Source organism: Terribium retamae (genome assembly GCF_022347545.1).
Taxonomy (GTDB): Bacteria; Pseudomonadota; Alphaproteobacteria; order Rhizobiales; family Rhizobiaceae; genus Mesorhizobium; species Mesorhizobium retamae.
The window spans coordinates 1-461,373 of record NZ_JAKREW010000001.1 but is presented as its reverse complement, the minus strand read 5'-3'; the positions used below and the strand labels follow the sequence as shown (position 1 = coordinate 461,373).

At 60.4% G+C, this 461,373-nt stretch carries 419 protein-coding genes, 4 tRNA genes and 1 pseudogene (1 of these 424 only partly in view); 213 read left to right on the top strand and 211 right to left on the bottom strand.

The window, feature by feature from the left end:
- On the bottom strand, window positions 1–371 hold the 5' portion of the coding sequence (locus L4923_RS02100; protein WP_239361742.1) for an HIT family protein. It extends 55 nt beyond the left edge of the window; the window shows 371 of its 426 coding nt (coding positions 1–371); its start codon is at window positions 369–371; its stop codon lies off the left edge, out of view.
- Window positions 372–448: 77 nt separating this feature from the next.
- Between L4923_RS02100 and L4923_RS02095 the strand changes: the two genes are divergently transcribed.
- The gene (locus L4923_RS02095; RefSeq protein ID WP_239362052.1) at window positions 449–781 is read left to right on the top strand and encodes a DMT family transporter; all 333 of its coding nucleotides are present in this window, start codon (window positions 449–451) and stop codon (window positions 779–781) included.
- Here L4923_RS02095 and L4923_RS02090 read toward each other — a convergent pair.
- The 3 genes from L4923_RS02090 to L4923_RS02080 are packed head-to-tail and all read right to left on the bottom strand — an operon-like array spanning window position 750 to window position 3,246.
- Window positions 750–2,003, bottom strand: a complete 1,254-nt coding sequence (locus tag L4923_RS02090; RefSeq protein WP_239361740.1) for a GNAT family N-acetyltransferase — start codon at window positions 2,001–2,003, stop codon at window positions 750–752. The genes L4923_RS02095 and L4923_RS02090 overlap by 32 nt on opposite strands.
- Before the next feature lie 42 nt (window positions 2,004–2,045).
- Window positions 2,046–2,774, bottom strand: a complete 729-nt coding sequence (locus tag L4923_RS02085) for a glycerophosphodiester phosphodiesterase (protein ID WP_239361738.1) — start codon at window positions 2,772–2,774, stop codon at window positions 2,046–2,048.
- Between the two features lie 7 nt (window positions 2,775–2,781).
- Window positions 2,782–3,246 (bottom strand): RidA family protein, encoded by a 465-nt coding sequence (locus tag L4923_RS02080; protein ID WP_239361736.1) that lies wholly within the window; start codon window positions 3,244–3,246, stop codon window positions 2,782–2,784.
- 137 nt (window positions 3,247–3,383) lie between these two features.
- Here L4923_RS02080 and L4923_RS02075 point away from each other — a divergent pair, with 137 nt between their 5' ends.
- The 6 genes from L4923_RS02075 to tsf all read left to right on the top strand — a co-directional run bounded on the left by L4923_RS02075 (window position 3,384) and on the right by tsf (window position 7,200).
- Window positions 3,384–4,217 carry a cell envelope integrity EipB family protein gene (locus L4923_RS02075; protein WP_239361734.1) on the top strand — a complete coding sequence of 278 codons (834 nt, stop codon included), beginning with the start codon at window positions 3,384–3,386 and terminating at the stop codon, window positions 4,215–4,217.
- Between the two features lie 18 nt (window positions 4,218–4,235).
- A complete protein-coding gene (locus L4923_RS02070) occupies window positions 4,236–4,514 on the top strand; it encodes a DUF4031 domain-containing protein (protein ID WP_239361732.1) in 279 nt (92 codons plus the stop codon).
- Window positions 4,511–4,942, top strand: a complete 432-nt coding sequence (locus L4923_RS31045) for a LysE family translocator (protein WP_343302638.1) — start codon at window positions 4,511–4,513, stop codon at window positions 4,940–4,942. The genes L4923_RS02070 and L4923_RS31045 overlap by 4 nt, the downstream gene beginning before the upstream one ends.
- Entirely contained in the window at window positions 4,842–5,117 is a 276-nt protein-coding gene (locus L4923_RS30860) for a LysE family transporter (RefSeq protein ID WP_343302637.1), read from the top strand. The genes L4923_RS31045 and L4923_RS30860 overlap by 101 nt, the downstream gene beginning before the upstream one ends.
- Before the next feature lie 209 nt (window positions 5,118–5,326).
- Window positions 5,327–6,112, top strand: a complete 786-nt coding sequence (gene rpsB, locus L4923_RS02060) for a 30S ribosomal protein S2 (protein WP_239361730.1) — start codon at window positions 5,327–5,329, stop codon at window positions 6,110–6,112.
- A 167-nt stretch (window positions 6,113–6,279) separates the two neighbouring features.
- Window positions 6,280–7,200: a translation elongation factor Ts gene (gene tsf, locus L4923_RS02055; protein WP_239361729.1), complete on the top strand. Its 921-nt coding sequence runs from the start codon at window positions 6,280–6,282 to the stop codon at window positions 7,198–7,200.
- A gap of 15 nt (window positions 7,201–7,215) precedes the next feature.
- On the opposite strand, the gene L4923_RS02050 is transcribed toward tsf, so the two are convergent.
- Window positions 7,216–8,145, bottom strand: a complete 930-nt coding sequence (locus tag L4923_RS02050; RefSeq protein WP_239361728.1) for a LysR family transcriptional regulator — start codon at window positions 8,143–8,145, stop codon at window positions 7,216–7,218.
- Between the two features lie 98 nt (window positions 8,146–8,243).
- Here L4923_RS02050 and L4923_RS31180 point away from each other — a divergent pair.
- Window positions 8,244–8,516 (top strand): annotated as a pseudogene (locus tag L4923_RS31180) (SDR family NAD(P)-dependent oxidoreductase); the annotation flags it as partial.
- On the opposite strand, the gene L4923_RS30855 reads toward L4923_RS31180, so the two are convergent.
- Window positions 8,474–8,638: a hypothetical protein gene (locus tag L4923_RS30855; protein ID WP_275448193.1), complete on the bottom strand. Its 165-nt coding sequence runs from the start codon at window positions 8,636–8,638 to the stop codon at window positions 8,474–8,476. The pseudogene L4923_RS31180 and the gene L4923_RS30855 sit on opposite strands and share 43 nt — an antisense overlap.
- On the opposite strand from L4923_RS30855, the gene L4923_RS30850 reads away from it, so the two are divergent.
- The 14 genes from L4923_RS30850 (at window position 8,609) to lpxB (ending at window position 22,120) form a co-directional block, all read left to right on the top strand.
- Complete coding sequence (locus L4923_RS30850; protein WP_343302646.1) at window positions 8,609–8,974, top strand: SDR family oxidoreductase; 366 nt, start codon at window positions 8,609–8,611, stop codon at window positions 8,972–8,974. The genes L4923_RS30855 and L4923_RS30850 overlap by 30 nt on opposite strands.
- A 51-nt stretch (window positions 8,975–9,025) precedes the next feature.
- Complete coding sequence (locus tag L4923_RS02040) at window positions 9,026–9,568, top strand: nuclear transport factor 2 family protein (protein WP_239361727.1); 543 nt, start codon at window positions 9,026–9,028, stop codon at window positions 9,566–9,568.
- Between the two features lie 47 nt (window positions 9,569–9,615).
- The gene (locus L4923_RS02035; RefSeq protein ID WP_239361726.1) at window positions 9,616–10,722 is read left to right on the top strand and encodes an aldo/keto reductase; all 1,107 of its coding nucleotides are present in this window, start codon (window positions 9,616–9,618) and stop codon (window positions 10,720–10,722) included.
- 159 nt (window positions 10,723–10,881) lie between these two features.
- Entirely contained in the window at window positions 10,882–11,604 is a 723-nt protein-coding gene (gene pyrH / locus L4923_RS02030) for a UMP kinase (protein ID WP_239361725.1), read from the top strand.
- Between the two features lie 54 nt (window positions 11,605–11,658).
- Window positions 11,659–12,213: a ribosome recycling factor gene (gene frr / locus L4923_RS02025; RefSeq protein WP_239361724.1), complete on the top strand. Its 555-nt coding sequence runs from the start codon at window positions 11,659–11,661 to the stop codon at window positions 12,211–12,213.
- 1 nt (window position 12,214) lies between these two features.
- Window positions 12,215–12,964, top strand: a complete 750-nt coding sequence (locus tag L4923_RS02020; RefSeq protein ID WP_275448225.1) for an isoprenyl transferase — start codon at window positions 12,215–12,217, stop codon at window positions 12,962–12,964.
- 8 nt (window positions 12,965–12,972) lie between these two features.
- The gene (locus tag L4923_RS02015) at window positions 12,973–13,788 is read left to right on the top strand and encodes a phosphatidate cytidylyltransferase (RefSeq protein ID WP_239362051.1); all 816 of its coding nucleotides are present in this window, start codon (window positions 12,973–12,975) and stop codon (window positions 13,786–13,788) included.
- 95 nt (window positions 13,789–13,883) lie between these two features.
- Window positions 13,884–15,026, top strand: a complete 1,143-nt coding sequence (rseP, locus tag L4923_RS02010) for an RIP metalloprotease RseP (RefSeq protein WP_239361721.1) — start codon at window positions 13,884–13,886, stop codon at window positions 15,024–15,026.
- A gap of 220 nt (window positions 15,027–15,246) precedes the next feature.
- Window positions 15,247–17,640, top strand: coding sequence for an outer membrane protein assembly factor BamA (bamA, locus tag L4923_RS02005; protein WP_239361719.1), 2,394 nt, complete (start codon window positions 15,247–15,249; stop codon window positions 17,638–17,640).
- 75 nt (window positions 17,641–17,715) lie between these two features.
- Window positions 17,716–18,768, top strand: coding sequence for a UDP-3-O-(3-hydroxymyristoyl)glucosamine N-acyltransferase (gene lpxD, locus L4923_RS02000; RefSeq protein ID WP_239361718.1), 1,053 nt, complete (start codon window positions 17,716–17,718; stop codon window positions 18,766–18,768).
- Window positions 18,761–19,231, top strand: coding sequence for a 3-hydroxyacyl-ACP dehydratase FabZ (fabZ, locus tag L4923_RS01995; RefSeq protein WP_239361717.1), 471 nt, complete (start codon window positions 18,761–18,763; stop codon window positions 19,229–19,231). The genes lpxD and fabZ overlap by 8 nt, the downstream gene beginning before the upstream one ends.
- A 12-nt stretch (window positions 19,232–19,243) precedes the next feature.
- Window positions 19,244–20,077 carry an acyl-ACP--UDP-N-acetylglucosamine O-acyltransferase gene (gene lpxA / locus L4923_RS01990; RefSeq protein WP_239361716.1) on the top strand — a complete coding sequence of 278 codons (834 nt, stop codon included), beginning with the start codon at window positions 19,244–19,246 and terminating at the stop codon, window positions 20,075–20,077.
- Window positions 20,052–20,954, top strand: coding sequence for an LpxI family protein (locus L4923_RS01985; RefSeq protein ID WP_239361715.1), 903 nt, complete (start codon window positions 20,052–20,054; stop codon window positions 20,952–20,954). The genes lpxA and L4923_RS01985 overlap by 26 nt, the downstream gene beginning before the upstream one ends.
- A complete protein-coding gene (gene lpxB / locus L4923_RS01980; protein WP_239361714.1) occupies window positions 20,951–22,120 on the top strand; it encodes a lipid-A-disaccharide synthase in 1,170 nt (389 codons plus the stop codon). Before L4923_RS01985 ends, lpxB begins: the two co-directional genes overlap by 4 nt.
- A 233-nt stretch (window positions 22,121–22,353) precedes the next feature.
- Here lpxB and L4923_RS01975 read toward each other — a convergent pair whose 3' ends face one another.
- The 3 genes from L4923_RS01975 to gltX (L4923_RS01965) form a co-directional block, all read right to left on the bottom strand.
- On the bottom strand, window positions 22,354–22,746 hold the full coding sequence (locus L4923_RS01975) for a DoxX family protein (protein ID WP_239361713.1): 393 nt from the start codon (window positions 22,744–22,746) through the stop codon (window positions 22,354–22,356).
- A 267-nt stretch (window positions 22,747–23,013) separates the two neighbouring features.
- Window positions 23,014–24,303 carry a citrate synthase gene (gene gltA, locus L4923_RS01970; protein ID WP_239361711.1) on the bottom strand — a complete coding sequence of 430 codons (1,290 nt, stop codon included), beginning with the start codon at window positions 24,301–24,303 and terminating at the stop codon, window positions 23,014–23,016.
- Between the two features lie 177 nt (window positions 24,304–24,480).
- Window positions 24,481–25,902, bottom strand: a complete 1,422-nt coding sequence (gene gltX / locus L4923_RS01965; RefSeq protein ID WP_239361709.1) for a glutamate--tRNA ligase — start codon at window positions 25,900–25,902, stop codon at window positions 24,481–24,483.
- Between the two features lie 92 nt (window positions 25,903–25,994).
- Between gltX (L4923_RS01965) and L4923_RS01960 the strand changes: the two genes are divergently transcribed.
- The gene (locus L4923_RS01960; protein ID WP_239361708.1) at window positions 25,995–28,481 is read left to right on the top strand and encodes a ComEC/Rec2 family competence protein; all 2,487 of its coding nucleotides are present in this window, start codon (window positions 25,995–25,997) and stop codon (window positions 28,479–28,481) included.
- A 61-nt stretch (window positions 28,482–28,542) separates the two neighbouring features.
- Here L4923_RS01960 and lexA read toward each other — a convergent pair whose 3' ends face one another.
- Complete coding sequence (gene lexA, locus L4923_RS01955; protein ID WP_239361707.1) at window positions 28,543–29,262, bottom strand: transcriptional repressor LexA; 720 nt, start codon at window positions 29,260–29,262, stop codon at window positions 28,543–28,545.
- Between the two features lie 303 nt (window positions 29,263–29,565).
- Between lexA and L4923_RS01950 the strand changes: the two genes are divergently transcribed.
- Complete coding sequence (locus tag L4923_RS01950; protein ID WP_239361706.1) at window positions 29,566–29,895, top strand: DUF1236 domain-containing protein; 330 nt, start codon at window positions 29,566–29,568, stop codon at window positions 29,893–29,895.
- 108 nt (window positions 29,896–30,003) lie between these two features.
- Here L4923_RS01950 and L4923_RS01945 read toward each other — a convergent pair whose 3' ends face one another.
- Genes L4923_RS01945 through L4923_RS01925 form a run of 5 tightly spaced genes read right to left on the bottom strand, consistent with a single transcriptional unit; the run spans window position 30,004 to window position 35,420 of the window.
- On the bottom strand, window positions 30,004–31,209 hold the full coding sequence (locus L4923_RS01945) for a molybdopterin molybdotransferase MoeA (RefSeq protein WP_239361705.1): 1,206 nt from the start codon (window positions 31,207–31,209) through the stop codon (window positions 30,004–30,006).
- Entirely contained in the window at window positions 31,209–31,694 is a 486-nt protein-coding gene (moaC, locus tag L4923_RS01940; protein WP_239361704.1) for a cyclic pyranopterin monophosphate synthase MoaC, read from the bottom strand. The genes L4923_RS01945 and moaC overlap by 1 nt, the downstream gene beginning before the upstream one ends.
- Window positions 31,694–32,506, bottom strand: coding sequence for an indole-3-glycerol phosphate synthase TrpC (gene trpC, locus L4923_RS01935; RefSeq protein WP_239361703.1), 813 nt, complete (start codon window positions 32,504–32,506; stop codon window positions 31,694–31,696). The genes moaC and trpC overlap by 1 nt, the downstream gene beginning before the upstream one ends.
- A gap of 11 nt (window positions 32,507–32,517) precedes the next feature.
- A complete protein-coding gene (trpD, locus tag L4923_RS01930; RefSeq protein WP_239361702.1) occupies window positions 32,518–33,528 on the bottom strand; it encodes an anthranilate phosphoribosyltransferase in 1,011 nt (336 codons plus the stop codon).
- On the bottom strand, window positions 33,525–35,420 hold the full coding sequence (locus L4923_RS01925; RefSeq protein ID WP_239361700.1) for a SurA N-terminal domain-containing protein: 1,896 nt from the start codon (window positions 35,418–35,420) through the stop codon (window positions 33,525–33,527). The genes trpD and L4923_RS01925 overlap by 4 nt, the downstream gene beginning before the upstream one ends.
- Before the next feature lie 118 nt (window positions 35,421–35,538).
- On the opposite strand from L4923_RS01925, the gene tpiA reads away from it, so the two are divergent.
- The 6 genes from tpiA to L4923_RS01895 all read left to right on the top strand — a co-directional run bounded on the left by tpiA (window position 35,539) and on the right by L4923_RS01895 (window position 41,211).
- On the top strand, window positions 35,539–36,306 hold the full coding sequence (tpiA, locus tag L4923_RS01920) for a triose-phosphate isomerase (RefSeq protein ID WP_239361698.1): 768 nt from the start codon (window positions 35,539–35,541) through the stop codon (window positions 36,304–36,306).
- A gap of 141 nt (window positions 36,307–36,447) precedes the next feature.
- Window positions 36,448–36,942, top strand: a complete 495-nt coding sequence (gene secG, locus L4923_RS01915) for a preprotein translocase subunit SecG (RefSeq protein ID WP_239361697.1) — start codon at window positions 36,448–36,450, stop codon at window positions 36,940–36,942.
- 138 nt (window positions 36,943–37,080) lie between these two features.
- Window positions 37,081–37,488: a DUF1905 domain-containing protein gene (locus tag L4923_RS01910; RefSeq protein WP_239361694.1), complete on the top strand. Its 408-nt coding sequence runs from the start codon at window positions 37,081–37,083 to the stop codon at window positions 37,486–37,488.
- A 275-nt stretch (window positions 37,489–37,763) separates the two neighbouring features.
- Complete coding sequence (locus L4923_RS01905) at window positions 37,764–38,888, top strand: L,D-transpeptidase (protein WP_239361691.1); 1,125 nt, start codon at window positions 37,764–37,766, stop codon at window positions 38,886–38,888.
- 139 nt (window positions 38,889–39,027) lie between these two features.
- Window positions 39,028–40,665 carry a CTP synthase gene (gene pyrG / locus L4923_RS01900; RefSeq protein ID WP_275448192.1) on the top strand — a complete coding sequence of 546 codons (1,638 nt, stop codon included), beginning with the start codon at window positions 39,028–39,030 and terminating at the stop codon, window positions 40,663–40,665.
- Window positions 40,666–40,674: 9 nt separating this feature from the next.
- Window positions 40,675–41,211, top strand: a complete 537-nt coding sequence (locus tag L4923_RS01895) for a DUF1697 domain-containing protein (RefSeq protein WP_239361687.1) — start codon at window positions 40,675–40,677, stop codon at window positions 41,209–41,211.
- A 90-nt stretch (window positions 41,212–41,301) separates the two neighbouring features.
- On the opposite strand, the gene L4923_RS01890 is transcribed toward L4923_RS01895, so the two are convergent.
- Window positions 41,302–42,750, bottom strand: coding sequence for an NCS1 family nucleobase:cation symporter-1 (locus L4923_RS01890; protein ID WP_239361686.1), 1,449 nt, complete (start codon window positions 42,748–42,750; stop codon window positions 41,302–41,304).
- 181 nt (window positions 42,751–42,931) lie between these two features.
- Here L4923_RS01890 and L4923_RS01885 point away from each other — a divergent pair, with 181 nt between their 5' ends.
- Window positions 42,932–43,435 (top strand): GNAT family N-acetyltransferase, encoded by a 504-nt coding sequence (locus L4923_RS01885; protein WP_239361684.1) that lies wholly within the window; start codon window positions 42,932–42,934, stop codon window positions 43,433–43,435.
- Window positions 43,436–43,481: 46 nt separating this feature from the next.
- Here L4923_RS01885 and L4923_RS01880 read toward each other — a convergent pair whose 3' ends face one another.
- Window positions 43,482–44,231 carry a sulfite exporter TauE/SafE family protein gene (locus L4923_RS01880; protein WP_239361682.1) on the bottom strand — a complete coding sequence of 250 codons (750 nt, stop codon included), beginning with the start codon at window positions 44,229–44,231 and terminating at the stop codon, window positions 43,482–43,484.
- Window positions 44,232–44,440: 209 nt separating this feature from the next.
- Here L4923_RS01880 and L4923_RS01875 point away from each other — a divergent pair, with 209 nt between their 5' ends.
- The 15 genes from L4923_RS01875 to L4923_RS01805 all read left to right on the top strand — a co-directional run bounded on the left by L4923_RS01875 (window position 44,441) and on the right by L4923_RS01805 (window position 58,188).
- Window positions 44,441–45,340 (top strand): VOC family protein, encoded by a 900-nt coding sequence (locus tag L4923_RS01875; RefSeq protein WP_343302636.1) that lies wholly within the window; start codon window positions 44,441–44,443, stop codon window positions 45,338–45,340.
- Window positions 45,337–46,170 carry a 3-deoxy-8-phosphooctulonate synthase gene (kdsA, locus tag L4923_RS01870; RefSeq protein WP_239361680.1) on the top strand — a complete coding sequence of 278 codons (834 nt, stop codon included), beginning with the start codon at window positions 45,337–45,339 and terminating at the stop codon, window positions 46,168–46,170. Before L4923_RS01875 ends, kdsA begins: the two co-directional genes overlap by 4 nt.
- Window positions 46,171–46,266: 96 nt before the next feature.
- Window positions 46,267–46,470: a dodecin family protein gene (locus tag L4923_RS01865; protein WP_129415122.1), complete on the top strand. Its 204-nt coding sequence runs from the start codon at window positions 46,267–46,269 to the stop codon at window positions 46,468–46,470.
- A gap of 88 nt (window positions 46,471–46,558) precedes the next feature.
- Window positions 46,559–47,548, top strand: coding sequence for an isopenicillin N synthase family dioxygenase (locus tag L4923_RS01860; RefSeq protein WP_239361678.1), 990 nt, complete (start codon window positions 46,559–46,561; stop codon window positions 47,546–47,548).
- A 119-nt stretch (window positions 47,549–47,667) separates the two neighbouring features.
- A complete protein-coding gene (gene eno / locus L4923_RS01855; protein WP_239361677.1) occupies window positions 47,668–48,942 on the top strand; it encodes a phosphopyruvate hydratase in 1,275 nt (424 codons plus the stop codon).
- A 37-nt stretch (window positions 48,943–48,979) separates the two neighbouring features.
- Window positions 48,980–49,390, top strand: a complete 411-nt coding sequence (locus L4923_RS01850; RefSeq protein WP_343302645.1) for a DUF6636 domain-containing protein — start codon at window positions 48,980–48,982, stop codon at window positions 49,388–49,390.
- Window positions 49,391–49,505: 115 nt separating this feature from the next.
- Window positions 49,506–49,829, top strand: coding sequence for an FtsB family cell division protein (locus L4923_RS01845; protein ID WP_239361673.1), 324 nt, complete (start codon window positions 49,506–49,508; stop codon window positions 49,827–49,829).
- 175 nt (window positions 49,830–50,004) lie between these two features.
- Entirely contained in the window at window positions 50,005–51,045 is a 1,041-nt protein-coding gene (gene pdhA, locus L4923_RS01840) for a pyruvate dehydrogenase (acetyl-transferring) E1 component subunit alpha (RefSeq protein ID WP_239361671.1), read from the top strand.
- A 15-nt stretch (window positions 51,046–51,060) separates the two neighbouring features.
- Window positions 51,061–52,458: a pyruvate dehydrogenase complex E1 component subunit beta gene (locus tag L4923_RS01835; RefSeq protein WP_239361670.1), complete on the top strand. Its 1,398-nt coding sequence runs from the start codon at window positions 51,061–51,063 to the stop codon at window positions 52,456–52,458.
- Between the two features lie 18 nt (window positions 52,459–52,476).
- Complete coding sequence (locus L4923_RS01830) at window positions 52,477–53,835, top strand: pyruvate dehydrogenase complex dihydrolipoamide acetyltransferase (RefSeq protein WP_239361669.1); 1,359 nt, start codon at window positions 52,477–52,479, stop codon at window positions 53,833–53,835.
- A gap of 20 nt (window positions 53,836–53,855) precedes the next feature.
- Entirely contained in the window at window positions 53,856–54,494 is a 639-nt protein-coding gene (locus L4923_RS01825) for an SGNH/GDSL hydrolase family protein (protein WP_239361668.1), read from the top strand.
- Window positions 54,491–55,078, top strand: coding sequence for a GNAT family N-acetyltransferase (locus L4923_RS01820; protein ID WP_425530890.1), 588 nt, complete (start codon window positions 54,491–54,493; stop codon window positions 55,076–55,078). The genes L4923_RS01825 and L4923_RS01820 overlap by 4 nt, the downstream gene beginning before the upstream one ends.
- Window positions 55,079–55,096: 18 nt before the next feature.
- Window positions 55,097–56,539, top strand: coding sequence for a dihydrolipoyl dehydrogenase (lpdA, locus tag L4923_RS01815; RefSeq protein WP_239361666.1), 1,443 nt, complete (start codon window positions 55,097–55,099; stop codon window positions 56,537–56,539).
- Between the two features lie 125 nt (window positions 56,540–56,664).
- Window positions 56,665–57,630 carry a lipoyl synthase gene (lipA, locus tag L4923_RS01810; protein ID WP_239361665.1) on the top strand — a complete coding sequence of 322 codons (966 nt, stop codon included), beginning with the start codon at window positions 56,665–56,667 and terminating at the stop codon, window positions 57,628–57,630.
- A 105-nt stretch (window positions 57,631–57,735) separates the two neighbouring features.
- Window positions 57,736–58,188 carry a type II toxin-antitoxin system RatA family toxin gene (locus L4923_RS01805; protein WP_239361662.1) on the top strand — a complete coding sequence of 151 codons (453 nt, stop codon included), beginning with the start codon at window positions 57,736–57,738 and terminating at the stop codon, window positions 58,186–58,188.
- A 70-nt stretch (window positions 58,189–58,258) separates the two neighbouring features.
- On the opposite strand, the gene L4923_RS01800 is transcribed toward L4923_RS01805, so the two are convergent.
- Window positions 58,259–58,747, bottom strand: coding sequence for a CinA family protein (locus L4923_RS01800; protein WP_239361660.1), 489 nt, complete (start codon window positions 58,745–58,747; stop codon window positions 58,259–58,261).
- Entirely contained in the window at window positions 58,744–59,973 is a 1,230-nt protein-coding gene (locus tag L4923_RS01795; protein ID WP_239361658.1) for a bifunctional 2-C-methyl-D-erythritol 4-phosphate cytidylyltransferase/2-C-methyl-D-erythritol 2,4-cyclodiphosphate synthase, read from the bottom strand. The genes L4923_RS01800 and L4923_RS01795 overlap by 4 nt, the downstream gene beginning before the upstream one ends.
- Window positions 59,974–60,112: 139 nt before the next feature.
- Between L4923_RS01795 and dusB the strand changes: the two genes are divergently transcribed.
- The 9 genes from dusB to L4923_RS01750 all read left to right on the top strand — a co-directional run bounded on the left by dusB (window position 60,113) and on the right by L4923_RS01750 (window position 70,634).
- Window positions 60,113–61,141, top strand: a complete 1,029-nt coding sequence (gene dusB, locus L4923_RS01790; protein ID WP_239361656.1) for a tRNA dihydrouridine synthase DusB — start codon at window positions 60,113–60,115, stop codon at window positions 61,139–61,141.
- Window positions 61,138–62,271 (top strand): two-component system sensor histidine kinase NtrB, encoded by a 1,134-nt coding sequence (locus L4923_RS01785; RefSeq protein WP_239361650.1) that lies wholly within the window; start codon window positions 61,138–61,140, stop codon window positions 62,269–62,271. The genes dusB and L4923_RS01785 overlap by 4 nt, the downstream gene beginning before the upstream one ends.
- Window positions 62,268–63,728: a nitrogen regulation protein NR(I) gene (gene ntrC / locus L4923_RS01780; protein ID WP_239361648.1), complete on the top strand. Its 1,461-nt coding sequence runs from the start codon at window positions 62,268–62,270 to the stop codon at window positions 63,726–63,728. The genes L4923_RS01785 and ntrC overlap by 4 nt, the downstream gene beginning before the upstream one ends.
- A gap of 138 nt (window positions 63,729–63,866) precedes the next feature.
- Window positions 63,867–66,155 carry a sensor histidine kinase NtrY-like gene (locus L4923_RS01775; protein ID WP_239361646.1) on the top strand — a complete coding sequence of 763 codons (2,289 nt, stop codon included), beginning with the start codon at window positions 63,867–63,869 and terminating at the stop codon, window positions 66,153–66,155.
- On the top strand, window positions 66,145–67,506 hold the full coding sequence (ntrX, locus tag L4923_RS01770) for a nitrogen assimilation response regulator NtrX (protein WP_239361644.1): 1,362 nt from the start codon (window positions 66,145–66,147) through the stop codon (window positions 67,504–67,506). The genes L4923_RS01775 and ntrX overlap by 11 nt, the downstream gene beginning before the upstream one ends.
- A gap of 94 nt (window positions 67,507–67,600) precedes the next feature.
- Window positions 67,601–68,461 (top strand): D-amino-acid transaminase, encoded by an 861-nt coding sequence (locus L4923_RS01765; RefSeq protein WP_239361642.1) that lies wholly within the window; start codon window positions 67,601–67,603, stop codon window positions 68,459–68,461.
- Between the two features lie 144 nt (window positions 68,462–68,605).
- Window positions 68,606–68,851, top strand: coding sequence for an RNA chaperone Hfq (hfq, locus tag L4923_RS01760; RefSeq protein ID WP_018428055.1), 246 nt, complete (start codon window positions 68,606–68,608; stop codon window positions 68,849–68,851).
- Window positions 68,852–70,237, top strand: a complete 1,386-nt coding sequence (gene hflX, locus L4923_RS01755; RefSeq protein ID WP_239361640.1) for a GTPase HflX — start codon at window positions 68,852–68,854, stop codon at window positions 70,235–70,237.
- 1 nt (window position 70,238) lies between these two features.
- Window positions 70,239–70,634: a VOC family protein gene (locus L4923_RS01750; RefSeq protein WP_239361634.1), complete on the top strand. Its 396-nt coding sequence runs from the start codon at window positions 70,239–70,241 to the stop codon at window positions 70,632–70,634.
- An 83-nt stretch (window positions 70,635–70,717) separates the two neighbouring features.
- Here L4923_RS01750 and mazG read toward each other — a convergent pair whose 3' ends face one another.
- Together mazG and L4923_RS01740 are read right to left on the bottom strand one after the other, a co-directional pair.
- Entirely contained in the window at window positions 70,718–71,542 is an 825-nt protein-coding gene (mazG, locus tag L4923_RS01745; RefSeq protein WP_239361633.1) for a nucleoside triphosphate pyrophosphohydrolase, read from the bottom strand.
- Window positions 71,543–71,624: 82 nt separating this feature from the next.
- The gene (locus L4923_RS01740) at window positions 71,625–72,809 is read right to left on the bottom strand and encodes an amino acid aminotransferase (RefSeq protein ID WP_239361631.1); all 1,185 of its coding nucleotides are present in this window, start codon (window positions 72,807–72,809) and stop codon (window positions 71,625–71,627) included.
- A gap of 279 nt (window positions 72,810–73,088) precedes the next feature.
- On the opposite strand from L4923_RS01740, the gene L4923_RS01735 reads away from it, so the two are divergent.
- Complete coding sequence (locus tag L4923_RS01735; RefSeq protein WP_239361630.1) at window positions 73,089–73,244, top strand: hypothetical protein; 156 nt, start codon at window positions 73,089–73,091, stop codon at window positions 73,242–73,244.
- 80 nt (window positions 73,245–73,324) lie between these two features.
- A complete protein-coding gene (locus L4923_RS01730) occupies window positions 73,325–74,239 on the top strand; it encodes an LLM class flavin-dependent oxidoreductase (RefSeq protein WP_239361629.1) in 915 nt (304 codons plus the stop codon).
- A gap of 70 nt (window positions 74,240–74,309) precedes the next feature.
- On the opposite strand, the gene L4923_RS01725 is transcribed toward L4923_RS01730, so the two are convergent.
- The 5 genes from L4923_RS01725 to mprF form a co-directional block, all read right to left on the bottom strand.
- A complete protein-coding gene (locus L4923_RS01725; protein WP_239361627.1) occupies window positions 74,310–75,677 on the bottom strand; it encodes an FAD/NAD(P)-binding protein in 1,368 nt (455 codons plus the stop codon).
- 237 nt (window positions 75,678–75,914) lie between these two features.
- A complete protein-coding gene (locus L4923_RS01720) occupies window positions 75,915–77,285 on the bottom strand; it encodes a PepSY-associated TM helix domain-containing protein (RefSeq protein WP_239361625.1) in 1,371 nt (456 codons plus the stop codon).
- 62 nt (window positions 77,286–77,347) lie between these two features.
- A complete protein-coding gene (locus tag L4923_RS01715) occupies window positions 77,348–77,737 on the bottom strand; it encodes a DUF2946 family protein (RefSeq protein ID WP_239361623.1) in 390 nt (129 codons plus the stop codon).
- A 123-nt stretch (window positions 77,738–77,860) separates the two neighbouring features.
- Complete coding sequence (locus tag L4923_RS01710) at window positions 77,861–79,189, bottom strand: virulence factor family protein (protein ID WP_239361621.1); 1,329 nt, start codon at window positions 79,187–79,189, stop codon at window positions 77,861–77,863.
- A 26-nt stretch (window positions 79,190–79,215) separates the two neighbouring features.
- Window positions 79,216–81,834, bottom strand: coding sequence for a bifunctional lysylphosphatidylglycerol flippase/synthetase MprF (gene mprF / locus L4923_RS01705; protein ID WP_239361619.1), 2,619 nt, complete (start codon window positions 81,832–81,834; stop codon window positions 79,216–79,218).
- A gap of 452 nt (window positions 81,835–82,286) precedes the next feature.
- Here mprF and L4923_RS01700 point away from each other — a divergent pair, with 452 nt between their 5' ends.
- The 13 genes from L4923_RS01700 to L4923_RS01640 all read left to right on the top strand — a co-directional run bounded on the left by L4923_RS01700 (window position 82,287) and on the right by L4923_RS01640 (window position 98,415).
- Window positions 82,287–83,810 (top strand): ABC transporter substrate-binding protein, encoded by a 1,524-nt coding sequence (locus L4923_RS01700; protein WP_239361617.1) that lies wholly within the window; start codon window positions 82,287–82,289, stop codon window positions 83,808–83,810.
- 94 nt (window positions 83,811–83,904) lie between these two features.
- Window positions 83,905–84,834, top strand: coding sequence for an ABC transporter permease (locus tag L4923_RS01695; protein WP_239361616.1), 930 nt, complete (start codon window positions 83,905–83,907; stop codon window positions 84,832–84,834).
- A 9-nt stretch (window positions 84,835–84,843) separates the two neighbouring features.
- Window positions 84,844–85,701, top strand: a complete 858-nt coding sequence (locus tag L4923_RS01690; RefSeq protein WP_239361615.1) for an ABC transporter permease — start codon at window positions 84,844–84,846, stop codon at window positions 85,699–85,701.
- On the top strand, window positions 85,698–87,368 hold the full coding sequence (locus L4923_RS01685; RefSeq protein WP_239361613.1) for a dipeptide ABC transporter ATP-binding protein: 1,671 nt from the start codon (window positions 85,698–85,700) through the stop codon (window positions 87,366–87,368). The genes L4923_RS01690 and L4923_RS01685 overlap by 4 nt, the downstream gene beginning before the upstream one ends.
- Before the next feature lie 46 nt (window positions 87,369–87,414).
- The gene (locus tag L4923_RS01680) at window positions 87,415–88,611 is read left to right on the top strand and encodes a serine hydrolase domain-containing protein (protein WP_239361611.1); all 1,197 of its coding nucleotides are present in this window, start codon (window positions 87,415–87,417) and stop codon (window positions 88,609–88,611) included.
- Between the two features lie 225 nt (window positions 88,612–88,836).
- Window positions 88,837–89,871: an extracellular solute-binding protein gene (locus L4923_RS01675; protein WP_239361608.1), complete on the top strand. Its 1,035-nt coding sequence runs from the start codon at window positions 88,837–88,839 to the stop codon at window positions 89,869–89,871.
- 74 nt (window positions 89,872–89,945) lie between these two features.
- On the top strand, window positions 89,946–90,908 hold the full coding sequence (locus L4923_RS01670; protein ID WP_239361607.1) for an alpha/beta hydrolase: 963 nt from the start codon (window positions 89,946–89,948) through the stop codon (window positions 90,906–90,908).
- A 6-nt stretch (window positions 90,909–90,914) separates the two neighbouring features.
- Window positions 90,915–92,879, top strand: coding sequence for an MOSC N-terminal beta barrel domain-containing protein (locus tag L4923_RS01665; RefSeq protein ID WP_239361606.1), 1,965 nt, complete (start codon window positions 90,915–90,917; stop codon window positions 92,877–92,879).
- Between the two features lie 236 nt (window positions 92,880–93,115).
- The gene (locus L4923_RS01660) at window positions 93,116–94,519 is read left to right on the top strand and encodes an aminotransferase family protein (protein ID WP_239361603.1); all 1,404 of its coding nucleotides are present in this window, start codon (window positions 93,116–93,118) and stop codon (window positions 94,517–94,519) included.
- Window positions 94,520–94,521: 2 nt separating this feature from the next.
- Window positions 94,522–95,475 (top strand): 3-hydroxyacyl-CoA dehydrogenase NAD-binding domain-containing protein, encoded by a 954-nt coding sequence (locus L4923_RS01655; RefSeq protein ID WP_343302635.1) that lies wholly within the window; start codon window positions 94,522–94,524, stop codon window positions 95,473–95,475.
- Complete coding sequence (locus L4923_RS01650; RefSeq protein WP_239361601.1) at window positions 95,472–96,284, top strand: beta-keto acid cleavage family enzyme; 813 nt, start codon at window positions 95,472–95,474, stop codon at window positions 96,282–96,284. The genes L4923_RS01655 and L4923_RS01650 overlap by 4 nt, the downstream gene beginning before the upstream one ends.
- Window positions 96,277–97,188, top strand: coding sequence for a siderophore-interacting protein (locus tag L4923_RS01645; protein WP_239361600.1), 912 nt, complete (start codon window positions 96,277–96,279; stop codon window positions 97,186–97,188). Before L4923_RS01650 ends, L4923_RS01645 begins: the two co-directional genes overlap by 8 nt.
- A gap of 66 nt (window positions 97,189–97,254) precedes the next feature.
- Window positions 97,255–98,415: a serine hydrolase domain-containing protein gene (locus tag L4923_RS01640; protein WP_239361599.1), complete on the top strand. Its 1,161-nt coding sequence runs from the start codon at window positions 97,255–97,257 to the stop codon at window positions 98,413–98,415.
- A gap of 6 nt (window positions 98,416–98,421) precedes the next feature.
- Here the strand turns inward: L4923_RS01640 and L4923_RS01635 are convergent, their stop codons facing one another.
- A complete protein-coding gene (locus tag L4923_RS01635) occupies window positions 98,422–99,114 on the bottom strand; it encodes a GntR family transcriptional regulator (protein ID WP_239361598.1) in 693 nt (230 codons plus the stop codon).
- Window positions 99,115–99,467: 353 nt separating this feature from the next.
- Here L4923_RS01635 and L4923_RS01630 point away from each other — a divergent pair, with 353 nt between their 5' ends.
- The 3 genes from L4923_RS01630 (at window position 99,468) to L4923_RS01620 (ending at window position 103,105) form a co-directional block, all read left to right on the top strand.
- The gene (locus L4923_RS01630) at window positions 99,468–100,319 is read left to right on the top strand and encodes an alpha/beta hydrolase (RefSeq protein ID WP_239361597.1); all 852 of its coding nucleotides are present in this window, start codon (window positions 99,468–99,470) and stop codon (window positions 100,317–100,319) included.
- A gap of 80 nt (window positions 100,320–100,399) precedes the next feature.
- A complete protein-coding gene (locus L4923_RS01625) occupies window positions 100,400–101,947 on the top strand; it encodes an ABC transporter substrate-binding protein (protein WP_239361596.1) in 1,548 nt (515 codons plus the stop codon).
- 99 nt (window positions 101,948–102,046) lie between these two features.
- Window positions 102,047–103,105 carry a C45 family autoproteolytic acyltransferase/hydrolase gene (locus tag L4923_RS01620; protein WP_239361594.1) on the top strand — a complete coding sequence of 353 codons (1,059 nt, stop codon included), beginning with the start codon at window positions 102,047–102,049 and terminating at the stop codon, window positions 103,103–103,105.
- A 42-nt stretch (window positions 103,106–103,147) separates the two neighbouring features.
- Here the strand turns inward: L4923_RS01620 and L4923_RS01615 are convergent, their stop codons facing one another.
- The 4 genes from L4923_RS01615 to L4923_RS01600 are packed head-to-tail and all read right to left on the bottom strand — an operon-like array spanning window position 103,148 to window position 107,760.
- Window positions 103,148–104,773 carry a dipeptide ABC transporter ATP-binding protein gene (locus L4923_RS01615; RefSeq protein ID WP_239361592.1) on the bottom strand — a complete coding sequence of 542 codons (1,626 nt, stop codon included), beginning with the start codon at window positions 104,771–104,773 and terminating at the stop codon, window positions 103,148–103,150.
- Window positions 104,774–104,813: 40 nt separating this feature from the next.
- A complete protein-coding gene (locus tag L4923_RS01610; protein WP_425530889.1) occupies window positions 104,814–105,641 on the bottom strand; it encodes an ABC transporter permease in 828 nt (275 codons plus the stop codon).
- Complete coding sequence (locus L4923_RS01605; RefSeq protein ID WP_239361589.1) at window positions 105,638–106,579, bottom strand: ABC transporter permease; 942 nt, start codon at window positions 106,577–106,579, stop codon at window positions 105,638–105,640. Before L4923_RS01605 ends, L4923_RS01610 begins: the two co-directional genes overlap by 4 nt.
- Complete coding sequence (locus L4923_RS01600) at window positions 106,576–107,760, bottom strand: C45 family autoproteolytic acyltransferase/hydrolase (protein ID WP_239361587.1); 1,185 nt, start codon at window positions 107,758–107,760, stop codon at window positions 106,576–106,578. The genes L4923_RS01605 and L4923_RS01600 overlap by 4 nt, the downstream gene beginning before the upstream one ends.
- Window positions 107,761–107,894: 134 nt before the next feature.
- Between L4923_RS01600 and L4923_RS01595 the strand changes: the two genes are divergently transcribed.
- Complete coding sequence (locus tag L4923_RS01595; RefSeq protein ID WP_239361585.1) at window positions 107,895–108,803, top strand: GntR family transcriptional regulator; 909 nt, start codon at window positions 107,895–107,897, stop codon at window positions 108,801–108,803.
- A gap of 53 nt (window positions 108,804–108,856) precedes the next feature.
- Here L4923_RS01595 and L4923_RS01590 read toward each other — a convergent pair whose 3' ends face one another.
- Entirely contained in the window at window positions 108,857–109,804 is a 948-nt protein-coding gene (locus tag L4923_RS01590) for a heme/hemin ABC transporter substrate-binding protein (RefSeq protein ID WP_239361583.1), read from the bottom strand.
- Window positions 109,805–109,992: 188 nt separating this feature from the next.
- Here L4923_RS01590 and L4923_RS01585 point away from each other — a divergent pair, with 188 nt between their 5' ends.
- The 3 genes from L4923_RS01585 (at window position 109,993) to L4923_RS01575 (ending at window position 114,046) form a co-directional block, all read left to right on the top strand.
- Window positions 109,993–112,107 (top strand): TonB-dependent hemoglobin/transferrin/lactoferrin family receptor, encoded by a 2,115-nt coding sequence (locus L4923_RS01585; RefSeq protein ID WP_239361581.1) that lies wholly within the window; start codon window positions 109,993–109,995, stop codon window positions 112,105–112,107.
- A gap of 12 nt (window positions 112,108–112,119) precedes the next feature.
- Window positions 112,120–113,196: a siderophore-interacting protein gene (locus tag L4923_RS01580; protein ID WP_239361580.1), complete on the top strand. Its 1,077-nt coding sequence runs from the start codon at window positions 112,120–112,122 to the stop codon at window positions 113,194–113,196.
- A gap of 220 nt (window positions 113,197–113,416) precedes the next feature.
- The gene (locus tag L4923_RS01575) at window positions 113,417–114,046 is read left to right on the top strand and encodes a hypothetical protein (RefSeq protein ID WP_239361579.1); all 630 of its coding nucleotides are present in this window, start codon (window positions 113,417–113,419) and stop codon (window positions 114,044–114,046) included.
- A gap of 82 nt (window positions 114,047–114,128) precedes the next feature.
- Here the strand turns inward: L4923_RS01575 and L4923_RS01570 are convergent, their stop codons facing one another.
- Complete coding sequence (locus L4923_RS01570; RefSeq protein ID WP_239361578.1) at window positions 114,129–114,488, bottom strand: YybH family protein; 360 nt, start codon at window positions 114,486–114,488, stop codon at window positions 114,129–114,131.
- Window positions 114,489–114,535: 47 nt separating this feature from the next.
- Between L4923_RS01570 and L4923_RS01565 the strand changes: the two genes are divergently transcribed.
- Window positions 114,536–114,871 (top strand): PilZ domain-containing protein, encoded by a 336-nt coding sequence (locus L4923_RS01565; protein ID WP_239361577.1) that lies wholly within the window; start codon window positions 114,536–114,538, stop codon window positions 114,869–114,871.
- Between the two features lie 553 nt (window positions 114,872–115,424).
- Here the strand turns inward: L4923_RS01565 and L4923_RS01560 are convergent.
- From L4923_RS01560 to L4923_RS01525, 8 genes are all read right to left on the bottom strand, one after another.
- Window positions 115,425–116,243: an MBL fold metallo-hydrolase gene (locus L4923_RS01560; protein ID WP_239361576.1), complete on the bottom strand. Its 819-nt coding sequence runs from the start codon at window positions 116,241–116,243 to the stop codon at window positions 115,425–115,427.
- A gap of 3 nt (window positions 116,244–116,246) precedes the next feature.
- Window positions 116,247–117,041 (bottom strand): TatD family hydrolase, encoded by a 795-nt coding sequence (locus tag L4923_RS01555; protein WP_239361575.1) that lies wholly within the window; start codon window positions 117,039–117,041, stop codon window positions 116,247–116,249.
- Entirely contained in the window at window positions 117,041–118,591 is a 1,551-nt protein-coding gene (gene metG, locus L4923_RS01550; RefSeq protein WP_239361573.1) for a methionine--tRNA ligase, read from the bottom strand. The genes L4923_RS01555 and metG overlap by 1 nt, the downstream gene beginning before the upstream one ends.
- Window positions 118,592–118,672: 81 nt before the next feature.
- Complete coding sequence (locus L4923_RS01545) at window positions 118,673–119,728, bottom strand: DNA polymerase III subunit delta' (protein ID WP_239361570.1); 1,056 nt, start codon at window positions 119,726–119,728, stop codon at window positions 118,673–118,675.
- Window positions 119,725–120,399, bottom strand: coding sequence for a dTMP kinase (gene tmk / locus L4923_RS01540; RefSeq protein WP_239361567.1), 675 nt, complete (start codon window positions 120,397–120,399; stop codon window positions 119,725–119,727). The genes L4923_RS01545 and tmk overlap by 4 nt, the downstream gene beginning before the upstream one ends.
- A 298-nt stretch (window positions 120,400–120,697) precedes the next feature.
- Window positions 120,698–121,870, bottom strand: coding sequence for a D-alanyl-D-alanine carboxypeptidase family protein (locus tag L4923_RS01535; RefSeq protein WP_239361565.1), 1,173 nt, complete (start codon window positions 121,868–121,870; stop codon window positions 120,698–120,700).
- Window positions 121,871–121,952: 82 nt separating this feature from the next.
- Entirely contained in the window at window positions 121,953–123,146 is a 1,194-nt protein-coding gene (locus L4923_RS01530) for a septal ring lytic transglycosylase RlpA family protein (RefSeq protein ID WP_239361564.1), read from the bottom strand.
- A gap of 266 nt (window positions 123,147–123,412) precedes the next feature.
- Window positions 123,413–123,502 (bottom strand) — tRNA-Ser (locus L4923_RS01525).
- 203 nt (window positions 123,503–123,705) lie between these two features.
- On the opposite strand from L4923_RS01525, the gene L4923_RS01520 reads away from it, so the two are divergent.
- Both L4923_RS01520 and rimO read left to right on the top strand, forming a co-directional pair.
- Window positions 123,706–124,392 carry a TerC family protein gene (locus L4923_RS01520; protein WP_239361563.1) on the top strand — a complete coding sequence of 229 codons (687 nt, stop codon included), beginning with the start codon at window positions 123,706–123,708 and terminating at the stop codon, window positions 124,390–124,392.
- A gap of 176 nt (window positions 124,393–124,568) precedes the next feature.
- Window positions 124,569–125,885 carry a 30S ribosomal protein S12 methylthiotransferase RimO gene (rimO, locus tag L4923_RS01515; protein WP_239361561.1) on the top strand — a complete coding sequence of 439 codons (1,317 nt, stop codon included), beginning with the start codon at window positions 124,569–124,571 and terminating at the stop codon, window positions 125,883–125,885.
- Between the two features lie 79 nt (window positions 125,886–125,964).
- Here rimO and L4923_RS01510 read toward each other — a convergent pair whose 3' ends face one another.
- The 8 genes from L4923_RS01510 to L4923_RS01475 all read right to left on the bottom strand — a co-directional run bounded on the left by L4923_RS01510 (window position 125,965) and on the right by L4923_RS01475 (window position 134,139).
- On the bottom strand, window positions 125,965–127,032 hold the full coding sequence (locus L4923_RS01510; RefSeq protein WP_239361560.1) for a BMP family ABC transporter substrate-binding protein: 1,068 nt from the start codon (window positions 127,030–127,032) through the stop codon (window positions 125,965–125,967).
- A 50-nt stretch (window positions 127,033–127,082) separates the two neighbouring features.
- Complete coding sequence (locus L4923_RS01505) at window positions 127,083–128,003, bottom strand: ABC transporter permease (protein ID WP_239361559.1); 921 nt, start codon at window positions 128,001–128,003, stop codon at window positions 127,083–127,085.
- Window position 128,004: 1 nt separating this feature from the next.
- Complete coding sequence (locus L4923_RS01500) at window positions 128,005–129,120, bottom strand: ABC transporter permease (protein WP_239361554.1); 1,116 nt, start codon at window positions 129,118–129,120, stop codon at window positions 128,005–128,007.
- The gene (locus L4923_RS01495) at window positions 129,117–130,691 is read right to left on the bottom strand and encodes an ABC transporter ATP-binding protein (protein ID WP_239361552.1); all 1,575 of its coding nucleotides are present in this window, start codon (window positions 130,689–130,691) and stop codon (window positions 129,117–129,119) included. Before L4923_RS01495 ends, L4923_RS01500 begins: the two co-directional genes overlap by 4 nt.
- 122 nt (window positions 130,692–130,813) lie before the next feature.
- On the bottom strand, window positions 130,814–131,791 hold the full coding sequence (locus tag L4923_RS01490; RefSeq protein ID WP_239361549.1) for a quinone oxidoreductase family protein: 978 nt from the start codon (window positions 131,789–131,791) through the stop codon (window positions 130,814–130,816).
- Between the two features lies 1 nt (window position 131,792).
- Window positions 131,793–132,560, bottom strand: coding sequence for a phosphatidylcholine synthase (gene pcsA, locus L4923_RS01485; RefSeq protein WP_425530900.1), 768 nt, complete (start codon window positions 132,558–132,560; stop codon window positions 131,793–131,795).
- Between the two features lie 35 nt (window positions 132,561–132,595).
- Window positions 132,596–133,210, bottom strand: a complete 615-nt coding sequence (locus L4923_RS01480; RefSeq protein ID WP_239361547.1) for a DUF1326 domain-containing protein — start codon at window positions 133,208–133,210, stop codon at window positions 132,596–132,598.
- A 14-nt stretch (window positions 133,211–133,224) separates the two neighbouring features.
- Window positions 133,225–134,139, bottom strand: a complete 915-nt coding sequence (locus tag L4923_RS01475; RefSeq protein WP_239361545.1) for a DUF2182 domain-containing protein — start codon at window positions 134,137–134,139, stop codon at window positions 133,225–133,227.
- 93 nt (window positions 134,140–134,232) lie between these two features.
- Between L4923_RS01475 and L4923_RS01470 the strand changes: the two genes are divergently transcribed.
- Window positions 134,233–135,441 carry a UbiH/UbiF family hydroxylase gene (locus tag L4923_RS01470; protein WP_239361544.1) on the top strand — a complete coding sequence of 403 codons (1,209 nt, stop codon included), beginning with the start codon at window positions 134,233–134,235 and terminating at the stop codon, window positions 135,439–135,441.
- On the opposite strand, the gene L4923_RS01465 is transcribed toward L4923_RS01470, so the two are convergent.
- Window positions 135,418–136,380, bottom strand: a complete 963-nt coding sequence (locus L4923_RS01465; protein ID WP_239361543.1) for an AEC family transporter — start codon at window positions 136,378–136,380, stop codon at window positions 135,418–135,420. The genes L4923_RS01470 and L4923_RS01465 overlap by 24 nt on opposite strands.
- A 122-nt stretch (window positions 136,381–136,502) precedes the next feature.
- Between L4923_RS01465 and hspQ the strand changes: the two genes are divergently transcribed.
- Entirely contained in the window at window positions 136,503–136,826 is a 324-nt protein-coding gene (gene hspQ / locus L4923_RS01460; RefSeq protein WP_239361542.1) for a heat shock protein HspQ, read from the top strand.
- Between the two features lie 76 nt (window positions 136,827–136,902).
- Here the strand turns inward: hspQ and aspS are convergent, their stop codons facing one another.
- Window positions 136,903–138,693 (bottom strand): aspartate--tRNA ligase, encoded by a 1,791-nt coding sequence (gene aspS / locus L4923_RS01455; RefSeq protein ID WP_239361539.1) that lies wholly within the window; start codon window positions 138,691–138,693, stop codon window positions 136,903–136,905.
- 169 nt (window positions 138,694–138,862) lie between these two features.
- Window positions 138,863–139,279 carry a GNAT family N-acetyltransferase gene (locus tag L4923_RS01450; protein WP_239361537.1) on the bottom strand — a complete coding sequence of 139 codons (417 nt, stop codon included), beginning with the start codon at window positions 139,277–139,279 and terminating at the stop codon, window positions 138,863–138,865.
- Between the two features lie 220 nt (window positions 139,280–139,499).
- On the opposite strand from L4923_RS01450, the gene rnd reads away from it, so the two are divergent.
- On the top strand, window positions 139,500–140,657 hold the full coding sequence (gene rnd, locus L4923_RS01445) for a ribonuclease D (protein ID WP_239361536.1): 1,158 nt from the start codon (window positions 139,500–139,502) through the stop codon (window positions 140,655–140,657).
- 50 nt (window positions 140,658–140,707) lie between these two features.
- Here rnd and guaB read toward each other — a convergent pair whose 3' ends face one another.
- Complete coding sequence (guaB, locus tag L4923_RS01440) at window positions 140,708–142,210, bottom strand: IMP dehydrogenase (RefSeq protein WP_239361535.1); 1,503 nt, start codon at window positions 142,208–142,210, stop codon at window positions 140,708–140,710.
- Window positions 142,211–142,525: 315 nt separating this feature from the next.
- On the opposite strand from guaB, the gene L4923_RS01435 reads away from it, so the two are divergent.
- A complete protein-coding gene (locus L4923_RS01435) occupies window positions 142,526–143,941 on the top strand; it encodes a DHA2 family efflux MFS transporter permease subunit (RefSeq protein ID WP_239361529.1) in 1,416 nt (471 codons plus the stop codon).
- 10 nt (window positions 143,942–143,951) lie between these two features.
- Here L4923_RS01435 and L4923_RS01430 read toward each other — a convergent pair whose 3' ends face one another.
- Both L4923_RS01430 and L4923_RS01425 read right to left on the bottom strand, forming a co-directional pair.
- The gene (locus L4923_RS01430; RefSeq protein WP_239361524.1) at window positions 143,952–144,662 is read right to left on the bottom strand and encodes an RlmE family RNA methyltransferase; all 711 of its coding nucleotides are present in this window, start codon (window positions 144,660–144,662) and stop codon (window positions 143,952–143,954) included.
- The gene (locus L4923_RS01425) at window positions 144,659–145,978 is read right to left on the bottom strand and encodes a Ppx/GppA phosphatase family protein (RefSeq protein WP_239361522.1); all 1,320 of its coding nucleotides are present in this window, start codon (window positions 145,976–145,978) and stop codon (window positions 144,659–144,661) included. Before L4923_RS01425 ends, L4923_RS01430 begins: the two co-directional genes overlap by 4 nt.
- Before the next feature lie 295 nt (window positions 145,979–146,273).
- On the opposite strand from L4923_RS01425, the gene L4923_RS01420 reads away from it, so the two are divergent.
- The 3 genes from L4923_RS01420 to L4923_RS01410 all read left to right on the top strand — a co-directional run bounded on the left by L4923_RS01420 (window position 146,274) and on the right by L4923_RS01410 (window position 148,117).
- Window positions 146,274–147,224, top strand: coding sequence for a lysylphosphatidylglycerol synthase domain-containing protein (locus tag L4923_RS01420; protein ID WP_239361520.1), 951 nt, complete (start codon window positions 146,274–146,276; stop codon window positions 147,222–147,224).
- A 139-nt stretch (window positions 147,225–147,363) separates the two neighbouring features.
- Window positions 147,364–147,437, top strand: a tRNA-Gln gene (locus L4923_RS01415).
- 182 nt (window positions 147,438–147,619) lie between these two features.
- The gene (locus L4923_RS01410) at window positions 147,620–148,117 is read left to right on the top strand and encodes a hypothetical protein (RefSeq protein WP_239361518.1); all 498 of its coding nucleotides are present in this window, start codon (window positions 147,620–147,622) and stop codon (window positions 148,115–148,117) included.
- A 46-nt stretch (window positions 148,118–148,163) separates the two neighbouring features.
- Here L4923_RS01410 and L4923_RS01405 read toward each other — a convergent pair whose 3' ends face one another.
- The 4 genes from L4923_RS01405 to L4923_RS01390 all read right to left on the bottom strand — a co-directional run bounded on the left by L4923_RS01405 (window position 148,164) and on the right by L4923_RS01390 (window position 155,098).
- Complete coding sequence (locus tag L4923_RS01405; RefSeq protein ID WP_239361516.1) at window positions 148,164–149,474, bottom strand: HlyD family type I secretion periplasmic adaptor subunit; 1,311 nt, start codon at window positions 149,472–149,474, stop codon at window positions 148,164–148,166.
- Window positions 149,471–151,198, bottom strand: a complete 1,728-nt coding sequence (locus tag L4923_RS01400; RefSeq protein ID WP_239361514.1) for a type I secretion system permease/ATPase — start codon at window positions 151,196–151,198, stop codon at window positions 149,471–149,473. Before L4923_RS01400 ends, L4923_RS01405 begins: the two co-directional genes overlap by 4 nt.
- Before the next feature lie 45 nt (window positions 151,199–151,243).
- On the bottom strand, window positions 151,244–151,648 hold the full coding sequence (locus L4923_RS01395; protein ID WP_239361512.1) for a hypothetical protein: 405 nt from the start codon (window positions 151,646–151,648) through the stop codon (window positions 151,244–151,246).
- Window positions 151,649–151,756: 108 nt separating this feature from the next.
- Window positions 151,757–155,098 carry a M10 family metallopeptidase C-terminal domain-containing protein gene (locus tag L4923_RS01390; RefSeq protein ID WP_239361510.1) on the bottom strand — a complete coding sequence of 1,114 codons (3,342 nt, stop codon included), beginning with the start codon at window positions 155,096–155,098 and terminating at the stop codon, window positions 151,757–151,759.
- Window positions 155,099–155,474: 376 nt separating this feature from the next.
- On the opposite strand from L4923_RS01390, the gene L4923_RS01385 reads away from it, so the two are divergent.
- Together L4923_RS01385 and L4923_RS01380 are read left to right on the top strand one after the other, a co-directional pair.
- Window positions 155,475–158,147, top strand: a complete 2,673-nt coding sequence (locus L4923_RS01385; RefSeq protein ID WP_239361508.1) for an ATP-binding protein — start codon at window positions 155,475–155,477, stop codon at window positions 158,145–158,147.
- A gap of 125 nt (window positions 158,148–158,272) precedes the next feature.
- Complete coding sequence (locus tag L4923_RS01380) at window positions 158,273–158,941, top strand: LOG family protein (protein WP_239361506.1); 669 nt, start codon at window positions 158,273–158,275, stop codon at window positions 158,939–158,941.
- A gap of 109 nt (window positions 158,942–159,050) precedes the next feature.
- Here L4923_RS01380 and L4923_RS01375 read toward each other — a convergent pair whose 3' ends face one another.
- Both L4923_RS01375 and L4923_RS01370 read right to left on the bottom strand, forming a co-directional pair.
- A complete protein-coding gene (locus L4923_RS01375) occupies window positions 159,051–159,671 on the bottom strand; it encodes a glutathione S-transferase family protein (protein ID WP_275448190.1) in 621 nt (206 codons plus the stop codon).
- Window positions 159,668–160,417 carry a GntR family transcriptional regulator gene (locus tag L4923_RS01370; protein WP_239361504.1) on the bottom strand — a complete coding sequence of 250 codons (750 nt, stop codon included), beginning with the start codon at window positions 160,415–160,417 and terminating at the stop codon, window positions 159,668–159,670. The genes L4923_RS01375 and L4923_RS01370 overlap by 4 nt, the downstream gene beginning before the upstream one ends.
- 29 nt (window positions 160,418–160,446) lie before the next feature.
- Between L4923_RS01370 and L4923_RS01365 the strand changes: the two genes are divergently transcribed.
- From L4923_RS01365 to L4923_RS01335, 7 genes are all read left to right on the top strand, one after another.
- The gene (locus L4923_RS01365; RefSeq protein ID WP_239361503.1) at window positions 160,447–161,301 is read left to right on the top strand and encodes an SDR family NAD(P)-dependent oxidoreductase; all 855 of its coding nucleotides are present in this window, start codon (window positions 160,447–160,449) and stop codon (window positions 161,299–161,301) included.
- Between the two features lie 25 nt (window positions 161,302–161,326).
- Window positions 161,327–161,833, top strand: a complete 507-nt coding sequence (locus L4923_RS01360) for a TRAP transporter small permease subunit (protein ID WP_239361497.1) — start codon at window positions 161,327–161,329, stop codon at window positions 161,831–161,833.
- Between the two features lie 10 nt (window positions 161,834–161,843).
- A complete protein-coding gene (locus tag L4923_RS01355; protein ID WP_239361495.1) occupies window positions 161,844–163,151 on the top strand; it encodes a TRAP transporter large permease in 1,308 nt (435 codons plus the stop codon).
- A 58-nt stretch (window positions 163,152–163,209) separates the two neighbouring features.
- Window positions 163,210–164,328 (top strand): C4-dicarboxylate TRAP transporter substrate-binding protein, encoded by a 1,119-nt coding sequence (locus L4923_RS01350; protein WP_239361493.1) that lies wholly within the window; start codon window positions 163,210–163,212, stop codon window positions 164,326–164,328.
- A gap of 65 nt (window positions 164,329–164,393) precedes the next feature.
- The gene (locus L4923_RS01345; protein WP_239361492.1) at window positions 164,394–165,131 is read left to right on the top strand and encodes an SDR family NAD(P)-dependent oxidoreductase; all 738 of its coding nucleotides are present in this window, start codon (window positions 164,394–164,396) and stop codon (window positions 165,129–165,131) included.
- A 47-nt stretch (window positions 165,132–165,178) separates the two neighbouring features.
- A complete protein-coding gene (locus L4923_RS01340; protein ID WP_239361490.1) occupies window positions 165,179–165,949 on the top strand; it encodes an SDR family NAD(P)-dependent oxidoreductase in 771 nt (256 codons plus the stop codon).
- A complete protein-coding gene (locus L4923_RS01335) occupies window positions 165,936–167,639 on the top strand; it encodes an FAD-dependent oxidoreductase (protein WP_239361488.1) in 1,704 nt (567 codons plus the stop codon). Before L4923_RS01340 ends, L4923_RS01335 begins: the two co-directional genes overlap by 14 nt.
- A 35-nt stretch (window positions 167,640–167,674) precedes the next feature.
- Here L4923_RS01335 and L4923_RS01330 read toward each other — a convergent pair whose 3' ends face one another.
- Window positions 167,675–169,744: an oxidoreductase gene (locus L4923_RS01330; RefSeq protein WP_239361483.1), complete on the bottom strand. Its 2,070-nt coding sequence runs from the start codon at window positions 169,742–169,744 to the stop codon at window positions 167,675–167,677.
- 230 nt (window positions 169,745–169,974) lie between these two features.
- Here L4923_RS01330 and argE point away from each other — a divergent pair, with 230 nt between their 5' ends.
- Window positions 169,975–171,144, top strand: coding sequence for an acetylornithine deacetylase (gene argE / locus L4923_RS01325; RefSeq protein WP_239361481.1), 1,170 nt, complete (start codon window positions 169,975–169,977; stop codon window positions 171,142–171,144).
- 4 nt (window positions 171,145–171,148) lie between these two features.
- Here argE and L4923_RS01320 read toward each other — a convergent pair whose 3' ends face one another.
- The 9 genes from L4923_RS01320 to L4923_RS01280 form a co-directional block, all read right to left on the bottom strand.
- Complete coding sequence (locus tag L4923_RS01320) at window positions 171,149–172,084, bottom strand: LysR substrate-binding domain-containing protein (RefSeq protein WP_239361480.1); 936 nt, start codon at window positions 172,082–172,084, stop codon at window positions 171,149–171,151.
- 50 nt (window positions 172,085–172,134) lie between these two features.
- Window positions 172,135–173,625, bottom strand: coding sequence for an aldehyde dehydrogenase (locus tag L4923_RS01315; protein WP_239361478.1), 1,491 nt, complete (start codon window positions 173,623–173,625; stop codon window positions 172,135–172,137).
- Window positions 173,626–173,657: 32 nt separating this feature from the next.
- Window positions 173,658–174,332, bottom strand: a complete 675-nt coding sequence (locus L4923_RS01310) for a DUF1028 domain-containing protein (protein ID WP_239361476.1) — start codon at window positions 174,330–174,332, stop codon at window positions 173,658–173,660.
- Window positions 174,333–174,341: 9 nt separating this feature from the next.
- Window positions 174,342–174,755, bottom strand: coding sequence for a RidA family protein (locus L4923_RS01305; RefSeq protein WP_054309235.1), 414 nt, complete (start codon window positions 174,753–174,755; stop codon window positions 174,342–174,344).
- Between the two features lie 186 nt (window positions 174,756–174,941).
- The gene (locus L4923_RS01300) at window positions 174,942–176,216 is read right to left on the bottom strand and encodes a flavin-containing monooxygenase (protein ID WP_239361474.1); all 1,275 of its coding nucleotides are present in this window, start codon (window positions 176,214–176,216) and stop codon (window positions 174,942–174,944) included.
- A gap of 196 nt (window positions 176,217–176,412) precedes the next feature.
- Complete coding sequence (locus L4923_RS01295) at window positions 176,413–177,114, bottom strand: ABC transporter ATP-binding protein (RefSeq protein ID WP_239361472.1); 702 nt, start codon at window positions 177,112–177,114, stop codon at window positions 176,413–176,415.
- Complete coding sequence (locus L4923_RS01290; RefSeq protein WP_239361470.1) at window positions 177,107–177,892, bottom strand: ABC transporter ATP-binding protein; 786 nt, start codon at window positions 177,890–177,892, stop codon at window positions 177,107–177,109. The genes L4923_RS01295 and L4923_RS01290 overlap by 8 nt, the downstream gene beginning before the upstream one ends.
- Window positions 177,889–179,064 carry a branched-chain amino acid ABC transporter permease gene (locus L4923_RS01285; protein WP_239361468.1) on the bottom strand — a complete coding sequence of 392 codons (1,176 nt, stop codon included), beginning with the start codon at window positions 179,062–179,064 and terminating at the stop codon, window positions 177,889–177,891. The genes L4923_RS01290 and L4923_RS01285 overlap by 4 nt, the downstream gene beginning before the upstream one ends.
- A 1-nt stretch (window position 179,065) precedes the next feature.
- On the bottom strand, window positions 179,066–179,983 hold the full coding sequence (locus L4923_RS01280; protein ID WP_239361467.1) for a branched-chain amino acid ABC transporter permease: 918 nt from the start codon (window positions 179,981–179,983) through the stop codon (window positions 179,066–179,068).
- A 288-nt stretch (window positions 179,984–180,271) separates the two neighbouring features.
- Here L4923_RS01280 and L4923_RS01275 point away from each other — a divergent pair, with 288 nt between their 5' ends.
- The 6 genes from L4923_RS01275 (at window position 180,272) to L4923_RS01250 (ending at window position 187,063) form a co-directional block, all read left to right on the top strand.
- A complete protein-coding gene (locus L4923_RS01275) occupies window positions 180,272–181,402 on the top strand; it encodes a branched-chain amino acid ABC transporter substrate-binding protein (RefSeq protein ID WP_239361466.1) in 1,131 nt (376 codons plus the stop codon).
- A gap of 88 nt (window positions 181,403–181,490) precedes the next feature.
- Window positions 181,491–182,582, top strand: coding sequence for an ABC transporter ATP-binding protein (locus tag L4923_RS01270; RefSeq protein WP_425530888.1), 1,092 nt, complete (start codon window positions 181,491–181,493; stop codon window positions 182,580–182,582).
- Complete coding sequence (locus L4923_RS01265) at window positions 182,579–183,478, top strand: ABC transporter permease (RefSeq protein ID WP_239361465.1); 900 nt, start codon at window positions 182,579–182,581, stop codon at window positions 183,476–183,478. Before L4923_RS01270 ends, L4923_RS01265 begins: the two co-directional genes overlap by 4 nt.
- Window positions 183,475–184,257, top strand: coding sequence for an ABC transporter permease (locus tag L4923_RS01260; protein ID WP_239361464.1), 783 nt, complete (start codon window positions 183,475–183,477; stop codon window positions 184,255–184,257). Before L4923_RS01265 ends, L4923_RS01260 begins: the two co-directional genes overlap by 4 nt.
- A 101-nt stretch (window positions 184,258–184,358) precedes the next feature.
- Entirely contained in the window at window positions 184,359–185,396 is a 1,038-nt protein-coding gene (locus tag L4923_RS01255; protein ID WP_239361463.1) for an extracellular solute-binding protein, read from the top strand.
- 68 nt (window positions 185,397–185,464) lie between these two features.
- Window positions 185,465–187,063, top strand: coding sequence for a GMC family oxidoreductase (locus tag L4923_RS01250; RefSeq protein WP_239361462.1), 1,599 nt, complete (start codon window positions 185,465–185,467; stop codon window positions 187,061–187,063).
- A 62-nt stretch (window positions 187,064–187,125) separates the two neighbouring features.
- Here the strand turns inward: L4923_RS01250 and L4923_RS01245 are convergent, their stop codons facing one another.
- From L4923_RS01245 to L4923_RS01210, 8 genes are all read right to left on the bottom strand, one after another.
- Complete coding sequence (locus tag L4923_RS01245; protein WP_239361461.1) at window positions 187,126–187,563, bottom strand: SRPBCC family protein; 438 nt, start codon at window positions 187,561–187,563, stop codon at window positions 187,126–187,128.
- 9 nt (window positions 187,564–187,572) lie between these two features.
- Window positions 187,573–188,406 carry a phosphoenolpyruvate hydrolase family protein gene (locus L4923_RS01240; RefSeq protein WP_239361460.1) on the bottom strand — a complete coding sequence of 278 codons (834 nt, stop codon included), beginning with the start codon at window positions 188,404–188,406 and terminating at the stop codon, window positions 187,573–187,575.
- 1 nt (window position 188,407) lies between these two features.
- The gene (locus tag L4923_RS01235; RefSeq protein WP_239361459.1) at window positions 188,408–189,616 is read right to left on the bottom strand and encodes a Tm-1-like ATP-binding domain-containing protein; all 1,209 of its coding nucleotides are present in this window, start codon (window positions 189,614–189,616) and stop codon (window positions 188,408–188,410) included.
- Window positions 189,617–189,626: 10 nt separating this feature from the next.
- Window positions 189,627–190,514 carry an ABC transporter permease gene (locus tag L4923_RS01230; protein ID WP_239361458.1) on the bottom strand — a complete coding sequence of 296 codons (888 nt, stop codon included), beginning with the start codon at window positions 190,512–190,514 and terminating at the stop codon, window positions 189,627–189,629.
- Between the two features lie 3 nt (window positions 190,515–190,517).
- Window positions 190,518–191,543: an ABC transporter permease gene (locus tag L4923_RS01225; RefSeq protein ID WP_239361457.1), complete on the bottom strand. Its 1,026-nt coding sequence runs from the start codon at window positions 191,541–191,543 to the stop codon at window positions 190,518–190,520.
- Window positions 191,540–193,045: an ABC transporter ATP-binding protein gene (locus L4923_RS01220; protein ID WP_239361455.1), complete on the bottom strand. Its 1,506-nt coding sequence runs from the start codon at window positions 193,043–193,045 to the stop codon at window positions 191,540–191,542. The genes L4923_RS01225 and L4923_RS01220 overlap by 4 nt, the downstream gene beginning before the upstream one ends.
- Window positions 193,046–193,065: 20 nt before the next feature.
- Window positions 193,066–194,085 carry a BMP family ABC transporter substrate-binding protein gene (locus L4923_RS01215; RefSeq protein ID WP_239361453.1) on the bottom strand — a complete coding sequence of 340 codons (1,020 nt, stop codon included), beginning with the start codon at window positions 194,083–194,085 and terminating at the stop codon, window positions 193,066–193,068.
- 77 nt (window positions 194,086–194,162) lie between these two features.
- Window positions 194,163–195,002: an SDR family NAD(P)-dependent oxidoreductase gene (locus L4923_RS01210; protein ID WP_239361451.1), complete on the bottom strand. Its 840-nt coding sequence runs from the start codon at window positions 195,000–195,002 to the stop codon at window positions 194,163–194,165.
- 111 nt (window positions 195,003–195,113) lie between these two features.
- On the opposite strand from L4923_RS01210, the gene L4923_RS01205 reads away from it, so the two are divergent.
- The gene (locus L4923_RS01205) at window positions 195,114–196,523 is read left to right on the top strand and encodes an aminotransferase-like domain-containing protein (RefSeq protein ID WP_239361449.1); all 1,410 of its coding nucleotides are present in this window, start codon (window positions 195,114–195,116) and stop codon (window positions 196,521–196,523) included.
- A 13-nt stretch (window positions 196,524–196,536) separates the two neighbouring features.
- On the opposite strand, the gene L4923_RS01200 is transcribed toward L4923_RS01205, so the two are convergent.
- From L4923_RS01200 to L4923_RS01160, 9 genes are all read right to left on the bottom strand, one after another.
- Window positions 196,537–196,908, bottom strand: coding sequence for a cupin domain-containing protein (locus L4923_RS01200; RefSeq protein WP_239361447.1), 372 nt, complete (start codon window positions 196,906–196,908; stop codon window positions 196,537–196,539).
- A 115-nt stretch (window positions 196,909–197,023) separates the two neighbouring features.
- A complete protein-coding gene (locus L4923_RS01195; protein ID WP_275448189.1) occupies window positions 197,024–198,136 on the bottom strand; it encodes an ABC transporter substrate-binding protein in 1,113 nt (370 codons plus the stop codon).
- A gap of 137 nt (window positions 198,137–198,273) precedes the next feature.
- On the bottom strand, window positions 198,274–199,062 hold the full coding sequence (locus L4923_RS01190; protein WP_239361445.1) for a mechanosensitive ion channel family protein: 789 nt from the start codon (window positions 199,060–199,062) through the stop codon (window positions 198,274–198,276).
- Window positions 199,063–199,175: 113 nt separating this feature from the next.
- Window positions 199,176–199,949 (bottom strand): exodeoxyribonuclease III, encoded by a 774-nt coding sequence (gene xth, locus L4923_RS01185; protein WP_239361442.1) that lies wholly within the window; start codon window positions 199,947–199,949, stop codon window positions 199,176–199,178.
- Window positions 199,950–199,952: 3 nt separating this feature from the next.
- Window positions 199,953–200,588 (bottom strand): alpha/beta hydrolase family protein, encoded by a 636-nt coding sequence (locus L4923_RS01180; protein ID WP_425530887.1) that lies wholly within the window; start codon window positions 200,586–200,588, stop codon window positions 199,953–199,955.
- 2 nt (window positions 200,589–200,590) lie between these two features.
- Window positions 200,591–201,673 carry a tetratricopeptide repeat protein gene (locus tag L4923_RS01175; RefSeq protein WP_239361439.1) on the bottom strand — a complete coding sequence of 361 codons (1,083 nt, stop codon included), beginning with the start codon at window positions 201,671–201,673 and terminating at the stop codon, window positions 200,591–200,593.
- Window positions 201,670–202,545 carry a non-homologous end joining protein Ku gene (ku, locus tag L4923_RS01170; protein ID WP_239361438.1) on the bottom strand — a complete coding sequence of 292 codons (876 nt, stop codon included), beginning with the start codon at window positions 202,543–202,545 and terminating at the stop codon, window positions 201,670–201,672. The genes L4923_RS01175 and ku overlap by 4 nt, the downstream gene beginning before the upstream one ends.
- 27 nt (window positions 202,546–202,572) lie before the next feature.
- Window positions 202,573–205,020, bottom strand: coding sequence for a DNA ligase D (gene ligD, locus L4923_RS01165; protein WP_239361436.1), 2,448 nt, complete (start codon window positions 205,018–205,020; stop codon window positions 202,573–202,575).
- An 8-nt stretch (window positions 205,021–205,028) separates the two neighbouring features.
- Window positions 205,029–205,265: a hypothetical protein gene (locus L4923_RS01160; RefSeq protein WP_239361432.1), complete on the bottom strand. Its 237-nt coding sequence runs from the start codon at window positions 205,263–205,265 to the stop codon at window positions 205,029–205,031.
- 184 nt (window positions 205,266–205,449) lie between these two features.
- Here L4923_RS01160 and L4923_RS01155 point away from each other — a divergent pair, with 184 nt between their 5' ends.
- Window positions 205,450–206,076, top strand: a complete 627-nt coding sequence (locus L4923_RS01155; RefSeq protein WP_239361430.1) for a dihydrofolate reductase family protein — start codon at window positions 205,450–205,452, stop codon at window positions 206,074–206,076.
- A 385-nt stretch (window positions 206,077–206,461) separates the two neighbouring features.
- Here L4923_RS01155 and L4923_RS01150 read toward each other — a convergent pair whose 3' ends face one another.
- The 13 genes from L4923_RS01150 to L4923_RS01090 all read right to left on the bottom strand — a co-directional run bounded on the left by L4923_RS01150 (window position 206,462) and on the right by L4923_RS01090 (window position 217,504).
- Window positions 206,462–208,237: an SLC13 family permease gene (locus L4923_RS01150; protein WP_239361428.1), complete on the bottom strand. Its 1,776-nt coding sequence runs from the start codon at window positions 208,235–208,237 to the stop codon at window positions 206,462–206,464.
- A gap of 88 nt (window positions 208,238–208,325) precedes the next feature.
- Window positions 208,326–209,150, bottom strand: coding sequence for a D-glutamate cyclase family protein (locus tag L4923_RS01145; RefSeq protein WP_239361426.1), 825 nt, complete (start codon window positions 209,148–209,150; stop codon window positions 208,326–208,328).
- 131 nt (window positions 209,151–209,281) lie between these two features.
- Window positions 209,282–210,097 (bottom strand): type III secretion system export apparatus subunit SctT, encoded by an 816-nt coding sequence (gene sctT, locus L4923_RS01140; protein ID WP_239361424.1) that lies wholly within the window; start codon window positions 210,095–210,097, stop codon window positions 209,282–209,284.
- A gap of 8 nt (window positions 210,098–210,105) precedes the next feature.
- Window positions 210,106–210,375: an EscS/YscS/HrcS family type III secretion system export apparatus protein gene (locus L4923_RS01135; protein ID WP_054309953.1), complete on the bottom strand. Its 270-nt coding sequence runs from the start codon at window positions 210,373–210,375 to the stop codon at window positions 210,106–210,108.
- Window positions 210,376–210,389: 14 nt separating this feature from the next.
- Window positions 210,390–211,043 (bottom strand): type III secretion system export apparatus subunit SctR, encoded by a 654-nt coding sequence (sctR, locus tag L4923_RS01130; protein WP_239361422.1) that lies wholly within the window; start codon window positions 211,041–211,043, stop codon window positions 210,390–210,392.
- Window positions 211,036–212,127 carry a FliM/FliN family flagellar motor switch protein gene (locus L4923_RS01125; protein WP_239361419.1) on the bottom strand — a complete coding sequence of 364 codons (1,092 nt, stop codon included), beginning with the start codon at window positions 212,125–212,127 and terminating at the stop codon, window positions 211,036–211,038. The genes sctR and L4923_RS01125 overlap by 8 nt, the downstream gene beginning before the upstream one ends.
- 29 nt (window positions 212,128–212,156) lie before the next feature.
- Window positions 212,157–212,645, bottom strand: a complete 489-nt coding sequence (locus tag L4923_RS01120; protein WP_239361415.1) for a hypothetical protein — start codon at window positions 212,643–212,645, stop codon at window positions 212,157–212,159.
- Window positions 212,632–213,936, bottom strand: coding sequence for a FliI/YscN family ATPase (locus L4923_RS01115; RefSeq protein WP_239362045.1), 1,305 nt, complete (start codon window positions 213,934–213,936; stop codon window positions 212,632–212,634). Before L4923_RS01115 ends, L4923_RS01120 begins: the two co-directional genes overlap by 14 nt.
- Window positions 213,937–213,977: 41 nt before the next feature.
- A complete protein-coding gene (gene sctL, locus L4923_RS01110) occupies window positions 213,978–214,595 on the bottom strand; it encodes a type III secretion system stator protein SctL (protein ID WP_239361414.1) in 618 nt (205 codons plus the stop codon).
- Between the two features lie 4 nt (window positions 214,596–214,599).
- On the bottom strand, window positions 214,600–215,223 hold the full coding sequence (locus tag L4923_RS01105) for a SctK family type III secretion system sorting platform protein (protein ID WP_239361407.1): 624 nt from the start codon (window positions 215,221–215,223) through the stop codon (window positions 214,600–214,602).
- Entirely contained in the window at window positions 215,220–216,032 is an 813-nt protein-coding gene (gene sctJ, locus L4923_RS01100; protein WP_239361406.1) for a type III secretion system inner membrane ring lipoprotein SctJ, read from the bottom strand. The genes L4923_RS01105 and sctJ overlap by 4 nt, the downstream gene beginning before the upstream one ends.
- Before the next feature lie 24 nt (window positions 216,033–216,056).
- Window positions 216,057–216,674 carry a hypothetical protein gene (locus tag L4923_RS01095; RefSeq protein WP_239361405.1) on the bottom strand — a complete coding sequence of 206 codons (618 nt, stop codon included), beginning with the start codon at window positions 216,672–216,674 and terminating at the stop codon, window positions 216,057–216,059.
- Complete coding sequence (locus L4923_RS01090; protein ID WP_239361404.1) at window positions 216,674–217,504, bottom strand: hypothetical protein; 831 nt, start codon at window positions 217,502–217,504, stop codon at window positions 216,674–216,676. Before L4923_RS01090 ends, L4923_RS01095 begins: the two co-directional genes overlap by 1 nt.
- 85 nt (window positions 217,505–217,589) lie before the next feature.
- On the opposite strand from L4923_RS01090, the gene L4923_RS01085 reads away from it, so the two are divergent.
- Window positions 217,590–218,267, top strand: coding sequence for a L,D-transpeptidase (locus L4923_RS01085; protein ID WP_239361403.1), 678 nt, complete (start codon window positions 217,590–217,592; stop codon window positions 218,265–218,267).
- A 39-nt stretch (window positions 218,268–218,306) separates the two neighbouring features.
- On the top strand, window positions 218,307–219,242 hold the full coding sequence (locus L4923_RS01080; RefSeq protein WP_239361401.1) for a LysR family transcriptional regulator: 936 nt from the start codon (window positions 218,307–218,309) through the stop codon (window positions 219,240–219,242).
- A 10-nt stretch (window positions 219,243–219,252) separates the two neighbouring features.
- On the opposite strand, the gene L4923_RS01075 is transcribed toward L4923_RS01080, so the two are convergent.
- Entirely contained in the window at window positions 219,253–231,711 is a 12,459-nt protein-coding gene (locus L4923_RS01075; RefSeq protein WP_239361400.1) for a LysM peptidoglycan-binding domain-containing protein, read from the bottom strand.
- 73 nt (window positions 231,712–231,784) lie between these two features.
- On the bottom strand, window positions 231,785–232,645 hold the full coding sequence (locus tag L4923_RS01070) for a MurR/RpiR family transcriptional regulator (RefSeq protein ID WP_239361397.1): 861 nt from the start codon (window positions 232,643–232,645) through the stop codon (window positions 231,785–231,787).
- A gap of 214 nt (window positions 232,646–232,859) precedes the next feature.
- On the opposite strand from L4923_RS01070, the gene L4923_RS01065 reads away from it, so the two are divergent.
- From L4923_RS01065 to L4923_RS01025, 9 genes are all read left to right on the top strand, one after another.
- Window positions 232,860–233,033, top strand: a complete 174-nt coding sequence (locus tag L4923_RS01065) for a hypothetical protein (RefSeq protein WP_239361395.1) — start codon at window positions 232,860–232,862, stop codon at window positions 233,031–233,033.
- Between the two features lie 119 nt (window positions 233,034–233,152).
- Window positions 233,153–234,121, top strand: coding sequence for a SctD/MshK family protein (locus tag L4923_RS01060; protein ID WP_239361393.1), 969 nt, complete (start codon window positions 233,153–233,155; stop codon window positions 234,119–234,121).
- A gap of 134 nt (window positions 234,122–234,255) precedes the next feature.
- Window positions 234,256–234,549, top strand: a complete 294-nt coding sequence (locus L4923_RS01055) for a hypothetical protein (RefSeq protein ID WP_239361392.1) — start codon at window positions 234,256–234,258, stop codon at window positions 234,547–234,549.
- Window positions 234,550–234,874: 325 nt separating this feature from the next.
- Window positions 234,875–237,028 (top strand): type III secretion system export apparatus subunit SctV, encoded by a 2,154-nt coding sequence (sctV, locus tag L4923_RS01050; protein WP_239361390.1) that lies wholly within the window; start codon window positions 234,875–234,877, stop codon window positions 237,026–237,028.
- Window positions 237,029–237,100: 72 nt separating this feature from the next.
- On the top strand, window positions 237,101–238,456 hold the full coding sequence (locus L4923_RS01045) for a type II and III secretion system protein family protein (RefSeq protein ID WP_239361386.1): 1,356 nt from the start codon (window positions 237,101–237,103) through the stop codon (window positions 238,454–238,456).
- Between the two features lie 10 nt (window positions 238,457–238,466).
- Window positions 238,467–238,919: a hypothetical protein gene (locus L4923_RS01040; protein ID WP_239361384.1), complete on the top strand. Its 453-nt coding sequence runs from the start codon at window positions 238,467–238,469 to the stop codon at window positions 238,917–238,919.
- 57 nt (window positions 238,920–238,976) lie between these two features.
- The gene (locus L4923_RS01035) at window positions 238,977–239,774 is read left to right on the top strand and encodes a tetratricopeptide repeat protein (RefSeq protein WP_239361382.1); all 798 of its coding nucleotides are present in this window, start codon (window positions 238,977–238,979) and stop codon (window positions 239,772–239,774) included.
- A gap of 119 nt (window positions 239,775–239,893) precedes the next feature.
- A complete protein-coding gene (locus tag L4923_RS01030; protein WP_239361379.1) occupies window positions 239,894–240,934 on the top strand; it encodes an EscU/YscU/HrcU family type III secretion system export apparatus switch protein in 1,041 nt (346 codons plus the stop codon).
- A 174-nt stretch (window positions 240,935–241,108) separates the two neighbouring features.
- Complete coding sequence (locus L4923_RS01025; protein WP_239361376.1) at window positions 241,109–241,636, top strand: PRC-barrel domain-containing protein; 528 nt, start codon at window positions 241,109–241,111, stop codon at window positions 241,634–241,636.
- Between the two features lie 522 nt (window positions 241,637–242,158).
- Here the strand turns inward: L4923_RS01025 and L4923_RS01020 are convergent.
- The 9 genes from L4923_RS01020 to L4923_RS00980 are packed head-to-tail and all read right to left on the bottom strand — an operon-like array spanning window position 242,159 to window position 252,459.
- Window positions 242,159–242,851: an ABC transporter ATP-binding protein gene (locus tag L4923_RS01020; RefSeq protein ID WP_239361375.1), complete on the bottom strand. Its 693-nt coding sequence runs from the start codon at window positions 242,849–242,851 to the stop codon at window positions 242,159–242,161.
- Window positions 242,848–244,560, bottom strand: a complete 1,713-nt coding sequence (locus L4923_RS01015) for a branched-chain amino acid ABC transporter ATP-binding protein/permease (protein ID WP_239361374.1) — start codon at window positions 244,558–244,560, stop codon at window positions 242,848–242,850. Before L4923_RS01015 ends, L4923_RS01020 begins: the two co-directional genes overlap by 4 nt.
- Entirely contained in the window at window positions 244,547–245,416 is an 870-nt protein-coding gene (locus L4923_RS01010; RefSeq protein WP_239361367.1) for a branched-chain amino acid ABC transporter permease, read from the bottom strand. The genes L4923_RS01015 and L4923_RS01010 overlap by 14 nt, the downstream gene beginning before the upstream one ends.
- 58 nt (window positions 245,417–245,474) lie before the next feature.
- Entirely contained in the window at window positions 245,475–246,659 is a 1,185-nt protein-coding gene (locus tag L4923_RS01005) for an ABC transporter substrate-binding protein (RefSeq protein WP_239361365.1), read from the bottom strand.
- Window positions 246,660–246,689: 30 nt separating this feature from the next.
- Window positions 246,690–247,793 carry a CobW family GTP-binding protein gene (locus L4923_RS01000; RefSeq protein ID WP_239361363.1) on the bottom strand — a complete coding sequence of 368 codons (1,104 nt, stop codon included), beginning with the start codon at window positions 247,791–247,793 and terminating at the stop codon, window positions 246,690–246,692.
- A complete protein-coding gene (locus tag L4923_RS00995; protein WP_239361361.1) occupies window positions 247,780–249,444 on the bottom strand; it encodes an amidohydrolase in 1,665 nt (554 codons plus the stop codon). Before L4923_RS00995 ends, L4923_RS01000 begins: the two co-directional genes overlap by 14 nt.
- A gap of 50 nt (window positions 249,445–249,494) precedes the next feature.
- Window positions 249,495–250,268: an SDR family NAD(P)-dependent oxidoreductase gene (locus L4923_RS00990; RefSeq protein WP_239361359.1), complete on the bottom strand. Its 774-nt coding sequence runs from the start codon at window positions 250,266–250,268 to the stop codon at window positions 249,495–249,497.
- The gene (locus L4923_RS00985) at window positions 250,265–251,062 is read right to left on the bottom strand and encodes an SDR family oxidoreductase (RefSeq protein ID WP_239361357.1); all 798 of its coding nucleotides are present in this window, start codon (window positions 251,060–251,062) and stop codon (window positions 250,265–250,267) included. The genes L4923_RS00990 and L4923_RS00985 overlap by 4 nt, the downstream gene beginning before the upstream one ends.
- Window positions 251,063–251,064: 2 nt before the next feature.
- Window positions 251,065–252,459 (bottom strand): transaminase, encoded by a 1,395-nt coding sequence (locus tag L4923_RS00980; RefSeq protein WP_239361355.1) that lies wholly within the window; start codon window positions 252,457–252,459, stop codon window positions 251,065–251,067.
- Window positions 252,460–252,614: 155 nt separating this feature from the next.
- Here L4923_RS00980 and L4923_RS00975 point away from each other — a divergent pair, with 155 nt between their 5' ends.
- The gene (locus L4923_RS00975) at window positions 252,615–253,388 is read left to right on the top strand and encodes an IclR family transcriptional regulator (protein ID WP_239361353.1); all 774 of its coding nucleotides are present in this window, start codon (window positions 252,615–252,617) and stop codon (window positions 253,386–253,388) included.
- Between the two features lie 161 nt (window positions 253,389–253,549).
- Entirely contained in the window at window positions 253,550–254,497 is a 948-nt protein-coding gene (locus tag L4923_RS00970; protein WP_239361349.1) for a helix-turn-helix domain-containing protein, read from the top strand.
- 46 nt (window positions 254,498–254,543) lie between these two features.
- Here L4923_RS00970 and L4923_RS00965 read toward each other — a convergent pair whose 3' ends face one another.
- The 8 genes from L4923_RS00965 to L4923_RS00930 all read right to left on the bottom strand — a co-directional run bounded on the left by L4923_RS00965 (window position 254,544) and on the right by L4923_RS00930 (window position 261,252).
- Window positions 254,544–255,518, bottom strand: coding sequence for a branched-chain amino acid ABC transporter permease (locus tag L4923_RS00965; protein WP_239361348.1), 975 nt, complete (start codon window positions 255,516–255,518; stop codon window positions 254,544–254,546).
- Window positions 255,519–255,523: 5 nt separating this feature from the next.
- Entirely contained in the window at window positions 255,524–256,414 is an 891-nt protein-coding gene (locus L4923_RS00960) for a branched-chain amino acid ABC transporter permease (protein WP_239361347.1), read from the bottom strand.
- Complete coding sequence (locus L4923_RS00955) at window positions 256,414–257,127, bottom strand: ABC transporter ATP-binding protein (RefSeq protein ID WP_239361345.1); 714 nt, start codon at window positions 257,125–257,127, stop codon at window positions 256,414–256,416. The genes L4923_RS00960 and L4923_RS00955 overlap by 1 nt, the downstream gene beginning before the upstream one ends.
- Complete coding sequence (locus L4923_RS00950; protein WP_239361343.1) at window positions 257,120–257,857, bottom strand: ABC transporter ATP-binding protein; 738 nt, start codon at window positions 257,855–257,857, stop codon at window positions 257,120–257,122. The genes L4923_RS00955 and L4923_RS00950 overlap by 8 nt, the downstream gene beginning before the upstream one ends.
- 126 nt (window positions 257,858–257,983) lie before the next feature.
- The gene (locus L4923_RS00945) at window positions 257,984–259,186 is read right to left on the bottom strand and encodes an amino acid ABC transporter substrate-binding protein (RefSeq protein WP_239361341.1); all 1,203 of its coding nucleotides are present in this window, start codon (window positions 259,184–259,186) and stop codon (window positions 257,984–257,986) included.
- A 60-nt stretch (window positions 259,187–259,246) separates the two neighbouring features.
- Window positions 259,247–259,636 carry a nuclear transport factor 2 family protein gene (locus L4923_RS00940; RefSeq protein WP_239361340.1) on the bottom strand — a complete coding sequence of 130 codons (390 nt, stop codon included), beginning with the start codon at window positions 259,634–259,636 and terminating at the stop codon, window positions 259,247–259,249.
- 14 nt (window positions 259,637–259,650) lie between these two features.
- The gene (locus L4923_RS00935; protein WP_239361339.1) at window positions 259,651–260,445 is read right to left on the bottom strand and encodes a MoaF C-terminal domain-containing protein; all 795 of its coding nucleotides are present in this window, start codon (window positions 260,443–260,445) and stop codon (window positions 259,651–259,653) included.
- 18 nt (window positions 260,446–260,463) lie between these two features.
- Entirely contained in the window at window positions 260,464–261,252 is a 789-nt protein-coding gene (locus L4923_RS00930; protein WP_239361332.1) for an SDR family NAD(P)-dependent oxidoreductase, read from the bottom strand.
- Between the two features lie 196 nt (window positions 261,253–261,448).
- On the opposite strand from L4923_RS00930, the gene L4923_RS00925 reads away from it, so the two are divergent.
- From L4923_RS00925 to L4923_RS00910, 4 genes are all read left to right on the top strand, one after another.
- Window positions 261,449–262,951: an aldehyde dehydrogenase family protein gene (locus L4923_RS00925; RefSeq protein WP_239361330.1), complete on the top strand. Its 1,503-nt coding sequence runs from the start codon at window positions 261,449–261,451 to the stop codon at window positions 262,949–262,951.
- Window positions 262,952–262,955: 4 nt separating this feature from the next.
- Window positions 262,956–263,738, top strand: a complete 783-nt coding sequence (locus L4923_RS00920; RefSeq protein ID WP_239361327.1) for a GMC family oxidoreductase — start codon at window positions 262,956–262,958, stop codon at window positions 263,736–263,738.
- Complete coding sequence (locus L4923_RS00915) at window positions 263,738–264,544, top strand: GMC family oxidoreductase (protein WP_239361325.1); 807 nt, start codon at window positions 263,738–263,740, stop codon at window positions 264,542–264,544. Before L4923_RS00920 ends, L4923_RS00915 begins: the two co-directional genes overlap by 1 nt.
- 180 nt (window positions 264,545–264,724) lie before the next feature.
- The gene (locus L4923_RS00910) at window positions 264,725–266,146 is read left to right on the top strand and encodes a coniferyl aldehyde dehydrogenase (protein ID WP_239361323.1); all 1,422 of its coding nucleotides are present in this window, start codon (window positions 264,725–264,727) and stop codon (window positions 266,144–266,146) included.
- Between the two features lie 12 nt (window positions 266,147–266,158).
- Here L4923_RS00910 and L4923_RS00905 read toward each other — a convergent pair whose 3' ends face one another.
- The 11 genes from L4923_RS00905 to hutI form a co-directional block, all read right to left on the bottom strand.
- On the bottom strand, window positions 266,159–267,052 hold the full coding sequence (locus L4923_RS00905; protein ID WP_239361311.1) for a LysR family transcriptional regulator: 894 nt from the start codon (window positions 267,050–267,052) through the stop codon (window positions 266,159–266,161).
- Between the two features lie 111 nt (window positions 267,053–267,163).
- Window positions 267,164–268,207 carry a YeiH family protein gene (locus L4923_RS00900; protein ID WP_425530886.1) on the bottom strand — a complete coding sequence of 348 codons (1,044 nt, stop codon included), beginning with the start codon at window positions 268,205–268,207 and terminating at the stop codon, window positions 267,164–267,166.
- Window positions 268,208–268,361: 154 nt separating this feature from the next.
- Window positions 268,362–269,048, bottom strand: coding sequence for a D-lyxose/D-mannose family sugar isomerase (locus tag L4923_RS00895; RefSeq protein WP_239361309.1), 687 nt, complete (start codon window positions 269,046–269,048; stop codon window positions 268,362–268,364).
- A gap of 84 nt (window positions 269,049–269,132) precedes the next feature.
- The gene (locus L4923_RS00890; RefSeq protein WP_425530885.1) at window positions 269,133–269,879 is read right to left on the bottom strand and encodes a heme ABC transporter permease; all 747 of its coding nucleotides are present in this window, start codon (window positions 269,877–269,879) and stop codon (window positions 269,133–269,135) included.
- Window positions 269,880–270,008: 129 nt separating this feature from the next.
- Window positions 270,009–271,784 (bottom strand): glucan ABC transporter ATP-binding protein/ permease, encoded by a 1,776-nt coding sequence (locus L4923_RS00885; protein WP_239361304.1) that lies wholly within the window; start codon window positions 271,782–271,784, stop codon window positions 270,009–270,011.
- 276 nt (window positions 271,785–272,060) lie between these two features.
- The gene (locus L4923_RS00880) at window positions 272,061–280,622 is read right to left on the bottom strand and encodes a glycoside hydrolase family 94 protein (RefSeq protein WP_239361291.1); all 8,562 of its coding nucleotides are present in this window, start codon (window positions 280,620–280,622) and stop codon (window positions 272,061–272,063) included.
- 279 nt (window positions 280,623–280,901) lie between these two features.
- A complete protein-coding gene (locus tag L4923_RS00875; RefSeq protein WP_239361284.1) occupies window positions 280,902–281,477 on the bottom strand; it encodes a HutD/Ves family protein in 576 nt (191 codons plus the stop codon).
- Window positions 281,478–281,482: 5 nt separating this feature from the next.
- Window positions 281,483–283,159 (bottom strand): urocanate hydratase, encoded by a 1,677-nt coding sequence (hutU, locus tag L4923_RS00870; RefSeq protein ID WP_239361282.1) that lies wholly within the window; start codon window positions 283,157–283,159, stop codon window positions 281,483–281,485.
- Between the two features lie 19 nt (window positions 283,160–283,178).
- Entirely contained in the window at window positions 283,179–283,997 is an 819-nt protein-coding gene (gene hutG / locus L4923_RS00865) for an N-formylglutamate deformylase (protein ID WP_239361280.1), read from the bottom strand.
- Window positions 283,994–285,538, bottom strand: a complete 1,545-nt coding sequence (gene hutH / locus L4923_RS00860; RefSeq protein WP_239361269.1) for a histidine ammonia-lyase — start codon at window positions 285,536–285,538, stop codon at window positions 283,994–283,996. Before hutH ends, hutG begins: the two co-directional genes overlap by 4 nt.
- Window positions 285,535–286,767 carry an imidazolonepropionase gene (gene hutI, locus L4923_RS00855; RefSeq protein WP_239361267.1) on the bottom strand — a complete coding sequence of 411 codons (1,233 nt, stop codon included), beginning with the start codon at window positions 286,765–286,767 and terminating at the stop codon, window positions 285,535–285,537. The genes hutH and hutI overlap by 4 nt, the downstream gene beginning before the upstream one ends.
- 101 nt (window positions 286,768–286,868) lie before the next feature.
- On the opposite strand from hutI, the gene L4923_RS00850 reads away from it, so the two are divergent.
- Both L4923_RS00850 and hutC read left to right on the top strand, forming a co-directional pair.
- The gene (locus L4923_RS00850; RefSeq protein ID WP_239361264.1) at window positions 286,869–288,224 is read left to right on the top strand and encodes a formimidoylglutamate deiminase; all 1,356 of its coding nucleotides are present in this window, start codon (window positions 286,869–286,871) and stop codon (window positions 288,222–288,224) included.
- A 38-nt stretch (window positions 288,225–288,262) separates the two neighbouring features.
- Complete coding sequence (gene hutC / locus L4923_RS00845) at window positions 288,263–288,988, top strand: histidine utilization transcriptional repressor HutC (RefSeq protein ID WP_239361262.1); 726 nt, start codon at window positions 288,263–288,265, stop codon at window positions 288,986–288,988.
- Window positions 288,989–289,082: 94 nt separating this feature from the next.
- Here the strand turns inward: hutC and L4923_RS00840 are convergent, their stop codons facing one another.
- Window positions 289,083–290,609 carry a DEAD/DEAH box helicase gene (locus L4923_RS00840; protein ID WP_239361260.1) on the bottom strand — a complete coding sequence of 509 codons (1,527 nt, stop codon included), beginning with the start codon at window positions 290,607–290,609 and terminating at the stop codon, window positions 289,083–289,085.
- A gap of 432 nt (window positions 290,610–291,041) precedes the next feature.
- Between L4923_RS00840 and L4923_RS00835 the strand changes: the two genes are divergently transcribed.
- Both L4923_RS00835 and L4923_RS00830 read left to right on the top strand, forming a co-directional pair.
- Entirely contained in the window at window positions 291,042–292,574 is a 1,533-nt protein-coding gene (locus tag L4923_RS00835) for an acyl-CoA carboxylase subunit beta (RefSeq protein ID WP_239361258.1), read from the top strand.
- 8 nt (window positions 292,575–292,582) lie between these two features.
- Window positions 292,583–293,650 carry a M48 family metallopeptidase gene (locus L4923_RS00830; RefSeq protein WP_239361256.1) on the top strand — a complete coding sequence of 356 codons (1,068 nt, stop codon included), beginning with the start codon at window positions 292,583–292,585 and terminating at the stop codon, window positions 293,648–293,650.
- Window positions 293,651–293,669: 19 nt separating this feature from the next.
- Here the strand turns inward: L4923_RS00830 and L4923_RS00825 are convergent, their stop codons facing one another.
- The 3 genes from L4923_RS00825 to L4923_RS00815 form a co-directional block, all read right to left on the bottom strand.
- Complete coding sequence (locus L4923_RS00825; protein WP_239361252.1) at window positions 293,670–294,662, bottom strand: SGNH/GDSL hydrolase family protein; 993 nt, start codon at window positions 294,660–294,662, stop codon at window positions 293,670–293,672.
- 4 nt (window positions 294,663–294,666) lie between these two features.
- Window positions 294,667–295,677, bottom strand: coding sequence for a hypothetical protein (locus L4923_RS00820; protein ID WP_239361250.1), 1,011 nt, complete (start codon window positions 295,675–295,677; stop codon window positions 294,667–294,669).
- Between the two features lie 102 nt (window positions 295,678–295,779).
- Window positions 295,780–295,956: a hypothetical protein gene (locus tag L4923_RS00815; protein WP_239361239.1), complete on the bottom strand. Its 177-nt coding sequence runs from the start codon at window positions 295,954–295,956 to the stop codon at window positions 295,780–295,782.
- 309 nt (window positions 295,957–296,265) lie between these two features.
- On the opposite strand from L4923_RS00815, the gene L4923_RS00810 reads away from it, so the two are divergent.
- Complete coding sequence (locus tag L4923_RS00810; protein ID WP_239361236.1) at window positions 296,266–296,664, top strand: hypothetical protein; 399 nt, start codon at window positions 296,266–296,268, stop codon at window positions 296,662–296,664.
- Between the two features lie 69 nt (window positions 296,665–296,733).
- Here the strand turns inward: L4923_RS00810 and L4923_RS00805 are convergent, their stop codons facing one another.
- The 3 genes from L4923_RS00805 to L4923_RS00795 form a co-directional block, all read right to left on the bottom strand.
- Window positions 296,734–298,305, bottom strand: a complete 1,572-nt coding sequence (locus tag L4923_RS00805; RefSeq protein ID WP_239361234.1) for a GMC family oxidoreductase — start codon at window positions 298,303–298,305, stop codon at window positions 296,734–296,736.
- 40 nt (window positions 298,306–298,345) lie between these two features.
- Complete coding sequence (locus tag L4923_RS00800) at window positions 298,346–298,876, bottom strand: gluconate 2-dehydrogenase subunit 3 family protein (RefSeq protein ID WP_239361232.1); 531 nt, start codon at window positions 298,874–298,876, stop codon at window positions 298,346–298,348.
- An 82-nt stretch (window positions 298,877–298,958) separates the two neighbouring features.
- A complete protein-coding gene (locus tag L4923_RS00795; RefSeq protein ID WP_239361230.1) occupies window positions 298,959–299,354 on the bottom strand; it encodes a VOC family protein in 396 nt (131 codons plus the stop codon).
- 238 nt (window positions 299,355–299,592) lie between these two features.
- Here L4923_RS00795 and L4923_RS00790 point away from each other — a divergent pair, with 238 nt between their 5' ends.
- The gene (locus L4923_RS00790; protein ID WP_239361216.1) at window positions 299,593–299,898 is read left to right on the top strand and encodes a ribbon-helix-helix domain-containing protein; all 306 of its coding nucleotides are present in this window, start codon (window positions 299,593–299,595) and stop codon (window positions 299,896–299,898) included.
- A 48-nt stretch (window positions 299,899–299,946) separates the two neighbouring features.
- Here the strand turns inward: L4923_RS00790 and cckA are convergent, their stop codons facing one another.
- Complete coding sequence (cckA, locus tag L4923_RS00785) at window positions 299,947–302,571, bottom strand: cell cycle histidine kinase CckA (protein WP_239361213.1); 2,625 nt, start codon at window positions 302,569–302,571, stop codon at window positions 299,947–299,949.
- A 233-nt stretch (window positions 302,572–302,804) separates the two neighbouring features.
- Between cckA and L4923_RS00780 the strand changes: the two genes are divergently transcribed.
- Window positions 302,805–303,539 carry a flagellar biosynthetic protein FliO gene (locus L4923_RS00780; RefSeq protein ID WP_239361202.1) on the top strand — a complete coding sequence of 245 codons (735 nt, stop codon included), beginning with the start codon at window positions 302,805–302,807 and terminating at the stop codon, window positions 303,537–303,539.
- A 56-nt stretch (window positions 303,540–303,595) separates the two neighbouring features.
- Here the strand turns inward: L4923_RS00780 and dksA are convergent, their stop codons facing one another.
- Complete coding sequence (dksA, locus tag L4923_RS00775) at window positions 303,596–304,012, bottom strand: RNA polymerase-binding protein DksA (RefSeq protein WP_239361185.1); 417 nt, start codon at window positions 304,010–304,012, stop codon at window positions 303,596–303,598.
- A 251-nt stretch (window positions 304,013–304,263) separates the two neighbouring features.
- Between dksA and L4923_RS00770 the strand changes: the two genes are divergently transcribed.
- The 4 genes from L4923_RS00770 to L4923_RS00755 all read left to right on the top strand — a co-directional run bounded on the left by L4923_RS00770 (window position 304,264) and on the right by L4923_RS00755 (window position 308,072).
- A complete protein-coding gene (locus tag L4923_RS00770; RefSeq protein ID WP_239361167.1) occupies window positions 304,264–304,767 on the top strand; it encodes a SixA phosphatase family protein in 504 nt (167 codons plus the stop codon).
- 97 nt (window positions 304,768–304,864) lie between these two features.
- Window positions 304,865–306,340: a YcjX family GTP-binding protein gene (locus L4923_RS00765; RefSeq protein WP_239361165.1), complete on the top strand. Its 1,476-nt coding sequence runs from the start codon at window positions 304,865–304,867 to the stop codon at window positions 306,338–306,340.
- Window positions 306,337–307,413, top strand: a complete 1,077-nt coding sequence (locus tag L4923_RS00760) for a YcjF family protein (RefSeq protein ID WP_239361148.1) — start codon at window positions 306,337–306,339, stop codon at window positions 307,411–307,413. The genes L4923_RS00765 and L4923_RS00760 overlap by 4 nt, the downstream gene beginning before the upstream one ends.
- 101 nt (window positions 307,414–307,514) lie before the next feature.
- Window positions 307,515–308,072, top strand: a complete 558-nt coding sequence (locus tag L4923_RS00755) for a hypothetical protein (RefSeq protein ID WP_239361146.1) — start codon at window positions 307,515–307,517, stop codon at window positions 308,070–308,072.
- A gap of 86 nt (window positions 308,073–308,158) precedes the next feature.
- Here L4923_RS00755 and L4923_RS00750 read toward each other — a convergent pair whose 3' ends face one another.
- Window positions 308,159–308,428 carry a hypothetical protein gene (locus L4923_RS00750; RefSeq protein ID WP_239361144.1) on the bottom strand — a complete coding sequence of 90 codons (270 nt, stop codon included), beginning with the start codon at window positions 308,426–308,428 and terminating at the stop codon, window positions 308,159–308,161.
- Between the two features lie 256 nt (window positions 308,429–308,684).
- Here L4923_RS00750 and L4923_RS00745 point away from each other — a divergent pair, with 256 nt between their 5' ends.
- Together L4923_RS00745 and L4923_RS00740 are read left to right on the top strand one after the other, a co-directional pair.
- On the top strand, window positions 308,685–310,529 hold the full coding sequence (locus tag L4923_RS00745; RefSeq protein ID WP_239361142.1) for a monovalent cation:proton antiporter-2 (CPA2) family protein: 1,845 nt from the start codon (window positions 308,685–308,687) through the stop codon (window positions 310,527–310,529).
- A gap of 44 nt (window positions 310,530–310,573) precedes the next feature.
- Window positions 310,574–311,119 (top strand): DUF924 family protein, encoded by a 546-nt coding sequence (locus tag L4923_RS00740; RefSeq protein WP_239361140.1) that lies wholly within the window; start codon window positions 310,574–310,576, stop codon window positions 311,117–311,119.
- 102 nt (window positions 311,120–311,221) lie between these two features.
- Here L4923_RS00740 and folK read toward each other — a convergent pair whose 3' ends face one another.
- From folK to folP, 3 genes are read right to left on the bottom strand one after another with little or no spacing between them, the layout of a single operon-like run.
- Window positions 311,222–311,740, bottom strand: a complete 519-nt coding sequence (gene folK / locus L4923_RS00735) for a 2-amino-4-hydroxy-6-hydroxymethyldihydropteridine diphosphokinase (RefSeq protein ID WP_239361137.1) — start codon at window positions 311,738–311,740, stop codon at window positions 311,222–311,224.
- The gene (gene folB / locus L4923_RS00730; RefSeq protein WP_239361134.1) at window positions 311,724–312,083 is read right to left on the bottom strand and encodes a dihydroneopterin aldolase; all 360 of its coding nucleotides are present in this window, start codon (window positions 312,081–312,083) and stop codon (window positions 311,724–311,726) included. Before folB ends, folK begins: the two co-directional genes overlap by 17 nt.
- Window positions 312,083–312,934, bottom strand: coding sequence for a dihydropteroate synthase (gene folP / locus L4923_RS00725; protein WP_239361120.1), 852 nt, complete (start codon window positions 312,932–312,934; stop codon window positions 312,083–312,085). Before folP ends, folB begins: the two co-directional genes overlap by 1 nt.
- 85 nt (window positions 312,935–313,019) lie before the next feature.
- Here folP and L4923_RS00720 point away from each other — a divergent pair, with 85 nt between their 5' ends.
- Window positions 313,020–313,634 carry a DUF922 domain-containing Zn-dependent protease gene (locus L4923_RS00720; protein WP_239361118.1) on the top strand — a complete coding sequence of 205 codons (615 nt, stop codon included), beginning with the start codon at window positions 313,020–313,022 and terminating at the stop codon, window positions 313,632–313,634.
- A 284-nt stretch (window positions 313,635–313,918) separates the two neighbouring features.
- Complete coding sequence (locus L4923_RS00715; protein WP_239361106.1) at window positions 313,919–315,397, top strand: MDR family MFS transporter; 1,479 nt, start codon at window positions 313,919–313,921, stop codon at window positions 315,395–315,397.
- Window positions 315,398–315,436: 39 nt separating this feature from the next.
- Here L4923_RS00715 and L4923_RS00710 read toward each other — a convergent pair whose 3' ends face one another.
- Both L4923_RS00710 and L4923_RS00705 read right to left on the bottom strand, forming a co-directional pair.
- On the bottom strand, window positions 315,437–315,757 hold the full coding sequence (locus tag L4923_RS00710; RefSeq protein WP_239361094.1) for a 2Fe-2S iron-sulfur cluster-binding protein: 321 nt from the start codon (window positions 315,755–315,757) through the stop codon (window positions 315,437–315,439).
- A 143-nt stretch (window positions 315,758–315,900) separates the two neighbouring features.
- On the bottom strand, window positions 315,901–316,167 hold the full coding sequence (locus L4923_RS00705) for an Hpt domain-containing protein (RefSeq protein WP_343302633.1): 267 nt from the start codon (window positions 316,165–316,167) through the stop codon (window positions 315,901–315,903).
- Window positions 316,168–316,547: 380 nt separating this feature from the next.
- On the opposite strand from L4923_RS00705, the gene L4923_RS00700 reads away from it, so the two are divergent.
- Together L4923_RS00700 and L4923_RS00695 are read left to right on the top strand one after the other, a co-directional pair.
- The gene (locus tag L4923_RS00700; protein WP_239361078.1) at window positions 316,548–323,936 is read left to right on the top strand and encodes an apolipoprotein A-IV repeat region-like domain-containing protein; all 7,389 of its coding nucleotides are present in this window, start codon (window positions 316,548–316,550) and stop codon (window positions 323,934–323,936) included.
- Between the two features lie 66 nt (window positions 323,937–324,002).
- The gene (locus L4923_RS00695) at window positions 324,003–324,239 is read left to right on the top strand and encodes a nuclear transport factor 2 family protein (RefSeq protein ID WP_239361065.1); all 237 of its coding nucleotides are present in this window, start codon (window positions 324,003–324,005) and stop codon (window positions 324,237–324,239) included.
- 157 nt (window positions 324,240–324,396) lie between these two features.
- Here L4923_RS00695 and L4923_RS00690 read toward each other — a convergent pair whose 3' ends face one another.
- From L4923_RS00690 to L4923_RS00675, 4 genes are all read right to left on the bottom strand, one after another.
- Window positions 324,397–324,996 (bottom strand): ABC-type transport auxiliary lipoprotein family protein, encoded by a 600-nt coding sequence (locus L4923_RS00690; RefSeq protein WP_239361063.1) that lies wholly within the window; start codon window positions 324,994–324,996, stop codon window positions 324,397–324,399.
- A gap of 73 nt (window positions 324,997–325,069) precedes the next feature.
- Entirely contained in the window at window positions 325,070–326,443 is a 1,374-nt protein-coding gene (locus tag L4923_RS00685; RefSeq protein ID WP_239361052.1) for an MlaD family protein, read from the bottom strand.
- Window positions 326,444–326,451: 8 nt separating this feature from the next.
- Window positions 326,452–327,270 carry an ABC transporter ATP-binding protein gene (locus L4923_RS00680; RefSeq protein WP_239361042.1) on the bottom strand — a complete coding sequence of 273 codons (819 nt, stop codon included), beginning with the start codon at window positions 327,268–327,270 and terminating at the stop codon, window positions 326,452–326,454.
- A gap of 1 nt (window position 327,271) precedes the next feature.
- Complete coding sequence (locus tag L4923_RS00675; RefSeq protein WP_239361019.1) at window positions 327,272–328,456, bottom strand: ABC transporter permease; 1,185 nt, start codon at window positions 328,454–328,456, stop codon at window positions 327,272–327,274.
- Window positions 328,457–328,533: 77 nt separating this feature from the next.
- On the opposite strand from L4923_RS00675, the gene dgcA reads away from it, so the two are divergent.
- Entirely contained in the window at window positions 328,534–329,514 is a 981-nt protein-coding gene (gene dgcA / locus L4923_RS00670; protein WP_239361014.1) for an N-acetyl-D-Glu racemase DgcA, read from the top strand.
- Here dgcA and L4923_RS00665 read toward each other — a convergent pair.
- On the bottom strand, window positions 329,485–330,699 hold the full coding sequence (locus tag L4923_RS00665; protein WP_239361011.1) for an MFS transporter: 1,215 nt from the start codon (window positions 330,697–330,699) through the stop codon (window positions 329,485–329,487). The two genes, dgcA and L4923_RS00665, sit on opposite strands and share 30 nt — an antisense overlap.
- Before the next feature lie 146 nt (window positions 330,700–330,845).
- Window positions 330,846–331,682, bottom strand: coding sequence for a UDP-2,3-diacylglucosamine diphosphatase (locus L4923_RS00660; RefSeq protein WP_239361008.1), 837 nt, complete (start codon window positions 331,680–331,682; stop codon window positions 330,846–330,848).
- Window positions 331,683–331,797: 115 nt separating this feature from the next.
- On the opposite strand from L4923_RS00660, the gene L4923_RS00655 reads away from it, so the two are divergent.
- The 3 genes from L4923_RS00655 to L4923_RS00645 all read left to right on the top strand — a co-directional run bounded on the left by L4923_RS00655 (window position 331,798) and on the right by L4923_RS00645 (window position 336,243).
- Window positions 331,798–332,577, top strand: a complete 780-nt coding sequence (locus tag L4923_RS00655; RefSeq protein ID WP_239361005.1) for an SDR family oxidoreductase — start codon at window positions 331,798–331,800, stop codon at window positions 332,575–332,577.
- A 158-nt stretch (window positions 332,578–332,735) separates the two neighbouring features.
- The gene (locus L4923_RS00650; RefSeq protein WP_239361002.1) at window positions 332,736–335,066 is read left to right on the top strand and encodes an NADP-dependent malic enzyme; all 2,331 of its coding nucleotides are present in this window, start codon (window positions 332,736–332,738) and stop codon (window positions 335,064–335,066) included.
- A 175-nt stretch (window positions 335,067–335,241) separates the two neighbouring features.
- Window positions 335,242–336,243, top strand: coding sequence for a DUF2865 domain-containing protein (locus tag L4923_RS00645; RefSeq protein WP_239360999.1), 1,002 nt, complete (start codon window positions 335,242–335,244; stop codon window positions 336,241–336,243).
- On the opposite strand, the gene gltX (L4923_RS00640) is transcribed toward L4923_RS00645, so the two are convergent.
- The 5 genes from gltX (L4923_RS00640) to L4923_RS00620 form a co-directional block, all read right to left on the bottom strand.
- The gene (gene gltX / locus L4923_RS00640) at window positions 336,161–337,534 is read right to left on the bottom strand and encodes a glutamate--tRNA ligase (RefSeq protein WP_239360992.1); all 1,374 of its coding nucleotides are present in this window, start codon (window positions 337,532–337,534) and stop codon (window positions 336,161–336,163) included. The genes L4923_RS00645 and gltX (L4923_RS00640) overlap by 83 nt on opposite strands.
- A gap of 144 nt (window positions 337,535–337,678) precedes the next feature.
- The gene (locus L4923_RS00635; protein WP_239360989.1) at window positions 337,679–339,481 is read right to left on the bottom strand and encodes an ABC transporter ATP-binding protein; all 1,803 of its coding nucleotides are present in this window, start codon (window positions 339,479–339,481) and stop codon (window positions 337,679–337,681) included.
- 375 nt (window positions 339,482–339,856) lie between these two features.
- Window positions 339,857–340,264, bottom strand: a complete 408-nt coding sequence (locus L4923_RS00630; RefSeq protein WP_239360986.1) for a GNAT family N-acetyltransferase — start codon at window positions 340,262–340,264, stop codon at window positions 339,857–339,859.
- Window positions 340,257–341,948 (bottom strand): NAD+ synthase, encoded by a 1,692-nt coding sequence (locus L4923_RS00625; RefSeq protein WP_239360982.1) that lies wholly within the window; start codon window positions 341,946–341,948, stop codon window positions 340,257–340,259. Before L4923_RS00625 ends, L4923_RS00630 begins: the two co-directional genes overlap by 8 nt.
- 54 nt (window positions 341,949–342,002) lie before the next feature.
- Entirely contained in the window at window positions 342,003–342,716 is a 714-nt protein-coding gene (locus L4923_RS00620) for a DNA-3-methyladenine glycosylase I (protein ID WP_239360979.1), read from the bottom strand.
- 96 nt (window positions 342,717–342,812) lie between these two features.
- Between L4923_RS00620 and L4923_RS00615 the strand changes: the two genes are divergently transcribed.
- Both L4923_RS00615 and L4923_RS00610 read left to right on the top strand, forming a co-directional pair.
- Window positions 342,813–343,391 (top strand): DUF1003 domain-containing protein, encoded by a 579-nt coding sequence (locus tag L4923_RS00615; protein ID WP_239360969.1) that lies wholly within the window; start codon window positions 342,813–342,815, stop codon window positions 343,389–343,391.
- Window positions 343,388–344,008: a DedA family protein gene (locus L4923_RS00610; protein ID WP_239360967.1), complete on the top strand. Its 621-nt coding sequence runs from the start codon at window positions 343,388–343,390 to the stop codon at window positions 344,006–344,008. Before L4923_RS00615 ends, L4923_RS00610 begins: the two co-directional genes overlap by 4 nt.
- Here the strand turns inward: L4923_RS00610 and L4923_RS00605 are convergent.
- Window positions 343,990–344,349 (bottom strand): diacylglycerol kinase, encoded by a 360-nt coding sequence (locus L4923_RS00605; RefSeq protein ID WP_239360965.1) that lies wholly within the window; start codon window positions 344,347–344,349, stop codon window positions 343,990–343,992. The two genes, L4923_RS00610 and L4923_RS00605, sit on opposite strands and share 19 nt — an antisense overlap.
- A 363-nt stretch (window positions 344,350–344,712) precedes the next feature.
- Here L4923_RS00605 and L4923_RS00600 point away from each other — a divergent pair, with 363 nt between their 5' ends.
- The 3 genes from L4923_RS00600 to L4923_RS00590 all read left to right on the top strand — a co-directional run bounded on the left by L4923_RS00600 (window position 344,713) and on the right by L4923_RS00590 (window position 347,041).
- Window positions 344,713–345,783: a GGDEF domain-containing protein gene (locus L4923_RS00600; RefSeq protein WP_239360963.1), complete on the top strand. Its 1,071-nt coding sequence runs from the start codon at window positions 344,713–344,715 to the stop codon at window positions 345,781–345,783.
- Window positions 345,784–345,927: 144 nt separating this feature from the next.
- Entirely contained in the window at window positions 345,928–346,308 is a 381-nt protein-coding gene (locus L4923_RS00595) for an MbcA/ParS/Xre antitoxin family protein (RefSeq protein WP_239360952.1), read from the top strand.
- A complete protein-coding gene (locus L4923_RS00590; RefSeq protein ID WP_239360950.1) occupies window positions 346,268–347,041 on the top strand; it encodes an RES family NAD+ phosphorylase in 774 nt (257 codons plus the stop codon). Before L4923_RS00595 ends, L4923_RS00590 begins: the two co-directional genes overlap by 41 nt.
- Here the strand turns inward: L4923_RS00590 and L4923_RS00585 are convergent.
- A complete protein-coding gene (locus L4923_RS00585) occupies window positions 347,015–347,923 on the bottom strand; it encodes a LysR substrate-binding domain-containing protein (protein ID WP_239360948.1) in 909 nt (302 codons plus the stop codon). The two genes, L4923_RS00590 and L4923_RS00585, sit on opposite strands and share 27 nt — an antisense overlap.
- Window positions 347,924–348,024: 101 nt before the next feature.
- On the opposite strand from L4923_RS00585, the gene L4923_RS00580 reads away from it, so the two are divergent.
- Complete coding sequence (locus L4923_RS00580; RefSeq protein WP_239360937.1) at window positions 348,025–348,315, top strand: hypothetical protein; 291 nt, start codon at window positions 348,025–348,027, stop codon at window positions 348,313–348,315.
- Window positions 348,316–348,365: 50 nt separating this feature from the next.
- On the opposite strand, the gene L4923_RS00575 is transcribed toward L4923_RS00580, so the two are convergent.
- Window positions 348,366–349,739, bottom strand: coding sequence for a class II 3-deoxy-7-phosphoheptulonate synthase (locus tag L4923_RS00575; protein ID WP_239360927.1), 1,374 nt, complete (start codon window positions 349,737–349,739; stop codon window positions 348,366–348,368).
- A 431-nt stretch (window positions 349,740–350,170) separates the two neighbouring features.
- On the opposite strand from L4923_RS00575, the gene L4923_RS00570 reads away from it, so the two are divergent.
- From L4923_RS00570 to L4923_RS00500, 15 genes are all read left to right on the top strand, one after another.
- Window positions 350,171–352,081: an ABC transporter ATP-binding protein/permease gene (locus L4923_RS00570; RefSeq protein ID WP_239360925.1), complete on the top strand. Its 1,911-nt coding sequence runs from the start codon at window positions 350,171–350,173 to the stop codon at window positions 352,079–352,081.
- A 193-nt stretch (window positions 352,082–352,274) separates the two neighbouring features.
- Entirely contained in the window at window positions 352,275–353,189 is a 915-nt protein-coding gene (locus L4923_RS00565) for an alpha/beta hydrolase family protein (protein WP_425530899.1), read from the top strand.
- An 84-nt stretch (window positions 353,190–353,273) separates the two neighbouring features.
- Window positions 353,274–353,972, top strand: a complete 699-nt coding sequence (gene rpiA / locus L4923_RS00560; protein WP_239360910.1) for a ribose-5-phosphate isomerase RpiA — start codon at window positions 353,274–353,276, stop codon at window positions 353,970–353,972.
- A 20-nt stretch (window positions 353,973–353,992) separates the two neighbouring features.
- Complete coding sequence (locus L4923_RS00555; RefSeq protein WP_239360908.1) at window positions 353,993–354,589, top strand: DUF2059 domain-containing protein; 597 nt, start codon at window positions 353,993–353,995, stop codon at window positions 354,587–354,589.
- 112 nt (window positions 354,590–354,701) lie between these two features.
- Window positions 354,702–356,093: a glutathione-disulfide reductase gene (gene gor / locus L4923_RS00550; protein WP_239360906.1), complete on the top strand. Its 1,392-nt coding sequence runs from the start codon at window positions 354,702–354,704 to the stop codon at window positions 356,091–356,093.
- Window positions 356,094–356,272: 179 nt separating this feature from the next.
- The gene (locus tag L4923_RS00545) at window positions 356,273–357,406 is read left to right on the top strand and encodes a transporter substrate-binding protein (protein ID WP_239360904.1); all 1,134 of its coding nucleotides are present in this window, start codon (window positions 356,273–356,275) and stop codon (window positions 357,404–357,406) included.
- On the top strand, window positions 357,403–358,008 hold the full coding sequence (locus L4923_RS00540) for an ANTAR domain-containing response regulator (protein WP_239360902.1): 606 nt from the start codon (window positions 357,403–357,405) through the stop codon (window positions 358,006–358,008). The genes L4923_RS00545 and L4923_RS00540 overlap by 4 nt, the downstream gene beginning before the upstream one ends.
- A 19-nt stretch (window positions 358,009–358,027) precedes the next feature.
- A complete protein-coding gene (locus L4923_RS00535; protein WP_239362043.1) occupies window positions 358,028–358,894 on the top strand; it encodes an ABC transporter permease in 867 nt (288 codons plus the stop codon).
- Window positions 358,891–359,811 (top strand): ABC transporter permease, encoded by a 921-nt coding sequence (locus L4923_RS00530; protein ID WP_239360897.1) that lies wholly within the window; start codon window positions 358,891–358,893, stop codon window positions 359,809–359,811. The genes L4923_RS00535 and L4923_RS00530 overlap by 4 nt, the downstream gene beginning before the upstream one ends.
- Before the next feature lie 83 nt (window positions 359,812–359,894).
- On the top strand, window positions 359,895–361,490 hold the full coding sequence (locus L4923_RS00525) for an ABC transporter substrate-binding protein (RefSeq protein WP_239362042.1): 1,596 nt from the start codon (window positions 359,895–359,897) through the stop codon (window positions 361,488–361,490).
- Window positions 361,480–362,424 (top strand): acetamidase/formamidase family protein, encoded by a 945-nt coding sequence (locus tag L4923_RS00520; protein WP_239360894.1) that lies wholly within the window; start codon window positions 361,480–361,482, stop codon window positions 362,422–362,424. The genes L4923_RS00525 and L4923_RS00520 overlap by 11 nt, the downstream gene beginning before the upstream one ends.
- Before the next feature lie 47 nt (window positions 362,425–362,471).
- Entirely contained in the window at window positions 362,472–364,223 is a 1,752-nt protein-coding gene (locus L4923_RS00515; protein WP_425530898.1) for an ABC transporter ATP-binding protein, read from the top strand.
- A gap of 77 nt (window positions 364,224–364,300) precedes the next feature.
- Window positions 364,301–364,981, top strand: a complete 681-nt coding sequence (locus tag L4923_RS00510) for a phosphoglycolate phosphatase (protein WP_239360879.1) — start codon at window positions 364,301–364,303, stop codon at window positions 364,979–364,981.
- Window positions 364,982–365,092: 111 nt separating this feature from the next.
- A tRNA-Val gene (locus L4923_RS00505) sits at window positions 365,093–365,167 on the top strand.
- Window positions 365,168–365,342: 175 nt separating this feature from the next.
- Window positions 365,343–366,035, top strand: coding sequence for an MOSC domain-containing protein (locus tag L4923_RS00500; protein ID WP_239360850.1), 693 nt, complete (start codon window positions 365,343–365,345; stop codon window positions 366,033–366,035).
- Window positions 366,036–366,176: 141 nt separating this feature from the next.
- Here the strand turns inward: L4923_RS00500 and L4923_RS00495 are convergent, their stop codons facing one another.
- On the bottom strand, window positions 366,177–368,069 hold the full coding sequence (locus tag L4923_RS00495; protein WP_239360848.1) for a L,D-transpeptidase family protein: 1,893 nt from the start codon (window positions 368,067–368,069) through the stop codon (window positions 366,177–366,179).
- A gap of 221 nt (window positions 368,070–368,290) precedes the next feature.
- A complete protein-coding gene (locus L4923_RS00490) occupies window positions 368,291–369,037 on the bottom strand; it encodes a 3-oxoacyl-ACP reductase family protein (protein ID WP_239360837.1) in 747 nt (248 codons plus the stop codon).
- Window positions 369,038–369,137: 100 nt separating this feature from the next.
- Between L4923_RS00490 and L4923_RS00485 the strand changes: the two genes are divergently transcribed.
- Together L4923_RS00485 and L4923_RS00480 are read left to right on the top strand one after the other, a co-directional pair.
- Window positions 369,138–369,770, top strand: coding sequence for a TetR/AcrR family transcriptional regulator (locus L4923_RS00485; RefSeq protein ID WP_239360835.1), 633 nt, complete (start codon window positions 369,138–369,140; stop codon window positions 369,768–369,770).
- Window positions 369,771–369,836: 66 nt separating this feature from the next.
- Window positions 369,837–370,232: a rhodanese-like domain-containing protein gene (locus L4923_RS00480; RefSeq protein ID WP_239360833.1), complete on the top strand. Its 396-nt coding sequence runs from the start codon at window positions 369,837–369,839 to the stop codon at window positions 370,230–370,232.
- A gap of 11 nt (window positions 370,233–370,243) precedes the next feature.
- Here L4923_RS00480 and L4923_RS00475 read toward each other — a convergent pair whose 3' ends face one another.
- Window positions 370,244–371,155 carry an alpha/beta fold hydrolase gene (locus L4923_RS00475; protein ID WP_239360831.1) on the bottom strand — a complete coding sequence of 304 codons (912 nt, stop codon included), beginning with the start codon at window positions 371,153–371,155 and terminating at the stop codon, window positions 370,244–370,246.
- Between the two features lie 48 nt (window positions 371,156–371,203).
- On the opposite strand from L4923_RS00475, the gene L4923_RS00470 reads away from it, so the two are divergent.
- The gene (locus tag L4923_RS00470) at window positions 371,204–371,656 is read left to right on the top strand and encodes a MarR family winged helix-turn-helix transcriptional regulator (RefSeq protein ID WP_239360829.1); all 453 of its coding nucleotides are present in this window, start codon (window positions 371,204–371,206) and stop codon (window positions 371,654–371,656) included.
- A gap of 45 nt (window positions 371,657–371,701) precedes the next feature.
- On the opposite strand, the gene L4923_RS00465 is transcribed toward L4923_RS00470, so the two are convergent.
- The 3 genes from L4923_RS00465 to L4923_RS00455 all read right to left on the bottom strand — a co-directional run bounded on the left by L4923_RS00465 (window position 371,702) and on the right by L4923_RS00455 (window position 373,346).
- Window positions 371,702–372,313, bottom strand: coding sequence for a pyridoxamine 5'-phosphate oxidase family protein (locus L4923_RS00465; RefSeq protein WP_239360827.1), 612 nt, complete (start codon window positions 372,311–372,313; stop codon window positions 371,702–371,704).
- Window positions 372,314–372,417: 104 nt separating this feature from the next.
- Complete coding sequence (locus tag L4923_RS00460) at window positions 372,418–372,777, bottom strand: gamma-butyrobetaine hydroxylase family protein (protein WP_425530884.1); 360 nt, start codon at window positions 372,775–372,777, stop codon at window positions 372,418–372,420.
- Window positions 372,778–372,860: 83 nt separating this feature from the next.
- Window positions 372,861–373,346 carry an Lrp/AsnC family transcriptional regulator gene (locus tag L4923_RS00455; RefSeq protein WP_239360822.1) on the bottom strand — a complete coding sequence of 162 codons (486 nt, stop codon included), beginning with the start codon at window positions 373,344–373,346 and terminating at the stop codon, window positions 372,861–372,863.
- 102 nt (window positions 373,347–373,448) lie between these two features.
- Here L4923_RS00455 and rhtA point away from each other — a divergent pair, with 102 nt between their 5' ends.
- From rhtA to L4923_RS00405, 10 genes are all read left to right on the top strand, one after another.
- On the top strand, window positions 373,449–374,351 hold the full coding sequence (rhtA, locus tag L4923_RS00450; RefSeq protein ID WP_239360819.1) for a threonine/homoserine exporter RhtA: 903 nt from the start codon (window positions 373,449–373,451) through the stop codon (window positions 374,349–374,351).
- Window positions 374,352–374,512: 161 nt separating this feature from the next.
- The gene (gene moaA, locus L4923_RS00445; protein ID WP_239360816.1) at window positions 374,513–375,520 is read left to right on the top strand and encodes a GTP 3',8-cyclase MoaA; all 1,008 of its coding nucleotides are present in this window, start codon (window positions 374,513–374,515) and stop codon (window positions 375,518–375,520) included.
- Window positions 375,521–375,643: 123 nt separating this feature from the next.
- Complete coding sequence (locus tag L4923_RS00440; protein ID WP_239360812.1) at window positions 375,644–376,564, top strand: DMT family transporter; 921 nt, start codon at window positions 375,644–375,646, stop codon at window positions 376,562–376,564.
- Window positions 376,565–376,607: 43 nt separating this feature from the next.
- On the top strand, window positions 376,608–377,240 hold the full coding sequence (gene mobA, locus L4923_RS00435) for a molybdenum cofactor guanylyltransferase MobA (RefSeq protein ID WP_239360809.1): 633 nt from the start codon (window positions 376,608–376,610) through the stop codon (window positions 377,238–377,240).
- Entirely contained in the window at window positions 377,237–377,746 is a 510-nt protein-coding gene (gene mobB / locus L4923_RS00430) for a molybdopterin-guanine dinucleotide biosynthesis protein B (protein ID WP_239360806.1), read from the top strand. The genes mobA and mobB overlap by 4 nt, the downstream gene beginning before the upstream one ends.
- A 201-nt stretch (window positions 377,747–377,947) precedes the next feature.
- A complete protein-coding gene (locus tag L4923_RS00425; protein WP_239360793.1) occupies window positions 377,948–378,733 on the top strand; it encodes an ABC transporter substrate-binding protein in 786 nt (261 codons plus the stop codon).
- Between the two features lie 114 nt (window positions 378,734–378,847).
- Window positions 378,848–379,561: an ABC transporter permease gene (locus L4923_RS00420; RefSeq protein WP_239360791.1), complete on the top strand. Its 714-nt coding sequence runs from the start codon at window positions 378,848–378,850 to the stop codon at window positions 379,559–379,561.
- Window positions 379,558–380,382 (top strand): ABC transporter permease, encoded by an 825-nt coding sequence (locus L4923_RS00415; RefSeq protein WP_239360788.1) that lies wholly within the window; start codon window positions 379,558–379,560, stop codon window positions 380,380–380,382. Before L4923_RS00420 ends, L4923_RS00415 begins: the two co-directional genes overlap by 4 nt.
- 98 nt (window positions 380,383–380,480) lie before the next feature.
- Window positions 380,481–381,350, top strand: coding sequence for an NAD(P)-dependent oxidoreductase (locus tag L4923_RS00410; protein ID WP_239360782.1), 870 nt, complete (start codon window positions 380,481–380,483; stop codon window positions 381,348–381,350).
- A 20-nt stretch (window positions 381,351–381,370) separates the two neighbouring features.
- Window positions 381,371–382,072 carry a DNA alkylation repair protein gene (locus L4923_RS00405; RefSeq protein WP_239360779.1) on the top strand — a complete coding sequence of 234 codons (702 nt, stop codon included), beginning with the start codon at window positions 381,371–381,373 and terminating at the stop codon, window positions 382,070–382,072.
- 100 nt (window positions 382,073–382,172) lie between these two features.
- Here the strand turns inward: L4923_RS00405 and L4923_RS00400 are convergent, their stop codons facing one another.
- The 4 genes from L4923_RS00400 to L4923_RS00385 form a co-directional block, all read right to left on the bottom strand.
- Window positions 382,173–382,664 carry an Lrp/AsnC family transcriptional regulator gene (locus L4923_RS00400; RefSeq protein ID WP_054313024.1) on the bottom strand — a complete coding sequence of 164 codons (492 nt, stop codon included), beginning with the start codon at window positions 382,662–382,664 and terminating at the stop codon, window positions 382,173–382,175.
- A 108-nt stretch (window positions 382,665–382,772) separates the two neighbouring features.
- Window positions 382,773–383,456 carry a uracil-DNA glycosylase family protein gene (locus L4923_RS00395; protein ID WP_425530897.1) on the bottom strand — a complete coding sequence of 228 codons (684 nt, stop codon included), beginning with the start codon at window positions 383,454–383,456 and terminating at the stop codon, window positions 382,773–382,775.
- A complete protein-coding gene (locus tag L4923_RS00390; RefSeq protein ID WP_239360764.1) occupies window positions 383,396–384,007 on the bottom strand; it encodes a glutathione S-transferase in 612 nt (203 codons plus the stop codon). The genes L4923_RS00395 and L4923_RS00390 overlap by 61 nt, the downstream gene beginning before the upstream one ends.
- 40 nt (window positions 384,008–384,047) lie before the next feature.
- Window positions 384,048–384,668 carry a thermonuclease family protein gene (locus tag L4923_RS00385; RefSeq protein WP_239360762.1) on the bottom strand — a complete coding sequence of 207 codons (621 nt, stop codon included), beginning with the start codon at window positions 384,666–384,668 and terminating at the stop codon, window positions 384,048–384,050.
- Between the two features lie 73 nt (window positions 384,669–384,741).
- Between L4923_RS00385 and L4923_RS00380 the strand changes: the two genes are divergently transcribed.
- Window positions 384,742–386,265, top strand: a complete 1,524-nt coding sequence (locus L4923_RS00380) for a sensor histidine kinase (protein ID WP_239360759.1) — start codon at window positions 384,742–384,744, stop codon at window positions 386,263–386,265.
- A gap of 95 nt (window positions 386,266–386,360) precedes the next feature.
- On the opposite strand, the gene L4923_RS00375 is transcribed toward L4923_RS00380, so the two are convergent.
- Window positions 386,361–387,356 carry a nicotinate-nucleotide--dimethylbenzimidazole phosphoribosyltransferase gene (locus L4923_RS00375; protein WP_239360756.1) on the bottom strand — a complete coding sequence of 332 codons (996 nt, stop codon included), beginning with the start codon at window positions 387,354–387,356 and terminating at the stop codon, window positions 386,361–386,363.
- Window positions 387,357–387,555: 199 nt separating this feature from the next.
- Here L4923_RS00375 and L4923_RS00370 point away from each other — a divergent pair, with 199 nt between their 5' ends.
- The 4 genes from L4923_RS00370 (at window position 387,556) to dusA (ending at window position 390,293) form a co-directional block, all read left to right on the top strand.
- A complete protein-coding gene (locus L4923_RS00370) occupies window positions 387,556–387,789 on the top strand; it encodes a DUF1289 domain-containing protein (RefSeq protein ID WP_239360753.1) in 234 nt (77 codons plus the stop codon).
- A gap of 5 nt (window positions 387,790–387,794) precedes the next feature.
- Complete coding sequence (locus L4923_RS00365; RefSeq protein WP_239360751.1) at window positions 387,795–388,499, top strand: TIGR02281 family clan AA aspartic protease; 705 nt, start codon at window positions 387,795–387,797, stop codon at window positions 388,497–388,499.
- Between the two features lie 270 nt (window positions 388,500–388,769).
- Window positions 388,770–389,060 carry a hypothetical protein gene (locus L4923_RS00360; RefSeq protein ID WP_239360748.1) on the top strand — a complete coding sequence of 97 codons (291 nt, stop codon included), beginning with the start codon at window positions 388,770–388,772 and terminating at the stop codon, window positions 389,058–389,060.
- A gap of 219 nt (window positions 389,061–389,279) precedes the next feature.
- On the top strand, window positions 389,280–390,293 hold the full coding sequence (gene dusA / locus L4923_RS00355) for a tRNA dihydrouridine(20/20a) synthase DusA (RefSeq protein WP_275448185.1): 1,014 nt from the start codon (window positions 389,280–389,282) through the stop codon (window positions 390,291–390,293).
- Window positions 390,294–390,317: 24 nt separating this feature from the next.
- Here dusA and msuE read toward each other — a convergent pair whose 3' ends face one another.
- The 5 genes from msuE to L4923_RS00330 are packed head-to-tail and all read right to left on the bottom strand — an operon-like array spanning window position 390,318 to window position 394,801.
- Window positions 390,318–390,878, bottom strand: a complete 561-nt coding sequence (gene msuE / locus L4923_RS00350; RefSeq protein WP_239360742.1) for an FMN reductase — start codon at window positions 390,876–390,878, stop codon at window positions 390,318–390,320.
- 22 nt (window positions 390,879–390,900) lie between these two features.
- Window positions 390,901–392,052 carry an FMNH2-dependent alkanesulfonate monooxygenase gene (gene ssuD / locus L4923_RS00345; RefSeq protein WP_239360733.1) on the bottom strand — a complete coding sequence of 384 codons (1,152 nt, stop codon included), beginning with the start codon at window positions 392,050–392,052 and terminating at the stop codon, window positions 390,901–390,903.
- 36 nt (window positions 392,053–392,088) lie between these two features.
- Window positions 392,089–392,949 carry an ABC transporter permease subunit gene (locus tag L4923_RS00340; protein WP_239360717.1) on the bottom strand — a complete coding sequence of 287 codons (861 nt, stop codon included), beginning with the start codon at window positions 392,947–392,949 and terminating at the stop codon, window positions 392,089–392,091.
- Complete coding sequence (locus L4923_RS00335) at window positions 392,946–393,734, bottom strand: taurine ABC transporter ATP-binding protein (RefSeq protein WP_239360715.1); 789 nt, start codon at window positions 393,732–393,734, stop codon at window positions 392,946–392,948. The genes L4923_RS00340 and L4923_RS00335 overlap by 4 nt, the downstream gene beginning before the upstream one ends.
- A gap of 56 nt (window positions 393,735–393,790) precedes the next feature.
- The gene (locus L4923_RS00330) at window positions 393,791–394,801 is read right to left on the bottom strand and encodes a taurine ABC transporter substrate-binding protein (RefSeq protein ID WP_239360712.1); all 1,011 of its coding nucleotides are present in this window, start codon (window positions 394,799–394,801) and stop codon (window positions 393,791–393,793) included.
- Between the two features lie 300 nt (window positions 394,802–395,101).
- Here L4923_RS00330 and L4923_RS00325 point away from each other — a divergent pair, with 300 nt between their 5' ends.
- Together L4923_RS00325 and L4923_RS00320 are read left to right on the top strand one after the other, a co-directional pair.
- The gene (locus L4923_RS00325) at window positions 395,102–395,869 is read left to right on the top strand and encodes a copper homeostasis protein CutC (RefSeq protein ID WP_239360689.1); all 768 of its coding nucleotides are present in this window, start codon (window positions 395,102–395,104) and stop codon (window positions 395,867–395,869) included.
- On the top strand, window positions 395,866–396,360 hold the full coding sequence (locus L4923_RS00320; protein ID WP_239360686.1) for a GNAT family N-acetyltransferase: 495 nt from the start codon (window positions 395,866–395,868) through the stop codon (window positions 396,358–396,360). The genes L4923_RS00325 and L4923_RS00320 overlap by 4 nt, the downstream gene beginning before the upstream one ends.
- 41 nt (window positions 396,361–396,401) lie before the next feature.
- Here the strand turns inward: L4923_RS00320 and L4923_RS31175 are convergent, their stop codons facing one another.
- From L4923_RS31175 to L4923_RS00310, 3 genes are all read right to left on the bottom strand, one after another.
- Window positions 396,402–396,521, bottom strand: a complete 120-nt coding sequence (locus tag L4923_RS31175; RefSeq protein WP_425530883.1) for an MFS transporter small subunit — start codon at window positions 396,519–396,521, stop codon at window positions 396,402–396,404.
- An 11-nt stretch (window positions 396,522–396,532) separates the two neighbouring features.
- A complete protein-coding gene (locus tag L4923_RS00315) occupies window positions 396,533–397,909 on the bottom strand; it encodes an L-lactate MFS transporter (protein ID WP_239360683.1) in 1,377 nt (458 codons plus the stop codon).
- 168 nt (window positions 397,910–398,077) lie between these two features.
- Entirely contained in the window at window positions 398,078–398,749 is a 672-nt protein-coding gene (locus L4923_RS00310) for a class I SAM-dependent methyltransferase (RefSeq protein ID WP_239360680.1), read from the bottom strand.
- Window positions 398,750–399,013: 264 nt separating this feature from the next.
- Between L4923_RS00310 and L4923_RS00305 the strand changes: the two genes are divergently transcribed.
- Entirely contained in the window at window positions 399,014–399,877 is an 864-nt protein-coding gene (locus tag L4923_RS00305; protein WP_239360677.1) for an NmrA family NAD(P)-binding protein, read from the top strand.
- Window positions 399,878–399,889: 12 nt separating this feature from the next.
- Here L4923_RS00305 and L4923_RS00300 read toward each other — a convergent pair whose 3' ends face one another.
- The 5 genes from L4923_RS00300 to L4923_RS00280 all read right to left on the bottom strand — a co-directional run bounded on the left by L4923_RS00300 (window position 399,890) and on the right by L4923_RS00280 (window position 405,172).
- Complete coding sequence (locus L4923_RS00300) at window positions 399,890–400,738, bottom strand: alpha/beta fold hydrolase (protein WP_239360664.1); 849 nt, start codon at window positions 400,736–400,738, stop codon at window positions 399,890–399,892.
- Between the two features lie 119 nt (window positions 400,739–400,857).
- The gene (locus L4923_RS00295) at window positions 400,858–401,031 is read right to left on the bottom strand and encodes a hypothetical protein (protein WP_239360662.1); all 174 of its coding nucleotides are present in this window, start codon (window positions 401,029–401,031) and stop codon (window positions 400,858–400,860) included.
- A gap of 273 nt (window positions 401,032–401,304) precedes the next feature.
- Window positions 401,305–402,102, bottom strand: coding sequence for an FAD binding domain-containing protein (locus tag L4923_RS00290; protein ID WP_239360660.1), 798 nt, complete (start codon window positions 402,100–402,102; stop codon window positions 401,305–401,307).
- Window positions 402,103–402,213: 111 nt separating this feature from the next.
- A complete protein-coding gene (locus tag L4923_RS00285; RefSeq protein WP_239360658.1) occupies window positions 402,214–404,556 on the bottom strand; it encodes a xanthine dehydrogenase family protein molybdopterin-binding subunit in 2,343 nt (780 codons plus the stop codon).
- Window positions 404,557–404,677: 121 nt separating this feature from the next.
- A complete protein-coding gene (locus L4923_RS00280) occupies window positions 404,678–405,172 on the bottom strand; it encodes a (2Fe-2S)-binding protein (protein ID WP_239360655.1) in 495 nt (164 codons plus the stop codon).
- 256 nt (window positions 405,173–405,428) lie between these two features.
- Here L4923_RS00280 and L4923_RS00275 point away from each other — a divergent pair, with 256 nt between their 5' ends.
- Complete coding sequence (locus L4923_RS00275; RefSeq protein ID WP_425530896.1) at window positions 405,429–406,598, top strand: FIST N-terminal domain-containing protein; 1,170 nt, start codon at window positions 405,429–405,431, stop codon at window positions 406,596–406,598.
- Window positions 406,599–406,603: 5 nt separating this feature from the next.
- The gene (locus L4923_RS00270; protein WP_239360640.1) at window positions 406,604–407,938 is read left to right on the top strand and encodes an ATP-binding response regulator; all 1,335 of its coding nucleotides are present in this window, start codon (window positions 406,604–406,606) and stop codon (window positions 407,936–407,938) included.
- A gap of 84 nt (window positions 407,939–408,022) precedes the next feature.
- Here the strand turns inward: L4923_RS00270 and L4923_RS00265 are convergent, their stop codons facing one another.
- The gene (locus L4923_RS00265) at window positions 408,023–408,706 is read right to left on the bottom strand and encodes a response regulator (RefSeq protein ID WP_239362041.1); all 684 of its coding nucleotides are present in this window, start codon (window positions 408,704–408,706) and stop codon (window positions 408,023–408,025) included.
- Between the two features lie 238 nt (window positions 408,707–408,944).
- Between L4923_RS00265 and L4923_RS00260 the strand changes: the two genes are divergently transcribed.
- From L4923_RS00260 to L4923_RS00250, 3 genes are read left to right on the top strand one after another with little or no spacing between them, the layout of a single operon-like run.
- Window positions 408,945–409,640, top strand: a complete 696-nt coding sequence (locus tag L4923_RS00260; RefSeq protein ID WP_239360637.1) for a fumarylacetoacetate hydrolase family protein — start codon at window positions 408,945–408,947, stop codon at window positions 409,638–409,640.
- Window positions 409,637–410,290, top strand: a complete 654-nt coding sequence (gene maiA, locus L4923_RS00255; RefSeq protein WP_239360634.1) for a maleylacetoacetate isomerase — start codon at window positions 409,637–409,639, stop codon at window positions 410,288–410,290. The genes L4923_RS00260 and maiA overlap by 4 nt, the downstream gene beginning before the upstream one ends.
- 47 nt (window positions 410,291–410,337) lie before the next feature.
- The gene (locus tag L4923_RS00250) at window positions 410,338–411,378 is read left to right on the top strand and encodes a zinc-dependent alcohol dehydrogenase family protein (protein WP_239360622.1); all 1,041 of its coding nucleotides are present in this window, start codon (window positions 410,338–410,340) and stop codon (window positions 411,376–411,378) included.
- A 121-nt stretch (window positions 411,379–411,499) separates the two neighbouring features.
- On the opposite strand, the gene phaZ is transcribed toward L4923_RS00250, so the two are convergent.
- The 4 genes from phaZ to L4923_RS00230 are packed head-to-tail and all read right to left on the bottom strand — an operon-like array spanning window position 411,500 to window position 416,388.
- Window positions 411,500–412,324 carry a poly(3-hydroxyalkanoate) depolymerase gene (gene phaZ, locus L4923_RS00245; protein ID WP_239360620.1) on the bottom strand — a complete coding sequence of 275 codons (825 nt, stop codon included), beginning with the start codon at window positions 412,322–412,324 and terminating at the stop codon, window positions 411,500–411,502.
- Window positions 412,325–412,379: 55 nt separating this feature from the next.
- A complete protein-coding gene (locus L4923_RS00240; RefSeq protein WP_239360604.1) occupies window positions 412,380–414,134 on the bottom strand; it encodes an alpha/beta fold hydrolase in 1,755 nt (584 codons plus the stop codon).
- Between the two features lie 3 nt (window positions 414,135–414,137).
- Window positions 414,138–414,623 (bottom strand): MaoC family dehydratase, encoded by a 486-nt coding sequence (locus L4923_RS00235; protein WP_239360585.1) that lies wholly within the window; start codon window positions 414,621–414,623, stop codon window positions 414,138–414,140.
- Window positions 414,624–414,678: 55 nt separating this feature from the next.
- Window positions 414,679–416,388 (bottom strand): long-chain-fatty-acid--CoA ligase, encoded by a 1,710-nt coding sequence (locus L4923_RS00230; protein ID WP_239360582.1) that lies wholly within the window; start codon window positions 416,386–416,388, stop codon window positions 414,679–414,681.
- Window positions 416,389–416,659: 271 nt separating this feature from the next.
- Here L4923_RS00230 and L4923_RS00225 point away from each other — a divergent pair, with 271 nt between their 5' ends.
- Together L4923_RS00225 and L4923_RS00220 are read left to right on the top strand one after the other, a co-directional pair.
- The gene (locus L4923_RS00225) at window positions 416,660–418,099 is read left to right on the top strand and encodes a WS/DGAT/MGAT family O-acyltransferase (RefSeq protein WP_239360579.1); all 1,440 of its coding nucleotides are present in this window, start codon (window positions 416,660–416,662) and stop codon (window positions 418,097–418,099) included.
- 102 nt (window positions 418,100–418,201) lie between these two features.
- A complete protein-coding gene (locus L4923_RS00220) occupies window positions 418,202–418,975 on the top strand; it encodes an esterase/lipase family protein (protein WP_239360576.1) in 774 nt (257 codons plus the stop codon).
- A 15-nt stretch (window positions 418,976–418,990) separates the two neighbouring features.
- Here the strand turns inward: L4923_RS00220 and L4923_RS00215 are convergent, their stop codons facing one another.
- The 5 genes from L4923_RS00215 to L4923_RS00195 all read right to left on the bottom strand — a co-directional run bounded on the left by L4923_RS00215 (window position 418,991) and on the right by L4923_RS00195 (window position 424,164).
- A complete protein-coding gene (locus L4923_RS00215; RefSeq protein WP_239360573.1) occupies window positions 418,991–420,496 on the bottom strand; it encodes a helicase HerA domain-containing protein in 1,506 nt (501 codons plus the stop codon).
- A 187-nt stretch (window positions 420,497–420,683) separates the two neighbouring features.
- Entirely contained in the window at window positions 420,684–421,946 is a 1,263-nt protein-coding gene (locus tag L4923_RS00210; protein ID WP_239360570.1) for an alpha-hydroxy-acid oxidizing protein, read from the bottom strand.
- 49 nt (window positions 421,947–421,995) lie between these two features.
- Window positions 421,996–422,367, bottom strand: a complete 372-nt coding sequence (locus tag L4923_RS00205) for a VOC family protein (RefSeq protein ID WP_239360551.1) — start codon at window positions 422,365–422,367, stop codon at window positions 421,996–421,998.
- Window positions 422,368–422,796 (bottom strand): phasin family protein, encoded by a 429-nt coding sequence (locus tag L4923_RS00200; RefSeq protein WP_239360531.1) that lies wholly within the window; start codon window positions 422,794–422,796, stop codon window positions 422,368–422,370.
- A gap of 69 nt (window positions 422,797–422,865) precedes the next feature.
- A complete protein-coding gene (locus L4923_RS00195; protein ID WP_239360514.1) occupies window positions 422,866–424,164 on the bottom strand; it encodes a DUF445 domain-containing protein in 1,299 nt (432 codons plus the stop codon).
- 299 nt (window positions 424,165–424,463) lie between these two features.
- Here L4923_RS00195 and L4923_RS00190 point away from each other — a divergent pair, with 299 nt between their 5' ends.
- Window positions 424,464–424,952, top strand: coding sequence for a phasin family protein (locus L4923_RS00190; RefSeq protein WP_239360511.1), 489 nt, complete (start codon window positions 424,464–424,466; stop codon window positions 424,950–424,952).
- 226 nt (window positions 424,953–425,178) lie between these two features.
- On the opposite strand, the gene L4923_RS00185 is transcribed toward L4923_RS00190, so the two are convergent.
- A complete protein-coding gene (locus tag L4923_RS00185) occupies window positions 425,179–425,628 on the bottom strand; it encodes a universal stress protein (protein ID WP_239360508.1) in 450 nt (149 codons plus the stop codon).
- Between the two features lie 344 nt (window positions 425,629–425,972).
- On the opposite strand from L4923_RS00185, the gene speB reads away from it, so the two are divergent.
- The 3 genes from speB to L4923_RS00170 all read left to right on the top strand — a co-directional run bounded on the left by speB (window position 425,973) and on the right by L4923_RS00170 (window position 428,830).
- A complete protein-coding gene (speB, locus tag L4923_RS00180; RefSeq protein ID WP_239360505.1) occupies window positions 425,973–426,962 on the top strand; it encodes an agmatinase in 990 nt (329 codons plus the stop codon).
- Between the two features lie 34 nt (window positions 426,963–426,996).
- Window positions 426,997–427,929 carry an N-acetyl-gamma-glutamyl-phosphate reductase gene (argC, locus tag L4923_RS00175; protein WP_239360502.1) on the top strand — a complete coding sequence of 311 codons (933 nt, stop codon included), beginning with the start codon at window positions 426,997–426,999 and terminating at the stop codon, window positions 427,927–427,929.
- Between the two features lie 64 nt (window positions 427,930–427,993).
- Complete coding sequence (locus L4923_RS00170; RefSeq protein ID WP_239360494.1) at window positions 427,994–428,830, top strand: aminoglycoside phosphotransferase family protein; 837 nt, start codon at window positions 427,994–427,996, stop codon at window positions 428,828–428,830.
- A gap of 25 nt (window positions 428,831–428,855) precedes the next feature.
- On the opposite strand, the gene L4923_RS00165 is transcribed toward L4923_RS00170, so the two are convergent.
- Window positions 428,856–429,947, bottom strand: a complete 1,092-nt coding sequence (locus tag L4923_RS00165; protein ID WP_239360492.1) for a COX15/CtaA family protein — start codon at window positions 429,945–429,947, stop codon at window positions 428,856–428,858.
- Between the two features lie 154 nt (window positions 429,948–430,101).
- Here L4923_RS00165 and L4923_RS00160 point away from each other — a divergent pair, with 154 nt between their 5' ends.
- Complete coding sequence (locus L4923_RS00160) at window positions 430,102–430,317, top strand: DUF2842 domain-containing protein (protein ID WP_239360473.1); 216 nt, start codon at window positions 430,102–430,104, stop codon at window positions 430,315–430,317.
- A 93-nt stretch (window positions 430,318–430,410) separates the two neighbouring features.
- Entirely contained in the window at window positions 430,411–431,628 is a 1,218-nt protein-coding gene (locus L4923_RS00155) for a GNAT family N-acetyltransferase (protein ID WP_239360471.1), read from the top strand.
- 12 nt (window positions 431,629–431,640) lie between these two features.
- On the opposite strand, the gene L4923_RS00150 is transcribed toward L4923_RS00155, so the two are convergent.
- The gene (locus tag L4923_RS00150; protein ID WP_239360469.1) at window positions 431,641–433,947 is read right to left on the bottom strand and encodes an exopolysaccharide transport family protein; all 2,307 of its coding nucleotides are present in this window, start codon (window positions 433,945–433,947) and stop codon (window positions 431,641–431,643) included.
- A gap of 256 nt (window positions 433,948–434,203) precedes the next feature.
- On the opposite strand from L4923_RS00150, the gene L4923_RS00145 reads away from it, so the two are divergent.
- Together L4923_RS00145 and L4923_RS00140 are read left to right on the top strand one after the other, a co-directional pair.
- The gene (locus tag L4923_RS00145; RefSeq protein ID WP_239360466.1) at window positions 434,204–434,767 is read left to right on the top strand and encodes a polysaccharide biosynthesis/export family protein; all 564 of its coding nucleotides are present in this window, start codon (window positions 434,204–434,206) and stop codon (window positions 434,765–434,767) included.
- 4 nt (window positions 434,768–434,771) lie between these two features.
- Complete coding sequence (locus L4923_RS00140; RefSeq protein ID WP_343302632.1) at window positions 434,772–435,905, top strand: glycosyltransferase family 4 protein; 1,134 nt, start codon at window positions 434,772–434,774, stop codon at window positions 435,903–435,905.
- 14 nt (window positions 435,906–435,919) lie between these two features.
- Here L4923_RS00140 and L4923_RS00135 read toward each other — a convergent pair whose 3' ends face one another.
- The gene (locus L4923_RS00135) at window positions 435,920–436,366 is read right to left on the bottom strand and encodes an iron-sulfur cluster assembly scaffold protein (RefSeq protein ID WP_239360463.1); all 447 of its coding nucleotides are present in this window, start codon (window positions 436,364–436,366) and stop codon (window positions 435,920–435,922) included.
- Window positions 436,367–436,606: 240 nt separating this feature from the next.
- Here L4923_RS00135 and folE point away from each other — a divergent pair, with 240 nt between their 5' ends.
- The 3 genes from folE to L4923_RS00120 all read left to right on the top strand — a co-directional run bounded on the left by folE (window position 436,607) and on the right by L4923_RS00120 (window position 438,797).
- Entirely contained in the window at window positions 436,607–437,245 is a 639-nt protein-coding gene (gene folE / locus L4923_RS00130) for a GTP cyclohydrolase I FolE (RefSeq protein WP_239360460.1), read from the top strand.
- Between the two features lie 37 nt (window positions 437,246–437,282).
- On the top strand, window positions 437,283–437,741 hold the full coding sequence (gene hisI / locus L4923_RS00125) for a phosphoribosyl-AMP cyclohydrolase (RefSeq protein WP_239360457.1): 459 nt from the start codon (window positions 437,283–437,285) through the stop codon (window positions 437,739–437,741).
- Window positions 437,742–437,825: 84 nt separating this feature from the next.
- On the top strand, window positions 437,826–438,797 hold the full coding sequence (locus L4923_RS00120; protein ID WP_239360439.1) for a patatin-like phospholipase family protein: 972 nt from the start codon (window positions 437,826–437,828) through the stop codon (window positions 438,795–438,797).
- Between the two features lie 47 nt (window positions 438,798–438,844).
- Here the strand turns inward: L4923_RS00120 and recJ are convergent, their stop codons facing one another.
- The 3 genes from recJ to L4923_RS00105 all read right to left on the bottom strand — a co-directional run bounded on the left by recJ (window position 438,845) and on the right by L4923_RS00105 (window position 442,652).
- Window positions 438,845–440,629, bottom strand: coding sequence for a single-stranded-DNA-specific exonuclease RecJ (gene recJ / locus L4923_RS00115; protein ID WP_239360429.1), 1,785 nt, complete (start codon window positions 440,627–440,629; stop codon window positions 438,845–438,847).
- Window positions 440,630–440,691: 62 nt separating this feature from the next.
- Window positions 440,692–441,675 (bottom strand): class II fructose-bisphosphatase, encoded by a 984-nt coding sequence (gene glpX / locus L4923_RS00110; protein ID WP_239360427.1) that lies wholly within the window; start codon window positions 441,673–441,675, stop codon window positions 440,692–440,694.
- 275 nt (window positions 441,676–441,950) lie between these two features.
- Window positions 441,951–442,652, bottom strand: coding sequence for a GntR family transcriptional regulator (locus L4923_RS00105; protein ID WP_275448184.1), 702 nt, complete (start codon window positions 442,650–442,652; stop codon window positions 441,951–441,953).
- Between the two features lie 175 nt (window positions 442,653–442,827).
- Here L4923_RS00105 and L4923_RS00100 point away from each other — a divergent pair, with 175 nt between their 5' ends.
- The 3 genes from L4923_RS00100 (at window position 442,828) to L4923_RS00090 (ending at window position 446,204) form a co-directional block, all read left to right on the top strand.
- Window positions 442,828–442,971 (top strand): hypothetical protein, encoded by a 144-nt coding sequence (locus L4923_RS00100; protein ID WP_239360416.1) that lies wholly within the window; start codon window positions 442,828–442,830, stop codon window positions 442,969–442,971.
- A 75-nt stretch (window positions 442,972–443,046) separates the two neighbouring features.
- A complete protein-coding gene (gene ggt, locus L4923_RS00095; RefSeq protein WP_239360414.1) occupies window positions 443,047–444,633 on the top strand; it encodes a gamma-glutamyltransferase in 1,587 nt (528 codons plus the stop codon).
- Window positions 444,634–444,755: 122 nt separating this feature from the next.
- Window positions 444,756–446,204 (top strand): aromatic amino acid lyase, encoded by a 1,449-nt coding sequence (locus L4923_RS00090; protein WP_239360412.1) that lies wholly within the window; start codon window positions 444,756–444,758, stop codon window positions 446,202–446,204.
- Window positions 446,205–446,274: 70 nt separating this feature from the next.
- Here the strand turns inward: L4923_RS00090 and L4923_RS00085 are convergent, their stop codons facing one another.
- Window positions 446,275–446,538, bottom strand: coding sequence for a DUF982 domain-containing protein (locus tag L4923_RS00085; RefSeq protein WP_425530895.1), 264 nt, complete (start codon window positions 446,536–446,538; stop codon window positions 446,275–446,277).
- A gap of 220 nt (window positions 446,539–446,758) precedes the next feature.
- Window positions 446,759–448,273 carry an ArnT family glycosyltransferase gene (locus L4923_RS00080; RefSeq protein WP_239360408.1) on the bottom strand — a complete coding sequence of 505 codons (1,515 nt, stop codon included), beginning with the start codon at window positions 448,271–448,273 and terminating at the stop codon, window positions 446,759–446,761.
- 158 nt (window positions 448,274–448,431) lie between these two features.
- Here L4923_RS00080 and map point away from each other — a divergent pair, with 158 nt between their 5' ends.
- A complete protein-coding gene (gene map / locus L4923_RS00075) occupies window positions 448,432–449,262 on the top strand; it encodes a type I methionyl aminopeptidase (RefSeq protein WP_239362038.1) in 831 nt (276 codons plus the stop codon).
- A gap of 74 nt (window positions 449,263–449,336) precedes the next feature.
- Window positions 449,337–450,089, top strand: coding sequence for a RadC family protein (gene radC, locus L4923_RS00070; protein ID WP_239360406.1), 753 nt, complete (start codon window positions 449,337–449,339; stop codon window positions 450,087–450,089).
- Between the two features lie 16 nt (window positions 450,090–450,105).
- On the opposite strand, the gene L4923_RS00065 is transcribed toward radC, so the two are convergent.
- On the bottom strand, window positions 450,106–450,630 hold the full coding sequence (locus L4923_RS00065) for a hypothetical protein (protein WP_239360404.1): 525 nt from the start codon (window positions 450,628–450,630) through the stop codon (window positions 450,106–450,108).
- A 247-nt stretch (window positions 450,631–450,877) separates the two neighbouring features.
- The gene (gene tig, locus L4923_RS00060) at window positions 450,878–452,344 is read right to left on the bottom strand and encodes a trigger factor (protein WP_239362037.1); all 1,467 of its coding nucleotides are present in this window, start codon (window positions 452,342–452,344) and stop codon (window positions 450,878–450,880) included.
- A 340-nt stretch (window positions 452,345–452,684) separates the two neighbouring features.
- Between tig and L4923_RS00055 the strand changes: the two genes are divergently transcribed.
- Window positions 452,685–452,769: transfer RNA gene (locus L4923_RS00055), tRNA-Leu, on the top strand.
- Between the two features lie 629 nt (window positions 452,770–453,398).
- On the top strand, window positions 453,399–453,833 hold the full coding sequence (locus L4923_RS00050) for a hypothetical protein (RefSeq protein WP_239360401.1): 435 nt from the start codon (window positions 453,399–453,401) through the stop codon (window positions 453,831–453,833).
- A gap of 711 nt (window positions 453,834–454,544) precedes the next feature.
- On the opposite strand, the gene L4923_RS00045 is transcribed toward L4923_RS00050, so the two are convergent.
- Together L4923_RS00045 and L4923_RS00040 are read right to left on the bottom strand one after the other, a co-directional pair.
- A complete protein-coding gene (locus L4923_RS00045; protein WP_239360399.1) occupies window positions 454,545–454,826 on the bottom strand; it encodes a DUF1515 family protein in 282 nt (93 codons plus the stop codon).
- A 317-nt stretch (window positions 454,827–455,143) separates the two neighbouring features.
- Complete coding sequence (locus L4923_RS00040; protein WP_239360397.1) at window positions 455,144–455,959, bottom strand: lysozyme family protein; 816 nt, start codon at window positions 455,957–455,959, stop codon at window positions 455,144–455,146.
- Window positions 455,960–456,163: 204 nt separating this feature from the next.
- On the opposite strand from L4923_RS00040, the gene L4923_RS00035 reads away from it, so the two are divergent.
- The gene (locus L4923_RS00035; protein ID WP_239360395.1) at window positions 456,164–457,117 is read left to right on the top strand and encodes a hypothetical protein; all 954 of its coding nucleotides are present in this window, start codon (window positions 456,164–456,166) and stop codon (window positions 457,115–457,117) included.
- Window positions 457,118–457,515: 398 nt separating this feature from the next.
- Here the strand turns inward: L4923_RS00035 and L4923_RS00030 are convergent, their stop codons facing one another.
- The 4 genes from L4923_RS00030 to L4923_RS00015 all read right to left on the bottom strand — a co-directional run bounded on the left by L4923_RS00030 (window position 457,516) and on the right by L4923_RS00015 (window position 460,407).
- Entirely contained in the window at window positions 457,516–457,965 is a 450-nt protein-coding gene (locus tag L4923_RS00030; protein WP_239360393.1) for a hypothetical protein, read from the bottom strand.
- The gene (locus L4923_RS00025) at window positions 457,965–458,168 is read right to left on the bottom strand and encodes a hypothetical protein (protein WP_239360391.1); all 204 of its coding nucleotides are present in this window, start codon (window positions 458,166–458,168) and stop codon (window positions 457,965–457,967) included. The genes L4923_RS00030 and L4923_RS00025 overlap by 1 nt, the downstream gene beginning before the upstream one ends.
- A gap of 545 nt (window positions 458,169–458,713) precedes the next feature.
- Window positions 458,714–459,295 carry a GDYXXLXY domain-containing protein gene (locus L4923_RS00020; protein ID WP_239362036.1) on the bottom strand — a complete coding sequence of 194 codons (582 nt, stop codon included), beginning with the start codon at window positions 459,293–459,295 and terminating at the stop codon, window positions 458,714–458,716.
- Window positions 459,289–460,407: a DUF2157 domain-containing protein gene (locus L4923_RS00015; RefSeq protein WP_239360389.1), complete on the bottom strand. Its 1,119-nt coding sequence runs from the start codon at window positions 460,405–460,407 to the stop codon at window positions 459,289–459,291. Before L4923_RS00015 ends, L4923_RS00020 begins: the two co-directional genes overlap by 7 nt.
- Before the next feature lie 238 nt (window positions 460,408–460,645).
- Here L4923_RS00015 and L4923_RS00010 point away from each other — a divergent pair, with 238 nt between their 5' ends.
- Complete coding sequence (locus L4923_RS00010) at window positions 460,646–460,786, top strand: DUF1127 domain-containing protein (protein ID WP_239360388.1); 141 nt, start codon at window positions 460,646–460,648, stop codon at window positions 460,784–460,786.
- Window positions 460,787–460,831: 45 nt separating this feature from the next.
- Window positions 460,832–460,972, top strand: a complete 141-nt coding sequence (locus tag L4923_RS00005; protein WP_239360386.1) for a DUF1127 domain-containing protein — start codon at window positions 460,832–460,834, stop codon at window positions 460,970–460,972.
- Window positions 460,973–461,373: the final 401 nt, after the last annotated feature.

Genomic DNA, 461,373 nt, shown 5'->3' with positions numbered 1-461,373 from the left:
GGCTTTTCCATCTCGCCGCTATGCGGCTTCAACGGTATGCCGTCGAAGCGCGGGATGACGTGCACATGCAGGTGGTAGACGGTCTGGCCGGAGGCTGGTTCGTTGAACTGCATAATGGTGACACCGTCGGCGGAGAATGCTTTCTTCACCGCCTGAGCTACCTTCTGGACGACGGAAAAAAGCGGAGCCAGGGTGGCTGCATCGGCATCGAGCAGGTTGCGCGACGGCGCGCGCGGCACCACCAGCGTATGCCCCTTGCCTTGTGGCATGACGTCCATGAAGGCGATAACCGCATCGTCCTCGTAGACGCGATGCGAAGGGATCTCTCCACGCAACAGCTTGGCGAAGATGTTGGTATCGTCATAGCTCATGGTGTGCCTCTCGTGGTCTCTCGGCGATGCGGTTATGCGTGCTGAGGTTGCACGAAAACGGCCGGCGGAAAAGCATGTTGCGAAACTATCTCTACCTCATCGTGGCGATCCTGTTCGAGGTGGTCGCTACCACCGCACTCAAGGAGACGCACGGATTCACAAGGCTGGGCCCATCGCTCGTGTCGATCGCCGGATATGCGCTGGCCTTTTATTTCCTGTCATTGCCGTTGCGTGCGATGCCGGTCGGTATCGTCTACGCTTTATGGTGTGCCGCCGGCATCGTTTTGATTACCGCCATCGGCTGGATCTGGTTCCGGCAGGCGCTCGACATGCCGGCTCTGGCCGGTATCGGCCTTATCATGGCCGGGGTGGTGGTGATCAATCTGTTTTCAAAGACCGTGGTGCATTGAGACAGGGTTCATCAGCTGCCGGCTCGCTTTTGCGGAAGGGCGTGTGCTCGGTCAGATAGTCGGCCATCGCCGCTACCTCGCGGCGTTCGCGGGCAAGATAATCGGCAACGGCACGCCTGAGACCAGGATGGGCAATGTAATGTGCGGAATGCACTGTCACCGGCCGGTAGCCGCGCGCCAATTTGTGCTCGCCTTGTGCTCCGGCCTCGACCACTTTCAATTTCTTCTCGATCGCGAAGTCGATCGCCTGATGATAGCAGACCTCGAAATGCAGAAAGGGATGGTCCTCGATGCAGCCCCAGTTTCGGCCATAAAGTGTGTCTGAGCCAATGAAGTTGATGGCGCCGGCGATATAACGGCCATTGCGTTTGGCCATCACCAGCAAAATGTCGTCGGCCATCCGCTCGCCGATCAGCGAGAAGAAGCGACGGTTGAGGTAAGGCCGGCCCCATTTGCGGCTGCCCGTGTCCATATAGAAGGCAAAAAAGTCGTCCCAGGCGCGCTCGCTGATATCCTTGCCCGTGAGCCGGTCGATGGTGATCCCTGCGCCAAGCGCCTCACGGCGTTCTTTCTTCAGCGCCTTGCGTTTTCGGGATGCCAGAGTGGCCAGAAAATCATCATAGTCGCCATAGGCTTCATTGAAGAAGTGAAACTGCTGGTCGGTCCTGTGCAGGAAGCCGGCAGCCTGTAGCGTGGCGATATCGTCCTCGTCGGCAAAGGTGACATGGGCCGATGACACCCCGAGCTGGTCGGTGACCAGTTTCAGCCCAGCCGCCAGTCCGGCTTTCACGGTGCCGGCATTTTCGTTCCCGGTACTCAGCAAACGGGGGCCCGTCGCCGGAGTGAACGGTACGGAACATTGCAGCTTGGGATAATAGCGACCGCCGGCTCGCTCGAAGGCATCAGCCCAGCCATGATCGAAAACGTACTCGCCCTGGCTGTGCGATTTTACATAGGAAGGGATGGCACCAAGCAATTTCCCTTCGGCCGATTCCAGCCTCAGATGGTGACCCTGCCAGCCCGTTCGCGAGATTGCGCAGCCGGATTCTTCCAGGGAGCTCAGAAAATCAAACGAGATGAAGGGATTATAGCCGGTTTCCGATGTTCTTGTCGTGCCGCCGAAGCTTGCCCATTCCTCGCTGGTAAAGGCGTTTATGCTGGCGGCTATGCGCACGGCATAGCCTGCCTCGTCCTGTTCCTTCACGTCTTCGCCATGGTCCATGGCCTGTTACTTATGGTCCATTGAGGCGGGTGCAAGATGGCGTCATGCAACCCGTATGTGATCGGGTTCGAATCCTTCGAATGTCATCTGGTCGGCATATTTGAAAGTGAGGTCGATTGCCGGCTGATCACGGATGGTCCAGGTGATGACCGGCATGCCGAGCTTTTCACGCACGAAGGAAACAAAACGGTTGGGCAGGTCGCCTGCAGCATAGGACGTGAAGGCAATGCCGTGCGCCAGCATGGAGAAATGCGCTTCGATCTCGTGGCTGCCGGTGCCGTAGGCAGTCAAGCCGCCGGGAATGCCCGGCGCCTCGGTTTCGAACTCGCGGATCAGCCAGTGGTCGAAGGACATGATCGCGACCTGGCCGTCATAACGCTTCAGCAAGCGTCCGACGGCCTTGACCAGGCCAGCGTCGTGGCCGGGCGTACCTTTGATTTCGACGATAAGCGGCACGCGACCGTCGACGAGATCCAGCAACTCGCGCAGTGTGGGAGGATGATCTTCGGTGCCCCCGACGCGCAGTTGAGCCATCTCAGAGGCGGTACGCTGCCATACGAACCCTTCCGTGCCGGTCAGCCGGCGAAGATCGTCGTCATGGATGACGACAGGCACGCCATCGGCGGTCAGATGCACGTCGCATTCGATGGCATAACCGCGCTCGATAGCGGCGGAGAAGGCGGAAAGCGTGTTCTCCCAGCACTTATCGTTGAGGTCGTGAAAGCCGCGATGCGCGATAGGACGGGCGGTCAGCCAGGATATGTCGGTCATGACAGGCCTATTCGACTTCCAGGATCGCTTCGATCTCGACGGGTGCGTTGAGCGGCAGGGAGGCGCTCCCAACCGCAGAGCGGGCATGTTTGCCCTTTTCGCCGAGCACGGCGGCCAGAAGATCCGAGGCGCCGTTGGCGACAAGATGCTGTTCGACGAAATCGGGCGCCGACGCGACAAAGACAGTGATCTTGACCACCCGGCGGATCTTTTCGAGATCGCCGAGGGCGGCCCTTGCCTGAGCCAGGATATTGACCGCACAATATTTGGCGGCTTCCTGCCCAACTGCAACATCGACATCGCGACCGAGAAGGCCGGTGGACGTGAGCTTGCCGTCCCTCAACGGCAACTGCCCGGAGGTCAGCAGCAAATTGCCGGTCCGGGAAAAAGCGACGTAATTCGCGACCGGTGCTGCAGGTGTCGGCAAGGTGATGCCGAGGTCGCTTAGCCGCTTTTCGATTGTCTCGCCCATGGTAATTCCTTATTGCTGGGAGGTGTCGCGTTGGTTGGGTTGGAAACTGCATTGTTTGACACGCTTCCGCCACGACTTTTTGTGATGTGGATTATCTTTCTGCGGCTCTGCGGGAGCTGCGACGACCGGAGCTGCCCATGCGCGTGACGCGCCTTCTCGCCAGTGCTTTCCTTGTCTCTGCCGCTCTGCCTGCCTTGCCGGTCCTGGCCGCGCCGATGTTGCAGCCGCACCGTGCCGTCTATGATCTCGCACTGGAAAAGGCTTCCGACCGATCCGGTATCACCGGCTTGTCGGGGCGGATGGTCTACGAATTCAACGGTTCGCCTTGTGAGGGCTACACCGTGAAGTTCCGGTTCGTGACGCAGATCGCCACGAGTGACAACAACACGCGCCTCACCGATCAACAGACGACGACTTTCGAGGATGCGCAGGGCAAAACGTTTTCCTTTGTCACGAAGTCCTTTGTCGACCAGTCGATGGACAAGGAAGTGAAGGGCACTGCGACTAAGGAGCCCCAGGACCTCAAGGTGGAATTGGACAAGCCGGAAAAGAAGACGCTGGAGCTCACGGCGACACAGTTTCCGACACAACATCTGGTCGAACTGATCGGCAAGGCCGAGAAGGGCGAGACTTTCTACGAGACCAGCCTTTATGACGGCTCCGATACGGCCGACAAGGTGATGACGACGACCGTCGTGGTTGGAAAGGCCGCCGAGGCGGTGAAGGATGATCCAGAGCTGTCGGTCCTCGCAAAGCTGAGCAAGGACAAGTATTGGCCGGTCGACATCGCGTATTTCGATCAGACCGACAAAGCGAGCGGCGAGGAACTGCCATCCTACCGTATCTCCTTCAAATTGCACGAGAACGGGCTGACACGGGATCTCACCATGGACTATGGCGACTTCTCGATGACCGGCAAGCTGGTCAACCTGTCGCTGTTCGACACGCCACAGAAGCCCTGCAAGCAGTAGCGCGCTGCTGCAGGCGCCATGGCGATCTATGTTGATGCGGCGATCTGGAAATGGGCTGGCCATCGCTGGTGCCATCTCCTCGCCGATGAGATCGAGGAATTGCATGGTTTCGCCGCCCAGCTCGGCGTGAAGCGTTCTTCCTATCAGGGGCCACCGAAGACATCGGCGCCGCATTACGATATTACCGGCTTTGAACGCGACCGCGCGGTGCGGCTTGGCGCCATCGAATGCAGCCGCGAGGAAATCGTCGCCGTATTCCGGCGTGTCCGTGTCAAGAACGGGAAGGTGAGGATATGACGCTGGCTGACTTTCTTGCCTATAGCACTGCGGTCGTATTGGCAGCGATGACGCCCGGGCCGGCGATGTTTGCGGTGATTACCAACGGTGTGTCGCGTGGTTTTGCGCGCGCGTTTACCGCTGGTCTGGGAGTGGCGGCCGGCGATGCGGTTCTGGTCACGATGGCGCTGCTTGGTCTGGTCACTCTGGTGCAAACGTTTGAATGGATCTTCCTGGTCCTTAAATATGCCGGCGCCGCTTACCTGATCTATCTTGGCGTTAAGATGTGGCGCTCCGCGGCGGCTCAGGCGGAAGATGGTGGCAAGGGCGAGGTTCGTCCGCTCCTTCGTGCTTGGCGCGTCGATCGCACTCGGCAATCCCAAGGCGATCCTGTTTCACGCCTCGATCATGCCGTTGATCCTGGATCTCAACGCGATGACCTTCGCTGACGGCCTTGTGGTGGTTGCAGTCGTGGTTTCGGCGAACATTCTAACGATGGGGGTGTACGCGGCGCTTTCGGGGCGTGCTTCGCGTCGGTTCCGCGTGCCGTCACGGATGCGGTTGATGAACCGCGTAGCCGGTGGCGCCATGATCGGCACGGGAGCGTTCATCGCGGCGCGGTAGTGAACACACAGCCAGGAGGCTTGCTTTTGCGCTGCAACACCGGTATAGGCGCGACCATTCCACACACGGGCTTTGGTGTCTGTCCGGGAGAAATCCGGCTGAAACCTCCGGTGGCGGCTCAGGCAAACCCCGAAAAGCAATGCGCTTTCGACCCGGTTTTCCAGAAACCGTCAAATGTCCGTGGAGGTCAACCGGAAAGGAACTAGACAATGGCATTGCCAGATTTCAGCATGCGCCAGCTTCTTGAGGCTGGTGCTCACTTCGGCCACCAGACCCACCGCTGGAACCCGAAGATGGCGCCCTACATCTACGGCGCTCGCAACAATATCCACATCATCGACCTGTCGCAGACCGTGCCGCTGTTGCACCAGGCGCTGAAGCAGGTTTCCGACGTGGTAGCGCGCGGCGGTCGCGTGCTGTTCGTCGGCACCAAGCGCCAGGCTTCCGACATCGTCGCCGACGCTGCGCAGCGCTCCGCACAGTATTACGTCAATTCGCGTTGGCTGGGCGGCATGCTCACCAACTGGAAGACGATCTCGAACTCGATCCAGCGTCTGCGCAAGCTTGACGACCTGCTCTCCGGCGGTGAAGCCCAGGGCTTCACCAAGAAGGAGCGCCTGAACCTCGATCGTGAGCGCGAGAAGCTGAACAAGGCTCTCGGTGGCATCAAGGACATGGGCTCGACCCCGGACCTGATGTTCGTGATCGACACCAACAAGGAAGCGAACGCCATTCTCGAGGCCAAGCGCCTCGGTATTCCGGTGGTCGCGATCATCGATTCGAACTGCGATCCGGACAAGATCGACTTCCCGATCCCAGGCAACGATGACGCTGCTCGCGCCATCCAGCTCTACTGCGACCTGATCGCCAAGGCTGCTATCGACGGCATCGCCCGTCAGCAGGGCGCGCTGGGCGTTGACATCGGCGCCGCTGCTGAAGCTCCGGTCGAGCCGGTCCTCGGCGAGACCCCGGCCGGCGAAACCCCGGAAGCATAAGGCATTTTGCAGCCAGGTGGCATCACTTGGCATCGAGCAAACGCTCCAAGTCGAAGGCCGCCTCAGGCCTTCATCAATTTCATATCTTGGCGCGCTAAGCGCCTGAACGCGGCGCATCATCGAAGAATCGATGGTGCGCCAGCCTATTGCGAAACAAAGAGGCGACAATGAGCATTTCAGCAGCACAGGTCAAAGAACTGCGCGACCTCACCGGCGCGGGCATGATGGACTGCAAGGCGGCCCTGGCCGAAACCAACGGCGATATGGAAGCGGCTGTCGACTGGTTGCGCGCGAAGGGCATCGCCAAAGCTGACAAGAAGGCCGGCCGTACGGCTGCCGAAGGTCTGATCGCTGTCGACGCGGGCGTGCGCGAAGCCGCGATCGTCGAAGTCAACTCCGAGACGGACTTCGTTGCCCGCAACGATGCCTTCCAGGAGATCGTGGCTAATGTCGCCAAGGTTGCCTTGGCCTATGGCAAGACCGAGGCCGTTGCCGCTGCCAAATATCCGGGTTCCGACAAGAGCGTCACCGACACCATCAAGGACGCCGTTGGCACCATCGGCGAAAACCTCGGCTTCCGTCGTTCCGACAAGCTGACAGTCTCTGAGGGCGCGGTCGCGACCTACATCCACAACGCGGTTGCCGACAATCTCGGCAAGCTCGGCGTACTGGTTGCCATCGAGACCACGGGCGACGCGCACAAGGCCAGCGCTTTCGCGCGCCAGGTTGCCATGCATGTTGCGGCCACCAACCCTCTGTCGCTCGACGTCGACGCGCTGGATCAGGCAGCTGTCGAGCGTGAGCGTGCGATCTTCTCCGAGCAGGCACGCGCTTCCGGAAAGCCGGAAAACGTTATCGAGAAGATGATCGAAGGTCGCCTGCGCAAGTTCTACGAGGAAGTCGTGCTGCTGAAGCAGGCCTTCGTGCTCAACCCCGACCTGACGGTCGAGCAGGCCCTGAAGGCCGCAGAGAAGGAAATCGGCGCTCCGGCCAAGATCTCCGCTTACCTGCGCTTTGCGCTTGGCGAAGGCATCGAGAAAGAAGAGAGCGATTTCGCAGCCGAGGTTGCGGCCGCGGTCAAGAAGTAATCTTCGGTCCTCTTTCTAGGTCATCGATCGGCCGGGTGTCCGCAAGGGTGCCCGGCCGATTTCTTGTGCGGTGTCGATGAACGCTCGCAGCTTTGGGGCCATCGAGGCGCGGCGCGGGAAATAGAGGAAGAGGCCGGGTTCTTCGACCGACGTTTCAGGCAAGACCTCGATCAGCCGGCCCGCGGCGATGTCGGCGCGCAGAAGCGGCTCGAAAGCGTAAGCCAAGCCGATGCCTGCAAGGGCGAGATCGCGAGCCGACATCGGTTCCGTCACGATGCTTGTGCCGCGGGTAGCCACGCTGACATCCTTGCCGCCGTCGGAGAGATCCCAGCGGTAGAGTGCGCCGGACCGCAAGAGCCGGTAACCGATACAGTTGTGATTGGCGAGGTCACTCAGGCTTTTCGGCTTGCCATGGCGTCCAATATAGTCCGCAGACGCAACGATTGCGGTGCGGAACGGCGGTGTCAGGCGCACGGTGACCATATCCTGCGCGATCATTTCGCCCAGCCGCACGCCCGCATCGAAACCTTCACCGACAATGTCGGTCAATCGCTCGTCGGTGAAGATCTCGACCGTGACATCGGGATACCGTTCCGCCATGGCAGACAACACCGGCAGCAATGCAAGCGTGAAGGCTACGCGCGAGGTGTTAAGCCGCAGCAGACCGCTCGCACGTCCCTTGACGGCACGGATGCGCTCCATGCGTTCGGCAATATCTTCCAGCGCCGGTTCGGCTGTGGCGACCAATGCGTGGCCTGCTTCCGTCAGTGCAACCGAGCGCGTGGTACGGGCAAACAGCGGCTGCCCGATCCGCTCCTCGACCAGTCGCACCGCGTGACTGACCGCCGAAGGGCTCATGCCAAGTTCCGCAGCCGCGAGCGCAAAGCTCCCGCGTCGGGCCACGGCAACGATAACAGGCAGGTGGCTTAGCAGATCGCGATCCATTCATGAATGATATCACATAATGCGTGCTAATAAAGCGATGTTATCAATCACTCGCCGAGCCCCCATCTTGAGCGCGAACAATCAAGCGGGAGCTGGTGATGTCGACACAGTTCGAAGGAAAGATCGCGATCGTGACCGGGAGTTCGCGCGGCATCGGTCGCGCGATCGCGGAACGGCTGGCTGATGGCGGCGCTGCGGTGGTCATTAACTACCTCGAGAATGAAAATCGCGCGCGAGAGGTCGTTGCCGGGATCGAAGCGCGTGGCGGAAAGGCAATCGCGGTTCGAGCCGATGTATCAAAGCTCGTCGATATCCGGCGGCTGTTCGATCAGGCAGAGGCGCTGCTCGGAAAGCCGGACATCGTCGTGGCCAATGCCGCCACAGCGATCGTCAAGCCGCTCGTCGACAGTAGGAAGAAGACTACGACCGTGTCTTCGACACGAACACCAAGGGTGTTTTCTTCATTCTGCAGGAAGCTGCGAAACGGCTGCATGATGGTGGGCGCATCATCGTCACATCGACCGGCGGTACAAAAATGTTCTTCGGCCAGACCTCGCTCTATCTCGGCAGCAAGGGCGCGGTGGAGCAGTTCGTGCGCGTGCTGTCGCGCGAGTTGGGCCCACGAAACATCACTGTAAATGCCCTCTCGCCTGGCTTCACAGACACTGAGCTCTTGCCGGATCGGGATCGTGCCGTCGCGGCTGGCCTGTCTGCCTTCGACCGTATTGGCACCCCGCACGAAGTTGCCGAGGTCGCTGCTTTTCTGGCCAGTGAAGCTGCGGGCTGGGTGACGGGCCAGAATGTCGGCGCGGGCGGTGGCGTTTTCTAAGCTCCCACTCCCAACGACAATCCCCCTCTCGGTCTTCAAAGGAGAACGACGATGAACGTTTTGACGCGTCTTGCGCTCTATGCTGCCGTAGCCGCCGCTCCGGGTGCGAACGGCAGTGCTTCAGCAACGGAAGCTTTGAATCCGGCGTTGCAGAGATTTATCGACGAACGGGCTTTGATCCGCATCGTCGACCAGATCGATCGCGCCGTCGACGCACGAGACTGGAATCGAGCGCGCGGTTATTTCGCCGACCGCGTGCGCGTCGATTTCAGCTCGCTCAGCGGCCAGCCCGAAACGACGATCCCGGCTGACGATCTGATCGCCGCATGGGCCGGGAATCTGAAGGGCAGCAAAACCAGCCTGCATCTGCGCACCAACCACGACGTTGCCATCGACGGCGACCAGGCCACGGTAAGATCGAACGGTTATGCCTGGAACCGCATGGAGGGCAATGGCGAACCTCTGTGGGAGGTGTGGGGTACCTATTCGGCCGAGATGGTGCGCATCGGCGATGGCTGGAAGGTCGATGCCTTCGCTTTCCACAAGACGCATGAGCGCGGCAACGACTGGGTGAAGACCACGCCGGGTCGATGAGCCGCGCCGTCCAACTCTCAAAACCAGTTCGACTTCAGGAGACTTTAATGACCATGGTCTACTACACCCTTGGCAATAGCGGCCTCAAAGTGAGCCGGCTTGCGCTTGGCGCCATGACCTTCGGCACCGAATGGGGCTGGGGTGCCGACAAAGCAGCGGCGCGGGCGCTGTTCGACGCCTATGTCGACGCCGGCGGCAATTTCTTCGACACGGCAGACGCCTATACGGGCGGTACCTCCGAGACCTGGCTTGGCGAATTCGTCGCTGAGAAGGGATTGCGGGACAGGGCAGTGATTTCCACCAAATTCAGCATGAATCTGGAAGGGCCGGACCCCAACACCGGCGGCAACGGCCGCAAAAATATCGTGCGGGCACTCGATGCCTCGTTGAAGCGGCTGGGTACCGACTATGTCGATCTCTATATCCTGCACTGCTGGGATCGGCTGACGCCACCGGAAGAAGTCATGCGCACGCTCGATGACCTGGTCCGCGTCGGTAAAGTTCGTCATGTCGGTCTATCCGACGTGCCAGCTTGGTATGCGAGCCGCGCGCAGGCGGTTGCCGAATTCCGCGGCTATGAGCCGGTCTCAACGCTGCAACTCGAATACTCCCTGGTCGAGCGCAATATCGAGCACGAATTCGTGCCGTTCGGCACGCGGCATGGTGCGGGCATCATGGTGTGGAGCCCGCTGGGCAGCGGCTTACTCAGCGGCAAATACCGCGCGGGCGATACACACAGGGCGAGGGGGCGCTTGGAGACGGTGCGCGGTACCACCAATCCCGGATTCTTGAAGTTCAACGAGCGTAATTGGGCGATCGTCGCCGAACTGGAAAAGGTTGCGAGCGAGCTCGGCAAGAGCATGGCACAGGTAGCGTTGAACTGGGTGACGACGCAACCCGGCGTGGCCTCCACCATCATCGGCGCGACCAGGGTCGAGCAACTTTACGACAATCTCGGCGCGTTGGACTTCGAAATCCCGGTCGACCTGCGAGCGAAGCTCGACAAGGTCAGTCGCCCGGCGACGCCTTTCCCGTATTCCTTCTTCGGCTCTGAAATCCAGGGCGGCATCACCGGTGGTGCAACGGTTGGCAGCAAGCCGGCGGGCTACCATCCGGAAGTCCTGGTCGAGGGAACATATGCCGGCGTTAATTGAAGGAATCCTCACAATCCTATCAACAGATACAGTTCACTGAGCAGGGGCGCGGCGTGACATGGCCGCGCCCTTCGTGTATCGGGGGCACACATCGCCAACCCGCGTGGGACAGCGCCGGCCTTGCCCGGGACCATCCCGCGACATGACCCAGGGGATCCAATGACGACCAAACCGCTCTACCGACGTGTCCTGTTGAAAGCGTCGGGCGAGGCGCTGATGGGCGAACAGCATTTCGGCATCGACGTTTCAGTGGTCGACCGCATCGCGTCCGACATCGCCGAAGCAAGGGCGCTCGGCGTCGAAGTGGGCGTGGTCATCGGCGGCGGCAATATCTTCCGCGGTGTCGCGGTCGCTTCCAAGGGCGGTGATCGGGTGACCGGCGACCACATGGGCATGCTGGCAACGATCATCAATTCGCTGGCATTGCGGACCTCCCTCAATAAGATCGGGGTCGATGCTGTGGTGCTTTCGGCGATCGCCATGCCGGAGCTCTGCGAAAGCTTTTCGCAACGCCAGGCCACCGCCTATATGAACCAGGGCAGGGTGGTGATCTTTGCCGGCGGTACCGGCAATCCTTTTTTCACCACCGATTCGGCTGCGGCGCTTCGCGCTGCCGAGATCGGCGCAGACGCGCTGTTCAAAGGTACGCAGGTGGATGGGGTCTATTCTGCCGATCCCAAGAAGGACCCCACTGCAACCCGTTTTGACCGCATAACTCATGCCGAAGTCATCAATAAGGGCCTTTCCATCATGGATACGGCCGCGATTGCGCTTGCACGGGAAAACAACATTCCGATAATCGTCTATTCGATCCACGAAAAGGGCGGTTTCGGCGAGATATTGAAGGGCGGCGGTCACTGCACGGTGGTTGCCGACAGTTGAAACAGGGCGCAGCCCTGATGCAAGAGGTCCGGACAGCGGGCCGGGGAGACGATTATGAGTGGCGACTATAACGATCTTAAGCGGCGCATGGACGGGGCGATCGCTGCCTTCAAGCATGACCTTGCTTCGCTTCGCACGGGGCGTGCGTCGTCCAATCTGCTGGATGCTGTGAACGTCCAGGCCTACGGCTCGGCAATGCCCATCAACCAGGTCGCGACCATCTCGGTTCCGGAGCCGCGTATGATTTCGGTGTCGGTGTGGGACAAATCGATGGTAGGCGCAGTGGATCGTGCCATCCGCGAGTCCAATCTCGGCTTCAACCCGATCGTCGACGGCACCAACCTGCGTATCCCGCTGCCGGAACTCAACGAGCAGCGCCGCAAGGAGCTGGTCAAGATTTCGCACGGCTACGCCGAAAACGCGCGCGTGGCTGCCCGTCACGTGCGTCGAGACGGCATGGACTACCTGAAGAAGGCTGAAAAAGACGGCGATATCAGCGAGGACGATCATCGCAAGGAATCCGACCGCGTGCAGAAGCTGACCGACGAGACGATCAGCACCATCGACCGCATGCTTTCTGAAAAGGAAGCGGAAATCATGCAGGTTTAGACTGGCCACGGCTGGCGCGAAAGCAAACCACATGGCAACGCCCGCGCATGTCGCGATCATCATGGATGGGAATGGACGCTGGGCAAAAGCGCGCGGTCTTCCGCGCGTCGCAGGCCACCGTGCCGGTGTCGAGGCTGTGCGCCGCGCTGTGAAGGCGGCCCCCGATCTCGGCATTTCCTATCTTACCCTTTACGCGTTCTCTTCCGAGAACTGGTCGCGCCCGAAGTCCGAGGTGTCTGACCTGATGGGGCTGCTGAAGCTCTTCATCCGCCGCGATCTCGCCGAATTGCACCAGAACGGCGTGCGCGTACGGATCATCGGCGACCGAGCCGGCCTGCAGCCCGATATTCGCAGCCTTCTCGAAGAGGCTGAGACGCTGACATTGAACAATTCAGCACTCACGCTGGTGATCGCCTTCAATTACGGCAGCCGCGATGAGATCGTTCGCGCAGCGCAGAAGCTGGCCGCCGCTGCAGTGCGAGGCGAAATCGCGCCTGAAGCGATCGATGCGGACAGGTTCGCCGGGCAGCTCGATACGGCCGATATCCCCGACCCGGAACTGGTGATCCGTACCAGCGGCGAACTGAGGTTGTCGAATTTTCTGCTATGGCAGGCCGCCTACAGCGAACTGGTGTTCTTGCCGTGCTACTGGCCGGATTTCAACCGCGAACACCTGGCTGACGCCATCCGTGACTTCGGTGGTCGCGAGCGCCGCTTCGGCGGTCTTGCCGCGCAAGACGTTGCCTCATGAGCGGCACTCTGAGCAATCTTCAGATCCGGGTCATCTCCGCTGTCGTGCTTGGTATTGCCGTGTTGGGTGTGACCTGGTTCGGCGGCTTGCCTTTCCGACTGTTGGCAGCGCTGATTGCAGGCGCGATCTTTTATGAATGGGTGCACATGACCCGTCCGGAGGGGGGAAGCCGTCTCGGTTTTCTGCCCGAAGTGCTCATGCTGGTTTTCATGGGGGTGCTCGTTGCCGGGCTTCCTGCACTGTCGGTGGCTGGTATCCTGGCCCTTCTCGTCGCCATCCTGGCCATCGGTGTGTCGATGCGCGGGGCAGGGCAGTGGGATGTTGCAGGCCTCGCGTATGCCGGGCTTTCCGGTTTTTCTCTAGCCTTTCTTCGCGACGGCGGCTGGTCAGGTCTTGCAGCGGTGCTTTTCCTGTTTGCGGTGGTCTGGGCAACCGACATATTCGCTTACTTTGTCGGCCGAGCGGTCGGTGGCCCGAAGCTCGCACCGGCTATCTCACCCGGTAAAACGCAAAGCGGAGCCTTGGGCGGGGCGATCTTTGGTGTCGTTGCGGGGGTTTTGGTCGCCATGGTTCTCGGCGTGCCCAATCTGATCGTGCTTGGCTTGGTGGCGCTGGCGTTGTCGGTTGTCTCGCAGGCAGGCGACCTTTTCGAATCATGGGTCAAGCGTCGACATGGTGCCAAGGATTCCAGCGCGATTATCCCGGGGCATGGCGGCGTGATGGATCGGGTCGATGGGCTTGTGGCCGCTGCCTTGGCACTTTACTTGATTGGGTGGATGACGGGTTCCGCCGACCATCCCGCGCAGGGGCTATTTCCGGTTTGAAATTCGGTGTGCACTGAGACTGGGTGCCACGGATTTGCCTGGATTCATGTCACATTTGCGCTGCGGACTATCGGCCGGGAACATGAGGACATGAATTGAACGAATTTCTTCCCGCGCTGTTCAGCACTCAGGGCTTTCTGCTCGGTACGCTGGTGCCGTTCCTGTTCGTTCTAACGGTTGTCGTCTTTGTGCATGAGATGGGCCACTATCTGGTCGGCCGCTGGTGCGGCATCGGTGTGCAGGCCTTCTCCATCGGTTTCGGGCCTGAATTGATCGGCTTCACCGACCGCCGCGGTACGCGCTGGAAACTCTGTGCAATTCCACTGGGCGGCTATGTGAAATTCGTCGGCGACATGAATGTCACGTCGAGCCAACCCGGCGAGGAAGAGCTGGACAGACTCTCCGACAGTGAGCGCAAAATCGCCTTCCACACCCAGCCTGTATGGAAACGTGCGGCGACCGTGTTTGCCGGTCCGCTGTTCAACTTTCTCCTGACCATCGCTGTTTTTGCCGTGTTGTTCATGACATTCGGCCGCTCGGTGCTGGAGCCGGCTGTAGCCGAAGTGCGCCCGGGCAGCCCGGCAGCGGAAGCCGGTATTCTTCCGGGAGACCGTTTCGTCAGCGTTGATGGCGCCAAGGTTGAAAGCTTTGCCGACGTGCAACGCCTTGTTTCGGGCCGGGCGGGGGATGCCATCACTTTCGTCATGCTGCGCGACGGCAGGGATGTCAGCGTGGTTGCCACGCCGCAATTGTCCGAACAGGAAGATGCGTTGGGCAATAAGGTCAAGATTGCCGTGATCGGCGTCACCACCAATAAGGAGGTCGGCCAGCCGCGGCACATCACCTATTCCCCGGGCGGAGCGGTCGTTGCGGCTGTGGAGGCGACCGGCCAGATCGTCGAGCGTACCTGGTTGTTCATGAAGCGTTTTGCGGTTGGGCGCGAGGATAAATGCCAATTGGGCGGGCCGGTGAAAATCGCCGGTATGGCAGGGCAGGCGGCCAAGCTTGGTTTTGAATGGCTAGTGCAACTTGCCGCATTGCTGTCTGTCGGGATAGGGATACTCAATCTCCTGCCGATTCCACCGCTGGACGGCGGCCATCTTCTCTTCTACGGGATCGAGGCCGTCATCAGGAGACCGGTGTCGGAGCGGATGATGGAGGCGGTTTATCGTACGGGAATGATTCTCGTGCTGGCATTCATGGGGTTCGTTTTCTGGAACGACCTCTTTGGGTGCTGAAATCATGAAGGAATTTGGCTCTTGGGGTGGCTTTGTTGAGGCGCCGTTTACCATGAGCAGGGATATGAGTGACGCGAAAGCCACGCTGGGAACGGAAGTAAATACAAATTAACCAGAAGCCTTGCGTGTAGGGAAAATCCGGTTAATACGGTACGGGAAAATGACCGCGACGTCCGGTTTTCTCGCCGTGGGGACTACGAGAAAAAGGTTTTAAAGCCCGATGAAGGCAGCATCCAAGTTTCTGAGCGCCGCGTCTGCGGCGGCTTTGTCAGCCGCCCTGGTTGTTCCAGGTTCGCTCGCTGTTCAGTTTGTATCCGTGTCTGCTGCCCATGCGGCCGTGGTGAGCCGTATCGATGTGAATGGCAACACCCGCGTCGATGCCGAGACGATCCGCAACTATGTGAAGATCAAGCCCGGCAAATCGTTCTCGAGTGCCGACATCGACGAAGCCGTCAAGGCTCTGTTCGGCACAGGCCTGTTCTCGGATGTCCGCATCAATCAGGTCGGTTCGGCGCTGGTCATCAGCGTGTCCGAATACCAGGTCGTCAATCAGGTCCTGTTCCAGGGCAACAAGAAGATCAAGGACGCCCAGCTCTCCATGGGCGTGCAGTTGAAGCCGCGTTCGTCCTATTCCCAGGCCGCTGCCGATGCCGACGTCGAGGCGATCAAGGAAGCCTATCGCCGTATCGGGCGTGATGATGCCACGGTCACCAGCCAGATCATGGATCTCGGCGAAAACCGGGTGAATGTCGTCTACAACATCAACGAAGGCGAACGCACCAAGATCGTCTCCGTCAATTTCGTGGGCAACAAGGCATTCTCGAGCCGCCGCCTGACCGATGTCATCGGCACCAAGAAGTCGAGCTGGCTGTCGTTCATCCTGCGCGACGACGTGTTCGATCCGGACAAGTTGAAGGCCGACGAGGAGCTGCTGCGCCGCTTCTACTACAACCGCGGTTATGCCGACTTCCAGGTTGTGTCGGCTACCGGCGACCTCGACAGTGCCAACAATCAGTACACCGTCACCATCACGGTGGACGAGGGTGAGCGTTACGATTTCGGCGATATCAGCGTCGACTCGTCGATCCCGGAAATTGATGCGCAGGCGCTGCAGTCCGTGGTCCAGACCTACAAGGGCGACACCTACAACGCCAAGAAGGTCGAGGATTCGATCATCGCGCTGACCGAGCGGGTTGCCGGCCAAGGGTATGCCTTCGCCCAGGTGACGCCGCGCGGCGACCGCAATTTCGAGAACAAGACCATTTCGGTCACCTACACGATCGATCAGGGCGCCAAGGCCTATATCGAGCGTATCGAAATCCGCGGCAACGTCCGCACCCGCGACTATGTCATTCGCCGCGAATTCGACCTCAGCGAAGGCGATGCCTTCAATCAGGTGCTCGTGCAGCGCGCGAAGAAGCGTCTCGAAGGTCTTGATTATTTCGAGAAGGTCGACATTTCGACCCAGCCAGGGTCCGAGCCGGACCAGGTTGTTCTGGTCGTCGATCTGGTCGAAAAGTCGACCGGTGATTTCTCGGTCGGTGCCGGTTATTCGACCGGTGGCGAAACGCCTGGGCCGTCGGTCATGGGTTCGATCACTGAGCGCAACTTCCTCGGCCGCGGCCAGTTCATCAAGCTGTCCGCCGGTGGTGGTCGTCGGTCGCGCGACTACAGCGTGTCGTTCACCGAGCCGTATTTCCTTGGCCGCCGCATCGCGGCTGGCTTCGACATCTACCGGTCGACGCGTGAATACGATGCCTATGATTCGGAGACGACAGGTGCGACCATCCGTTTCGGCCTGCCGATCACGCAGAACCTGACGACGCAGCTCGCCTACAACATCTCGCAAGAGAAGTATAAGTACGACGATGGCTGCTTCGACGTTAACGGCGTTTTCAACCCGAACCTGTGTAACGTGTCGCTCGCGATCCAGAACGCGATCACCGATCCGCTGACCGGGGAGACGCGCGATGCCTGGATCAAGTCGTCAGTCAGCGGTTCGTTGATCTACAACACCATCGACGACATGAAGAACCCGCACTACGGCATCTACGCCAATGCCGGCGTGGAAGTTGCCGGTCTTGGCGGCGACGCCAAATTCGTCAAGTTGACGGCGCGCGGTTCGATCTACCAAACGCTGTCGGAGGAACTGGATATCGTCGGCCTAGTTTCCGGCGGTGCGGGCCACATCGCCAGCTATGGCGATAAGGAACTGCGTGTGTTCGACATGTTCCAGAACAACGACCGTATGATCCGCGGTTTCGAGTTTAACGGCATTGGTCCGGCTGCGGCGCGTCCGAGCGGCGGCTACGATCACCTTGGCGGGACGACCTACTTCAATGCTTCTGCCGAGGCGCAATTCCCGCTCCCGCTCGTCCCTGAGAGTCTTGGCCTGCGTGGTGCTGTCTTTGCCGATGCCGCGACGCTGTACGGCAATGATGTCTTCGGTGTCGACAAGTCGACGACCGGTTCGAGCCTGCGCGCCTCAGCCGGTATCGGCCTGATGTGGGCGTCACCGTTCGGTCCGTTGCGTATCGACTATGCGGTCCCGCTCAAGAAGGAAGACACGGACGACGTCCAGGAATTCAACTTCGGCATATCGACCCGATTCTGATTTACGAACCGTGGCTGCTTCCGGGTTTTCAGATCCGGACAGCCAGGGTTTGATTTGGCTGGATACCGCTCAGGAATGACCGAACCGGTGTTTTTTGTGCCTTCGCGCCGGTTCACGGTGGCCGAAGTCGCGAATCTAACCGGCTCGGCCGTGCCTAACCCGGCCTACGCCGAAACCGTCATTGAGACGATCGCATCCGCTACCGATACCAATGAAAAGGCGTTGGTCTTCGTCGACGGCAAGCGCAACGTTGCGCTTATGCCGTCGCTCAAGGCTGCCGCTGTTCTGTGCCCGGCGGATATCGCCGACAAGGCTCCCGCTGGCGTCGCCGTCCTGATCAACCCGCGCCCGCAGCAGGCTTTCGCCATGGTGGGGAGGCTGCTCTATCCCGCCGCCTCAACCCCCGTCGCTCTGACCTCGGAAACCGGCGTTTCCAGTCATGCCTTTGTCGATGATACTGCTCATGTCGAGGAGGGCGCCATCGTAGAGGCCGGTGCCGTCATCGGAGCCGGTGCGTCGGTGGGCAGCGGCACCGTCATTGCTCCGAATGCGGTCATCGGACGCCATTGTCAGATCGGTCGTGACGGTTATGTCGGCCCAGGCGCCAGCGTGCAGTACGCATTGGTCGGCAACCGGGTCATTATCCACGGTGGCGCCAGGATCGGACAGGACGGCTTCGGTTTCGCCGGCGGTGCCAAGGGACCGGAACGCATGCCGCAGATCGGCCGCGTAATCATCCAGGATGACGTTGAAATCGGTTCCAACACGACGGTGGATCGTGGCGCCATGGCTGACACGGTGATCGGCGAGGCGACGAAAATCGATAATCTGGTTCAGATCGCGCACAACGTGCGCATCGGACGCGGCTGTATCATCGCTGGCCATTGCGGTCTCTCCGGTTCCGTGACATTAGGCGACTTCGTCATGCTGGGTGGCCGCGTCGGCATTGCCGACCACATCACTGTGGGTGATCGGGTACAGGTGGCCGCATCCTCCGGCTTGATGTATGACATTCCCGCGGGCGAACGCTGGGCCGGCATGCCCGCGCAGCCGATGCGCGATTTCTTCCGGGAGCTCTCGGCGATCCGCGCGTTCACGAAGCATACCAAGGGGGATAAGAATGGCTGATACAGCCGGCTCGACACTCGAGACCGTTGACCTCATCGGGTTGACGAAGATTCTGCCCCATCGTTACCCGTTCCTGATGATCGATCGGATCGTCGATATCGACGGTGACAATTCGGCCATCGGCGTGAAAAACGTCACGATCAACGAACCGCATTTCACCGGCCATTTCCCGGAACACCCGGTAATGCCGGGCGTTCTCATCCTGGAAGCGATGGCGCAGACCGCCGGTGCGATCTGCATTCGCGCCGCCGGAGCCGAAAAGCCATCACTCGTCTATCTATTGACGATTGATGGCGCGAAGTTCCGCAAGCCCGTGGCTCCGGGCGACCAGTTGTTCATCCATGTGCGCAAGCTTAAAAAGCGCGGCAATCTTTTGAAGTACGCCTGCGAGGGCAAGGTTGATGGCGTGGTCGTCGCCGAAGCCGAGGTTCAGGCGATGATGGTCGAAAACGAACGGCCATAAGCTCGGATATCTATGACAATCGAGACGTTTATTCACCCCGCAGCCGTTGTCGAATCTGGCGCCCAGATCGGCGTGGGCGCCCGTATCGGCCCATTCTGCCATGTCGGTGCGGAAGCCGTCCTCGGCGACAATGTCGAACTCGTAAGCCATGTCTCCGTATTGGGGGCTACCACGATCGGTTCCGGAACTAAAGTATGGCCGATGTCGGTGCTTGGCGGGCCGCCGCAGAACACCAAGCACAAGGGCGGGCGCACGACACTGGTCATCGGCGCCAATTGCACAATTCGTGAAAATGTCACGATGCATCTCGGTACCGACAATAGCCGTGGTGAGACCACAATCGGTGATAACGGCAATTTCCTTGCCTACGCACACGTCGGGCATGATTCCGTGGTGGGTAAGAACGCAACCTTCGCCAATGGCGCGACGCTCGGTGGCCACTGCGAGATCGGCGACAACGTCTATATCGGCGGCTTGAGTGCCGTTCATCAGTTCGTGCGTGTCGGCGACAATGCCTTTCTGGCAGGTTGTTCAGCCTTTGTCGGTGATGTCATTCCTTACGCTATCGCCATGGGAAACCGTGCCAGCCTGCGTGGTCTGAATATCGTCGGCCTGAAGCGTGCTGGCCTGCCGCGCTCCGAAATCTATCTGTTGCGCCGTGCATACCGCATGATCTTCGACCGCACCCGCACCGTGGGTGAGAATCTGGAATTGGCGAGGGCCGAGTTCTCCGGTTCGCCGGCAGCGATGAAGATCATCGATTTCATGACCAGCCGCGGAAAGCGGCACTATGCCGTGCCGCCGCTGAAAGGCGGGGCCGATGACGACGCCGACGACGAAGGCTGAGGGCGCCGGCCGCCTTCAGCTCCCACCCGGCAGCAAGGTCGGCATCATCGCTGGCGGTGGCAAGCTTCCGATCGACGTCGCCAATGGGCTGACCGATCAGGGGCACAAGCCATTCATCCTGATGGTGCAGGGCGAAGCCTTGCCGGAAAGCCAACTCGGACAGTTTGAGCACGAGGTGCTTTCGCTTGAGAGCATTGGTTCGCTGGTGGGTATCCTGAAGCGCCGAGGTGTGACGCACATTGTTTTGGCAGGCGAAATCAAACGCCGGCCGAGACTGGGTGCCATGCGCTTCAACCTCGGCCTGTTATCCATTGTTCCGCTTGTGATTTCGGCGCTGGCGCGCGGCGACGATGGGTTGCTCAAAGTTGTCGTCCGCGGGCTGGAGGCGCGTGGCTTCACCGTGGTCGGCGCGCATCAGATCGTGCCGACTTTGACCGCAGGCGAAGGAACCTTGACGCGTCTTGCGCCTTCCAAGGCCGACTGGAAGGACATCAAGGCTGCGCACGAAGCTGCGATCGCCATTGGCGTGCTCGACATCGGCCAAGGTGCAGTGGCAATCGGCGGTCGTGCGATCGCGCTTGAAGGTATTGAGGGCACCGATGGCCTGCTGGCGCGCGTGAAGGACTTACGCGGCCATGGCAGGCTGGCCGGCAAGACTGGCGGCGCGCTGGTCAAATGTGCCAAGCCGGATCAGGAACTGAGGGTCGACTTGCCTTCTATCGGCGTACAGACCGTTGAGGGTGCGCACGCGGCCGGTCTTGCCGGCATCGCGGTTGAAGCGGGCCGGTCGCTGATTCTGGACAGCGCTACGGTTATCTCCCGGGCCGATGCTCTTGGCCTGTTCGTGATCGGCTTGCCGGCGAAGGAGCACGTATGACGTCCGAGCCGCTCAAGGTCGCCATTGTTGCGGGCGAGGAATCCGGTGATCTGCTCGGTGCCGACCTGATAGCCGCGCTGAGAGTCAAAACCGGGCGAGAGATCCAGTTGATCGGCCTGGGTGGACGCCATCTTCAGGTGCTGGGCCTCAATCCGCCCTTTGATGCCAGCGAGATCGCCCTGATGGGCTTCAGCGCGGTGCTTGCTGGCCTGCCGCGTCTGATAAGCCGCATCAACCAGATCACCAAGCTGATAACGGCTGAAAAACCGGACTGCCTGATCACCATCGATAGCCCCGATTTTTCACTGCGTGTAGCGAAGAAGGTGCGCGCGGCAAACCCGGAAATTCCTATCATACATTATGTCTGTCCGAGCGTGTGGGCTTGGCGGCCGGGTAGGGCGCCGGCGATGCGGCCTTACGTCGATCATATCCTATGCATCCTGCCGTTTGAATCGCGGGAGCTGGAGAGGCTTGGTGGGCCCCAAGGTACTTATGTCGGGCACAGGCTGAGCCATGACGCAGGGGTGTTGCACGCAGCAGCCGAGCAGGCTGCACCCCGCAACCTTGGCGAAGACAGAGAAAAGACGCTGCTGCTCTTGCCGGGCTCTCGACGGGGCGAGGTAAGAAAGCTGCTCGAACCATTTGGAGAAACTGTCTCCGTACTTGCCGGGCGCGGTCATAGAATGCGGCTGCTCCTGCCCACCGTGCCGCATGTCGCGGAATTTGTGCGAACGACCATTTCCTCCTGGCCGCAACAGCCGGAAATCATCCTGGATCCAGCACGCAAATGGCAGGCATTCGGGGAAGCTGACGCGGCGCTGATTGCATCAGGCACGGTGTCGCTGGAGCTGGCTTTGTCAGGGGTGCCTATGGTGTCCACCTACAAGCTCGATCCGGTGGCAAAGCTGCTGCAGAAGCTCATCACAACCTGGTCTGCGTTGTTGCCGAATCTTATCGCTGACCGGGCGCTGGTGACTGAATTCTACGACATCTATGTGCGGCCGCAGAACCTTGCTCGCCAAGTCGAAGCCTTGTGGTCGGATAGCGGTCTGCGTGCCTGGCAAAAGGATGGTTTCGCCGAAGTACGGCGCCGTATGGCAACGGATCGTCCGGCAGGTGAAATCGCCGCGGGGGTAGTGATGGCGGAGATAGATAAGCGCCGATAACCTGGCTTACGCTTGCGGAACTGCCGGGCCGTTTACGAAGTTCTGCCTCCGGCCCCGGGGCTGCGCCTTGACCGGGTCCCGAATGCATCCAACATCGCCGTATGCTCCGCGAGACGAAGAAACGACCGAAGATACGCGTGCTATCCTGCCAGGCTTCCGTCAGGAGGGACTAGACTCAAGAAAAAGCCGGCCTTTTGCGGCCGGCTGTTTGAATTGCTTGTGATCGAACCCGATTACTTGTCTTTGCCGAGAGCAGCGTCGACGCTCCACACGCCTGGACCGGCTGCGGCAATGAAAAGAAACACAAAGCAGAACAGCATGGCGGCTTCACCCCCATTGAGCACTGGGAAGAATCCCTGTGGTGCGTGCGCCATAAAATAGGCGAACGCCATCAGGCCGGAGAGAATGAAGGCAACAGGGCGCGAAAACAGGCCAATGATCAGCAACAAGCCGCCAACGATCTCGAGCACGGCAGCCGTCGTCGTGAGGCCGTTGAGGGGATAGGGGAACGGGGCCGGCCAGCCGAGCAGCTTCATCGTACCATGGGTTAAGAACGTTCCCGCAGTGACGATGCGCAGAATGCTGAGCAGCTGTGGTGTCCAGCGCTGCAGAAAGCCAAATTGCATAATATCCCTCAATGTCTTGGTTGAATGGTTCGAGTGATTTCAAATGCAGCGTGTGCTGCCTCCCCGCACCTAGCGGGGAATTGCGACAGAGACCACTGGCGACTGGTCAAATGGCAGGCCTTGCAAATCAACAGTAGTTGAGAATGGCGTGATGTCTTCTGTCTTTGTTGCGAGGCAGGAAATGTTCCTTTTCCCTTCCAGAACAACGAAAACCGCCCCTGACGCGGCTGCGGCAGGGGCGGTGGCATGTAGCCGGCGTGTGAGCGCTCAGCGCTTGGCGATGGGCACATAGTCGCGCTCGGGTGCGCCGGTGTAGAGCTGACGCGGGCGGCCGATCTTCTGATGCGGATCCTCGATCATCTCCTTCCACTGCGCGATCCAGCCGACCGTACGTGCAACGGCAAACAGCACGGTGAACATCGTGGTGGGGAAGCCGAGCGCCTTCAGGGTGATGCCCGAATAGAAGTCGATATTTGGATAGAGCTTCTTCTCGATGAAGTAGTCATCGTGCAGTGCGATCTTCTCGAGTTCCATGGCAACGTCGAGGATCGGATCATCCTTGATGCCGAGTTCACCCAACACCTCATGCGTGGTCTTCTGCATGATCTTGGCGCGCGGATCGTAATTCTTGTAAACGCGATGACCGAAGCCCATCAAACGGAACGGATCGTTCTTGTCCTTGGCGCGAGCGATGTATTCGGGAATGCGGTCAACGCTGCCGATTTCAGACAGCATGTTGAGTGCAGCTTCGTTGGCGCCGCCATGGGCCGGGCCCCAGAGACAGGCGATGCCGGCGGCGATGCAGGCGAAGGGATTGGCGCCCGAGGAACCCGCCAGCCGCACCGTCGAGGTCGACGCATTCTGCTCGTGGTCGGCGTGCAGGATGAAGATGCGCTCCATGGCGCGCGCCAACACTGGATTGACCTTGTATTCCTCGCAGGGCACCGCAAAGCACATATGCAGGAAGTTGGCGGCGAAATTCAGCTCGTTCTTCGGGTAAACGAAAGGCTGGCCGATATGGTATTTGTAGGCCATGGCCGCGATCGTGGGCATCTTCGCGATCAACCGCACCGAGGCGACCATGCGCTGGTAGGGATCGGAAATGTCGGTCGAGTCGTGATAGAAGGCCGACAGCGCGCCAACCACGCCGCACATCACCGCCATCGGGTGCGCGTCGCGGCGGAAGCCGGTGAAGAACCGGGTCATCTGCTCATGCACCATGGTGTGGCGCGTGACGCGGTAGTCGAAATCGTCCTTCTGGGCTTTGGTCGGCAGCTCGCCGTAAAGCAGCAGGTAGCAGACTTCCAGGAAATCGCCGTGTTCGGCGAGTTGGTCGATCGGATAGCCGCGATGCAGAAGGACGCCGGCGTCGCCGTCGATATAGGTGATGCCGGATTCACAGCTTGCCGTCGACGTGAAGCCAGGGTCATAGGTGAAGGCGCCGGTGGTTGCATAAAGCGCACCGATGTCGACCACATCCGGCCCGACCGAACCGCTTCGGACCTTGAACTCATGCGTCTTGCCGCCGAGTTCCAGTTTTGCCGTCTGTCCGGTCATCGCAAACTCCTTCTTGTTCGCTTGTCTGCAAGCCACGACGATCCGCTACGCGGAACGCCACAAGCCCTTGAAATGCACGAGATTACAGCCGCCGGGATAATTAGGGCTGATTGATCCGGCGGCAATGTTGCACCGCAAAAGAAACCTTTCAATGCTAAAGTTCTTGGACCAGAACTCCTAATCGATTTGATCTGCGATGCGAGCAAGACTTTCGTCGCGACCAAGCACTGCAAGCACATCGAATACGCCCGGCGACGTGCTGCGGCCCGTCAGCGCGGCACGCAGAGGCTGCGCTACCTTGCCCAGCTTGACTCCTGCGGTTTCGGCGTAGGCGCGCACGGCGGCTTCCGTGGTCTCGGCAGTCCACTCGTTGAGCGCATGGAAATGTCCAAGCACTCCCTTCAGAACAGCTTTGGCGTCGGCATCGAGCAATGATGCGGCCTTTTCATCCAACTGCAGCGGGCGATCTGCCGCGATGAAGTAAAGGCTATCGGCGAGTTCGACCAGTGTCTTGGCGCGCTCTTTCAGGCCGGGCATGGCCTGCAGGGCCTTCGCCTTTTTCTTTTCGTCTAACTGGAGGGCAAGCGCCTCGCCATTCGGCAGATGCGGCAGGGTTTCGAAAAACACCTTGGTTAGCGCAGTGTCGTCCATACCACGCATGTGGACGCCGTTCAGCGCCTCGAGCTTGGCGAAATCAAACCGGGCAGCGCCCTTGTTGACATCGACGATGTCGAACCAGGACACCATCTGTTCGATAGACATAACCTCATCGTCGCCATGGCTCCACCCAAGGCGGGCCAGGTAGTTGAGCAGAGCCTCCGGCAGATAACCCATTGCGCGATAGGCCTCGACACCGAGCGCGCCATGACGTTTGGACAGTTTTGCGCCATCAGCACCGTGGATGAGCGGGATGTGCGCCATCTTCGGAACCTGCCAGTTCATCGCGCGATAGATTGCCGTCTGGCGAGCAGCATTAGTCAGGTGGTCATCGCCGCGGATGATATGGGTGACGCCCATATCGTGGTCATCTACCACCACAGCGTGCATGTAGGTCGGCACGCCGTCGGACCGCAGGATGATGAAGTCGTCGAGATCCTTGTTCGGGAAGCGCACTTCGCCCTGTACGAGATCGTCGACGACGGTCTCGCCGTCCCGTGGCACCTTGATACGGATGGCACCCGATAGGCCTTTGGGCGCCTCGGAGGCGTCGCGATCGCGCCAATATCCATTGTAGCGCGGCGGCAAGCCCTGCGCACGTGCGGCCTCGCGCATGGCGTCCAACTCAGCCGGCGTCTCATAGGCATAGTAGGCCTTGCCCAGTCGGACCAATTCTTCAGCGACCTCGCGATGACGTGCTGCCCGCTGGAACTGTGAGACGGCCTCGCCCTCCCAGGTGAGACCGAGCCAAGTCAGTCCGTCAATGATCGCTGCGGTGGCCGCTTCTGTGGAACGCTCGCGGTCGGTGTCCTCGATACGCAACAGCATCTTGCCCCTGGTGTGTTGGGCGTAAAGCCAGTTGAACAAGGCCGTGCGCGCGCCGCCGATGTGCAGATAACCGGTGGGCGAGGGAGCGAAACGGGTGACTACCTGATCGGACATGGAACTCTCGGGAAGGGCGCCAGAAAGCGCGGGCTTTCGTTGTTTGGGCGTTCATGTAGCATAGGAGGTCAGGGGCGCAAGGGGCAGACCCAATGGCTGGAACTGGCCGGGGTGGACAAGGGGGCGCTGATGCCGAACCGGGCATCAGCGAGCGGCTCCTTTTCGCGCCCGAAACGGCCTCCAATGGCACAGCGACTGCGTTGTCTGATCTGCCGCAGGGGGATGCGGCATCGCCTCTCGATGATCTGATCGCTGCGCGCCGACGCATTCGCTCCAGCGCTGAAGTCATATCCTCAAACGATATTTCGTGGCTGCAGAACCACTGGCAAAACCTGCGAAAACAACTGGGCCGGAATCCGCGCGTCCTATTGGCCGCGGCGGTGGCGATGGAACTCGATCGCGGTGTCGCCTTTCTGTTTGCGCCGGTTTTTCTGGCGGCTGGCGCCGTCGTCTATTTTTCCCTCGCCAACGAGCCGGCTTTTCTGCAGCCGCTGATCAGTTGCTGGGTTCTTGCCGTCATCGTTTTCTTCACACGCTCTCGTCGGGCTGCGCATCTCGTTGCAGCCGCGTTGTTTTTCTTCGCGCTGGGCATTCTTGCCGGCAAGGTCGAAACCTGGCGCATGCCTGGCGACTTGCTGGGGGCGCAGGTATCAACGCGAGTTACCGGACGAGTCATCTCAGTCGAGACAATGGCGAGCGGACGCACAAGACTTACGCTTGATGTCATTGCAACCGAGCGGCCAAAGTTACGCTACCAACCGGGCCGTGTGCGGCTCTCGGCGCTGGCGATGTCGGCAGACATCCAAGTGGGAACCGTCGTGTCCGGCTATGCCCGATTGATGCCACCCGCCGGCCCTGTGCGGCCCGGCGGCTATGACTTTTCCTTCGAAAGTTATTTCGATGGCATCGGCGCGACGGGCTTCTTCATGGGGAAGCCGAAACTTGTAGCAACTGAACAGGAAATGGAAGCAACGACGAGCCTGCTGGTGGCGGTCGAGACCGCCCGCCAGGCCATTGCCGATCGAATCCGTGCTTCGATTGGTGGCCCCGAAGGCGAGATCGCCGCAGCATTGATCGTGGGCGTGCGTGCCGGCATCCCGGAGTCCGTCAACGAAGCCATGCGACGCACGGGCATCTACCACATTATCTCGATCTCGGGTCTTCATATGGTGATGGTGGCCGGAACCGTCATGCTGTTGTTGCGTGGCGGTTTTGCTCTGTTCCCCAATTTTTCAGCGCGCCGGCCGGTCAAGAAATACGCCGCTTTCGCAGCCCTTTGTTCGATCGCAGCTTATCTGGCGATCTCGGGCATGGTGGTTGCAGCCGAACGCAGCTTCATCATGCTGGCCGTGATGCTGATCGCGGTGTTGTTCGATCGAGCGGCGCTTTCCATGCGGAATCTGGCGATTTCAGCGGTGATCGTTATCCTGATCGCACCACATGAGGTCGTAGGCCCGTCTTTCCAAATGTCATTTGCCGCGACCGCGGCGCTTATCGGTGCTTATGCCGCGTGGTCGGAGCGCCGCGGTCTGGCTCCGGCAACACCTCCACCGACGCGTTCGTTCATCGGCTTGCTCGTGCACAAATCATTGGTTGCTGTCGCAATGCTGGCGGCCACGTCCATCATCGCCGGCTTGGCTACAGCGCTGTACTCGGTCTGGCATTTTCAACGGGTATCCCCACTCAGTCTGCTGGCCAATCTGGCAGTCATGCCGGTGGTGTCGCTCATCGTCATGCCGGCGGCCGTACTCAGTGCGCTCCTCATGCCGTTTGGCGTGGACTGGGTATTTCTCTATGCGATGGGCAAGGGATTGACCGCCATGATGGCTATCGCCGAATGGATTTCGGCGCGGTCGCCGGTCGACGGGGTGGGACTGGTCTCTACGCAGTCGGTGGTTCTTGTCAGCGCAGCGCTCGCCATTGGCGCGATGGCGACGACCTGGCTCAGATTATTCGCATTGCCGTTTGCGCTTGCCGCTCTGTTGACCATGGGAGATGTCGACACACCTGATGTTCTGATCTCAGAAGACGCGCGTCTTGTCGCATTGCCCATGGGCGACGGTGAACTGGCAGTCAGCCGCGCACGGCCGAACGTATTCATGCTCGACAATTGGCGCCGTGCGCTCGACGCGGAAATCGTGGTTCCGCCAGAGGAAATGACGACAGAGTCAGCGATACCCATCGAAAATGCACTCGACCTGCCGCCCGGCACATCATTTCTATGTAGAGGAGGTCTCTGTTTCGCCAGGCATTCTTCAGGGGCAGTGATCGCAACGGCGACGAAAGCAGGAGTGGCGAGGGCGGCTTGCGCGATTGCCGTGGTCATTGTGATCAACGACGCGACCGCCGCAGATCCTTGCAACGAACCGGCGGTCGTGGTGATAACCAAACAGGATCTCGCTCTTCTCGGCAGCGCGGCAATCAGGTTCGATGCGCCTGCTGATAAGCCGGCTAACGTTCTTTTTGCTCTCGACCACTCCGATCGCCCTTGGCATGCTCAACGCATCTTCACACGCGAGGCACGAGGGCTGCCACCTCGAGAGGAAAAAATGTCCAAATTCAAGGGCCAAGCTAACTAAGTTGAACTAATTGCAGCTCTCTTATAGGCTATTGATAGCCAGCTAAAGAATCGCCTGTCTTTCAATAACGTCGAATAAGCCCAACCAGCTTGCCCTGCACCTTGACCCTGTCTGGCCCAAAAATGCGCGTTTCGTAGGCCGGGTTGGCAGCCTCCAGGGCGATGGAGGCACCTTTGCGGCGGAAGCGCTTCAGCGTGGCTTCCTCTTCGTCGACAAGGGCCACAACGATCTCGCCGGGATTGGCTGTATTGGCGTTGCGGATGATGACGGTGTCGCCATCGAAAATACCCGCCTCAATCATCGAATCGCCTTTGACTTCAAGCGCATAGTGCTCACCACCCGCAATCATATCCGGCGGCACCGAGATCGAATGGGTGCGGTGCTGAATGGCATCGATCGGCACGCCGGCCGCGATGCGGCCCATGACAGGAATCGAAACAGAAGCGACGGCGTCGTCGTCATTGCTGGGCGCCTGCAAGCGCTGCGGCTCCTTAGCGGGACGACCAAGGCTGCCCTGGATAACTGCGGGCGAGAACTTCTTGGCTGCGTTGAGACCAGGGGCGATCGAATCAGGCAACCGCAAAACCTCCAGCGCACGCGCCCGGTTTGGCAGTCGGCGAATAAAGCCGCGTTCCTCCAAAGCCGTGATCAACCGGTGGATGCCGGACTTGGAGGCTAAGTCGAGCGCTTCCTTCATCTCGTCGAATGACGGTGGAATACCGCTTTCTTTGAGCCGTTCGTGGATGAAGAGCAAAAGCTCGTGTTGCTTGCGTGTCAGCATTGCCACCCTCCGTGGAACGGAACAGGAATCAGAAAAACAAACCCGGAACAAACACTATCTGTTCCATTTGTGTTCCGCAACCATTTAAAGTTTAATGAATTTGTTGATGCTTTGTTCAGCTTAACGAAGGGGAGGCTGTTTACAGCCTGGAGTTGAAAGTCAGATCTCTCCCGAACTCCCGCATGACGTCTCGACCTTCAACGCCGGCATAAAGTCGCCGCAAGAAGACCTTAATTAATTTGGGAACGTGCATCCGTCATCGACATTTCTTCTCCGGGCAATCGTGCTTGAAAGGAGAGAACGATGAAAACGCTTCTTCCGGTATATGCCGTTTGCGCAATGCTTGCCGGCGTTGGTGCTTCCTATGCACAGGAGACGGTGGTCGTCCCGGCACAACGGCCAAATGCCGTAGTAATCCAGCCGGAGCAGAAGACCGTAATCCGCGAGTATGTGCAAAAGAACCCGGTGGCCTCCATCAATGTGCTGGGCCTGGAGCTCAATCTCGGGTCGAAGGTGCCGGAAACGGTAACGCTCCACGAGGTCCCCGACACACGCTATCGCTATACCGTCATCGACAACAGGACCGTGCTCGTGGATCCTGAAACCCATGAGATCATCGAAGTCTTAAATTGACCCGGTAACCGAGACCTGGCCGCCTGAGAACCGGCCAGGTCTTTTTGTTCATGAGGAAGTTTCCAGTCGGCGTCAGCGCAACATCAACACTTGGCAGGTGGATCGGCGTCAGCGCAACATCAACACTTGGCAGGTGGAACCCGCCTTGGCCTCGGGGGCATGTGGGGGCCGAACGATCAGGCCGTTGGCGTCCGATAGGGTGCGCAGCATCGAGGAATCCTGCGTTCCAAACGGGGTTGCGGTCAGCTTGTGGTTGTCCAGCTCGATTCGGGCGCGGATATAGTCCTGCCGGCGGTCGTTGGCGCCTATGTTTGTCATCAGCGTCGCTTCGCGCAGGTCCTGGCTGAAGGGACGATCGCCCAACCGAGCGAGCAGGGGTTTCAGGAAAAGCTGGGAGCAGACCAGGCTTGCCACGGGATTGCCCGGCAAGCCGATGCAGCGGATCGCGCCCATGCGCCCGAACATCAACGGTTTGCCGGGACGCATGGCGAGCTTCCAGAAATCCAGCGTCATGCCTTCGCCGGTCAGAACATCGTGCACGAGATCGTGGTCGCCGACAGAAGCGCCCCCAAGCGTCACGATAACATTGGCGCCGGCCTCGACAGCTTGCCGAACCGCGGATGCTATTGCGTCCTTCTGGTCCGGTGCAATGCCAAGATCCAGTGCCCGGGCCCCGACGGCCTGGGCCGCGGCCGCCACTCCATAGGCATTTGAGGAAATGATCTGGTCTGGTCCGGGAGTGCTGCCTGGCGGCAGCAATTCGTCGCCCGTGGCGATGATGGCGACCAGGGGTCGACGCACCACGGCAACTGCCGGATGGTTGGCGGCAGCCGCAAGTGAAAGGGCCGCGGCGTCGAGCACGCGGCCCTTTTCGAGCAGAACGTCGCCGGCGTTGAAATCCAGGCCCTTGCGGCGAACATGGCGACCTTCGAGCGAGGGCTCCAATACTTCGATCGCACCGTTGCCGAGGTCGCGCGCATTTTCCTGGATAACGATGGTGTCGGCTCCGGCCGGCAACGGTGCTCCGGTGAAAATACGCACACTTTCGCCTGTGCCGAGGGTGCCTTGGAAGGCACGACCGGCCGGCGCATTGCCGATCACTTTCAGCTTCGTGGGCGTTGCGGCTACATCGGCGGCCTTTACCGCATAGCCATCCATTGCGGAGGCGTCGAAGGGCGGCTGTGTGCGCAACGCCGCCAAAGGCGCCGCAAGCACCCGGTCAAACGCGTCCGCTAATGCCACAGTTTCCGCGGATAGTGGCTCGGTGTCCGCCAATAGCCGCCGCAACGCTTCTTCAACTGGCACCAGCGACATCAGGTTTCCGCCCTGTAGTCTCCGGACTTGCCACCGGTTTTTTCCACCAAGCGGATGCCGGAAATCGTCATGGCGCGGTCCACCGCCTTTGCCATATCGTAGATGGTAAGGCATGCGACAGACGCGGCGGTCAACGCTTCCATCTCGACGCCGGTCTTGCCGGTAACGCGGGCCAGCGCAGTGACCTTCAGGCCGGGCAGGGCGTGATCAGGCTCGATGTCCACCGAAACCTTGGTGAGCAGCAGAGGATGGCAGAGCGGGATCAGTTCGTGCGTCTTCTTGGCCGCCATGATGCCGGCGATGCGAGCGGTACCAAGCACGTCGCCCTTCTTTGCGTTGCCGTCGAGGATCATGACGAGCGTCTCTGCCTGCATCATGACGATACCTTCGGCTACCGCCGTGCGCACCGTTTCGGCTTTCTCGCCAACATCGACCATATGCGCTTCGCCCTGCGCACCGAGATGGGTGAGGGCGGTTCCAGACATCAGAGTACCTCGGCCTTGGTATCCAGGCCCAGCAGGGTCCGGGTCGCGGCGATGACATCAGCCTGTCGCATCAGGCTCTCGCCGACGAGGAAGGTGCCGATGCCGCTCTTCTCCATGCGGCGACAATCGTCATAGGTGAATATGCCGCTTTCGCTGACCAGCAAGCGGTCGGGCGGCACCATGGCAGCCAGTCGTTCGGACGTTTCGAGCTTGGTTTCGAAGGTACGCAGATTTCGGTTGTTGATGCCGAGCAAACGCGACTTGAGTTTCAGCGCGCGTTCCGTCTCCTCCTCGTCATGGACTTCGACCAGTGCGTCCATGCCGAGCGCAAAGGCGGTCTCCTCGAGCTCGGAGGCCAGGTGGTCGTCGACGCTCGCCATGATGATGAGAATGGCGTCGGCACCCCAGGCACGCGCCTCGTAGACTTGATAAGGGTCGAACAGGAAGTCCTTGCGGAGTGCGGGTAACTGCACAGCCTTGCGGGCTGCGGTAAGGTACTCCGGCGCGCCTTGGAAGGAAGGCGAATCGGTCAGAACGGAAAGGCAGGCAGCGCCGCCTGCCTGATAGGCCTGTGCCAGCATGGGCGGATCGAAATCGGCACGGATCAGCCCCTTCGAAGGGCTTGCCTTCTTGATCTCAGCGATCAGCGCGAAGGCGCGGTTCGCGCGTTTGGCTTCGAGAGCAGCCAGGAAGCCGCGCGGACGGTCGGCTTCCGCCGCGCGTGCCTTGATCTCGGCCAAAGGCAGTCGCGCTTTGGCGGCTGCGATCTCTTCGCGCTTATAGGCTTCGATCTTGCGCAGGATATCAGCCATAGTCTGGGCTCCTACTCGTTGGAGACCTTGACCAGCGTTTCCAGCACTGCCTTGGCCTTGCCGCTGTCAATTGAAGCCGCAGCCTGTGCAACGCCGTCTTCAATCGTCGCGGCCTTGCCTGCCACGACCAAGCCTGCGCCGGCATTCATCAGCACGGTGTCGCGATAAGCGCCGGTGGCGCCGGAAAGCAGCTTGCGCAAGGCTTCGGCGTTGTAGTCGGCGTCACCGCCGCGCAGGTCCTGCTTCGTGTGCCGTTTCAAACCGACCATCTCGGGTGTCAACTTGAAAGTGCGGATCGCGCCGCCGACCAGTTCCGCCACATCCGTCTCGCCGGTTGTGGTAATTTCATCGTAACCGTCACCATGCGCAATCCAGGCATGATCGGCTCCCAGGGCCTTCAACGCTTCAGCCACAGGAACGATCCATTCCGGTGCGAAAACGCCAACCATCTGCCGCCCGACGCCCGCCGGATTCGAGAGGGGGCCGAGCAAGTTGAAAATGGTACGAGTGCCGAGTTCGCCGCGCACCGGGCCGACATGTTTCATGGCCGGGTGGTGCGAGGGGGCAAACATGAAGCCGACACCGGCCTTGGCGATGCAACGGCCGATGGCTTCCGGCGATAGGTCGATCTTGATGCCGAGCCCGATCAGGACGTCCGCCGATCCCGTTTGCGAGGACAGGCCGCGATTGCCGTGCTTGGCTACAGGCACACCCGCGCCGGCGATGACGAAGGCCGAGGCGGTGGAGATATTCAGGGAGTGTGATCCATCACCGCCGGTGCCAACAATGTCGACCGCGCCCGCGGGGGCTTCGACGCGCAGCATCTTGTCGCGCATTGTCGCGACAGCACCTGAGATTTCGCTGACGGCTTCGCCCCGTACGCGCAACGCCATCAGGAAACCGCCGATCTGACCGGGCGTAGCATCGCCCGACATGATGATGTCGAAGGCTTCGCGTGCCTCCTCGAAGCTAAGGGTATTGCCGGCGGCGACCTTGGCGATGTGTGGTTTCAGCGCGCTCATTGGACCTGTTGCGCCTGCTGGATCGCGACTTGGTCGACCTCGACGCGGAACTGGCTCTGCAGCTGCGCCACCAGCTCTTCCAGCATGTCGTCTGACATGCCGGCTGCGAAGGACTTCTGCACGTCGTCGGGAATCGTCGAAGCGTCAGCCCCGGCCGGTTCGAACACTTCTGCGACCTTGAACAGAATCTTGGCGGTGCCAGTGGGGGCGGAGACGATGCCGGAACCGCCTTCGGTGACGGCAAAGACGGCCGCGGTACCTTCCTTGCCGAAATCGGCATCGTCCGCCTCACGCTTCAGCCCACGCTTGGTCTGTTTTTCAAGCTTGAGTTCACCGGCGACGGTATCGAGCGTTGCTCCCGCCTTGACACGCTTCTCCAGCTCCTCGGCCCTGGCGTTCAGGCGCTTCTCGGCCTCGGCCTCCGTCCAGTCCGCAACCACCTTCTGACGCACTTCATCCAGCGTACGGTCGCGGGCCGGGGTGATCCCGTTCAACTCATAAAAGACGTAGCCGTTGTCGGCGGTGGTCAGTCCTTCGTTCTCGATGCCCTGTTCGGCTTCGAACACGGCTCGGATCAGCGATACCGATTCCGGCAGACCGGTCACGACGGTGCCGTCCGGCCGCTGACCGGTACGATCGATCGCATCGACGGTGACGACCTTGAGCTTCAGCTTTTCGGCAGCTTCCACCATGGTTGAACCGCCGGCGCGGGCGTCTTCATAGGAATCATGCGTGTCTAGAAGGATGCGGCTCGCCTCGTTGATCGCCAGTTCCTTGCGAATCTGGTCGGACACCTCGGCGACCGGCTTCACCACTTCAGGCTTGATTTCCGTGACGCGCAGCAACACCGGGCCGAAAGCCCCCCTGACGACGGGACTCACTTCATTGGCGTTGAGCGCGAAGGCCGCATCGGCCACTGCCTTGTCGGCAATCTTGTCCTTGGCAAGGGTGCCCAGCAAGGTGTCGTGCTGGGTCTTGCCTTCGGCAGTGACCAACTTGTCGAAAGTGGCGCCGCTCTTCAGCGAATCAAAGGCTGCGGTTGCCGCTTCCGGCGACTTGAAGACAAGCTGCTCGATGGTTCGCATTTCCGGCGTCGTATAGCGCCCCTTGTTCTTTTCGTAGTCATCCTTGATCTGCTGCTCGGTCACCGCGGAAAGATCCATGATGTCCTCGGGTTCGAGGCGCACATAGGAGAACTTGCGGTATTCCGGAGCGGCATATTTCTTCTTGTTGGTTTCGAAATAAGCCTTGAGATCGGCGTCGGATGGCGCCGGGATCGGCTCCACGAGCGACTTGGGCAGAACCATGTAGTCGATGGTACGATCCTCGCCGCGATAGAGCGCGAGGCCCTTGAGCAGGGTGTCAGGTGCTTTCATGCCATCGGAGACCGCTTCGACGATCTGCTGGCGGGTCGCCACCTGAACCCGATTCCTCACATAGTCTTCGGGCCGCATGTTGATCTGCCGCAATACGTAGTCGAACATGCGGCGGTCGAACTGGCCGTTATCTCCTTTGAATGCGGGATCCTCACGGGTGAGTTCAGCGATACGGTCCTCCGAAAGGCCGAGGCCGAGCTTTCGTGCTTGCTCATCCAGCACGGCGCCGGAGACGAGCTGGCTAAGCACGCGGTTGTCGACGCCGAGCGCCTTGGCCTGCTCGCGCGTCAATCGCTGGCCGAACTGCTGCGACATCACGTTGAGCTCGCGATCGTAGGCGAGACGGTATTCGGTCACCGAGACGGAAGTGCCGCCGACGGTCAGGACGCTGTGGTGTCCCGCGATCGTGCCCATCACACGGCTGGAGATGCCCCAGACGGCGAAGCTCACCACCAAGAGGGAGAGCAGGGTTTTCGCGACCCAGGTTCCCGCCGCGCTTCGCAATGTAGAGAGCATGATGACTTCCGTATTGACGTAAGCTCTGCGCAATAGCGTCCTTCCAGCCCACTGTCGATTGCTTTGTGGGCTGTTTTTGATAGGGAAGGCCACCAACAACCGGCCGGAGATGATGACAATGACGCCAGGAATACGTCCCCTCGTGGCAGGCAACTGGAAGATGAACGGAACCGGCGCCGCGCTGGCTGAACTGCGTTCGATCGGCCAAGGCTTCATGAGTGGTCTGGACACGGAGACCGAAGCATTGGTCTGTGTTCCTGCGACGCTGCTGTCGCGAGCCGCCGAGGCGGTGGCCGGCACGCCGGTCAAGATTGGCGGAGAGGACTGTCATGCCAAGGAGAGTGGTGCCCATACCGGCGACATCTCCGCCGAGATGCTGAAGGACGCCGGTGCGAGCCACGTCATCGTCGGCCATTCCGAGCGCCGTACCGACCATGGAGAGGATGACGCAACGGTTCTTGCCAAGGCGGAAGCGGCCTGGCGCGCCGGCTTGGTCGCCATCATCTGCATTGGTGAAACAAGGCAGGAGCGTGAGCAGGGCGCCACGCTGGACGTTCTGTCAAAGCAGGTTGCCGGTTCCGTGCCCGCGAGCGCGTCGGCCGCCACGGCGGTGCTGGCCTATGAGCCGGTTTGGGCGATCGGCACCGGCCTGACGCCGACTGCCGCCGATGTGGCGCAAGCGCATGCTCATATTCGGGCCAAGCTTGCCGAAAAGCTTGGAGCCGAAGAAGCAGGCAAGATTCGCATTCTCTACGGCGGCTCGGTCAAGCCATCCAACGCGGTCGAGCTGCTCGGCGTGGCCAATGTGGATGGCGCGCTGGTCGGCGGTGCCAGCCTGAAAGCGGCCGATTTCCTTGGCATCGCGGAAGCCTATCGCAGCCTCTGAGACCTGGGCCGACGGTTGCAAAGGCAACCCCGATCCCCATATTCGGGTGCCGGGCTTGGAAATGCCACGAAAGCATTGTATGAGCCGCCACCTGTTCACCGGTCGCCACTGGTGTCCGTGCCAGTTTTGCCAAGGTAGACAATGCAAACCGTCCTGATCGTCATCCACCTTATGATCGTGCTCGCGCTTGTCGGCGTGGTCCTTCTGCAGCGTTCGGAAGGTGGTGGCCTCGGAATCGGTGGCGGATCGGGCTTCATGACGGCGCGTGGCGCGGCAAATGCGCTGACCCGCGCTACCGCGATTCTTGCAGCAGCGTTTTTTGCCACCTCGCTGATCCTGTCGATCGTCGCCCGTTACAGCCCGGGTGCGACCGATTTCCTTGATCGTTCGCCGGCATCGCAGTCGCAGACCGGCGGCAAGGGCGTCCTTGACCAGCTTCCTGGCCAGGTAACACCGGCTGCCCCGGCTGGTAGCCAGACCCCACCGTCAAATGACGGTGCGGCAAAGCCACAATCCGCGGCTCCTGCCCAGAACGGTACGCCTGCGCCCGCCAACGACGGTACCGCTCCGGCAGCAAACGGTACGACTGCTCCTGCGCCTCAGCAGCCGGCACAGCCGCAGGTTCCAAACCAGTAAACCTGCGGTCGACTTAGCTCTTTGCGAACGCCTGCCGTCCGGCGGGCGTTTTTCATTTGTGACAGCGACTACCTGGAGCCGAAGATCCAGCCCGGCCCGGCAGTTTCCAAGGGACCCGCTTATGCCAGAAGCGGCGGAATGCCGAACTGGCCGTTATTGGCCCGAGGCGATCAACCCTCGATGCGGATTCCTGCGGAAAAATCTATCCTTGATGTCGAAATGGCCTCCCCCACTGCGTCCTTTGATTTGAGTTCAATCAGGAGCCGAACGATGGGACAAATGCTCAACAAGTCCTTTGATGCGCAAATCCAGAAGAGCACAGCCAGTGGCGGCTGGACCTATGTGGTATGGCCGCACTCAGCGGAGTTCTTCGGTACAAGAGGTCTGGTGAAGGTTAGCGCCAGCGTTGATGGTGTCGCATTCAGAAGTTCCTTCATGGCGCTTGGCGATGGCAACCATAAGCTGCCGCTCAAGGCTGAGCTTTTGCAGGCGATTGGCAAGCAAGCGGGAGACAGCGTTTCGATCACGCTCACAGAACGCCTGTAGTGACGGTTAGCTGCTCGCTGACGACTTTGTGTCGCTTGTGAACAGTCACCGGCAAGCAACGGCGTTGCCGGGACAGTAATACTATTACCTGTTGTTCTTTGAACACAGTCGCAGCAAATGCGGCTCGATCACAAAGATTCGATCTTACCCGGCTCCCCAAGGCGCTTGAGAGGGTGCTCGCAGTTCGATTATAGCGAAATTGCGGCAATTGGGGCGCCTTTGGGGGCGTCCGCTGGTGCCGTGGGCAACACTATTCTTCTGAACGGAACTTCGCCATGCGGCTTCGCAGCTTCATTCTCGCCGGCCTCTGCGCCGCGTTCACTCTTGGCGCGCCCGCCTATGCGGCGGCACCAGCCAATCCGAAGGCAACCAAGGCCGACACGGCCAGGACCAAGAGCGCGGCAGTCGAACTGAAACAGCTGAAGAAGAAAAAGAAGCCGACGGAGGCTGATCTCGCTCGCATCCAGGAATTGGAAAAGCAGGTCAAGATCGAACGCGAACTGGCAAAGGAAAAGGCCATCGAGGCCCGCAAGATGGCAATGCGCGAAGCCGCCAAGGCCAAGGCGGAAGCCGCACGCCAGGAATTCCTCACCAAGAAGGGCCAGAAGCCGCTTGTTCAGTCGGCTGAGCCCGTGGAAACCGCCAAGCAGGCCAAGAAGCTGGCCAAGCTTGAGGTGATGGAGCCGATCAAACCAATACCGGCCGTGGTCGAAGAACCACTGACGGCCGAGGTTGAAGACGTCGTCGTCAATGGCAACAACGGCGAGCTGCGCAGCGAACCTCGCGCTGGTGAAGCCCGCCCGCGCAACAACACCGGTCTTTTTGCCGGTCTGTTTGGCGGAAACTCCTCCTCGTCTTCCATGTCGATGCTGCCGCAGACCCGGGCGCTCGACTCCGTGATGGAGAAGAAGGCAGCGAAGAAGCCGTTCAAGGTGAAGCCGGAATATGAGCCACAGGAGGTGGCTTTCACCGGCTACGAACCCGGCACGATCGTGATCAATACGGCGGAACGTCGTCTGTATCTGGTTGAATCCTGGTCCACCGCTCGCCGTTATGCGATCGCGGTCGGAAAGGAAGGTTTGCAGTATAAGGGTAGCACGACGGTCGGCGATAAGCAGGAATGGCCGCGCTGGATCCCGACCAAGGACATGCAGGAACGGGAGCCGAAGAAGTACGGCCAGTACAAGGACGGCATGCCCGGCGGCGGTATGAACCCGCTCGGCGCGCGCGCCATCTATCTGTATGACGGGAAAAAGGATACGCACCTGCGTATTCATGGCACGATCGCTCCTCAGACGATCGGCACCAGCTCGTCCAACGGCTGCTTCCGCATGATCAACGATCACGTCATCGAACTCTACAATCGCGTCAAGATGGGCACCAAGGTCGTCGTCCTGTAACGTGATGCGAACAGATGGCGGAAGGGCCGGCTCCAGCCGGCCCTTTTGTTTTGGCCGGGCCCGGCCATGTGAGTACTCCCCGGAAAAACCACGCGCGGCGGTTTTTCCTCTGGCGGAATCGATCAGGCCGCGCTAAGCGATGGTTCCCATGGCGCGATATGTATTCATCACCGGCGGCGTGGTTTCTTCCCTTGGAAAAGGCATAGCCGCAGCGGCTCTCGGAGCCCTGTTGCAGGCGCGCGGCTATCGCGCGCGCATCAAAAAACTAGATCCCTATCTCAACGTCGATCCCGGGACCATGTCGCCCTATCAGCATGGCGAAGTGTTCGTGACCGACGACGGTGCAGAGACCGATCTTGATCTTGGCCATTATGAGCGTTTCACAGGGCGTTCGGCCAACCAGAACGACAACATCACCACCGGTCGCATCTACAAGAACATCATCGAGCGCGAACGGCGCGGCGACTACCTTGGTGCCACCGTTCAGGTCATTCCGCATGTCACCGACGAGATCAAGAATTTCGTCCTCGACGGCAATGACGACTACGATTTCGTGCTGTGCGAAATCGGCGGCACAGTGGGCGACATCGAAGCCATGCCGTTCCTCGAGGCTATCCGTCAGCTCGGCAACGATCTACCGCGTAACAACGCCGTCTACGTGCACCTCACGCTGATGCCCTATATTCCGGCAGCGGGTGAATTGAAGACCAAGCCGACGCAGCACTCCGTCAAGGAATTGCGCTCCATAGGCATTGCGCCCGACATCCTGCTGGTGCGAGCCGATCGTGCGATCCCGAAGGAAGAGCGCCGGAAGCTCTCGCTGTTCTGCAACGTGAGGGAATCCGCAGTCATTCAGGCGCTTGATGTCAGGCATATCTACGACGTGCCGATGGCCTATCACGAGGAAGGACTGGACACCGAAGTGCTCGCTGCCTTCGGCATCGAACCGGCGCCGAAGCCTCGTATGGAGCCGTGGCAGGGCGTGGCAGAGCGCATCCACAATCCGGAAGGCGAAGTCACTATCGCCATTGTCGGTAAATATACCGGCCTCAAGGATGCGTATAAGTCGCTGATCGAGGCATTGTCGCATGGCGGCATGGCCAATCGCGTCAGGGTGAAACTCGACTGGATCGAAAGCGAGGTCTTCGAAAAAGAGGATCCGGCGCCATTCCTTGAAAAGGTACACGGCATTCTGGTGCCCGGAGGTTTCGGCGAGCGTGGCTCGGAAGGCAAGATTCTGGCTGCCAAATTCGCTCGCGAGCGCAAGGTGCCCTATTTCGGCATTTGTTTCGGTATGCAGATGGCCTGTATCGAGGCGGCTCGTTCGCTGGCCGGCATCGAAAATGCCTCATCGACTGAATTCGGTACGACCAAGGAGCCGGTCGTCGGCCTGATGACGGAATGGCTGAAGGGCAACATGCTCGAGAAGCGGCAGGCGGCAGGTGATCTGGGCGGCACCATGCGTTTGGGTGCTTATGACGCACGTCTAACATCGGGCTCCAAGATCGCCGAGATTTATGGTGATACCGAGATCTCCGAGCGTCATCGCCACCGCTATGAAGTCAATATCGACTACAAGCAGCGGTTGGAAGATTGCGGCCTGGTCTTTGCCGGCATGTCACCGGACGGCGTTTTGCCCGAGACGGTCGAGTATCCTGACCATCCTTGGTTCATCGGCGTACAATACCATCCTGAACTCAAGAGTCGTCCATTGGAGCCGCATCCTCTGTTTGCCTCCTTTATCGAGGCTGCGGTCGAACAAAGTCGGCTGGTTTAGGGCAGGGCAGTGCGGACCTATATCGCACTGCTCTATTCCGTCGTGCTCACGCCGCAGCGTCGCGTGGTGATGGCCGATCTCAAGGCGATGGCGGAAGCTCTGGGATTCATCAACACGCGCACATTGGCGGCCAGTGGCAATCTGGTGTTTGACGCACCCGAAACACCGGTCGCCGAGTTGGAAACTCAGCTCGAAGCGGCTTTCCCCAAAGCCTTCGGCCGGCATGTCGACATCATCGTGCGCGATGCGGCCGGGTGGTTGGCATTTGCCGCAAGCAATCCGTTTCCCGAAGAGTCCACGCAGGCTGCGGACCAGGTTGCTGTGCGTGTCATGCGTCAGCCAGTGCCGGAGGCTGCGCTCGAAACGCTAAGGCCTCATGCGGCACCAGATGAAAAGATCGCGCTGGTGAACGGCGATATCTGGATCGTCTTTTCGAGAGAGAGGCCAAACTCTCGTCTTCTTGGCGCAGTCGGCCACAAGCGGCTAGGGGTCGGCACCTCGCGCAACTGGAATACTGTGCGAAAGTTGGCTGAAATGGTTGCGTGAGCTTAGACCTACTGTGTCCTGGGCAACGACTTCGACAGAGGCGGAAGGGGAAGGGCGCATTCGTGAGAACGCGCCCTTCATTGTCTTGCGTCAGGCCCTCGCCGGCACACGGACGGAAGCTGAGCGCAACACATAGTAGATGATACCGGCGATCGCGACGCCGAAGAACCAGCCATAGACCCCCCACCAAGCTGGCAACCAGTTGGTGAAATTGGGCAGGATCGACGAGAAAATTGCGCCGATACCGGCGGCGATGAAAGCATTCACATGCCAGCCGCCCTGGAAACGGAATTCGCCATCTTCATGATAGAGTGCGGCGACGTCAATTTCTCCTTTGCGGATCAGATAATAGTCGACCATCATGACACCGAAGATCGGCCCCATGGTGGCGCCGATGACGCCGACAAAAGAGGCTGCGCTGCCTTCCCATGGTGCAAATGGGTAGAGCACAAGCGCAATCAAAGCGGCGATGTAGCCGCCCTTCTTGAAGTCGATCTGCTTCGGGAAAACATTGGCGAAATCGAATGCCGGCGAGACGAAATTCGCCACTACGTTGATGCCGAGTGTCGCCACGGCGAAAGTCAGCGCCGCCAGCAACGCCAGGAACCAACTGTCGAACTTGGCGGAAATCTGGTCAGGGTGCAGAAGCACTTCGCCATAGACATCGTAGGCGGCGATCGTCGTGACACCGGCAACCAGTGAGAACAGGATGAGATTGACCGGAAGGCCCCAGATATTGCCTTTGCGCAGGGCTTCATTGTTCGGCGCGTAGCGCGCAAAGTCGCAGAAATTCAGGTAGAGCGCCGAGAAATAGGTGACCCAGATGGCTGCGACGCCGAACAGCGCCGTCCACGAGCCTGGATCACCCGGAATGCCGGCGTCCTTGGTCTTTTCACGCAGGACATCCAGCGGGATGTCGCTGGTGAAGGCGAATTTTCCTGATTTTACACAGAGATAGACGGCCAGGATCAACATCATCACCCAAACCGCAGGTCCCGCCCAATCCTGGAACCGGCGCACTGTTTCCATGCCCTTCTGGATAATAAGCAGTTGCAGCGCCCAGATCACGATGAAGCAGATCACTTCCAGTGTCGAGTGGCCAAGCATGTGGTTGTTCTGGTGAAAGGCCAGCATGCCCTCGTTGCGGATCAGGAGCGCGACGATGGCGCCTGAAGCTGCGGCCGTCTGCGCGCCGTACCAGAAACAGGCGACGATGGCGCGCACGAGCGCGGGCACATTGGCGCCCCAAATTCCGAAGGAGGCCCGGGCAAGCACCGGGTAAGGCACGCCGGTTTTCACTCCGGCATAGCCGACCATGTTCATCAGGACATAAATGATGAGAGAGCCGATGCCGATTGCGATGATGAAGTTGAGGAAGCCCCCGCAGAACAGGAACAGGCTGGCGGCCAGATAGTAACCCCAGAGGCTGTGGACGTCCGATGTCCACACGTTGAAGATCGAAAACGGTCCCCAGTTGCGGACCTTGGCGGGCGCCAGATCCTCATTGTAGAGATTGGGTGAAGCGTCAGGTATGGTCATATTAGTCCCCTCTGATGACCTTATTTTTTGGGCAGGAAGGTTAGGCCTGACGTCAGGGAAGGGGAAGCAACGTTTTGCCGGATTTTCCGATAAGGATATTCAACGAGAAAAGGGCTTCTCGCGAGGGAAATGTTGCGTTTGATCCCATGAGTCGCTCCGGTGCCGGCTAGAAGCGGCGGCGATGGTTATGACTGCAGTGACATTGGAAAATTGGTCAGCGGGTGATCTGGATATTCTGGAACGCTGCAACACGTTGGACGCAAAGCGCTATATCGGCGGTCCTGAAACACCTGGAAAACTGCTCGAACGCCACCGACGTTACCTGGAGGAGGTCATACCGGGAAAAACGCGGATGTTTCGTGTTTCTTCCGATGGCGTTGGTGCTGGCTCCATCGGTTATTGGGAAAAGGCCTGGCGAGGCGGGCTCGCCTACGAAACCGGCTGGGCGGTGGTGCCGGAGTTTCAAGGGCTGGGCATTGCCGGCAAAGCCGCGGCAATGTTGATTGCCGTGCTGCGCGGAGAGTGCCGGCACAGCTATCTGCATGCCTTCCCTGCACCAGACAATGCTGCCTCCAACGCCATCTGCCGCAAACTTGGCTTCGCGTTGATGGGGGAATGCAGTTTCGAATATCCGCCGGGCACTATGATGCGCAGCAATGACTGGCGACTGGATTTGAGACGTTGAACCAGGCTGCGCAGACGATATTCGAAATTTACAGGCCGGCCTTGCGTCACAAAAGCGGTCTCAGAGAAATTTCAAATCCGAGCGCCAGCAGGCTGAACAGGAATATTTTGCGGAACAGAGGCGGGCTGATCCGGGTGCGCAGAATCTGTCCGAACCACATGCCGGCAAGGGCGGGGACAACGGCAAGGCCAGAAAGCGCGAGGTTTTCAGCCTGAAATGCGCCTCGAATTCCCAGCCCTGCCGCCAAAGCAAGGGTAGAAACCGTGAAGGACAGGCCTAGGGCCTGAACCAGATCGTCCTTCCCCAGCCGAAGAGCTTGAAGATAAGGTACGGCAGGAATGACGAACACACCGGTGCCGCCGGTTATGAGACCGGTTACCGCGCCAACCAGCGGCGACAGCCAAGTTTCCTTGTATCTATCGATATCCAGTTGGCTCGCGAACAGCGTGTAGGCGGAATAGAAAACAAGGGCTATACCAAGCGCGGTGGTCGTCACGCCGGTGTCGCCTGCCGCGAGCCATGCTGAACCCAAAATCGTTCCCGCGACGATCGTCAGCATCATCGGCCAGAATCGGCGTATGAGCGCACCGAGACTTGGGCCGGCAAGAAGTTGCCAGACATTGGTGACGGCCGAGGGGATGATCAGCAAATTTGCTGCCGCCAATGGGGAGAGAGCGGCCCCCAGCACTCCCATCGCCACCGTTGGCAAACCCATGCCGGTTACGCCTTTGACGACGCCGGCAGCAAAAAATGTCGCCGCAACCGTGACTAAAAGTGGAACCGAAGGGTCAAACATGAGAAGCAAAAACCATCTCGCCAATCCGTAGCGGGTTTCGAGATTTATTCGATCGCGTTTGCCTGATGATTTGGTCGTGGTCGAAGCATGGTGGTGCCGTCAGGTGCGCACGTTCGTGTATGCCTTGTTCGCCGTCACGTGGCTGACGCAGGATCGTGGCAGGGGACAGTGCGACACGCAGCGCCATTTTCCTTGAACCGGCAACCGGAATGATGCACATCGCCGCTAAGATGCACCACCCAGTCCACCCGCTTGACCATATCGTGCTGCCGACAGCCACGCTGGAAGGCGCGGAAGCCCGCCTGACCGCGCTTGGCTTTACGGTAGCGCCGCGCGGCGTACATCCTTTCGGCACCGAAAACTGCTGTGTCTATCTTGCCGATGGCACGTTCCTGGAACCTCTGGCGGTGGGTGATGCCGAGGTGGCCGCGAAGGCAATCATGGCGGGCAATGTCTTTGTGGCCCGCGACCATACATATCGTGAGGATCACGGCCCGGAAGGGTTTTCTGCGATCGTGTTCGGCACGGACGACGCGGATGCGGATCATCAGGCCTATTTAGAGGCCGGTATCTCTGCAGGTGAAAAGCTCGATTTTTCGCGCCGTTTCACCGACCGGTCCGGGAAGAGCGATACCGTCTCCTTCAAGCTGGCCTTCGCGTCGGGACGCGATACGCCGGATGCGTTTGTTTTCGCCTGTCAGAGGGTCAACGCGCCGAAGGTCGACCGCGCGGCCCTACAAGTGCATGCCAACGGAGCGGTTTCGATCCAAAGCGTGATTGCCGTAAGTGACGAGCCGACGGGGCAACTTGATCTTCTGGCAAAGGCCTCGAGCGGTGTCCACACAGTTGCGGCGAACGGCTGGTTGACCCTTCCAAACGCCGACATCGTGGTGATGTCGCCAGCGGATCTGGAAAATAAGTATGGGCTAACACCCGAGGGCCGCTCGGCGCTCCGCTTTGTTGCCGTGGCTTTTGCCGTTGATGATGTCACTGCGACCCAACAGCTGCTTGTCTCGGAACGCATCAAGCACCATCTGCGGGACGGGCGGCTGGTCGTGCCGTCAGCGCCGGGCCAAGGTGCGGCCTTCATCTTCGAGGAACGGAAATGACCAAACCCAATGCCCATGTGACGGTCGGTAACGCGCTGTTCGCCAATGACGCGCCGCTGTCGCTGATTGCCGGACCCTGCCAGTTCGAGTCGCGTCAGCACGCTTTCGATATGGCCGGCGCGCTGAAGGAACTGACCGGCAAGCTCGGTATTGGATTCGTGTACAAATCCTCCTTCGACAAGGCCAATCGCAGTTCGTTGAGCAGCACGCGTGGCGCCGGGCTGGAAGCCGCGCTGCCGGTCTTCTCCGAACTGCGCAAGGAGCTTGGTGTGACGATCCTGACGGATATTCACACCGAGGAGCAATGTGCGATCGTGGCGCCGCATGTGGATGTGCTGCAGATCCCGGCATTCCTGTCGCGCCAGACTGATCTGCTCGTCGCTGCCGCCAAGACCGGCAAGGTCGTCAATGTGAAAAAGGGACAGTTTCTCGCCCCTTGGGACATGAAGAATGTGGTGGCCAAGCTCACCGACTCAGGCAACCCCAACGTGCTGGTGACCGAGCGTGGGGCTTCCTTTGGCTACAACACGCTGGTTTCCGACATGCGGGCTTTGCCCATCATGGCCGACATCGGCGCGCCGGTGATCTTCGATGCCACCCATTCCGTGCAGCAGCCGGGCGGGCAGGGTGCAACATCGGGCGGCGAACGCCGTTTCGTCGAAACACTGGCACGTGCGGCGGTGGCCGTCGGCGTGGCCGGCGTCTTCATTGAAACACATGAGGATCCGGATAATTCGACCTCCTCCGACGGCCCGAACATGGTGCCGTTCAAGGATATGCCGGCGCTTCTGGAACGGTTGATGGCCTTTGACAGGGTGGCAAAAGCCTGATCGCTGGGAAGCCTTCGTAGGACTACCTTTGCTTGCAGGCCGTATCCCTCGGTTGTAGGATCGCCGGGCAAATTGGCTTGTCATCAGGAGTAAGACATGTCCGTCGCCCGCGTTACCGAGATCACCGCTTCCTCCAAGAAAAGTTTCCAGGATGCCATCGAGAAGGGCATCGAACGCGCTTCCAAGACACTCAAGAATGTCGAGGGCGCCTGGATCCAGGACCAGAAGATCGTGGTCGAAGGCGGCAAGATCGTTGCCTACCGCGTCAACATGAAGGTTACGTTCATTCTTGCGGACTAGCGCTTGGCTGGGACAACGCTTTCCCCGTTGAAGGCGCCGCCACCAAGGTTATGCTCCTATCGGCGTAAAAATCCGATGGGAGTGGAAAATGGTTGCGGCATTTCCGGTTTTCGATCTTTCGCGTTTCGAGCAGTCCGATATTGCCGGCCGCAAGCTGCTCGGGCGTGAGGTCGACGAAATTTGTCGCACGACGGGATTCCTGGCGATCAGCGGGCATTCGGTACCGAGAGCCGTTATTGACGCGGCATGGTTGAAAGCGCGCGCTTTTTTCGATCAGTCTGCCGAAGTGAAAGACAAGGTGAGAGCGCCTTATCCGGGTTATCCTTATGGCTATCTTGGCCCAGGAACCGAGGCTCTGGCCAAATCCAAGGGCGCCGATACGCCACCGGATCTCAAGGAAAGCTTCAACGGGGGGCCGCTTTCGGTGCCGGAGGGACTGGTCGATCCGCAGGCGCTTGCCTTCTGTTATGCTGAAACGATCTGGCCGGACTCACCCGACGGTTTTGTCAGCGCCTGGAAGGCATATTATGCAGCGATGGAAGACCTCGCCGCACGCATCATGCGCGTGTTTGCCACCGCGCTTGATATGCCGGAAGACTATTTCCAACCGATGATCGATCGGCCGATCAGCGCGTTGCGGGCCCTGAATTACCCGGAGACCGATACGCCGCCACTTGCCGGTCAGCTGCGCGCTGGTGCGCATACGGACTATGGCAGCCTGACGATCCTCTTGCCGCAACCCGGCTCGGGAGGCCTGCAGATCTATACTCCGGAAGGCGATTGGCGCGAGGTGCCGCCTGTGGACGGAGCCTTTGTCATCAATATTGGCGACCTGATGGCGCTGTGGACGAACGATCGCTGGGTCTCGACGCTGCATCGCGTGGTCAATCCGGACGTCGGCTCGGCAAAGTCATCCAGGCGCCAATCCCTCGCTTTCTTCCACCAACCGAACTGGCATCAAGAGATCGCCTGCATCGAAACCTGCCTGGAGCCAGGGCAGCAACCACGCTACCAGCCGGTGCAGTCAGGCCCCTACCTGATGGGCAAATTCAATGCCACGGTGAAGCCGGCGGCCTGAGAAAGGAACGAAAACCGATCTCGTGCGCGTTGCGTTTCGCGGGGCTTTAGCTATGAGTTGCGCACCGTCGCCCGCCGGCGAACCTTGCGTAATGTCGTCATCCCAAGCAGGAGCCTCAAATGACCGCCATCATCGACATAGTTGGCCGTGAAATCCTCGACAGCCGCGGCAACCCGACCGTCGAAGTCGACGTCGTCCTCGAAGACGGTTCGATGGGGCGCGCTGCTGTGCCTTCCGGCGCCTCCACCGGCGCTCATGAAGCGGTTGAATTGCGCGACGGTGGCCCACGTTATCTCGGCAAGGGAGTCGAGCGCGCCGTCGAAGCCGTCAATGGCGAAATATTCGAGGCGATCGGCGGTATGGAGGCCGAGCATCAGATCCAGATCGACCAGACCATGATCGAGCTGGATGGCACTGCCAACAAAAGCCGTCTCGGCGCCAATGCCATCCTGGGGGTGTCGCTCGCCGTTGCCAAGGCGGCAGCTGAATCATCCGGCTTGCCGCTCTATCGTTATGTCGGTGGCCCGAATGCCCGCCTGCTGCCGGTGCCGATGATGAACATCATCAACGGCGGTGCGCATGCCGACAATCCGATCGATTTCCAGGAATTCATGATCATGCCGGTGGGCGCGCCGACGCTGCGCGACGCTGTGCGCTGGGGCTCGGAAATCTTCCACACGCTGAAGAAGGGCCTGAAGGAAGCCGGCCACAACACCAATGTCGGCGACGAGGGTGGTTTCGCACCGAACCTGAAAAGTGCTCCGCTGGCGCTCGACTTCGTCATGGCCTCGATCGAGAAAGCCGGCTTCAAGCCGGGCCAGGACATTGCGCTGGCGCTGGATTGCGCTGCAACCGAGTTCTTCAAGGACGGCAACTATGTCTATGAAGGCGAGAAGAAGACGCGCGATCCCAAGGCGCAGGCCAAATATCTGGCCAAGCTCGCGGCCGACTATCCAATCATCTCGATAGAAGACGGCATGGCTGAAGACGACTGGGAAGGCTGGAAGTACCTGACCGACCTCATCGGCAAGAAGGTGCAACTGGTGGGTGACGATCTGTTCGTGACCAATTCGGCACGCCTGCGTGATGGTATCAAGATGGGTGTCGCCAATTCGATCCTGGTCAAGGTCAACCAAATCGGTTCGCTGACCGAAACGCTGGAGGCCGTGGAGACCGCACACAAGGCGAATTACACCGCCGTGATGTCACACCGTTCCGGCGAGACCGAGGATTCCACGATTGCTGATCTCGCGGTTGCCACCAATTGTGGACAGATCAAGACAGGCTCGCTGTCGCGCTCCGATCGCATGGCAAAATACAATCAGCTGATCCGCATCGAGGAAGAGCTCGGTAAGCAGTCGCGCTACGCCGGCACCTCAATCTTGCGGGCTTGATGGCGGGCACCGCATCGATTGCCAGAGATTGACCGGAATGGCCGGTCTTAAGACGATCATACTTGCAATGGCCGCTGTCTCCCCGGCAGCGGCCATTGCACAGGAACTGCCAGAAGGCTTCCGCACGCCAACCGGCAACGTCCAGTGCCTGTTTTTCGATATTTCCTCAGTACGCTGCAGCATCGCTACGGTCTCGAACCGGTTGCCAAATCGGCCGGCTGACTGCGAGCTGGAATGGGGGCATGATTTCGGTCTTCACGCGGGCTCGCGGGAAGGGGAGCGACTGTGTGTTGGCGATACCATCGCCGATGACTATCCGGTGCTGCCCTACGGAGAAAGTGCGCGCCATGGCGCCATTGTCTGCCGCTCGGCGCGCAAGGGTGTCACCTGCATTAATGGCGATGGCGCAGGCTTCGAGTTATCGCGTTCCCTGCAGCGTGTATTCTGAAAAACTCGGTTGCGCGTGCGGCGCTGAAAGAGGCTCGTATGAGAGCCCATCCACCATGCTCGTAACCCTCCATTAAGCACAATCGGGCGACAAGAGGCGGACGAGGAGTCGCGCCATGTGGACACGCCAGCATAAGCAGACAAACGCCGGACGGCTCATCGTGCCGGCATTGTGTGCTGTCGTTCTCAGCTATTTCGGCTATCATGCCTATCATGGTGCCTTCGGGATCAATTCCAGAGCCAAGTTGCAGGCGCAGGTCGCAAGCCTTCAGGAGCAGCTTGCGGCTGTTAAGGAACGGCGCATGGAGATCGAGCAGCGTGTCAGGCTTTTGCATGACGGCTCGCTCGAGAAAGACATGCTGGATGAGCAGGCGCGCCGCGCGCTCAATATGACGGCTGCTAACGAAGTCGTCATCATGTTGCCTGCCAAGGCAAATTAACTGAATTCCAGTTAACAGCAATTATCTCCAATATTTCTAATTGCTTATGCGCATGCCAGCCATGCATTTTTCCGCATGGCGCTACGGCAGCTCGCATGTTAGCCTTTTCCCAATCGGTGAGGAGATACGAACATCTCCCACAGGTCCGGGAAGAGACGCCAACAGGGAGTGAAGCATGGCAACCGCCGCCAGAAAAGCGCCTGCCAAATCCAAATCCGACGGCAAATCGCCGAACTTGACAACCCCCAAACCTCTGGACTTCACGAAGGAGCAGGATCTCGCGGCTTACCGCCTGATGCTCCTGATGCGCCGCTTCGAGGAAAAGGCCGGCCAGCTTTACGGCATGGGCTTCATCGGTGGTTTCTGCCACCTCTATATCGGCCAGGAGGCGGTCGTTACCGGCCTCAAGATGTCACTGATCGAAGGCGACCAGATGATCACCGCCTATCGCGATCACGCTCACATGCTCGCCATGGATATGAGCCCGCGCGGCGTGATGGCCGAATTGACGGGGCGCCGTGGAGGATACTCCAAGGGCAAGGGCGGCTCGATGCACATGTTCTCCAAGGAGAAGAATTTCTATGGCGGCCACGGCATCGTTGGCGCCCAGGTGTCGTTGGGTACAGGGCTGGGCTTCGCCAACCGGTATCGCGGCAACAAGAATGTCTCGGTGACCTATTTCGGCGATGGCGCCGCCAATCAGGGGCAGGTCTATGAAAGCTTCAACATGGCTTCGCTGTGGAAGCTGCCGGTCATCTATGTGATCGAGAACAACCGCTACGCCATGGGCACCTCGGTGACGCGTTCGTCGGCCGAGACCGACTTCTCGCAGCGCGGACTTTCGTTCCGCATCCCTGGTATCCAGGTCGATGGCATGGATGTGCGGGCGGTCAAGGCCGCCGGCGACCTCGCCACCGAATGGTGCCGCTCCGGCAACGGTCCCATCATCCTCGAGATGCAGACCTACCGCTATCGGGGCCACTCGATGTCGGATCCGGCCAAGTACCGCACCAAGGAAGAGGTGCAGAAGATGCGCTCGGAGCACGATCCCATCGAGCAGGTGAAGGCGCGCCTGACTTCCAAGAAATGGGCGAGCGAAGACGATCTCAAGAACATCGACAAGGAGGTGCGCGACATCGTGGCCGATGCAGCCGATTTCGCGCAGACCGATCCTGAGCCGGATGCGTCCGAGCTGTGGACGGACATTCTGGTTTAAGGGGAGGGTGCGACCATGCCGATCGAAATTCTCATGCCCGCGCTCTCGCCGACCATGGAAGAGGGCAATCTGTCGAAATGGCTGAAGAACGAGGGCGACAAGATCGCTCCGGGCGATGTCATTGCCGAAATCGAAACCGACAAGGCAACCATGGAAGTGGAAGCTGTCGATGAAGGCACGCTTGGCAAGATCCTGATCGCAGCCGGTTCGGAAGGCGTGAAGGTCAATACGCCGATCGCAGTGTTGTTGCAGGAAGGTGAAAGCACCGGTGACATTGGCAAGTCGGCGGCTCCCGCCAAGGCTGCGGCCCCCGCTGCAGAGGCCCCAACCGCCGAAGAGCCTGCGCCTGCGCCGAATGCGGCCGCAGCGCCGGTTGCAGCCGCGCCGAAGGCTGAGGTGGCGGCCGATCCCGATATTCCGGCCGGAACCGAAATGGTTTCCACTACCGTTCGCGAAGCATTGCGTGACGCCATGGCTGAAGAAATGCGCCGCGACGCCGACGTCTTTGTCATGGGCGAGGAGGTCGCCGAATACCAGGGGGCCTACAAGATCACCCAGGGCCTTCTGCAAGAGTTCGGCCCGCAGCGCGTGGTCGATACCCCGATCACCGAGCACGGCTTTGCCGGTGTCGGTGTCGGTGCCGCGATGACGGGCCTGAAGCCGATCGTGGAGTTCATGACCTTCAATTTCGCGATGCAGGCGATCGACCAGATCATCAATTCGGCGGCAAAGACGCTTTACATGTCCGGCGGCCAGATGGGCGCGCCGATCGTGTTCCGCGGGCCGAACGGTGCTGCAGCCCGCGTGGCGGCACAGCATAGCCAGGATTATGCCGCCTGGTACAGCCACATCCCGGGTCTCAAGGTCATCCAACCCTATAGCGCAGCCGACGCGAAAGGCTTGCTCAAGGCGGCGATCCGCGATCCAAACCCCGTCATCTTCCTGGAAAACGAGATCCTTTACGGTCATTCTTTCGATGTGCCGAAACTGGACGATTTCGTTCTGCCGATCGGCAAGGCGCGTATCCACAAGGCCGGCAAGGATGTCACCATCGTTTCCTGGGGTATCGGTATGACCTATGCGGTCAAGGCCGAGGCTGAACTCGCCAAGATGGGGATCGATGCCGAGATCATCGACCTGCGGACTATTCGGCCGATGGACCTCGATACAATCATTGCTTCGGTGAAGAAGACCAATCGCCTGGTCACGGTGGAAGAAGGCTTCCCGCAGTCCTCGGTCGGCGATTTCATCGCCAACCAGGTGTCGCGCCAGGCGTTCGATTATCTCGATGCGCCGGTCATCACCATCGCCGGCAAGGATGTGCCGATGCCCTATGCCGCCAATCTCGAGAAGCTGGCGCTGCCCAATGTCGCGGAAGTGATCGAGGCGGTGAAAGCCGTCACCTATCGCTGATCTGGCCGGGAGGACAATATGCCGATCAACATCACCATGCCGGCCCTCTCGCCAACCATGGAAGAGGGCAATCTCGCCAAGTGGCTGGTCAAGGAAGGCGACAAGGTTTCACCCGGCGACGTGATTGCCGAAATCGAGACCGACAAGGCGACGATGGAAGTCGAGGCCGTTGACGAAGGCACCGTTGCCAAGCTGGTTGTTCCAGCCGGCAGCGAGGGCGTCAAGGTCAATGCTGTGATCGCCATCTTGGCCGCTGAAGGCGAGGATGCGAGCGCGGCCGCCAAGGGCGGCGATGCTGCCCCGGCCAAGGCAGAGGCTCCCAAGGCTGAGACCCCTAAAACCGAACCAGCAAAGGCTGAGGCTACTGCGGCGCCTGCCGCAGCAAAACCAGGCAGCAACGGAGCTGCCCCTGCGCCAGCCGGCGAACGCACCTTTGCTTCACCACTGGCCCGTCGTATTGCCAAGGATGCTGGCGTCGACGTCGCGGCAATCCCCGGTTCCGGTCCGCATGGGCGTGTGGTGAAGGCGGATGTCGAGGCAGCGATTGCCGGTGGCGGCGTGGCGAAGGCCGCCTCAGCTCCGTCTGCGGCGCCTGCCGCTGCGGCTCCGGCCCCGGCGGCCAAGCCGATGTCGGACGAAGCGGTGCTCAAGCTGTTCGAAGAAGGTTCCTACGACCTCGTCCCGCATGACAATATGCGCAAGACCATCGCCCGCCGTCTCGTCGAGGCGAAGTCGACCATCCCGCATTTCTATCTCACCCTCGACTGCGAGCTGGACGCACTCTTGAAGCTGCGCTCCGAGCTCAATGCCGCCGCACCGATGCGCAAGACCGAAAAGGGCGATGTCCCGGCCTACAAGCTTTCGGTCAACGACATGATCATCAAGGCGATGGCTCAGGCGCTGATGGCCGTGCCGGATGCCAATGCCTCGTGGACGGAAAGCGCCATGGTCAAGCACAAGCACGCCGATGTCGGCGTGGCGGTGTCGATCCCGGGCGGGCTGATCACGCCGATCGTCAGGAAAGCCGACCAGAAGACGCTTTCGGTGATTTCCAACGAGATGAAGGATCTGGCCAAACGCGCGCGCGATCGCAAGCTGAAGCCGGAAGAGTATCAGGGCGGCACCACGGCGGTGTCGAACCTCGGCATGTTCGGCATCAAGGACTTCGCTGCCGTCATCAATCCGCCGCATGCGACGATCCTGGCGGTGGGTGCGGGCGAAGAACGCGCGGTGGTAAAGGGCGGCGAGATCAAGATCGCCACCGTCATGTCGGTGACGCTGTCGACCGACCATCGTGCCGTCGACGGTGCGCTCGGAGCCGAACTGCTCGGCGCCTTCAAGCGCATCATCGAAAACCCGATGACCATGCTGGTCTGATGACCGCGTAGGACGGCCGAATGAAGACCGTGCTCTGCTACGGCGATTCTCTGACCTGGGGCTACGATGCCGCAGGTCTTGCCCGTCATGCGTTCGAGGATCGTTGGCCCAGCGTATTGCAGGCGGAACTCGGCGGTACGGCACGTGTGATCCCGGAAGGATTGAATGGCCGGACAACGGCCTTTGATGATGATCTGGCCGATTGTGACCGCAATGGTGCTCGCACACTGCCGACGATCCTGGCGACGCATGCACCGCTCGATCTGATCATTCTGCTGCTTGGCACCAACGACATGAAGTCGTTCATCTGCGGCCGTGCGATCGGTGCCAGGCAGGGCATGGGGCGGCTGGTCGATATTGTGCGCAGCCTGGTCTATCCGATGGCCGCCGAGGCGCCCAAAGTGCTGTTGGTTTCGCCGCCACCAATCCGGGAAACCGCGAACGTCAATTTTGCCGCCATGTATGAGGGCGCCACCACGGAATCGCGCAAGCTGGCACCGTTCTACGCGGCGCTTGCCGCAGAGACGAATTGCAGCTTCTTCGATGCCGGAACGGTTGCTCAGGCAACACCGTTGGACGGTATCCATCTTGACGCCGACAACACCCGCCGCATCGGTGTCGCGCTGGCACCCATAGTGCGCGACATGCTGGAGCTTTGACCGTGCCGGACGAGATCATCATTCGCCCGGCAACGAAGAGCGACGCAGCCGAACTCGCCATTCTGGTCGACTTGAGTTCGCACGGCTTCGCGTCCTGGTTCTGGTACGGTGCCGTGCTCGATGGAAGCAAGGAGACCGCCTTCGAGCAGGGACGTTCTTTCATGCGTTCCGACACGGAGCGCGCCGGTTGGAGGGATTCGAGCGTGGCGATGGTGCGCGACGAGATTGCAGGCGTGATCATCGGGCATCCGATCGATGAATCCATCATTGATGAAACGCCGTCGCATCCGGTCACCGAGCCCATCCTGGCCCTTCAGAAGACACTCGTCGGCCACTGGTTCATCGACAGTTTGGGGGTCTACCGACATCTTCGCGGCAAAGGATTGGGCAAGCGCCTGCTTCGGCACGAGGTCGAGCGTGGCGCCGGCCGGCCGATTAGTCTGATCACCGAAAGCCACAACGAGACCGCGCTCGGGCTTTACAAATCATATGGATTTGCCGAGGTGACGCGACGGCAAGCCGTACCGCTGTTCGACGACAGCAAAGAACATGACTGGGTGCTGCTGACGCGCGGTGCCGCTTGATGAAAAGGTAGGACAAACATGGCTGAAAACTACGACGTCATCATCATCGGCTCCGGTCCGGGCGGCTATATTGCAGCCATCCGTTCCGCCCAGCTCGGTTTCAAGACTGCGATTGTCGAACGGGAGCATCTGGCTGGCATCTGCTCCAACTGGGGTTGTATTCCGACCAAGGCGCTGCTGCGCTCCGCCGAGATTTTCCATTATGCCGAACATGCCAAGAGCTACGGCCTGACACTCGAAGGTACGATCAAGCCGGACCTCAAGGGTATCGTCGACCGCTCGCGCGGCATCGCGCAGCGCATGAACAATGGCGTCGGCTTTCTGATGAAGAAAAACAAGGTCGACGTGATCTGGGGCGAAGCCAAGCTCACCAAGCCAGGCGAGATCGTCGTTGGCAAGTCCTCGAAGAAGCCGATGGAGCCGATGGGCCCGATCCCCAAGGGGACCAAGGGCGAGGGCACCTATACGGCCAAGCACATCGTTATCGCCACCGGTGCGCGTCCACGCGCACTGCCGGGCATCGAGCCGGACGGCAAGCTGATCTGGACCTATTTCGAAGCGATGGTACCGCAGGAAATGCCGAAATCGCTGCTGGTGATGGGCTCGGGCGCTATCGGCATCGAATTCGCCTCTTTCTACCGCACCATGGGCGTTGACGTGACCGTGGTCGAGATCATGCCGCAGATCATGCCCGTGGAAGACGTTGAGATTTCGACCTGGGCGAAGAAGCAGCTTGAAAAGCAGGGCATGAAGATCCTGCTCGAGACAAAAGTCACCAAGGTCGAGAAAGGCGCGAACGCCGTGACCGCGACGGTCGAGGGCAAGGATGGCAAGACCCAGAAGATCACCGCCGACCGGATGATCTCGGCGGTGGGTGTCCAGTGCAATACCGAAAATCTTGGCCTGGAGACCATCGGCGTGAAAATCGACCGTGGTGCCATCGTCATCGACGAATTCTGCCGCACCAACGTTCCGGGCATCTATGCCATCGGCGATGTCGCCGGGCCGCCCATGTTGGCCCACAAGGCCGAGCACGAGGCGGTGATCTGCATGGAGAAGATTGCCGGTCTCCACGTTCATCCGATGGATAAGCTCAAGATCCCAGGCTGCACCTATTGCAGCCCGCAGGTCGCGTCCGTCGGCCTGACCGAGGCCAAGGCCAAGGAACAGGGCAAGGACATCCGGGTCGGCCGCTTCCAGTTCGTAGCCAACGGCAAGGCTGTCGCGCTCGGCGAGGACCAAGGTCTGGTCAAGACTATTTTCGACAAGAAGACTGGCCAGTTGTTGGGAGCGCACATGGTCGGTGCGGAGGTCACCGAACTCATCCAGGGGTTCGTCGTGGCGATGAACCTCGAAACCACCGAGGAAGAGCTGATGCACACCATCTTCCCGCATCCGACGCTGTCGGAAACGATGAAGGAAAGCGTGCTCGACGCGTACGGACGGGTTCTGAACGCGTAAGGATGCAAAAACGACCGTGGTGGCATGCGTTGGCACGGTCTTTTTCTCAGCGATGAAAAGCCTTAGATGAGGCTCGTACCCAGTCCCCGACTCCGCAAGGTCTCGGGGAGAGCAGGAAAGATCAGATGGTCACCGTTCTCGATCTCGTCGCCAACAAGCCACGCCCCCGTCACCCCGAAAAGGCGCATCGGCCGGATCAGGAGGTGCTGCGCAAGCCTGACTGGATCCGCGTCAAGGCGCCGGTTTCCAAGGGGTATGCCGAAACGCGTGAAATCGTGAAGTCGCACAAGCTGGTGACGGTTTGTGAGGAGGCCGGCTGCCCCAATATCGGCGAATGCTGGGAAAAGAAGCACGCCACCTTCATGATCATGGGTGAGATTTGCACGCGCGCTTGCGCCTTCTGCAATGTCGCCACCGGCATTCCGACCGCGCTCGACCCCGACGAGCCGAACCGTGTGGCGCAGGCAGTCAAGACGATGGGCCTTTCCCATGTCGTCATCACTTCGGTCGACCGCGACGATCTCGACGACGGCGGCGCACAGCATTTTGCGGACGTCATTCTCGCCATCCGCGCAGCCGCGCCCATGACCACGATCGAAATCCTGACGCCGGACTTCCTGCGCAAAGAGGGCGCTTTGGAGATCGTCGTGGCAGCCAAGCCTGACGTCTTCAACCACAACCTGGAAACCGTGCCGTCCAATTACCTGACGGTTCGTCCAGGTGCCCGCTATTTCCATTCCATCCGGTTGCTGCAGCGTGTGAAGGAGCTCGACCCTTCGATCTTCACCAAATCCGGTATCATGGTTGGTCTCGGTGAAGAGCGGAACGAAGTTCTGCAGTTGATGGACGACCTGCGGTCGGCCGACGTCGATTTCATGACCATCGGCCAGTATTTGCAGCCATCGAAGAAGCACCATCCGGTCAAGAAGTTCGTTACGCCGGAGGAGTTCCAGTCCTACGCTATCGTCGGCAAGAGCAAGGGGTTCCTGTTGATGGCATCAAGCCCGCTGACGCGATCCTCGCACCATGCCGGCGATGATTTCGCAAAGCTGCGCGCGGCGCGCGAGGAGCAGCTCAAGAAAACCGCCTAGAGCGAAATGCGATCGGGGCATTCCGTTCTGTCTGTTGTTTTGTCGCATGATCTTTCTCCGAAAAGTCTGCAACTTTTCGGGATCACGCTCAGGTAAGCCGGATTCATGCCGAAGTTCGAGGCGACACGCCGCGTAGCCCATAGCCCCGACCAGATGTTCGCGCTGGTTGCCGATGTGGAGAAATATCCGCAATTTGTACCGCTGTGCGAGGCGCTGGCTGTGCGCTCGCGCCGTGAACGTGACGGCCGAACCGTGCTCGTTGCCGATATGAGCGTCGGCTATAAGGCGATCCGCGAGACCTTCACCACGCAGGTGCTGCTGAAGCCGGATGAGCGCATCATCGATGTCAAATATATCGATGGTCCGTTCAAATATTTGAGCAACATATGGGGGTTCGAGCCGGCGAGCGACGGCTGTTTCGTACGTTTCTTCATCGACTACGAGTTCAAGAGCCGCATTCTCGGCGCGATGATGGGCACGATGTTCGACCGGGCCTTCCGCATGTTTTCAGAGGCGTTCGAAAAACGCGCCGACGTGATTTACGGGCGAGACCCCTGATGGTCCTGGTTGTTGCCACATCCAGGACGTCTCAATCGTCAGCGCGACTCATCCGAACCTCAAATGGCATTCAGCCGGCCAGGGCCTTGAGCCCCATTTCGAGCGCATGCCGCACGGTCTCGCGGCGGATGAAGTCGCGACCACGATTGTCGAAGATCCGGTGTGCCGAAATGGCCGGTTGGTCTTTCAGCGCCAGGCCGAACCAGACAAGCCCGACAGGCTTTTCTGCCGAGCCGCCATCGGGTCCGGCAATGCCGGTAACCGCCAATGCAATAGCTGCACGCGAGTGGGCAAGCGCGCCGGCAGCCATCTCCAGCGCCGTTTCGGATGACACGGCGCCGAAGGCTTCCAGCGTGGCTGCCTTGACGCCCAGCATGTCCATCTTGGCTTCGTTCGAATATGTGACGAATCCACGGTCCACGACCGCCGATGAGCCGGCAATGTCGGTCAAATGCGCGATGATCATACCGCCGGTACAGCTTTCAGCCGTAGCAGCCAAGATTTCGCGTGCCTGGCATGCTTTCAGGAACCGGTCGGCCAGCGGTGTGAGTTCGTTCATTCCGGCACCTCGCCAGGATAAACGACACTGGCCGTGGCGATTGCGGCGATCCCTTCCTGGCGACCGACAAAACCCAGTTTTTCGTTGGTCGTTGCCTTGATCGAAATGCGCTCGGCGGTGATGCCCAGCATATCCGAGAGCGCGGCAGTCATCGCCTCGCGGTGGGGGCCGACGCGCGGTGCTTCGCAAATCAGCGTGATGTCGGCATTGGCGATGCGACCACCACGTGCGCGGACGATCCTGGCTGCATGCTCGACGAACAGGCGCGAGGCAGCGCCTTTCCATTGCGGATCGGATGGCGGAAAATGCGTGCCGATGTCGCCGGCACTGCAGGTGGCCAGAAGCGCGTCGGTCAAGGCATGCAGGCCCACATCGGCATCGGAGTGGCCCGACAGCTTGCGGTCGTGGGGAATGGCGACCCCGCACAACGTCACGTGGTCGCCCGGTTCGAAGGCGTGCACATCATAGCCATTGCCCGTACGGATGTCGGGAAAGCTCAAGCGCGCGCCGTTCAGTCGTTGATCTGCCATGACGATATCCCGTGCCCAGGTGAGTTTAACGTTGTCAGGTGAACCGGCGACAATCCTGACCGGCAATCGGGCCCATTCGGCGATAGCCGCATCATCCGTGAAATCGTCCCTGCCTGCCTGATGGGCTTTTTCATGTGCATCCAGAATGGGACGGAAGGGAAAGCCTTGTGGTGTCTGCGCGGCATGCAGGCCCATACGCGGCACCGTTTCGCCGATGGTGCCGTCCCGGCTTTCGCGCTTTAGCGTGTCGGCGACCGGAAGCGCCGGCAGGGCGCCCTGTCCAGAGCTGACGACGTCGATGACGCGATCGATGAGGTCGCGATCGGCAAAAGGCCGAACCGCATCGTGGATCAGGACTTTGTCTGGTATCGTGTCATCCAATGCGACAAGGCCGAGACGCACGGACTCCTGTCTGGTGCGGCCGCCAGTAACGATCGTGATCCTGGCAAGATGATCGCCTACCGCTTTTTCAAGCAAAAGCCGGTCGTCGGCGTGGACCACCACGACGACACGTGCGATGCGCGGATGCGTAAGGAAGGTTTCCAGCGTTCTGGCCAAGATGGCGCGGCCGCCAATATGGCGGTATTGCTTGGGCCCATCGGCCTGGCCGGCACGCTCGCCGCGACCTGCCGCGACGATGACAGCGGCGACGCCGCCACCGGCGGATACAGCCTTGATTGCGCTCGGTTCCCTCATGCGCAGAGGCTTAGTCGCGGGCGAACAGGAAGGCCAGCTTTTTCCCAAATAAGCCGCAATGCCTGTTCATTCTGCATTGCACAATCACCTCGATCTGGCTAATGAATAGGCAAAGACATACATTGCTTGGTTTTTGTGCATGACCGATCCGAACAAAGTCGCCTTACCGCTTGTTGTTGGCGGTGTGGTTCTGCGCAACCGCGTTTTCCTAGCACCGATGTCCGGTATCACGGATGAGCCGTTCCGCAAGCGCGCCTATGGGCATGGTGCAGGCCTTGTGGTTTCGGAAATGGTGGCGAGCGGCGAACTCGCACGGGGCAGGGCAGGATTCGACCTGCGCATCCGCCATTCCGGGCTGCCGGTTCATATGGTGCAGCTCGCCGGGCGCGAAGCTGCGCATATGGCTGAAGCAGCGCGCATCGCTGCAGGCGAAGGCGCCGACATCATCGACATCAACATGGGCTGTCCCGCCAAGAAGGTGACGGGCGGCTATGCCGGCTCGGCGTTGATGCGCGACCTCGATCACGCGCTCACCCTAATTGAGGCGGTGATAGGAGCAGTGAAGGTACCGGTGACGGTAAAGATGCGGCTCGGCTGGGATGAAGAGGCCTTGAATGCGCCGATGCTTGCCCGCCGTGCTGAACAAGCGGGCGTGAGCATGGTGACGGTTCATGGTCGCACGCGTTGCCAGTTCTACCAAGGCAAGGCGGACTGGCGTGCGATTGCCCGTGTGAAGGAGGCTGTATCGATCCCCGTGGTCGCCAATGGCGATGTTGCAGGGGCGGTCGATGCCGCCACGATCCTGGAACAATCCGGCGCGGACGCCGTCATGGTTGGTCGCGCCCATTATGGCGCACCCTGGACCGCAGGCGTTATCGCGGCCTCGGCAAGTGGCACGGAGCCTCCTGGCTTGCCGGGCGACGTGGCCGAACTCGCCGACTATGTGATTGCTCATTACGAGGACATGCTAGCTCATTATGGAATCGAGAGCGGGCTGAGGCAGGCCAGAAAGCATCTCGGCTGGTATCTGGACCGGCACGCTGCGGCGGCACCGGCAACACTGCGCAAAGGTATCCTGACCTCCTTCGAGCCAGCGCATGTTGTCGCATTGTTGCGCGAGGCGTTTCTGTGCGTCGGTGCCGCGGAAGACATCCGGAGCGCTGCATGACCATCGCACCGGCGCCCGTTGCGGACATGGCCGATGCCGCACAAATCCTTCTCAACACCATTCGCCGACCGGTGATCATGATTGGGCCGGAAGGCCATATCACCTACGCCAATGCCGACGCCGAGGACTTCTTTCGATCCAGCGCAACCATGTTGGCGCGAAACACCTTGGCCAAGCTCATTCCCTTCGGCAGTCCACTGCTGACCTTGGTGGACCAGGTTCGTGAACGGCGTGCACCGGTCAACGAATATCGCGTCGATGTATCCTCGCCGCGTCTCGGCATAGAGAAGATCGTGGACCTTTATGCAGCGCCCGTGCCGGAGTTCCCGGATTCCGTCGTGGTGATGTTCCAGGAACGCTCGATGGCCGACAAGATCGATCGGCAGATGACGCATCGCGGGGCTGCGCGCTCCGTCACCGGTTTGGCTGCGATGCTGGCGCATGAGATCAAGAATCCGCTCTCAGGTATCCGTGGCGCCGCACAATTGCTTGAGCTTTCCGCGTCCGACGAAGATCGGGCATTGACCCGGCTGATCACAGACGAGACCGATCGCATCGTGTCGCTGGTCGACCGCATGGAAGTGTTTTCCGACGAGCGGCCGATCGATCGTTATCCCGTCAACATCCACGTCGTCCTGGATCACGTAAAGGCAATCGCCAGAAATGGTTTCGCCAATCGAATCAAGATCATGGAGGATTATGATCCTTCACTGCCTTCGGTTTACGGCAACCGTGACCAACTCATCCAGGTCTTCCTCAACCTAGTCAAGAACGCTGCGGAGGCGATCGGCTCGGACCCGCTTGGCGAAATCACGTTGACGACGGCATTTCGTCCGGGCATCCGCATGTCCGTTCCCGGCACGCAGGATCGCGTATCGCTGCCGCTGGAATTCTGCGTGCATGACAACGGTCCGGGGGTCTCGGACGATATCCTGCCGATCCTCTTCGATCCGTTCATCACCACCAAGCCGAATGGCTCCGGGTTGGGGTTGGCATTGGTGGCCAAGATCGTCGGCGAACATGGTGGCATCATCGAATGTGATGCGACGCCGCGCGGAACGACCTTCCGCGTGCTGCTACCCGCGTGGAAGGACCCCATGCCCGCAAGCGAGGAAGGACATCGCCTATGAGCGCCCGGGGCACAATTCTCGTCGCCGATGACGATGCAGCGATCCGTACGGTGCTCAACCAGGCCCTGTCGCGCGCCGGTCATGACGTGCGGGTGACGTCGAACGCGTCCACGCTCTGGCGCTGGGTGGCCGCAGGCGAGGGTGATATCGTCATTACCGACGTGGTCATGCCCGACGAGAACGCTTTCGACATGTTGCCTCGCATCAAGAAGGCGCGGCCGGAACTGCCGGTCATCGTCATGAGCGCGCAAAACACGTTCATGACTGCCATCCGCGCCTCCGAGACCGGCGCCTATGAATATCTGCCCAAGCCGTTCGATCTCACCGAGTTGCTCAACATCGTCGGCCGGGCCATGGCTGAACCGCGTCGGCCGAAGGCGGATGCGCGCTCCGAAGAACAGCCTGAGTCCATGCCTTTGGTCGGCCGCTCCGCAGCCATGCAGGACATCTACCGCATGCTCGCGCGCATGATGCAGACGGACCTCACCGTCATGATCAGCGGCGAATCCGGTACCGGCAAGGAGCTGGTTGCGCGGGCTTTGCACGAATATGGCCGCCGCCGCGGTGGGCCCTTCGTTGCCATCAATATGGCAGCCATCCCGCGCGATCTGATCGAGTCGGAGCTGTTCGGACACGAAAAGGGCGCGTTCACCGGTGCGCAGAACCGCTCCACCGGCCGTTTCGAGCAGGCCGAAGGTGGCACGCTGTTTCTCGATGAAATCGGCGACATGCCGATGGAGGCGCAGACCAGGCTGCTGCGCGTGCTGCAGCAGGGCGAATACACCACGGTAGGTGGGCGGACGCCGATCAAGACGGATGTGCGAATCGTCGCGGCGACCAACAAAGACCTGCGCATGCTGATCAACCAGGGTCTGTTCCGCGAGGATCTATTCTATCGCCTCAATGTCGTGCCGCTCAGGCTTCCGGGTTTGCGCGAACGTGCCGAGGATATTCCGGACCTCGTGCGTCATTTCTTCAAGCTCGGCGCGAAGGAAGGTTTGCAAACCAAACGCATCGTGCCGGCCGGTATCGAGCTGATGAAGCGCTATCCCTGGCCTGGCAATGTGCGCGAACTCGAAAATCTCGTACGCCGCCTGGCTGCACTCTACCCGCAGGACGAAATTTCGGCCGAAATCATCGAGGCCGAGCTAAAGACGGGTGAGGTTGCCGTCGCGCCCAGCGCCAACGTCCTGATCCCCGACGACTTGTCGATCAGCCAGGCGGTGGAACACTACCTGCAACGTTATTTCGCCTCCTTCGGCAACGAATTGCCGCCCGCAGGTCTCTACCAGCGCATCCTGGAAGAGGTCGAGCATCCGCTGGTTCTGGCAGCGATGACGGCAACCCGCGGCAACCAGATCCGTGCTGCCGATCTCCTCGGTCTCAACCGCAACACGTTGCGCAAGAAGATACGCGATCTCGGCGTCAACGTTTATCGTGGTGCACGACAGGGCTGACGCCAAGGCTCAAAGATATCAGTCCATCAAAAACCAGTTGATGAGACGCCGAAAGATTTTTGTGATCGGACGTCTTGTTGCATATTCGCCACAATGCGTTGCATAGATGCGACGCAACCATGACGACAAGCGGCGAAAATGGCTGAGCAGGCCATACCATTGAACGGACCATTGTTTCGAAGATCCGGTGTGCAGGAAGCCAGGCGGCTGATGGCGCTGCCCGGTATCGTCGCGATCATCGGCGCGCTGCTGACAGCCGCGGTTTCCTTTGCGATCCTGATCGGCGCAACACCGATAACGCCCGACCGGACGACGACACTTTGGCTCATCGGCGCCAATGCGCTGTTCATCCTCTTCCTTGTGGCGCTGATTGCCCGCGAGGCGCAGCGAATCATCATGGCGCGTCGCGTCGGCAAGGCCGCGTCGCGACTGCATGTGCGCATCGTCATCATGTTTGCCCTTGTCGCGGCCGTACCGGCGATCCTGGTCGCCATTATTGCCGCGATCACGTTGAACATCGGCCTCGACCGATGGTTCGAGATTCGCACCAAGACGATCATCAATTCGTCCTTGTCGATTGCGGAAGCCTATGTGCAGGAAAATGCCCGCAATCTGCAGGGGACGACGCTTTCCATGGCCTACGACCTGGATAGCTCCCGAACGCTCTATGGCCTCGATCGAGGTGGTTTCCTCGATCTCATGAACAAGGAAGCGGTCGGACGCGGTCTTGCCCATGCTGCGCTCGTCAAGGAGGACGGCTCCTTCGTGATGAGCGCCCGGACCAATGCCGATTTCCCGATGCCGGGACCACCCGATGGCGCTGTAAAGCAGGCGCAGGACGGCAGGCCGCTGCTGATTGAGCCGCGCACGCGCAACATCATGGGCGCGATCATCAAGCTGAAGGAAATTGAGGGGCTCTATCTCTACACGATCCGCGTCGTGGACCCTGAAGTGATCAGGGCGCGCGAGATCGTGCGGGCAAACACCGCCGAGTATCGAGGCCTCGAAACAAACAGAGGCTTCTCGCAGGTCGCGTTCGCGCTGCCTTACATGTCGCTGACGCTCATTGTCATCCTGTCGGCGATCTGGACGGGTATCGCCGTGGCCGACAGGCTGGTGCGGCCGATCCGGCAGCTCATCGGCGCCGCCGACGAAGTGGCGACCGGCAACCTCGACGTTTCGGTCCCTGTCCGTCATTCGGATGGCGATGTTGCGTATCTTGGCGACACCTTCAACAAGATGCTGCTGGAACTGAAATCGCAGCGCAACGAGATCCTGACCGCCAAGGACCTGGCCGACGAGCGTCGCCGCTTCTCGGAAGCGGTGCTGGCCGGCGTGACGTCTGGCGTCATCGGTGTCGATCCGTTTGGCACCATCACCATCGTCAACAAATCCGCGGAGGCGATGTTGGCGATGTCGTCCGACATTGCGCTTGGACAGAATTTGTCGACCGTGCTGCCTCATGTCGGGCGCGTGTTGGAGATTGGGCGCAAGTCCGGCAAGCCGGTCTATCGCGAGCAGGTGACATTTTTCCGCGCCGGTGCGGAGCGCACCTTCAACGTCCAGGTTACGATCGAGGAAGACCAGGACGACGGTTTTGACGGCGAGAAGTCTTATGTCGTCACCGTCGACGATATTACGGACCTCGTCACCGCCCAGCGTACATCGGCCTGGGCCGATGTCGCGCGTCGCATTGCCCATGAGATCAAGAATCCTCTAACTCCAATCCAGTTGTCGGCCGAGCGCATCCGGCGCCGCTACGGCAAGGTGATCACCGAGGATCGGGAAGTATTCGACCAGTGCACGGACACGATCATCCGGCAGGTCGAGGACATTGGCCGCATGGTCGATGAGTTTTCGTCTTTTGCTCGGATGCCGAAGCCAGAAATGAAGGCGATCGATCTGCGCGAACCGCTCCGCGAGGCTTCATTCCTGGTGGAGGTCAGTCGTTCAGACATCGCCTTTGAACGCGCCTTCGGCGATAAGCCGCTGAAGGGCACTTTTGACACGCGGCTGCTTTCGCAGGCCTTCGGCAACGTCATCAAAAACGCGGCCGAAGCCATGGAAGGGATCGAATGGGCACCTGGGGAAAAGGGTGTCATCCGCATCCAGGCTGCGCATACCGACGGGGCAATCCGGATCGACGTGATCGACAACGGCAAGGGACTGCCGCGCGAAAATCGGCAGCGACTGCTGGAGCCCTATATGACGACGCGTGAGAAGGGCACGGGCCTTGGCCTCGCGATCGTCAAAAAGATCGTGGAAGACCATGGTGGACGGCTGGAGCTGCACGATGCGCCGGCCGAATTCCATGACGGCCGTGGGGCCATGATCAGCATCATCCTGCCTGCTTCCACTGCGATATCTCGCGGTGCGGAGACGGCGGAAAACGAACGAGAAACTGAGAAGGTCAGCAATGGCGTCTGATATTCTGATCGTCGACGACGAGGAAGATATCCGCGAACTCGTCGCGGGTATCTTGAGCGATGAAGGCCATGAAACGCGCACCGCGCACGACGCGGACAGTGCGCTGGCAGCGATCGCCGATCGCGTGCCGCGGCTGGTTTTTCTGGATATCTGGCTGCAGGGTTCGCGACTGGATGGATTGGCGCTTCTGGACGAGATCAAGACGCTGCACCCCAGTCTGCCGGTCGTGATGATCTCCGGTCACGGCAACATCGAAACCGCAGTTTCCGCGATCCGTCGCGGCGCTTACGATTTCATTGAAAAGCCTTTCAAGGCCGACAGGTTGATCCTGGTTGCTGAGCGCGCGTTGGAAACGTCCAAACTGCGCCGCGAGGTTTCCGACCTCAAACAGCGCAGCGGCGAAACGTTCGACCTCATCGGCATGTCTTCGGCGATGAGCCAATTGCGGCAGACCATCGAACGCGTGGCGCCTACCAACAGCCGCATCATGATCGTCGGCCCCTCAGGCTCCGGCAAGGAACTGGCGGCTCGCGCCATCCATGCCCTTTCGGCACGAAAGAGCGGTCCGTTCGTAACGGTGAGCGCTGCCAACATCACGCCTGAACGTATGGAAATCGAGCTGTTCGGAACGGAATCGAACGGCACCGAGCGCAAGGTCGGTGCGTTGGAGGAGGCACATCGCGGCATCCTCTACATCGATGAGGTGGCGGATATGCCGCGAGAGACGCAAAACAAGATCCTGCGCGTGCTCGTGGAACAACAATTCGAGCGGGTTGGCGGCACCAAACGGGTCAAGGTCGACGTGCGCATCATCTCCTCGACCGCGCAAAATCTCGAGGCGATGATCGCCGAGGGTCGCTTCCGCGAAGATCTTTATCACCGGCTGGCCGTCGTACCCGTGTCCGTGCCGGGACTAGCGGAACGGCGGGAAGACATCCCCTATCTGGTCGACACCTTCGTCAAGCAGATCTCCAGGCAGGCCGGCATCAAGCCGCGTCGCATCGGCGACGATGCCCTGGCCGTGCTGCAGGCCCACAATTGGCCGGGCAATGTGCGCCAGTTGCGCAACAACATCGAGCGCCTGATGATCCTGGCGCGCGGCGATGATGTCGACGCGCCGATCACTGCCGATCTGCTGCCATCCGAAATCGGTGATGTAATGCCACGCACACCGAACCAGTCGGATCAGCACATCATGGCGCTGCCGTTGCGCGAGGCGCGCGAGCAATTCGAGAAGGATTATTTGATCGCCCAGATCAATCGTTTCGGCGGCAATATCTCCAAGACTGCCGAGTTCATAGGCATGGAGCGCTCCGCCCTCCATCGAAAGCTCAAATCGCTGGGGGTCTGACCGGTGGTTGAAAACCGTCGGCTGGACCATGTCTTTGTCCAATACGCGACCTTCGGAATCGCGTAAGAAATCCTAATATTTCAGAGGGTTCGCCATGCCGCGCATTGCTTATGTCAACGGACGCTATGTCGCTCACCGTGACGCGGCCGTGCATATCGAGGATCGCGGTTATCAGTTCGCGGACGGCGTCTACGAGGTCTGCGAGGTTGCGCGGGGATTCATTGTCGATATGAAACGCCATCTCGATCGGCTCGATCGATCGCTGCGCGAGCTTCGTATCGACTGGCCGATCGGCAGAAAACCGCTTGAGATCGTGTTGCGGGAGGTTGTCCGACGCAATCAGGTCTTCAACGGCCTCGTCTATGTGCAGGTGACGCGTGGTGTCGCCAGCCGAGACTTCCTGTTTCCCGCAGATACGATGTCCTCCCTGGTTGTGACTGCCAGGAAGGTGAATCCAGCGCTTGCGGCCAAGCGTGCCGAAGACGGGATCAAAGTCATCACGGTGCCGGAGAATCGCTGGGATCGGGTCGACATCAAGTCCGTCGGATTGCTGCCGAACGTTCTGGCAAAGCAGCAAGCCAAGGAGGCCGGCGCTCAGGAGGCCTGGTTCGTAGACGAGGACGGCAATGTCAAGGAAGGCGGTTCCTCGAACGCCTGGATTGTCACCAAGGACGGTGTCCTGGTGACGCGGCCGGCGGAGCACGGGATCCTGCGTGGCATTACCCGCACCACGATATTCGACGTTGCGGCCAAGCTCGGCCTGAAGATTGAGGAACGCAGCTTTTCCGTCGCCGAGGCCAAGGCGGCACGTGAAGCGTTCATCAGTTCTGCGACGACGATCGCCATGCCGGTGGTTGCCATCGACGGACAAACCGTTGCTAATGGTCATCCCGGCTCAACAACACTTTCGTTGCGGCAGGCGTTTTTTGACGTTGCGGAAAAAAGTCCGGCCTGATAACCGGCACAACAGGAATGGACATCAATATATCTCGTTCTACTTGTCGTTGTTCACGACAAGCATGTCTGCAAGCTTGACATATGCCGAGTATTTTGGCGCACTGGCATGCATACCGAAGGGGATCGGCGAAAGATAAGAACAATGGCAGAGCGTTCGCAAAATCTTCAGGACCTGTTCCTGAACTCGGTGCGCAAGAGTAAGAACCCACTCACAATCTTCCTCATCAATGGCGTGAAATTGACCGGGGTGGTGACCTCGTTCGACAATTTCTGTGTATTGCTGCGACGCGACGGACATTCACAGCTCGTCTACAAGCATGCCATTTCCACGATCATGCCGAGCCAGCCGGTTCAGATGTTCGATGGCGAGGAAAGCCAAGGCGGCTAATTGACCAAGCAGAACGACGCGAGCCGGAAGGGCCGCGGGCAATCCGTAAATAATGAGGGCGCGGGCTCCGGAGAGGCGACCCGTGCTCTCGTAGTCGTGCCTGTCCTACCGAATCACGGCAGGCAGGAGGACGATACAGGCCGCGTGCGCCTGGCACGCTCGCCGGAGGCGCGGCTGGAAGAGGCCGTCGGCCTGACCCGCGCCATCGATCTCGATCCCGTCCAGACATCGATCGCCATCGTCGCCGAGCCGCGACCGGCGACGTTGCTGGGTTCGGGCAAGGTTTCGGAACTGGCCGAGGCGGTCAAGGACAAGCACGCCGAACTGGCGATCATCGACCATCCGTTGACGCCTGTGCAGCAGCGCAACCTCGAGAAGGAACTGAACGTCAAGGTCCTGGATCGGACCGGCCTCATCCTCGAAATCTTCGGCGAACGCGCCCGCACCAAGGAAGGTACGCTGCAGGTCGAGCTTGCACATCTCAACTATCAAAAGGGTCGTCTGGTGCGATCCTGGACCCACCTTGAACGCCAACGCGGTGGCGCGGGATTCCTCGGTGGTCCTGGTGAAACGCAGATCGAGGCGGACCGGCGGGCATTGCAAGAGAAGATCATCAGGCTGAAGCGCGAGCTGGAGACGGTGCGCCGCACGCGCGATCTGCATCGCGCGAAGCGGAAAAAAGTGCCTTTTCCAGTGGTTGCGATCGTTGGCTACACCAATGCCGGAAAGTCGACACTGTTCAATAGGCTGACAGGCGCCGGGGTTCTGGCGGAAGATATGTTGTTCGCCACGCTCGACCCGACACTACGACGGGTACGCCTGCCGCACGGCACGCCGATCATCCTCTCGGATACGGTCGGTTTCATCTCCGATCTGCCGACGCATCTGGTGGCCGCATTTCGGGCGACCCTGGAAGAAGTTGTGGAAGCGGACCTCGTCATCCATCTGCGCGATATTTCCGACCCGGACACTGCAGCGCAGGCAGAAGATGTTGAACGCATTCTCGGCGATCTTGGTGTCGACGCAGCCGATACCGATCGTGTCGTTGAGGTGTGGAACAAGATCGACTTGCTGGATGAAGGCAACCGAGAGCGTCTTTTGTCGGAGAGTGCGGATACAAAACGCCCGCCGATTGCCATTTCAGCTGTGACTGGCGAGGGGATCGATGCGCTCAAGGCGCTGATCGAAACACGCGTCTCGGGCGAATTGCAGTCGATCGAGATCACCCTGCAGCCTGCTCAACTCGGCATGGTCGATTGGCTTTACCGCAATGGCGACGTCGTCAAACGCACCGACAACGAAGATGGTAGCGTATCATTGTCATTGATGGCGACTGAAAGCGCGCGCGAAGAGATCGAAGGCCGGTTGCAACGCAAAAGCGATTGAGATGCCCTTTCTTCCGAAGATGCGGGTCGCAAGGCCGTCCGACAATCTCGAAGCCTTGCTGCAGTTTTACAAACAGGGTTTAGGTTTTGAAGTGCTTGCACGTTTCGATGATCACGACGGCTTCGACGGGATCATATTGGGACATCCAAACGCGCCCTATCATCTGGAATTCACAAAGGCACACGGCGAGGTTGTAGGGCGGGCGCCATCCCAAGATCACCTTCTCGTTTTCTATCTTCCCGAGCAGTCCACGTGGACAGATGCGGTCAATACCATGAAGCTCGCGGGTTTTGATCCGGTGCCTTCATTCAACCCTTATTGGGACAAGGTCGGCCTGACCTTCCAGGATCCGGATGGGTACCGTGTCGTGTTCCAGTGTGCCGAATGGAATCGCTAGCGGGAGAGGCGATTCGCTCCTCTCTTACGTGACACAAAGCGGCCGGAAGCCGCTCTATACCTTTTCGAAGGTTTGCCGCAACGTCAGGTCTCGCGCTTGGCTTGCTGCCAGAGGGCTTCCATTTCTTCCAACGACGCCGCCTCCAGGCTGTGGCCTGAAGCTTCCAGCGCCCGCTCCACATAGTGAAAACGTTTGCGGAACTTGTCGTTGGTGCCGGAGAGAGCTGCTTCCGAATCCACTTTGAGATGTCGACCGAGGTTGACGACGGCAAACAGCATGTCGCCGAACTCATCCTTAATCGACGCAGTGTCGCCGCTGGCCAAGGCTTCGCGCAACTCGGCGACTTCTTCCTCGATCTTGTCGAGGATTGGTACGGCCTCACCCCAGTCGAAACCGACACGTGCGGCTTTTTCCTGCAATTTCAGCGCGCGCGTGAGTGCGGGCAGGGCAACGGGCACGGAATCGAGGAACCCTTTGCCGTGGTCTTCCGGATCCAGGCCCCGCGCGATCCGCTCGGCACGGCGTTCAGCTTTTTCCTCTGCCTTGATCTTTTCCCACATGCCCTTGGCCATTCCGGCAGTGCGGGCTTCTTCGTCGCCGAAGACGTGTGGGTGACGGCGGATCATCTTGCGTGTAACGGTCTCGACCACATCGCCGAAGGCAAATTCACCTTGCTCGTCAGCCATTTGGGCATGGTAGACCACCTGAAGCAGGAGGTCGCCAAGCTCCTCACGCAGGTTGTCGATGTCGCCACGCGCGATCGCGTCAGCCACCTCATAGGCTTCCTCGATCGTATAGGGGGCGATCGTCGAAAAATCCTGCTCGATATCCCACGGACAGCCTGTGACCGGCGCACGCAGCGCCGCCATGATCTCGATGAGACGGGATATGTCCTTGGAGGGCTTCATCGCAGGATTCTAGTTCGCCAAGGCAAGACAGCCAACGCCGGTGGGCGACATTGGCTCCTTGTCCACAATCTTGGTGTCTCGCCTAATCCAGCACCGAGACGATCGCCTGGGCGAGCTTGTCCAAACCGTCTTCCGGCAGGCCAGCCACATTGATGCGGCTGTCGCCCACCATGTAGACGCCGTGCTCGGTTCGCAACCGATCAACCTGGGCCTCGGTCAGTCCAAGCCGCGAGAACATGCCGCGGTGTTCTGCAATGAAGTCAAAGCGATCCGAGTTGGACTGGCGGCGCAGCGCTTCGGCGAAAGCGACGCGCAACCGCAGCATGCGCTGGCGCATTTCCTCGAGTTCGGCTTCCCAGTCGGCTCGAAGCTCCTTGTCCTGCAGAACGACGCGAACTGCCGCAGCGCCATGATCCGGCGGCATCGAATAGAGCGTGCGTGCAGCCGCCAGCATGTGGCCCAATGCGATATCTGCCTCCGTACCGCTCTTTGCCAGGATCATCGCGGCGCCAACGCGGTCGCGATACACCGCGAAGTTCTTGGAGCAGCTCGAGGCGACCAGCATTTCAGGCACTTTACCTGCGACGAGACGCAGGCCAGCGGCATCGGCTTCCAGACCTTCGCCGAAGCCTTGATAGGCAATGTCCACAAACGGCAGCAGGCCGCGTTCGACCAACAGATCCGTCACTCTGGTCCACTGCTCGATCGAGAGGTTGGCGCCTGTTGGGTTGTGACAGCAGCCATGCAACAGCACGGCATCGCCGGGCTTGGCAGTCTTCAGCGTGGCCAGCATGTCGTCGAAGCGAACCGAGCCGCTGACGGCGTCGAAATAGGGATATTCCGCGATGGTGAGACCGGCTCCCCGCATCATCGGAACGTGATTTGGCCAGGTTGGGTTGGAAATCCAGACTGTCGCATCCGGTCGCGTGCGCTTCAGCAACTCCGCTGCAAGCCGCAGTGCTCCGGAGCCGCCTGGTGCCTGGGCTGCGCGGATGCGGGTGAAGTCGGCGCTGTCGCCGAAAACCAGCTTAGCCATCACTTCGTTGAAGGCGAGGTCGCCCGCGAGGCCGAGATAGGTCTTGGTGTCCTGGCTCTGCAAAAGGCGCTTTTCGGCCTCGCGCACCGCCCGCATCACCGCCGTCTTGCCATCGCGATCCTTATAGACACCCACGCCGAGATCGACTTTGTCGGTGCGCGGATCAGCACGATACAGCCCGATCAGGGCAAGAATCTTGTCGGTTGGCGCTGGCTGCAGGTCTTCGAACATCTGAGGCTTTCCATGGGCATCGCGCCACCTTTTTTCTGGGCGCGGCGGAGTGATACGAGAATCGACGGGGCTTCGCCAGAATTATTGCGAGGTGAGGCTACCCGCCGCTTGGCAATTTCCTATCGGGGCCGCTGAGGCGTCGGATTTTCCAAACTATCGATATTGAGAACAATGTTCGGCGGCGTACTCTTTCTTGAGAAAGCTATGCCAATCCGATCCGGAAAATAGCAATCGACAAAATCTACTGATTTTATAGACTAAGGGGAAATGGAGGACGCCATGGCGAATTTCCAAGCCCCTGTCGGCACAACAAGGTCCGGCGACCGTCGCATTTCAGTGTCGCCGAGCGGCAATACCGGGGTACTTCTGCCCTATGCCGTATTTGCCGTTTCCTTCCTTTTCGCCAGCGCTTTCATCTTTGGCATCGTGCCCTGAGTTGAAGAGGCGAGGCCATCCTCGTCACTCCAAAGGAGTTGAACCACCCGCCTGTCCACCACAACAAGGGAGAAGTTGTGATGAGCGTCGTGTTCACTTTTGTATCTTCTGCCGACATAGCACAATCGTTCACTGCTCTTAAGGAGCAGGGCGAGATTCGGCCGGCTTCGGCCTGGCGCGCAGGCTTTCAATCCTGGCAACTCGATGAAAAGAGTGAGTCGCTTGCTGCGGCGGATCCATCCATCGCCACCGACGTCGAGTCCCTGCAGATTGTAGTCCCCCACGCTGCTGGGGAACTCGATCCTGTCACCGCAGCCCGGAAGTTGGCAGCGCTGCAGCTCCAAAGCCGCGGCCGTATTGCACTTCGGATACCTGCGCGAGGGCAAGTCGATTCCGACCGGCAACCGAGCCACATCGCTTTCTGGCGGCGTATAGATGAGTATCTGACTCTGTTGAAGCGGTTGTGGGCGAACGAGAAACCGATCGACCACGAGGGACCATTTTACAGCATCTCCGGCGGTTTTGTCCCTCGTAAGGGTGCCAGAGGGTTTACCATGCCTATACGCATGGGTGGCCTTTCCGGAACAGCACTTAATGTCGTCGGCAGGCACGCGGATATCTTTGAGCTTGCAGTCGGGTCCTCCGACGAGGCTCGCTTGCTTTCAGCGCGGGTTCGTGCAGCTGCGGCAAGGCATGGCCGGCAAGGCAAGGTTCGCTTCGCATTGCCCATATTCTTCGGTGCTGAAAACCGAGATCCGGATCGGATAGTCCTTTCCAAGCAACCCGCGCAAGCTGCGCTGCAACTGCTCACTTTTGTCGATGCCGGGGTTTCTGAATTCTTGGTCAGCGGCATTGAAACAGTGGCGGATCTCGACGCATTCGAACACGTCGCATCCTTTGTGCAGAATTCGCTCTCGCGACGCGAAGCCGCCTGGGCTGCCAACGCTGGGGTTGCGGCGGGCCGTTTCGACCTGGTGCCAGCTCGCAACTACTGACCATTGTCAAGAAAGCGTGGCAGCGGCGCGGACAATATTGCCCGCGCCGCTTTCTTTCGTTGAGAGCAGCTCAGCGGAACCCTGGTGCGGCTCGTTGCGTCAGTCGTCCCGCCAGCCTGGCTGTCTGGTTACGGATGTCGGGCACGGCGTCGATTTCGAAGAATGTTCCGCGGGTGAGGGGGCCTACCGCGAACAAGCGATCGGAGGCCGCACCGTTTTTGTCGATGACGGCGCAATCCAGTGTCACGTCGAGGCCAAGGCGTAGCGGATCAGGCCGCGCGAGGCCGCGGTCGGTTAGGGAACGGATTACCGCAATAGAACCTGTCGAAACGTCCTTGACGATGCCTGTGCAATCATAGACACGACCGACACGCAGGATTTCGGTATCACGCGAACGGCGGGGCAGAAGTTTCACCAGCCTGTCGCCATTGTCGGATTCAGTGCCAAGCACGCGCGCGGCAAGCAGTTTCAGCCGACCGCTTTGCACGGCCTGATTCACACGAGCATGGATCTGGGGCGGCATACGATGCCGGTGGATATCCCACCAGGCCTTGGTGTGTTCGAGGAAGCGTCGTTTGGCGGTAGACGGCCAGTTCTGCCAGATGCGTTGGTTGAAAGGTCTGAGCCCATCAACGACATCGCGCCAGTTGCCGCCGGCTTTCTCCGTCTCGCGCACCAGCTTGTGGAACCAGTCGACGAAATAGGACAGTTCTGTGCCGAGCGGGATGTCGGCACTGTCCAGTTTGATCGGATGGCCTTTCTGGTGCGGCCAAGGCAGTAGGCCACGCCGCGATACCGCCGTTATCTCGCCCCTATGCCCCCGATGTTCGAGGGTTAGCCACGCATCGACCATGCTGAGGCCGGTGCCAAGGATGAGAACCGGCGCGTCGTGAGCAAGTGGCGTATCTTCTGCTGAACCGATGCGGACGGCAAAGTTCTGGCCCGGGGCAGGCTCTTCGTCATGACCGGTTGCAAGAACGGCAACATGGCCGACAAGGCTGGTACCATCGGCAAGCCGTGCCTCTACGCCGCCCTGCGTGGTGGTGACACTCAGGCATTCCTGTTGCACCAACCGTAGCCGTCCCATCGTGCGTTCGCGTTCGGCAATGCCCTCCAGCAATTCCTGGAGATAGCGGCCATAGGTACTGCGCGGAGTGTAAACGGGACCGGCATCGGCGGAAACGATCTGCTTTTGCTGAAGCCAACGCCAATAGTGCTGAGGATCGGCTGGGAAAGCGCTCATATTGGTGGCGGCGACATTCAAGAGGTGATCGGGCAGGAGAGCGGAATAGGCCATGCCCTTGCCGAAGCTCTCGCGGCGCTCCACTAGGGTGACGCGCAGACCCGGGTCGTCCGACCGCAGCAAATGCGCTGTCAGCAACACGCCACTGGCGCCACCACCAATGATGATGACGGAATTGCGCGAACGCTCGATCATCGTCGCTCCTCCCTTAAGTCCATAAGGATAGTAAACTTAAGGATGAATGCGCGAAACGGAATCCTGAAATTCGAGCAGAGGCTAACAAGCTAATTCGGTTCGACCGGCGTGAAATGAAACAACTTTGCTCGGCGAGGCGTCTGGGGCGTATAGCGTGTCGTATGAGATAGCCGGCATGGTATTTGGTTTCAGCCACCTAGAGGGACGCAGCAGGCTGGCTGCGTCCCAGAGAAGGCGTCAGGCGGTTCTCTGCGGCCGTATGCTGGAATAAATCCAGTCCAGAACCAGCATAACCACCAGCGAAATTCCAACCAGCGGGAAGATCATGCCGCCGACGATCAGGATGGCAAGCAGGCCGCGGAACACGCGCGTATCCGCAGGCAAGGGAGGGACACCTAAAGATCCTGAAGGCCGACGTTTCCACCACATGACGCCTGCCGAAATGGCCAAAACGACGATGGCAATACAGGCGGCTAGAAGCACCAGTTGGTTCACAAGCCCGAACTGCTGGCCCATATGTACGCTGATGCCCCATTCTATTCCCTTGGCGAACGGGCCGTAGTCGGCAAAGCTGACATCGATCAGCGGCTTGCTGGAGTACTGGTCGAGATGGATTACCCGCTGGCTGGCAAGATCGTCTGGGAAGACGGACCCGGTGTAGACCCCCGATGTATCTGTCGGAAGGTTGACTGCATAACCTTTGTGAAGGCCGAGCTTCTCGAACGTGGCGACGGCCTCATCCAGCCCGACCGCTCTCGCCTGGTTCTGCTGTTCAGATGACTGCGGTACCTTGGCTTGCTCCAGGGACCAGGACATCTGGGCGAGATGATTGGCATGTTCATCCGACATCGGAACGCCGGTCCACACCCCAGCGGGATAACCGTAGTTGTTGCCATTCACCCAATCATTGACTTTGGCTCCCCAGACGCCGGACCATGGCATTCCGGTGACCGCCAGGAACACAATGAAAAAACCGACGAAGATGCCCGTCACAGCATGTGTATCTCGCCAGAAAATGCGGCGACGCGGGGTTCCTCGGATACTCACCACGCCACCCATCTGACGGCGTGGCCACCACAGATAGATGCCGGTACCGACCAGCAAGATCGACCAGCCGCCGGCGATTTCAATAAGGGCTCGTGTGAACGAGCCGAAATATTTGAGGCTGTGTAGATAACGGATCGTCCACATCACCGTTCCCCGGTCGGGTAGGGCACCGAGCACCTTGCCGGTGTAGGGATCGACATAGACCGCGAGTTTACCCTGATTGGCGGTCTCCACTGTTATCTCGGCGGAACCGTCGGGCGACACGGGATCGGTGAATTTGACCGCAGTTCCCGGATAGACGGCCACAGCTGCGTCGACCATCTGCGAGGGCAGGGCCTTGGCTGCGCTTTCCTGGACTTCGACGAGTTTGAGGTCGGAGTGGACGATACCGTCTATTTCGTCCTTGAAAAGGTATAGTGCACCCGTCACCGCGAGCGTGATCATGAAGGGCAGGACAAGCAGGCCTGCATAGAAATGCCAGCGCCAGACGGCGCGATAGAGGTTGGACGCGGAGCGCGCGGCAATGCCTGCGGGCTCCCGCCCGATCGTGAGTTCGGACATGGGTGTCTCCTGACGTGATGAGGTGCACGGCAGCTCGAAGCCGTCGTGTTGCAACAATGCGGTCAGGAAAGAAGCGGTGGTGCTCTGGGGCCAGGAACGAAGCCGCGCAATGACGGCGTGAACGGGTTCAATGCAAGGCGCGGGCGGGGGTGCCCGGGCCGTGTGGCGGTCAGATAGACATGGTCCTGACCGCCCACAACAGCCGGGCTTGCCAACCCGGTGATGTTGCACAGAGCAGCGCAAGGGCAAGCGTTGCCGTTTCCTGCGGGACCGATCGGATCCGAAGGCGTTTCCGCGCCCTCGGTCGTGCAGATGACGTGCAACGGATCAGCGGCCGAAGCAGCCATCGCGCTTTGAGTGATGCCGGCTACGAAAGCCTGCAGCAGGAACAGATAGACAAGGATGACCGAAACGGCCGCGGCCGTCAGCTTGTCCCTGAAAATGTCCCGCATGGCTCCCATGGACTTCAGATGCCAGACTCTTGCCGCGAAGTCACTGCGGCAGATGAGGCGCGGGCCTGCACCTAGCTTGGGCAGATTAAGCCCATGGGGCGGCCGATCGACTCCGTTATGGTCTCACAGCTTGTCAAGGAACCGGCGGGCTATGCTGGTGTATTCGCCGTCGAAATGATGGCCGCCATCCGTCTCGATCTTGGTGACGTCCTTGACGGCCGGATCCTCACAGCCGCCCTCGTCGTCTTCCTTGCCGTAGATGCACAGCACCTTGTCCTTCGGCAGGGCAGCGATCGCGGGCGGCACCGGATAGCCGCTGTCGTCGATGCCGAGCCAGCCGCTGATGGTGACCTGCAGCGAGGTGGAAAGACTGGGCGCCATCAGCGCAATCACCTTGGTCCTGTCCTGAAGGTCCTTCGACAAGAGGGGATAGGCGAGCGGCAGGGTGTCCGCTCCGAAGGAATAGCCGATCAGCATCACCGGCAGCTTCTCCTGCGGGTCGGCATCCCTGATCAGGGTGGTGATGTCGGCGGTCAGCTCCTGCGGTGTGCGCTTCGACCAGAAATAATGCAGCGCATCGAGCCCCACGACATGGACGCCTTGCGTCGACAGCCACTCGCCCATGGTCTTATCGATGTCGCGCCAGCCTCCGTCGCCCGAAATGAAGATGGCGATGGCCTTCGGCGGCGTCGTCGACGGCAGGTCGACGACGGGCAGCGTGCCGAACGGCTGGTTCGCTTCGGCCAGCGAGGAAATGGTGGTGACGATCTGGGCGGCTGCGTTGTCTCGGTCGAGTGCTTCGACCGTGATGTTCGACTGCCGCGCAGCTTGGGTTCGCGTCGCCTCGAGCGCATCGTCCCTCACGAACAGGGTTGCCGCTTCCGGCATCGCCTTGTCGAACGCATAGTCGTAGGCCTTGCCGTCGGCGGTCTTGTTCGCCGTCGAGCCGGGACAGAACGGCAGGCGCAGCGTCAGCCGGTTGGTGAAGCCGGAAGCAACGGCTCCGCCGAGCGTGTTGGCGGGCGCATCGGCGAGCGCAGCATAAGCGAAGGTTGCGCCTTCGCCGCTGCCGGCGACGATCGGCGGCAGATAGGTCTGGATGTTGAGTTGCCGCTGCGCGGTCTGGGCGAGGTCGGTGATCTCACCGACGACGTAGAGGCAGACGCCGTCTGCCTTATCGAGCTCTTGGGCATAGGTCGCGAGATCGACACCGAGGACGACGTTGCCGTCGTCGCTGAGGGCAGATGCTGTCGTGTCGTCCTTGGCGCTCCATCCGCTGCGATCGGAGAAGTAGACGACCATCGCCTTGGCATCACCTTTTGCGGGTAGCAGGCGCACATTCTGCAAGCGCCCGACCGAAAGAGTCGATGCCGGTGCATTGGACTGTGCCAGGGCGAGGCCGCTGCAACCGAAGGAAATCAGCAGCGAGAGGGCGGCAGCTTGAATTTTCATCGCCAGATTTCTTATTGCCAATCGTTTCATCGCTTGAAGATCCGGATCGGGTTTCCTGAGATCAAGGTCGTGATATCGAGCAGGATCTGCGGCATGGCGAGACCGCCGGGGCATGCCAGATATTGCGGCGTCCACACCGGGTCGAATTTCTGCTTGAACGCGCGCAGGCCTTCGAAATTGTAGATCTCGTCGCCGCGCTTGTAGATGAAGGTGCCGATCCGGTTCCAGGTGGAGGCGAGCGGATGGTCGGCCAACCCCGACAGCGGTGCTGCTCCCAGGTTGAACCATTTGTAGCCTTCCGCCTTGCCAAGCAGCAGGATGTGCGCAAACAGCGCATCCATCATGATCTTGGAGACGCCACGCTTGTAGCGCATCAGGTCGACCGACAGTTCCTCACCATCGCCGCTGCGCCACAGATTGGCGAAGGCGACGATCTCATCCCCTTTGCGCAGCACAGCGCAGTCGAATTCGCGCATGTAGTCATCGTCGAAATAGCCGAGTGAAAAGCCTTTTTCGCTACCGTGCTTCTTGCCCATCCACTCGTCGGAGACCGCTCGCAATTCGGGCAGGAAGCTGGCGACATCCGCTTTGGGAATGACGGAGAAAACAAGGCCTTCACGGCTCGATTTGCCATACGCGTAACGAAGCGGCTGCCGCACCGCGCCGTCGAGCGAGAAATCGCTTAGGCTGATGCGGGCCACCTCACCGATCTTGAGGATCGCCAGGCTCATGTCCAGATAATGAGTCAGGAATTCCGGCTGGATAGAATAGAACACGGCGCGGGCGCCAGCCTGGTCGGCGGCTTCCGCGAAACGCCAGATCAGCGTACTGCCGGCCTGTGCGTCGCCGACGGGGTCGCCCATGGTGATCCAGCTGTTGCCCGACCTCGCATACATCAGGAAGGCTTTCTCGCAAGGCGAGATCATGAAGGACTTGTCCCCGAGCAGAGCCACGCACGGTTCCGTGCCGGATGATGTCTCGAGAATGCGGCGCACCGCATCCGGCACCGCCGAGCGGCCGGATGGCTTGGGATGGGGCGGGCGGTTGATGACCGTGTCGATGGCAAGTGCGGCGGCCACGATGGCAAGCGCCATGGTGGCGCGCAGGAAGCGTGGTGCATCGCCGTCCCAGGCGAATTCCCACCATAAGCTCGACTGATACTCGACGTGGCGATAAGCGAGCAGCCCGACGATGGTGCTTGCGATCACGACAATGGCCAACAGGCCGATCCAAGTCGCGTCGAGACGGAAGGAGCGCCAGTCGCCTTTGCGATAGAAGGCGTCTTTGTAGATGAACAGCGTGGCGGCTACGGCGATCAGCACGACGGCTTCTTCCCAGTCCAATCCCTTCATCAACGAAAAGAGGGCACCGGTCAGGAGTAGGACGATGGCGGCGAAGCGCGCCAGGGCGATGCGGCGGTAGAGGCCGCGGGCGATGATGATGAGCAGCAGCCCGGTGACGCTGGCCAGAAGATGCGACGCCTCGGCGAAGGGCAGCGGAAGAATATCGCTCAGCCAGTCGGTGCGGTCGCCGATGGCCGGCACCGAGCCCGAGAACAACAGCACCAGCCCGCCGGCAAAGACCAGCGTGGCGCTGATCGGCGGCACGATGTGGCGCGTCAGCGCAAGCGTTCGCCCCGCCACGGTCGAGACGGTGGAGCGCACGCGGTAGATCTCGAAGACAAGCAGTGCCAGGGCCGCCAGCGCCAGCGGTAGCAAGTAATAGACGATGCGGAAGACGACCAGAGCCGCGACGACATCCGGCCGCGCGCCGGCACCGAGCCCGAAGAGGATCGTTGCTTCCAGCACCCCGAGGCCGCCTGGCGCATGGCTGACCACGGTTGCGACGACTGCTAGCGCGAACAGGGCGAGGAACACCGTGAACCCAGGCGCAACATCGGCAGGCAGAAGCACGTAGAGAGCGGCCGCTGCCGCACCGATGTCGACGGCGCCAATCAGGATCTGCACCGCCGCGCTGCGGGCCGAAGGGAACGGGAAGGTCCATCCGAGCACCGAGACCTGCCGCTGGCCACGCGACAGCCACAGCAGCACAACCAAGAGCCCGAAAAGGATGCTGCCGCCGATGATGCGGTCGTCGACCGGCGACACCAGGCTGAGCGCCGGAAGGCCGACCGGGTCGAGCAGCATCGCCAGGCCGACGATTGTGAGCAGCCCGCCCCAGAAGGTCAAGAAGGAGACGCCGACGATCCGTCCGACATCGGCGGCATCGAGCCCGACCGATTGGTAGATGCGGTAGCGGACCGGACCTCCGACGAAAACATGGAAGCCGATTGCATTGGAAAAGCCGTAACCGACAAATCCAGCAAACAGGGCAAGTCGGACCGGTACCTTGTCTGGCGCTATGTGCCGGATGGCCATGACATCATACAGCGCCATCGCCATCAGACTGATCAGTGTGAAGGCGAGTGCCGGCGCCACCGTGGAGAACGAGGTGGCGGCAATGGCATCGAGGATATGGTTCAGGTGGACCTTGCCACCGATCTCATGGATGGCCACGACGGCGACGGCGACGGCGATCGCACCGACGATCGGGCCGAGAACGCGTGGCTCCACGATGCGGTCAATTGTCCGTGATAGACCACTGCCGATATTCTGCTCGTCGATCGGAGCGTCGGCGTCGTTCATGATGTTTTCGCAACCCTAACCAGGTTCCGCAAAAGTGGTCCCACAGTTTGCGATGAAAACCTGCGATAAAACAATAAGCTAAGCTGAAGAAGCGCAAGCGATGCCCGGCACCTCAGAGTGTCCCGACAAAGCCCAGAGTCCGTTTAAACCAAATTGTGGCAGGGGCATGAAGGCGGCACGGCACAGTGATCGCAACGTTATTGCCATAGAGAAGAGGGGCGCAGCACTTGATCATGACGGTTCGCGTTTTTTCGGAGCGTCAGCGCCACATGCCAAGAGATCCTGCCCCGCGATCTCACATGTGTGGTTGAAATCGCGGGCATTCCCTCACAACGACCTTGACATTATTTGCGATCTGCGATCGCATAATGAAGTCGTTTGGCGTGCTGCTCGCGGTCGTTGCGCAGGCGACGAAAACAAGAAGGCGCAAAGCGCCCCAGAGGGAGTTTCAGATGAAAACGATAAAAAAGGCGATGCTGGCGGCTGCGCTGGGTTTGGCGGTCTTTTCGCCAGGCGGTGCTGCACAGGCAGAGTCCGTCATTCGCATCGCATCGCCTTATCCGGCCACGACGCTCGATCCGTCGCGTTCCGGTGCCGCCGGAAACATCGAAGTTTATGGACAGCTTTACTCCCGGCTTCTGCGCCGCAATTTCGAAACTGGTGAACTGGAGCCGGGTCTCGCAGAAAAATGGGAGGCAGCAACCGACGGCATGACCTACACGCTTCATTTGCGTGACGCCAAATTTTCAGACGGCTCACCGGTGACGGCTGAGGACGTCGCCTTCAGTTTGGAGCGTGTCCGATCGGATAAGGAGTCGGCTTTGCCATCGCCGCTGGCTGCCGTGGAATCGATCTCGGCGCCCGATGCGAAGACGGTTGTCATCAAGATGAAGCACGCGCTGGCTCCGATGCTGGCCAATCTCGAACTGTGGAATGTCGGCATCGTCTCCAAGGCGGATGTCGACAAGCGTGGTGTCGATGGTGCCTTCAACTCGGTGCCACTCTCTTCCGGCCCCTACATGGTCAAGGAATGGAAGCCGGGCGAAAAGCTTGTGCTTGCACCCAATCCAAATTATTGGCGGCAAGGCTATCCGAAATCGGAAGCGAGCGTGGAACTGGTCGAAGTCGCCGAGCCGGAGACAGCGGCGGCCATGCTCAAGACCGGCGAAGTCGACGTCATGCGCGGCGTCAACTGGGCCCAGATCGACGATCTCAAGGCAACCGATGGCATCGACATGCGTATGGAGCCATCGAACGTCATCTTCGTTTCGCTTCTCAACCATGGTCGCGAACCGTTCTCCAATCTGAAAGCACGACAGGCAGCCGCCTATGCACTCGACAACAAGGCTCTGACCCAGGCTGTCACCAGCGGCTATGCAAAGCCGGCGAACACACCGCTCCCCGGGTCGCTTCAATTCCATGACGACAATTATCCAGGCATCGTTGCGGACATGGAGAAAGCCAAGCAGTTGCTGGCGGAATCCGGCATGGCCGGGAAGGAAGTGAAGATCATCCTTGGCAGTGGCTCGACCAATCAGCAGATTGGGCTCCTGATGCAGGCACAGTGGGAAGCGATCGGGCTGAAGCCGGTGCTCGTCAATGTCGACACGCCCGGCTGGTGGGACGCGACAGGCAAGGGCGAATACGACGCCACGCCGACCTGGTGGATGAATGAAGTGACCGATCCGGACCTTGCCGTGCGCTGGGCGCTGTGCGGCGAATGCGATTCACACGCCTTCAACACCTTCTACAACAACAAGCGGGTGAACGAACTGACCGAGCAAGGGTCTCGCGAGCAGGATCCAGCCAAACGGGCTGCCATCTACCAGGAGATCTCGAAGATCGCCACGGAAGAGGTCTCGCAGATTCCGCTTTATTATTCGCCTTATGCGATCGCCTATTCGAAACGTCTGAAGAACTTGAAGATGACGCCGGCGATGCAGTGGACGCTCGAAGAGACAACGATCGAGCAATAGATCCTCCCAGAGGCGGTGCGGTGCTGAAAGGCACCGCGCCGCTTTCCTTGTGTCGGCCTCTGCCGACCTCGCAAGCGATCGAAACGGTGGCGAGTTGCAAACAATCCTCAGGCGCATCATCCAATTGATCTTCGTGCTTGCCGGCATCTGCATCGTCACGTTCCTGCTGGTGCACATGGTGCCGGGAGATCCCGCCAGGGTCATCGCTGGTGACCGTGCCAGCCCGGAAACGATCGAAGCGATCAGGCAGCGTTTTGGCTTGGATCAGCCGCTGTGGCAGCAATTCATGACCTATGCCGGCAACGTGTTCGCCGGCGATATCGGTCAGTCGATGCGCTACAAACGTCCGGTCGTGGCCTTGATCGGACAGTATATCTGGCCAACGCTTTTCCTGACTGGCTACGTCGTCTGTCTCGCGGTACCACCATCGATCGCGTTGGCGATTGCCAGCGCGCGCAGGCCCGGCAGCCTTGCAGACCAGCTCATCCGTTTCATCGGCATCGCAGGCATGGCCATCCCGGTGTTCTGGCTCGGCATCATGATGTCGCGTTTCTTCGGCGTCGGGCTCGGCTGGTTTCCTGTCTCGGGCTACGGCAAGACCTTTGCCGATCACCTGCATCACCTGTTCCTGCCGGCGCTGTCCACTGCGATCTGGATGGTGCCTGTGCTGGTTCAGAGCCTGCGAGCCGCTCTCATTGAAAAGGCCTCCGCCGATTTCGTCGTTGCGGCGCGCGCGCAAGGGGCTGGGGAACGAGAGATATTCTGGCGTACGGTATTGCCCAACGCGATCCTGCCGACGCTCAACCTGTTCGGAGTCCTCGTCGCTTTCCTGATTGGAGGCACGATCATCGTCGAAACCGTCTATGCGGTGCCGGGGCTCGGCACATTGATGGTCAATTCCCTTCTGGCGCGTGACTACCAGGTGGTCCAAGGGCTCACCCTCATGTTTGCGGTGACGACGGTGGTGGTGACTTTCCTGGTCGACCTCCTGTCTGCCGCCATCGATCCCCGCGCACGGGTATAGGAGGTCGCCATGTCGATGGAAGCCAGTCCTGCCTCCGGCGCGACCAAACAACATGCGGTCACTCTGCCGTGGAGCCTCCTGGTTGCTGGATCGATCGTCGGTATCTGGATCGTCCTGGCTTTGTTCGCGCCCTTGGTAGCGCCCTTCGATCCGACCGCAGTCGATATCGCGAATGCGCTGAAGGGGCCGAGCGCGGCGCACTGGTTCGGGACGGATCAAGTCGGACGGGACGTGCTCTCGCGCGTCATCCACGGCGCGCGCATCGATCTCCTGATGTGCCTGGCCGGCGTGCTGCCGCCACTCCTCATCGGCACAACCGTCGGCCTGCTCAGCGGCTATTATGGCGGCACTGTCGATACGCTTCTGATGCGGCTCTATGACCTGACGGCTGCCTTTCCATTCTTCGTCCTGGTGCTGGCGATCGTCGGCGTGCTCGGTCCGGGGCTGATCAACTTCTTCATCGCGCTGGCGGTGGTCGGCTGGGTGACCTATGCGCGACTGGTGCGTGCCGAAGTCATGGCGATCCGCGACAGCGAGTATGTGCAGGCCGCGCAGTGCCTGGGTTATTCCGATCGTGTTGTCTTGTTGCGCCACGTGCTGCCCAACGCTTTCGGGCCCGTGGTTGCCTATGCGGTGAGCGATGCTGTCCTTGTCATGCTCGCAGGCGCGAGCTTCGGTTTCCTCGGCATGGGTGCTCAGCCGCCGCTGGCGGAATGGGGCGTGATGATCTCGGATGGAAGCCGCTATATCCGCCAGGCGTGGTGGATTTGCACCTTCCCGGGCTTGGCAGCCATTTCGCTGGGGCTCGGCCTGGCCTTTCTCGGTGACGGCCTTGGCCAGTTGCGTCGCGGGCAGGTGTCGGCATGAACGGGCCGCTCGCTCCGCTAACGACAGCAGACCGTCCGCTGCTCGATATCGCCGATGTTTCGGTGACGTTCGGCAATACAAGGGTGCTGAAGCATGTCTCGTTTCAGATCATGCCGGGCGAGATCGTTGGCATTGCCGGCGAGAGCGGTTCCGGCAAGTCGACCATCTGCCGCGCTGCGATGGGATTGCTGCCTTCGACAGCCGACGTGACCGGCGATGTCCACTTCGACGGCCAGGGCTTGCTGGGCCTTGGCGAGGCGGAATGGACGAAGCTGCGCGGCCGCCACATGGCGATGATTTTCCAGAATCCGGCGTCACACCTGGATCCGCTGCGGAAAGTCGGCAGGCAGATTGCGCAGCCAATGATCCGGCACCTCGCTCTTTCCCGAAGCGAGGCGCTGGGGAGAGCTGTCAAACTTCTTGATGACGTCGGCATTCGCGAGTCCGCAATGCGGGCGAAGTCATATCCGCACGAATTGTCGGGCGGCATGAAGCAGCGCGTGATGATCGCAGCCGCGATCAGCTGCGCGCCGAGACTGCTGATTGCCGACGAGCCGACCACAGCTCTCGACGTCACGGTCCAGGCGAAAATCCTTGAGCTGCTCAAGGAGCTCAATCGGCAACGTGGCCTTGCGATTGCGCTGATTTCCCATGACCTCGGAGTTCTGGCGGACGTCTGTTCGCGCATCATCGTGATGCGTCATGGCGAGATCGTCGAGCAGGGGGAGGCAGGGCAGATCATCGAGGCACCCCGACATCCCTATACAAGGCTGCTGGTGGACTCTCAGCCGGGTAAAAGGCAGTTCAAGACAGGTTGGAAGCAAGTCGAAGATCAGACGCCGTTGCTGCAGATCGAAGACTTGCGCGTTGTCTTTCCGGCGAAACGCGATCTCATCGACATCGTCCGCAACCGAAAACCTGCGCCTTTCGCGGCATTGGACGGCGTGAGCCTTGCCGTCGCCACCGGCGAAACGGTTGGCATCGTTGGCGAAAGCGGATCCGGCAAAAGTACGCTGGCACGCAGCATCATCAGGCAGAACCGCCCGGCCGCCGGAACGGTCAAACTGGATGGTCGTCCCATCGAGCAGTTTGCAGGCGGTGACCTCCTGGCATTTCGGCGCCGCGTTCAGATGGTTTTCCAGAATCCATACGATTCCCTCAATCCGCGCATGACCGCACTGGAGGCGATTGCCGAGCCAATCTGGCGCCATGGCATCGCCGGTCGACGGGAAGCGCTGAGACAGGCCTCGAAACTTCTCGACATGGTGGAATTGCCCACTGCGCTCGGCGAGCGCAAGCCACGGCAGCTGTCTGGGGGCCAGTGCCAGCGCGTGGGGATCGCCAGGGCTTTGGCACTGCAACCGCAAGTGCTGATCGCCGACGAGATCACCTCGGCACTCGACGTGACCACGCAAGCGCAGATCCTGGAACTGCTCGCTCGCCTTCGCCGAGAGCGTGCACTGACGCTGGTCTACATTTCGCACGACCTGTCCGTCGTCAGTTCCTTCTGCCAGCGCGTCTATGTGTTTCGCTCGGGCAGGATCGTGGAGCAGGGTGGTGCCGCAGATGTGCTGACAAACCCGCAGGAGACCTACACGCGGGAGCTTGTCGCTTCACTCCATCGGTTACCCGGGCAGATGGTCGAGCGAGAAAGCATCGAAGGATGATTGGCGTTCGAGCAGATCGCCGGCCGACAATGGAGGTGGGTTCAACATGAATGCCAACAGCAACGCGTCATGGCGCAATCCGAAGACGCCTGGGTCGCCTGTTATTCCGCGTACGGATTGGGATTACCCTCCTTATCATCGATGGACCTTCCAGCATGTGCGCGAAATGACTGCCACGGCACAAATCTGGCGCGGGCAGGGACCTGCCTCGCCCTTGCCGACGCGCCTTATGGAAATCGATCACATCGAATTCGAGGTGGCCGGGCGCCGTCGTACGATCCGGGATTTTCTCGATAACAGTTTTACCGACGGCTTTCTCGTGCTGTCGCGGGGCGAAATCGTTGCCGAACGCTACATGAACGGGATGAAGCCGCATGGCCATCACCTGGCGATGTCGGTTACCAAATCGATCGTTGCCACAGTACTGGGCATCCTTGTTCACAAGGGGCTTGTCGAGACAGCATCACCAGTGACGACGTATCTGCCGGAGCTTGAAGCGACGGCCTATCGAGGCGCGACTGTCCAGCAGGTGCTGGACATGACGAGCGGTGTCCTTTTCGACGAGTCCTACACGACGGCGGGCTCGCATATGCAGCAGCTCGATCAGGCCTGCGGCTGGAAGCCTATGACGCGGCCGGACTGGCCGCAAACGGTATGGCAACTTATCATGACGCTGACCGAGCTCGAGCGGCCGCATGGCGAGCTTTTCAACTATCGGTCGATCGAGACCGACATCCTAGGCTTTCTGTTGGAACGGGTCAGTGGCTTGCCGCTGGCCGAACTGATCAGCAAGGAACTGTGGGCGCCGATGGGCGCGGAAGAAGACGCCTACATAACCGTCGACCACGGCGGCTATGCGCTGGCGGACGGCGGCCTCAATGCGACGCTGCGCGACTATGCCCGCTTTGCGCTGTTGCATCTGCGGGGCGGCGCGCTGAATGGCCGGCAGATCGTCCCATCGGAATGGATCGAAGAAACCCGTCGCGGCAATCATGAGCTCTTCCAGGGCGTCTATCGGACTGTCCTGCCGCACGGTGCCTATCATAACCAGTTCTGGATCGAGGATCCCGAACGGCGCTCCTATATGTGCCGCGGCATTTTCGGCCAGTACATCTACATGGATCCGCAAACCGATTTTGCCGCGGTGAAACTGTCGACCTGGCCGGAGTTCGTCAATCCGGAACGCTCGATCGAGGCTCTCGCCGCTATTCGCGCCATTCGTGACATTTGCGCCGTGGAGTGAATTCGGCTGACGACAATATCGCCATCTGCAGCGTTTTCAGCATGCTTTTCAAACCTTCTGTCGTTGTGCAGGAGGCTTTGCCGGCTATCGACCAAGTCGCGATATTCCTCGAGGCCAAATAATCTTTTGCGATCGCAGATCGCACTCTTGTGCCACGAGCGATCGCGTGACAGTCTGCCTCTGAAGCGCACATGACGAGGCGCAAACCGGGAGGGAGAGAACACAATGGCCTGGAAGAAGTCTTTAGCCGCGGCTGCCGTCGCAACGCTTGCCGGAATGAGCGCTGCGCATGCCGAAGGCGTGCTCAACATCTATAATTGGGGCAACTACACCAGCCCCGAAATGGTGAAGAAGTTCGAGCAGAAATACGACGTCAAGGTCACGGTGACCGATTACGATTCCAACGACACCGCGCTCGCCAAGATTCGCCAGGGTGGTCATGGCTACGACATGGTGGTGCCGTCCGCGCCGGTGGTGAAGGTGTGGATTGATGAAGGCCTTGTCCTGGAGAGCCGGCCGGATCAGATGGAGAATTTCAAGAACGTCGATCCGCGTTGGATCGATGTCCCGTTCGACCCCGGCCGCCGGTATTCCGTGCCTTGGATGTGGGGCACGACGGGTGTGACGGTCAACAAATCTGTCTATTCCGGCGACATCAACACGTCGGCCATCTTCATGGACCCGCCGGCCGAACTGGTCGGTAAAGTCAATGTCGTGCCGGAAATGTCGGACGTGATGTTCCTTGCCGTTTCCTATGTGGGTGGCGAGCCGTGCACCAGCGACAAGACGGTGTTGAAGAAGGTGCGCGATACGCTTGTGGCGGCCAAGCCGAAATGGCTGGCCATGGATTTCGGCAATATCGACAAATACTCGCGCGGGGATATTGCGGCGGGCGTCAATTGGAATGGTGCCTCGTTTCGCTCGCGCCTGCAAAACCCGGACATCCTCTATGGCTACCCCAAGGAAGGCTATCCGATCTGGATGGACAATCTGATGATCGTAAAGGATGCCAAGAATGTCGAGAACGCCAAGCTGTTCATGAATTTTGTCATGGACCCGGAGAATGCAGCGATGCTGTCGGCGTTTGCGCGCTACGCCAACGGGATCAAGGGCTCAGAGAAATTCATGCCTGAGGACATGAAGAAGGCAGCGGAGCTCAACATTCCGGCCGAACTGGTCCAGCACGGCAAGGTCAATATCGGCTGTCCAGCCGATGTCCAGGCGATGTACACCAAGATCTGGACAGATCTTTTGAAGTGAGCCTGCATCGTGAGCGCATGCAGGCAGCGGAAGCGATGCGGGAATTCGTGGCCTGATTGGGAATTGGAGTGGAAATGGCACTCGATCCGGACATCAAGGTCATGCTTGATCGGCTGGCGGCGGAGCAGGCTGCTCAGCAGGATGAGATAACGCTGAATGGCTCGCGCTGCAGCTACCGCGATCAGTATCGGGACATGAGCCGGCCTCCCGAAAGGCCGGTGACGGAAGAAGTCGTCCGGCTTGGAGCGGGCGCGGGCGGCGTTTCTCTCCATCTCTACAAACCGGTCGATGCGGCCGGTCCTTTGCCGGTTATTCTCTATCTGCATGGCGGCGGCTTTGTCCTTGGCGACGCCGAAACCTATGCGCTGCAATCGGCGCGCATTGCACTGGAGTGCAGCGCTCTGGTCGTCTTCGTGGAATACAGACTCTCGCCGGAACATCCGTTTCCGGCGGCTGTCGAAGACGCACTTGCAGCGGTCGAGTGGATCCTGGCGGAGGCAGCCAATCACGCAGGCGATCCGGCTTATTTTGTCCTGATGGGCGACAGTGCAGGCGCGAACCTGTCCATCGCGCTCATGCGCCACTTCAAGCAGCAAAGGCTTTTCCGAGCCGTCTGCCTGCTCTATCCGCTCGTCGATGCCAGGCCCTATCTGGGGCTTGCCTCTCGGTCTGGCTCGGACCGCGAGTTTGCAACCGGCTACTACCTGGAGTTCGCAGAGACCGAATATTTCGCGAAGGCCTATCTGCCTGAACCTGAAATGGCCACCGACAGCCGCGTGTCGCCTGTGCTGGCGACCGATATCGACGGCCTGCCACCAATCCTCTTCTATGCGGCCGAAAATGACGTATTGCGCGACCAGGGGCGGTTTTTTGCCGAGCAACTCAAGGCCGCCGGAAACGATGTTCGCTATCGCTGCTTCGATGGATTGATCCACAATTTCATGCAGCATGCCGGGATTTCGAAGGCGTCGGATGCGGCCTTCCTGGAAGTCTGTGCTGCTGTCCGCGCTGCGCTCGAAAGCCGGGATCTGCGGTAGGCCGTCATGTTCGATACTTCGTGCCGCCTGGAGCGCATCACCTTTTATCCGTTGAAATCGGGCGCCGGTGTTCCGGTCGCGACGGCGCGTCTCGAAGCCGAGGGGTTGGCCGGCGATCGGCGCATGATGGTGGTCGATGAGACCGGCGACTGTCTCACCGCCCGCAATGCGCCACGTCTCATGCAAATCCGCACGCATGTGGACGGCGACGAGATCGTTCTCGCTGCGCCCGGCATGTCACCTCTGGTGTTCTTGCGCAGCCAGCTCGATGTCGCCCGAAACGTATCGATCTGGGGCGACGATGTCGTGGCGCTCGATGCCGGCGAAGAGCCCCACCGGTGGTTGACGCGGTTCCTTGATCGCTCCTGTCGGATGGTCGTCAAGGGTGCGGCGACGCACCGCCCGCTTGCCATTGGCCCTGGTGGAACAGTTAGTTTTGCCGACACAGCGCCACTGTTGTTGACGAATTTCGCTTCGCTTGCCGACGTCAATCGCTATCTCGACCTTGAAGTCGAAATGGAGCGGTTCCGACCCAACCTTGTCGTCAGCGGTGTGGCGGCCTTCGACGAAGACGGCTGGCGTCATGTGCGGATCGGCGACGTCGAGTTCGAGGCCGTCGGTGCTTGTGACCGTTGCGTGATGACTACGCTCGATCCCACGACTGGCGAGGCGAGGCCGGATCATGAGCCGCTGGCAATGCTCGGCCGCCAGCGACGGGGAGAGGATGGCAAGGCCTATTTCGGCCAGTTTCTGGTTCCGCGAGCGCTTGGCCGGCTGCATGTCGGCGACCGGGTCGAGATCTTGTCACGCAAACCGGCCATCGCCATCCTGCCGGGGAATGCCCAGCCAGTGACGCGGCTGCCATTCACGGCCGGCCGCGGCACCGCTCCCCGTCAAGGCAGCCACGAGCGCCTGCTGCGCTGTGTGGCGATCGTCGACGAGGCGGCTGATTTCCGTACGTTCCGTTTCGAGGTGGATCAGGCCGTAGACTACAAGCCCGGCCAATTCATCACCTTGTTGCTTGATATCGACGGCGAATCCGTGCGCCGCAACTACACGATCTCCTCAACGCCGTCGCGTCCTCACTACATCTCGGTGACGGTAAAGCGAGTTGGAGACGGGCGCGTCTCCAACTGGTTGCACGATACGCTGCAGGTTGGCGATAGCATACGCTCGCTTGGGCCGAACGGTCGCTTCCACCTCGCGGCGGCTGGTGCTGCAACGAAGCTCACCCTGTTGTCTGCCGGCAGCGGCGTCACGCCGATGATATCGATGCTGCGCTTCATTGCCGATACGAACCTGCCGCTCGATGTCTGCTTCCATCACAGCGCGCGCGGCGTCGCAGACGTTGCCTTTCTGCACGAACTGCTGTCGATCAAGGCGCAGATGGGAGATCGACTGAAGCTTTCCTGGAACCTGACGGGAAAGGAAGCGGCGACGCAAGTCAATGCATTGGCTGGGAGACTTGAGGGCGAGCGCAACGCGCGGATTCTGGCCGGACGGCTCGACGCAGCCATGATGCAGACTCTGTGCCCCGATTTTGCCGACAGGGCAGTTCTATGTTGCGGCCCGGATGGTTTTCGAGCCAAGGCTCGTGAAATCTACGAAGGTTGGGCGCCGCAGCCGGAATTTCCGTTTCTGGAGGAAACCTTCGGGCCGGATCGTGCGGCAATGCCGTTGCCAGAAATCGGCAACTACCAGGTTTCCTTCCTCAAGACAGGCAAGTCGATCAGCGGCTCCGGGACGGTCACGTTGCTGGAACTGGCACGCAAAGTCAGTGTCGAGCTGACGTCCGACTGCGAAGCCGGCATATGCGGAAGCTGTCGCTGCAAGGTGATATCCGGAGAATGGCGTGTGGCTGCCAATTCAGCGGACCCAGAGCGGTCGGTGCTTTCCCAGGCAGAAAAGGACGAAGGCTATGTCCTAGCCTGCTCCACCAGCCCGATCGGAAAGGTTTGCGTCGAAGCCTAGCCGATGGACGATCAAAACTAGTTTTTTCGGCTGTCTTGAGCCTAGATCTTCACGATTTTTCGAGATCATTATTCAAATAAATTGTTTAAAAACAAAATGATGAATCGATTTTTTGTCGTCGCCTCTGAGACGATTTGGCTGGATCATTGACTTCCTATTGTGTGATCGTCGATCGCAAATTATACAAGAAGATGCACTGACGTTGCTGAACATTTCCGGTTCGGGAGGAGCAGAAAATGGTGGCAGGCGCTGACGGCCAGGCTCTGGTGGCCCTCGATCGTGAGACCCAGTTTCATCCCTTCACCGCAATCGCAGATCAGCAGGGCAACGGGGCATTGGTGATGGCGCGGGCATCGGGTTCCTCCATCACCGATGTTTCCGGCAAGACCTATCTCGACGGCGCTGCCGGTCTCTGGTGCGTCAACGTCGGGTACGGGCGCGCTGAAATATCCGACGCGATCCATCGTCAGTCGCTGGAACTGCCTTATTTCCATTCCTTCAACACGGTTGCCAACGAACCGAGCATAAGGCTGTCGGAAAGGCTTTTGAAACTCGCGCCGGACGGAATGCGGCGTGTGTTCTACGGTCAGTCCGGTTCGGATGCCAACGACACGGCAGTGAAGATGCTGTGGTCGTACAACATGCTTCGCGGCAAGCCGGAAAAACGCAAGATCATCTCACGCTCCTATGCCTATCATGGTGTGACGGCGGCGGCTGGCAGCCTGTCAGGCATTCCGATGGTTCACCAGAACTTCGGACTGCCGCTCGATTTCGCAAGGCACGTATCACGTCCTGACTTTTATCGGGATGCGCCAGCGCGGGACTGTGCCACTGAAGAATCCTATTCCGCCTTTCTCGCCCAGGAGCTTGAGGAAACGATCCTCACCGAGGAGGCAGATACAGTTGCGGGTTTCATCGCCGAGCCGGTGATGGGTACCGGCGGTGTGCTGCCGCCGCCAGCCGGCTACTTTGAAGCGATCGCCAAAGTGCTGGACAAGCATGACGTCCGGCTCGTCGCAGACGAGGTCATCACCGGGTTCGGACGCGTCGGCGCATGGTTCGCGTCCGAACTCTATGGCATCGAGCCGGATCTGATCGTTACCGCCAAAGGCCTGACCAGTGGCTATCTGCCGTTGTCGGCGGTTCTGGTTGGCGAACGCATCTGGTCGGTGTTCGAAGAAGCCTCACGTGATGGGCGCCCGTTTGCGCATGGTTTCACTTACTCAGGACACCCGACCTGCGCTGCGGCCGCCCTGGCCAATCTGGACATTCTCGAACGGGAAAAGCTTGTCGAACGCGTCGCGGCGATGGCGCCTTCATTCAGGTCGTATTTTGCGGAGACTCTGCTCAATCTCCGGTTGGTCGGCGACGTGCGTAGCGCCGGCTTCATGATGGGCGTGGAGCTTGTCGCCGATCGGGCAACGAAGGCGGCATTTCCGGCTTCGCTGAAAGTCGCCGGTCGTGTCGCTTTGTCGGCGCGCCGTCGCGGTGTGCTGGTCCGCGCATTGCCGAACTCCGATGTGATCGCGCTGTCCCCACCCTTTGTGGTGACGGAGGCAGAGTTGTCGCGACTTGCCGAGACATTGCGCGACGCGATCGACGAGGTGACGGCAGACCTCGTCCGTGAAGAGCATCTCTGAAAATGATGAAGGCGGGGACTTTTCGATCTGAGACGATCGAGACGGTCGCTGTTGTCGGCACAGGGCTGATCGGCTCGGCTTGGGTAGCCTTTTTCCTGCGTTCCGGTCTCAAAGTGCGCGCCCATGATCCTCAGCCGGGCGCGGAAATGCGAATGCGCAAAACCGTCGATGATGCGCTTCGAGATCTGTCACAGCTGAAACCTGTCGCCGGTGTATGCGTGGACAATCTCTTCTTTTTCGAGCGTCTCGAAGACGCTTTGGTCGCTTGCGATTACGTTCAGGAGAACGCGCCCGAACAACTGTCGCTCAAGCAGGATCTGCTTGCCGCAATCGATGCCGTCGCGGCGCCTGATGTGGTGATCGGCTCCAGCACCTCTTCATTCATGGCCAGCGATTTGCAGCGGCGGTGCAGGCACGCGGAACGGGTCCTGGTTGCGCATCCCTTCAATCCGCCGCATCTCGTTCCTCTTGTCGAGCTGGTGAAAGGGGAGGCGACGGCACAGGCGGCGCAAGACGCCGCGTATGAATTCATGGAGCGCATCGGCAAGGTGCCGATCAAGGTGGCGCGTGAAGCTCCCGGGCACGTTGCGAACCGCATGACGGCGGCTCTGTGGCGCGAAGCTGTGCACATCGTTGCCGAAGGTATCGCCAGCGTTGCGGACGTCGATCGAGCCATCCGCTCGGGCCCCGGTCTGCGCTGGGCAATCGACGGCCCGCACATGCTTTATCACCTTGGCGGCGGCGAGGGCGGTATCGCCTCCTATCTGAAACATCTCGGCCCGGCACAGGAAGCCCGGTGGGCATCGCTTGGTTCCCCGCAGCTGGATGCGGAAACCTGTGACGCCTTGGTTGCGGGCATCGAGGATGAGGCTGCAGGCAAGAGTATCGAAGAACTGGCGGTGCGCCGCGACAGGTTGCTGATTGCATTGCTGCGCACACTGGAGAGCGCCGCATGAGCGACATGCCGATCCTGCCGCGCATCATGGTTGCACCGAACGGCGCCCGACGCACGAAGGCCGACCACCCGCGCCTGCCGATCTCCGCAGAGGAAATTGCCACGACTGCGGCAACATGTTTTGCGGCGGGGGCAGGGGGCATCCATCTGCATGTGCGGGACACCGGTGGCCGGCATGTGCTTGATGCTGGTCGCTACCGGCAGGTTATCGGGCTGATCAACATGGCTGTGCCGGAGATGATGGTCCAGGTCACTACCGAGGCTGTGGGCCTCTACACGCCCGCAGAGCAGATGGCGTTGGTGCGGGACTTGCGGCCCCGCGCGATTTCCGCTGCGGTCCGTGAATTCGTCCCCAATGAGGATACCGAGACGGTTGCTGCCGACTTCTACGACTGGTGCGTTAGCCAAAGCATCGCCGTTCAGCACATTGTCTATGATGCCGGTGACGTTCTCAGGCTCGCGGAGCTCATCAGGCGCGGGGTCGTACCGGAAGCAGGTCTTTCGGTGCTTTACGTTCTCGGTCGCTATTCCGTAGACCAGGAAAGCCGCGCCGACGATCTGGAGCCTTTCCTGGAAGCCGCTTCCACGCTGCCGGTTCAACCGGATTGGATGGTGTGCGCCTTCGGCCGCGGCGAAACCGAGGCACTTTCCGCCGCGCTTGCCGCTGGAGGAAAAGCACGGGTGGGCTTTGAAAACAGCCTGTGGAACGCCGACGGTTCGATTGCTGCTTCCAATGAAGAACGTGTGGCTGCTATCGCCGCGGTCACTAGGCAGGTTGGAAGCGCCGGAAAAGGGGCTCCTCGTGGCTGAACAGAGCGCTTATCGCATTTTCGATGTTCGTCACGCTGGCAGGCAGATCCTGTCGCCCCATATGGCACGCATCACCTTTACCGGTGACGACGTTGCCGCCATGGCGACATTCGCGCCAGACCAACGCATCAAGCTGTTTTTCCCGAAAGCGGACGGGACCTTGCCGGCGATCCCGAACCGGCCAGACTGGTATGATATCTATCGCGCCGTGCCGCCGCGCGAGCGAGCGCCCATGCGCACGTACACGATCCGATATCTGCGTGCTGATCGCTGCGAGGTCGATGTCGATTTCGTGCTGCACGGCGGCAATGCGCCGGCATCACGCTGGGCCCTGAATGCACAACCCGGCGACCCCATACAGATATCGGCGCCGAACGCGAAGTACAGCGGCGAGATTGGTGGCTACGAGTGGCAGCCGCCGGCGGGTGCCCGGCACGTTCTGCTGCTTGCCGATGAAACCGCGCTGCCGGCGGCCGCCGGCATTCTGGAGGAATTGGCTGCGCGCGCCCTGCCACCGCGTGTCGATGCCTTCCTGGAGGTTCCGGCGGAGGCCGATAAGCTCGACCTGCCGTCCTGGGGCGGCCTCGATGTGCGTTGGCTGGTCCGCGAAGGCTCCGCCGGGCAAACGCATGCATATGGCGACAAGATGATAACGGCTGCCAGTCAGGTTGAGCTGCCGGAGGAAGTTTTGTCCGCTTCGAATGCCGAGGCGCTGGTGGAGCCCGATGGCGACGATCTGCTTTGGGATCGTGCGTCATCCGCACCCAGCACATTCTACGCCTGGGTGGCCGGAGAGACCGGAGCGGTCAGCCGGATACGCACGGCACTCGTCAAGGAGCGCGGGATCGATCGACGGCTCGCAAACCTGATGGGTTACTGGAAATTCGGCAGAGAGCGCGAGTAGCCGCGAGCGGCTTGGCCTGCCGAGATCTCGTGCGGTTTGTCTCCTTTGTTCAATACGGAAGAAAAAATGCAAAACTCCATAACAGACCGTGCGCAGATCGATCTGGCGAATTGGCGCACGAGGCCGCATTCGTCCTGGGCGTTTCACAACGCCGCCGAGCTCGTGCCGACGGCTACAATCCGGAGTGCCCGTTTGCAGGAAAGCCCGGCATGCGAACTGGGCGATTTCGCAGACATCGCGGTCGAGGATCTCGACGGGGAATCGCGCAGCCTGCGTGACTTCCTGGTGAAGAACCACACCGATGCCTTCGTGATCATGCGCGGTGGCGAATTCATCGCCGAGTGGTGTGCCGACCACAACGACGCCTCCAAGCCGCATCTGGTCTTCTCGGTGTCGAAGTCGATCACCGGCCTTCTGGCCGGAGCTCTGGTCGGAAACGGCAAGCTCTCGCTGGATGCCGTCGCCGGCGACTATGTTCCGGAAGCGATTGGTTCAGCCTACGGGGATGTTCCTGTCCGCGACCTGCTCAACATGCAGGTGAGCATCGACTTCGATGAGATCTATCTCGACCGCAGCGGTGCGTTCGACCGCTACAGGAGGGCCATGCTCTGGAACCCCGAGCACAAGGATGAAGCGACGCCGGATCTCAAGAGCTTTCTGTGCACACTGCCTAAAGCCTCACATCCGCACGGGACGAAGCACCTCTATCGTTCGCCCAACGCCGACATGGCTGCGCTGGTGATCGAGCGGGCCGCCGGCGAACGTTTTGCGGAGCTGCTCAGTCGCCTGCTATGGCGGCCGATGGGAGCCCATACCGATGCGCATATAACAGTAGACCGGGCCGGAAATCCGCGTGCATCCGGGGGCATTTCGATGACCGCACGCGATCTCGCGCGTGTCGGTGAACTGGTGCGCCAGGGTGGTCGCGGCGTGATCCCTGCGGAATGGGTGGCAGGTCTCTGGGAAGGCGGCGACCGCGCCATCTGGGCAGCAGGCGACCAGGCCAATTGTCTGCCCAACGGCAGCTACCGCAACTATTGGTACGAAACCGGCGCCGGCCAACTGGCGGCGATGGGAATCCATGGCCAATGGCTTTGGATCGATCCCAAAACGGAAACGGTAATCGTGAGGCAGTCGGCGGAAAGCAATCCGATCGACGAGGCAATGGATCAGGTGATGATCAAGCTGATGAAGAAAGTCTCCGCTTTCGGCCAGAAGCCAGGCTGATCGGGCTCAGGCCTCGGGGAATTTGACGTGCTTCAGCAGATGTTGATAGCCGTCATTGATATCCCTGACGATGGCGGCGCGGGCACGGGCGCCATCATGCTCTGCGATCGCCGCTACGGCCTCATCGTGGTAGTCGATGTCGAGGATGGAGGCGAGATTGTCCTCGTAGCCCGTGGTCAGGTTTCGCAGGAACGGGCCAACTTGCATCCACACGGTCTCGATCAGAAAAATCATCTGATCGTTGCCGCAGTGGCGGTAGATCGAGAATTTGAAATTGTAGTTCTTGCGCAGGTAGTCGTTGATGACGCCGGCCTGAGCGGCCTCGGTCAGTTCGGCGCAGTTGCGGCGGATCGTGCGCAGCGCATTGCCATTGATGCGCTGCGCGGCAAGTTCCGTCGCCGAGCCTTCCAGAAGCGTGCGTACCGCCGTCAATTGGGAAAACCGTTCGGCCGAGATGACCGGGACTTCCATGCTGCCATTGGGCAGTGGGCTCAAGGCTCTCAGCGCCTGAAGGCGCATGAAGGCGCTGCGCACCGGCATGTCGCTGGTCCCGAGTTCCTTGGCGACCTTTCGCGACGTCAGCTTCTGGCCGGGCGCAAACTGGCCCGACATCAGCGCACGGACGATCTCAAGATAGACTTTTTCGTGCAGAGGTGCGGTATCGACGGCAGTCAGTCCAAGTTGCATCTTTTCGGCCATTGGCGGTGCGCTACTTCAGCGTCTGAAATCCACGCATCTAGCTACAGTTCAAATTGCGAAAGCCACAATGCGTGTCGATTGCGCTCAAGCGTTCGGCGGCCGAAGCTCGCATTATTTCAAGGACATAATGGCTGCTGGCGCGCCGTATCGCAAGCGTTGCAACGAGGCCAGGCAGCTTTTGCCCACGACATGCACATGATCTTGTCGCCACGGAAATGCTGCCAGGCGTTCGGGCTTTGACGTTGATGGATGCAAAGTGCGCTTGATTGCCATGACTTCTTCAAAAATATGCTTTTCAGTTAAACAAAATCATGAAATAGTCATTGCCAACAAGAAGCGTCGAAGAGGGTGACATGCGGAACGTCCAAGGGCACGGCAAGAAGCTCTCCTACTACGATTTCGGGCACACGACGGTTTACGCTTCGCGTTACGATCAGCGCTTCGCCTACTGCGCCTATGTTCCGCAGGACTACGATGAGGATGGTGACAAGACCTATCCGCTTGCCGTGATCGTTCACGGCACCGAGCGTGGCATGGAAGCCTATCGCAACGCTTTTGCCGATTTCGCCGAAGCCAATGGCGTCATCGTGCTGGCGCCGTTGTTTCCGACCAGCATTTGTTTTCCGGGCGATCTGTCATCCTACAAGATGCTGCGTCACGGCGATCTCCACTACGACGCCGTGATGCTCGATATGATCGAAGAGATGCGTGAGCGCTATCGCATCCGCGGTGAGCGCGTGATGATGTATGGTTTCTCGGGCGGAGGACATTTCACCCACCGCTTCCTGTTTCTGCACCCAGAACGGTTGCTTGCTGCCTCGATCGGTGCGCCGGGCGTGGTGACGCTGCTCGACTTTGACAACGATTTCTGGGTCGGCGTGCGCGACTTCGAGAAGGTTTTCGGCAAGAAGATCGACCTCGACGCAATGCGCAAGGTCGCGGTGCAGATGGTCATCGGTGGGGATGATCTGCAGACCTGGGAGATCACGATTACAAAGGATGACGCCTGGTGGATGCCGGGAGCCGATCTTGCGGGAGCCACTCGCAATGACCGTATGCGTGCACTGAAGGCGAGTTTCGAAAAGCATGGCATCACAGTCCAGCACGACATCGTGCCAGGCATCACGCATGACGACCTGCATCTCGTGCCCAAGGTCAAGGAATTCTTCGCAAGGACGCTGAAGCAGAATTCGGCGTCCAGCTAAGAACGAAAACAATTCGTCAGCTGGAGAACAAAAAGATGGGAACAGCCTTGTTAGTGGGAAGAAGACAGATCCTTAAAGCGATGGCGGCCGCGCTCATGGTCACCGTTGCCTTGCCCGTGATGGCCGAGGAGCCGCCGAAGAAAGGCGGTACGCTCAATGTCCGCCTGAATGCCGACATCCGCTCCACCAATGGCATTCAGCGCGATGCAAACACCGATACGGTCATGCATCAGATATTCGAGACCCTCGTCGGCTACCGCGCCGACCTGTCGATCGGGCCGGTGCTGGCGGAAAGCTGGAAAATGTCAGAAGACGGCAAGGCCTATACCTTCACGCTACGCGAAGGGGCGGTCTATCACAATGGCGACAAGGTTACCGCCGCCGATGTGAAGTGGAACTGGGAACGTCGGATGAACCCGGCCAACGAATGGTTGTTCATCACCAGTTTTGACGGCACCCAGGGCCTCAAGGTCGAAGCCGTCGAGGTAGTCGACGAGCGCACCGTCACGTTCAAGCTGAATGCACCCAACGCGCTCTTTTTGCCTCTGCTGGCTGGCCTCCAGGCTAATATCTGGGTCGCCAGCCCCAAGAATGTCGGCGCCGACGGCAAATGGATCGGTGATTCAGCGATCGGCAGTGGCCCATTCAAGCTGAAGGAATGGGTCAAAGGGCAATATATCGCGCTGGATCGGTTCGATGGCTACAAACCGATTGCTGAGGAGCCGAGCGGCTTCGCCGGCAGCCGTGAGGCCTATGTCGATCACGTCCGCTTTACGATCATTCCCGACACCTCTGCTGCCGAGGCCGCACTTTTTGCGGGCGAGATCGATATCCTGCCCAACTTCGAAACGACGCGCATTGAAGAAGCAAAGTCTCGCGGCGTTAACCTGGTCTCGTCGCAGGGGCTGTCCTGGACAGCGATCCTTCTGCAGACCAACGATCCGCTTTTGTCCAATCCGAAGATGCGGAAGGCATTGGCGCATGCCGTGGACATCTCACAGATCGCCGCTGCTCGCACCAACGGCCTGGCCAAGGCCGATCCTTCGGCCGTGGCGCCCGCGACCGCTTTCTATGACGACAGCTTTTCCTCGCAATGGCCGCAATACGATCCGACGAAGGCTCAGGCGCTGGCAGCGGAAGCCGGCTACAAAGGCGAAAAGTTGAAGATCCAGACCAACACGCGCTATCAGGGCATGTACGAGAACTCGGTTCTTCTGCAGGCCATGCTCACGGCTGCCGGATTCAATGCAGAACTGGAGGTGCTCGACTGGGCGGCGCAGCTGGACAATTATCTGGCCGGCAAATTCCAACTGCAATCGTTCGGTTTTTCCGCCCGTTTCGACCCGTCGCTGATGTATAGCACGATCATGGGCGACAAGAAAACCGACCCGACAGCTCAATGGGACAGTCCAAAGGCCTGGGAGCTTTATCTCAAATCGGTAGCTACAGATAAGTTCGAAGAGCGCAAGGCTGTTTTCAAGCAGTTGCACACGCTGATGGCCGAAGAAGTGCCGATGCTCGGCCTCTATTTTGAGCCGTCGGTAGAGGCAACTTCGTCGAAAGTGAAAGGTTATACCGCCTGGCCGGCCGAGAACCCGCGGACCTGGGGTGTGTGGAAATCCGAGTAGCGGTCACCCCGACAAATATCCGTTGGATCGGGGGCGCGGGCCCCCGATCATGTTTTCGGGCGTTCCAAAATTCCGGGCATGAGCGAATGGAGATGATCAATGCGCACTGAGGACTTGCCTGTTGTCGACTGTGCCGGAGATGCGCGGCGGCGAGGGCAGGCGCATGGTGAGGCGCTGCGCGGCGTGATTTCCGCCAAGGTGGAGCGTTGGCGAGAAGCGATCGGCGAAGCTTATGCGATGTCTGCCTCGCTGTTCCTTCCTCGTTTCCTTGAGGCGACGGATTTCCGCGCGGCGATTGCGCAACACACTCCGGATCTTGCCGATGAAGTCGTCGGTATCGCCGACGGCGCAGGGTTGCCCGAGGAAACCGCCTATGCGCTTCAATTGATGGATGAAGAATGGTGGTGGGGTCGTTCGAACGCCGCTCACTGCAGCAGTCTCGCAGTAGCGCCTTCCGATGGCTTGCCGGCGCTGGTCGCGCAGACGATGGATCTGCCGCGCTGGCACGATGGCGCCCAGGCACTGCTCAAGATCCGGGACGGAAATCACGAAAGTCTGGTTTTCACCTCAGCAGGCATGATCGGCCTGATGGGCGTTTCTGGGCGCGGTCTCGGCATCTGCGTCAATACGCTGAGCCAGCTTGCCGTCAATCCGCGCGGGCTGCCTGTAGCCTTCGTCATGCGCGGCGCGCTGACGCGCGGGTCGGTTGCTGCCGCCGGCGATTTCCTTGTTCGGGTGCCGCACGCGTCAGGCCAGAACTATCAATTGGGTGATCGAAGCGAGGCGCGCACTTTCGAATGTTCGGCGGGCGGTGCTGTCCAGGTGCCGTTCTCGAACGGCTGTTCCCCACATACCAATCATCCATTGATCAGTACCGACCGACGCGACGAGACCGTGCGAATGGAGGGCAGCGAGGATTCTCGCGGCCGGTTGCATAGCCTGCAGACGGATATTGCCGCCACGCCCGATGTCGCGGCAGTCAAAGCAATTCTTGCCGCACGACGGCCAGGTGGCATCGTCTCAATAACACCGCAAAGTGCGGCATTGACCGCACCGATGACGATCGGTTCGGTGATCTACTCGCTCGGAGAAAACGTAGAGCTTTCCGTCTGCGCAGGGCCGCCTAGCCACGAAAGCTGGCGCGAGATCATCGTATGACAGGGCTGTCAGCGCATTCGTACCCAGTTTGATGCCGCGCCATCAGCGCGCCATCGCCTGTTCCAGCGGATTGGTCTCCGCAAAGCGGCGATCAATCAGCATCGCTGCTTCCAGCAACTGGCGCGTGTAAGGGTGTTGCGGCCGATCGATGACGTCGTCGCGTTCGCCAATCTCGACGATGCGCCCGTCCTGCATGACGGCGATGCGGTCGGCGACCTGCTCGACTGCACCAAGATCATGCGAAACGAACAGGCAGGCGAAATTATGCCGTGCCTGCAATTCACGGATCAGCAGCAGGATCTGCTTCTGCACGGTCATGTCGAGCGCCGAGACAGGTTCGTCGGCCACCACGAAAGCAGGGCGCCCGACAATGGCGCGCGCGATCGCAACGCGCTGACGCTGTCCTCCCGACAATTGATGCGGAAAGCGTCTGCGGAAATCCGATGACAACCCGACTTCCGTGAAAACCTGTTCGACACGCCGCTCGCGTTCGGCAGCGCTCATCGATTTGTCGAGTTTAAGCGGTTCCGCGATAATGTCGGCAATTCGCTGGCGCGGGTCGAGCGAAGAATAGGGGTCCTGGAAGACGATCTGCATCTCGCGATGGCGACCATGACGATCCGCCGGTTCAAGCCCCTCTGCACCGAGAAACGAGATCTCACCGGATGTCGGCTTGACCAGGCCTACAATGGCGCGGCCAAGCGTGGTCTTGCCAGATCCGGACGCTCCGACAAGTGCCAGCGTCTCGCCTCGGCGAACCGTGAGATCGACGCCATGAACTGCGCGTTTGGCCTCCGTCCTGGAGAAGAGCCGATTGCGGCCGGGATAGTCGATGACGACATCGCGAATTTCGACAATCGGCTTGCCGCAATCGCCGCCACGGGTGCCGCCGGCACTCCTCTGCGGCAGCGCATCGAGCAGTCGACGCGTGTAGTCGTGCGTCGGTGCGCGGAGGACTTCAGAGCTCGGACCGCTCTCCACTGCCTTGCCCTCGCTCATCACGACGACATTGGGGATGTAGTGGGAGACCATGCCGAGGTCATGGCTGATCAGCAACACCGCAGTGCCGTTGGCCTGTGTCAGTTCGACCATTAGGTCCAGCACGTCGCGCTGCACCAGCGTGTCGAGTGCCGTGGTGGGCTCGTCGGCAATGAGCAGCCGCGGTTTCAACAGCATGACCGATGCCAGCATAATGCGCTGGCGCATGCCGCCGGAGAATTCGTGCGGATAAGCGGCCAGGCACTTTGCGGGTTCCTTGATGCGGATGCGCTCCAACATTGCCAGTGAACGGTCGCGGATTTCTACCTTGGCGAGCTTATGATGCAGGCGCAGGCCCTCCGCCATCTGCTCACCAATGGTGACGGCCGGATTGAGCGAGACCATCGGCTCCTGGAAAACCATGCCGATCTCCGCGCCGCGCACCTTGCGCATAGCCTTGGGTTCGAGACGAGTGAGGTCACTATCTTTGAACAGGATCCGGCTTTGCGGCGCTGTCACCAAAGGCTGTGGCAACAGGCCAAGGATGGCACGAGCCGCCATCGTCTTGCCGGAACCGGATTCACCCACCAGTGCCATCATGTCGCCCGCGGCCAGGTCGAAGCTCAGCGCATCGACGATGCGCTTGCCGCTTGGGCCAACTGTTATGGTCAGGTCACGTACCGAAAGCATGTCATTCTTCTCAAAGGCCATACCATCCATCATCGTGACCTCAGAGTTTGGGATCGAGCCAATCGCGAACCGCATCACCAAGCATGTTGATGCCGAGCAATGTGATGGAGATGCAAAGACCGGGCAGGATAATGAGATGCGGCGCCTGGCTGATATAGGGGCGGGCGGTCGACAGCATACTGCCCCAGCTCGGCGCGGGTGGCGGAACGCCGAGGCCGAGGAAAGAAAGCGCGCTTTCCGAGAGGATCACCCAGCCGAACATGGTCGTGGCCAGCACGATGATCGGCGCGACGCAGTTGGGAAGCACGTGGCGAGCCATGGTGATGAACTCGCTGTTGCCCATCACACGCGAGGCCTCGACATATTCGCGCTCGCGGATGGACAGCACGGCAGCGCGCACCACGCGCACGACGATCGGCATATAGGCAAGTCCCAGTGCCAGCACGATGCCGTCGCGGCTGGCCCCGATCACGGCCATGATGCCGAGCGCCAGAAGCAAGCCGGGGAAGGCGAGAAAGGCATCGTTGATCATCATCAGGATACGGTCGGTCCAGCCGCGCAGGAAGCCGGCCGCAATGCCGAACACCGTGCCGGTGACGAGCGCGAACAGTACCGTTGCGAAGGCGATCCAGGCACTGGTGCGTGCACCGCTCACCAGACGGCTGAGAATGTCGCGTCCGAACTCGTCGGCACCAAGCAGATGTCGCGCTGAGGGGCCGGCCAGCCGAGAGGGCAGGTCGAGCTTCAGCGGATCGTAGCCCACCAGCCATGGTCCGGCTATTGCCGTGACAAGCAGGAGGGTGGTCACAGTGATGCCGAAGACGGCATTAAATTTCAAACGGGATTGTCCAAGCGCCAGCGCGATCATGCTGCAACCCGCGGATCGAGGAAGGGATAGAGCAGGTCCACGATCAGATTGACGACGACGTAGATCGCCGCCACGAAAAGCATCGTGCCCTGAACCACGGGATAGTCCCGCGCATAGATGGCATCGACCAACAATCGGCCGAGACCCGGCAGAGTGAAGACCGTCTCGATGACGGCAATGCCGCCGAGCAGGCTGCCAAGCACGAAGCCGATCAGCGTCAATGTCGGTGCGAACGCGTTCTTGAAGGCATGGCGCCACATCACCGCCGGCTCAGACAGGCCCTTCGCCCGGGCGTGGGTAATGTATTCCAGCCGGGCCACTTCGATGGTGCTGGCACGCGCCATGCGGGCGATTGGCCCTGCTTCGCTCAAGACCAGCGTGGTGACCGGCAGCACGATATAGACGAGCGCCGGCCAAAAGCCTTGGCTGAAAGGCACGTAGCCGATGACTGGCAACCAGCCGAGATGGAGCCCGAAAACGAGCAGGAGCATGAGGCCGAGCCAGAAACTCGGGATCGACAGAAGGATGGTGGACACTGCGATGACGCCTACATCGCCGGGGCTGTTCTGTCGCCACGCGGCCAGCATGCCGGCTGGAACAGCAATCAAGGCGGCGATGAGCACACCAAGGAGAACGATGCTGGCGGAAACGGAAAACGCGTTGAGAATGAGCGGCAGGACATCCTGTCCTGTGCTGATCGACTTGCCGAAATCACCGGTCAGCGCATTGCCGACCCAGATCAGGTATTGAGCAACGACGGGCTTGTCCAAGCCCATCTGGATACGCATGGCTTCGACCTGGCCAGGCTTGGCGAGGTCCCCCAGCATCAGGGCGGCCGGATCTCCCGGGATAAAGCGAAGCAGGCCGAATACGGCAATCGATACCAGGATCAGTGTCGGTATCGCGCTGGCGATACGGGTGAGGATAAAGCGAGTCATCTTTCTCCCACGGCACGAGCTACGGTTTCGGGACGGCCGCTGCTGCTGCGTTCGATGCGGGCAAGCACGGCGTCATCCATGGCGAGATCGTAGCGGGTGAATTCACGGCATTCAGCGGGTAGCGGCGCGATCTCCATGAAACCGGCGGCTGGTTCGAAGATGATCATCGCAACTGTTGCGGAGATGTTCCCGCCCTCCTTGCGGACCGGCGGCCTACAGACGCTGAGCGGCCAGGCGAATTCGTCGAAAAGGGCGTCCTTGAGATCGGTTGCGGTGATGTCGCCCTGGCTCTTCGTAAGCCGGCGCTTTACCCGGTAGTCACGGTAGAAACTGTCCGGCACGTCTTTCAAGCCCGTTTCCTTGAGCTTCGACAAGGCGACGGGGCTCTGCCAGTGGTTGGCATGCACGATGAGATCATTGTCGGGATAGATGGAGAAAGCCTCGTCCGGAGCACATTCCAGATCGACGGCGAAACCCTCCGCCGTGGACAGGATCATGTTGTTGGAGCCCGACTTTGGCGTAATCGCCACGACACGGACGGCATCGGCGAAATGCGCTGCTTCCAACGCTCGACGTCGGATGAAGGGCAGGGGAATGCCGATCTCGCGATAGTCACGATCCGATTCCAGATAGTTGGCGGTGATGCCGATGCCGGCTGCATTGAAGCCGCTGCGGGCCAGTCCGCCGGCTTCGGTGAAAGTCAGCAGATCGGGGCCGTCAGCTCGCCTGATGCGCAGCACGACGGAGGTTTCGGCGCATTCGGCGCGCCAGTCCCAGTTCTGGCCATGAATCAATCGGCCGTCGCGTGTCGCGTCCGGCAGGATCACGGCACCGGTGCAGCCGTCCGGCTCGTCGTCGGCTATGCCTTTCTCGCGCCGTGCCAGCTGCAGCACTTCTGTGCGCGCGTTGACCATCAGGATCGATGCCAAGTCGACATTTGCGCCGGCAGCGATGCCTTCCATCTCCTCGACAAGATCGGGCGCCCATTCCCGGAGGCGTGGGAGGAAGAGCCCAGAGAATCGGCTGATTTCCTCGCCGGCGAAGCCGAGCTTCACCAGCTGCGAAGCGTAGAGCGAAATCGACAGGCCAATGCGATCCCGCGCCTGCTCACCATAAGCTCGCCCACGTTGGGATGGCGTTCCGCTGACGTCGACGAGCGGGAAGTGGGGAACGACTGTCATGCGGGCACCTCGAAAACGATGAAGTTTGAGCATAATGCATTTTGATTACATGAAAAGCATTATTTTTAGGAAATCACCCTCTTCGTTATGTCGCGAGTGCTGACTATAATGCGAAGCTCCAATCAGGAGGTTGCATGGATCGGCATGAGGAGGACGGCGATCGAGGCGAGGCGGCAAGCCCGCTGCAGATCGATCTGGCGCGGCGTATCCTCGATCGCATTCGCGATTCAGGCTGGGGGGTTGGAACCCGCATTTCCGTGCCGGATCTCGCGCGCACCTTTGGTGTCTCGCGCTCGCCGGTCAGCGGGGCCCTCGAACTCCTGGTGTCAAAAGGTATTTTGGCCCCGTTGGAAACACGTGGGTTGCAGGTTGCGCTCGATGTCACCGGCCTCGATACGGCCGAGGTGCTCCCCAGTTCGCCCCTCGAGGAGCTCTATCGGCGCATGATGCGCGAGCGCGCGCTTGGAGACCTGCCACAGGAGGTTTCGGAAGCCGAACTGATCCCGCGCTATGGCGTCTCGCGCGGCATCATCCGCAAGCTCCTGCTGCGTTTTGCCGCCGAAGGCCTGGTGCAGCGTCTGCCGGGGCATGGCTGGCGCTTTGCGGATTCGCTGGTCGGCGAGGATGCCTATCGCGAGAGCTATGAGTTCCGCGCTGCGGTCGAATGCGCTGCGCTGCGCTCTGCCGGCTTCCATGCTGACCCGCAAGTGCTGACACCGGTGAGGCGAGCGCATGAACGGGTGCTGAGCGATACCGGCAGCATCGGTGGCGACGAGTGGTTTCGCATCAATGCGTCATTCCATCAGGGGCTGGCGATCTGCTCGGGCAACCGCTTTCTGGCCGACGCGGTGCGCCAGCAGAACAATCTGCGCCGCATGCAGGAATCGGCGGGATTTGATGAGCTGCCTCCGGAACGCATTGAACAGTCGTGTCGCGAACATCTGGCCATACTAGACGCCATCGATGCGGGCGACATGGATTGGGCCGAAGCCTTGCTGCGGCAACATCTGAGGCAGGCGTCGGAATTTGCCACTTTGTCGTAGCGGGTCTGAACGGTCCGGCCCGGAGCATTTGACCGCGAGCCGCTTGGAGTTCGTCAGTTGCCGGCGGCGATATCCGGATACAGGGCTCGGGCCAGGTCGCGTATGGCATCAGCCGTGCGCGGGCCGAAACCAATCATGTAGGCTCCGTCGAGCACAAGAAGCGCCTCGGTTCTCGCTGCAGGGGTGGCAGCGAGCGCAGGCACGGCAAACACCTCACTCGCTGTCGGGCCGCCCTTGCCATCGCCCATCATCAGGATGACGTCAGGCGCAAGCTCGATCAATTTCTCTTCCGAAGCGGCCTTGTAACCAACAACTTCCGCCATCGGATTGATGCCGCCGGCATAACGGATGATGGCATCAGCCGCAGTGTCGGCACCGGCCGCCGTCAGGCGTACGAGGCCATGAAAAAACACCACTTTCCTACGCCGTTCTGTCGGAATATCGGCGGTAAGTCTTGTCGCGACGTCGAACGTTTCCATCACCTGGCGGGACAAGTTCGTCCCAGCTTTCTCGAGATCGAGCGTCGCAGCGACAAGCTCGACCTTGCGTCGAATTCCGTCGCGCGAGTTGTCCTCCGGAACATAGACAATAGGGATCGTCAGGGATGACAGCACATCGACGGCTTCCGCAGGCCCAATGTCATCCGCCGCGATGATCAAATCCGGATCGAGCGCCGCCAAGCCTTCGACCGAAAGCTTGCGCCTGTAACCGACATTCGGCTTCTCGGCTGCGGCCTGAGGATATCTGCTGCCGCGGTCGACGGCGACAATGCGCTCGCCAGCGTTGAGCGCGTAGACGATCTCCGTGATGTCGGACCCGAGCGTGACAATTCGCTTGGCCGCGCCCGTGTCGACCAGGCGTCCTCTAGCATCGACAACTTCCGCGGCTTCCGCGTTGGAGCAGATGAAAATAGCTACCATCAGGAAGGACAGCACGAGGGCTCCCACGCGCTTTGTCGAACGAGAGACCACAACATTACCCGGATGCAGGTCTGTAGCCACGGCTTGGTCCTTGATTTCGAAGGATGTCGTTTTTCCGTTTGAAGTCTATACGAATAAAGTTGACTAATGTCATCAAGTTTAAATATCTAACCGCTGCTGCCGCCAATCGGCAGCCTATTCAAACTGCCAGCAGCGCCCGTCGGGTACCGCCAGCCATGCATTTCATGAGCGCGGGGGCTCGATCCGGAATGAAATCTATACACAAGACGGCATGGTTGGCCGGTACGGCGCTTCCAATTCTATGCTGCACACTGATGGGTTGGCCGGCGAATGCCCAGAGCGCGCTGTCGACAGCTGAAACGGGCAAGACCGAGCGGTTGAGTGCCGCAGAAGTACAGCAACCGACAATGCTCGATCGCATCACCATCACCGCCACCATGGTGAAAGGTGCCGTGGTCGACGCACTGGCGGCAATCAGTGCCGTCGACGGCACGGAGATCGAGCGAATCCAGCCAGATACGGCTGCAGATATCTTCCGTGCCACGCCCGGCGTTGCGGCATCGATGAACGGAGACGATCCGGCAACCGCGATCAACATACGTGGACTGGAGCAGTATGGCAGGGTTGTGGTTACTTTGGACGGCGCACGCCAGGACTATTGGCGTGTAGGTCATGGCTCCGGCTCATTTTACGTGGAGCCGGAATTGATCAAGGAAGCGACTGTCATCCGTGGTCCGGTCTCCAATGCCTATGGCTCGGGCGGCATCGGCGGCGTGGTTTCCTTCGAAACCAAAGATGCGGGCGATTTCCTCATAGCGGAGGAACGGTGGGCGCTCAGCGAGAAACTCGGCTACGAAAGCAACGGCACGGGCTTTACCACCAGCACGACCGGCGCCTATCGATTCAGCGACGATGCGGATGTGATCGGTAACCTGGTTTACCGCAACCGCGACGCCTACAAGGATGGCAACGGAGACGAGGTCCCTTGGACCGGCGAGACGGTGACAAGTGGCTACCTTAAGACCACACTGCGTCCTGCAGATGGACATGAGCTCAAGCTTGGCCTGATCCTGCAGAATTACAATGACTTCATTACCGGTTCGAGCGGATCTACATCGCCGACCTTGAGCCGCTACGATGCCGACACGGTGAACCAGACCTATACCACCGCGTACTCGTTCCGGCCTGAAGGCAACGATTTGATCGACTTCAGTGCCAATCTCTACCACAACCGAACCAAGGCGGATCAGGCGCAAGTCTGGCCGAAATCGGCGATCGGTCAATCACGCTATTATGAGGTCGCGACGACCGGGTTCAACCTGAAGAATTCCTCGCGCTTCGACGGGGCAGGGATCGCACACACCGTCACATATGGTGCCGATTACTACCATCTGACCGGAGATTCGGATGCGGCCCATTTTGGTGCAGGCAAGCAACAGGGCTATGGCGGGTTCCTGCAATGGCAGGGGGACTATAGCAACTGGCTGCAGGTCATCACCGCATTGCGTTACGACGGATACACGCTTGACGGGCAGACCCGAACGAAGCCGCCGGTTAACGCCTCGGTCTCGGGAGACCGCTGGTCGCCTCGTGTCACCGTCGGAATTACCCCGGTCGAGGGGTTCCAAGTGTATGGAACCTACTCGGAGGGCTACAGGGCGCCCGGACTTCAGGACGTCTACCGCGGTGGCGGCGCGCATGGTTCCGGAGACACCTACATTCCCAATCTTCTCCTGCGGCCGGAAACGGCAAGAAGCTGGGAAGCCGGTGTCAATCTCAAATACAACGACGTGCTGACGGCCGGTGACCTTGTTCGCGGCAAGGTCAACCTGTTCCACACCGATGTCGAGGATTACATCGACGTCGATCTGACCACGACGCCGCGGACGGCCATCAACATCGGCGATGCTCGGCTCAAGGGCGTCGAGGCAGAAATGGTCTATGACTATGGCGCGGGCTTCGTAAATCTGTCCGGCGCGCTGGTGGACGCCAAGATCGTCGATGGCATCTACGCCGGCCAGACCTTGAACAACACGCCGCTCGACCGGTTCGCTGCAACAATCGGCTTCCGCGCGCTTGAGGACAAGCTGAGCTTCGGAGCGCAATATCTCAGCATCGGCAAGATCACACGCACGAACCGGTCGCGGCCGAAGGACCCATCGATCGTCGACCCCGGCTTCAACCTCGTGAATGTTTTCGCCAATTGGCAGATCAACGATCATGCCCAGCTGGATTTCGGAATCGATAACGTCTTCAACACGTCCTACACGGACCCGCAGAGTTCATGGTCGACCACGGCTGCAACCGAACAGGGGAAGGGCAGGACATTCAAGATTGCCCTGACCGGTCGCATTGGCGGTTGAGGAAGGGAGATCATGACCGTGTTGAATTGCGAAGCCAGAGTGCGGCTGCCGAACCTGGCGAATTATCTGCATCAGATCATCGACAGGGTACAGAGTTTCGAAGCCAGGATATCTCAACACAAGGATCGAGCGGATTTCCGCTTCGCGTTCGGTGAGGCCCGGTTTGAGATGAATGCCGACCTGCTGGTCTTGCGCGCCAGCTCCGACGATCGTGACGGCCTCGCGCGTATCAAGGACATTCTGGCCACAGCAATCGAGATTTACGCCAGGCTGGACGAGCCTGAGATCATCTGGACAGGGGATCTTGCTCGGGACACTCGCCCCGCCCAGTTCCGGGAAATGACGGTTATCCATGTTGCCGATTTGACCCCGCACATGCGACGCATTCGGCTGGCTGGAGATGATCTCGGTCGTTTCGGCAAGTTCCAGGGAATGCACGTTCGCATTCTGTTTTCGACGCAGGCCAATCCGGATCCGGTTTGGCCAAGCCTCGGGGCGAACGGATTGCCGGTGTGGCCTTCGGACGAGAAGAGGCCGACAGCTCGCGTCTACACCATTCGCGCACTTGATCTGGAGGCCGGCCACATGGATGTGGATTTCCTCATCCACGAAGGGGAAAGCGTTGGTTCGGCCTGGGCTATCCAGGCGAGGGCAGGTCAAAAGGTCGGCATCATGGGACCGGTCGGACGCCCCGTGCGGTCAGCTGACTGGTATGTGATGGGCGCCGATGAAACGGGCCTGCCCGCAGTGGGCCGGTTGCTGGAAACTTTGCCACCGCAAACGAGGGGGATCGCTTTCGTTGAAATCGCTGACAGTGCCGAAAGGCAACGGATAAACAACGCAACGCAGATCGAACTGCGTTGGCTGGAGCGCAACGGCAAGGCGCCGGGAACGGATGGACGCTTGGCCGAACAGGTTCTGTCGGCCGAATGGCCGAAGGAAGGCACCGCCTTCGGCTGGTTTGCGGCAGAGGCGGAAGCAGCCAAGCTCGTCCGCGAGACCTGGCGAGGTCAAATGAAGCTCGACCGGGATCAGACCATAGCTGCCGCTTACTGGCGTCGCGGCCAGGCGGGCTTGATGGCTGGATAGCCGACGAAAACTTCAGGGCAGGGCCTTGGTGGGTGGAGCGGTGAAGGACATATGATGTCGCTCCCGGCAATTTGCGCAACGATATCCGTCACCGCAGACATCTCCGGTCCCCGCCTTGGATTTCCTCGAAAGACTTTGCTGCGAGGTCGTATCGATAAGCCATCACATGCGTTGTGCAGGCGTCCTCATATCGCGCGCAAGTTTCCATCGAAACGCATAGATGACCAAGATTGCCCCAGACCCTCGCGGGAGGCTTGTCATAAATACCCTCGTAGATCGTTTGTGTTCGGTCGCCGGCGTCGCTCCATTCCACCGTGATTGCGGACCGAAAGTGACCGTATATTGGACAGATCCTATGCCGAAAACGTCGGTGGTACCTGACGTCTGCTCTGCCCAGGTGGATGTCTCTTCGGCGAAGCTTGTGGCGAATGTGACGAAGCCGCAAAGGAGACAGATGGGCCATTTGATCAGGACCTTCCGAAACGGAAATCCTCGAAGGTTCAATTGGAACAATGCGCCACCACTTCGCTGGATTTCACCGGCTGTCCGGTTTCAGGACGACAAGTTGGCTGAGGCCAATAAATGTATATATTCCAAAACCATGAGCACTTTTATAAAACTGATTGTATCCGCGATTTTGGCGGTTTTTACCAGTCTAATTGTCGCCGGGTTGTTTCTGCCCATCTACGGCATTTTCGAAGGCGGTACGCACAATTGCTTGAGTGATGGCATTGGAGAATGTGTTTCTTTCATTCCGATGAGCGCGCTGATTTATGGACCGTTGTTCTCCATTGCCGGGATTTTTATCGGTACGCCCGTTTTTATGATGGTTCTCGGAAGGCGTGATTGATGTGTAACGTCGTTGGGGGCGCAAGGGTAGAAATGTCGCAATTGCGGCTCAAGGGCAGGGTGACGCAAGGTTGAAATGGGACCTAACTTTTAGAGCCGGGATAGAGCGCCGGATGATCAATTACCCAAAGCCATGATCCGTCGGATTGCTGCCGGGCGACTTCAACGGTGATGGTCCCGTCCGGAAGCCGGGTTGACGTAATAGCCAGATCTCCATTCCTTAGGACACGAGCCTGCGCTCCCGGCTCTACGAAAGGTACTGTTTCAAGGAAAGCTCGAAACGCTTTGCCAATGGCAGTTCTGCCTGAGGCAATCTCTCCACCAGGCAAAGCCATGACTGCATCCTCTTCATAGAGCAACGCAAGTCCATCAGCGTCTCGAGCGATCAACCGTTCGACCAGGAGCCGTGGTAGATCTTCCGGCCGTTCGGCAATTTCTGTCATCGAACTCTCTTCATTCTTACGGCGGGGATTAGTTTAGCAGGTTTGGCATGGAATCTGCTTCGTTCCTGTCAGGAATGAGAGGGAATGTCATGAATATCGTTCAGGAATCTCCTAAGAATGCGCGGAGCGAGGTAGAGCAACGCGGCGAAACACGTCATCGCGTGCTGAAACGCGGTGTTTTGACCTTCTTTGGCGGCTATTGCACCCGCGAAGCGACAGTTCGCAGTCTGTCCCCAAATGGGGCAAAGCTGGATTTTGATAACACAGATGGTGTCCCGCAAATTTTCAGTCTGACCATAGGGGAAGGAAATGTTGCCCCGCGCATGGCGAGGGTTCGTTGGCGGTCACTGCGTTCGCTCGGTGTTCAATTCGTGAGTGAATAAGGCAGCTGGGGGCGAGGTTTGTGAGTTTTGTTATCCGCCCCGTCAGTCCGGACGACGCGCGCGATGCGCTTGAAGCCCATCATTCAGCAGTCCGCACGACAGCCGCCTGTGACTATTCTGCCGAGATTGTCGAGCATTGATCCAAAAGCTTGAACACACTGCACGAGAGAGGCCTTAAGGAACTGAACCTGCATTCGTCCGTCACGGTGCATGCGTTCTACACAGCCATGGGCTACGACACTCTGGAGTGGGGCGAGCACCTGCTTGGCTCAAGTGTCAGCAGGCCTGCGTTTTCATGCTTAAGACGCTTTAGAAAACGGCCATGAAGTTCAGGCCGGTTTTCTTTCGCTTGACGCAAGAGCTACACGAATAAAAGTCGCATAAGATAGATTATGGAACTTGCTGGTGTGGGGCGAATGGTTGAGTTGAGTCGCGTGCCATTGCGCTTTGTGCTGCAATACGCGCCGCCACACAGTGATGCAGTCGCAAGCGATCACTAGACGATAAACTCTCTCCAAGCCGAGCTTACTGCGCGTGTAAGCAAGTACGTGTTTCACATTGAATTGTATGGGATTTCGATGATCATCCCATCAAACGCCGGTTCAACATTCTCGGGCGTTTCAGTTTGCACGGCTGTATAGTCCAACGGGACATGCATATGGGTCAGCACAGCTCGCTTTGGCGCGAGCCGTTCTATCCACGACAACGCTTCAGCCAGCGAAAAATGGCTCGGATGTGGTTTGTATTGCAGCGCATCGATGATCAGGACGTCGAGATCGTTCAATCGGGCGGCGGTCGATGCCGGAAAATCGGACACGTCCGGGCAATATGCCAGTTGGCCGAGACGGAAGCCGAGAGAAATGATGTCGCCATGCACTTGCGGCAGCGGCTCGAAGGTGAGGGCACCCCCCTCTCCTCCCACCACGAATGGCTGGCGGTGCTCGATGAGATGTGGCCGCAAAATTGGCGGATAGGAGCTTCCGGGTGGCGTTTCGAAACAGTAGCCAAAGCCCTGTTTAAGGCGTCCCATCGTTGGTCCGTCTGCGTGGATATCCATCAGGCGGTTCTGGCCGATGACAAAGGTGCGCAGATCATCGATGCCATGGATGTGATCGGCATGCGCATGCGTGTAGATCACGGCATCGATGTGCCTGACTGACGCCATCAGCATCTGGGCGCGGAAATCCGGGCCGGTGTCGATAGCAACCGTGGTCCTGGCGCCATCGGCTTTGATGCGCTCAACCAGTGCCGCGGCGCGCATGCGGCGGTTCTTGGGATTGGCAGGATCACAGTTGCCCCAGTCGCCATTCAGGCGCGGCACGCCCGGTGACGAGCCGCAGCCAAGAATGGTGACGCGGAGCCGATCAGTCACAGATCATCCGCCCTGTTGCGCCAGTCGCGGCATTTTCGAGAACAGGCGAAAGAAATTGCCGGTGGTGATGCGAGCGATTTCGTCCTGGCTAACGCCGATCGTTTCCGCCAGAACCCGTGCCGTGTCGGCGACATAGGCCGGCTCGTTGCGCTGGCCGCGATGCGGCACGGGCGCAAGATAGGGCGCGTCGGTCTCCACCAACAGCCGGTCACGCGGCACGTCCTTGGCGATTTCCCGCAGCTCGGCCGAATTCTTGAAGGTCAGGATGCCGGACAACGAGACATAACCGCCCAGTTCCACGCCGACCTCGGCCAGCCGTCGGCCGGAGGAAAAGCAGTGCAGGATGAAGGGGAAGGCGCCCTTCCCTGTCTCGTCCCGCAGGATCGCGATCATGTCGTCGTCGGCATTGCGCGCGTGGATGACCAGCGGCAGTCCGGTCTGGCGGGCGGCTGCGATATGCACACGGAAGCCTTGCGCCTGTGCGTCTCGTGGTGCCTTATCATAGAAATAGTCGAGACCGGCCTCACCGATTGCGACTACCTTCGGGTGTTCGGCCAACCGAACGAGCTCTTCCGCCGTGATGTCGAGTTCCTCGGCCGCATTGTGCGGATGGGTGCCGACGGAGCAGAAGACTTCATCAAAAGTCTCAGCGATTTCAAGGATCTGCGGGAAACGCTTTACACGCGTTGAAATCGTGACCATACGACCGACGCCGGCTGCGAGGGCGCGGGCAACGATGGCCGCCCGCTCCTCGGCGAAATCCGGAAAATCCAGATGGCAATGGCTGTCGACCAGCATCAGGCTGTCGCTTCCGGCTGTTCGATATAACGTGGGAACACCGGCTGGGGCGCCGGCAACGCTGTGCCGGGCACAAGTGCATGTACGTCGGTCAGGTGCTCGAAATCGCGTCTATCTGCAGCGACCGCCAACGTATCGAGCAGCTTCTCGGCCGATCCCGGTATGTAGGGCTGACACAGGATACCGACCCGCCGAATGACCTCGGCCGTCGTCCACAGAACCGTTTCCATGCGTGCCGGATCGGTCTTCTTCAGCGCCCAAGGCTCCTGTGCCGCGAAATAGCGGTTGGCGTCAGCGACCACCGTGAAGATCGCGGCCAGCGCCTGGTGGATGGCCTGCTCGCTCATTGCCTTGCGCGCTATCGCCAAAGCCGCACTTGCCTGTTCGAGGATGGCCGTGTCGGCTTCGACAAGAGTGCCGCGCTGCGGCACCACGCCATTGCAATTCTTGGCGATCATCGACAGCGAACGCTGCGCCAGATTGCCGAGATCGTTGGCGAGGTCGGCATTGGTGCGGTTGACGATCGCCTCGTGGCTGTAGCTGCCGTCCTGGCCGAACGGCACTTCGCGCAGGAAGAAATAACGGACCTGATCGAGGCCGTAGTGATCGACCATCGTGAACGGATCGATGACGTTGCCGACCGATTTCGACATCTTCTCACCGCGGTTGAACAGGAAGCCGTGGGCGAATACGCGCTTCGGCAGCTCGATGCCCGCAGACATCAGGAAGGCTGGCCAGTAGACGGCGTGGAAACGCACGATGTCCTTGCCGATGATATGCGTTGCCGGCCAGTAGCCCCAGGATGGAGCTTGGGTGTCTGGATAGCCGGCTGCGGTGATGTAGTTGGTGAGTGCGTCCACCCACACATACATGACGTGTTTTTCGTCGCCGGGTACAGGGATGCCCCAGTCGAAGGTGGTGCGCGAGATCGAGAGATCCTTCAGTCCCGATTTGACGAAGGAGGCCACCTCGTTGCGGCGCTCGGAAGGGCCGACGAAGTCGGGCTGGTTCTCATAGAGCGCCAGCAGCTTGTCCTGGTAGGCAGAGAGGCGGAAGAAATAGCTTTCCTCCTCGACCCACTCCACAGGCGTGCCTTGCGGACCATAACGGACGTTGTCGGCACGGACCTCGGTTTCTTCTTCGCCGTAATACGCTTCGTCGCGCACCGAATACCAGCCGGCATAGCCACCCTTGTAGATGTCGCCATTGGCCTCCATCGCCTTCCAGATGGCCTGTGAAGAGGCATGGTGACGCTCTTCCGTGGTGCGGATGAAATCGTCATTCGATGCGTTGAGCGCCTGCCCCATGCGCCGGAACTCGGCAGCATTGCGGTCTGCCAGTTCGCGAGGCGTGATTCCTTCCTTCTTGGCCGTCTGCAGCATCTTGATGCCGTGCTCGTCGGTCCCGGTCAGGAAAAAGACGTCCTTGCCGTCCAACCGCTGGAAGCGGGCAAGTGCGTCTGTTGCGAGCAATTCGTAGGCATGGCCGATATGCGGCTTGCCGTTCGGATAGGAAATCGCAGTGGTGATATAGAATTTCTCACGGGACATGGTGGGCCGTCATGAATGTCTGAATGGAAGTTGTGGCGTGGATATCGCATCGGCATGGCGAAAGCCATCCCGGGAAGGCCGTCACATTCGCATCGCAGAATTCAGGCGGTCGATCATCGTGAGTGCGTGCTGCTTCTTGTCGAGATTGTACGTCTCGGTTTCAGATATAGCGCGCTGGGCGTCTTGCCAAGTGTCGGACAGGAGTTTGGCGCGTCCGAGGTCTCCAGCGATGGCGGATGAGCTTGCCGCGCCCGACAACAACTCCAGGGCATGGCGATTGAAGGTCTCGAAAGGTATCGCCTGGTCGCGACCTGCCACCGTTTCAGCCAATTTATGGGCGGTGGCGACGTCCACCCTGCCCGCCAGGGCCAGTTTTTCGAGCGCCGCAGCAATTTCCAGCCCGCCATATTGCGTGAGCAGAACGGCAGCACGGGCACTGCCCCCTGCCCGCTCTGCGAGCGCCGCGCGCTGGGCGGCATCATCCGGGATCGCCTGCCCGATCGCGTCGAGCACCGCCATCAGATCCTGCCCACCGAGCGGTGCCAGCCTGAGCACCTGGCAGCGCGAGCGGATGGTGGGCAGCAGACTGCCCGGAGCATGGACGATCAGGACGAACAGCGTGCGTGCAGGCGGCTCCTCAAGATTTTTCAATAACGCATTGGCAGCGTTTGTATTCATGTCATCGGCCGGGTCGACGATCACGACCCTGTAGCCACCATCGTGCGATGTCATCGACAGGAACTGTCCGACCTTGCGGATCTCGTCCACCGTCACCACGCTCTTGAACGCTTTGGTTCGGTCATTCATCGGCCGGGTCAGATGAAGCACGGATGGGTGCGCGCCCATCGCGATCTGCCGGAAAAGCCCCGATGCGGGATCGGGAATGGCTAACGTTTCCGGTGCCTGCCTGCTGTTTGGATGTTTCAACAGGTGATGCGCAAGGTGGAAAGCAAGCGTGGCCTTTCCAATGCCTGCGGGTCCACACAGCATCAAGGCATGTGGGAGCTTGCCATTGCCGTAGGCTGATGCGAGCGCCGCGGTGATGTCTCGATGGCCAACCAGCCGCGGGTTCTCCGCGGGCTCGGGTATGTCGTCCAGCGTATCGTGCTGTTCGGGCGCGAGCCGCTCGAAACTCATGCCGTCGCCTTGTGGTTGGTTTTTGCGAGCTTGGCCTTGTCCAACATCGCAAAAACGGCGTCTGTCACAGAGTGTTCGACCGTGTCGGCGTCACCGGATGCATCGATGACCACGCAGCGCCTGGGCTCGGCTTTGGCAATGGCCAGATAGGCATCGCGGCGCTGCTGATGAATAGCCAGCGTTTCCTTCTCGAAGCGATCAGGCGTTTCGCCGGGATTGCGGCGTGCCGTTGCGCGGCGCAGCCCCTCTTCCGGATCGATGTCGAGGATGAGGGTGAGATTCGGCACCATGCCATTGATGGCAACACGTTGCAGCGTGTCGATGAAGATCGGTTCCAGGCCGCCGGTGGCACCCTGGTAGACCCGCGAGGAATCGATGAAGCGATCGCACAGAACAATCGCACCACGCTCCACAGCTGGCCGGATCACCTGCTCGACATGGTCAGAGCGGGCCGCGGCGAACAGCAGTGCTTCCATTTTCGGCCCGAAGGATTCTGCGGCACCTGACAGCAAAACGTGCCTTACGGCCTCAGCACCCGGCGACCCACCTGGCTCGCGGGTGACCAGGACATCATATTTCTTGGCGCGCAATCGCTCGGCCAAACGCTTGATCTGCGTCGACTTGCCGGCCCCCTCGCCGCCTTCGAATGTGATGAAGAATCCGTTCGCCAAACACTGCGCCTCGGTTGTGACCCCGACGTCCAACATAGGTATCCGACGTCGCTGCGACGAGAGGACTAGCGCATCGGCCCGAAAATCGGAACCGATTTTCGGTAAGCACGATGCGCAGACTCAGAGGTGTTGGAGCGTCCTTTGCGCGTCCGATTGGACGCGCGGTGCCCCAATGCATCTTGCCGATCACCTCACTCATAAAGCGGGCCGGCGGAAAGGTCCACAACGCGAGGCTGGAGCCCAACACAAGAATTCGTGCACTTTCCGGGAAAAGTTTATCGGCGTTGCCGCTGCGACCTCACCGCAGCCAGCCGATAGCGAGTTCCTTGACTGCGTCAGCGGCGCGACGCGGCAGGGAGCCGACTTCTACTGTTTCTGCGGCGAATACTGGGGTTTCCTGACTCATCGTGTCGCCGATCCAGACGCGCAGCGTCCCGACCGGTTGGCCGGCTTCGACAGGCGCTGGCAGCGGGCCGTTATAGATGATGCGCGCGGTTACCTTGTCACGGTTGGCAATCGGCAGAAGTAGATCCACCGCACCCTTGGCCTTGAGTTGCACGCTCGATTTGGCGCCTCCAAACACGGACGCCTCGCCGATCACCTCCTCTTTCGCGAAAATTTCGGTCTTTTCGAAGGAGCGCAATCCCCATTCCAGCAGCTTTCGGGCCTCCTCGGAGCGCTCGCGGTCGTTGGCCAGCCCGCTCATCGCAGCAATCACCCGTTTGCCGCCTTGGTTGAGTGTACCGACGATGGCGAAGCCGTCCTGTTCGCTGGCACCGACGGCAAAGCCATCGGCGCCGATATCCATGGCCAGCAGCGGATTGCGGTTGCGCTGGGTGATCTTGTTCCAGGTGAAGTCCTTGAGAGCGAGATACGGATAGAATTGCGGATATTCGCGTGCCAGACGCGATGCCAGCTGCGTCATCTCACGCACCGTCGTCTTCTGCCCCTCTGCAGGCAGGCCGGTGGCATTGACGAAGGTCGAGATCGGCATGCCGATCTGGCGAGCGCGCTCGTTCATCTGCTGGGCGAAGTTCGCTTCCGAGCCGGAGAAACCCTCCGCGATGATGATGCAGCCGTCATTGGCTGCCTGAACGGCTATGCCTTTCATGAGATCCTCGAGCCGGATCGAGGATTTGAGTGCAGCAAACATGGTGGAGGTACCAGATGGCGCGCCGCCTTTGCGCCAGGCGTTCTCGCTGACCACGAAAGTGTCGTCCAGCGTCATGCGGCCGCTTTTGACCGCACTAAAAGCCATTTCGAGCGTCATCAGCTTGGCAAGCGATGCCGGCTGGATCGGCTTGTCGGCCTGTTTGGCAAACAGCACCGTCCCGGTCTCGGCGTCGATCATGAAAGCCGTCGCCGCCTTGGTTTCGAACAGCTGCGCTGCCGCCTGCAATGTCGAAAGCGCCAACAGAGCAAGGCCGAGCAGGCCGGCCAGAACAGAAGAAAAGCGGGATTTAGCAATCATATTGCGACGTTATCAGGATCGCCTGCAACGGATCAATCGTGCAGGCGAACGAACAACAGGCGACTTCCGAACGGCGACCTGCTCAGTCGCGAACGGCGAAGGCGTCCGGCGCGCCGTGACTCCAGGCAGCCTCCAGCATGTTGTCGAGGCTCATGCGGCCATCCTGATAGAGGTTGACCGAATACCAGTCCTTGCCGTCCAGCTTGGCCTGGTCGATCTCGACGCGGCCATAGGCTTTCAGTGCCGCCGCCACCTGTTTTGCTTGCTTTGCGTCGTCGAACGTGCCGGCGGCGACATAGTCGTCGGATGGATCCTCGGGCAGCTTCCAGTTGCCCAAAGCGGCTGCGGGGCCTTCCAGCGCCGCGAAGGCAGCAGCGGAACGTTCCGAGCGCTCAGCGGCATAGTTCAGGCTGGCCATTTCGAACGGCAATTTCGGATTGACGGCAATGTCTGGCCGTGACGGTGCGATCGGCCCAACGTCCGGAAGCGCGACACCGTCGACGCCGACGGGTTGCGTGGCCGGGGTCGGCTCGGGCGACGAAGACACATCCGTCAACTGCCCGGGGAACGGAACCGCGGCGGCGCTGGCACTCAAAGGTGCAGTTGGCATCGAACCATTCATGGCCACCATCACACCGGTCGGCAGGCCGTCGGACGGGTCGGGCATCTTGTTGCCAGGATGATAGGAGGCCAGGAGATAGGAATCGTCATTGCCTTCGAGCGGCGCGCGGCCGACATAATCAACCTTGACCCGGGCGGTGCCGATTTTCGAGTAACCCAACATGTCTGCTGCGCGTTTCGACAGATCGATCAGGCGGCCTTCATGGTAGGGGCCGCGGTCGTTGACACGCACGATGACCGAGCTGCCGTTGTCGAGATTGGTGACACGCGCATAGCTCGGCAAAGGCATGGTGGGATGAGCGCCGGTGAGCTGCGACAGGTCGTAGACTTCGCCATTGGCGGTCAGGCGGCTGTGAAAGGCCTCGCCGTACCAGGAAGCCGTTCCGGTCTTGGAGTAGCGCTTTTCTTCCTTTGGATAGTACCATTTGCCGCGCACCTGATACGGCTTGCCGACTTGGTCTCGCCCTCCTCCGCGTCGCATGGCGACACGCGGGCTGGCCTTCACGCCATAGGCGGATTCGGCGAAATACTCCTTGGAGCGTTTCTTGCTCACCATGCTTTTAGGTTGGGGCGACGCGCAGGCAGCGAGAAGACCGGCCGAGGCGGCCAACAGCACATAGGTGGAGATGCGACGAAGACGCGCCGAACTTGGCATGCTGGAACTGTCCCCTCCGAACAACGGCGACGCTACTCAAACACAGGCGAAGCCGAAGCGCTTCGTATGACAAGCTTGTCCGACGCCTCGATCCCCAGAGCCCCATTTTTGCGCAGGAATTGCTTATCAGCCTCTTAACCGACTATGGTTCGAACCTGGCGAGATTGTGGCGGAATGGCGGCGGGCGCCTTGATCGCGTTGGTGCTTGATCGAGCAATTAGATTCCAGGAAGCAGCCTAGGATGGCTAACGAGACGGAAGAAATTTTGGCGGAGGGAGTGGGATTCGAACCCACGGTGACATCGCTGCCACGCCGGTTTTCAAGACCGGTGCCTTAAACCGCTCGGCCATCCCTCCAGAGTTCGGCTCATAGCGAGGCATTGCCCTGGCTGCGCCAAACTCACTGATGTGCCGGCTTTAGCGCTTTCCTGTTCCCAGCGTCAACGGTATCCACTCTTTGATTGCAGATATCTGCGGTGGCGCGACAAGCGATGCTTGACGCCACAGACTGATCCACGTAGGGCCAAATTTACAAAACCCGATGAGGAGCGCTCCCTTCGATGGAAATCTTCACCGCAGCTGGTTTCTCGGCCCTCCTTCAAGTCATCGCCATCGATCTCGTTCTGGCCGGTGACAATGCGATCGTGATCGGCCTTGCTGCGGCTGGACTTCCCAAAGACCAGCGCAAGAAGGCGATCCTCGTTGGTATCGGCGCAGCCACCGTGCTGCGCATCATCTTCGCCTTGATCACCCAATGGCTGCTTGCGATCGGCCCGATGCTGCTCATCGCCGGTGGCCTGCTGCTTCTGTGGGTGTGCTGGAAGATGTGGCGGGAACTGCGCGTCACGCATGAAGAAGAACATGAGGCCACCGAGGCTCTGGACGATATCGACAGCGGAAAAGCGACCTCCGGGCCTGCGCGCAAGACCTTTGCCCAGGCTGCCTGGCAGATCGTCATCGCCGACGTATCGATGTCGCTCGACAACGTTCTTGCCGTTGCCGGTGCCGCGATGGAGCACCCGACGGTTCTGATTATCGGTCTTGCCCTGTCGATCGCCTTGATGGGCTTTGCCGCTTCCTTCGTAGCGCGCTTGCTCCATCGTTACCGCTGGATCGCCTATATCGGCCTGCTGATCATCCTCTACGTTGCACTCAAGATGCTGCTCGACGGCGCGGTCGAGCAGTTCCCGGAACAGTTCCAGTTCCTTACCCCGTGGTTCGGCAAGGCTGCCGGCGCTGCGCATTGAGGCAAGGCGGCTCTTGCCCCCGCCCTGCCCCCTTCGGGCAAGGTGCGGTTTGCTTGAGTTTGGAACTGTGCTATTGCGCCGCTGAATTGAGCGCCGCTTGAGGCGCACCAACAGAAAATCAGAGATTTCCGGCCGGCCCTTCAAGGGTTCCGGCCCGCATCCATTGGAACGCCACGATGACCGCAGCGCCCCGCATCAGCTTTGTCAGCCTCGGATGCCCGAAAGCACTTGTCGATTCCGAGCGAATCCTGACGCGGCTGCGTGCGGAAGGCTATGAGATATCCCGTAAGCATGACGGTGCCGATCTGGTCGTGGTCAACACATGCGGCTTCCTTGATTCCGCTCGCGATGAGTCTCTCAACGCAATCGGAACAGCACTTAAGGAGAACGGCAAGGTCATCGTCACGGGCTGCATGGGCGCCACCCCTGAGCTGATCCGCGAGAAACATCCCAATGTTTTCGCAATCACCGGTCCCCAGGCCTATGAGAGCGTGATGGAGGCCGTACATGAAGCGGCACCGCCGGCACACGATCCGTTCACCGATCTGCTGCCGCCGCAGGGCGTCAAGCTGACCCCCCGGCATTACGCCTATCTCAAGATTTCAGAGGGTTGCAACAACCGCTGCACCTTCTGCATCATCCCCGATCTGCGCGGCGACCTCGTCTCGCGTCCAGCTGCCGACGTGCTGCGCGAAGCCGAAAAACTTGCCGCTGCCGGCGTCAAGGAACTGCTGGTGATCTCGCAGGATACCAGCGCTTACGGCGTCGACATCAGATATGCCTCCAGCCCGTGGAAGGACCGCGAGGTCCGCGCCAAATTCCTCGATTTGTCCCAGGAACTCGGTGAGCTCGGCATCTGGGTGCGCATGCACTACGTCTACCCCTATCCGCATGTCGCCGACGTCATCCCGCTGATGGCGGAAGGCAAGATCCTGCCCTATCTCGACATCCCCTTCCAGCACGCCTCGCCGCAGGTTTTGAAGAACATGCGGCGCCCTGCGCATGGCGAAAAGACGCTGGAGCGCATCCGCTCCTGGCGCGATATCTGCCCGGACCTTGCCATTCGCTCGACCTTTATCGTCGGCTTCCCCGGCGAGACCGAAGACGATTTCGAGATGCTGCTCGACTGGCTAGACGAAGCCAGGATCGACCGCGCCGGTTGCTTCAAATATGAGCCGGTGAAGGGTGCGCGCTCGAACGATCTCGGTCTCGAGCAGGTTCCGGACGAGATCAAAGAGGCGCGCTGGCATCGCTTCATGCAGCGTCAGCAGAAGATCTCCGCGGCGCAGCTGCAGAAGAAGGTGGGCAAGCGCCTGCCCGTCATCATCGATGAAGCGAATGGCACGGTCGCCAAGGGCCGCACCAAATATGACGCGCCGGAGATCGACGGTTCGGTTCACATCCAGTCGCGGCGACCGCTGCGCGTCGGCGACATCGTCACCGTCAAGGTCGACCGCGCCGATGCCTATGATCTGCATGGCATGGCGGTTTGAACAGCTCTCCAAGCAAAGTTCGGCTGAATAGAAAAAGGGCGCCGTGGGGCGCCCTTTCGATTCAGCCAGCCGGCCCGCATTACTGCGGCAGCTTGTCGTCCACGCCCTTGACGTAGAAATTCATGCCGAGCAGCGTCTTGTCGTCGGCAACCTCGCCTTCCTTCAGCCAGGCAGTGCCGTCCTGCTTGGAAATCGGGCCGGTGAAGGGGTTCCAGCCATCGGCGATCTTCTTCTGAGTGGCCTCGGCCATGGCCTTCACGTCGTCGGGCATATTGGTGTAGGGCGCCATGAAGACCGCGCCAGTCTTGATGCCCTCCCAGCGATCCTCGGGCTTCCAGGAGCCATCCAGGACCTTCTCAACACGCTCGATGTAATACGGACCCCAATCGTCGACGATCGCGGTGTACTGCGATTTCGGCGCGAACTTGATCATATCCGATGCCTGACCAAAGCCATGCAGGCCGCGTTCCTGGGCAACCTGGAGCGGCGCAGTGGAATCGGTGTGCTGGACGATGATGTCGGCGCCCTGATCGAAAAGCGCCTTGGCGGCGTCAGCCTCCTTGCCCGGATCGAACCAGGAGTTCACCCACACGATCTTGGCCTTGAAGTTCGGGTTGATCGACTGCGCGCCCAGCATGAAGGAGTTGATGCCCATCACCACTTCCGGGATCGGGAAGGAGACAATGTATCCCGCCACGCCGCTTTTGGACTGCTTGGCTGCAATCTGGCCGAGGATATAGCGACCCTCGTAGAAACGGGCATTGTAGATGCCCATGTTTGGCGCCGTCTTGTAGCCGGTGGCGTGTTCGAACTTGATGTCCGGGAACTTGTTGGCGACCTTCAGTTCGGCGTCCATGAAGCCGAACGAGGTACCGAAGATCAACTTGCAGCCTTGACGCGCAAGGCGCTCGAAGGCGCGCTCGGCATCCGGACCTTCCGCAACGTTTTCGAGATAGGTGGTCTCGACCTTGTCGCCCAGCTTCTTCTCGACCGCGAGACGACCCTGATCGTGCTGGTAGGAGTAACCGAAATCGCCGATCGGGCCGACATAGACCCAACAGACCTTCAATTTGTCCGCGGCTTCAGCGGAGACGGCAACGGACATCGCCGCTGCCGTTGTCATCAGGGCAATCAGTAGTTTTTTCATGATGTTACCTCTCTGGATTAACCTTGCTATGCTTCTGTTTTTTCAGGTTGTCAACGATCCGGAACAAAAGCCTGCCCGAGCGATGCTGGCGTGTTCATCATGGTGAGGCGCTTGTTGCGGGAGATAATGACGAGCACCACGATGGTGGCGAGATATGGCAGCGACGACAGGAACTGCGACGGGATTGGAATGCCGAAAGCCTGGGCATGCAATTGGCCGATCCAGACCGCGCCGAAGATGTAGGCGCCGGCGAGCACGCGCAGCGGCCGCCAGGACGCGAACACCACCAGAGCCAGCGCGATCCAGCCGCGGCCCGCTGTCATGTTCTCCACCCATTGCGGCGTGTAGACGAGCGAGAGGTGACCGCCGGCAAGGCCGGCGCAGGCGCCACCGAACATCACTGCCAGATAGCGGTATTTGATAACTTGGATACCCAAGGCATGCGCCGAGGTGTGGCTGTCGCCAATGGACCGCAGGGTGAGTCCCGTACGGGTCTTGAACAGGAACCACGACACGCCGAACACCAGCGCAATCGAGATGTAAAAGATCGGATCCTGGCCGAACAGGAGTTTGCCGATCACCGGCAGGTCGGTCAGCAGCGGGATGTAGAGGTTGGGCAGCCGTTCACCCGGCAAGCCGACGAAGCCGGTGCCGAGCATTCCTGACAGGCCTAGCCCCAGCAGGGTCAACGACAGGCCGGTCGCAACCTGGTTGGTGGCGAGCGACAATGTCATCACCGCGAACAAGAGCGAGAAAAGCGCGCCGACAACGATGGCGGCGGCGAGGCCGATCCAGGGCGAACCAGTCAGATAACCGGCACCGAAGCCGGCGACCGCCCCCATCACCATCATGCCTTCAACACCGAGGTTGAGCACACCGGAACGTTCCACCACCAGTTCGCCGATGGCTGCGATCAGCAGCGGCGTGGCAGCGGTCGCGATGGTCAGGAGGATGCTGACGGTGATGTCCATGTCAATGTGCCTCCTCGAGCTTCGGCGCAGTCTCTAGTTTCGGAGTCGGCGCCAGGCCGACGAGCCGGATGCGGTAGTGAATCAGCGTGTCGCAACCCAGGACGAAGAACAGCAGCATGCCCTGGAAGACGCGCGCCACCTTGTCGGAGATGCCGAGCACACTTTGTGCCGCCTCGCCGCCGAGGTAGGTCAAGCCGAGCACCAGGCCTGCGGCAACGATGCCGAGCGGATTGAGACGGCCAAGGAAGGCAACGATGATGGCGGTGAAGCCGTAGCCGGGCGATATCGAGGGCTGCAACTGGCCTATTGCGCCGGATACTTCCGATATGCCGGCGAGCCCCGCCAAGGCACCGGAAAGCATGAAGGCGAAGAACACCATGCGGTTGAAGGAGAAACCGGCGAAGCGCCCTGCCCGCGGGCTTGAGCCAAGCACGCGGATCTCGAAACCTTTCAGCATCCGGCTCATCAAGATCCAGATCAGCACGGCGGCTACCAGTGCGAATACAAAACCCAGATTGGCGCGGCCCGACATCGGCATCAGCTCCGGCAGGACGGCGGACGGATTGAACTGCACGGTCTGAGGAAAATTGAAGCCTTTCGGGTCGCGCCAGGGACCTCGCACCAGCCAATCGAGGAAAAGCTGCGCGACATAGACCAGCATCAGGCTGGTCAGGATCTCATTGGTGTTGAATCGTGTCTTCAGGAAAGCTGGGATCGCTGCGTAAACCGCCCCGCCTATCATTCCCATAACCAACATCAACGGGAGCACGAAGGGGCCCTGCATGTCGGGATAGAGCACGGGAATGACCGAGCCGACGATCGCACCGAATACAAACTGCCCCTCCGCACCGATGTTCCAGATGTTGGAACGGAAGCAGACGGACAAGCCGACGGCGATGAGGATCAACGGAGCCGCCTTGATGGCCAGCTCGTGCAGTTGCCACACTTCCGTGATTGGCGAAATGAAATAGGTGTAGAAGGCCGTCAGCGGATTGATGCCGAGCAGGGCAAACAGGATCGCGCCGGCGACCACGGTGAGCGCGAAGGCGATGAAGGGCGACAGAGCCGAAAATAGCACGGAGCGTTGAGGGCGCTTGACGAGTTCCAGGCGCATCACGCGGTCTCCAGCTTGTGGTCGACATGACCGGGTTCTGAGCCGCCCATCAAAAGGCCGATTTTCTCGAACGTCGCCTCCGCGATCGGGATCGGCTTCGACAGTTCGCCATTGTGCATGACCGCGATGGCGTCCGAAATCTCGAACAGCTCGTCGAGATCCTGGCTGATCACCAGAACGGCCGAGCCGGAGCGTGCCAGTTCGATCAGCGCCTGTCGGATGTGGGCGGATGCACCGGCATCGACGCCCCAGGTCGGTTGATTGACGACCATCACCGTTGGCTGACGATCCAATTCGCGGCCGACGATGAATTTCTGCAGATTGCCACCGGAAAGCGCAGCTGCTTCAGGATCTGGAGCGCTTTTGCGAACGTCCATGGCCTTGATGATGCGTTGCGCGGCCTCATAGACCGCACCGTTCCTGACCATGCCGGCAGAGCCGACAAATGCCTTGCCGTCTGTGGCGTAACGCGACAACAGCAGGTTCTCGGACAGCTTCATGCGAGGCGCAGCACCATGCCCCAGCCGCTCTTCGGGCACGAAAGCGGCGCCCAGCAGGCGACGGCCGGTGATATCCAGCTTGCCGGCGTCCTTGCCTCGGATGCGCACGGCATCTCCGCTGGCTTGTTGCACCTCGCCGGACAGCGCTTCGAACAATTCACCCTGGCCATTGCCGGCAACGCCCGCGATGCCAAGGATCTCACCCGCCTTCACGGAAAGCCAGATGTTCTTGAGCGGCGTGGAGAACGGCCCTGCTGGCTTCCGGCTCAGTCCGCAGACGCTCAGCAATTCCTGCGCACCATCAAGTTTGATCGGCGTTCGTTCGGCCGACTTTACCTCGTTGCCAACCATCATGCGGGCTAGCGAAGCAGCCGTTTCCTCGCGCGGATTGCAGTGACCGACCACTTTGCCGTGGCGCAGCACGGTGGCGCGGTCGCACAGGCGCTTCACCTCTTCCAGCCGGTGCGAGATATAGAGGATCGACTTGCCTTCGGCGCGCAACCTTTCGAGTGTTTCGAACAACTTATCGGCTTCCTGCGGGGTCAAGACCGAAGTCGGCTCGTCCAGGATGATCAGTTCCGGTGCCTGCAGCAGGCAACGAATGATCTCGATGCGCTGGCGTTCGCCGACGGACAGGTCGCCGACAAGCGATTCCGGGTCGAGCGGCAGGCCATACGAATAGGAAAGCGCTCTCGCCTTCGCGGCAATGGTGCCGATTGGCGCGCCGTCATCCAGCGAAAGCGCTATGTTTTCCGCCGCCGTCAGTGCTTCGAACAAGGAAAAGTGCTGGAAAACCATGCCGATACCGAGCTTTTTTGCAACGCTCGGACTGGTCATCCTGACCGCTTGTCCGTTCCAGAGGATCTCGCCGGAATGGGGCTCCAACGAACCGAACAGCATCTTCACCAGTGTCGACTTTCCGGCGCCGTTTTCGCCGAGGAGCGCGTGGATCTCGCCTTTCTTGATGGCGAGGTCGATATGGTCGCACGCCGTCAGACTGCCGAATATCTTCGTCAGTCCGCGAACCTCCAGCAGGTTCGCAGCACCTTCTTGTGCACTCACAGTGCCTCCCATTCGGTTTTTCCGAATATGTTTTGTGTTCCCGCAATCATCGTAGGCAGCAGCGGCTCAACTCCGATAGCAGCACGCAAATTGAAAGAGCTTCAAGAATTTCAGCAAGACGACGGCACCTATGCTCACGGAATAAGCACAGTTGCTCCCGTCGTCTTGCGCCCTTCGAGATCGGCTTGCGCTCTTCCGGCGTCTTTCAAAGCATAGGTCTGGTTGATCTTGATTTCGACAATGCCGTTCAGCACCACATCGAACAATGCCTTTGCCGAGGTCTCGAGATCCTCGCGCTTGGCGTTGTAGACGAACAATGTCGGCCTCGTGGCAAACAGCGAGCCCTTCTGGGCCAGCAGCGCGATATTGAACGGCGGGATCGGGCCGGAGGATTGACCAAAGCTGACAAAGGTTCCCAGAGGGCGCAGGCAATCCAGTGAACCGGGAAATGTATCCTTGCCGACGGAGTCGTAGACGACATCGCATTTGCGGCCGTCTGTCAGCCGCGCGACCTCGCTGACGAAATCCTGCGTTCGGTAGTCGATGACATGGTCATAACCATGAGCCCTCGCCAGCTCCGCCTTTTCCGGCGAGCTGGCTGTGCCGATCACAGTCGCACCAAGATGTTTGGCCCATTGACCGAGGATCACGCCGACCCCGCCTGCGGCTGCGTGATAGAGGATCGTGTCGCCCGGCCTGACCTTGAAGGTGCGCCGCACCAGATACTCAGCCGTCATGCCCTTGAGCATCATGGCGGCGGCCTGTTCGTCACTGATGCCGTCCGGGATCGTCACGACCCTGTCGGCGGCGATGACACGCTGTTCGGCATAGGCACCGGTGTTGATGACGTAGGCGACGCGGTCGCCCACTTTCAGCCCTTCGACACCTTCGCCCAGTTCGAGGACAATGCCAGCCGCCTCGCCACCAGGAACCAGCGGCAATCCATTGGGCGCAGGATAGAGACCAGTGCGGAAATAGATGTCGATGAAATTGAGGCCGATCGCCGTGTGCTTCACCAAGATCTGGCCAGGGCCAGGGCGACCGGGATCGGCATCTTCATAGACCAATGCCTCGGCGCCGCCATGGGCGTGGATACGGATTGCCTTGCTCATTTCAAACTCTCTTGGCGCCGAGATTGGGGAAGAACTGCATGACGCCGCCAATACAGAACAGGTAGATGCCGGTCAGGCTGATGCCGATCTTGGTGAACACGCTGACCTGTTCGCCAAGAACGCCGATCTGATTGTAGAAGTTGGCGAGCGCGGACTGCGCCAGTGCCAGCGCTCCGAATGCGCACCAGAGCAGCGTAACGGTGAGATTCACCGGCCGCAGGCGCACCACGCGTACCGGGTGGAGGAAGTTGATCGGCACGAAAGTCAGAATGCCGGCGATCACCACCACGGCAAACGATACCCATTGCCCCGGTTCGATGACGAACAGCGTGAACACCACCATGTTCCAGACGACCGGAAACCCCTTGAAGAAATTCTCTTTCGTCTTCATGCCGGTGTCGGCGTAGTAGATGGCGCTCGACACGACGATGATGGCGGCTGACAGGAACGAAAGCCCCTCGCCCATGAAACCGCGCTGATAGAGCGCGAATGCCGGGATCAGCACGTAGGTCACATAGTCGATGATGTTGTCGAGCAGTTCGCCCGACCAGGTCGGCAGGATTTCCTTCACCTCCAGCTTGCGCGCGATCGGCCCATCAATGCCATCCACAAACAAGGCGAGGCCCAGCCACCAGAACATCGCAGTCCAGCGTTGCTCGCTTGCCGCCACCAGAGACAGGAAAGCCAGGAACGAGCCGGATGCGGTGAGCAGATGGACGGAGAACGCCCTCGCCTGCGGCCACGTCACCTTCTTCTTCGGGCGCGGGATACGCTCGGCGATCTTTTTTGCTGTTGTTTTCTTCTTCACGGGCCCCGCCAATCCAGCTTGCAGATCTCGGCCGAGCGGCCAGCGAAATTCCAGTTGCGGCCGAAGGCGCGCATGCGGCTCTTATCCGATTTGGCGACGATGATCTCGGGCGCAATCCAGTATTCGGAGTTGCTGATCACGGTGTCCTTCCCTCGCGTCTTGCCCGGAACAGGCGTCACCGCTCCATCGATGACTTTTGGGATTTGGAAAACACGCGTGCGATCCTGCGTCTCATAGGTGATCGGTACCTGCTCCACGCCGAGGAACTTTCCAACCAGGATCGATAGCAACGAAGTCGTGCCGCCGGCTTTGCCGGTGAATATCTTGGTGAAGGCCTTCACTGCGTGGATCGACGCCCGCTTGTCGATGAACAGACCGGCCGTCCAGTTGCCGCGGCTCATATAGCCTGGGATTTCCATGATCAGCCCGAGATTGAGGCCGGAAAGGTCGACCTCGCCGAAATGGCCGGCGTCGATTCGGAACCCGGCCCAGGTCTGACAGTAACCTTCCGTCGGCGGGTGATTGCCGAGCGAAAGGACGCAAGGACAAAAAACCGTGCAATTGCAGGAAAGTACGAGCTCTCCCTTCATCGCCCAGCTGTGGTCGGTCATCGCGGCATGTCCCTCTAGTACAGGGACACTAATAGCAGGGCGCCGGCCCATACAAGCAGTATCGCTCCCGCGATCCGGCTGGAGATGTGGCCATGCACTTGTTTTTCGAGAAGTGCGAACAGCCCGAGCAGTGCCATCCAGAACAGGTTCATGATGCCGACGGCGAACATCACCAGCATCAGCGCCCAGCAGCAGCCGATGCACCACAAGCCCTGCTCTGCCCCCAACTTGAAAATACGTTCGGGTCGCTCGCTCCAGCGCGCAAAAAGAATGGAGAACGGCCGCCGGCATTTCTTGAGACAGGCTTCTTTCAGGCTGCTGAACTGGTATGCACCGGCAATGCCGAGCAGCATGGCGGCCACAATGCCGCTGGCTGGGTCGAATGTTTGCCCGCCCAGGGTGGACACTCGAAATCCCAGCGTCAGGCCTGCGAATGCCAATGACGCGATGAGCCAGACCGTGAGATAGCCTGCCACCAGCATCAACGGATGCACCGCGGGCTCCCCCTTAGTGAACGCCGTATCCACGATTTCACAATAGGTTCGGATCATCGGCGCAGCAGAGGGCAACATCGTCGCAACCGCCATCAGAAACCACATCATTGCCAAGGCTGCGAACTCGCTCGCGGAATAGGCCTGGAACGGAATCGGTCCCACGCACAGCGCAACGAAACGCTCCAGAAAGCCGGGCAGCGGGATTGCCGGCAGTTCCTGCAGCAACCCATTGCCCGCGCCGGCAAGACCGGCTTGCGCGCTCCGTATGGCCATTCCCGCGAGCAGCAGCCAAGCCAGCAAAACGGCACCGGTGAGCGCCGCCAGAACCACGAAACGTGGTTTCAGACCGACGCCCGCAACGGCGCGTCCAGTGCGATCGAGATGGCTGAAATCCTCACTCTGGCCGGCCATAGGCTGAATCGCCACGTTGATCATGCAAGTCCTGCTGCACTATATGCGTTGTTCATGGCAGGTCGACCGCCACCGGACACTCTTCGATCCGCCAGCAGAAAAACCATGCGAGTGCCGATGCCAGAGACCAAAGCCCATATCGTCGTCGCCGGCACGGGCCCGGCCGGTTTGATTGCCGCTCTGGGGTTGGCCCATGCCGGCTTTCGAGTGTCTTTGGTCGGCCCCGATGCCAACGCCTCCGACGGGCGCACCACGGCGCTGATGAATCCGGCACTGGCGGTGCTCGATCGGATCGGCGTTCTCGACGAATTGCGAGTCGTAGCCGCCCCGCTCAAGATCATGCGCATCGTCGACGCCACGCGCCGTCTCATTCGCAGTCCGGTCGTCACCTTCCGCGCAAGCGAGATCGATGAGGAGCAGTTCGGCCTGAACTTCCCCAACAATGTCCTCAATCCGGTCCTGGCTAAGGCTGTGGAAGCTTCGCCCGAAATAGAATGGCGCAAATCCCTGGTCACCAGTTGGTCTCTCGAAAACGACACTGCGACAGCGGCTCTGGCTGACGGCACATCCGTTTCCGGCGTTCTTGCGGTTGCTGCCGATGGGCGTTCATCGCCGGCACGCGAGGCCGCTGGCATAAGGACGGCCGCGCGAACCTATCCGCAAGCTGCTTTGGTGCTGAATTTCGGCCACCGGGTCGACCATGGTTTCGTGTCGACCGAATTCCACACCGAGACAGGTCCATGTACCCAGGTCCCGTTGCCTGGCAACCGCTCAAGCCTGGTCTGGGTGGTCGAGCCGGAGATGGCGGACGAACTGGCCGCGCTCGACGATGCGGCGCTCTCGATCAGGGTTGAAGAGCGTATGCAATCGATGCTTGGCCGTGTGAGCGTTGAACCCGGTCGACAGATTTACCCTCTGTCTGCTGCCACGCCGTTGCGTTTTGCCGCAAAGCGTGTTGCGCTGGTTGGCGAAGCCGCCCATGTTTTTCCCCCTATCGGCGCGCAAGGCCTCAACCTTGGCATCAGAGACATCGATGATCTCATTGATGTTGCTCTGAAAAACCCGAATGATCCGGGTTCTCTTTCGGCACTTGCGGCCTACGATTTCAAGCGCCGGCCAGACATTCTGGCCAGAAGCGGCGCGGTCAACCTGCTCAACATGTCCCTGCTCTCGGATATGCTTCCGGCTCAGATCGCGCGTGGCGCGGGACTCGGTCTGCTCGGGGGCTTTGCCCCGCTGCGCGCCTTCTTCATGCGCGAAGGCTTGCGCCCCGGCAGCGGGTTCGCCGCTCTCGCCGGAGGCTTAAGGGAACAGATCCGGCGGTAGGATGCCGTTGCGGATCAGATAGAGCAACCCGGTCACCGTAACGACCGACAGGCAGGTCGTGATCAGCACGCTGGCCGAAGCACGCTGCACCCACACGCCATACTGCTGAGCGATGACGAAGACGTTGGTCGCCGTCGGCAGGCCCGCAAGCAGGACTGCGGAAAACAGCCAGGCTGGCGAGAAATTGCCGACTGCACTCAGCACTACATAACAAAGCAAAGGGTGCACGATGAGCTTGAGCAGCGCGATTGGCAGCATCTCGGTGGGCACGCGGTTCAGGGGACGCAATGCCAGCGTTACCCCCATGGCAAACAGCGCACAGGGCGCCGCTGCGTTGGACAGGTAGACAAGCAGCCTTTCCGCAGGCACCGGCGGTCGAAACTGGAAATAGGCGGCTGCAACGCCGACAGCGGTGGCGATGATAAAGGGGTGCAGGACGATCTTGCGCACCACATCGACGATCAACTCGTGCGCTGGTCTCTTTTCGCCCCCGGACAATGCCATCATCATCGGCGCAATGGCGAAATGGATGATGTTCTCAAAACAGAAGATCAGTGCCACCGGCACGGCAGCCTGTTCGCCGAAAGCCAGCAATGCGAGTCCCGGCCCCATATAGCCAATATTGCCATAGGCAGCCGCCAGCGCCTTGATGGTCGATTGCGCGATCTCGCCGCGCGACAGGATGACGGACGCGGCAAACATCAAGGAAAAGACGACATAGGTCGAAAAGACCGAGCCGAGAATGAAATTCCATTCCGTGAGCTTCTCGAACGGGGTCTTGGCCAGAAGCTGAAAGAACATCGCCGGCAAAGCGACATAGATGATGAAGGTGTTCATCCATCCGAGCGCCTCCAGCGGCTGCCTGGTCAGGCGTGCCACCAGAAAACCCAGAAAGATCAGTCCGAAGAACGGCAGGACGAGACCGATGACTTCCGACATGCCGTACTCCGACAATTCTAGCGTCGGCCTATAACCTAGCGGTAGCCCATGCAAGCCGCTGCAGGATTGAATTGCGGCAGTTCCTGCGCCAAATAACAATGGAAAGTTGTGTGGTGAGTGCGATGAAAACAGCCAGATTCTCGATCGGACAGGTGGTTCGGCACCGGCTGTTTCCATTTCGCGGCGTCATCTTCGACGTCGATCCGCAATTCGCAAACACTGAAGAATGGTATGAATCCATTCCTGCGGAGGTCCGGCCGCGCAAGGACCAGCCCTTCTACCATCTGCTGGCGGAGAACTCGGAGACCGAATACATCGCCTATGTTTCGGAACAGAACCTGCTCGAGGACGATTCCGGCGAGCCGGTGCGGCATCCGCAGATCAATGAGCTGTTCGACAAGACGGCTGACGGTCGCTACGAACCCAAGCATCACGCGAAGCACTGAGCTCAAGGTCCTGTTTTTACAATAAAAAAAGCTCCGAAATCCGGAGCCTTTTTTAGCGATTGGTACGTTGCGTCGCTCAGGCGTCCTTCTTCTGCGGCGTGACGCGCAGTTCGAGTTCGCGCAATTGCGTCAGCGTTGCTGGGCTCGGAGCGCCCATCAACAGGTCCTGCGCCTGCTGGTTCATCGGGAACAGCGAGATTTCGCGCAGGTTCTTCGCGCCGACGAGCAGCATGACGATGCGGTCGATACCGAAGGCTGCGCCACCATGCGGCGGCGCGCCGTACTGGAAAGCGCGATAGAGGCCGCCGAAGCGGTCTTCTACGTCCTGCTGGCTCAGGCCCACCTTTTCGAAGGCTGCCACCATGGTTTCCGGCGACTGGTTGCGGATCGAACCGGACGCAATCTCGAAGCCGTTGCAAACGGCGTCGTACTGGAAAGCCTTGATGGTGAGCGGATCCTGGTTCTTCAACGCCTCCAGGCCACCCTGCGGCATCGAGAACGGATTGTGCGCGAAATCGACCTTCTTCTCGTCTTCGTTCCACTCGAAGAACGGGAAGTCGACGATCCAGCACAGTTCGAAACGGTCGCGGTCGACGAGATTGAGTTCCTCGCCGGCGCGGGTGCGCGCCTCACCAGCGAATTTATAGAACTTGTCTGGCTCACCTGCGACGAAGAAGCAGGCATCGCCGTCGTCGAGGCCCAGCTGCGTACGGATCGCTTCAGTGCGCTCCTCGCCGATGTTCTTGGCGAGCGGGCCCGCACCTTCCAGCTTGTCGCTCTCCTTGCGCCAGAAGATGTAGCCTAGGCCAGGCTGGCCCTGCTGCTGCGCCCAGGCGTTCATGCGGTCGCAGAAGGCGCGCGAGCCGCCGGTTTTGGCGGGAATTGCCCAGACCTGAACCTTCGGGTTCGAAGCGATCATGTTGGCGAAGACCTTGAAGCCGGACCCATCGAAATGGTTCGTCACCGCTTCCATGACGATCGGGTTGCGCAGGTCCGGTTTGTCGGAACCGTATTTGCGGATCGCTTCGTCATAAGGGATGCGTGGCCATTCCTTGGTCACCGGCTTGCCTTCGGAAAACTGCTCGAACACCGAGGTCATCAGCGGACCCATTGTGTTCCAGACGTCTTCCTGGGTGACAAAGCTCATCTCGAGGTCGAGTTGGTAGAATTCGCCAGGCAAACGGTCGGCGCGCGGATCTTCGTCGCGGAAGCATGGCGCGATCTGGAAGTAACGGTCGAAGCCCGCCACCATCAGAAGCTGCTTGTACTGCTGCGGGGCCTGCGGCAGTGCGTAGAAATTGCCGGGGTGGATACGGCTCGGCACCAGGAAGTCGCGCGCGCCCTCCGGCGAGGAAGCCGTCAGGATCGGCGTCGAGTACTCGGCGAAACCGGCTTCCGTCATCTCGCGGCGCATGGCTGCGATAACCTGGGTGCGCTTGACGATGTTCTTATGCAGCGTGTCGCGGCGCAGGTCGAGGAAACGGTACTTCAGGCGCACGTCCTCGGGATAATCCGGCTCGCCGAACACCGGCAGCGGCAGTTCCTTGGCGGCTGACAGCACTTCGATCTCGCGCGCGAACAGTTCGATTTCGCCGGTCGGCAGGTTGGCGTTGACTGTCTCGGCAGAGCGCGCCTTGACCTCGCCGTCGACGCGGATCACCCATTCACCGCGCACAGTCTCTGCCGCCTTGAAGGCCGGCGAATCCGGGTCGGCGACGATCTGGGTCAGGCCGTAGTGGTCGCGCAGGTCGATGAACAGCAGGCCACCATGATCTCGCACGCGATGGACCCAGCCGGAAAGCCGGACATTCTGGCCGACATCCGACTTCCTGAGAGCTGCACAGGTGTGGCTGCGGTAACGATGCATAGGACTGCCATTCCAAGATTTCAGGGGTTCATGCGAACGGGCGGCGCAATGTGCTCCATGCCCGAAAAATTGGCGCGAAAAGCGCATGCAAGCCGGCTTTTGTCAAGGTGAACGCGCCAACTGAAGAACGATACGGGCTGACTGCCCGTTTTATCGGAGCCGCAGCCCGTCAGAACCGCTTCTTCAGCCAGATAGTGGCGTGTCCGGGAGGATAGTCGTCGATACGGCCGAATTCCTCGAAACCGTGCCGCTTGTAGAATTCCGGCGCCTGGAAGGAAAACGTTTCGAGATATGCGCCGAGGCAGCCATGTTCGCGCGCGATGACCTCTGCCTTGCCAAGCAACTGGCTGCCTAGACCGCCCTTGCGGTTCTCGGTGCTGACCCACAACCAATCGACGAACATCCAGGAATATTCGATATGGCCCTTGAGTCCTCCCAGGACGCTGCCATCGTCATCGCGCGCCAGGATCCAGACCTCTTCTTCATCGTAGGGCCCACCTTTCGCGATGTTGTATTCATCGAGCCCCTCGCCGATCAAATCGGCGATGTCTTCGTCGACGTCGGTGCTGACGGTCAGCGTTACCATTTGGACCATCCGTATTTCTGAACAGAGATCGTCAAAGAGCATTTGCGCAGGGTTTTGCTTTCCGTTCTGCAATGACGTTGGCGATTCCCATCGGCGGATTTCAGTTCGATGAAAAAAAGGCTGATATAAGTCGGCGACGCCAACAATGCGTCCATCTAAGACTTGACGAAGCGGGCCGGCAGGCGAGACAAGATCGCATTCGTTGCCCAAAGAGATTTTGATGCATCTGATTACAAACCAAGAAGAACTGGATGCGGTTGTTCGCGAACTCGCCAAATCCGAATTCGTTACCGTCGATACCGAGTTCATCCGCGAAACCACTTTCTGGCCAGTGCTGTGCCTGATCCAGATGGCTGCCCCCGGTGTCACCGCGCTTGTCGATCCGCTGGCCCCGGGACTGGACCTGAAGCCGTTCTTCGATCTCATGCGAAATGAGAACGTCACCAAGGTTTTCCACGCTGCGCGGCAGGACATCGAAATCATCGTCCATCTCGGCGACCTCGTTCCGCATCCTGTCTTTGACACCCAGGTCGCCGCGATGGTCTGTGGTTTTGGCGACAGCGTCTCCTACGACCAACTGGTGCAGAAGGTGACGGGAGAGCGTCTCGACAAATCGTCCCGCTTCACCGACTGGCGCCATCGTCCGTTGTCCGACAAGCAGCTCGACTATGCGCTGGCCGACGTCACACACCTGATCGACGTCTACAAACACCTAAAAGCCCAGCTGGCGCGCGAAGACCGTGCGCATTGGCTGAACGAAGAGATGGAGGTACTCACCTCCCGAGAGACTTACGACCCACATCCCGAAGATGCCTGGAAGCGGTTGAAGATGCGGCTGCGCAAGCCGCAGGAACTGGCCGTGGTGCAGGCTGTTGCGGCCTGGCGCGAGCGTGAGGCGAGAGAGCGTGACGTACCGCGCGGGCGGGTGCTGAAAGACGATGCGATCTATGAGATCGCGCAACAGGCGCCGCGCGACGCCAATGCCCTTGGTCGCCTGCGTACGACACCAAAGGGTTGGGAGCGCTCGGCGACGGCCACCGCTCTGCTCGAAGCAGTCAACACGGCGCTCGCTCGCCCAAGAGAGGAGATGCCGAAACTGCCGAAGGTGTTTCAGCCACCTGAAGGCACGAGCGCTGCGTCGGAACTGCTGAAGGTTCTGCTTCGGATCGTCGCTGAGAAACAAGGCGTTGCCGCCAAGGTGCTGGCGACAAGCGACGACATCGACCGCATTGCCGCGGAGGGCGAGGATGCCGACGTGCCGGCCCTGCAAGGCTGGCGCCGCGCGGTGTTTGGCGACGCCGCTTTGCGTCTCGTGCGCGGTGAAATCGGCATCAAGTTCGAGAAGCGCAAGATCGCCGTCTTCGACCTGAAATCCTGACAGCGAGGGCGAGGATCGCCCTCGCCCGTTGCGAGGCTTGAGCCCGAAATTCAGGCGCCGCCGTGGTAGTTCGGGCTTTCGCGCGTGATCGTCACATCGTGGGCGTGGCTTTCGCGCAGGCCGGCGTTGGAAATGCGCACGAAGGTCGCGCGCTCGCGCAGGTCGCCAAGATCGCGGGCGCCGACATAGCCCATCGCCGCTCTCAGGCCGCCGGCCAACTGATGCAGCACACCGGCAACCGGGCCCTTGTAGGGTACCTGCCCTTCGATGCCTTCCGGGACCAGTTTCAGCGTATCGCGCACTTCCGCCTGGAAGTAGCGATCGGCCGAACCACGCGCCATCGCGCCGACCGAGCCCATGCCGCGATAGGCTTTGAACGAACGGCCCTGGTGCAGGTAGACCTCACCCGGGCTCTCGTCCGTTCCGGCAAGCAACGAACCGATCATTGCCGCATTGGCGCCGGCAGCCAGCGCCTTGGCGAGATCGCCCGAATATTTGATGCCGCCGTCGGCGATGATCGAAATGCCGGCCTTGTCGGCCGTTTCCACTGCCGACATGATCGCCGAAAGCTGCGGCACGCCGACGCCGGCGACGATGCGGGTGGTGCAGATCGAGCCCGGGCCGATGCCGACCTTGACACCATCGGCGCCCGCATCGATGAGCGCCTGGGTGCCGGCCGCAGTGGCGACGTTGCCGGCGATGATGCGCACCGAGTTGGAGAGCTTCTTGGCGCGGGTCACCGCGTCCAGCACGCGCTGCGAATGGCCATGTGCGGTGTCGATGACGAGAAGGTCGACGCCGGCATCGATGAGGCGTTCTGCCCGCTCGAACCCGTCATCGCCGACGCTGGTTGCCGCCGCCGCGCGCAGGCGCCCCTGCGCATCCTTCGTGGCATGCGGATTGAGCTGCGACTTCTCGATATCCTTGACGGTGATGAGACCGACACAGTTCCCCTTCTTGTCGACGACAAGCAGCTTTTCGATGCGATGCTGGTGCAGCAGGCGCTTGGCTTCTTCCTGATCGACATTCTCCTTGACCGTGATCAGGTTCTCGCGCGTCATCAGTTCATAGACTTTCTGCGCGGGATTGGAGGCAAAACGCACGTCGCGGTTGGTGAGGATACCGACCAGGCGACCGGTGATCTGACCACCAGTGCCGCCGTTCTCGACGACGGGGATGCCGGAGATGCCGTAGTGGCGCATCAGGCCAAGCGCATCCGCCAGGGTTGCGTCGGGACCGATGGTGACCGGGTTCACCACCATGCCCGATTCGAACTTCTTCACTTGCCGGACTTGTTCGGCCTGTTCGGCGGGGGTGAAATTGCGATGGATGACGCCGATGCCGCCGGCCTGGGCCATGGCGATGGCCAGCCGCGCCTCGGTGACGGTGTCCATGGCCGCCGAAATGATCGGGACGTTGAGTTCAATGTCGTTGGCGATGCGGGTGCGGATATCGGTTTCGCCCGGCATTACTTCGGAATGTCCGGGCTGCAGCAAGACGTCGTCGAAGGTCAGCGCCAGGGCGCCGGTAGCGGTTTCGATGATCTTTGCCATTGCCGATCCCTGTCTGAACAAAGTGGGGTCTAAAAAACGAAGCGGGCGCTGACCCGGATGGGTGCGCCGACTCGAAGTTCCCTTTCAGGATTGGCGGTGGCTGGTAACACGTCTGATCGCTGATGGAAAGCGTGTGCGGTGCTCATATCGACGTTTCATCGGATTCGCGTTCTGGTGTGCTCCCCTCTCGGCCCTGGATCTTGCAATGCCGGTCGGGTCGCACAAAAGTGACTGAACAAGGTGGGACGCCAGTTCGTTGGCGTGATAACGGCGTCGCCAATTGTTCCCGTCGCCGTTTCAGGGTCCGGACTCTTCGTGAATAGAATCATCCCGCTCGTTCTGGCCGTCGCGTTGTTCATGGAAAACATGGACTCCACCGTTATCGCTACCTCGCTACCGGCGATCGCGGCCGATATCCAGACGAGCCCGATCGCGCTCAAGCTGGCACTCACCGCCTATCTTGTGGCGCTTGCCATCTTCATCCCGATCAGCGGCTGGATGGCGGACCGTTTCGGGGCGCGGAACGTGTTTCGTGCAGCCATTGCCGTGTTCATCCTGGGCTCCGTGGCTTGCGCGGCAGCCTACTCCCTGGAAACTTTCGTCCTTGCTCGCTTCTTCCAGGGCATGGGGGGCGCGATGATGACGCCGGTCGGACGCCTTGTGCTGGTGAGGGCGACTCCGAAGAGCGACCTGGTCGCGGCGATGTCGTGGCTCACCATTCCGGCATTGGTGGGGCCCCTCGTCGGCCCACCCGTCGGCGGCTTCATCACCACCTACTTTTCATGGCACTGGATCTTCCTGATCAACGTGCCGATCGGCATTGCCGGCATGGTCCTGGCGACCCGCTACTTGCCGGAGACGCCTCCCGGCGAGACGCCGCCGCTCGACTACATCGGCCTTATCCTGAGTGGGTTGGCCGCCTCCGGCATCGTTTTCGGGCTTTCGGTGATCAGCCTGCCGGCACTGCCGTCCCTCGTTGGCTTTGTCACCGTGATCGTCGGCGTCGTTTGCGGCGGGCTCTATCTCTGGCATGCGCGCCATGCCAGGAACCCGCTCCTGGCGCTTGACCTGTTCCAGAACCAAGCCTTCCGCGCCTCCGTCCTGGGCGGTGGCCTGTTCCGCATTGGAATCGGAGCGGTACCGTTCCTGCTGCCGCTGATGTTTCAGATCGGTTTCGGCCTCACGCCGTTTCAGTCGGGCATGATCACCTTTGTTTCGGCGCTTGGCGCCATCGGCATGAAATTCGTTACGGCGTGGCTGTTTCGTGTCGCAGGCTTCCGCCGCGTCTTGATCTGGGGCTCACTTCTGGCGGCCGCTTCCATCGCCATCAATGGGCTGTTCACGCCGACGACGCCCTATCTGCTGATGCTGGCCGTGCTGCTTGTCGGCGGCTTCATCCGCTCGATGTTCTTCACCGGGGTCAACGCGCTGGCCTTTGCCGAAATCCCGGCCGAAGACACTTCGAAGGCGACGCCGATAACCGCCGTGGCCCAGCAATTGAACATCGCGCTCGGCGTGGCGTTGGCCGGCGGTATCCTGGAAATCTCCACTAAGATGCATGGCGGCCCGCTTACCTTGAGCGACTTCCATGTCGCCTTCTTCATCGTTGCGGTGGTAGCCGCACTTGCAGCGTTGTTCTTCATGCGGCTGTCGCCGGATGCCGGCAACGCCGTTTCCGGCTACAAGGCGCAGCCTGGAAAGCCGATCGAGAGCACCGCGCCGACAGCCTGAGGCTTCGTGCTCACTCTTCGGTCGGCGCCCTTCCCTTGAAATCCTTGGCCAGCAGATAAAGCTCGACCGATTCGTCGCGCGAGGCCGGCGGCTTGACGTGATGAACCGAACGGAAAGATCGTTTCAGCATGTCCAGCAGCTCATTTTCGGTGCCGCCCTGGAAGGTCTTGGTCAGGAAGTGACCTCCGGGCTTCAACACCGACATGGCGAAATCGGCCGCCACCTCGCACAGATGCATGGTGCGCAGATGGTCGGTGCGACGATGTCCGGTAGTGGGTGCTGCCATGTCGGAAAGCACGATGTCCGGTTCTCCGCCCAACGCCTCGATCAGCCGTGTCGGCGCCGCGTCGTCCAGGAAATCCATCTGCACGATTGCGGCGCCGGGAACGGCATCCATCTCCAGATAGTCGATACCGACGACATGCGGCGCCTGCGCCGTCGATTTCGTGCGTGCCGCCGCCACCTGGCACCAGCCGCCGGGTGCGGCGCCCAGGTCGATCACCTTCTGGCCTGGTTTCAACAGCCGGTATTTGTCGTCGATTTCGATCAGCTTGTATGCGGCGCGCGAACGATAGCCATCCGTCTTGGAGCGTTGGACGTAGGGATCGTTGAGATGCCGCTCCAGCCAGCGGCGCGACGACTCCTTCAAGCCGCGCTTCTTCTTCACCTTGGTGCGCAAGACGCGCGTCGTGCTGCCCGCACCGTCCTTCTTGTTGCTCATTGCCGCCCCTCCGCGCGCCAGGAACCGCGTGCGGCGCGGTCATCAGCCATCAGCTCGCTCAAGATGCCTTCGCGCAGACCGCGGTCGGCAACCCGCAACCGCTCGGACGGCCAGACGGCGCGGATCGCCTCGAGAATGGCACAGCCAGCCAGCACCAGATCGGCGCGATCGGCGCCGATGCAGGGATTGGCGACCCGCTGCTGGAAATCCCAGCCGAGCAATCTTTCCACCATGCGGTCGACATTCTCGCGGCCCATCCACAGGCCGTCCACACGTCGTCGATCATAACGCTCGAGATCGAGATGGACGCCCGCCAGTGTCGTGACGGTTCCGGATGTGCCGAGCAGGTGGAAATGCGGCCCCGAGACCAGATGATTGAGCCTGTGCCGGCCTTCGAAGTCGGCAAGGCGCCCGGCGACGTCATCGACCATGGCGGTAAAGATGTCACGCGTCACTGTACGGCCGCCGAAACGTTCTGCCAACGAAACAACGCCCACGGGCAAAGAAGTCCAGGAGACGATATGGTTCGCGAGGCGTGGCGAGCGGCGGTTGCTGAGATCGATCAATGCGATCTCCGAAGAACCGCCGCCAATGTCGAACAACACCACGCCCTTGGTCTCGCGTTCGATCAGCGAGCCGCAGCCGGAAACGGCCAGCCGTGCTTCGGTTTCGCGGTCGATGATCTCGAGCTTCAGCCCGGCCTCTCGCTCCACCCGTTCCAGGAACTCAGCGCCATTGGCCGCTGACCGGCAGGCTGGGGTGGCTAACAGTGGTCCCCGGCCAACCTTGCGCGTGCGCAACTTGTCGGCACAGACCTTCAAGGCTTCGATGGCGCGAGCCATCGCGGCATCGCTTAGTCTACCGCTCGCGGAAAGCCCCTCGCCCAGGCGCACGATGCGCGAAAAGGCATCGATCACCCGGAACTGGCCATGCCTGCCGGGCACGGCTACCAGAAGTCGGCAATTGTTGGTGCCAAGGTCGAGCGCGGCGAAGACCGGCAGTTCGCCGTTCCAGCCCGGCCGCGGTCTTTCGGACTGCCCGGTATCCGCTACCGGTTTTGCCGGTGGGGTATCCGAAACGGCGGGTTGCGCTTTCCCAGCCGCGACCGACACGCCATCGATGGGCGCAAAAACCTTGCGTCCACGCCGCCGCTTGCGCCGTTTACGCCCCTTGAAGGGCTGTGGAGTGTGCGAATCCCATCGCGCACCGTTGTGGCCCTCTGGGCCTGCAGACGGAGGGCCAGGATCGGGCAATGCCGAAATCCCTGCCGACACGTCGCCCTCCGGCGCTCTTGCGCCGGCGTCGCGGTCTTTCACTGTCTATCCTTCCAGCGCCGCGCGAACCGGTTGCCCGGACGCCGCTGGCACATTCATTCGTAAGTTGGCGACAGAGTAGCAGCGCAAACACCGATCACCAAGACCCGTGCGAAAATTGTCGATCGCAGCACCGGCAGCGCCAATGTCGCCGTAAACGCGCCACAAGTGTTGAATAGCCGGCTTCGATCAGGCATTTCTGGTTTCAGCGGGTTCATCGTGGCAACAATGATCGATGCTCACCCGTGCGGGGACATCGACACGTGATGGATTTGGGGTTGCTGATGGCCGTGACGGCATGAATTTGAGGCGTTTTATCTGGCCGGTCATAGGACTGGCAGCTGTCGCCTTTTCGGTGTGGGTTCTGTTCAATGAATTGCGCGGTATTTCCCTGGACGACGTCTGGGCGAGCCTGGCTGCCATACGCTGGACACATTGGCTCTTGGCCGCGCTGAGTTCGGTCGTCGCCTATGCCGCGCTCGCCGGCTACGACCACATCGCCCTGATGCACCTGGAAAAACGGGTGTCGTGGCTGTTCGTGACGCTGTGCTCGTTCACCACCTATGCGCTGTCGCACAATATCGGCGGCTCGGTGTTTTCCGGCGCCGTCATCCGATACCGCGCCTATGCCACGCGTGGCTTGTCCGGTCAGCAGGTCGGCGTGCTGGTAGCGATCTGCTGGATCACCTTCGTGCTGTCCTCGATCCTGCTCGGCGGCATCGTGCTGATCCTCATCCCCGACCTGTTCGATCGATTCGCGGATGTAAGCGTTTTCAAAGAGGTCGGCTATGGCGGGCTGTCGGCGGGCGCCGGCATTGCCATGATTCTCCTGGTGGTCGCCTACGTCTTCGGCAGCTGGCTGCACCTGAAGCCGCTGAAGATAGGTTCCATTCAAATCCATTATCCAAGACTGCCGATCGTGGCGAGGCAATTGGTGATCGGCCCGCTGGAGATCCTGGCGGCAGGCGCGATTCTCTATTTCGCGCTGCCTGTCGAGAACAATCCCGGCTACCTCGTCGTCTTCGCAATCTTCCTGGTAGCATTTTCGGCGGCGCAGATTTCGCACGCACCGGGCGGCCTTGGTGTGTTCGAGGTCGTGTTCCTCGCAGGCCTGCCGCAGATGGATCAGGCGGGTGTGATCGCAGCGCTCCTGGTCTTCCGGATGTTCTATCTTATCATCCCGCTCGTCCTGGCCCTGATCGTCGTGCTGCTGTTCGAACGTTCGCAGTTCGGTCGGGCCGCCAATTGAAACGCAGTCGAGGCTTGACTATTTCCGGAGCATAGCTACAAGGCAGCGCAGAAACGGGCGCGCGGCATACCGAGCCGTCGGCTTCCAGCCAGGAACAGACTTCAGCTCGTTTCACCAAGGCATTGAATTCAATGCTTTTTGGGGAATAGGTTAACGGTAGACCCACGGACTCTGACTCCGTTAGTCCTGGTTCGAATCCAGGTTCCCCAGCCAACTGATTTTCTTATCTTTTTCGATTATTGCCTGAGGACTTTGTCACCAACGAGCGTGAAATCGGTGGCAACGCAACCGTTTGATTTTTGTGGGAATCGAAACGGGCGGGATCATAGAATAGTGACAAGGGCGGTGACAAAACTGCTCTGCCGGGCCAGAGTTTGTTCTGGGCAGGAGGCCGCTTGGAAATGGCAATCACCGAGGCTAACCAGCCGCTCGGCTTCTGGGTTTTCGTCCATGACGAAGAGAGCGCGGTCTATGCAAGCCGCCTGTGTGGCCTGCCTGTATTCCTGACTGGCCTTTGGGCTCTGGTTCTGGCCCTGCTCACAATGATCGGCGAGCAGGCTCCAGCGACGATGGGCGCCGCGGAAAGCAACCGCACGCTCGGCTTCCTCCTCATTGGTTGTGCTTTCGTCGCGACCGGGCTGTTGATCCGGGCTCGCTTCTTCAGTCTGGTGCCGATCATGGCGACGCTGTTCTTGTTGATGTGCGCCACAGCGATCGTGGCAGCCAGCGGGCTGATCATCAGCCAGGCTGAGGCCACATCGGACTTCGACACCCTCCCCCTACCTGCTGCAGTCCTGGCGGCTCCGGTATCTCCAGCGTTGTTTTGTCTGATGATGATAAGCGGCCTGCGTGGCTGGTATTATCTACGCAAGCACGGGAGCAAACGCGCGTAGCCGGGTGGTGAAAGGCGACAGAAGGGCGGCTTTGGTTTTGAGAGCTTCACTCTTCCCGGAATGCCTTCTGGATCTGATCCGACAGCGGCTTCACCAGATAGGACAGCATCGTCCGGTCGCTAGTGGGGAAGAACACTTCGGCCGGCATGCCCGGCGTCAGGGCTAGACCGTGCAGTTTGGCGACTTCAGCCTTCGGTAACTTCACCCGCGCGACATAATAGGACGTCCCGGTGCGTTCGTCGGTGGTCAGATCCGCCGCAATTCGGGACAGCGTCCCGGTCAATTCCGGCGTGGTTTGCTGATTGAAGGCCGACAGGCGTAGAATCGCATGCTGGCCCATGACCACCTGGTCGATATCCTGGGGCGCGATATGCGCCTCGACGGTCAGGTCATCCGTTACGGGCACAATTTGCATCACCTGTTCGCCCGGTGTGATCACCCCGCCAACCGTATGCACGGCCAACTGGAGCACCGCGCCATCCTGAGGGCTGCGCAGGTCGATCCGCTTCAGCTGGTCCTCGGCAGCAACCTTCCGTTCGACGAACTCGGAGATTTTTGCCTGGGTTTCGCGCAGTTCGGTCGCGACTTCGCTGCGAAGGTCCTGATCGATCTGGATGATCTGCAGTTCGACTTCGGCAGCCTTGCCGTTTGCCTGGGCGATTGCGGCGGTGAGCTGGCCGTGCTCGCCTTCAAGCTTCACCGCGTCTCGCTCCAGCGCCGTCTTGCGGTTGATCGACACCAGCTTGCGATCCCACAAATCCCGCACGCCCTTCAGTTCGATCTGGATCAGTTCGATCTCGCGCCGTTTCGCTTGCCGTTGCTCGGTCAATCCGGCGGCCTCCTGGGCCAGTTGGGCGGTCCGTTCGCGCAATTGCGATCGCTGGCCGGATCGTGCCTCACGCCGGAAATCGAACAGGGATTGTTCTCCAGCCATCGACGCGGCGACACCCGCTTCATTGCGCCGCGATGTCAAAACCTCGGGAAAGCTGATCTTGTCGTGGCCGTCACGCTCTGCTTCCAGGCGGGCCAGCCGTGCATAGAATTCGTCCAGGCTTGTCGAGACGATCGCCAGATTGGCGCGGGTTGTCGTTTCGTCCAGGCGTACAAGAATATCGCCGGCCTTAACCAGGTCGCCTTCGCGGACCCTGATCTCGCCGACCACACCGCCGGTCGGATGCTGGACCTTCTTCACATTGGAATCGACCACCAGTCGGCCGGTCGCGATCACCGCCCCCGACATTTTGGTCACTGCCGCCAGGCCGCCGACGCCTCCGACAAGCAAAAGACACGTCGCAACGCCCGCCACGAGATAGCGATGAACCTGCCTCTGATGCGAAGTGATGTTGTCCTTGCTCATGCAGGGACCCCTCCCTCAGCGGCAACGACTTTCAGGGGCGCTGCCGATCGGACGATCTTGTTCAACACCTCATCCTTTGGGCCGAAGGCCTTGGCATGCCCATTGGCCATCATCAGCACCGTATCGACATTGGCCAGGGCACTGGGCCGGTGCGCCACGACTATCACGATGCCGCCACGGTCCCTGACGCCCCGGATGGCGGCGGACAAGGCCATTTCTCCGTCTGAATCGAGATTGGAATTCGGCTCATCCAGGATGACCAGGAACGGATCGCCATAGAGCGCGCGTGCAAGGGCTATACGCTGCCGTTGCCCGGCCGACAGCGAGGCACCCGCCTCGCCGATCCGGGTGTCATAGCCTTCAGCCAGATGCACAATGAGATCATGCACGCCGGCGGCCTTGGACGCTGCCAGCACCATTTCGGAAGATGCGTCCGGGTCGAAGCGGGAAATGTTCTGGGCAATCGTCCCGTCGAACAACTGCACATCCTGCGGCAGATAGCCGATATGTTTGCCCAGCTCATCGGTCGGCCACTGGTCGAGCGTCGCACCGTCCAGTCGAACCGAGCCGCGCGCCGGCAGCCAGACGCCCGCCAACGCACGCACCAGCGATGACTTGCCGGAGGCACTGGGACCGATGATGCCGAGGCCCGATCCGCTGGTCAGCGTAAAATTCGCGTCCCAGACCACCGGTGTCCGCTCGCCCGGCGGCACGACACTGACACTCTCGACCGCCAACTTGCTGACAGGCGCAGGCAGGGTTACACCGGTTGTGCTTTCTGGAAGCGCAGAAAGCAATTGCTTCAGGCGCGCCCAGCTTTGGCGCGCTGCAACGAAACCCTTCCAATGCGCTATCGCCAATTCGATCGGAGCCAGCGCCCTGCCCATCATGATCGAGCTTGCGATCATGATGCCGCCGGTCGCTTCCTGCTTGATGACCAGATAAGCGCCGATCGCCAGTATTCCCGATTGCAGCATCAGCCGCAGTACCTTGGAAATCGTGCCAAGCGTTCCTGCAACGTCGCTGGCGGCTGCATGCGCGTTTAGATAGTCGGCGTTGACCGCATACCATCGCTCGGCGATACGCCCGCCAAAGCCCATGGCTTGCATGGCTTCGGCATTGCGCCTTGTCGCTTCCGCCAGCGAGCTGCGGACCGCCGCATGCTGCCCGGCGATCTTGGTCGGACCGCTGGTCCGGAATTCAGCCAGAAGGGTCAGTGCGAACAGGACAATGGCGCCGGCCAGCGCGGTGACGCCGATCCAGAAATGAAAGATGAAACAAATGCCTATGTAGAGCGGCATCCACGGCAGGTCGAACAGCGCCGTCGGTCCGGCGCTACCGACAAAGGAGCGAACCTGATCCAGATCCCGCAAAGGCTGCAAGCCGTCACCGGAAGATTTGGAGCGCAGCGGCAGCCGCATCAGGGCCGAATAGACCGAAGGGCTGAGTTTTGCGTCCAGACCCTGACCCAGCCGCACCATGAGGCGCGAGCGGATCAGTTCCAACACGCCCTGAAACGTGAACAGGGTAGCAGCAAGCACCGCCAGACCAACCAGCGTTGGCACGCTGCGGCCTGGAACGACCCGGTCATACACCTGCAACATGAAAAACGAACCGGTCAGGGTCAGCACGTTCACAACCCCGCTCATCAGGACAATGCCTGAAAAAGCGCGTCGAAAAGACGATAGAACTCCGGCCAATGTCAGCGACGGCGTCGGCTTCATGCAAGCTCGCAATTGAGAAGAGGCGCGTTAGCCATGGTCTCGACCTTAATACATGACCGTTTTGAGTGTGACATGGACGGGCGAGCCGACCTCGACCTTCGCGCTGCCCCGCGCGACCAGCCAGCCATCCGCACGCTCGAGGCGCGCGACGATCCGCAGCGTTGGCGACGCAGCAGCAGCGCTGGCGGTCAGGGGCAACGAGAATTCCAGCCTTTTTGAGCCGCCGCTGCTTTTGATGCGGGTTTCCGCGCCACGGCGTTGCGCCTTGTCTTTGATGCCGGGATCTTCCAGATAAATATCCAGATGACCTTCCGGGATTGCCTCATTGCCCTTGAACGCGACCGTCCCACGAATATGGGTCGATTGCGCAGAGGCTCCCGCTGTAGCGGCGGCTACAGCCGCGGCTCCGGCTGCCATCAATACAGCGCGGCGATTGGTCGGGCGCTTCATCACAAACTCTCCGTGATCGTTGCGGTGCCTATGCGGGCTCAAAAAATGCACAGGGTGACCAACGCCGAGTAAAGAAGGGGCGCCCGAAAGCGCCCCTCCACTATGGGGTCAGGCGACAATGAAGTCCGCTGCCGAAAGGTTCAGATGTGCGTTCAGTTGCGCAAACTGAATGGCTGCGGTTTGTCCAGAGCCATCGGCATCATAGGACAAGGCTCCACTATCGGTGTCGTAAATGATGCGGTCGTCCGCATCGTGAGCGACGCCTGACGCACTCTTGAAGAATGCGCCTAAGGCGAGAGCGCCATCGTCACCCAGGGCCGTGAAGATGAGGTTGTCCAGCAGGATCGTGTCGTCGGCGACGTTGAAGTCCTTGATCCGGTCGACATTGCCATCCCCGAGCGCGGTCGAGAAGCGGAAGGAATCCTCGCCCGCCCCTCCGGTCAGGATGTCGGCTGCCAGGCCACCGTCCAGAAGGTCGCTGCCTGTGCCGCCGTTGAGCTTGTCGGTGCCTGCAACACCCGGCTGAGCCGGCGCAGGCGGGAACTCGACCGACACGTTCAGCTTGTAAGTCGAGCCCTCAGGCACTGCATCCGCCCAGCCATCGCCGGGCGCATCGGGTGACCAGCTGCCTTCCTGAATGTAGTAGGTGCCGGTTTCCTTGACGACGAAGACCGTGCTCGAATCTCGGCTGGTCGCGGAGCCTGGGTCGCCGCCACCATCGTCGTTCTGGGCAACGATATTGCCGTCACTATCCAGCAGCCTGACCCAGCTGTCATGAACGTTGGGGTCGGCGATCCCATCGATGTCGATCGAGATGATCGTGCCGGCCGCCAGACTGATGCTGTAATATCCGCCCTTGCCGTTTCCGGTGGCGTTGACAGTCGTATGAAGGACGGTCGTCGAATCGAAGATGTCCGGATCCTCGGTCAGCGAGAAGTTGTTGGAGATGTCGAAAGCGGTTGCGACCGAATTGTTCGTCGCATCCGCTCCCAGTGTCGCGTAGCCGGTGCCCATGCCCGGGCGTGGCGGAGCATCTCCCTGATAGGCAAAATCGCCGAGCAGGGTGTCGTCGCCGCCGCCGCCGTTGATCGTGTCGTTGCCGCCTTGCCCGGTGAGCACATTGGCCGCGCCGTCGCCGGTCAGTTGATCGTTGAAACCCGATCCGGCGAGATTTTCGATCGAGACATAGGTATCGCCGCCAGATCTGCCGCCGCCCAGCTGGAGCCTGACGCCGCTGGTAGCGTCGGCGTAATCCGCCGTGTCGCTGCCCGCGCCGCCATTCAATTTGTCTGCCCCGCCACCGCCGGTCAGTATATCGTCGCCCGCGCCACCGGAGAGCTCGTTGGCCTGAGTATTGCCGATGAGATGGTCGTCGAACGATGAGCCGACGGCATTCTCGAAGCCGGCCAGGATATCATGCCGGATAACGGTGCCGCGCCCGACAATCTGCACCGGACCATCCGCATCGCCGCCGCTGGCGGTGCCATTCGCGAGGTCGATCGTCACACCGTCGGAGCTGCCGGCGTAGACGACCGTATCGACACCGTCGCCGCCGTCCAGATAGTCTTGACCGGCGCCACCGATGATCGTGTCGTTGCCGCCCTCGCCGTACAGGATGTCGCCGTCGTTGCCGCCATCCAATATGTCATCGCCGTCACGGCCGTTGAAGTAGTCGCCGCCGCCCTGGCCCCAGAAATGGTTTGCCGCTGCCGTGCCGATGAAGCGATCGATGCGGTCATCGGATCCGATCAGGTTCTCGATGCTGTAGAAGGTATCGCCGGAGGCGGTGCCGCCGCTGGCGACGTTCGTCTCGAGGTTGACGAGCAACTGGAAGGGGCTTTCCTTGCTGTAGTCGACCGTGTCGACGCCAGCGCCGCCTCGGAATATATCGATGCCGTCCTGGCCGCTCAGCGTGTCATCGCCATCGCCGCCGTCGAGGATGTCGTTGCCTTGGCCGCCGAGGATCGTGTCGTTGCCGCCGCCGCCATAGAGCGTGTCGTTGCCGTCATCGCTCTCGGTCTGGTCTTCGAGGTCTTCGACGTCGATCGTGTTGTTGATGTCGCGGCTGGCGAGCGAATCGCGGCCGCCGATGATCAGGTCGTCTCCGCCTTGACCAAAGATGGTGTCGTCGCCACCGCCGCCGTCGAGCGTGTCATTTCCGCCGGTGCCGAAAATGATGCTGGTCATCGTGTTGTCGCCGATGGCGGGTGGCGTTTCAGCGCTGCCGCCTCCCGGCTGGAGCGAAGATTCGTCGGCGTATATGATGTTTTCGACGTTGGCGATTTTCCCGATTTTCAGGCTCCTGGACAGCAGGACGACGGTATCGTTGCCGCCATCCGCTTCCTCGCGCACGATGTCGTCGAGGGAATCGACGAAGTAGATATCGTCGCCGCCATTGCCAGCCATGCGATCCGCGCCGCCGCGGCCGTCAAGAACATTGGCGCCGTCATTGCCGATCAGGATGTCGTCAAAGCTGCTGCCGATCCCGTTCTCGATGTAATAGGCCGTCGTATCGGCGTTGTGTCCGGCAAAGATCGACACATTGTTGCTATGGCCGTTCACGCTGGAGAACTGTCCGGCGCGCAGGTCAAGGATCGTGCCCGCCGTCGAGCCGGAGAAGTCGATCGTATCGGTTCCTCCGGTATCATGGATCACGAAGCCGATATCGTGCTGCATGCCGGAGGCGCTGAGGCGATAGCCGTCCTGCGTGGCACCAAAGCCGTAGACGTTGTCGCCTGTGTTGAGGTTGATCTCTTGATAGGTGCGCGTGCCATCCTCGTTTACGGTCGAGAAAAAGCGGCGAATGACGGCTTCTATGTCAGCCATGAGCGGCGTGGAAGCCGACCAGCGGGTGGTTTCGCCCACGTCGATGCCATCGAAATAGGACATCACGCTGTATTGCTGACGGTCGTAAGTCCAGGTCGCATTGTTCAGATAGTTGATCTGGACACCGCCGGGGCCGCTATAGTTATAGAGCCCGGGATGGTTCAGCCCAAATTCATGGCCGAATTCATGAATGAAGGAATCGAACACATAGCCGCCAATGTCCGTCTTGTTGGGCTCGGTGTCGTGGAAGCGCTGGCCGATGCTGACATAGCGGTCGCTTGAATAGGCGCTGCCGTCGTCTTCTTCGCCGAGTTCAGGGCTGACGACTTCCATCCAGTCCGTCGCGCTGTTGTAAGGCGCATCATCGACGATCTCGAACTTCAAGGGGGTCACAAGGGACCACATCTCCAAGGCGCCGATGGCTGCTGCCTTGTATTCGGGATGGTCGTTAAGCTCGTAAACGTTGATCCTCAGCGTTCCCGCCGCGATCGCTGGCGTCAGGCTACGGTCAAGCGCTCCAAGATAATCGAGATAGGCTTCGTAATCCGTACTTTTACCGTATGGATTGTCTGGCGTCTGGTCGTTGACCCACCATTGGTCGCTCGTCTGGCTTGGGTTCGGCATCGTTGGGGTTCCTCTCCTACAGCCTTAAATAGTACGGCTGCACCGGTTTGCTGCTTCCAACCACCAACAGGCATCGCGTGCCTGCTAAGCCCCATCGCCTGCGCCAATATGCTATCGGAATTTTCGACTTGTCTACCCTGTCTGATGGTGTTTCGCCTTACGTGACGGAAGCCGCGTGGAGATCGGCTATCACCACCGGGACAGTCCGGCGCTCACACATGGATCGAGGGCGCGCCGCCCCGCTTCGTCAGGGCGCGAGCAAACTTCTGTCATTCAAACCATTGTACGGCTGTCCAGATTTGCCGAATGACTTGCCTTGCGCCTGATATTACCATGACGCGGTATCCGCGACCTGGGAGCATGGATGGAGCGATAGGTGCTGCTGGAGAGAGACGGCCCGCTTGAGGCGATGCAATCGATCGCCGCTCTCGCTGCGGCAGGTCACGGTCGTGTCGTCGCAATCGAGGGCGAGGCTGGCATCGGCAAGACCTCCCTGCTCCGCGCCTTCTCAGAGAAAACGCAGACCGATTGCCGAATCCTGTGGGGATGGTGCGAGGCACTGCTCACTCCGCGTCCACTGGGTCCCGTCCATGACATGGCGGCCGAACTGGACCCGGCAATAGCAACGCTCCTGGAGGAATCCGCGGCGCCCGGGCGTCTGTTTCCCGCTCTCCTTCAGACGTTGCAGCGCGCCGACGGCACGACGGTGCTCGTCTTCGAGGACATGCACTGGGCAGACAATGCAACGCTCGACCTCATCAGATATCTGGGACGTCGAATTTCACTTATTTCCGCGATGCTGGTGCTGAGCGTGCGCAGTGATGAAGTTGATACCGATCATGGCCTGCGTCACGTTCTCGGCGATCTTCCGGCCTCCGTCGTCACACGCATCAATCTTCAGCCACTTTCGGCAGAAGGTGTGGCAAGGCTGGCGGAAGATGCAGGCCGTCCTTTCGCGGAACTTTATCGCATCACGCAAGGCAACCCTTTCTTCGTCTCCGAGCTCCTGTCGGATGTCCCCCATGAGACCCGGCGTCTGCCCGGCTCCATACGCGATGCGGTGTGGGCCCGCCTGTCACGCCTGAGCGCGGGCGAACGACGCTTGCTCGATGCCGTAAGTGTTACGCCGGGAGGCATCGAAACCTGGCTTGTTCAAGCCTTGATCGGGGAAGAGGCCGATGGGCTCATCGATCAATGCCTGGCCCGGGGATTGCTGCGGCGAGGTGAACACGATGTGCTGACATTCCGGCACGAACTGGCTCGCGAGGCTACGCTGGAGCGTCTCGCACCGTCGCTTCACAGGAACCTTCACACGCGCATCGAAGCGGCCCTCTCGGCACTGCCCGAGACGCAGGCGGATGCGATGTTGTCAAGAAGAGTTCACCATGCGGATGGAGCGGGCAATGGCCGCCGTGTGCTGGAACTCGCGCCGCGTGCCGCGCGACAGGCAGGCCTTATGGGATCTCATCGCGAGGCAGCCGCCCATCTGGCAACGGCCTTGCGCTATATAGGCTTGGCGGAACCGGAACTCGCTGCAAAGCTGCTTGAAGACTGGGCCTATGAGGCCGGGCTGAGCCTGCTGGTGTATGACGATATTTTCGAGGCCCGCCATCGGGCGATCGCTATCTGGAGACAGCTCGGCAGACCAGACAAGGTCAGCACGAACATGCGCTGGTTGTCACGACTGCATTGGCGCCAGGGTGAAGGCCGTCTGGCAGAAGACTGTGCCGACGAGGCGGTCAAGGAAGTCGAAGCACTTCCACCCGGACGCGAACTGGCTCTCGCCTACAGCACGCGTTCGCAGCTTCATATGCTGCACTATCGCTTCGATGAGGCGGTCGAATGGGGAGATCGGGCAATCGCCCTTTCGGATCGGCTGGGAGAAATCGGTACCAGGGTGCATGCATTGAACAATGTCGGGGCGGCGCTCATGTGTGCCAGCCGGCCAGGTGGCCGCGAGCGACTGCAGGAAAGCCTGTCCTTGTCGCTTCAGCACGGCCTGCATGACGATTCTGCGCGGGCCTATACGAATTTTGCCGAGTGCGCCGCGATGGAGAAGGACTTCGAGCTTTCCGAGAGGCTGCTTTCGGAAGGCATCGCCTTCTGTGCCCGGCATGACCTCGATTCAGCAGGCCAATATCTTATCGGTAGACAGGCGCAGCTTCGCCTCGAACAGGGAAGATTCCGCCAGGCTGAATCGATTGCTGAAGGCGTGATGCGGAACGACCAGTTGCCCATGGTCATGCATCTGCCCGCCATGACGGTTCTGGGTACCGTGCGGATGAGATTGGGCGAAGCGGGTGCCGATGAACTGCTTGAACGGGCGCTGAAGGAAGGTCTGCAGACCGGAGAGCCGCAACGCATCGTACCGATACGATTGGCACTGGCCGAGGCAGCCTGGCTGTCTGAAGATCGTGCATCCGCAGAAGAGCAGCTCACGGCTCTCGCGGGTATGGATCTCAACAATTTCAGACCATGGGATCTGGGGGAACTCGCGGTCTGGTGGCAGCGTTGCGCCCTCGACGCTTCCTTGCCGCAAACAGGCCCTCTGCCCTCGCCGCGCGCGGCCGAATTGAGGGGCGATCCCGTGACTGCGTCGGAGGAGTGGACGCGGCTCGGATTGCCTTACGAAGCCGCTCTGTCCGCTTTGCAGACCACTGGTGTGGAAGCGAAGGAGATTTTTCCGCGCGCGGTCGCCATGCTGGAATCTCTGGAGGCGCGACCGGCGGCTTTGCTGGCGCGCAAGCTCGCCGCGCGTCGGGGGCTGGCTGGCCGTCTGCCGAAGACTCGGCGAGGTCCCTATTCGGCAGCGCGCAATCATCCTTTGGGGCTGACGCGTCATGAACAACAGGTGCTCGCTCTGATGGCAGAGGGGATAGGCAATAAGGAGATCGCGCGTCGCATGTCGCGTTCGCCGCGCACGATCGAACATCACGTCTCTGCGGTATTGGCTAAGTTCAGCGCCGCCAACCGCATGGAAGTGCTCCTACGGTTGCGCGTCGAGCCGTGGCTGTTGGCTGGAACTGATCAGCCGTCGACGATCCAATGACTTTTTCATCTCGTCCTGAAATATGGGGGATCGTAACCCTGAAATCTGGGTAGCTTCCCCGATGTGCATCCTGCGCGCCGTCCATACTCTCAAAATGATTGTTGGGAGTGACCTGGGGCAATACCATGACTGGAGTGATCCCGAATCTCCGGGACCGTTCAAGGGACTCGTTGAGAACGGTGTGCCTGCTTTGCGGAGGATATCCCGGGACCAGTGCCGAATTTGAAAAGTCTGCTGCCGAACTCGGCCGAGCGATCGCACTCGAGGGAATTCATCTCGTCTACGGCGGGAGCGTTGGAGATTTGACCGGAACGGTAGCGATCGCGGCCGCCGAATGCGGTGGTCGTGTGACAGCGGTGCTGGCTCACCCGGGAGGAACTAACACCAATCGCTTGCCTTTTGCCGATGACTTCGTGATCGCTGCCGATCCACAGGCACGCAAGCGGACCATGTTTGACCGTGCGGACGCCTTCATCGCATTGCCCGGCGGTGTCGGAGCCATGGAGGAACTGGCAGAGATCGTCGCTTTGCATAAACAGGAGCTGGTCAGAAAGCCCCTGTTGATCGCCAATTTCGGCAAATTCTGGAACCCGCTGCTGGACCTGCTCATGTATCTGCGCAGCTCTGGTTTCATCTGCGGAGAAGCACTCGACAGTTGCCTGGTGACCGAGAGCCCGAAGGCTATTCTTCCCATGTTAGGCGTGGCGCTTGTCGTCAATGACCAACACGGAATAGCGAACGCAAATGGAGCTATAGCGGTGCATTCCTCAATAGCCGGTGCCTTGAACGCGTGAGTTCTAGTCGTTGCGATTGACGACAGAGAGCCTCAACCCGTTTTCATCGAGGCTTCTATACCGCCTCGCGTTCATGAGCGAGGCGGCATGTAGCAGGCGGCTCGTATGCTCAGGCATGGGGTAATGTCGACGTCATGGACGGACGCTGCGAAACCTCGCTGAACCAACGGGCCAGCTCTGGGTGCCCGCTTCTCCAGTCCTTGTCTGCAAAGCGGAAGTCGAGATAACCCAGTGCACAGGCGGCAGCGATGGCACCGGCATGGAAATCGGCGGATATTTCAGGGAACCAGTTATGTTCCAAGGCGTCGAGGCCTGAATCGACCTTTTCCATCTGACCGCGATACCAGTCTTCCCAGAAGAATTGCTGCGGGCGCAAAACCGATTCGTAGCGGCACAGGAGTGCTGCATCGAGGATGGAGTCGGCGAGAGCTTCCAACGTGAGAACAGTGAAGCGGCGCGCGTCTTGAGGATATAACGAGCCCTCTTGCGATGCGAGCGAGTCGACATAGGCGCAGATGACACGGCTGTCGAAGATAGGCGCGTCATCGTCGACCAGCGCACAAGGAACTTTCCCGGAAGCGTTGTGTCGAACGATGTTTTCGTCCCGCTTCACCGGCCAGGCGGCCGACGGCAATTTCTCGACTTCGGCGGCAAGTCCTCGCTCATGGGCACAGACCATAACCTTGCGGACGAAAGGAGACGCGGGAGAGAAGAAAAGTCTGATCGTCATGCTGCAGGCCTCCGGTTTCGTCTGCGGGTGCGGGTTTTCGATGAGCGTGTGTCGGCCGTCGGGACGCGCAGGAAATCCTCGGGATATTCCTCCAACTGCGTGTGCAGGTGCTCGAGCGCGAAGGTGATATGCTCGCGCATGATGGCGGCAGCACGCTCGCCCTGCCCTTTGGCCAAGGCGCGGGCAATACGATGATGGTCGTCGTGCGACCGGCGAATGACGTAGAAGTCGCGCCACATGATCACACGATCAGAAGCGAGCGGCACGTTGTGCAGGCTCTCCACGAAGGTCTTTATCCAGGGGTTGGCGGCGAACTCCATGATCGCGGTGTGGAAGCCAACATTCATGCGCCGGTAGGGCACCAGATTCTCGGGCGAAAGCGAACCGGGCGACAATAGCCGGTCTCCTTCTTCGACGAGCTCGAACAGCTGCCTTTCGGCCGTTTCCGACATGTTGAAGGCAGCCAAGCGGCAGGCCGTCGCTTCCAATTCAGCCCTGACCTGGAAGGCGCCGGCGACATCCGAAAACGAGAACTCGCGGACATAGAAGCCGCGGTTGCTTTCGTAGGAAACCAGACCGCTCTGGGTAAGCGCGGTCAGCGCTGTCCGCAGCGGTGTGCGCGAAATTCCCAGCATGTCGGCGAGCTTGTCCTGATGCAATTTTTCGCCCGGGCGCAGATCCCCGCTCAGGATCGCTTCGCGGATACGCTCGATGACGAACTCAGTGCTGGTATGGGCATCGGTCAAAGACGTGGCCTCCTGCTGATATGCACATAATGTATCCAAAATTGTCAATTTGCACGATTTTTGTTTGCGAGAATCCTAATAATGTGTTCATTGTGGCCTCACTCAAGAGGGAGGAGCCTCTCTGCATGTCGACTGTTTGTCTGGTCACCGGCGCCGCCGGTGGCATCGGGAAAGCTATTGTCTCGCGCCTGGCACAGGACGGTTATTCCGTGCTTGCCGCCGATCTTTCGGTGCAGAAGGCGGAGTCTGCGATTGCCGGCCTGCCAGGTCGTGGTCACCGCGCGATTGCCCTCGACGTTGCCAACGAAAGCAACGTGGCCGCCATTTTTGCAGACGCTGCCGCACGCGGAACTCAAATTGATCAGGTCGTCGCCGCCGCCGGCATCCTGCTCTTTGCAGGCAATGGTGAGCGCCCCCCTATCGTCGACATCACTCTTGCCGACTGGGAACGTACGCAGTCGGTGAACTCCACTGGAACGTTCCTGCTGTTGCGCGAGTTCCTGCGTGGAGCTTCCCGGCGACAGATCGCCAACGGTCGTTTTGTCGGCTTCAGCTCCGTTGCTGCACAGCTTGGCGGGTATCGTTCCAGCGCGGCCTATATCGCATCCAAAACCGCGATCCTTGGTCTGATCAAGGCCGGTGCGCGCGAAGCGGCCGCATTGGGTGTCACGGTCAATGCCGTGGCTCCCGGCCTGATCGATGCGCCGATGCTTCGGCAGTCTCTTCCTCCGGAAAATGATGGGATGGCCTCAAGCAACATCCCGCTCCAGCGGCTTGGAACACCGGAGGACGTCGCGGGTGCCGTCTCGTTCCTGATCGGGCCGGATGCCGCCTACATCACCGGCGCGGTGATCGACATCAATGGCGGTTACCGAATGCAGTGATGCACGCCACGGGAGGGAGGAAATCATGGTGAAAATAGCCGAAACGCTGACCCGCCTGCTGGCATGGGTCGCGGGCCTGGCCGTTCTGCTGATGATGTTTCACGTCATGGTCGATGTGCTGGGCAAGTATCTTTTCAACGCGCCGCTGCCCGGTACGGCGGAAGTGGTCGCGGCCTACTACATGATCGGAGCGGTGTTCCTGCCCCTGGCGTGGGTGGAGGTTTCAGGCGGCTCCATCGTCGTCGAGGTGATCTACGAGAAGGTGCCGGAACGCGCGCAGAAGATCATGCTGATCCTGGCCGACATCGTCTCGGCAATCTACTACAGCGTATTGGCCTGGTTCTCCTGGGGCGTTGCTGTTCACGCCTGGAAGATCAACGAAACAGTCGACGGAATCTGGCGTGTCACCACCTGGCCCGCGAAGTTCCTGCTGCCTTTTGGTTTCGGTCTCGTCGTCATCGTGCTGCTGATGCGCATCCTGATGGGCGAGCGCGGTCGCATGAAAGCAGCCCATTCCGCCGTAGAAATCTAAGAGGGCCAAGATGGAACGGCTGGAAATCGGCTTCATCGGCATATTTGCCATTCTCGCGCTGATCGGTATCCGTGTGCCGATCGGCGTGGCCATGGGCAGCACCGCCTTCTTCGGAATCTGGGCCATGATGGGCCTGGGCCCTGCTATCGGCATCTCGAAGGCGATCCCCTTCAACCTCATCGGCGACTGGAATCTTTCCGCTATTCCGATGTTCCTGTTCATGGGGTTCGTCGCTGTCGAAGCCGGGCTGACACGCGGCTTGTTCGGCGCGGCGCGCATCTTTCTTGCCCGCATTCCAGGCGGGCTTGCCTCCTCCACTGTCTTTGCTTCGGCCCTGTTCGGAGCGGCGAGCGGCTCGAGCGTCGCAACATCGGCAGCCTTCTCGCGCATCGCGATCCCCGAGATGCTGGATGGCAAATACAATCCTGGCCTGGCGACCGGCTCAGTCGCCGCATCCGGCACGCTCGCGGCGCTGATACCGCCCTCGGTGTTGATGATCGTCTATTGCCTGCTGGTCGACAGCTCCATCAACACGCTTTTCATGGCAGGCGTGGTGCCGGGCATCCTGACCGCGGCTGCATTCATCATCATGATCACGCTGCGCTGCGTGCTTAATCCCGAACTTGCGCCACGCTACGTCGACAAGACGACAGGTGCCGAAAAATGGGCGCTTATCCGCGATGCCTGGCCGCTGCCGGTGATCACCTTCATCGTCATGGGAGGCATTTTCACGGGTGCGTTCACCGCAACAGAATCCGGAGCGGTCGGCGCTTTCCTGGCCTGCATCATTGCGGCGATCCGCGGCCGGCTCAACTATCCGATGTTGCGGCGTGCCCTCATCGACACGGCCTCCGGCACCTCTGCCATTTTCATGATCGTGCTGGGCGCAGCGTTGTTTGCCCGTTTCGTTGCGCTCGCCACCATCCCGACCTGGGTGATGGGCTTCTTTGAAGGCTACGAGACGATGACCATCGTCATCTGCATCTGCATCATCCTGGTGTTGATGGGTACTTTCATGGAGGAAATCTCCATCATGCTGCTCACCATGCCGGTCCTGGTGCCCGTGCTCAGCAGCCACGGCATCGATCTCACCTGGTTCGGTATTCTGGTCATCAAGTTGATGACGATCGGACTGATCAGTCCGCCGGTCGGCATGAACGTCTTCGTCATCAAATCCGCGCTCGGCGATCGCGTTACGCTCAACCAGATTTTCGGGGGCGTCACCTGGTTCATCATCGTCGATCTGTTTGTGCTGGCTGCATTGATCGCGTTTCCGCAGATCAGCCTATGGCTGCCAAATCTGATGATGAGCCGATAGCGGACCGTCTCAGCGCCACAAGACCACACCAACAACCAAACAAAAAAGGGAGTGAGAGATGAGAAAATTGCTTTTAGGAACAGCGGCACTGACGTTGCTGACCTCGGCCGCGTGGTCGGATACCTTCCAGGCCACGAACTGGATGGCGCCTGCGCACATTCTCAACGAGTTTCCGTACCAGCAGTTCTCCAAGGATGTCGCCAAGGCGACGGACGGCGCGCTGCAATTCGAGGTCTACTCTTCCGGAGCGCTGGTGCCGGCGCCGACCACCATGCAGGCGATCTCGGACGGTGTGGCGCAGCTTGGCATCGTCTATCCGCCTTACACGCCTTCCGAACTCCCGCTCAGCAACACGGTGAACGACCTGGCCTTTGTCGCCAAGGATGATCTGGCGGCGGCCTTCGCCTGGACCGAGCTTGGACTGACCAATCCGAAGATCAAGGCCGAATGGTCGAAGAATGGCGGTGTCTTCGTCGGCGGCTATTCGACGCCCTTCTACAATTTCATCTGCATGAAAGAGATCGTCTCCCCGAACGATGTCGCCGGAAAGAAGGTCCGCGTTGCCGGTACTGCGCAGACGGAATGGATCCAATCCTTGAAGGGGGTTCCGGTCTCGGTGCCGATCGCGGATGTCTATTCGGGGCTGGAGCGCGGCTCCATCGATTGCACCATGTCCGATGCCACCAATCTCGATAAGGGCAACAAGTTTTGGGAGGTGGCAAAGACGGTAAATACGCTCCCCATGGGGGTCGTCGTGGGAGCGACATACGTCTTCAACAAGGATTTCTGGACCGGACGGACGCCGGAGCAGCGCCGTATCCTGCTTGATGAGGTCGCCCTTGGCCTTGCCCGGTCGCAGGTGGCCTATCATGTCGGCGTCGAAGCGGCGTTGAAAGGCTCGGCCGAACGCGGTCTCAAAGTCTCGGAGCCGACACAGGAAATGAAAGATACGCTGAGCGCGTTCCAGGCTTCCGTGGCAAAGGCCTTGCCGGCAAAGGCAGTTGCAACCCGCGGCATCGAAGACCCGACGGACGTGCTCAATGAATTCGTCACACTCGAGGAAAAGTGGCGCAAGCTGGTCGCCGACGTCGACCGTACCAATCCGGATGCCGTGGCTGCGATCCTGACGACCAATCTGTACGACAAGATCGACCCCAACACATTCGGCACCGACTAACGAGCAGACATAGGTCCGGCGCGTCTCACCATTGCGCCGGATCGCCTGCCCTTTCAGAGATCAGAATGCCAAAACAGGTTCTTCCACAAGCAATTGTAACCGGCGCGGGTTCCGGTATCGGTCGGGCTATCGCCCGCCGTCTGGCGCATGAAGGCTTTGCTGCCATCGTCGTCGACCGCGCCGCTGCGCCAGCCGATGAAACAGTGCGCCAAATACGGGCCGAAGGACACGAGGCGCGAGCGGAAATCCTCGACATCACGGATGCTACGGCAACGCAGCGCCTTGTTGACAGCGCCCCAAATTTGCGGGTGCTGGTCAACAATGCCGGCATTTTCGACGTGAAGAAATTCAATGAACTGACGGCGGACGATTTCCGCCGCATGTATGAGGTGAACCTGATCGCGATGTTCACCCTCTGCCAGCAGGCGGCTCGCGTCCTTCCCGAAGGTGGCCGCATCATCAATCTGGCTTCGCGTGCGGCTTTCGGTGCGCGCAACTACGCCCACTATGCTGCCTCGAAGGCGGGAGTGGCGGGGCTCACCAAGGCGCTCGCCCTCGAGCTGGCGGCCAAACAGATCACCGTCAATGCCATCGCGCCAGGTGTGATTATGACGGACATGCTGCTGGAGCGGCCAGACGGGGTCGCGGAATTGGCGGCGGAGCAGCCCACGGGGAAGCTCGGCAAGCCGGAACATATCGCGCATGCCGCAGCCTTTTTCGCCAGCCCATTCGCGGAATACGTCACGGGACAGGTTCTCATTGTCGATGGCGGCCGATCCGTCGGTGGCACTGCGGCTTTTTGAGGAGAACACTTTTGCTATCTCCATCTTCTTCACTGAACCCTTCGGCCTTGGACAACCGCACCGCAGTGGTGACCGGTGCGGGTCAAGGCATCGGCTTGGCGATAGCTCGAGCATTGCTCGCTGCGGGAGCGCATGTCGTGGCTGTCGATCGAGAGACGGCTGGGCTTGAGACACTAGCTGCGTCTCACCCTCGCGTGAGGTCAATTGTCGGCGATGTCACCGATCCGGCGCTTCCCAATGTGATCGACGAGGCAATGGCGGATGCCGGCCTCTCCCTGGATATCCTCGTCAACAATGCAGGGATTGCACGTGGCGCGCATGCCCTGCAGACGACGGACGAAGAGTTCGACCGCTATTTCCAGATCAATGTGCTCGGACTGTTTCGGCTCTCGCGCTGGGCGGTTGGCCACATGATGCGTCTGGGTGGTGGGGCTATCGTCAACACGGCTTCGATCTTCGGAGAGATCGGAGCGTTCAACTCCTGCGGTTATTCGGCCTCCAAAGCGGCTGTGATCGGGCTGACGCGCCAGATGGCGACCGACTTCGGGCCGAGTGGAATTCGCGTCAACGCCGTTGCGCCTGGTTTGATCGAAACGCCGCTTACTGCGGAGCGCATCCGCACGGAGGCGTGGCGACGGCATCAGATGATCGACGGCGCTCCGCTTCGCCGCGTGGGTAAGCCCGAGGATGTGGCGCGCGCCGTGCGCTTTCTGGCATCGGACGAGGCAAGCTTCATCACCGGCCAGGTACTGGCCGTCGACGGCGGATGGGCCATGGGGCGTTATCCACGCGAAGAGCCGATCCATGCCGACATCTGAACTTCCCGAGATCTGTGATCTCCTGGTCGTCGGTTCGGGTGCGGCCGGCATGGCCGCCGCGATTTCTGCAAGCCATCACGGGTTGAACCCCGTCATCATCGAGAAGGCAGACGTTTTCGGTGGCTCAACGGCGGTTTCGGGTGGCGCCATCTGGGTGCCCTGCAATCCACTGATGCAGGCTGCCGGAATGACCGACAGCCGCGAAGCTGCAAGAACCTATATCCGCGGCGAAAGCGGCAATCGCTTCAACGCCGAACTCGTCGACACCTTCCTGGAAAAAGGGCCGCAAGCGATCGCCTTCTTCCACGCCAAGACAGCGCTCAAACTATCGCATCGCACCTTTTCGCCGGACTATCATCCTGACAGCGAAGGCGCGACGGAAGGTGGCCGATCACTGGACGCGCTTGACTATGATGGGCGGCGTCTTGGCCAAAATCTCTATCGCCTGCGTCCTCCGATCGCCGACTTCACGATTCTTGGTGGCATGCCTCTTGGCCGACCGGATATCTACCATTTTCTGCGGCTGACGCGGTCCTTCAAATCAGCAGCTTATGCGGCCAAAACCGTGCTTCGCTATCTCGGAGACCGAATTGTCTGGAAACGAAATACGCGCCTCGTCATGGGTGCAGCGGTGGCAGGGCGACTTGCCGAAACCGTTTTTGAGCGTGGCATTGCGCTTCACACCAGGCATGAGTTGATCAAGCTCGTCCAGGACGGAGATGGCCGTGTCACCGGCGCGCAAGTACGCGGTCCGAATGGGACGGCGCACATTTCCGCAAGACATGGCGTCGTACTTGCGACCGGCGGGTTTCCGCACGACACTGCGCGGCGCGCCCAACGGTTCGACCATGTTTGCAAAGGCCTGCCGCATTATTCGATGTCGCCCGCATCCAGCACAGGCGGAGCGATCGCGGCAGCCGAAGCCATCGGCGCTGCCTTCATCGAGACAAACGACAACGGTGGCTTTTGGACTCCGGTCTCCTTGCTGCCCAATAAGGACGGTTCGCGGCGACCATTCCCGCATCTCTTCCTTGATCGTGCCAAACCGGGCGTTATCGCTGTCGGGCATGATGGAAGACGCTTCGTCAATGAAGCCGTCAGCTATCATGATTTTGTCCAGGGTCTCATCGCGAAGCTCTTGGAGGAAGGCCAGCGCTCGGCGTGGCTGATTGCCGACCACACCGCGCTCCGCCGCTATGGTCTGGGAGCGGCCCACGCCTTCCCGGCAAGAATAGGCAGGCATTTGAGGAGCGGATACCTGAAGCGCGGCGCATCGCTTGGCGAACTTGCGCAGCAATGCGGTATCGACACGGTGCGACTGGAACGGACTGTTACGGCCTTCAACGATGCGGCAGCAGCCGGCAACGATCCCGAATTCGGTAAGGGGACGACCAGCTACCAACGCTATCTCGGCGACGCCGACAACAAGCCCAACCCGTGTGTCAGGGCGCTCAAGGCCCCATTCTACGCGGTTGAGATATTTCCCGGCGACATTGGCACGACAATGGGGCTCGACATCACCGCCAGGGGCGAGGTGAAAAACCGCGATGGCGGTGTCATTCCGGGCCTCTACGCCTGCGGGAACGACATCAATTCGATCATGTCGGGTTCCTATCCAGGTCCGGGCATCACGCTCGGGCCTGCGCTGACCTTTGGCTATATTGTCGGTGAAACGGCGGCAACGGGTTGACTGACAATGGGAGAATAATTCCTGGCGGCGATCTTCTACCCGGCAGCCAGCGCCGTGACCTCGCGCCGGAACGGGAGAGCATCGCCGATATCCGGTTCGTCCAGTTCGCGGGCGAAACGGTGGCCGGCATAAGTTGCCCAGGCGATCGGCCCAGGTGCTTCGGCGTCGCCGAACACCTTGATCGAACGGATGCCGTTGTCGGCCCATTCTCCCCGACGTTCCTTCAATTCGTTCCAGAGCTCGTCGTTCTGCAGGCGCGAGGTTACCAGCACCACCGCGTCTGCGGCGAAGTCACGCTCGGCGCCAGTGTAGGCGCAGGCCGTGGCGACACCGCTGGACATCACGCGGGTCACGATGCGGTTGAGAACGATCTCGACGCCGAGTTCGGCCAGGCGCCGGTGGATTGCCCCTTGCTCCAGCGTGTTGCGGGTCCAGTCGGAAACATAGGCCGATGGCGTGACCAGCGTGACTTTCGCGCCTTGTCTCGCCATTAGCTCAGCCAACACGCCACCCATATAGTAGTGGTCGTCGTCGAACAGCATGACGTTGCCGTTCGGCACCTTCCCGTCCATCAAATCGTCGGGCGTATAGACTGGCATGGCCGGATCCGCCGGCATCGGCACGACATGTGCACGCGCCACGCCGTCGCGACGCCAGGTGGCGCCTGTGGCGATGGCGACATTCTCGAAGCCGAAGGCAAGGATTTCGTCGGCGGAGAGCCGACTGTCGAAGTAGATATCGACATTCGGCATCTGGCTTAGCTGGTATTGGCGATAATCGCGCACGCGCCCCCAGGCTGAGAGACCCGGCAGACGGCATTCGCGCGCGACACGCCCGCCGAGTTCCTTGCCGGCTTCGGCCAAGGCCACCTGATAGCCACGCGCGCCGAGCGCCCGTGCGGCTTCCAGTCCGGCGGGCCCTGCCCCGACGATCAGAACGGTTTCGCTGGCCCCTTTCGCCTGCATGCGTTCCGGGTGCCAGCCCTTGCGCCATTCCTCCATGAAGGTGGGGTTCTGCGTGCAACGCGAGATCGACATGGTCATGTCGCCGGTGATGCAGATGTTGCAGCCGATGCACTCACGGATGTCTTCGATACGCCCCTCCTCCACCTTCTTCGGCAAGAAGGGATCGGCGATCGACGGGCGCGCACAGCCGATGAAGTCGAGCGTGCCGGACTTGATCATCTTCACCATCACATCGGGAGAAGTGAAGCGCCCTACCCCTACGACCGGCCTGGAGGTGAGTTTCTTGATGCCGGCTACCAGGCTTTCCTGCGCGGCTTCGTCTTTGAAGCGCGAAGGGCCCGAACAATCCTCCCAGGCGCCATGAGCGAGATCCCAGAGATCAGGCAGGTCGGCGTGCATCTCGATCATGTCGCGGACTTCGGAATTGGCGAAACCAAGTTCGCCGATCATCTCGTCCAGCGAGAGCCGCAGCGTCAGCCCGCAGGTGTCGCCGATGGCGTCACGCCCCTCTTCAATCAACTCGCGCATCAGGCGCGAACGGTTCTCCAGCGAGCCGCCATACTCGTCGCTGCGCTGGTTGGTGGCGGTAGAGAGGAAATGCTGGATGATGCCGAAGCCGTGGGCGCCATAAAGGCAGACAAGATCGAAGCCGGCCAGCTTGGCGCGCTTGAAGGCATTGCGATGCCAGCGCCGCAGGTCGCGTATGTCCTGCTTGTCCATGGCGCGCGCCTGCACCGGGTCATTGGTGAAGGTGCGGATCGGCAAGGCCGTCGGCCCGCGCGGCACCTCGCGCGTGTAGAGGTTCGGCCCGTTGATGCCGGAATAGGCGAGCTGGATGCCGGCCAGCGCGCCGTGTGAGCGCATCGCGGCAGCCATTTTCGCCAATGCCGGGATGTCCTGGTCTTCCCACAACCGCAGTTCGATGAAAGGCGTGATCTCCGAGCTGTGATGCATCTCGGTCTGTTCGGTGAAGATGACGCCCCAGCCGCCCTCCGATTTCGTGCGCCGCATCTCGGCCGCAGCCGAGGGATCGCGATAGCCGCCACCGTTGCAATGCGGGACCTGATAGAACCGGTTCTTGGCGGTGACCGGGCCAATCTTCATCGGCTCGAACAGAATGTCGTAGCGGGGATCGCGCATAAACTGTCCTCCGGCTGGCATCGGGCGCTGGCAATATTTGTCGCCTATTCATAGGAGGACGGCGGCGACACAAAACTAGAGTTTTCTTCCGTGCCGCTTAGGAGCCGCCTAACGACCGTAGACATGCATACCGCCCAGAATGGCAAAGCCGATGCAGGGCAGAAGCAAATGCGAATTCAACGATCCTGCGCGCCGATGCTAGAAAGTCGCCACGAATGTGAGACGTAGCCATGAACAGCATCGATATCCTGGAAAGACTGATCGCCTTCCCGACCGTGAGCCGTGATCCCAATCTGGCTCTGATCCGCTATGTCGCTGATCTGCTGGAAGCCAAGGGCATCCAGTGCCAACTCATCCACAATCACGACGGGCACAAGGCCAACCTTTTCGCCACGATCGGTCCGACCGACCGGCCAGGCGTCATGCTCTCCGGCCATACCGATGTCGTGCCCGTCGATGGCCAGGACTGGACGCTGCCGCCTTTCGAGATGTCGAAGCTGGACGGCAAGCTGTTCGGGCGCGGTGCTGCAGACATGAAAGGCTTTGTCGCCTGCGCTGTCGCCGCGGCGCTGAAGGGAGCGGAATGCCCATTGCAAACGCCCTTGCATCTGGCCCTGTCCTATGACGAGGAGATCGGCTGCCTGGGTGTTCGCAGCCTGGTGGAGATGCTCGGCACCGCTCCACATAAGCCGTTGCTCTGCATCGTCGGCGAACCGACTTCCATGCAGGTTGCCACCGGCCACAAGGGCAAGGTCGCGGCGCGCGCGCTCTGCAAGGGGCGCGAAGGCCACTCGGCCCTGGCGCCCCTGGCGCTCAATGCCATTCACCTAGGCTGCGACTTCGTCAGCGCTTTGCGCAACGAGCAGGAGCGGCTGGCGCAGAACGGCGCCCGCGATGGCGACTACGACATCCCCTACACCACCCTCCATGCCGGCAAGATCAACGGCGGCGTGGCGCTCAACATCGTACCGAACCTTTGCCAGGTCGATTTCGAGATCCGCAACGTCGCCGCCGACAATCCGGACGTCATCCTGGAGCGGCTGCGTGGCGAGGCCGCTCGCATCGCTGCCGGTGCCGCAGATATCGCGCCCGAAGCGGCAATCGAAATCGAAATCACAAACACCTATCCGGGTCTCGATACGCCAGCCAATTCGGAAGCCGTGGCTTTCGTGAAATCGCTGACCGGAGCCAACGGCACCATCAAGGTGGCCTTCGGCACGGAGGGCGGCCTGTTCAGCCGCGATATCGGCACGCCGACCGTGGTGTGCGGTCCAGGCTCGATGGCACAGGGACACAAGCCGGACGAATTCGTCACCGTCGAGCAGATGCAGCGCTGCGACGAGATGTTGGCGAAGCTTCTGGACCGGCTGGTCGAAGGCATAGCACCAGCCAACCGATAAGCGATTATCCCACGACCCGTTCCGTCCCGAACACACCCTGTTCGACGACGAAGCGACGGCAATGCTGGATAAACGCTTGCACGGTTTGTGTGCGATGTTCCGCATTTGGCATCGCTATGCCCATGGTCAATGGACGGATGTCGCCGCCCAACGGCACGAACACCAGCGGCTTGCCGTCGGGAGATGACGTGTTGAGCGGCCGCATGTTGGCGATGCCATAGCCAAAACCGTTGGCCACCATCGAGCGCATCACTGCAATATCGCCCGTGCGCTCGGCGATATACGGTCGAAGCCCTTTTTGCTGGAAAGCAGACAGGAAATATTCGCGACTATATGGCAGGTCGAGCAGCACCATCGGTTCATTGACCAGCTCTTCCGGCGATATCAGCTCCCGGCCGGCAAGGGCGTGTGCGGGAGGCAACATGACATAGGCTGGCAACTGCATGACAGGTTCGAACGCCATGTCTTGCGATAGTTCGAGATCGTAGGTGAGCGCAGCATCGATTTCGCCTCGCTGCAGCATTTCCAGCAGTTGCCCCTGGTTGCGTTCGAACTGGCGGACACGAACATCGGGGTAGCTCTCTTCGAACCTGCGGCGCAGGGCGGGCAGGATGATCTGCGCGAAAGTAAGCAGACAGCCGATTGCCAGCGGCCCTCTCACCTTCTCGGCAATGTCGCCAGCCACATCGTGCAAGGCATCAGCGTCGGCGAGGAGACGTGCTGCTTCCTTCAGGAACACACGGCCACCAGCGGTCAGCGACAGACCGTGGGAGTGTTTGCGGACAAAGAGCTGGACGCCGAACTCCGTTTCCAGTTGGGCGATGGAGGCTGAAATCGATGGCGGCGAGACGTTCACCTGCTCCGCAGCTTTGGCAATGGATCCCGCCTCGCCCACGGCAACGAAATATTCCAGCTGTCTGAGCGTAAAACGAAGTGGCATGGCCGGCTATGTTGCCAGTTTCGGTGCGCTGATCAAGGCGTGCCGGTCTCTCAATATTTGATCCAAGTTGTCTTGAGCGCAGTGTATTTGTCCAGCGCATGCAACGACAGGTCGCGGCCGAAACCCGACTGCTTGAAACCGCCGAAAGGTGTCATCGGGCTCAGGGCATCGACTGTGTTGACCGAAACCGTTCCCGCATGCAGACGCTCGGCGATCCGGTGTGCACGCGAAAGGCTGTTCGTCCACAGCGAAGCTGCCAGGCCATAGACGCTGTCGTTGGCAATCCGGATCGCTTCCTCCTCGTCATCGAAGGCGATGACCGACAGCACAGGTCCGAAGATCTCTTCGCGAGCAAGGGTGTCTTGCGGCGACACGTTGTCGAAAATCGTCGGCTGGACGAAACTGCCGCGGCCGTTGACGGTGACCTGATCGCCGCCAGCCACCAGCCGCGCCGTCTTCTTTCCGGCTTCCACGAACCTCATGACATTGGCTGTGTGGCGTGCGTCGACCAAAGCCCCCATCTTCGAGGCCGGGTCGAGCGGGTCGCCGGGTTGGGTTGCTGCAGCGCGCGCGGCCAGCTTCTCGACCATCGCGTCCTTGACCCCGCGCTGCACCAAGAGGCGCGAATTGGCCGAGCAGACCTCGCCCTGATTGAAGAAGATACCGAAAGCCGCCATGTCGGCCGCCGCGTCGAGATTGGCGCAGTCCGCGAAGACCAGGTTCGGGCTCTTGCCGCCGGTTTCCAGCCAGACCTGCTTCATGTTGGACTGGCCTGAATACTGCAGGAACATCTTGCCGACCGCCGTCGAACCGGTGAAGGCGAGACAGTCGACATCCATGTGCCGGCCGAGCGCCTGACCGGCTGTCTCACCAAGGCCCGGAACGACGTTGAGCACGCCGGCCGGCAAACCGGCCTCCATGGCAAGCTCAGCCAGCCGCAGCGCCGAAAACGGTGACTGCTCGGCAGGCTTCAGCACGACCGAGTTTCCGGCAGCCAGGGCCGGGGCGCATTTCCAGGTCGCCATATCGAGCGGGAAATTCCATGGCACCACTGCGCCGATCACGCCGAGCGGTTCGCGCCGCACCAGAACCAGATCGCCGGGGCCGGTCGGAGCCACTTCGTCGTAGAGCTTGTCGATTGCCTCCGCATACCACTGGAAGATGCCGGCCGAGCCCGGCACATCGATGGCGGCGGCGTCCACGACCAGCTTGCCCATGTCCAGCGATTCCAGCAGGGCAAGCTCTTGCAAATTCTCGCGCAGCAATTGCGCCAGGCGCAGCAGCACCTCCTTGCGGTGCGCGGGTGTCGCCCGGGACCAGATTCCCGAGGCAAAGGCACGCCGGGCTGACGCCACGGCGCGGTCGACGTCCTCCTCGCCACAGGAGGCTACCTCGGCCAGCGTCTCGCCCGTTGCCGGATTGATGCTTGGAAAAGTGCGGCCGGAACGCGCGGCAACGAATTTACCGTCGATGAAAGCCTTGTCGCGGAAGCGGATGGCAGCCGCCTTGTCGATCCAGTCCTTGTGGCTGAGTTCGCTCATGAAGGCTCCTGCTTGCTTATTCTGCCGCGCCGTTATTCGTCGCCCGGCACGCCGTAGCTTGGCGCATCCGAAGGATTGATGGCGCGGGTCACATAGGCGTCGAGCTGCGGCTTGTAGATGTCCCAGAGTTTGGCCAGTTCCTCGATCGGACATTCTTCCGTCCAGTCGCAGCGCAGGTCAGCCACCGGCCAGGCCACCTCCCGGACGAGCTTCATGCCGGCAGAATGAACTGGACCGGCCTCGCCGCCGGCCTTCAACGCCGCCCGCATCGTGGTGATGATGCGGTCCCCGAGATGTCCTTCCGAAGCCAGGAAGGCATCGACCATCGCTTGCGGCACACCATCATTGGCGAGCAGATTGCCGCCACAGGCGACGCTTTCGCCGCGCGCCTCGGCCCAAATACCAAGCGCTTTCGGGCCCGAGTGAATGGCGCTGATGCCGGCACCATCCACGGCTAGCAGTTGCCGATGCTCCATGTAAGCGCCGGTGCGCTTCAGAATGGCTACGGCTTCACCCGCCGATGCACCACGCGCCATCAGGTCGAGTGCCCGGGTTCCCAAAGTTGGATCGGTGACGTTCTGGCTCGCCACCGCACCGACACCCGCCTGCGCGTAGGCGCAGCGCGCGGCAACCGCCGGCGAGGACGACGAGACGGCGACGCCGAACATGCCCGTGCGGCTGCATCGCGCGACGATGGAGAAGGTCATGGCCTGCCCTCAATCCGGAATGACAGCGGTGCCGTCGATCTCGACCAGCCATTCGGGGCGAGCCAGCGCGGTCACCACCAGGCCGGTCGAAACGGGGTGGACGCCCTTGATATACTCGCCCATGGTCCGGTAGACCGCTTCGCGGTGGCGGACATCGGTGATGTAGACCACCACCTTCACCAGGTGCTCCATCTTGCCGCCGCACTCTTCGATGAGCTGCTTGATGTTCTGCATGACCTTATGGGTCTGCTCGACCGGATCGTGGCTGTCGAGATTCTTGGCCGTATCCAGATCCTGCGGGCATTGTCCGCGCAGGAAGATCATGGTGCCGCGCGCCACAACGGCCTGGCAGAGATCATTGTCGAGCTTCTGCTCGGGATAAGTGTCCTTCGTATTGAACTTGCGAACCCGGGTATGCGCCATGCTTGTCTCCATCAGATCGGACTTATGGGTCGCCTCATGGGACAGTGGACCCCATGTCCGCATTTGTCGTTTCGAATATTCGTCAGGGGAGCTGAATGCTGAAAGAACAGTCTTTCTCATTGCTGATAAGGACCCGCCTAACCAGCCCCGCCAATCAGCGACGAAAACAGTTCGCAACCGGATCGGTCAGGCGTTCTCGGTCTGGCGTTTGGCGGCAGCGTGATAGGCTAGATATTTCCGCCGCGTGGAAATGCGGTCGGCAAGATGCTTGGCATCGTGCCAGACACCCCAGATGAAGCTGGAGCCCCTGCGCGACTGCCAGGGCAAGCCGAGGAAATAGACGTCAGGTTCGCTCGACACGCCGCGCTGATGCTTCGGCCTGCCCTTCTCATCGAAGGCTTCCACTTTCAGCCAGCTGTAGTCGACGGAATAGCCTGTGGCCCAGATGATCGAGGTTATCCCCGCGTCTGCCAGATTCAGTTCGAGAATGGGATCGGTCATGCAAGCCGGATCGGGATCGAGTTTGCGCGCCTCCGGTTCTTCCGGGAGGTCGAGACCATTGGCAAGGGCGTAGGCGTCGGCCTCGTCCATCAGCGCATGGTGGTTGGCATCGCCACGCGCGATGTTCTCGACGAGATCCGGCGCGAAACGCATCACGCCGTTCGCATAGCTTTCGGTGCGGCCGACGAGTGTCATGCCCCGTGCCGCCAGACGCCGGAAATCGATCGTCTCGCCGCCGCGCGCACCGCTCACGGCGATGGTGACATGCTCGGTTCCTGGTCCCGGGGTCTCGGCGTCCCACTTGTTGAGGACGCCCAGCCACCAGCAGAAGTCATAGCCGCGATAGCTACGGAACGGGCGATCGTGCGGTCCGACCGAAAGATAGACCTGCTTTCCCGTACGCGAGAGTTCATCGGCGATCTGCACGCCGGAAGATCCGGCGCCGACCACCAGCACTGCCCCTTCGGGCAGTTGCTCAGGATTGTGGTAGCTGTTGGAGTGCATCTGCATCAAACCGGCATCGTCCGGAACGATCTTCGGGATGATCGGATGCTGGAAAGCCCCCGTGGCCGCCACTACACTGTTGGCCTCTATGACGCCGGCCGAGGTTTCGACGCGGAAGCCCGGGCGCCCGACAAGCCGCCGCACTTCCTTGACTTCGACGCCGCAACGGATGGGGGCATTAATCATCTTGGCGTAGGCAACGAAATAGTCTGCGACCTGTTCCTTGCCGACAAAGCCATCCGGATCGATATCCGGAAACTCCATCCCCGGAAAACGGTCATGCCAGGCCGGCCCATTGGCGACCAACGAGTCCCACCGCTCGGACCGCCAGCGCTCTGCGATACGGTGCCGCTCGATAACGAGATGAGGCACGCCGCACTTGCTCAGATTTTCGCTCATGGCCACCCCGGCCTGGCCAGCGCCAACGACAAGCGTGTCTATTTTTTCGACCGACATTTCACGCGCCCTTCTCTGGCCTCCGGGGTTCCTGCAACCGCAGCGGAGGTCTGACTGCCCGGTTTACTGGAGGGGGCGGATCACGAAAATTACGATTTCACGTGGCAATGCTTAGCCTGTCCCTAAATGCCCGGCCGAAGCGAGCCACTTCGCTCCGGAGGCCGGCCAAGGCGGCAAATCACGGGGAGCATCCAAGTCAGAGATAAAGGCTCTTGGCCGCCTTCGACGACAACAGCTCGCGGGCCGGGCCTTCCTGCGCGACGCGCCCCTTGACCAGAACATAGCCGCGGTCGGCGATGCCGAGGCCCATCTCGGCATTCTGCTCGATGAGCAAAATGGTCGTGCCGCGCCGGTGCACTTCGCTGGTAATCTCGAAATATTCGTCGATCAGCTTGGGTGACAGCCCGAGCGACGGCTCGTCCATGATCACCAGTTTCGGTTCTCCGATAAGGGCGCGGGCGAGCGCGACCATAGCCTGTTCGCCACCCGACAGCGTGCCAGCCGCCTGGCGAAGCCTCTCGCGTATGCGCGGAAACAGGTCGCACATCTTGTCGAGCTGCGGCTGGAAATCCGGCCCGCGCCCGGAAACTGCGTCATAGCCGAGGCGGAGATTCTCCTGCACGGTCAGGCTCGGAAAGAGACGCCTCCCCTCGGGCACCAGCCCCACGCCGAGCGCGGCGAGATTCTCTGTGCCAAGAGAAGCCATGTCACGGCCCATGACGTCCACCTTGCCACGCAGCGCACGCACCACGCCGCAAACGGTCATGAAGGTTGTTGTCTTGCCGGCGCCGTTGGGACCGAGCAGGCAGACCAGTTCGCCAGGCTGCACCTTGATGCTCAGGCCGCGCAGCATCGGCACGGGGCCGTAGGCGGTGTCGACCTCTCTCAATTCAAGCATGGACGGCCGCCTTGCCAAGATAAGCTTCCTGCACGCGCGGATCGGACTTCACAGTCGCGAAATCGCCCTCCGCGATCTTGCTGCCGTAATCCACGCACATGACATGATCCGGGAAGGCTTCGACCACGCGCATGTCGTGCTCGATCAGGATCACCGAAAGTTCGGGTCGCTCCGTCCGCAGGCGACGGATATCGGCAATCAGGGCGTCGGTCTCGACTTCGTCCATCCCGACTGACGGTTCGTCGAGCAACAGCAGCTTTGGCTCGGAAGCGAGCGCGCGTGCGATTTCGAGCCTGCGCCGGTCGGCTTGCGCCAACGTGCCGGCAGGTCGGTGACGCTGCTCGAAGAGCTCGCCGGAGCTTGCCTTCAACAAAAGTTCCGCCTTTTCGACGCATGCAGCCATCTCGCGCCGCGACGCGCCGGGCAGGAACAGCGCGCCCAGAACCCCCGTCTTGGTGCGCGTGTGCATGCCGATGATGACGTTGTCGAGAACGCTCAGATCCGAAAACAGCCGCGATGTCTGGAAGGTGCGGCCGACACCCCGCGCCACGACCTGATGTGACGGATGGCCGGTGATCTCGATTCCGTCGAAACGAACATGGCCCGACGTCGGCCGATAGACACCGGTGACCACGTTGAACAGCGTGGACTTGCCTGCGCCGTTCGGTCCGATGACGGCCAGCACTTCGCCGCGGCCGATGGAGAAGCTGACCGCATTCAGCGCCACGAGACCGCCGAAGCGCATTGTCGCTTCATTGACTTCCAGCAATTGGCTCACCGGCTTTCTCCGTAGCTGCGGATGCGCTGCGGAAAGAGACCCTGCGGGCGGATCATCAGGAAGGCGATGATGACGATGCCGAAGAAGAGCAGCCGGTAGTCGGAGAAGGCGCGCAGTTTCTCAGGCAGGATGGTCAGCAGGAACGCGCCGACGATGACACCGAAAATGTTGTCCATGCCGCCGACGATCACCATCGTCATGATGGTGACGGATACCAGGAAAGTGAAATTGTCGGGCGAGATGTAGGAGACGTAGAAAGCGTAAATGGTACCGGCGAACGCTGCCAGGAAGGCGTCCACCGCAAAGGCCAGAACCTTGAACCAGGCGACGTTGATGCCTTGCGCCCGCGCAGCGATCTCGTCTGCGCGCAACGCGTTCCAGGCGAGGCCGATGCGGGAGGAATGTAAGCGGTGCGCCGTGATGATAGCCACTACCACCAGCAAGGCGGAGAGATAATAGAAATTGGCCTGGCTCGGCAATTTCCAGCCGAACACCACCAACGGGCTGGCGAAGGAGTGACCGAACAGCGACGGCGCCGGAATGCCGACCAGCCCGTTCGGACCGCCCGTCCAAGTGAAGTTGTTCAGAAGCTGCTGCACGACCACGCCGAAAGCGATGGTCACTAGCGCGAGATAGGTGTCGCGGGTGCGCATCGACGGGATGCCGATGAGGAAACCGAACAGCGTGGCCGCGATCGCTGCAGCCGGCAAAGTCAGCCAGAAGCTCAGGCCGAAATTGATGGCGAGCAATGCCGAGACATAGGCGCCGATGCCATACGAGGCACCCGTCGCGAAATTGGGAATATTGGCACTGCCGAGCTGGAAGTTGAGCGCCAGCGCCAGCACCGCGTAAAGCTGCGCGACGATGAGCAAGTGCAGCACATAGGTGTTGTTGCCGACCGCGAACGGAAACAGCAGCACGACGGCGACAGCGGTTATCAGGGCTACGACCGGCACGCGCGAGAAGCTTGCCGTGACGACATCAGCGATCTGGGGCCGCTTCTCGATCAGGTAGAAGCCTGCTCCCAGCAGGGCCAGCAGACCGATCACCTGCCAGCCACCCTCCGCTTTCAGGATTAGATAGAGAAAAGCCGCACTGAGCAGTTGGATGGAAACCGCCACAAACGCAGCCTGGCCCAGGCCAGGCAGTTCGGCAGATGTATGTGTGCTCATGCTACACCTTCACCATGACGGGGCGGCCGAGCAGTCCTTCCGGGCGGAAAAGTAGAACGCCAATGACCAACAGGAAGACGAAGACAAGCCGGTAGGAGGCGCCGTCCGGCACGAAGGTCTGGGCCAGCACCTCGATGCCGGCGATGATCAAGCCACCAAGGATGGCGCCCGGCATCGAGCCCAGGCCGCCGATAACGGCGGCGGAAAAACCGAGCAGGCCGGCCATGACGCCGAAATCGAAGCGGGTCACGCCGGCGTAGCTTGCAAAGAGCAGACCGGCGATCGCGCCAATGGCGGAGGCTACGAAGAACGTCGCGCGGAAGACACGTGTGTCACGAATACCCATCATACGCGCCACGATGCGATCTTCGGACGCTGCTCGTATCCGCAAACCCAACGGCGTCAGCCGGAGAAAGGCGAAGAGCAGAACCACCAGCACGAGCGTCAACGACACCACCAGCAGCGTGAACCAGCCGACCTGGACGCCGGCGATCTCCAGTGCCACGCCGGAAGCGAGACGCGGAAATGCGTGGGGGTTGGAGCCTTGCGGATAAAGATGGCGGATCAGTTCGCGAATGACGATACCAAGGGCAACGGTGGCGACCAGCGCCATCATCGCCGGAGCGTCTCGGAAACGGCGGATCACCACCTTGTCGAGGATGACACCGATGAGGCCGACCGCGAACACGGCGATACAGGTGGCAACGGTCAGCCAGACCGGGCCGGATACGCCGATCGCGATGGCGAGCGCCTGTGCCGCGGCCAGTGCGATGAATGGCGATGTCATCGCGACATCGCCATGCGAGAAGTGAATGACGTTGAGGACACCGAAAATCAGGCTGAAGCCGATAGCCAGCAAAGCATAGATGCACCCAAGGGTCACCCAGTTCACCAATTGCTGGACAAACAGCTCCGCCATACCACCCGCTCTCTGGAACGTTCCGATTTCTCACGGAAGCGCTCTGGCTCTTTGTTTTTATGCAATCCCGGACGGAAACCTTTAGACACTTTTCCTGGATCTGCTCGATTGGAGGCGAACGATTACCAGTGCCTCCCCAGTGAGCACATAATGAATCTCCGATGTAGCGGATAGCAATTTCCGAATTTCGCGGGCAGGTAGCGGCGCAATATAGTTGCGTCCAGATGGTGGTCCACGGACCAAAGGAACGCGGCCATCGCGTCAGAAAACGATAATAGAGGTGGAACCATGCTTAACAGGCGCCGCGCGCTCGCGCGCATTTCTTCTTTGCTGGCCGGATCCGTATTCGCGCTGTCCCTCGGGATGGCTGAGGCCAGCGCCGACCAGATCAAGCTCGGCTTCATCGGCCCTCTCTCCGGCGGCAACGCCCAGCAGGGCCTCGGTGCCCGCAACGGCTTCCTGCAAGCGATCGACGAGGCCAATGCCAATGGCTACCCGCATCAGGTAGAAGGCGTCGTCCTGGATGATGCGTCGGACCCGGCTGTCGGCGTTTCGGCTGCCCAGAAGCTGATCAACGATCCGGCCGTCGTCGGAGCCACCGGTCATTGGAACAGTTCGGTGGCACTGGCCACCATTCCGGTATTCAACCGCGCTCAGATGCCGTTCATCGTCTGGGGTGCGGTGAGCCCGAAGATCACGGAGCAGAACCTGCCCAATGTCACGCGCGTAACGCCGACGCTAGTCAATGAGAACAAGCCGCTTGCCGAGGCCATTGCCAAAGAAGGCAAGGTCAAAAAGATCGCCATCATTTCCGACACCACGGACTACGGTGCCGCCAACACCAAATGGTTCGGCGACTTCTTCAAGGAAGCCGGCGGCGAGATCGTGTTCTCCGATGCGGCGGCAGTCGGAACGACCGACTTCCGCGCCATGCTGACGACGGCGAAGGCCGCGGCTCCGGATGCGATCTACTTCGGCGGCGTGGTGACCGAGGCGGCGCTCGTGCGCAGCCAGATGGCCGACCTCGGCATGGGCTCGCTGCCGATGTACGGCATTTCGGGTATCTATGATCCGAAGTTCATCGAAATCGCCGGGGCAGCGGCCGAAGGCACGATCGTCGGTACACCCGCCGTGCAGACCAATCCGAAGCTGGAGACCTTCTACAAGGCCTATGAGGCCAAGGGTTATCCCGATCCGGCCGGCTCCTATGCGAAATACGCCTATGAAGCGACGCAGATCCTGCTCGAGGTCATCAAGGAAAAGGGCATTGAGGACAAGCAGGCGCTCAGCGAAGCCATTCGAGCGATCAAGCACGAAGGCATCCTGGGAACGGTTTCATTCGATCAGGATGGTCAGACGCAGATGCCTGTCGAGATCGACCGGTTCATGGTGCACGACGGCAAGTGGGTCAAGATGTGATCGCCCAGCCGGCATTGCCGCATCACGTGCAATGCCGGCGACCGATCGCGTTGCGACAAGCCACGCCCCTCCCGTCGAGATCGTTCAGATGAATATGAGCCGCCCCGCGCCGCAGAAGAAGGCCGTGGAGATCAAGGATGTTTCCAAGGCCTTCGGCAATTTCCAGGCCTTGAAGCCGGTCAGTTTCGACATATACGAAAACGAGTTCTTCACCCTGCTGGGTCCCTCGGGCTGCGGCAAGACCACATTGCTGCGCATGATCGCCGGCTTCGAGCAGCCATCGACCGGTGAAATCGCGCTGCGTGGCACAAACATCCAGTCCCTGCCGCCTCACAAGCGGCGGGTGAATACGGTGTTCCAGAGCTACGCGCTGTTCCCGCACATGACGCTGGAGCAGAACGTCGCCTTCGGCCTTGAAAACCTGGGTTGGCCGAAGGAGCGCCGCACTGCGCGCGTGACCGACATGCTGCGCCTCGTGCACATGGAGAAGTTTGCCAGCCGCAAGCCGCAGCAGCTTTCGGGCGGCCAGCGGCAACGCATCGCGCTCGCCCGCGCGCTCGCGCCGGAGCCGGAGGTGCTGCTGCTCGACGAGCCGCTTTCGGCGCTCGACCTCAAGCTCAGACAGGCCATGCGCGACGAACTGCGGACGCTGCAACGCCAGACCGGCATCACCTTCGTCTTCGTCACCCACGACCAGGAAGAAGCGCTCGACATGTCGGATCGCATCTGCGTGCTGGGCGACGGCGAGATCCAGCAGCTCGGAACGCCGACCGACATCTATGAAGAGCCATCCAACCGTTTCGTCGCCGACTTCATCGGCGAAACCAACTTCCTCGACGCCGAGGTGATCTCCCTCGATGGCGATCGCGCTACGGTTTCGATCCCTCTCGGCGTCACTTTGAACGCACCGCAGAAACGGGCAACCGTTGGCGGCAAGGCCGTCATGTCTATCCGCCCGGAAAAGATCAGCCTGCCCTCGCAGGACGGCCAGATTGCGACCGAAGGCACCATCGTCGGTGCGAACTATCTCGGCGGCTACACCCATTATGTAGTGGATGCGAAGGGCACCGTGCTGCGCGTTTCCAAACGTAACAGCCGGAGCCGCGATCGCACGCTGGAAGTCGGCCAATCGGTACGCCTGAGTTTCGCTGCGGAATCGGCGCGGATTCTCGGCACATGAACCAGCGCCTGAGACTACCGAGTTGGAATGTTCTGGGGCTTCTTCCGGCGCAACTGATCATGCTGCTGACGCTGATCATTCCGGTCGGCATCATCATCCTGGTGTCGTTTTCGACCCGCGGCCCTTATGGCGGCTTCGACTATGTGTTCACCACCGCACCTTACAAGCAGATCCTATTCAATGAGGGCTGGAGCGGAGAACTCGAGTTCAACCCGCAATATCTGATCGTCGTAGCAAGGACTGTCATCCTGTCTCTGGCGACCACGATCATCTGCCTCGCCCTGAGTTTCCCGGTCGCCTATTTCATCTCACTGCAGAAAACGTCTGCTAAGATGCTGCTGATCTATCTGGTGACCCTGCCGTTCTGGGTCTCGATGATCGTGCGCGTCTATTCGTGGATCATCATCCTCGGCAATGACGGAGTCATCGCCAAGGCGCTGCGGGCACTCGGGATCACCAATAATATTGGCAGCCTGCTCTTCACCGATACGGCGATGCTGATCGGCCTCGTCTATAGCTATATCCCGCTGATGATCCTGCCGGTCTTCGCCTCGATCGAGAAGCTCGACCCGGCCCTGGTGGAAGCCTCGCACGATCTCTATGGCAGTCGACTGACGACGCTTCGCCGCGTGATCTTGCCGCTCTGCCGCCCGGGCATGGTCGCCGGCGCCATACTGGTTTTCGTTCCCTGTCTCGGCGCCGTGCTGGAACCCGTTCTTCTCGGCGGCGGCAAGACGATGATGATGGGCAACCTGATCCAGTTGCAATTCGGCGCCGCCCGCAACTGGCCGCTGGGCGCAGCCATTTCCATCGTGTTGATGTGCGCGGTAATGATCTTCCTGCTGTGGCGCGGCATCCACGCGATGCGCAAGGAAGGCCGGGAGAACGGGGCGTGAACAGCAACGTTCGCCGCTATCCCGGCTTCGGCCTGTTCAGCCTGATCTTCTTCCTCTACCTCTATCTGCCGATTGCCGTTGTGGTTTTCTATTCCTTCAACGCCAACCGCATTGTCTCCAACTGGGGCGGATTCTCGCTTCACTGGTATACGACGGCGCTGTCGAATGCCGCGCTGGTTGGAGCGGTGAAGACATCGCTGTTCGTCGCCACCATCGCCACGGTGCTTTCGACGATCGTCGCGCTGATGGCAGCGCTTGTACTGGTGCGCGGCAGGAACGTACGCTTCCGGCGTGTCTCCGAGACGATCGTCAACCTGCCGCTGCTGCTGCCTGAGATCGTCGTCGCGGTGGCGGTACTCATCCTGTTTTCCGAAATGGGCCTGACGAATGGCCTGCTGAAACTTACCATCGCGCATACGACGTTCTGCATCCCCTTCGCATTCCTGCCTATACGGGCGAGATTGCAGGGCATGGACGCTGACCTGGAGGAAGCCGCGCGTGATCTCTACGCTTCGAGCTGGGTTGCCTTCCGGCGTGTGACGCTGCCGTTGATCCTGCCGGGTGTGTTCGCCGGCGCGATGCTCGCTTTCGTTATTTCCATGGACGACTTCATCACCAGCAACCTGCTCAACTCGGGTGGCGCCACGACGCTGCCGGTCTACATCTTCTCGCTGATCAAGCAGGGCGTTTCACCGCAGCTCAATGCGATCTCCACCTTGATCATGATCGTTTCCGTTGTGCTCGCCACCGTCGCCTTCCTGCTGCAACGCCGGCAGTGAAGAGAGCGAGCTTTTTCCTAAGCACCACGTCGGGCAAATGAAATTTATCGCTGGAGCCCGTTTGTTATCGTCCTTGGAAACACAACGATAAGGGGAACTCCATGTCCGTAAAAATCCGTCTCTCGATGCTGGCCGCGGCCAGCGCATTCAGCCTTCTCACCAGCCTCCCGGCATGGGCGGAAGGCTCGCTGTCAATCTATGCCTGGGCGGACTCCATCGCCCCTGAGGCGGTGGCAAAGTTCGAGAAGGAAACCGGCATCAAGGTCACCGTCGACGCCTTCTCCTCGAACGAGGATCTGCTGACTAAATTGCAGGCCGGCTCATCGGGATACGACATCGTCACGCCATCCCAGCACTTCGTGAAGATCATGATCGATAGCGGCCTGCTCGAAGATATCGGCGCCAGCTCGATGCCGGCATTCCAGCAGATCCTGCCGGAATGGCAGAAGCAATGGTGGGATCCGACCGGCAACTATTCGGTGCCCCTCGCCTATGGCAATGCCGGCTTTACCGTCAACCGCAACCTCTACAAGGGTCCGGTCGACAGCTGGAAGGTCTATTTCGAACCGTCCGAAGAACTGAAGGGCAAGATTGCCAGCCTGGCGCAGGCCGATGAAGTCATCCCCGCCGCGCAGAATTATCTCGGCATCCCCTATTGCAGCGAGGATCCGAAAGAGATGAAGCGGGTGCTGGACCTGTTGCAAGCGCAGAAGCCGTTCGTCGCCGCGTATTCGAGCGACAACATCGAAAACCGCATTGGCGGTGGCGAAGTGGCCATGCATTTCTGGTGGGATGGCAACACCATGCGGGTGCGCCGCAACGACAAGGCCAATGTCGAATACGCTATGCCTAAGGAAGGCCTCGTCGGCTGGTTGGATTCCTACGCCGTACCCAAGGGAGCAGCTAACCTCGACAACGCCAAGAAGTTCATCGACTTCATGGCCAAGGAAGAAAACGCCACCATCGAATACAACTACTATGGCCACTCCTCGCCGGTGAAGGTGGACGCCAGCAAGGCACTTTACAACAAGGAAAACGCGCCTGAGCTTTTCCCGACCGTACCGGTCAAGATGGGGCAGGCCTGCTCGCCCGCCGCTCAAGAGCTGGTCACCAAGGTCTGGACCCAGCTTCTGCAGTAGTAGCGCCCTCCACATGTCGCTCCCGCCCCAGCCCGTGGGCGGGAAGCCCTCCTGCTCCGGCATAGATCATGAATGACAAATACGACTACATCGTCGTCGGCTCCGGCTCGGCCGGCTGCGTACTGGCGAACCGCCTCAGCGCCAACCCGGCAACGAAGGTCTGCCTGATCGAAGCCGGCGGCAGCGACCAGAGCCTGCGCGTGAGAGTTCCAGCTGGTATCCTCTCGCTCTACGGCAACCCGAACTACGACTATTGCTATTTCGGAGTGCCGCAGCCGCAGTTGAACGGCCGCCGGATTCCGGTCAATCGCGGCAAGGCGCTGGGCGGATCGACCTCAATCAATTCCATGGTCTACATCCGTGGTGCGGCTGCCGACTATGACGAGTGGGCAAGCCTTGGCTGTGCCGGCTGGTCCTATGACGACGTGCTGCCTGTCTTCAAAAGGCTGGAGCGTAATCTGCTCAATCAGGACAGTCGCTATCACGGCACGGAGGGCGAGCTGCTGGTCGACAATCCGCGCGATCCCAACGAGCTCTCGCGCATGTTCGTGGCCGCGGGCAAGGAAGCCGGCCTGCCGGAGAACATCGATTTCAACGCCGCATCGCAGTTCGGTGTCGGCATCTACAACGTGACGCAGGACCGGGGGCAGCGCTTCAGCGCCTTCACCGCGTTTGTCCGACCGGTTCTCGACCGTCCGAACCTGACGGTGCTGAGCGAATGCTCGGTGGAGACGATCCTTGTCTCAGACAAGCGTGTGACAGGCGTGAGCATCCGGCACAAAGGCACGCACACGACCCTGAAGGCGACACGCGAAGTGGTGCTTTCAGCCGGTGCCATCAACTCGCCACAGATATTGCTGGAGTCAGGGATCGGCCCGGCAGAAGAACTCCGGCGCGTCGGCATCTCGCCTGTCCATGACCTGCCGGGCGTCGGCAAGAACTTGCAGGACCATGTCGACGGCATGATCACCGTGCGCTCGTCGAGCCCGCGCACGCTCGGACTTTCCGTCGCCAACCTGCCCCGGATCCTCGCCGCGCCCTACAGCTATTTCGCGCGCCGCAAGGGGATGCTGACGACCAACTATGTCGAGGCCGGCGGCTTCGCGCGAACCCGCCACGCACGAGCCGAGCCCGACATCCAGTTCCATTTCGTGCCGGGCTATCGCAGCCATCGCGGCAGGCTGGTCGAGTACGGCCACGGCTACGCCATCCACACCTGCGTGCTGCGGCCGAAAAGCATCGGCGAGATCACGCTGGCACGCGACGGTTCATCAACCACCGCCCGGATCGACCACCGTTTCTTTTCGGATGAACAGGACGCCCAGGTTCTCGTCGAAGGTATCAAAATCGCGCGTGCGATCTTTGCATCGTCAGTCTTCGACGAGGTGCGAGGTATCGAGATGCTGCCCGGGAAGGATGTTCGTTCCGACGACGAGATCCTTGCCTATCTGCGCGCGGAGGCGCTGACCGTCTATCATCCGGTCGGCACCTGCAAGATGGGTGACGACGCCATGGCCGTTGTTGATCCGAAAACGCTGAAAGTGCGTGGCCTTGAAGGGCTTCGTGTCGCAGACGCTTCCATCATGCCGAAGCTGATCGCCGGCAACACCAATGCGCCGAGCATGATGATCGGCCAGCGCGCGGCGGATATGATCCTGGAATCTTGATCCAGAGGGATCGCTCCCGAGCGACCAACGTACCGCTCGGGAGCCCGCCTCAGACACAGTGGCTATTTGGCCAGATGGTCCTGCAGCGCTTTCCAGCCGGCCGCAAACACGTGGTCGGAGACGATCTCCACATACTTCCCCGCATCTTCCGGTTCCTCGTCGAAGGTCGCGACCCATTCCGCGAACGTGCGGTTGCCGTCGGTGATCGGAAGCAGCCGGATGGAGGCGACATAATTTTTCACCGGGAATGCCGGTTTCACGAAGCTGTAGGACAGCGAGTGCTCGCTGTCGCTGAGGGCAAGCAGTTGCTCGCGCACGTGGGCGCCGTCCTGGAGATAAAAGGAACGGATGGAGCCGACGGAATCGCTGCTCGCGCCGCCCTCGATCTCGCTTTTGGCGATCGCCGGATGCCAGGTCGGCAACCCGTTGAAGTCGCGCACCATCTTCCACACGGTTTCGATCGGCGCGTCGATCACCGCGCTCGCATAAGCCTTAGCCAAATTCCTCTCCTATTGTTGGACGACTACGTTCTTGAAGGCCTGCGTCTGCGCGACGAGGGCCTTTTCCACCGGCAGGCGTTCCATGCTCGATGCGCCATAGAAGCCATGGCAGCCGGGGCATTGCTGCAGGATGTAACGGGCATCCTCCGGCTCGGCGATCGGGCCGCCATGGCACAGGATGATGATGTCGGGGTTGATCGCACGCGCGGCTGCGGCGATGGCGTTGATCTCGCCGACGCAATCCTGGAGCGTAAGCGCCGTGTCGGCACCAATCGTGCCGCCTGTGGTCAGGCCCATATGCGCCACGATGATGTCGGCTCCGGCCTCCGTCATCGCCCGGGCATCCCCGACCGAGAAGACATAAGGCGTGGTCAGCAGGTCCTTGCTGCGTGCCAGGCGAACAAGGTCGACCTCCATCGCATAACCCATGCCGGTCTCTTCTAGATTGGCCCTGAACTTGCCGTCGATCAGGCCGACCGTCGGGAAGTTCTGGATGCCGGCAAAACCGATCTCCTTGAGCTGGTCCAGGAAAGGATCGAACTGGCAGAACGGATCGGTTCCGTTCACGCCGGCAAGCACCGGCGTGTGCTTGACCACGGGCAGCACCTCGCGCGCCATGTCGACAACGATCTCGTTGGCATTGCCATAAGCGAGCAGCCCCGCCAGCGAACCACGGCCGGCCATGCGGTAGCGGCCGGAATTGTAGATGACGATCAGGTCGATGCCGCCGGCTTCCTCGCATTTGGCGGAGAGGCCGGTGCCGGCGCCGCCGCCTATGATGGGGATCTTCGCCTTGATCTGCTCACGAAACTTGCCCAGCAACTGGCTTCGTTCAAATCTCATACTACCGACCTTTGCTGATTTCATTGAAGTGGCGGACGACTTCGGAACTGAATTCCGGCGCGTTGATCGCGTGCGGCACCCTGAGCACCTGGCGCTCTGCCGTCTGCTGGACAGTGCTCTCGATGGCGGCGAAGAGCGCCTCGTCGACTTCCGGATCGTGGAATGGCTGACCCGGAGCGTCGAGGAGCGACACGCCGCCCAGCGGCAGCAGGAAACGCACCGGACCAATGCTGCGATTCAGCCGCTCGCCGATCCATTTGCCCATCGCCACGTTTTCCTCCAGCGTCGTGCGCATCAGCGTGATCTGGGGATTGTGGATGTAGAGATTGCGGTTGCGGTATTTCTCCGGAACCGTGTCGATGCCGGCGAAATTGACCATATCGAGCGCGCCGCATGAGCCGACATAGGGCAAGGGCGATTGCGCCAGGAAGGAAAACCGGTCTTCGGTGGCCGGCAGGATACCGCCGAAAAGCAGGTCGCAGACTTCCGTGGTGGTGATGTCGAGCACGCCGGCCAGGAAGCCGGACGAGGCCAGCTTCTCCATCGACTGGCCGCCAATGCCGGTGGCATGGAAGACCAGGCATTCAAAGCGGTCGTGCAACTGTTCCACCACCTGGGTGACACAGGGCGTGGTGACACCGAACATGGTCAGGCCGAGCGCCGGCTTGTCTTCCTGCTCCAATTCCTGGCGATTGCGAGCCATGCCGGCGATCGAATTGGCGGCATTGGACAGAACGGTCCTCGATATCCGGTTGAGGCCGGCGATGTCGGTGATCGAGTTGACCATGGCGATGTCATTCGGGCCGACATAGGCGCTCACATTGCCGGCGGCGATGGTGGAGACCATCACCCTCGGCGTGCCGACCGGGAGAACACGCATGGCCTGCGTTACCATGGCAGTGCCGCCGGAACCGCCGAGGCCGATGACGCCGCCGACATCATCGCGCGAAAGGATGAACCGTTCGAAGGCTAAGCCCATGGCCGAAACCGCCGAACCGCGATCTCCCGTGAAGACGGCGTCCACGCCGCCGGGATGAAACCCCGCGACGGTCCTGGCGTCGATGTCGGCGTTGGCCGACGGCTTGTCGGTGGAAAGATCGACCAGCACCGCCGAAACACCCTGCGCCCGGATGATCCCCGCTACATAATGGAGTTCATCACCCTTGGTGTCGCAGGAACCCGCTACATAGACGGTCTTTGGAACACTCATCCCTTCCTCCTCAAACGCTTCTTTTCTTCATGCCGCGCAGCCCAAGACCGATCATCGCCAGCAGCGTGATGGCATAGGGGGCAATGTCGGTGATCTGGTTGGGCAAGCCCTGCCCTTGCAGCCGCAGCCCGACGGCGTCGGCGAGCCCGAAGCCGAGGCAGGCCAAGGCGATTCCCAACGGATGGGCACGGCCCAGCATCACAGCAACGACCGCGATCCAGCCGCGCCCAGCCGTCATGTTCTCCGCGAAGAGCGCGACTGAGCCGAGCGCCAGTTGCGCTCCGGCGAGGCCACACAAGCCACCAGCCAGGATGACGATCGCCGTCTGGTAGCGGCTGACATTCGCGCCCATCGCTGCCGCAGCCGACGGCACCTCGCCGATGCCGCGCAGGCGCAGCCCCCAAGGCGTACGGAACAGGTAGATGTTGAAGACGAATATCAGCAGCCAGGACAGATAAACGAGCGCGTTGTGCCCGAGGATCGCTCCCACGACAGGAACATCTGCCAGCCCTGCAATGACGAATTTTGGCAGCGCGGTGACCGCCGGGTCGACCAGCGTGCCGGTCACACCGAAGATCGCCCCCAGCAGATAGGTGGTGAGGCCGGCTGCCAGCAGATTGAGCCCGATGCCGATAACGATCGGGTCTCCGCCGAGACGTGCACCGCCAAGTGCCAGTGGGGAGGCAAAGACCGCCGTGCACAGAACGGCTGAGAGCACCGCCAAGACCGGCGAGCCGAAGGCGACGCTGGTCGCGACAGCCACGAAGGCGCCGACCAGCATCTTGCCTTCCAGCGCGATGTTGAACACGCCGGCGCGCTCGCATAATGCGCCGGCCATCGCGGCCAGCAGCACCGGCGTCATCAGATCGAGCACTTGCGAAAGCAGCATGTTGAGCATGGCCTATCGCTTCCTGAAAAGGATCGGCCGCGCGGCGAGGCACAGGATGATCAGTGCCTGCAGCACCCATGTGAGGACCGCCGGCAGCCCGAGCGCTCGCTCCATGGAAAAGCCGCCGACCTGGAGCGCGGCGAAGAACACCGAGGCGACGATCGTCGCGATCGGGCTGGCCATGGCAAGAACAGCCGCCATCAGCCCGGACCAGGTATAGCCGGGTGCGAGCAAGGCGCCGTCGGTGAAACGGTATTGCTGTCCGAGGATCAGCAGCGCGCCGACCAGTCCAGCTAGCGCGCCGCTGAGGAATGCTACCCTTTGTGTCTGACGTGACAGGTTCACGCCCGAATACTGGGCGAAACGGGCATTGAGACCGGTCATGCGCCATTCGAAGCCGTTCACGCCGCTTCGGTCGTTGACCACGATGACGATAGCGACGACTGCCATGACGATCATGGCCATGCTGACCGGCAGGTCGAATATATGCGCGGGCAGACGGGCACCGGAAGCGACACGGTAGGTCTCCGGCATGCCGGTGGCAGGATCGCGCAGCGGATAGCGCACGAGATAGGATGTCAGGCCGCGGGCGATGTAGCTGAACAGCAGGCTTGCGATCAGGAACGGGATGCCGAGGCTGAGCTGCAGGATGGCGGCAAGCCAGGCATAGAGCCCGCCGGCACAGATCGCGGCTGCCAATGCGAGGACTGCCCGCGCGACGCCGGGGACAGGCACGTAGAGCGCAACCAACGCCGCAGCGAGACCACCGATCAGCATCTGCCCGTCTCCACCCAGATTGACCAGCCCTGCCCGCAACGCAATCGCTGCGGCCAATGCCATACCGACCAGCGGCACTGAGCGGGCCAGCGTCTCATCCAATCCGCGTCCTAGAACCGCGCCTTTGGCTATCTCCAGATAGACCGAGATGGGATTGGCGCCGGTCAGGCCGACGACAAGTCCTCCGAGCAAGACCGCGGCCACGATGGAGAACAGGATTGCCGCCAGGCGGGATTTCGTATCGAGAGCCGCTGCGATCATCTGGTTTCCGCGCCCCCCATCATCCAGCGGCCGACAGTCTCCTCGTTCATGTCGCTTCCGGTGAGCCTGGCGTTGATGCGCCCCTCGAACATCACGAGAATTCGATCAGAGAGAGCGAGCAGCTCCGTCAAGTCGGATGACACCACCAGGATCGCCCGGCCCTTGTCCCGCTCGGCAATCAAGGTCTGGTGGATGAATTCGATGGCGCCGACATCGACGCCGCGGGTCGGCTCCTCGACGATGATCAGCGGCGAGCCGTGTTCGACTTCGCGGGCGATGACGACCTTCTGCATGTTGCCGCCTGACAGCGAGCCGATCGGCAGTTGCTCGGAGGCGGCCTTGACCCGGAAACGTTCGATCAGCTTGCGCGCCTGGGCACGGATAGCGTCCTTGCGCAGGAACCCCTTGCTGGAAGCGGCTGCATGGCGATGCGTGCCGAAGACGATGTTCTCGGCGATCGAGGCTGCCGGAGCCGTGCCGGTCAGATGCCGGTCCTCCGGCACGTAGGAGATACCGGCAGCACGACGGCGCGCGATCGGAAACCTGGAAATGTCCTGATCGCCGATGCTCACGGCGCCCGTAGCCGACTCGAGGCCCATGACCGCCGAGATCAGCTGAGGCTGCCCATTTCCTGAAACACCGGCTATGCCGACGATCTCACCAGGGCGGACATCGAAGGAGACTGCGTCCACGATCGTGACGCCTGCCCTGCGAACGGAGAGCTCCTTGACCGAGAGCATCGGCTCGGCATCGGATGTGACCTTGGCGGCGATCGTCGGCGGAACGTTCCGACCGACCATTGCCTTGATGATCTCCGCCTCGCTCGTTTCCTTGGTGACCAGGGTGCCGGAGACGCGGCCGTCACGCATGACAGTGATCTGGTCGGTGATGGCGATGACTTCCGGGATCTTATGGGTGACGAGGATGAGGGCCATGCCCTTGCTGGCCAGCTCACGCATGGCGGTGAACAGGCCATCCCGTTCCTGCGGCGTGAGGACGGCCGTCGGCTCGTCCAGGATGAGGATGCGAGCCTCGCGCGACAGTGCTTTCAGGATTTCCAGGCGTTGACGTATGCCCACCGCGAGATCGCGAACCCGGCTGTCCGGGTCGATTTCCAGGCCATGTCTGGAGCCAAGACGCCGGACGAAATCGCGCGCGGCGTCAGCGGAAACCAACGGTCCTCGCCTGGGCTCGTTCTGGAACACCAGGTTTTCCCAGACCGTCAGGTCGGGAAACTGCCTGAATGTCTGGTGGACCATGCCGATACCGGCGGCGATCGCCCCGAGCGGATTGGTGAAATCCATGGCTTTGCCGTCGACCAGGATTTCACCGGCGTCGGGTTTCAGCAGGCCGTAGAGGATGTTCATGAGGGTGGATTTGCCCGCCCCATTCTCCCCCATCAGCGCATGGATCTCACCGCTGTTGACCGACAGGCTGATCCCGTCATTGGCAACGACGCCGTCAAATCGCTTGGTGATGCCCTTCATCTGGAGCAAGGTCATCATCGCGCTCCGAGGTCGCGTTATTGCGCCATCGGATCGGGCACGGTGATTGCGCCCGAAACGATCTTCGCCTGGATGTCCTTGAGCTGGCCGATGACGTCGGGCGACTCGGCGATTTTGCAACCGGAAGAGGCGACCGCTTCGGTGGTGGCGACCAGTTCCAGACCACCCTCGGCGAGACCGAAGCTGACCACGGGCTTGGCCGATCCCTTCAGGATGCCGTCGATGGTGGCGGGCAGAACGACGTCCACCTTCTTCAAAGTGCTGTCCAGGATGGCGCCGGGCGCATCGCCACATTGATTGACGTCCAGACCGATCGCCATTGCGCCAGGCTTATCGGCCACCGCTTTGAAGACGCCGCCATTGCTGCCGGCGGCAACCGCATAGATGCGGTCAGCGCCATTCGACAGTTGCAGGGTTGCCTGCGTCTGCGCCCGCACCGGATCCTGGAACGGATTGTCGCCACCGATCCATGAGGTGGGCAGCACGTTGATATCAGGACGGGCCGCCTTTGCGCCAAGCCCGAAGGAATCCGTGTAGCGATGCAGGAACGGGATATCGAGCGCGCCGATCACGCCGACCGTCTTGCTGGCCGAGGTCAATGCAGCTTCGGCTCCGGCCAGATAGGCGGCTTCCTGTTCGCGGAAGACCGCGCAATAGACGTTCTTCGGTGCATCCGGAATGCAGGTGTCGACGATGACGAAATTGGTGTCCGGGTATTCCGGCGCCAGATCGGCGATGATGTCGCCGAACTCGAAGCCCATGACCGCGACGATCGAAGCCTTCATGTCGATCGCGGCCTGGACATGCTGCCGGCGCGTGGACGGATCGGTGCCTTCGAAGATCTTGGCCTTGGCGCCTTGATCGGCGGCGGCCTTTTCGATGCCGGTCTTGCCGAGACCGAGGAACTTGTTCACACCGATGCGGCTTGGCGTGACCAGGACGAACGAATTGTCTTCAGCACGGACCGGAACGGAAGCCGCGGAAAGGGCAAGCATCGAGCCCAGGCAGAGATGCAGGAATTTGCTGGCAGTCGTCATTTTTGAACCCCACAGGCAAGCATGAATGTTGCAACGGAACGCACGGACATGCCGCGTAGTCCGCCAGGGAAATCGCCTCAATACGGCGTATCGCCGCCATCGGTGTTGATGGACTGGCCGCGAATGATCATGGCGTCGTCGCTGAGCAGGAACGAGATCGTCCTGGCCACTTCGACCGGATCGATGTGCCGGCGCAGTTGCGAACTGATGAGCTGTTCGAACACGTCGTCGGGGGCCTGTTTGACCAGATCGCCATAAGCGACGGCGACCTCGCGCAGCATGTCGGTCGCCATGCCGCCGGGGCAGATACAGTTCACATTGATGTCGTTGGGGGCGAGCACTTCCGACAGCACCCGCGTGAAATTGATCATCGCCGCCTTGCTGGCGCTGTAAGCGAGCGACTGGGTATGGCCCTTCTTGCCGGCCTCCGACGCGACGTTGACGATCGCACCCTTGATGTCCTTCGCGATCATCGCCTTGGCGACGAGGCGCGACGCTTCGAATGCGCCGAAGACGTTGATGGCGAAGACACGCTCCCAATCGGTCCAAGGCGTTTCAAGCGGATCGACGTGACGGACGATGGCTGCACAGTTCACAAGACCGTCGATGCCGCCAAGACGCTGCTCGGCCTGATCGATCGCGGCCCCGATCGAGGCGGCATTGCCGAGGTCGACCACGACAGCTGTGATGTTGCCACCGCCCTTGTTGAGATCGGCGATCGCTTCGTTCAGCGCCTGTTCGCGCACGTCGCCGATGACAACCGACGCGCCTTCCACTGCCAGCAATGCTGCCGCAGCCTTACCGGCACCACCTGCACCGCCAAGAACGAGATAGCGCTTGTTTGTATGCGAACGTGTCGGCACAACCTGGCGTACAGGCAGCGGGCGATGTTCGCCCCTGGTGGCAAAAGAGCCCATATCTCCTCCCCTTGGACCTCCAGACCGAGGCCTCTTATCCGTTTCCCGAAAGTGAAATTGCTCTACTGGGCGGCATCTGGCAAAGTCCACTTGTCGAGAAGTGGACCACGCATGAACAGGATTTCACCCGCGCGTATCAGCCGGCTCATCGGCGGTTGGCAAACGACCGAAGGCAAGGTCACCCAACAGCTCAGCCTGGCGATCGGTCGATTGATCACGGCAAGGGAACTGCCGGCCGGCGCCCTGATGCCGTCGGAACGGACGCTGGCAACCGCCCTTGCGGTCAGCCGCGGATCCGTCGTTGCAGCCTACGCGTCACTGCGTGATGCCGGCGTGCTCGACAGCCGCCATGGCAGCGGTCATCGCATTATTGCATCGGCGAATGCACCCGGTGTCGCGCACACGCGCCTGGCGGGCGAGATGCAGGCGCTGCCTGAAGACATCGACATGACCAGCGGCGCCCTACCGCCGTCTCCCATCCTGACCGAGGCACTGGCGGCGTTGCGCGGCGCCGATCTGGCAAGCGTGGCTTCCGGCCTCGGCTACGATGCATCTGGGTTGCCGGCACTGCGCTGGGCCGTCGCGCGCTATTACACGGACCTGGGTTTGCCCACCCATTCCGATAACATCCTCATCACCAGCGGCGCGCAACAGGCGGTGTGGCTGCTGGCCAACGCACTGGTCGATGCGTCGGACGCGGTGATCGTGGAAGATCCCGCCTATCGCGGCTCGCTGGAGGTCTTTCGCCGCCGCAACGCCCGGATCGTTCCAGTCGGCATCAGCGCTCATGGCCTGGACATGGACCAGCTTGAACGAGCTTTAAGGAACCGGCCGAAACTGCTTTACCTGTTCCCGGAAGTGCACAATCCAACGGGAAGGTCGCTCGACGATGCGAGCCGCCGCGATCTGGTCGACCTGCTCGATCGCTACCCAACTTTCCTCGTCGAGGATGGCGCACAGAACGAACTGTCGACGATCGCCGGGGCAACGCCGAGGCCGATCGCCGGCCAGGCAACGTCCGACCAGATCGCCACCATCGGCACGCTCACCAAACTGTTCTGGGGCGGCATCCGCATCGGCTGGATCCGCGCAAACCCGCCGATGATAAAACGGCTGGCAAGCTTCAAGGCGGTCAACGACCTCGGCTGCTCGATGTTCGACCAGCACCTTGCCGTCGGCCTGCTCGAAAACATCCAGGAGGCGCGGGCGTATCGGCACAAGGAGATCAGCAGCCATCTCAAGGCCGCCGAAGACCTCATTTCCGAACGGGCTCAAGGCCGTTGGCATTGGTCGCAACCCGCGGGCGGTACCGCCATGTGGATTCACATGCCCGGCGTCGACACGGTGTCGCTTTGCCAGGAGGCACAGCGACACCGCCTCCTGCTCTCTGCCGGGCCGGGCTATTCAGCGCAGGAAAATTTTGGCGACTTCATTCGCCTGCCCTTCGTGCGCCCGGCCGAGACGATGCAGTTCGCGATCGAAACGATTTCCGACCTGGCGCAGCGAAGGACCGCGGCCTAGCGAGGCGACCCTCCTACTGTTCTAGATTGACGTAGGATTCCGGGAAGAAGCGCGGCGTGCACAGGCAATAGAATTCCAGGTCGACCGAACCGGTATTTTCGATGCGCTGCGGAGCCTGCGCCGGTATGACCGCCTGATCGCCCACCATCAGCTTGCGCCTGACGCCGTTGACCTCGAGCATGCCTTCGCCTTGGCGAACAATGTAGCGCTCGATCACGCCGGTGAGGCTGTGCAGTTGTGTGGTCACGCCAACCTCGACGCGTGCGACGGCCAACGAGGCTTCCGGCGACGCTTCCGTGTTGTGCAATTCAGTGATGTAGCAGCGCTCGTCAGTCCAGAACTCGCCCTTGTCGTTGGCGACAACGATCTTGTGATCTTCAGCCAAGGTTTTTCCTCCTGGTTGTTGGCAGGCCGAAGGAACCGATCGGCTTCGCCGTCCGCAAGGTCCACTTTGCGGGAAGTGGTCCCACGTCTCTTCCCGGAGATTCCACGGCAGGGGATCAGTCAGTGCGAAGAACCCTGAATTGCCGGGGCTGCGAAGGAGCACGATCTGCGATCTGGACCGGCGCCCAAGCCCATTGCCAAACGCTGATGCCGGGCACGCGAGAGAAACGAATCTGCCCGCGAGTGCCTTCAATCGCGACGTGTTGCCAGGAGTCGGCAATGGATTCCCGGTCTACGCCTCGAGAACGAAATATCTCAGCGAGAACGGCGATCGTGTCGTAACCTTCGAAAGCGACGAAGGAAGGCGCTTCGCCCAATCGTTGACGAAGAGACGCCTCCGCACGTGTTCCAACCGAACTGAGACGCTCGGGCAAATAGCGCAGGAACGGTATCTCGGCACTATCCCGCTCCAGCAATCTCACAAATTCGGGAAATTCCGGCTGTCCGGCCGGTGCGCCGATCATGATCTCAGCGAGACGCCGATCATTGCGGACCGCTTTGACGATGGAGCCCACCGGTTCTGGAATGCCGGCCAAAAGAAGCAGCGCAGTCGCGCGATTGTCGGCGAGTTCATCGCACAGCGATTCAGGGGTAAGCGAGCGCATTTCGAGCTCGATGACGGTGCCGCCTCCGCGTGTGATGTGGTCGCGCAGAATGCTGGTTCCCGCTGCCCAATAGACGCTCTGGTCGACAGCGGCGGCAATGCGCCTGTGGCCTGCACCAAGAAGAAAGTCGGCGTAGATCCGCCAGCCCTGGGACTGCGCCGGCGCGAGACGTGCCACCCATTTCGTAGGCTGTTCTGTGAGCGCGTCGAGCACCGCTGACGAGCAGAGGAACGGCAGGCCGAGAGCACCAGCCCCGGCAGCGGCAGCACGAGCGACGACGCTGTGATATTCGCCGGTCAAAGCGACCACACCGAGGGCAGCCAACTCGTCTACGGCTGCCGTAGCTTTCTCAGGATCCGCCGCAGTATCTCGGACCACCAATTCAAGGGGTCTTCCCGCAATTCCGCCGGCTTCATTGATTTCATCGGCGGCCAGTTGAAGTCCGGCGAGCAGATGGCGGCCGGCGTCGACCCAGCCCGGCCGGCTCAATGGGGTCAAAGCGCCGATCAGGATAGGCGATGTGTCGGCTGGCTCTGCGGAACTAGAGAATAGCGGCTTTCTCATGCAGTGGCGTGTTACGGATGTAAAATCGGTTCCGACAGAGACGGTGGAATACGATTTCGACAATCTGTACTGGCACGAGGATCGGTACAGTACTTTTGGGTCCTGCGACTCTCGGCCGCGAAATGCCGCCGAGGGTCTTACGCCCTGGATGCGCTGAAGCCATCGGTCGTATCCAGCGTATGCTTCAGCTTTTCCTGCAAGACCGATCGGGCCTGCCACCAGTCCCGACTTTTTACGGGCACCCGGGCAGTCATTGTCACATTGGCGTCGTTGAGTGCTTCAACCAGAATCTCAGGGCTCGTATTAGGGAGCGAGAATTCTGTACTGAGCATCGGCGAAACTGTTGACCTCACAACGCCAAGATCAGCGTCTCGTGGGACATTGAATGTCATCTCGACCACCCGCGAAGGTTCGCGTGTGTAATTGAGGATCTTGGCATTCGACAGCTTGGAGTTCGGTGCAAAGATGTAGACGCCTTCCCTCGTCTTCAACTGCGATGAGAACAGGCCAACTTCGATAACCGTACCCGCAATGCCATCGGCATCGATGTAGTCGCCGGTGTTGAAGGGGCGTAGGAAGACCAACATGATGCCGGCGGCGATGTTCGACAACGTACCTTGCAGAGCCAAGGCGACCGCCAATCCCGCAGCACCAAGCACGGCCAGAATCGAAGCCGTTTGAACACCAAACTGACCAAGCACCACGATAATCGTCACCGCCATGATAGCATATCGGATCGATTGTCCGACGATTGGCACGAGCGTCAGGTCGCTATGCGCGCTCCTGGACAACAGCGACATTGTATAGCCCGATACAAGTCTGGCTATGAACCATCCTGCGGCAAGCACGACAATCGCGACAACAAGCGACCAGAGATGGGCAATGAGCCAGGCTGCCGAGATACCAAAAATCAGATCATCGCTCACGAAATCCTCCTCGGGATTCTTCTCCTCTCTCGAAAGAGATAAAATCCGGGATGGTTGCATCCATTCCGTAACGACTGGTTGTGTCTTCGCGCAGTGAAACGCTCTGAAGAAAGCTAGATCGACAACTCGATCCATGCCGGAGCATGGTCGCTGGCCCTTTCCCATCCGCGAACCTCACGATCAACGCCGGCGGCAGTCAGCTGACCGGCAATGGCGGGGCTTAGCAGGAGGTGATCCAGCCTGAGGCCGGCGTTGCGGCCCCAGGCATTACGCAAATAGTCCCAGAATGTGTAGATTTGCGCGTCGGGGTGCAGGGCACGCATGGCATCTGTCCAGCCTTGGCCGACGAGTTCCTGGAATGCCAACCGCACTTCGGGGCGGAACAAGGCATCGTCCTGCCAGCGCTCGGGCTTGTAGACGTCGCGCTCCGTGGGAATGATGTTGTAATCGCCGGCCAGAACGATTGGGATGTCATGCGCAAGACGCTCGGCGGCGTGCGTCTTCAACCTGTCGAACCATTTCAGCTTGTAGTCGAACTTCGGCCCTGGCGACGGGTTGCCGTTCGGTGCGTAGAGGGAGGCGATAAGGATGCCGCCGACGGCAGCTTCGATGTAGCGACTGTGCGTGTCGCTTTCGTCACCCGGCAGTCCTCGCCCCGTTTCGATCGGATCGGTGCCGCGCGCCAGGATCGCGACGCCGTTCCAGCTTTTCTGCCCGTGCCATACGGCGCCGTAACCGGCAGCCCGCAGTGCCGTGATCGGGAAGCGTTCGTCCGGCGCTTTCAACTCCTGCAGGCAGACCACATCAGGTTTGGCCTGCACCAGCCAGTCGAGCAGTACGGAGAGCCTGCCGTTGATGCCATTGACGTTGAACGTCGCGATCTTCATCGCTTAGCGCTTGAGCGTTTCAGTCCAGGCCGAAACCCTTCCGGCCATCGTCTTGAGATGATCCGCGGCTGAGAACCCCGAAACACTCTTGCGGGGCTTCAGGTCGTGGTCGCCATCTTCCAACCAGAAGACCTCGATCGCATTCGACAGCGTGTAGGACGGTACCTCTTGGTGCGTACCGAACTCGTCGCGCGTGCCCTGCACGATCAGCGTCGGCGTTTTCAGGTCGGCAAGGTGTTTGGTGCGTAATTGCTGCGGTTTTGCCGGCGGATGGAACGGATAGCCAAGACAGAGCAGGCCAGCGATCTTGCCGGAGGCGAAAAGCTCGTCCGCCACCATAGAGGCGATGCGGCCACCCATGGACTTGCCGCCAATGACGAGAGGTCCCTTAGCTTCGAGTTTCGCGATGGCAGCGACATATTCGGGGTTGAGCGTTTCAGCGCGTGGCGGCGGCTTGCGACTGCCTTCGGTACGCCGGCTCGCCATATAGGAAAATTCGAAGCGTGCGACACGAAAGCCGGCTTCAGCAAGCGCCTTTGCAGCAGCGCTCATGGAGGCGGAGTCCATCGGTGCTCCTGCCCCGTGTGCGAGCAAGATAGTACAGCCGGCATCTTCCGGACCGTCGAAGAGGAAGGACATGCTCAACTCGCTGTTCTTTTTGCCAGGTCAATCAGGCGGATGCCATTGCTGGCGGTACGGGCCCATTGCGATGTGGAGTCGAGTTCGAGATAACGCGACCACCATTTGCGCGCACCGGTAAGATCGCCCGCTTCATAATCGAGATTGGCGAGATTGAAGACAGCGTCGGCATAGGCACCGTCGATGGCGATGGCAGCCAACAGATGGCGGCGCGCGGTGTCCTTCTTGCCTTCGCCGGCAAGCAGGCCGGACAGGTTGAACCAGGCTTCGACGAAACGCGGATCGCGCTTCAGTACTTCGAGATAGGATTGTTCGGCTTCCTTGGTACGGCCGGCGGCAAGCAGGCAATTGCCGCGGTTGAAGAAGGTGACGGGATCGCTCGGGTCGATGGCTATACAGCGCCGGTAGAGATCGGCGGCATCGCCATGCCTGCCCTCTTCCTCAGCCTCTTCGGCGAGTGCAAACAGCTCTTCGAGATCTTCCGGTTCGGCGCGTTCAAGCGGCAGCAGCGCCTGACCGTCGAGTTCGCTGACGCCATCGTCGGAGCGCGCATAGATGGCGTTGTCTCGGTCGGCATGCAGCGAAAGCGCAGTAAGCGAGGCGATCGAGCCGGAGCGTCGTACCGACCGTGCGATCGTGCCCCAACTGGCCCCTGATGCGATCAGTCCGGCATATTTCTTGGCCAGGATCAGGTCGCGGAACGAAAAGGGTTCGGTATCGTGTTCGAAGGCATCAAACAGCGCGAGCAGGTCGAAATCCTCTGGAGCCAACTTGGACTGATCGAGGATCGACTGGCGGCTCAGCGTCGCGCCAGTCGGTGCTTCGATGAGGCCAAGCAACCTGAGAAATCCGTTTTCGCTTAATGGCTGGCGGCCTTTGGTTATTTCGTCACGGTAACGAGCCGCGATACGGCAGACATCGGTGCGGTCGAGCAGCTTGCGGCCGAAAATCACATGCGTGGTGCGCCGGGTGACGCCGCGCTGCAGTTCTCCATTCTGGACGCCGACCTCGCGCGCGGCCAGGCGGCGCGGAAAGGCCGCAAGGCCGCCGATGAGACCGAATGTCCTGCCTCTGACCGAGGTCACTTCTTACTCTTCGCACCGGCTCTGGCGCCGCCGCTCGCGGCGACTTTGGCGGGTTTCTCCTCAGCCGCGGATGTCTTGGTCTTGCTCTTAGCCGGCGGCTTGGACTGGCCGAGGCTGGCTTTCAGTGCATCCATCAGGTTGACGACATTGCCGCGTTCTGGTGCGGCCGCGACGATTGGCTTGTGACCCTTCAGCTTCTCCTTGATCATGTTCATCAGGGCAGCCTCGTAGCGGTCCTCGTAATTCTTCGGGTCGAACTTGGTCAGCTTCTGCTGGATCAGGGCTTCGGCTAGCTGCAGCATCTCGCGGTCGGGTTTGCCCTGTGGGATGTTATCGAAATATTCGGCGGTGCCGCGAACCTCATGCGGATTGCGTAGCGTACAGACGAACATGCCTTTCTCACGCGCGCCGATCGTGACGACACGTTCCCGGCTGGACAGCACAAGGCGCGCCACCGCCAGCTTGCCGGACTTGCGCATGGCTTCGCGCAGGACGACGAAGGTCTCCTCCGCCATCGCCCCGTCAGGCGCTAGATAATACGGCGTGTCCTGATAGATGACGTCGACATCCTTCTCATCGACGAACGCTTCGATGTTCATCGTATGGTTGGATTCGATGCGCACGCTCTCGAGGTCCGCATCGTCGATGATGACGTATTGCTTGTCCTCGTATTCGTAGCCTTTGACCAGATCGGCACGGTCGACCAGACCGAGTTCCGGGTCGACAGGCTTCATATTGATGCGGTTGTGCGTCTTCTTGTGCAATTGATTGAAGGAGATCCGCTCCTTCGTGCTCGTCGCTGGATAGAGCCGCACGGGGCAACTCACCAGACTGAGTTTCAGATAGCCTTTCCAACTTGCCCTTGGTGCCAATTCCGCCTCCTACGCGACGACACAACGCTACTTCTTCGCCTTCGCAGGCGCCGGCAGTTCCCGGGCAAAATCATCCATATCCGCCCAAGGATCACCGGATGCGGCCAACAGGCCTGGGAGCGAAGAATAATTCAAATCCTCGGCAGCGTCGATGGATTCCAGATCGTTCCACTCCAGCGGGGTCGAAGCCGGCATATGCGGACGCCTGCGCAGCGTGTAGGGCGCGGCCGCCGTATGGCTGCGGGCATTGCGATGAAAGTCGATGAAAATGCGCTTGCGGCGGTTCTCCGCCCCCATGGTGGTGGTGAAGGTTTCCGGCGCAGTTGCTGCGATGCGGGTGGAGATTTCGCTGCAGGCTTGGTGGAACTGCCGCCAACCTATTTTCTTTTTCACCGGCACCACGACATGGATGCCCTTACCGCCCGATGTCTTCACGAACGGCACCAGGCCGAAGTTTTCCAGCTCGCCACGAACGTGGATGGCAGCCTCGACCACTTCGCGCCAGCCGATGCCCTCGCCGGGGTCAAGGTCGAAGACGGCGCGATCCGGCTTGTCGATGCTCTGCCGGTGCGAACCCCAGATATGGAATTCGACGACACCAAACTGCGCGAGTGCAAGATAGGCTTTAGCGTCTTCAACCGCGATGTAGCTCCTGGCTTCGCCATCGGAATTTTGTGTCTCAAACGACACCATCGTCGCGGGCATGCCGGTAAAGGCATGTCGTTGGAAAAAACAGTCCTCCGGCTTGACTGTCGGGCAGCGCACCAGTGACACCGGCCGGCCGAGGATATGCGGCAGCATGAAATCACCGACGGCGGCATAATAGACGGCAATGTCGAGCTTGGTCGGCCCGGTCTTGCCGAAGATGCGGCGCGTTGGGTTGGTGACAAAAATCCCAGCCAGATCGGCATCGGAAATCAGGCGCTTGCGCGGCGCTGCCGCACGTGCCGAAAGCTCGGCTTCGCGCAGCCCCTTGAACACGGCATGGCGCAGCGCATTGTCGCCGGTACGATTGGCATAGTGGACATGCGCCATCAGCACCGGCCGGACGGGAATGACTTCGCGGGGCATCCCCTCCAACTTGACCGCGTCGGCCTGCAGGGTCTGCAGCCTGGCCAGCAGCATCGGCAGCGTCTCGGCATCGAAGCCGGAACCGCATTTGCCGCGATATTCCAGTTCGCCGTCGACCCATTCGGCGAGCGCCAGCGCCGCCAGGCCTTCGGCTGCTTCCGAGACGGTGTAGCCGGCGATGACGAAATCGCCGACCGCACGCGCCTTCACCTTCGCCCACGCCGTGGAGCGGCCGGGAGAATAAACCGAGGCTGCCTGTTTCGAAACGATCCCTTCCAGTCCCATTTCCGAAGCCTGCTCGTAGAGCGCGGCGCCATCGGCACTGACATGATCGCTGAGCTGCAGAGCGCTCTTCGCGGTGACGCCACCGAGCAATTGACCGAGCAGTTCCTTACGCTTTTCCAATGCGACCTTGGTCAGATCCCACCCGTCGATATAGAGCAGGTCGAAGGCGTAGAAGGTGAGCTTGTGGGTCTCGCCGGCGGCTAGCGCGTCTTGAAGAGCCGCAAATCGGCTGATGCCCTTGTCGTCGGTAACGACGATCTCGCCATCGATGATGGCGCTTTCGCAAGCAAGGCTCTCGAAGGCCATCTTCAAACGTCCGTAGCGCTTCGACCAGTCTAGACCACTGCGGGTGATGAAGGTGACGACACCCTCGTTGACATGCGCCGCAGTGCGGTAGCCGTCGAACTTTATCTCATGCAGCCAGCCTTTACCCGCAGGCGGGCTTGGCACGGCCGTTGCCAGTTGTGGTTCGAGGCGAGCGGGCATCGCCTCTCGGACGGCACCGGGAACCTTTGCCGGCTTCGGTGCGATTGCCCTGCCCGACTTCGGTTTGGCAACCAACTCCTCGATGCGTCGTCCCGATTTCACGCTTTCCGGGCGCTTGGCGAGGATGTCCAACTCGATGTCGGCCGACTGATCGCGCTCCTTGAACAGCAACCAGTTGACTTTGTCTTCATCCTCTTTCGCCTTCATCCTCGTCAGCATCCAACCTCCCTTCAGCTTCTCGCCGAACAGCCGGAATTTGAAGGCACCCTTCTTGAGTGAAGTCTCGACATCCTCCATCGGAGCCCAGATGCCGGTGTCCCAGACGATCATCGGACCACCGCCATATTCGCCTTCTGGAATGACGCCTTCGAAATCGATATAGTCGAGCGGATGGTCCTCGGTCTGGACGGCGAGGCGCTTGTCCGCCGGATTGAGTGATGGCCCCCGTGGCACCGCCCAGCTCTTCAGCACGCCGTCGATCTCCAGGCGGAGATCATAATGATCGGCGGTGGCGTGATGCTTGTGCACGACGAAGCGGTTGCTATCGTCGCCGGCCAGTGAGCCGGAAGGTTCCGGCGTCTTCGCAAAGTTGCGTTTCGAACGATAAGGCTGGAGTTTGGAAGAATCCGCCATGGAAGCGCTTATTCGCCCGCTTCCTCACGCAGGGGTTCCAGGCCAAGTTCGGCGGGACGATAGCCTTTGTGAAGCTGATCGAGCGTGCGCTGTCCTACGATATAGGCTTCATTGGCGACGATGACGCGATAGGTAGGCTCCTCGCCGGCCTTGAAGCGCCGGGAGCTGACAAAGATCTTGTGGCGGTTGAGCGCATCGGCGACAGCCTGGCGCTTTTTCACCTGGCGAGACGTGGGCGTGCTCATAGGCCTGCTCCGCTGCTTGCGGCTATGACTATCTTCGATTGTAGCACTGCGATCAACCGGGGTCGGGTTTCATCGTTTATAGTTAGCCCTTGCGCTAAGTGATTTCTTTCGTTAGTTAGCCATAAGGATAACTAATTACCTAAGCGGACGCGTAATCACGCGCGATCACATAGAGGGTCTCGCTATGAAGCTTGTCTTGATGGAATTCTTGTCGCTCGACGGCGTATGCCAAGGACCGGGTGCGCCCGATGAGGATACGAGCGATGGCTTCGCGCGAGGCGGCTGGTTTGTCCCCTACCTCGAGCAGACCTTCATGCAGACCGTCTCTGCCTGGGTCGGACAGGCCGATGCATTCCTGTTCGGACGCCGGACCTATGAGAGTTTCGCTCGCGATTGGCCGAAGATGGACGACCCAAACGATCCAATTGCCAGCAAAATGAATGGTCTGCCGAAATATGTTGCATCACACTCCATGAAAGACGCCTCGTGGGCTCCTACGACCATCCTTTCGGGAGACATCGCAGCTCGCGTCGCTGATTTGAAGGAGACGCCGGGGCGGGAACTTCAGATTCATGGCAGCGGACGGCTTGCTCATTCGCTGCTGGAGGCGGGCTTGATCGACGAGCTTCGGCTTGTGGTTGCGCCTGTCGTTCTGGGAAAAGGCCGTAAACTGTTCCGGGACGGCGCCATGCCCGCCGGCTTCAAGCTGGTAAGCGTTGACGCGACACCCGGCGGCTTGGCGGTGCATGTCTATGAGAGTGCCGAAGCTCCCGTATTCGATACCTACGACGCGGCGGCGGCGTGGCGTTAACCTGTCGAATTGGTCTGTACATTTGATCATTCTGCAGGATGATTGTTTGCAAGGGACCTTTCTGATTAAGATGGTCAGCCTTCGCGAAGATGGCACTCCGACCGCCGGCATCTATTCCGACGTGCACCCCGCTGGAGCCGGCGGTCGGCTCGCTTTGCCAAGGTAAGCAATAGCTAAAAAGTACAGTGTCGCCTTCCTGCCGAAAGGGTATGTTCGCCGCTGCTTCATCGCTCGGGGTGCACATCGACGGGAAGCAGCCCGCCTGCCGGCTCTTGAGCCTACAAAAGTGGCAGGCGGGCACCAGCCGCTTTCACGAGGCAGGCCGTTATGCAATTCCGTGAATTGCCTTGACGCTGTGGAAAGAACAACGCGCCCTATTTCTATTTCACTTCAACGGCCAGACCAGCATCAGCATCGGGACAGCCACCGCAATCACCAAAATGGAAAGCGGCAGCCCAAGCCGCGGATAATCGGTGAACCGATAGCCCCCCGGCCCCATTACAAGTGTGTTGCATTGGTGACCGATCGGGGTCAGGAAATCGCAACCTGCACCGATGGCGACAGCCATCAGGAAGGCTTCCGGATGATAGCCGAGCGTTGATGCGAAGCCTGCAGCAACCGGCGCCACGACGAGCACCGTTGCCGCATTGTTGAGAAATGGCGTCACCGCCATGGCGACGACGAGAATAAGTGCCAGTGCTCCGGCCGGTGGCAATTTCGAGCCCAGTTCGGCAAGCCACATTGCGATCACATCGGTCGCGCCGCTGCGGCGCAGGGAGTCTGAAACTGGGATGAGCGCGGCGAGCATGACCAATATCGGCCCGTCGATGGCATTGTATATGTCACGTATCGGCACCACGCGAAAAAGCACCATGGCGACCGCCGCCGTGAAGAAGGCCACGGGTATGGGGACGAACCCTGACGTCGTCGCGATCATCGCGGCCGCCAGGATCAGGATCGGAATGCTACCGCCGCGCACGCTGCCGAGCAGGATCGGCCGCTCCGCGAGCGGCAGCGCGCCAAGTTCGCGCAAGATATCCGGCAGCCGTGTCCGCTTACCCTGCAGCAGCAACACATCACCCAACCGCAGGGGCAGCGCCCCCAATCGCTCGCTGATGCGCTCGCCTTTGCGGCTGACGGCCAGGAGATTGATCTCGTAGCGGTCATAGAGCGCCAGTCGCTGTGCCGACCAGCCGATCAAAGGCGAACTTTCCCCCAGAACCGCTTCGACCGTCATGTAAGCTTCGCCGCTACCCTCATCGGGGGCCTGGCGACCGTCAGTCAGGTCCAATTTGGCCTGAGCGACGACTCGGTCGAGCGCTTCCGGTGAGCCTTCGAGCAGAACGATATCGCCTTCGCGCAGCTTTGCGTCCGGCAAAGGCGCGATGTGAAACGTGCGCGAGCGCAGGATCGACGTAACCACCACTTCGCCGCCGGCAAAATTCATCAGCTCGGCGACTGTTTTGCCGTTTACAGTTGAATTGGACACGACCAATGCTTCGGTAACGTAGTTGTTGACGTCCAGCGCATCCTGGACGGATCCGGTTTCGCGAACCCGGGCCGGAACGAGCCAGTAAAACAGCGACAAAAAGACGATTCCGGCGGCAGCCAGAGCGGCCCCAACCGGTGTGAAATCGAACATAGTGAATGAACTGCCGGTAATTTCCTCGCGAATGCGCGAAACCACGACATTCGGCGAGGTGCCGATCTGCGTCATCAGCCCGCCGAGCAATGAACCGAAAGCCATCGGCATCAGAAAGACAGACGGCGAACTGTTGGACTTTCGGGCAAACTGAAAGGCGATGGGGATCATGATTGCCAGCGCGCCGATGTTCTTGACGAAGGCCGACAGGACGGTGACGACGGCGACCAGCAGCACCAGTTGCGCCGGAATGCTGGTCACATTGGGTGCAAAGCGCTGGATTGCGAATTCCATGACGCCGGAGCGCGCAACGCCGGCGCTGACCAGCAATGCGCTCCCTACGATGATGACGATGTCGTCGCTGAAGCCTGAAAAGGCTCGGTCGTAAGGGACAACACCGACCGCGAGCGCAGCGATCAACGCGATGCAAGCGACGAGATCGTAACGCAGCCGTCCCCAGATGAAGGCCACCATCATCAAGATGATAACGGCAATGGAGAGAAGTTGATTGATCGCCATGGAGAGGACGTTCCTTCTCCGGGCTCGTTTGTCAACGTTCTTGAAGGTCTGATCGTTGGCGGTGCCCGCTCATCCACGAGCAAGTCGATCAAGCGACCCTTGCGACGCCCTCGTAAACCATCGCGTCAAGATCTGTGATCAGCAGATGGCCGGGTGAAGCGGTGATGGCGATCGCCAGCTCCGCGTGGACGAGAGCCTCCTGGGCAGTGACGCTGCTCGCCCAGAATACGGGGACCTCGTCCTTGCCGATTTCAGCTGCATCTCCCCAATCGGGGGCGTTGAGATCGTTGATTCCGAGAATGGAAGGATCCCCGACATGGAAGGGTGAGCCGTGCGCATTGGGAAAACGCGCGGTAATCGCTCTGACCTTGTCGACATCGCAGGCCCGGATCGAACGCATCGCAACGACCAGGTGGCCGCTAAACGGGCCGACAGCACGACTTCTGATTCTGGTCCGATATTTCGGCACGGTTTCGTTAGCGCGGCGGTGGAGCAGCTCGACCCCCTTCTCCATCAGAGCAGCCTCGAAACTCAGCGAACTTCCAAGTGCAAAAGCGGAAAAATCCTGCCGCCAGAGATCAACGATGTGGGAAGTGCGATGCACGAACTCGCCGTAGCAGTAGATACTGTATTGGGGTGCATCCGTGCGGATGTCGACATTGCCTAGGGCCGGAACAAAGGGGCTGCCCGCGCGGCCGACTCCGACCAGTGGGCATGCTTTGGGATTGGCGAGACAAAATTTGTGAAAATCAGCAGCGAAACGCCGCGGCACGACAACCACATTCGCTTGCAATTTTCCGCGTGCCAGACCGCCCGTTGCGCCCTTGTAGGCCCCAGCCCTGACTAGGCGGCGTAACCGGTCGGGTTCGACCAGTCGTAGATCCTCGACGATTGAACCGGTCTGACGCCCCATGTTTCCAGGTAGTCCACATTGCTTAGACTCTTCAGGAAGCGCTAAAATCGAAGCCAGTGGCACCGCTTGTCAAATCACCAGAATTTTCTCCTGACAATAAATTGTATTTATTAGCCAGCATGCGATTGCCGTTACTGGCACCCTGCACAGCTGAGCAATTTGATCTGTCTTATAGCTTCGTGCAGAAAACCGAGATCGCGTCTCATGTATGACAGAAGAAATGCGGCGTAGAGAACAAAGACGAAGCTGAAGACCAGCGTCTTCACGATCAGCGACAGGCTGAAGACATTGAAGTGTGGAGAAGCGCGCGCCAGAAAAGCGAGAACGATGTCGGACAACAGCATGCTGACAATCAGCGGAAACACCAGTGTCAGCGCCATTTTCAGCAATTGGTTCAACATTTCCAGGAAAACTCCGGCGGCTTCCTTGCTGAATACCGGCATCAACTGTTCGACCGGCCAGAGACCGTAGCTGTCGTAGACAGCGTTCAACGACAGCTCCAGCCCACCGGCTGCGAGATAGATTGCGATCATGACGATGGCGAGCAGCGTGCCGGTGGCGCTGGTCTCATGCGTCATCATCGGGTCGATGAGGCTTCCCATGCTCGAACCGCGCTGAAGGTCGAGGATATCGCCCGCTGCTTCGGCAGCCCAGAACGGCACGCCCATCGCCAATCCCAGCGCAATACCGACCAGAAGTTCTTTGAGGATATAGACAACGATCATCGCACCGGTGATCTGTAGCCCTGCCAGCGTTTGCATGAGCATCGGCAGGATCGGAACCGCCAGCGCCAACGCAACCCCGTTGCGCAACAGTCCGGACAGCGGCACACGTGAGAAGAGCGGCATCATCAGCATGAAGCCACCCAGGCGCGCCAACACGAAGGCTCCTGCCAGAAGGTAGAGCTGCAGGTCCTTGAGCGATGCGAAAAGTGGCTCGACCGGCATCGGGCGCCTCAGCGGGTCGCTGACGGAAATTCGTCAAACACCGCAGAGGCTTGTTCGGCGATCTGCTGGGCAATCAGCGGGCCGACAATGATGATAACCACGAGGATCACCACCAGCTTGATCGTCTGAGGTAGCGACTGATCCTGGATTTGCGTCAGCGCCTGGGCAAGTCCAACCAGCAGTCCGACAGCCAGCGCCGCGATGATTGCCGGGCTGGATGCAAGCAGGATCGTAATCAGTGCATTTTGGACTTTTGCGAGGATGAAATCGCTGTTCACGCTTCACCGCCTCTTCAGCTGTAACTGAGGATGAGGCCGTGCATCAGCCGCGACCAGCCGTCTATGGCAACGAAAAGCAATAATTTCAGCGGAATCGAGATCAATACCGGCGAAACCATGATCATGCCGAGCGTCATCAGGACGTTGGCAACGACGATGTCGATGATGAGGAACGGAATGTAGAGCAGGAAGCCGATCTCGAATGCACGGGTGAGTTCGGAGGCGACAAAGGCAGGAACCAGGATGGAAAGGTCATCGTCCTTGAGGTTTTGGCGTGCCTGCTCAGGCCATAGGCGCGTGGTGCCATCGAGAAAGAACTGGCGTTCGCGCGGGTGGGTGAATTTGATCAGATGTTGCTGAAGCGGCTGCTTCATCAATTGCGCGGCTCTTGCGAGGTCGTCAGTTGTCTGGAACTGGACCTGTCCCTCCTGCAGCCTCGTGCCCATTTCGCTTATCAACGGCGTGGTGACATAGACTGTCAGAACAAGCGCGATGCCGTAGAGCACGAGGTTCGGCGGCATCTGCTGCACGCCAAGCGCGTTGCGTATGAGAAACAGCACAACCGAGATCTTCAGGAAACCTGTCATGGTCACCACGGCAAGCGGCAGCAGGCCGACAAAGCCGACAGCCACCAAAATGCCGAGGAGATTTGGGGAGGCTTCAAGCATTGTCGAACATGCGGATAACCCGCACGCCAAGACTTTCACCGATCCTGACCATTTCGCCCTGCCCTACTCGCTTGCCATTGGCGAGGATGTCCACGCCCTGCCCTGTTGCATCCAACTGCACGACAGCCCCAGCGGTCAGCTGCCGGACGTCGCCAAGGGGCATCGTTTTGCGTCCAACCTCGAAAGCCAGCGCGATCGGAAGGTCCTCAAGCGTCGCGTCATCAAGCGTCTGGCCTGTGGCCCCGGTTTCTTGCCCCATCATCCACTCCCATTTTGATCCGGCAATTGCGACTGGCACGGCAAGAAGCTGAGGGCCTGCCGCGGTCATGCCGGCAGGGGCAACCAGCTTGTCGCCGATGATCAGAACAGTTGCCGCTTGCTCGGCAAACAATACGACGTCTCCTGATTGCAGCCCCTTCGCCTCGCCCAGATTGATCGTGAGGACGTCGCGCCAAAGGCGAACGGGCAAAGGGAGTGTGGCCGGCAGCGGAGGTTGGCCGGAAACCGCTTCGTCGAGCAATGCACCGAGCCTTGCAAGCAGCGCGCCGTCGCTCAACGACAACGCGCAGTCCATTGCGTGTCCGTCAACGGATAGGACTAAGTTGAAGGGTGACATACCGGCCGGAGGCGTCTGTTCCTCGATGGTCACGAGTTCCATCGGCGCCTGCAATTTTGACTCGATCCAGTCCAATTCGTCGGCCAGAGCAGCCTCCAGCAAGAGGGCTGCGTGCGGAGGCAAAAGGTTCTCCAGTCTCGCCGTCGGCTCCACCGTCGCCAGTACCTGCCCGACCAGAGATAGCGGCACATGGAGTTCGGCGGTATCGTCTCCAACCCTTGCGCGAAGCACGCATGACGGCTGGTCGTCCATCTGCGCCCTCGGCCATGCCGCGGCGATCTTGGCCGGCTGCCCCGCGATCTCGATATCGGCTGCCGGTCGGTTTTTGTAAAAGGCGTTCAAAGCTGCCGCCTGATCCGGCGATAGTGCTTCCAGTTTCACGACGTCAGCGGCCGAATCGCCGTTGAGACTTCGCTTGGCAGGCTTGCGCTGTGTTTTGACCTTCGCCGACGTCAGGGATCGAGACATCGAACTGTCACCTGCACGTTCATCGAAAGTCATTGCTTGAGCGCGACGGCTGTATTTGGACGCGCCTCGTCGTCGAGGAGTTCAGCCGCGGCGGCGCGGCGGGGAGCCGTTCGCTTTTCGAGCTGATCAGATAGCGTCTCCAGCTTCATGAGGGCCTTCCTGCTTTGCAGGTGATGTTGTTGAGCGACGGCCAACCCTGCTTCGCGCTGCTTTTGCACAAGGACTGCCGCCTCGCTTTGGGCCCTGATCTGCCCGGTTTTCGCTGATGATGCCTCGTATCGGCTCTGCGCCATATGGAGCTCGGAGGCCTTTACGACGCGGTCGACGAGGCCAGCGACTGCCGCGTCCTGCTCCTCGATGGCCCGTTGCATATGCTCCGTAAGCAGTTGTGATGCCATTTCGACATCTTGCCTGGCCGCTTGGACGCTGGCCTGATGTGCTGCAACGATCCCGCGTGCGTGGTCCTCCCGGCGTTGTCGCAGCTTTTGCAATTGGGTCATCATCTCATTTTTTTTCACCGGCGATCTCCCTCATGCGCTGGCGCGTTCCCTCCAGATTTTCACTTGTGACCGAAGCCTGCTGCAGGAAGGAATTTATGGCGTCGATCTTGGTCATGGCTTCATCAGCCAGCGGATCGCTGCCGGCCTTGTATTCGCCGACCCGAACGAGCAATTCGATGTCTGCATAACGGGCCATCAGTTGCCGCAGACGTGCTGCGTCTGCTCGATGTTGGCTGGGGGCTACGGTCTCCATGAGCCGGCTGCGACTGCGTAGCACATCGATTGCCGGAAAATGGTTGCGCTGCGCGAGCTCGCTGGACAGGAAGATGTGCCCGTCGAGCAAGGCTTGCACCTCCTCGGCGACAGGGTCGAATGTTCCATCGCCCTCCAGCAGAACGCTGTAGAGACCGGTAATGGAACCGCTTGCGCCTGGGCCAGAGCGCTCAAGCAGGCGCGGCAGCGCTGCAAAGAGTGATGAGGGAAACCCGCGTCGCGTCGGTGGCTCGCCCGAGGCCAAGCCGATCTCGCGCTGCGCTCGGGCAAAACGGGTGATGTTGTCCATCGCCAGCAGCACATGCTTGCCCTGGTCACGGAAATATTCGGCGATCGTCGTGGCAACATAGGCGGCCTTGACCCGCTCGATGGCCGGTCGGTCGGAGGTCGCCACCACGACAACCGCACGCGCCAACCCTTCCGTTCCGAGTTGCCGTTCCACGAATTCGCGAACTTCGCGTCCGCGCTCGCCCACAAGGGCGACGACAGCGACATCGGCATCGGTAGCCGTGACGATGTTGGACAACAGGATAGACTTGCCGACACCGGGCTCGCCAAAAATACCGATCCGCTGCCCTCTGGCGCAAGTCAGCAAACCGTCGATGGCCCGAATACCAAGCTGAATGGGTTCGGAGATCAGGCGGCGCTGAAGCGGCGATGGCGGATAAGCATGAACCGGGTACGCGCCATCCAGTGTCAGTGTCTTACCATCGAGTGGTTCACCGAGCGCGTTGATGACTCTTCCCAGCAGACCGGGTCCCACCGGTACCTGCTGATCCTTCTTGGTGGGAATTACCTCCGTCAGGCTCGACAGCCCGGTCAGATCGCCAAGCGGCACGAGGACGGCAGTCTCTTCCAGCAGGCCGACCACCTCCGCCTTCATGGTCCGGCCGGTTCTCCTGTCGACCAATTCGCAGATTTCGCCGATCCTGGCGTCCTCGACCGCGGCATGGATGACGGTACCCAAAACACGCCGCACGCGCCCCTTTTTCGGACGGCTCGCATCCTCGCTCAGCCCGGAACGCAAACCGGGCATGATCGAAGCCAGGCGGTCTTCGACGGCGGTACGATCCCCTGTCACGAGCCCCCCTGTGACTTGGAGGCTATCGCTGCGGTGATTGCTACAAGCTGCGCTTCTATCCCAGCATCGATTACAGCCATATCCGTGGAAAGAATGCAGGCCTCGAGCGCCAGCGTGTCGTCGGCATCGATTTCCACCGACATGCCGAGATCGCTGTCCTGCAGGGCAAGGTTAAGCTCGTCTCGGAGCCGGCTGATATTCTGCGGATGCACCCGAAACTTCAGATATTTCGCGCGCCGAACTTCGGAGATCGCCTGCCTTGCTGCACTGGCAACCAGCGTGCCGACATCGAATTGACCAAGCACACGACGTACGACATCGAGCGCAAGGCCGGCAACTTCGCCCTCGAGGCCTGCTAGGTAGCGATCAACCCTGGCAGATGTGTCGGCGATCAGTCGCGCGGCTTCTATCTCCCCTTGCGCCTTGCCGTCTTTGTAGCCCTGCGCGTATTCGACAGCATAAGCGCGCTTGGCTGCATCGTTCAGCTTCTGCGCTTCCGCCTTGGCCTGCCCAAGAAACGCATGCCCTTCCTGCCATGCCTTGACTTCGTCAGCGCGCAATATGCGCGCACGTGGCCGTGGTAGATTGGTTCGGTTGGCTTCGCTGCTTGCCATTTTGCTATTCCGCGGCGCGGCGAAAGATCCGCGCGCCAAGTTCGGCAACTTGCGTTGCGTCACCCAGACCGGCCAATCCATTAGCCAGCCGTAACCGCACCCGTTTGCTCAGTTGCTGCGGCATGTCCTGCAGCCATGACTCAAGACAGCTCAAACCATCGGCGAATATCCTGCCGCTCAGACCCTCCAAAGGCTCCAGCGCCTTGACCGGGCCGGAAATGTCCCTGTTGGCTACAGCGAGGGCGCAGAGTTCCGGTCCCAAGGCAGCCTGGATGGCGCTGGCCTGACGCCCGTCGATGACCGCGGCGAGGCTGTTCGCCCAATAGATTGCGCCTGCGCGCAGGGCAAATCTCTCGAGTTCGTCACCTGAAGCAAGCGCAATCCGAAGGTCGGTTGGCTCAGGCGGACGGGGTGGATATTTCGTGGTCAATTCATGCCGCTCTGCCAGGATTTTCGACAGTCTTGGCTGCAACCGGGAGGTCTCCAGCATGCGCTCGCAAGCATCGAAGCCAATCTGGCCGCCAAAACAATCAGACAACCAGCCCGCATCGGCGTACCCGGCGGGGTTCGACCAGAATTCCTGCCAGTCCGAATGGATGGCTTCCTCTCGCTCGGCCAACGGTGTCACGCTTTTTTCGCCGGAACCTCAAGCGCATAAACGCTGGGCCGCCGGTACCATCGTGAATAGACCACCCACCCCGCGAGAGCGGCAATGACCGCGATCATCCCATAGAACAGCCACTGCGCAGCCGCCACGCTGTCAGGGTGGAGCCACAAACCGAGGAATGTCGTGAAGCCGGCTTCGCCAGTCGACAGTTCCGGCGTTGCCGCCACCGGTACGAGCGTCACCGACACATTGTCGTAAGTGAGCCCGGCAACTCCCTTGGCCACGAGCATCTTCACCTGCGGGATCAGGTCGTTCAAGGGAACGGAGGCCCGATGCCGGATGAAAACCGAGGCAGAAGACGGCACGAGTCCCTGTTTCAGCGGGTCGTTTTCAGGCAGTACCAGATGAACACGCGCAGACAGCACTCCGTCGATTTCGGATATCGTCCGCGAAAGCTCTTGGCTCAGGCCATAGATCATGGTCGCACGCTCTTCGGCAGGAGACGAGACGATGCCACTGCGTTTGAAGACGTCGCCAAGCGTCTGGAATTCCTGTTTTGGCAATCCGCTCTCATCGAGGATCGCCATCGCTTCGGCAAAACGGTCCTTCTCCACGAAGACCGTCATCGTTCCGTCCTTGCCGGCCTCTCGCTGGGCCGGGATGCCGTGACGGATCAGGGTGGCCACGATCTCGTTGGCCTGGCGCTGGTTGAGACCGGAATAGAGCTCGACGGAACAGGCCTGCAGAACGAGCATGATCGAAGCGGCAAGCATCGCACGCGACCATCTTCCGAAACGAAGTGGCGCGATCAAGCGCGACAGCGACGACATCACCTTCCCCACCACTGCGATTGCCTATTGCTGCTTGATGAGGGTGCTTGTGGATGAGGTTACAGCCGTAACGCTGCTGGTCACCACCTCAAGATTGGCCGCAGCCCACATCACCGAGATCGAACGATCCAAAAGCTGTTCGGCATTTTTCGCGGGGGAGTTGTTTTCCTCACCCTCGGGGGCGCCAGCAACATCCTTGTTGCCATCGCTCTTGCCATCAGCGCGGACACCCGCCTCGTTGAGAGCCGCCTGCACTTTCTGCATCGTCCCTTCCAGCGATTTCACCGCGGAACCGAGCAATGCGGAGGTGTCTGAAATCTGCCCGCCCCCCGATTTTTCCACCTGCGTCAGATATTCGAAAAGCTTGTGCTCGCTCGTCGCTTCAATGGGGTCCAGGTTCTGCCGCTGCGTTGAACTCGCTGCTCCGGCCTGCGGAGCGTTCTGGGCCACCTGCTGGTTGGCGGTCGTGGCACCAGCCTGCTCGGTTTTCTTCGCCTTCACGACCTGTGATTTCGGGTCAGCGGCATTGGAACCATTGCCGGACTGTGTCGCGGAACCTGTCGCCACCTGCTGCTGCAGCGCCATGCCCGTGGACATATTCGAAAGCGCGATTTCCAGCGCTCCAATCGGTGCAATTTGCATCAACGTGCCTCCTGCCCCTGTTTCTGCTTTTCGGCCGGAACAATCTGGGATTCTGCCTGACGGCCCCGGAAAACTCGAACCGGCACAACCTTCTGCGCATTTTGTTTTGTGTAGTTGGAAACGCCGAGCGTCTTCTTGACCAGGTCGATGTATGAGGGCGGTCCGGCCACCTGAACCACATCGTCCTGTGGCGAGACCTTCAACGAAAAACGCGGGTCGATCACGCCGAGCCTGTTCAGTTTGTCTTCCGCTTCGGCGGCCGCGTTGGCATCGAGCGGAATGGTTTCATTGCGGACTTCCGCTTCCGTCGCGACGTTCAAGACAAGACCATCGAAATGCCAGACCAGGCCATATCGATTGCAGATTTCCTCGAGAAACGTCTTTGCCGTGCCAACCGGCATGGTCCCGCTCAGGCGACCTTTGACCTGATCGCTGACCCTGACGGTAACCCCCATGTTGCGCCCCAGCTCGATCAGCGCATCTCGCACCGACTGGTCGACGGTAATGTATCTATATGGACCATCCGGCCAGCGGGGCTCGGCGGCCAACGCACAATAGGTGGAAATGCCGAGGACAAAAAAACCGGCAACACCGGCCGATTTCAAAGCGGCTACGATGAAAGACAGTCGATCCGAATTGCAGGAAACAAGTCCCGTCAACATTGATCCTACCGAGAAAAGACCGGCTTTCCGCAAGCTGGTCCGCGCAATATTCACCCGCCGATTCACTCTATCGCGCACGTTCTGAAATGGGAAGTCCATTTGGATTGCGTTTGTTAAATCGGTTCCAAATGTTGCGCGCTTTCCCGGAAAGGATATGGTGCGCTCCAATCGCGGACCACGACATGGTCATCGCGACCGCAACGGGCAACTGATGAGGATACCATTGAACCTGGGTGGCAGCTCGCAGTCCTTGATGGATCGGATCATCATCGGGCATTCATTGTTTCGGCTGGGAACAAGGCTTGCGTTGACCGCAGCTTTCGCTGTTGCGCCAGTTGCAGCCAGCGCGCAGACCAATTCCGGTTACGACCCACGCAGCTGGGCCTATGATGAGGCAACCAATGCGGTGATCCCCCCTTCATCGCTTGGGGAATCCGACGAGCCCATGGAGGATGAAGGGCCTCCGCCTTCATGGAGGCCGATCCCGAAGCAGATTGTGGATTTCCGCGATACGCAGCCCCCGGGGTCGATTGTCGTCAATACGGGTGAGCGGCACCTCTACTACGTGCTCGGCAACGGCAAAGCACTGCGCTATGCGATCGGGGTGGGCAAGGAAGGTTTCGAATGGGCCGGCCGCGACAGGATTTCGGACAAGAAGGAATGGCCGGACTGGCGGCCGCCACGGGAGATGCGCAGCCGCGTCGCGGCGACCGGAAAATCGCTACCTGCGCACGTCGCCGGCGGTCCGAACAATCCGCTCGGAGCGAGGGCCCTCTACATCGGCAATACGCTTTACCGCATCCATGGTACCAATCAACCTTGGACCGTCGGGAAGGCGAATTCCTCGGGTTGCATTCGCTTGACCAATGAAGACGTGATCGATCTTTACGCCCGTGCGCGCGTTGGCGCGCAAGTTATCGTGAGACAATGAGGTCTCGCCAACAAAACACTTTTCAGCCCTTGGGAATGTTTGATCGATACGATGATCCCTTTTAATATCAAGCAATTAGAGACATTTCTTTTGGTGGCTGCATTTGGCAGTTTCCGCAAAGCCGCCGAGCGGTTGAACACCACGCAGCCTGCCGTCTCGACGCGAATTGCCGGCCTCGAGGAGGCACTGGGGGCCAAGCTGTTCGAACGCCAGTCGAGTACCGTGCGTCTGACTGCTCAAGGGCAGCAATTGCTTCCCTCCGCGCAAAGTGTCCTGAAGGTAGCTGAGCGCCTACAACTCACCGCAAAATCGCTAGCGGAAACCGCCGGCGTGCTGCGGCTTGGTGTTTCGGAAACCATCGTTCATGCTTGGCTGCCCGACTTTCTCAAGCAATTGCAGGCGAACTGCCCCCTGGTGGACGCGGATATCCTCGTCGATTCATCGGCAACGCTGCGAAGCGAACTGATGTCGCACCGCATCGATCTGGCATTCTTGACGGGCCCCGTTTCGGAATACGCGATCGAAAACATCGATCTGCCACCCTTCCCCCTCGTCTGGGTTTGTGCTCCTGACCTGCAATTGCCTAAGGGCCGAAAGTTGTTTTTGCACGAACTCGCGCGTTTCCCGATAATCAGCTATGCCCGTTCCACGCGGCCCTATGCCGAACTCTACCGCAAGTTCAGCCGCGACCTGGAAGAAATGCCGCGCATCTTTCCTGCCAATTCCATTGCTGCGGCTCTCAAGATGGCGATGAGCGGGATCGGCATTGCCTCGCTGCCCCAAGAGGTGGTGTTGGAACACAAGGTGGCGGGCAAATTGCGTATCGTTGATTGCGAGTGGCACCCGTCCGACCTGCAATTCACGGCGTCCTACTCTTCCGAGCCGTCCAATCCGCTAGCCGAGCAGGCGGCACAACTGGCCGCCTGTACAGCGCATTCCTATGCAGTCCGGGCCGGAAGGACGCGGACGGAGTAGCCTATACGGGTCACCCCACCGCGACGGTCGGCAGGTAGATGCGATCGCCAGCGAAGATCACGTCCGGACTAAGGATATGATCCATGTTGAGGACGACAGTATCGGCCACATCCGCCGCATTTGCCGTCGCAATGAGCCGAATGCTGTCACCGTTCTTGACCTCCACCCACCGATAACCGTTCTGCTCCAGCTTGGGATTGGTACGGCCATCCGGATTGCTGGCGCCATCGGCATGGGCTTTCACAAGATCCGCTGAAACCCAGCCTGTATGTGCCTTCCCGTCAGGCCCATATCCCTCGACGGGAATCCAGATCTTTCCTGAACTGTCGGTTGACGGCTTGTCGGTCTGCTCGACGAAACTACCGGGCTGAAGAACCGTGACGACTGTTGCAGTGCCATCAGGCTCGCTGCGCAGATTCAAGCCATCATCGGCAAGAACAACGAGTTGCGGGAAGGTCTTCGGTGGTTCTTTCGTTCCGGAATCGGGTTTGTCGGTACCATCATCGGGTGTCGTGCCGTCTACGCCGGACTTGTCGTCCGGCTTGACCGGATCTGGGCTCGGTCCCTTGTCGGAACCCAGCAATTGTTCGTCCAGCGTGTCCCAGGCGAACATCAGCATGCCGATGCCGAAGGTTATGCCGAGCGCAAGGCGATCGGCCACTCCCCAGCGTTTGTCCGACTTTTCGCGAGCCTTGATCTCGTCATCCGTTCTCGGCACGGACTTGCGGTTAACCCGATCGGCTCGAACCGCCGAGGCCCAGAATTCCGCACTGCCGACCGTGAAGAGCACGCCTGCGCCGGCCGCGAGCGGAGAATCCCAAGCGTACACCGTGTAAGCTCCCGACCCCACCAGGAAGGCAGCATTCCCGACATGATCAGCGGCGGTGCGGAAGACAGGCCTCCCAGTGAACGCTTGCAGAAGCGATTTGGGCCCGAAGATCGCATTACCCAGAGTGTACGTGCTGTTTGCGATAAAGTTCGTTGCCGGGCCTGTACCTTGGAAGGTGGCAGCTGCCCCTCCAGGCATTGAAAGGATTTGAGACGCTCCGCTGGCCGCGTTCAGCGCACGGCCCAACGGTTTATGGTTTGCCGTGGCGTTCGGGAACAGCGACTGCGTCGTGAACACGACACCGCGAATGGTAAAAGCGATGCCGGAAGCGGTCGTTGCCATCTGGGGTGGCAGCATTTGCCAGACCGTATAAGTTGCCCCGGCCATCGGACCGAAGGTTGCCAGCATCTGGGTATTTTCCACTATGCGTGCGTGGGCAAGCGCTGCGTCAACCGCGGCCGCCTGATCAGGTGTCATGGCGTTCTTGTGTGTCGCCCGATAAGTCGTCAGTTGCACCACCGACATTGCGTTGGTCTGCTCCGTCGTCATCCAGGCGAACTGGGCAGGCCTGAATTTGCGTAGTTGGCCAGGACTCAATTCGCCAAGCTGTTTCGGCGTGAGCGCCTGGACCTGCTGTTTCGTCAGAGCCTCGATCTGTTCGATGGTCAGGGCGCCAAGATGCTCGCGCGTCAAAGCGGAAATGTGATCCGGCGACATTTTGGCGGTTGTAGCTGGGTTGCGGGCCGCGACAAGGTCCGGTTTGAACGCCGCGACCTCGGTCGGCGTAAGCTTGCCGAATTGAGCGGGCCTAAACGCTTCGAACTGTTCAGCCGTGAATGCGTTGCGCTGCTCGTCGCTGAGGGCGGCGATCTGGTCCGGTGTCAGTTTGCGCACTTGCTCCTTGGAAAGTGCGGCCAATTGTTCGGGCGAGAACGCAGCCAGTTGTTCCGGGGTGAACGCCGTGATGCGGCCCGGTGCAATGGCCTCAAGCTTGCTCGGCCGGATTGCCTGCAACTGCTCTGCGCTCAAAGCCCGCAACTGCTTTGGTTTCAACGCCGCCAGTTGATCGAAGGTCAATTGCGCAATTTGCTCGGGCGTGAGCGCTGCGATCTGCTCGGGCGTCAGCTTGCCGATATGCTCGGGTTTGATCGCATGCAGCTGCGCACCGGTCAGCCCTGAGATCTGCTCAGGCGATAGCGCATTGACCTCCTTTCCTGTAGGCGCACGAACCGGTTGCGTACCTCCGGGCTCGGCCGCAAAGCTCGGTGGGAGCTCAAGGCTGACGATCCGACCGCTTGCCGCATCGATGATCGCCCTGCCGTGATCGGGCGTTGGCGGCCATGAGGCGGATGGCGGCGTGTCGACGTTGGCTACCACGGGGGCCACCACAGGTGTCTCGCCCATCACCATGGCGGGTTCATTGGCTGCGACGTTGGTGACCGGTGTCGTGGCTGTTTCCGTCTGCGAACCGGCATCCCAGAATTCATCGGCGGTTCGCAGGATGATCTGCGGACGTTTGGGAGCCAAGGTGCTGGAATCGACGAAATCCGGATTGGGTGTGAACTCCCCGATGAAATTGCCATCCGGGTCCATCATCCGCCAGCCGTAGACCTCGCTCCACGGGACGCTGCCGTCCACTGCGGTCTCATCCACGCGCGCCATCAGATCGCCGACCGGACGCCCCATAGCCTCGAATTCGGTCGGCACGTGCAGGCGCGGCCTGCTAGGGTTGAGCACATAGAGGTAGGTGTGACCCTGTTCACCTGCGGCGCGGGACTCTTCGGCAACGAACGTCTTGGCGCCGGAGATCGACTGGCTGGTGCCTACGAAACGGCCATGGGTGTTGCCGAGCACGTAGTTGCTGAGGGTGATGCCTTGCGTGTTGCCAACCCATATCCCAGTCGGCGCCTGGGGTGAAAACCCTTGTACCGCCTGGATTTCTGCCGGAGTACGCGTGTCGGCGCGGAACACATATGGACCGACATTGCCGCGCATGGCGCGTGTCGGATCGCCGACAGGTTCTGTGGGCTGGCTTCCCTCATCCGAGCGGCCCAGGCTGCCCGGCACGTGGTCTTCGGATGCACCGCGGATCCATGGCAGGACAACGGGCTCGCCGCTCTGGGGATCGTAGATCAGGATATGCGTCTTGTCGGCGGTTTCCGGAGCGTCCGCCGCTGCACGCGGTCCATCGGCCGGCGGCACGTACACTTTTTCCGGTCTCCTCGGTTCGCTACCCAGCATGACGGCGACAATGACCTCTCCGTCCTTGTCCATCAGTTCCATCGTTCGGGACGATTTGACGGTTGCCGTATTCTTCTGGCCAAAGATATTGCCGATGATGGCAGCGTCATCCAGCGCCCGCTGCAACTCGGGAGAAGGTGGCGCGTCGAGGAACACCCATCGCGGCTGGTAGCCCGGATTGTCGTTGCGCAACGCAACGTCCTTGTTGATCTGTTCCTGGAGTTTTGCCGACAGGGGAACTTCGCGTGCTTGCGCTGTACCGTCGACCGTGATCCAGCGATGATAGGTCTTGACTTCGATCGCCTCGATTTCGCCCTGACTCTTGAAAACAGGGGCGTCCACATAGCGGCCGCCTTCGCCGGTAACAGGATGCGGGCCATTGGGGTTGGCTGCGACTGGGAAGTGCACCTCACCCAGCGAACCGTTGAGTTCGCGCGTGTATATTTCTCCCGCTTTCCATTTTTCGGGTTGCCGCATGTTGCGGACTTGCTGAAGCGAATGGGTGGTGGGCGGGGCTGCTTCCAAAGCCTTCCTAACCGGCGCAGACTCCACTTCTTTGCCGACTGTCGTGCCTTCCCGCGGCACAGTTTCTCCGTCAAGCTTTCCTACGCCGCCCGGAACGTGATCCTCGGAGCCACCTCGTATCCAGGGAAGGACTACGGGTTCACCGCTGTTGGAATCGTAGTAGAGAATATGCGTCTTGCCCCTGGTTTCAGGGGCGTCGGCAGCGAGGCGGGCTCCATCGACTGGCGGAATATAGACCTGCTCCGGACTTCTGGGCTCGGTTCCCAGCATGACCGCAACGATAACCTGACCATCCCTGTCCCGGAGCTCCATTGTTCCGCGCGACCTGCCGCCTTCGCGATTGACGGGGCCACCGTTCGGGGCTGGTTGCTCGCTGTCGGCTGCCGCACCGTCTTCCGTCTCCGGCTTCGGTGAGGCGCTTCCCTCGGGCAGAGCGGGGTTGCTGTCTTGAGACAGCGCCAGGTGCCCAGGAGGCGGAGCCAAGCCCTCCGGGGCCTGCGGAACCGGTCCGTCCGGACCCTGTGGCAGCGCAGGCTGTGTGCCGTCGGGTGGCGGTGCGTTGTTCAGCACATCCTGCCCGAGCAATTGGTTCAGATAATGAGCCTGCGTGGGCGTCAACTCGCCACGGGCTTGCTGATCCAGTTCCTGCCGTACGGCTTTCCACGCGGCTGAGTTCATGCCTTCGGGTCGCCCCGCAGACGTGGCATAGGGATCGAGAGGCGGTGCCATGCCCAGTTCCGGCACGACCAGCAGCACGCGCAGACCAGCGTTCCTCAAATCGGCGTTCGGCGATGCCAGAACTTCCTGGAGGTAAGTGTCGAGATGCTGCAGGACATCTGGTGTCAGCCGCCCGTCGGATTCTGCCAGCGCGTTGAAAACCTTCTGCGCGCCTTCGGAGGAATCGGGGTGAGCGCGCGCCGTCCGTTCATGCGGCATCACAGCCTTGTTCACGGTGCCGAGTTCCACCGTCGTCAGCGGCACGGAATTAAAGCCCACCGCGAAGCCGATGCCACCGTCCTTGCGGTTCAGCCGGTTCAGGGGCCCTGCGCCGGTCTCGCGCGGCACACCCTCAAAGGCCGGGCTGCTGCGCCACGGCTCCTTCCCGCCGCCGAAAGGCGGCAGGACATCGAAGTTCCGGAACAGCAGGCGATCCTCGAAGCCAGGCACCTTGCCTTCGGAGCTGTAATGGCTGCCGCCACCGCGCGCAGCCTCTTCCCAGAACTCAGCCGCCCGCTTGCTGAGCGGCCCGGCCTCTCTGTAAGTGTAGCCCGGCCGGCCGCCTTCGCCGCCCAGATAGAGCAGCGAACGTTTGATGTAGGCCGCACTCACCGAGAACCCGGCGATCGAGAACGTCACGCCAAGGGCGCTTTCGCTCTGGTAGGTGTTCTTCGACAACATCGGGGACGATGCGACCCAGCCGGCGGATTCGTCGTGTGCAAGGTTCGGTCTATATCCCTGGACGAAGATCTCCTGGCCCAGCGTGTCGTTTGGATGAACCGGCAGCAGGAAACCGGTACCGTCCGGTCCGTTGTTCTTCAGGCTGAGCTCGCCGTAGATCTGCTTGCTGGGCAGCGGCACCTTGACGCCCAGCATCGATCCTCCAAGCCCAATGGCATTGCCGGCGGCGCCATCCAGCTTTGAACCGAGCCAGACATTGGCTTCGTGCTCCTGCATGTACCAGGAAACAGTGGCGCGGTCGGCGCGCCACACCCCTTGCGCATCGGTGAAGAAGGTCGGCGCGCGCCACGAGCTCGCCTTGTCGGCTTCGAGCAATTGACGCAGCAGGACAGGTACCTCGCTGTTGATTTCAGTACCAGCCTTGGGCTTGCCGCCGGGGAGCGCGTTTTCCAATGAATGGGCGAGCGTCTGGACCGCGGGATCTGCGGATTTCTGCTGATTGGCGGCATATTTGCGCATCTGGCGCCACAGATAGGGCGTCCAGGTCTCGTGGCCGGACAGGACCTGCTCGTTGTAGCGGCCTTCCGGAGAGAGTTTACCGGGAGTGCTGTACGCAGAATCCGGCTGCAATTTCGGGCCGTAGACCCAGGTGCTGCCCTTGTCGGCTTCCAAAACCGTCATCAGCGCGGCTTGCTGTTCAGGCGTCACCGCTTTGCCGGGTTTTGTGGCGCGACCTTTGAATTGAGGCGCTGCGGCATTTGCCGCGGCGACAAGAGTTCGATCGCTGGAACTTGCCGTCGCCTTCAGATAATCGCCGACCATGCTGCGGCCGGCTTCGGTCCATCGTGCCTCTCCCGGCAGCGCGCCTGCTGTGAGCGACGGCTCGCCATCGGCTAGTCCGAGCTTCTGGGAGACCGCCGTAGGCCCGACGGGCATCTTTCCCTGGGCGCTGAATACGTGAAGGGTCGTCAACCCGTTCGCCGAAAGCGTGCCTTCCGGCTTGGAGCCGGTAAATACGCTCTGCTTGTCGGCAGCGAGGAGTTCGATGAGCGAATGATATTGCGCCGGCGTCATATCGGAACCGGCCCGGGGCATGCCGCCCTCGCCGCCCAGCTGCACCCTGGTCCTGGTGACCGTGTCGCGGACAACAGGATCGCTCGAACGTTCAAGCGATTTGAGATAGTCACTGACGAGGTTCGCCTGTTCTGAGGTCCAGGCCGGCGCCGGCACCGACGCATCATCAGGATGTCTCGGCATGGTTTCGGCAAGCGTTTCGCCGAGTGCCGAGCGATTGCCCACCTCCGGGTTGTCCTTGGCTTTGTAGGTGTGCACCTCTTCTGCCGGTGTGTTGACACGAAGCTGGCCGTTTGGCGTGGTTATCGAGCCACGCTTGGCGCGTTCGACGGTCGAGCCGGCGCCAAGATAGCCGGACTCGGTCGCGTGCACACCCGGCTCGGCAGGGCCACGGGTCGAATTCGTCTGCGGACCGGCGATGACGACCGTGGCACTCACATACTCGCCATCGACCTCGACATAGATCTTTTGTCCGGCTTTGAAACCGTCCTTCGGGACCGGGCGATGGTAGATGCTATCAACCAGTTCGCCGAGTTTCGGATAGTCATAGCGGGGCCCGAGACCCAGATAGCGCGTTCCGGCGCGCCTAAAGCCTGCCTTGAGCGCTTTATATGTCTGTCCGAGGCTATACGGATTCGACGAGAAGCTATCGATGATAGGCGTGCCGTCGTCCCGCACCGAGCGGGGATGCGCGCCTTCGTTCATCTCCACCGGTTTTGTGCGCGCGGCCGGATCCGTGGACCAGCGGCCATCTTCCGCCCCGAGAAAGAGCACCGGTCTCCCATCGGTGATTTCGAGCGGCTCAGGCGTTGGCTTGGGCGCCGGTCCGATCGCCTTGGGTTCCGGCACTGCGACAACCCGCGAGCCTGCCGGCAAGTTGAAATCGACCAACACTTGACCGCTCTGGCGATTGCCGACGGTGTAGCGCATCAAGGGAGGTGTGCTGCTTGTCTCGGTTGCTTGCGGCTTTGCGCCGGAGATCCCCTGCCGCTCGCCAGTTTCGCGATTCAAGCCGCCGCCCGGCTCGGTTTCCGATTGGACCAGAACTTCGTCCGGAGCGACCGGTACCGCAGAATCCGAGAGGCGTATCCCGTCGGAATAGCTCTGCTGCTGATCCTTGCCGCTGCTATAGGTGTAAGCGCTGGTGTCCTGCAACTGCGGGGTGCCGGTGAACCTCTTGTTGACAGGATCCCAGATCAGCGGGCCGTTCAGCGGATCGTTTGTGACACTGCTCTTGGCTTGCGGAACCAAGATCGGATCGCTGTCGGCGGGTTGAGTGTTCTGCTCGCGCACCTCCCGGCCGCGGCTATCGCTGACGCCTTCGGGGTCGCCACGTTCGCCCGGCGTCGGCGCGCCATCGCCATGAATGTCGCTCGACGGCCCTTCGATCGCCTTGCTCGAGGACGTGGAAATAACGACCGGAGCAGGATGATCGGCGCCATCGCCGTTCGCTGTGCGAACTCCTGGCCGCGATGACGGATAGCCGTCACCCGTCGGCTTCGGTCCACCACCTTCGGTATCGCCGGTTGGCGACTCGCGCGAACCTGTCGGCTTAGTGCCGTCCGGTGAGCCGGTCGAACCATGCTGGGAACCGTGTCTGGGAGCCCCCCCGCTGATAACCTCGCCCTGGATAACGACCTCGTTGGGATCCGGAATGACATATTTTCCGGTGGGTCTGTAGACCCCGTCGGGGCCGGCTTCATAGACATGGCGCGGCTGAGGCCCTGGGCCCGCTTCACCAGCAGGAAGTGGAGGTGGGAAGTCGATTGGCGGGGTGTCGCTTGACGACGGTCCGTCGCCGCCACGGGGGCCCGATGCTCCCGGCATACTATACAGCAGCCCGCGGGCGCCGAGGCCAGTGCCGACAGCACCTGTCCCTATGCCTATGATTGCGTTGGCAAGTTCGGCGAAAGACATTTCTCCGCCGTGCAGCAAGAGGTCCTCCGCAGATCGCATCAGTATCGGTACGCCGGTAGCAAGACCAGCCGCATCGAGGCCCCAAGCCGCGGTATTGAGCTTGCTGCCGCTTTGCATGAAATTGCTCACCTCGCCGGCATAGGAGGATTGGGACACGTTCACCTTGAATTTGCCGATGCCCCAGCTGGCATCGGCCATTCGCGTCATGCCAAATCCGCCCTTGAAAGCCTGGAACGTGGTCAAGGATGTGCCGGACTTTGCCAGGCCGATTGTTCGCAGCGAACCCGCACCGACCGGCAGGAATGAAACGACCCCGGTCGCGACGTTCCAGGCCGATTGGCCGTCGAAGTCGCCGCCTTGCAGCAGGTGTTCGCCTTCCTTGTACAGGGTCTTGCCGCCAAGAGCGGCGCCGGAAGCGAGTGCGATCGGTATCGCCCACTGTCCGCCAGGAACGAAGGACACAATGGTGGCGGCGCCTGCCACGATGCCAAGGCCTATGTCCGTGGCCTTGTCCCAGAAATCGACCTTGCGCCCGTCAGCGACCTCCAGCTCGTCGAGGGTGAATTTGCCATCTTTGCCGAGCGACATGTCGCCGCCCTTGGCCATGACAAGCTTACCCTTGTCACTGAAGATGCGGTTCTCGTGCTGGAATTCGTCGAAGCTGCTGTAATATTTTCCGGAGGTGTCGACATACCCGACATCCTTGCCGCCGCCATCCTTGATGGCAAACAGCGCTGTCATCGACTCCATCCCGCCGTCCAGTGAGAAGATCGGGACGATCTTCACCTGGGCGTCGTCGCCAGCACGATCATGAATTTCCTCGGTAATTTTCTCGACCCCCTCGCTGGAGGGGTCGAGCCCGAGCGTCTTTGCAACGGCGCCGGTCAGCTCGTCAGGCTTGTATTGCTTGTATTCGCCGGTAAAACCCTTGTCGTAAAGGTTCTCGAACTGGACCTGGTATCCGGCGAGCGCCTTGTCTCTATGCTCCTGGAAATATTCGTTCTTGAGTTTCGATTCACGCTCCGCCATGCCAGCATCGTCGAGAAGCTTGGGGTGGCCGGCTGAGAAGCTGTACCAGTCACGTGCCGCCACCATCGCGGGCCGTGACTCGGTCTGCCATTTTTCCAGCTGGTTCTTTTCATCTTCCGCCTTGCCGCGATCGATTTCGGCGGCGGCGACCTCCGGATGAACCCAAAGCTTCTGGCCGTTCATCTCGATCTGGACAGCTTTGCCACTGTCGCCGATCGCACTTGGCCCCTGCTTTCCGTAGGCTTCAGCGACTTCCGGCGCGACCCATAGATCGCGGCCGTTGAACGTGATCTTCACCGGTTGCTCGCCCGGCTTCAGCGTGCCCGCAGGTGCTTCGATGGTGCCACCGCCGTGGTCGGTGATTGCCTTCTGGAGAGCGGTGTCTGCATTGGTGAGTTTGGTCTTCGCATCTTTCAGCCCGGCATCGAGCTGGTCGACCTGCGTGCCGATGATCTTGGCTTTGGCTGCCTCCAATGCTGATACCGAGCCCGTGCCACCGGGGGTGCAAACCGGCGCCGAAGTCGGCGTGCTCCGCGTCGACGACAGCACTTCCTGCCACTGCTTGTTCAGGGAGTTATTGCGGAAGTCGTCCCTGATGTTCTCATCGTTGAGGTTGTAGGTGAGTTGGACCTTCAGAACGTTGGTATCGTTGTTGTTTTCATCCAGGAAGTTGTCGTTCTCATAGGTATTGACCATGTAAAGCTGGCCATTTTCCTCGATGAACTCCTGCTTCAGAAGCTTGCCGGTGAAATCGCCCTCGGCGTTGGTGTATCCTTTCTCATCGAAATGATGCGGATTCCTCTCCCTGGCCTGTGCGATGATCTGCTGTTTGATCGGCTCGACACGAGCGGCCAGATCCAGGGCATCCTTTTGCGCGACGCCATACTCTGCATAGGCTTCCGCCAGCGACACCTGATTGCCTGCAGCTTTTTGCAGTGTTTTCAAACCATCGAGCCGTTCGGTGAGCGCTGTATGCTCCGGGCTACCCGGCTTGGCGTCAGTAAGCTTCAGCTCCAGCTCGGTCGCACTGACCATCTGGTCGACGGTCGCCTTGTTGCCATTGGCGGTGTGCAAGCTTGATTGGATGAAAAGGTTGTTGACCTCGGAATGCTTGGCCTTGGCGTCGAGATTGATCTCCATGCTGCTGGGCCCGCCGGACTGGCCGGCGGCAGGCTGGCTCGGATCGTTAATGGCCGGCAAAGTCGCCTGTTTGCCGATGGCCGTGAGAAGATCCTTCTCGCCTTGCGTGTATTCGACCCTGGCGGTCGTGGCTTTCTCAAGCGCGTTGTTGGCAAGGGTCAGCCGCTCTTGCGCCTCGGCGAGCGTGCCCTTCGGGGTCGGGACCTTCCATTCCAGGCCATAGGGTGCCAACGCCTTGTCGAGTGTCGACTTGGCGGCATTCATCGCATCCTTGTAAGCAGGATCCAGCGCGTAGACGTCCAACTGCGCCTGGCTTTGTATCGGCCTGGCTTGTGCCTCGCCGAGACGCGCAATGGCCGCATTCTCGGCAGCGATCGCCTTGGCCACTTCCGGGTCGAACCACTGCCAGTTTCCGTTGACCATGAGCGGCACCCATGCGCCGCCGGACTTGGTTGGTTCGGTCGGTGGGTTACCGAAGGGCCCAACCGTCGTGGCGGAGCCATCAAGTTGTGGCGTTGCCGATATTCCGCCACCGTATTTTACGATCGCATCCTTCACCGCCTGCTGCTTGTTGGTGACCTCCTGGAAGAGTTCAGGGCTGGCTCCGCCAAGAATACCTTCGAGGGTGGTTTTGAGAACTGTATCTGCCTTGGCCGTCTCCGGGTCCTTGCTGGCAGGATTGATCGACACCAGCAAGGTGGCCAACCCCTCCTGGGCGGTACCAACCTTGATATCGAGGGTCGTGCCCGTGGTGTTGTTGTGTAACGTCACCTTGCCGTCGGGATCGGTGGTCAACGTATAGCCGTTGGCCGTAACTTCGACGGTCGTGCGGGTCCCGTTCTCGATCCTGACCTTTTCGCCAGGGCGAATGAGGTTCGGGTCGCGGGGGTTATCGAAAAGCTCCGGATTGGTTTTTCTCAACTCATCCAGCGTCACGCCGTGCTGCTGGGCGATGAGAGTGAGGTTATCTCCCGCTTTAACCTCGTAATCTATCGGCTTGCCGTCATTGATCTTTTCGGTGGTCGTCTTGGTAATTCGGCCATCCTTGTCGGTGACAATCTTGATCTCGGTGCCAGCCTTCGGATCGACGATGGTCGTGGTGGCCTCGCCCGTCTTGGTGTTGCGAGCGGTGTTGGTCGTCTTGCCGTTGCCGTCTTCGGATACCGTGGTTTCAGTATCCCCCTTGGTGGTGACCACCGAGCGTGTGTCGTGCTGGTAGTCATAATAGTAGGCTGTCTTGTCGCCGGTATGGGGGTCGACCAACTCGACCGACTGGACATCGCCATTGTCGCTGTTGGGATCTCCTGTCTTGACCTCGTAGCCGGCGCCTTGCAATTCGGCGATCACCTGTTCCCTGCTCAGGCCCCGATCCTTGGCGATCTGGTCGATGCTCTTGCCGGCGGCAAGATCGTCCTGGATGCCTTTCGTCGAGGCACCGCCGGGATCCTGGGTCGGTGCAAGGACAGTCTTCTTCCCATCCGGGCCAGTCACAGTGGTGACAGGGAGTGCAGGTCCGCCATTCGGCGTCACTGTCTCCACCGATGCTCCGTTTGGCATCGAGGTTCGCTCGGTTTTGGTGCCCGAGCCGAGATCGTCCTCGTAGCGGGTGGTTATGGCTCCCGTTTCGGAATCATAACTGCTGGTCTGTTTGCGCCCAAGGCCATCCCTGAGAGGTGTCTCGGTGGGAGCAGCGGAGCCGTCCTGCATGACCGCATAATAGGTATCATGCTGATAATCGTAATAGAGCGTGACCGTCTTGTGGTTTTTTGGGTCGCTGGTGTCCTTGATCACCGTCGTCTGAACATCGCCATTCTTGCCCGTCGGATCGGTGACCGTGACTTCCAGATTGTTACCCGCCCTTATGGCCGCAAGCACCTGCTCACTCGTCATCCCCCGTTCTGACGCGATCTTGTCGATGCTTTTGCCCTTCGTCACATCATCGATGATGCTATGGGCAGTTGTGTCGGCTGCGGGATCCTTTTTGGGCGCCCCGGTGTCCAGTTTGACAGGTGCAAAGGACAAGGTGGTGGGTTGGGTAAAAAGCGCCGGCTGAACGCTCGGTGCCCCGCCATTGGCAGGAAGGCTTCCATTGACGGGCTGTGCAGCCGGTTGTTGCAGGCCATCGAGCTTGCTGGTGACCTGTTCCAGCTCCTTGCGCGCCGTGGTGGCCCATTCACGCTCGCCCATCTTGTTGGCGAGTCGAATCTGTTCCCTCAGTTGGGTGGCCTGAGCCTCCAATTGCGCGATATGCGCAGCGTTGGCTTTTGGGTCGACTTTTGGTGCCGGGTTCAACTTCGGCATTACCGGACGGACCACGTGAACGACCTCCGCAATATGCTTTGCCCTTGAGGGCTGGCCGAAGGTCCGTCCGACGAAGCATCAAAGGATGCTAGCGAGCGGCCTTCCAATAGATGCCGAAGGCAGCAAGCTGCTCTTGCGACTGTTTGAGTTTCTCGGCAGCGTTGAAATCTGACAGCGGCGCGGCCAAAGCGAGCAGGATTTCAACAGCGGCGAACGCAGGCACCATGCTTGGGAAGAACGTTCCCGAATTCGAGGTCACCACGATCGTTTCGCGCGCAATGCGCGCCAGGGGAGAAACGCTGCTGTCAGTGATGGCCAGCACGGCTGCGCCTTGACTGGCGGACTGGCGGGCAAAGTCGACAGTGACACGCTCGTAGGGCGCAGAACCAACGGCGAGCACGACGTCGCCGGCTCCGGCGCCCAGCAAAATCTCGGCGCCACCGCAACTGGAATCCGCGACGAGTATTGCCCGGCGCCCGTCGTCTAAGAGCGGCGAAACCGTCTGGACGAAGTGACTGACCACAACACGGGAAGCGCCGAATCCAAGCCCAAAAATGGTCTTCGATTCGGCCAGCAGCCTGGCTGCGGCCAGAAACTGCATGGCGCTGCTATATTCGCCGAGGGCGGCAATCTGGGCCGCGAGTATGTCCGCTACCACACCGGCTGCGGGATAGTCCGGATCTTGCTGCTGCGAAGGACCGGGCCGAAGCCCCTCAACCACGCCCCGCTCGCGCAGCGCCCGCGCGTAAAGGCTTCGCATATCTTCATAGCCGTCCAGGCCGAGCCAACGCGCCAGCCGCATCATGGTGCTGTGCGAAACGCCTGCCTGATGCGCCTGCTCGCGCATGGACATCAAGGCGACGTCCTGAGGATGATCGAGCACAAAACGCGCCGCAACTTTCAACTGCGGCGGCATCGTTTCGAATCGCTCCACGAGCAGTTCCGACAAAGGACCTTTTTCCATTTCCATAACCCCAATTTGCCCGGTTCGAATTTTACGCCCAGCCCGCCGACAATGCAACAGGTGGAATTTTCATGTTGTCCGCATTCCAAATGGACTTTCTATTTCCACGGCGCTGCACTAAGTTCGAACAGCAATCTAGAGAGAGTCCATTGCGCTGGGCTGTCACGATTGCGTGGAATGGTTCCTCAAGGAGACAGTCATGACCACTACCCCTCCCATCACCGGCGGCAGTCCGGAACAGAACCTGGACAAGATGATCAAGCACCAGGAGCGTATGTTCGGCCTGGAGATCACGAAAGAGATGGCCAAGTCTCAACACGACATGTTGATGAGCACCGCCAGGACGCTCGGCCAGTCGGCTGAAAAGGCCTGAGGCGCAGGGTTATCAAGCATTCTGCGCCGCCGGACGTCACCGGCGGCGTGCCGCCTTGTCGGCGTAGGAATATCGCGCTGACCGGTGTTTGAAATCATTTTGGCGGGAGGTTGAAAGGCATGAGCGCTCACTCGACCGAAAAGCTTGAAGGTGGCGCGGGCAGGCTGCGTGCCCTGACCAGGGGCGCCACGAGCCTTATCTCTGACAAGCCCACAACGCTGGCTGTGACCGGGGGCTTCCACAGTGGCGCCAGCCTGGAACTGACGAAACCAACCTATACGATCGGCTCAGACAGCGGTTCCGACATCGTCCTCAGAGATCCGGGAATCGCGGCACTCCATGCCCGAATTCATCGCAAGGGCAGTCAGCTGGAAATTGAGGCCATCGGTGGGGATCTTGAACTTGCCGGCGGCGAGACCATCCATAAAGGCCAGGGCTGTCGGCGTCGCATGCCTCTGGGCATTTCCCTGGGCGATGCACAGCTGCAGTTCACCGGTCCCGAACCGGTCACGAACCGCTGGTCTCTGTCGCAACGACCACTGCTCGCCGGCGGCGTTCTCGTTGCAGCGGTCTTCGCGATTTCCATCGCCGCCAACAGCCTGTCCGTTGCCAAGACCGAGGACAAACCGGCCAAATTCGCACTCGCCGATAGCGAGGTAACCGGTAGCATTCCGGGCAGCGGCGCCGATGTAGAACATCTCGCGGCGGCGCAGACCGAATTGACGGCGCGGCTTGCACAGTCCGGACTGGAGACCGTTGCGGTGGGCCGTTCGTCCGAGCGCCTGGTCGTGTCGGGCACGATACCGAATGCGCAATCCGGCGCCTGGACGGAAGTCCGCTCCTGGTTCGACCAGAAATTCGGACAAGTGCCGCTCGTGTCGAACATAGCCATTGGCGATGCCGCACAGCCGCCACGCCTGACCTTGCAAGCCATATGGTATGGCGAACGTCCCTATGTGATTGCTGCTGACGGAACGCGCTATCATGAAGGCGCTTTCACGAATGACGGTTGGACAATCAAGGAGATTGGACAAACGGCGCTCGTGCTTACAAAGGGCGGCGCCACGGTCGCGCTGAAATACCAGTGAGCCGTCGGGTCGATGGGCCACGTCTCGACGCCCGGCCGGAGTCGCTCGGAAGGGATTCGCATGCGGATGCTTCGCACACCCAGCCGATCGAACGCCGGCGTCTAAACAACATCAAACGGGCCAAGGCCAGAGGCATGAATTCCGCCTCCGGCGCGGAAGGTCTGGAGACAGAGACTTTCGCAGGCCCATCGGCTGGTGCGTCCGGCAAGTCGCTCGATGAGATTCTTGCAGAATTCGTCATGCCGGAAATCCCCGAACCGGCGATCCTGCGGCGTTCAGTACCAATCCTGCATCATTTCATAACGGAGGTCGTCCCCGACCTGGACGGCGGAGAGCCGCTGAGAGCACTCGCCAAATCATTGATGGAAGATGAGATCGAGCGCCATCGGGAACTGCTCGGACGTCTGCAGGGAGGAACGGGAATCTGACTGGGCCACGCGAGGCTGCGCATCTGCTGCATGTCCTTGGCCATCTCTACGGATGTCACGGCCAGGCCAGGCGGGGGGCGGTTTACTTATTGATAGCGGCACAGCTTTCGCCGGAAGACGCCGGCATACTGAAGACATTGGCACACCTGCTCATCCTGGACGGAGAAGCCGATAAGGCACTCGCCACGATCGCGAGGCTGGAGACACTGGAAGGAATGCAACATCCTACCCTTCACCTGTTGAAGAGCCGTGCTTTGCTTGTGGCAGGACGAAAAGCCGAAGCGCGTGAAGCCTTCCGACGCTTTCTGGCCAAGAGGCAGGTGCAATGACGATCTCGCAAAGGCTCCTGCAATTGCTCGGCAAGGCGTCGCAGCGCGGTGATCTGGTCATCGCAGTGTTGATGCTTGTCGCTGTGGTGATGATGCTGATTCCGCTGCCGACCTTTTTGGTCGATGTGCTTATCACCGCGAACATCGCTCTAAGCGTGCTGATCTTGCTGGTGGCTTTTTACGTCTCGCATCCGCTCGAATTCTCGTCGATGCCGTCTGTTATCCTGCTGGCCACGCTGTTTCGGCTGGCGATCACCATCACCACCACCCGTCTGATTCTGCTGCAGGCAGATGCCGGCGAAATCATCACCGCCTTCGGCAACTTCGTCGTTGGCGGCAGCATTGCTGTGGGTCTGGTTGTTTTCCTCATCATCACCGTCGCCCAATTCATCGTTATCGCGCGCGGCGCCGAGCGTGTCGCCGAAGTGGCTGCCCGCTTTACGCTCGACGCCCTCCCCGGCAAACAGATGAGCATCGATGCGGAGCTTCGCAACGGCGACATCGACCAGGCCGAAGCCAGGCATCTGCGCCGGCAACTCGAACGGGAAAGCCAGCTTTTCGGCGCCATGGACGGCGCGATGAAGTTCGTCAAAGGCGATGTCATCGCCGGCATCGTCATCATCCTGGTGAACCTGATCGGTGGCTTCACGGTGGGTACGCTGCAACACGGCATGTCGATCAGCCAGGCTGCCTCAACCTACTCGCTGCTCACGGTCGGCGACGGATTGGTCGCACAGATCCCTGCTCTGCTCGTTGCGATTGCGGCCGGCACGATGGTGACGCGTGTGGGCGGGGCCGATGGCACTGACGATCTGGGCAAGCAGATCAGCTTCCAGCTTCTGCGCGATCCGCGTGCGCTCGGCCTTGCAGCCGTTATCATGATGGGACTGGCACTTGTGCCCGGGTTCCCCAGCCTTGTCTTCGTTGCGCTTGGCATCGCCTTCGGTGCTGGCGCCTTCATGATCCACCGACATTCCCGAAACGAGGACGAACCGGCAGAGACCTTGCCATCAATGACGCGGCCGGGACCTGACGATGCAACCGCACTCGAGGGGAGCACCAGGCCGTTGCTGGGTTCCAGCCGGATCGTGATCAGGCTGGGGGAAGAGCTAGCGGCCGAAGTGGCTGAACCACAATTTCGACAGCGCACCGAGACGATGCGCCGAAAGATATTCGACGACCTCGGTGTCGAGATCCCGACCATTAGTGTCGACGTCAACGAGACGATCACGCCACGCAACATTCGCATCGACCTGGAAGGGGTGCCGATCCTGGAGGCCGAGATTCCAGCGGACCGGGTGCTTGTCGAAACAGAGGTCAGTCATTTGGAATTGCTCAGCCTCACCTATGAGGAAGGTGCAGCCCTTGTCGGTCAGCGCAAATTCTTCTGGGTCGACCGGGATGGCATATCCGCTCTCGAGGAAGCGCGCCTGCCCTATTCGGAACCCCTCGATGTCGCTTCCAAATGGACCGCGCACGCGCTTCAGCTCTATTGCGGCCATTTCGTCGGGATCCAGGAAACGCGCAAGCTCCTGTCCGAAATGGAAACGGACTATGCCGACCTGGTACGACAGACAGCCGAGATCGTGCCCTTGCAGAAAATCGCCGATGTGCTGAGGCGCTTGGTGGCCGAGAATGTGCCAATTCGCAACCTGCGCCTCGTCCTGGAAGCTCTGGTCGAAGCCGGACAGCGTGAACAGGAGGTCATCCAGCTCACCGAACACGTCAGGACTGCGCTCAGGCGCCAGATCAGTTTCCGCGTCGCCGACCGCAACAATATCATCTCGGCCTATATCTTGCAGCGCTCGGCCGAAGACCTTCTGCGCGAAGCCGTGCAGACGACATCGACCGGAAGCTTTCTCAACACAGCGGATGCGGGCGCGCAGGCACTGGCCGCCGAAATCGAGCGCAACCTTTCTCGCGTCGCCGCCAGTGTTTCGCCGGTCATCGTGACGGCAACCGACGTGCGTCGCCATATGCGCGCACTTATGGTGCAGAACGGTATCGAATTGCCGGTCCTCTCGTTTCAAGAACTGGCACCTGAATTCAATGTCCAGCCTCTGGCGACGATCTCGGGAAACACCGGACGCTCCAGAACACCATCGCTGCCTTCGGCTGGGGCGCTGGGCGGACAAAACACTGTTGGATGAACGAAACCGGGGATGAACAGGAACGGCATCGGGGACCAACGCATGCCGGGAATGCTTTTGGAGAGGGACTGCATGCCAAGCCGCTACAGTGAGAAAGCCGGACGACGATCGAGTTCGGCCTGGATGGGAGCGCCGTGGCTGGCGTTTGCGATTGCCGTTCTCCTTGTTGGTTTCTTCTCCTCGCTGACGGAACTCAAGGCGCAGGACATTTCGCCTTCGACTGCGCAGCCGACAGTGAACCTGCCTGTCGGCCAGGGGCGGCTCCTGCGCTTCAACGAGCCAGTCGAGTCGGTGCTGATCGCCGACACCACGATCGCCGACTTGCAGATCGTCTCCCCAGGAGTGGTTTACGTCTTCGGCCTCAAGCCTGGTCTGACCAATCTGATTGCAATCACCGCCGACGAACGGATCAAGGCAACGGCTCAATTTCGTGTGACGGCGGATATCTCTCCCGCCAATGAAGCGAAGCAGGCGATGCGGCCGAATTCGGCGACAAACCTTGCCATCTTTGGCAGCCGGATCGTGGCAACCGGAGAAGCTCGTGGCGTCGAAGAGGCCACGGACATGGACAACATTGCACGCACTTTCTCGCCGCCCGAACAGCCACCGATCAACAACATGACGGTGACAGGCTCGCAGCAGGTCAACATTCGGGTGCGTTTTGCAGAAGTGTCTCGTACGGAATTGCAGTCCTATGGCGTGGATTGGAACGTCGGCTACAAGAGCGGCGGCTTCGAATTCAACATGTTCCAGAACAATGGTGTGCCAAATGGCGACACCGGAAACTTCGGCCTCAATCTAAGCCAGGATCCCGGCGTAAACTTTGATATCCTCGTCGAGGCGCTGCAACGCAACGGCATCGTCAAGATCCTGGCTGAACCCAACCTGACGGCCGTGACCGGACAGACGGCAAAATTCCTTGCCGGTGGCGAAATCCCCATTCCCATCCCGCAGGGCAATGATGTCGTCACGGTCCAGTACAAGCAGTTCGGCGTCTCGCTGGGTTTCACGCCGACATTGATCGGCCGTAACCGTATTGCGCTCAACGTTCAGCCGGAAGTCAGTTCATTGTCCGAAACCGGTGCCGCCATAGGCGCCAATGGCTTCTCCCTGCCGAGCTTTGTGGTGCGCAGGGCGGATACCACGGTTGAAGTCGCCAGCGGCCAGACCTTCGCCATCGCCGGACTGTTCCAGCAGCGCACGGCCCGCAATGTCGAAAAATTCCCGGTACTCGGTGACGTACCCGTGCTGGGGCCACTGTTCCAGTCACAGCGTTTTCAGCGGGAAGAGACGGAGCTTGTCATCCTGATCACGCCGTACCTGGTGGAACCGGTGCGCGACAGTCTCGCAACGCCGCAAGATCGACCGGCAAAGCGTGCGAAGCGGAAATCCAAAGGCGGATCTTCCGTCGGCCTGATCGTCAAGTAGGAGATCCGCGATGCGAATGTCGAGCGCCTTGCAACTCATCGTCCCGACCATCTTCTTGTGCGGTTGCGTCGGCAACGCAAAGCCGGAACAGGATTATTCCCCAGGCTACAGCTATGTCGCGACCGGTCCAGGCGGATCGGACAAGAGCACCTCCGGCTCAATTCTTGCACCCAATGCGTGCCTGAACGAACCGGTTGACGACGACAATCCTCCGTCTGCGTCATCCGCCAGCTTGACGCAGATTTCTGGCGTCGGCTCGCATCTGCCACCCGGCTGCGCCAATGCCTACAATTTGCAGCGTATGGTCGAGAGCCAGCGCGACCTCGTCGAGGGGCGTCGCATGGGGCCTGCTGCAGCAGCGCCAACCGCGCGCGCCGCGCGCCGCTATCTCGAGGGAGAGCAGCCGTCAGAGCCGCTTGGCGGAGCTTTCAGTGGGGATGCCCCTCGCCTCCCGACGAATTAAGGCAATTCGGGTCGGTGCAGGCGAGCAAAAACAGAGGCTGAATGGGGAGAGATGGATATGCGTACAATGTTCCTGCCGGCTTTGGCGGTCCTTGCATTGGCGGGATGCCAGACAGGCAATCATAGCGCAACCAATCCAAAGGCGGCCGCGCCGGCCTCACCGTCGGAACGTCTGATCAAGCTCGCCGACGACATCGAAAAGCGAGGCGAAAGCGGCACGGCGATCGCACTCTATCAAAAGGCTGCCGCCCTGCCGGACGCCAGGCCGAGCGCCTATGTGAAAACCGGGGACGCCTATATGCGCGCCGGTTATCCAGCCCAAGCTGCCAAGGCCTATGAAGCAGCGCTTGCAAAGGCGCCGAACAACGGCGAAGCCATGTTAGGCCTGGGCTCCGCGATGATGGAATCCGGTGACTACAACGCCGGAATGCGGGCACTGGCCCAAGCGGCACCACTGGTCAACACGAGTAGCTCCTACAATCGATTGGGCGTGGCCCAGACGCTTTCCGGACACACGCAGGAAGCACAGGTGACCTTCGGTCAGGCGCTCAAGATGGCACCGGGCGACCTCGATATCGAAACCAACATGGCGCTTGCGGCTGGTCTCGAAGGCAATGCAGGCGTGGCACTGCCATTGGCGCAGAAGCTTGTCAGTGCATCCAACGCCCAACTGCACCACAAACGCAACGCCGTGATCGTCTACGGCCTGCTGGGTCAGGGCGACCAGGTCAGGGCAGCACCACCAGTCGGCTTGCCGACGCAGGAAATCAACAAGCTGTTGTCGCAAGCCCAGTCCATTCGTGCCAAGGGAAGCACTCAAGCCAAGGCACAGGCTCTGGGTTCGGTCCTCGGTTAGAGCAAATCCAGCAAAAACTGTGCAGCGGTTTTGTGTCCGCAATTGCGCAAAATAAAAGCTAGGGCGTTTCGGTGAAAACGGAAACGCTCTAGCGAAGGAAAGCCCGAGAGGCTCCTTGCATGGCCGACGAAGCTGAGGAAAAACGACTTCCGGCGTCCGACAAGAAGCTGCGCGATGCCAAACGCAAGGGGCAGGTATCGCAAAGCCGTGACTTTGTTTCGGCCTTTGGCCTGTGCGCTGCCCTTGCTTATATCTATCTCATTTGGCCCCAGGCCTCGGCGCACTTTTCGGAACTGGTCGCCACCATAACCGATTACGACGTCCCTTTTGGCGAGATCTTGCCGCGCAGCAGCCGGCATGCCGTTTTCCTGCTCATGTATGTCACGGCCCCTTTGGTTGGCATCGTGGTCGTGGTCACCATCATCTTCGGCATGCTGTCGACGTTCGGGCCTGTCTTTTCCTTCGAGACCATCAAGCCGCAGTTCGAGCACATAAACCCGGCCAAGAGCCTGCAGAAGATCATGTCATTGCGCAACGTGGTCGAGTTCGTGAAAGGCTTGGCGAAGCTGATCTTCCTCTCCGCCTTGTTCGTCGTGATCTTGGTGCAGTGGCTGCAACCGCTGTTCGAAGCGCCGGGATGTGGCTTCGGCTGTATGGAGCCAATGCTGTGGGGGGTGATGATACCGGTCGGCGTTTCGGCCGCGCTGGCCTTTCTTGTGATCGGTATTCTGGACATGCCCTTGCAGCGTTGGCTGTTCCGGCGCGACATGCGCATGACCACCACCGAATACAAGCGCGAGCAGAAGGATATGGAAGGCGATCCGCTCATCCGTCAGGAGCAGCGGCGTCAGCGTCGTGAGGCCGTCCAGCAGCCGGCGCGACTGGGTATCCAGAATGCAGTCATGGTCTTTGCCGGAAATGAGCAGGCGGTGGGCTTGCGCTATATCAAAGGCGAAACGCCTGTTCCGACAGTGGTGGCCAAAGGCCTAGGCCGCACCGCGACTGATATGATCGCCCAATCGCAGGCAGCCGGTATCCCCGTTGTACGGGACGCAGCCTTGGCCGAAGGCCTGTTCCAGAAGACCAATGTCGGAAATTACATCAGCCAGGACATGTTCTCGCCCGTCGTGCGCCACCTCGTCCGACATGGATTGACATAGAGGTTTCTGCTTTTGCGGAACACGAGAACGGCATGACTGTTACGCAAATCCCGGTCGCAAAAACCGCTACACCCTTTGCTGAATGCCTCGGTCTCGATCGGACCAACTTTTCGGAACGATCCCGTCCACATGCCGTTGGTTCATTGTGCATCCCCTGCAGAAAGGAGATCAGCCATGATGAAAACGGCACTTTTGGGCGCGACATGCGCGCTGTTGATCGGCGGTTCTGCGCTTGCGCAAACTGCAACCCCTAACGCCGGTGGCGCCGCCGAAACCGAGATGTCGGTTTCGACCAAGGATGTCTTCACCGCGCCTCCTGGGACCGACCCCAACACGGTTGGTTCAATCCAGCCCAAGGACGGGCAGGTGCTAGCCACCAATTTCATCGGCCAGAGCGTCTATGAAAGCGATAAGGCCGATGCCGCGACGGTCGGTGAGGTCAACGACCTGATCCTGACCGCCGATGGCAAGATAGAAGCCGCCATCGTTGGCGTTGGTGGCTTCCTTGGCGTCGGAGAAAAGGATGTTGCCGTTAGCCCCAACCAGTTGCAGATGGCTACGCGCAGCGACGGCAAGACCTGGTTGGTGATGAAGGCGACCAAGGACCAACTCAACAGCGCGCCGGCCTTTGATCGCACAAAGCTCGCTGAAGGCGTGGCCAAGCCAGCCGACAGCGGCACGGCGTCACCGCCCGCGCAGTAATTCGTAAAATAATGGTAGTTCTTTTATCTGGCCCGGATATCCGGGCCAGATTTTTTGCTATCATTGACGACTTTTGGTCCAACTAAACTAGGCTTGCTTTTCAGAGAGGCTTTCGATTTATTCTTGACGCAAAAGGTGGAGGGGCCTAATGCGTCGACTAAGTTGGTTCGTAATATTTCTAAGCCTGACAACTCAGGCGAGCTTGGCTCAAGAAGCGGCAAATCCTGCTCTTCTTCAGCAAGAAAACTTGAAGAACGCCGTCAGTTGGCTGATCATGTCATATCGTCAATGCGGTCGAACGAAAGATGACCCTGTTCTCTTCACTTCGATCAGTCGGATAACGTCCTCAGAGCTCGTAAACGCGGGAATGCCGTCGGACGAAGCGCAGAAGTATATTGATGCCATTGCCAAGGCCCCGATGGCAGGATCACCTACCGACAGCGACGATCTTGCATGTGAGACGATGACACAATTCCAAGAGAGTATGGCACCTCGCAACTAGCCTGTTATTGGAGACGTCTTTTATCCTCCAAGGTACAGCCTGTGCAGCTCGTCCGGCGAGCGCAGCAAAGTCTTGCAGTCGCCATCATAGACGACACGGCCTCGGCGCAGAACATAAGCGCGGTTGCCGATGCCGAGAGCCAGAGCTGCGAATTGCTCGACCAGAAGTACGGCAAGACCGGCATCGGCCAGTTTGCGCACGGCTGCCATCAGTCGCGAGACGATGACCGGAGCAAGCCCCGCCGACATTTCGTCTATCATCAGCACCTTCGGCCGCGTCAACAATGCTCGGGCGATGACCAGCATTTGCTGCTCGCCACCAGATAGAAGCCCGGCGCGTACGCTGCGGCGCTGCATCAACTCCGGAAACAGACCGTATGCTTCGGAGAGATCGCTGCCGTCGCGCAGCGCCACCTTCATGTTCTCCTCTGTGGTCAGCTGACTGAAGATGGTTCGACCCTGTTCGACATGCGCCAAGCCCTCGCGCGAGCGTTGGCCTGGCCGGGCCGTCTGGATTTCATGACCGTCGATGGCGATGGTTCCGCTCGCTACCGGAATGATGCCGGAAAGCCCTTCGAGCAACGTCGTCTTGCCGGCACCGTTCGCACCCAGCACAACACTGATCGAGCCACTTTCGACACGGGCATTGATCTCGGTGACGACCGGCAGTTCGGAACGGCTGATCGACAGCGAGGAAATGACAAGCTCACTCATGCGGCGACACTTTCTTCGATGCCGAGATAGGCTCTTTTGACGGGCACCTGGTCCAGAACCACGGCTGGCGGACCGGACGCGATGACGCGGCCGAAGTCGAGCACAGTGACCTGGCTGCAGGCTGCGCGCACGAGATCCATGTCGTGTTCGACCAGCAGGACAGACGAACCGAACCGTGCTGGAATTTCCGCGATACGCTTACCGAGGCGCAGCGTCTCCTCATGCGACTGCCCCGCCGCCGGCTCGTCCAGCAGAATGACAGCCGGTCTTGATGCAACCACGCCTGCGACATCGAGCAGACGGCGCGTGCCGGCATCGACTGCTACAACGGGTGTTTCGGGGTTCGGGCAGTCGAGCCAGTCGAGCATGGCGCGAACCTCGGGCTCGCTCAGATTGCCGGCGGCAAGGCGCAGATACCCGCCCACCGTCAGTTCCGGCGCGATGCGATTGGTCTGCCATGTCCGGCGCACACTGGTGCGAGCCCTGAGATGTGCGGCCTTTCCTTCCAGGGGTGTCGTCCCCAGCATTATCGAGCCCTCATAACCGGCGAGAAAACCCGAAACCGCGTCGATGAAGGTCGATTTGCCTGCTCCGTTCGGCCCGATCAGGCCGGCGACCGATCCGGCAGGAATTGTCAGGTCGACGCTGTCGAGCGCCAACACCGTACCATAGCGCACCGTGAGCTTGTCGACGACGAGAGCCGCGCCCCTGGCGTGCTCGATGCGGGCAGGCAGAGCGCGCTCGGACGAGGTGCCGCCATCGGCCGTGCGCTGGAGTCTTAATTTGCGTAGCAGCCGACGGTAAGTCTCGCTCATCGTTTCGCCAGTCGATAGCGCTTGCGTCGCGCCGAGCGCGAACAGCACGTTGCCGATGTCCTGCGGCAAGTCGAACCGACGCAGGATTTCCGGGAACATGACGACGAGCAGCCCGCCGATGATGGCGCCTTCGGCGAAATGCGCACCAGTCATCACCGCGACCGCGTAGAGGCTGAGCGACTGCATCATCGAGAAGTTCTCGGCGACCAACGTGCCGAGATATCCGGCTAGCAGTCCACCGGAGATACCGGCAATAAAGGCACTGATGGCAAAGGCAGAAAGCTTGGCCTTGGCAACGCTGACGCCATGTGCGGCGGCTGCGCGTTCGGAATGGCGAACCGCCAGCCAGGAGGCGCCCAGTCGCGATCGTGCCAGGAATTCCAGTGCCACTGCGATGACCACATAGAAGATCAACGCGAAGGCGAAGTAGCCCTCGTCGCTGTCGAACAGCTCCGGCCGAGGCACTTGGATGAAGGCGGTCTGGCCGGGAAATGTCATCGTCGCCAGGATGACGTCGAAGGCGGCAGCGAAGGATAGTGTGATGATGGCAAGATTGATGCCGCGCAGCCTGAGTGCCGGCAGGCCGATAGCGACGCCCAGCGGCACAGCGGCGAGACCGCCGAGCAGGATCCAGGTTGCTAGACCGCCCGGCGCTTCGGCGATGTTCAAATACCCCACTGTCCAGGCGCCGACGCCGGCGAAGGACATCTGGCAGAGCGCGATCATCCCGGTGCGACCGGCGACCAGCCCGAGACTCTGCAACGCCACGCCGGTGATCAATACTGAAGTCGCCAGAAACACCCAGTAAGACGACAGGAGCCCAGTGATGACGCCGCCCAGCACGATGGCGGCGATGATAATGACGAGCGAGGCCCGAATACTAGCGCGCGTCATCCCAGCGGGCCTCCCTTTGCGACCACAGAAGCACGGCCAGGATGACCAGGAAGGGAATGGCGCTGCGATATTGGGCGATCGAGTCGACCGAGCTCGCCAATCCTTCCAGCACACCGAGCAGAATGCCGCCGGCCAGCGTCAGCCAGAAGCTGCGGAACAGTCCAACGAGCGCCGCTGCCAGCGCCGGTACCACCAATAGGCTGAGCGTCATGAAATTCGGCGAGCGCTGCGGCGCGATGATCATCAGCGCGAAGGTGGTGAAGGCGCCGGTGGCACCCCATACCAGCAGCGACAACAGCCTCACCTTCACGCCGATGAGTTCGGCGGCCAGCGGCCGGTCCGACAATGCGCGCAGATGCAGGCCGATGCGGGTGCGGCTGAGAAAGAGATCGGACAGCACGGTGAAAAGGATCGCAAGGCCGATGGTGAGCACGGAAGCGATCGTCACCTCGACACCCGCCATGCGAAACGCGGAACCCGGAAACAGGTCCGGCATGACGCGCGGGTGCTGGCCACCGGTCAATCTGAGACCGATCGCGATCAAGCCGACTAACAGGGCAGCCGTGACCGCTGCCTTGGTCGACGGGTTCGCTTCCGCGAACCAGCGCGTCATGATGAAGCCGATCAACACGCCGACCGCGGCACCGACCAGGATTCCGGCAATGACCGACGGAAAGGTCGGATAGCCGCCTTCGGTCAAGGCAATCAGCGCAAAGGTGCCGGCCGAGCCGATCGCGGCGCCGGTGAAATTGACGACGGCGACGAGCCGGTAGGTGAAGACAGCGCAGACGCCGAGCAGCGCATAGGTGCCGCCTGCCGTCAGTCCCGCAATGGCGGGTGTGAGAAACGAGTTCATCGATGATCCCGAATGAAAAGGAGGATGGCAGACATGTCGGCCGCCCTTCAGTCAGCGGCTACTTTGCATCAGGAAGCACGACCCATTCAGGTGTTTCCACCTTCCAAGCCCCGTTTTCGAGCTTCATGACCTTGGTAGCGCGCATCGGCGAATGGGTCTTTGCTTCACCGAATACGTAAGGCGAGCCGGCGAGCGGATCCGAGATCGGCTTCATTTCCAGAAGCGCCTTGGTCACGCTTTCGCGCGTCACCTCACCGTCGATGCCCTCGATCACCTTGAGGAATATCTTGGCAGCCAGGTAACCCCCTTGCGAGAAAGCGGTGAGCGGCCGGCCGGCCTTGTTCATGTCGGCGATCCACTGCGCGTTGGCGGCCGAACCGGTTTCGGTGAAAGGCTCCCACTCGGTGCCGACATAGATCGGCTGCTTGGTATCCGCGAGTGCTTTGGCCACCTGTACCGTGTAGCCGGGCGCCAGGAACAGCCAGTTGATGCCGGTAATCTTCTGGGCATCCACCGTCTTGATCAACTGCACCACCTGCGGCTCGACCTGATTGGTCAACACAGTGTCGCAGCCTGCATCACGCGCCTTGATGACATACGGCGTGAGATCGCCTTGGAAAGGCAAGGTGAGGTCAAGCAGATGCACCTTCTGACCGCTGATCTTTTCCCAGTCTTCGATACCCTTCTTGTAGGCTTCCTGGGTGCCGCCGATGATGATGAAGAAAGCGCAGAACTTCTGGCTCTTCAGCACATTGGTGGCGTAGTAGCCCATGGCTGTCGACAGCGTGAGCGGACCGACATTGACGGGAGCGACGCTGGGTGAAGAAAAACATGCAGCGTCGACGCCAAGACCCTGAACCGACGAGATTTTCTTGCGGTTGTAGTTGACGGCGTTGACAGCGCAGTCGAGCAGGCTGCCCGAACCAACCAGTGCGACTGCTTCTTTGTTGTCGATCAGGTCGCGCGCGGCCTGCGCGGCTACGGCCGGATCCGCCTTGTCATCGGCAATGGTGTATTCGATCTTGCAGCCATTGAGGCCGCCGGCGGCGTTGACGGCATCAAACGCGGCTTGCGTCGCCTTCGGCACCTCGCTGAAGTCGGCAGGCCCGGTGATGGTCGAGACCGCACCGACCTTGATGGTGCCGTCGGTGCAGGTCGGGCCGGCAGCGGCTGCGCCACCCGTCAGCGCGCCGATGCCGATCGCGGCAAAGACGCCAGAAAGCAAAGCTGATTTCCAGTGCATTTTTCTCTCTCCCCTTCGTTAGTTGATTTGCTATGCGGCATGCCTTTCCTCGGTTTTCGCGAGGCGAACTCCGGCAAACTTCGCAAGCGTCCGTTCTATGGTTTCGCGCGCGATGTCGCGCACGATGAAGACAAGCCGCGTGCGACGATCCGGCGATGGCCAAGCCTCCAACCTGGTCGGCGGATGAAACACATGCTGTACGCCATGCAGAACCAGCGGCCGATCGAGGTCGTCGGCGACACGGACCAGGCCTTTGAGGCGAAGAAGGTCCTCTCCCTTCAATGCTGCGATGTAGTCCAACCATGTTGCGAAGGCTGCCCATTCCACCGGTTCGTCGATGACAAAGCTGTAGGACTGGATACCGTGATGGTGGCCATGATCATCATGATGATGGTGGTGATGATGATGATCATGGTGATCGCAATCCGGCCCGCATTCATGATCGTGGATCGACTGCGCTGCCCTGTCGAACCAGGCAGCGACCTGATCCGCGCGCGCTTCAGAACCCAGCGTTTCGGCGTCGAGTAAGGTTGCCAGCGCCACGTCCGCCACGAGACAGCGTTCGGCAGCTGGCGCGAGTGCCGCCAACTTGTGTTGCAGTTCATCTACTTTCCAGCCGTCAACAAGATCAGCCTTGGTGACGATCAGACGATCCGCCACCGCCACTTGCTTGGCGGCTTCAGCGTGACGTTCGAGCGTCGCCGGTCCGTTGACGGCATCGACCGTTGTGACCACGCCGGCGATGTAGTAGCGGCCAGCGAGTTCCTGTTCCGCGATCAGCGTGTGCAGGATCGGCGCGGGATCGGCCAGGCCTGTGGTTTCGATCACGACGCGGCTGAGTTCCGGTAACTCGCCGTCAGTGGCCCGCCTATGCAAGGTCTTCAGCGTCTCGACCAGATCACCACGCACCGTGCAGCACACACAGCCATTGTCGAGCAACTGGAACTGCTCTTCGCTGGCCTCGATCAGCAGGTGGTCGAGCCCGATCTCACCGAACTCGTTGACGATGACGGCTGCACCCGCGAGTGACGGTTCCTTGAGCAGTCGGTTGAGCAACGTCGTCTTGCCGGAGCCGAGGAAGCCGGTAAGGACGGTGACCGGGATAAGCTCGCCAGCGGGGTCAGGTTCGCTCATACACAACCCTTCCCTCGAACCAGGTCGTCATGACCTTGATGTCGGCGATCTCGTCGACAGGAATCTCGAGCACGTTGCGATCGAGTTCGATGAAATCGGCCGACTTGCCGACCTCGATCGAACCGATCGTCTCGCCGAGCCCGATGGCGCGCGCCGAATTGATGGTGAAGATCTCCAGTGCGGTTGCGACGTCGATCGCCTCTTCCGGCCAAAGTGCTTCACCGGCGAACTCGCCATTCGGGTTCTGGCGCGTCACCAGGCCTTCAATGCCGTTCCATGGATCGGGATTAGGCATGACGGGCCAGTCTGAGCCGCCCGCGAGCAATGCGCCGGCGGCCAGCAGCTGCTGGTTCGGCCAGAAGCGCAGCGCGCGTTCGACGCCCATCGCTTGCTTGTGGCCCTCCAGGAAGCTGGTTGGATACCAGAGGAATGGTGACAGGTCGGCTGCGACGCCGAGTTCGGCGAAACGCGGGATGTCGGTGGGTGCGATATAGCTGGCATGCGCGATATGGTGGATCAGCTTGGTCAGGCCGTTGAAGGAGCGCACGACATCGATGGCATCGAGCGCCTGGGAGACGGCGGCGTCGCCGGCGCAGTGGATTTTCACCGCCAGCCCGAGCTTTTCGCATTTGCCTACCCAGCGAATGAGATCCGGCACCGTGACGATGGTCGAGCCGCGAAAACAGCAGCCGAGGATCGGATCGGCGACATAGGGTTCATGAAACGCGGCGGTCTTGGCACCCGGAACGCCATCCAGGAAGATCTTGACGAAATCCGGCCTGGCGTGGGCGCTGCGATACTGATCCTTCAGAGCGATCAATTCATCGCCGGTAATGCCGAACATGAAGGACGGCTCGACGGCCGGCATGGCGGAGACCGACCATGCCGTCAGTTCGCCGCGGTCATCCAATCCTTTGAGTGCGGCCAGGATCGGCTGCATGGCGGCAGCGTCGAGAAACGCAGTCACACCATAGGAATTCAGCGTGGAGATGGACTGCGCCATCGCCGCCCGATCCATTTCCTCGGTGTAGTAGCCGGAATTGGCGATCACGCTCTCAACCAGACCGGAAGCGGATTCGATCATCAGGCCGGTCGGCGCACCGGTTGCCGGGTCGCGGCCGATCGAGCCCTGGTCAGGATCGGGCGTGTCCTTGGTGATGCCGGCCAATCGCATTGCCTCCGAGTTGACCCAGCGGTTGTGGTAGCTGTCGTCGCGTAGCATCACCGGACGCCCCTGGGCGGCGGCATCTAACCGCGCAAGCGCTTCCAGGCTGTTCAGCTTGGCATGCAGGTCGCTGCCCCACTGGCCGCCGATGATCCAGCTGCCAGGCTCGGTGGAAACTGCCTTCTCGTGCACTTTCTCCACAATGGTTTCGAAGCTGGAGGTCGAGGCGTAACGCAGTTCGAACAGCTCCGCCTGGCCACCCATCATGAGATGGGCGTGAACGTCGACAACGCCCGGCATCAACATTGCGCCCTTGAGATCGACGGAGCGTGTACCGCTTCCGATAAAAGGTGCGACGCCTGCTGCATCGCCGACCGCCACGACGCGCCCGCCCTTCACCGCCACATGCGATGCCCAGGGCTGCTTGCGGTTCATCGTGTAGATGCGGCCGTTGCCGAGAAACAGATCGGCACTTTTGTCCGGCATTCTCTTTCCTCCACCCAATTCACTCGGCAGGCGTTGCGGCCGTATTCTGCTCACACCGCCCGGTTCTGTGTCGGGGCCCGCCCGCCGCCGTCGGCCACCAGAACCGCGCCCGTCACGAAGGACGCCTCGTCGGAGGCCAGGAACAAGCAGCAGGAGGCAATCTCGGCAGGGTCGGCGATGCGCCGCAAAGCAATGCGGCCCGTCAGCGCCGCGAATTCCTGCTCCGGCGTCGAGCCGTTGGCGATCGCCGCAGCCTCCATCTCCTCCTCGCTCATCGGCGTGCGCACCCAACCGGGAGCAAGCGCGTTGGCGCGAATGCCGTCCGGCCCATGAGCATAGGCAAGCGAGCGTGTGTAGGAGACCAGCGCCGCCTTGCTCGCCGAATAAGCAGCGTTCTGCGCACTGGCATTGAAGGCCCCTACCGAGGCGATGTTGACGACGGAGCCGCCTTTTTTCTTCAGCAACGGCAGCGCGGCCCTGCATGCCATCATCGTGCCCGTTACATTGACGGCAAAGGTCTTTTCCCAAATCTCGTTGGACACCGTTTCCGGCTTGTCGGGGATCAGCAATCCGGCTGCATTGACGAGTATGTCGATCTGACCGCTGCAGGCATCGATAGCACGCGCCACATCCGCCTTGTCGGTGATGTCGCCATGCACGGCCTTGCCGCCACTTGTCTTGGCCGCATCGTCGAGCGCCTCTCCACCCAACCCGAACAGGATGATCTCAGCGCCATGCCTGCTGAAAAGCTCGGCTGTCGCACGCCCCATGCCGGTGGCGGCGCCGGTGATCAGCGCCCTGCGCCCCTGCAAGCGCCCGCTCACGACAACCCCCATTGCTTTTCGACCGCGTAACCGGTTTCAGGCAGCGTGGATCCGCCATCGACGATGATGGTCTGGCCTGTGGTGTATTTGGCTTCAGGCGACGCCAGATAGAGCATGGCGAAGGCAATATCGTCGGCTTCGCCATAATGCCCGACCGGGATAAATTGACTGAGCCGGTTCGCCACTTCGGGCTTGCTCATCGAGCCGCCGTCCTTGGTAATGAAGCCCGGCTCAACCCCATTCACGGTGATGCCATCACGGGCATATTCAAAGGCAGCGCCCCGGACAAAGGCATTCACGCCGGCCTTGGCAGCCGAATAATGCGCACCACCGGCCATGGCGACCCGCGCCGAGACCGATGATGTCACCAGGATGCGACCGAAATTCTGCTTGCGCATGATGGGGGTCGCAGCCTGTGCCAGCCAGAAACATGCCTTGAGGTTCAATGACAGCGCCTGTTCGAGTTTGTCTTCGTCGAGCTCGTCGATCGACGCCCACGGACAGCCACCGGCATTGTGAACCACGATATCGAGCCGCCCTGCTCTCGAAGCCGCGTTGCCGACGACCTCATGCAATTCCGGTCGACCAAGCCCGGTCAGTGGCACCGCGCGGACCGACAGGCTGCGGGCGGTGAGTTCTGCGGCGAGCGCCTCAGCCACATCAAGGGTACGGTTGGCGATGACGACGGAAGCACCGGCTTCGGCAAAACGGGTGGCGATCGCAGCGCCGATACCGCGTCCGCCGCCCGTCACCAAGGCAACCCGTCCGCTCAGATCGAAGCCCTGCGTGCCCATCCTCAGGAGACCCCCGCGTCGGCGAGAAGGTCGACGAAACGCCCGAACACTTCCGTATGACGATCGACCTGCTCGGCGGTCGTGGCCGGACACATCAGGAACATGGTGTGGAAGGGCGTTACCAGTATGCCTTCATTCATGTAGTAAGCGTGCAGCAGCGTCTCGAGGTCGCCGCGTCTGCTTGCAATCACCTCCGCGCCATTGCGTGGCGGCTTCGGCATGAACATGATCTCAGCGCGCGCACCGATCTGCGTGACATGCCAGGGCAGTTCGCGGGCCTTGATGATGTTCCGCGCACCTTCGGCAAGCCGGGTTGCGTTAGCTGCCATCAGTTCGAAGTTCGCAGGCGTCAAAATCTCTTCCAGCACGGCGCGCATGGTGGCCACCGTCAGCGCGTTGCCTGCCAGCGTGCCGCCGATGCCGAGATGCGCGGACTGGCGGACACGCGGATTGACCTTGGGTACGATCGTCCACAGCCGCTCGGCGATTTCTTGCGACACGCCAAAGACACCGGCTGGAATACCGCCGGCGATTGCCTTGCCGGCCACGAGCATGTCCGGCTCCAACCCATGCTGGCTGGTGTAGCCGCCGGGGCCGCTCGAAATCGTGTGCGTTTCGTCGATGATCAGAACCGTGCCTGTGCGGCGCGTGATTTCGCGCAGTGCCGCGTGAAAGCCGTCGGCAACCGGGATCATGCCGAAATTGGTCATCAGCGGCTCGGTCAGCACGCAGGCGACATCGCCGGCCGACAGCGCCTGTTCGAGCGCTTGGACATCATTGAACTCGACTACTCGTGATACTGTCGAATGATCAACGCCGTTCGGATGGATCATGTTGCGCAGGCCGACCTTGCCGTCGCGGATCTCGACATGCGCTTCCTCGACGCCGCCGTGATAGCAGCCGGAAAACACCAGCACTTTCGGCCGGCCGGTGATCATGCGGGCGATGCGGATAGCGCCGCGGTTGGCGTCGGTGGCCGACGTCGTCAGCGTCCAGTAAGGCAGGCCGAAACGGCGGGAAAGCTCCGCGCCCACCCACAGGCTGTCCTCGGTTGGCAGCATCATGGTGGTGCCGTTCTGCAATTGTTTGAGTGCTGCGCGCGTCACCGCCTTAGGCGCGTGGCCGCACATGCCGCCGGTGTCGCCGAGGGCGAAGTCGACGTAGTCGTGGCCGTCGATGTCGCGGATATGCGCGCCCTTGGCTTCTGCGGCATAGACCGGGAAGCCACCTGCCCAGCGGCGCATCCAGTGTGATGGACCGCCATAAAGGAAGTGCCGCTGCCCCTCCTCCCAGGCCTCCGCCGAGCGCGGATGGGTAAGCAGGAAGCGCTCCTGTTCCCGGTCGAGCAACTCCGCAATGGTCGCCGTGTTACGGTCTGTTCGGGCAGCAAGCGTCAAGCTGTGAACCTCCCTGTGCATGCCGTCCCAGGCACGATCGAAGCGTTATCGGTTCATTATTTGAACCGCCGTTTTATTTGTTGTATGCAGACTGCAGGCTTGGCCGCCGGCTGTCAAGTTAATTCACACGCTAACTATCGTTTTAGGGACCGATCATGAGTACCGTGCGCAAAGCCGTATCCCTGCTGGAGCTGTTCACGCTGGAAGAACCGGAAATTGGGCTTTCGGACCTCTCCCGAAAAGCTGGGCTCGACAAGGCAACGGCGCGTCGCCTGCTGATGGCGCTGGCCGAACACCGTCTCGTCGAACAAGAGCCGGTAAGCCGTCGCTATCGGCTAGGAGCCGGCCTGACGCGGCTCGCGCGTATTCGCGACGCGCAATTGCCGCTGTTGCCGGTCGCCATACCTATTCTGCGTGAGCTGTCACAGCAGACCGGCGAGACTGTGCATATTTCGGAATACAGTGCAGGAGCCTTGCTCACCATCCATGTCGAGCTCTCACCCAAGGCCAACCGCGTCAATGTCAATGTCGGCCAGATCCTGCCGCTGCATGGCACGGCGTCGGGCCTCGCCCTGCTTGCCTTCGTGCGCGAGGAAATACGACGCGACTGTCTGCGGACACCCCTCGCCGCCTTTACTCCTCACACCATGACAGACGCAAAACAGGTGTTGCAGGCCGTATGGCTTGCGGCGGAGCGTGGCTATTCGCGCAGCGGGCAAGGTTATGAGGAAGGCGTTCATTCAGTCGCGGCACCAATTCTCGGCTCCGACGGCTATCCCATCGGCACGGTGGCAATCGCATCGCCGGTATCGCGCGCCGATGATTCCGTAGCTGCGGTTCAAGGCGCCTTGGTGATTGAAGCTACCCGGCGGATCACCAAACAACTGATTGGCGAACCGGTAGAGCCAGCAGAAAGAGCATTGGGATAACAGGCTCCGACTTCGCTTGACCATCCGCTCGCGACCACTTTCATGCGCGTTGCGAAAAGAATGGTTAGCGTGTTAAGTTCCGTTTCAAATATGTCACCCGCTGATGCGGCGTTGTCATGCCAGCCCGCACCAAGACGGGAGGCCCTACCGAGGAGGAACCCATGCAGCATGCCGCCCGCCATGTCAGCATCGCCGACGGCGAAGCTTTCCTGTCTACGTCCCGCATCCTGTTCGGTCCGATCACGCAACGTTTTGCGCGCGGCTCGGTCGAATCGATCCCCAAACTGGTTTCCGTCAATCTGGGCCCGTGCCGGCTTTCCGAGATCAGAGCCAAGGCACATGTCGTGGTCAATGACCGTGCCCATTGGCGCAGCTTCGATCCCGACGCCATCAAGATCCTTGTGCAGGTTGCCGGCCGCAGCCATTTCGAGCAGCAATCGGTGGCCGTCGACCTCAATCCGCGCTCGGCCATCATCTACGATCCGGTGCGCAGCTATTCCTTGCAGAATTTGACAAGCGTCGACCAACTCATCCTGCAGGTGCCGCGTTCCACCTTCAGCGATGATACGCTGGCGAGGCTCTCCGCGCCCCTGCCCTTGCCCGGCGACGATGACAGTCTGACCCATATCGTGTCCGGACTGATGCGCATGGCCATAGACGACGGCCGCAGACTCGACGAAGCCAATTGCCGGCGCGTCGGTGAAAGCCTGATGCAGTTGGTCAATGGGCTGATCTGCGCCAAACCGCAGGTCGCGGACCAGCGTCGGTCACCGCTGGAAGCGTTGCGCGAACGCATCATCGCCTATATCGACGCCAACCTGTCGCGCAGCGACCTCTCCGCCGATGAAATCGCCCGCCATATGGGTTGTTCACGCCGGTATTTGCATCGGGCATTCGAAGGAGAAAACATCACGCTGGAGCGTTTTGTCTGGGATCGCCGCCTGGACCGCAGTCGCGAAGCTTTGATGGCGGGCAACAGCGCGTCGATCTCCGAGATCGCCTTTGCATGCGGCTTCAACTCGAGCGCCCACTTCTCGCGTGCCTTCAAGGCAAAATATGAAGTCTCGCCGCGCGAATTGCGCGATACCGTGCTTAGCCGGCTGCATTGACGATCTACCCTCCATATAGAGGGCAATCGGAGCCTCCGAGAGAGTGTTAGTTCCGTGCCACCGACATCGGCAGGATTTTCCGCACCAGTCCCTTCGGCAGGAACAGCATCGCCAGGATGATGGTCAGCCCCGAGATGATGGGGTGATAGTCCGGCACGATGATGCGGGCGACGTCGAACACTGCATACATGATGAAAGCGCCGAGGACCGGCCCGAGGATGGTGCCGGTACCGCCCACCACGGTCATCATCAGCGGCAACAGCATCCAGTCCAGGTTGAAGACGGAATCCGGTCCGACATGGAAGATGTAGTAGCTGTACAGGCTGCCGGCGAGACCGGCGATGAAAGCACTGCCGGCAAAGGCGGCAACCTTGACCTTCAGCGTGTTGATGCCGTTGGCGGACGCCGCCATCTCGTCATCGCGCACGGCGATCAGCGCCAGGCCATAACGCGAGCGCATCAGCCAGCCGATTGCGACCGCGGTGCCGACGGTGAGGCCCAGGCCGGTCCAGTAGTGCGGCATCAGCGTCTCGAAGGTGCTGGAGGGGGCAATGACGCCGAAAGCACCGCCGGTGAAGTCGCCGCCATTGACGAAGATGACTTTGACGATTTCGCCAAACCCCAGCGTGCCCAGGGCGAAATAGTCGCCCCGCAGCTTGGAAAGCAGCGGCAGGCCGATCAGCGCGGCCGCCAGTGCCGCTACCAGACCGCTCAGCACCATGGTCACAGGATCGAAGTAATAGATGCGCGGGAAGGTCTCATAGAGCGAGCCCCAGAGATAGTTGCCGCTCCACAGGATCGCCGTCGTGTAGGCGCCAAGCCCGAAGAAGGCGTGCGAGCCGAGGCTGATCTGCCCGCCGAAGCCGGCAACCAGGTTCCAGCCCTGCGCCATCACCGCATAGATAAAAACGAAGAACAGGAAGGAGAGCAGGTAGCTGTCGATCGCCCCCGGCCAGAACGGCACCAGAGCGAGGATGATGGTGAGCAGCGCTGCCGCCCATTTCCAGGATACATTGGCCATGGCGGTCATGCTTTCTTGTAGGGCCGGCTGAAAAGCCCTTCCGGCTTGAACATCAAGACAGCCAGGAAGACGCCGTAGGCGATGGCGTTGGTCCAGCCGCCAGAGATGAAGAACTGTGTGTAAGCCTCGATAAGACCAAGGATAATTCCGCCAGCCAGTGCTCCTGTGACATTGCCGATGCCGCCAAGCGCCAGCGCCACCAGCGCCTTGAGGCTGAAGATGAAGCCGGCGAATGGATTGAAGGGAAAGGTCGTCGCCACAGCAACGCCTGCGGCGCCTGCCAGCGCGATGCCGATCGCGAAGGCGATGGCATTGACCTTGTGCGGGCTGATGCCCATCAGCGTTGCCGCCGTCATATCTTCCGAGGCCGCCCTCACCGCCTTGCCGACCAAAGTCTTGCGCAGGAACAGCACGACAAGAGCGGTACCCGCGAGCGCAATCAGGAAGCCCATGGAGCGGGTGAAGGAGGCACGCACGCCCAGCAATTCAATGCCGCTCGCCGTGTAAGTGGTGACCACGGCGGCGGTGTTGCCGCCCCATATGACAGTCATCAGGTTCTGCACCAGGAACATGACCCCGACAGCAATCAGCAGTGAGATGTTGCGATCTTCCTCAGCGGCCGCCTTGCGGAACAGGCCCTGATAGATCAACCATCCGGCGACCAGACCGACCGGAACCATGATCAGTAACGACAGGAACGGGTCGATGCCGAGGTGTTGAAACAAAGCACGCACCAGATAGGCGGCCAGGATGATCATGGCGCCCTGCGCGAGGAAGATCAGGCGCATGGTACCGAAAATGAGGCTCAATCCGACGGCGGCGACACCATACATGGCGCCACCGAGCGCGCCGTTGATGGATAGCTGCAGCAGGATCTCCGGCGATGGCAAGGTCATCACAGCTCCAATACGCCCATATAGGCTTTCTGGACTTCGGGATCGGCGATGAGCTCGGCGCCCGTACCTTGCATGGCAAGTTCGCCGGTCTTCAGCACGAAAGCGTAGTCGGCGATCTTCAGCGCCTGGTGGATGTTCTGCTCGACCAGCAGGATGGTGACGCCTTGCTTGTGCAGCGCCTCGATCAGCTGGAACATCTGCTGCACCACCAGTGGTGACAGGCCGATGGAAGGCTCGTCCAGGATGAGCAGCGACGGTTCGGACATGGTGGCACGTGCAATCGCCAGCATCTGCTGTTCGCCGCCCGACAACGAGCCGGCCTTCTGGCCGGTCCTCTCCTTTAGACGCGGAAACAGGTCATAGGCCTTTTCCAGCGCGCGTTTCATGTTCGCCCGTGCCTTGGGCTGGAAGGCACCCAGTTCCAGATTCTCCAGCACGGTCATCTGGCGAAACAGGCCACGCCCCTCGGGCACATGGGCGATGCCCAAGCGGGCTATGTCTTCCGGAAGACGGCCAAGCAGAGATGTGCCGGAGAGTTTGATCTCGCCGCGCTTGGCGGGGACAAGTCCGGAAATGGCTTTCAGCAGCGTGGTCTTGCCGGCACCGTTGGCGCCAACAATGGCGACTACGGAGCCAGCGTCGACATGAATCGATACGCCCCAGAGCGCACGCACGTCGCCATAGGCGACTTCGAGATCAGTTACTTCAAGCAACCGGTTCGCCAAGATAGGCCTCGATGACTTTGCGGTTGGCGACGATTTCGGCGGGTGTGCCATCGGCGATCTTGACGCCGTGGTCGAGCACGACGACGCGGCTGCACACCTTCATGATGGCATCCACCTTGTGCTCCACCCACAGGATGGAAATGCCCTTTTCGGAGCGTGTTCGGCGGATGACTTCGACCATCTGCCTGATTTCGGTCGGGTTGAGCCCAGCCATCGGCTCATCGAGCAGCAGAAGCGACGGTTCCGATGCCACCGCACGTGCTATTTCAAGCAGCCGGCGGTCGGACAAGGTCATATGTGCCGTCGTCACATCGCGCTTTGCGCCGAGGCCGACCAGATCAAGCGCGGTTTCGGCTGCCTCCCTTGCGTGCCGCACCCGCCCGCCGGAACCGTATACCGCGCCGACCATGACGTTCTCGAACGCCGTCATGGTGAGGAAGGTGCGTACCAGCTGGAACGTGCGGGCGATGCCGTGGCGGCAAATGAGGTGTGGTGCCGCGCCGGTGATGTCATTGCCCTTGAAGCGGACCTTGCCGCGCGTCGGGGCGTAGATCGCCGTCATGACGTTGAAAAGCGTCGACTTTCCGGCGCCGTTCGGGCCGATCAGTCCAACCAGCTCGCCTCGGCCAACGACCATATCGATGCCATCCAGCACCACGAGGCCGCCGAAACGTTTGGTCACCGCCTCCAGGCTGAGCACGGTTTCGTCTGACTGCATGCTTGTTCGGTTCCTTTGCCCACTGGCTTCAGGGAAAAGACTGACTATGGTCCGTCGGTAACCGCGTGCACGACGGGACGACGCCGGCACACGGCCAGACGTCGTCCCGACGGCACCCCCAACGTTTTAGCGCTTGTCCCAGGCGGGAGCCGGCTTGTAGGTCCAGGTCCCGTTCGGGAACAGCAGCTGATGCTTGCCTTCCCACCACTGCGTTGCAACCGATGGGATCAGCGCGAAGCCGGTCTCGTCGAACTTCAGCGGACCGACCACGGTGTCCTTGAACTCCTGGTTGAAGATGGCGTCATGCACTGCCGCGGCATCGGTCGATCCAGCGCGCTCGATGGCCTGGAACAGCACCTGGGCGTTGGCGTAGAAGGCGCCGACCGTGACGGAGTCCTTCTTGTATTCGGCCTCGTAGCGCTCACCCAATTCCTTGGCGCCGTTGTAGGGATAGCTGGCCGACCAGAAACCGTCGGTCAGGACGTAGTCGGAATCCTTGCCCAGGGCGTCATGGAATTCGCCGGTCCAGGTTCCCTTCCAGCCATGGAAATATGGAACACTAAAGCCAAGTTCCTTCATCTGGCGGATCAGCGTGACGGTGTCTGCCGGCGAGCCGAACACCAGCATGGCGTCCGCGTCGGCAGCCTTCAGCTTGGTGATCATCGCCGAATAGTCGGTCGAGCCAGTCGCCCATGGATCGTTGAAGGCAAAAGTGTAGCCATACTTCTTGGCTGCCGCCTCGAACGCGCCACCGAAGCCCTTGCCGTCCGGTGAATCTTCCGTGACCAGAGCGGGGCGCTTCGGACGCTCGTTTTCCGGCAGCTTCTGCCAGATTTCAAACGGCACTTCGGCACCGGGACCTGGGTGGAAGAAGAACAGCGCCGAATATTTCATCTTCAGCGGCTGCCACTCGAACGGGAAAGCCGCCGTGATCATGTAGAATTTCTTGTACTTCTCGGCGACGATCGCACCGGCGACATTGAGCGGGCCGGAATGGGTCGAAAGCAGGATGTCGACCTTCTGCACCTTGACCAGGTTCTCGATCGCCGAGGCGACTTTGGCCTCCGTGCTTTCGTCATCGGCGATGACCAGCCTGACCGGGAGCTTCTTGCCGGCTTCCTTGATCATGATGCCGCCGGCCTTGTTGATGTCGGCCACAGCCTGCTTGTAGGCCCATTCCTGTTCCTTGCCGTCACCGGCGAAGGGGCCGGTCAGCGACACCGGCGCACCGATGACGATCTCGTCGCCGGCGGCATTGGCAATAACGGTTGCACCGCCGGTCAACACCGTAGACAGCGCGAGCGCTGCCAGCATTCCTTTCAGGCTCATTCCCATGTTCTCCTCCCAATTCCATTCCCGCCGGAAGCCGGCCGGGCCTGCCCCAGATCGTCAGCCGGTCGCCTGCGCGACCAGCTTCGTGTCGGTGAATTGCTCGAACCGCAGCACCTTGCCGTCCTCGACGTCCCAGACGTGAACGACACGCGCCTTCATCGGCCTGCCGGTGCGCTTGTAGGTGCCGGTATAAGTACCGATGCCGATAATGGTCGAACCGCCGTCGACCAGCCGTTCCAGCGTGAAGGTATACCCCTCCCATTCATCGCCGATGCGCTTGAAGACGCCTTCTATGATGGCGACGGTCCCAACATATGTGCCGGCGTAAGGAAAGCCTTCCATCTCGGTCCAGGCGGTGCGGTCGGTGATCGGCGCCATCATCGCCGCCAGATCCTTGTTGTCGGAGCTGGCGTAGTGCGCCTTGATCGCTTCGTAGTTCTTGCTCATGGCTTTACCCGCGCTCAAACCGGCGCCGGTCCCTTTCCGTAGTCGATTGTCGATTTCTTGGTGATGAAAGCGCCGGCTGGCTTGTTTTCGATGGCGCCGGTCGAGATCACGCCGAGGAACTTGCCCGTCGAGCGCATGTCTTCCCAGTTGTAGAAGAACAACGACGCCACCGGGATGATGAATTCGCGGAAGCCGAAAACGTATTGACCCTCTGCGAACTTCCAGGTCGTGGCCAGGTCGACGTCGCCATGACCGCGCTGTACACCGACGAGGTTCTGCCAGGCGTAGCGCTGCGACGACAGATAGATGTGCTCGTAGACATGGTTGGGGCTGTATTCGTAATGCGCGGTCAGGCCAACGAGGTCGCGTGACGGTGCGGGTTCGACACCCGACGGTGCCACCGAAGGATCGCCGAGCACACCGGCCAGCCATGTCTGGGCGACGCGTGGCTCGCCTGGCGCCTCGCCTGCTTCCCTCACCCTTTCGCGCACGGAAAGCACACGCCGGGTGCGGGTGTTGACGACGAAGGCTTCGTCTTCGGTTGGACGCGCCGCGAACGTCATGTTGATGAAAACAGTGTCGGCCGCGACTTCCAGCGCTTCGTACCAGTCGACACCGGCGTCCCTGCCCTCGCTCCAGGCGACGGTGTCCGCCGACGTGAAAGCCAGGTCGATTTGGCGGCCGCTGTTCAGCGTGATCTTGAAGGTCTGGCCAGCTAGCGCGCCCGTCGTCGGCAACCTGTTGGTGGCGATGCCGGCAGCGAAGTCATCGAAATGCTTCCAGTCGGCCGGTCTGTTCACGTCATTCATTGCAAGGTCCTCGAACGCTTAATCGACAAAGGCTAGGGTTGGCAGGTCCACCACCGTGGCGCCGCCATCGACGGTCAGGATCGAACCGTTCATCATCGCGGCCTCATCGGAGGCGACAAAACAGATGACGTTGGAAACCTCGTCAGGCGTCGCGGGACGGCCGAGCGGTACGTCCTTGGTGACGAGCTTGTAGGCCTCGTCAACGCTGGTGAGACCGTGCTTCTTGACGACCACCTGCATCTGCTCATCAGCCATGGCGGTAGCCACCCAACCCGGGCAGATGGTGTTGGTGCGCACGCCACGGCGGCCGTAGTCGCGCGCCAGCGATTTGCCGAGCCCGACACAGGCATGCTTCATCGTTACGTAGCCGGCTGCGGCCGGACCTGCAAACAGGCCGGCGATCGAGGCGACCACCACGATGTTGCCGCGTTGAGAAATCAGGTCAGGCAGGATTTCACGGGCACAGACGAAGGTCGTGTCGAGGTTCAAACGGGTCGACAGCGCCCATGTCTCGTCGCTCATGGAAACGGTAGGACCGACACCATGGCCACCGGCATTGGCGATCAGGATATCGACGAGGCCGAACCTGGCACGAACTTCCTTCAGCGCGGCGCGCACGGCGCCAGCATCGGCGGCGTCACCCTGCACGATCAGCGCATTTGTGTCGTTTGCCACCGCCTCTAGCGGTTCGCGGCGACGCCCCATCAGGACGATATTGGCGCCTTCCCTGACCATGCGCCTGGCGACAGCTGCACCGATGCCTGTACCGCCGCCGGTGATGAATGCGGTCTTTCCGGAAAATCTCATCGTTACCCCATGCTGGCGGGCCGCCGAGTCCGGCCCGTTCGTCTACATCGATAGTGCGATGCAGTTGGGCATAACGTCTTGTCCGAGCGGGAACTTTGTTTTGACTGAACGTGCACTTGGCTGGTCTTCGCCTTGAAGCGCGTGCGCCGTCCTCCTACGCCTCACCACACGGCCGAGTGGCCGGCAGGAGGATTTGATGAACGAGAGAGTTGTCCCCCCGATCAGCGCCGCGGCATCGGCATTCCTTGCTCGCACGCATCGCCCTTTCATCGGGGGGCGCTTTGTCGATATCGACCAGGGTGGCGCATTGCCGGTTGATGACTCGGCAACGGGTGAGATCGTTGCCCGCGTTCCCGAAAGCGGCGCTGAAATCGTTGACCAGGCCGTGAAGGCAGCACGTGCCGCACTGGAGGGTCCATGGGGCTCGATGGCGCCGGTTGAACGCGAGCGGCTGATGCTGAAACTCGCCGACGCCGTTGAAGCGGATGCGGACCTGCTGGCCGAGATCGAAAGCATCGAGAACGGCAAGTCGCTCGGCGTCGCCAAGATGTTATCGGCCGGTGGTTCGGCGAACTGGCTGCGCTATTATGCCGGCTGGGCGACCAAGATCGAAGGCGCGACGATCAATGTTTCCATTACGGTTCCGCCCGGGGCCAAGCATCATGCCATGACGGTGATGGAGCCCGTCGGTGTCGTCGGGGCCATCGTACCTTGGAACTTTCCGCTGATGATCGGCGTGTGGAAGATTGCCCCCGCACTCGCCGCCGGCTGCACCATCGTCATCAAGCCGCCGCAGGAAACACCGCTCGGCTTGCTCAGGCTCGCCGAGCTGATCGAGGCCGTCGGCTTTCCCGCTGGCGTGGTCAATGTCGTTACCGGCTCAGGTACGGTAACCGGCGAGGCGCTTATCAAACATCCCGGGGTCGACAAGCTGACCTTCACGGGCTCGACGGAAGTCGGTAAGCGTGTCGGCCATGCTGCCGTAGACCGCGTCGCTCGCTTCACGCTGGAGCTGGGCTCGAAATCGCCGATGATCCTTCTGTCGGATATGGAAGACGGCATCGAGCCGCTGCTCGCCGGCCTCGGCATGTTCTTCAACCAGGGGCAGGTCTGTACGTCGGCCGCACGCATCCTGATCGAGAAGTCGATCTATGACCGGACGCTGGCTAAGTTGGCTGACATCGCCGACGGCATGACGCTTGGCGCCGGACGGGACGAAGGCGCGCAGATCAACCCTGTCGTCTCGGAAAAGCACAAGCAAAGCGTTCTCGGCTATCTCGATCGTGCACTGGCTGCCGGCGGCGAACGCGTCAGCGGGAACCGTGCCGTGCCAGCCAAGGGCCATTATGTCGCTCCAACCATCCTGCACAATGTGAATCTCGACGCTGAGATCGTGCGGGAAGAAGTGTTTGGCCCGGTTGTCGCCGCGATGCCTGTCGCGGATCTCGACGAGGCGATCCGGCTCGCCAACGACACGCGCTATGGCCTTTCAGCGTCGGTCTGGACGCGGGATCTCGGCAAGGCGATGAAAGCTGCGCACGGCCTCAAGGCCGGCACGGTGTGGGTGAATTCGCACAACACGCTGGATCCGGCCGCGCCTTTCGGCGGTTTCAAACAGTCGGGCATCGGCCGCGAACACGGCAAGGCCGCACTGGAGAGCTACCTGGAAACGAAGACCGTCATCATGCGGTACGCTTGAGCCGATGACGCAGATCTTCGACTATATCGTCGCAGGCGCCGGTTCGTCCGGCTGCACCGTCGCGAACCGGCTGGTGACCGCCGGCAAGCGCGTCCTGCTGCTGGAAGCCGGGCCGCGCGACAACGACAAGTTCATCCACATGCCGGCGACCTTCGCCAAGGTGATCGGCACCAAACGCAGCTTCATCTACGAGTCCGAGCCGGAGACGAATGTCGGCGGGCGACGGCTGCCGATCCCGCAGGGGCGCACCTTGGGCGGCGGCTCGTCCATCAACGCGATGCTCTACATCCGCGGCCAGCACGAAGACTATGATAGCTGGCGTGACCTGGGCTGCTCCGGCTGGGCTTGGAGTGATGTGTTGCCGGCCTTCAAACGGCTGGAGCGCAATGAGCGGCTGGAAGGCACTTATCACGGCACCAACGGTCCCCTGCCCGTATCGGACGCGCGTCACAAGCACCCGCTCTCGCTTGCCTATGTGAAGGCCGCGCAGCAGGCCGGTTATCGCTACAATGACGACTTCAATGGCGAACGCCAGGAAGGCGTGGGTTTCTATCAGCTCACCACGCTCGATGCTGTGCGCCAATCGGCGGCGACCGTGTTCCTGAAACCAGTTGCCGGCAATCGCAACCTCACAGTCGTCACCGGCGCGCAAGTAAGCACGCTTACACTCGAAAACGGCGCGGCGAGCGGGCTTTCCTATACGACTGCCGACGGTCGGATGGTGCAGGCATCAGCCAAGGAAGAAGTGATCCTAGCTGCAGGCGCGTTGGCCACCCCAAAATCATGATGCTGTCAGGGTTGGGGCCTGCAGCGCACCTTGCGGAGCTGGGCATACCGGTGATCCGCGACATGGCAGGCGTCGGCAAGGACCTGCAGGATCATGTCGCAACCCCGGTCTATGCCGCGACGCGCGATCCGATCTCTCTGCTCGGCCAGGACAAAGGGCTGAAAGCTCTCCGCCACGGGCTGCAATATGTGCTGTTCGGCGCCGGGCTGCTTACCTCGAATGTAGTGGAGAGCGGTGGTTTCTTCGATACCGATGGCGACGGGCGACCCGACATTCAGTTCCACGTGCTGCCAGTGATGATCGAAAACGCCGTGCATGGCTCGGTAGGAGAGCACGGCATGGAACTCAATCCTTGCGTCTTGCGACCCAAATCGCGTGGGAAGGTGGAATTGCGCTCGCGCGACCCGAATGACCCGATCCGTTTCACCACGGGTTTCCTGTCGGAACCCGATGACCTGAAACTGCTTGTCGAAGGCGTCAAGGTTGCGCGCAACATCCTGCGACAGCCTGCCTTGCAGGCGGTGATCCGGGAAGAACTGAAACCCGGTGGCTCGGCGGATCTGCCCGAGGACAAGATCGTCGATCACATCATGCAGACAGCCAAGACCGTGTATCACCCGGTTGGCACCTGCCGGATGGGCACGGACGAGTTGGCAGTTGTCGACACGCAGCTCCGGGTCCGAGGTGTGCCACGCTTGCGCATATGCGATGCTTCGATCATGCCGCGCTTGATCAGCGGCAACACCAACGCGCCGACAATCATGATCGCTGACCGGTGTGCCGACTTCATCCTTGCGACGGCCTGACGATTGGGCAAGCGCAAACCTTCCCCATCGGCAGCTATGGCCTCATCACAAAGCGGTTGACGCTCGTTCAAATCGGGAGTTCCATTCCCGTATGCGTACGGAATTAGTCCGGCGCATCAGCATGCTTTTTGCGTTTTCAATGCCTTATGGCTGGACGATCAAGCAGGGGTGGAGCTGACAATGCTGCATGTCAAACCCGATTTGCTGCGCGAGCGCTTCGATATGCAGCGACGCGCCTTCGCAGCTGAGCCGTTTCCATCCCTTGCCGCTCGCAGAGATCGCCTAAAACGTCTTCAGGCCCTCACCGAAAATCATGAAAAGGCAATCTGCGAGGCGATTGACGCCGATTTCGGCAGCCGCTCGGCGCATGAAACCCGCTTTGCCGAGCTGTTCGTGGTGCGCGCCGGCATCAACCATGCACTTTCCCATATTGGTTCCTGGATGCGTACGCGCAGCGTCGCCACCAGCCTGCCCTTCCTGCCAGGAAAGAACCGCCTCGTGCCGCAACCCCTCGGTGTGGTTGGTGTCGTCTCGCCGTGGAACTATCCGTTTCAGCTCGCTGTTGCGCCGGCGACGGCGGCACTCGCGGCCGGCAACCGGGTGTTGATGAAACCTTCGGAGTTGACCCCTCGTTTTTCAGCGTTGCTCGCCGACCTGGTGGCCGAACATTTCGCACCGGAGGAAGTCGACGTCGTCACCGGTGACGCTGAAACCGGCAAGGCTTTCGTGTCGTTGCCGTTCGATCACCTGATCTTTACCGGTTCGACGGCTGTTGGCCGCCAGGTTGCGCTTGCCGCTGCCGCCAACCTGACGCCAGTGACACTCGAGCTGGGCGGAAAGTCGCCAGCGATCCTGGATCCATCCTGTAACATGGACGCTGCCGTGCGCAGCATCGTGTTCGGCAAGCTGCTCAATGCCGGCCAGACCTGCATCGCACCGGACTATGTGATGGTGCCGCAAGGCCAGGCCGCGACGTTGACGGAGAAATTCTCCGAGACCGTCAAGAAACTCTACCCAACTTTGAAAGCCAACACCGATTACAGTTCGATCGTTTCAGACCGCCACTACCAGCGACTGAAGAGCCTGGTTGAAGAAGCCGCTGCGGGCGGTGCTGTCGTGACCGAGGTCAATCCGGCCAATGAGGAGCTTCCTTCCGAAGGCCGCAAGTTCGCACCGACCTTTGTGCAGAGTGCACCGGAAGACTGCCGTTTGATGAAAGAGGAAATCTTCGGCCCTGTGTTGCCGATCCTTGAATATGCGTCGCTGGATGATGCCATCGGCCATGTGAACCGGCACGACCGTCCGCTTGCTCTCTACTGGTTCGGAGCCGATTCCGGGGCGCGCGAACGCGTGCTGCATGAAACCATTGCCGGTGGCGTCACTATCAACGACTGCCTGCTGCACATTGCCCAGGAGCGTCAGCCCTTCGGCGGCGTCGGCGCTAGTGGAACGGGCGCCTATCACGGCGAATGGGGTTTCCGTACCTTCAGCAAGGAAAAACCCGTCTTCCTGCAATCGCGCTTTAATGGCGGCGCACTGCTCCATCCACCTTATGGTGCGATGTTCGAGCGAGTGCTGAAAATGCTGCGGCTGGTGACCTGAGCACTGGGCCCGCTATCCGTTTGGCAAGCCTTCGCGGATCAGCCGCATGAACTCGGTCTCGGCGGCGGTTGCATATCGTTCCTTGTGGCGCAGCATGAAGAATCTGCGACGAGGCACTAGATAGTCGATCGCGATCAAATTGCCGGCAGCGAGCGCATTGGCCGCGACAAGGCGAGACATGATGGTAACCCCTGCCCCGGCGGCAACGGCGGTCCGCACGGCCTCATTGGTAGGCAGCACCAGACCGATATCAATATCGGCCTCGGAAACTCCTTCCTGGCGCAGCATTGCGGCAAGGGTCGAGCGCGTTCCCGAACCGCTTTCGCGCAGGATCCAGCTAGCCGTGGCAAGGAGTGGTCTGGCGTCCTTGCCGAGTTGGCCCCAAGGATGATCGGGGGGAGCCAACAGCACCATATCGTCCTCTGCCACGGTGGTGACTGAAAGGGTGGGCTCATCGACCTCCCCCTCGACAAAACCGAGATTGGCCTCGCCGTCGCGCACCTGGGCAGCAACCGTTTCGGTGTTGCCCATCGTCAGCGAAACGGCGATGCCGGCATGCTTCGACCGAAAGGCTTGGATGAAGGGAGGCAGCCAGTAGTTGCCGACCGTCTGGCTGGCGGCAAGGCCCAGCGAACCGACCTTCAACCCCGCGAGGTCGGCAAGCACCAGTTCAGCAGCCGCTGCACGCGCCAGAACCGCTTTCGCCTCGATCAAAAAGAGGCGCCCGGCATCCGTGAGCGCAATGCGGCGACCGACCCGGTCGAACAACTTGGTCGCGTAGCGTGCCTCGAGTGCGGCCACAGCGGCGCTCGTTGCCGATTGTGTCAGGTGCAAGTCGCGCGCAGCATTTGTCACATGCTCGCGTTCGGCGACTGCAACGAAAATACGCAACTGCTCGAGCGTCATGCCAACTCCCTAGAGCGCCCGGCTTCCGCTTGGATGCGCACACAGCGTCCTGAACTCTTGAGTTTGCACATCATGCTTTCCCGCAGCCGAAACCGATTTCGGATCGATGCGCTAGCCCATCAATGTGATCAGGAGCAGGCTGAAGCAAGCGATAAAGACAAACGCCGAAAGCGCAAGCAGCAAGGGACGCAGACCGCGCGAGCGTATCTTGCCGATGTGTGTCTGCAGGCCCATCGCTGCCAGGCCGACGGACAACATGAAGGTAGTGGCGAAGACGATCAGGGATTTGGCTTCGGCCGGCACCTCAACAATGCTGTTCAAAGCGACAACCGCAACAAAGGCGAAGACAAACCAAGGCATCGGTGGCTTGCTGGTCTTTTCAGCGACCCTGCCCCGCATGGCCATGATGCCAAGCGCGATCACCATCGGGGCCAACAGCGCCACCCTGGCCAGCTTGGCGATCGTGCTGATTTCGCCCGCCTGCGGACCAAACTGGAAGCCGGCGCCGATCACCTGCGCGATCTCATGAATGGAAGCTCCTGCCCATAAGCCGAAATCATGCTGATCGAGGCCTAACGTCGCCGCGAGCAGCGGGTAACCAAGCATCGCGATGGTGCCAAACAGCGTGACCGATGCAACAGCATAGGCGACGTCCTCGTCGCCGGCATTCGTCACTGCATTGGTCGCAACAATGGCGGAGGCACCGCAGATCGACGTGCCCGCCGCAATCAATTCAGCCAGCTTGCGTTCGACACCGAGCAATCGACCGAGGCCAAGCGTGAAGCAGAAGGTTGCCCCCAACGACAGCGCCACAATCGCGACACCGGTTAGTCCGATCGCTCCCAGTTGCGTGACTGTCAGCTGAAATCCCAGCAGGACGATGGCAAATCGAAGCAACGAGCGCTGGCAAAAAGCGATGCCCGTGCGCGTGTTGGCTGGCAGACCGACCAGGTTTGTAAAGACGATACCAACAATGACGGCCAAGATCATCGGACTGAAAATGCCGAGCCCAGGCAATTCGCGGATCGAAAAAGCCGATGCCGCGACGATTGCCGCCAGCACCACGCCGGGCCAGATCGTGGTTTTGTTGGCGGCCGCCGGCTCACCCCTTTTTACGGGCGGGGCAATCGGGCGATCAAACGATACGGCAGACACGGCATTCTCCAATTCCAGGCAGAATTGGAATGCCATTCCCCTTTTCGTCAATCCAACGCATTGTCCGTGTCAAATCATTCGATTCAAACGAACGATTGCGCTGAGGTGATGAATTGCGCCGGACGTCGCCCCGCGCCTAGGGCAAGCGATGGATTCAGCCTACCCAGCGTTCGTAGTCCGACACCAGGAGATGCAACGGCGCCTCGTCTTCTTCGATATCGGAGAAGCGGCCAATCGGCTCCCGGAAGATGTTGTCGGTGAGATCGTCATTGACGGTCGAGACCTCGCCGATCAGCACATCCTTGCCCTCGGCCCAGAAGGCATGCCAAACACCCGGCAGCAGGGTGACACTCTCACCAGGGTCCAACTTGAGCAGGCCACCGGCCGGCAGCTTGCGGATGGTGCCGTCGACTGGAACCGAGACCTCGGCCTTGGGGTCGATGCCGCCTTCGGCGTCGGGCATGAATAGTTCCAACACCAGTTTACCGCCGCCGCGGTTGATGATGTCTTCCGCCTTGATGACGTGCCGGTGCATCGGCGAGAGCTGGTCCTTGCGCGTGATCATGATCTTTTCGGCATAAAGCATGCCGGCGCCCTTCTTCATGTCTTCGAAGCGGCCGTTGCGCACTGTGAAAAGGAAAAGCCCGAGCTCGTCGAACTTGCCCTGGCCATAGTCGGTGATGTCCCAACCGAGGCGGGAATCGAAAACGCCGGCGGAAGCGTCGCGCCGCGCCTTCATTTCCTCCGGTGTCCAATAGGCAAAGGGCGGCATGACATAGCCAAAGGAGCGGATGAAGGCATCGCCCTCACGAATAATGGCGTTCACGGTCGAGCGTTTCATGGAGGCGGTCCTGTGAAAAGCGGCTGAGGTTATGCATGTCGCATAGCGCAACGCCTGTCGGCTGTCGATGCGCCGCGATCTCGGTCAGGCGTCCGCGCGACGCGCCGCCATGCGACGCATGGCAATTACCCTGCGGCGGCGGATTTCGGTGCGCATCGCAGTCAAATGGAGGGCAAAGAACAGAACTGTGAACCCGATGGCCATCACCAGGAGAGGCCATAGAAGGCTCGGATCGATTGTCGGGCCGTCGAGCCGGAATACGGACGCCGGTTGATGCAGCGTGTTCCACCAGTCAACGGAGAATTTGATGATGGGGATATTGATGAAGCCAACCAGCGTGATGACGGCAGCAGCCCAGGCGGCGCGGGTGACATCATCCAGCGCGCGGGTCAGCGCTATGATGCCCAGATACATCAGGAACAGCACGAAGACCGAAGTCAGACGTGCGTCCCACACCCACCACGTGCCCCACATCGGCTTACCCCAGATCGATCCTGTGATCAGTGCCAGCGCCGTGAACACGGCGCCAATGGGCGCTGCGGCCTTCAACGAGACGTCGGCCAACGGATGACGCCACACCAGCGTTCCTATCGCCGAGACGGCCATCAGCGAATAACACATCATGGAAAGCCAGGCGAAAGGCACATGGATGTACATGATACGTACCGTGATGCCTTGCTGGAAATCTTCCGGTGCGGCAAAGCTCATATAGAGCCCTGTCGCAAGGACGAGCACTGCAACGCCTGCCAGCCAAGGTACCAGCCTGTCTGCCAGTGCCATGAACCGGGTTGGGTTGGCCAGGTCTGCCCAATTCGAAGGGCGTGTGCTCATTTCGCTCATGAGGTGTTATTAGAACCTTTCGGTCGAGGTTTGAAGCCACACCGAAAAGACAACACCGCGCACCCAGGGGATGCGCGGTGTCAATTTTACTCAGGGATGACTGAAAACAGTCACCAACGGTCAGGCAGCTTCGCCGGTCACCGATACGATGCTGAGCCGGCGGACCTCTTCGTCGGCGAGCAGGCCACCCGCACGCAACAGCGAGGCGAAACGGCCGTTGCGCATTGAAAGTTCCTGGAAACCGCCCATTTCGACGACACTACCCTTGTCCATGAAGATGACGAGATCGGCGTCGCGCACCGTCGTCAGGCGGTGGGCAATGACAAAGGTGGTGCGGTCACGACGCAGGTCGTCGAGCGCTTCCTTGACACGGCCTTCCGTCTCAACGTCGAGCGCGCTGGTCGCCTCGTCGAGGACAAGGATCGGCGCATCCTTCAGCACCGCGCGGGCAATGGCGATCCGCTGGCGCTCGCCGCCTGAAAGCTGGCCACCACGTTCACCTACGATGGTGTCATAGCCATCGCTCTTGGCGAGGATGAAGTCCTGCGCCACCGCAGCTTCGGCAGCGGCATGCACTTCTTCGTTTGTCGCACCATCGCGACCGACGCGAATATTGTCCTCAATCGACCGATTGAGCAGGCCAGCATCCTGGAAGACGGTGGCGATTGAATGACGCAGCGACTTGCGGGTCACGGTGCGGGTATCGATACCGTCGATGAGGATGCGACCCTCGCTTGGCGTATGGACGCGCTGCAGAAGGTTGATCAGCGTCGTCTTGCCGGCGCCGGTCGGGCCAACGATGGCAACCGTCTGGCCTGCCTTCACCTCGAAGGAAACGTCCTCGACGCCCTGCGTGGAGTTGGCGAAGTTGAAGCTGACATTCTCGAAGCGGACATTGCCAGAGACCTTGCCGAGATCGCGCAAGCCTTCCGGCTCGGCGGCTTCGGCGGAATCTTCCTCGAGCTTGTAGAATTCCTCGAGCTTGGCACGTGCCTCCGAGATCTGCGTGACGAAGTTCGAGACCAGGTCGAGACGGCCGATCAGCAGCGTGGCGAAGCCGGTGAAGGCAACGACGTCGCTGATGCGCAATTCACCATGCATCACCAGGTACGAGCCGATCATCAGCACCACCATCATCGAAACAGTCGACGACAGGCGGTTCATGGCGCTAGCCAGTGCCCACCAATCCAGAACGGGGTTCTGGGCATTGAGCAGGTCCTTGACGTAGCGCTTCAGCGTTTCCGCCTCATGGCCGATACGGTTGTAGCTCTGCAGAACGGCAACATTGCTTACGGAGTCCGTCACGTGGGCGAAAACCGTATGGTAGTGGCGCTCGACATTAGCCTGGCCTTGCTTGGTCTTGCGCATGACAAGACGACCAATGGCGAAATAGAAAACGCCGAGCACCAGAAGAACGGCGGACATGCGCACGTCGAGGCTGAGCGCGGTCGGCACGAGGAACGCCAGTGCGACGACGGTCGACAGATGCTGGCGCATGAACTCCAGCCACAGCGTGAAGAGCGACTCGACCGCGCGCAGCAGCGTCTGCAGCGAGTTGGAGGTGCCGCGCTGCTGGTGCCAGGCCAGCGGCATGGTGATGACGCGTTCGAAGGATTCGCACAGCACTTCCGAGCGACGCTTGTGAGCGAAGCGGTCAGCGCCGCGAGCGACGAGAACGACAGCAATGATGTTGAAGGCGCCCAGACCTGCCCACATGACCAGTTCGCTGAATGGATTGGTGCGCTCGGCAATCGCGCCGATGACCTTACCCAATAGCATCGGCTCGTAAACCGCGACCATCGCGAGCATGACGTTTGCCATGCAGATCAGGATGAGACGCTTCTTGTCGGCGGTAAGATAGCCGAGCGCTCTCCAGTAGATTTGCAGCAGGGACAACTCAATTACTCCCGCGTAACGATCCATAGTGCGCCGCATTATTGCGGTGAACACCTAGCCCTAGATGGGTGGCAAAACAATGCCCGCCTATGCCTTCTGCTCCGTTCCGACGAACAAAACATGACAACGGGCAGAAATTTGCCGTGATCGCGTAACGGTTTGAGATAAAAGGTGAAATCGCAACCCTGCGGCAAAATTAGGGCAGCCGCCCATTGCTGCCGTAATTTTGTGCAACCGGAGGCCACCAAGGGCCTCCGGCGCTGCCTTCTACAGCTATCAGGCTGGAATCTTGACGATAATCTCGCTGGAGCCCTCTTCCTTCAGGTCGAAAGCGTTACCTTTCACCTTCACACCATCGACCTCCAGCGAGATGGTTTTAGCAGCCTTGGCGCGCACCACGCGGACTGAATGTTCGGTGCCCGCGATCTTGAGTTTCGCCGAATAACCTTCCCACTCCGTGGGCAGCTTGGGCGTGATCTCGATGCGGTTACCGCGCCGTTCGATGCCGAGGATACCTTCCACGGCAGCCCGATAAAGCCATCCGGCCGAGCCTGTGTACCAGGTCCAACCGCCCCGACCACCTTTGCCCTCACCCGCATAGATGTCCGCGGCCACCACGTAGGGTTCGACCCGATAGTGCTCGGCGGCCGTATCGTCCAAGGCATGATTGACGGGATTCAGCATCGAGAAGCAACGATAGGCTTCGTCTGTGCGGCCCATCTCGGCCAGGGCGATGACGAACCAGGTCGCGGCGTGCGTGTATTGGCCGCCGTTTTCTCGCACTCCTGGTGGATAGCTCTTGATGTAGCCGGGATCCTTATCCGTTTTCGAAAATGGCGGCGTGAACAACTTCACGATCTTGAGGTCATCGTCGACGAGATGCTTGACGGCCTGATCCATAGCCGTCTGCGAACGCGCGGGGTCGCCCTCGCCGGACAGCACGCTCCACGATTGCGCGATCGAGTCGATCTTGCACTCGTCGGAATTTCGCGAGCCGAGTGGCGAGCCGTCGTCGAAGCTGCCTCGCCGGTACCATTCACCGTCCCATGCGGCATTCTCCAGGGCGCGTTTCAGATTGGCGGCATGCGTCTCCCAGGCCTTGGCGCGTTTCGCGTCGCTCTGCGCCTTGGCGACGGGGACGAAATCGGTAAGCGTCTTGAGCAGGAACCAGCCCAGCCACACGCTCTCGCCTTTGCCATCGATACCAACGCGGTTCATGCCGTCGTTCCAGTCGCCGCCCAGGATCAGCGGCAGACCATCGGTTCCGGTGCGCTCGACTGCCAGATCCAACGCCCGCGCGCTGTGTTCGTAGAGCGAAGCGGTTGTCTTTGAGACCTGAGGTTCGAAGAAGGCGTCGTGTTCTCCCTCGGCAAGTGGCTTGCCCTCGACAAACGGCAGCGCCTCCTTGAGGATCGCCTTGTCGCCGGTCACCAGCATGTAGCGGGACACCGCGTGCGCCAGCCAGACAACATCGTCCGAAATCATCGTGCGCACACCGGCACCGGTGCGGGGCAACCACCAGTGCTGCACGTCCCCCTCGGGGAACTGTCGACGCGCTGCATTCAGGATTTGCTCGCGCGCCAGCAATGGATCATGTGCCAGCAAGGCGAGCGTATCCTGCAATTGGTCGCGGAAGCCAAAAGCACCGCTGGCCTGATAGAAGGCCGACCGCGCGCGGATGCGGCAGGCCAAGGCCTGATAGGGCAGCCAATGATTGACCATGGCATCGAGCGCCTTGTCGGGCGTCTCGACTTGAATGGTGTCGAGGAAGCCGCGCCAGGTGCGCTCATTTTCGGCCAGTCTTTGGTCGAAGTCCTTGGCGCGATGTGTCTTGATCAGCGAACTCGCTTCGTCCGGAGACGCCGCATCGCCCATCAGCCACAGCAGGGTGACATCGCCGCCCGCTGGGATGTCGACGTCGCGCGCCAGCGCTGCGCACGGATCGTCACCGGCCTCGACACGACCGGTCAGCGCAGCGCCCGAAATGACCGATTGCGGTGCAGCCGACGAACCATGACGGCCGAGGAACTCCTGACGATCAGCGGTGAACGACTGAGGTTCACGGTCGCTTGCGAGAAACGCGACGCGGTCACCGAAGTCGAGCCCATATGGGTTCTGCGCGAAGAGCGCTCCCGTTGCTTCGTCCCGCTGCGAGACGATCGTTGCAGCCGTTTTCGAGCGATGACTACCCAGCACCCACTCAGCATAGGCGTAGACACGTAGCTTCACCGGCGCCGAACCGGCGTTCTGGACCCGCAGACGCGTGACACGAACAGGATCAGTCGGATCGACGACATGTGTCAGATCCATCGACAACGCACCGCGCTTGGTACGGAATGTCGAGAAACCCTGCCCGTGCCAGGTTTCGTAGACCATGGCCGGATCCCGCAGCATCGCCGCGGTCGGCGAGTAAGACTCGCCGCTGCCGAGATCGTGGATGTAGATTCCCTCACCCGGACGGTTGGTTACCGGATCATTCGACCACGGCGTCAACTGATAGTCGCGACTGTTTCGGCTCCAGGTGAAGGCCGCGCCTTCAGCTGAGGTATGGAAGCCGAATGCCTCGTTGGCAATGACGTTGATCCAGGGCTGCGGTGTCGAGCGATTACCTGTCAGACGCACCACATAGTGCCTGCCGTCACCCTCGAAGCCGCCATAACCGTTCCAATGATCCAGACCGGTTCCGTCGGCAGCCAGCCTGTTGTCGTTTCGGGCCGACTTGCGCGGCGCGGGTACCGCGGACTCTCGCAGAACAGCCGCGCCACCCGGATGTAGGGTGTCGCGAGCCTGAAGGGCTGCCGTCTCGGCACGTTCGATCTGATCGAAGATCGTACCATTGCGGGTGTGCAGCACGACGCGCGCGACCGCCAGCAGCGTCTTGTAAGTGGTTTCATCCATGAGATCGCGACGCACCGCGAAGATGTGTTGTCGCGAACCGAACTCGTTGCCCCGCAGCCTGCTGTTTTCGCAAAGGGCGTCGATCGCCTGCTGCAGATCCTGCACATAGGAGGATGCCTGCTCGTTGACGATGACGAGATCGGCCGTCATGCCACGGGCACGCATATACTCCTGGAAGCGCAACGCTTCTGCAACGATCTCCAGATCGGCAACGTCGCCGATACGGACCGCAAAGATCGGGAAATCGCCCGAAATGCTGGTAGGCCACAGGCTGGACTGACGTCCGAGGCCGGAAGCGACAGCGTCCGACGGTAAGCGCAGGAATGGATCCGGATAGATCAGATACCGCGCCAGTTTCTGCACGATGGAGGCATCCGTCAGGCTCAGCCCCATATGGCGTGTCTGTACCTGTGAACGCGTCCAGGCCAGCATCGACTGACGCGCGAAGCTTTCGGCATGGTCAAGCCGCGCAATCGCTTCTTCCAGTTCGTTGCGATTCGTGCCGACCACCGTCCAGAACGTGAGCGATACCTTCTTGTTTGCGGGTACGCGGACGCGCCGCCGCAATACGGCAACGGGATCCAGGGTGAACCCGGCATGGCCGCCCAGCCGCGCATCGGGGTCGAAGGCAGCAGCATCTGCGATGGTGCGCCCACGGCCGAGGAAGGCTCGCCGATCGGTTTCGGCCTCGCCATCCCGGGCGAAGCCGGATGGATCGGTCACGAAATGCGCGGCGGCAATATCGGGATCACCCGCATCCCGCTTGCGGCGCGTGGCGAAGATCGCATTGTTGTTCGGTGCGATCTCGGTTTCCACGAACATCTTGGAGAAAGCGGGATGCGCGTAGTCTGCGGCTTCCTGGCCGAGTACGAGCTCGGCGAAGGAGGTCACCTCGATATGCCGGTCCGTTGCACCGTCATTGTAGAGCGTGACCCGCCTGCCCTCGCCATTGCCCTCCGAGATGACGATGCACTCCACCTCCGAGCGCAGCGAATGAACGGTCTTGATGAAGGTCGCCTTGTCATCAGAGAACTGCGCCTGCGCGATTTCGCCCGCTGCGCGTTTCGGCTCGACGGTCGCAGACCACCAGTCGCCTGTGTCGGCGTCGCGCAGGAAGATGTAGGAACCAAGCCGGTCCTCGGTCGGATCCGGCTGCCAGCGCGTTACAGCGAAATCGCCCCAGCGCGAATACCCCGAACCGGTCGCGGTCACCATTACGGAGTAGCGACCATTCGACATCAGGTTGGTGGCGCGCAAGGCCCATGCCGGGTCGAGCACGACGCGGGTGTCGGGGTTCTGCGCCTCGGTCTCGTCGGCGACCGCCTGCTCCTCGGCGTCGGTGCGTACGGTGTCGGCTGGAATTTCACGCGGCGCCTTTTCCTGCAGCAGCAGCTCGGCGGATTCGATGACCGGATCGCTGTGGAAGCGATCACGCAGACGTCCTTCGAAGACGGCGTCGGCGATGGCTGCGATCGACATGCCGGAATGGTGCGCGAAATAGTTCTGCACCACCGCGCACTTTGCGCCTTCCGGCACGCGCTGTGGCGTGAAGTCGACAGCATCGTAATAGCCATGCCTGCCGAGTGCGCCGATCTCCTCGAGGCGTTTCAGGTTTGCGACGGCTTCGCGCGGCAGGAACTGCGCACTGAGGATCGTCGCATAGGGGGCAATCACCGTGTTCTGACCGAGACCACGTTTCAGGCCCAGGCCCGGCACACCGAAATTGGTATATTGATAGTTCATTTCACGGTCGCGGGCATTGTAGGCCGCTTCCGAAATGCCCCATGGCACGCCCTTCGAACGGCCATATTGGATCTGCCGCTTGATGATCAAATGGCTGGTCTGGTTGAGGATCGAACCCTGCGGTTCCTTCATGACGAGCGGCGGCATCAGATATTCGAACATCGAGCCGGACCACGACATCAGCGCGCCGCGGTAGCCCAGTTCGACGATGGGACGACCGAGGCGGAACCAATGTTCGGTCGGCAGGTCACCCTTGGCGATGGCGAAAAGGCTGGTCAGGCGGCACTCCGAGGCAAGCAGGTCGTAGCAGGCCTCGTCGAGCTGGCGCTCCTCGACGCGGTAGCCGATCGAGAGCAACTTACGGTCCTGTCGCAGCAGGAAGCCGAACTCCATCTCGAATGCATAACGGCGAGTACGCTCATGCAATTCGAGCAGCTTCGCACGCATTGCCTCGACCGCCTTCTCGTCGGCCTGCGCGTCCTGCACATGTGCTTCGCAGGTAGCCTCCAGACGGGCTGCCCAATCGACAATGATGTCGCTGGCCGTCGACTTCGCTTCAGCATGGATGGCTGCGGCGAGTTTACGGATTTCTCCTGCCAGTACGGTCAGGTTGACCGTCCGGGCCGATGCCATTTCCGGTTGCGCCTTGATGGTCCGCACGGCGCGACGCATGCCGTCGAGACGGTCGGCCAAACGCTGGCGCAACGGGCGAAGCTGGCGACGATCGTCCGGCAATTGGTCCAGGCTCTCGTTCAGGATCGCAACGGTGTCGAGAACGCCCTCGACATCACCGTGCAGGTGCACGGAAGGCGCTTCTGCCCACTCAGTACAGGTTGCCGCCACAGTCACCAGATGGCCGGCAAGATTGCCGCTGTCGACGGCCGAGATGTAGGTCGGCCGCAAAGGGTTCAGCGTGGTCGTCTCGTACCAGTTGTAGAGATGGCCGCGGCTGCGCTCCATGCGCTCGATGGTCGATACGGTCGCGTCGATACGGGCAATCGCCTCGGAGAGGCTGATCCAGCCGAAATCGCGGGCTGAAACCACCGAAAGCAGGTAAACGCCGATATTCGTAGGTGAAGTGCGCGCGGCAACGATCGGCTTCGGATTTTCCTGGAAGTTGTCCGGCGGCAGGTGGTGATGCTCGGCGGTAACGAAGTTTTCGAAATAATGCCAGGTGCGGCGAGCAGCGACGCGCAGAGCATGCACGTCCTGCGGCAGGAGATGCAACCTATCCTCGGTTTCGGCGGACCGGCTGACCAGCCAGGCGAAAGCCGGAGACCCGATCCAGAACAACGCGAAGGCAAAGGCAACGAAAGCACCGGTCGAGTCGTCGAAGACCGGAATGGCGAGGCCAACCGCACCGATGATCACCGCTCCCCACATCAGGCTGTAATAAGAGGCAACGCCGTTGCCGCTGCCCTGATGCGCTTGCGAGGCCGTACGCCATTCCAGCATGTTCTTGCGGCTGACGAACAGGCGGTAGAGTGTGCGGATGATGGCATCTCCCATCATCCAGGCCTGGTGCGCCATCAATACGATCTTCAGCGCTACCATTGCCGTTCCGAAGGCGATGTCATGCACCAGCGCCGAGAAGTGACCGCGCGGCGTGGCGTCGCGGTTTTTCGGGATGATCGCATTCACGATGTCGAAGGTCGGCGCCATGAACAGCGTCAGGATCAACAGTGCCTGCCACTGCGCGGCCTGCGTGAAGGGCAGCAGGGTCCAACCTGCAATTGCAGCCATCACCCAGAAGATCGGGGTGAGTGAGCGACGCAGATTGTCGATCATCTTCCAGCGCGACAGCGCCGGCACGCCGGAGCGCGGGTCGAAAATGAAAGGCAGAAGCTGCCAGTCGCCGCGTGCCCAGCGGTGGTTACGAGAGGCATCGACCCAGTATCGCGTCGGATAATCCTCCACCAACTCGACGTCGGTGACCAATGCCGAACGCGCCAATGCGCCTTCGAGAAGGTCGTGACTGAGAACCGTATTCTCCTCGATCCGCCCTTTCAGCGACGCCTCGAAGGCGTCGACGTGATAGAGACCCTTTCCGGTGAACGAGCCGTCACCGAACACGTCCTGGTAGAGATCGGATACGGCAAACACGTAAGGATCGAGGCCGCGGTTGGCCGAAAACACGCGCTGGAAGAACGAGGCTTCGTCACCGGTGGTGAGCGAAGGCGTGATGCGCGGCTGCATGATCGCATAACCGGCGGTAACGCGCCGTTTTGCCGGATCGAAGTGCGGCCTGTTCATCGGGTGGCACATCTTGCCGATCAGCTTGGCGACGGCGTCGCGCGTCGTGCGCGTGTCGGCGTCCAGCGTCATGACGTGCACGACATTTTCCGGCAGCGGTGTTTCGAGCGGCAGGAAGGTGGTGTCCTTGTCGCCGCGCAGCAGGAGATTCAGTTCGTGCAGCTTGCCGCGCTTGCGCTCCCAGCCCATCCAGCGGCCCTGGGCGGGATTGTATAGCCGGCGGCGGTGCAGCAGGTAGAAGCGCGGTGCGCCTTCAGCCGGATAGCGTTGGTTGAGTTCGGCGATCTGGCTACGGGCGAAGTCCAGGATTTCCGTGTCGTTTCCACCGATTTCAGATTTACTGTCCGGCCAGTCCGAAAGCAGCGCGAAGTGCAACTCGCCAGACATGTTGGCCAGGTGATGGACTTCGATATTGCGGACATTCTCCTCGACATCATCTCTCGATCCGATGAGCGATGGCACCACCACCAGCGTCCGCGCTTCCGCCGGGATACCGTCCTTGTATTCATAACCAACCAGGCGGGTCGGCTTCAGGAACAGCAGCACCACCGTGTTGAAGAAGGCAAGTGCGCCTTCGCTCGCCGGCACCGCGAACAGCACCAGCATCAGCGTGATGCCCCATATCGGCAAACCGAGGGCGGCCAGCGCGTTGCCGGTCATCCACAGGAGCAGCATGGTGAGCAGGAAGACCGGCAGTACAATGCCAAGCCAACCGGTCTTGCGGAAACCGCGCAGGAAGCGGCGCGCCAGACTCGGCGAATAGCCGATCGCCTTTTCAAGCTCGAGGCGGCGCGAACCGACCAGGAAAAACCCGATGTCCGTGGTATCGGCGACATCAGCGACTTCGCCGGCCGCCTGCCTGGCGGCGTCCGCAAGGTCAGTCGCCTTCTCAGCTACCGCATATTCCGATTGCTTTGAACGCTTGGCCAGGTCTTCGATTTCCGTGCGGTACTGGTCGCGGGAAGGAAAATCGAGTTCACTGAAATTGGTGCGCTCGCGCAGCAACGCGTCGATGCGACTGACGCCTTCGAACCAGACCGTCCAGTCGATGTCGTTGATGAGGCGAAGGCCACGAATGATATTGCCGGTGGTGACGTTACCGCTCGACAACGTCTGATGCTCGGCAATGGTGACCTTTTCCGCATCGGTGCCGTGTTTTTCCAACTCGGTCTCAAGCCATTCCAACGCCCGGCCCGCATTCTGCGAACCGTCGCGCAGGCGGTAGAGAAGCTGCGTGGCAAAGGATGTGTCACTGGCCTGGGACTGGTATTTGGTAAGGATGTCCTCGCGGTCGGCGCTGTCCGCTGAGGAGAGGACCCGGTCGGCGACGTCATTGGCGATCAGGCGCATGTCGCGTGAACGATTGACCCTGACGGCCAACCGGCGGAGGTTCTCGATCAAAACGAAACGCAACAGCGAAGGCAGGGCCCAGATCTCACCAATCTTCATCGGTTCGATCGACTGGAAGCCCTCCACGATCGCCTTGAACATCTGCGCGGAGACGGAACTGTCCGAATGGGCAACATAGGCCCAAGCCAATGCAAGCGCCCGCGGCACGTCCGTGCCGTCGGAAAGCTTCAGCGTGGGCAGTTGCCGATAAAATCGGCGCGGCAAGTCGCGCTTGATCTGATAGATCGTCTCCTCGACCAGATAGTTGTTGTCGAGCAGCCATTGCGCAGCCGGCGTCACCGTCTCGCCCCTTGCCTGGGCGACATTGGTCAGCCTGTAGACTTCGAGGATCTTCTTGGCGCTCTCGCGGATACGCTTCTGGAAGTCGAAGGGCCGCAGCCCCGCAAGATCGGAAATGTCACCCTTGGCCAGGCTCTCACCCAAAGCCCGTAGCCGCTCCTCAGGCAGGAACTGGGACCTGATCGGCTCTTCCGCTGCAGCGGGGAAACGCGCGGTGGCGTTCCGGACTTCGGCGGGGGTGGTTTGAATATTCATCAAATAATCCGTGCGAAGGGTGTCGGTCGCGGCGCGCCCGTATCGTTCCCGGTTTTCAACATCGATTTACAGGTGATTGGTTGCATAGCAAAGCGGGTCGGACGAGCTTGTTTGTCTTCCCGTCAAGATTAGCGGTCATTCCCGCCCCGACAACCTCGATACTCGCGCTTGTACTCACAACGGGGAGAAGCGAATGGCAAGAATTCAGGCAATTTCGTGATAGCGCAACCGCCCGGCCCGATATTTCGAGCCAGGTCCAATAACGCTTAGAATCAACCTTTAATCGTTTTGGATGGCGATCAGGAAAAGTACCGCATGCGGCTGCGGTTGCAGACGAACCGCCTGCCCGACTCCATCAAGCCACAGCGTATCGCGAGCGCCGAGCCCGGCAGAGGGTGATTCGTCGCTGCTGACGCATCCCTCATCACAGAGGATCAGCGTCGTGTCGGCATCGGTGACTAAATCAAGCGATGTGGACAGCGAGATGCGGCGGACGGTGTGTCGCGCGCGTCCGCGGCGGGTCATCACGTTGAGATCCGTGATAGGCCCTGCCAGCAGCAAAGCTTCGGTGGCTGCGTCGGCGGGGAAGAACAGAGGCTCACTGGAACGCGTCAGCTCGACCGGCTCGCGACCGGCGATTGCAAGCCGCATACCCTCGCCGTCCAGAATGGAAAGTGTGCGATCGATACCGGTGAAAACCGAAAAAGGTCCACCGGTTTCAACGCGTGCCATGGAGACGCGCCAGTCGAAACCGTCAAGTCCGGCGCCGTGCGGCGAGACGGCGATCTCCGTCGTCACGCCGCCGCCGTTCTTCCACGGCATGGACCGGTAGTCGCTGGCGCGCAGGATACGCATGGGGCTTACCCAAGGATGCCCGGCAAGTTGAGCTGATGCTCCCTCGCGCACTCGATGGCGATGTCATAACCGGCATCGGCGTGGCGCATGACGCCGGTTGCCGGGTCGTTCCACAGCACACGCTCGAGGCGACGGGCTGCATCCTCGGTGCCGTCGCAAACGATAACCATGCCGGAATGCTGCGAGAAGCCCATGCCAACGCCGCCGCCATGGTGCAACGACACCCAGGTCGCACCCGAGGCCGTGTTGAGCAGCGCGTTGAGCAGTGGCCAGTCGGACACGGCGTCCGAACCATCCTTCATCGCCTCCGTTTCGCGGTTCGGCGAAGCGACCGAACCGGAATCGAGATGGTCACGGCCGATTACAACAGGTGCCTTGAGTTCGCCCTTGGCGACCATTTCGTTGAAAGCGAGGCCGAGACGGTGGCGATCACCGAGGCCCACCCAGCAGATGCGTGCCGGCAAACCCTGGAACTTGATGCGTTTCTGGGCCATATCGAGCCAGTTGTGCAGATGCTTGTTGTCCGGCAGCAGCTCCTTCACCTTGGCATCGGTCTTGTAGATGTCTTCCGGGTCGCCGGAAAGCGCTGCCCAGCGGAAAGGACCGATGCCGCGGCAGAACAGCGGACGGATGTAGGCCGGCACGAAACCGGGGAAATCGAAGGCGTTCTCGACGCCCTCTTCCAGCGCCATCTGACGGATGTTGTTGCCGTAGTCGACGGTCGGAATACCCATCTTGTGGAAGTCGAGCATGGCCTTGACGTGAACAGCCATCGATTTCTTCGCTTCCTTGGCGACGGTCTTGGGATCGCGCTCGCGCTTCTCTTCCCATTCCGCAACCGTCCAACCTTGTGGCAGATAGCCGTTAACCGGGTCGTGAGCAGATGTCTGGTCGGTGACCGCATCCGGCTTCACCCCGCGACGAACCAGTTCGGGGAAAATGTCAGCCGCATTGCCAAGCAACGCGACTGAAATGGCTTTCTTTTCCTTGCCAGCCTTGTCGAGAATGGCCAGAGCATCGTCGAGATCCTTCGCCTGCACATCGACATAACCGGTCTTCAGGCGCATCTCGATGCGCGAGGCCTGGCATTCGACGGCAAGGCATGAGGCACCTGCCATGGTTGCGGCCAGCGGCTGTGCGCCGCCCATGCCGCCCAGGCCCGCGGTCAGGATCCAGCGGCCCGACAGGTCGCCATCGTAATGCTGGCGACCCAGTTCGACAAAGGTCTCGTAGGTGCCCTGAACGATGCCCTGCGAGCCGATATAAATCCAGGATCCGGCCGTCATCTGGCCGTACATCATCAGGCCCTTCTTATCGAGCTCGTTGAAATGATCCCAGGTCGCCCAATGCGGCACAAGGTTGGAGTTGGCGAGCAGGACACGCGGCGCGTCCTTGTGCGTCTTGAACACGCCGACCGGCTTGCCCGACTGCACCAGCAGCGTCTCATCGGCTTCCAGATTGCGCAGCGCGCCGACGATGCGGTCGAAGCTCTGCCAGTCGCGTGCCGCACGGCCGATGCCGCCATAGACCACCAGTTCGCCCGGCTTTTCGGCAACGATCGGATCGAGATTGTTCATCAACATGCGCAACGGCGCTTCGGTCAGCCAGCTCTTGGCGGTCAATTCGGTGCCGGTTGCTGCGCGAATGGTGCGGGAATTGTCGATACGGGTGTGTTGGGTCATGCGAATGCTCCCTCGAAAATCAGGCCTTCGCCCAGTTGAGTGCAGTGGTCAGAATTGCAGTCAGCGTCTCACGCATCGGTGCGGCAAAGTCCGGATCATAGCGGCTCGGCCAGTTCGCTGGGTCGACCTTGCCCTCCGGCTCCAGCATGTAGCCACGACAGGAGAGCTCCATCTGCAAGGCGTGGACGCCATCTTCCGGTTTGCCGTGGTGGCGCGTGATCCAGCCACCCTTGAAACGACCGTTGACCACAGAGGGTCGCCCGGTCGCGGCCATGATGTCGGCGACCTGCTTTTCCAGAACCGGGTCCGTGCTCTTGCCGGAATTGGTGCCGAGGTTGAACAGCGGCAGTTTTCCCTCGAACAACCGGGGGATCACCGACCGGATCGAGTGGCAGTCGTAGAGCACGATCTTGGCGTGCCGGCCGCGTAGCCGCGCAATCTCGGCTTCGAGTGCAGCGTGGTAAGGTTCGAAATAATTCTTCCGACGCCCAGCCACATCGTCGGCGTTCGGTTCCTGTCCAGACTTGTAGAGCGGCTCACCGTCAAAAGTCGTCGTCGGGCAAAGCTCGGTCGTGGCCTGTCCCGGATAGAGCGACACACCGGATGGATCGCGGTTCACGTCGATGACGGAACGCGAGATGCTGGTGCGCACGACAGTCGCGCCAAGATCGGTTGCGAAATCGTAGAGCTTTTCGATCCACCAGTCGGCGTCACGGCGAGCCAACCAGGGCGAAACGAAATGATCGTCCAGTCCAGCCAGTTCGAGGCCGGTGTGCGGGATGCTGACCAGCAACGGCGCCTCGCCGCGCTGGATTTCAAGCCATGCAGGTTGGGTCATGCGGCGGCTCCGCTGACGGCCGGCAGCTTGACCGCCTCGGTCGCCTTTGCAAGCGAGCCGTCGCGTACCAAGGCGATCGCCTTCTCCATGTCAGGATGGAAATAACGGTCGTCATCGAGATGCGGGACCTGCGACCTCAGCACCTTGCGCACAGCTTCAAGCGGCTGGCTCGACGCCAGCGGCTGATGGAAATCACAACCCTGCGCCGCTGCGAGCAATTCGATACCGATGACAGCGGTAGCATTCTCGATCATGCCCATCAGGCGGCGAGCACCATGCGCGGCCATCGAGACGTGGTCTTCCTGATTGGCCGAGGTCGGGATGGAGTCGACCGAAGCCGGATAGGCCTTCTGTTTGTTTTCCGAAACAAGTGCTGCTGCCGTTACCTGCGGGATCATGAAGCCTGAATTCAGACCCGGTTTCGGCGTGAGGAAAGCCGGCATGCCCGACAGAGCTGGATCGACGAGCATGGCGATGCGCCGTTCGGACAGCGAACCGATCTCGCAGACTGCGAGCGCGATCATGTCGGCGGCAAACGCCACCGGCTCGGCATGGAAGTTGCCGCCCGAAAGTGCGGTGTCATCCTCGGTGAAGATCAGCGGATTGTCGGTGACGCCGTTGGCTTCGGTCTGCAACGTATCGGCAGCCTTGCGCAGCACATCGAGAGCGGCGCCCATCACCTGCGGCTGGCATCGCAGGCAATAGGGGTCCTGGACGCGTTCGTCACCGACACGGTGGGATTCACGAATGGCGCTGCCAGCCATCAGGTTGCGCAGGGCATCAGCCGTTTCGATCTGGCCGCGGTGTTTGCGCAGGAGGTGAATGCGCGGATCGAACGGCGCGTCAGACCCCTTGGCGGCATCAGTCGACAAAGCACCTGCGACCAGAGCCGACTGATAGAGCACCTCGGCCTCGAACAGCCCCGCGAGAGCATAGGCCGTCGAGAATTGCGTGCCGTTGAGCAGGGCCAGGCCTTCCTTGGCACCCAGTATCACCGGCTCCAGGCCGTGCGACGCAAAAGCCACCCTGGCCGGCACGCGGCCATGCGGAGTGAAGCATTCGCCGACACCGATCATGACGGCGGTCATGTGCGAAAGCGGGGCAAGATCGCCGGACGCGCCGACCGATCCTTGCGCCGGGACAACCGGAATGACGTCGTTTGCCAACATCTTCTGCAGCAGGTCGATGGTCTGCTGCCGTACGCCTGAGGCACCCTGCGCCAGGCTCGCCATTTTTAGCGCCATCATCAGGCGCGCTACGGCAACCGGCATCGGTTCACCGACACCCGCGGCATGCGAGAGCACGATGTTGCGCTGGAGCGTTTCGAGGTCGGCGGCAGGAATGCGCACGCTGGCGAGTTTGCCGAAACCGGTGTTGATGCCATAGACCGGTTCGCCTTTGGCGACGATGCGTTCGACGGCCTTGGCACTGGCCTCGATCGCCGCCTTGTAGGACGGGTCCAGCACCGGCGTGGCGCCGCGATAGATCGCGCGCCAGTCGGCCAGCGTCGCGTTGCCTGGCTTTAATACGAGTTCTGTCATTGTCCCCTCCAGATGCGGGCATGGAGCGGGTTGAAGCCCATGCGATAAACGAGTTCTGCCGGCCGCTCGATGTCCCAGATGGCCAGGTCGGCCCATTTTCCGGCTTCCAGCGTGCCGGTTTCGCCAAGCAGTCCGAGCGCGCGCGCTGCTTCGCGTGTCGTGCCGGCGATGCACTCCTGCACCGTCATGGCAAACAGTGTCGCGGCCATGTTCATGGTCAGCAGCAGCGAGGTCAGCGGCGATGTGCCGGGATTGTTGTCGGTGGCCACCGCCATCTTCACGCCATGCTGACGAAACAGTGCGATCGGCGGTTTTCGGGTCTCGCGGATGAAATAGTAGGCGCCGGGCAGGATACCTGCGACCGTTCCCGCCTTCGCCATCGCAACAGCGCCAGCTTCGTCGGTGTATTCGAGGTGATCGGTCGACAGCGCGCCATAGCTTGCGGCAAGTGCAGCGCCGTTGAGGTTGGAAAGCTGGTCGGCGTGCAGTTTCACCGGCAGGCCGGCTGCCTTCGCCGCATCAAAGACGCGTGCGATCTGTTCTGGAGAGAAAGCGATGCCTTCGCAGAAGCCGTCGACGGCATCAGCCAACCCATCAGCGGCAATCGCTGGCAGTATCGTCTTCGCAACAAGGTCGATATAGGCGTCCTTGTCGCCATTGGCTTCCGGCGGCAAGGCGTGAGCGCCGAGAAACGTCGTGCGCACCGTTACCGAGCGCTCGACGCCGAGACGGCGGGCAGCCTTCAAAGACTTCTTCTCATTGTCGAGATCGAGCCCATAGCCGGACTTCACCTCGACCGTAGTGACGCCTTCGGCCATCAGCGCATCTAGGCGTGGCAGCGTCTGGGCAACGAGTTCATCCTCGCTCGCGGCGCGTAATGCCTTCACCGAAGAAACAATGCCCCCGCCAGCGCGAGCCACCTCTTCATAGGTAGCGCCGGCGAGCCGCATCTCAAACTCGTTGGCACGATTGCCGGCATGGATCAGATGGGTGTGGCAGTCGATCAGGCCAGGCGTGATCCAGCGACCGCCACAGTCAACGGTCTCCGCCCCCGCTGGCGCGGCTGGCATATCCTTCTCGGGCCCTGCGTAGACAATTCGGCCGCCGCTCGACACGATGGCGCCATGCTCGATTTCACCAAGACCTGCAGTATTCTCGGCCAGCGTTGCCAGGCGCGCATTGCGCCAGACACGGCTTGCCCCTGCCCGGCCTTTCTCCTCCTCAGCCATAGCCTTTTTCCGCTTCACTCTGTTGAAATTATGTATATACATATTGAAACGCGACGCAAGTACTAATGTCGCGCAGGTTACGGCAAGCGGAGGACGAAGGCGTGACGGCGATTTTTGCGGAACAGGCATTCTTGAATGGCGGCTGGCGCAAGAATGTGCGCCTCGTGGTTTCTGACGGCGCCTTGGCTAAAGTGGAACCTGACGTGGCCATTCAAGCCGGAGACGAACGACATGCCATCGTTGTTCCCGGCATGCCCAACCTCCATAGTCATGCCTTCCAGCGCGGAATGGCCGGCCTTGCAGAAACGCGCGGTCCAGGTGCAGATTCATTCTGGAGTTGGCGCGAGGTGATGTACCGTTTCGCCTTGTCGATGACGCCCGACGATGTCGAGGCGGTTGCAGCCCAGCTCTATGTCGAGATGGTGGAGGCTGGTTTTTCGCGCGTCGGCGAGTTCCACTATCTGCATCACGATCGCGACGGCAGGCCCTATACCAACATCGCCGAAATGGCCGAACGCATCGCGGCCGCCGCCAAGGCAACCGGCATCGGGCTCACCTTGCTGCCCGTCTTCTATGCGCATTCAGGCTTCGGAGGCGGCGCCCCTAACGAGGGCCAACGCCGTTTCATCAACGATCTGAATGGCTTTTCCAAGCTTCTTGAAAAATCGAAGGAAGCCGTTCGCGGGCTTAACCATGCGGTCGTCGGCGTCGCGCCACACAGTCTGCGCGCAGCAACGCCCGAAGAGTTGTCGTTTGTCGCCGAGCTCGAACCGAAAGCGCCGATCCACATCCACATCGCCGAACAGGTCAAGGAAGTGGAGGATTGTGTTGCCTGGTCCGGCAAGCGACCGGTGGAATGGTTGCTGGAGAACCAGTCTGTCGACAGCCGCTGGTGTCTCATCCATGCCACCCACATGACGGATAAAGAGACGATCGCCATGGCGAAGTCCGGCGCAATCGCCGGGCTTTGTCCTATCACCGAGGCGAACCTTGGAGACGGCACTTTCTCTGCGTCCCTGTTTTCCAGCCATGGCGGCCACTACGGCGTCGGCTCCGACTCGAACGTTCTGATCGGGGTTTCAGACGAGTTGCGCCAGCTCGAATATTCGCAGCGCATTTTCCATCGTGCGCGCAATGTGTTGGCCGCCCCTGGTCAGTCCAACGGCGAAAACCTGTTCACGCAGTCCCTGATCGGCGGAAATGTAGCGCTGGGTACTGCATCAGCCGGTCTGGAAGCCGGCGCACCTGCCGATTTCGTTTCGCTTGACCCCAGCCATCCCTCACTGGCCGGCAAATCTGGTAACGCGATCCTCGACACCTGGATCTTTGCCGGCGGCACCCAAGTCGACAGCGCATGGGTCCACGGGCGCAAGCTGGTGGAAAATGGCCGGCATTTCGCACGCGAGCCCATTGCCGAACGCTTCCGGAATGTGATGATGCGGTTGTCGGCCGGCTAAGGTCTGCAGGGATTCGAAAAGCGGGGGGCGACAGGCTGATGAGCACAACAGCGGAACCGGCATCGCTTCATCAGCGCATCCTGTCCGACATCAGCGAAAAGATCCTGTCCGGCGTGTGGGCTCCGGGCCACCGCATTCCTTTCGAACACGAACTGACCGCCCAATACAACTGCTCGCGCATGACGGTGAACAAGGCGCTTTCGCAGCTTGCCAAGGCCGGCCTGATCGAACGGCGCCGGCGTTCGGGAAGTTTCGTGCGCCAGCCGCATTCCCAGGCGGCGATCCTTGAGATCCATGACATCCGCACCGAAGTGGAAGCGACCGGCCTGCCCTACCACTTCGAGCGCATCTCGCGCCTCAAGCGCCGCTCCAGCACCGAGGATCGCCAACTGCTCGGCCTTGACGCAGCGGGCCCAGTCCTTGCCGTGGAATGCCGTCACTTCGCCGGTAAGCGGCCGTTCTGCCAGGAAAGGCGTCTCATCAACCTGACCGCCGTCCCTGAGGCTGAGGAGGAAGAATTCCTAAAGATCAGCCCAAATCCCTGGCTTGTCGGACATGTACCGTGGAATGCAGCTGAGCATCGCATTCGCGCCATGGCTGCCGACGAAGACGTTGCCTCGGCGCTCGACATCGCAGCCGGCTCGCCCTGCCTTGTCGTGGAACGCCGAACCTGGAATGCCGAACGCCCAGTCACGCAGGTGCGTTTCGTTTACGCCGCCGAAAGTCATGAATTGGTCGCGCGTTTTGCGCCATCGCAAGGCTAGGAGTTGGCTTTTTAACCCGATCCGTCGTTTGCCATGGCTCAGATAGTGGCCGGGAAATAGGGGCCGACACCAATCGGACGGCCCCTATTGTTAGTTAAGCGGCCCGTGCGGCTGGCTTGCGGTTGAAGCGGCGTTTGTTGCGGAACGGCTTGCTGCCCTCCGGCTTGCGCTCACCATGCGGCTTGTCGCCAAACGGGCGATCGCCCTTGGGCTTGCCATGGAAATGGCGTTCGCCGCTCGGCTTGCCCTTGAAGGGACGCTCGCCACCGTGGTTGCGCTCGCCCTGGTCACCGTCGTGCTTCTTGGCGAAAGGGCGATCGCCATGCGGCTTGGCACCGAAACGCTTCTTACCAAATCCGTCATTGCGCGGCCTGCCGTCGCGGCGCTGTTCCTTGCCCTCTCGCGCGCCGTCATTTGCCGGCGCAAAATTGCGCTCGCCTTGTGGACGCGGTTCGCGGACCGGGTCAGGCTGACCGAGATGGTCGGCGATAACCGGCAACTTCATGCGGATGATGCGTTCGACCTGGCGCAGCTTGCTGTTTTCAGAAGGATCGACCAGCGTGATGGCAATGCCGTCACGGCCATTGCGGCCGGTACGCCCAATGCGGTGAACGTAGCTTTCGGCTTCATCCGGCAGGTCGAAATTCACGACATGGCTGATTCCGGGAACATCGATGCCGCGCGCGGCAATGTCCGTGGCGACAAGGATACGCACCGAACCGTCGCGGAAACCATTCAGCGCCTTCTGGCGAGCGTTCTGGCTCTTGTTGCCGTGAATAACCGCAGCTTCGAAACCATCGCGCTCGAGATCCTTGGTGACTCGGTCGGCGCCATGCTTGGTGCGCGCGAACACGATCACCGAGCTCATGGCCTCATCCGCCAGCATGTCGGACAGAACCTTGCGCTTCTGCTTGGTGCGGGCGAGCACGACGCTCTGCACGATCTCGGCTGCGGTGGTGCCCTGCGGCGCCACTTCCACGCGGACCGGGTCTCGCAACAGGCTCTGTGTCAGCTGTTCGATCTCGGCCGGCATGGTGGCCGAGAACAGCGCGGTCTGCCGTGCCGGATGCGTCGCCTTGGCGATGCGCTTGACGTCGTTGATGAAGCCCATGTCGAGCATGCGGTCGGCTTCGTCGAGCACCAGCCAGGTGGTCTCCGACAGGATGACGTCCTTCTCGCGCACCAGATCCATCAGGCGGCCGGGCGTCGCGATCAGGAAATCGACGCCGGGACCGATCTTCTTGACCTGACTGAAGCGCGAAACGCCGCCCAACACCAGCGCGGTCGAGATATGTGCGCCCTTGGCGAGCACCTTTATGGTCTCTTCGATCTGGACAGCCAGTTCGCGCGTCGGCGCCAAAATCAAGGCGCGTGCCGTCTTCGGGCGGCGTTTGGTGCCGAGCGCGATGATGCGCGACAGGATAGGCAGCGCAAAGGCTGCGGTCTTGCCGGAGCCGGTCTGGGCGATGCCCAGGATGTCTCGGCCGGCCAGCTGAGCAGGAATGGCCTGCTCCTGGATCGGCTTCGGATCTGTAAAGCCGGCCGCGGTCGTCGCTTTCAGGAGTTGGCCTGAAATTCCAAGCTTGGCGAAGCCGTTCAGCTCCGCATCGATTTCATTCATCAAAATAATCTTCTTTCATGCGGCACATACCGCAAACAGCAATGGCAGCGGGGCGCAACCCGCCGTGAGAAACAGGAATCGGACGACAAGGCGGGCGGACCTAAAGTCCGCTCGGCTGCGCTGTCGTGCCCGCTGGCCTCTTGCCGCGGGGCTTACACCACCTTGCTCCAGGCAAGGGGAACAGACGCAACCAGTCTCAATCAAGGAGAAAGCCGAAGTAGGGAACCGGCCCGAGCGCCTATGAGGCGGCATATGGAGGAGTTCGCCGGAAAATGCAAGGGCTATATGCTGCACTGCAGCAAAGTGCAGGCGAAACATTTCCCCAATCGAGCGCGTGAAATGCCGGTTTGCATCGTGAAACCAAAGCCCTGCTTGCGCTCCCCGCGCGGCGCCGATACCAAAGCGGACTAAATATCTGAGGGAGGCCGCCCAATGAAGGAAGTGCTGAAGGAACTCGAGCGTCGGCGCGAAATCGCCCGTTCGGGCGGCGGACAGGCCCGCATCGATGCCCAGCACGCCAAGGGGAAGCTGACTGCCCGGGAGCGCATCGAAATCTTCCTGGACGAGGGTTCGTTCGAGGAATTCGACATGTATGTCGAGCACCGCTCCACCGACTTCGGCATGGAAAACTCGAAGATCGCCGGCGATGGCGTCGTCACCGGCTGGGGCACGGTCAATGGCCGCCCCGTTTATCTCTTCGCCAAGGATTTCACGGTGTTCGGTGGCTCGCTTTCGGAGGCGCATGCCGAGAAAGTTATGAAAGTACAGGACATGGCGCTGCGCAACCGCGCGCCGATCATCGGCCTTTATGACGCTGGCGGGGCGCGCATCCAGGAAGGCGTCGCTGCACTGGGCGGCTATGCCGAAATCTTCCAGCGCAACGTGCTGGCTTCCGGCGTCATCCCGCAGATTTCGTTGATCATGGGCCCGTGCGCAGGCGGCGACGTCTACTCGCCTGCTATGACCGACTTCATCTTCATGGTGCGCGATACCTCCTACATGTTCGTGACCGGACCTGATGTCGTGAAGACGGTGACCAACGAGACGGTGACGGCCGAGCAACTGGGCGGCGCCTCGGTTCACACCACCAAATCATCGATCGCCGACGGCGCCTATGACAATGACGTCGAGGCGCTGCTGCAGATGCGGCGGCTGGTCGATCTGTTGCCGGCCTCCAACACTGCCGAAATCCCGGAAGTCGAATGCTACCAGTCCGTCACCGAGCACGATCTGTCACTTGACCGATTGATCCCGGACAATGCCAACAAGCCATACGACATCAAGGAACTGATCCTGAAGACAGTGGACGAAGCCGATTTCTTCGAGATCCAGGCTTCGTTCGCTAGGAATATCGTCACCGGCCTTGGCCGCGTCGAGGGGCGCACGGTGGGATTTGTCGCCAATCAGCCGATGGTCTTGGCCGGCGTGCTGGACAGTGACGCCTCCCGCAAGGCAGCGCGCTTCGTGCGCTTCTGCGATTGCTTCAACATCCCGCTGGTCACCTTTGTCGACGTACCCGGTTTCCTGCCGGGCACGGCGCAGGAATATGGCGGGCTGATCAAGCATGGCGCCAAGCTGTTGTTTGCCTATGCCGAGGCAACGGTGCCGAAGGTGACAGTCATCACCCGCAAGGCCTTTGGCGGGGCCTATGACGTGATGGCGTCAAAGCATCTGCGCGGCGACATGAACTATGCCTGGCCGACGGCACAAATTGCGGTGATGGGCGCCAAGGGCGCGGTCGAGATCATCTACCGCAAGGACATCGGTGATGCCGAGAGGATCGCCGCGCATACCAAACGCTATGAGGATCGCTTCCTGTCGCCCTTCGTGGCGGCCGAGCGTGGCTATGTCGACGAGGTGATCATGCCGCACTCGACACGCCGTCGTGTAGCGCGGGCTCTCAGGATGCTGCGCAACAAGGATCTGCAGAATCCCTGGAAGAAACACGACAACATTCCGTTGTAAGCGGGCCCATGCGCTCCTTTGTGTTCATCGCTAGGCGTATCGGCAGATTCGCCATTCTTTTCCTCGTGGTGCTTCTGCTCTGCCCGTTGCTGATATGGCTTCTTTTTCTGGACAGCCATCCAATTGTTCTTATTCTCGGGGGTATTGTTGCCATCCCCTCGGCGATACTTGCCGCAGTTCTGATTATAGGGATGCTTTTTGCAGGATTTCGCCGGACTAAGTTAGAAGGCATTAGCCGAGAGGCGGCCCCGGAATTGTGGGCACTTTGGGAGGTCGTTGCAGGCGAAAACCGAGCTAAACGCACTACAATCGTTCTGGACGACAGGCTGAACGCAGCCGTCGCAGAAGAACAGCCTTTCTTGGGTCTGTTCGGGCATCGCGTTTTCCTGTTTGTGGGCATCCCACTGATGATGGTTACCGATTCACGGGCACTTTCAGCGGTGTTCGCGCACGAGAACGCGCACGTCAGAAACAGGGATACGAACGGTGGACTTAAGCTCGCTGAATTGGAGAAGAGCTTCAACTTGATTTTCGACTATGCCCCTCCCGGGCAAAGCGTCTCTGGAAGTCTCCTTTATGCCGCCCTCAGCCCATTGTCGCGGGCACTCCAGAGTGAAGAATTGCGACTCTCGCGTTTGGCAGAACTTCAGGCCGACAGGCACGCCGCCGTGGCAGGAGACGCGCACGAGGCTGCGAGAGCGCTGGTCTTGGTTGCCGCCGCCGACGCTTGCTTTGAAGAAAAGGTCTATGAGCCACTGCAACGCGAACTTCTTGGAGCAATGACACCGCCTCGCCCGCCGCTTGCGCGACTGGCTCTCGAAGCAAGAAATCTTGAGAAAGGTTCGTTGCTACAGCCATACGCACAGAAGGCCTGGGACAAACCCGACAACCCGGAATCGGACCATCCCTCGTTGTCGATACGGCTGGCTGCGCTCGGTTACAATGTTGTTCCCACTGTGGAACCGGTCTCGGCGTCGGCTCTGTTCACGCTGTTGGGCGATGAACTTGCAGCCGAATGCATCCGACATTTCGACCATCAATGGGTTTCAGCGATCGAAGATCGTCTCGAACGCTGAACAAAAGCCACACGCCATATCACGCCATCGGCGTATTGGCATGGATAGCATCGGAAAGCACCTTCGCGATCTTCTTTGCGCCGGATGCCTTGGGGTGGATTTCATCGCGATACCAGTCACGCTCGGTCATGGCCGGCCTGAGGTCGTTATAGACAACATGCGCCGTGCTCTGCGCGAAGGACTGCAAGGCGACGTTGAACAAATCGACCATTTTGGCAACGATCGCGCGACACAGCGGTGCATGGTCGTCCGAATCGAAGCCGAGCGCTTTCAGCGGGCCGCCTAGATAGTGTCCCCCCTTTCTTGGGATGGCATCGGCATAGCCATGAACGTAAAGCACTACGCGACCGCTCGCGGCGTCACGCGTATCGTCAGCCAGCGTGCGGTAGAAGCCCATCATCTGGCTGATCTTCTGGGAAAAAGTCGACTTGATGTAGTCGGTCGCGTGGGCAGGGTCGGTGTCGCCCGACTTGCGGGGTTTGACATAGGCCGGAATGGAACCCAGCACATCATTACCGCCACCCGAGAACAGGAAGTGTCCGAACAGCCCGGAGCGCAGCGGCTGCCGGTACTGCTTGGCCTTGACCATCGCCTCCAATTCATCCCCCCACAGCGCGATGTTGCTCACGTCGAAATCACTTCCGAGAACATCGATTGCGGTCTTGGGATAGATGAAATCCGGCAGATTGAACCAGGAATCCCCTTCAGCCAACAGCTTGGTGCGCGCCGCCCTGAGATGGGTCGTCGTAAGCCGCCGCGGCTTCTTTGGCAGTGGCGTTTGTGCTCGTGTCGCCTCGGCATAGAGCGCGGAAATCGCCTCGGGGCTTAATCTGGCGCGGCCGACATCGACCAGTTCTTCGTTGAACTTCAGCGCAGGCGAAAAAGGCTTGCTGCGCTCTTCATCGACGAGAAAATAATCCGTGAGTTCCTGCTCGGTGAGCGAAGCCTCCTTGCAGCGCTTGCGCAGTTCGGCAAGGGAGATCGGCGGGCTTTGAGGTTTTTTCGCAACCATAAGTTCAATCCGCCCAAGCAGCGATGATCTTTGCGGTGTCCTGGTTCATCAGGTAGCCGTACAGATCGTGCGGATTGGCGACCAATTGCCCTCCGGAAGCATCCCGATAATGCCAGCAATTATAGATCTTCCTGTCGGTGATCGAGCGGCAGTAACCTTTCGCGCGCATGGCTGAAAAGCTCGAGCGCATGTTTGGCACATGCGCGATAAAATCGTCCTCGGCATGGACATTGATCCAGTCGAGGAATTGGTTGCGTGGATATTTCTCTTCTTCCAGAGCAACGGCATCGAGCAGGTTACGGCGGATGCCGATCTCCCCGAGCGGACAGCCTAATGTAAGCCAGAGCTTGACCGGGTTCGCCTCCTCGCCGCGCCGCTCTTCATATTCGGAACGGAACGAGTATTTCCAGAACACATCATAGGCGACCATGCAGCCCATACTGTGGGTGACGAGGCAAATATCATCACCATCAGCCAGTGATTGTTTCAGCACGTCCTGCAGACGTGCACGGATCTCGGAACCGACACGCTGCGAGGTGAGATAGACGGCAAGATCCCATTTGATCGAAACCTCAAACAAAGAGTTGAGCAACCCGAAAGTGAACAGTTCGCCGAACATGCTTGCAGCATGCACGGCCTCATCCCAGAAACGCCAATCCTCTGCGATGGCGAGCACGTGGCGATAAGCGACCTTGTTGAAGCTGCGCAGCTTATCGGTCAGTTCGAAGGCCTCATCCAGCGCGGCAATTGGGAAACATGGTTTGAAATCGTAGATCGGATCGTTCTGAGCAGTCAGCAGTGCGGCAGTTTTGGCATGGTAGGATGCTTCGATGCCGTTGTTCACGTCGCCGTAATACACGCTCGTGAGCTTGATCCCGCCGCCTTCCAGCCTGTCGGCCACATCGGCCCTGCCTGCTCGCTGCAATCCCCGGACGATAGCGCGTTTGCCGAGCGTGGCCAGAGCAGTGCCGGCCGGCTTGATATCCCTGCCGTGAACGAGGATAAGATGTTTCACTCCGCAAGCCCCCCGTTGGATGGGCCACGTTAGCATAGCACCATGCGACTGCCGCAGATCTTCAGGCGTACACCGAACGGTGTAGATGCGGTTACGAGAGCCTCAGGCTGCCCTTACCAGATCATTGTATTCGTCGAGATCGACATAGAAGACGCGGGTGATCTCGGTAATGATCTCGTCCTCATCATAACCCTGCGATCTCAAGATGTTGATGGCAGTCAAGATATCGACGCGCTCCACGAGGCGCCGCTTTTGGTAGTCTTCGAAAAACGTCTCCACCGGCCCGTCCCTTGCCCGATGCCCAGTAACGCCGAGATCATGGAAGAAACGCTATAGTCGATCGCTTGCGCGGACCTTGTCCTCGCTAACGTCGTCTTCCTCGATCTGCCCCCAAACCAAGTTTGACGCGGAAATATGGCCGACTCACCAAGGCCAACCGAAGGGTAACATGGGTGAGCCGGGGTGGAGCAATATTAGTTGTCCAAAATATAGGATTTCGGTTGCGGAGTTTGCGCAAGAGGCAACGTTCGGCAATGTTGCTGTCGAAAAAGTCGTGCAAGCATGTACCGACCGCACTGGGATCGACCGATGACGCGTTGCCTGATCTTCCTGCTTTCCCTGATGGCCGTAGGCTTCACGACTGGTAACGCGCGCGCGGCTATTGCCGACGGCGCGCTGCCTGACGGAAGCTATCGCTGCGAGGTCTACATGCTCGGCGCTTTCATCTACCTCGGTGACATCAACATCAAGGGACGCGTCTACAGCGGCCCGACCTATGGGCCGGTGATGCAGGGCTACAATTACGAGATGGACAACAATGGCGAGGTCAGCTGGCTGGGGCCTGTGGGTGGCTTTACCAGTGGCGGCAACGGTATCTCGGTAACCCAGGTCACCGCTGATGGCCCCACCGATGCGTCCTTCGACATCGTCATGCGCCAGCCGGACGGCGCCTTCTCCGCGGCGACCTGCACGATCCGCAAGCCTTAGCATCACGGTGCATTGCCAAAAGAGACGCGGAACACCTAAGGTGTTCCGCGTGAGCAGGCTCGGGAGTGGTCAGATCGTCTTTGCCGCCATTTGCTTGGCGATGTAGTCCGCCTGGCGGATCGCCAGCGTAACGATGGTCAAGGTTGGGTTTTCTGCACCGCCGGTTGTGAACTGGCTGCCGTCCGACACGAACAGATTCTTGATGTCGTGTGTCTGGCCATGCTTGTTGACGACGCCGTGCTCCGGGTTCTCACTCATTCGGTTGGTGCCGAGATTGTGTGTGGAGGGATAAGGCGGTGTCGGGAAGACGCGCGTCGCACCGACAGCGTCATAGATCGCCGCACCTTGCCTGTAAGCGTGGTCCCGCATGGCGGTGTCATTGGGATGGTCATCGAAATGGACGTTCGCCACCGGCATGCCATGCGGATCTTTCTCCGAGGCATGCAACGTCACGCGGTTTTCGGCGCGCGGCATATCCTCGCCGACGATCCAGAGGCCTGCCATGTGATCGTAGTGATCGAGCGCCGTCGTGAAGGAACGTCCCCAGCCACCCGGATTCAGGAAGGCGGCCATGAATGGCAATCCGAGAGCCAGCGTCTCCAACTCGTAGCCTCCGACGAAACCACGCGAAGGATCGTTGCGGGCCTCATCACGCACGATACCGGCCATGGTGGTGCCGCGATACATGTGCACCGGCTTGTCGAAGATAGCGTAGACCGAGCCGGTGGTGTGGCGCATGTAGTTGCGCCCAACCTGCCCCGAGGAATTCGCGAGCCCATGCGGGTACTTTGACGATTCCGAATTGAGCAACAGGCGCGGGCTTTCGATCGAATTGCCGGCCACCGCGACGATGCGCGCCTTCTGTTCCTGCAGCTTGCCGTCCTTGTCAGCATACACGACGCCGGTCACCTTGCCGGTAGCGTCGTGGTTGATCTTGATCACCATCGAATTCGGGCGCACTTCCAGATGCCCGGTCGCTTCGCCCTTGGGAATTTCGGTATAGAGCGTCGACCACTTGGCGCCCCATTTGCATCCCTGAAAACAGAATCCTGTCTGCTGGCAGGAATTGCGATCATCGCGCGGTTGCGAATTGATGGCCATCCGGCCGGTATGGCACTCCTTGTAACCGAACTTGTCAGCCCCCGCTTTCAACACCTTGAAATTGTTGTTGCCTGGCAGGCCTGGGATGTCGTTGGTGCGCGTCACTCCCATTTTGTCTTCTGCCTTGGCGTAGTAGGGCTCGAGATCAGCCAGGGTGATGGGCCAGTCGAGCAGATTGGCGCCCTCGATCTTGCCGTAGGTGGTGAGCGTCTTGAATTCATGTTCCTGCAGGCGCAGTGAAGCACCTGCCCAATGGGTGGTGGTGCCGCCTACCGCCTTGACGATCCAAGCCGGCAGATTGGGGAAGTCTTTAGCTACGCGCCAGTCACCTGATGTCGTGCGCATGTCCTTCCACGCGAGCTGGGCGAAGCTGTCCCATTCATCATTGATGAAGTCGTCATATTCATAGCGGCCGCCAGCCTCGAGGATGACGACGTCGATACCTTTCTGGGCCAGTTCGTTGCCGAGCGTGCCGCCGCCGGCGCCCGAGCCGATGATGACGACCACGTCATCGTTCTTCAGATCGAATGGTGCTGCCATGATTTCCTCCCACGAATTCTTGCTGGGCGCGAGGCGTGGCTCAAAGCCACTCAATGTCGTCGAAGCCGCGGCTGACGTAGCCACCCTTCGAGTAGGATTCGCCCTCGTAGCCGAACACCGGCCAGATCTCTTTCTGGTTGTAGAGGCCGACGACCAGCCCGCCGCGCACCGCCTGGAAGAACGGTGTCGTCTCGATGGCCTTGAGCACTGCGACTCGTTCTTCCTCCCAGCCGAGACCGCGATAGCCACCGGTACCCGCCCGCTTGTCGAGATCGGCGATGCCGGCCTCGATCAGTTCCTTGTGCTTGGCGTCCTTGCCGGCCTGCTCATCATGGCTTTTCACCGCGACCGCATAGAATTTGTCGGCCAGCTGATCGTGCGGATAGATATCGCGCGCCATCTGGATGAGCGTTGCCATGGTTTCCGGTTTCAACGCCGCCGTTTCCAGACCCCAGGCATTTTCGGGGCTGATGACGGCGTTGCCGGCAATGACCAGCAAGGCGCCTATGCTGCCGCGTTTCAGAAGTTCGCGGCGCGACAGGCCTGGCCTGCCTTCGTGGATCGTGACCATTTTTTCCTCCCGTGCTTGCTGTTGCGCCCTTCCGGCGCCGTGGCTGGCGCCGCATCCCTCCCCGGATGCGGCGGTGTGGGCCCTATTTGAAACGCCCGTGACGCTGCAGAACCTCGATTTTGTAACCGTCGGGGTCCTCGACAAAAAAGAAGCGAGCCAGAAGCGCGCCGTCACGGTTGAATTCGACGATTTTCTTTGGATTGAGGCCGAGTGCGCCGAAGCGATCATGTTCGGCATCGAGATCGGCAACGGAGACGGCGAAATGGCCGTAACCGTCACCAAGCGCGTAGGGCTCTGCCCTGCCCTTGTTGACGGTCAGCTCCACCTCGAAATCGCTTTCCGGATTGGAGAGATAGATGAGCGTGAACGTTTCGAAGTCCAGCCGCTCTGCGACATCTAGCCCAAACGCTTGCTTGTAGAAGTTGACGGATCGGGTCTCGTCCAGAACCCGGATCATAGTGTGGATTGCCTTGGCCAAGAAAAACTCCGTTCGCGTCGTCTGTTGTCCGGAATTATGCGCTCGGCGAAAAGAGTTTGGTGGCAGCCCATTACCACGCGCAAATACGTGCTCTCGCTTATGGTTTTGAACGATTCTGCTGTTGCCTCGCGGACGAAAGTCCGATTGCCGGCTTGGCGTTTTCGGCCGAAGATGTTCCAAAGCCTAGCAGTGCGGCGCGCCCTGACAGGCAACAAGAAAAACAGACGGGAGGTTCATGATGTGCAGGGTGTTTGCCGGGCAAGACCCGGAAGGATACCGCCAGATCAACCGGTCGATCCGCATGGCCGGCCATTCGACCAGCATTCAACTAGAGGCGACATTCTGGGAACTGCTGGACGAGATCGCAGAAACCCAGGGGCTGACCACGCCAAAATTCATCTCGAAGCTCTATGATGAAGCTCTTGAGATCAATGGCGAAATTCCGAACTTCGCATCTATGCTGCGCACCACCTGCGCGCTTTATCTGCGCGGACATCGCCCCTGCGTCGAGGAAGTGGAAGCCTTGCGGCGTCAGGCGGCCTGATCTTCGGGAAACGCCGCCAGCCCGGTTCCGGGTCAAGCGACGATTCCCCTACGACTTGCCTTCCAGCACGTCCTTCACGACGGTGGCTAGCTGTTTCAATGAGAATGGCTTTGGCAGGAAGCCGAATTGGGCATCTGCAGGCAGGTTCTTTGCGAAGGCATCTTCCGCGTAGCCAGAGACGAATACGAATTTGATGGCCGGCGCTCGCTTGCGCAGTTCTCCAAGCAGCGTCGGCCCATCCATCTCAGGCATGACGACATCGGATACGACGATGTCCACCTTGCCTTCGAGTTCTTCGAACATCTCAAGGGCTTCGACGCCCGAGGTTGCCTCGTGCACGGTATAGCCGCGTGATTTGAGTGCACGCACGCCGCCCATCCGGACCGCGTCCTCGTCTTCTACCAACAGAACGACGGCAGAACCGGACAGATCCTTGGCATCGCTCGCCTTTCCCGCATCGCCATTCTTTGCCGACTCGGTTGCGGCAGCGTTGCTGGCTGTCTTGTCGCCATCGTGCTTTGCTTCCAGCGGTTGCTTGACGGCTTCGGCAATATGACGAGGCAGAAAGATGCGGAACGTCGTGCCCTTGCCGACCTCGGAATCGCAGAAAATGAACCCACCCGTCTGCTTGATGATGCCGTACACCATCGACAGGCCGAGACCTGTGCCTTTGCCGACTTCCTTGGTGGTGAAGAACGGCTCGAAGATCTTCTTCAACACATCAGGAGCGATGCCCGAACCGGTATCCTCGACCTCGACGACGACATAGTCGGCGGCCGGCAATTCGCGGTAGGAGAAGGCTGCGCATTCATCCGCCGTGACGTTCTTGGTGCGCACCGTGAGATCGCCGCCCGACGGCATTGCATCGCGCGCATTGACCGCGAGGTTGACGACGACCTGTTCGAACTGGCCGATGTCGACCTTGACCGGCCAGAGATCCCGCCCGTGGTCGACCTTGAGTTTGACGTTGTTGCCGACGAGGCGCGCAAGCAGCATCCGCAAGTCGGCCAGAACGTCTGTGAGGTTGAGCACCTCGGGTCGGAGCGTCTGCTTGCGTGAGAACGCCAGAAGCTGCCGCACCAGCGAGGCGGCACGGTTGGCATTCTGCTTGATGTTCATGATGTCCGGGAAGGATGGGTCGGATGGCCGGTGGTTCGCCAGCAGTAAGTCGGATGCCATGATGATGGCGGTGAGAACGTTGTTGAAGTCATGGGCGATACCGCCTGCAAGCTGCCCCACGGCTTGCATCTTCTGGCTCTGCGCCATCTGGCCTTCCAGCGCCTTCTGCTCCGTGGTTTCCACCGCGTAGACGATGGCAGCCTCTTCAGCGCCGTCACCATCGGTGCCGTCTGCGACCGCATTGACGTAGAAACGGACGTGCCGCTCCTCATTATCAGGCAACACGGTATCGATTGGTGCGATCTCGGCCTGGCGCTGATGCGCCTTTTCGAGAGCTGCGGCAAAAGCGGGCCGGTCCCGTTCATGGATGACGGTATCCAGCCGCACCTTGCGATCGAGCGCGTCGCGGTCGACGGCAGGAGAAAACAGCGACAGGAATGGCGCATTGGTGCGCAGGATGCGGCCATCGTGATCGACGCCCGCGATTGCCATCGGCGTGGAGTTGAAGAAGCGCGTGAAGCGGATTTCCGAGGCGCGCAGTTCGGCCGAGGCATCCTCGCCTTGCGTGCGGTTGAGCACGATTGTGCGGCTCGGCCCGTTCAGCCCCTCACGGCTTGCTGAAACACGGTGCATGAAGCGCACAGGCAGCGCCTTGCCGGCCATGGTGGTGAGGTCGAGGTCGATCACCGCATTGCGGGTGGTGCCGGGATCAGCCCGCACCGAGCGGATCAGCGCCATGCCGTCACCGGCCACGATGTCCGGCAGTGTCACAGCGCCCGGCGTAAATGACGCAAGGTCGATACCAAGCCACTCGGCCAGCGTCGCATTGATATAGGTGACGCGACCATCTTGATCGGCGGCGAAGAAACCGGCGGGCGCATGGTCGAGATGGTCGATCGCCTGCTGCAGGTCGAGAAAAAAACGCTCCTGCTCGGCTCGCTCGGCCGAGATGTCGGCGAGTTGCCAGGCGGATAGAGGCTGGCGCAAGCCCGGCACCGAAAAGGTACGCGCGCGGGCGCGGTACCAGCGCGCGCCGGGCTCCGCACCCGGTCGGATTGGTTGCGCGAGCCGGAATTCGCCATCACCCGCTTGCCCATCGCGCAGCCCGGCGGACAGTCGATAGACGGTGCCGGTCGCCTCGGGCACATCGGAAAGCAACCCTTCCACGGTCTTGATGTCAGCCGCAGAGGTAGCACCGGTCATGTCGGCATAGGCGCGGTTCGCATAGACGACCCGGTCCTTGGCATCGGTGACCAGCAGGCCTTGCGACATGGAATCGACAAAGGCCTTCGACAGTTCGTCGCTGGTCGAACGCGGCGCGATCTGGACAAAACCAATAGCGGTGGCAAACAGGAAGCCCACGCCGATCATCGCCAGGACACCGAGCATACCAAGCAGGAACGGGTCGCCAAAGCGTTCGCGGAAAATGCCGAAGACGACGGCAGCGCCGGCCAGAACCAGCATGAAGACGATGAGACGTGTAACCGCGCCCGGCCGCGTTCCCTGGTCGACGATCGGCACCGGATAGAATTCGCCGCTCGTTTCCTTGGCCATTTTCCCCCTGCTCACCAATTCCAGCCACCGGCGCCCGACTCGCCCGGTTGAATCATATTCTCCCTGCCCGGAAAAGACCTTGCTGGCAAATGTGCGCCAAAATCGACGTTGTTGCGAGGCTTCTCGGGAAAACGTTACGCCGCACGCTGTTCACAAAGCGCGAACGCGCCTTGCGGCAACGGGATACCACCTTTAGTGTCGCGCACGCTGAGCTGGATATTTTGGGGACGTCGATGCTGAGTTGGCTGGAAAGCATGGCAGGGCCAAATTACGCCCCTGCCATCCTGTGGACCCTCGCAGCACTTGTTCTGCTTGTCATCCTGCTGGTTATCGTCAAATTGGTCCGCAGCCTGACCTTTGGCACCTATGTTGCGGGCGGCAAAAATCGCAAGACGCGCCTGGCGGTGATGGATGCAACTGCGGTCGACAGCCATCGTCGCCTCGTCCTGGTGCGCCGCGACGACATCGAACATCTTATCCTCATCGGCGGGCCAACGGATGTGGTGGTCGAGCGCGATATCCGCATGGTGCCGTCACGTCGCCCCGTGCTTACGGGAGAGGGCCAGCAATCGCAGCCCGTGGCGCGCTCTTCCGCCGAACAGCGCCAACCGCAGCCGACACCCGCGCCGGTACGCACGGAACCGGCACGTCGCTCCGAACCGCCGCGCCAGCAGATCGCCACCTCCTCGCAGCGCGAACCGACGCTGCCCCTATCGCCACCTCCAAAACCTCAGCAAACGCAGCCGGCACTCCGATCGGATCCTGTACGGGCCGAACCCGTATTTCCTCCGGCTTCAAAGCCTGCCGTCGCCGAGGACCCGCTTGACGATGCTCTTATGCACGAACTGGAAGTTTCTTTGGAAGAGGAGGAGGTCACTCCAGCGAAGCCTAACGCAAAGGCACAACCACCGTCCCTGGACGATGAAATGGCGAAATTGCTCGGCGAGCTTTCAAGCCACAAAAGGTAGCCAAAAGAAAAGGCCGGCAAAGCCGGCCATCTCCGAAGACAAAATGCGAAAACCAATCAGTCGTCGCGATAGACCTTTTCGCGGCGCTCGTGGCGTTCCTGCGCTTCGATCGACAAGGTGGCGATCGGACGGGCATCGAGGCGCTTCAGCGAGATCGGCTCACCCGTCTCTTCGCAATAGCCATAAGTTCCCTCATCGATACGCTGCAGAGCGGAATCAATTTTGGAGATCAGCTTGCGTTGACGATCGCGGGCCCTCAGTTCGATCGCCCGGTCGGTTTCTGACGATGCACGATCGGCAAGGTCAGGGTGGTTGGCGTTTTCCTGCTGCAGGATTTCGAGAGTTTCCCGCGCCTCACGCAGAATATCATTCTTCCAGGTAATTAGTTTCTGCCGAAAGTATGATTTTTGCCGTTCGTTCATGAACGGCTCGTCTTCGGAGGGTACGTAATCGGAAGCTACTATTTCGCTCATTCGACTCACCCGACTGCCCCAAATGTGGCGCCTATATATTCGCGCGGCAATGGCTGTACAAGCGCAATCCGTCATGCCGTCACGCATTTGTTAATACATGCCCACCCCGCCCTGGCAGACGACGCAATCAACCCCAGGTCGCAGCCTTCTTGCCCATTATGCTGAGAGCAACGCCGTTGCGCCGCGCTATCCGGCTGGCTAATTCTTATGGCCGAGGTCCGGCAGCACGCGCCGGCAACAAGGGGATCTGTGTGGCGAAACTCTATCTTCTCAGGCATGCCAAGGCCGGTTGGGCCCTGCCCGGTACGCGTGATTTCGACCGGGCACTGGACCCCTCCGGCGTGACCGATGCCGAGATGATTGGAAATGCCATGCGTGCTCACGGCTATGTTCCAGACCTGACGCTATGCTCCGGTGCACTAAGGGCGCGAGAGACGCTTGGGGGCATAGCCAGTCATACCGACACAGGCCGCGTGCTTTATTTCGACAAGCTCTACAGCGAGGACGCTGCCGGATACTTGGAAATCATACGCGACCATGGCGACTTCGATTCACTTCTTGTCATCGGACATAATCCGATGATGGAAGATCTCACAATCGCGGTTTCCGGCAATGGTGAGGCAGGTGCGCGAGAGACCCTGGAGCACGGCTTCCCAACCTCTGGACTCGCCGTCGTCCGGTTTGATGGCAGCCTGACGAATGCAGCGCCGGGCAAGGGTTATCTGGAAGCGTTTCTGACGCCGATCACGGTCTGACGACGGGGTAACCCATTCAAAAGCCGTCTACGGCAGCCTATATCGGGGTTCCCGTCTGGCGCGGGTCACAAGACGAACAGAGCGCGAGAGACACCGATTGGCTTCATCGCTGACCACCATTTCCGATGAGGCCCGCATCGCGCTGGACACCGTAACCGGCCGTGCTGCGGGCTTGTTTCGCCCCTCGATCCGGCTCGGCGTAACGGGCCTTTCTCGTGCGGGCAAGACGGTGTTCATCTCGGCGCTTGTCCACAATCTCGTGCATGGCGGTCGACTGCCATTGTTCGAGGCGCAGAAAACCGGACGCATCGCGCGCGCCTTTTTGGAGGAGCAGCCCGACGACGCCGTCCCGCGCTTCCAGTACGAGGATCACGTCGCGGCGCTGGTCGACCAACGCATCTGGCCGGATTCAACGCGCGCTATTTCCGAACTTCGGCTGACCATCGAGTTCGAGTCTGCCTCGGGCTGGAACCGGATGTTTTCGGCCGGCAGACTTTCGGTCGACATTGTCGACTATCCGGGCGAATGGCTGCTCGACCTTCCGCTCCTCGGCAAGTCTTATGCTGAGTTTTCCGACGAAGCCTTCGAACTGACAACCTTGCCGGTGCGTGCCGATCTCGCCCGCGACTGGCGTGCGCTTTCAGCTACGGTAACGCCCGATTCAGATGCTGATGAGATCACCGCTCGTCGGCTGGCCGAGAGCTTTTCGGCCTATCTGAAGGCATGCAAGCTGGATGAGCGTGCACTTTCTACCTTGCCTCCTGGTCGTTTCCTGATGCCCGGCGATCTGGAAGGCTCGCCGGCTCTGACCTTTGCACCGTTGCCTGGCGTCTCCGCAACACGGGGACGACCGGGCTCCTTGCATGCGATGATGGAGCGACGCTACGAAGCCTATAAAACCCACGTCGTGAAGCCGTTCTTTCGCGAACATATCGCCCGGCTCGATCGTCAGATCGTGCTTATCGACGCCATGCAGGCGCTGAATGCCGGTCCTGCTGCAATGGCCGATCTCGAACGCGCGGTCACGGAGATCCTCGCGTGTTTCCGGCCCGGGCGCGGTAATTTCCTGACGGACTGGTTTGCGCGCCGCATCGACCGCATCCTGATTGCCGCAACCAAGGCCGACCATCTGCACCACGAAAGCCACGACAGATTGCAGGCGATCGTCCGGCGGCTCGCGGATCGCGCCATCGCCAAAGCGAGTTTCACCGGCGCCGCTGTCGACGTCGTCGCGATGGCGGCCGTGCGTGCCACCCGCGAAGGCACAGTGAAGCAAGCTGGCGAGATCTTGCCCGTGATCATCGGCACTCCGCTGGAAGGCGAGCGTATCGGTGACGAGACCTTTGACGGAACCACGGAAACAGCGATATTTCCCGGCGATTTACCGAAAAGTGCTGATGCGGTTTTCGATGAGCGCCCGGCTAGCGAAAAGGAGAGCATCGAACCTGCCATCCGTTTCGTACGCTTTCGTCCACCGAAGCTCGAACGCACCGCCGAGGGCATAACCCTGTCGCTGCCGCATATCCGCCTCGATCGTGCTCTGCAGTTTCTGATTGGAGATCGCCTCGCATGACCACGCCCCGCAAACCGGCGGCGTTCCGCATCGATCCGGAAGCCGCGCCCGAAATACCCGCGGCGAAGCCGGGTGAAACGTCGCGCAAGCCCCGCGCGATGAAGACCGAGGCCGCTATCGTCGTCCCTGATGCGATCGACGTGTTCGACGAGCCCGACCTGGTTGCCGCCGAACCACCGCCTGCGGCGGCGGCACGCAAACGCTCGTCTCTCGGCAATGTCTTCTTTGCGGCCGTAGGCATCCTGATTTCCCTGGCGATCGGACTGTGGCTCGATCAGCTGATCCGGGATTTGTTCTCGCGTGCTGATTGGTTGGGCTGGGTAGCAGCAGGCGTCGCGGCAATCGCGGCGCTGGCGCTGGCGATTATTCTGGCTCGCGAATTTCTAGCAATCTCCCGGCTGTCCAAAGTTGAAAGACTTCAAACCAAGGCTCTCGACGCCATCGCCCGCGACGATCCCAGTGCAGCGCGCAGTGTCGTGGACGAGCTGTCTGCTTTCGTGGCTGCACGACCTCAGACAGCCGCCGGCCGACGTGCACTTGAGGAGCTGCGCGGGGAAATTATCGATGGCGGCAACCTCGTGCGGCTGGCCGAAACCGAAATCCTTGGCCCCCTCGACGCCCAGGCAAAAATCATGATCCTCGATGCCGCCAAGCGTGTATCGCTTGTAACGGCGGTCAGTCCACGTGCGCTGGTCGACGTAGCCTATGTCGTGTTCGAGGCCGGTCGACTTATCCGCCGTCTCTCTGAGCTCTACGGTGGACGTCCCGGTACGCTTGGTTTCTTCCGACTGGCGCGCAGTGTGCTCGCCCATCTGGCGGTCACCGGCTCGATTGCCGTCGGCGACAGCTTTGTTCAGCAAATCGTGGGACATGGCCTCGCAGCACGGCTCTCCGCAAAACTGGGCGAAGGGGTGGTCAATGGCATGATGACGGCACGAATCGGTATCGCAGCGATGGAAACCGCTCGTCCCTTGCCCTTCACCGCTGTGAAGCGACCGGGCATGGGGGACTTTCTTACCGCGCTGACGTCGTTTACAGGCGAAAAGGACCGCAACAAAGGCGCGACTTCCTAGGTTTCGCGTCTTCGCCGGACCGGCAAGTGACGAAGCATTAACCAATCTTCTTCATGGTTGACCCAATTCCAACACAGCGTCCTCGTTGCCAGGTGTCATCCATGAAAAGCGTGTTCCTGTCCGCCGCCATGCCTCTCGTGCTCGCGGCCGCCGTGTCTGTCTCTGCGGGCACTTCGGCCTTCAGCGCCGATCGTGACAAGCAGTTCTTCCAGTCGGTTGAAGGACAATGGGTCGGGCCAGGTGAGATCGTTGCAGGCAAGTACAAGGGCACCAAATTCAACTGCAATTTCAAAGGCTCGACGCCTGAAGGCAGCAAAGTCGGCATGACACTCGATGGCGACTGCCGCGTCGGTGTTTTCTCGCAGAAGATGGGGGCTACGGTGGAGCGCAAGGGCCGCGACGGCTACAAGGGTTCTTTCATGGGCGGCTCGAGCGGCGCCGGCCTCGACATCATCTCGGGCAACGTGGTTGACAATCGCAAGGTCGTTTTTGCCATCAATCGCAATCAGTTGCGCGGCGTCATGCAAGCTCGCGTGCCGAACGAAAATTCGATGATCGTCACCGTCTCGGTGAAGGTCGACCAGCAGATGGTCCCGGTCATCGGCATGAATCTGAAGCGCGTTGACGATGTCGCGGTCGGGGCCATTGCCCGCAATTGACGTGCCATCGTCTTCAGAAAGCAAACGGCGGCCACAGGCCGCCGTTTTCATAGGCGCGGGACTTCGTCTCGCGTTAAAGCGGGCGATCAGCCCTTCTTCACTTCAGCAATGATCTCGTCATAAGCCTTGCAGGCATCGGCCTGGTTGCTGGAGCTCGAATATTTGGTGGCGATTTCCTGAACCTTGGCGGCCCATTCCGTAGCCTTTGCCGGGTTCTTGGTCACGGCTTCCTGAACGGCAGTCGTCAATTCCTGCGTCTTCTTGCCGATGACTTCCGCTGTGCATTCCGGCGCCTTCGAACAAGCCGAAAGGCCAAGTGCCGCCACGCCGACAACTGCCAGCACGATCTTCTTCATGATAGTCCTCTCCAAAAGTGGCGGCGATCCCGTCCGCCCTGTGTTTTGAGCCCCAGCCACCTCGTCCATAGCTTGCTATCGCGGCTTGCTGCAACTCACCAATCTACGACCATTGGAAATATTGGATTTATCCGCCTGGCGCTGTCAGGAAGACCCGGCTGGGAGATGATGATTCGGGCTATTCGCAGCGTGACGAAGCTCCTATCCTGATCACGGGACTTCTCCCTCCAACGACACGGCAAGAACGGGAACAGCGATGGCGGTTGAAGCTTCAAGCAGCGAACTGGTGAACGTGGTCGCCCTTCTCGGCGCCGGCGTCGTCGCCGTGCCGATCTTCAAGCGCGCCGGTCTCGGTTCGATCCTGGGTTATCTCGCAGCAGGACTTGTTATCGGCCCATTCGGCCTGCGCATCTTTTCCGATCCCGCAGCCATCTTGCACGTGGCCGAACTTGGCGTGGTCATGTTCCTGTTCATCATCGGCCTCGAAATGCAGCCTTCACGGCTGTGGGGCCTGCGGCGCGAGATCTTCGGGCTGGGGGCATTGCAAGTCGGGCTTTGTGCCCTGCTGTTGACGGCATGCGGTCTTCTGGGCGGCTTCCCGGTTGCGCAAGCCTTCGTTGCCGGTGCGGGTTTCGTGTTGACCTCGACCGCGATCGTCATGCAACTGCTGGAAGAACAAGGCGAGATCGCCACGCCGAAGGGGCAGCGGATGGTGTCCATTCTGCTCCTGGAAGACCTGGCCATCGTGCCCCTCCTGGCACTTGTGGCGTTCCTTGCGCCCGGCGGTGCCGACACCACCCTGCAACAGCGCTTCACGGAGATCGGCATCGGTATCGCCGCAATCGTTGGACTTGTGGTGGCTGGCCGCTACCTGCTGAACCCGCTGTTTCGGGTGCTGGCTGATGCTCGCGCCCGCGAGGTGATGACCGCAGCCGCCTTGCTCGTCGTTCTGGGGTCGGCGCTCGCCATGCAGATGAGCGGACTTTCGATGGCGATGGGCGCATTCCTGGCGGGCGTGCTTCTGTCCGAATCCACCTTCCGCCACCAGTTGGAGGCCGATATCGAGCCATTTCGCGGCGTGCTGCTCGGCCTCTTCTTTCTGGCGGTGGGCATGTCGCTCAACCTTGGGGTCGTTGCCGAAAACTGGCAACTGGTCGCGATCTACGTCGTTGCCTACATGATCGCCAAGGCGCTTGGTATTTACGTCGTGGCAAGGTTGCTCAAGGCGTCGCATCGGGAGGCCATCGAACGTGCGGTCGTGATGGCGCAGGGCGGCGAGTTTGCTTTCGTTCTCTATTCTGCCGCCACGCAGGCCGGCATCATCGACGGCAGCGCCAATGCAATACTAACAGCCATCATCATCATCTCGATGGCGCTGACGCCCCTTGCTATCATAGCGCTGCGTTATCTGTACCCGCAGCGCGACGAGCCCTCTCTGGACGGTGTCGATGTCGCGGACGGTCTGTCAGGCTCGGTACTGATCATCGGCTTCGGCCGTTTCGGCCAGATCGCCAGCCAGCCGCTCATTCTGCGCGGCGTCGACGTTTCGATCATCGATAACGATGTCGAGATGATCCAGGCTGCCGCCAATTTCGGTTTCAAGGTCTATTACGGCGACGGTACCAGGCTGGATATCCTGCATGCTGCAGGCGCCGGCCGTGCCCGCGCGGTATTGATTTGTGTCGACAAGCCGGAAACCGCGGTGCGCATCGCCGAACTGGTCAAGGCCGAATTCCCGCTCGTGACGGTGTTTGCACGCGCCTTCGACCGCGGTACGTCGTTACAATTGGTCAAGGCTGGTGTCGACTATCAGCTGCGCGAAACCTTCGAATCGGCACTGGTCTTTGGCGGTTCGACCCTCGAGGCGCTGGGCGAAGACCCGGAGGAAGTGGCCGAGGTCATCGAAGATGTACGTCGGCGTGATGCCGCGCGGTTCGACCTCCAGCTCACCGGCGATATCCGCGATGGGCGCAATTTCCTCAAAGGCAACCTGGCGACGCCGGTGCCGGCACCTGTGACGCAGCCGCGTCGCCCCGCCCAAGCGCTTAGCGAAGAGACGGCAGCAGTGCTGAAGAATGCCACCTCGGCCACTTCGTCCTAGTTCGTAGTTTTCTATCGTAATATTTTGATAAATAAGAGGGAAACATGGAATTAGACAAGCGCGCGCTCGGTGTAACCGACTTCTGGCGCACCGCCGGCCCAAACGCCTGGTTCGAAAAGAACGAAGCGTTCGACGCCGAGTTCCGCAGCCGTTTTCTCGATCTGCACAATGCCGCGGCACGGCGGGAACTGGACGATTGGGGCAACCATGCCGAGAGCGCGCTGGCACTGATGATCCTGCTCGATCAGTTTCCCCGGAACTGTTTTCGCGGCACTGCGCACATGTTTGCCACTGACCCACTTGCACGGCATTTCGCCGCCAAGGCTGTGGCGGCGGGGCACGACATGGCGGTGGGTCCCGAAGTGCGGGTCTTTTTCTATCTGCCTTTCGAGCACTCCGAGAACCTGGACGATCAGCATCGCAGCGTCGAGCTGACCGAGACCAATGCTGCGGAATACCTGAAATATGCGATCGAACACCGTGACATCATTGAACGTTTCGGCCGCTTTCCGCACCGCAACCCGCCACTCGGCCGCGAAACCACGCCGGAGGAAAAGGCATTCCTCGACGGCGGCGGCTTTTCGGGTTAGCACATCGGCGTGATCGTCGAGTTTCGGAAAGAAAGCGTGGCTTCAACGCGTTAGGGCGTTCTTTTGGAATCCGCGCATGCCTTTGTGAGAACTTGCCAGCAGTCAGGCTGAGGGCCGCCACCAGTCGCCATGCGATGGCAATTTCTCGATGCCGGCGATGTCCATGGAGCCGAGCCGCTCGGAAACGGTTTTACCGGCCAGAACGATATCCGGCGCGATCTCGGCCAACGGCACCATGACGAAGGCCCGTTCCAGCATGCGAGGATGCGGAACGGCCAATTCCGTCTCATGGATCGCGCGGTTCCCGAAGACCAGGATGTCGATGTCTATCAGGCGCGGCCCCCAGCGCTCTTCGCGGACGCGCTTGAGCTTGCGTTCCGTTTCCAGGCACAGCTCCAGCAACGCATGCGGTGTAAGGCTCGTTACGAGCGCCGCCGCGATGTTGAGAAAATCCGGCTGATCGGTCTTGCCCCATGGCGGTGTGCGATAGAGGGAAGAAACCGTCACCACGCGCGTCGCATCGTCGGAATCCAGCATGCGCAGCGCGGCAGCGATGGATTTTTCCGGATCGCCGAGGTTGCCGCCAAGGCTCAGGAAAACGGTGCTATTGGGGCCAGACAACGGTGACCTCGACATGATCGAGCACGCCGGGCACCGGCGCATTGGGCTTGCGAACGGTGATCTCGGCCCGCTTGATTTGCGGAAACCGTGCAGCCAGCGCTTTGGCCACGTCGAGCGCCAGGGCTTCGATGAGGAAGCGACGCTCACCGGTGATGATCTTTTCGATGACGGTGAACGCAACGCCATAGTCGACCGTGCTATCGATGGCGTCTTCCTCCAGTTCCTTGGCTGGGTCCACGGTGAGCACGGCATCGACGTAAAAACGCTGGCCCAGCCTCTCCTCTTCGTCGTGCACGCCGTGCCTGGCGAAGAAAGCGCAGTTCTTCATGCGGATGACGTACATTATCGGAGTTCCTGCCGCGTGTTGTTGCGGGCCAACATAGCATCCGCCATGGCCAGTGCGTCCACGTTGATTGCGACATCATGGACGCGAAACAGATCTGCACCTTTTAGCCGCAGAATGACGCTGGTCGCGGCAGTGCCAGCAGCGCGCTCAGCCGCGTCCTTGCCGGTTACGGTGCCAACAAAACGCTTGCGCGAGGTTCCTGCAAGCAGTGGAAAACCAAGATCAAGCAACTCGTCGAAGCGCGCCATCAGGTCGAGATTTTCTTCGGCCGTTTCCTTGTTGAAGCCGAACCCGGGGTCGAGCACGATCTGATCATTGCCAATGTCGGCATTGCGGGCGATCTCGATCGACTTTTCGAGGAAAACCCTTTGATCGGCGATCACGTCGGGCAGCTTCTGGCGGCCACGACCCGTGTGCATGATGACCACCCCCGCCTTGGCCGCAGCCACCTCGCCTGCAAGTTCAGGGTCCTTTTGTAAACCCCAAACATCATTGACAATATTGGCTCCAGCCTTGAGTGCCAGACGTGCGGTTTCGGCGCGATAGGTGTCAATGGAAATCAACGCTTCGCCAAATCCTGCCAGACGCTCGACAATCGGCAGTACGCGCTGCTGTTCTTCCTCGGCCGTAACGGGAGCAGCACCCGGCCGGGTCGATTCTCCTCCCACATCGATGATCGCGGCGCCCTGATCCACCATGCGGCGCGCCTGATCGAGGGCCCGGTCCGGCGCATCGAACAATCCGCCATCGGAAAAAGAATCCGGCGTCACATTCAAGATGCCCATGACGACCGACTTCTCGCCGAGATCAAGATGGCGTCCGTGCGCCAATTGCCATCGTCTGTTCATCTTTGCCCGCCAAGCTATGCTGGCGATACGTATTTCCGTTGCGCCGGCTAGGGCCGTAACGCAAGGTGGGGCAAGAGGCAATAAAATGAATCGAACCCTGCTTACCGCATTGCTTGTCCTTTTTGCCGTTTCGACGGCCGAGGCAGCGAATCTCGTCAAAACCTACAGCTATTTTTCCATTGGCGGCCGCTCGCTGGACCAGATCCAAGCCGAACTGTCGAAACGAGGGCCGTCGGTAAAATCCACCGGCATGCGCCATCCAGGCGCCACCCGCATGGCCTTCACCAGCCGCATCGGTTACGCCGAGAGGCCCGACTCGTGCAGCATCGTTTCTGCAGTCGTGACCGTAAAGACGCATGTGATCCTGCCAAGGTGGAAACCACGTGGCAAAGTCGGGCAAGACGTTCGGCTGTTCTGGAACACGCTTGCCTCCGACATCAAGCGGCATGAGGACCGTCATGTCGAAATCGCCAAGGATTATGGCCGCCGCCTCGAAAGTTCGCTGAAAAGCATTGGCGAAGAGGATAATTGCAAGATTGCCGCCGCGAAGGCCAAGGAGGTAACGGCAAAGATCCTTGCCCAGCACGACCAGGCGCAGGTCGATTTCGACCGGGTCGAGATGGTCAATTTCGAAAGCCGCATCATCAGGCTGATGCGCTACCGCATGCAGCAGATCGAAGCTGGCCGCCTGCCCGGCTGAACGGTCACCCCGAGATTTTATCGGATTTTGCGAAACAGGATCAACGCAAGCGCCCCCTTGGCCCTTGAGGCTCACGAGCTATATGAGAACGACGACGGCTGATGGGCGCGCATCCAGCTCTCTCCATCACAAGAATTTTCGGTGTTCTGTCGAAACGAGCACAGCCGAAACGACATCAGTTCGGCCACTAAAGGTTCCTCGACGAGAACAGACGATCTAGACCGCCACATCCCCCGCGGGGGGCGCATCAGGCTGGCCGGGACGTGCCACAGGTGAACAGACCCATGGACCAAACTGTTTCCAAGTCCGCGGAGGCGGAAGGTAGCGCGCTCTCTGAGCGCGAAAAGAACGCCATCATCGGTGGCGTCCTCCTGTCGATGCTGTTGGCGGCGCTTGACCAGACCATCGTCGCTCCAGCCATGCCGACTATCGCCGAGGCACTCGGTCATGCACAATATCTGCCCTGGATCGTCACCGGCTATCTGCTTACGGCCACTGCGATGGCGCCGCTCTATGGCAAGATTTCCGACGTCCACGGCCGAAGGCCGACGCTTTACGCAGCGATCCTCATCTTCCTGGCCGGCTCCCTTGTGGCAGCGCTGGCGCCCAACATGCTGGTGTTGATCATCGGCCGCGCCATCCAGGGACTGGGCGGAGGCGGGCTGTTCGCGTTGGCGCAGACGGTGATAGGCGACCTGGTGCCACCGAAGGAACGCGCCCGCTACGCCGCTTGGATCTCCGGCACCTGGGCTGTCGCCAGCATCGCCGGCCCCCTGCTCGGCGGGACTTTCGCCGAGCATCTGCACTGGTCGCTGATCTTCTGGATCAACCTGCCGCTCGGTCTTTTGGCCATGGCCATTATCAACAAACCGTTGAAGAAACTCCCGGTCGCCGCCCACAGTCACAGGATCGACTGGTTGGGGGCTGCTTTGCTCATCGTCGCCACGTCGTTGCTACTTTTGGCGCTGAATTGGGGCGGAGGCACCTATCCATGGGCTTCACCACAAATCCTCGGCCTGTTCGGCGCTTCTGCTGCTGTCTGGGCCATCTTCGCGCTGCGACTGGCCAAGGCGATCGAACCGCTAATCTCGCTCAACGTGCTTGGTAACTCGATCGTGCTTGCCGGTACGCTGTCGTTGTTCCTGCTGCAGGCCGCCAATGTCGGTTTATCCGTGTACCTGCCGGTCTACCTGCAGGCTCATCTTGGCCTGAGCGCTTCGGCGTCCGGCATTGCAATGCTCGGCATTCTGCTTGGCACCGTTGCCGGCGCCACCACCTCGGGTCGGCTGCTTCCGCGCGTTGTCCATTACAAGCGACTCGCGCTGGTGGGCGTCGTATTCGGTGTCGCTAGCTTGGCCGTGCTTGCTTCCATTGCCGGCAGCACTTCCTTGATTTCGGTCGTGGTGCTGACAACTTGCGTCGGTTACGGCGCCGGCACCACTTTTCCCGTAGCGACGATTTCGGTGCAAAATGCAGTTGAACGCAGCCATCTTGGCGTGGCGACCGGCGTACTCACCTTCATGCGGTCGCTTGGTGGCGCGCTCGGCGTCGCGCTGCTGGGTGCTGTCGGCGTGGCCTACGGCTTGCCGTTGATTGGCGAAGGCACCCAGGCCCACACACCAGTGTCGTCAGCGATTCCGTTTGCCGCGATCTTTTTCGTCAGCATGGCGCTGCTCGTCGCCACGCTCCTCGCGCTGACAGCTATGCCGGAAAAGCCGCTACGTGGCCGCGACGAAGCCGATGCGCCAATGCCCGCGGAATAAAGCTGTTTTCCTAGCATAAAGGCGAAGGTGATCTGCAGATCACCCCTGGCGCTCCGGGATGCGGACGACCAGGCCATTCAACTCGTCGCGCACCTTGATCTGGCAGGACAAGCGTGAATTCGGCTGGACCTCGTAAGCGAAGTCGAGCATGTCCTCTTCCATCGCCTCCGGTTCGCCGACAATGGCTTTCCAGGCTTCGTCAACGTAAACGTGGCAAGTTGCGCAGGCGCAGGCGCCACCGCACTCAGCCTCGATGCCCGGAACTGCGTTGCGGATAGCATTTTCCATCACGGTTGAGCCGTTTTCGGCATCGACGTCAAAATGCGTCCCGTCATGGGTGATGTAGGTCAGCTTTGTCATTTGATCACCTGAGAAGTCACAGCCGAGATAATCACTCGGCGGCGCAAGTCAACTGCCGCGCGAAACCGTCTCAAGGTGACGCTTTTCGGAAAATTCGGCTTCGGCCAGCGGATGGCGACCGCTCAGCCCACCGAGGATGTTCTTTACCGGCTGATCGCAGCGATGAAGTCGCGGACGTCCTCGATCATCGCACCGAGCTTATGCGCGAGGCGATCGTCATAGGGCTGGCGCTCGAATGCCGCTGCCCAATCGGCGATGGCAAAGGCGCCAACGCCGCGCGCAGACCCTTTCAGACTGTGTGCCAAAAGGAGACGCTGGCTCTTGTCGGCGCCAGGGAGCTTCTCTTGCACCGAGGTCGCCTGCTGCACGAACAGCGCCAGCACCTCGCGCTCCAGATCACGGTCACCCATCGTTTGCCGCGATAAATGTTCCATATCCACAGGCCGGCTCCGAGCCCGTCCGGATGCCTCGCCGCCCGGCATCGAGAACGCGACGTTTACGCTACGCATAACACTCAACTCCATTTCCGCAGCCGCCTGAGGCGGTACATGCTAGCGAATTCCGATGGATGGCGGGTTAACAAGGAGTTGTGAAAAATGTTTGGCGGCGCGTGTCCGGCTCACACTTCCGTTAACCTTATATTTAAAGTTTTACGTATGCCGCGGAATGCATGTTTTCTTTACCCCCCTGTGTCATTACGATACGAGGGTCCAAAAATCAGGCCTCGGCGCGGGACGACAATAGACAATAACGACCGCTCTCGCAGCAGCTAGTACAGGGTAGCGAAGGCATGGCGAAGAAAACCACAACGACGAAGAATCTCGATTCCGAGGTTGCCAAGGAGCTCGAACAGGCCCTTGATCTCGACCTCTCCGGACAGTCGGGAGATCTCGATATCGCTGCCTCGATGGAGGATCTGGAGGCTCAGATTTCGCAGGCGGCCGACGAACTGGCGCGTGCGGGTCGAGCAGAAAAGGCGCCCGAGGCACAGGCAGAAAAGCCAGTCATCGTCGCTGCCAATGAAGCCAAGCCGGCCGAACTTCGTCCTGTCGAGCCGCGCAACGGCGCTGCCCAGCCTGCCGGCTTCGCTCCAGCCAATGACGATCGCCAGAAGGATTACCGCAGCCTTCTGCATGGCCTGAACCGCCGCGCCTCCAACACGATCTATTGGGTGGTAGCCTTCGTCTCGGTCGCATGGATTGCCGGCGCTGCCGCCCTCGCCAACCTCCTATTCGGCTCCGAAATCTGGAACATCCGTTCGTTTGGCCAATTGCTTCAACGGCCGGAATTGATCGGCATCGCGGTTGCCGCGATCGTGCCCGTCGTCCTGTTCTGGGCCTTCGCAGCGATGATCCGCCGCGCACAGGACATGCGATTGGCTGCGCAGTCGATGACTGAGGTGGCATTCCGCCTGGCGGAGCCGGAGAGCATAGCTCAGGATCGCGTCATGATGATCGGGCAGGCCGTGCGCCGCGAGGTGGCAGCCATGGGCGAAGGCATTGAGCGCACGCTCGCGCGCGCCGTTGAACTCGAGACCCTGGTGCACAGCGAAGTCAGCCAGCTCGAACGCTCTTATACTGAAAACGAGAGTCGCATCCGCAACCTCGTCGATGGACTGGGCAGCGAGCGTGAGGCCGTCATCGGTCACGCCGAGCGTGTGCGCGCATCGATCGCCGGCGCACATGAGACGCTTCGCGACGAGATCAACTCGGCCAGCGACATCATTCGCGAGAACATCCTGGGCGCCTCCTCCAAACTGTCGATGACGATCACCTCGTCGGGCGACCAGTTGATCGACCGCATCAATGAAAGCTCGATGTCGATTTTCGATTCCGTCGAAAGCCGCCTCGACACGATCACCGATCGTCTGTCCACTTCAGGCGAGGCCTTTGCCAGCCTGCTCGACACGCGCATCGCCAAGCTGACCGACAGCACCGATGGTCTCACCCGTTCGCTGACGGAACTGCTCGACGATCGTACGCAAGGCATGGTTTCCTTACTGGGCGGCGCTGCCCGCACCCTGAGCAACGAATTCGAAGCCAGTCTTTCCGGCATCGAACGCACCTTGGCCGAACGCGGTCAGGCGCTGATCAGTGAATTCCAGACCCGTGCAGAGGCACTCGACACCGGCACGCAGAAACTCAATGCCGCACTGGAGGCCCGCGCACGCCAGATCAACGAAACGCTGGTCGACCGTGCTCGCGATATCGCCACTGCATTCAGTGACGGCAAAGACACGCTGACCGCCATCATAGACCAGGGCAAGGCGCAAATCGGCGCCGATATGGCTGACATCATCACGTCCACCTCGACCATGCTTGAGGCACGCGCAAGCGACTTCGCCGGGCGCATGGAGGCGGCGCGTCATGCGGTGTCGCGCACCTTCGACGCCGATATCGCGCGTCTTGCAGATGCGAGAGCCGGCATCGAGGAAGCCGTCGAGAACCATAGCCGCAAGCTGGAAGAGAGCCGCGAACGTATGGCCGCCGCCATGCATGCTGATCTGGAGAAATTCTCCGAGGGGCGTGCCGCGATCGACGAAGCGGTCACCTCTCAGGTGCATATGCTTTCCGAAGGCCGCGGCCTTATCAGCCGCGCGCTCGAAGAGGATCTGCGCAAGGTCAACGAGTCGCGGGCGGCCATCGACGCATCGCTCGGCAGCCATCTGGAACGTCTGGAGGAAGGGCGCGCAAGGCTGACCCAGGCTTTGAACGAGGATGCCGACAAACTCGTGCATGCCCGCACGATCATTGACGAAATGGTCTCTGGCCATGTCGGCAAACTGGCCGAAGGCCGGAGCATCCTTGCACGCGCCTTGGATGCAGACCTCAACAAATTGACCGAAAGCCGGGCTGAAATCGACAACCTGGTTGCCAGCCAGGTTGCGAAGATTTCCGAAGGCCGTGCCGTGCTGGCGCGCGCACTGGAGGCGGACGTTGACAGCATCAAGGCGCTGATGGAAAGCCATTCGGTGCAGTTGGCGGACGATCGCGATCAACTCGGCCGCGCGCTTGATGCGGACCTCTCCTCCATCCGCAGACTGGTGGCCGATCATTCCGGACAACTTGCCAGTGAGCGTAGCCTGCTGTCGCAGACGCTGGAATCCGATCTCGCCAAGCTCGCCGAAAGCCGCGCCTCTATCGACGGATTGGTTGCCGGCCAGGTCGAGAAGCTGGCCGAGGGTCGCGACATCCTCAAGCGCGCGCTCGAAGCCGACCTCAGCACGATTGGTTCGGTACTCTCCGACCAGTCGCAGAAGCTCACCGAGGATCGTGCTCATTTCGCACGTCTGCTCGAGCAGGATCTGCACAATGTCAGCGACCTCGTGCGCGGCCATGCGGAACAGCTTGCTTCCGAGCGTTCGCAACTCGCCAAAGCGCTGGAGGACGATCTCGCCAAGCTGGCCGACAGCCGTTCGTCCATCGACGGGCTGGTTGCCGGCCAGGTCGAGAAGCTGGCCGAGGGCCGCGATATCCTCAAGCGTGCCCTCGAAGCCGACCTCAACGCCATCACGGCGGCGATCGGCGACCAGTCGCAGAAGCTGGCCGACAACCGGGCGCAGTTCACACAAGCGCTCGATGCAGACCTTGCCAGCGTCAACGATGCTGTCGCGAGCCACAGCGAGCGTCTCGTCGCGGATCGTTCCCTGCTCTCGCGCGCCTTGGAGGACGATCTCGCCAAGCTCGCCGAAAGCCGTTCGTCCATCGACGGGCTGGTTGCCGGCCAGGTCGAGAAGTTGGCCGAGGGTCGCGATATCTTGAAGCGTGCTCTCGAAGCCGACCTCAACGCCATCACGGCGTCGATCGGCGACCAATCGCAGAAACTGACAGACAGCCGTGCGCAGTTCGCGCAAGCTCTCGATGCCGACCTTGCCAGCGTCAACGATCTTGTCGCGGGCCACAGCGAGCGTCTCGCCGCAGATCGCTCCCTGCTCTCAAAGGCCCTGGAAGACGATCTCGCCAAGCTCGCCGAAAGCCGCTCGTCCATCGACGGGCTGGTGACCGGTCAGGTCGAGAAGCTGGCCGAAGGCCGCGATATCCTGAAGCGTGCTCTTGAGGCTGACCTCAACGCCATCACGGCGTCGATCGACGATCAATCGCAGAAACTGGCAGACAGCCGCGCGCAGTTCGCGCAGGCCCTCGATGCCGACCTCGCCAGCGTCAATCACCTTGTCGCCGGCCACAGCGAGCGTCTTGCCGCTGATCGTTCCCTGCTCTCCAAGGCACTCGAGGACAACCTCTCGAGCGTCAGCAATCTTGTGGCTGGTCATAGCGAACGCCTTGCCGCTGACCGCGCCCTGCTTTCCAGGGCTCTGGAAGACGATCTCGCCAAGCTCGCCGACAGCCGTTCGTCCATCGACGGGCTGGTCGCCGGTCAAGTCGAGAAGCTGGCCGAAGGCCGCGACATTCTCAAGCGCGCCCTCGAAGCCGATCTTGCCAAGATCAGCGACAGCCGCAGCGGCATCGACGAGGCCATCGCGAGCCATGTCGGCAGGCTGGCCGAAGGCCGCAACATGCTGACCCGGGCGCTGGAAGAAGACCTTGCCAAGCTGGCAGAAAGCCGCGAATCCATCGATGGGCTGGTTGCCGGTCAAGTCGAGAAGCTGGCCGAAGGCCGCGACATCCTCAAGCGCGCGCTCGAATCCGATCTCAACACGATCAGCGCAACGATCGCCGATCAGTCGCAGAAGCTGGTCGACAATCGCGCCCAGTTCTCTGAGGCCCTGGACGCCGATCTCGCCCGCGTCAACAGTCTTGTCGCCGGCCACGGAGACAGGCTGGCTGCTGATCGTGCTCTGCTTGCCCGGTCGTTGGAGGATGACCTCGCCAAGCTTGCTGAAAGCCGCGCCGCCATTGACGGCCTGGTCACCGCGCAGGTCGAAAAGCTGGCCGAAGGCCGCGATATCCTTAAGCGGGCGCTCGAGGCCGATCTGTCGTCGATCGGCGGAGTCATGGCCGGCCAGTCGCAGAAGCTGGTCGAAGCCCGAGCAGAGTTCCAGCAGGCCCTGGATGATGAACTTCGCCGCGTCAACGATATCGTTGCCGGACATACCCAGAGGCTTGCCGCCGACCGTTCGATGCTCACCTCGGCCCTGGAGGACGATCTTGCCAAGCTGGCAGAAAGCCGTTCGTCCATCGACGGGCTGGTTGCCGGCCAGGTCGAGAAGCTGGCCGAAGGCCGCGACATCCTGCGTCGCGCGCTCGACGCCGACCTTGCCAAGCTCAATGAGAGCCGCAACGGTATCGACAGCGTCATCGCCGACCACGTCGGAAAGCTGGCAGAAGGTCGTGACCTGTTGACCCGCGCGTTGGAAACCGATCTCGCCTCCATCGACAATGCGCTTGGCGGTCATGCCGAACGGCTGGCCAACAACCGTGCCGAGTTCGCACAGGCGCTGGAAGGCAGCCTGGAGCACGTCCAGGGTCTGATCTCCGGCCACAACGACCGGCTTGCGTCCGATCGCTCCGCCCTCACCCGAGCCCTGGAGGAAGATCTCGCCAAGCTGACCGATGCCCGGCGTGAGATCGATCGTGCATTGGCTGGCCATATCGACCAGATCGCAACGTCGTCGACGAGCATCTCGGACGCTATCGCTGCAGATATCGATAAGGTCGAGCAGGCTTTCGCCCGCCAGACCGGCGTCATCGAGGAACGTTCCAACACCATGGAACGTGCTCTCAATGCCGGTGTCGAGAACATCCGCGGAGCGTTGGAGAAGAGCGCGCTCTACGTTGCCGGCCAACTGCGCGAAAAGGTACTCGAAGTCACCAACACCTTGCACGAACAGGCCGGCATTGCCTTTACCGACGCCGACCGCAAGATCGCAGAGCGGGCCGAACAAACCTCGGCTGCTCTCCTTGCTCGCGCAGAGGACATCGCCCAGACCTTCGAGACCGCAGACCAGAAGTTGGTGGCCCGTGCCGTTGAGACGGCGCAAACATTGGCCGCTCGCGCAGGCGACATCCTGCGTAATTTCGAGGACGCCGACCAGCGCATGGGTGTTCGCATTGCCGAATCCGCCGAGGCGCTGGCAGCTCGTGCCACCGATCTCGGCCGCGTGTTCGAAACGGTCGAACAGCAGCTTGCAAGCCGCATCGCGGAAGGCTCGGACGCGCTGTCGGCGCGTGCGGCCGAAATCAGTCGCGTATTCGACGATGCGGACAACCGCATGGTGTCGCGTATCTCCGACAGCGCCGCCGCGATCGGCGGTCATGCCGACCAGATTGTCAGCGCCTTCGAGGATACTGAGCGCCGCGTCGCCGACCGTGCCCGCATGACCGGCGAGGAACTGGCCGGCCATGCCGCCGAGATCGAGCGCGCCCTGAACAGCGCTGATCAGCGTCTGACCAACAGCGCCGCCGCTGCAGCCGCCCGCGTCGAGGATCACATCGCCAGTGCCGAGAACCGTTTCGCGGCTTCCGCTGACGCGATGGGTGAAAAACTCGAGCAGCAGATCACTCAGGCCGAAGGCCAACTCGCCTCGCGCGCCAATGTGATCGCCGAGACTTTCGCAGCGGTCGGCCAGCATATCGGCCAGAGCACGAACGAAGCGGCCAAGACCATCGGCGCCAACACGCGCGAACTCAACTCGATGCTGGCGGCCCGTTCCGCCGAGCTTTCCAAGATCATCGACGAGACGGCACGTCCGCTGGTCGACCGCTTCTCGGAAGGTGGCATCGAGTTGCAGAAGAGCATGGAGGAGGCAACCGAGCGTGCCACAGCTGCACTGCGTCGCGAGAACGCCACACTGGCCGAGGCGCTTGCCAACCGCACGGCCGAAACATTGGCGGCGGTCGATGGCGCCCGTTCGTCACTTGCCGATAATGTCGCAGACCTCATCGGCCGCATGACCAATTCGGCCGACCAACTTAACACGCTGATCGCCAAGGCCTCGGAAAATCTCGGGGAAGTCGAGAACCGCCTTTCCGGTTCCACGCAGAGCTTCGCCTCCACGACCGAGAAGGCTGCGCAGACCTTTGCAAGCTCGGCTCGCCTCGTGGATTCCAACACAACCAGATTGACCGAGCTGTCCTCTGCGACGCTGCGCGAGGTGGCCTCCATCGCCACGCGCTTCGACGAGCATAGCCGTCTGCTGGCCAGCGCTTCGGATCTGCTCGGTTCCGCGCAGAACAACCTGGAGCACACGCTGGCCCGCCAGTCTTCGCTCGATGATCTGGCCGTCGGCCTGGTCAAGAAGTCGGAGGACCTGGAGAAGGTCATGCGCTCGTTCGAGACTCTGGTTGGCCAGACCCTGCAGAGTGCCGAAGGCAAGACGCTGGAATCGGCCGAAAAGATCCGCACCGCCATTTCGGACGTGGTCGAATCTGCAACCAAGCGGTTTGCAGACGCCACCGAGGAGATGCGGCGCACAGCCGGCTCCATCAAGAGCGAGTTGGATCTGACCCGCGCCGAATTGCGGAAGGGCGTCATCGAAATGCCCGAAGAGGCCAAGGAATCGACCACGGCCATTCGCCGTGCCGTTTCCGAGCAGATCAATGCGCTCAAGGAACTGTCGGATATCGTCGCCAAGTCAGGCCGCGCTGTCGACGTTTCGGAACCGCGCAACCTGCGCCCTGCCCCGACGCCAGCTCCGCGTCCGGCAGAGCCGCCACGTGCGGCGGAACCACAGCGCCGTGCGCCTGAAGCTCCGAGCGGCCTGCGTGGTTCGCTCGAGCCAGGAGAAACGGCTTTGCGGCCCCGCAGCGATGCCGGAGCGCGTTCTCCACAAGGTGGCTGGGTACGCGATCTGCTGACCGGCGCCTCGGAGGACAATGCCGCGGCGCGGCCGGCGCCGGCACAGCCACGCGCAACGCCGGTGCAACGTTCGCCGTTGCATGTGGTGGAGTCGCTCAACTCGCTCTCGGTGGATATCGCCCGAGCCATCGACCATGACGCCTCGATCGAGCTGTGGAACCGTTATCGGCGCGGCGAGCGCGACGTGTTCACCCGTCGCCTCTACACGCTGAAAGGCCAGCAGACCTTTGACGATATCCGTCGCAAATATCAGTCGGAGGCAGAGTTCCGCGCCGCTGTCGATCGCTATTGCGACGATTTCGAGAAGCTGCTCAAGGACGTGTCCCGCAACGACCGCGACAACATGATCTCGCAGACATATCTCACCTCGGACACCGGCAAGGTCTACACCATGCTGGCTCATGCCAGCGGCCGCCTGCGCTGAGACCGGGGCGAACAATAAAAAGGCGGGAGTAAATTCCCGCCTTTTTATTTGATTTTGGAGGATGCAATGCCGGAGCCCGACATCGCATTTTTCCGCTCTCTCGAACAAAACCTGCACTGTCCGGACATCCGACGTTCCCGCGATGTCGTTGGTCAATGGCTCGCGGATGACTTTATCGAGTTCGGCAGTTTCGGCTCCGTCTATGACAAACCTGCAATTCTGGACGCCCTGGCCAAGGAGCCTGTCTCGGGTTTCGAACCGACGATTGAATCCGACGATTTTGCCATGCAGGTTCTTTTCTGATGACGCGGTCTTGTTGACCTATCGCACTATCAGCCACTCATCCGCATTCGGCGTTGAGAGGCATGCGCTGCGCAGTTCGATGTGGCCGCAGATCGATGGTCTCTGGCAGATGAGTTTCCACCAAGGAACGATCGTTCCAAACCAGTGGACGGCGGGATCAGATCGTTGAATCCGACCAGCGTACGATCTCGCCGACCGCCTGACCGAAAGCGCGGTCGAGCGCTGCCACATAAGCCGAGTTACCACCGCCGCCCGAGACCGGGGCGCTGGCCTGGAAGCTGCGCGAAGCGCGCACTTCACCATTGCGATCGTTTAGGATGCGCACATACAGTTCGACATACGCCTCCTGGCCTTTCTCGGCACGCACTTCGAACGCACGTATCTCGGTGATCACCTGATAGTCGATCGCCAATCCTTCGCCCGGCCGACCGACGCCGGCAAAACGGCCGGTGCGCTGGAACGCTTCAGCTAGTCTCGCCTGCACGATGACTGGCAGCCTGTCAGCCCATTGCGCGCCTTTGAGATATTGTATCGATCGCTGCCCCGTCTTGATGACGATGTTCTGGCTGTCAAGCGCCTTCAGCGCCACCGGCTGGGTGACGAGAATCTGGCGTTTGCTCTGGCCACCGGTCTGCACGCTCGGTGTTGACAGATCGAATGTATCGAGCGGTGCGGGACCACCGCCCGGCAGCACTGCGCACCCCGCAAGGACAGCCACGAGCAGCAACGCGCCCGCATGCACTCGGATCAACTTCACGCGACGCCCCCACTGAACACGGCCGCCAGGTTACCTTCCGGACGGTACTTATCGATGGAACCGTACCGCGCCGTCAACGCCGCACCCTTCCGTCGTACTGGCGCACTTCGCCATCGCCACCCGAAAGTATGCGCTGCGGATTGCGTTGGAAATCGGAAACCGCCTCTTCGATCCTGTTGACCGAGCGCCTCGTATCCCCCACCAGCGCCTCGACATTCTGGAGGCCTTTGCCGGAAAAACGCTGCAGATTTTCGGCGATCACGCCGACATGCTTGTTCAGTGTATCGGCGACCTGCCTGAACGACTTCAGCGTTTCGCTGGCTTGCGCCACCAGTCCCTTGGTATCGCCGGAGCCAAGCATGCTGTCCACCTTGACCAGAATGCCGTCGATACGCACGGAAGCATTGTTCAGGCGCTCCGCGAGTTGCTGAGCATCCTTGATGGTCTGCTGGATATCGTCGGAGCGCGCGGCAACTTTCTCGGTCACCTTGGCGATGTCGGACGACGCCTTGTCAGCGTTGATGCTGGCGTCCTTGATGTTGGCCAGCGCTGTGCGCACATCTTCCGGATTGACGCCGTCGAGAACGCCATTGACCTTGTCGAGCGTGACCTGGGTTTTCTGAGCGAAATCGTTGATCGAACCCACCGCCTGCTTGACCTCGGCAATGGTGGCATCGAACTGGTCGCTGGTCTTGCTCAAATTGCGGGTAAACTCATCGACGTTAGCAACGATATCCCTGACCTTGTCGCGGTCCACGGCGTTGAGCAGGCCTTCCGCAGCCTTCAACGCGCCGTCGAGTTTGCCCGAAACACCCTGCAATTCCGTGGACAAAGCGCTGACGCTGGAAAGGAACTTGTCGATACCGTCGGAGTTCCTGGCCAGGGCCTCCGAGAATTTCTCGGCGTTTCGCGCCGTCTGCGTCAGCGGACCGCGCGCGTCCTGAACGAAACCTTCAAGCTCGGACAGGACTTTGTCCGCCCGCCCGGCGATATCCTGCGCAGTCTGCAACAGATTTGTCACAGCCGAAGGCTTGGCGATGATGATCGCCACGCGCCCGTCCTTCTCCGCTTCGTCGAGAAGTTTAGGTTCCTTCGGATTGGCACCGGTCAACTCGATGTTCGCCTGTCCGGTCAAGCCGGCAAGACCGATATCGGCCTGGGTCGAACGGGTGATCGGAGTCATGCGATCAATTTCGGTGTCTGCCACGGCAATGGTGGGGTCATCCACGTCGATGTAGACGCGCCGGACATCGCCGACCTTCACACCGTTGAACAGCACGAAACTACCGCGTGCGAGACCAGATGCAGAACCGGGAATGCGCACACGCAGCGTTGTTGTCTCGCCCCGGTCACCAATATTCGCCGTCCAGTAGACAAAGGCGAAGGCCGCCAGGATCGCCACCAGCGTGAAAATGCCGACAATGACGTAGTTGGCTCTGGTTTCCATCGCTTTCCTTATGGCTGCGCGCGCGTGGCAAGATCAAGCTGCCGCGCCCGTTTTCCGCGGAAATAGGACCGCACCCAAGGCTCTTCGCTCTTCAGCATGTCCTCGACCGTGCCTTGCACCAGCACACGCTTCTTGCCGAGAACGGCAATGCGGTCACAGGCGGTGAAAAGCGAATCGAGATCGTGCGTCACCATGTAAACGGTAAGGTTCATGGTATCGCGCAGTTTGACCACCAGTTCATCGAATTCAGCAGCACTGATCGGATCGAGACCGGAAGTCGGCTCATCCAGGAAGACGATGTCGGGATCGAGCGCCAGCGCGCGCGCCAATGCGGCACGTTTGATCATGCCGCCTGACAACTCGGATGGATATTTGCGTGCTGCATCCGGAGGCAGTCCAACCAACTCAATCTTGAGCATGGCAAGCTCGTCCATCAGCTTTTTCGGCAGATCGAGATATTCGCGCATCGGCACTTGAACGTTTTCCAGCACCGTGAGCGCTGAGAACAATGCTCCCTGCTGGAACAGGACGCCCAGTCGCATGTCGATACGAAGGCGCTCGGCATCACTGGCCTTGTCGACATCGACGCCAAACAGTTCGATGGTTCCGGCCTGCTTCTTCACGAGGCCAAGCACTGTGCGCAGGAGCACCGATTTGCCGGCGCCGGAAGCGCCGACGAAGCCAAGGATTTCGCCGCGCCGGATGTCCAGCGAAAGTCCGTCGAGAATGACCGTTTCGCCGAACGCCACCTTGATATCGTGCGCCGACAGCACGATGCCGTCATGAGCGTCGTCTGGATGATCGGCGTGTTCGTCGACGAGGGTCATGTCAGAAATTGATCGACGCGTAGAACAGGGCGAAAAGCCCGTCGAGGATGATGACAACGAAGATGGATTTCACCACCGACTGCGTCACATGCAAACCGAGTGATTCCGCGCTGCCTCCCACCTTGAGCCCCTCAACCGAAGCAATGGTGCCGATAATGATGGCCATGAACGGGGCCTTGATGAGGCCGGCAAAGATGGTCGAAAGGTCGATGGCCACCTTGAGCCGATCGATGAAGGCTGCCGGAGGGATATCCGAATAGAGCCAAGCCGCGAAAATTCCACCGCCGAGAGCAGCAAAATTGGCAAGAACGGTGAGACAAGGGAGCCCGATGACCAAGGCAACAAGGCGCGGAAAAACCAGCACACCGATCGGATTGAGGCCGATGACCTTCAGCGCGTCCACCTCTTCGCGCATTTTCATCGAACCGATCTCAGCTGTGATCGCACTGCCCGAACGGCCCGCAATCATGATAGCGGTCATCAGCACGCCAAGTTCGCGCAAAACGAGCACGCCGACGAGATCGACCACGAAGATATCTGCGCCGAAGTAACGCAATTGGTAGGCGCCCTGCTGCGCCACAATTGCGCCGACGATGGTCGACATCAAAAGAACCACGGGTACGGCGCCGACGCCCATGCGATCGAGCTGGTTGAAGATGGCGGCCGGATTGACTGCATGGCCGCGTCCGAGCTTCATCTGCGCGCCGCGGATCGTGGCGCCGAGGATGTTCATCCCGGCCATAAAATCGTCGCCCGCCTCACAGACCCGTCGCCCGATCACCTCCAGAGCCCGCAGGACGATATTCGGCTGATGAACCGTTTGCACCGACTCGCTTCGCTTCACAGCATCGCAGACCGCGGCAATCAGGGTGGTGACCGTCTCGCTTTGCCCAACCTGCTTGACCTCGGCCCCGCGCGTCTCGTGTGCATTGATCAGCCGCTCGATCAGCCAGGCACCGGCGGTATCGATACGTCCGATGCTTGAAAAATCAAGCGATAGAACCTTGAAGTCGTTGCGCTTTTCAAGCTTGCGCATCTCCGCGTCGACCTGCGCAACACGTCTCGTCGTCCAATTGCCGTGGAAGGCGCAGGCGAGCGTTCCATCGCTCTCGCTGACGACAACGCGCGGTTCGACTGCCGCTGCGGCGGCCTTGTCGCTTGCGTCGCGTTTGCGGATCGTCAACATGCCATCTGTTTAGCCTGACGCAGCTTGCCTGTCGATTTGTCGGCAGCGTTACCCAAGCACCACCGGAGCAGAAAAATATGGCGCGTGTCATTTCTGTCGAGACTGAGCGTTTTCCGATCGCTGGTGTTTTCACCATCGCGCGTGGCTCGAAGACCGAGGCCGAAGTGATCACGGTTAGGATCAGGGACGGAAACAACGTTGGCTGGGGTGAGTGCGTACCTTACAAGCGTTACGGGGAAACGATCGAGGGCGTTCTGGCGACGATCGAGCCGCTTCGTCCTTCGCTGGAAGCCGGCATGGGCCGGCTCGAGCTGCAAAGCGCATTGCCGCCGGGCGCGGCCCGCAATGCCATAGACTGCGCCCTATGGGATCTGGAAGCCAAGACGGCCGGCGCATCGGCCGCCAAATTGCTTGGCCTAGAACCGAAACCGCTTGAGACCGCCTATACGCTTTCTTTAGCTGAACCAGAAGCAATGGCCAGCCAAGCCCGTGCCAATGCCGCTCGCCCCCTGTTGAAAGTCAAACTCGGCGGTAACAACGATGCCGCTCGCATCCGCGCGGTGCGCGAAGCGGCGCCGAACAGCCGGCTGATCCTTGACGCCAACGAAGGCTGGACTAACGACAATGTCCAAGAAAACATTGCCGCTGCTGCCGCTCTTGGCGTCACCTTGATCGAACAACCCTTGCCGGCCGGTCACGATGACAAACTAAGGCACATTCCCAGGCCGATCCCGATCTGTGCCGACGAAAGCGTGCATGCGGCAGAAGACATCGATGCCCTGGTCGGCCTCTATGATGCCGTCAACATCAAACTGGATAAAGCCGGAGGTTTGACCGAAGCGATCAAGTTGCGCGACCGCGCCCGCGAGCGTGGCCTCGGCATCATGGTGGGCTGCATGGTTGGCACGTCTCTTGGGATGGCGCCGGCGGTACTTCTGGCGCAGGGAGCGGATTATGTCGATCTCGATGGCCCGTTGTTGCTGGCACGCGATCGCGAACCGGGCCTTGTCTACCAAGGATCGCAGGTTTCACCGCCTGATCAAGCGCTGTGGGGATGAGCGCCCGGCGAGAAGGATCAATGCCAAGCCCAGCAAAGCCACGGGCACCATTGCGTAGAATCCTTCGACACCAAAGCTCTGGTAGAGCGGGCCGGAAGCCAGCGTAACCGCAGCCATGGAAAGGCCGTTGGCAAAGAAAGCGATGCCCTGCGCTGCGCCAGTACGCTCTTCTGCAACGGTCTCGCCGATCATCTTCTGCAGGCCGATCAGCACCAGCGCCGTCGAAATCGCATGCAGCGCCTGGAGCCCGAAGAAACCGGATACACCCAGCCCAAGCGGCCAGATCAAAGGGAACGCAATCCAGCGCAGGATAGCGCCGATGGCCGCCAACACCATCACACGCACGACCGTGACATGACTGAACAGCCTGTTGAAGGCCATGAACATGCAAACTTCGCATACCACGCCGAAGGCCCAGAGAAGGCCGACGACGGAATCGCTGATACCGAGTGATTTCCAGTAGATGGATGAGAATCCATACAGAAAACCATGGCTGCCAACGAGAACGCCAGCACCGGTGGCGAAGTACAGAAAGTACGGATTTCGCAGACTGGGCACGGCTTGCTGCAGGTCTGTGGCAGAGAGTGGCGATGCCCGTCGCGGCCGCCCTAAACGCGGCGCCAGCAGGCCAACCGCCACGATCGCCAGGAACGAAACGAACAGCATGATCGGTACCGCGCCCGCTCCGGTCGACGTCAGGATGAAGCCGCCGACGAGATTGGCGCAAAGATAGGAGATTGATCCCCAGATGCGCATACGCGGATAATTGGCACCGAAACGGCGCACGCCAGACAACGCCAATGAATCTGCAATCGGTGAATGCGGGGTCCAAACCACCGCCAGCACCAGGGAAACCGCCAGTACGATGGCATAGCTGGGCGGCAGGAAATAACCCGCCGAGGCTACCACCGAGGCGATTGCCAGGGCCAGATAAACGTTGACGCGGTCGCTCGCCTTGTCGGCCAGTGAGGTAAACAATGGCGTCGTGACAACGCGCAGGAACATCGGCGCGGATAGAATCACCGCGATCTTTTCCGGACTGAAACCGTGCGCTTCAAGCCAGAGCGGAAAATAAGGCAGATAGATACCGCTCGGCACCAGAACGGTGAAGAAGATCAGCGCCATGCGCAGTTCATAATTGCGCGGCTTGATCTGCTGTTCAGGCGAAAGCGGAGGCAGGGACATCGAAGAGGCAATCGGCGAATGCTGCCGGCAAAATGGCCGGCTCGCTGCCTTGCTCTATCACGCCCGGCAGCCGCCAGAAACTGGTTGGCCTAATCGATTTATATCAATCTTGCCCGGGTTCGGCGGTGTGCGCGAATTGCCCGTCTTCAAGCTGCCGCCGCAGTCCTGACTTTCTTCGGCAAACCATCAAAAGTCACAGGTACCAGAACCGGTTCTACCTGCGGCGCTTCCGGCATCACATGAGCCCAGCGCAGTATCTCGAAGCGGCCGTCGAAATGCTCGACCACTGCCGTGCAGCTCTCCACCCAATCACCGGTGTTGATGTATTGTACGTCGTCGAAGTTTTCGATCGCCGCGTGGTGGATATGGCCACAGATCACGCCATCCACTTCCGAGCGCCGCGCCTCCTCGGCGAGTACTTCCTGGAAGGAACCGATGAAATTGACTGCCTTCTTAACCTTCACTTTGGCCCAGGAAGAAAACGACCAGTAAGGCATGCCGAAGATCTTGCGGAAACGCCCCACGGCGCGATTGATCAGCATGGCGGCATCGTAGGCATAATCACCAAAATAGGCGAGCCAGCGTGCATTGTGCACGACCGTGTCGAACTGGTCGCCGTGGATGATGAGCATGCGACGGCCGTCCGCCGTCTCGTGAATCGCACGGTCGGCGACGACGATGCCGCCGAAATGCACACCCTGGAACTGTCGGGCGAACTCGTCATGATTGCCCGCGATGTAGGTGATCGTGGCACCTTTGCGCGCCTTGCGCAGAAGTTTCTGCACCACGTCGTTATGAGCCTGTGGCCAATGCCAGCTGCGGCGCAAGCGCCAGCCGTCCACGATGTCGCCGACCAGGAAGATCGTATCGGCGTCGTGATGGCGCAGGAAATCGATCAGGAATTCAGCCTTGGCCGCCTTCGACCCCAGATGAACATCCGAGATGAAGATGGAGCGAAACATATGTGGTTTGGCGCCGGACATCGCGATCTCACCTTTTCGCGCTGGCTATGCCCCGATTCATGCAACAACCGTATGACGGTTGCGATTAGGCCAGTCCTTTCGCTAGCCTAGTGTAACCAAATCGGAGGTTTCGGACATGGATCTTGGCATTCGCGGCAAGAAGGCAATCGTTTGCGCGTCGAGCAAGGGGCTAGGGCGCGGGTGCGCTATTGCTCTGGCCGACGCCGGTTGCGACCTGGTGGTCAACGGGCGCGATCCCGTGCTTCTCGCGAAAACAGCAGCGGACATCCGCGAGCGCTTCGGTGTGCGGGTTGTTGAAGTTGTCGGCGACGTGTCGAGACCCGAAGTGCAGAAGGCAATCATGGCCGCCTGCCCCGACCCGGATATCCTCGTCAACAACAATGGCGGACCACCCTATCGCGATTTTCGCGAACTCGACCGCGAAAAGATCCTGGAGGGCGTCACCAATAACATGGTCACGCCGATCGAACTGGTGAAGGCCGTCATCGACGGCATGGCGGCGCGTGGCTTCGGCCGCATCGTCAACATCACCTCGCTTTCCGTCTATATGCCGATCCCAGGTCTCGACCTGTCCTCCGGCGCGCGCGCCGGATTGACTTCCTTCCTCGCCGGCGTCGCCCGTACGGTCGTCGACCGTAACGTCACCATCAACAGCTTGCTCCCCGGCAAGCTGGATACCGATCGCCTGCGCGGACCGCATGAGCCGGGCTCGGTTGAGACGGCGGAAGCCGCAAAAGAACGCAAGGCACGTCTTGCGGCCGACATTCCGGCCAAGCGTCTCGGAACGTCGGAGGAATTCGGCCAGATCTGCGCTTTCCTATGCTCGGTGCATGCAGGCTATCTCACGGGGCAGAACATTCCGGTCGACGGCGGACTTTATGTCAGCGCCTTCTAATCAGGAAAAGTTGCGGCGCTTCCCGTAACTTTCTCCGTCAGCGCTTTGATCCCGCATGCTTTTCCACGCATTGAAAAAGCATGCGGGCCAACCACATCTCGGCTCGAAATAACGCGGCTGCGTGCTAAAAGGGGTGACGCAACAGGAGGCGGGAAAGCATGGCAGGCGACAAGAGCAAGACGGCACGTTCGGATCTCGATGAGGCCGCGCTCTTCTTCCATAAATTTCCCATCCCGGGAAAGCTGGAAATCCAAGCCACGAAGCCGCTCGGCAACCAGCGCGATCTGGCGCTCGCCTATTCGCCGGGTGTCGCCGCACCGTGCCTCGCGATCAAGGATGATCCTGCGACAGCCGCCGACTATACTGCGCGCGCCAACCTCGTCGCAGTGATTTCGAATGGTTCGGCCGTCCTCGGCCTCGGCAATATCGGTCCGCTCGCCTCCAAGCCGGTGATGGAAGGCAAGGCGGTGCTGTTCAAGAAATTCGCAGGCATCGACGTTTTCGACATTGAAATCGACGCACCCGAAATCGATCGCATGGTCGAGACCGTGGCTGCGCTCGAACCGACCTTCGGCGGCATCAACCTGGAAGATATCAAGGCGCCGGAATGTTTCGAGGTCGAGGAACGGTTGAAAGCCCGCATGGGTATCCCGGTCTTCCATGACGACCAGCACGGCACCGCCATTATCGTCGCCGCCGCTGTGCTTAACGGCCTGGAACTGGCGGCCAAGAAGATCGAAGACGTCAAGATCGTCACCTCTGGCGCCGGTGCCGCGGCTCTCGCCTGCCTCAACCTGCTGGTTTCGCTTGGCGCGAGAATCGAGAACATCTGGGTGACGGACCGTTTCGGAGTTGCCCATAAAGGGCGTGTCGAAGAGATGGACCGCTGGAAGGATCCTTACGTCAAGGATACCGAAGCACGCACGCTGGCGGATGTCATATCTGGCGCGGACGTATTTCTCGGCCTGTCTGCCGCCGGCGTGCTGAAGCCGGAGTTGCTCAAGGGGATGGCTGAAAAACCATTAATCCTGGCGCTGGCCAACCCGACGCCGGAGATCATGCCGGAAGTGGCACGTGCCGCTCGCCCCGACGCGATGATCTGCACCGGCCGGTCCGACTTCCCCAACCAGGTCAACAACGTCATCTGCTTCCCCTACATCTTCCGAGGCGCGCTGGATTGTGGTGCCAGCGCCATCAACGAAGAAATGAAGATGGCAGCCGTGCGCGCCATCGCAGCGCTCGCCCGCGAAGAGCCCTCCGATGTCGCTGCACGGGCCTATTCCGGCGAAACGCCAATCTTTGGACCGGATTTCCTGATTCCGTCGCCATTCGACCCGCGTCTGATACTGCGCATCGCGCCGGCCGTGGCGAAGGCAGCCTGCGATACCGGCGTTGCGACACGTCCGATCGCCGACATGGCCGCCTATCTCGACAAGTTGAACCGCTTCGTCTTCCGTTCCGGCCTCGTCATGAAGCCGGTATTCTCCACGGCCCGCGGCTCCACTGCCAAGCGCGTCATCTACGCCGATGGCGAAGACGAGCGAGTGCTGCGCGCCGCCCAGGTGGTGCTGGAAGAAGGTATCGCCGAACCGATCCTGATCGGCCGTCCGCATGTGATCGAAGTTCGCCTCAAACGTTATGGGCTGCGCATCAGACCGGGTGTGGATTTCGGTTTGATCAATCCGGAAGAGGATCCGCGCTACCGCCATTATGTCGACCTGCTGATCGAACTCGGCGGTCGCCGCGGCATCACGCCGGAGGCGGCACGCACCATGGTGCGTACTGACAATACGGTCATTGCTGGGCTTGCGGTAAAACGCGGCGATGCCGATGCCATGATCTGCGGTCTCGAAGGCCGTTTCGCGCGTCATTTGCGCAACGTTACCCTGATTATCGGACCCCGCCCTGGCATCAGCGACCATGATCTTTCGACCCTGTCGATGCTGATTTCCCAGCGCGGGGTGCTTTTCCTCACCGACACCTATGTCTCACTGGATCCCACGGCCGAGGAAATCGCCGAGATGACGATCCTGGCCGCCGAGGAAATTCGCCGTTTCGGCATCGAACCCAAAGCCGCCCTGCTCTCGCTGTCCGACTTCGGTTCGCGCGATGCGCCAAGTGCCCTTAAAATGCGCAAAGCCGCGGAAATTCTGGCGCGCGTCGCCCCGGACCTCGAATGTGACGGCGAAATGCATGCCGATTCCGCGCTATCGGAACACCTGCGCCAACGCGTGTACCCACATTCGCGGCTGAAGGGCGAAGCGAATCTGCTGGTGTTCCCGAGCCTGGATTCCGCCAACATCACCTTGACGGCTCTGCGCACGATGCTGGACGCCTTGCATGTCGGCCCGATCCTGCTCGGCACAGATAAACCGGCACATATCCTGACACCTTCGGTGACGTCGCGCGGCGTGGTCAATATGACGGCCCTGGCGGTCGTCGAAGCCTCGCACAAGGCGCAGGCGGCGCTCAACGCACCTGCTGGTTGAGGGGTCAAGAGAAGCTTAACTGCCTCACGCTACTTTTGCGGCTCGTGGGGCGGGCAAAAAAGCGATGACCGCAGCGGATCGAAAGCTGGCGCTTGGGTGGACCCTGCTCGGCGCCATTGTGTTTATCCTTATGCCTGCCGGTCAGGCCGAAGCCTCGCCTCGTGTCTGTCGACAGTTGCGCGCCGAGCTTGCCTCGCTGCAGAAGGTCACCAGCGCTACGCAGCAACGTCGCTATGACGGCGCCATAGCGCGACAGAACAACGAACTCGCCAAAGCACGGGCGCAAGCGCGTGACGCTGGTTGCGGCTTTTCGTTATTCGGCAGCAGCATCGGTCAATGTGCGGCTCTGAACGCGGCCATCGACAGGATGAACGCTAATCTGGACAAACTTCAGCGCAAACGCGCACGGATGGGAAACAGCGCGCCGCAACGTGACCGCCGCCGCGTGGCGGCTGCGTTGCAAGCCAATGAGTGTGACGATGGTGGGACCATCGAGAAGCGGACGCGATCACCGAACGAGAAGCCGGCCGACCGGGATACCGGTGGTGTGGAAGAGGCGACTCTCGACGCAGCGTTCGTGCCCTCTCCTTCCGGCAATGTTCGCACGATGTGTGTCCGCACCTGCGACGGTTATTTTTTTCCGATGTCCAACGCCGCAACTGCCAGCGACTTCCAGCGCGATCAAAACCGCTGCAATGCGGGCTGTCCCGGCACCGAGATGCAGGTCTATTATTCGCGTGGCCTCGATGGCGATCCTGCCACCATGACATCGTCGAGAACCGGACGCCCTTATTCCGAGCTGCCCACCGCCTTCCTCTACAAGACGCCCGGTCAACCGATTCCGCAGGGCTGTGGCTGTAACGCAGCGAAAAACTTTCAGATCATTGCTGGCAATCCATCAGCACGACAGCCCGGTACCGGCGTTGTCTCTGCTATGCCGTTCCTTCCGATCCCTGCTGCCAAGCCGGATCCGGCGGATGATCCCGAGACGCTCGCCAATATTGCCGGGAAACTCGACGCTGAGACGCTACGCCGACTGGTGCAGAAACCGGAACCCTCGTCCCTCCCCGTACTCCCGCCGGAGCAGCGCAAGGTCAGGGTCGTCGGGCCAACGTTCCTTCCCGACCCAGCAGCGGCAACAGATCAGCAAGCTCCGGCCCGGAAACAAGCCCGGTAAGCGCGAGTCTCAAGGGCAAGAACAGCGCCTTGCCCTTGCGGCCGGAGGCTTCTTTTACCTTGTTCGTCCAGTCCTTCCAGACCGTTGCGGTCCATGGCTCATCGGGAAGCAAATCGAAGGCTTCCCGCACGAACTGAAGTTCTTCCGGCTCGAATTCCGGCTTTTCGAGCGGACCTTCGTGCACGATGCGCCACCATGAAACCGCATCACTCAACCGGTCGAGATTGCCTCGCACCGCGTTCCAGAACGGCTCGGCCTTGTCGCCCGAGATGCCAAGTATCGCCAGTCGGTCGCGCGCATCGGCAAAGGACAGCGAATGCATCAGCGCCCGGTTCAGCACCACCAGTTCTTCCGGGTCGAATTTGGCAGCGGATTTGGATGTCGCAGCCGGATTGAAATGACCGGCAAGCTCGGCCATCGTCGCCATCGGCTGGACATTCTCGGACGTGCCGATGAGGACCGCCAGCGAGGCGACCGCCATCGGCTCGATGCCGTCCGAGCGCAACCCTTCGATCGACAAAGAGCCAGTGCGCTTGGAAAGCCCCTCACCAGTCGTCGTGGTCAAAAGGTTGTGGTGGCCGAATGCTGGAACATCAGCGCCAAGCGCCTTGAACAGCGCGATCTGCACCCCGGTATTGGTGACGTGGTCGTCGCCGCGGATGACGTGGCTGATGCCCATCTCGATGTCGTCGACCACGGAAGGCAATGTGTAGAGATAGGTGCCGTCCTCGCGCACCAGCACAGGATCGGATACGGAGGCGAGATCGACGGTTTCTTCACCGCGCACAAGATCGTTCCAGTGGATGTCCGTACGCTCGGGCTCCTGGGGATCGCTCTTGAAATTAGGGAGCAGGAAACGCCAGTGCGGACGCCGGCCGTCGGCCTCCAGATCCTGGATCTCTTTGGCCGTAAGCGTCAAGGCTTCGCGCCCGTAGACCGGCGGCAACCCGCGCGTGCGACGGATCTTGCGTCTGAGATCGAGTTCTTCCGGTGTCTCGTAGCAGGGATAAAGCACCCCGGCCTTCTTCAAGCGTTCGACAGCGTCATCGTAGATTTGGATGCGGCGCGACTGGTAGTCGGTGGCATCAGGGAAGATGCCCAACCAATGCAGGTCGTAGAGAATGGAATCGGCATATTCCTGTTTCGACCGCGCGGTATCGGTGTCGTCGAAGCGCTGAATGAAGCGGCCTTTGTGCTTTTGTGCAAACAGCCAGTTGAAAAGCGCAGTGCGCGCGTTGCCGATGTGAATGCGGCCGGTGGGTGACGGGGCAAAACGAACGGTAACTGTCATGATCGGGGCGTAGCGGATGAGTTGGACCTTGGCAAGGCGCGCCTTAAAACCCCGATCGGCCGGAAATAGGGCCAACTCCCAGTACAGACGACAAAATGGCGGGCAGCATCGAAGACCGCCCGCCACCTCCTCAGTTCACCGGTATCAGACCAGCCCTTTGGTGAGTTCCAGCGCCTGACGCTCGAAAAGCCGGCGGTAGATACCGCCATTCAGCCGGATCAGCTCCTCATGCGAGCCTTCTTCCACGATCTTGCCGCGGTCGAAGACCAGCAGGCGGTCAAGTGCCCTCACCGTCGACAATCGGTGCGCAATGACCAGCGTGGTGCGCCCGACCATCAGCCGCTCCATCGCTTTCTGAATCAGCACTTCCGATTCCGAATCGAGACTTGAAGTCGCCTCGTCCAAAATCAGGATCGGTGCATCTGCCAGAAAGGCTCGGGCGATCGCCACACGCTGACGCTCGCCCCCCGAAAGCTTGACGCCACGCTCGCCTACCAACGTGCCGTAGCCCTTGGGCAGTCGCGCGATGAAATCATGCGCACTGGCAAGGCGGGCGGCCTCTTCGATCTCGGCCTGAGTGGCACCCGGCCGCGCATAGGCGATGTTCTCCGCCAATGAGCGGTGAAACAGGATCGGCTCCTGCTGCACGATGGCGATCTGCTGGCGCAGCGACGCCTGCGTCACTTGCGCGATATCCTGACCATCGATCAAGATACGGCCACCGCTGATGTCGTAGAGGCGCTGGATCAGCTTGACGAAGGTGGTCTTTCCCGAACCGGAGTGCCCAACCAGGCCGATGCGTTCGCCAGGCTCTATCGCGACCGAAAAGTCGCGATAGAGCGGTTCGCGGTGATTGCCATAGTGGAAGGTAACGTGGTCGAAGACGATACCACCGTCGACAATGCGAGCCGGCTCAGCATCCGATGCATCCTCAATGCCGAGTGGCTGCGCCTGGAAGTCGACCAGTTCCTCCATGTCATTGATCGAGCGCTGCATGTTGCGGATATGCATGCCGATGTCACGCAGATAGCCCTGGAGAACGAAGAACGACGTCAGCACAAAGGCGACATCGCCGGCCGAGGCCTGCCCGCCAAACCACAACAAAAGCACCGTTCCGATGACCGCCGTGCGCAGGATCAGCAGCATCACGCCTTGCGTGGTGCCGTTGACTGTTCCGCGGTTCCAGGTGCGCGCCGTGCGGTGGTGCCATTTGGTGACGATGTCAGCGAGCCGCTGCTCCTCGCGCTCTTCAGCACCGAATCCCTTCACCACTGCGTTGCAACTGACTGCGTCGGCCAACGCGCCGCCGAGACGGGTATCCCAGGAATTTGCAAGCCGTGCGGCAGGCGCAACATAAGCAAGCGACAGCACCGCCGTGACGATGATGAAAACAAGCGAGCCGGTCGCGACGACCAACCCCATCATCGGCCAATACCAGCCGAGCAGAACGGTGGACCCCACCAGCATGATCACCGAAGGGAACAGCGCGATGAGGATCGTGTCGTTCAACAGGTCGAGTGCCCACATCCCGCGCGTGACCTTGCGCACAGTTGAGCCGGCAAAAGAATTGGCGTGCCAGTCGGTCGAGAAGCGCTGGACGCGATGAAACGCATCGGCACAGATGTCCGACATCATTTTCAGCGTCAGTTCCACGATGGCGTAGAAGCCGAAGTTGCGAAAAATGACGGATGATAACGCCAAGCCGATCAGGGCGATAAATGCAGCGATGGCAGCGTTCCATGCTTCATCGCTTGATGCAGCACCTGAAGCAACTGCATCGACGAGACGGCCGGAATAAAGCGGCGTCAGCACATCAGCCAGCGTCGAAAGTAAGATCATCACCATGATGAACAGCACCCTGAGCGGCTGACGCCGCCAGTGGGCAAAGGTGAAGCCAAGAACGCTGCCGAATGCGCCGGCGCGCAAATCGATCTTGAAACGAGTCATGATGTGTGCAGGCACGATCGTGCCTGATCCCGAAAAAGCGTAAAGGAAACACCGCTTTGTGGGCCAAAATTACAGCCCTGGATGCGGATATGAAAAGATGGAACTCACCAGCCCGGATTCCAGGCGGCGGTCGAGGTATCCCAAAGCCTAATCTGCGATGGCGTGATCCCGAAGGAACCGCCTCGAAGACCTAAGCCTCACTACCTCGTATAGAGTTTTCAAATGCCATCATTCGTATCCTCCCGGTCAGGGAATCGCGGATGCAGACCTTATAGGAGAGGCATTTTGCCACGCCAACCCCACTCCCGACACAAAAGCATCGTGGCATAATCGGTGAGGCTAAGCTGCAACACTGCGGCAGTGGTCGCTGTCCAATCAGCCGTTGCGCTTGAGGTGCATCGTCTTGCCGTCGGCGGATGCCTCGAAGCCGAAAGCGGCATACAGCGAATGTGCGTCGGCGGTGCGCAAGGTCCAGCCACCAACGGTAGCCAGTTCCGGATGATCGAGCAGCGCACTGATCAGTTTCTTGCCGATGCCGGCGCCGCGGTGCTCCGGCCAGACGATAACGTCGCAGAGATAGGCGAAACAGGCATAGTCGGTGACGACCCGGGCAAAGCCGACTTGCTCGTCTCCCAGGAACGCCGCTGCACAGAGCGAATTGTCGAAAGCGCGACGGTGAACATCATCGCTGCGCCGCGAACCCCAGTAGCTGGCCTTGATGATCTCTGATGTCGCCTTGAAATCGAGGCGATTGCGATCGAACGAAATGTCGACTTCAGCCACGGTCAGCCCGATCACGGAAACGGTTGGTGATCGGATAGCGGCGGTCGCGGCCGAAATTCTTCTTCGTGATCTTTACGCCCGGTGCAGCTTGCCGGCGCTTGTATTCGGCGATGTAGAGCAGATGTTCGACACGCTCGACGATGGCTCGCTCGTAGCCACGCTTGACGATCTCCTCGACACCCATCTCATTCTCGACAAGGCATTCTAGAATGTCGTCGAGTACCGGGTAAGGAGGCAGCGAATCCTGGTCGGTCTGATTGGGGCGCAACTCCGCGGACGGGGCCTTGTCGATGATATTTTGCGGGATCACCTCGCCGGAAGGACCCAATGCGCCTGGCGGCACATGCGTGTTGCGCCACCGCGAAAGCGCATAGACCTGCATCTTGTAAAGGTCCTTGATCGGATTGAAGCCACCATTCATGTCGCCATAAAGCGTGGCGTAACCCACCGACATTTCCGACTTGTTGCCGGTGGTGACGACCATGGAACCGAACTTGTTGGAAATCGCCATCAGGATCGTGCCACGGGCACGGCTCTGCAGGTTTTCTTCGGTGATGCCTTCCTTGGTACCTTCGAAAAGCTGGGTCAGCGCATTCGAGAAACCATCAACCGGTTCGAAGATTGGAACGATGTCGTAACGGCAACCGAGCGCACGGGCGCAATCCTCGGCGTCCTTCAGAGAATCCTTCGAAGTATAGCGGTAGGGCATCATGACCGCCCGCAACCGCTCCTCACCCAGCGCGTCGACGGCAAGAGCGGCACAGATCGCGGAATCGATGCCGCCGGACAGACCCAAGACCACATTCTTGAACCCGTTTTTGTTGACGTAGTCTCGCAGGCCCAGCATGCAGGCGCGGTAGTCGGCCTCTTCCCGCTCTGGGATTTTCGACATCGGCCCTTCCGTGCACAGCCAACCGTCTGCGGTGCGCTTCCACTCAGTGACGGCAAGCGTCTCTTCGAACTGGCTCATCTGGAATGCCAGCGACTTATCGGCATTGATCGCGAACGAGGCCCCATCGAAAACCAGTTCGTCCTGCCCGCCAAGTTGATTGGCGTAAATCATCGGCAGCCCGGTTTCGATGACCTGCTTGATTACGACCTGATGGCGCACGTCCATCTTGGCGCGGTAGTAGGGCGAGCCGTTGGGCACCAACAGGATTTCTGCACCGCTTTCGGCCAGCGTTTCACAGACGCCAAGCTCACCCCAAATATCTTCGCAGATCGGAACGCCAATCCTGACACCCCTGAAATTCACCGGCCCGGCGATTTCAGGCCCTGCCTGGAAGACACGCTTCTCGTCAAACTCGCCATAATTTGGCAAGTCGACCTTGTAGCGCTCGCCCAAAACTTTGCCGCCATCGGCAAAAAGGATGGAGTTGTGGGTGCCGCTTTTACGCTTAAGCGGTGTACCCACAATGACAGCCGGACCGCCGTCGGCCGTATCCTGGACCAGTTCATTGGCTGCCTCTTCGCAGGCTGCCACGAAGGCTGGCTTGAGCACCAGGTCTTCCGGTGGATAGCCGGAAATGAAGAGTTCCGTGAACAGCACGAGGTCGGCACCCTGGCGGGCGGCATCCGATCGCGCCTCACGCGCCTTGGCAAGATTGCCGGCGATGTCGCCGACAGTCGGATTCAACTGGGCAATAGCGATGCGAAGCGTATCGGGAACGGTCTTGCTGGTCATGGCGTCGGGTTTAGCGCGGCTCTCGGCATGCATCAATGGCGATCGGATAGGCCACTATTCGCCGGTATATTCGCGGATGGTCTCCGGCGCGTGATTTTCACCGATCGACATCGATAGAATACGCGAGATGTGCTTGCGCGGCAGGCCTGTCTGCGTTGCCCAGCTATTGATCTGCGTCTGAATCTTGTCCAGGTCGCGTTTCGACGTCGGATTTTCGGCGATGTCCAGTCCGGCATCTCGCAGGGCGGCAGACATATCCTTAGAGATGATGAAGGCATCCCATTCCAGCCAGCGAAGCAGATATTGGCCCGTATTGCCGCCGAGTCGGCTGCCGTTTTTGGCGAAATAGGCCATCAATCCCACCTGATCATCCGCTGGCCAAGCCGCCAGGAACCTGCCGAAAGAGCCGTGCTCATTCGACACCCGCTCGACGAAGGCCGCGTTCTCTCGAACGGAGCGGATTTTCTGCGGATTGCGGACGATACGCTTGTCAGAAGCGAGATCGTGCCAGAAATCATCGGGCTGGAAGAGCAGTCGCTTGGGTTCGAAGCCGAGAAAGGCTTCCTCGAAGCCCGGCCATTTCTGTTCGATGACACTCCAGACGAACCCAGCTGCGAAGACACGCTCGGCCATGGTCGAGAGCACACGGTCGTCGGGAGTTCTTGCAAGAGCCGTATTGTCGGGCGCCGCCCCCAGCAGAGACGCGAGAATAGCATCACCGCCCTTGCGTTTTGCCGCCCGAGCGCGAATCTGCTGAAAATCGAGCATGTCTCGCCCTCCCCGCATGCGGCCGGACCGCGATGAGATGTTTGCGCTATCTTCTATAGTTCGCCGGACCACGCAAGCGCCGGCAAGGAGGTACCCATGCAACGCAGGACCATGGCGGAACTGGCCAGCCGCTGGTTATCGCGCAATGCCGATGCGCTAACCGACAGCGAGCGCCGCGTGTTGCAGAGCGCGATCGACCGAAAGACGGTATCGTTCTACACCGAAGGTGCCGAACATCAAGGCGCCACGACCGGCGCGCGTGTTGCTGATGCGGTGGCCAGGATCGGCGGCTCGTGGAGCTTCATCATCGCCTTCATTGTGTTTCTGGTCGCATGGGCGCTGCTGAACAGCGTGCTGCTGGCCCGTGAAGCCTTCGATCCCTACCCCTACATCTTCCTGAACCTTGTGCTGTCCATGCTGGCTGCGATCCAGGCGCCGGTGATCATGATGTCTCAGAACCGACAAGCCGAGCGCGATCGCGCAGCCGCCGCGCACGACTATGAGGTCAACCTCAAGTCCGAAATCGAGATCATGGCGCTGCACGAGAAACTGGACGAGTTGCGGCACAGCCAGATCATGGCCATGCGTGACGAAATTGCGCGCCTTGCCGAAAAGATGCAGCTGATCGAGGATGGATTGACCCATAAGTTGTCCGGAAACCGTTCGGGCCAATGACCGAGACGATTCACGGCATTATCGAACACTATGGGTTGCTGGCTGTTTTGCTCGGTTGCCTTGCCGAGGGCGAAACTGTCGCCATGTTGGGCGGGTTCTTTGCCCACCAACACGTCTTCGCATTCTGGCAGACACTGCTTGCAGTCTTTGCCGGCGCTTTTCTCGGCGACAGCGCCTTCTTCATGATGGGCCGTGGTTTTGCGCAGACAAAACTGGTGCAACGGATCAGTCGCAAACCCGGCTTCAACCGCGCCCGCCAGCTGGTCACCGCCCATCCGAACATATACGTTCTATCCAACCGCTACATCTACGGCATGCGCATCCTGGGCGGCATCGTAGCCGGTCTTTCGGGTGTCGCCACGACGCGGTTCCTGTTTCTGAACGCGATCTCCGCAGCCGTATGGTCAATACTCTTCTGCGGCCTCGGCTATCTGTTCGGCCTCGGGGCCGAACAGATCGTCGGAAGAGCGCTGCTACATCACGAGCGGTTGCTTGTTGCTTTCGCGATCGGCGTCATCGTGATGACGGCCGCCTTTGTGATTGCGCGGGCACTGCTTCGCCGCGAAAGGTTACGGGGAAATCAAACCGCTGATGCCGATCAGATCGGTGCGCCGTAGATGCGCTCAATAATGGCAAACATCCACACGCCGGTGGCAAGAAGGATGGAAATCAGCACCGCCAGCGAACCGCAATCCTTGGCCAGCTGGATGTCGATGTGGAATTCCCGGCTGATGGCGTCACACGCCGCCTCGATGCCCGTGTTGAGAACCTCTACCATGATCAGCAGGAGCACCGCGCCGATCAGCAAGGCATAGCTGCTCCAGCTCGTCGCCACGAACCAACCCAATGGAATTGCGATGGCCAGCAGGATCAGCTCTTGCTGAAAAGCTGCTTCGCTTTGCGCAAGCCGCCGGAACGCGCGCACTGAATTGTAGAAAGCGTCGATCAGCCGCTTCATGGAGGCGTTTTCCCTTTTGCGACACCCGGTCGATTGGTTCCGGTCCGTTCATGGAATGGCGCGCTTATCCGACATCCTTCGATCGACCGCAACAAGCATCGCAGATGATCGATATTCCGGAACAATGGAAGCCAGCAAAAATATATTATCCTGCTCTTGCGGAACGAGCACACCCTCAAGTAGAAAAAGCCGCCACTAGACTGGCAGGTTAAGAAAGCTTTAGCGCAGTTTCATCTAAGGTCTCGCAAGCGGAAATCGTTGGCGGAGCGTGTTTCGTGTGGGATCGACTACGAATTATGTTCTGCAACCGGCAGGTTAGAGGCCTTCGTTCTCGCTCCGGTACTGTTGGGGGATTGGGTGCAGATGCAGCCGGCAGCCGTAACGTCTGAACGGAGCTCCGATATCGCGACAACAGTCGTGGCCACGATGCGGCAATTGGGCGTAATCGCCATGCCGCGTAACTACGAGATTTTCTACGAAGCGTTGACCGGCTCCAATCCGGAACTCAGCCTAGCGGTACTAGACCTCAGCAAGAGGCCGACGCAGGACGACCTCGACCGCATCGGGCGCAAATTCTTTGCCCAGAGTCACAAACATGGCATCGTCGACCATGTGCGCGATGTGCTGGCGCGTGAACTCGAAGATATTGCCTCGCTGCTGCGCAATGAACGCACGCATATCGAAAAATATGGCAAGATCCTCGACGAAACCTCCGATGGGCTTGCAAACCGCAGCACGATTTCGAAGGAACTCCTGGAAAAGATCGTCGGCGCGGTTTCGGCAGCAACCACCTCGAGCATCGACCACGGCAAGCAAGTCGCAAACACGTTGGGGGACAAGACCGCTGAACTCGAAAGCGTCAAGTCGAAACTCGAGGAATATAAACGCCTCGCGGATACCGATCCTCTCACGCAGGTCTGGAACCGGCGTGCTTTCGACGCGGAAATTGCCCGCATCTACAACAGCAACAAAGGCATCTTGTTCAATGCACTGATCCTGGCCGATATCGATCGTTTCAAGGAAATCAACGATCGCTTCGGTCACCCCGTCGGAGACAAGATCCTCAAGGATATTGCCGACATCTTCCAGACCAGTGTTTCCAGCGGCATGTTCGTTGCCCGTACCGGGGGTGAAGAATTCGCTCTCATCATCGAAGGTGCCAGCGAAGAGGCCACCTTCGACATTGCCGAGCGCATCCGCGTCCTCGTCGAGCAGACGCCTTTCGTCAGCAGCCAAGGCGGCGCCACCTACGGCACGGTGACAATCTCCATGGGCATCTGCATGGCTTCCGAAGCCATTGGGCCTGAAGATCTCTATTCCAAGGCGGACCGCGCCCTTTATGGTTCGAAGGTGGACGGCCGCAACCGTGTCACCCGCCATTCTGTGATGGCTGGCCGCGCCAGCAAGAACTGGCTGCTCTACAAGAAAGACTGACTTACGAGATTTGTAAGCGGTAGTTCCGTGTATCGGTAAACGCAAACCGCCGCTTAAGTATGTTCCTGTTTTGTTCTATATTCTCCGCAATTTCCTTTCCATATGAACTTTCCCGCCCTATATTTGCAGTGGAAAGGAAGAATCATGACCACGCAGCTCAATGCAAACCCGAGAGCAGAAGAAAACGCCGTCATCACCAAGGCGACGCTGCGGGCTGCCGAGCGACTGGACGTGACAGCACGGGCGCTGTCCATGATCATTGGGGTTTCCGAAGCGACAGTCTCGCGCATGCGCAAGAATGAATTCCTGCTCGATAAAGGCTCAAAGCCGTTCGAACTGGCCGTCCTGTTCATTCGCCTGTTCCGCTCACTCGACGCCATTACCGGTGGCGACGAGACAGTGGCCAGGACATGGCTGCGCAATGTCAACACGGCGTTGGGAGGCAAGCCATTGGAGAAAATCCTGACAGTTAGCGGACTTGTCGATGTCATCGCCTATCTGGACGCCCGCCGCGCTCTCGTCTGAGGCGATCGGCCTCGAAGGGCAGTGCTGGCGCATGGTCGAGGCGCAACACCACGTTTCGACGCTGAAGCTTGTCGACACGCTGGAAGAGCAAACGTTGCTGGAAGAGCTGATCGAGGATACCAAGCCGCATATCCCCTTCGAATGCCGGCACTTACACTATCTGCTTGCGACGCCGTTCCGCTACGGTTCAGTCTACCCCTATGGTTCCCGTTTTCGCCGTGCCGGGCGAACGCTCGGCGTCTACTATGCCGCAGAGACCATCGTCACCGCCGTAGCGGAAATGTCCTTCTACCGACTGCTGTTCTTTGCGGAATCGCCTGACACGCCCTGGCCGCGCGATGCAGCCGAATACACCGCTTTTTCAGCTACGTTCCAGACCGGCAAAGCGCTGGATCTCACCAAACCGCCTCTTGACCGCGATGCCACTGCCTGGACACACCCAACCGATTACGAAGCCTGTCAAACCTTGGCGGATAGTGCCCGTGAGGCTGGTGCCGAGGTTATCCGCTATCAATCCGTGCGAGACCCGGCAGGCAAGAATCTCGCGCTGCTCACCTGCGCGATCTTCGCCAAGCCGGAGCCGACGGAATGGCAAACCTGGCGCGTGCGCCTGAGTGCTTTCGGCGTACAAGCACTCTGCGAGTTCCCCACCCGACGCATCGGCTTCGACCGGACCGCCTTCGCCAACGATCCAAGACTTACCGCGCTACACTGGGATCGCGGCAAAGGCTGATCGTGTCGCTTCGGCCTCAGCAACGACCCAATCGCGAAAAAGCCTGATCTTGCGCGACTGGCGCCGCGATTTCGGATAGACAAGGCTGTAGCTGCGTTCATCGCGCCCGATGTGCTGGAACGGCCGTATCAGCCGGCCGCTGTTCAACTCATCGGCGAAGAAAATCGGCATCACCATCGCGACGCCCTGCCCTTGAAGCGTAAGGCCGACATCTATTGTCTGCACGCCGATAACCAGATCCATGCGTCTGTCGTCGGAACCGTTCTCCACGCCGGCGCCGGTGAGCCAACGCGCCCACCAACTCTGTGCTCCAAACCGCCGAACCTTCAGAAGGTCCGCAGGATGGGCGATGGCATGCCGTTCGCGATAGTCTGCGGTGCAGACTGGCGCATATTCCATCGGGAACAGAGAAAAGACCTCGTGCTCTGGTAGCACGCTGTCGCTACCCCGGATCATCACGTCGACGTCTTCCCTGGCAAAATCGATACTGTCATTCGATGTATGCAGCTTGATCCGGATCTCCGGGTTTGCAGCCTGGAAAGACGGCAGACGCGGCACCAGCCAGGTCGACGCGACTGTCGGCAAAGTCGATATGACGAGATGGAGCTCGGGCTTTCTTGCGACTTCAACGAAAGCCGACCCGAGCAGATCCAACGCCTCAGTGACCTTCGGCGACAACTTTCGGCCAGCCGCGGTTAAGGTGACCTGTCTCGGCTCACGCACGAACAACGCAACACCAATGCGATCTTCCAGCAGCTTGATCTGATAGCTGACTGCCGCCTGCGTCATGCCGAGTTCTTCGGCTGCGCGCGTAAAGCTCTGATATCTGGCGGCGGCCTCGAAGGCCCGGATGGCGGCAATAGGCGGCAGCTTCATGCCCATACATAAGCATTCTTTATGGCAGATTGCGATAATTCGCTTTGTCAGACGGGATAATACCCACCATCCTTGCTTCGCACGATCCGCCGAATCCTGAGGCCAAGATGAAAGCGCTGTTGAGAAGAGTTATCGCCAGACTGGGCTTTTCTCGCCGCAGCATTGTCGGCGTGCGGCGCTTTGATAGCCTGGGTTCCTTCAAAGGAATGAATGACGCGCAGTTGCGGGATATCGGTCTCTGGCGCGCCGGCGACCAGACCTACCTCAGGCTGCGCGAGCCTGCCGCCCTCGAAGTTCTGTTTCCCGGCGCGGGTGGAACGCCCGTCGGTGAGGGTGACAACACGCGTTCCGGCCCGATGAAACCGCGGCTCGGCGTCAGGAACGACGCGGCGGGTTGATTTGATGAAAAAGGCGCCGACATCGGCGCCCTCCTCGATCGTCTGGCGTCTTACTCGGCGGCCTGCGTGTGCGGCTGACGAACATGGCTCTTCTTGAGCAGTTCCGACACCAGGAAAGCGAGTTCGATCGACTGATCGGCATTGAGACGCGGATCACAATGGGTGTGATAGCGATCCTGCAGATCCTCCGCGGTGATGGCGCGGGCACCGCCGGTGCATTCGGTGACATTCTTGCCCGTCATCTCGATGTGGATGCCACCCGCATGCGTGCCTTCCGCCTGGTGCACTTCGAAGAAGGTCTGCACTTCCTTCAGAATGCGTTCGAATGGGCGGGTCTTGTAGCCGGCGGCCGTCACCGTGTTGCCGTGCATCGGGTCGCAGGACCATACCACGCTGCGGCCGGCATTCTTCACCGCACGCACCAGCTTCGGCAGATGATCGGCGGCTTTGTCGGCACCGAAGCGCGCGATGAGGGTAAGCCGGCCAGGTTCGTTTTCCGGATTGAGCAGGTCGATGAGTTCCAGCAACCCATCCGACGTCAGCGATGGACCGCATTTCAGGCCAAGCGGGTTCTTGATACCGCGGCAATACTCAATATGCGCGTGATCCGGCTGGCGGGTGCGGTCGCCGATCCAGATCATGTGGCCCGACGTGGCGTACCAATCGCCCGACGTGGAGTCGACCCGCGTCAGCGCCTCTTCATAGCCAAGCAGCAGTGCTTCATGACTGGTATAGAAATCCGTCTCCCGCAGCGCGAAATTGGTTTCCGATGTGATGCCGACCGCGCGCATGAAATCCATGGTTTCGGTGATGCGGTTGGCGAGCGCTTCGTATTTCTCGGCCTGCGGGCTGTCAGCGACGAAGCCGAGCATCCAGCGGTGGACGTTTTCCAGGCTGGCGTAGCCGCCTTGCGCGAATGCGCGCAGAAGATTGAGTGTCGCCGCCGATTGACGATAGGCCATTTCCTGGCGGGCGGGATCGGGCACGCGCGACTTTTCGTCGAATTCGATACCGTTGATGATATCGCCGCGGTAGCTCGGCAGGGTGATTTCGCCCTTTGTTTCATTGTCGGATGAGCGCGGCTTGGCGAACTGACCGGCAACGCGGCCAATCTTCACCACAGGCTGCGATCCCGCAAAGGTGAGCACAACTGCCATTTGCAGGAAGACGCGGAAGAAGTCGCGGATGTTGTCCGCACCGTGTTCCGCAAAGCTTTCAGCGCAGTCACCACCCTGCAGCAGGAACGCTTCGCCGTTGGCAACTGAAGCGAGCTGCTTCTTCAACTTGCGGGCTTCACCGGCGAAAACCAGCGGCGGAAAGCTGGCAAGACGCGCTTCGGTGTCCTTCAAGGCAGCCAGATCCGGATAGGCAGGAACCTGCTGGATCGGCTTTCCTCTCCAGGAATTCGGGGACCACTTTGTCATTTTGTCGCACCCAACGCGCTTTTCCACGCTTCGGCACCATCGCCCAAGCCCTTAGCTCCCCTAAAAGGAGATGCGGCTCCATACAGGAAGCCGGTTTCCTATTCTACCCCGGATTTGGCAGAGACGCGAACGGCTTATGTGCCTGTCTTGAGGCTTACACCATTTGCCTAAGGCGCCCCAAACCTCCTTTTCCGGCAAGATGGTCCCGCCCGGCACTGTGGCCCAAGGGACACGCAGGTGAAGCCAATCACAGACCTTGCAAGCGATTTGGAGAGAATGTTAACGGAAAATGATCAATTGGTGTTACTCTGTGTAACAAAACTAGAGAGGTTTGGCGGGAAGTGATTCGGGTCGACAGACCGAGCCATCAAATCCTGAAACGGCGGCGCCCGGATACGGCAACACCGCCAGCTCGGACGCCGGTTTCTTCGATGCGCGGTTTCTGGGGCCTTATGCGGGCGTACTGGTTTTCAAACCGGTGGCCTGAGGCTTGGGCGCTGACCGTCGTCATCGCCTTGCTGACTGCGCTGTCGAGCAAGGCTGGCGTGTGGTTCGCGATCGCTTCAGGTGAGCTCGTCAACTCGATCGCCTTCTTCCACGACGCAGCCAATGTCTCGCCGTTGACTTCGCTTTTAAGCAATGCCGGCTGGCTCGTTCTTCTCGTCATCATAAAGGATGTCGGCATCACCGGCACCCGCACACTGGTTTCGGCGACGTTGCATCGAAAATGGCGCGGCTGGCTCAATGGCCGTTTCAACGATGCCCTTCTCGACGCCAACCATACGCATTTCCATGCCCAGAACGGAGCCGACGCAGGCGGGCCGGACAATATCGACCAGCGTGTCCAGGAAGCGATCAAGGGCATGACTGGCGGCGCCATCGGCCTTGCCATGGGCGTGCTTGGTGTCGCCACCTCGCTGTTCTTCGTCGGGCAGCAACTGCTCGCCACGTCCACGGAAGTGGCCGGACTAGAGTTCCTCGGCGACTATGGCAGCGTTGTATTGGTTCTGGTTGCGGTTGCCGCTTACGTTCCAGTCAGCACCTGGGTCGCCATGAAGCTCGGCGGAATTCTTGAGCGTCTTTCGGTTAAGATGCAGCAGGCCGAAGGCAGCTATCGCGGTGAACTGACGACATTGCTGCGCCGCTCGTTCCACGTTGCCGCCTCGCGCGGCGAGGACGTGCAGAAGGCCATGCATGGCCGCCTCTATCAGGATATCGACACGACCTGGGGGCGCTTGAATCGCATTAACGCCGGCTATTCGTCCTTCGAACTCGTCTACAATTTCATCGGCGCGCGCATCGTCGCCTATGGTCCGGGGCTCATTCCCTTCATTCACAACAAGGTCGACCTCAAAGGCTATATAACAGGGGCCGAACTGGTGAATTCGCTGATCAGCCAATGCTCGTGGATCATCAAGGAAATGCCTGCGATCGCTACGCTGAGAGCGAACAGCAGGCGCGTCATCGAACTGGCGGAAGCGATCGAGAACGTGCAGCAACCCGCTGACTTCTATCGCCAGACGGGTCATTCGGAGTTCAGCTACACGCATCAGAACCCGGTTTTTGGCCTCACCATCCAACATCTTGAACTGATGCAGAAGGGTGCCGATGCGGCTCCTTTCGTGACGACTGAGCGGTTGCGCTTCCGGCGCGGCGAATGGACCTTCCTCAAGGGCGAGTCCGGCAGCGGCAAGACGTCACTCATAAAGGCGATCAACGGCCTCTGGCCCTATGGTCGCGGCACCATCGTCTTTCCGGAAGGCGTGAAGACCTTCTACGCCGCGCAGGAAGTGAAGCTCCCGCCGGTCTCGCTGAAGGAACTGGTTTGCCTGCCGGATACCCCAGACGATCATTCCGACACGAAAGCCGCAGCAGCCCTGCATCGGGCTGGGCTGGGCGAATTCATAGAATATCTGGCTGAAGGGACGCGCGACAACCGCAGCTGGGATCAGATTCTTTCCGGCGGGCAGAAACAAAAGCTGATCGTTGCCCGCATCCTTCTGCAGCAACCGGGCTTACTATTCCTCGATGAAGCAACCGCGGCTCTCGATCCGGAAGGCAAGATCGCTTTCCATCAGGCGATCAAGGACAATTGCCCGGACGTCATCGTCATCAGCGTCATGCATGAGGCGATCCCACCGCGTTCAGCAAGTGGCGAAGAGTTCTATCACAGTGTTCTTGCCATCGCCGATGGCGTTGCAACCAAGAAGCCGCTGGTACCGACCTTGCCGCGCGAGATCACCACGATCCTGGCCAACCCGCCTGCCCGGCCGGTTGCCAAGGCACCCATGCTCGAAGATGGTTGGGCGCGCATAACGCGCATGCGGCTGCGACAGAAATAACAGCCTGAACACAAAGCCTGTCGACTGCTGGATCTATTGCCGCGCAGACTGCTGTTGGTCTCCCCGACAACCGTGCATGAAGCAGCACATTCATCGCCAACCGACCACCTTGACTTTGACGTTCACGTCAATGGTAGGGTCAAGTTTCTCCATGGGAGGCGAGAGCATGACTTCTTCCCCCACACAATCTACCATGGCTGATGCATCTTCGACGAGCACCGAGGAATCCGGCCAGGTGCGAAGGCGTGATTTCACCTTCGATGCAGAGGATGGCTTTCGCCTTGCCGCGACCCTGTTCGAGGGGTCGGGTCAGAAACCGCTGATGCTCGTTTCGTCGGCGACCGCGGTGCCACGCGGCTTTTACGCTACTTTTGCCACGGCGGCGGTCAAGGCGGGCGCACGCGCCGTTCTCATCTATGATTACCGAGGCACGGGCGATTCAACGCGCCCGAAGAACTGGTCGAGACGCATCGGCATGGCCGATTGGGCGTTGCTCGACATGCCCGCCGCAGCCAAGGCGCTTGATGCGGTCGCGCCAGGGCATCCCATGGTCGGGGTCGGACAATCTTATGGCGGCCAGGCGCTCGGCTTGAGCGGCATCTCCAGCCGCTTCACCCGCTACGGCATGGTCGCCGTCATGTCGGGCTATTACCGTGGCCTCGACGACAGGTGGGCCGGCCCTCGCATGTTTCTACTTGGTGTGCCGCTATCCTATCTGTTCCGGAATATGCCCAAATGGATGCGCCTGGGTGAGCCGATCCCCGCCACGGTTTTCCGTGATTGGGCGCGCTGGTGCTCGATGCCGGACTATTTCTTTGACGATCCTGGACTTCCGGAAACAGCACGGTTTATCGACGTGCGCACACCGATCCTGTCGCTGCGCATGACTGACGATCCCTGGGGGACGGAACGTGCCGTCGTCTCGCTGATGAAGCACTATGGGAGTGCTCCGGTGGAACGCCGCTGGATTTCCCCCAAAGATGCAGGTGGTGCTGTTGGCCATCTCGGTTTCTTCCGCTCGCGCTTCACCGAAACGCTGTGGCCACCCTTCCTCGCATGGCTGCTCGATGGCTCTCCCTTCGTCATCGGCCGCGCGCCGCCCATATAGAAGCCCTGTCCGCCATACCCTTTGACCGCGTAGACAAAAATGCTAGGAGCCCGGGCAACGAGGCGCGGAGCACGGATTCCGATCATGGATGCCAGGCAGTTGAAGATCGAATCCGCACGGGCAGCCCTTGCCCATGTCACCGATGGCATGCGGTTGGGCATCGGCACCGGTTCGACGGCAGAGGAGTTCGTGCGGTTGCTGGCCGAGAAGGTTGCAACCGGCCTCTCCGTAATCGGCGTACCAACCTCGGAACGCACGGCAGCCTTGTGTACGGAACTCGGCGTACCGTTGACGACACTCGAAGAGACGCCTGAACTCGATCTCACGGTCGATGGTGCCGACGAAATCGATCCCGAACTCACGCTGGTCAAGGGCGGCGGCGGTGCCCTTTTGCGGGAAAAAATCGTAGCCGCGGCTTCACAGCGCATGATCGTTATCGCCGACCGCTCCAAGCTCGTGGACACGCTCGGGCGTTTCCCCCTACCCATCGAAGTCAATCGCTTCGGCCTGCGCGCGACCGAGATCGCCGTTGCCTCGGCCGCACGCGAACTCGGCCTTTCCGGCCCGATCACATTGAGGATGACGGCGGGCCAGCCTTTTGTTACAGACGGCGGTCATTTCATCCTCGATGCATCTTTTGGCCGCATTCCGAATACAAGAGCGCTGTCGACTGCCCTTCACGCCATCCCCGGCGTGGTTGAGCACGGTCTTTTCATCGGGTTGGCGTCCGCGGCGGTCGTTGCAGGTGCCGATGGCATCGAAACTGTCCACGCCGCCCGATAAACAAGGGAGTTTTTCCGATCATGATGTTGAATAACCGGGTCCGTCGTCTTTCCGCGATGCTGGCAACTGCTGCCCTCGTCGCCTTCGCTGCTCCTTCCTTCGCTCAGGAAATTTCCGAATCGCACCTCAAGGCGGCCCGCGCCGCCGTAAGCGCCATTCGGGCGACTGATCCGTTCGACAGCATCCTGCCGCAAGCCGCCGCCGCCCTGCAGGCACAGCTTATCCAGAAGAATCCGGACCTGCAGGAGCTGATCACGCAGACGATCAGCGCCAAAGCTCTCGCGCTGGCCTCGCGTCGCGCGGATCTGGAAAAGGAGGCCGCGACCGCCTACGCCAAGGTGTTCTCCGAGCAGGATCTGAATAGCATTGCCACTTTCTACCAGTCCGAGGCCGGCAAGAAGCTGCTGGACAGCGGCCCGATCGTCACTCGCGAATTGGTGAAGGCAGCTGAGATCTGGCAGAACGGCGTCGCCCGCGACCTTGCACAGCAAGTGGGCGAAGCCCTGCAGGCAGCAGCAGGCGCCAAGGCCCCCACACCGACCCCTACCGACGGCACTGCACCGGCAGGAACGGCACCGGCCGAGGGCACCGCCCCTGCAGAAGGCAACGGCAACTGACCGCTGTTTGCAGCGCGACTGGATCAAGAGCCCGGCCATGGCCGGGCTTTTCTTTTGGCGATTCGACGCCTACCTCTGACCTGCATTTTGCAAAGGAACAGGATTTTTCGTCATGAGCGCTTACGACTACGACCTTTTCGTTATCGGCGGCGGCTCGGGCGGGGTACGGGCGGCGCGCGTGTCGGCAGCGCTCGGCAAGAAAGTGGGCATTGCCGAAGAGTACCGTTTCGGTGGCACCTGCGTGATCCGCGGCTGCGTACCGAAGAAGTTGTTTGTCTACGCTTCCCAGTTTCCTGAGCATTTCGAAGATGCGGCCGGTTACGGTTGGAGCGTTCCACAAGCGAGCTTCGACTGGCAGACATTGATCGCCAACAAGGACCGAGAGATCACACGGCTGGAAGGGCTTTACGCCAAAGGTGTCCAGGGCGCCGGCGGCGAGACTTTCCAGACCCGTGCCACGCTCGTGGACCGTCACACCATCAGGCTCGAGGCTGAAAACCGTACCGTCACTGCAGATCAGATCTTGATCGCCACGGGTGGCCGCCCTGCCGCGCATCCGGCATTACCCGGTTATGAACATTGCATCACCTCCAACGAGGCGTTCCATCTGGAGAGATTGCCAAAAGCGATCGCCATCGAAGGCGGTGGTTACATTGCCGTCGAATTCGCCAACATCTTCCATGGCCTCGGCGTTGAAACGACCTTGATTTACCGCGGGACGGAAATCCTGAGCCGCTTCGACATGGATCTGCGCCGCGCTCTGCACGAGACCATGGAAAAGAAAGGAATACGCATCCTTTGCCGCACGATTTCGGAAGAGGTGAAACGCCGGCCCGACGGCCGGCTCGATGTAAAGGTGACCGGAGGCGATGTGCTTGTCGTCGATCAGATGATGCTGGCCATCGGCCGCCAGCCCAACACAGAAAAGCTTGGCCTTGAGGCGGCCGGCGTGGAGCTGTCACCAATAGGCGCCGTCATGGTCGACCAATATTCCCGGACCAATGTCGAGAACATCTGGGCGGTGGGCGACGTCACAAATCGCGTCCAGCTGACGCCGGTCGCCATCCATGAAGCCATGTGTTTCATCGAAACGGCCTTCAAGAACAACCCGACCTCGCCGGATCACGACACCATCGCCACGGCGGTGTTCTCGCAACCGGAGATCGGCACGGTCGGACTTTCCGAGGACGACGCCTCCAAGCGTTTCGAAGAGCTCGAAATTTATCGTGCTTCGTTCCGGCCTATGCGCCATACATTGGCCGGGCGTGACGAAAAGATGCTTATGAAACTAGTGGTCGACGCGGCAAGCCGGAAGGTGCTAGGCGCACACATCCTTGGGCCTGATGCCGGCGAGATGGCGCAACTCCTAGGTATTCCCATCAAGGCTGGCCTGACAAAGGATGATTTCGATCGGACCATGGCCGTGCATCCGACCGCTGCGGAAGAGCTCGTCACCATGTACAAACCTACGTACCGCGTCAAAAACGGCGATCGGCTCGACTAGCGCTCGCTGCCTGTTCTTCCAATAAGGCGAAAAACCGCAACCTCGCTCTTGACTGCAAGGCAGCACCGGATAGTTTAAGGACAAAATACCGGCCTCGTCAGCCGGACGGCAAGTGTGCCTCGTATGCCTCGCCCGACGGCGATGGCTGCGGGGCATTTTCGTTTTGGGGGACATTGCTGGTGAAACGCCGCGTCGAGATCGGCATTCTGTACTCCCGTTCCGGGAATTATCGGCTCGTCTCGGAAGCCTGCCATCGCGGCACCATGCAAGCGGTTGCCGCCGTCAACGCCGATCCTTTCTCGCCAATCGAATTCATTCCCGTCGAACGGGACCCGGAAGGCAACGCCGATCGTTACGCAACGCTGGCTGAGGACATCCTGCGCAACTCAGGCGCTCGCCATATCATCGGCGGGGTCACGTCCTGGAGTCGCAAGGAAATCATTCCGGCGCTGGAGAAAGCCGGGGGCACGCTTTGGTATGCCTGCCCTTATGAGGGATTCGAGGCCAATGAGCATGTGGTCTATATGCATGCCTGTCCCAACCAGCATCTCGTACCTTTGCTCGGGCACGTCATCCCCCTTTACGGACCCAACGGCTTCCTAACGGGTTCAAACTACATCTGGGGTTGGGAAACCAACCGTGTTGCACGCGATTTGATTGCAGACGCCAGCGGAAGCGTGCTTGGCGAACGCTATCTGCCGCTAGGGGAAACCGATGTAGCGCGACTGATCCATGAGATCCGCGCGATACGGCCGAATTTCATTCTCAACAATCTGATCGGCCCTTCATCCTACGCCTTCTTCCAGGCCTACGCAGAACTGTCGCGTCAAGACGATCATTTCACACCCGAGCACTGCCCGATCATTTCCTGCAACCTGACCGAATGCGAGTTGCCCGCCATCGGTTCGGCCGGTAACGGTCACCTCTCCGCCGGCCCTTATTTCCACGATGCTTCGGCCAAAGAAGTCTGGTTGGTTGGCCAACCGGAAAATGGCGGGTCGCGGCCCTCTTCCTTCCAGGCCTCCGCCTACGCTTCGGTGAAAATTCTCGCCTGCATCTTGGCAGCCGGCGGCGACGCCAGTCCGAGCGAGTTGTCCGCTGCCTTTGCGAGCAGCAGCTTCAACACACCGTTCGGGACGATCAATATCGACCCTCAGACACAGCACGCAACGCTACCTGTGCAGATCGGTCGTATCGTGGATAACGGCTTCGAAAAAGTCAGTATTACCAGAGCTGTCGACCCGGATCCTTATCTGTCGCGTTACGATCGCAGCAAGGTCTTCGGCCGCCGCAGGCTCAAGGTGGTGTCATGAAGCGCGCCACCCGCATCCCGATCCTGGGCGGCGCGAAAGCTTTCGTTCTGCATCGGCCACATGCCAACCTTACCGCCATCATCCGCCAGCTCTCGGCCATTGGTCTTTCCGCGATCGACTGCTGGCCGGAACTCCCGCCGGAAGCCCTCGGCGCAGACTTCGTCTTCTTCGATGTCGATCTCGGCTTCGACGAGCAATTTCCCTGGGCGCCAGGGGAAGCACCGATACCGATCATCGCCTTGATCGGCTCAGAAGCGCCAGGCCGCATCGAATGGGCGCTGTCGCACAATGCTGACGCGCAACTCCTGAAACCTGTCGGCAATTCGGGCGTCTATTCCGCATTGCTGATTGCCCGCCAGAGTTTCGCGGCACGCCGTCGTCTGGCCGACGAGATTGCGATGCTGCAGGCGCGTGTGGCCGAACGCCAGACCATCGTGCGCGCGGTGGCTGCGCTGTCCAGCCAGGGGATCGACGACGAGCGCGCCTATGCGCAACTGCGCTCCCTCGCGATGGGCTGGCAGGTGCACCTCGAAGAAGCTGCCCGGCGGGTTGTCGCCATGACCGAAAAGGAGGGCGGCATTGACCAATCCCATCGCGCCTGACGCACAGGCCGCATCGCGTATGCCCGTGAAACGCCGGCCTGGCGTGCTTGGCTTGCTGCTGAAGCGTCCCCTCGCCGTTATTGGCTTGATCATCATCGCCATCACGGTCCTCGGGGCGGTCTTCGCACCGTGGCTGACGGCCTACGATCCCAACGAGCAGCTGTTCGACGGATTGACGCTCGAGGGAGCGCCGCTGCCACCCAACGCCGCGTTCTGGCTGGGCACGGACTTGCTCGGGCGCGATCTCCTGACCCGCATCCTCTATGGTGCCCGCACTTCGCTGATCATCGGCGTCGTCGCCAATGGAGCAGCCCTTTTGATAGGCACCTTGGTGGGAGTGACCGCCGGTTATTTCCGCGGCTGGATCGGCGGCGCATTGATGCGCTTCACTGATCTCATGATGGCTTTTCCAGCGCTGCTGCTCGCCATCTGCCTGGCAGCCGTCTTCCAACCGAGCCTGTGGATCGTTGCCATGGTCATCGCGCTGGTGAACTGGGTCCAGACAGCGCGCATCGTCTTTACCGAAACCAGCTCGTTGGCCGAACGCGAATTCATCGACGCTGAACGCACCATCGGCGCCGGCACGCCGCGCATCTTGTTCCGCCATATCCTGCCGCATCTCCTGCCGACCATCATCGTGTGGGGTACGCTGGGTATCTCGACCACGGTGTTGCTGGAGGCTACGTTGTCCTATCTGGGCATCGGGGTGCAGCCGCCAACGGCCTCCTGGGGCAACATCATCTTCGAGAACCAGACCTACTTTCAGGCAGCCCCCTGGCTGGTCTTCTTCCCCGGTGCGGCCATCCTGGCTCTGGCGCTTGCCTTCAATCTGGTCGGCGATGCACTGCGCGACATTCTCGACCCGACGCAAAGGGGCCGCGCATGATCGCCTATCTCACACGGCGCCTGATCCAGGCCGCACTCATCCTGCTCGGCGTTTCGATCATCACCTTCGCCCTGCTCTATCTGCTGCCGGCAGACCCGGTTCGCCAGATCGCGGGCCGCAGCGCCACGCCGCAGACGGTGGAAAGCATCCGCCAGCAGCTCGGCCTCGATCAGCCTTTTGTCGTGCAGTACTGGAACTATCTCACCAATCTGCTGTCGGGCGATCTCGGACGTTCCTATATCCAGCGCTCCGAAGTCACGGAACTGATCGTCTCGCGCCTGCCGGCAAGCCTCATCCTGATGGCGGGCGCAATCCTGTGCGAACTGGCGATCGGCCTGACCATGGGATTGATTGCAGCCGTCAAACGCGGCAGCGTTACCGACCAGACCCTGATGGTTGGCTCCTTCATCGGGGTCTCGGCGCCACAATTCGTGGTTGGCCTGCTGCTGCTTTATGTCTTCGCTGTCCAACTCGGCTGGTTCCCGATCGGGGGGTACGGCACCTGGCGGCATGCGGTGCTGCCCTCGCTTACGCTCGGTATCCTCGGCGCCGGCTGGTATTCGCGCATGATGCGTTCGTCGATGATCGACGTCCTGCGCCAGGATTACATCCGCACCGCTCGCGCCAAAGGACTGGCGCGCCGCGCCATCCTGTTTCGCCACGCGCTGCCCAACGCCATCCTGCCGGTCGTCGCCATGATCGGCATCGATATTGGCCTGTTCATGAGCGGCATCGTCGTAGTGGAAAGCGTGTTCGGCTGGCCTGGCATCGGACAGCTTGCCTGGCAGGCTATCCAGCGCGTCGACATCCCAATCATCATGGGTGTGACGCTGGTTTCGGCTTGCGCCATCGTGCTGGGCAACCTGCTTGCCGACATCGTCGCTCCATTCATCGATCCGCGCATCAAGCTGCGCTGACAACAGCAACCACAACAAAGAGAAGGGAACAGAACGTGAAGAGATATCTGACCTCAACCGTAGCGACCTCGGCGCTGGCCCTGATGCTCGGCCTGATGCCGGCATCGGCTGAAGAGAAGCTCGATCCGAATGCCAAGCAGGGCGGCGCCATCACCATCACCTACAAGGATGACGTTGCGACGCTCGACCCGGCAATCGGCTACGACTGGCAGAACTGGTCGATGATCAAGAGCCTGTTCGACGGCCTGATGGACTATGAACCTGGCACGACCAACCTGCGGCCCGAACTGGCTGAAAGCTACGAGATTTCTCCGGACGGCACGGCGTTCACGTTCAAGCTGCGCAAGGGCGTGAAATTCCACAACGGTCGTGAAATGACGGCAGACGACGTCAAATATTCGCTCGACCGGGTCACCAATCCGAAGACGCAGAGCCCCGGCGCCGGATTCTTTGCCTCGATCAAGGGTTATGAGGATGTCGCGGGCGGCAAGGCGGAAAGCCTTTCCGGTGTGGTCGTGGTCGATCCGACAACCGTCAAGATCGAACTGTCACGGCCCGACGCCACCTTCCTGCACGTGATGGCCATCAATTTCAGTCACGTGGTGCCGAAGGAAGAGGTTGAGAAATATGGTGCCGACTTCGGCAAACACCCGGTGGGCACTGGCGCTTACAAACTCGGCGAATGGACGCTCGGCCAACGCCTCGTCTTCGAGCGCAATGCCGACTACTGGCACAAAGGCCTGCCCTATCTCGACAAGATCACCTTCGAGATCGGTCAGGAGCCGATCGTGGCGCTGCTGCGCCTGCAGAAGGGCGAAGTCGACGTGCCGGGCGACGGCATTCCGCCGGCCAAATTCCAGGAAGTCATGGCCGATCCGGCACAGAAGGCGCGCGTGGTCGAGGGTGGCCAGCTCCAGACCGGCTACATCACCATGAACACCACCATGGCTCCTTTCGACAATGTGAAGGTGCGTCAGGCAGTCAATATGGCCATCAACAAGGAACGCATCGTCAAGATCATCAACAACCGCGCGGTGCCGGCCAACCAGCCATTGCCGCCTTCGATGCCCGGTTACGACAAGAACTTCGCCGGCTACAAATACGATGTCGAGAAGGCAAAGGCACTGCTCGGCGAAGCCGGTCATGCTGATGGTTTCGAGACGCAGCTCTTTGTGATGAATACCGACCCCAACCCGCGTATCGCCCAAGCGATCCAGCAGGACCTGGCTGCCATCGGCATAAAGGCCTCGATCCAGTCGCTGGCGCAGGCCAACGTGATCGCGGCGGGCGGCGACAAGGCCGGTGCGCCCATGATCTGGTCCGGCGGCATGGCCTGGATCGCAGACTTCCCGGATCCGTCCAACTTCTACGGCCCGATCCTCGGCTGCGGCGGGGCAGTTCAGGGTGGCTGGAACTGGGCCTGGTATTGCAACAAGGACCTTGACGCCAAAGCCGCAACGGCGGACTCGATCGTCGACCCGACCAAGGCGGACGAACGCTACAAGCTGTGGGGCGAAATCTACGCCAAGGTCATGGAGGACGCGCCTTGGGCTCCGGTCTTCAACGAGCAGCGTTTCACCATGCGCTCGCCGCGCATGGCAGGCGACGACAAGCTCTATGTCGACCCGGTCCATATCCCGATCAACTACGACTATGTGTATGTGAACGATGTGCAATAACTGCAACTACACGATCCACGGGCGTCATCATCACTTCGGCTGGGACAATTCCTTCGCCCCGGCAGAGCGGGTGAAACCCGGCTCGACCATCGAGTTCAACTGCCTGGACTCGTCCGGCGGTCAGTTGCAGCCCGACAGCACGGTCACGGACATCGCCAAGCTCGACTTCGGCAAGATCAACCCGGTCACCGGGCCGATCTATGTCGAGGGCGCCGAGCCCGGCGACGCTCTGAAGATCACCATCGAGCAATTCAAACCGTCCGGCTTCGGCTGGACGGCCAACATTCCGGGTTTCGGCCTACTCGCCGACGACTTCAAGGACCCGGCGCTGGCCATCTGGAAATATGATCCGAACTCGCTGGAACCCGCGCTATTCGGCAAGAATGGCCGCGTACCGCTGAAACCTTTCGCCGGCACAATCGGCAATGCGCCGGCGGAAAAAGGACTGCATTCGGTGGTGCCGCCACGCCGTGTCGGCGGCAATCTCGACATTCGCGACCTCGCCGCAGGCACCACGCTCTATCTTCCCGTGGAAGTGGCCGGTGCGCTGTTCTCCGTAGGCGACACGCATGCCGCACAGGGCGACGGCGAAGTCTGCGGTACCGCGATCGAGAGCCCGATGGATGTCGTGCTCACGCTCGATCTGGTCAAGGACGCCCGGCTGAAGACGCCGCGCTTCACCACGCCCGGTCCGGTCACGCGCCATCTCGACGCCAAGGGCTACGAGGTGACGACGGGCATCGGGCCTGACCTGATGACCGGCGCCAAGGAAGCTGTCGCCCAGATGGTCGACCTGCTCGCTGCCCGCTATCAGATGGATCCAGTCGACGCCTACATGCTGGTTTCGGTCTGCGGTGATCTGCGCATCAGCGAGATCGTCGACATGCCGAACTGGGTGGTGTCGTTCTACTTCCCGCGTTGCGTATTCGAATGACTGCAGCAGCCGATACAAGTTCAGGCGCGGCGACCGCCGCGCCTGTTATGGACAATCCGGTGCTTTCGGTCTCCGGCCTCACCGTTTCGGTGCGCGGAGATGAAGGCGAGCGTGCGGTTGTGTCCGACCTCTCCTTCGTGCTCACGCGCGGCGAAACGCTGTGCATCGCCGGTGAATCCGGCTCGGGCAAGTCGATGAGTTCGCTGGCCGTGATGGGCCTGCTGCCCCAGCCACAGGCGCGTGTTTCGGCTGGCTCAATTCTGCTCGGCGATCTCGATCTCACGACTTTGAGCGAAAAACGCATGCAGACCATCCGTGGCAACCGCGTCGCGATGATCTTCCAGGAACCGATGACATCGCTCAACCCTGTGCTGTCGATCGGACGCCAGCTTATCGAGGCGATCGAAGCCCACACAAGTCTGAGCGGCAGTCCAGCGCGAGCGCGCGCTATCGAAGCGCTGAAGGCCGTTCGAATTCCGGAAGCCGAGAGCCGGCTGAAGCAATTCCCGCACGAGCTTTCCGGCGGCATGCGCCAGCGTGTCATGATAGCCATGGCGCTGGCCTTGAAGCCGGATGTGTTGATCGCCGACGAACCGACCACGGCGCTCGATGTTACGGTACAGGGCGAAGTGCTGGAGTTGCTGCGTGACCTGCAGCGTGAGCAAGGCACTGCCGTCATCCTGATCACACACGACATGGGCGTCGTTGCCGAAATGGCAGATCGGGTCATCATCATGCGCAACGGCCGCATGGTCGAAGAAGGAACCATCTCCGACATTTTCGAGCGTCCCCAGGTCGACTACACGCGCGAATTGCTCGCCGCCGTCCCCAGGATGGGCGCCGGACGGGCTGCAATGCCGGCCCAACCGGACGAGCAAGTCAAGCCAGTCGCTGTTGCGGAAGTACATGACCTCCATGTGCGTTTTGACCTGCATGGGGGTTTCTTCGGTCGCGTCACCCGTCGCGTCCACGCCGTGGAAGGGGTGAATTTTTCGATCGCACCGAACGAGACGCTGTCTCTGGTGGGCGAATCCGGCTGCGGCAAATCCACCACCGCCAAGGCATTGGCCGGACTTCTGCCCTATAGCGGCGACATTGCTGTCGGTGGACGCAATCTTGCGGGGCTAAGCCGCGATGAACGCAAGGCGGTTCGCCGCGACGTCCAGATGATCTTCCAGGACCCCTACGCCTCTCTCGATCCGCGCATGCGCGTCGGCGATCTGGTGGCGGAGCCGTTGCTCATCCATGGCATCGGCACGCCAAAAGAACGAGTAGACCGCGTCGCAGCACTTTTCGAGCGCGTGGGCCTCACCGCCGACCAGATGGAGCGTTATCCGCATGAGTTCTCAGGCGGACAGCGCCAGCGCATCTGCATCGCACGCGCACTGGCGCTCAGGCCAAAGCTGATCATCGCCGACGAAAGTGTCTCGGCACTCGACGTTTCAGTCCAGGCCCGGGTGCTGAAGCTGCTCCGGGAACTGCAGAACGAGTTCGGTGTCGCCTATCTTTTCATTTCCCACGACATGGCTGTGGTCGAGAATATTTCCGACAAGGTGGCGGTCATGTATCTCGGCCAGATCGTGGAGATGGGGACGCGTGACCAGATCTTCGACAATCCCCGACATCCCTATACGAAGCGGCTGATCGAGGCGGTGCCGGTGCCGGATCCCGCTCGTCGAAGAGCGCGCTTCGCCAGACTGGACAGCGAGATCGCAAGTCCGATTCGCCGGATTGGCGACCCACCGGCGAAACTGCAGCTGCTGGATGCCGGCGGTGGCCATCTGGTCGCGGCGCATTAGGCTTTGGCCAGTACACTGCTTGTATCGGAGCCGGCGAACAGTTATCGCCTGCTGCGACCGCAACCACGGACTGGACCATGAAGCGCCCCATCATCGTTTTCGACCTCGACGGAACGCTTGTCGACACTGCGCCGGATCTGCTCGACAGCCTGAACCACAGCCTGCTCGACGGCGCGCTGGAGAGCGTGGACTATATCGGCTTCAAGCGCTTTGTCGGCCAGGGCGGACGCGTCATGATCGAGCGCGCCTATGCAGCACAGCGCAGAGCATTGGCGGTAGAAGAACTCGACCGCTTGCTCGGTCTTTTCATGACCCACTACACGCAGAACATTCCGGGCAAGTCCCTGCCCTATCCGGGCGTTGTCGATGCAATCGGCCGGCTGGAAGCGGCGGGCTATGTTCTTGCGGTCTGCACCAACAAATATGAAGCGAATTCAAAGGCCTTGATCGAAGCGCTTGGCCTGAAGGGGCATTTCGCCGCGATCGCCGGCCAGGACACCTTTGCTTTCCGAAAGCCGGATCCGCGCCATCTGCTCGAAACCATCGCCCTCGCCGGCGGCGATCCGGAACGGGCCGTCATGGTCGGCGATTCGCAAACCGATATCGATACGGCAAAGGCAGCCGGGATCCCGGTGGTCGCGGTCGATTTCGGCTACACCGACCGCCATGTCAGCGAATTCGAGCCTTCGGTCGTCATCTCGCACTTCGATGAGCTGACCCCAGCCCTTGTCGAAAAACTGATGGTGGCGGCGCGCTGAAAAAACTTTTGCCGTATCCGCACTTTCCCACCAGGGAAGCGCAGAACGCACGTTGACTTCCATCTATCACCCACTTTATATCGCGGCGCGCTTGGCCTTCGGGCATGGAGCGGGCGATTAGCTCAGCGGGAGAGCACACCCTTCACACGGGTGGGGTCGTAGGTTCAATCCCTACATCGCCCACCATTCCGCTTACCTAGCAGGCAGTTTCGAAAAATCTTCCAGTTACGGCATCGGATCGATCATATCGGCCGCATCAACATACCTATGGGCCATTGCTTTGCGGGCGTTGGCGGCTTGATGAGGCGTCGTTTCGACGACCAGAATAATCTCGATACAAGAATTCGATCGAGGCCCCGCCGTGAGCAGCTTTGATTTGGCTGAAATCCGTGTTGGAAAGGCGGTTCCCTACGGTCCTGCAGGAAAATTCAGCGCGATAGACAAGCAGCCTGTTCAAGGGGCAATACACGCTGGGCAGTTCGGCCTCGACGGCGACGAGCAAGGCGACCGCAGGCTGCATGGCGGCCCGAACAAGGCGATTCACGCCTACGCCAGATCACATATGCCGCTTTGGGCCGTCGAATTGCCATGTCGTGCCGACCGTTTCCGTGCCGGTGCTTTCGGAGAAAATCTGGTCATCGACAATGCTACGGAGGCCGATTTCTGCCTCGGCGACCGCTGGAAGTTGGGTCAAGCATTGTTGGAAGTGAGCCAGGGCAGACAGCCTTGCTGGAAACTCAATGTGCGTTTCGATCTCCCCGATATGGCACGTCGCGTACAGGATACTGGGCGCAGCGGCTGGTATTTCAGGGTAGTTGAGGCCGGGGCAATCGCTGCGGGAACTCGCGCCACATTGATTGCGCGGCCACATCCACAGTGGACGATCGCCCGTGTGTCTCACCTTCTCTATCATGATCGCATGAATCGACCCGCATTGGCCGAGCTGGCAGCCCTACCGGGTCTGACAGATAGTTGGAGGCGGCTGGCTGCCGCCAGGCTGGCTTCAGGCCAAACCGAAGAGTGGTCACACCGGATCGAAACACCATCGGGGTGAGCCGACCGCGCTCGTCAGCCGCGACAACGAGGCTGAACGTCTTAGAGCGTTCCGTTTTCACGGAAAACGTGGAAACGCTCTAAGTTTTGTTTTTCGCCGCATTCTTGTAACGCCAAGTGATTCCACTTGGCTCAAAATGCTCTAGCTCACCGGCCCACGCACGGCAGCAACTGCTTCCAGTGCCTGCCGCAGGCGGTCGTCGCGGCCATAGACGTCGTCGAAGAACTCAACCTTTCCAGATAGATCGGGCCAGGCGGTGAAGTAGGCGACATAGACCGGGATCTTGCGGCTTACCTTCTCGGACGAATGCCCTTTGGCAAGCTTGCCGGCAACATAATCGACCGATGTGCCGAGCACGGCGGCAGCCATGCCGCGTGGGTCCTGCAGTCGTACACAGCCGTGGCTCAATGCGCGGTTGTCGCGCTGGAAGAACGCCTTCTGAGGGGTGTCATGCATGTAGATGGCATGCTTGTTGGGGAACAGGATCTTCAGTTCCCCCAGCGAATTGGCCTCACTCGGCTGCTGACGGACGTTGTAGGGGATTTTTGCACCATAGGCGCCCCAGTTGACCGCCGAAGATGGAATGCGCTTGCCGCGTGAATCCGTCACTTCGTAACCGGCGCGGTCGAGATAACCAGGATCCCGGCGCAGCCGTGGCAGCATTTCGTTGACCAGGATTGACTGCGGAACACCCCAATAAGGGTTGTAGTCGACCTGTTCGATCTCGTCGTAAAAGAAACTGGTCTGGTTAGCGACCTTGCCGATAACCGTCCGCATCTTCAGTTTCTCTTGGCCGCCTTCGATGTAGCTCGCACTAAAGGACGGCTGGTTGATGAAGACGCGCGGATCTCCAAGGTCAGACGGATGCCAGCGCAGTTCCTCGAGCGCATATTGCACCTTGGCGATGCGATCTGCCTTCGAAGCGCCGGCGAGTGCAGCCACCGTGCGTGGTCCGACGACGCCGTCATCCTTCTCCCCGGCCTTCTTCTGCGCGGCCTTGATGACGGGGACCAATTCCGGAACATAAGTCTCGCTGGTGACCAGGCTGGCCAACACCTCACCGTATTCTCCACCCATGTCGTCATCGAGATCGCGCGCGATCAGCGACAGTAATTTGGGCAATTCCGGGCTGGTTTCACCCGGCTTCAGCTTCAGCTTGGAGTCAACGACGATTTCGTTCTCCTCGCTCGCCTTCAGCGCTTCGAGTTCGACCCGCAGTGCTTGATATTCAGCATTTTGCGGGTGACGCGACTCCAGATAGGTGGCGACCTCCTGCGTGCGCGCGAGCGTCTTGAGGGCGCCTTCCCGATCGAGCGGCTTAGCGGGGAAATCGTAATAGCCGGAGATACGGTTCGGATCGATGCGGCCGTCCTGTGCGTCGTCGATGTAACGCAGCACACGTGCCGATAACGCCATCTCGAACCGGATCATCTCCTTGGCGCGTTCCGCCGGATCGACGGACGTGGGCGCCGGCACATCGACCAGATAATCCTGCGGTGCCAGGCCATAGGTTGCGGCATCGCCCAGCACACGCATCGCCTGTCTGGCACGTTCGTTCGGCTCCGCATCTGTAACCCAGATGAAACCGGGATTGACACCATAGTAAGCGATCAGTGCTTTCGCGTTTGCCGCTTCGGCACGCAAATCGTAATCGGCCAAAGAAGCCAAGCTCTCATGGAAGGCGTCGCTCGCCTGTGCCGGTTCAAAGGCGGCGTTTTGAGGGGCTGCCGACAAGGACGAGAAGTCGACCTTCACCAGGGGATCGGCCTTGTAAGTATTGTATGTCGGCCCCGTAATCTTGGCGATGGCCGCCGCTTTCCGCGTATTCGGCGGCGGTGGAAACTCGCTGCGCTTTGCAGGCCTCCTGTAAGGATCGTTATACCCGCCGTCGCGCATCGAAGGCGGTCCGTGGCGGACACCGCCACCAAAAAGCATATCGAACAGATTTTCGGCACTAGCGTGAGGAGATCCCGCCAGCGTCGCGGCCAAAGCCGCAAACGACAATAGCGCGGATCTCTTCGCGAACGATTTCATGGATCACCCTCTCCGACCCGTCTTCGGGCTCCGAATTCCGCTGCGGATGTTCCAATCATTCGCGTTGCGGCTCTGTAACGGGATGATAGCGTTTCACGCGCATTTGTTTAAGCCTTCGTTAAACAAGGCGATATCTGCCGATCACTTCTATATGAGCAGTGTGGCAGCGCGGAAACGTTCCGCACCGCCACAACAACGAAACCGGTGCAAAAGCGGTTGCGTCAGATATTGGCGCCACCATCGATGGTGAAGGCAGAACCCGTAACGAATCGGCTTTCAGGCCCAGCAAGCCAGGCGACGAGACTGGCGATTTCCGATGCGTCGCCGAAGCGCGGTGTCGCCATTTTCTGGCGCTGGTGTTCTGCATGTGGCCCGTCAGCCGGGTTCATGTCGGTATCTGTCGAGCCAGGATTAACGATGTTGGCGGTGATGCCACGAGATCCCAGGTCGCGTGCCAACGCCTTGGTCAGGCCCACCAAGCCGGCTTTGCTGGCGGAATAGGCAGCCAAGCCTGGGTCGGTGACGCGGTCAGCCAGGTTGCTCGAAATAGAGATGATCGAACCACCCTCGCCCATCAAGGAAGCCGCGGCCTTCGACGCCACGAACGGCGCGCGCAGGTTCACTTCGATCGATTCGTCGAAGTCGGCAAGCGAAAGACTGTCCACCGGTTCAGCGCGCCAAATGCCGGCGCTGTTGACCAAGATATCCAGACGCCCCAAGGCCTTGGCCGCCTCCTTGACCGAACGTTCGACGGCGTCGGCATCGCGGTTATCTGCCTTAATCGCCACTGCACGGCGACCGCTCGCCTCGATCTCAGCCACGACCGCTTCGGCCTTTTCCGCACCGCTGACATAGGTGATCGCCACATCCGCACCTTCAGCGGCAAGCCGACGGGCAATGGCTGCGCCGATACCCCGGCTGCCGCCAGTCACCAGGGCTGCCTTGCCGTGCAATTTGCTAGAAGTCATCGATATATCCTTTCTGTATCGATCGATACAGAATATCTGGCAAGGTTGCGCGAGGCCGTCAAGGCATTTATGTACTGATTGATACAGAAATGAGACTCCCATGGCGGATCGTGGACGGCCACGCAGTTTTGATCGCACCGAAGCCCTTGAACGGGCCATGCAGGTGTTCTGGAAAAAAGGCTACGAAGGCGCATCGCTGAATGACCTGACCGCAGCGATGGGAATTGGCTGTCCCAGCCTTTACGCCGCATTCGGCAGTAAAGAGGATCTCTTTCTTGAGGCAATAGCGCACTACACCAAGGTGATCGGCACGGAAATCTGGGAAGCGATCGAAAAAGCATCGACTGCGCGTGCAGCGACGCAAGATTTCCTCAATGCCACGGTCAAAGCCTATTCAAGAACCGATTTGCCGCAGGGCTGCCTGATTGCGCTTGGCGCATTGCATCAGGATTCCAGCTCCGGAAGGATCTGTGCGGATTTGCGGCGACGCCGCGCGGAAAACATAGATGCGTTGCGGTCCCGATTTCAGCGGGGGATAGCCGAGGGCGACCTGCCCGCCGGTTTCGACTGCGATGCTGCGGCCCTGTTCTACGCCACGACCCAGCATGGCATGTCGATCATCGCGCGCGATGGCGCATCCCGAGAGGCGTTGGACGCAGTGGCCAAAGGGGCCATGGCAGCCTTCCAGCCCTTGGTGGATAAGGCCTATGCCGATAAACAGCTTGAACCGTGACAAAGCATCCGTGGTGTGATGGAAATCTCAAAAGGACGCTCAGGCGTTGTTGTGCGGAGGACAGTCGTGAAAAGAGGGTTTCGCCAGATGCTCGACGAAGCCAATGCCGAGATCGAGGCGGTTTCGCCCGACGCGGCGGCGGCGCTGCTGGAGGATGATGACACTGTCTTCGTCGACCTGCGTGATCCACGCGAAGTCGAGCAAAGCGGCCGCATACCCGGCGCCAAACACTGCCCTCGCGGCATGCTGGAGTTCTGGATCGATCCGGAGAGCCCTTACCACAAGCCTTACTTCGCTTCGGGAAAAAGCTTCGTTTTCTTCTGCGCCGGTGGCTGGCGTTCCGCACTTGCCACGAAGACCGCACAGGATATGGGCCTGACACCGGTCAAACATATCCTCGGAGGCTTCACGGCCTGGAAGGATGCCGGCTTGCCAGTCGAAGCCCCTGAAGGCAAAAAATAGGCAGCCGCTTCTCAGTGCACCAGTTCGGGTCGGGTGCGTTCAGCAACGAAAGCGACGGCTTTGCCGACAACATCCGGATCTGCCAGGATCCGGCGATGACCCAGGCCGTTTGCCCAATGCAGGCGAACATGATCTCCGGCACTTGCATAGAGATCAGCATGCCTGGCTGACACTTCCTTGTCGTCAGGTGCATGGATGACCAGGGTCGGAACGGGCACATGCGCGAGTTGGCGGCCACCCTGGAATTCCTTCAGCGGGCGTCCGGAAAGGCGTTCGACGCGACCTGCCATCGCGGTCTGCGAGCGCGGACCGACATTGAGAACCTGACTGAATTCCGCAAACAGGTCCGGTATCGAACTGGGCGCTGCGATCAGCACAAGTTTCTCGGTGTTGACCGGTAAATAACCCTTCACGGAGCCCACCGCAGCATTGGTCGCAACAGCCCCGCCGAAGGAATGTCCAACGGTGGCGACGAAGGGACCAAACCAGTCACCGGCCAGCCGCGCGGCCTCGACCGCGTTGACCATATTGAGCCGGCGTCCGGACGAACTGCCATGGCCGGGCAGATCGAGCGACACCACCCTGTAACCGTCTTCCAGGAACCCCTGGATCAGTGAGCGCATATATTCGGTACGTGAGCGCCAACCATGGATGGCAAGAATCGTACCGCGTGATCCCTTGCCGCCGTCGGGGCGAAATTCGTGGACGACTACGCATCCGGCCTTTGTTTTCAGCCTGTGATGTCGGGCCCCTGCCATGAAATCGGCGGCTCGGTGGATGGCACGACGCTCGCCATCACTCACCTTGTTGACATTCGGCGTTCGGCAGAACACTTCGAACGCGGCGCGACCTGCAAGACCGGGGGCAACGCGTTCACCGAGCCCAAACAGGCCGCGGATGACCTTCAAACCAAATGATGCCATAGTGGCGATCCAACAGATTAGTTCAACCATGAACATGTTAGTTCAAGAATGAACAAAAAACAAGACTTGCCCTGGGACAATCCGCGATTCCGTAACTGGATCGCTTTGGTGCGCGCCGAAAAGGCGGTGGTTGCGGCATTGACCAAGGCCTTGCAGCCTCTCGATCTGAAGATCGCCCAGCTCGATATGCTGATGAATCTCTACCGGCATCCCGGCATGTCGCAGCACGATCTCGCTCGCAGGTTGTTGGTGGGGCGCTCCAACATCACGATGCTTCTGCCGCAGCTCGAGACGCGCGGTCTGGTTGCGCGCGAAAACGATGCCAAGGACAAGCGCGTGATGCGGCTTACCCTCACCGACAGCGGCGAAACCCTGCTCATGGAGGCTTTGCGGGTCTACACGACGCTGATCGAACGTGTGATGGCGCAGTCGACGCCTGCCGAATGTGATCGCATGGGTGCGATGATGCTTCGCATCACCGAAGCCATGAAGGTCGAATAGCGTCGCCCCTCAGGCAGCTGACTTTGCCAAGCCTGTGTCCGGCCTTCACCACATCGATTTCTTCGCCCGTTCGGGCCACTCCTTGTCATAGGCGGTGCCGTCAATACTCTTGCGGCTCGTGACCTCCAGTATCTGGCCGGGCGTAGGCAGGCGTTTCGGATCGACGTGCTTCCCTGCATTCCATAGATCCGAGCGATGGATTGCGCGAGCGCATTGGAAATAGACCCTGTCGACCGCAACGATGGTGACCGATCGCGCCGGCTTCCCCTCCATGGCGAAGGAATCACACAATTCGGTATCGGTCGTGATGGAAGCCGTACCATTGACACGCAAGGTCGTTCCCGAGCCCGGTACGAGGAAGAGCAGGCCGACACGCGGGTCCCGGATGATGTTCCGCAGCGAATCGGCCCGGTTATTGCCGCGGCGATCGGGCATCATCAACGTTTTCGAGTCATGGATACGCACGAAACCAGCCAGATCGCCGCGCGGCGAACAATCCAGCCCCTCCGGCCCCGCGGTGGCCAGGGCGACGAAGGGCGAAGCTTCAATGAAGGCGGCATATTCCGGGATGACGTGATCGAGTTCCTTGACCAGCGACGCTTCCCCGGGAAGTCCATAAAGGGCTTCGAGCTGCTCTACAGTCTCTATTCTCGACATCGTCCTTGCTCCATGAACCCTGCGCCTATCCTGGCCGAATGACAGTTTGACGACAGCCCCCGCATCACGCGCAAGCGACTTCGCATCCTGATTTACGCGGCGCTTCAGCGATCCCGGCTCAATCCCTTCGCGGCCAACTCGTCGAGATAGCCTTGCCAGCGGCTTTCCTTTTCGTGGCCAAGCGTGTGCAGGTAAGCCCAGGTGAAAATGCCGGTGTCGTGAAAATCGTCAAATGTGATACGGACTGCGTAGTTGCCTACCGGCTCTATCTTGAGGATCGCAACCTCGCGCTTGCCGGGGACGGTTACGCGTTGCTCGGGCGAATGGCCCTGCACCTCTGCCGACGGCGAGAGCACACGCAGCAACTCCGCCGACAATTCGAACGGTCTGTGATCGGGAAATGTCACCGTCAGCAGCTTGCGGTCCTTGGAGACCCGGAGTTCCTTCGGTGCGGTCATCGACATCCCTCTTGGATTGGCACCCGACTACGCCTGTTCGCCGGCCTTGGGAAGATCGCAACTGCGATCCCTATTGGCCCAACGCTAAATCAGGAAATGTCCTTGCTGATGGGAATGAAACCCGACTTCTTCGTGCTGCGGATCACCACCAGCGTCACGAAAGACCGGATCCGCTCGTCGCTGGCAAAGAGACGGTGCACCAGATTGTCGTAGCTTTCCATATCACGCGCCACGATCTTGACCGCGAAGTCGTATTCACCGGTGATTTGCCATGCCTCGATCACCTGGGGTTCGGCCTCGAGCTTGCGCAACAGTTCATCGATGGTGCGCGAGCCTTCGCGCTCGAGCGTCACCAAAACAATCATCGAGAGTGGCCAGCCCAACATGCGAGGGGCGATGACAGCCACCTCGCGTTGGATCGTGCCGTTTTCACGCAGATGCCGGATACGGCGATAACATGCAGGGCTGGAAAGACCGACGCGCTCGGCCAAAACCGAGACTGGCAGCCGCGCGTCGATCTGAAGCTGTTCAAGGATTCGCCTGTCGATCGGATCGAGGCTGATGCTTTGACGCATCCGTGGTCTCCGGTGATAATTTTTATCACAAAATAGCAAAATTCGATCACCTTTGGCGAGCGGCAGAGTTAATTTCCGCCCGATAAATGTGCGGGGACCGCGATGACAACGGCAATCAGGCAGGCTGAAACTCCTGCAACGCTCCTGATACCCATAGCTGCGTTGATTGTGGCGATGCTCTCCTTCACCTCGGGAGCATCCGTCGCCAAGCAGCTCTTTCCTATCATCGGAGCCCAAGGAACGACGGCGCTGCGCCTCTCGATCGGAGCGCTGATTCTGGTTGCCGTCTTGCGCCCATGGCGTGTCCGTCTCTCCGCCACATCATGGCAGTCGATCGTCTTCTATGGCCTCGCGATGGGTGGCATGAATCTGCTGTTCTACATGTCGATCCATACGCTTCCCCTGGGTATTGCGATCGCGCTTGAGTTCACAGGCCCGCTGACCGTGGCCATCTTGTCGTCACGCAGGAAGATCGACCTGCTTTGGGTGGCACTAGCCGCGGGGGGATTGCTCCTGCTGCTGCCATTTGGAGACAGCATTGCCAATGTCGATCCGCTCGGCGCCATGTTCGCACTCGGTGCGGGTGGGTGCTGGGCGCTCTACATCATCGCCGGCAAGCGGGCAGGACAAGAGCATGGAGCGCTCGCCGCCTCGCTTGGAATGGTGGTTGCCGCTATCGCGGTCGCACCGATCGGCTTCGCACATGCTGGCATGGCGCTGTTCCAGCCTGATGTGCTTTTGATCGGGGTGGTGGTTGCCATCCTGTCCAGTGCGTTTCCATACACGCTCGAAATGTTCGCCCTGCGCCATCTCCCGGCGCAGACCTATGGCACGCTGACCAGCGGCGAGCCGGCCGCCGGGGCGATGGTGGGATTGTTGTTGCTGGGAGAGGCGCTGCCGCTGCTGCAGTGGTGCGCGATCGCCATGATCGTTGCAGCTTCGGTCGGGGCGACGATGACGGCAATGCGCAACCGGTCGGCACCCGAACCCCTCAATTTGGCCTAGGAATGGCGATCGGATATCCTAGACACGACACGGGCGCGGTTGCGTCAGGCAGACGGCAAATGATACCAAATGGCAGCTTGGCCGGACTTGAAAGATTGTCACCGAGGTCCGACATTCGACCAACGAGTTCCGACTGCCGTGACCGGACTGAAGGCGACAGAATGCAATTTGCCAATCCCATGACCGATCCTTTCGGCCGCACGATCAGCTATCTGCGTGTATCCGTCACAGACCGCTGCGATTTTCGCTGCGTCTACTGCATGGCAGAGGATATGGCTTTTCTGCCGAAGAAGGATCTCCTGACGCTGGAGGAACTTGACCGGCTCTGCACCGTCTTCATCGAAAAAGGCGTGCGCAAGCTGCGCCTCACCGGTGGCGAGCCGCTGGTGCGCAAGAACATCATGCATCTTGTGCGCGAGCTTTCCCGTCATCTGAAAAGCGGCGCGCTGGAGGAGCTGACGCTCACCACCAACGGCTCGCAGCTTGCCCGCTTTGCCGACGAATTGGCCGATTGCGGTGTGCGCCGCATCAACGTCTCGCTGGATACGCTCAACGCCGACAAGTTCCACGCCATCACCCGCTGGGGTCATCTCGGCAAGGTGATGGCCGGCATCGACGCCGCGCAGGCAGCCGGCATCAAGGTGAAGCTAAATGCCGTTGCGCTCAAGGGATTCAACGATCAGGAAATTCCGGAGATGCTGCGCTGGGCGCACGGCCGCAACATTGACCTCACCTTGATCGAAACCATGCCGATGGGTGAGATCGACGGAGACCGCACCGACCAATACATGCCATTGTCCCTGATGCGTGCCGAGCTGGAACGCAGCTTCACGCTGAAGGACATCCCCTACAAGACCGGCGGCCCTGCCCGCTACGTCGACGTCGCTGAAACCGGTGGCCGGCTCGGCTTCATCACGCCGATGACGCATAATTTCTGCGAAAGCTGCAACCGCGTCCGCCTCACTTGTACGGGAACGCTCTATATGTGCCTCGGCCAGGAAGATGCCGCCGATCTGCGGATGCCATTGCGTGCCTCCGAGGGTAATGAGCTGGTTTCGAACGCCATTGATGAAGCGATCGGGCGCAAACCGAAGGGCCACGACTTTGTCATCGATCGCCGCACCAACCGGCCGTCCGTCTCGCGTCATATGAGCGTTACAGGCGGATAAGGCGCCGTTCTGCGTTAACGCAAGAAATGCACAGATCGGCTAGGTCCTTGGCCCATCGCTTCGCCATTGCTGCTGTCGTCCCCGGTGATAGAGGTGTTTGACCTCTAGCCGATAGGATCAGCCTTGCCCCTTTCGCCCAATCTGCGCGGCGCGCTCTACATAATGGTGGCGATGGTCGGATTCGCATTCAACGACGCCATCACCAAACATTCCTCCGCTTCGATGAACACGGCGCAGGTGATGCTGGTGCGCGGCGTCTTCGCTTCGACGTTGGTCGCAATGCTTGCCTGGCGGCATGGCGCACTGGCAACGCCGCGCCTAGCCTTGCATCCGCTGATAGCGCTGAGAGCGCTTGCCGAATCGGGCGGTACGCTCTGTTTCCTGCTCGCGCTTGCGCATCTGCCGCTGGCCAATGTTTCGGCCGTCATGCAGGCGCTCCCACTGGCGGTTACCATGGGCGCAGCGCTGGTTTTTGGTGAGGGCGTCGGGTGGCGCCGCTGGCTGGCCATCGTCGCGGGATTTATCGGCGTGATGATTGTCGTGCGGCCAGGCTTCGAAGGTTTCAGTTCCTATTCGCTACTGGCTCTGGCGAGCGTCGTCTGCTGCGTGGTCAGGGATCTCGTCACCAAGAAGATCCCTGCTGAGATTCCGACCTTGCTGGTCTCGACCACCACGGCGATGATCATCACCATCCTCGGTGCGTTGCTGCTTGTTCCGATGGGCGGATGGACTCCGATGTCGAGCTCCGATCTCACCTTGCTTGCCATCGCAGCCGTACTCGTTCTGATCGGCTATCAGTTCGTCATTCTGTCGATGCGCACCGGCGACGTCTCTTTCGTCGCTCCCTACCGCTACACCGCCCTCCTATGGTCGATGCTGCTGGGGTTCGGCGTCTTCGGCGACCTCCCCGATTCCGCGATGTTGCTGGGTTCAGCCATCGTCGTTGCTTCCGGCCTCTACACCTTCTATCGCGAGCGCGTCGTTGGCCGGCCACGTAATGCCGACGAAAGCACTGGACCCGCAATGGAGCCGGACGGCATATAGCGAAGCGCAGGCTGCGATAGCTGCAGGGAGATGAAAGCACGCCATGAGCGTCGAAGTTGCCGGGATTATCCTGGCCGGAGGGCTGTCAAGTCGCATGGGTGGTGGCGACAAAGGCCTGCTGCCCCTGGGCGACAAGTCTGTCCTTGACCGTGTGACCGCTCGGTTTACGCCCCAGGTAGGTCCGTTTGCACTCAACGCCAATGGCGATCCTGCCCGCTTTTCAGGCTTTCCGCACCCCATCCTGGCTGACACGGTCACCGGTTTTCCTGGCCCCCTCGCCGGCATTCTGGCCGGAATGGAATGGGCTGCAAGGGAAACGGAGGCTGAGATGATCGCCACCGTGGCTGCCGATACGCCATTCTTTCCCGAGAACCTGATAGCCAGTCTGGCGGCCGCTGTTGAGGGACGTGATGAAACCATCGCCGTTGCTCGTTCTTCCGGCCGATTGCACCCAACCTTCGCACTCTGGCCGACCGCGCTGATCGGATCGCTGCGTCACTTCCTGCTCGAGGAAGGCAACCGGCGTGTTTTGTCCTTCATTGAGAGGCATCGCTTTATCGAAGTGGACTTTCCGCTGCTTCCGCGGCACAGCGGCACGCTCGACCCATTCTTCAACATCAATACGCCCGCCGACCTCGCAGAGGCTGAGCAAATCCTCAAAGAGTTTCCTGCATGAGCAACCGCGTCTTTGGCATCACCGGCTGGAAGAATTCCGGCAAGACGACGCTGACAGAGAAACTGGTGGCCGAACTGGTGCGACGGGGCCGGCGCGTCTCGACCGTGAAGCATGCTCACCATGATTTCGACATCGACAAGGAAGGCGCCGACTCCTTTCGCCATCGCCAGGCCGGCGCCAGCGAAGTCGCCATCGTCTCAGGCCGTCGCTGGGCCCTGATGCATGAGTTGCGAGGCGAGGAAGAGCCCAAGCTCGCCGACATTCTCGAAAGGCTGGCGCCTGCGGATATCGTCATTGTCGAGGGCTATAAACGCGAGGGGCATCTCAAGATCGAGACGCGCCGCATGGAAGCCAAGGATCGCGTCCCCCTTGCCCCCTCCGATCCCAGCATCATCGCTGTCGCTGCCGACCATCCCCAGGCGAATGAGACGCTTCCCGTCTTCGACATCGACGATATCGCTTCGATAGCCGACTTCATCGAACGGCGAGTCGGCCTCATCGGCTGAGCACGCGGCCGAAAAGGCGTAAGCTTCCCCAACGATATGTGCAAAACCCACGTATTTTTGCCGATGCTGAAAGATATTATCGGCGGTTTTGCAGTTGCTTTCACTTGGCAAAAAGTTCCAGTATTTGGGCCAGCGGGCGGTCAACAGCTCCGCCCGAACGAGCCGCTTGGACAGCGGCCGGGACCAACAGAGAGGATCATCATGCGTATTGCAATGCGTATCGCGCTCGCCACGTCGGCGATCATGCTGGCGTTGGGCGCCGCCCAAGCCCAGGACAAGGTCATCAAGATCGGCACCGAAGGCGCCTACCCGCCCTTCAACAACCTGACATCCGACGGCAAGCTCGTTGGCTTCGACATCGACATCGCTCAGGCGCTGTGCGACGAGATGAAGGTCAAGTGTGAATTCGTCGCCCAGGACTGGGACGGCATCATCCCAGCCCTGCAGGCCAAGAAGTTCGATGCCATCGTGGCGTCCATGTCGATCACCGAAGAACGCAAGCAAAAGGTCGACTTCACCAATAAATACTACAACACCCCCTCGGCCATCGCCGTGCCAAAGGATAGCGCGCTGAAGGGCGTGACCAAGGAAGACCTTGCCGGCAAGACCATCGGCACACAGTCCTCGACCACCCATTTCAACTATGCGTCGAAGACCTTCACGGACTCGACCGTGAAGGCGTACCCGACCGCGCAGGAATACCAGCTCGATCTGGCCAACGGCCGCCTCGATGCTGTCGAGGACGATATCGTCGTGCTCAGCCAGTGGCTCGAGACCCAGGACGGCGCTTGCTGCAAGCTGCTGGGCCAGCCCTCGCCACAGCCTGTCGAGATCTTCGGCGAAGGCGCCGGCATTGCCATTCGCAAGGGCGATACTGAGCTCAAGGACAAGCTCAATGCTGCCATCAAGGCCATTCGCGCCAATGGCAAATACAAGGAAATCAACGAGAAATATTTCAAGTTCGACGTCTACGGTGCCGATTCCTGATCGATTGATTGTTGAAAGCAGAAAGGCGGGTACTTCCCGCCTTTCTTGTCAGGACCGGCCGTGTCATGAGGGGGCGGCACGACAAGGTTTAAGAGAAGGGGAACAGGCGGGCGTATGGAAAGCGTTTGGACGCTTCTGAGTTGGGGACCGGACGGCTGGTCGGATAACATCTTCAACGGCGTTTTGGTCACGATCGCACTTGCGGTTGCCACCCTGCCCGTCGGACTTGCGATCGGTTTTCTTATTGCATTGGCCAAGCAGTCGAAAGAACCGTCGCTCAGGCTCGCCGGCAATCTCTACACCACCATTTTCCGTGGGCTGCCAGAACTTTTGACCCTGTTCTTGGTGTTCTTCGGGGCGCAAATTGCCTTGCAGAAGCTCGTGCAGCTTTTCGATCCCACGGGTACCGTCGAGGTCAACGCCTTTGTTTCCGGCATGATCGCACTCGGCGTCGTCTTTTCATCCTATGCCAGCGAAGTCTTCCTGTCGGCATTTCGCGCTATTCCCCATGGCCAGTATGAGGGCGGCTACGCGGTCGGCCTCACCAAGAACCAGACCATGCGGCTTGTCGTTCTGCCGCAGTTGATCCGCATCGCGCTTCCCGGCCTCGCCAATCTCTGGCTGATCCTGCTCAAGGATACTGCCTTGGTTTCGGCTGTCGGCCTTAACGATATTCTTAGAGAGGCGGGTGTTGCTGCCCGCGTCACCAAGCATGCCTTCCTGTTCTTCGGCTATGCGGCGCTGATCTATCTGGTACTCGCCATCATCTCCTCTTTCGGCATCAACGCCATTGAACGTGCGGTTGGGCGGCGGGAGGCATCGCGATGAGCGCCGTCGACATCACCGCTGTCGAAAAACCGCCAGAGCCACCGCGCGGCTGGACGAAAGCGCGGATAACGGGACATGTGCTGCTGGCCTTATGGTCACTGCTCGGCCTGGGATTGGTCTGGTTTCTTGCGACGTCCTGGAACCCTGAACTGATCCAGAAGTATGCTCCGGGTTATTTCTCGGGTATCGCCATCACGTTGAAGCTGGTGGCAATCTCCTGCGTAGTCGGCGCGTTGCTGTCGATCCCGCTCGCCTATATGCGCATGTCGAAGAATACGATCCTCTCCGCCATCGCCTATGCCTATGTCTATTTCTTCCGCGGCACGCCACTTCTCGCCCAGACCTTCCTGATCTACTACGGCCTCGGCTCGTTCCGGCCGCAGCTCGAAATGGTTGGCCTGTGGAGCTTCTTCCGCGAAGCCTTCAATTGCGCGGTCTTCGCCTTCGCGCTGAACACGGCTGCCTATCAGGCCGAGATCCTGCGCGGCGCCATCGAAAGCGTGCCCAGGGGACAATGGGAAGGTGCGGCATCGCTTGGCTTGCACAAACTGCAGACATTGCGCCGGATCATCCTGCCGCAGGCGCTGATCGTCGCACTTCGCCCCTACGGCAACGAAGTGATCTTGATGATCAAAGGGTCAGCCATCGTCGCCATCATCACGGTCTACGACCTGATGGGCATCACGCGCCTGACCTATTCGCGCACCTTCGACTTCCAGGCCTATATCTGGGCGGCGATCTTCTATCTCGTCATGGTCGAGGTGCTGCGCCACGCCATCGAATGGATCGAACAGCGCATAACCCGCCACCTGCGCCGCTGACCGGCTGAACTTCGGTACCCTGGACCAAACTGCAAATTGCCCAAATCCGCTCTGATCGGCTAAGACTCCCGAACAGCGATCTTGAAGGGACTTTCGGCATGGCAGCGGTTGCATATCTTGGCCTCGGCGTGATGGGTTACCCGATGGCCGGACATCTGAAGAACAGGGGCGGTCACGACGTGACCGTCTATAACCGCACCGCTGCCAAAGCCGAGCAGTGGGTGGCCGAGCATGGCGGCGCGTTTGCTTTGAGTCCAAAGCAGGCAGCGGAAGGTCAGGATTTCGTCTTCTCCTGCGTCGGAAACGACGACGATCTGCGCTCCGTCACCATAGGCCCGGATGGCGCCTTCCATGGAATGAAGAAAGGCGCGACTTTCATCGACAACACCACCGCCTCTGCCGAAGTTGCACGCGAACTGGCAGCGGAGGCCGAAAAGCGCGGTTTCTTCTTCCTCGATGCTCCCGTATCCGGTGGGCAAGCCGGTGCAGAGAACGGTGTGCTTACGGTGATGGTCGGCGGTGCCGATGATGTCTTCGAAACCGCCAAGCCGGTCATTTCGGCTTTTGCGCGCATGGTTGGCTTGATGGGGCCGGTCGGCGCTGGGCAGCTGACCAAGATGGTCAACCAGATCTGTATTGCAGGTCTTGTTCAGGGCCTCGCCGAAGCTATTCATTTCAGCAAGAAATCGGGGCTCGACGTCGAAAAGGTCGTGGACGTCATTTCCAAAGGGGCTGCCGGCTCCTGGCAGATGGAAAACCGCCACAAGACGATGAATGCCGGCAAATACGACTTCGGTTTCGCGGTCGACTGGATGCGCAAGGATCTTGGCATTTGCCTGGCGGAAGCCAATCGCAACGGCGCACGACTGCCGGTCACCGCATTGGTCGATCAGTTCTACAAGGACGTGCAAGCAATGGGGGGCAGCCGCTGGGATACCTCCTCGCTGCTCGCCCGCCTGGAGAAGTAATCCCGGGGAAAGTGCGGGCCATGGCCGATCTCTCACAGGGCTCGACTGCCGCTGAAGTCCTTGCTTATCTGCGTACCCACTCCTCTGAAGAGAACCGCAAGGGCATGCAGCGCTTCGGCATCAAGGTGGAGCGTGCGCTGGGCATTCCTCATGGCCCTCAGCGCGACATCGCGAGGAAGATCAGGCGCAATCACGAACGCGCTTTCGAGCTTTGGGAAAGCGGCATTGTCGAGGCGCAGTTCATTGCCTCGGCAACGGCCGATCCGGCACGCTTTTCCGCAGACAATGCAAGAGCTTGGGCAGCGACTTTCGATTCCTGGGACATCGTCGATGGTGTCACCAATCTTTTCGTCGACACCGAACATTGGAAGGCGCTCATAGCCGAATTCGCCGAGGACGAACGGGAGTTCGTTCGCCGCGCCGCCTTCGCCATGATCGCCTGGGCTTCCGTACACCGCAAGAAGGAACCGGACGCCACGTTCGAAAGGTTGCTGCCGCTGATTGAAAAGCACGCAAAGGATAGCCGCAACTTCGTAAAGAAGGCGGTCAACTGGGCTTTGCGCCAAATCGGCAAGCGCTCGATGGCGCTGCATAGCCCTGCGCTCGCTTTGGCGGAAAAGTTGGCGGCCTCGAACGACAAAAGCGAACGTTGGATCGGCAAGGATGCGATGCGTGAGCTGAACAATCCGAAGATACTGGAAAGGCTGGCGAAGCGGAGCTAAGCATGATCCCGAAAGTGGGAACCGGTTTTCGGAAAAGGTCGTGCTTCAACAAAAGATAGAGCGGAATAGTCGCATTCCACTCTATCGCCAACCCGAACGATCAGGCTGCGCTCTGGCCGGCCTCGCGATCGAGCGTCATGTAATCCAGAGGCATTTCGGTCGTGAATTTGATCTGCTCCATCGCGAAGACCGAAGACACATCGCGGATTTCGATCTTGGCGATCAGGCGCTTGTAGAAAGCATCGTAGGCGGCGATATCCGGAACGACGACACGCAGCAGATAATCAACGTCACCGCTCATGCGATAGAATTCGACCACTTCCGGAAATTCCTGGATCACTTCCGAGAAGCGGCGCAGCCATTCGTGGCTGTGTGAATTGGTCCTGATCGAAACGAAAACCGTTACGCGTGCATTGATTTTCTCGGGATCGAGCAGCGCGACACGACGCTTGATGACGCCCTCCTCCTCCAGCTTCTGAATACGGCGCCAGCACGGAGTCGTCGACAGGCCGACTTTCTTGGCTACGTCAGCAACCGCAAGGGTCGCGTCCTCCTGCAAAAGGCGGAGGATTTTTCTATCAAGGCGATCCATCTTAGGCTCCCGAGGAAAATATTTCCCCATAATCCTTCGAAATTCTGTCACAGACAAGAAAGGAATTCTGCCTGATCGCCATGAAACGAGTGATAATTTGCGCTGAAATTAAGCAATGCGAGAGCGGATTTCCGATTTCAGGAACGGCAGCAACTCCATTTCGAACCAAGGATTCTTTTTCAACCAGCCAGTGTTGCGCCACGATGGATGCGGCAACGGCAACACTTTCGGACCGGTCGCCGCAGCCCAGATGTTGCGCCAGTCAGACACGGTTTCGGTCAATGAAGCACGCAGCCCTGCTCCCATATGCCAACTTTGGGCGTAGACGCCTATGGTCAAAACAAGTTCGATCTGCGGCATCGACGCCACGAGCAGCGCACGCCAGGCTGGCGCACACTCCTTACGCGGCGGCAAATCCGATCCCTTCGAATCCTGCCCCGGGAAACAGAACCCCATCGGCACGATGGCGAATTTCTCGGTGTCGTAAAATTCCTCCGAGGTCACGCCCAGCCAGTCTCGCAGCCTGTCGCCGGAGGCGTCGGTGAATGGCATTCCGGAGAGATGAACCTTTGTGCCCGGCGCTTGGCCCGCGAGCAAAATCCGCGCCGTCGACGATGGCCGCAACACCGGCCGCGGCTCATGCGGCAAAGGCCGACCGCTCGGCTTTTCGACGCAGATTCGGCAAGAGCGTACCCGAGCGACAAGCTGTTCCAAATCAGCCTTCATGCGGTTCAGGCAGTGGCGCTCGGGCGCTGGGAGACGGCTTCGTGCCAGCGCTGCACATGCGTGCAGTCTTCCGGCATGCGGATGCGGGCGGGTTTCATGAAATCGACTGCAACGAGGCCGGTAATGTCCGCCACCGAATAGGCGTTGCCGGCAATGAACTCATGCCCGGCCAACTCCTTGTCCAACACACGGAGGAAATCAACAGCCTTGGACTTGTTGGCTTCGCCCCATTCAGGGACTTGCGGAACCTCCCATTCCTTCATCGCAGGATGGATGTGACGAAAGGCCTGCGCCACCGGCGTGAAAAGGTTGAATTCCATGCGCCGTTGCCACATCTCGACTTTCGCACGACCGAGTGCGCCCACGCCGAACAGGGCAGGTTCCGGATGCAGTTCCTCGAAATAGCGGCAAATTGCGATAGTCTCCGTCAATACCGTACCGTCGTCCAATTCCAGCACCGGCAGTCGCTGTAGTGGGTTGCGAGCCGTCAGAGCGTCGCTCCTATGCCCCATCGCCCCCATATCGACAGGCTCCAGCGGCACAGTCAGCCCCTTCTCAGCCAGGAATATCCGCACCCGGCGCGGGTTGGGCGCGCGCCCGCCGTCGAACAATTTCATCACCTGCTCCCGAATTGACTTGGCCTAACCATAGCGTCGATCAATGGAAACGAAACAGCTCTCGCAAGGTGTCGCCGACACTTGCGAGCGTTCCATGCTTCGGCTCCACGACACCCTCGTGAGTACGACGCCAATCGCGCGGTTCCTCAAAACTGCCCGCCCAGATGCCCGCACGTTTCACACGCGCCGCGGCTTCTTCCAATTCATAGTCGCCATAGGCAACAGCCCAGCCAGCTTTGACCTGCTCGGCATTAAGGTCCAAGTCCCCAACCTTGCAATCGCCAAGAAGCCGATCGTAGCGGTCGCGCTGCCATCCGCTGCATGAAACGGCTCGGCCACCAATCAGTTTGGCCAGTGCCTGTCTCGACAGCTTTCCACAGGGATAATCGGCTCCGTCCCGCTTGCAGCTTTGGGTGTATTCAGGCGCGTCGATCCCGCGTAGCCGGATACGTTCGTTGCCCAAGGTGATCGTGTCGCCGTCATTGACGATTGCTTTCCCGCTCTCCTGGCGCGTGGAAACGCGATCGAACCGCGCCACCACCAGTGCCACGAGCGCCAGGAACAGAACGGCCAGCGTATAATCGAAAAACTTGCGCCACGTGCTGCGGGGACGCTGTTGATAGGGCCGTCGCCGAGGCCTCTGCGACCACGACCGGCTCATATGGCAAACAAGTTCTTAATCATTCCGCCTTAGCGTCCGGATTGGAGCCGCTGCCCGCAATAATTGAAGTTTCATGCCACTGCTAAGCTCGAACACGGCGGACAAGAATATAGTGGACCGCAGCAAGCCGCATCGCAACAGCGATGTCGCGCGTGCCGTGCGGCGCACGCGCGACCGTCTTTCCCAGCAGGCGGGCATTCCGGATTTCGACCGGGAACTGCTCAAGCTTCATGCCCGCGCGATCGTCAATGGTGCCGCTGCGGTGCCGCTTCTGGTGCTCACCATTGCTATTGCCGGCGTTCTGGCCGGTATGAGCGCCGATACGCTGGTTTGGGCTCTCATCACCATGGGTTGCTACGCGGGCCTCGTTTTCATCGCCCATCGCGTCGACCGCAGCGACGCGGCCGACATCAAACCTGCGCCCATCCGCAATGCATTCCTGGCCGCGCATGTGGTGAGCGGTCTCGGCTGGGCTTATTTCGCATCGCTCGGTTGTGGAGCCTGCGTGCTCGACCAGTTCTCGGTCATCAAGGCAATCGTGCTTTTGATGGCGATGGCTGCAACGGCGATCATGGCATCTTCGCTGCGTGGCGCGTTGCTCGCCACTTTTGCCGTTCCGGTCGCAACCTATGCCTATGTCGGCTCCCGCGGGTGGATACCGGCGGAGCCAGTCATGGTCGCCCTTCTGGTCGTGGCATTGCCCTTCTTCGCTTATGTGGCACATCATCTCAATCGCTCCTCTGTGATGCTGTTGTCTTTCCGCACCGAGAAAGATTCGCTGATTGCAGAACTCGAAACAGCCAAGGCGATGTCCGACGAGGCGCGCCGTCGCGCCGAAGAGGCCAATCTTGCAAAGTCGCGCTTTCTGGCCTCGATGAGCCATGAACTGCGCACGCCGCTCAACGCCATCCTGGGATTTTCGGAAGTGATGGCCAACGAGGTGCTCGGGCCGATGGGCAACGACACCTATAAGACCTATGCCTCGGACGTGCATGATTCCGGCCGTCACCTGCTCGACCTCATCAACGAGATCCTGGACCTGTCACGCATCGAAGCCGGTCGCTACCAGCTCAACGAAGAGCCTGTAACTCTTCTCGCGATTGTCGAAGATTGCTGTCACATGATGGAGTTGCGGGCACGCAACAAGGATATCCGCATCGTCGAGGAATTCGAACATCAATTGCCGCGGTTGTTCGCCGATGAACGGGCAGTGCGACAGATCACGCTCAATCTTCTGTCCAATGCCGTCAAATTCACACCGACCGGCGGCGAGATCCGTGTCCGTGTCGGCTGGACGGCAGGCGGCGGGCAATATGTTTCCATCAAGGACAACGGCCCAGGCATCCCCGCCGACGAAATCCCGATCGTGCTCTCGGCTTTCGGTCAAGGCTCCATCGCCATCAAGAGTGCCGAGCAAGGTACAGGCCTTGGATTGCCGATCGTGCAGGGATTGATGGCAATGCACGGCGGTGAATTCGAACTTCTCTCGAAGCTGCGCGAAGGCACTGAGGCCATTGCGATCTTCCCGCCGACCAGGGTGATGGAACAGCTGCCGGCGCTGCCTACCAAGGCGGCCGCGGGTGGGCGCCGCCGCTAATGCAATAGAAGAGTTGCAGGAAAAGTATGCAGCGGTTTTCCGTTCGGAATGCGTAAGGACATGAATTCGCGTTCCGTGAAAAAACGGAAATGTTTCTAGCGGACCGCGGCAGCCATTCCGGAACTGGTTAAAGCCGCGGCCCTGACAAGCCCTGCTGCCAAGGCGGCACCGAAACCTTCGCCATGGCTGACACCTAGATCGAGCAACGGTTGCAATCCGAGCCGCTCCGCTGCCTTGACCTGGCCGGGCTCCGTCGAGACACCCGCAAGCAGACAATGGTCGAGCACAGCCGGATTGGCGGCGTGAAGCACGGCCGCGGCGGCAGTCGCAGCAAATCCGTCCAGCAGGACGGGGACATTCTGCATCCGTGCAGCAAGGATCGCGCCTGCGATCGCCGCGAATTCTCGCCCACCGACGCGTCGCAACGCTTCCAGCGGATCTTTGAGATTGGCACCGTGGAAGGCAAGTGCCGCATCCACGGCGGCTGCCTTGCGCTTTCGCATGGCCTCGTCGGCGCCAGAACCGGCACCGACCCAGTCCGCACCACGGCCCCCCAGGACGGCCGCCAGAAGCGCCGCTGCAACAGTGGAGTTGCCAACGCCGATATCGCCCAGACACAAGAGATCCGTGCCGCCGGCCGTCGCTTCCATGCCGAAAGCCATGGTCGCGGCGCAGCCGCGTTCATCGAGCGCCGCCTCCCCGGTGATGTCGCCAGTCGGAATGTGCAAAGCGAGGTCGAAGACCTTGAGGCCGAGATCATAAGCGATGCAGGCCTGGTTTACTGCAGCGCCGCCTGCTGCGCACAGTTCAACCGCGTTCGCGGTCGCTGCCACGGCGCGCGGGGAAATGCCTTGTCTCGTCACGCCGTGATTGCCGGCAAAGACGGCTACCAGCGGACGATTGATTGCCGGTGGCGCCTTGCCGCTCACGGCCGCGAGCCATGCAGCGATATCTTCCATGCGGCCAAGAGACCCCTTTGGCTTGTCTGTCTTGGCAAACAGCGCCCGCACCCGGTCACCGGCAGAGGTGTCCATCGGCGGCAAGTTGGCGAGCAGGTTGCGGAAATCGTCGAAGGGCAGCGCGCTGGTCATGGCAGGTTCCTGTTCGAGGTCGGCAATAGCCGCCCTGCCCGTCTCGCACAACCGCATGGCCATGAAAACGAGCCAGGTGGCGTGGTCTTGAGATCCGCGCCGACAGGTCGCCGGATGGCGACGTGAGGTGACGCAAGCCCAAGGCCTTGCATTGCCACATTCGTTGCACCATGTGGAAGCGTGCTCCTAGGATACTCCCATGACGGCCATCGAATCGCCCTGCATCCTGGTCTGCTCGATCGACATGAAGACCGGCTATTGCTTCGGTTGCGGGCGCACGCGCGATGAAATCTCGGCATGGCTCAGCATGACGCCGGAAGGACGCCGCACAGTCATGGCCGAACTGCCTACGCGACTTGCGACGGTCGAACGCAAGCCACGCCGCGAAACCCGGCGTACGCGCATGGCGCGCGAACGCGGCGAGGTAAACTGACGTCGATGAACCGTTCGCTCATCCTTGCTCTGGTGATCATCGCGGCAGCCATGGCATTGCTGGTCTACAATGATTCAGCCGGCAGCACCTTCGGCTTCCAGAACTACGATTTCGGTAACCTGGTTTGGTTGGGCATCATCGGCGCGGTGATCGCCGCAGGTCTCTTTCGCTCCGGCCAGCCGCTCGGCAGCATGGCACGCAATCTCGGCACCTGGGCCGTGATCATTCTCGCCCTGATCGCCGGCTATCAATACCGCTACGAATTGCAGGACATCGGCAACCGTGTCACCGCAGGCCTCATTCCCGGCAGCCCGCTCGCCCTCGGCATGGAAGACGGCAGAGCGACCGTGACGCTCGACAAGGGGAATAACGGCCACTTCCAGGCCCGCATCCTCATCAACGGCAAGCCCGTCGATGCCGTCGTGGACACGGGAGCGACAACAACGGTGCTAACCGCCGAGGATGCACGCGCCGCCGGCATCGACCCGGATGGCTTGAACTATACCGTGCGCGTCTCAACCGCCAACGGCAACGCCAATACCGCCGCAGTCCGTACCAAGGAACTGGCGCTCGGCGGCATCGTCCGGCGCGACATGCCTGTCCTTATCGCTGCCCCTGGCACGCTTGGCCAAAGCCTGCTCGGCATGAATTTCATCGGCTCCCTGTCGGGTTTCGACATGCGCGGCGACCGCATGATCCTGCGCGATTGACACAATTTTCGGTTGCATATTGTCTCACCGCAATATACCTATTAGTGCATATTTCCTTCGGTAATAGAAATATGCGCATCGCCCTATTCATCGCAGTTTTGGTGACAACTTCAGCCACGGCCGAGCCAATCCGATGGACGACCTCGACCCGGGGAGGCAGCACGCTGGAGATCCCAAAATTCATGACGGAAACGTGGGTACGTGGCCTGATCAGAAGTGGCGAAGGAAGAGCCATATGGCACCGTCTACGAACCCGAGGGATATCCCATCATGCTGCGTCAATACTACGCGGCGTCTCCCAAGAGGCCATTTCAACATATTGCGAAAGTCGCCCCAGATGACATCAAGTCGACAAAGAAAATCGACAGTCCCAGGCTAGGAGTTATTTCTGGCCACGTTTTCGATGGCAAAGAAATTTATTATGGCATGTGCAAGAAAGCCGACAAGCTCTACTGCTTCGATGTCTACTATTCGGCAAATGAACAGACCAAATACGATCCGATGGTCAAGCGGATCGCAAAATCGTTCAAAAAATGTTCCAATCCCAGTCAATGTCTTTAAGAAAGACGCGTGATCGCGAGGCGTTTCCTTCCCGCAGGCCCTGCAAATGCCCTGCTGCAAAGCTGAATTGGAGCAGTTGGTTGACATCCGATTGGATCCTTGTCGAATGTCTTAGTGAGCTGAAAAGCCGCAATGGGATCCTTGGACGGCAATTAAACCTAACGCTATACGAAAAAACCTGAAGTTCGCCATCGGCGCGGATGATTTACCGCTATTGAAATGAAGTCGGGCAAAAAAAAAATTAGCGATTACAATCGATACCAGTTCTCCATCGCACCAATGATGGACTGGACGGATCGTCATTGTCGCTTCTTTCACCGCCAATTGACGCAGCGCGCACTGCTCTACACCGAAATGGTCGTCGCGGATGCTATCATCCATGGTCAACGCGAACGGTTGCTAGGTTTCGATGCGGCTGAACATCCTGTGGCGCTGCAACTTGGCGGTTCAGATCCGCTGAAGGTCGCCGAGGCGGCGCGCATCGGCGAAGATTTTGGCTATGACGAGATCAACCTCAATGTCGGCTGCCCTTCGGACCGCGTTCAATCCGGTACGTTCGGCGCTTGCCTGATGAAGACCCCGATGCTCGTTGCCGACTGCGTTGCCGCCATGAAGGCCGCGGTGAAGATACCCGTCACCGTCAAATGCCGCATCGGGGTCGACGATCAAGATCCTGAATCTGCTCTCGATACCCTGGCCGATGGCGTCTTCGCGGCTGGGGCCGACGCCCTTTGGGTGCATGCCCGCAAGGCTTGGCTGCAAGGGTTGAGCCCCAAGGAAAACCGAGATATCCCGCCGCTGGATTACCAACGGGTTTATCGATTGAAAGCCCGGCTACCGGAGCGTTTCATCGGTATCAATGGTGGGATTCCGTCGGTTGAGGATGCCGTCGGCCATCTCGACCATGTCGACGGCGCCATGCTCGGTCGCGCGGCCTACCATACACCCGGCATTCTGGCTTCCGTCGATGCTTCGTTGTCCCGCGAGGAGCCCGCAGCGTTCGATTTCGCAGCTCTTATCGAGACTATGGCCGACTACACCGCGCGCCACATCGAGCAAGGTGGCCGGCTCGGCCACGTCACCCGGCACATGGTCGGCCTGTTTCATGGCTTGCCGGGCGCACGCCGCTGGCGGCAGATCCTCTCCACCGATGCCACACGTCCGGGAGCTGGACCGGACGTGCTTAAGGCGGCATTCGCGTCGATCGATTTCAACACCGAGGCGGCCGCCTAGGACACGAGAAAAGGACGCCGAGTTCTACTCAGCGGCCACTGCGAGGGGTGCACGGCTGGCGAGCACCGTCTCGGCCTCACCTACCGCTTGCGCCACACGTCTCAACAATGGTTCGGAGATCGGGACGCCATTGTCGAAATCACGGTCCGTCGCGTAGATAGCGGTCGGCAGGGCGAAGGCTTCGAAGAAACCGAATAATGGCCGCAGCTGATGCTCGACGATCAACGCATGGCGGTCGCCGCCACCTGTTGCGGTCAAAAGCACCGGCTTGCCACGCAGCGCGGCAGGATCAAGAAGATCGAAGAAATGCTTGAACAAGCCGGTGTAACTTCCTTTGTAGGTAGGCGAACCGATCACCAGGAGATCGGCTTCCGTGACCGCCTGCAGGATTGCCTGTGCAGGTTCGTCCAGGGCGCTTGCGCGTCGCGCCGTGGCGAGCGAAGGGCCGAGATCTTCAACATCCCAGCTTTTAGCCGGCAAGCCATTACGCCGGCCGATCTCCTGGACGATATGATCGACAAAAGCCAGAGTCTTGGAAGGCCGGCTGATGTTGCCGGAAAAGCCGACAATGCGCGCGCGGGTCATGGATGGTTCTCCTTTATTTCATTCAGGATGCCGAAGCGGCGACACGCGGGCGTACGCCGCGCCCGAATTCGACATCCCAACCACGCAGTGCCGGTGCGGCCTCGCCATGCAGATTGAGCTTGGGGAACAGCAATTCAGCAACGTTGTAGGCCTCTTCCAGATGCGGATAGGCCGAGGCGATGATCGTCTCGATGCCGATCGCCTGATATTCGCGGATACGTGCGGCGACATTGTCCGGGCTTCCGACCAGGGCGGTCCCTGCTCCGCCACGCACCAGTCCAAGCCCAGCCCACAGATTGGGACCAACGACCAGTCTGTCGCGTCGGCCCTGATGCAGTGCCGACATCCGCTTCTGGCCAACTGATTCCGACACGTTGACGAAGTTGTTCTGCGCCTCGGCGATCACTTCGTCGGTGACATGGCTTATCAGTCGGTCAGCCGCCGCCCATGCTTCTTCCTCGGTCTCGCGAACAATCAGATGGATGCGCAGGCCAAAGCGAATGTTGCGCCCTTCCCTGGCCGCGGCTGCGCGCACGCGTTCCAGCTTCTCGGCCAGTTGATCGACCGGTTCACCCCAACTCAGATAGACGTCGACATGCTTGGCGGCGATCGCAATGCCGGCGTCCGAAGAGCCGCCGAACCAGAGTGGCGGATAAGGTTTCTGCACCGGCGGGAATGAAATATCGGAGCCTTTCGCCGACAGATACTGACCTTCGAAATTCACCTCCTCGCCCGAAAGCATGCCGCGCCAGATCGTCAGGAATTCATCCGTCTGCGCATAGCGTTCGGCATGATTGAGCTTGTTGCCATCGCCTGCGAGGTCAGCCGGGTCGGCGCCGGTGACGACATTGAGCAGGACACGGCCGTTGGAGATGCGGTCGAGCGTGGCAGCATGGCGCGCAAACAGCGCCGGCGTGCCGCTACCCGGCCGCAGCGCCACCAGGAAACGCAACTGCTCGGTCTGGGGGATCAATGCAGCCGCGGTTATCCAGGCGTCTTCGCAGCGTGTACCTGTCGGAAGAAGCACGCCTTTGAATCCGAGCCTATCGGCTGCCTGGGCAATCTCCCTGAGATAGCCAAAGGTAGCAGGACGATGGCGCTCGTCGGTGCCGAGATATGGCCCGTCGCCATGGGTTGGCAGATACCAGTAGAGGTCGAGGGGCGCGTTGGACATAGGACGTTCCTTCTGCGATCGCTTAGTATCGGTTGTTCAGATCTTGCCCTTCCAGGGCACAAGCTTGCGCTCCAGCCAGCGCATGCCGGTGGCGAACAGGAAGGCGAGAGCTGCAATGAGAATGAGGCCGACGAAAACCACATCGGTCGACAGGAAATTGGCGGCCGACATGATCATGTAGCCGAGCCCGGAACGGGCTGCGATGAGTTCGGCTGCGACAAGGCACGACAGGCCGGCGGCAACCGCGATGCGCAGGCCAGTCAGGATTTCGGGCAACGCCGAAGGCAGGATGATGTTGGTGAAGAGCTGCAGCCTTGTGGCGCCGAGCGAAAGTGCTGCATTTATCCGCTCGACCGGCACCGAGCGCACGCCGGCCTGCGCGGAGAAGCAGATCGGTGCGAAAGTGGACAGTGAAAGCAAAACGATCTTGGAGGATTCACCGATGCCCAGCCAGATGATGAGCAGCGGCAGATAGGCGAGCGGCGGCAGTCCCCAATAGAGTCCGATCGGTACCGAAAGGGTGCCCCGGACCCAGCGGTTCAGCCCCATCAGCAGACCCAGCGGGACGCCGAGCAGCACACCGATGCAGAGCGCGACGAGGATGCGACCGAGACTAGCCAATGTGTGCTGGAGAAGCGTGCCATCGGCATAGCCATCCACGGCAACAGCTTGGAATTGTGTCAGCACCTCCGCCGGCGACGGCAGGAACAGCGGCGTGGCCCAACCGAGTTGGGTCGCGACGAGCCACAGAACGAACAACGCCAGCAGGGTAACCGTGCTGATCAGAATTGTACCGGACGAAACCGTTTTGCCTGCCCGGTTCGCAGGCAGGCGACGCGTCGTCGGTGCCGGCTGGACGTGCGTGAAGACGGCGCGTGGATCTGCAGCGAGCGTCATTGTAACGTTCCCTTGGCCGCTGGCCGATGGATGAGCGCGCGGATTTCCTCGCGCAGCTCGATGAAACGTGGATCAGAAAGAATCGGGCCGATGTCGCCCGTCCCGGCGAATTCGCGCACGAATCCCGCCTCGAAACGCGCGACAATACGGCCGGGCCGTGGTGACATCACCACGACGGTGGTTCCCAATGTCAGCGCTTCCTCGATGGAGTGGGTGATGAACAGGATCTGCTTGCCGGTGCGCGCCCAGACCGAAGCCAGCAATTGCTGCATCGTCTCGCGCGTCAGGCTGTCCAGAGCACCGAACGGCTCGTCCATGAGCAGGATCTTGGGATCTGTCGCCAAGGCACGGGCCAGACCGACACGCTGGCGCATGCCGCCGGAGAGCTCGTAAGGCGGCTTGTCGGCGAAATCGGCAAGCCCGACAAGGTCGAGCAGTTCACGGGCGCGCTCACGCCGCGCTGCCTTCGAGACGCCGGCAAACTTCAGCCCCAGCGCAACGTTGTCGACCACGCTCGCCCAAGGCAGCAGCGTATCCTTCTGGAAGACGACGCCCCGGTCGCCGCCAGGCCGATCGATCTCCTCGCCATCCAATATGATCGAGCCTTCGGTGAGCGGCAGGAAGCCGGCGATGGCATTGAGCAAGGTCGACTTGCCACATCCCGACGCACCGACGGCAACAACGATGGAATCGGGTGCGATATCCAGCGACACATGATCGAGCGCATGAACTGCGCTTCCATCGGAAGCCGAAAAGGTGACGCTGGCATCTCGGATCTGAAGCATGGTGTGCCCTCGGGGGACAGGCACGAACCGTGTCCGGCTCGCACCTGTCCAATTCTTCAGTTGGAGACCTTGGCTGCGGCCGCGTATTGCGGATCGACGAAGCTGCCGTAATTGTCCTTCACGGCGGTGATCTTGCGTTGCTCCTTCAGGAAGCCGGCGGTGTCCTTGAGGATCTTGGCGACACCACTATTTTCACCACCACCCAGCCATTTGTCGGAGAGCTGCTCGGCCAACGGCGGCACCACGGTCGTCTTGATGCGTTCGGCATGATCGGCCGGTGTACCGCCCTGCAGGCCGGCGATCAGCTTGATGTTTTCAGAGTCCGGGCCCCATGCCGCCTTGTCGTTGGCAAAAGAGGTGAAGTATCCATCCACCTGCTGCACATACTGCGTCAGGAATTCGGGATGTTCCTTGGCGAACTCACCGGTCGCCACCAGCGCGCTGAATGTCGGCGCGCCACGGTCAGCCACTTCGCCGGCGGTCAAGAGCACCTTGCCATTTTTCTTAAGTTCGGAGAGCGCGGGATCCCAAACAAAAGCGCCATCGATGTCGCCACGCTTCCAGGCTGCGACGATCTCGGGCTGAGGGATGGCGATGACCTGAGCGTCCTTTTCGGCAATACCTTCCTGCTTCAAGACAGCAAGCAGCTGATAATGGTCGGTGGAAACCGGTGCCGCCGCCAGCTTTTTGCCTTTCAGGTCCTTAGGAGACGCAATCTCGGGCCGGACCACCAGCGCCTCTCCGTCGCGCGAGACAGAGGAGATATAGAAGCCTTTGACATCCAACCCCTTCGAGACTGCAGCCGCGTACGGGCTGGAACCGACATCACCGATCTGCACGGCGCCGGAAGCGATCGCCGCGAAGATGTCGGCGCCTGAATTGAAGCGGCGGAATTCGATGTCCCAACCGGTCTTTTTGGCAATCTCGCCATTGGCGATGCCGACGAAATAGGGCGTCGAGCCCGTCTGGTAGGCAATGACCACCTTCTTGTCGTCCGCAGCGAAGGCCAGCGAAACGGAAGCGCTGAGCGAGAGACCCGCGAGGGCGGCAGTGAACAGTTTGCGCATGCGTTTACCCCTTTCCATGATCGAGGCTTGGCCCCCGAAACATCAGCGCACGTCGCTGATCGGTTAAACGCTACTGAATTTGTAGAATTAGTTCAGAAAGCTTTTTGCAAATGTCGCCGCACATGCGAACGATCTATCTAACGACACGTTGAAATGCCGAACCCAGGTTCGATACCAGCCGCGTTTGCCCATTCGGACCCACGACATCGCTGGCGGGACGAATTACCTGTCCCTGCCCGCTTCCGCCTTGCTGCACGCAGTGCTAGGCATCGCCACGTTCAAGCCGAACTGGAGACGACCTTGGCCAGCCCCGATGTGACAACGAAACTCCCGGTGATCGAAATCTGCGTCGAGGGCATCGATGGCCTTCTCGCCGCTGAGCGTGCGGGAGCCGATCGCGTCGAACTGTGCGCCAGCCTGGTTGAGGGTGGCATCACGCCGAGCCTCGGGACGGTTCGGCTGGCATTGGAACTGGCGAGGATCCCCTTCCACGTCATCGTGCGCCCTCGCGGCGGTGATTTCCTCTACAGCGATGCTGAATATCGCTCCATGCTGGCCGATGTCGTCGCGCTTCGCGAGCTCGGTGTTGCCGGCGTGGTGGTCGGCTGTCTCACGGCGGACGGGGAGATCGATGAAGAGCGGATGGCCGGCCTCGTCGATGCTGCCGGCCCGCTCGCGGTCACCTGCCATCGTGCCTTCGACATGACGCGTGATCCGACCGAAGCGCTCGAGGCGCTCATCCGCTGCAAGGTCGGACGCGTGCTCACTTCCGGCCAGCGTGACACGGCCGTGGAAGGCGCCGATCTTTTGGCGGCACTCGTCAAGCAGGCGGCCGGACGCATCATCATCATGGGTTGCGGCGCGCTCGATCCGACCAATATCGGCGCCGTGCGTGCAAAGACCGGACTAACGGAAATGCACTTCGCTTCGCCCAGAGATGAAGCCAGCGGCATGCTCTACCGCAATCCGCATGTCGGGATGGGGGGTGACGATCTCGATCGCGAATACCGCAACACCGTTACCGACGAGGCACTTGTCGTAGCCACCATCAAGGCAGCACGGGCATGACGGAATCGCTTCCCATCGAAGCCGTGCAAGCCGCGGACGAAGCGGCCGTGCTCGTTCTCAACAATGAGAACGCCGCCGAGCTGTCGTGGCTCGAACCGCAAGAACTCTCCGCGTTGATCACTACGTCGTTCTCAGCAAGCCGCATCGGCGATGTCGAGGCCTTCCTGCTGACCTTTGACCAGACAGCCACCTACGACAGCCCGAACTTCCTTTGGTTCCGGGAACGCTACCCAAGCTTTGTTTATGTCGATCGCATCGTGGTTGCGGCCAGCGCTCGCGGGCGCGGCCATGCGCGCCGCCTGTATGAAGACCTCTTTGCGCGTGCCGCGGCGGCCGGCCACGACATCGTCACATGCGAAGTGAACTTGGATCCGCCCAATCCAGGCTCGGATGCCTTCCATGCCGCACTCGGCTTCCGGGAAGTCGGTGAAGCCGTCATCCATGGTGGCAAGAAAGCCGTTCGTTACTACGCCAAGCAGCTGAAGGGCTAAATTGCGGAGGGACGCGCCTCATCGAGGCTGCCCCTCCATCGCTACTGGAAGAGCGGCAAAGCGCTGGCCAGCGTCATCAGGAAGCCCCAAGCAAGCGGAATACCTACCAGCAGCCAGGCGAGCAGCAGCTTGATCGAACTGCCTTGCGTTTCATTGGCCATATCGTCCTCCCTCAAGCCGGCTGCTCGACTTTCATGTGAAAGCGCTCGGCTACCGGCCGCATCAAAAGGTTGAGCACAAAACCGACAATCAGCAGCGCGGCCATGATGTACATGGTAACCGTATAGGCATCAGCCTTCGCTACGCCGCTGTCGATCTGGTACTGTCGGATATAGTTGACCAGCACAGGTCCGAGCACGCCCGCGACCGACCATGCCGTCAGCAGGCGGCCGTGGATAGCGCCAACATAGCGCACGCCGAACACGTCGCGCAGATAGGCTGGTATTGTCGCAAAGCCACCACCATACATCGACAGGATGACCCCGTAGAACAATACGAACAGGAAGATGCTGCCTGTCTGGCCTGTCCACGGCACCGCCGCATAGATGATGACACCAAGCAAGAAGAAAATAGCGTAAGTTGTCTTCCTACCTATGAAATCGCTAGCCGATGCCCAGAAGAACCGGCCCAGCATGTTGAAGATCGACAGGAGGCCGACGAAGCCAGCCGCGGCGGCCGGCGAAATCCGACCTGGGAACATTTCCTGGCTCATTGCCGATGCCTGTCCGAGCACGCCGATGCCCGCTGTGACGTTGAGGCAGAGCACACCCCACAGCAGCCAGAACTGCGGCGTCTTCAGCGCGTCATCCAGATGGACATTGGCGCTCGTCACCATTGCGCTCTGTTTCACCGGCGGGGTCCAGCCAGATGGCCGCCAGCCATCCGGCGGAACGCGCACCAATGTGGCGCCGATCATCATGAAGATGAAATAGACCACGCCTAGCACCAGGAAGGTCTCGGCGACCCCGACATGGGTCTCGGTCGAAAAGATCTTCATCAGGTAGACTGAGAGCGGCGAGGCAATGAAAGCGCCACCACCGAATCCCATGATCGCCATGCCCGTTGCCATGCCCGGCCGATCCGGGAACCAGGTGATCAGGGTTTTGACGGGAGAGATATAGCCGAGGCCGAGCCCGATCCCGCCGATGACGCCATAGCCCAGATAGATAATCCAGAGCTGATGAAGATAGACGCCAAGCGCGGATATGAGGAAACCGCCGCCGAAGCAGCCGGCGGCAAGCGTCATCGCCTTGCGCGGGCCGACCCGATCCAGCCAGCCGCCCCCAAAGGCGGCGGCGATGCCAAGAAAAGCGATCGCGATCGAGAATATCCAGCCGAGACTGGTCAGCTTCCAGTCGTCCGGTGCGGATTCCGTAATGCCGATCAGCTTCGACATCGGCAGGTTGAACACGCTGAAAGCGTAGGCCTGGCCGATACACAGATGGATACATAGGGCGGCCGGGGGCACGAGCCATCGATTGAAACCGGGGTCGGCGACGGTGTGCGCGCGATCGAGCCAGCTGCCAGAGGCTTCTGTCCTGCCTTGCATCTCTCTCCTCCTCGTTTGCAGCGAGGATAGAACTGCAAGGCGAGCAGGCAACGGAGAAGATTTGATCCACTACCAATGTCTAATTTCAGCACCACGAAAATGAAGTGCTGAAATGGTGAACCTGACGAGCGGTGCCCAGTGCACGTCGGCGCGATCGCTTGAAATTTTCTATGATTCAGAAAAGTCGGTTATCTTGCGCGCCACAATATAAGGGCGGTTATCGTTGCCTCTGGCGGCGTGATTTTCCATTTCGAGGATTTCGAAACCTGCGAGCGAAATGCTGAGAGCGAGTTCCTTCTTGCTGAAAGATCCAGCGTGAGGGGCCATGCCGATGGCGCGCATCACAGGCAGAAGCGCCAGCCGGATCAGCGGATTCATATCCCCAAGACACGGCGTCTTGGAAATGAATAGCCCTCTTGAAGCGAGCAGGCTGTGGATGCGCTGCAGTGTGCCCGGCAAGTCCCGAACCAGATGGAGATAGTTGAAGCAGAGAACCGCGTTGAACGCCCCGGTATCGGCATCCAGGGCTTCGGCGGTCGCCGTGCGGAACTCGAGTCCAGGGGTTGGTGCGACCGCGAGCTTCTCCTTGGCGATCGCAATCATGGCCTGAGAAAAATCCGTCGCCAGATAGCTTTGTACTCGACCGGCGAGCCGCAGCGCAGTGGTTCCCGTGCCACAGCCGAGCTCTAGCACGTGGCCATCGGAACCAAGCAGCGCCTGGGTGCGCTCCAATGTGCGGCTATACCCCTGCTGATCGGCAATCGCCGATTTGGCGTAGTTCCTGGAACTCCGATCCCAGAAACGAACGTCGCTCGCACTATTCACGCGATGCTCCTTCATGCCTGCGATCCATTCATGAAGACCTTGGATTACCCGAACATTGCGTCGGCCATCGCCCGCGCTTCGCTACCTGATCGTATAACGATCACATCGGCGAGTTCACGCGCGACGGGCCAATAGGGGCGCGTCCATCCTTGGCAGTAACAGCGAACCGCACGGCAAGCCGATTTGCCTGTCACCATGAAACCAAAGGAACCCGGACTCTTCTGACACGTTCCGACAACATCCCGCTATGGCTATCACTTGCAACAAGGGAGAAGCGTCATGCACATCATCCTGGGCGGAACAGGCCAGGTCGGCTCGGCGACGGCAAGGGCGCTCCTCGCGCGCGGCGAGCCCGTAACGGTGATAACACGCAGCGCCGACCATGGTGCGAAGCTCCAGGAAGCCGGCGCGCAAATCCTTGTCGCCGACATTCACGATACCGACAGATTACGGCAGGCGTTCCGCGTCGGCAGGCGCGCGTTTCTCCTCAATCCACCGGCTGCCCCCTCCACCGACACCGACAAGGAAGAGCGTGCCAATCTGGCGGCGATTATAACCGCACTCGACGGCTCGGGACTGGAGAAAGTGGTTTTGGCGTCGACCTACGGGGCCCGCCCCGGCGAAAGATGCGGCGACCTGACCGTTCTTCATGAATTCGAGAAGGCGTTGAATGCGCAGCCTATCCCTTCGGCGGTCAATCGTGCGGCATATTACATGAGCAACTGGGGCGGCATGCTCGACGCCATTCGCGCAGACGGCAAGCTGCCGAGCTTCCTGCCGGCGGACCTTTCCATTCCGATGGTTGCGCCGCAGGACCTCGGGGAGGCGGCGGCCAACCGCTTGCTGGAGCCCGTCGGTGACACCGATCTCAAATATGTCGAAGGTCCGGAGCGCTACACACCGCGAGACGTCGCAGACGCCTTTTCCGAAGCTCTCGACAAACCCGTCGAGGTTGAGATCATCCCGCGAGCCAGCTGGGTCGAGGCTTTTAAAAAACTGGGGTTTTCAGATGCAGCCGCACAATCCTATGCATGTATGACGGGAACTATGCTGGACGACAGGCCTCCCGAGTTTGAGAAAGCCGAACACGGCCGCACGACTTTGCGCAACTATGTGCGCGACCTTGTCGAGCACGCCCGTTAAAAGCGATATTTTTCAGTTCATTGACGCGGGTTGATCAAGTGCCTGCCAAAGGCGCAAAGTGGTCGCAACGATTGCTTCCGGCGCATCCTCCTGCATCAGATGCCCCGCATTGGGCACAGGCGTGAACGGCGCGTTCGACATGCGGCGTGCCAGTTCGCGACCGTCGGCGATCGGAATCCAATTGTCATCTTCTCCCCACAGGATCGAGACAGGACACCGCATCTCGCCAAACCGCCACTCCACCTCCTCACTGTACTTGTCGTCCATTTGCGCGATCTGGCGCCAGAAGGCTCTTTGGCCAATCTGACCGAGCCATGGCTCCAAATAGAGCCGCATTTCGTCTTCGCGCAGCGTGTTGGCCACGGCGTTGCCGATATAGGCACGTAGCATCGCTTCGTGAATGTAGGCAGGAAGGTTTGCGAAAGCCTGCTCATGCTGCTTGGCTGCCCGCACCAGCGCAGATCCTTGCGGGGTGATTGCGACAGGGTCGATCAACACCAGCGAGCGATAGTCGAGCCCGTTCAGAAGATGGGCTCGCAAGGCGTTGGATCCGCCAAAGTCGTGCGCAACGACGTCGGGCCGCTCCAGCCCCCAATGCTCGTATAGCGCCGCGAACAATTTGTTCTGCACACCACGGGACACGTCCGCGTCCGGCTTGTCGGATTGCCCATAGCCGAGCATATCGAAGCAAAAGACACGGCGCTCGCGGGCAAGCAACGGCGCTATCCGCCGCCATTCGACGGAGGAAAAAGGCGTGCCGTGGAGCAACACAGCGGGTGGCCCCTCTCCGATCGCCTCCCAGGCGATTGAATGACCATTGAAACTGAAGCGTTCTGACAAGTTCCACGGCTGGTGCGGCATGAGAGTCCTCCTGCACGACCGACGTTGATGGCGGAGATCTACGTTCTCCGTCCGCCCAATTCTAGCGGACGGTAAGAGAATCGCAGGAGCCAGTGAAGCCTCTTGCGGTCAGCCAGATATCAACGGTCGTCGCGCGAAGCGCGCTCACGATCGTCACCAGAAAGGACCGGGCCCATCCGATCGTTGAGCGTATGGTCGAACGCTAGTTTGTGCTCCCAAGGGTCGAAGAGCTTGACGTTTGGCCTGTCTTCCTTGCCACCGCTGGTAAAGTGGTGCTCTTTTGTACTGAACATGACGTAGTTTCCCCTCTGCGTTACTCGGGAAGCCCGCCCAGCCGCTACCTTATCGTGCCTGACAATTCTGCGCATCCCTCAAGCGGCCACATGCAGACCAACGAAAGGAAAGCGCATCCCCCGTTTGGGAAGTAAGCGCGGCAAACGCCGCGGTTGCCCAACGAACATGCAAAGGAATGCTGTACATATGATTAAAATGCCTGCGCAGTTGCAGACCAACGGAAAAGGGGCCTCACGCGGCCCCTTCCCCTTCCAGCAAGACGTAGAATGCAATCAACCGTTGGCTGCGGCCACAGCGCGCTTGGCCATCACACTGATGAGGTGGGCCCGGTAATCGGCCGAAGCATGGATGTCACTCATCAGGCTGTCCGCCGATATCTTTACGCCGGCCAGCGCCGCCGGATCGAACGATTTGGCCAACGCGGCCTCTATCGTCTTGGCACGGAAGACGCCATTGTCGCCTGCGCCGGTCACCGCGACACGCACGTCATCCTTGCCCTTGGCCACAAAGACGCCGACGATTGCATAACGCGAGGCCGGGTTGCGGAACTTCTGGTAAGCCGCTTTGGCCGGCGCGTTAAACGTGACGGCGGTGACGATCTCGCCATCCTTCAACACGGTTTCGAACAATCCCTTGAAAAACTTGTCGGCAGCGATCTCGCGCTTGTTGGTTACGATCGTCGCTCCCAGAGCCACCATGGCAGCGGGATAATCTGCCGCCGGATCGTTATTGGCGATCGAGCCGCCGATCGTGCCGCGATGACGCACGGCCGGGTCGCCGATCATCGAAGCCAGTTCGGCCAATGCTGGACAAGCCTTTTGCAGCTTGGCATCGGTGGAGACCTCGTAATGCGTGGTGGCAGCACCGATGGTGACGGCCTTGCCGCTGACCTTGATGCCTTTCAGCGCCGTGATCCTGGATATGTCGACAAGGTCCGATGGGGCCGCCAGCCGAGTCTTCATTGCCGGGATCAATGTCATGCCGCCTGAAACCAGCTTGGCATCGCCGGTCTTCAGCAATTTCACCGCATCCGCGACGGAATTGGCTCGATGGTAGTTGACGGAGTACATCTTGCTCTCCTCACAGGGGAAATCGTGGCGGAGTAGGCGGGGAGTGAGGCAATAAGGCAGTAGGGCATTGATCTTGCCTATTGCCTTACTGCCCTATTCCCTTCCCCTCCCTCAGTGTTTCTGCACCGCCGCCCATACCCGTGAAGGAGTGGCCGGCATGGTAAAATCAGCGACGCCAAGCGCATCGGTAAGGGCATTGATGACCGCAGGAGGCGAGCCGATGGCACCGGCCTCACCGCAGCCCTTGATGCCGAGTGGATTGCTCGGACATGGCGTATTCGAGGTCGAAACCTTGAAGGATGGCAGGTCGCCGGCGCGCGGCATGGTATAATCCATGTAGCTCGCCGTCAGCAGTTGGCCGCTTGCGTCGTAATACGCTCCTTCCAGCATGGCCTGGCCGACGCCTTGCGCGATGCCGCCATGAACCTGTCCTTCGACGATCATCGGGTTGATGATATTGCCGAAATCATCGGCGGCCACGAATTGGATGATCTCAGTAAGACCCGTTTCCGGATCCACCTCGAGTTCGCAGATGTAACAGCCCGCCGGGAAGGTGAAGTTGGTGGGATCGTAGAAGGCGGTCTCTTTCAGGCCTGCCTCCATGCCGCTGGGCAGATTGTGCGCGGTGTAGGCGGCAAGCGCCATCTGGAACCACGGCACGTTCTTGTCGGTTCCAGCCACTTTCAGCGCACCGTTCTCGATGACGATATCGCCCTCGTCAGCTTCCAGGAGATGCGCGGCAATCTTCTTGGCCTTGGCCTCCACCTTGTCGAGCGCCTTGACGATGGCGCTCATACCGACGGCGCCGGAGCGTGAGCCGTAGGTGCCCATGCCCATCTGAACCTTGTCGGTATCGCCGTGCACGATGCTGATGGAGTCGATCGGCACACCGAAGCGGCCGGCGACCAGTTGGGCAAAAGTCGTCTCGTGACCCTGGCCGTGGCTGTGCGAGCCCGTCAGCACCTCAATGGTGCCAACCGCATTGACGCGCACTTCCGCCGATTCCCAGAGGCCGACGCCAGCTCCGAGCGAACCAACCGCCGCCGAGGGTGCGATGCCGCAGGCTTCGATATAACAACTCATGCCGATGCCGCGCAGCTTTCCCGCCTTTTTGGCCTTGTCGCGCCGTTTTGCGAAACCTGCATAGTCGGCGGCCTTCATTGCCGCATCGAGCGAGGTGGCATAATCGCCGGCGTCGTAACACATGATCACCGGTGTCTGATGCGGGAACTGCGTGATGAAATTGGTGCGCCTCAATTCCGCAGGTGATACGCCGAGTTCTCGCGCAGCCGTTTCGATGGTGCGTTCGAGCAGATAGGTCGCCTCCGGACGCCCTGCTCCGCGATAGGCATCGACAGGCGCCGTGTTGGTATAGACCGTGCGCACATTGGCGTGGATGGCCGGGATGTTGTACTGGCCCGACAACAGCGTGGCGTAGAGATAGGTCGGCACCGAGGACGAGAACAGCGACATGTAGGCGCCGAGATTGGCGACTGTGTCTACTTTCAGACCCGTAATGCGGTTGTTCTTGTCGAAGGCCATCTCCACCGTCGAGTGGTGGTCGCGGCCATGCGCATCGGTCAGGAAGCTTTCGGTGCGGTCTGCTACCCATTTCACTGGCACGCCGGCTTTCTTGGATGCCCACAGGCAGACGACCTCTTCCGGATAGATGAAGATCTTCGAGCCGAAGCCGCCGCCGACGTCGGGAGCAATGACGCGCAGCTTGTTTTCAGGCGCGACATTATAGAAGGCGCTCATCACCAAACGGGCGACATGCGGATTCTGTGACGTCGTCCAGCAGGTGTAGTGGTCCTCGCCCTTGTCGTAATATCCAAGAGCCGCGCGCGGCTCCATGGCATTGGGAACCAGGCGATTGTTGACGATCTTCATACGGGTGACATGGTGCGCCGCCTTGATTGCGGCATCAGTCGCCTTGGCGTCACCGATCTCCCAGTCGAAGATCAGGTTGCCCTCGGCTTCGGGATGCAGTTGCGGTGCGCCCTTCTCCAGAGCCTTCACCGCGTCGACGACGGCTTTGAGTTCCTTGTAGGTCACCTCGACGGCTTCCGCCGCGTCGCGCGCCTCGCCCTTGGTGTCGGCGATCACGATGGCTACCGCATCGCCGACATAGCGGACGCGGTCGAAGGCGAGCGGCGACCAGGCGCCCATCTTCATCGGCGAGCCATCCTTGGAGTGGATCATCCAGCCGCAGATGAGGTTCCCGATGCCATCGGCCTTCAATTCCTTGCCGGTCAGAACCGCAACGACGCCAGGCATGGCCTGTGCCTGCTTGACGTCGATCTTCTTGATCTGCGCATGTGCGTGCGGACTGCGCACAAAAACGGCGTGCTTCATGCCAGGCACCACCATGTCATCGACATAGCGGCCGGCGCCGGTGATGAAGCGCTTGTCTTCCTTGCGGGTGACGCGAGCGCCTATTCCTTCCATACCCATCAAAATTCTCCTCCGGAACCTTGAAGTGAATTCGTTGTGGCCGGTTCAATCGCGTTGCGACCAAGTTCCTGATCGGTTTCGCAACAAAAGGGAGATTGCCGACCGGTTGTCCGATCGCAGCTCAGGCCGCCTTCTTCGGCTTCGATGCTTTCGACATTGTCTGAGAAGCGGCCAGTATCGCCTTGACGATATTGTGGTATCCGGTGCAGCGGCAGATATTGCCCTCGAGCTCCGCCCGGACCGTTGCCTCGTCCAATCCTTCCGGGTGGCGGGCGATCATATCGGTCGCGGTCATGATCATGCCCGGCGTACAGAAGCCACATTGCAGGCCGTGATGTTCCTTGAACGCGGCCTGCACGGGATGGAGGTCCGCGCCGTTGGCTATGCCTTCTATGGTCACGACGGTCGAACCTGAGGCCTGGGCAGCCAGCATCGAGCAGGATTTCACCGCCTTGCCATCGACATGGACAACGCAAGCGCCGCACTGCGAAGTGTCGCAGCCGACATGCGTGCCGGTAAGGCCTTGGTGCTCGCGCAGAAAGTGAACCAGCAAAGTGCGATCTTCGACGGCGGCACGCACCTGCCTGCCGTTCACGGTCAACGAAATGTCCGACATGAAGCCTCCCTGGGTGTTCAACCTCGGTAGACTGCCGGCTTCCTCCGGACGGACCGGCAGACCGTTGTTCTTGTGTTCTGGAATTGCTGGAAAATTTGCTCCGAACTATCCTTATTTCGTGAGAATGCAATCCGCCCAATACGCCGTATATTGTACTTTCGGTCACGGGCGTCGGGGTGCACCCATTGCCATTCGAAGAGCCTGTTGCAACAATACAGCTGGCGTTGAGGAGCGTCGATAAAATTGGGAGGATAAGCTGGTCGCTTCGCGGACGCGTTATGCGTGCGGCCTGTCGGCGCTCACCTCAAGCGAGCCCGAGGCGGAACGTTTTGCGGCTGAAATCGCCCGGGAAGCCGACGCGATCGGCGCCGGTTATATGTTGCTGTTCTTCTCGCAAAGCCTGATCGATGCACAAACCCTTGCAGCAGCCCTGAAGCGCCATGCCCCCGGCCTGGCCTACGCCGCTTGCTCGACGGCGGGCGAGATCACGCCGGATGGTTTGGAGGAAGGCCATATGCTGGCGATGCTGCTTCCTTCGGCCACCTTCACCGTGGCGAGCGCCATGGTGCGGGACCTCTCGTCCTCGGCGATGGACGGCATTACCGGGGAAGTCGAAGTGCTGCGGCGGACGCTACGCGCCACAAGCAAATATGCCCGTGCCGGCAATGTCTTCGCGCTCTGCTTCATAGACGGTCTGTCTTATTCGGAAGAAGCCGTCACTTCGGCCATCCATTGGGGACTCGACGACATCCCGCTGCTTGGCGGGTCGGCCGGCGACGACCTCAAGTTCGAGACGACCACGCTCATCAGCAACGGCCAGGTCGCGTCCGACTGCGCCATTGTCGTGCTGATCGCCACAACCATTCCGTTCCACGTCTTCAAGACCGACAATTTCGTGCCGACCGACGAGAAACTGGTCGTGACGGCGTCCGATCCCGATCATCGCATCGTGCGCGAATTCAATGCCGATGTCGCGGCTACCGAATATGCCGCCTCCGTCGGCATCGTACAGCAGACGCTGACTCCCTTCTCGTTCGCCTCGCATCCGGTCGTGGTCAAAGTCGGCGGCGAATATTACTGCCGTTCCATCCAAAAGATGAATTCCGACGGCTCGCTCTCGTTCTTCTGCGCCATCGACGACGGCGTCGTGCTGTCCGTCGCTCAGCCCCTGGGTATGGTCGAGACCACTAAGGCCGCACTCAGAGACGTCGAAAGCAAGCTCGGCAGCATCGACATGATCCTTGGATTCGACTGCGTGCTGCGCCGGCTCGACGCCCGCAACCGTCAGGTGTTTCGCGACATCTCCGAGCTCTATCGCACCAACAAGGTGATCGGCTTCGGTACCTATGGCGAGCAGTATCGCTCCATGCACTTGAACCAAACCTTCACCGGCATCGCTTTCGGGCAGCCACAGGCAGCGGAGTAAGCCGCGTGCCCCTGAACGATATCCAGGACGTCGAGCGCCTCAAGAAGATCAACGCAGCGCTCGTCAGCCGTGTCGAACGCTCGATGGACCAGCAAGGCAATGCATTCTCCTTGTTCCAGACGGCGATTTCATTGGAAAACCGGGTGCGGATGCGCACCGAGGAGTTGCATTCCACGCTACGCCGGCTCGAGCAGTCGAACATGGCGCTTTCGGCTGCGAAGGAAAGCGCCGAACATGCCAATCTCTCCAAAACCCGGTTCCTGGCAGCCGCCAGCCATGACGTACTGCAGCCGCTGAATGCGGCCCATCTGTCGGTTTCCGCACTGGCGGAAGTGCAGACTTCGGAGGAAGGGCGCAAGCTGGTGCGCCAGGTGGAGCGTTCGCTTCAGACCATGGAAGACCTGCTTCATACACTGCTCGACATCTCGAAACTCGACGCCGGTGTGGTCGAACCCGAAACCACCGACGTCAATCTGGAGACACTGTTTTCAGCGCTACGCTCCGATTTCCAGCCGATCGCCGAAACGAAGGGCTTATCGCTACGGTTCCGACCCGTGGCCATAGCTGTCCGGTCCGACCGCACGCTTCTGCGTCGTATCCTGCAGAACATCCTGTCCAACGCACTGCGCTATACACGGCGAGGCGGGGTGCTCGTCGGCACCCGCCAGCGTGGCAACATGATCCGTATCGATGTTGCCGACACCGGCTGTGGCATTCCCGAAGACCAGCGCGAGGCCGTGTTCGAGGAATTCCACCGCGGTCCACGCATGTCGGACGCCGAATTGGCCGGTGGCGGGCTCGGTCTGGGGCTAGCCATAGTAAAACGCATGGCAGGCGCGCTCGGCCATCCCGTCACCTTCTCTTCGACCGTCGGGCGCGGCACGATCTTTCATATCGATGTCCCGGTTTCCACCCATCCCGTTCCGGAGCCCGGCACGGTCGAGGCGGAGCGCCAACCGGGTTACGGCCTGTTCGGCACCAAGGTTCTGCTGGTGGAGAACGATGCCGACGTGCTGGCTGCGATGACTTCGCTGTTGGAACGCTGGCAATGCACCGTGCGGGCAGCAACCTCGACCGACGAGGCATTGGATGCACTGGGAGACACCGACTGGGTGCCTGACATCATCATTGCCGATCAGCACCTCGAAGGCGGGGATCTCGGCACCATGACCGTTTCCCAGGTGCGCGACTATCTCGGCCGTGCCGTGCCCGCCCTTCTTGTGACGGCCGACCCGTCGGAAAGTGTCATGAACGCCGCCCGCGCCGCAGGCATCGAGTTCATGCGCAAGCCGTTGAAACCGGCGCAATTACGGGCTCTGCTGGCGCATTTGCTGGCGTAGAAGGGCAGTTAAGGGAATAGGGGAATAGGGCAGATGGTGCTTGCCCTACTGCCTACTGCCCTATTGCCTAACTGCCTTACTCCCCTAAAACCCCTGCTGATCCCGGAACAGCTCAGCGTTGTCGAGTTTCGACACTTCGATCACCGCCTGCGTGCGGCTGTAGACATTGAGCTTGCGCAAGATTTCGGAGACGTGCGCCTTTACGGTCGTCTCTCCAACCTGCAGTTCATAGGCGATCTGCTTGTTCAGCATACCTTGACGCAACATCTGCAGCACCCGCAATTGCTGAGGGGTCAGGCGCGATAGTCTCTGCACCATGTCGGCGCGATCGTTGCTTTCCGGATCCGGCTGCTCGGCTTTGTAGGTTTCGGGAACGTAGATCGCGCCCTCCATCACCGAGCGAATGGCCGCAGCAAGATCATCCTTGCGCACCGACTTCGGAATGAATCCCGCGGCTCCATAGGACAATGCTTCGGAAATGATCTTGGGGTCTTCATAACCCGAGACGATGACCACCGGCAGGTGGGGATAACGCGTGCGCAACTGCAACAGCCCTTCAAAGCCATGGACATCGGGCATCGAGAGATCCAACAACGCCAAGTCGAATGGCCGCGCCTCGGCCAGCAATTCGACCGCCTCGCCGATCGAACGGGCCTCGACGGTATCGACATCAGGGTAAGCCATCCGCACCGCGCTGTGCAAAGCCTCCCGAAACAGTGGGTGGTCGTCGATAATCAGAAATCTCGCGACTTCGCTCGCTGGACTCATGGCCGCATTTATCCCGATCTCGATCATCACGGGCAGCATACGCCTCCACCGACAATCCGTTCATTAGCCAATAGTACATTGGCAATTGGATCACGCCAGCCCGGTGCAGATACCTCTGCCGACAATCAACTGTTGATCGCAGAACCAGCGCTTTGCGAAAGTTGATGCCTTGCCCGCCGATGCAAAACAATCGAATGTGCGCGCGTTCCGATGCGCCTGGTTCGGGAAAGGAAGAGGCATGAATGCATTTGCGCTGGCGACACCACCGACAGCTTCCGTCGCCATTGCCGGTTCTTCAGAGCGTTACCCGGTGCGGCGTATCTTCTGCGTCGGCCGCAATTATGCAGCTCATGCCCGCGAACTCGGCAATGATGAACGCGATCCGCCCTTCTTCTTCACCAAGCCTGCGGACGCGGTGGTCGATTCGGGGCAAAAGATCCCCTATCCAGCCCTGACGAAGAACCTGCACCATGAAATCGAACTGGTGGCAGCCATCGGCAAGGGCGGTTTTCGCATCCCTGTCGCGCAGGCCCTGGATCATATCTGGGGTTACGGCGTCGGCATCGATCTGACCCGCCGGGACCTGCAGGAGGAAGCGAAAAAAGCCGCAAGGCCATGGGATTGGGCCAAAGCCTTCGATCAATCTGCGCCTTGCGGTGCACTGGTGCCCGCGTCGCAATCCGGCCATCCTCGCCAAGGTCGTATCTGGCTCTCGGTGAACGACACCGTCAAACAGGAAGGCGATCTCGAAGAACTGATCTGGCCAATTGCGGACATCGTGGCGATCTGCAGCGAGGCGGTGGAACTCCAGCCTGGCGATCTCATTTTTACTGGAACTCCGGCGGGCGTGGGCCCGCTCGTTGAAGGTGACCGGGTCAGCGGCGGTGTCGACGGGATCGGCACGATCGAACTCATCATCGGGCAAGCGCGATGAGCGAAATCATCCTGCACAACTACTATCGGTCCTCGACCTCCTATCGGGTCCGTATCGCACTGGAGATGAAGGGCGTCGCCTATACCTATGTGCCGCACCACCTGCGCCATGGTGAGCATCTCGAGCCGGCCTATCTCTCGGTCAATCCCCAAGGGCTGGTACCGGCACTGATCTGGGGCGACGGTATGTTGCTGACGCAGTCTTTGGCCATAATCGAATTCCTGGACGAGATCAGATCGGAGCCACCCTTGCTGCCGAAGGACGCCGCCGGCCGCGCTCGGGTGCGCATGCTTTCGCAGATGATCGCTTGCGACATCCACCCGGTAAACAATCTGCGTGTCCTGACCAGCCTTCGCACCGTCTTCGGCGCCGGTGACGAAGACGTCGTCAACTGGTTCCGGCATTGGGTCAATGAAGGCTTTCAACCTCTTGAAAAGATGCTGTCCTCATCGTCACAGACAGGCACGTTCTGCCACGGCGAGACACCGGGCCTTGCCGACATCTGTCTCGTCGCGCAGGTTGCCAACAACAGCCGCTTCGGTGTCGACATGAGCCCCTATCCGGTTATTTCGCGTATCAACGCCGCCTGCATGGAGTTGCCAGCCTTCCAAAAGGCCGCGCCACAGAACCAGCCCGACGCGGAAGGTTAAGCAGCCAGGCCGCCAATCGCTGAAAGACTTTGAACGGAGAGTGCCCGATGAAGGCTGTGGTGTTCGAGAAATTCGGGGAAACACCGGTGATCCGCACTGTGCCGGATCCCATCCCCTCACCCGACGGCGTTGTGATCAAGGTCGCCGCGACCGGGCTCTGCCGCAGCGATTGGCATGGCTGGATGGGTCATGATCCGGATATCCGTTTGCCGCACGTACCCGGACATGAGTTGGCCGGCACCGTCGTGGCAGCTGGTCGCCAGGTGCACAACTGGAAGGCCGGCGCCCGTGTAACCGTGCCTTTCGTTGCGGCCTGCGGCCATTGTTTCGAATGTGCCTCCGGCAATCACCAGGTCTGCGAGCACCAGTTCCAGCCAGGGTTCTCGGCGTGGGGCTCGTATGCCGAATATGTCGCCATCGATCACGCCGACACCAATCTGGTCGCTATCCCCGAAGAAATGGATTTCGCCACCGCTGCCAGCCTCGGCTGCCGGTTCGTGACGTCCTTCCGCGCTGTCGTCGATCAGGGCCGTGTGACGCCTGGCGAATGGGTGGCCGTGCACGGATGTGGCGGTGTCGGCCTGTCGGCCATCATGATCGCCAATGCCATGGGCGCCAATGTCGTGGCGATCGACCTGACCAACGAAAAACTCGAGCTGGCACAGAAATTGGGAGCGGTCGCCACGATCAACGCGGCGGACACGCCCAATGTGGTGAAGGCGGTGAAGCAGATCACCAATGGCGGCGCGCATATGTCGATGGACGCACTCGGCCATCCGACCACATCCTACAACTCGATCTCGAACCTGCGCCGCCGTGGCCGGCATGTGCAGGTCGGGCTGATGCTCGGCGATCACGCCAAGGCAGCGGTCCCGATGGCCAAGATCATTGCCCACGAACTCGAAATCCGCGGCAGCCACGGCATGCAGGCTTTCCGCTATGGCGCGATGATGGAAATGATCAAGACCGGCAAGCTGCGGCCCGATCTGTTGATCGGCAAGACCTACAGCCTTGATGAAGCACCGGCCGCGCTGATGGCGATGGGAAATTTCGAAGGCACCGGCATCGGCGTTGTGACGCGGTTCTAGAGCATTTTGTAGCCAAGTGGAATCACTTGGCGTTACAAAAATGCGACAAAAACAAAAGCTTAGAGCGTTTCCGCGTTTCCGTGAAAAAACGGAAACGCTCTAGTCGCGCGGGCCAATAGGGTTATTCTCTGAGGAAGGCCTCGATCATTTCGGCCGACTGCTTCGGTTTGGTCACCAGGAAGAGGTGACCGTCATCAAGCAATTCCAGCCGTGACCGGGCGATCATGGTGTTGAGCATCCTGGCGTTGATCACCGGCACCAGCGGGTCGTCGGTGCCGGCCATGATCAGCGTCGGCTGGCGCAGCATCCATAACCAGGGCAGGCTCGTCCAGCCGCTCATCGCGAAGAGCTGCAGGAAATAGCCATATTGCGAGGCGCCCTTCATGGCGGACGCGTGACGGTTGATCAGCGTTGGATCCTTGCGGAAATCGCCGCCATAGATCTCGGCGGCGATCGAGCGCATATAGCCAGGGTCGGTGTACCGTTTCGGGCTGGCCATCTTCGAAAGCACGCTGGGAGCGCCGGGCACCATGGTGACCCCAGGCGCGGTGGCTGCCAGGATCAGCTTGCGACACACCGAAGGGTATTGGAAGGCGAACTGCTGGGCGAGCCCGCCGCCCCACGACACGCCGGAAATGTCCAGCCTGTCATGGCCAAGGATTTCGCCGAGGCGTTTTCCGAGCCGCGCCAGCGTCGAAGGGCGATAGGGAAATATTGGATTGGGCGAACCACCGACACCCGGCACGTCGAAGATGATGCCGGTGGTGTCCTCCAGCGCCGCCATGAAGGGCGCCGCCAACTCCAGATTAGCGCCGATGCCGTTGAACATCATCAACGGAGGGCGGTTGGAGTTGCCATGACGAATACCGACGCGCAACAATTGCCCGTCGACATCGAACATCTTGATATCCATCGCGCCGTCCGTCTTGGCTCTGCCTGCAGCCATCGCCATTCAATCCGTCCCCGTTTGATTCAATGCTTTTTGTCAGATCTCGGGCAAATCACGGCTCGAACACATAGGTGCCTGGTGCCGCCCCCATCGGCTTGTGCCTGGCACTGCCCGGCGTCTTCGGCGCAGCGATCTCGGCGCCCGAGCGCTCCTTGAGATAGGCCGCCCAGTCGAGCCACCAACTGCCTTCATGCTTTTCGGCCTTGGCGGTCCAGGCGTCGGCATCCTTCTCCTTTGTCCTGCCTTTCACATACCAGGCTTTCGGATTGCCGGGCGGGTTGAGGAGGCTCTGCAGATGACCGGAGTTGGAAAGGATGAAGGTCGTGTTGTCACCGTAGAGGCGCGCGGTCTGGTAGACTGCCTTCCATGGCGTGATGTGGTCGGTGGTGCCGCCGATGACATAGGTGTCGTGCTTCACCTTGCTCATGTCGATCGGTACGCCGTGGATCGACATCTTGCCCGGGTTCATGAACGGGTTTGTGAAGATGAGGTCCAGGAAATCGCTGTGCAGTCGAGCCGGCAAGCGGGTGGTGTCGGCGTTCCAATAGAGCACGTCGAAGGCCGGCGGCGCATTGCCGAGCAGATAGTTGTTGACCCAATAGTTCCAGATCAGGTCGTTCGGCCTCATCCAGGCAAACATCTTTGCCATCTCGTGGCCGTCGAGGATGCCTCGCGCCTTCGACATCTGCTTGGCGGCCATGATCGTTTCCGGCGTCACCAGCGCGGCGAAGTCGGAATCCGTGTCGGCCTGCGTATTGAGCACGCACACAGCCAGGATGACGGCGTTTATCTTGTCTTTTTTCTGCGCCGCCAGCCAGGCGACATAGGTCGACAGCGTAATGCCTCCCGAGCACGAGCCCATGATGTTGACTGTATCGGCGCCGGCGATCTCGCGCGCGGCGTCACAGGCTTCATCAAGTGCAGCAATATAGGTGTCGAGACCCCAGTCGCGCTGCTCGGGCGTCGGATTGCGCCACGAGACGCAATAAGGCTGGATGCCGTGGCTGAGCAGGAACCTGATCATGCTCTTGTCCGGCGAAAGATCGACCGAATAGTACTTGTTGATCTGCGGCGGCACCACCAGCAGCGGCCGCTGATAAACCTTCTCCGTCGTTGCCGTGTAGTGGACGAGTTCGAGCACCTCGTTCTTGAACACAACCGTGCCCGGGCTGTTGGCGAGATTCTCGCCAACCTTGAACTTGGAGGCGTCGACCGAAGACGGCAGGCCACCATTGCGTGTCATGTCGTCGAGGAAGTTCTTCAACCCGTTCACGGCGCTTTTGCCGCCGGTATCCACCAAAGCCTTGATGGCCGTCGGGTTCAAGGCAGGGTTGTTGGAGGGCGCCATGGTGTCGACGAAGATGGACGTGATCAGTCGCGCGCGCGCCGCGTCCTTCTCGGGCAGGTCGGTCTTGGCGACCAGCTCGGTCACCGACTTGCTCCAGGCGACATAGGACTGCATCACCGCCTTGTGCAGGCTGCTCGACTTCCAAGCAGGATCGGCAAAGCGGCGATCCTTGGGATCGGCAGCGAGTTCGGACTGGCCGGTGACGATCTTGCCGAACTCGCTGGCAAAGGCGAGCCATTGTTCGGCCAATGCCTGCGGGTGGCTGGCCAGTGCCTTCAGCACCGAGCCGGTGGCGGCGGCGATATCCTGCGTGCGCAAGCCAACGAGTGGATTGAGGGCCAGCGTGTTTTCGGCCGCCTCATCGGCGATCTGCTCGGCAAGCGGGCGTGTGTCCTTCGCCCTCTCCTCACTGCCACGCTTTTCGCCGTCCTTGCTATCCTTCGCCGGCGCCTTGGCCATGAATTACCCTCCCGCTTTTCTCCGCCGTTCGTAAAACATGGCCAATGTCTCGGCCATCAACGCCGGTTTTTCCTCGCCCTCGATCTCGATCGTGTTGGCGAATTTCATCAGGTACTGGCCGGGAGCCTTGTCCTCGACCGAGATCAGCGAAGCGCGCAGCCTGACCCGCGTACCGACCCTGACCGGTGCCAGAAAACGCACCTTGTCGAGCCCATAGTTGAAGACAGCCTGGGTGTTCTCAGGCACGACATTCATCTGCTGGCTGAGACCACCGATCAGCGACAGGCTGAGATAGCCATGCGCGATCGTCGTGCGGAACGGACTTTCCTTCTTCGCCCGCTCGGGATTCGTATGGATCCACTGCCGATCCTCGGTGCATTCGGCGAACTGATCGATACGGGCCTGATCGACCTCAACCCAATCGGAAACGCCAAGCTCCTGCCCGGTCATCGACCGGAGCTCTTCGTAGGTCGGAGGTGACTTGCTCATTCCATCATTCCTGATTGTTTCAGCTGCCCCGTCCGACCATGAACGCGCCGCCCTGTCAATTCGGCACTGATCGAGGTGCCGCCATCTCCTTGATCATCTGGTCGCGCAGTTCGCGCCGCAGGATCTTGCCCACATTGGTTCGTGGCAGATCGTCCCTGAATTCGATGTATTTCGGCTTCTTGTAGCCGGTGAGATGCTTGACGCAGAACTCGGCCAGCGCCTCCTTGCTGAGGGCCGGATCTTTCCGCACCACGAACATCATCACCGCCTCGCCGGAATTCTTGTCCGGCACACCGACGACAGCAGCTTCCAGCACACCCGGATGCTGAACCGCGACGGCCTCGACTTCGTTGGGGTAAACATTGAAGCCGGAGACCAGGATCATGTCCTTCTTGCGGTCGACGATCTTCACGTAACCGTTGTCGTCCATGATGCCGACATCACCGGATTTGAAGAAGCCATCCGGCGTCATGACTTTTTCTGTCTCGTCGGGCCGGTTCCAATAGCCGGACATCACCTGGGGCCCGCGAATGGCGATCTCGCCGGGCTGGCCACGCGGTACGTCCATGCCGTCGTCGTCGAGCAGCCTGATTTCGACGTTGGGCAACGGCAGGCCGATCGTTCCGGTATAGGCATCGTTGTCGGTCGGGTTGCATGCAATGCCGGACGATGTCTCGGACAGACCGTAACCTTCGACAATCGGGCAGCCGGTCACGGCAAGCCACTTTTTGGCAACCGCCTCCTGCACCGCCATGCCACCGCCATTGGCGATGCGGAACTGCGAAAAATCGAGTTTGGCGAATTCGGGATTGTTAGCGAGCGCGTTGAACAGCGTGTTGACGCCCGGCATGACGTGGAAGCGGTATTTCGCCATTTCCTTGATCGTTGCCGGGATATCACGCGGGTTGGGGATCAGCACATTGACCCCACCGGTGCGCATGGCGAGCAGCCCACAGGTGATGAAAGCATAGACGTGGTAGAGCGGCAGCGCCGTTATGAAGGTAAGCTGGCCGCTGATCGGCCGGCGCTTGAGGCCGGGCTGCGTCCAGGCTTCGGAAGCCAGCAGATTGGCTATGATGGTGCTGTGAAGCAGCGTCGCGCCCTTGGAAACACCGGTGGTGCCGCCGGTGTATTGCAGCACCGCCGGGTCGCCCGGGCCGATTTCCGGCTTGTCGAATGTCTTGCCCTTGCCTCTCATCAGTGCAGCATTGAAGCGCACCGCGCCCGGCAATGAGAAGGCCGGTATGGCTTTCTTCACCTTGCGCAGCACCAGATTGACGACCGCGCCTTTCGGGAAACCCAACAAGTCGCCGACACTGGCCAGCACGACGTGCTTGATCGGGGTGTTCGTGATGACCTCTTGAAGTGTGGCGGCGAAATTCTCCAGGATGATGATCGCCTGCGCACCGGAGTCGTTTAGCTGGTGTTCCAGCTCGCGCGGCGTATAGAGCGGGTTGACATTGACCACGATGAAACCGGCACGCATGACGGCGGCAACGGCGATCGGATACTGCAGCACGTTCGGCATCATGATGGCGACGCGGTCGCCGCGCTTCAGGCCAAGCCCCTGCAGATAGGCTGCGAGATCCCGTGAAAGGCGATCCACATCACCGAAGGTCAAGCCCCTGTCCATGAAGACATAGGCCTTTTCGTTCCTGTATTTCGCGAAGCTCTCTTCGAACAGCGCAACGACCGACGAATACTGGGTGATATCAACTTCGGCCGGCACGCCGGCAGGGTAATTCCTTACCCAGATACGCTCCATGCGCTCCTCCCCTGGACCGCGAATTCCTGCAATCTAGACGCGCGAGAAAGGCTTGGGAAGCGGCCCACAACGTCTTAGACGGCTCACGGCGATTACCCAGCGGAAACAATTCCAGCAGCGCCTCAATCGGAATCGAGGCCGCCGTCCTCACGGCAAGGCCCGCCTTTCCGCGCGGCACCTTGCCTTTGCCGGCAATCCAGCAAATGATCCACCGAAAGAAGGCCGCGTGGCCTGGCGGCTCTCAATCGGTAAGGTGGCCGGGAGGGAATGCATGAAGCAGCTCGGCGGCATCGATGCCACTTTTCTCTATATGGAGACGCCTGAAACGCCGATGCATGTCGCCGGCTTGACGCTCTATGAGCCGCCAGCCGATCTTTCAGGCTCCTTCTACGATCACTTCAAGGAATTCTTCCTCAGCCGCATGCATCTCGCGCCGATCTTCGAGAAGAAGCTTGCCCGCACGGTACTGGAACTCGACCATCCGGCCTGGGTCGACGCCGGCGAGATCGATATTTCCTATCATTTGCGCCGCGCTACGCTGCCGGCGCCCGGCAATTGGAAGCAGCTCGAAGGGCTGGTTGGCGATTTGCATTCAACACTGCTCGACCGCTCACGCCCGCTTTGGCAGTTCACCGTGATCGATGGGCTCGAAGACGGCAATGTCGCGATTTACTCCAAAGTTCATCATGCCGCCGTCGATGGCGGCGCGGGTATGGCGATTGCGGCAGCCCTCTACGACATGTCGCCCCAGCCACGGAAGGTGAAGCCGCCGGAACCGAAGCCAGCCACCCGCAAACCGACGATCGAGGAACGTGCCATCCTCGGCATCAACGATGTGGTGCAGAATGTGATGCGCCAGCAACTCAAGGCGATGGAGGCCGTTCCGCAGGTGCTCGGCACGCTTACGGACCTGCTCATCGCCAAAAGCGGCAGCAGCGAAGGCCTGCCCGGCATTCCGGATATCCTTGCACCCAAGACGCCGTTCAACGTCACCATCACTGCGCAGCGATCCTTTGCCGCCCGCGCCTTGTCGCTTGGCGATGCCAAGATGATCGCCAAGGCAACCGGCACCAAGATCAACGATGTGGTGATGGCGGTAAGTGCCGGCGCCTTGCGCGCCTATCTGGAGGATCATGAAGCGTTGCCGAGAAAGCCGCTGGTGGCTTTCGTGCCGATTTCGTTGCGGCAGCCGGGCGACATGGATGCTTCCAATCAGGTCTTCGGCATGTTCTGCCCGATCGCCACGGAGCTTGCAGACCCGTTGGAGCGACTGCTGGCAATTCGCAAAAACAGCAGCGATTCCAAAGCCCTGGCTGGAACGGTGAAAGACGTCTCTCCAAAAGATTACACGCTGCTTGGCGCGCCGATCCTGTTTCCCGGCCTCGCTCAGCTCTATGGCCGCACAGGCCTGGCCGACGTGATGCCGTCGACCACGAACCTGACCATTTCCAACGTTCCCGGCCCACCAATCTCGGTCTACTGTGCCGGAGCCAAGGTGTTGGCGATGTTCCCTGTTTCGATCCCCATCCACGGCATCGCACTGAACATCACCGTGCAGAGCTATCAGGACCGGCTCGATTTCGGCATCACCGCCGACCGCCGCGCCGTACCCGATATCGATCACCTCGGCGACCTGCTGATCACGGCCATGGCGGAGCTCAAGGCGGCAGCCGAAAAGCTGCCGCCTTCGCCGAAAGATGCAAAACGGTGAACCTGCTGCCGCTGCGGAAACCATGCACAATATTGCAGTTTTGTGAACAAAAGCGGCATAATCGGCGTTGAGTGCAGCCGGAATCAACCGACAGGAGCCTAGATGGCCCACGCTGATACGCTGAAACCGCCTTCGCGACTGCTGTTCGCGCTGGAACTCAGGGCATTGCCCGAACTCGGAAGTTTCGTCGCCTCGCTACCGCTTCTGACGGCACTGGCGCCGCGTGGCGACGGTCATCCTGTATTGGTCTTGCCGGGTCTTGTCACCAGTGATCGCTCGACCGCAGCGCTGCGCAGCTTCCTCAAATCCAAAGGCTACGCCACCTATGGCTGGGATCTTGGTCGCAACTACGGCCCCCTGCCCGGTGTCGAGCGCAAGATGATCGACCGCGTCAAGGCGCTGGCAGACAAGCATGGCCGCAAGGTGAGCCTTGTCGGCTGGAGCCTCGGTGGCATCTATGCGAGACAACTGGCCAAGATGCTGCCCGACGAAGTGCGGATGGTGATCACATTGGGCAGCCCATTCAACGGTGATCCGCGTGCGACCAACGCCTGGAAACTCTACGAGTTCACCTCCGGCCACAAGGTCGATGACCGCGAAGGCCACATGGGCGGCGCGATTTCGGAATCGCCAACGGTGCCGACGACCGCGATCTACAGCCGCACCGACGGCATCTGCGCCTGGCAGGCCTGCATCGAAAACGAACTGCCGCATACCGAGAGCATCGAGGTGGAGGCGAGCCATTGTGGCCTCGGGCATCACCCCGCAGCGGTCTATGCCATTGCCGACCGCCTTGCTCAGGCCGAAGGCGAATGGAAACCTTTCGACCGCAGCGGCTTCAAGGGCCTGTTCTTCCCAGACCCGAAACGGAACTAGCACCCGCCACTTTCGCTACTCGGCCGCCTGCTGTTCCGGCACATCGTCCAGCCGATTGGGATCGCCTGGCGCGGTTTCGCAGCCAAGGTCTGGAAACGCGACAACGCGCCGTCCATGGAAATCTGTCCGCAACACTGCCAGGCCGCGCTCTTCGAAAAAAGACAGCAGCCGGCGTGCCCGGCGTGCCGACTGTGTGCCATAGGCTCGCGCCAGCGCAGCGTCAGATGGACAAGGAGAGCCGGTAACAGCGGCCTGCGCGACGATCAGGAATACTGCCTGCAAATCCTCGGGAACGTCAGAAGATAACGCCAGTGCTTGTTGCCAGACATCGCTTGCCGCAGTCGTCTCGTCGATACCCGTCTTTGCGATGGCCAGCCGCCGCCGAAACACGGAGAGTCCGAGGGGGTCGCCTGGTACGCGGCGGATACGGCAACGCACCAGGAAATCCTGATAAAGCAATGAATCCGCACGGAAAGCGGCGTCCGGATCCTCTACGATCTCGGCCAGCACCGCCTTGATCAAGATCTCGCGTTCGACTTCGTCGAACAATGTCGGCGCCGGCTCCGAAGCTGCGGTCTGTTCAGGGACCGAACGTGACAATTGCTCCAGAATGTCGGCCGTCGGCGTCGGTGCGGGCGGGCGTGGGCGTCGCACCACAGGCTGCCGCAATTCCTCGGGGCTTGGCGTGAGGATCAGGCTTTCGACATCCTCGATCGCTTCCGGCAGCGGCGTCAGCTTCGGGCTGACCGAACGCGCCGAGGTTTCGACCGCGCCGATAGCAACCGGCAGTGGCCGCCGCGACATGGCCGGTCCCAAAGCCACGAAATTGCCGCGCGCCAGGTCGCGGAACATCTCGGCCTGGCGACGCTCCATACCTAGAAGATCGGCAGCACGCGCCATATCGATGTCGAGGAAGGTCCGCCCCATCAGGAAGTTGGAGGCTTCCGCCGCCACGTTCTTGGCCAGCTTGGCCAGCCGCTGCGTGGCGATGACGCCGGCTAGGCCACGCTTGCGGCCGCGGCACATCAGATTGGTCATGGCGCCGAGCGAGACCTTGCGCGCCTCGTCGGAGACCTCGCCGGCCACCGCGGGCGCGAAGAGCTGCGCCTCGTCCACCACCACGAGGACGGGATACCAGTAGTCGCGCTCGGCATCGAACATGCCGTTCAGGAAGGCGGCCGCTCCGCGCATCTGCTGTTCGACGTCGAGCCCCTCCAGATTGAGCACGACGGAGGCGCGGTGTTGGCGAATGCGGCCGGCAATACCGGTGAGTTCAGCTTCCGTGCGCTGAGCGTCGACCACGATGTGACCGAAACGATCGGCGAGCGTGACGAAATCACCCTCGGGATCGATCACCACCTGTTGCACCCAGGGTGCGCTTTGTTCAAGGAGCCTGCGCAGGAGATGCGACTTGCCGGAGCCGGAATTGCCCTGCACCAGAAGACGTGTCGCGAGCAATTCCTCGAGATCGAGCGTGGCGGCCGCGCCCGACGCCGTCCCCATCTCGATGGCTACCTTCATTCAAAACCCCGGCCGACTTCCAGAGCGGAACCGATATCGGCACCCGCTCCATCTCTTGTGCGCATGATTCTTATCCCAAAAGTCTGCAACTTTTCGGAGCCACGCTCCAGACATTTGGAGGCGACCTCTAGCATCTCGCCGGCCGTGATGCAGGGGGCGAATGGCAAAACCCACAGGAGAGAGGTGCCTACCCCGCCAGGATCGAAGCGTCGAGCTCGCTTGCCTTGGCCAACCCCGCCAATGCGAGCGTCAAGTCGAATTCGGCAACGATGTTGCGGATCACTTCGCGTACACCTGTCTCACCCGCGAGCGCCAATCCATAGACATAGGGTCTGCCGATCAAAACGGCGGTGGCGCCGAGTGCCAACGCTTTGGCGACATCACTCCCCGAACGAACACCGGAATCGAGCAGTACCGGCAGGCCACTGGCCGCGGAAACGATACCCGGCAAGGCGTCCAGCGTGGCGACCTCGCCGTCGACCTGGCGGCCGCCATGGTTGGAGACAATGATCCCATCGACACCATGCTGATACGCCAGTCGCGCATCGTCGGCATGGCGAATGCCTTTCAACAGGATCGGCAGCTTCGTCATAGTCCGCAGCCGCTTGAGATCGGCCCAGTTCAGGTCCGGTCGCGAATAGGTCGCGGTGAAATGGGCAACGGCGGCACGCATCTGCTGCATAGACAGATCAAACTGCTTGCCTTTGCGGCGCAAGCTGAGAGCGGTCGAAATCAGATCGAAGCCGCGTGGTTTCACGCCAGTCTCAGGAGGACTGCGCGGAATCTTGGATTTGAAGACGGGGTCGCTGAGATATTGGGCGAGCCCCAGCCCGCGCAGGAACGGTAGATAGGCAGCGTCGAGATCACGCGGGCGCCAGCCAAGCAGCGTTGTATCGAGCGTGACGGCAATCGCCTCACAGCTGCACTTCTCGGCTCGCGCGACCACGGAGCGGACAAAATCGTCGTCGCTCGACCAATAGAGCTGGAACCAGCGCGGCGCGTCGCCCATGGCGGCAGCACATTGTTCCATCGACACGGACGCCTGATTGGAGAAGACATAGGCGATATTTTCCGCGGCTGCGGCGCGGGCTACGGCAAGATCCGCCTCCGGATGCACCATTTCCAGCACGCCGACAGGGTCAAGGAGGACCGGAGCCGGGTGACGGCGGCCAAACAGCGTGACGGAAAGGTCACGCCTGGAAACGTCACGCAACACGCGCGGAACGATGCGATGGCGTTCGAAGGCGGCGCGATTGACCCGTATCGTCGTCTCGCTGCCGGCGCCACCGACAATGTAGGCGGCTGCCTCCGGCGTCATCTTGCGGATCGCGGCCTGTTCCAGCAGGTGCGGGGCGACGGGCACGGTTGGACGCTTGCCGCCTGCGCCGGTGACATAGATCTGCATCTGGCGCAGACGGCCAGGCGCATTGCCGGGCTGTGTTTCCGTCATTCCCCCTCCACCCAACTTTATGGCTGGCAGGGCCCTGCCCCGACCAGACTTAGCTTGCCGCCGCCTCGAACAACTCGATCACATTGCCTGATGGGTCCATGCACAAGATTTGCCGACCACCTGGCCCCTCGATCATGGTATTGCGAAACGACACGCCTTCGTCCTGCAGAGCTGTCACAAAGCTTGGCAGGTCCGTTACTTCGAGAACAAATCTGTTCCAGCCCCCGGGTTCGGGTATGGCACCATCGGGCATGGGCCGAGAGGCAGATGCCTGGTGTCCCGCCAGCCACAGCGTTAGGTCGCCGCGATCGAGGATCGCCATGTTGGGGCCGAACTGCTGCCGCAACGCGAAACCCAGATGCCTCGTGTAGAAAAGGACCGAAGCATCGACATCACCGGCAAAATAGCGGACAGTGGCCATCTATTTCTTCTCGTAGCTCTGCCGGATCTCGTCCATCGCTTCCTTGATGCGGGCGCGCAGGATGTCGACCGATTCCGCACCTGACTTCTTGACGATATCGGCCACGTCGCCAGCGTTCTTCACTGCTGCTTCGAACGACCTTCGTGCGAAATCGGCTTGTTTGGCAATCAACTCCTGCGGATTGCCGGGCGCGCGGTAATTCTGGCTGAATTCGGTGACCTCGCGCAAGGAGTCCTGCAGAACTTCGCGCTGCCGCGCCATGATCGAGGAGGCGCCGGCTGCCGTGGCTCTTGCCGATTTCTCCAGTGCCTCGAGATTCTTGCGGTGATGGCTGAGGATTGCGTCGACATCCACCTGCGGCATCCTCAGGTCGCGGCCGATTTTGCTGAACATGTCCATGAAGGATTCGGGTTCGGGCTGTTTGGCCATGGTCGTCTTCTCCTCCTCTTCTCCGGCGCGATTGCCGCAAGGGTGAGAATAGACCAGCGAATACAACCGTCAATTGACGAGGAAAAGCCGCTCCACCGCATAGAGCGCCAGGCCGGCCAAGCCGCCAATGATCATGCCGTTGAAACGGATGTATTGAAGATCACGGCCGATGTTCATCTCGATCAAGCGGGTGAGCTGTGCGAGATCCCAGCGCTTGACCTGATCGGCGATGAATTTGGAGACGCCGCTCTTCTGGCTTTCGACGAAAGAAGCCAAAGCGACGACAAAGCCCTGGTTCATGTCGCCCCTGATCTGCGGGTCGCCTGCCAGGTGACGCCCGACCTCGATGAACATGCCGGTCAGGTGTTGCCGGATCATCGAATTGTCGGCGACGGCATCTTGCTCGATGAAACGACGCAAGCTGTCCCACATATCATGTGCAAGTTCGCGGATTTCAGGCCGTGCAAGGAAGCCCCGCTTCAGCCGCTCGGCGCGACGGGCATATTCCTTCGACTGACGCAATCGCTCGATGAACTTCGCAACGAAACGGTCGAATTCCTCGCGCATCGGGTGGTCGGGATCGGCCCTCACCTCCTCCAGCAGCGATCCGGCGGAGGCAACGATCTTTTTCAAGAGATAGGCGTCAGCGCGAAACAGGTTGAATAGCGAAGGCAGTTCCTCGCGGATCTTCTCACGCATGGCTGCGAGTGCCTGCTCGTCGTTCAGGAAGCGACCGATGACACGGGTGAACTCGTCGAACAATTTCTGGTGGCGGCGGTCCTCGGTGAAGGCCTCCAGCAACTCCGCCGCCAGTGGTGCCACTTGAACCTTTTCCATCTGTTCCAGCATGCGCTGGGTGACAAAGCCGCGCAGGCCGGATTGTTCGATGGCGCCGAGCGTCTGGGGTACCAGCCGCACGACGAAACGCGACAGGCCTGCCGCCCGCTCTTCGTCGGCCAGCCAGTCGGCAACCAGCGACGCAAAGTCGACTTCGTTCAGCTTCTCGCGAACCGGGCCGGGTGCCAGGAAGTTGACCTCGATGAAACGACCGAGGTTGTCGGCAATGCGGGTCTGGTTCTCCGGGATGATCGCGGTGTGCGGGATCGGCAGACCGAGCGGCCGCTTGAACAGCGCTACCACCGCATACCAGTCGGCCAGGCCACCGATGGTCGCGGCCTCGGCGAAGGCGGCAATGAAGGCCAGCCAAGGATAGCTTCCCTCCAGGGACTTCGAGACGGCGAATACCACCACGCAGAACGCAAGCGCCGCAGCCGCCACGAACTTCGTGCGCCGCAGCGCGGCGAGCTTTACCTCGGCATCCTTGTCGGCACCCAACAACCCGCTGGCGGTGGCATCCTGCTGCGACATCTGCGATCCGCTCCTGCTGTCTCGATGAGCCGAGCTTAGCATCGGAAAACAGGATTGCGCATGCCGATTGCTGCGGCGCATCGGCCCTCAACCGGCTTCCCAAAGCAGCGTCATAGACCTCACATCGCCTAGGCAACGAGTATTTAAGTGCTTTTCAGACAGTGGGTTAGCAGGATTATTGCAACGCAGCAAAAATCTATGTTGCATTGCACAAAAATCACTCCTATATGCTCGTTATGCTCCGGGTCGATCCTGAACGGGGCACAACCCATAGCTCCTTATGAGGATGGAGAATCGCCATGACCAAGACCGCCAAGACCACCACCGCGCCTGCTTCCAACTATTTTTCCTCGATCAAGAACGTTTTTGACGGCGTTCAGTCGAAGCTTGAAGTTCCTGCCGCCGCCCGCGATTTCGTGAAGCGTGGCGCTTCGACCGCGAAGGAACGCGCCGAGACCGTTCACGGTGGCGCTGCCAAGCTGACCGACGGGGTCGAGAAGTTCGCCGCTTCCTTCGTTGCCGGCTATGCCAACTTCTCCCGCGGCTTGCTCGATGCGACGCTTGCCAACGTCCAGCACACGCTGACCACGGTCGAGAAGATTGCCGGTGCACAGTCCTTCAACGAAGCTGTTCAAATCCAGGCTGATTTTGTGCGTGAAAATGCTTCGGCCAACATCGATCGCGTCCGTGGTGCTGCGGAGACCGCCAAGACCACCGTCGTCGAAGGTGCCAAGACCGTTCAGGCCGAAATCGGCAAGCTCTACACCTTCGACAAGAAGGCTGCCTAACACCAAGCCGGACAAGCCGGCCTGCACTGAAAACCATCCGCGCGGAAACTTCCGCATAACCGGTTCTGATTTTCTGTACGAGTGCAAGTCGCGTAAGAGTGTTCGCGTAACAAAGGCCCGCTTCCGGCGGGCCTTTTCGTTTCTGCCTTATACCAAAAAGCCAGATCGTTGATCCGGCCAGTCGTGGTCATCACCGACGACGGCTGCGGCAGCAAAGGGCGAAAGCCTATTTCACGACCAGCACCGGAATGGACGAGTGCGCCAAAACTTCCGAGGTCTGGCTGCCGAGGAGTACACGCTCGACACCACGCCGACCGTGCGATGCGATCACGATAAGATCGGCTTTGTGCGCCTTTGCGGCTTCCAAGATCGCATCGGCAGCACGCTGATCAGGTACATGGACGAGATCGGCATCGACCCCGGCCTTGGTTGCCTCTGCCTTCACGGCAGCCAGGATTTTTCCGGCATCTTCTTTCTGCGCCGCGCTGAATTCCTGCATGTCCGCACCGGATGGGACCCAGCCGGCACCGAGTGCGAAGCCGGAAACCGGGAAAGGCTCGGTTGCGGTCACCACCGTCACCTTCGCGCCAAGTGCCTTTGCAAGCGCCAGCCCTTGCTTGACTCCCTTACCCGCAAGATCGGAACCGTCAGTCGGAACAAGAATATGCTTGTACATCGCAATCTCCATTGGTCAGTAAAACCTGCCATGGAGAAAGTGGGCCTGCGTTGACCAAGATCAACCGGACAGCTTTGGGGCGAGAATGGGCCAGGGACGCGGCAAGCAGGCCCACGCCATTGGGCGTAGTTACCGCTTGTCGTGTTCGTGCAATGAAAGCGTGATCGAAGCGTCCGACAGGCTTGTAGGTTCCATGGCCGAATCGAGACACGGGACTTGCTTGCCCTCGAGCGGCAGTCCTGGAGCGTCGGCATGGCAAGTGCCGCAAGCGCTCCGTCTCGCGACTGGCAAGTTTCTTAGCGGTCCGTTATGTGTCGCTGCCCGAACAACCGTAGGAACATGTGATGGCGAACAAGAACATCGACCACGCTTTTACCGCCCGCGGCAAGACCGGCCACTCTTACGAGCCGACCTATGCCGGTGCCTTGTCGTTCATGCGCCGCAAGTACACCAAGGACGTGAAGGGCGCAGATGCCGTTGTTTGGGGTATTCCATTCGATGCAGCCGTCACCAATCGTCCCGGTGCGCGTTTCGGGCCGCAGGCGATGCGCCGTGCCTCCGCCATCTTCGACAACGATCCTCAATATCCGTTCTCGCGCGAGTTCTTCGATCACCTTGCGGTGGTCGATTATGGCGATTGCTTGTTGGACAGCGGCAACCATCAGAAAACACCCGGCATCATCGAACGCGAGGCCGCCAGGATCCTGAAAAGCGGTGCCTTCCTGCTTTCACTTGGTGGCGATCATTTCGTCACCTACCCGCTGCTCAAGGCGCATGCGGCCGTGCACGGCCCACTGGCATTCGTACAGTTCGACGCACATCAGGACACATGGCCTGACGACGGCAAGCGCATCGACCATGGCTCCTTCGTCGGCCGTGCCGTCAAAGAAGGCCTGATCGACCCTGACCGTTCGATCCAGATCGGCATCCGCACACATGCGCCGGACACTTTCGGCATCAAGATCCTGCACGGCTACGAAGTCGAGGAGATGCGCGCCGCCGACATCGCCTATGCCATCGTCGAGCGTACGGGCGGCCGCAAGACCTACCTCACCTTCGACATCGACTGCCTCGATCCTGCCTTTGCACCGGGCACCGGCACCCCCGTTTCAGGCGGTCCGAGCTCATCGAAGATTCTCTCGACATTGCGCCTGCTCAGCCAGATCGATCTGGTTGGTGCAGATGTCGTGGAGGTTGCGCCCGCCTACGATCATGCCGATATAACGGCTATCGCCGGCTCGACCATCGCCATGCACTATCTCGGCCTGCTGGCGGAGCGAAAGGCGAGAGCCGAAGAGAACACCAACCAGACCCATACCGGTCAGGACATCTGACGTCCCGGCCAGAAAGATCGGACCAGACAAGGCAATGAAACCGAAAATCTTCATCGACGGCGAACACGGCACCACCGGCCTGCAGATCAGGGCCAGGCTGGCGGACCGCGGCGATCTCGAGATCATCTCCGTGCCGGCCGAGCGCCGTAAGGAGACTGCTGCCCGCGCCGAGTTCCTCAACGCCGCAGATGTCGCCATTCTTTGCCTGCCGGACGATGCGGCCCGGGAAAGCGTGTCTCTGATCAAGAACGACACGACCCGCGTCATCGATGCTTCCACCGCGTATCGCGTTGCTGCCGGCTGGGAATACGGTTTCCCGGAAATGGACAAGGAACAGATGAAGCGCATCGCGGCAGCGAAACGCGTCGCCAATCCGGGCTGCTGGCCCCAGGGTCCGATCGCGACGCTGCGCCCGCTGATCGAAGCAGGCCTGCTGCCGGCCGACTATCCGGTCACCTTCAACGGCATCTCCGGCTATTCCGGCGGTGGCCGCACGATGATCGAGGACTATGAGGCCAAAGGCGAAAATGCTTCGGAATTCACGCCCTATGCGCTGTCCCTGAAGCACAAGCATCTGCCGGAGCTGAAAGCCTATGCGAAGCTGAAGCACGACGCGCTGATGCAGCCGGCAGTCGGGAATTTCGCGCAGGGCATGATCACCGTGGTACCGTTGCAATTGGCCCAGCTCGATCACATTCCGACGGGTGCCGAGTTACATGCGGCGATCGCCGACCATTTTGCCGGCATTGAAGGTGGCGTGGTTGAGGTAGCACCTTATGAGGCTGTCGATCGCGTACCGGATCTCAATCCCGAGCAGTACAACGACACCAACCGCATGAAAGTCTATGTCTTCGCCAATGATGCGCGTGCTCAGGCGTTGCTGGTGGCTGTCTATGACAACCTCGGCAAAGGCGCTTCGGGAGCAGCAGTGCAAAACCTCGATCTGATGCTCGGTCTCAACGGCTGATCCGTCGACAATAGAACGGGGCCGCGCGACGGCGCGGCCTTGTTTCCAAAACTGGAACCAAGCCATGAACCCGCCTGCCCTGCCGGCGCGCTGGAATGTCAGCGAGCCTGTCCTTGTCACCGAAACCTTCTCCAGCCGCATCTGGAAAGTGCGCCAGGCCGACGGTACGCCGGCTATCGTCAAGGCGCTGAAGGAATTCGACGACGTCGAAGACGAACTGCGCGGTATCCACCTGCTGTCGTGGCGGCGCGGCGAAGGCCTCGTCCGCCTCTTCGACAGCGAAGACAAGATGATGCTGATCGAATATGCCGGTGAACGTCATCTGCGCGCTGTTCTGGACGATGTGAGCGATACTGCGGCCACCGAGATCTCGGCGGAGGTAATGGAGCGGCTTCACGCCCCATCACGGTACCCGGCGCCGAGCGACCTGCAACCCCTGCGCGACCGCTTTGTCAGCCTCTTTGACAAGGCGAAAGCAGACCGGAATGCCGGGCTCGAAAGTCCTTACGTCGAGGCCGCCGAAATCGCAGAGCGCCTGCTTTCCGATCCATTGGATGTCCGCCCGCTGCATGGCGACATCCATCACGACAACATCATTCAGTCGCCGCGCGGCTGGCTGGCTATCGACCCCAAGGGCATTTTAGGCGACCCCGGATTCGACGCTGCCAACATGTTCTTCAACCCGCTGGATCGGCTGTGCACTGAACCCGAGCGTATCGCGACAATGGCAACGATCTTCTCACGCTCGATAGGCCAGGATCCTCGCCGACTGCTCGATCATGCGATTGCCTATGGCTGCCTGTCGTCGTCCTGGCACAACCAAGACAAGAACGATGTTGAAGAGGCGCGCGAACTGTCGATCGTCGAAGCCGTGCGCTCGGTGCGCGACAGCAGCTTCTGAGAAATCAGCTACGCCTTGCGTGTCGTCAACTCCTGACGACAACCTCGGTTTCCAGCGGATAGGCACCCTTGGTGCCGCGCCAATGCGCGGTCGCAAAAATCAGAACCACCATCGCGAAGGCTTGGTGAGTCAGAGCCACGTCTATCGGCGCCTGCAGCAGCAGCGTGGCGACCCCGATGGCGGCCTGGCCGACTATGAGCACGAACAGAACCCAGGCGCGCCGCGCATGTGTGCTTCCCGGTGCCGAGCGCACTGTCGACAGTGCGTGCCAAAGGGCAATTATCAGGACCGTATATGCAAACATGCGATGCACGAACTGCACGGTCTTCGGGTTCTCGAACAGGTTGAGCCAAGCTGGATCGAGGAGGAACAGATCATCCGGGATGATGGCTCCATCCATCAACGGCCATGTATTGTAGGTGAGGCCGGCATGCAGGCCGGCGACCAGGGCGCCGAGATAGATCTGCACGAGGATCAGCAGAACCATAATGCCGGCGAACCGTTGCGTGCTGCGTTGTGCCGGCGGGTCGCTATAAGGTGCCAAGCCGCGCGCGATATAGGCGACTGCCGTGATGATGATACAGGCAAGCGTCAGATGTGTTGCCAGCCGGTATTGGCTGACCGAAACACGCTCGCTGAGACCGGAAGCAACCATCCACCATCCGATGGCGCCTTGCAGGCCGCCCAACACCAGAAGGCCAATCAAGCGTGGCTTCAGCCGGCTTTCCAGCCGGCGCGTTACCCAGAAGAATACAAGCGGTATTGCGACCAGGAAACCGACACCGCGCGCCAGCAACCGATGCGCCCATTCCCACCAGAAGATGCCCTTGAACTCATCCAGGGTCATATCCTTGTTGATCTGCTGGTACTGCGGGATCTGCTGGTACTTCTCGAACTCTTCCTGCCATTCGGCCTGATTGAGCGGCGGAACGACACCATGGATCGGCTTCCATTCGGTGATCGACAGGCCGGAACCGGTCATGCGGGTGGCCCCACCCACCATGACGATCGCAAACAGCACCAAAAGCACGACATACAGCCAGCCGCGCACCAGCGCTCGATTGCGCAGCTCGCGATTCTGTTCGGCAACAGGAGCGATTTCGGTCGTGGCGGCCATGACTGGTTCGAACGTCTGATTTCTGTGTTCTCAACTGGACCATAGCACCAAAACTGGCAAGGTGACGTGGCGCGGCACGCCGTCGCGCCAGCCTTCCGCGGTTGCACCTCGCTGTCATTCAGCCTAAGCGAAGGCTTATAAAGGATTTCAGCCCATGCGCATGCGTCTGAAGAAGCTGATTGGAACCATTCTCCTTGTGGCGCTGGTCGTCGTCTACGCGATCGTCGCGACGATCGTGGCGGTTGCACAGCTGTCCCAATCGGGTCCGCTCGTGCATCTCGCCTTCTTCGTTTTCAGCGGCTTGTTATGGGTGCTGCCGGCGATGGGCATCATCAAATGGTTGATCCTAGAGCCACGTCCGAAGAACTGACGGCAAATTCCAAGATTCATTTATCTTTTTAGTCTAGTATGCACGCCGTAACGCGTCCGCGTGATATCATGGCACCAACGGGACGATGCAAGCATGGCGGACGCGACCGCGTCGGAAGATGGCAGGTTTTCTGTTGCCGGCGCAGCTTCTGGCAAGCTGCGCGTTAAGGCCGTGGTTGCGACTGCACAATCTGTCTCCGATGAAGCGCTGTCCCATTATGAGGATTTCTGCCAAACTGCCCTCTATGCGCCGCCGCAGGACCCACTTTGGGTGCGAGGCTGGATCAAGCATCTGCAGCCGGACGCAATTCTGGCTTCATTGACGACCGACCACCAAACTTTGCTCAGCCTGGCCTTGGAGGTTGAGCGTTCAGGTCCGTTCCGCATTGCGCGTTTTCTCGGCGGACGCCACGCCAACGGCAATTTTCCGCCAGTTGTTTCCTCATTCGAGACAGACGCTGCAGTATTGTCGCTGCTGTTCTCGACGATCAAATCAGCTCGTCCCGATATCGACCTCGTTGCCTTGCAACGGTTGCAGCCCGAGCTTGGCGGAAGAGCCAATCCTTTGGCCGTGCTACCTTCCTCTCCTAGTCCAAACCTGGCGCTCGCCGTCGACCTGAGTGGCGGTTTCGACAGCGTGCTTGAACGGGCAAGCGGTAAGCGCAAGCGCAAGAAACACCGCTCGCAAGCGCGCAAATTCGAGCTTGCCGGCGGCTTTTCAAGGATCGAGGCCAGGTCCCCGGACGAAACAGGCCGTCTGCTCGACGCCTTCCTTGCCATGAAAGAGCAGCGTTTTCGCAAGATGGGCATCACCAACGTGTTCAGCGACGAACGCGTGCGTGCCTTTTTCCATGCGCTGTTTGCAAGCGCACTCGAGCAGAAGAATCCTTCTTTCGTCCTGCATGGGCTGGAGGTTGCAGGCAAGCTGCGCGCGGTGACCGGTTCGAGCCGCTCGCCGAAGCGGCTCGTCTGCGAATTCGGCGCGATCTTGGAAGACGAGCTATCGTTTGCCAGCCCAGGCGACTTCCTGTTCTTCGACAACATCCACGAGGCCTGTCGTCAGGGAAATGCCCTCTACGACTTCTCGGTCGGGGACGAGCCCTACAAGCGGCAATGGTGCGATGTGGAGATCAAGCAGAGCGACGTGCTTGTGCCCCTCACTACGAAAGGCCGGATCCTCGCTGCCTCTTTGCAACAAAGTGCAAAGGCCAAAGCCTTCATCAAGAACAATCCGGTGATCTGGAAGATCGCCAAAACCCTGCGCCGCAAGGCGCAGGGCCATGATCAGGCTTCAAAAAACGACGAAGAATAAACCCGGGCGGAATCACGCGGCCGATCGACCAAGCGGCGCGCCAGGCCGCCCGTGCCCGGCAGGTGTCACCAGCACCAGATCCGGGTAGCCACTTTCGATCAGTTTGACGGCCGCGTCGGCGACAGCGTCGCTGGGTTCCAGCACACTGACGAATACCTCCGTCGCCTCCCCCACCAGCCGACGGATGCCGTCCGCATCGGCAGGACCGCATTCCACCACAACCAGATCATAAGCAGTGGTCAGCGACTGCATCACGATGGGCAATCTGTCAGCGGCGCGCATCGCGAGCGCGGCGTCGGCGGTTCCGGCAGGAATCAGATGGCAGTCCGAATAATTGTCGGCGTGAATGACGTCGCTGAATTGCGCTTCGGAAGCCAGGAGATTGGTGATGCCGGCATAAGAAGTACTCCCCAGCATCGGAAGCGAAGCGGCGCCGGAGGCCGTGAGATCGAGCAACAGCACGCGCAGGCCAGCGTCCGCGATCTCCCTTGCCACCAGGATGGAACTGGCAGCGGCCTCATCGCCTTCCGGAGATACGAAGATCGCGCGGGCCGCGCCGCTGCTAATCAGGCGCTCCGCCGCTTTTTCGATATCGATTTCGCCGAGTCCAAGGGCCGATTCCCGTGGTGTCGTCATCTCGAGGCCCGCTCCATCTGCAACGGTGTCTACATCGCCTGTTTCCTCGCTCGATACGTCGGGCATGGCGTCTTCAGCGGCCGGACGATCGGCAGTACTGTTTTCAAGGAGTATGGCTGCCTTTCGCACGGCAGTTGCGCGCTCCTCTTCGATGGATCTCTGCGTCGCCGATACGGGGCGCGTCTCCGACAGAGAAGCTTCAACGTCTCCGGTGTCGACCCGTGCATCGTCTCGCACCACAGACATCGGCACGTGCCTTACCGGCTCAGGCCACGGGGCGTTTGCTGGACGCATTGCGCGACCCGAGAAGAGCTCGCGCAGCAAAGTGATAATTGACATGATCAGCAGCGAGGCAACGAAAGCCGCGCTGACGATGGGGATGATCTTCGGAAAGTAAGGTTCGGTCGGCATCACCGCGCGCGAAAAGATCCGTGCATCCACCGGCAGGTAGTTACGGTCCTGGCGCGAAGAGGCTTCACGATATCGGGTCAGATAGGATTCAAGCAATTGCCGCTGGGCGGCGGCTTCACGCTCCAACGCGTTGAGTTCCACCTGCTCCTCGCCTGCACGTGCCGATTCGGCCTTGAGGCGATTGAGATCAGTAACCAGCTGATTCTCTCGTTCCTGCGCGGTCTGCGCCTGCGTGACCAGCGCGGCCAACACATTCTGCGCCTCGCCGCGAATCTGTCGATCGATATCGGCAAGCTGCGACCGCAGCGATCGAATGCGCGGGTGATTCTCAAGCAGCGTCGTCGAAAGATCGGCTATATCGCTTTTAATCTGTCCTTCCCGATCGCGCAGACGCTGGATGGCTGCAGACGCCTGTACTTCGGGAAAGGAATCCAGAGACCCACCACTCTGCAACGCCTTGCGTACAGCCTGAGCAGTCGCCTCGGCAGATGCACGGTTTGCCCTTACACGCGACAGCTCGCTCGACATTTCCGAAAGCTGCTGCGTGGCCAGAACCGCATTGTTCTGGCCAATCAGAAGATCCGACTGCGCACGATATTCCGCGACTTTGGCCTCGGCGTCTTTTACGCGCTTGGAAAGATCCGCGATTTCCGGCGCCAGCCAGTCAGTGGCTTCCGAATTCGATTCCTGTTTGGCATTGCGTTGCATGGCGATGTAGGCGTCGGCGATCGCATTCGGCACCGCAGCGGAAAGCTTCGCATCGCGCGACGAGAATTCGATCCCGATGACCCGAGATCCTTCAACGCGATAGACGTTCAGCTTTTCGCGCATCTTCTTCAAGACACGCTCTTCGGGCGGAATTTCGTTTGGATCACCCTTCAAGCCTAGGAGAATCAGAACTCGACTGAGCGGGGACATGTTCACCGTCTCGTCGAACTCAGCCAGCTTCGCCAGATCGAGCGTCTGCGCCACCTGCTTCAGGATATTCGTCGACGAAATCAGTTCGACCTGGCTTGCGACCGTTTCTTCATCCAGATTCGGGCGATCGGCGTCATTCCCGGTGCTGGGCCGCGTGAAAACCGACTCACGCGCTTCAATCAGCAGTCGAGTTTCCGATTTATAGAGCGGCGTCACGACCCAAGAGATCGCCAAGGCAATGCCGGCAACCACAATTGCGCCGACGAGAATCCAAAGCCAGTTACGCGCAAGATTCGCGAACAACTGCCTCAAGTCGACATCAACATCTGCTGCATTGGACTGTATGGCTGACATGCATCCCGCTCCCATCTAGGGTCAGATACACGGTAAACAATTATGGTAACTCACCGGTTAAAGAAGACGCGAGACGCCAATCAATCAACTCGCCCCCTCCGACAACTGCCACCAGATCACATGAAGGCTGCCAATCAGCATTTACTGATATTCGACGCTTATAACTTTTACCGGCCATTAACCCTAACGGATCGATAACGAGTCTCGATCCTGAACGTTCGCCAACCAGCGACCACTCGAAGGTATGTTGCATCTCATGAGACGCCCTGCCCCGCTTTTTCGCGCCTTGCTTGCGGTGTCACTCCTGGCAGGCTGTACGAGCTATCGGCCGACGCCACCCGCCTTTCACGACGCACTGACCCAACCCTATCGGCTCGGCGCCGGCGATCGTGTCCGGGTGACGGTGTTCGAACAGGAAGGTCTCACCAACACCTACAGTGTTGACCAATCCGGCTTCATCTCCTTCCCGCTTGTCGGCGCTGTGGCCGCACGGGGCAGCACTGCGCAGCAACTGGAAAAGGCCATCGCCGTGAAGTTGCGCCAAGGATATCTGCGCGACCCTGACGTTTCGGTCGAAATCGACCGCTACCGGCCTATCTTTGTCATGGGCGAAGTCGGGGCGGCGGGCCAATATTCTTATGTACCGGGACTGACGGTTCAGAAGGCGATCGCCATCGCTGGCGGTTTCTCCGCACGCGCCAATCAAGCGGAAGTCGACGTCACGCGCGATATCAACGGAGAAGTGATGACCGGCCGGGTCAGGACATCCGACCCGCTGCTGCCAGGTGACACGATCTACGTCCGCGAACGCCTGTTCTAATCACGTGGCGCAATCCCCTTCGCTCCGCATCGTTCACTGCTTCCGCTCGCCTGTCGGTGGTATCTTCCGTCATGTGCGTGATCTCGCCGACGCGCAGGCGGCGGCGGGCCACCTTGTGGGGATCGTCTGTGATTCGACGACGGGCGGCGCCTACGAGGAAGCGCTTTTCGACACGATGAAAGAAACTCTGGCGCTCGGCGTGCACCGCACACCCATGCAGCGCCATATCGGTCTCGGAGACGCCGCTTCGGCCTGGCGTACCTACAAGATCATCAAGGAATTGCAGCCGGACGTGCTCCATGGCCATGGCGCCAAGGGCGGCGCCTATGCGCGCCTGTTCGGCTCACTGTTGCGGGTTTCAAGGTCTCGCGTGGCCCGCCTCTATTCACCGCATGGCGGCAGTCTGCACTATGACGAGCGTACGGCGACCGGAAAGCTGTTCTTCGCCCTCGAATGGGCGATGGCGAGCTTCACGGATTATCTGTTGTTCGTTTCCGACTATGAGAGGCAAGCCTATCGCCGGAAGGTCGGTGAACCGCGTGTCCCGAACATGCTGGTGTACAATGGCCTGCGCGAACCGGAATTCGATCCTGTCGCTTCCCACGAGGGCGCCGCGGATCTTCTCTACATCGGCATGATGCGAGACCTGAAGGGGCCGGACATATTTATCGACGCGCTCGCCCGGGCAGAGGCTCGCACGGAGCGGACCATCAGCGCGGTCATGGTCGGCGATGGCGATGACTTGCCGCGCTATCGGACACAGGTGGAGCGTCTGGGTCTCGATGACCGCATCCGCTTTCTTGCACCAATGCCGGCGCGGTCGGCCTTTGCGCTCGCCAACCTCGTCGTGGTGCCGTCTCGCGCGGAGGCAATGCCTTACATTGTTCTTGAAACGCTTGCCGCCGGGAAGCCGATGATCGCCAGCGCGGTCGGCGGCATCCCGGAAATCTTCGGCACCGACTCCCCTGCCCTGGTACGACCGGAAGTCGAGGACGTTGGCGAGAAGATGGGCGAAGCACTTGCCGATCTTGAAGCGTACCGGCAAGCAATGCCCGACAGGTCCGAGCTGAGGGCGCGCTTCGGCACCGATGTCATGGCGGCGGAAATCGAAAAAGCCTACTTCGCTGCCCTGGCCTGAAATACCGTGTGGCTTCAGGCGGCCGCTTCAGCCTGCTTCTGCTCGATCTGGCCAATTGCGTCGACAACAGCATCGAAGGTTAGCATCGTCGAAGCGTGGCGAGCCTTGTAATCGCGCACCGGCTCCAGATATTTGAGATCCGCGAACCGACCTTGCGGCGGCGCACCGTTTTCCTTCAACATCTTAAGCATCGTCTCACGCACTGCGCGCAGCTCTTGCGCGGTCGCGCCGACAACGTTGGCGGCCATGATGGAAGACGAAGCCTGGCCGAGCGCGCAAGCCTTCACATCATGCGCGAAATCGGTGACGACGCCGTCTTGCATGGTGATATCCACCACCACTGTGGAGCCACACAGTTTGGAGTGCGCCTTGGCGGTAGCATCTGGATGTTCGAGGCGGCCAATGCGGGCGATATTTCCCGCGAAGCCAAGAATTTTCGCATTGTAGACGTCGTCGATCATAATCTTTCAGCCTGCTGCGCTGGCACGATCATCGAATACTGCTGGCGTATCTTTCAATCGCTCGGCACGACCATATATAATGCTGCGGGTCCGGGATCGACAAGGCGGCGAGCAGTCGCGTCGACCGACCTTTTCACGCCGCTTTCGGGCGGGAAACCGGGTGGGGTTTCCGCTACCGCAAAAGGCAGTGGTCCGTTCAACTCGTTCCCTCTATGAAGGGAACTACGGGAGATGCCTTTCATGGATGCCGCCATCAAGAAAATGATGCCGCAGTCGGCCTATATGGACAAGCCGGTCACCGACCGGCCGAGCCAGGAGGAGGTCGAGACCGCTGTTCGGACACTGCTGCGCTGGACCGGCGACAATCCGGACCGCGAGGGCCTGGTCGACACGCCCAAACGCGTCGCCAAGGCTTTTCGTGAAATGTTCGGCGGCTACGATATGTGCCCGGCCGAGGAACTCGGACGTACCTTCGAGGAAGTCGCTGGCTATGACGACCTCGTCATCGTGCGCGACATCAAGTTCCATTCACATTGCGAGCACCACATGGTGCCGATCATCGGCAAGGCGCATGTCGGCTATCTGCCGGATGGCAAGGTCGTTGGGCTGTCGAAGATCGCGCGGGTGGTCGACATCTTTGCGCATCGCCTCCAGACGCAGGAAGCACTGACCGCGCAGATTGCCGGCGTCATCCAGGACGTGCTAAATCCGCGCGGCGTTGCTGTGATGGTCGAAGCCGAGCACATGTGCATGGCCATGCGCGGCATCCGCAAACAGGGGTCGACCACCCTGACCTCCACCTTCACCGGCAATTTCCGGGACAATCCCGAGGAACAGATCCGGTTCGTCACCATGGTGCGTGCCGGCGGCGGAGCTTGACCCGTCTCGCCGGCTCCAGACTTCTCAGGATCCGGCGATGACTGCTGTGCAATTTTCCGAACCCTCCAAGGACAAGAGCCTTCTCGAGGAAGGGGATGTCTTCACCCCCCGCTTCGATGCGGCTGGACTTGTCACTGCCGTCGTCACGGACGCCGACGACGGCATGCTGTTGATGGTCGCGCATATGAATGCGCAAGCGCTTGGTCTGACCCTCGAAACCGGCATCGCCCATTACTGGTCGCGGTCGCGCAACACGCTCTGGAAGAAGGGGGAAACCTCAGGGAATCTCCAGCAGGTCGTAGAGATCAGGACAGATTGCGACCAGGATGCAATCTGGCTTCGCGTAAAAGTTACGGGCCATGATGCAACCTGTCACACCGGCAGGCGTTCTTGCTTTTATCGGACGGTGGTGCTTGTCGACGGCAAGGGGACGCTCGCCGCAGACGGCTCCAAGCCACTGTTCGATGCGCAGGAAACCTATCGGACGCCTCGTTGACTATCCCGCCGGGACCAACTTTGCCCGATTCATGATTTCGATACGGCGATCTGGTATGGTGGCCGTGGGATAAGGGAGACTGTGATGCTCGAATGGGCGTCATTGCGTGGCAGGGGGCTCGCTCGCGAAGCGAATGATCCGTCGTCATCCGACGGGGCACCGGCAATCAAACATTCCAGGAAATGCGGCATTGCACTGGCTCTTGGGGGCGGCGTGGCGCGCGGCTGGGCGCATATCGGCGTGTTGCGCGCCCTGGACGAAGTCGGCCTCGAAATCTCCATGATCGCGGGCACATCGATCGGTGCACTGGTCGGCGGCTGCTATCTTGCCGGCAAACTGGATGAGCTGGAAGAATTTGCGCGCAGCCTGACCCGGCGGCGCATTTTCGGCCTGCTCGACATCAATCTGGGTGGCAGCGGTCTGTTCGGCGGCATGAAGCTCGACGCCCGGCTGCGCGAACATCTCGACGGATTGCGCATAGAAGACTTGCCCAAGCCACTCGTTGCCGTCGCAACAGAAGTCAGAACGGGCCACGAAATCTGGATCACACAGGGCTCGCTGGTTACGGCTATGCGAGCCTCCTATGCCCTGCCCGGCGTCTTCGAGCCGGTCAATTGCAACGGCCGCATTCTGGCTGACGGAGCTCTGGTCAACCCCGTCCCGGTGTCGGTGTGCCGTGCCCACGAGCAGCGCATGGTGGTCGCGGTGAACCTTCATTACGACCTTTTCGGTCGCGCGGCGGTCATCAAGCACAATGCCGGCGAACTCATGATCCAGAAAGATGCGGCAAGGTCCGGCCGCTTCGATCCCAGCGCCACGGCGCAAGGAACCCGGCTCGGCATTACCGGCATGATGGTGGAAGCATTCAACATCATCCAGGATCGGATTTCGCGTGCACGCATGGCAGGTGATCCGCCGGACCTGTCTCTGCAGCCGAAGCTCGGCCATGTCGGCTTGACTGAATTCCACCGCGCCGATGAAGCGATCCGCCTCGGCTATGAAGCCACCATGGCGCATGTCGACGAATTGAAGCGGCTGCAAGCCGTTCTGGCCTAAATGCTATCGCATTTAGAGCCCCCTCCGAACGTATAAAGGAGGTTTGATCAGGCCATCGCTGCGTCGATGATGCGGAATTGCACACTGCGGTTGCCGTTCCAGTAATTGCCGGAGACCGAGCCCGCGACGTGCAAGGTCCTGCCCCTGTTGTTGAACAGGAATTGGCCCAGGGTAGTATCGCCAGCCCGGAAAGCCATGGCCTGGATGCGCCCGCCGCTTTCAGAGACAAGGTCGGCGCGGATGTGATTGATGCCAACGGCGCGTGCGTCGGCCAGTCGATGACGCGGCAATACGAAAAGCGGCGACACATGGCCCGTACCGAAGGGCCCAGCCTTCTCCAGCGTATCGAGCAAGGCGAGCGTTGCGCCTTCTGCTGCCAGCGCACCGTCGACCAACAGACTTTCTTCATCACGCAGGCGGAACACGTCGGCCGCGGCGCGCTCCTCGAAGAAGGCGCGCAAGGCGCCAAGCTTCTCGCGATCCACGGTTATGCCCGCGGCCATGGCGTGACCACCGCCCTTGACGATCAGACCAGCCTCAGCCGCCTCGCGCACTAGGCGGCCGAGATCGAAGCCCACGACCGAGCGTCCTGAACCCGTACCAACGCCATCAGCGTTGAAAGCGATAGCAAAAGACGGACGGCGTGCATGCTCCTTCAGGCGCGAAGCAATCAGCCCGACGATACCGGGATGCCATTTGTCGGAGGCCGTCACGATGACCGCAGGCCCCTGCCCGCCAGCCAATTCAGCATCGGCCTCGGCGCGCGCCTGTGCGAGCATCTCCTGCTCCATCGCCTGACGCTCCTGGTTCAAACGGTCAAGCGTTTCAGCGATCGAACGCGCCTCGGCGGGATCGTCCGTTGCCAGCAAACGGCTGCCGAGCGCGGCATCGCCGATGCGCCCCCCGGCATTGATGCGCGGACCGATCAGGAATGCGAGGTGAAAGGTATTGACCGGCTCGCCGATACGCGAGACGCGCCCCAATTCGGCCAGACCGATATTTCTTTGCTGGCGGACAACCTGCAGACCTTTGACGACAAAAGCGCGGTTGACGCCCACGAGCGGCACGACATCGCAGACGGTGGCAAGGGCGACGAGATCAAGCAGCGCCAACAAATCCGGCCTTGGCGCGTCCGGTACGCGTTCGCGCAGCAACTTGGCGGTCTGTACGAGCGTCAGAAACACCACTCCTGCGGCACACAGATGCCCCTGTCCCGAAAGGTCATCCTCCCGGTTCGGATTGACGACGGCTGACGCCGCAGGCAGGGCACCGCCCACCTGATGATGATCCAAAACGACGACATCGGCACCGGCTTCCCTGGCGGCGTTGATTGAAGCAGCGCTGTTGGTGCCACAATCCACAGTGACGATCAGTGTCGCGCCTCGGCCAACCAGCTCGCGCATGGCCTCCGGATTGGGGCCGTAACCCTCGAAAATACGGTCGGGAATGTAGATTTCCGACGGAACGGAAAAATGATCGAGGAACCGTTTCAGCAGTGCCGAAGAAGCAGCACCGTCAACGTCATAGTCTCCGAAAATCGCAACCCTTTCGCCACGCACGATGGCCTCGGCCAGCCGTATGGCTGCCTTTTCCATATCGGTCAGTGTCGCAGGATCCGGCAAAAGATCACGGATCGTGGGATCGAGAAAACGCTCGGTGCCAACCGCCGTGACACCACGACCGGCCAGAACGCGTGCCACAATGTCCGGCACGCCATGTCCCTGTGCAATCGCCAGCGCGGTCATATCCTGGCGCTCGGACAGCCGGTGCATCCAGGCAAGACCGGTTGCCGAACGCCTCACATCCAGGAAAAAGCGCTTCTCGCCCGTCATGCGGGGCTACCATTCACCGTATCGAGCCTCATCACGGCTCAATACGGCGAAACCGGCAAAAATCAAAACTTATCGACGTCCTGATGCCGCGCCTTGATCTCCCGCACCGTCCGCGAGGAAGAACGCAGCACGATCGTGTCGGTCGTGATGTAGTTGCGGCCGAATTTCACGCCGGCGAGCATGTTCCCGTCGGTCACGCCGGTCGCAGCGAAAAGCACGTCACCCCGCGCCATTTCGTCGACACGATAGACTTTATTCGGATCGGAAATGCCCATCTTAGCGGCGCGCTCAACCTTTTCCGGCGTGTCGAGAATAAGCCGGCCCTGAATCTGACCGCCCGTGCAGCGCAGCGCCGCCGCCGCCAGAACGCCCTCAGGGGCGCCGCCGGAGCCGATATAGATATCGATGCCGGTCTCTTCCGGATCGGTCGTGTGGATAACGCCAGCAACATCGCCGTCGCCAATCAGGCGGATGGCGGCACCGGTCGCGCGCACGGCTTCGATCAGCTTGGCATGTCGGGGGCGGTCCAGGATACAGGCCGTGATCTCGTTCACCGGCACACCCTTGGCCTTGGCGAGGCTTGCGATGTTGTCGGCGGGGGACGCATCGAGGTCGATCGTGCCTTCCGGGTAGCCCGGGCCGATGGCGATCTTGTCCATATAGACGTCAGGCGCGAACAGCAGGCTGCCCTTTTCTGCAATGGCAATGACGGCCAGCGCGTTCGGCAGGTTCTTGGCGCAGATCGTGGTGCCTTCCAGCGGATCCAGCGCGATGTCGACCGCCGGTCCCTTGCCTGTGCCAACCTCTTCACCGATGTAGAGCATCGGCGCTTCATCGCGCTCACCCTCGCCGATGACCACCGTGCCCTTGATGTTGAGGCGGTTCAGCTCAGACCGCATCGCATCGACCGCAACCTGATCGGCTGCCTTCTCGTCACCACGTCCGCGCAACCGCGCCGCAGCAACCGCGGCACGCTCGGTGACGCGTACCAGTTCCATAGTGAGAATTCGGTCGAGACCGGCGATCGTATTCGAAACAGCGTTCATGAAGCAGAATTCCTCATTTCCAACGCGCCATGGGGCGCAGGCGCGCTTCTTGTGTCAAAGCCTCATGACAACAGCAAGACCCGACGAGAAGCTTTCCCGCCGAAGAAACAATATCAATCGATTGAAAGAGATAAGGGCTTTTCTGAACGCAGGCCCAGGCAACTTCCTGGCGCTCACCGTGCCTGCAAGTGGCTGTTCGGTGTGTCCTTTTGGACTTCGAAGCTACCGTTTGAGGTCGATGGGAAAGTCATAGATCTCTGATCTGGGCAATTCGATTACGAAGCCTTCGTCAGGAAGGTTTGATAGTCCGAGCGCATCTGCAACAGACGCAGGATGCCGTCACGCGAACCGCGGACATGTGCACGCGCCAGTTTGCCAGCCAGCTCCACTTCGCCGGCGCAGATCGCTTCGACGATCTTGGTATGCTCCTCGCGCGTGACTTTCCATTCGTCCAGCCAGAGCAGCTCAGCCCAGACATAGTGCTGGCACTTGTCCAGTATCCCGCAAAGCATCCCATGCAGCATTGAATTGCCGCCGATCTGGGCGATAACCCGATGAAGGTCGATGCCGATCTGCAGCTCCTGAAACTGGTCATTGACGGTACGATTGGGGATGGCGGCCAGTCCTTCGCACTCCGCGAGTATTTCGCGCAGACGAAGCTTATCTTCTTCTGTCGCTGCCACGGCAGCCAATTCCGCTGAATAGCCGTCGAGCACTTCGCGTATGTCGAATGCCTCGCGGAACATGTTGAGATCGAACTCAGTAACGACATAACCCTGGCGCGGCCTTCCGGTAATCAGGCCATCACGCTCCAAGCGATTGAAGGCCTCCCGGATCGGGGTGCGACTGACGTTCAGCTTCGCTGCGATATCGTTTTCCGTGACGCGCGCGCCCGGTGGGATTTGGCCCGTCACGATCATCTTTTTCAGAGAGTTATAGACCGCATCGCGTAGAGTGTTTTTCGTTTGCTTGACCAAAGATCGTTTCCAGTTTTCCGTTCCCTACCCGATTACCTAAATCTACTCCTTGACCGTTCAACCATGGAGGCCGGAGAGAGGTTGACAGCTTGCATCACCAGACTACATTCAAAATTGTATACAAAAAAGAATCCACAATAAAGATGGGAACACTGGAGGCACAATGGAACGGACAATGTTCGTTGAGTTCGCCTTCATCACCTCTTTCGACGAAGTGGTCGTCTCGTCCGTCATCTCTGGCGGCGAGACGCTGGCAACGCATGTTCATGCATTGCGCGATCATGTCGCCCCCACGATTTCCGCCATTCGACATGCCTAATTGTGCTGTCGATCATCTTACTTTCTGCAGCCCAGTGACTTGGCTGCGAACGCCGAGCGTAGGGATCAGAACAACATGCGTGATTTCCAGTTACCGGGCCGCTCCCCTGCCCGCGCCACCGAAGCGATGGCCGCAACTTCGCATCCACTTTCGACGCTGGCCGCGCTCGACATGTTGCGCGCAGGCGGCAATGCAATGGACGCGGCCGTCTGCGCCGCGGCTGTGCAAGCGGTGGTAGAACCACAATCCACTGGTATCGGTGGCGATTGCTTTGTTCTCTACTGCCCTAAGGGCGAAAGCAACGTAGTCGCTTTCAACGGTTCTGGCCGAGCACCCCAAATGGCGACAGTCGACTGGTATCTCGACCGTGGTTTCAGCGAACTGCCAAAGCAAGGCCCACACGCGGTCACCGTGCCCGGTGCGATCGATGCCTGGTGCGGCCTTTTGGATGACCATGGCCGCAGGGGTATCGCCGACGCATTGGCACCTGCCATTCACTATGCCGAAAATGGCTACGTCGTGCATGACCGCGTTGCCGCCGACTGGGAAACCCCGGAAATCGATCTTTCCGCCGACGAGGTTGCTGCACGGATCTTTCTACCCGGTGGTAAGCCGCCCAAGGCAGGCGACGTGCACTATCAGCCGGAATTGGCTCAGACCTTGCGCCTCATCGCAAAGCACGGTCGCTCAGGTTTCTACGAAGGGCCGGTCGCGGAGGACTTGATTGCGCGGCTTCGTCATCTCGGCGGCCTCCATACGCTCGAAGATTTCGCCGCAACGAGAGGCGGCTACGAACCCGCGGTGTCGACATCGTACAAAGGTTATGGCGTTCACCAGATGCCACCCAACAACCAGGGTCTCACCGCTCTGGTGATGCTGAATGTGCTTACTGGTTTCGACCTAAGCGCGCTCGATCCCAACGGCGCCGAGCGATTGCATTTGGAAATCGAAGCCGGGCGGCTAGCTTACCGCGATCGCGACAACTTGTTTGCCGACCCCGAACATGTTGCGGTTCCTGTAAAGCAGTTGCTTTCAGCTTCCCATGCCGACCGGTTGCGTGCCGCGATCGACCGCGAACATGCCATGACCGACCTGCCCCAGATCGATCTGCCCGGCAGCGACACGGTCTACATTTCTGTCGTCGACCGCGACCGCAACGCAGTCAGCTTCATCAACTCGACCTATTATTCTTTTGGCAGTGGTGTCGTTGGCTCGAAAACGGGCATCGTGCTGCAAAATCGCGGCACCAGTTTCCGCCTCGACCCAAGCCATCCCAATTGCATCGCGCCCCGCAAGCGGCCGATGCATACGATCATGCCGGGCATGATGACGAAGGATGGCCGGGCAGTGATGCCGTTTGGTGTGATGGGTGGTGGTTACCAGCCCTTCGGCCATGTCCACCTCCTGACCAACATGATCGATTTCAACATGGATCCCCAGGAAGCGCTTGACGACGCTCGTGTATTTTACAACGACGATGTCGTCGAAGCGGAGCGAGGCATTCAGCCTTCTGCAATCGAGGGCCTGCGTCGACGTGGTCATAAACTGACAGAAGCCGCTCACCCGCTCGGCGGTGGGCAAGCCGTGCTGATCGATTGGAAGAAAGGCACGCTGACGGGAGCATCTGACCCGCGCAAGGACGGCCTGGCGCTCGGATACTGAGGGCCTGTTGATGTGCCGTCGCAGGCTTACGACGTCTCGGACTCCGAAAGGGCGCTTTACTAGCGGTGAATCACGGTTGCACCTCGTATGGTCACCATCCTGGGGATAGCGAGGAAGCACTCATGACGGTCATCATTACGAACAGGAATGATATCAATCTCGAGACCGTGTTGCGTGTGGCCTGGCAGAACGAGGACGTCGCGCTCAGCGAAACTGCTCTTTCCGAGATTGCCCGTTGCCGGGCAGCTTTCCTCAATCTCATCGAAAAAGACCCGTCGGTCGTCATCTATGGCGTGACGACGGCCATGGGTGAGCTTGCCCACACGCGTCTTTCAGTCGAGGAGCGCGAGCGCCATGCCCGGATAAAGGCATTCGCCGCCGCAACATCCTTTGGCGATCCCTACCCCGAGCGCGTCGTGCGCGCGATGGTATTTGCGCGGCTCGCGAATTTCGTGGAAGGCCATGCGGCAACCACTCCCCGGATTGCGCTTGCGGTCGCGGCAATGCTCGACGGACGGTCGATGCCGGCAGTTGCCTCTTCCGGTCAGGGAGGCGCCGGAGAAATCCTTGCCCTCTATCCCTTATTCGCCGATCTGACATCGCGCTTCGATCTCGAAGTCAAGGAGCGTGGCTCGCTGATCAACGGCTCGCCGTGTGCAGCTGCTCTGATCGCTGACAGCGCGCTTGCCGCCAGAAGGCGTTTGCAGCGAGCCGAACAAGTCTTTGCCCTTTCGATCGAAGCGTTTCGGGCACCGCTTGAACATTATGACGCAGCGCTTGAGACGCTCTGGGGCGACGAGCATGAGGCCGCCGCGTTAAATGGCCTACGCACTCTTCTCGAAGGTGGAACGAACGAACGGCGCAACTACCAGGCACCCGTCAGCTTCCGTATCGTGCCGCGAGTTCTCGGCCAGGCGCATCGTGCCCTTGCGACTGCGGAGCGCGCGGCGGCGATCTCGTTGCGTTCCATCTCAGACAACCCGGTTTTCATTCCGCCGGACGATCAACATGTCCACGGTCGCTGCATCAGTACCGGCGGCTACCACAATGCCATGGCGGCTCCTGCTCTGGACGATCTGGCCGCAATCTGGGCCGATCTTTGCCTGCTATGCGACCGTCACGGGTCCAAGATGCTGAACGGTGCGGTGTCACACTTACCCAACCTGCTGATGGTCGACCGGCATCCGAGCGACAGCGACGGGCATGGCGCACTCGGTTATGTACCGATGGCTTCGACAGGATATCTCGAACAGGCAAAACTGGCAGCGCAGACTACCTTCATTCCGGGCACGGAATCGGCGGGCGCAGGTCAGGATGACGTGGCAGCGACCGCATTCATCGCCTGGGCGAAGGAAGAAAAAGCCGGCCGCCATCTCGATGCATGCCTGGCGGCGCTTTCGGTCATTGCATCGCAGGCCTTCTACGCCACAAAGCGCAAAGCACCGCCTCGGCTAACCCAGTTCATCAATGAAGTGCGATCCATTGTACCGCCGGTGCAGCAGGACAGAATCCTCGGGCCGGAACTGGAGCGGCTGTCGAAACACTTCACGTCGGAAACGTTCAGGCCTTAGACCCAGGCAGGGCTCGATAATGTGTCAGCCTGTCCAATCATTTCCAGGCTTCGTAAAGAAGCTGGCCTTACTAGACCGGCAGCATCTCCGGATCATCGCCGCGCTTGCGGGGACGCATCATGTCCTTGGCCATGATGCCGCTGGCACGGCAGAACGCCGCGAAGGCACGGCAGGCGTCTTCAGCTGTCGCAACACCAACGCTGGCACCGAAACAGGCGTTGAAGGCCGTTTGGTAGAGTTTGCCCTGCTTGCCGGTCGGCCATTCGGACAAGAAGTCCATCGCCTGTTCGACGCCATAAATCTCTTCGACCGGCTGGTTTGGAGTCGGAACAATGCGGACAGGTATGGCAAACTGCAATTCGCGCATGACAACGCCTCTCGAATGGCCTCTACCCGGGCGTGAACGTCTTGTCTGGGCGGAAGTTCCTTGTCTGAGGCTTTTATGGCGAATTGTGGCAACAGCGCGATCACTGGTTGCACATTTGCAACAGAGGTTGGCAGCAGCCATCCTGAGTGCGCTTTCCGCACAGATTAGAGGATATGTCCAGCGTCGGTCAGCCAGGAGCGAAACGTGGCTTACAGTTTCGCGTCGGCGCTTCCGGTAGCCGCTTGTAAAGCGCGCCCCAATCCGACAACGGCTCGACCTTCTTCCAGTACGGCGAAGCGTCCATCACCGCGACATCCGAAGCTCCAGCGACCAGATAGTCACCGGGCACTCGGCAATCAAGTTCATCACGACGCAGTTCGAACATCTTTCGGTGACCATAAACCAGGATGTTCTCGTTCATATGATCGCGATCCCAGACCACCGGGATCGGCCCGGGCGGCAGACCTTTCATTACCGTGGAAAAGGCTTCGACATCGGCGCGCAACTGACGCTGACCGCTTGTGCGTCCATCGGTCACGACAATCTGTACAATCTGGATGACCACGGCGATGGTCAGACCCGCGCCGATAATGAAATGTGCGAAGTAGAGCCGGCGCCAGTACATCGACACCCACAGTCCTGCCATGACGGCGAGCGGCCATGCCGCCGGCATGGAATAGCGTGTCCGCCCGATCGGCAAGATTGTGGTCAGTACCCCCATCGGCACGGCGGCGAGAAGCAGGGCGTCGACGATCCAGCGCCGCTCTTGCGGCAAATCGGAACGGGCGAAGGCCATAGCGACTCCTGCTGGCAGGAATGGCAATTGATAGAGGACCGCAAAGGGCAGATCGCTGAGATGCAGAAGCCGCGTCAACTGATTGTTGCCGCCAACCGCGCCACCAAGCCGCATTTCGCTGACCCAATGCGCAGCACCTGCATCGGAACGGTTGGACCAGGCCCAGGCGAGCATCGGCAGATGCGCAAGCACGATGATAGCAAGCGCAATGACAGCGTCACGCGGTTTTCGCTCGATGAGCGGCATGGCAATCATCGGCAGCGCAGAGAACGCGACCGGAATTGGGCCCTTGGTCATCGCCGCGCAGGCGAGGAGTGTTGCGATGCCAACCCAGAGAACGAGACCAAAACGCTGGCGTACACGGCCATGCAGCCAGAGAGCCAGCGCCATGCCACACAAGGCAGTCGCGGTCACATCGGTCTCACCGATGCGCGCTTTCAGCAGGATTTGCACCGAGCAGAGGAATGCCAGGCCCGCCGTCAGAGCGGCCACCTTTCGGTCGCGCGGAGCAAGAAGAAGGGCCGCTACACCAGCGGAGAGTGCACCAACCAATGCGGCAATCACACCCGGCAACCGTATCGACACTTCGTCCAGGACGCCACGCGCAGAAGCGACGGCCGCCATCAGCCACGGTGTGAACGGCGGCTTGTTGACGTAGGGCGTACCGATAAATTTGAGATGCCACCATGCGCCGCCGTCCAGCATCTCCATCACCTGCAGGGCACGTCTGCCTTCCTCGAAACGCAGCGGACGCAGCCCCAGATACGGGAAGTAAAGGAGAATCCCGGCACCGAGCACGAACAAGGGCCAATATCTGGCCCAGCTCTCCAACATATTGATCTGCCATTGCGCGGGAGAAGCGCGCCAGCCCGACCAGCCGAGCAATTGCCTGAAGAAACCCGACACGGAATGCCGTCCCGTCTAGATGACCTTATCTCGCCGTCTATCGGCATCTAACATGGTCACTCCCACCTGTCTTGCACCCAACGCAATGCAGAGGTTGAAGAACGACACCATCGGTGTCACATGATAACCTGCTCGAAACGAACCGCTTCCGGATGTTCATGGTTACCTATCTCGACGCTGAAACGGCCCCGCTGCGCAACACCGGCCAAATCAGGCTCTATAACGAGGAGAGCTTTGCCGGCATGCGCAAAGCCTGCCTACTGACCGCGCAATGCCTGGATGAACTGGTCGACATCGTAAAACCCGGTGTCACCACGAACACGATCGATCGCTTTGTATTCGAGTTCGGCATGGATCACGGTGCGCTGCCGGCCACGCTCAATTACCGCGGCTATACGAAATCGTCCTGCACGTCGATCAACCATGTCGTTTGCCACGGCATTCCCGACGACAAGCCATTGCGCGATGGGGATATCGTCAACATCGACGTCACCTACATCCTGGATGGCTGGCACGGCGATTCCAGCCGCATGTATCCAGTGGGGAGCGTCAAGCGCGCGGCGGAACGGCTGATGGAAGTGACGCACGAATGCCTGATGCGAGGCCTCGCCGTCATTCGCCCCGGCGTCCGTACCGGAGCTATCGGTCAGGCCATTCAGGTCTATGCCGAAGGCGAACGTTGCTCCGTCGTGCGCGACTTCTGCGGTCATGGCGTCGGCCGGCTATTCCACGACGCCCCGAACATCCTGCATTACGGCCATGCCAATGAGGGTGTGGAAATGCGGCCAGGCATGATCTTCACTGTGGAGCCGATGATCAATCTCGGCCGGCCGCATGTGAAGGTTCTTTCAGACGGCTGGACCGCGGTAACCCGGGACCGTTCGCTTTCGGCTCAGTATGAGCACACGATCGGCGTCACCGAAACCGGCTGCGAGATCTTCACGCTGTCGCCGAAGGGCTTCGACAGGCCGGGCCTCCCGCCGCTGTAGCCTCTATCCCGACCCGATAACTCCCACTAAACTCCAGTGAGCCGGAAGGCATGGCAGCTCGAAGCGGGGGCTAGATGGGCAAAGCAGAAGACGAGCGCCGGTTCCTGGCGGAACAGCCGATGCTGCTGCCCGACAAGCCAAAAACCGCCGACGACAAGCCGCATTATCTCGGCCACCGCGAGAGATTGCGCGAGCGGTTCGCGAGCGCGGGGCACAGCGCCCTGCCTGACTATGAGTTGCTGGAGCTTTTGCTCTTCCGTCTCATTCCACGCACGGATACCAAGCCCATAGCAAAGGCACTGCTTGCGCGTTTCGGCACGCTGGCCGAGGTTCTGGGCGCGCCGGTATCGCTGCTGCAAGAGGTCAAGGGTATCGGTCCCACCGTTGCCCTGGATCTCAAGGTAATCGCGGCTGTCACCCATCGCTCGCTGCGCAGCGAAGTGACCGGCCGCGAATCCTTGTCTTCCTGGCAGCAACTGCTGGACTATTGCCGCGCAGCCATGGCGTTCGAAGCCCGTGAGCAGTTCCGCATCCTTTTCCTCGACAAGAAAAACATGCTGATAGCCGACGAGGTTCAACAGACCGGCACGGTCGACCACACCCCCGTCTACCCTCGCGAAGTGATGAAACGGGCGTTGGAGCTTTCGGCCACTGCGATAATCCTGGTGCACAATCATCCATCGGGAGACCCCACCCCGTCCCGCGCGGACATCGAAATGACCAAGGAGATCATCGAGGCGGGCAAGCGGCTGGGGGTCGCGGTACACGACCATATCGTCATCGGCAAGCGAGGCCATGCCTCGATGAAGGGACTATTGCTGATCTAGACCTGCCGGGTCCACGTCAGGGCGTAGCAATTTTGCATTCAGCTGCCAGCCGATCGATGGCGGCCGCCGCACCGGCGAGGAAGAAATCGGCGTTTGCCCGGCCGGTGATGACGCCAAAGCGCCATGAAAGTCTGAGATGCTTGGCCGATGCAAGCCTGCTGACCGCATCGGTGCCGGGTCTTATCAATGTTCGCGAACCATTGGACACCGACCAGTCTTCCTTGACGTTTTCGCCGCGGTCGACCGACACCGCGACGGTTATGGTGTCCGCCACGGCAACACCGTCGTTCAGCTGCAGCCACTCGCTCCATTGCGGCTCACCGTCCGGACGGCAGGCGATAGTAAGGACGGGACGGTATCCAAGCGCGCCACTGCCGATGGCCAGGATGCTGTCCGCGGACACAGAGGCGGTGATAGAGCCGTCTGGGGTGGAGCCGAACCGCCAGCGGTCCACAGCATCGTCCGCCTGCGCCGAGTTGCAGCCAAACGCCAGCAGCACCACGCCCACTAACGGACGAAGTCCTTCGACCGACCTTGCCAATTTGCCCTCCGCGAAAACAGCGCGACTGACTGCAAACTACGCTGCGGCAGCTTACCAAGTGATTAGTGGTGATTTAGTGGCAAGCTGGACAACTACCAGTAGTCTGGAATGACAGACTAGCCGGAAAAACAACAACCGCAGACCAGTTGTCCGATCAGCAGACATATCGCGACAGAGACCGTCAATCGGATGGATCAAAAGAAAAAGGCCGCCTCGCGGCGGCCTTTGTTCCTTAACCTGTGACGCTTTATTCCGCGTCCTTGGGTGCTTTCTTCTTCGGCGCAGCCTTTTTCTTCGGCTCTTCTGCACCAGCCTCTTCGGCTTTTTCCGTCTTCTTGGCAGCGGCCTTCTTCGCAGGCTTGGCCTTGGTCTCGCTTTCCTCGTCCTCAGCCATCAGTTCTTCCTTGCTCACCTTCTTGTCGGTGACGGAGATCTGGCCGAGCAGATGGTCGACGACCTTTTCCTCGAACATCGGCGCACGCAGCGTGTTCAGTGCATCCGGGTTGGAACGGTAGAACTCGTAAACTTCCTGCTGCTGATTGCCCGGGAAGCGGCGGATTTGTTCGAACAAACCGCGCTGCAGCTCATCGTCGGAAACAGTGATGCCTGCCTTCTCGCCGATTTCGGCGAGCACCAGGCCGAGACGAACGCGACGCTCGGCAAGGCGGGTGTATTCGGCGCGGGCCTCTTCCTCGGTCGTTTCTTCATCGGCGAAGGTGCGGCCGGCAGCTTCGAGGTCACGGTTGACCTGGTTCCAGATGTTGGTGAACTCAGCCTCGACGAGCTTGGACGGCGCTTCGAAGGAATAGGAAGCGTCGAGCTGGTCAAGCAGCTGGCGCTTTACCTTCTGGCGCGTCATCGAACCGAACTGGCTCTCGATCTGACCTTTCACGACCTCGCGCAGGCGCTCGAGCGATTCCAGGCCGAGGTTCTTGGCGGTTTCGTCGTTCACCTCGAGCTTGCCGGGGGCAGCAACTTCCTTGACGGTGACGTCGAAAGTCGCTTCCTTGCCGGCCAGGTGCGGCGCCTGATAATTTTCCGGGAAGGTCACGGTGACGAGTTTATCATCGCCGGCCTTGGTGCCGATCAGCTGATCCTCGAAGCCGGGGATGAACTCCTTGGAGCCCAGGACCAGAGGCTGATCCGTACCGGAACCGCCGGCGAAAGCCTCGCCGTCGATCTTGCCGACATAGTCGATGGTGACGCGGTCGCCTTCGGCTGCCTTGCCCGATTTGGTCTCGTAGGAACGCGACGACTCTGCAACGCGCTGGACCTGTTCGTCGATCTCCGATTCCGGCACGTCATAGACCGGGCGCGTCACCTTGATGTCGGAGAAATCCTTGATCTCGATGGCGGGGATGACCTCGTAGTTCAGCTTGAACTCGAAATCGCTACCGCCAGCCAGGATTTTCTCGGCTTCCTTCTCGTCCTCGGTCATGATGACCTCGGGCTGCATGGCTGCCTTTTCGCCGCGGCCGGTGATGATGGTGCGCGACTCGTTCAGGATCTCGTTGACCACCTCGGCCATGAAGGACTTGCCATAGACCTTGCGCAGATGCTGGACAGGAACCTTGCCCGGACGGAAGCCGTTGATGCGGACCTTGTCCTTGGCATCCGACAGCCGGGCCAGAAGCTTGGCCTCCATGTCGCCGGCGGGCACGACGACCTTGATCTCGCGCTTGAGGCCGGAATTGAGCGTTTCGGTGACCTGCATCATCAAACCTTTTATCTTCACCAATGAGACTGGCTAACGGACCTGCCGTTCGCAGCCTGCCGGAATAGTCTTGCCGGGAGTGGCTTTGGGTACGGAAGCTGGAGCCTTGACCGCTTCGGCGGCTCAATTCCCCCAACGACGCCCCAAAATGTGATTAAGTCTTTGTTTTTCCGACTTCATATCACATTTTAGCAGAAGCGGATCGTCGCATCCCGTCACATTCGACACGCCTTTTGTCACAGGCGAGGCCGATTTTCAACTATCTTCGCGCCCGGCAACAGGCTGTGTCTTGACCAGCGACATTGACAGAATGATGGCTACGTGGGATTTGGCCCATTATGCGGATGTGGCGGAACTGGTAGACGCCCCGGATTTAGGTTCCGGTGCCGAAAGGCGTGGGGGTTCGAGTCCCTTCATCCGCACCATTTCCCAAGAAATATCTAATGGTTTCAATACGATAGGCCGATTCCCGGTTTCCTATCCACCTCATAATCCACCTTGGCGCCTTTGCTAGATGTGGCGATATGTAGCTGATTTGGCATCGTTTCCTTGCGTCCGAGGTGTGCCTTGGCGGAGTTACTTGCAGATGACCGGTCATTTGAACTTTACGCCAGCGCAAATGCGAGCGGCTGCGAAGGTGGCAAAAGAGTTCGGAGTGTCTGTGCGTTTGGAGCCTGACGGGACGGTCGTTGTTTCTCCATCATCGGAGCCCGCTGGCGAGAACGCATTCGACAACCTGCAGCAATATCTCCAGCGCAGAGACGGCCGGCGTCTGGAGACAAAAAACCGAAAAAGGAGCCTAAGACTGTCGACTACTACGCCGCAGCGTTTGCCAAGATGGATCCGAATTCCAGGAAAGCCCTGACGGAGGGATACCTCTGGGAATGGAACACTTTCAAAGATCACGTTTCAAGCAAGCCACTCAATAAGCGAGAGACTGCCGCATTGGAGGCGCTGTCAAACTTCAGCGTCGAAAAAGCATCCATCCTGCTCTGTTCAAAGAGTTCCACGACGCCACGGGTCAGCCATATGGGCCTTACGGACCGATCAGCTTGTGGAAGAGCACGGTCTCAGATCCGGAGAGCCGGTTTCAGAAGAGATCATCACTCAAATCCGGGAGCAGGCCACCCCGAGATTGCCACACTTGGAAGAGCTGCGCGAGCACTACGGAACAGCCCCCGTACCGCACGAACCGTTTATGTCAGCGTGGGTGCCGAAGGAATATGCAAACTTCCTTGCAATTGAATTGGGACTACCTTCGGAGATTATCCTCGGCATCGTCCAGAAGTTAGCGATCTCAGTCCGAGACGAATTGACGGCAGGGAAATGGATAGCTGCGACTCCCGCACGGCGGCGAGAACAGGCGTTCCTGATTTTCGAGGCAAAACTACCGGAGGATAATGGAAACGCGCTCAATGATCGCAATATAGAGAGAGAGTTAAGCAGCTTGTGCTCTCGACCATCGTTGCCATTTCCGACAACGATATGAAGGTCACAGGGGCACTTTATGGCCCCTAAAAAGGCGCGGGATTTTGAACCAAGACCAAGGCACTGACGAGAATTAAGCCTAAAAAGTGTCCGTAGTCGCTGCCTTAAAATGATTCTAAGCTGCCGTGGGCATGTCGCCAACAGCCCTTTTCGCCGTCAGACAAACTGCTGTCGTGGTTTTGCGCCTCGCGCGCGGCGGTCGGCTGGTTCTTACCCTCCAGGGTGACTAGATACACCCAGCCGGCCGCTCTCGTTGCCCGCAAACGCCGGCCGCCGGGAGAAGATTGGCCTATCTCGGTTAGCCCCAGCCAAAACCCTGGCTCATGCAACCAAACGGGCTGCAGGGTCCGGACGGCGCCGACCCGGCGCGGCCTGAAGGCTTACGCCCGGCTACCATCACGTCCGATTCCGTCGCATTCTTCTCAATGACGGGCTTAGCCGGGACGCTCGCTGATGCCGCTCCCGTGAACACGAAGACGGCGGATGCCGCGACGATTATCATTCTCATGTAGACCTCCTTGCTTGAGCATTCACGGAGGTATTCATGCCGTGTCAAATGGGAAGGGGACATACGGCAAACGCCGTAGATCGACGGCCTGCCGGAAGCTTGGTAGCGCCCGCTGAACGGCAAAAAGCCCGCCCCGGCGAACCGGAGCGGGCGTTACCTGAGACGCGCCAGCCAACTGCCAGACGCGGCGTGCGCGTAATGGTGCTATGTGGCGAGAAAAAGGGCCGTCAGCCGGTGCGGCCGAACAGCTTTAAAAGCCAGTCTATGGGTTGCTGGAAGGGAAGCACCGCCGATACCGACAACACCGAGCGCGCCCAGCCCCATTAGCTTCCACATACGCCGATCGTTCGCGATAATGAGGCGCCGCGTTTCGCTGGAAGGCGTTAGCTTCGCGACCCCGTCACAATCACTGACACGAACCGTCTGTGAACACGCCGCCAAGGGCAGCACACAGTGCAGCATCATCCATCGCAGAAACTGCGGCATCGGTTTTGCTCCTTTCGCGGAGAATGATCACGGAACGGTTGAGCATGGCCGAGCGCTCATAGGCCCGGCCGGACTGATAGACCTCGTAATAGGTCCATCAGATGAAGGCGGCTCCGATCAGGCCGCAGATGGCGTAGACGCCCAGCTTGGAGTTGAGGAAAGACCAGATCATTGTCGGTCCTTCCGAATTTCACAGCCGCGCTCATAGTCTGCCTTCGGACAAATCTTGAAGCTGACCCAGTGGGACTGACAAAGAATGGCAATGGCACCCAGAGCCATCGCTGCCGACACTGCAAATGGAATGAGCCTAGACATACTCAACCCTCCACCGCACCGCAGATATCCTGCACCGCTCCGATGATCTGCCGACGAAGCAGGATGACGATCACCAGCGCGACAATGGTGGTGCCCCCGATGGCGACGACGGTCTGCCAGTTGGCGCCGAGCAGGCCAGCGATACCAGCGCCGCCAGAACCGAAGATGGTCGTCAGCCAACCCCAAAGGTTGGTCTTCTTCTTGACCTCCTTGTCGACCGCTTTGGGCACGACAGGTATCTCGATCGGCACGGTCACCTTCTCGACAGCCTTTGGCTGGCCCTGAGCATGGCGCTTGGCGACTTCCGCCAATGCCGCCTTGACCATGGAAACCGACACGCCGGCGTGTTGGCCTTCATAGTGCCCCTTCCCGTTCGGCTTCGGGATCGAGGCCCACTCCTGCGCCAAATTGCCAATGAGCGTATCGAGCTTCAGCCGGCCGGCGAGCCACTTGTCGATGCCGCGCTGGCCGAGCAGGTAGCAGGCGAGCCGATCCTGCATGTCGGCATCGAACTTCTCTCGGCCGGTGAGCCCGAGCTGCTCCCGCATGGTGCGGAGCGTGGTGCGGATGATCTGGTACCGGCCAAGTGCCGACGACTTCAGCTTGTTCTTGCGGTTGGCCAGCATCTTCGTCTGCAGCGCTTCGATCTGATCGAGCGTCATGTTGACGAGATCTACATCGCCGCCGGTGTAGGCGCCGTAGCCAAGGGTTTCGTTGTAGCCATCGCCTTTGTCGGTGCCCTCAGACTTGCCGAGCAGGTCGAGCATTGGGCGGTACACGTAATAGCGGTCGCCCGCCCCCGCAGGTGCGTTCGTCATGGATTGTCCTTTCAAAGCGTTTCTTAAGAAGCAGAGAGAGCGAAGAGCCGCCGCGTTTCGATTCGCGACCGCACCGCAATAACCAAAAAGTACTAGTTCAAATTGTCCGTGCAGCGGCCACTGGGGCGCTGGTTGCCGTTGAATGACAAGTCCGTGTGTGCAAAGAGCAATTAGCTGGCTTCATGGAGATGTTAGGAAAGTCCATTGAAACGCGCCTTTATTGTACTCGGCATGCTGTGGGCATGCTCGCTAGCAGCTCCAATGGGCGGTCTTGTCTACCTTTGGCAGAGACTGAAGATCACTGAGATCCGAGCAACCAATCTCATCAATGAAGTCGATGCACTGCAGATACAGTCCAAAGACGTGGAAGCGTTGATGCGACAGTCCACCGAAGTGGAATCTCTCCTTGCCCAGCTTGCGATAGAGCCGGGTGGTCGATTGGGCTCGATAGCCGTTGGCAATGGCCTAGATAACACCGTCACCATCGGAGGTTCAGAATCGGCCGGGCAATGGAATACAGCTGTCGGCATTAACTCATTGTTGACGAGTACGACTGGCTGGGGCCAAACTGCTGTTGGCTTCAACGCACTGCGAGACTCCGGCGTGGGCGAAGGTCCGGTCGGAACAGGTGTCTTTGGCAACACGGCTGTCGGTTACAACACTATGGTCGTAAACAGAGAAGGGTATGACAACACGGCGATCGGCACCAACGCCCTCCTCAACAATGTGCGGGGGTACGACAATGTCGCCGTTGGCATTAACGCGCTGAAGAACAACCGAATCGGATTCGAAAATACAGCCCTCGGCTTCGATGCTCTGATGAACCTGACTGAAGGAAGTCAGAATATTGCCATAGGCGGCATGGCTGCCCGCTTCGCTGGGGGTCAGCCAAAATTGACCGGCACACAAGGCATTTTCATTGGCCAACGCGCCGAGCCCTTAACTGATGGATCCACCAACGAGATTGTCATCGGATCTAATGCCATTGGCAAAGGAAGCAATACCATTGTTCTTGGCAACGACGATACGGTAGACGTTTACCTTACGGGCGCAGTGCACATAAACAAACCTGCAACCAAATCTACTAGTGCCAATCTGGCCTACGACTTCGATACGGGTACTATCGTGTTGGTAGAAGACCAGAATTTGATGCGTTAGTCAGTCTTCTCTTTTTGCAATCAAACGACTAAGGTTCGCCTCGGGTAACATCTTCGGGCTTGGGGCTTCCGATGCAGACTGTTGTAGCGCTGTGCTTGGCGCTAGTGAAGGCGGTTCGTTTATATTACGGACCGCGTGAGTGGCATGAGGTTCCCTTAATGGCAAAACGGTGATGGACATTCATGGCCACCCATTTCTGACTCATGGGCATGGCGCAGACGCCGCACCGACATGTCATTTGAGTACATAACGAACCGGACAAGCGACTGAAAGATGCCCCGGCAGCGATGAGCCGACGTCCAGAGTGACGGGAAGTCGGCCATAAGCTCCGGCCACGCCGTTTCGGTGCCGTCTCCGATCTTGCTTTTGATGTACGCCCACGATCCACCAGGCTTAGCTCAAGGCGGGGACGATACTGAGCCGTCAGCCTCAATCGTCACCTCGCGACCACCGAGGAAGTATTGCTCCGTGGCAACCATCGGCCCTTTGACGTGCCAGACCAGCCGAGAAATGACATTTCCCTTGGTGTTTCCGAACGCCTTCAACCCGCCAAGCTTCACGCGGCCTACAGCGTCGAACTCTGAGCTTTCCGCCTCCTGGAAAGTGTTCTTCATCTCGCCAGGGTCGATTTTCTGCTGTTGCCGACCAAAGGCAAGCTGCGCACCGATCACCGCGGCATAGGCAGCTATCTGGACACCGGTATAGATCGCACCGAACGACGCCACGGCTCTCAGCGGACCGGCGAACAGCGAGAACGCGATCGGCGTGATGATGAAATCCGCCTGGGCATGCGCCGTCATCGCCAGCAGCGAAACGCAGCCGGCCAAGGCAAGCTTGATCCACTTCATCAGGAGACAGCCCAGACTTTCAGGTAAGAGCGCGGCGCGATCCAGAGGAACCCGCCTTCCTTTCGCCAGCAGCAGACGCCACCGGCTGCACAGACAACGCCGATTGGTCCCAGCCGGCGCGTGTCGATGACGGCGATATCTCCGAGCATCGCAGGGCCGAAGCGCTCCATGACGCCGGTACCGACAAGGCACTCATCCCACATGCCCGCAGCCCGCCGGCGGCCTCTGTGAGCGCGTGAGCCTCGGCCTGTCTGGCATAGAAGGAGACTTACCTTGCTTGAGCTGCTTATTCAGATCGGACCGATGTTCGCGGTGTTCACATTCTTAAGTGTCGCGTACAGGGTCAGATGATCGCTGCTACAGCACTGCTGCTGCCGTCCACATTGCGTCTATCTGGCCATCCGTGATCGAAAGCGCTGCCGCGATCTTGCCCCGGAAGTTGCCGTTGAGACCAACCCTCGCTTCGCCAGCGGGGTTAGAAGCACCGTTTGGATGCAGGTAAACAGTGCCGCCGCCTCCAGAAGTGCCGAGGACGGCAAATACCGCGGCCCCGAAGACATGCCCCCAGCCGGTATAAGGTTGTCATCACTCCTCAAGCCACCGTGAACCTGGCCGCGGGCCGCGACGGCTCCGTTCAGGTCGAAGTTCCGTTGTTGGACATGGCGCCAACGCCGACAAGAAGCATTGCATCCACGGGCTCGTCGAGGGTGACCCGCGTGCCGTGCCTCAAGAATAACCAATGCATGGTTTAATAAAGCGGCTCCTCGAACAGCGTCTTGTCGCCGTCCATCAGCGCCTTGATCTGAGGAGTGCCGTCCTTGGCGAGTGCAACGCGGACGCCAAAGGGGCGAACACGCATGTCGGTCTCGACGGCACGCCCTTCGCCTTCCGGCAGATAGAAGCGTTCGATGCCGTATTCCGGCGAGAGCGTCGCGTCACCCTCGATCGACCAACCGCCTGAAATCGTGCCGGCAATATCGGCTTCGTCTGGGCCCGGCTGCGAGGCCGGTGTAGCGAGGAAGGCCGAGACCGGACGCCAGTAACCGTCGGCATCCTTCTTCAATCGAACAATAATGCGCCCTCCAGCGGTCGTTGTCTGACCGGGAGGCAGATCGGCAATCAGTTTTGCCGGAAGGGTGGAGATCTCATAACCCAGCCGCACATAGTCGCCGCGCAGCAGGTCGCGCGGATCGACAGGCTCGACCTTCAGCAAAACCTCCGTGCCGTTGCGCAGGATGGCGGCGCGGCCGGCGATCATCCAACTTAGAAAACCAATCTGGACAAGCGCCAGAACAACAGCGGAGATGACGAGCTTCTTTCCGGTCACGATGTTGCTCCCCTCTCGGCAGCATGCCCTCGCATGCGCTTTTCGACACGCATGATGACAAAGGCGAGAAGACCAAGGGTTACGGCGGCCGCCAGGAAGAAGCTGGCGGTATCCAACATTGTTCCCATCATGACGAGATAGATCCAGACCAGTTCATACGCGAAACCGATATAGGCGAGCCAGCGCAAGCCCCGGCTCTCACGACCGGCCAGCACGATGGCGGCAACGATGCCGGCGAGCATCAGCGCCGAAGTGAGGATAAGGCCCCCACCCTCGTCGTATTTGAATTGAAGGATGGCCATGCCGACAAGAAAGCCAAGAAGGGCATGCAGCGGCAGTCGCCCGCCAAGTTGCAGCAAGCCATCCAGCGGCTCAGACGCATAGACGGCAGCGGCAAAGACCGCTGCCGAGCCGATCGCCAACTGAATTGCCATCGCATCCCAGTCGTCGCTTAGAGCGACAAAACCGGCATAGACGACCAGTGACAAAATAATGAGGTGGCGCGCTGCTTGGCTGCGGGTCCAATAAGAGACGAGGAACAGCGCTATCGCCATCAGGACATAAAGGTAGGGAAAATCGAAACCATCGCGGAAATCGAATCCGTTCAAAAGCATCATCACCAGCCAGCCATCAGCGATGGCGACAGCCATGACGGTGAGCGGATTCGAACGCAGCGCGACTGCGGCAAGCGCCGTGCCGGCGCACCACACAAGGATCGCACCGGATTCATCGCCGGAAAAATGATACATCTGACCGATCAATGCGATCGCGCCACCAAAGGCAGCAGCAGCAACCACCCATGCAGCTTCGGCAAAGGCGGGGTAATCACGCAGCTTCAGCCATGCGCCACCGACATAGCCTGCCGCGATCACGGCAAAGACGGTCAGTACGCGCGTTATGCGGGGTATGGCTTCCCAGTTGGCAGCGATGAAGATCAGGATCGCCGCGCCAAGCAGGATGGCTGCCAGCATGGCAAGGACCGTCCCGAATGACAATGAGCGGCGGGCATTCGCTTCGACGTCACGGTTCAGCTTTGCGGCGGTTTCAGCGTTGATCAGGCCATTTTCGACCCAACGTGCGATGTCTTGCCTGACCTTGCCCGCATAGCTTGCCAAGGGTTTCACTCCACTACTTTAGTCGAATTACCAGCCGGCCGGGGCAAATCATTGGCAGGGCGTCGTTTTCCGATTCTGGCTTCTTTATGACGGCGGTGTGAAATGGCCGCCATGTTGCATTGCACAAAACGCATTGCTGCCATGCGCCAATCGCACTTTTAAATCGATATGGGTCCACCTATTTTAGCGGCGTACAGAGAAGATGAACGAACGACCAAAGACGTAACGAGTAAGTATCATGAACCTGATCCGCAACTACCGCAACTGGCGCCGTTACCGGGACACCGTCTCCGAATTGAGCCGCCTGAGCAACCGTGAGCTGAGCGACATCGGCATTAGCCGCAGCGACATCGCTTACGTGGCCCGCAAGGCCGGCTAATCTATCGGGCCGATCCCGGCCCGAACCGAATTGAGAGACAAGACAATGAACCTGATCCGCAGCTACCGTAACTGGCGCGCTTATCGCGACACGGTCGAACAGCTGGGTCGCCTGTCGAACCGCCAGTTGGAAGATATTGGCCTGTTCCGCATGGAGATCAAGAAGGCCGCTCGCAAGGCGAGCTAAGCAATTTCGCCAGGGCCTACCTCCTCCCAGGCCCTGACGGATACGGTCACCCCTTACCTCCTCCCAAGGGTTGACCCTCGAAATGGCGCCCGCCGCATTCCTCCTCCCAGCGGCGGGCGTTATTTCCAAGAGAGCTTCACCCTCTCCAATCGGTGAAAGGAATTTCGTCAAAGCCGACCTCCTCCCCGGCGATGACGAATAGGTCGGCTTCCTCCTCCTCCCTGAGGCCGACCACCGAAACGGTGCCCGCCGCACTCCTCCTCCCAGCGGCGGGCATTGTTCCGAAAGAGAGTTTCGCCCTCTCCAATCGGCGAAAGGAATTTTGTCAAAGCCGACCTCCTCCCCGGCGATGACGAATAGGTCGGCTTCCTCCTCCTCCCTGAGGCCGACCACCGAAACGG

Coding starts and splice junctions, on each gene's coding strand:
- L4923_RS02090 (WP_239361740.1), bottom strand. CDS start 2,003: ATGGACCATGGCGAAGACGTGAAGGAACAGGACGAGGCAGGCTATGCC.
- L4923_RS02085 (WP_239361738.1), bottom strand. CDS start 2,774: ATGACCGACATATCCTGGCTGACCGCCCGTCCTATCGCGCATCGCGGC.
- L4923_RS02080 (WP_239361736.1), bottom strand. CDS start 3,246: ATGGGCGAGACAATCGAAAAGCGGCTAAGCGACCTCGGCATCACCTTG.
- L4923_RS02075 (WP_239361734.1), top strand. CDS start 3,384: ATGCGCGTGACGCGCCTTCTCGCCAGTGCTTTCCTTGTCTCTGCCGCT.
- L4923_RS02070 (WP_239361732.1), top strand. CDS start 4,236: ATGGCGATCTATGTTGATGCGGCGATCTGGAAATGGGCTGGCCATCGC.
- L4923_RS31045 (WP_343302638.1), top strand. CDS start 4,511: ATGACGCTGGCTGACTTTCTTGCCTATAGCACTGCGGTCGTATTGGCA.
- rpsB (WP_239361730.1), top strand. CDS start 5,327: ATGGCATTGCCAGATTTCAGCATGCGCCAGCTTCTTGAGGCTGGTGCT.
- tsf (WP_239361729.1), top strand. CDS start 6,280: ATGAGCATTTCAGCAGCACAGGTCAAAGAACTGCGCGACCTCACCGGC.
- L4923_RS02050 (WP_239361728.1), bottom strand. CDS start 8,145: ATGGATCGCGATCTGCTAAGCCACCTGCCTGTTATCGTTGCCGTGGCC.
- L4923_RS30855 (WP_275448193.1), bottom strand. CDS start 8,638: ATGCAGCCGTTTCGCAGCTTCCTGCAGAATGAAGAAAACACCCTTGGT.
- L4923_RS02040 (WP_239361727.1), top strand. CDS start 9,026: ATGAACGTTTTGACGCGTCTTGCGCTCTATGCTGCCGTAGCCGCCGCT.
- L4923_RS02035 (WP_239361726.1), top strand. CDS start 9,616: ATGACCATGGTCTACTACACCCTTGGCAATAGCGGCCTCAAAGTGAGC.
- pyrH (WP_239361725.1), top strand. CDS start 10,882: ATGACGACCAAACCGCTCTACCGACGTGTCCTGTTGAAAGCGTCGGGC.
- frr (WP_239361724.1), top strand. CDS start 11,659: ATGAGTGGCGACTATAACGATCTTAAGCGGCGCATGGACGGGGCGATC.
- bamA (WP_239361719.1), top strand. CDS start 15,247: ATGAAGGCAGCATCCAAGTTTCTGAGCGCCGCGTCTGCGGCGGCTTTG.
- lpxD (WP_239361718.1), top strand. CDS start 17,716: ATGACCGAACCGGTGTTTTTTGTGCCTTCGCGCCGGTTCACGGTGGCC.
- fabZ (WP_239361717.1), top strand. CDS start 18,761: ATGGCTGATACAGCCGGCTCGACACTCGAGACCGTTGACCTCATCGGG.
- lpxA (WP_239361716.1), top strand. CDS start 19,244: ATGACAATCGAGACGTTTATTCACCCCGCAGCCGTTGTCGAATCTGGC.
- L4923_RS01985 (WP_239361715.1), top strand. CDS start 20,052: ATGACGACGCCGACGACGAAGGCTGAGGGCGCCGGCCGCCTTCAGCTC.
- lpxB (WP_239361714.1), top strand. CDS start 20,951: ATGACGTCCGAGCCGCTCAAGGTCGCCATTGTTGCGGGCGAGGAATCC.
- L4923_RS01975 (WP_239361713.1), bottom strand. CDS start 22,746: ATGCAATTTGGCTTTCTGCAGCGCTGGACACCACAGCTGCTCAGCATT.
- gltA (WP_239361711.1), bottom strand. CDS start 24,303: ATGACCGGACAGACGGCAAAACTGGAACTCGGCGGCAAGACGCATGAG.
- gltX (WP_239361709.1), bottom strand. CDS start 25,902: ATGTCCGATCAGGTAGTCACCCGTTTCGCTCCCTCGCCCACCGGTTAT.
- L4923_RS01960 (WP_239361708.1), top strand. CDS start 25,995: ATGGCTGGAACTGGCCGGGGTGGACAAGGGGGCGCTGATGCCGAACCG.
- lexA (WP_239361707.1), bottom strand. CDS start 29,262: ATGCTGACACGCAAGCAACACGAGCTTTTGCTCTTCATCCACGAACGG.
- L4923_RS01950 (WP_239361706.1), top strand. CDS start 29,566: ATGAAAACGCTTCTTCCGGTATATGCCGTTTGCGCAATGCTTGCCGGC.
- L4923_RS01945 (WP_239361705.1), bottom strand. CDS start 31,209: ATGTCGCTGGTGCCAGTTGAAGAAGCGTTGCGGCGGCTATTGGCGGAC.
- moaC (WP_239361704.1), bottom strand. CDS start 31,694: ATGTCTGGAACCGCCCTCACCCATCTCGGTGCGCAGGGCGAAGCGCAT.
- trpC (WP_239361703.1), bottom strand. CDS start 32,506: ATGGCTGATATCCTGCGCAAGATCGAAGCCTATAAGCGCGAAGAGATC.
- trpD (WP_239361702.1), bottom strand. CDS start 33,528: ATGAGCGCGCTGAAACCACACATCGCCAAGGTCGCCGCCGGCAATACC.
- L4923_RS01925 (WP_239361700.1), bottom strand. CDS start 35,420: ATGCTCTCTACATTGCGAAGCGCGGCGGGAACCTGGGTCGCGAAAACC.
- tpiA (WP_239361698.1), top strand. CDS start 35,539: ATGACGCCAGGAATACGTCCCCTCGTGGCAGGCAACTGGAAGATGAAC.
- secG (WP_239361697.1), top strand. CDS start 36,448: ATGCAAACCGTCCTGATCGTCATCCACCTTATGATCGTGCTCGCGCTT.
- L4923_RS01910 (WP_239361694.1), top strand. CDS start 37,081: ATGCCGAACTGGCCGTTATTGGCCCGAGGCGATCAACCCTCGATGCGG.
- L4923_RS01905 (WP_239361691.1), top strand. CDS start 37,764: ATGCGGCTTCGCAGCTTCATTCTCGCCGGCCTCTGCGCCGCGTTCACT.
- pyrG (WP_275448192.1), top strand. CDS start 39,028: ATGGTTCCCATGGCGCGATATGTATTCATCACCGGCGGCGTGGTTTCT.
- L4923_RS01890 (WP_239361686.1), bottom strand. CDS start 42,750: ATGACCATACCTGACGCTTCACCCAATCTCTACAATGAGGATCTGGCG.
- L4923_RS01885 (WP_239361684.1), top strand. CDS start 42,932: ATGGTTATGACTGCAGTGACATTGGAAAATTGGTCAGCGGGTGATCTG.
- L4923_RS01880 (WP_239361682.1), bottom strand. CDS start 44,231: ATGTTTGACCCTTCGGTTCCACTTTTAGTCACGGTTGCGGCGACATTT.
- L4923_RS01875 (WP_343302636.1), top strand. CDS start 44,441: ATGATGCACATCGCCGCTAAGATGCACCACCCAGTCCACCCGCTTGAC.
- kdsA (WP_239361680.1), top strand. CDS start 45,337: ATGACCAAACCCAATGCCCATGTGACGGTCGGTAACGCGCTGTTCGCC.
- L4923_RS01865 (WP_129415122.1), top strand. CDS start 46,267: ATGTCCGTCGCCCGCGTTACCGAGATCACCGCTTCCTCCAAGAAAAGT.
- L4923_RS01860 (WP_239361678.1), top strand. CDS start 46,559: ATGGTTGCGGCATTTCCGGTTTTCGATCTTTCGCGTTTCGAGCAGTCC.
- eno (WP_239361677.1), top strand. CDS start 47,668: ATGACCGCCATCATCGACATAGTTGGCCGTGAAATCCTCGACAGCCGC.
- L4923_RS01850 (WP_343302645.1), top strand. CDS start 48,980: ATGGCCGGTCTTAAGACGATCATACTTGCAATGGCCGCTGTCTCCCCG.
- L4923_RS01845 (WP_239361673.1), top strand. CDS start 49,506: ATGTGGACACGCCAGCATAAGCAGACAAACGCCGGACGGCTCATCGTG.
- pdhA (WP_239361671.1), top strand. CDS start 50,005: ATGGCAACCGCCGCCAGAAAAGCGCCTGCCAAATCCAAATCCGACGGC.
- L4923_RS01835 (WP_239361670.1), top strand. CDS start 51,061: ATGCCGATCGAAATTCTCATGCCCGCGCTCTCGCCGACCATGGAAGAG.
- L4923_RS01830 (WP_239361669.1), top strand. CDS start 52,477: ATGCCGATCAACATCACCATGCCGGCCCTCTCGCCAACCATGGAAGAG.
- L4923_RS01825 (WP_239361668.1), top strand. CDS start 53,856: ATGAAGACCGTGCTCTGCTACGGCGATTCTCTGACCTGGGGCTACGAT.
- lpdA (WP_239361666.1), top strand. CDS start 55,097: ATGGCTGAAAACTACGACGTCATCATCATCGGCTCCGGTCCGGGCGGC.
- lipA (WP_239361665.1), top strand. CDS start 56,665: ATGGTCACCGTTCTCGATCTCGTCGCCAACAAGCCACGCCCCCGTCAC.
- L4923_RS01805 (WP_239361662.1), top strand. CDS start 57,736: ATGCCGAAGTTCGAGGCGACACGCCGCGTAGCCCATAGCCCCGACCAG.
- L4923_RS01800 (WP_239361660.1), bottom strand. CDS start 58,747: ATGAACGAACTCACACCGCTGGCCGACCGGTTCCTGAAAGCATGCCAG.
- L4923_RS01795 (WP_239361658.1), bottom strand. CDS start 59,973: ATGAGGGAACCGAGCGCAATCAAGGCTGTATCCGCCGGTGGCGGCGTC.
- dusB (WP_239361656.1), top strand. CDS start 60,113: ATGACCGATCCGAACAAAGTCGCCTTACCGCTTGTTGTTGGCGGTGTG.
- L4923_RS01785 (WP_239361650.1), top strand. CDS start 61,138: ATGACCATCGCACCGGCGCCCGTTGCGGACATGGCCGATGCCGCACAA.
- ntrC (WP_239361648.1), top strand. CDS start 62,268: ATGAGCGCCCGGGGCACAATTCTCGTCGCCGATGACGATGCAGCGATC.
- L4923_RS01775 (WP_239361646.1), top strand. CDS start 63,867: ATGGCTGAGCAGGCCATACCATTGAACGGACCATTGTTTCGAAGATCC.
- ntrX (WP_239361644.1), top strand. CDS start 66,145: ATGGCGTCTGATATTCTGATCGTCGACGACGAGGAAGATATCCGCGAA.
- L4923_RS01765 (WP_239361642.1), top strand. CDS start 67,601: ATGCCGCGCATTGCTTATGTCAACGGACGCTATGTCGCTCACCGTGAC.
- hfq (WP_018428055.1), top strand. CDS start 68,606: ATGGCAGAGCGTTCGCAAAATCTTCAGGACCTGTTCCTGAACTCGGTG.
- L4923_RS01750 (WP_239361634.1), top strand. CDS start 70,239: ATGCCCTTTCTTCCGAAGATGCGGGTCGCAAGGCCGTCCGACAATCTC.
- mazG (WP_239361633.1), bottom strand. CDS start 71,542: ATGAAGCCCTCCAAGGACATATCCCGTCTCATCGAGATCATGGCGGCG.
- L4923_RS01740 (WP_239361631.1), bottom strand. CDS start 72,809: ATGTTCGAAGACCTGCAGCCAGCGCCAACCGACAAGATTCTTGCCCTG.
- L4923_RS01735 (WP_239361630.1), top strand. CDS start 73,089: ATGGCGAATTTCCAAGCCCCTGTCGGCACAACAAGGTCCGGCGACCGT.
- L4923_RS01730 (WP_239361629.1), top strand. CDS start 73,325: ATGAGCGTCGTGTTCACTTTTGTATCTTCTGCCGACATAGCACAATCG.
- L4923_RS01725 (WP_239361627.1), bottom strand. CDS start 75,677: ATGATCGAGCGTTCGCGCAATTCCGTCATCATCATTGGTGGTGGCGCC.
- L4923_RS01720 (WP_239361625.1), bottom strand. CDS start 77,285: ATGTCCGAACTCACGATCGGGCGGGAGCCCGCAGGCATTGCCGCGCGC.
- L4923_RS01715 (WP_239361623.1), bottom strand. CDS start 77,737: ATGCGGGACATTTTCAGGGACAAGCTGACGGCCGCGGCCGTTTCGGTC.
- L4923_RS01710 (WP_239361621.1), bottom strand. CDS start 79,189: ATGAAAATTCAAGCTGCCGCCCTCTCGCTGCTGATTTCCTTCGGTTGC.
- mprF (WP_239361619.1), bottom strand. CDS start 81,834: ATGAACGACGCCGACGCTCCGATCGACGAGCAGAATATCGGCAGTGGT.
- L4923_RS01700 (WP_239361617.1), top strand. CDS start 82,287: ATGAAAACGATAAAAAAGGCGATGCTGGCGGCTGCGCTGGGTTTGGCG.
- L4923_RS01690 (WP_239361615.1), top strand. CDS start 84,844: ATGTCGATGGAAGCCAGTCCTGCCTCCGGCGCGACCAAACAACATGCG.
- L4923_RS01685 (WP_239361613.1), top strand. CDS start 85,698: ATGAACGGGCCGCTCGCTCCGCTAACGACAGCAGACCGTCCGCTGCTC.
- L4923_RS01680 (WP_239361611.1), top strand. CDS start 87,415: ATGAATGCCAACAGCAACGCGTCATGGCGCAATCCGAAGACGCCTGGG.
- L4923_RS01675 (WP_239361608.1), top strand. CDS start 88,837: ATGGCCTGGAAGAAGTCTTTAGCCGCGGCTGCCGTCGCAACGCTTGCC.
- L4923_RS01670 (WP_239361607.1), top strand. CDS start 89,946: ATGGCACTCGATCCGGACATCAAGGTCATGCTTGATCGGCTGGCGGCG.
- L4923_RS01665 (WP_239361606.1), top strand. CDS start 90,915: ATGTTCGATACTTCGTGCCGCCTGGAGCGCATCACCTTTTATCCGTTG.
- L4923_RS01660 (WP_239361603.1), top strand. CDS start 93,116: ATGGTGGCAGGCGCTGACGGCCAGGCTCTGGTGGCCCTCGATCGTGAG.
- L4923_RS01655 (WP_343302635.1), top strand. CDS start 94,522: ATGATGAAGGCGGGGACTTTTCGATCTGAGACGATCGAGACGGTCGCT.
- L4923_RS01650 (WP_239361601.1), top strand. CDS start 95,472: ATGAGCGACATGCCGATCCTGCCGCGCATCATGGTTGCACCGAACGGC.
- L4923_RS01640 (WP_239361599.1), top strand. CDS start 97,255: ATGCAAAACTCCATAACAGACCGTGCGCAGATCGATCTGGCGAATTGG.
- L4923_RS01635 (WP_239361598.1), bottom strand. CDS start 99,114: ATGGCCGAAAAGATGCAACTTGGACTGACTGCCGTCGATACCGCACCT.
- L4923_RS01630 (WP_239361597.1), top strand. CDS start 99,468: ATGCGGAACGTCCAAGGGCACGGCAAGAAGCTCTCCTACTACGATTTC.
- L4923_RS01625 (WP_239361596.1), top strand. CDS start 100,400: ATGGCGGCCGCGCTCATGGTCACCGTTGCCTTGCCCGTGATGGCCGAG.
- L4923_RS01620 (WP_239361594.1), top strand. CDS start 102,047: ATGCGCACTGAGGACTTGCCTGTTGTCGACTGTGCCGGAGATGCGCGG.
- L4923_RS01615 (WP_239361592.1), bottom strand. CDS start 104,773: ATGCTTTCGGTACGTGACCTGACCATAACAGTTGGCCCAAGCGGCAAG.
- L4923_RS01610 (WP_425530889.1), bottom strand. CDS start 105,641: ATGATCGCGCTGGCGCTTGGACAATCCCGTTTGAAATTTAATGCCGTC.
- L4923_RS01605 (WP_239361589.1), bottom strand. CDS start 106,579: ATGACTCGCTTTATCCTCACCCGTATCGCCAGCGCGATACCGACACTG.
- L4923_RS01600 (WP_239361587.1), bottom strand. CDS start 107,760: ATGACAGTCGTTCCCCACTTCCCGCTCGTCGACGTCAGCGGAACGCCA.
- L4923_RS01595 (WP_239361585.1), top strand. CDS start 107,895: ATGGATCGGCATGAGGAGGACGGCGATCGAGGCGAGGCGGCAAGCCCG.
- L4923_RS01585 (WP_239361581.1), top strand. CDS start 109,993: ATGAAATCTATACACAAGACGGCATGGTTGGCCGGTACGGCGCTTCCA.
- L4923_RS01580 (WP_239361580.1), top strand. CDS start 112,120: ATGACCGTGTTGAATTGCGAAGCCAGAGTGCGGCTGCCGAACCTGGCG.
- L4923_RS01575 (WP_239361579.1), top strand. CDS start 113,417: ATGACCAAGATTGCCCCAGACCCTCGCGGGAGGCTTGTCATAAATACC.
- L4923_RS01570 (WP_239361578.1), bottom strand. CDS start 114,488: ATGACAGAAATTGCCGAACGGCCGGAAGATCTACCACGGCTCCTGGTC.
- L4923_RS01565 (WP_239361577.1), top strand. CDS start 114,536: ATGGAATCTGCTTCGTTCCTGTCAGGAATGAGAGGGAATGTCATGAAT.
- L4923_RS01555 (WP_239361575.1), bottom strand. CDS start 117,041: ATGCTGGTCGACAGCCATTGCCATCTGGATTTTCCGGATTTCGCCGAG.
- metG (WP_239361573.1), bottom strand. CDS start 118,591: ATGTCCCGTGAGAAATTCTATATCACCACTGCGATTTCCTATCCGAAC.
- L4923_RS01545 (WP_239361570.1), bottom strand. CDS start 119,728: ATGAGTTTCGAGCGGCTCGCGCCCGAACAGCACGATACGCTGGACGAC.
- L4923_RS01535 (WP_239361565.1), bottom strand. CDS start 121,870: ATGATTGCTAAATCCCGCTTTTCTTCTGTTCTGGCCGGCCTGCTCGGC.
- L4923_RS01530 (WP_239361564.1), bottom strand. CDS start 123,146: ATGCCAAGTTCGGCGCGTCTTCGTCGCATCTCCACCTATGTGCTGTTG.
- L4923_RS01520 (WP_239361563.1), top strand. CDS start 123,706: ATGGAAATCTTCACCGCAGCTGGTTTCTCGGCCCTCCTTCAAGTCATC.
- rimO (WP_239361561.1), top strand. CDS start 124,569: ATGACCGCAGCGCCCCGCATCAGCTTTGTCAGCCTCGGATGCCCGAAA.
- L4923_RS01510 (WP_239361560.1), bottom strand. CDS start 127,032: ATGAAAAAACTACTGATTGCCCTGATGACAACGGCAGCGGCGATGTCC.
- L4923_RS01505 (WP_239361559.1), bottom strand. CDS start 128,003: ATGGACATCACCGTCAGCATCCTCCTGACCATCGCGACCGCTGCCACG.
- L4923_RS01495 (WP_239361552.1), bottom strand. CDS start 130,691: ATGGGAGGCACTGTGAGTGCACAAGAAGGTGCTGCGAACCTGCTGGAG.
- L4923_RS01490 (WP_239361549.1), bottom strand. CDS start 131,791: ATGAGCAAGGCAATCCGTATCCACGCCCATGGCGGCGCCGAGGCATTG.
- L4923_RS01480 (WP_239361547.1), bottom strand. CDS start 133,210: ATGACCGACCACAGCTGGGCGATGAAGGGAGAGCTCGTACTTTCCTGC.
- L4923_RS01475 (WP_239361545.1), bottom strand. CDS start 134,139: ATGATCAACGTGGCGATTCAGCCTATGGCCGGCCAGAGTGAGGATTTC.
- L4923_RS01470 (WP_239361544.1), top strand. CDS start 134,233: ATGCCAGAGACCAAAGCCCATATCGTCGTCGCCGGCACGGGCCCGGCC.
- L4923_RS01465 (WP_239361543.1), bottom strand. CDS start 136,380: ATGTCGGAAGTCATCGGTCTCGTCCTGCCGTTCTTCGGACTGATCTTT.
- hspQ (WP_239361542.1), top strand. CDS start 136,503: ATGAAAACAGCCAGATTCTCGATCGGACAGGTGGTTCGGCACCGGCTG.
- aspS (WP_239361539.1), bottom strand. CDS start 138,693: ATGCATCGTTACCGCAGCCACACCTGTGCAGCTCTCAGGAAGTCGGAT.
- L4923_RS01450 (WP_239361537.1), bottom strand. CDS start 139,279: ATGGTAACGCTGACCGTCAGCACCGACGTCGACGAAGACATCGCCGAT.
- rnd (WP_239361536.1), top strand. CDS start 139,500: ATGCATCTGATTACAAACCAAGAAGAACTGGATGCGGTTGTTCGCGAA.
- guaB (WP_239361535.1), bottom strand. CDS start 142,210: ATGGCAAAGATCATCGAAACCGCTACCGGCGCCCTGGCGCTGACCTTC.
- L4923_RS01430 (WP_239361524.1), bottom strand. CDS start 144,662: ATGAGCAACAAGAAGGACGGTGCGGGCAGCACGACGCGCGTCTTGCGC.
- L4923_RS01420 (WP_239361520.1), top strand. CDS start 146,274: ATGAATTTGAGGCGTTTTATCTGGCCGGTCATAGGACTGGCAGCTGTC.
- L4923_RS01405 (WP_239361516.1), bottom strand. CDS start 149,474: ATGAGCAAGGACAACATCACTTCGCATCAGAGGCAGGTTCATCGCTAT.
- L4923_RS01400 (WP_239361514.1), bottom strand. CDS start 151,198: ATGAAGCCGACGCCGTCGCTGACATTGGCCGGAGTTCTATCGTCTTTT.
- L4923_RS01395 (WP_239361512.1), bottom strand. CDS start 151,648: ATGAAGCGCCCGACCAATCGCCGCGCTGTATTGATGGCAGCCGGAGCC.
- L4923_RS01390 (WP_239361510.1), bottom strand. CDS start 155,098: ATGCCGAACCCAAGCCAGACGAGCGACCAATGGTGGGTCAACGACCAG.
- L4923_RS01380 (WP_239361506.1), top strand. CDS start 158,273: ATGACTGGAGTGATCCCGAATCTCCGGGACCGTTCAAGGGACTCGTTG.
- L4923_RS01375 (WP_275448190.1), bottom strand. CDS start 159,671: ATGACGATCAGACTTTTCTTCTCTCCCGCGTCTCCTTTCGTCCGCAAG.
- L4923_RS01365 (WP_239361503.1), top strand. CDS start 160,447: ATGTATCCAAAATTGTCAATTTGCACGATTTTTGTTTGCGAGAATCCT.
- L4923_RS01360 (WP_239361497.1), top strand. CDS start 161,327: ATGGTGAAAATAGCCGAAACGCTGACCCGCCTGCTGGCATGGGTCGCG.
- L4923_RS01355 (WP_239361495.1), top strand. CDS start 161,844: ATGGAACGGCTGGAAATCGGCTTCATCGGCATATTTGCCATTCTCGCG.
- L4923_RS01350 (WP_239361493.1), top strand. CDS start 163,210: ATGAGAAAATTGCTTTTAGGAACAGCGGCACTGACGTTGCTGACCTCG.
- L4923_RS01345 (WP_239361492.1), top strand. CDS start 164,394: ATGCCAAAACAGGTTCTTCCACAAGCAATTGTAACCGGCGCGGGTTCC.
- L4923_RS01335 (WP_239361488.1), top strand. CDS start 165,936: ATGCCGACATCTGAACTTCCCGAGATCTGTGATCTCCTGGTCGTCGGT.
- L4923_RS01330 (WP_239361483.1), bottom strand. CDS start 169,744: ATGCGCGATCCCCGCTACGACATTCTGTTCGAGCCGATGAAGATTGGC.
- argE (WP_239361481.1), top strand. CDS start 169,975: ATGAACAGCATCGATATCCTGGAAAGACTGATCGCCTTCCCGACCGTG.
- L4923_RS01320 (WP_239361480.1), bottom strand. CDS start 172,084: ATGCCACTTCGTTTTACGCTCAGACAGCTGGAATATTTCGTTGCCGTG.
- L4923_RS01315 (WP_239361478.1), bottom strand. CDS start 173,625: ATGAGCGAACTCAGCCACAAGGACTGGATCGACAAGGCGGCTGCCATC.
- L4923_RS01310 (WP_239361476.1), bottom strand. CDS start 174,332: ATGACCTTCTCCATCGTCGCGCGATGCAGCCGCACGGGCATGTTCGGC.
- L4923_RS01305 (WP_054309235.1), bottom strand. CDS start 174,755: ATGGCGCATACCCGGGTTCGCAAGTTCAATACGAAGGACACTTATCCC.
- L4923_RS01300 (WP_239361474.1), bottom strand. CDS start 176,216: ATGTCGGTCGAAAAAATAGACACGCTTGTCGTTGGCGCTGGCCAGGCC.
- L4923_RS01295 (WP_239361472.1), bottom strand. CDS start 177,114: ATGCTTGAATTGAGAGAGGTCGACACCGCCTACGGCCCCGTGCCGATG.
- L4923_RS01285 (WP_239361468.1), bottom strand. CDS start 179,064: ATGAGCACACATACATCTGCCGAACTGCCTGGCCTGGGCCAGGCTGCG.
- L4923_RS01280 (WP_239361467.1), bottom strand. CDS start 179,983: ATGGCGGAGCTGTTTGTCCAGCAATTGGTGAACTGGGTGACCCTTGGG.
- L4923_RS01275 (WP_239361466.1), top strand. CDS start 180,272: ATGCTTAACAGGCGCCGCGCGCTCGCGCGCATTTCTTCTTTGCTGGCC.
- L4923_RS01270 (WP_425530888.1), top strand. CDS start 181,491: ATGAATATGAGCCGCCCCGCGCCGCAGAAGAAGGCCGTGGAGATCAAG.
- L4923_RS01265 (WP_239361465.1), top strand. CDS start 182,579: ATGAACCAGCGCCTGAGACTACCGAGTTGGAATGTTCTGGGGCTTCTT.
- L4923_RS01255 (WP_239361463.1), top strand. CDS start 184,359: ATGTCCGTAAAAATCCGTCTCTCGATGCTGGCCGCGGCCAGCGCATTC.
- L4923_RS01250 (WP_239361462.1), top strand. CDS start 185,465: ATGAATGACAAATACGACTACATCGTCGTCGGCTCCGGCTCGGCCGGC.
- L4923_RS01240 (WP_239361460.1), bottom strand. CDS start 188,406: ATGAGATTTGAACGAAGCCAGTTGCTGGGCAAGTTTCGTGAGCAGATC.
- L4923_RS01235 (WP_239361459.1), bottom strand. CDS start 189,616: ATGAGTGTTCCAAAGACCGTCTATGTAGCGGGTTCCTGCGACACCAAG.
- L4923_RS01230 (WP_239361458.1), bottom strand. CDS start 190,514: ATGCTCAACATGCTGCTTTCGCAAGTGCTCGATCTGATGACGCCGGTG.
- L4923_RS01225 (WP_239361457.1), bottom strand. CDS start 191,543: ATGATCGCAGCGGCTCTCGATACGAAATCCCGCCTGGCGGCAATCCTG.
- L4923_RS01220 (WP_239361455.1), bottom strand. CDS start 193,045: ATGACCTTGCTCCAGATGAAGGGCATCACCAAGCGATTTGACGGCGTC.
- L4923_RS01215 (WP_239361453.1), bottom strand. CDS start 194,085: ATGACGACTGCCAGCAAATTCCTGCATCTCTGCCTGGGCTCGATGCTT.
- L4923_RS01210 (WP_239361451.1), bottom strand. CDS start 195,002: ATGGGCTCTTTTGCCACCAGGGGCGAACATCGCCCGCTGCCTGTACGC.
- L4923_RS01205 (WP_239361449.1), top strand. CDS start 195,114: ATGAACAGGATTTCACCCGCGCGTATCAGCCGGCTCATCGGCGGTTGG.
- L4923_RS01195 (WP_275448189.1), bottom strand. CDS start 198,136: ATGAGAAAGCCGCTATTCTCTAGTTCCGCAGAGCCAGCCGACACATCG.
- xth (WP_239361442.1), bottom strand. CDS start 199,949: ATGAAGATCGCGACGTTCAACGTCAATGGCATCAACGGCAGGCTCTCC.
- L4923_RS01180 (WP_425530887.1), bottom strand. CDS start 200,588: ATGTCCTTCCTCTTCGACGGTCCGGAAGATGCCGGCTGTACTATCTTG.
- ligD (WP_239361436.1), bottom strand. CDS start 205,020: ATGGCGGATTCTTCCAAACTCCAGCCTTATCGTTCGAAACGCAACTTT.
- L4923_RS01160 (WP_239361432.1), bottom strand. CDS start 205,265: ATGAGCACGCCCACGTCTCGCCAGGTGAAAAAGCGCCAGGCTGTCGCC.
- L4923_RS01155 (WP_239361430.1), top strand. CDS start 205,450: ATGAAGCTTGTCTTGATGGAATTCTTGTCGCTCGACGGCGTATGCCAA.
- L4923_RS01150 (WP_239361428.1), bottom strand. CDS start 208,237: ATGGCGATCAATCAACTTCTCTCCATTGCCGTTATCATCTTGATGATG.
- L4923_RS01145 (WP_239361426.1), bottom strand. CDS start 209,150: ATGGGGCGTCAGACCGGTTCAATCGTCGAGGATCTACGACTGGTCGAA.
- sctT (WP_239361424.1), bottom strand. CDS start 210,097: ATGCCGGTCGAGCCACTTTTCGCATCGCTCAAGGACCTGCAGCTCTAC.
- sctR (WP_239361422.1), bottom strand. CDS start 211,043: ATGCTTGAAGCCTCCCCAAATCTCCTCGGCATTTTGGTGGCTGTCGGC.
- L4923_RS01125 (WP_239361419.1), bottom strand. CDS start 212,127: ATGTCTCGATCCCTGACGTCGGCGAAGGTCAAAACACAGCGCAAGCCT.
- L4923_RS01115 (WP_239362045.1), bottom strand. CDS start 213,936: ATGCCCGGTTTGCGTTCCGGGCTGAGCGAGGATGCGAGCCGTCCGAAA.
- sctL (WP_239361414.1), bottom strand. CDS start 214,595: ATGGCAAGCAGCGAAGCCAACCGAACCAATCTACCACGGCCACGTGCG.
- sctJ (WP_239361406.1), bottom strand. CDS start 216,032: ATGTCGTCGCTGTCGCGCTTGATCGCGCCACTTCGTTTCGGAAGATGG.
- L4923_RS01095 (WP_239361405.1), bottom strand. CDS start 216,674: ATGCAAATTGCACCGATTGGAGCGCTGGAAATCGCGCTTTCGAATATG.
- L4923_RS01085 (WP_239361403.1), top strand. CDS start 217,590: ATGGATCGGATCATCATCGGGCATTCATTGTTTCGGCTGGGAACAAGG.
- L4923_RS01065 (WP_239361395.1), top strand. CDS start 232,860: ATGACCACTACCCCTCCCATCACCGGCGGCAGTCCGGAACAGAACCTG.
- L4923_RS01060 (WP_239361393.1), top strand. CDS start 233,153: ATGAGCGCTCACTCGACCGAAAAGCTTGAAGGTGGCGCGGGCAGGCTG.
- L4923_RS01055 (WP_239361392.1), top strand. CDS start 234,256: ATGAATTCCGCCTCCGGCGCGGAAGGTCTGGAGACAGAGACTTTCGCA.
- sctV (WP_239361390.1), top strand. CDS start 234,875: ATGACGATCTCGCAAAGGCTCCTGCAATTGCTCGGCAAGGCGTCGCAG.
- L4923_RS01045 (WP_239361386.1), top strand. CDS start 237,101: ATGCCAAGCCGCTACAGTGAGAAAGCCGGACGACGATCGAGTTCGGCC.
- L4923_RS01040 (WP_239361384.1), top strand. CDS start 238,467: ATGCGAATGTCGAGCGCCTTGCAACTCATCGTCCCGACCATCTTCTTG.
- L4923_RS01035 (WP_239361382.1), top strand. CDS start 238,977: ATGCGTACAATGTTCCTGCCGGCTTTGGCGGTCCTTGCATTGGCGGGA.
- L4923_RS01030 (WP_239361379.1), top strand. CDS start 239,894: ATGGCCGACGAAGCTGAGGAAAAACGACTTCCGGCGTCCGACAAGAAG.
- L4923_RS01025 (WP_239361376.1), top strand. CDS start 241,109: ATGATGAAAACGGCACTTTTGGGCGCGACATGCGCGCTGTTGATCGGC.
- L4923_RS01020 (WP_239361375.1), bottom strand. CDS start 242,851: ATGAGTGAGCTTGTCATTTCCTCGCTGTCGATCAGCCGTTCCGAACTG.
- L4923_RS01015 (WP_239361374.1), bottom strand. CDS start 244,560: ATGACGCGCGCTAGTATTCGGGCCTCGCTCGTCATTATCATCGCCGCC.
- L4923_RS01010 (WP_239361367.1), bottom strand. CDS start 245,416: ATGAACTCGTTTCTCACACCCGCCATTGCGGGACTGACGGCAGGCGGC.
- L4923_RS01005 (WP_239361365.1), bottom strand. CDS start 246,659: ATGCACTGGAAATCAGCTTTGCTTTCTGGCGTCTTTGCCGCGATCGGC.
- L4923_RS01000 (WP_239361363.1), bottom strand. CDS start 247,793: ATGAGCGAACCTGACCCCGCTGGCGAGCTTATCCCGGTCACCGTCCTT.
- L4923_RS00995 (WP_239361361.1), bottom strand. CDS start 249,444: ATGCCGGACAAAAGTGCCGATCTGTTTCTCGGCAACGGCCGCATCTAC.
- L4923_RS00985 (WP_239361357.1), bottom strand. CDS start 251,062: ATGGGCACGCAGGGCTTCGATCTGAGCGGACGGGTTGCCTTGGTGACG.
- L4923_RS00975 (WP_239361353.1), top strand. CDS start 252,615: ATGAGTACCGTGCGCAAAGCCGTATCCCTGCTGGAGCTGTTCACGCTG.
- L4923_RS00970 (WP_239361349.1), top strand. CDS start 253,550: ATGCAGCATGCCGCCCGCCATGTCAGCATCGCCGACGGCGAAGCTTTC.
- L4923_RS00965 (WP_239361348.1), bottom strand. CDS start 255,518: ATGGCCAATGTATCCTGGAAATGGGCGGCAGCGCTGCTCACCATCATC.
- L4923_RS00960 (WP_239361347.1), bottom strand. CDS start 256,414: ATGACCTTGCCATCGCCGGAGATCCTGCTGCAGCTATCCATCAACGGC.
- L4923_RS00950 (WP_239361343.1), bottom strand. CDS start 257,857: ATGCAGTCAGACGAAACCGTGCTCAGCCTGGAGGCGGTGACCAAACGT.
- L4923_RS00945 (WP_239361341.1), bottom strand. CDS start 259,186: ATGAGCCTGAAAGGAATGCTGGCAGCGCTCGCGCTGTCTACGGTGTTG.
- L4923_RS00940 (WP_239361340.1), bottom strand. CDS start 259,636: ATGAGCAAGAACTACGAAGCGATCAAGGCGCACTACGCCAGCTCCGAC.
- L4923_RS00935 (WP_239361339.1), bottom strand. CDS start 260,445: ATGAATGACGTGAACAGACCGGCCGACTGGAAGCATTTCGATGACTTC.
- L4923_RS00930 (WP_239361332.1), bottom strand. CDS start 261,252: ATGAGATTTTCCGGAAAGACCGCATTCATCACCGGCGGCGGTACAGGC.
- L4923_RS00925 (WP_239361330.1), top strand. CDS start 261,449: ATGAACGAGAGAGTTGTCCCCCCGATCAGCGCCGCGGCATCGGCATTC.
- L4923_RS00920 (WP_239361327.1), top strand. CDS start 262,956: ATGACGCAGATCTTCGACTATATCGTCGCAGGCGCCGGTTCGTCCGGC.
- L4923_RS00915 (WP_239361325.1), top strand. CDS start 263,738: ATGCTGTCAGGGTTGGGGCCTGCAGCGCACCTTGCGGAGCTGGGCATA.
- L4923_RS00910 (WP_239361323.1), top strand. CDS start 264,725: ATGCTGCATGTCAAACCCGATTTGCTGCGCGAGCGCTTCGATATGCAG.
- L4923_RS00905 (WP_239361311.1), bottom strand. CDS start 267,052: ATGACGCTCGAGCAGTTGCGTATTTTCGTTGCAGTCGCCGAACGCGAG.
- L4923_RS00895 (WP_239361309.1), bottom strand. CDS start 269,048: ATGAAACGCTCGACCGTGAACGCCATTATTCGTGAGGGCGATGCCTTC.
- L4923_RS00890 (WP_425530885.1), bottom strand. CDS start 269,879: ATGAGCACACGCCCTTCGAATTGGGCAGACCTGGCCAACCCAACCCGG.
- L4923_RS00880 (WP_239361291.1), bottom strand. CDS start 280,622: ATGAATATTCAAACCACCCCCGCCGAAGTCCGGAACGCCACCGCGCGT.
- L4923_RS00875 (WP_239361284.1), bottom strand. CDS start 281,477: ATGCGTATCCTGCGCGCCAGCGACTACCGGTCCATGCCGTGGAAGAAC.
- hutU (WP_239361282.1), bottom strand. CDS start 283,159: ATGACCCAACACACCCGTATCGACAATTCCCGCACCATTCGCGCAGCA.
- hutG (WP_239361280.1), bottom strand. CDS start 283,997: ATGACCCAACCTGCATGGCTTGAAATCCAGCGCGGCGAGGCGCCGTTG.
- hutH (WP_239361269.1), bottom strand. CDS start 285,538: ATGACAGAACTCGTATTAAAGCCAGGCAACGCGACGCTGGCCGACTGG.
- hutI (WP_239361267.1), bottom strand. CDS start 286,767: ATGGCTGAGGAGGAGAAAGGCCGGGCAGGGGCAAGCCGTGTCTGGCGC.
- hutC (WP_239361262.1), top strand. CDS start 288,263: ATGAGCACAACAGCGGAACCGGCATCGCTTCATCAGCGCATCCTGTCC.
- L4923_RS00840 (WP_239361260.1), bottom strand. CDS start 290,609: ATGAATGAAATCGATGCGGAGCTGAACGGCTTCGCCAAGCTTGGAATT.
- L4923_RS00835 (WP_239361258.1), top strand. CDS start 291,042: ATGAAGGAAGTGCTGAAGGAACTCGAGCGTCGGCGCGAAATCGCCCGT.
- L4923_RS00830 (WP_239361256.1), top strand. CDS start 292,583: ATGCGCTCCTTTGTGTTCATCGCTAGGCGTATCGGCAGATTCGCCATT.
- L4923_RS00825 (WP_239361252.1), bottom strand. CDS start 294,662: ATGGTTGCGAAAAAACCTCAAAGCCCGCCGATCTCCCTTGCCGAACTG.
- L4923_RS00810 (WP_239361236.1), top strand. CDS start 296,266: ATGACGCGTTGCCTGATCTTCCTGCTTTCCCTGATGGCCGTAGGCTTC.
- L4923_RS00805 (WP_239361234.1), bottom strand. CDS start 298,305: ATGGCAGCACCATTCGATCTGAAGAACGATGACGTGGTCGTCATCATC.
- L4923_RS00800 (WP_239361232.1), bottom strand. CDS start 298,876: ATGGTCACGATCCACGAAGGCAGGCCAGGCCTGTCGCGCCGCGAACTT.
- L4923_RS00790 (WP_239361216.1), top strand. CDS start 299,593: ATGTGCAGGGTGTTTGCCGGGCAAGACCCGGAAGGATACCGCCAGATC.
- cckA (WP_239361213.1), bottom strand. CDS start 302,571: ATGGCCAAGGAAACGAGCGGCGAATTCTATCCGGTGCCGATCGTCGAC.
- L4923_RS00780 (WP_239361202.1), top strand. CDS start 302,805: ATGCTGAGTTGGCTGGAAAGCATGGCAGGGCCAAATTACGCCCCTGCC.
- dksA (WP_239361185.1), bottom strand. CDS start 304,012: ATGAGCGAAATAGTAGCTTCCGATTACGTACCCTCCGAAGACGAGCCG.
- L4923_RS00760 (WP_239361148.1), top strand. CDS start 306,337: ATGACCACGCCCCGCAAACCGGCGGCGTTCCGCATCGATCCGGAAGCC.
- L4923_RS00755 (WP_239361146.1), top strand. CDS start 307,515: ATGAAAAGCGTGTTCCTGTCCGCCGCCATGCCTCTCGTGCTCGCGGCC.
- L4923_RS00750 (WP_239361144.1), bottom strand. CDS start 308,428: ATGAAGAAGATCGTGCTGGCAGTTGTCGGCGTGGCGGCACTTGGCCTT.
- L4923_RS00745 (WP_239361142.1), top strand. CDS start 308,685: ATGGCGGTTGAAGCTTCAAGCAGCGAACTGGTGAACGTGGTCGCCCTT.
- L4923_RS00740 (WP_239361140.1), top strand. CDS start 310,574: ATGGAATTAGACAAGCGCGCGCTCGGTGTAACCGACTTCTGGCGCACC.
- folB (WP_239361134.1), bottom strand. CDS start 312,083: ATGTACGTCATCCGCATGAAGAACTGCGCTTTCTTCGCCAGGCACGGC.
- folP (WP_239361120.1), bottom strand. CDS start 312,934: ATGAACAGACGATGGCAATTGGCGCACGGACGCCATCTTGATCTCGGC.
- L4923_RS00720 (WP_239361118.1), top strand. CDS start 313,020: ATGAATCGAACCCTGCTTACCGCATTGCTTGTCCTTTTTGCCGTTTCG.
- L4923_RS00715 (WP_239361106.1), top strand. CDS start 313,919: ATGGACCAAACTGTTTCCAAGTCCGCGGAGGCGGAAGGTAGCGCGCTC.
- L4923_RS00710 (WP_239361094.1), bottom strand. CDS start 315,757: ATGACAAAGCTGACCTACATCACCCATGACGGGACGCATTTTGACGTC.
- L4923_RS00705 (WP_343302633.1), bottom strand. CDS start 316,167: ATGGGTGACCGTGATCTGGAGCGCGAGGTGCTGGCGCTGTTCGTGCAG.
- L4923_RS00700 (WP_239361078.1), top strand. CDS start 316,548: ATGGCGAAGAAAACCACAACGACGAAGAATCTCGATTCCGAGGTTGCC.
- L4923_RS00695 (WP_239361065.1), top strand. CDS start 324,003: ATGCCGGAGCCCGACATCGCATTTTTCCGCTCTCTCGAACAAAACCTG.
- L4923_RS00685 (WP_239361052.1), bottom strand. CDS start 326,443: ATGGAAACCAGAGCCAACTACGTCATTGTCGGCATTTTCACGCTGGTG.
- L4923_RS00680 (WP_239361042.1), bottom strand. CDS start 327,270: ATGACCCTCGTCGACGAACACGCCGATCATCCAGACGACGCTCATGAC.
- L4923_RS00675 (WP_239361019.1), bottom strand. CDS start 328,456: ATGTTGACGATCCGCAAACGCGACGCAAGCGACAAGGCCGCCGCAGCG.
- dgcA (WP_239361014.1), top strand. CDS start 328,534: ATGGCGCGTGTCATTTCTGTCGAGACTGAGCGTTTTCCGATCGCTGGT.
- L4923_RS00665 (WP_239361011.1), bottom strand. CDS start 330,699: ATGTCCCTGCCTCCGCTTTCGCCTGAACAGCAGATCAAGCCGCGCAAT.
- L4923_RS00660 (WP_239361008.1), bottom strand. CDS start 331,682: ATGTCCGGCGCCAAACCACATATGTTTCGCTCCATCTTCATCTCGGAT.
- L4923_RS00655 (WP_239361005.1), top strand. CDS start 331,798: ATGGATCTTGGCATTCGCGGCAAGAAGGCAATCGTTTGCGCGTCGAGC.
- L4923_RS00650 (WP_239361002.1), top strand. CDS start 332,736: ATGGCAGGCGACAAGAGCAAGACGGCACGTTCGGATCTCGATGAGGCC.
- gltX (WP_239360992.1), bottom strand. CDS start 337,534: ATGACAGTTACCGTTCGTTTTGCCCCGTCACCCACCGGCCGCATTCAC.
- L4923_RS00635 (WP_239360989.1), bottom strand. CDS start 339,481: ATGACTCGTTTCAAGATCGATTTGCGCGCCGGCGCATTCGGCAGCGTT.
- L4923_RS00625 (WP_239360982.1), bottom strand. CDS start 341,948: ATGACCAGCAAGACCGTTCCCGATACGCTTCGCATCGCTATTGCCCAG.
- L4923_RS00620 (WP_239360979.1), bottom strand. CDS start 342,716: ATGCTCGATTTTCAGCAGATTCGCGCTCGGGCGGCAAAACGCAAGGGC.
- L4923_RS00615 (WP_239360969.1), top strand. CDS start 342,813: ATGCAACGCAGGACCATGGCGGAACTGGCCAGCCGCTGGTTATCGCGC.
- L4923_RS00610 (WP_239360967.1), top strand. CDS start 343,388: ATGACCGAGACGATTCACGGCATTATCGAACACTATGGGTTGCTGGCT.
- L4923_RS00605 (WP_239360965.1), bottom strand. CDS start 344,349: ATGAAGCGGCTGATCGACGCTTTCTACAATTCAGTGCGCGCGTTCCGG.
- L4923_RS00600 (WP_239360963.1), top strand. CDS start 344,713: ATGCAGCCGGCAGCCGTAACGTCTGAACGGAGCTCCGATATCGCGACA.
- L4923_RS00595 (WP_239360952.1), top strand. CDS start 345,928: ATGACCACGCAGCTCAATGCAAACCCGAGAGCAGAAGAAAACGCCGTC.
- L4923_RS00590 (WP_239360950.1), top strand. CDS start 346,268: ATGTCATCGCCTATCTGGACGCCCGCCGCGCTCTCGTCTGAGGCGATC.
- L4923_RS00585 (WP_239360948.1), bottom strand. CDS start 347,923: ATGGGCATGAAGCTGCCGCCTATTGCCGCCATCCGGGCCTTCGAGGCC.
- L4923_RS00580 (WP_239360937.1), top strand. CDS start 348,025: ATGAAAGCGCTGTTGAGAAGAGTTATCGCCAGACTGGGCTTTTCTCGC.
- L4923_RS00575 (WP_239360927.1), bottom strand. CDS start 349,739: ATGACAAAGTGGTCCCCGAATTCCTGGAGAGGAAAGCCGATCCAGCAG.
- L4923_RS00570 (WP_239360925.1), top strand. CDS start 350,171: ATGCGCGGTTTCTGGGGCCTTATGCGGGCGTACTGGTTTTCAAACCGG.
- L4923_RS00565 (WP_425530899.1), top strand. CDS start 352,275: ATGGCTGATGCATCTTCGACGAGCACCGAGGAATCCGGCCAGGTGCGA.
- rpiA (WP_239360910.1), top strand. CDS start 353,274: ATGGATGCCAGGCAGTTGAAGATCGAATCCGCACGGGCAGCCCTTGCC.
- L4923_RS00555 (WP_239360908.1), top strand. CDS start 353,993: ATGATGTTGAATAACCGGGTCCGTCGTCTTTCCGCGATGCTGGCAACT.
- gor (WP_239360906.1), top strand. CDS start 354,702: ATGAGCGCTTACGACTACGACCTTTTCGTTATCGGCGGCGGCTCGGGC.
- L4923_RS00540 (WP_239360902.1), top strand. CDS start 357,403: ATGAAGCGCGCCACCCGCATCCCGATCCTGGGCGGCGCGAAAGCTTTC.
- L4923_RS00535 (WP_239362043.1), top strand. CDS start 358,028: ATGCCCGTGAAACGCCGGCCTGGCGTGCTTGGCTTGCTGCTGAAGCGT.
- L4923_RS00530 (WP_239360897.1), top strand. CDS start 358,891: ATGATCGCCTATCTCACACGGCGCCTGATCCAGGCCGCACTCATCCTG.
- L4923_RS00525 (WP_239362042.1), top strand. CDS start 359,895: ATGCTCGGCCTGATGCCGGCATCGGCTGAAGAGAAGCTCGATCCGAAT.
- L4923_RS00520 (WP_239360894.1), top strand. CDS start 361,480: ATGTGCAATAACTGCAACTACACGATCCACGGGCGTCATCATCACTTC.
- L4923_RS00515 (WP_425530898.1), top strand. CDS start 362,472: ATGGACAATCCGGTGCTTTCGGTCTCCGGCCTCACCGTTTCGGTGCGC.
- L4923_RS00510 (WP_239360879.1), top strand. CDS start 364,301: ATGAAGCGCCCCATCATCGTTTTCGACCTCGACGGAACGCTTGTCGAC.
- L4923_RS00495 (WP_239360848.1), bottom strand. CDS start 368,069: ATGAAATCGTTCGCGAAGAGATCCGCGCTATTGTCGTTTGCGGCTTTG.
- L4923_RS00490 (WP_239360837.1), bottom strand. CDS start 369,037: ATGACTTCTAGCAAATTGCACGGCAAGGCAGCCCTGGTGACTGGCGGC.
- L4923_RS00485 (WP_239360835.1), top strand. CDS start 369,138: ATGGCGGATCGTGGACGGCCACGCAGTTTTGATCGCACCGAAGCCCTT.
- L4923_RS00475 (WP_239360831.1), bottom strand. CDS start 371,155: ATGGCATCATTTGGTTTGAAGGTCATCCGCGGCCTGTTTGGGCTCGGT.
- L4923_RS00470 (WP_239360829.1), top strand. CDS start 371,204: ATGAACAAAAAACAAGACTTGCCCTGGGACAATCCGCGATTCCGTAAC.
- L4923_RS00465 (WP_239360827.1), bottom strand. CDS start 372,313: ATGTCGAGAATAGAGACTGTAGAGCAGCTCGAAGCCCTTTATGGACTT.
- L4923_RS00460 (WP_425530884.1), bottom strand. CDS start 372,777: ATGTCGATGACCGCACCGAAGGAACTCCGGGTCTCCAAGGACCGCAAG.
- L4923_RS00455 (WP_239360822.1), bottom strand. CDS start 373,346: ATGCGTCAAAGCATCAGCCTCGATCCGATCGACAGGCGAATCCTTGAA.
- rhtA (WP_239360819.1), top strand. CDS start 373,449: ATGACAACGGCAATCAGGCAGGCTGAAACTCCTGCAACGCTCCTGATA.
- moaA (WP_239360816.1), top strand. CDS start 374,513: ATGCAATTTGCCAATCCCATGACCGATCCTTTCGGCCGCACGATCAGC.
- mobA (WP_239360809.1), top strand. CDS start 376,608: ATGAGCGTCGAAGTTGCCGGGATTATCCTGGCCGGAGGGCTGTCAAGT.
- mobB (WP_239360806.1), top strand. CDS start 377,237: ATGAGCAACCGCGTCTTTGGCATCACCGGCTGGAAGAATTCCGGCAAG.
- L4923_RS00425 (WP_239360793.1), top strand. CDS start 377,948: ATGCGTATTGCAATGCGTATCGCGCTCGCCACGTCGGCGATCATGCTG.
- L4923_RS00420 (WP_239360791.1), top strand. CDS start 378,848: ATGGAAAGCGTTTGGACGCTTCTGAGTTGGGGACCGGACGGCTGGTCG.
- L4923_RS00415 (WP_239360788.1), top strand. CDS start 379,558: ATGAGCGCCGTCGACATCACCGCTGTCGAAAAACCGCCAGAGCCACCG.
- L4923_RS00410 (WP_239360782.1), top strand. CDS start 380,481: ATGGCAGCGGTTGCATATCTTGGCCTCGGCGTGATGGGTTACCCGATG.
- L4923_RS00405 (WP_239360779.1), top strand. CDS start 381,371: ATGGCCGATCTCTCACAGGGCTCGACTGCCGCTGAAGTCCTTGCTTAT.
- L4923_RS00400 (WP_054313024.1), bottom strand. CDS start 382,664: ATGGATCGCCTTGATAGAAAAATCCTCCGCCTTTTGCAGGAGGACGCG.
- L4923_RS00390 (WP_239360764.1), bottom strand. CDS start 384,007: ATGAAATTGTTCGACGGCGGGCGCGCGCCCAACCCGCGCCGGGTGCGG.
- L4923_RS00385 (WP_239360762.1), bottom strand. CDS start 384,668: ATGAGCCGGTCGTGGTCGCAGAGGCCTCGGCGACGGCCCTATCAACAG.
- L4923_RS00380 (WP_239360759.1), top strand. CDS start 384,742: ATGCCACTGCTAAGCTCGAACACGGCGGACAAGAATATAGTGGACCGC.
- L4923_RS00375 (WP_239360756.1), bottom strand. CDS start 387,356: ATGACCAGCGCGCTGCCCTTCGACGATTTCCGCAACCTGCTCGCCAAC.
- L4923_RS00370 (WP_239360753.1), top strand. CDS start 387,556: ATGACGGCCATCGAATCGCCCTGCATCCTGGTCTGCTCGATCGACATG.
- L4923_RS00365 (WP_239360751.1), top strand. CDS start 387,795: ATGAACCGTTCGCTCATCCTTGCTCTGGTGATCATCGCGGCAGCCATG.
- L4923_RS00360 (WP_239360748.1), top strand. CDS start 388,770: ATGCTGCGTCAATACTACGCGGCGTCTCCCAAGAGGCCATTTCAACAT.
- dusA (WP_275448185.1), top strand. CDS start 389,280: ATGAAGTCGGGCAAAAAAAAAATTAGCGATTACAATCGATACCAGTTC.
- msuE (WP_239360742.1), bottom strand. CDS start 390,878: ATGACCCGCGCGCGCATTGTCGGCTTTTCCGGCAACATCAGCCGGCCT.
- ssuD (WP_239360733.1), bottom strand. CDS start 392,052: ATGTCCAACGCGCCCCTCGACCTCTACTGGTATCTGCCAACCCATGGC.
- L4923_RS00340 (WP_239360717.1), bottom strand. CDS start 392,949: ATGACGCTCGCTGCAGATCCACGCGCCGTCTTCACGCACGTCCAGCCG.
- L4923_RS00335 (WP_239360715.1), bottom strand. CDS start 393,734: ATGCTTCAGATCCGAGATGCCAGCGTCACCTTTTCGGCTTCCGATGGA.
- L4923_RS00330 (WP_239360712.1), bottom strand. CDS start 394,801: ATGCGCAAACTGTTCACTGCCGCCCTCGCGGGTCTCTCGCTCAGCGCT.
- L4923_RS00320 (WP_239360686.1), top strand. CDS start 395,866: ATGACGGAATCGCTTCCCATCGAAGCCGTGCAAGCCGCGGACGAAGCG.
- L4923_RS31175 (WP_425530883.1), bottom strand. CDS start 396,521: ATGGCCAATGAAACGCAAGGCAGTTCGATCAAGCTGCTGCTCGCCTGG.
- L4923_RS00315 (WP_239360683.1), bottom strand. CDS start 397,909: ATGCAAGGCAGGACAGAAGCCTCTGGCAGCTGGCTCGATCGCGCGCAC.
- L4923_RS00310 (WP_239360680.1), bottom strand. CDS start 398,749: ATGAAGGAGCATCGCGTGAATAGTGCGAGCGACGTTCGTTTCTGGGAT.
- L4923_RS00305 (WP_239360677.1), top strand. CDS start 399,014: ATGCACATCATCCTGGGCGGAACAGGCCAGGTCGGCTCGGCGACGGCA.
- L4923_RS00300 (WP_239360664.1), bottom strand. CDS start 400,738: ATGCCGCACCAGCCGTGGAACTTGTCAGAACGCTTCAGTTTCAATGGT.
- L4923_RS00295 (WP_239360662.1), bottom strand. CDS start 401,031: ATGTTCAGTACAAAAGAGCACCACTTTACCAGCGGTGGCAAGGAAGAC.
- L4923_RS00290 (WP_239360660.1), bottom strand. CDS start 402,102: ATGTACTCCGTCAACTACCATCGAGCCAATTCCGTCGCGGATGCGGTG.
- L4923_RS00285 (WP_239360658.1), bottom strand. CDS start 404,556: ATGGGTATGGAAGGAATAGGCGCTCGCGTCACCCGCAAGGAAGACAAG.
- L4923_RS00280 (WP_239360655.1), bottom strand. CDS start 405,172: ATGTCGGACATTTCGTTGACCGTGAACGGCAGGCAGGTGCGTGCCGCC.
- L4923_RS00265 (WP_239362041.1), bottom strand. CDS start 408,706: ATGAGTCCAGCGAGCGAAGTCGCGAGATTTCTGATTATCGACGACCAC.
- L4923_RS00260 (WP_239360637.1), top strand. CDS start 408,945: ATGAATGCATTTGCGCTGGCGACACCACCGACAGCTTCCGTCGCCATT.
- maiA (WP_239360634.1), top strand. CDS start 409,637: ATGAGCGAAATCATCCTGCACAACTACTATCGGTCCTCGACCTCCTAT.
- L4923_RS00250 (WP_239360622.1), top strand. CDS start 410,338: ATGAAGGCTGTGGTGTTCGAGAAATTCGGGGAAACACCGGTGATCCGC.
- phaZ (WP_239360620.1), bottom strand. CDS start 412,324: ATGGCTGCAGGCAGAGCCAAGACGGACGGCGCGATGGATATCAAGATG.
- L4923_RS00240 (WP_239360604.1), bottom strand. CDS start 414,134: ATGGCCAAGGCGCCGGCGAAGGATAGCAAGGACGGCGAAAAGCGTGGC.
- L4923_RS00235 (WP_239360585.1), bottom strand. CDS start 414,623: ATGAGCAAGTCACCTCCGACCTACGAAGAGCTCCGGTCGATGACCGGG.
- L4923_RS00230 (WP_239360582.1), bottom strand. CDS start 416,388: ATGGAGCGTATCTGGGTAAGGAATTACCCTGCCGGCGTGCCGGCCGAA.
- L4923_RS00225 (WP_239360579.1), top strand. CDS start 416,660: ATGAAGCAGCTCGGCGGCATCGATGCCACTTTTCTCTATATGGAGACG.
- L4923_RS00220 (WP_239360576.1), top strand. CDS start 418,202: ATGGCCCACGCTGATACGCTGAAACCGCCTTCGCGACTGCTGTTCGCG.
- L4923_RS00215 (WP_239360573.1), bottom strand. CDS start 420,496: ATGAAGGTAGCCATCGAGATGGGGACGGCGTCGGGCGCGGCCGCCACG.
- L4923_RS00210 (WP_239360570.1), bottom strand. CDS start 421,946: ATGACGGAAACACAGCCCGGCAATGCGCCTGGCCGTCTGCGCCAGATG.
- L4923_RS00205 (WP_239360551.1), bottom strand. CDS start 422,367: ATGGCCACTGTCCGCTATTTTGCCGGTGATGTCGATGCTTCGGTCCTT.
- L4923_RS00200 (WP_239360531.1), bottom strand. CDS start 422,796: ATGGCCAAACAGCCCGAACCCGAATCCTTCATGGACATGTTCAGCAAA.
- L4923_RS00195 (WP_239360514.1), bottom strand. CDS start 424,164: ATGTCGCAGCAGGATGCCACCGCCAGCGGGTTGTTGGGTGCCGACAAG.
- L4923_RS00190 (WP_239360511.1), top strand. CDS start 424,464: ATGACCAAGACCGCCAAGACCACCACCGCGCCTGCTTCCAACTATTTT.
- L4923_RS00185 (WP_239360508.1), bottom strand. CDS start 425,628: ATGTACAAGCATATTCTTGTTCCGACTGACGGTTCCGATCTTGCGGGT.
- speB (WP_239360505.1), top strand. CDS start 425,973: ATGGCGAACAAGAACATCGACCACGCTTTTACCGCCCGCGGCAAGACC.
- argC (WP_239360502.1), top strand. CDS start 426,997: ATGAAACCGAAAATCTTCATCGACGGCGAACACGGCACCACCGGCCTG.
- L4923_RS00170 (WP_239360494.1), top strand. CDS start 427,994: ATGAACCCGCCTGCCCTGCCGGCGCGCTGGAATGTCAGCGAGCCTGTC.
- L4923_RS00165 (WP_239360492.1), bottom strand. CDS start 429,947: ATGGCCGCCACGACCGAAATCGCTCCTGTTGCCGAACAGAATCGCGAG.
- L4923_RS00160 (WP_239360473.1), top strand. CDS start 430,102: ATGCGCATGCGTCTGAAGAAGCTGATTGGAACCATTCTCCTTGTGGCG.
- L4923_RS00155 (WP_239360471.1), top strand. CDS start 430,411: ATGGCGGACGCGACCGCGTCGGAAGATGGCAGGTTTTCTGTTGCCGGC.
- L4923_RS00150 (WP_239360469.1), bottom strand. CDS start 433,947: ATGTCAGCCATACAGTCCAATGCAGCAGATGTTGATGTCGACTTGAGG.
- L4923_RS00145 (WP_239360466.1), top strand. CDS start 434,204: ATGAGACGCCCTGCCCCGCTTTTTCGCGCCTTGCTTGCGGTGTCACTC.
- L4923_RS00135 (WP_239360463.1), bottom strand. CDS start 436,366: ATGATCGACGACGTCTACAATGCGAAAATTCTTGGCTTCGCGGGAAAT.
- folE (WP_239360460.1), top strand. CDS start 436,607: ATGGATGCCGCCATCAAGAAAATGATGCCGCAGTCGGCCTATATGGAC.
- hisI (WP_239360457.1), top strand. CDS start 437,283: ATGACTGCTGTGCAATTTTCCGAACCCTCCAAGGACAAGAGCCTTCTC.
- L4923_RS00120 (WP_239360439.1), top strand. CDS start 437,826: ATGCTCGAATGGGCGTCATTGCGTGGCAGGGGGCTCGCTCGCGAAGCG.
- recJ (WP_239360429.1), bottom strand. CDS start 440,629: ATGACGGGCGAGAAGCGCTTTTTCCTGGATGTGAGGCGTTCGGCAACC.
- glpX (WP_239360427.1), bottom strand. CDS start 441,675: ATGAACGCTGTTTCGAATACGATCGCCGGTCTCGACCGAATTCTCACT.
- L4923_RS00100 (WP_239360416.1), top strand. CDS start 442,828: ATGTTCGTTGAGTTCGCCTTCATCACCTCTTTCGACGAAGTGGTCGTC.
- ggt (WP_239360414.1), top strand. CDS start 443,047: ATGCGTGATTTCCAGTTACCGGGCCGCTCCCCTGCCCGCGCCACCGAA.
- L4923_RS00090 (WP_239360412.1), top strand. CDS start 444,756: ATGACGGTCATCATTACGAACAGGAATGATATCAATCTCGAGACCGTG.
- map (WP_239362038.1), top strand. CDS start 448,432: ATGGTTACCTATCTCGACGCTGAAACGGCCCCGCTGCGCAACACCGGC.
- radC (WP_239360406.1), top strand. CDS start 449,337: ATGGGCAAAGCAGAAGACGAGCGCCGGTTCCTGGCGGAACAGCCGATG.
- tig (WP_239362037.1), bottom strand. CDS start 452,344: ATGCAGGTCACCGAAACGCTCAATTCCGGCCTCAAGCGCGAGATCAAG.
- L4923_RS00045 (WP_239360399.1), bottom strand. CDS start 454,826: ATGCCGCAGTTTCTGCGATGGATGATGCTGCACTGTGTGCTGCCCTTG.
- L4923_RS00040 (WP_239360397.1), bottom strand. CDS start 455,959: ATGACGAACGCACCTGCGGGGGCGGGCGACCGCTATTACGTGTACCGC.
- L4923_RS00030 (WP_239360393.1), bottom strand. CDS start 457,965: ATGAAGTGGATCAAGCTTGCCTTGGCCGGCTGCGTTTCGCTGCTGGCG.
- L4923_RS00025 (WP_239360391.1), bottom strand. CDS start 458,168: ATGTGGGATGAGTGCCTTGTCGGTACCGGCGTCATGGAGCGCTTCGGC.
- L4923_RS00010 (WP_239360388.1), top strand. CDS start 460,646: ATGAACCTGATCCGCAACTACCGCAACTGGCGCCGTTACCGGGACACC.
- L4923_RS00005 (WP_239360386.1), top strand. CDS start 460,832: ATGAACCTGATCCGCAGCTACCGTAACTGGCGCGCTTATCGCGACACG.